General features: G+C 41.4%; 338 protein-coding genes, 6 tRNA genes, 1 other RNA gene, 8 pseudogenes and 1 riboswitch (1 of these 354 only partly in view). Of the genes and pseudogenes, 275 read left to right on the top strand and 78 right to left on the bottom strand.

Annotated elements, in window-relative coordinates:
* Nucleotides 1–267: 267 nt before the first annotated feature.
* Together RIN70_RS10275 and RIN70_RS10270 are read right to left on the bottom strand one after the other, a co-directional pair.
* On the bottom strand, nt 268–1,029 hold the full coding sequence (locus RIN70_RS10275; protein WP_070594308.1) for a ParB/RepB/Spo0J family partition protein: 762 nt from the start codon (nt 1,027–1,029) through the stop codon (nt 268–270).
* 71 nt (nt 1,030–1,100) lie between these two features.
* Nucleotides 1,101–2,282, bottom strand: coding sequence for a serine protease HtrA (locus RIN70_RS10270; protein ID WP_272144731.1), 1,182 nt, complete (start codon nt 2,280–2,282; stop codon nt 1,101–1,103).
* A 204-nt stretch (nt 2,283–2,486) separates the two neighbouring features.
* On the opposite strand from RIN70_RS10270, the gene rlmH reads away from it, so the two are divergent.
* From rlmH to RIN70_RS10240, 6 genes are all read left to right on the top strand, one after another.
* Nucleotides 2,487–2,966 carry a 23S rRNA (pseudouridine(1915)-N(3))-methyltransferase RlmH gene (gene rlmH, locus RIN70_RS10265; protein ID WP_272144733.1) on the top strand — a complete coding sequence of 160 codons (480 nt, stop codon included), beginning with the start codon at nt 2,487–2,489 and terminating at the stop codon, nt 2,964–2,966.
* A 42-nt stretch (nt 2,967–3,008) separates the two neighbouring features.
* A tRNA-Arg gene (locus RIN70_RS10260) sits at nt 3,009–3,082 on the top strand.
* Between the two features lie 342 nt (nt 3,083–3,424).
* Nucleotides 3,425–4,765 (top strand): sensor histidine kinase, encoded by a 1,341-nt coding sequence (locus tag RIN70_RS10255; protein WP_049473259.1) that lies wholly within the window; start codon nt 3,425–3,427, stop codon nt 4,763–4,765.
* A complete protein-coding gene (locus tag RIN70_RS10250) occupies nt 4,762–5,520 on the top strand; it encodes a response regulator transcription factor (RefSeq protein WP_003009229.1) in 759 nt (252 codons plus the stop codon). Before RIN70_RS10255 ends, RIN70_RS10250 begins: the two co-directional genes overlap by 4 nt.
* A 50-nt stretch (nt 5,521–5,570) precedes the next feature.
* A tRNA-Glu gene (locus tag RIN70_RS10245) sits at nt 5,571–5,642 on the top strand.
* A gap of 8 nt (nt 5,643–5,650) precedes the next feature.
* A tRNA-Asn gene (locus tag RIN70_RS10240) sits at nt 5,651–5,724 on the top strand.
* A gap of 90 nt (nt 5,725–5,814) precedes the next feature.
* Here RIN70_RS10240 and RIN70_RS10235 read toward each other — a convergent pair.
* Both RIN70_RS10235 and RIN70_RS10230 read right to left on the bottom strand, forming a co-directional pair.
* Nucleotides 5,815–8,391 (bottom strand): YfhO family protein, encoded by a 2,577-nt coding sequence (locus tag RIN70_RS10235; RefSeq protein ID WP_070664934.1) that lies wholly within the window; start codon nt 8,389–8,391, stop codon nt 5,815–5,817.
* A 49-nt stretch (nt 8,392–8,440) separates the two neighbouring features.
* Nucleotides 8,441–10,066: an ATP-binding cassette domain-containing protein gene (locus tag RIN70_RS10230; RefSeq protein WP_049486042.1), complete on the bottom strand. Its 1,626-nt coding sequence runs from the start codon at nt 10,064–10,066 to the stop codon at nt 8,441–8,443.
* 205 nt (nt 10,067–10,271) lie between these two features.
* Here RIN70_RS10230 and trpS point away from each other — a divergent pair, with 205 nt between their 5' ends.
* Nucleotides 10,272–11,300 (top strand): tryptophan--tRNA ligase, encoded by a 1,029-nt coding sequence (gene trpS / locus RIN70_RS10225; protein WP_070589902.1) that lies wholly within the window; start codon nt 10,272–10,274, stop codon nt 11,298–11,300.
* A gap of 142 nt (nt 11,301–11,442) precedes the next feature.
* A complete protein-coding gene (gene guaB / locus RIN70_RS10220) occupies nt 11,443–12,924 on the top strand; it encodes an IMP dehydrogenase (protein WP_070589899.1) in 1,482 nt (493 codons plus the stop codon).
* Nucleotides 12,925–12,970: 46 nt separating this feature from the next.
* On the opposite strand, the gene recF is transcribed toward guaB, so the two are convergent.
* Nucleotides 12,971–14,065 carry a DNA replication/repair protein RecF gene (gene recF, locus RIN70_RS10215; RefSeq protein ID WP_272144739.1) on the bottom strand — a complete coding sequence of 365 codons (1,095 nt, stop codon included), beginning with the start codon at nt 14,063–14,065 and terminating at the stop codon, nt 12,971–12,973.
* Complete coding sequence (gene yaaA / locus RIN70_RS10210) at nt 14,065–14,427, bottom strand: S4 domain-containing protein YaaA (protein ID WP_254728702.1); 363 nt, start codon at nt 14,425–14,427, stop codon at nt 14,065–14,067. Before yaaA ends, recF begins: the two co-directional genes overlap by 1 nt.
* Before the next feature lie 155 nt (nt 14,428–14,582).
* Here yaaA and yfmF point away from each other — a divergent pair, with 155 nt between their 5' ends.
* From yfmF to RIN70_RS10170, 8 genes are all read left to right on the top strand, one after another.
* Nucleotides 14,583–15,830: an EF-P 5-aminopentanol modification-associated protein YfmF gene (gene yfmF, locus RIN70_RS10205; protein ID WP_272144797.1), complete on the top strand. Its 1,248-nt coding sequence runs from the start codon at nt 14,583–14,585 to the stop codon at nt 15,828–15,830.
* Nucleotides 15,831–15,838: 8 nt separating this feature from the next.
* Nucleotides 15,839–17,113 carry an EF-P 5-aminopentanol modification-associated protein YfmH gene (gene yfmH, locus RIN70_RS10200; protein ID WP_272144743.1) on the top strand — a complete coding sequence of 425 codons (1,275 nt, stop codon included), beginning with the start codon at nt 15,839–15,841 and terminating at the stop codon, nt 17,111–17,113.
* A 26-nt stretch (nt 17,114–17,139) separates the two neighbouring features.
* On the top strand, nt 17,140–17,547 hold the full coding sequence (locus RIN70_RS10195; protein ID WP_195623331.1) for a helix-turn-helix domain-containing protein: 408 nt from the start codon (nt 17,140–17,142) through the stop codon (nt 17,545–17,547).
* Nucleotides 17,548–17,578: 31 nt separating this feature from the next.
* Nucleotides 17,579–18,118, top strand: coding sequence for a CDP-diacylglycerol--glycerol-3-phosphate 3-phosphatidyltransferase (gene pgsA / locus RIN70_RS10190; RefSeq protein ID WP_003009208.1), 540 nt, complete (start codon nt 17,579–17,581; stop codon nt 18,116–18,118).
* A complete protein-coding gene (locus RIN70_RS10185; RefSeq protein ID WP_195623333.1) occupies nt 18,119–18,943 on the top strand; it encodes an energy-coupling factor transporter ATPase in 825 nt (274 codons plus the stop codon).
* On the top strand, nt 18,928–19,770 hold the full coding sequence (locus RIN70_RS10180; RefSeq protein WP_021154152.1) for an energy-coupling factor transporter ATPase: 843 nt from the start codon (nt 18,928–18,930) through the stop codon (nt 19,768–19,770). The genes RIN70_RS10185 and RIN70_RS10180 overlap by 16 nt, the downstream gene beginning before the upstream one ends.
* Complete coding sequence (locus RIN70_RS10175; protein WP_045760058.1) at nt 19,763–20,560, top strand: energy-coupling factor transporter transmembrane component T family protein; 798 nt, start codon at nt 19,763–19,765, stop codon at nt 20,558–20,560. Before RIN70_RS10180 ends, RIN70_RS10175 begins: the two co-directional genes overlap by 8 nt.
* A gap of 157 nt (nt 20,561–20,717) precedes the next feature.
* The gene (locus tag RIN70_RS10170; protein ID WP_003002250.1) at nt 20,718–21,368 is read left to right on the top strand and encodes a LysM peptidoglycan-binding domain-containing protein; all 651 of its coding nucleotides are present in this window, start codon (nt 20,718–20,720) and stop codon (nt 21,366–21,368) included.
* Between the two features lie 24 nt (nt 21,369–21,392).
* On the opposite strand, the gene RIN70_RS10165 is transcribed toward RIN70_RS10170, so the two are convergent.
* Genes RIN70_RS10165 through sdaAB form a run of 3 tightly spaced genes read right to left on the bottom strand, consistent with a single transcriptional unit; the run spans nt 21,393 to nt 23,577 of the window.
* Nucleotides 21,393–22,022 carry an HAD hydrolase-like protein gene (locus RIN70_RS10165; RefSeq protein WP_070664942.1) on the bottom strand — a complete coding sequence of 210 codons (630 nt, stop codon included), beginning with the start codon at nt 22,020–22,022 and terminating at the stop codon, nt 21,393–21,395.
* Nucleotide 22,023: 1 nt separating this feature from the next.
* Complete coding sequence (gene sdaAA / locus RIN70_RS10160) at nt 22,024–22,896, bottom strand: L-serine ammonia-lyase, iron-sulfur-dependent, subunit alpha (RefSeq protein WP_272144750.1); 873 nt, start codon at nt 22,894–22,896, stop codon at nt 22,024–22,026.
* 9 nt (nt 22,897–22,905) lie between these two features.
* Complete coding sequence (gene sdaAB / locus RIN70_RS10155; protein WP_003002135.1) at nt 22,906–23,577, bottom strand: L-serine ammonia-lyase, iron-sulfur-dependent subunit beta; 672 nt, start codon at nt 23,575–23,577, stop codon at nt 22,906–22,908.
* A 228-nt stretch (nt 23,578–23,805) separates the two neighbouring features.
* Between sdaAB and apf the strand changes: the two genes are divergently transcribed.
* The 13 genes from apf (at nt 23,806) to rpsD (ending at nt 36,483) form a co-directional block, all read left to right on the top strand.
* Entirely contained in the window at nt 23,806–24,348 is a 543-nt protein-coding gene (gene apf, locus RIN70_RS10150) for an aggregation-promoting factor (RefSeq protein ID WP_070664944.1), read from the top strand.
* Between the two features lie 204 nt (nt 24,349–24,552).
* Complete coding sequence (mnmA, locus tag RIN70_RS10145) at nt 24,553–25,674, top strand: tRNA 2-thiouridine(34) synthase MnmA (protein WP_023919979.1); 1,122 nt, start codon at nt 24,553–24,555, stop codon at nt 25,672–25,674.
* Nucleotides 25,675–25,694: 20 nt separating this feature from the next.
* The gene (locus RIN70_RS10140) at nt 25,695–26,117 is read left to right on the top strand and encodes an SseB family protein (RefSeq protein WP_049471774.1); all 423 of its coding nucleotides are present in this window, start codon (nt 25,695–25,697) and stop codon (nt 26,115–26,117) included.
* A gap of 146 nt (nt 26,118–26,263) precedes the next feature.
* Nucleotides 26,264–26,719 carry an NUDIX hydrolase gene (locus RIN70_RS10135; protein WP_070449615.1) on the top strand — a complete coding sequence of 152 codons (456 nt, stop codon included), beginning with the start codon at nt 26,264–26,266 and terminating at the stop codon, nt 26,717–26,719.
* An 8-nt stretch (nt 26,720–26,727) separates the two neighbouring features.
* The gene (gene mnmG / locus RIN70_RS10130) at nt 26,728–28,638 is read left to right on the top strand and encodes a tRNA uridine-5-carboxymethylaminomethyl(34) synthesis enzyme MnmG (RefSeq protein WP_061455868.1); all 1,911 of its coding nucleotides are present in this window, start codon (nt 26,728–26,730) and stop codon (nt 28,636–28,638) included.
* Nucleotides 28,639–28,836: 198 nt separating this feature from the next.
* Nucleotides 28,837–30,813, top strand: a complete 1,977-nt coding sequence (locus RIN70_RS10125) for a GGDEF domain-containing protein (protein WP_457853203.1) — start codon at nt 28,837–28,839, stop codon at nt 30,811–30,813.
* Nucleotides 30,810–31,262: a 50S ribosomal protein L9 gene (gene rplI, locus RIN70_RS10120; RefSeq protein ID WP_003002156.1), complete on the top strand. Its 453-nt coding sequence runs from the start codon at nt 30,810–30,812 to the stop codon at nt 31,260–31,262. The genes RIN70_RS10125 and rplI overlap by 4 nt, the downstream gene beginning before the upstream one ends.
* Nucleotides 31,263–31,287: 25 nt before the next feature.
* Nucleotides 31,288–32,646 (top strand): replicative DNA helicase, encoded by a 1,359-nt coding sequence (gene dnaB / locus RIN70_RS10115; RefSeq protein ID WP_014714093.1) that lies wholly within the window; start codon nt 31,288–31,290, stop codon nt 32,644–32,646.
* A 1-nt stretch (nt 32,647) separates the two neighbouring features.
* Nucleotides 32,648–32,920, top strand: coding sequence for a Veg family protein (locus RIN70_RS10110; protein ID WP_003009183.1), 273 nt, complete (start codon nt 32,648–32,650; stop codon nt 32,918–32,920).
* Between the two features lie 210 nt (nt 32,921–33,130).
* Nucleotides 33,131–33,889 (top strand): ABC transporter permease, encoded by a 759-nt coding sequence (locus RIN70_RS10105; RefSeq protein ID WP_003009181.1) that lies wholly within the window; start codon nt 33,131–33,133, stop codon nt 33,887–33,889.
* A 57-nt stretch (nt 33,890–33,946) separates the two neighbouring features.
* Nucleotides 33,947–34,942: an ABC transporter substrate-binding protein gene (locus RIN70_RS10100; RefSeq protein WP_201087703.1), complete on the top strand. Its 996-nt coding sequence runs from the start codon at nt 33,947–33,949 to the stop codon at nt 34,940–34,942.
* Nucleotides 34,935–35,666 (top strand): ABC transporter ATP-binding protein, encoded by a 732-nt coding sequence (locus tag RIN70_RS10095; protein WP_045760049.1) that lies wholly within the window; start codon nt 34,935–34,937, stop codon nt 35,664–35,666. Before RIN70_RS10100 ends, RIN70_RS10095 begins: the two co-directional genes overlap by 8 nt.
* Before the next feature lie 205 nt (nt 35,667–35,871).
* Nucleotides 35,872–36,483, top strand: coding sequence for a 30S ribosomal protein S4 (gene rpsD, locus RIN70_RS10090; RefSeq protein ID WP_003002210.1), 612 nt, complete (start codon nt 35,872–35,874; stop codon nt 36,481–36,483).
* Nucleotides 36,484–36,672: 189 nt separating this feature from the next.
* Here the strand turns inward: rpsD and RIN70_RS10085 are convergent, their stop codons facing one another.
* A complete protein-coding gene (locus RIN70_RS10085; protein WP_003001962.1) occupies nt 36,673–37,206 on the bottom strand; it encodes a TetR/AcrR family transcriptional regulator in 534 nt (177 codons plus the stop codon).
* 134 nt (nt 37,207–37,340) lie between these two features.
* On the opposite strand from RIN70_RS10085, the gene RIN70_RS10080 reads away from it, so the two are divergent.
* The gene (locus tag RIN70_RS10080) at nt 37,341–40,136 is read left to right on the top strand and encodes a YhgE/Pip domain-containing protein (RefSeq protein ID WP_195623334.1); all 2,796 of its coding nucleotides are present in this window, start codon (nt 37,341–37,343) and stop codon (nt 40,134–40,136) included.
* 234 nt (nt 40,137–40,370) lie between these two features.
* Here the strand turns inward: RIN70_RS10080 and RIN70_RS10075 are convergent, their stop codons facing one another.
* Together RIN70_RS10075 and RIN70_RS10070 are read right to left on the bottom strand one after the other, a co-directional pair.
* Nucleotides 40,371–41,054, bottom strand: a complete 684-nt coding sequence (locus RIN70_RS10075; RefSeq protein ID WP_201087704.1) for a DUF4947 domain-containing protein — start codon at nt 41,052–41,054, stop codon at nt 40,371–40,373.
* Nucleotides 41,055–41,143: 89 nt separating this feature from the next.
* Nucleotides 41,144–42,391: a carbohydrate-binding domain-containing protein gene (locus RIN70_RS10070; protein ID WP_195623364.1), complete on the bottom strand. Its 1,248-nt coding sequence runs from the start codon at nt 42,389–42,391 to the stop codon at nt 41,144–41,146.
* 214 nt (nt 42,392–42,605) lie between these two features.
* Here RIN70_RS10070 and RIN70_RS10065 point away from each other — a divergent pair, with 214 nt between their 5' ends.
* The 11 genes from RIN70_RS10065 to RIN70_RS10015 all read left to right on the top strand — a co-directional run bounded on the left by RIN70_RS10065 (nt 42,606) and on the right by RIN70_RS10015 (nt 53,391).
* Nucleotides 42,606–43,385, top strand: coding sequence for a polyphosphate polymerase domain-containing protein (locus RIN70_RS10065; RefSeq protein ID WP_272144776.1), 780 nt, complete (start codon nt 42,606–42,608; stop codon nt 43,383–43,385).
* Nucleotides 43,378–44,061, top strand: coding sequence for a DUF4956 domain-containing protein (locus RIN70_RS10060; protein WP_201087706.1), 684 nt, complete (start codon nt 43,378–43,380; stop codon nt 44,059–44,061). The genes RIN70_RS10065 and RIN70_RS10060 overlap by 8 nt, the downstream gene beginning before the upstream one ends.
* Nucleotides 44,062–44,153: 92 nt before the next feature.
* The gene (locus RIN70_RS10055; protein ID WP_201087707.1) at nt 44,154–45,413 is read left to right on the top strand and encodes a S41 family peptidase; all 1,260 of its coding nucleotides are present in this window, start codon (nt 44,154–44,156) and stop codon (nt 45,411–45,413) included.
* A gap of 169 nt (nt 45,414–45,582) precedes the next feature.
* Complete coding sequence (locus tag RIN70_RS10050; protein ID WP_003002102.1) at nt 45,583–45,711, top strand: teichoic acid D-Ala incorporation-associated protein DltX; 129 nt, start codon at nt 45,583–45,585, stop codon at nt 45,709–45,711.
* An 18-nt stretch (nt 45,712–45,729) separates the two neighbouring features.
* Nucleotides 45,730–47,280, top strand: a complete 1,551-nt coding sequence (gene dltA, locus RIN70_RS10045; protein ID WP_049506230.1) for a D-alanine--poly(phosphoribitol) ligase subunit DltA — start codon at nt 45,730–45,732, stop codon at nt 47,278–47,280.
* Entirely contained in the window at nt 47,277–48,530 is a 1,254-nt protein-coding gene (gene dltB / locus RIN70_RS10040) for a D-alanyl-lipoteichoic acid biosynthesis protein DltB (protein ID WP_151191114.1), read from the top strand. The genes dltA and dltB overlap by 4 nt, the downstream gene beginning before the upstream one ends.
* 15 nt (nt 48,531–48,545) lie before the next feature.
* The gene (gene dltC, locus RIN70_RS10035) at nt 48,546–48,785 is read left to right on the top strand and encodes a D-alanine--poly(phosphoribitol) ligase subunit DltC (protein WP_003002265.1); all 240 of its coding nucleotides are present in this window, start codon (nt 48,546–48,548) and stop codon (nt 48,783–48,785) included.
* Entirely contained in the window at nt 48,778–50,046 is a 1,269-nt protein-coding gene (gene dltD, locus RIN70_RS10030) for a D-alanyl-lipoteichoic acid biosynthesis protein DltD (protein WP_155125181.1), read from the top strand. The genes dltC and dltD overlap by 8 nt, the downstream gene beginning before the upstream one ends.
* Nucleotides 50,047–50,297: 251 nt before the next feature.
* Complete coding sequence (locus RIN70_RS10025; RefSeq protein WP_021154124.1) at nt 50,298–50,522, top strand: hypothetical protein; 225 nt, start codon at nt 50,298–50,300, stop codon at nt 50,520–50,522.
* 97 nt (nt 50,523–50,619) lie between these two features.
* Entirely contained in the window at nt 50,620–52,374 is a 1,755-nt protein-coding gene (gene aspS, locus RIN70_RS10020; RefSeq protein WP_155125182.1) for an aspartate--tRNA ligase, read from the top strand.
* A gap of 75 nt (nt 52,375–52,449) precedes the next feature.
* Nucleotides 52,450–53,391, top strand: coding sequence for a YitT family protein (locus RIN70_RS10015; protein ID WP_155125183.1), 942 nt, complete (start codon nt 52,450–52,452; stop codon nt 53,389–53,391).
* Nucleotides 53,392–53,426: 35 nt separating this feature from the next.
* Here RIN70_RS10015 and pulA read toward each other — a convergent pair whose 3' ends face one another.
* From pulA to RIN70_RS09985, 6 genes are all read right to left on the bottom strand, one after another.
* On the bottom strand, nt 53,427–55,493 hold the full coding sequence (pulA, locus tag RIN70_RS10010; protein ID WP_155125184.1) for a type I pullulanase: 2,067 nt from the start codon (nt 55,491–55,493) through the stop codon (nt 53,427–53,429).
* 8 nt (nt 55,494–55,501) lie between these two features.
* Nucleotides 55,502–56,485 (bottom strand): LacI family DNA-binding transcriptional regulator, encoded by a 984-nt coding sequence (locus RIN70_RS10005; RefSeq protein ID WP_070664978.1) that lies wholly within the window; start codon nt 56,483–56,485, stop codon nt 55,502–55,504.
* Nucleotides 56,486–56,496: 11 nt separating this feature from the next.
* Nucleotides 56,497–57,309, bottom strand: a complete 813-nt coding sequence (locus RIN70_RS10000; protein ID WP_070664980.1) for a DUF1189 family protein — start codon at nt 57,307–57,309, stop codon at nt 56,497–56,499.
* Between the two features lie 143 nt (nt 57,310–57,452).
* A complete protein-coding gene (locus tag RIN70_RS09995) occupies nt 57,453–58,295 on the bottom strand; it encodes a sugar ABC transporter permease (protein ID WP_021154117.1) in 843 nt (280 codons plus the stop codon).
* Between the two features lies 1 nt (nt 58,296).
* Entirely contained in the window at nt 58,297–59,592 is a 1,296-nt protein-coding gene (locus RIN70_RS09990; protein ID WP_031574712.1) for a carbohydrate ABC transporter permease, read from the bottom strand.
* A gap of 132 nt (nt 59,593–59,724) precedes the next feature.
* The gene (locus RIN70_RS09985) at nt 59,725–60,981 is read right to left on the bottom strand and encodes an extracellular solute-binding protein (RefSeq protein WP_272144790.1); all 1,257 of its coding nucleotides are present in this window, start codon (nt 60,979–60,981) and stop codon (nt 59,725–59,727) included.
* Nucleotides 60,982–61,427: 446 nt separating this feature from the next.
* Between RIN70_RS09985 and malQ the strand changes: the two genes are divergently transcribed.
* The 5 genes from malQ (at nt 61,428) to nrdI (ending at nt 70,039) form a co-directional block, all read left to right on the top strand.
* The gene (gene malQ, locus RIN70_RS09980; protein WP_031574710.1) at nt 61,428–62,957 is read left to right on the top strand and encodes a 4-alpha-glucanotransferase; all 1,530 of its coding nucleotides are present in this window, start codon (nt 61,428–61,430) and stop codon (nt 62,955–62,957) included.
* Between the two features lie 45 nt (nt 62,958–63,002).
* Nucleotides 63,003–65,261 carry a glycogen/starch/alpha-glucan family phosphorylase gene (gene glgP, locus RIN70_RS09975; protein ID WP_049471794.1) on the top strand — a complete coding sequence of 753 codons (2,259 nt, stop codon included), beginning with the start codon at nt 63,003–63,005 and terminating at the stop codon, nt 65,259–65,261.
* Nucleotides 65,262–65,751: 490 nt separating this feature from the next.
* Nucleotides 65,752–68,580: a GbpC/Spa domain-containing protein gene (locus RIN70_RS09970; RefSeq protein ID WP_272144794.1), complete on the top strand. Its 2,829-nt coding sequence runs from the start codon at nt 65,752–65,754 to the stop codon at nt 68,578–68,580.
* Between the two features lie 426 nt (nt 68,581–69,006).
* Nucleotides 69,007–69,522 (top strand): ABC transporter permease, encoded by a 516-nt coding sequence (locus RIN70_RS09965; RefSeq protein ID WP_070587705.1) that lies wholly within the window; start codon nt 69,007–69,009, stop codon nt 69,520–69,522.
* 61 nt (nt 69,523–69,583) lie between these two features.
* The gene (gene nrdI, locus RIN70_RS09960; protein ID WP_155125189.1) at nt 69,584–70,039 is read left to right on the top strand and encodes a class Ib ribonucleoside-diphosphate reductase assembly flavoprotein NrdI; all 456 of its coding nucleotides are present in this window, start codon (nt 69,584–69,586) and stop codon (nt 70,037–70,039) included.
* 240 nt (nt 70,040–70,279) lie between these two features.
* Here the strand turns inward: nrdI and RIN70_RS09955 are convergent, their stop codons facing one another.
* Together RIN70_RS09955 and argS are read right to left on the bottom strand one after the other, a co-directional pair.
* A complete protein-coding gene (locus tag RIN70_RS09955) occupies nt 70,280–70,525 on the bottom strand; it encodes a MarR family transcriptional regulator (RefSeq protein ID WP_272145048.1) in 246 nt (81 codons plus the stop codon).
* A gap of 153 nt (nt 70,526–70,678) precedes the next feature.
* Nucleotides 70,679–72,367 carry an arginine--tRNA ligase gene (gene argS, locus RIN70_RS09950; protein WP_313790579.1) on the bottom strand — a complete coding sequence of 563 codons (1,689 nt, stop codon included), beginning with the start codon at nt 72,365–72,367 and terminating at the stop codon, nt 70,679–70,681.
* Between the two features lie 104 nt (nt 72,368–72,471).
* Between argS and argR the strand changes: the two genes are divergently transcribed.
* Nucleotides 72,472–72,912 (top strand): arginine repressor, encoded by a 441-nt coding sequence (gene argR / locus RIN70_RS09945; protein WP_003009125.1) that lies wholly within the window; start codon nt 72,472–72,474, stop codon nt 72,910–72,912.
* 130 nt (nt 72,913–73,042) lie between these two features.
* The gene (mutS, locus tag RIN70_RS09940; RefSeq protein ID WP_195623347.1) at nt 73,043–75,592 is read left to right on the top strand and encodes a DNA mismatch repair protein MutS; all 2,550 of its coding nucleotides are present in this window, start codon (nt 73,043–73,045) and stop codon (nt 75,590–75,592) included.
* Nucleotides 75,593–75,626: 34 nt separating this feature from the next.
* Here mutS and RIN70_RS09935 read toward each other — a convergent pair whose 3' ends face one another.
* Nucleotides 75,627–76,082, bottom strand: a complete 456-nt coding sequence (locus RIN70_RS09935; protein WP_021154102.1) for a DUF3021 domain-containing protein — start codon at nt 76,080–76,082, stop codon at nt 75,627–75,629.
* The gene (locus tag RIN70_RS09930) at nt 76,076–76,516 is read right to left on the bottom strand and encodes a LytTR family DNA-binding domain-containing protein (protein WP_195623348.1); all 441 of its coding nucleotides are present in this window, start codon (nt 76,514–76,516) and stop codon (nt 76,076–76,078) included. Before RIN70_RS09930 ends, RIN70_RS09935 begins: the two co-directional genes overlap by 7 nt.
* 248 nt (nt 76,517–76,764) lie before the next feature.
* Here RIN70_RS09930 and mutL point away from each other — a divergent pair, with 248 nt between their 5' ends.
* Genes mutL through RIN70_RS09915 form a run of 3 tightly spaced genes read left to right on the top strand, consistent with a single transcriptional unit; the run spans nt 76,765 to nt 79,895 of the window.
* Entirely contained in the window at nt 76,765–78,708 is a 1,944-nt protein-coding gene (gene mutL / locus RIN70_RS09925; protein WP_195623349.1) for a DNA mismatch repair endonuclease MutL, read from the top strand.
* 20 nt (nt 78,709–78,728) lie between these two features.
* Nucleotides 78,729–79,322 carry a Holliday junction branch migration protein RuvA gene (ruvA, locus tag RIN70_RS09920; protein WP_013904320.1) on the top strand — a complete coding sequence of 198 codons (594 nt, stop codon included), beginning with the start codon at nt 78,729–78,731 and terminating at the stop codon, nt 79,320–79,322.
* Nucleotides 79,323–79,331: 9 nt separating this feature from the next.
* The gene (locus tag RIN70_RS09915) at nt 79,332–79,895 is read left to right on the top strand and encodes a DNA-3-methyladenine glycosylase I (protein WP_272145056.1); all 564 of its coding nucleotides are present in this window, start codon (nt 79,332–79,334) and stop codon (nt 79,893–79,895) included.
* 61 nt (nt 79,896–79,956) lie between these two features.
* Here the strand turns inward: RIN70_RS09915 and RIN70_RS09910 are convergent, their stop codons facing one another.
* Nucleotides 79,957–80,988 (bottom strand): S66 family peptidase, encoded by a 1,032-nt coding sequence (locus RIN70_RS09910; RefSeq protein WP_272145058.1) that lies wholly within the window; start codon nt 80,986–80,988, stop codon nt 79,957–79,959.
* A 376-nt stretch (nt 80,989–81,364) separates the two neighbouring features.
* Between RIN70_RS09910 and RIN70_RS09905 the strand changes: the two genes are divergently transcribed.
* From RIN70_RS09905 to RIN70_RS09745, 33 genes are all read left to right on the top strand, one after another.
* The gene (locus RIN70_RS09905; protein WP_272145061.1) at nt 81,365–82,633 is read left to right on the top strand and encodes a competence/damage-inducible protein A; all 1,269 of its coding nucleotides are present in this window, start codon (nt 81,365–81,367) and stop codon (nt 82,631–82,633) included.
* A gap of 120 nt (nt 82,634–82,753) precedes the next feature.
* Nucleotides 82,754–83,899 (top strand): recombinase RecA, encoded by a 1,146-nt coding sequence (gene recA, locus RIN70_RS09900; RefSeq protein ID WP_003002082.1) that lies wholly within the window; start codon nt 82,754–82,756, stop codon nt 83,897–83,899.
* Nucleotides 83,900–83,986: 87 nt separating this feature from the next.
* Nucleotides 83,987–84,385, top strand: a complete 399-nt coding sequence (spx, locus tag RIN70_RS09895; RefSeq protein ID WP_003009108.1) for a transcriptional regulator Spx — start codon at nt 83,987–83,989, stop codon at nt 84,383–84,385.
* Between the two features lie 135 nt (nt 84,386–84,520).
* Nucleotides 84,521–85,117, top strand: coding sequence for an SP0191 family lipoprotein (locus tag RIN70_RS09890; protein ID WP_023919891.1), 597 nt, complete (start codon nt 84,521–84,523; stop codon nt 85,115–85,117).
* A gap of 124 nt (nt 85,118–85,241) precedes the next feature.
* Nucleotides 85,242–85,508 (top strand): IreB family regulatory phosphoprotein, encoded by a 267-nt coding sequence (locus RIN70_RS09885; protein ID WP_003002070.1) that lies wholly within the window; start codon nt 85,242–85,244, stop codon nt 85,506–85,508.
* On the top strand, nt 85,508–85,927 hold the full coding sequence (ruvX, locus tag RIN70_RS09880) for a Holliday junction resolvase RuvX (RefSeq protein ID WP_023919889.1): 420 nt from the start codon (nt 85,508–85,510) through the stop codon (nt 85,925–85,927). The genes RIN70_RS09885 and ruvX overlap by 1 nt, the downstream gene beginning before the upstream one ends.
* A gap of 22 nt (nt 85,928–85,949) precedes the next feature.
* Nucleotides 85,950–86,255, top strand: a complete 306-nt coding sequence (locus tag RIN70_RS09875) for a DUF1292 domain-containing protein (RefSeq protein ID WP_313790578.1) — start codon at nt 85,950–85,952, stop codon at nt 86,253–86,255.
* A 207-nt stretch (nt 86,256–86,462) separates the two neighbouring features.
* Complete coding sequence (locus RIN70_RS09870; RefSeq protein WP_247923678.1) at nt 86,463–87,695, top strand: bifunctional folylpolyglutamate synthase/dihydrofolate synthase; 1,233 nt, start codon at nt 86,463–86,465, stop codon at nt 87,693–87,695.
* A gap of 76 nt (nt 87,696–87,771) precedes the next feature.
* A complete protein-coding gene (locus RIN70_RS09865; RefSeq protein ID WP_049515005.1) occupies nt 87,772–88,182 on the top strand; it encodes an SP_0198 family lipoprotein in 411 nt (136 codons plus the stop codon).
* A gap of 276 nt (nt 88,183–88,458) precedes the next feature.
* Nucleotides 88,459–89,994, top strand: a complete 1,536-nt coding sequence (gene cls / locus RIN70_RS09860; RefSeq protein WP_313790577.1) for a cardiolipin synthase — start codon at nt 88,459–88,461, stop codon at nt 89,992–89,994.
* 168 nt (nt 89,995–90,162) lie between these two features.
* Nucleotides 90,163–92,001, top strand: a complete 1,839-nt coding sequence (locus RIN70_RS09855; RefSeq protein ID WP_247923677.1) for an MFS transporter — start codon at nt 90,163–90,165, stop codon at nt 91,999–92,001.
* Nucleotides 92,002–92,123: 122 nt separating this feature from the next.
* Complete coding sequence (nrdD, locus tag RIN70_RS09850) at nt 92,124–94,334, top strand: anaerobic ribonucleoside-triphosphate reductase (RefSeq protein WP_070589926.1); 2,211 nt, start codon at nt 92,124–92,126, stop codon at nt 94,332–94,334.
* Nucleotides 94,335–94,345: 11 nt separating this feature from the next.
* Complete coding sequence (locus tag RIN70_RS09845; protein WP_003002079.1) at nt 94,346–94,486, top strand: hypothetical protein; 141 nt, start codon at nt 94,346–94,348, stop codon at nt 94,484–94,486.
* Nucleotides 94,487–94,523: 37 nt separating this feature from the next.
* Entirely contained in the window at nt 94,524–95,024 is a 501-nt protein-coding gene (locus RIN70_RS09840; RefSeq protein WP_201087992.1) for a GNAT family N-acetyltransferase, read from the top strand.
* A gap of 4 nt (nt 95,025–95,028) precedes the next feature.
* The gene (gene nrdG / locus RIN70_RS09835) at nt 95,029–95,634 is read left to right on the top strand and encodes an anaerobic ribonucleoside-triphosphate reductase activating protein (protein ID WP_201087991.1); all 606 of its coding nucleotides are present in this window, start codon (nt 95,029–95,031) and stop codon (nt 95,632–95,634) included.
* Nucleotides 95,635–95,823: 189 nt separating this feature from the next.
* On the top strand, nt 95,824–97,293 hold the full coding sequence (gene cpsA / locus RIN70_RS09830) for an LCP family glycopolymer transferase CpsA (protein WP_024055170.1): 1,470 nt from the start codon (nt 95,824–95,826) through the stop codon (nt 97,291–97,293).
* A complete protein-coding gene (cps4B, locus tag RIN70_RS09825) occupies nt 97,290–98,021 on the top strand; it encodes a capsular polysaccharide biosynthesis protein Cps4B (RefSeq protein ID WP_070464689.1) in 732 nt (243 codons plus the stop codon). Before cpsA ends, cps4B begins: the two co-directional genes overlap by 4 nt.
* Before the next feature lie 44 nt (nt 98,022–98,065).
* Nucleotides 98,066–98,761 (top strand): Wzz/FepE/Etk N-terminal domain-containing protein, encoded by a 696-nt coding sequence (locus tag RIN70_RS09820; RefSeq protein ID WP_049472727.1) that lies wholly within the window; start codon nt 98,066–98,068, stop codon nt 98,759–98,761.
* Nucleotides 98,762–98,773: 12 nt separating this feature from the next.
* Entirely contained in the window at nt 98,774–99,466 is a 693-nt protein-coding gene (locus RIN70_RS09815; protein WP_021154082.1) for a tyrosine-protein kinase, read from the top strand.
* 19 nt (nt 99,467–99,485) lie between these two features.
* Nucleotides 99,486–100,862, top strand: a complete 1,377-nt coding sequence (locus RIN70_RS09810) for a sugar transferase (RefSeq protein ID WP_201087990.1) — start codon at nt 99,486–99,488, stop codon at nt 100,860–100,862.
* Between the two features lie 3 nt (nt 100,863–100,865).
* A complete protein-coding gene (locus RIN70_RS09805; RefSeq protein ID WP_023919863.1) occupies nt 100,866–101,651 on the top strand; it encodes a LicD family protein in 786 nt (261 codons plus the stop codon).
* A 17-nt stretch (nt 101,652–101,668) separates the two neighbouring features.
* A complete protein-coding gene (locus RIN70_RS09800; protein WP_371106568.1) occupies nt 101,669–102,394 on the top strand; it encodes a WecB/TagA/CpsF family glycosyltransferase in 726 nt (241 codons plus the stop codon).
* Nucleotides 102,369–103,454 carry a glycosyltransferase family 4 protein gene (locus RIN70_RS09795; RefSeq protein ID WP_313790576.1) on the top strand — a complete coding sequence of 362 codons (1,086 nt, stop codon included), beginning with the start codon at nt 102,369–102,371 and terminating at the stop codon, nt 103,452–103,454. Before RIN70_RS09800 ends, RIN70_RS09795 begins: the two co-directional genes overlap by 26 nt.
* A complete protein-coding gene (wecB, locus tag RIN70_RS09790; RefSeq protein ID WP_201037434.1) occupies nt 103,451–104,545 on the top strand; it encodes a non-hydrolyzing UDP-N-acetylglucosamine 2-epimerase in 1,095 nt (364 codons plus the stop codon). The genes RIN70_RS09795 and wecB overlap by 4 nt, the downstream gene beginning before the upstream one ends.
* A complete protein-coding gene (locus tag RIN70_RS09785) occupies nt 104,545–105,510 on the top strand; it encodes a glycosyltransferase family 2 protein (RefSeq protein ID WP_070661585.1) in 966 nt (321 codons plus the stop codon). Before wecB ends, RIN70_RS09785 begins: the two co-directional genes overlap by 1 nt.
* Before the next feature lie 56 nt (nt 105,511–105,566).
* The gene (locus tag RIN70_RS09780) at nt 105,567–106,274 is read left to right on the top strand and encodes an IspD/TarI family cytidylyltransferase (RefSeq protein ID WP_313790575.1); all 708 of its coding nucleotides are present in this window, start codon (nt 105,567–105,569) and stop codon (nt 106,272–106,274) included.
* Nucleotide 106,275: 1 nt separating this feature from the next.
* Complete coding sequence (locus RIN70_RS09775; protein WP_070661579.1) at nt 106,276–107,301, top strand: zinc-binding dehydrogenase; 1,026 nt, start codon at nt 106,276–106,278, stop codon at nt 107,299–107,301.
* Between the two features lie 6 nt (nt 107,302–107,307).
* Nucleotides 107,308–108,726, top strand: coding sequence for a flippase (locus RIN70_RS09770; RefSeq protein ID WP_070661576.1), 1,419 nt, complete (start codon nt 107,308–107,310; stop codon nt 108,724–108,726).
* A 139-nt stretch (nt 108,727–108,865) separates the two neighbouring features.
* Nucleotides 108,866–110,023 (top strand): polysaccharide polymerase, encoded by a 1,158-nt coding sequence (locus RIN70_RS09765; protein WP_070661573.1) that lies wholly within the window; start codon nt 108,866–108,868, stop codon nt 110,021–110,023.
* Nucleotides 110,024–110,101: 78 nt separating this feature from the next.
* Nucleotides 110,102–111,199, top strand: a complete 1,098-nt coding sequence (gene glf / locus RIN70_RS09760; protein WP_313790574.1) for a UDP-galactopyranose mutase — start codon at nt 110,102–110,104, stop codon at nt 111,197–111,199.
* A gap of 15 nt (nt 111,200–111,214) precedes the next feature.
* Nucleotides 111,215–112,267, top strand: coding sequence for a sugar transferase (locus RIN70_RS09755; protein ID WP_195623359.1), 1,053 nt, complete (start codon nt 111,215–111,217; stop codon nt 112,265–112,267).
* A 145-nt stretch (nt 112,268–112,412) separates the two neighbouring features.
* Nucleotides 112,413–115,886, top strand: coding sequence for a GBS Bsp-like repeat-containing protein (locus RIN70_RS09750; protein ID WP_195623360.1), 3,474 nt, complete (start codon nt 112,413–112,415; stop codon nt 115,884–115,886).
* 138 nt (nt 115,887–116,024) lie between these two features.
* Nucleotides 116,025–118,478 carry a GBS Bsp-like repeat-containing protein gene (locus tag RIN70_RS09745; RefSeq protein ID WP_313790573.1) on the top strand — a complete coding sequence of 818 codons (2,454 nt, stop codon included), beginning with the start codon at nt 116,025–116,027 and terminating at the stop codon, nt 118,476–118,478.
* Nucleotides 118,479–118,925: 447 nt separating this feature from the next.
* Here the strand turns inward: RIN70_RS09745 and RIN70_RS09740 are convergent, their stop codons facing one another.
* Complete coding sequence (locus RIN70_RS09740) at nt 118,926–119,789, bottom strand: RluA family pseudouridine synthase (protein WP_195189299.1); 864 nt, start codon at nt 119,787–119,789, stop codon at nt 118,926–118,928.
* 103 nt (nt 119,790–119,892) lie between these two features.
* Here RIN70_RS09740 and pbp2a point away from each other — a divergent pair, with 103 nt between their 5' ends.
* Entirely contained in the window at nt 119,893–122,127 is a 2,235-nt protein-coding gene (pbp2a, locus tag RIN70_RS09735) for a penicillin-binding protein PBP2A (RefSeq protein ID WP_049483801.1), read from the top strand.
* 41 nt (nt 122,128–122,168) lie between these two features.
* On the opposite strand, the gene ypfJ is transcribed toward pbp2a, so the two are convergent.
* Nucleotides 122,169–123,083, bottom strand: a complete 915-nt coding sequence (gene ypfJ / locus RIN70_RS09730) for a KPN_02809 family neutral zinc metallopeptidase (RefSeq protein ID WP_003009045.1) — start codon at nt 123,081–123,083, stop codon at nt 122,169–122,171.
* Nucleotides 123,084–123,227: 144 nt separating this feature from the next.
* Between ypfJ and rpmG the strand changes: the two genes are divergently transcribed.
* The 3 genes from rpmG to nusG all read left to right on the top strand — a co-directional run bounded on the left by rpmG (nt 123,228) and on the right by nusG (nt 124,290).
* Entirely contained in the window at nt 123,228–123,380 is a 153-nt protein-coding gene (gene rpmG, locus RIN70_RS09725) for a 50S ribosomal protein L33 (protein ID WP_003009043.1), read from the top strand.
* A gap of 9 nt (nt 123,381–123,389) precedes the next feature.
* Entirely contained in the window at nt 123,390–123,566 is a 177-nt protein-coding gene (gene secE, locus RIN70_RS09720; RefSeq protein WP_003002261.1) for a preprotein translocase subunit SecE, read from the top strand.
* 187 nt (nt 123,567–123,753) lie between these two features.
* The gene (gene nusG / locus RIN70_RS09715) at nt 123,754–124,290 is read left to right on the top strand and encodes a transcription termination/antitermination protein NusG (protein WP_003002077.1); all 537 of its coding nucleotides are present in this window, start codon (nt 123,754–123,756) and stop codon (nt 124,288–124,290) included.
* Between the two features lie 50 nt (nt 124,291–124,340).
* Here the strand turns inward: nusG and RIN70_RS09710 are convergent, their stop codons facing one another.
* Both RIN70_RS09710 and RIN70_RS09705 read right to left on the bottom strand, forming a co-directional pair.
* Nucleotides 124,341–125,099 carry a hypothetical protein gene (locus RIN70_RS09710; RefSeq protein ID WP_049506883.1) on the bottom strand — a complete coding sequence of 253 codons (759 nt, stop codon included), beginning with the start codon at nt 125,097–125,099 and terminating at the stop codon, nt 124,341–124,343.
* Between the two features lie 143 nt (nt 125,100–125,242).
* A tRNA-Cys gene (locus RIN70_RS09705) sits at nt 125,243–125,313 on the bottom strand.
* A gap of 253 nt (nt 125,314–125,566) precedes the next feature.
* Here RIN70_RS09705 and rpsB point away from each other — a divergent pair.
* From rpsB to RIN70_RS09690, 3 genes are all read left to right on the top strand, one after another.
* Nucleotides 125,567–126,349: a 30S ribosomal protein S2 gene (rpsB, locus tag RIN70_RS09700; protein WP_049506885.1), complete on the top strand. Its 783-nt coding sequence runs from the start codon at nt 125,567–125,569 to the stop codon at nt 126,347–126,349.
* 83 nt (nt 126,350–126,432) lie between these two features.
* A complete protein-coding gene (gene tsf, locus RIN70_RS09695; protein WP_195623363.1) occupies nt 126,433–127,473 on the top strand; it encodes a translation elongation factor Ts in 1,041 nt (346 codons plus the stop codon).
* A gap of 81 nt (nt 127,474–127,554) precedes the next feature.
* Nucleotides 127,555–128,903, top strand: a protein-coding gene (locus RIN70_RS09690) for an IS3 family transposase (protein WP_313790518.1) whose coding sequence is annotated in 2 segments (ribosomal slippage) — nt 127,555–127,996 and nt 127,996–128,903 — 1,350 coding nt in all. Because the reading frame shifts where the segments join, the coding sequence is not laid out codon by codon here.
* Between the two features lie 335 nt (nt 128,904–129,238).
* Here RIN70_RS09690 and RIN70_RS09685 read toward each other — a convergent pair.
* Complete coding sequence (locus RIN70_RS09685; protein ID WP_003002130.1) at nt 129,239–129,709, bottom strand: COG2426 family protein; 471 nt, start codon at nt 129,707–129,709, stop codon at nt 129,239–129,241.
* Nucleotides 129,710–129,863: 154 nt separating this feature from the next.
* On the opposite strand from RIN70_RS09685, the gene RIN70_RS09680 reads away from it, so the two are divergent.
* The 12 genes and pseudogenes from RIN70_RS09680 (at nt 129,864) to RIN70_RS09625 (ending at nt 149,201) form a co-directional block, all read left to right on the top strand.
* Complete coding sequence (locus RIN70_RS09680) at nt 129,864–130,385, top strand: Dps family protein (protein ID WP_003001978.1); 522 nt, start codon at nt 129,864–129,866, stop codon at nt 130,383–130,385.
* A gap of 215 nt (nt 130,386–130,600) precedes the next feature.
* Nucleotides 130,601–137,467 carry an Ig-like domain-containing protein gene (locus tag RIN70_RS09675; protein WP_313790572.1) on the top strand — a complete coding sequence of 2,289 codons (6,867 nt, stop codon included), beginning with the start codon at nt 130,601–130,603 and terminating at the stop codon, nt 137,465–137,467.
* Nucleotides 137,468–137,570: 103 nt separating this feature from the next.
* A complete protein-coding gene (locus RIN70_RS09670) occupies nt 137,571–141,281 on the top strand; it encodes an alpha-L-fucosidase (RefSeq protein WP_272144351.1) in 3,711 nt (1,236 codons plus the stop codon).
* Between the two features lie 217 nt (nt 141,282–141,498).
* Entirely contained in the window at nt 141,499–141,963 is a 465-nt protein-coding gene (locus RIN70_RS09665) for a CtsR family transcriptional regulator (protein ID WP_195623676.1), read from the top strand.
* Nucleotides 141,964–144,393, top strand: coding sequence for an ATP-dependent Clp protease ATP-binding subunit (locus RIN70_RS09660; protein WP_049485777.1), 2,430 nt, complete (start codon nt 141,964–141,966; stop codon nt 144,391–144,393).
* Between the two features lie 9 nt (nt 144,394–144,402).
* Nucleotides 144,403–144,891, top strand: coding sequence for an ECF transporter S component (locus RIN70_RS09655; RefSeq protein ID WP_313790571.1), 489 nt, complete (start codon nt 144,403–144,405; stop codon nt 144,889–144,891).
* Complete coding sequence (locus RIN70_RS09650; RefSeq protein ID WP_070587783.1) at nt 144,869–145,276, top strand: DUF4430 domain-containing protein; 408 nt, start codon at nt 144,869–144,871, stop codon at nt 145,274–145,276. Before RIN70_RS09655 ends, RIN70_RS09650 begins: the two co-directional genes overlap by 23 nt.
* A gap of 163 nt (nt 145,277–145,439) precedes the next feature.
* Complete coding sequence (locus RIN70_RS09645; RefSeq protein WP_313790570.1) at nt 145,440–146,156, top strand: hypothetical protein; 717 nt, start codon at nt 145,440–145,442, stop codon at nt 146,154–146,156.
* Between the two features lie 164 nt (nt 146,157–146,320).
* Nucleotides 146,321–147,382, top strand: coding sequence for an AAA family ATPase (locus RIN70_RS09640; protein WP_195623680.1), 1,062 nt, complete (start codon nt 146,321–146,323; stop codon nt 147,380–147,382).
* A 10-nt stretch (nt 147,383–147,392) separates the two neighbouring features.
* Nucleotides 147,393–147,584, top strand: a pseudogene (locus RIN70_RS09635) (hypothetical protein); the annotation flags it as partial.
* Nucleotides 147,585–147,608: 24 nt separating this feature from the next.
* The gene (locus tag RIN70_RS09630; RefSeq protein ID WP_195623681.1) at nt 147,609–148,385 is read left to right on the top strand and encodes an NUDIX domain-containing protein; all 777 of its coding nucleotides are present in this window, start codon (nt 147,609–147,611) and stop codon (nt 148,383–148,385) included.
* A gap of 129 nt (nt 148,386–148,514) precedes the next feature.
* Nucleotides 148,515–149,201: a YoaK family protein gene (locus RIN70_RS09625; RefSeq protein WP_195623682.1), complete on the top strand. Its 687-nt coding sequence runs from the start codon at nt 148,515–148,517 to the stop codon at nt 149,199–149,201.
* A 192-nt stretch (nt 149,202–149,393) separates the two neighbouring features.
* Here the strand turns inward: RIN70_RS09625 and dusB are convergent, their stop codons facing one another.
* Together dusB and hslO are read right to left on the bottom strand one after the other, a co-directional pair.
* Nucleotides 149,394–150,371 carry a tRNA dihydrouridine synthase DusB gene (gene dusB, locus RIN70_RS09620; RefSeq protein WP_003012894.1) on the bottom strand — a complete coding sequence of 326 codons (978 nt, stop codon included), beginning with the start codon at nt 150,369–150,371 and terminating at the stop codon, nt 149,394–149,396.
* The gene (gene hslO, locus RIN70_RS09615) at nt 150,358–151,230 is read right to left on the bottom strand and encodes an Hsp33 family molecular chaperone HslO (RefSeq protein ID WP_313790569.1); all 873 of its coding nucleotides are present in this window, start codon (nt 151,228–151,230) and stop codon (nt 150,358–150,360) included. Before hslO ends, dusB begins: the two co-directional genes overlap by 14 nt.
* Before the next feature lie 111 nt (nt 151,231–151,341).
* Here hslO and RIN70_RS10370 point away from each other — a divergent pair, with 111 nt between their 5' ends.
* Nucleotides 151,342–151,470 carry a hypothetical protein gene (locus tag RIN70_RS10370; RefSeq protein ID WP_003002006.1) on the top strand — a complete coding sequence of 43 codons (129 nt, stop codon included), beginning with the start codon at nt 151,342–151,344 and terminating at the stop codon, nt 151,468–151,470.
* A 252-nt stretch (nt 151,471–151,722) separates the two neighbouring features.
* Here the strand turns inward: RIN70_RS10370 and gshAB are convergent, their stop codons facing one another.
* On the bottom strand, nt 151,723–153,978 hold the full coding sequence (gene gshAB / locus RIN70_RS09605) for a bifunctional glutamate--cysteine ligase GshA/glutathione synthetase GshB (protein ID WP_023024633.1): 2,256 nt from the start codon (nt 153,976–153,978) through the stop codon (nt 151,723–151,725).
* A 296-nt stretch (nt 153,979–154,274) separates the two neighbouring features.
* Between gshAB and RIN70_RS09600 the strand changes: the two genes are divergently transcribed.
* From RIN70_RS09600 to RIN70_RS09485, 24 genes and pseudogenes are all read left to right on the top strand, one after another.
* Nucleotides 154,275–155,567, top strand: coding sequence for an adenylosuccinate synthase (locus tag RIN70_RS09600; RefSeq protein WP_272144342.1), 1,293 nt, complete (start codon nt 154,275–154,277; stop codon nt 155,565–155,567).
* A 214-nt stretch (nt 155,568–155,781) separates the two neighbouring features.
* A complete protein-coding gene (locus tag RIN70_RS09595; protein WP_031575622.1) occupies nt 155,782–156,426 on the top strand; it encodes an HAD family hydrolase in 645 nt (214 codons plus the stop codon).
* A gap of 118 nt (nt 156,427–156,544) precedes the next feature.
* A complete protein-coding gene (locus RIN70_RS09590; RefSeq protein WP_003009004.1) occupies nt 156,545–156,823 on the top strand; it encodes a hypothetical protein in 279 nt (92 codons plus the stop codon).
* Nucleotides 156,824–156,967: 144 nt separating this feature from the next.
* Nucleotides 156,968–158,545: pseudogene (locus RIN70_RS09585) on the top strand (ATP-binding cassette domain-containing protein).
* Between the two features lie 302 nt (nt 158,546–158,847).
* A complete protein-coding gene (tadA, locus tag RIN70_RS09580; RefSeq protein WP_003016809.1) occupies nt 158,848–159,357 on the top strand; it encodes a tRNA adenosine(34) deaminase TadA in 510 nt (169 codons plus the stop codon).
* Between the two features lie 38 nt (nt 159,358–159,395).
* Nucleotides 159,396–159,491: signal recognition particle sRNA small type (gene ffs / locus RIN70_RS09575), an RNA gene on the top strand.
* Nucleotides 159,492–159,976: 485 nt separating this feature from the next.
* Complete coding sequence (locus RIN70_RS09570) at nt 159,977–161,326, top strand: glucose-6-phosphate isomerase (protein WP_008808173.1); 1,350 nt, start codon at nt 159,977–159,979, stop codon at nt 161,324–161,326.
* 186 nt (nt 161,327–161,512) lie between these two features.
* Nucleotides 161,513–162,313, top strand: a complete 801-nt coding sequence (locus RIN70_RS09565; RefSeq protein WP_001000837.1) for an SDR family oxidoreductase — start codon at nt 161,513–161,515, stop codon at nt 162,311–162,313.
* 62 nt (nt 162,314–162,375) lie between these two features.
* Entirely contained in the window at nt 162,376–164,202 is a 1,827-nt protein-coding gene (locus tag RIN70_RS09560; protein WP_080981318.1) for a BglG family transcription antiterminator, read from the top strand.
* Complete coding sequence (locus tag RIN70_RS09555; RefSeq protein WP_001086645.1) at nt 164,202–164,699, top strand: transcriptional regulator GutM; 498 nt, start codon at nt 164,202–164,204, stop codon at nt 164,697–164,699. Before RIN70_RS09560 ends, RIN70_RS09555 begins: the two co-directional genes overlap by 1 nt.
* Nucleotides 164,696–165,241 carry a PTS glucitol/sorbitol transporter subunit IIC gene (gene srlA, locus RIN70_RS09550; RefSeq protein WP_001015684.1) on the top strand — a complete coding sequence of 182 codons (546 nt, stop codon included), beginning with the start codon at nt 164,696–164,698 and terminating at the stop codon, nt 165,239–165,241. The genes RIN70_RS09555 and srlA overlap by 4 nt, the downstream gene beginning before the upstream one ends.
* A 13-nt stretch (nt 165,242–165,254) precedes the next feature.
* Nucleotides 165,255–166,235 carry a PTS glucitol/sorbitol transporter subunit IIB gene (gene srlE / locus RIN70_RS09545; protein WP_020992831.1) on the top strand — a complete coding sequence of 327 codons (981 nt, stop codon included), beginning with the start codon at nt 165,255–165,257 and terminating at the stop codon, nt 166,233–166,235.
* 98 nt (nt 166,236–166,333) lie between these two features.
* Nucleotides 166,334–166,705 carry a PTS glucitol/sorbitol transporter subunit IIA gene (locus RIN70_RS09540; protein WP_008808177.1) on the top strand — a complete coding sequence of 124 codons (372 nt, stop codon included), beginning with the start codon at nt 166,334–166,336 and terminating at the stop codon, nt 166,703–166,705.
* A 440-nt stretch (nt 166,706–167,145) separates the two neighbouring features.
* A pseudogene (gene pgi, locus RIN70_RS09535) lies at nt 167,146–167,622 on the top strand (glucose-6-phosphate isomerase); the annotation flags it as partial.
* Nucleotides 167,623–167,898: 276 nt separating this feature from the next.
* Nucleotides 167,899–168,987, top strand: a complete 1,089-nt coding sequence (locus RIN70_RS09530) for a hypothetical protein (RefSeq protein ID WP_155124565.1) — start codon at nt 167,899–167,901, stop codon at nt 168,985–168,987.
* 107 nt (nt 168,988–169,094) lie between these two features.
* On the top strand, nt 169,095–169,802 hold the full coding sequence (locus RIN70_RS09525; RefSeq protein ID WP_155124566.1) for a hypothetical protein: 708 nt from the start codon (nt 169,095–169,097) through the stop codon (nt 169,800–169,802).
* Between the two features lie 5 nt (nt 169,803–169,807).
* Nucleotides 169,808–170,497 (top strand): hypothetical protein, encoded by a 690-nt coding sequence (locus tag RIN70_RS09520; RefSeq protein ID WP_151191379.1) that lies wholly within the window; start codon nt 169,808–169,810, stop codon nt 170,495–170,497.
* 14 nt (nt 170,498–170,511) lie between these two features.
* Complete coding sequence (locus tag RIN70_RS09515) at nt 170,512–171,417, top strand: hypothetical protein (protein WP_150906654.1); 906 nt, start codon at nt 170,512–170,514, stop codon at nt 171,415–171,417.
* 39 nt (nt 171,418–171,456) lie between these two features.
* A complete protein-coding gene (locus RIN70_RS09510) occupies nt 171,457–172,698 on the top strand; it encodes a hypothetical protein (protein WP_155124567.1) in 1,242 nt (413 codons plus the stop codon).
* Nucleotides 172,699–172,763: 65 nt separating this feature from the next.
* The gene (gene dapD, locus RIN70_RS09505; protein ID WP_003016885.1) at nt 172,764–173,462 is read left to right on the top strand and encodes a 2,3,4,5-tetrahydropyridine-2,6-dicarboxylate N-acetyltransferase; all 699 of its coding nucleotides are present in this window, start codon (nt 172,764–172,766) and stop codon (nt 173,460–173,462) included.
* 208 nt (nt 173,463–173,670) lie between these two features.
* Nucleotides 173,671–174,804: an N-acetyldiaminopimelate deacetylase gene (locus tag RIN70_RS09500; RefSeq protein WP_155124568.1), complete on the top strand. Its 1,134-nt coding sequence runs from the start codon at nt 173,671–173,673 to the stop codon at nt 174,802–174,804.
* Nucleotides 174,805–174,912: 108 nt separating this feature from the next.
* On the top strand, nt 174,913–175,452 hold the full coding sequence (locus tag RIN70_RS09495) for a 5-formyltetrahydrofolate cyclo-ligase (protein WP_070665088.1): 540 nt from the start codon (nt 174,913–174,915) through the stop codon (nt 175,450–175,452).
* Nucleotides 175,436–176,113 carry a rhomboid family intramembrane serine protease gene (locus RIN70_RS09490; protein WP_049491404.1) on the top strand — a complete coding sequence of 226 codons (678 nt, stop codon included), beginning with the start codon at nt 175,436–175,438 and terminating at the stop codon, nt 176,111–176,113. The genes RIN70_RS09495 and RIN70_RS09490 overlap by 17 nt, the downstream gene beginning before the upstream one ends.
* A 448-nt stretch (nt 176,114–176,561) precedes the next feature.
* Nucleotides 176,562–178,562 carry a C69 family dipeptidase gene (locus RIN70_RS09485; RefSeq protein WP_313790568.1) on the top strand — a complete coding sequence of 667 codons (2,001 nt, stop codon included), beginning with the start codon at nt 176,562–176,564 and terminating at the stop codon, nt 178,560–178,562.
* A gap of 161 nt (nt 178,563–178,723) precedes the next feature.
* On the opposite strand, the gene galU is transcribed toward RIN70_RS09485, so the two are convergent.
* Complete coding sequence (gene galU / locus RIN70_RS09480; protein WP_118396341.1) at nt 178,724–179,632, bottom strand: UTP--glucose-1-phosphate uridylyltransferase GalU; 909 nt, start codon at nt 179,630–179,632, stop codon at nt 178,724–178,726.
* A 45-nt stretch (nt 179,633–179,677) separates the two neighbouring features.
* Nucleotides 179,678–180,694 (bottom strand): NAD(P)H-dependent glycerol-3-phosphate dehydrogenase, encoded by a 1,017-nt coding sequence (locus tag RIN70_RS09475; protein WP_037608137.1) that lies wholly within the window; start codon nt 180,692–180,694, stop codon nt 179,678–179,680.
* Between the two features lie 274 nt (nt 180,695–180,968).
* Between RIN70_RS09475 and RIN70_RS09470 the strand changes: the two genes are divergently transcribed.
* From RIN70_RS09470 to pgfM1, 5 genes are all read left to right on the top strand, one after another.
* Nucleotides 180,969–181,658: a gamma-glutamyl-gamma-aminobutyrate hydrolase family protein gene (locus RIN70_RS09470; RefSeq protein WP_003012927.1), complete on the top strand. Its 690-nt coding sequence runs from the start codon at nt 180,969–180,971 to the stop codon at nt 181,656–181,658.
* A 114-nt stretch (nt 181,659–181,772) separates the two neighbouring features.
* A complete protein-coding gene (locus RIN70_RS09465) occupies nt 181,773–183,776 on the top strand; it encodes a DUF2079 domain-containing protein (protein ID WP_313790567.1) in 2,004 nt (667 codons plus the stop codon).
* A gap of 161 nt (nt 183,777–183,937) precedes the next feature.
* On the top strand, nt 183,938–186,034 hold the full coding sequence (locus RIN70_RS09460) for an Ig-like domain-containing protein (RefSeq protein WP_313790566.1): 2,097 nt from the start codon (nt 183,938–183,940) through the stop codon (nt 186,032–186,034).
* A gap of 70 nt (nt 186,035–186,104) precedes the next feature.
* Complete coding sequence (pgfS, locus tag RIN70_RS09455) at nt 186,105–187,064, top strand: glycosyltransferase PgfS (RefSeq protein ID WP_023919773.1); 960 nt, start codon at nt 186,105–186,107, stop codon at nt 187,062–187,064.
* 17 nt (nt 187,065–187,081) lie between these two features.
* Nucleotides 187,082–190,009, top strand: coding sequence for a glycosyltransferase PgfM1 (gene pgfM1, locus RIN70_RS09450; protein ID WP_313790565.1), 2,928 nt, complete (start codon nt 187,082–187,084; stop codon nt 190,007–190,009).
* A 92-nt stretch (nt 190,010–190,101) separates the two neighbouring features.
* Here the strand turns inward: pgfM1 and RIN70_RS09445 are convergent, their stop codons facing one another.
* A complete protein-coding gene (locus tag RIN70_RS09445; RefSeq protein ID WP_313790564.1) occupies nt 190,102–191,913 on the bottom strand; it encodes an Ig-like domain-containing protein in 1,812 nt (603 codons plus the stop codon).
* Between the two features lie 427 nt (nt 191,914–192,340).
* Here RIN70_RS09445 and RIN70_RS09440 point away from each other — a divergent pair, with 427 nt between their 5' ends.
* The 35 genes from RIN70_RS09440 (at nt 192,341) to rsmA (ending at nt 257,423) form a co-directional block, all read left to right on the top strand.
* Nucleotides 192,341–192,787, top strand: a complete 447-nt coding sequence (locus tag RIN70_RS09440) for a dUTP diphosphatase (RefSeq protein WP_023919767.1) — start codon at nt 192,341–192,343, stop codon at nt 192,785–192,787.
* A 9-nt stretch (nt 192,788–192,796) separates the two neighbouring features.
* The gene (locus RIN70_RS09435) at nt 192,797–193,252 is read left to right on the top strand and encodes an isochorismatase family protein (RefSeq protein WP_049491772.1); all 456 of its coding nucleotides are present in this window, start codon (nt 192,797–192,799) and stop codon (nt 193,250–193,252) included.
* Between the two features lie 18 nt (nt 193,253–193,270).
* Nucleotides 193,271–193,810 (top strand): histidine phosphatase family protein, encoded by a 540-nt coding sequence (locus RIN70_RS09430; protein WP_313790563.1) that lies wholly within the window; start codon nt 193,271–193,273, stop codon nt 193,808–193,810.
* A 13-nt stretch (nt 193,811–193,823) separates the two neighbouring features.
* On the top strand, nt 193,824–195,182 hold the full coding sequence (gene radA, locus RIN70_RS09425) for a DNA repair protein RadA (protein ID WP_083312636.1): 1,359 nt from the start codon (nt 193,824–193,826) through the stop codon (nt 195,180–195,182).
* Between the two features lie 143 nt (nt 195,183–195,325).
* Nucleotides 195,326–195,820 carry a beta-class carbonic anhydrase gene (locus tag RIN70_RS09420; protein ID WP_003008959.1) on the top strand — a complete coding sequence of 165 codons (495 nt, stop codon included), beginning with the start codon at nt 195,326–195,328 and terminating at the stop codon, nt 195,818–195,820.
* 250 nt (nt 195,821–196,070) lie between these two features.
* Nucleotides 196,071–209,420 (top strand): SspB-related isopeptide-forming adhesin, encoded by a 13,350-nt coding sequence (locus RIN70_RS09415; RefSeq protein ID WP_313790562.1) that lies wholly within the window; start codon nt 196,071–196,073, stop codon nt 209,418–209,420.
* 543 nt (nt 209,421–209,963) lie between these two features.
* Nucleotides 209,964–210,830 (top strand): ABC transporter permease, encoded by an 867-nt coding sequence (locus tag RIN70_RS09410; protein ID WP_003012448.1) that lies wholly within the window; start codon nt 209,964–209,966, stop codon nt 210,828–210,830.
* Complete coding sequence (locus RIN70_RS09405) at nt 210,827–211,591, top strand: ABC transporter ATP-binding protein (protein WP_021154011.1); 765 nt, start codon at nt 210,827–210,829, stop codon at nt 211,589–211,591. Before RIN70_RS09410 ends, RIN70_RS09405 begins: the two co-directional genes overlap by 4 nt.
* A 926-nt stretch (nt 211,592–212,517) precedes the next feature.
* Nucleotides 212,518–213,060, top strand: coding sequence for a hypothetical protein (locus RIN70_RS09400; protein WP_003008952.1), 543 nt, complete (start codon nt 212,518–212,520; stop codon nt 213,058–213,060).
* Between the two features lie 203 nt (nt 213,061–213,263).
* Entirely contained in the window at nt 213,264–214,925 is a 1,662-nt protein-coding gene (locus tag RIN70_RS09395) for a ribonuclease J (RefSeq protein ID WP_195623596.1), read from the top strand.
* Nucleotides 214,926–214,995: 70 nt separating this feature from the next.
* Nucleotides 214,996–215,778, top strand: a complete 783-nt coding sequence (locus tag RIN70_RS09390) for an alpha/beta hydrolase (protein ID WP_195623595.1) — start codon at nt 214,996–214,998, stop codon at nt 215,776–215,778.
* Between the two features lie 170 nt (nt 215,779–215,948).
* Nucleotides 215,949–217,406 carry a glutamate--tRNA ligase gene (gene gltX, locus RIN70_RS09385; RefSeq protein ID WP_195623594.1) on the top strand — a complete coding sequence of 486 codons (1,458 nt, stop codon included), beginning with the start codon at nt 215,949–215,951 and terminating at the stop codon, nt 217,404–217,406.
* A 235-nt stretch (nt 217,407–217,641) separates the two neighbouring features.
* Complete coding sequence (locus tag RIN70_RS09380) at nt 217,642–223,821, top strand: accessory Sec-dependent serine-rich glycoprotein adhesin (RefSeq protein ID WP_313790561.1); 6,180 nt, start codon at nt 217,642–217,644, stop codon at nt 223,819–223,821.
* A 181-nt stretch (nt 223,822–224,002) separates the two neighbouring features.
* Entirely contained in the window at nt 224,003–231,460 is a 7,458-nt protein-coding gene (locus RIN70_RS10365; protein ID WP_390897815.1) for an accessory Sec-dependent serine-rich glycoprotein adhesin, read from the top strand.
* 196 nt (nt 231,461–231,656) lie between these two features.
* The gene (locus RIN70_RS09355) at nt 231,657–237,734 is read left to right on the top strand and encodes an accessory Sec-dependent serine-rich glycoprotein adhesin (RefSeq protein WP_313790558.1); all 6,078 of its coding nucleotides are present in this window, start codon (nt 231,657–231,659) and stop codon (nt 237,732–237,734) included.
* Between the two features lie 187 nt (nt 237,735–237,921).
* Nucleotides 237,922–238,926, top strand: a complete 1,005-nt coding sequence (locus tag RIN70_RS09350; protein ID WP_070659278.1) for a sugar transferase — start codon at nt 237,922–237,924, stop codon at nt 238,924–238,926.
* Between the two features lie 224 nt (nt 238,927–239,150).
* The gene (gene secY2, locus RIN70_RS09345) at nt 239,151–240,368 is read left to right on the top strand and encodes an accessory Sec system protein translocase subunit SecY2 (RefSeq protein ID WP_195623591.1); all 1,218 of its coding nucleotides are present in this window, start codon (nt 239,151–239,153) and stop codon (nt 240,366–240,368) included.
* Between the two features lie 8 nt (nt 240,369–240,376).
* Nucleotides 240,377–241,966: an accessory Sec system protein Asp1 gene (gene asp1 / locus RIN70_RS09340; RefSeq protein WP_195189319.1), complete on the top strand. Its 1,590-nt coding sequence runs from the start codon at nt 240,377–240,379 to the stop codon at nt 241,964–241,966.
* Nucleotides 241,959–243,503, top strand: a complete 1,545-nt coding sequence (gene asp2 / locus RIN70_RS09335; protein ID WP_195623590.1) for an accessory Sec system protein Asp2 — start codon at nt 241,959–241,961, stop codon at nt 243,501–243,503. Before asp1 ends, asp2 begins: the two co-directional genes overlap by 8 nt.
* On the top strand, nt 243,500–243,970 hold the full coding sequence (asp3, locus tag RIN70_RS09330; RefSeq protein WP_021153996.1) for an accessory Sec system protein Asp3: 471 nt from the start codon (nt 243,500–243,502) through the stop codon (nt 243,968–243,970). Before asp2 ends, asp3 begins: the two co-directional genes overlap by 4 nt.
* 25 nt (nt 243,971–243,995) lie before the next feature.
* Complete coding sequence (secA2, locus tag RIN70_RS09325; protein WP_080713437.1) at nt 243,996–246,380, top strand: accessory Sec system translocase SecA2; 2,385 nt, start codon at nt 243,996–243,998, stop codon at nt 246,378–246,380.
* A gap of 11 nt (nt 246,381–246,391) precedes the next feature.
* On the top strand, nt 246,392–247,906 hold the full coding sequence (gtfA, locus tag RIN70_RS09320) for an accessory Sec system glycosyltransferase GtfA (protein WP_313790557.1): 1,515 nt from the start codon (nt 246,392–246,394) through the stop codon (nt 247,904–247,906).
* The gene (gtfB, locus tag RIN70_RS09315; RefSeq protein WP_155124585.1) at nt 247,890–249,245 is read left to right on the top strand and encodes an accessory Sec system glycosylation chaperone GtfB; all 1,356 of its coding nucleotides are present in this window, start codon (nt 247,890–247,892) and stop codon (nt 249,243–249,245) included. The genes gtfA and gtfB overlap by 17 nt, the downstream gene beginning before the upstream one ends.
* Nucleotides 249,238–249,429 (top strand): accessory Sec system protein Asp4, encoded by a 192-nt coding sequence (gene asp4, locus RIN70_RS09310; protein ID WP_003003066.1) that lies wholly within the window; start codon nt 249,238–249,240, stop codon nt 249,427–249,429. Before gtfB ends, asp4 begins: the two co-directional genes overlap by 8 nt.
* Before the next feature lies 1 nt (nt 249,430).
* Complete coding sequence (gene asp5 / locus RIN70_RS09305; protein WP_003003038.1) at nt 249,431–249,655, top strand: accessory Sec system protein Asp5; 225 nt, start codon at nt 249,431–249,433, stop codon at nt 249,653–249,655.
* Between the two features lie 545 nt (nt 249,656–250,200).
* Nucleotides 250,201–251,094: a TDT family transporter gene (locus RIN70_RS09300; RefSeq protein ID WP_155124586.1), complete on the top strand. Its 894-nt coding sequence runs from the start codon at nt 250,201–250,203 to the stop codon at nt 251,092–251,094.
* A gap of 85 nt (nt 251,095–251,179) precedes the next feature.
* Nucleotides 251,180–251,857, top strand: a complete 678-nt coding sequence (locus RIN70_RS09295) for a CPBP family intramembrane glutamic endopeptidase (protein ID WP_049486202.1) — start codon at nt 251,180–251,182, stop codon at nt 251,855–251,857.
* A 78-nt stretch (nt 251,858–251,935) separates the two neighbouring features.
* A complete protein-coding gene (gene rnpA / locus RIN70_RS09290; protein WP_003002960.1) occupies nt 251,936–252,277 on the top strand; it encodes a ribonuclease P protein component in 342 nt (113 codons plus the stop codon).
* Nucleotide 252,278: 1 nt separating this feature from the next.
* Entirely contained in the window at nt 252,279–253,094 is an 816-nt protein-coding gene (locus RIN70_RS09285) for a YidC/Oxa1 family membrane protein insertase (RefSeq protein ID WP_003015944.1), read from the top strand.
* A 15-nt stretch (nt 253,095–253,109) separates the two neighbouring features.
* The gene (gene jag, locus RIN70_RS09280; protein WP_021153989.1) at nt 253,110–254,057 is read left to right on the top strand and encodes an RNA-binding cell elongation regulator Jag/EloR; all 948 of its coding nucleotides are present in this window, start codon (nt 253,110–253,112) and stop codon (nt 254,055–254,057) included.
* 74 nt (nt 254,058–254,131) lie between these two features.
* A complete protein-coding gene (locus RIN70_RS09275; RefSeq protein ID WP_070594472.1) occupies nt 254,132–254,761 on the top strand; it encodes a ribonuclease P in 630 nt (209 codons plus the stop codon).
* 147 nt (nt 254,762–254,908) lie between these two features.
* Entirely contained in the window at nt 254,909–255,043 is a 135-nt protein-coding gene (gene rpmH / locus RIN70_RS09270) for a 50S ribosomal protein L34 (RefSeq protein WP_003003086.1), read from the top strand.
* 125 nt (nt 255,044–255,168) lie between these two features.
* Nucleotides 255,169–255,939 (top strand): TatD family hydrolase, encoded by a 771-nt coding sequence (locus RIN70_RS09265; protein ID WP_070594473.1) that lies wholly within the window; start codon nt 255,169–255,171, stop codon nt 255,937–255,939.
* Nucleotides 255,911–256,495 (top strand): ribonuclease M5, encoded by a 585-nt coding sequence (rnmV, locus tag RIN70_RS09260; RefSeq protein WP_173018761.1) that lies wholly within the window; start codon nt 255,911–255,913, stop codon nt 256,493–256,495. Before RIN70_RS09265 ends, rnmV begins: the two co-directional genes overlap by 29 nt.
* Before the next feature lie 52 nt (nt 256,496–256,547).
* A complete protein-coding gene (gene rsmA / locus RIN70_RS09255; RefSeq protein ID WP_070594475.1) occupies nt 256,548–257,423 on the top strand; it encodes a 16S rRNA (adenine(1518)-N(6)/adenine(1519)-N(6))-dimethyltransferase RsmA in 876 nt (291 codons plus the stop codon).
* 107 nt (nt 257,424–257,530) lie between these two features.
* Here rsmA and RIN70_RS09250 read toward each other — a convergent pair.
* A tRNA-Ser gene (locus RIN70_RS09250) sits at nt 257,531–257,619 on the bottom strand.
* Between the two features lie 4 nt (nt 257,620–257,623).
* Nucleotides 257,624–257,706 (bottom strand) — tRNA-Leu (locus RIN70_RS09245).
* Nucleotides 257,707–257,953: 247 nt separating this feature from the next.
* On the opposite strand from RIN70_RS09245, the gene rsgA reads away from it, so the two are divergent.
* The 16 genes from rsgA to glnA all read left to right on the top strand — a co-directional run bounded on the left by rsgA (nt 257,954) and on the right by glnA (nt 277,800).
* Nucleotides 257,954–258,832, top strand: coding sequence for a ribosome small subunit-dependent GTPase A (gene rsgA, locus RIN70_RS09240; RefSeq protein ID WP_031573894.1), 879 nt, complete (start codon nt 257,954–257,956; stop codon nt 258,830–258,832).
* 14 nt (nt 258,833–258,846) lie between these two features.
* Entirely contained in the window at nt 258,847–259,506 is a 660-nt protein-coding gene (gene rpe / locus RIN70_RS09235) for a ribulose-phosphate 3-epimerase (RefSeq protein ID WP_070594476.1), read from the top strand.
* Nucleotides 259,499–260,131 (top strand): thiamine diphosphokinase, encoded by a 633-nt coding sequence (locus RIN70_RS09230; protein ID WP_070594477.1) that lies wholly within the window; start codon nt 259,499–259,501, stop codon nt 260,129–260,131. Before rpe ends, RIN70_RS09230 begins: the two co-directional genes overlap by 8 nt.
* Before the next feature lies 1 nt (nt 260,132).
* Nucleotides 260,133–261,383, top strand: a complete 1,251-nt coding sequence (locus RIN70_RS09225; protein ID WP_003012406.1) for a DNA recombination protein RmuC — start codon at nt 260,133–260,135, stop codon at nt 261,381–261,383.
* Nucleotides 261,370–262,314: a 3'-5' exoribonuclease YhaM family protein gene (locus RIN70_RS09220; RefSeq protein WP_049483640.1), complete on the top strand. Its 945-nt coding sequence runs from the start codon at nt 261,370–261,372 to the stop codon at nt 262,312–262,314. Before RIN70_RS09225 ends, RIN70_RS09220 begins: the two co-directional genes overlap by 14 nt.
* A gap of 135 nt (nt 262,315–262,449) precedes the next feature.
* Nucleotides 262,450–263,265 carry a pur operon repressor gene (gene purR / locus RIN70_RS09215; protein WP_003012466.1) on the top strand — a complete coding sequence of 272 codons (816 nt, stop codon included), beginning with the start codon at nt 262,450–262,452 and terminating at the stop codon, nt 263,263–263,265.
* Between the two features lie 23 nt (nt 263,266–263,288).
* A complete protein-coding gene (locus tag RIN70_RS09210; protein WP_024054651.1) occupies nt 263,289–263,861 on the top strand; it encodes a hypothetical protein in 573 nt (190 codons plus the stop codon).
* Between the two features lie 205 nt (nt 263,862–264,066).
* Nucleotides 264,067–264,480 carry a 30S ribosomal protein S12 gene (gene rpsL, locus RIN70_RS09205; protein ID WP_003003125.1) on the top strand — a complete coding sequence of 138 codons (414 nt, stop codon included), beginning with the start codon at nt 264,067–264,069 and terminating at the stop codon, nt 264,478–264,480.
* Between the two features lie 19 nt (nt 264,481–264,499).
* Nucleotides 264,500–264,970, top strand: a complete 471-nt coding sequence (gene rpsG, locus RIN70_RS09200; RefSeq protein ID WP_003003105.1) for a 30S ribosomal protein S7 — start codon at nt 264,500–264,502, stop codon at nt 264,968–264,970.
* Nucleotides 264,971–265,385: 415 nt separating this feature from the next.
* Nucleotides 265,386–267,467, top strand: a complete 2,082-nt coding sequence (fusA, locus tag RIN70_RS09195; RefSeq protein ID WP_003003071.1) for an elongation factor G — start codon at nt 265,386–265,388, stop codon at nt 267,465–267,467.
* Between the two features lie 279 nt (nt 267,468–267,746).
* Entirely contained in the window at nt 267,747–268,757 is a 1,011-nt protein-coding gene (gap, locus tag RIN70_RS09190; protein ID WP_003003093.1) for a type I glyceraldehyde-3-phosphate dehydrogenase, read from the top strand.
* A 234-nt stretch (nt 268,758–268,991) separates the two neighbouring features.
* Nucleotides 268,992–273,782: an endo-beta-N-acetylglucosaminidase gene (locus tag RIN70_RS09185; protein ID WP_070594478.1), complete on the top strand. Its 4,791-nt coding sequence runs from the start codon at nt 268,992–268,994 to the stop codon at nt 273,780–273,782.
* A gap of 203 nt (nt 273,783–273,985) precedes the next feature.
* The gene (locus RIN70_RS09180) at nt 273,986–275,185 is read left to right on the top strand and encodes a phosphoglycerate kinase (protein ID WP_070594479.1); all 1,200 of its coding nucleotides are present in this window, start codon (nt 273,986–273,988) and stop codon (nt 275,183–275,185) included.
* 268 nt (nt 275,186–275,453) lie between these two features.
* On the top strand, nt 275,454–275,987 hold the full coding sequence (locus RIN70_RS09175) for an FUSC family protein (RefSeq protein WP_003008874.1): 534 nt from the start codon (nt 275,454–275,456) through the stop codon (nt 275,985–275,987).
* A 67-nt stretch (nt 275,988–276,054) separates the two neighbouring features.
* Nucleotides 276,055–276,414, top strand: coding sequence for a MerR family transcriptional regulator (locus tag RIN70_RS09170; RefSeq protein WP_003008872.1), 360 nt, complete (start codon nt 276,055–276,057; stop codon nt 276,412–276,414).
* A gap of 39 nt (nt 276,415–276,453) precedes the next feature.
* Nucleotides 276,454–277,800 (top strand): type I glutamate--ammonia ligase, encoded by a 1,347-nt coding sequence (gene glnA, locus RIN70_RS09165; RefSeq protein WP_003016943.1) that lies wholly within the window; start codon nt 276,454–276,456, stop codon nt 277,798–277,800.
* A gap of 252 nt (nt 277,801–278,052) precedes the next feature.
* Here the strand turns inward: glnA and rnjA are convergent, their stop codons facing one another.
* Both rnjA and RIN70_RS09155 read right to left on the bottom strand, forming a co-directional pair.
* Nucleotides 278,053–279,735: a ribonuclease J1 gene (gene rnjA, locus RIN70_RS09160; RefSeq protein WP_003003107.1), complete on the bottom strand. Its 1,683-nt coding sequence runs from the start codon at nt 279,733–279,735 to the stop codon at nt 278,053–278,055.
* A 3-nt stretch (nt 279,736–279,738) separates the two neighbouring features.
* Entirely contained in the window at nt 279,739–279,969 is a 231-nt protein-coding gene (locus RIN70_RS09155) for a DNA-directed RNA polymerase subunit epsilon (protein WP_003008866.1), read from the bottom strand.
* 292 nt (nt 279,970–280,261) lie between these two features.
* On the opposite strand from RIN70_RS09155, the gene tsaB reads away from it, so the two are divergent.
* The 10 genes from tsaB (at nt 280,262) to RIN70_RS09105 (ending at nt 287,360) form a co-directional block, all read left to right on the top strand.
* Nucleotides 280,262–280,945, top strand: a complete 684-nt coding sequence (gene tsaB, locus RIN70_RS09150; protein WP_195623442.1) for a tRNA (adenosine(37)-N6)-threonylcarbamoyltransferase complex dimerization subunit type 1 TsaB — start codon at nt 280,262–280,264, stop codon at nt 280,943–280,945.
* Nucleotides 280,942–281,379, top strand: coding sequence for a ribosomal protein S18-alanine N-acetyltransferase (rimI, locus tag RIN70_RS09145; RefSeq protein WP_049483633.1), 438 nt, complete (start codon nt 280,942–280,944; stop codon nt 281,377–281,379). Before tsaB ends, rimI begins: the two co-directional genes overlap by 4 nt.
* On the top strand, nt 281,369–282,379 hold the full coding sequence (gene tsaD / locus RIN70_RS09140; RefSeq protein ID WP_049497113.1) for a tRNA (adenosine(37)-N6)-threonylcarbamoyltransferase complex transferase subunit TsaD: 1,011 nt from the start codon (nt 281,369–281,371) through the stop codon (nt 282,377–282,379). The genes rimI and tsaD overlap by 11 nt, the downstream gene beginning before the upstream one ends.
* Nucleotides 282,380–282,515: 136 nt before the next feature.
* Nucleotides 282,516–283,496, top strand: a complete 981-nt coding sequence (locus RIN70_RS09135; RefSeq protein ID WP_195623441.1) for a hypothetical protein — start codon at nt 282,516–282,518, stop codon at nt 283,494–283,496.
* A 45-nt stretch (nt 283,497–283,541) separates the two neighbouring features.
* Complete coding sequence (locus RIN70_RS09130) at nt 283,542–284,099, top strand: hypothetical protein (RefSeq protein WP_195623440.1); 558 nt, start codon at nt 283,542–283,544, stop codon at nt 284,097–284,099.
* 118 nt (nt 284,100–284,217) lie between these two features.
* Nucleotides 284,218–284,886 (top strand): DUF443 domain-containing protein, encoded by a 669-nt coding sequence (locus tag RIN70_RS09125; protein WP_195623439.1) that lies wholly within the window; start codon nt 284,218–284,220, stop codon nt 284,884–284,886.
* A gap of 6 nt (nt 284,887–284,892) precedes the next feature.
* Nucleotides 284,893–285,477, top strand: a complete 585-nt coding sequence (locus tag RIN70_RS09120) for a hypothetical protein (RefSeq protein WP_195623438.1) — start codon at nt 284,893–284,895, stop codon at nt 285,475–285,477.
* A 109-nt stretch (nt 285,478–285,586) separates the two neighbouring features.
* Nucleotides 285,587–286,282 (top strand): AzlC family ABC transporter permease, encoded by a 696-nt coding sequence (locus RIN70_RS09115; protein WP_195623437.1) that lies wholly within the window; start codon nt 285,587–285,589, stop codon nt 286,280–286,282.
* Nucleotides 286,269–286,595, top strand: coding sequence for an AzlD domain-containing protein (locus RIN70_RS09110; RefSeq protein WP_229099265.1), 327 nt, complete (start codon nt 286,269–286,271; stop codon nt 286,593–286,595). Before RIN70_RS09115 ends, RIN70_RS09110 begins: the two co-directional genes overlap by 14 nt.
* A 102-nt stretch (nt 286,596–286,697) precedes the next feature.
* Nucleotides 286,698–287,360: a hypothetical protein gene (locus tag RIN70_RS09105; RefSeq protein ID WP_195623436.1), complete on the top strand. Its 663-nt coding sequence runs from the start codon at nt 286,698–286,700 to the stop codon at nt 287,358–287,360.
* Nucleotides 287,361–287,409: 49 nt separating this feature from the next.
* Here the strand turns inward: RIN70_RS09105 and gla are convergent, their stop codons facing one another.
* A complete protein-coding gene (gene gla / locus RIN70_RS09100; RefSeq protein ID WP_195326997.1) occupies nt 287,410–288,282 on the bottom strand; it encodes an aquaglyceroporin Gla in 873 nt (290 codons plus the stop codon).
* A 121-nt stretch (nt 288,283–288,403) separates the two neighbouring features.
* Nucleotides 288,404–289,576 carry an aminoacetone oxidase gene (locus RIN70_RS09095; protein ID WP_195623435.1) on the bottom strand — a complete coding sequence of 391 codons (1,173 nt, stop codon included), beginning with the start codon at nt 289,574–289,576 and terminating at the stop codon, nt 288,404–288,406.
* A 236-nt stretch (nt 289,577–289,812) separates the two neighbouring features.
* On the opposite strand from RIN70_RS09095, the gene RIN70_RS09090 reads away from it, so the two are divergent.
* Nucleotides 289,813–290,193 (top strand): CidA/LrgA family protein, encoded by a 381-nt coding sequence (locus RIN70_RS09090; protein ID WP_041818372.1) that lies wholly within the window; start codon nt 289,813–289,815, stop codon nt 290,191–290,193.
* The gene (locus tag RIN70_RS09085) at nt 290,186–290,881 is read left to right on the top strand and encodes an LrgB family protein (RefSeq protein WP_003008843.1); all 696 of its coding nucleotides are present in this window, start codon (nt 290,186–290,188) and stop codon (nt 290,879–290,881) included. Before RIN70_RS09090 ends, RIN70_RS09085 begins: the two co-directional genes overlap by 8 nt.
* A gap of 386 nt (nt 290,882–291,267) precedes the next feature.
* Here the strand turns inward: RIN70_RS09085 and RIN70_RS09080 are convergent, their stop codons facing one another.
* Entirely contained in the window at nt 291,268–292,314 is a 1,047-nt protein-coding gene (locus tag RIN70_RS09080; protein ID WP_313790556.1) for a hypothetical protein, read from the bottom strand.
* Nucleotides 292,315–292,463: 149 nt separating this feature from the next.
* Here RIN70_RS09080 and RIN70_RS09075 point away from each other — a divergent pair.
* From RIN70_RS09075 to RIN70_RS09020, 12 genes and pseudogenes are all read left to right on the top strand, one after another.
* Nucleotides 292,464–292,574: pseudogene (locus RIN70_RS09075) on the top strand (lipoate protein ligase C-terminal domain-containing protein); the annotation flags it as partial.
* A 204-nt stretch (nt 292,575–292,778) separates the two neighbouring features.
* Nucleotides 292,779–293,075, top strand: coding sequence for a lactococcin 972 family bacteriocin (locus RIN70_RS09070; protein WP_128861155.1), 297 nt, complete (start codon nt 292,779–292,781; stop codon nt 293,073–293,075).
* Between the two features lie 61 nt (nt 293,076–293,136).
* The gene (locus RIN70_RS09065) at nt 293,137–295,146 is read left to right on the top strand and encodes a DUF1430 domain-containing protein (RefSeq protein ID WP_003002992.1); all 2,010 of its coding nucleotides are present in this window, start codon (nt 293,137–293,139) and stop codon (nt 295,144–295,146) included.
* Between the two features lies 1 nt (nt 295,147).
* On the top strand, nt 295,148–295,774 hold the full coding sequence (locus RIN70_RS09060; RefSeq protein WP_313790555.1) for a putative bacteriocin export ABC transporter: 627 nt from the start codon (nt 295,148–295,150) through the stop codon (nt 295,772–295,774).
* Between the two features lie 66 nt (nt 295,775–295,840).
* On the top strand, nt 295,841–295,975 hold the full coding sequence (locus RIN70_RS09055; protein WP_003003109.1) for a hypothetical protein: 135 nt from the start codon (nt 295,841–295,843) through the stop codon (nt 295,973–295,975).
* A 108-nt stretch (nt 295,976–296,083) separates the two neighbouring features.
* A complete protein-coding gene (locus RIN70_RS09050) occupies nt 296,084–296,239 on the top strand; it encodes a hypothetical protein (RefSeq protein WP_164905602.1) in 156 nt (51 codons plus the stop codon).
* Between the two features lie 162 nt (nt 296,240–296,401).
* On the top strand, nt 296,402–297,073 hold the full coding sequence (locus tag RIN70_RS09045; protein WP_313790554.1) for a YiiX/YebB-like N1pC/P60 family cysteine hydrolase: 672 nt from the start codon (nt 296,402–296,404) through the stop codon (nt 297,071–297,073).
* 12 nt (nt 297,074–297,085) lie between these two features.
* Entirely contained in the window at nt 297,086–298,216 is a 1,131-nt protein-coding gene (locus RIN70_RS09040) for a hypothetical protein (protein ID WP_313790553.1), read from the top strand.
* A gap of 217 nt (nt 298,217–298,433) precedes the next feature.
* A complete protein-coding gene (locus RIN70_RS09035) occupies nt 298,434–298,604 on the top strand; it encodes a hypothetical protein (RefSeq protein ID WP_003003030.1) in 171 nt (56 codons plus the stop codon).
* Nucleotides 298,605–298,707: 103 nt separating this feature from the next.
* Nucleotides 298,708–300,861, top strand: a complete 2,154-nt coding sequence (locus RIN70_RS09030) for a peptidase domain-containing ABC transporter (protein WP_313790552.1) — start codon at nt 298,708–298,710, stop codon at nt 300,859–300,861.
* 50 nt (nt 300,862–300,911) lie between these two features.
* On the top strand, nt 300,912–301,838 hold the full coding sequence (locus tag RIN70_RS09025; RefSeq protein ID WP_003003024.1) for an ABC transporter ATP-binding protein: 927 nt from the start codon (nt 300,912–300,914) through the stop codon (nt 301,836–301,838).
* 1 nt (nt 301,839) lies between these two features.
* Nucleotides 301,840–302,601 (top strand): ABC transporter permease, encoded by a 762-nt coding sequence (locus RIN70_RS09020; protein ID WP_003002964.1) that lies wholly within the window; start codon nt 301,840–301,842, stop codon nt 302,599–302,601.
* Nucleotides 302,602–303,094: 493 nt separating this feature from the next.
* Here the strand turns inward: RIN70_RS09020 and RIN70_RS09015 are convergent, their stop codons facing one another.
* The 4 genes and pseudogenes from RIN70_RS09015 to RIN70_RS09000 form a co-directional block, all read right to left on the bottom strand.
* Nucleotides 303,095–303,529, bottom strand: coding sequence for a protein-export chaperone SecB (locus tag RIN70_RS09015; RefSeq protein ID WP_003003041.1), 435 nt, complete (start codon nt 303,527–303,529; stop codon nt 303,095–303,097).
* A complete protein-coding gene (locus RIN70_RS09010) occupies nt 303,529–303,873 on the bottom strand; it encodes a hypothetical protein (RefSeq protein WP_003002962.1) in 345 nt (114 codons plus the stop codon). The genes RIN70_RS09015 and RIN70_RS09010 overlap by 1 nt, the downstream gene beginning before the upstream one ends.
* Nucleotides 303,874–303,887: 14 nt before the next feature.
* Nucleotides 303,888–304,475, bottom strand: coding sequence for a hypothetical protein (locus RIN70_RS09005; RefSeq protein WP_003002986.1), 588 nt, complete (start codon nt 304,473–304,475; stop codon nt 303,888–303,890).
* Nucleotides 304,476–304,823: 348 nt separating this feature from the next.
* Nucleotides 304,824–305,078: pseudogene (locus tag RIN70_RS09000) on the bottom strand (tyrosine-type recombinase/integrase); the annotation flags it as partial.
* 388 nt (nt 305,079–305,466) lie between these two features.
* Between RIN70_RS09000 and RIN70_RS08995 the strand changes: the two are divergent.
* The 4 genes and pseudogenes from RIN70_RS08995 to RIN70_RS08980 all read left to right on the top strand — a co-directional run.
* Nucleotides 305,467–306,333: a helix-turn-helix domain-containing protein gene (locus RIN70_RS08995; protein WP_313790551.1), complete on the top strand. Its 867-nt coding sequence runs from the start codon at nt 305,467–305,469 to the stop codon at nt 306,331–306,333.
* 560 nt (nt 306,334–306,893) lie between these two features.
* Entirely contained in the window at nt 306,894–307,859 is a 966-nt protein-coding gene (locus RIN70_RS08990; protein ID WP_003002955.1) for a HesA/MoeB/ThiF family protein, read from the top strand.
* A complete protein-coding gene (locus RIN70_RS08985) occupies nt 307,837–309,084 on the top strand; it encodes an MFS transporter (protein ID WP_313790550.1) in 1,248 nt (415 codons plus the stop codon). Before RIN70_RS08990 ends, RIN70_RS08985 begins: the two co-directional genes overlap by 23 nt.
* 184 nt (nt 309,085–309,268) lie before the next feature.
* Nucleotides 309,269–309,457, top strand: a pseudogene (locus RIN70_RS08980) (IS3 family transposase); the annotation flags it as partial.
* Between the two features lie 248 nt (nt 309,458–309,705).
* Here the strand turns inward: RIN70_RS08980 and RIN70_RS08975 are convergent.
* Complete coding sequence (locus RIN70_RS08975) at nt 309,706–310,605, bottom strand: tyrosine-type recombinase/integrase (protein WP_313790549.1); 900 nt, start codon at nt 310,603–310,605, stop codon at nt 309,706–309,708.
* 90 nt (nt 310,606–310,695) lie between these two features.
* Between RIN70_RS08975 and RIN70_RS08970 the strand changes: the two genes are divergently transcribed.
* Nucleotides 310,696–311,409 (top strand): toll/interleukin-1 receptor domain-containing protein, encoded by a 714-nt coding sequence (locus RIN70_RS08970; protein ID WP_003004879.1) that lies wholly within the window; start codon nt 310,696–310,698, stop codon nt 311,407–311,409.
* Between the two features lie 127 nt (nt 311,410–311,536).
* On the opposite strand, the gene RIN70_RS08965 is transcribed toward RIN70_RS08970, so the two are convergent.
* On the bottom strand, nt 311,537–312,985 hold the full coding sequence (locus RIN70_RS08965; RefSeq protein WP_003004884.1) for an SIR2 family protein: 1,449 nt from the start codon (nt 312,983–312,985) through the stop codon (nt 311,537–311,539).
* Nucleotides 312,986–313,223: 238 nt separating this feature from the next.
* On the opposite strand from RIN70_RS08965, the gene pezA reads away from it, so the two are divergent.
* The 4 genes from pezA (at nt 313,224) to RIN70_RS08945 (ending at nt 316,134) form a co-directional block, all read left to right on the top strand.
* Nucleotides 313,224–313,700, top strand: coding sequence for a type II toxin-antitoxin system antitoxin PezA (pezA, locus tag RIN70_RS08960; RefSeq protein ID WP_003004882.1), 477 nt, complete (start codon nt 313,224–313,226; stop codon nt 313,698–313,700).
* A complete protein-coding gene (gene pezT, locus RIN70_RS08955; protein ID WP_313790548.1) occupies nt 313,700–314,467 on the top strand; it encodes a type II toxin-antitoxin system toxin PezT in 768 nt (255 codons plus the stop codon). Before pezA ends, pezT begins: the two co-directional genes overlap by 1 nt.
* A 758-nt stretch (nt 314,468–315,225) precedes the next feature.
* Complete coding sequence (locus RIN70_RS08950; protein WP_045760127.1) at nt 315,226–315,456, top strand: hypothetical protein; 231 nt, start codon at nt 315,226–315,228, stop codon at nt 315,454–315,456.
* Between the two features lie 315 nt (nt 315,457–315,771).
* Nucleotides 315,772–316,134 (top strand): hypothetical protein, encoded by a 363-nt coding sequence (locus RIN70_RS08945; RefSeq protein WP_313790547.1) that lies wholly within the window; start codon nt 315,772–315,774, stop codon nt 316,132–316,134.
* Nucleotides 316,135–316,257: 123 nt separating this feature from the next.
* Here RIN70_RS08945 and RIN70_RS08940 read toward each other — a convergent pair whose 3' ends face one another.
* Nucleotides 316,258–317,109 (bottom strand): helix-turn-helix domain-containing protein, encoded by an 852-nt coding sequence (locus tag RIN70_RS08940; RefSeq protein WP_313790546.1) that lies wholly within the window; start codon nt 317,107–317,109, stop codon nt 316,258–316,260.
* 293 nt (nt 317,110–317,402) lie between these two features.
* On the opposite strand from RIN70_RS08940, the gene RIN70_RS08935 reads away from it, so the two are divergent.
* The 3 genes from RIN70_RS08935 to RIN70_RS08925 are packed head-to-tail and all read left to right on the top strand — an operon-like array spanning nt 317,403 to nt 319,759.
* Complete coding sequence (locus RIN70_RS08935; protein WP_313790545.1) at nt 317,403–318,191, top strand: ABC transporter ATP-binding protein; 789 nt, start codon at nt 317,403–317,405, stop codon at nt 318,189–318,191.
* An 8-nt stretch (nt 318,192–318,199) separates the two neighbouring features.
* Complete coding sequence (locus tag RIN70_RS08930; RefSeq protein WP_313790544.1) at nt 318,200–318,970, top strand: ABC transporter permease; 771 nt, start codon at nt 318,200–318,202, stop codon at nt 318,968–318,970.
* Complete coding sequence (locus RIN70_RS08925) at nt 318,971–319,759, top strand: ABC transporter permease (protein WP_313790543.1); 789 nt, start codon at nt 318,971–318,973, stop codon at nt 319,757–319,759.
* Between the two features lie 212 nt (nt 319,760–319,971).
* Here the strand turns inward: RIN70_RS08925 and RIN70_RS08920 are convergent, their stop codons facing one another.
* The 6 genes from RIN70_RS08920 to RIN70_RS08895 form a co-directional block, all read right to left on the bottom strand.
* Nucleotides 319,972–320,616, bottom strand: a complete 645-nt coding sequence (locus RIN70_RS08920; RefSeq protein WP_313790542.1) for a hypothetical protein — start codon at nt 320,614–320,616, stop codon at nt 319,972–319,974.
* A 202-nt stretch (nt 320,617–320,818) separates the two neighbouring features.
* Nucleotides 320,819–321,505, bottom strand: coding sequence for an XRE family transcriptional regulator (locus tag RIN70_RS08915; protein ID WP_313790541.1), 687 nt, complete (start codon nt 321,503–321,505; stop codon nt 320,819–320,821).
* An 8-nt stretch (nt 321,506–321,513) separates the two neighbouring features.
* Nucleotides 321,514–322,374, bottom strand: coding sequence for an ImmA/IrrE family metallo-endopeptidase (locus RIN70_RS08910; RefSeq protein WP_003005383.1), 861 nt, complete (start codon nt 322,372–322,374; stop codon nt 321,514–321,516).
* A gap of 98 nt (nt 322,375–322,472) precedes the next feature.
* Nucleotides 322,473–323,912 (bottom strand): AbiH family protein, encoded by a 1,440-nt coding sequence (locus RIN70_RS08905; RefSeq protein WP_003005218.1) that lies wholly within the window; start codon nt 323,910–323,912, stop codon nt 322,473–322,475.
* 111 nt (nt 323,913–324,023) lie between these two features.
* Nucleotides 324,024–324,440 carry a pyridoxamine 5'-phosphate oxidase family protein gene (locus tag RIN70_RS08900; RefSeq protein ID WP_003005008.1) on the bottom strand — a complete coding sequence of 139 codons (417 nt, stop codon included), beginning with the start codon at nt 324,438–324,440 and terminating at the stop codon, nt 324,024–324,026.
* A 58-nt stretch (nt 324,441–324,498) separates the two neighbouring features.
* Complete coding sequence (locus RIN70_RS08895) at nt 324,499–324,846, bottom strand: helix-turn-helix domain-containing protein (RefSeq protein WP_003005054.1); 348 nt, start codon at nt 324,844–324,846, stop codon at nt 324,499–324,501.
* Between the two features lie 653 nt (nt 324,847–325,499).
* Between RIN70_RS08895 and RIN70_RS08890 the strand changes: the two genes are divergently transcribed.
* The 17 genes from RIN70_RS08890 to RIN70_RS08810 all read left to right on the top strand — a co-directional run bounded on the left by RIN70_RS08890 (nt 325,500) and on the right by RIN70_RS08810 (nt 339,662).
* Entirely contained in the window at nt 325,500–325,682 is a 183-nt protein-coding gene (locus RIN70_RS08890; RefSeq protein WP_045759901.1) for a hypothetical protein, read from the top strand.
* A gap of 34 nt (nt 325,683–325,716) precedes the next feature.
* Nucleotides 325,717–326,013: a hypothetical protein gene (locus tag RIN70_RS08885; protein WP_006149313.1), complete on the top strand. Its 297-nt coding sequence runs from the start codon at nt 325,717–325,719 to the stop codon at nt 326,011–326,013.
* Nucleotides 326,014–326,034: 21 nt separating this feature from the next.
* A complete protein-coding gene (locus RIN70_RS08880; RefSeq protein WP_006149314.1) occupies nt 326,035–326,496 on the top strand; it encodes a hypothetical protein in 462 nt (153 codons plus the stop codon).
* A 13-nt stretch (nt 326,497–326,509) separates the two neighbouring features.
* On the top strand, nt 326,510–328,198 hold the full coding sequence (locus RIN70_RS08875; RefSeq protein WP_313790540.1) for an FtsK/SpoIIIE domain-containing protein: 1,689 nt from the start codon (nt 326,510–326,512) through the stop codon (nt 328,196–328,198).
* Between the two features lie 207 nt (nt 328,199–328,405).
* The gene (locus RIN70_RS08870; protein ID WP_313790539.1) at nt 328,406–329,638 is read left to right on the top strand and encodes a replication initiation factor domain-containing protein; all 1,233 of its coding nucleotides are present in this window, start codon (nt 328,406–328,408) and stop codon (nt 329,636–329,638) included.
* Nucleotides 329,639–329,652: 14 nt separating this feature from the next.
* Nucleotides 329,653–329,886, top strand: a complete 234-nt coding sequence (locus tag RIN70_RS08865) for a hypothetical protein (RefSeq protein WP_313790538.1) — start codon at nt 329,653–329,655, stop codon at nt 329,884–329,886.
* A gap of 1 nt (nt 329,887) precedes the next feature.
* Complete coding sequence (locus RIN70_RS08860; protein ID WP_313790537.1) at nt 329,888–330,445, top strand: conjugal transfer protein; 558 nt, start codon at nt 329,888–329,890, stop codon at nt 330,443–330,445.
* 10 nt (nt 330,446–330,455) lie between these two features.
* Nucleotides 330,456–331,451, top strand: coding sequence for a conjugal transfer protein (locus RIN70_RS08855; protein WP_313790536.1), 996 nt, complete (start codon nt 330,456–330,458; stop codon nt 331,449–331,451).
* Between the two features lie 9 nt (nt 331,452–331,460).
* Nucleotides 331,461–331,685: a hypothetical protein gene (locus RIN70_RS08850; RefSeq protein ID WP_070586816.1), complete on the top strand. Its 225-nt coding sequence runs from the start codon at nt 331,461–331,463 to the stop codon at nt 331,683–331,685.
* A gap of 2 nt (nt 331,686–331,687) precedes the next feature.
* Complete coding sequence (locus RIN70_RS08845; RefSeq protein ID WP_049503699.1) at nt 331,688–332,098, top strand: conjugal transfer protein; 411 nt, start codon at nt 331,688–331,690, stop codon at nt 332,096–332,098.
* 13 nt (nt 332,099–332,111) lie between these two features.
* Nucleotides 332,112–334,616: an ATP-binding protein gene (locus tag RIN70_RS08840; RefSeq protein WP_313790535.1), complete on the top strand. Its 2,505-nt coding sequence runs from the start codon at nt 332,112–332,114 to the stop codon at nt 334,614–334,616.
* Nucleotides 334,617–334,627: 11 nt separating this feature from the next.
* Nucleotides 334,628–336,511, top strand: a complete 1,884-nt coding sequence (locus tag RIN70_RS08835; RefSeq protein WP_313790534.1) for a phage tail family protein — start codon at nt 334,628–334,630, stop codon at nt 336,509–336,511.
* A 1-nt stretch (nt 336,512) separates the two neighbouring features.
* Complete coding sequence (locus tag RIN70_RS08830; RefSeq protein WP_009731701.1) at nt 336,513–336,737, top strand: hypothetical protein; 225 nt, start codon at nt 336,513–336,515, stop codon at nt 336,735–336,737.
* A gap of 16 nt (nt 336,738–336,753) precedes the next feature.
* Nucleotides 336,754–337,866, top strand: a complete 1,113-nt coding sequence (locus RIN70_RS08825; protein ID WP_313790533.1) for a CHAP domain-containing protein — start codon at nt 336,754–336,756, stop codon at nt 337,864–337,866.
* 16 nt (nt 337,867–337,882) lie between these two features.
* A complete protein-coding gene (locus RIN70_RS08820) occupies nt 337,883–338,131 on the top strand; it encodes a DUF3173 family protein (RefSeq protein ID WP_003005186.1) in 249 nt (82 codons plus the stop codon).
* A 1-nt stretch (nt 338,132) separates the two neighbouring features.
* The gene (locus RIN70_RS08815; RefSeq protein ID WP_313790532.1) at nt 338,133–339,284 is read left to right on the top strand and encodes a site-specific integrase; all 1,152 of its coding nucleotides are present in this window, start codon (nt 338,133–338,135) and stop codon (nt 339,282–339,284) included.
* A gap of 78 nt (nt 339,285–339,362) precedes the next feature.
* A complete protein-coding gene (locus tag RIN70_RS08810; protein ID WP_003005613.1) occupies nt 339,363–339,662 on the top strand; it encodes a YbaB/EbfC family nucleoid-associated protein in 300 nt (99 codons plus the stop codon).
* 292 nt (nt 339,663–339,954) lie between these two features.
* On the opposite strand, the gene RIN70_RS08805 is transcribed toward RIN70_RS08810, so the two are convergent.
* From RIN70_RS08805 to RIN70_RS08790, 4 genes are all read right to left on the bottom strand, one after another.
* A complete protein-coding gene (locus RIN70_RS08805; protein ID WP_313790531.1) occupies nt 339,955–341,529 on the bottom strand; it encodes an ABC transporter ATP-binding protein in 1,575 nt (524 codons plus the stop codon).
* A gap of 323 nt (nt 341,530–341,852) precedes the next feature.
* Complete coding sequence (locus RIN70_RS08800) at nt 341,853–342,446, bottom strand: 3'-5' exonuclease (protein WP_049515767.1); 594 nt, start codon at nt 342,444–342,446, stop codon at nt 341,853–341,855.
* Between the two features lie 53 nt (nt 342,447–342,499).
* The gene (locus RIN70_RS08795; RefSeq protein WP_003008835.1) at nt 342,500–342,994 is read right to left on the bottom strand and encodes a DUF536 domain-containing protein; all 495 of its coding nucleotides are present in this window, start codon (nt 342,992–342,994) and stop codon (nt 342,500–342,502) included.
* A 104-nt stretch (nt 342,995–343,098) separates the two neighbouring features.
* Nucleotides 343,099–345,387: a Xaa-Pro dipeptidyl-peptidase gene (locus RIN70_RS08790; protein WP_049515769.1), complete on the bottom strand. Its 2,289-nt coding sequence runs from the start codon at nt 345,385–345,387 to the stop codon at nt 343,099–343,101.
* A gap of 101 nt (nt 345,388–345,488) precedes the next feature.
* Here RIN70_RS08790 and RIN70_RS08785 point away from each other — a divergent pair, with 101 nt between their 5' ends.
* The 9 genes from RIN70_RS08785 to RIN70_RS08745 all read left to right on the top strand — a co-directional run bounded on the left by RIN70_RS08785 (nt 345,489) and on the right by RIN70_RS08745 (nt 355,466).
* On the top strand, nt 345,489–346,766 hold the full coding sequence (locus tag RIN70_RS08785; protein WP_023919173.1) for an HdeD family acid-resistance protein: 1,278 nt from the start codon (nt 345,489–345,491) through the stop codon (nt 346,764–346,766).
* A 106-nt stretch (nt 346,767–346,872) separates the two neighbouring features.
* Nucleotides 346,873–347,640, top strand: coding sequence for a CppA N-terminal domain-containing protein (locus RIN70_RS08780; protein ID WP_024055030.1), 768 nt, complete (start codon nt 346,873–346,875; stop codon nt 347,638–347,640).
* 10 nt (nt 347,641–347,650) lie between these two features.
* A complete protein-coding gene (locus RIN70_RS08775) occupies nt 347,651–348,592 on the top strand; it encodes a serine hydrolase domain-containing protein (RefSeq protein WP_037613944.1) in 942 nt (313 codons plus the stop codon).
* Between the two features lie 172 nt (nt 348,593–348,764).
* On the top strand, nt 348,765–349,643 hold the full coding sequence (gene mvk, locus RIN70_RS08770; RefSeq protein WP_173018765.1) for a mevalonate kinase: 879 nt from the start codon (nt 348,765–348,767) through the stop codon (nt 349,641–349,643).
* Entirely contained in the window at nt 349,625–350,575 is a 951-nt protein-coding gene (mvaD, locus tag RIN70_RS08765) for a diphosphomevalonate decarboxylase (RefSeq protein WP_049522756.1), read from the top strand. Before mvk ends, mvaD begins: the two co-directional genes overlap by 19 nt.
* Nucleotides 350,565–351,572: a phosphomevalonate kinase gene (locus RIN70_RS08760; protein ID WP_003008822.1), complete on the top strand. Its 1,008-nt coding sequence runs from the start codon at nt 350,565–350,567 to the stop codon at nt 351,570–351,572. Before mvaD ends, RIN70_RS08760 begins: the two co-directional genes overlap by 11 nt.
* The gene (gene fni / locus RIN70_RS08755) at nt 351,569–352,573 is read left to right on the top strand and encodes a type 2 isopentenyl-diphosphate Delta-isomerase (RefSeq protein WP_003008820.1); all 1,005 of its coding nucleotides are present in this window, start codon (nt 351,569–351,571) and stop codon (nt 352,571–352,573) included. The genes RIN70_RS08760 and fni overlap by 4 nt, the downstream gene beginning before the upstream one ends.
* A 411-nt stretch (nt 352,574–352,984) precedes the next feature.
* The gene (locus RIN70_RS08750; protein WP_272144943.1) at nt 352,985–354,646 is read left to right on the top strand and encodes a C69 family dipeptidase; all 1,662 of its coding nucleotides are present in this window, start codon (nt 352,985–352,987) and stop codon (nt 354,644–354,646) included.
* Nucleotides 354,639–355,466 (top strand): PrsW family glutamic-type intramembrane protease, encoded by an 828-nt coding sequence (locus tag RIN70_RS08745; RefSeq protein WP_125826617.1) that lies wholly within the window; start codon nt 354,639–354,641, stop codon nt 355,464–355,466. The genes RIN70_RS08750 and RIN70_RS08745 overlap by 8 nt, the downstream gene beginning before the upstream one ends.
* Before the next feature lie 308 nt (nt 355,467–355,774).
* On the opposite strand, the gene RIN70_RS08740 is transcribed toward RIN70_RS08745, so the two are convergent.
* The 4 genes from RIN70_RS08740 to RIN70_RS08725 all read right to left on the bottom strand — a co-directional run bounded on the left by RIN70_RS08740 (nt 355,775) and on the right by RIN70_RS08725 (nt 359,495).
* The gene (locus RIN70_RS08740; protein WP_070449385.1) at nt 355,775–357,037 is read right to left on the bottom strand and encodes a hydroxymethylglutaryl-CoA reductase, degradative; all 1,263 of its coding nucleotides are present in this window, start codon (nt 357,035–357,037) and stop codon (nt 355,775–355,777) included.
* Nucleotides 357,037–358,209 (bottom strand): hydroxymethylglutaryl-CoA synthase, encoded by a 1,173-nt coding sequence (locus RIN70_RS08735; RefSeq protein WP_223345323.1) that lies wholly within the window; start codon nt 358,207–358,209, stop codon nt 357,037–357,039. Before RIN70_RS08735 ends, RIN70_RS08740 begins: the two co-directional genes overlap by 1 nt.
* A gap of 186 nt (nt 358,210–358,395) precedes the next feature.
* Nucleotides 358,396–358,626, bottom strand: a complete 231-nt coding sequence (locus RIN70_RS08730) for a hypothetical protein (protein WP_037608420.1) — start codon at nt 358,624–358,626, stop codon at nt 358,396–358,398.
* Nucleotides 358,627–358,874: 248 nt separating this feature from the next.
* Nucleotides 358,875–359,495 (bottom strand): tetratricopeptide repeat protein, encoded by a 621-nt coding sequence (locus RIN70_RS08725; RefSeq protein WP_195623424.1) that lies wholly within the window; start codon nt 359,493–359,495, stop codon nt 358,875–358,877.
* A 702-nt stretch (nt 359,496–360,197) separates the two neighbouring features.
* On the opposite strand from RIN70_RS08725, the gene RIN70_RS08720 reads away from it, so the two are divergent.
* Nucleotides 360,198–361,454, top strand: coding sequence for an MFS transporter (locus RIN70_RS08720; protein ID WP_195623423.1), 1,257 nt, complete (start codon nt 360,198–360,200; stop codon nt 361,452–361,454).
* A gap of 961 nt (nt 361,455–362,415) precedes the next feature.
* Here the strand turns inward: RIN70_RS08720 and RIN70_RS08715 are convergent.
* Nucleotides 362,416–362,703 carry a hypothetical protein gene (locus tag RIN70_RS08715; protein ID WP_229099263.1) on the bottom strand — a complete coding sequence of 96 codons (288 nt, stop codon included), beginning with the start codon at nt 362,701–362,703 and terminating at the stop codon, nt 362,416–362,418.
* Nucleotides 362,704–363,204: 501 nt separating this feature from the next.
* Here RIN70_RS08715 and RIN70_RS08710 point away from each other — a divergent pair.
* Nucleotides 363,205–363,411 (top strand): hypothetical protein, encoded by a 207-nt coding sequence (locus tag RIN70_RS08710; RefSeq protein WP_037608378.1) that lies wholly within the window; start codon nt 363,205–363,207, stop codon nt 363,409–363,411.
* A 189-nt stretch (nt 363,412–363,600) separates the two neighbouring features.
* Here the strand turns inward: RIN70_RS08710 and RIN70_RS08705 are convergent, their stop codons facing one another.
* The 4 genes and pseudogenes from RIN70_RS08705 to pflB all read right to left on the bottom strand — a co-directional run bounded on the left by RIN70_RS08705 (nt 363,601) and on the right by pflB (nt 368,548).
* Nucleotides 363,601–363,762: a histidine kinase gene (locus RIN70_RS08705; RefSeq protein ID WP_185755163.1), complete on the bottom strand. Its 162-nt coding sequence runs from the start codon at nt 363,760–363,762 to the stop codon at nt 363,601–363,603.
* An 822-nt stretch (nt 363,763–364,584) separates the two neighbouring features.
* Nucleotides 364,585–365,052, bottom strand: coding sequence for a threonine/serine exporter family protein (locus RIN70_RS08700; RefSeq protein WP_313790530.1), 468 nt, complete (start codon nt 365,050–365,052; stop codon nt 364,585–364,587).
* Between the two features lie 4 nt (nt 365,053–365,056).
* Nucleotides 365,057–365,815 carry a threonine/serine exporter family protein gene (locus RIN70_RS08695; protein WP_049474350.1) on the bottom strand — a complete coding sequence of 253 codons (759 nt, stop codon included), beginning with the start codon at nt 365,813–365,815 and terminating at the stop codon, nt 365,057–365,059.
* A 419-nt stretch (nt 365,816–366,234) separates the two neighbouring features.
* Nucleotides 366,235–368,548, bottom strand: a pseudogene (pflB, locus tag RIN70_RS08690) (formate C-acetyltransferase).
* 259 nt (nt 368,549–368,807) lie between these two features.
* Here pflB and dinB point away from each other — a divergent pair.
* Complete coding sequence (dinB, locus tag RIN70_RS08685) at nt 368,808–369,914, top strand: DNA polymerase IV (protein WP_272144931.1); 1,107 nt, start codon at nt 368,808–368,810, stop codon at nt 369,912–369,914.
* An 8-nt stretch (nt 369,915–369,922) separates the two neighbouring features.
* Here dinB and recD2 read toward each other — a convergent pair whose 3' ends face one another.
* The 3 genes from recD2 to rnhC form a co-directional block, all read right to left on the bottom strand.
* On the bottom strand, nt 369,923–372,355 hold the full coding sequence (gene recD2 / locus RIN70_RS08680) for an SF1B family DNA helicase RecD2 (RefSeq protein WP_272144974.1): 2,433 nt from the start codon (nt 372,353–372,355) through the stop codon (nt 369,923–369,925).
* 67 nt (nt 372,356–372,422) lie between these two features.
* Nucleotides 372,423–373,073 carry a signal peptidase I gene (lepB, locus tag RIN70_RS08675; RefSeq protein ID WP_003008799.1) on the bottom strand — a complete coding sequence of 217 codons (651 nt, stop codon included), beginning with the start codon at nt 373,071–373,073 and terminating at the stop codon, nt 372,423–372,425.
* 3 nt (nt 373,074–373,076) lie between these two features.
* Nucleotides 373,077–373,976 carry a ribonuclease HIII gene (rnhC, locus tag RIN70_RS08670; RefSeq protein ID WP_272144927.1) on the bottom strand — a complete coding sequence of 300 codons (900 nt, stop codon included), beginning with the start codon at nt 373,974–373,976 and terminating at the stop codon, nt 373,077–373,079.
* Between the two features lie 136 nt (nt 373,977–374,112).
* Between rnhC and RIN70_RS08665 the strand changes: the two genes are divergently transcribed.
* The 5 genes from RIN70_RS08665 (at nt 374,113) to RIN70_RS08645 (ending at nt 380,617) form a co-directional block, all read left to right on the top strand.
* Nucleotides 374,113–374,403, top strand: coding sequence for a hypothetical protein (locus RIN70_RS08665; RefSeq protein WP_070506075.1), 291 nt, complete (start codon nt 374,113–374,115; stop codon nt 374,401–374,403).
* 10 nt (nt 374,404–374,413) lie between these two features.
* Nucleotides 374,414–374,968, top strand: coding sequence for a CvpA family protein (locus RIN70_RS08660; protein WP_003008795.1), 555 nt, complete (start codon nt 374,414–374,416; stop codon nt 374,966–374,968).
* 73 nt (nt 374,969–375,041) lie between these two features.
* Complete coding sequence (locus RIN70_RS08655; RefSeq protein ID WP_313790529.1) at nt 375,042–377,381, top strand: endonuclease MutS2; 2,340 nt, start codon at nt 375,042–375,044, stop codon at nt 377,379–377,381.
* A 159-nt stretch (nt 377,382–377,540) separates the two neighbouring features.
* Entirely contained in the window at nt 377,541–378,959 is a 1,419-nt protein-coding gene (locus RIN70_RS08650) for a C69 family dipeptidase (protein ID WP_070590035.1), read from the top strand.
* A gap of 129 nt (nt 378,960–379,088) precedes the next feature.
* Nucleotides 379,089–379,183: riboswitch (glycine riboswitch) on the top strand.
* Between the two features lie 102 nt (nt 379,184–379,285).
* Nucleotides 379,286–380,617, top strand: coding sequence for an alanine/glycine:cation symporter family protein (locus RIN70_RS08645; protein WP_313790528.1), 1,332 nt, complete (start codon nt 379,286–379,288; stop codon nt 380,615–380,617).
* A 53-nt stretch (nt 380,618–380,670) separates the two neighbouring features.
* On the opposite strand, the gene sstT is transcribed toward RIN70_RS08645, so the two are convergent.
* Complete coding sequence (gene sstT / locus RIN70_RS08640) at nt 380,671–381,885, bottom strand: serine/threonine transporter SstT (protein WP_313790780.1); 1,215 nt, start codon at nt 381,883–381,885, stop codon at nt 380,671–380,673.
* Between the two features lie 140 nt (nt 381,886–382,025).
* Between sstT and RIN70_RS08635 the strand changes: the two genes are divergently transcribed.
* Nucleotides 382,026–382,874 carry a mechanosensitive ion channel family protein gene (locus RIN70_RS08635; RefSeq protein WP_254732779.1) on the top strand — a complete coding sequence of 283 codons (849 nt, stop codon included), beginning with the start codon at nt 382,026–382,028 and terminating at the stop codon, nt 382,872–382,874.
* Between the two features lie 595 nt (nt 382,875–383,469).
* Here RIN70_RS08635 and RIN70_RS08630 read toward each other — a convergent pair.
* Both RIN70_RS08630 and gdhA read right to left on the bottom strand, forming a co-directional pair.
* Complete coding sequence (locus RIN70_RS08630) at nt 383,470–383,787, bottom strand: hypothetical protein (protein ID WP_003005725.1); 318 nt, start codon at nt 383,785–383,787, stop codon at nt 383,470–383,472.
* A gap of 280 nt (nt 383,788–384,067) precedes the next feature.
* On the bottom strand, nt 384,068–385,414 hold the full coding sequence (gene gdhA / locus RIN70_RS08625) for an NADP-specific glutamate dehydrogenase (RefSeq protein WP_003004977.1): 1,347 nt from the start codon (nt 385,412–385,414) through the stop codon (nt 384,068–384,070).
* A gap of 299 nt (nt 385,415–385,713) precedes the next feature.
* On the opposite strand from gdhA, the gene RIN70_RS08620 reads away from it, so the two are divergent.
* From RIN70_RS08620 to RIN70_RS08545, 16 genes are all read left to right on the top strand, one after another.
* Nucleotides 385,714–386,649, top strand: coding sequence for a dihydroorotate oxidase (locus tag RIN70_RS08620; RefSeq protein ID WP_313790527.1), 936 nt, complete (start codon nt 385,714–385,716; stop codon nt 386,647–386,649).
* Between the two features lie 278 nt (nt 386,650–386,927).
* Nucleotides 386,928–387,284: a helicase BlpT gene (locus RIN70_RS08615; protein ID WP_070595509.1), complete on the top strand. Its 357-nt coding sequence runs from the start codon at nt 386,928–386,930 to the stop codon at nt 387,282–387,284.
* Between the two features lie 275 nt (nt 387,285–387,559).
* A complete protein-coding gene (msrB, locus tag RIN70_RS08610; RefSeq protein WP_313790526.1) occupies nt 387,560–388,495 on the top strand; it encodes a peptide-methionine (R)-S-oxide reductase MsrB in 936 nt (311 codons plus the stop codon).
* Between the two features lie 34 nt (nt 388,496–388,529).
* Nucleotides 388,530–388,733: a hypothetical protein gene (locus RIN70_RS08605; RefSeq protein ID WP_083312666.1), complete on the top strand. Its 204-nt coding sequence runs from the start codon at nt 388,530–388,532 to the stop codon at nt 388,731–388,733.
* Nucleotides 388,734–388,926: 193 nt separating this feature from the next.
* Nucleotides 388,927–390,270: a CapA family protein gene (locus tag RIN70_RS08600; RefSeq protein WP_390897812.1), complete on the top strand. Its 1,344-nt coding sequence runs from the start codon at nt 388,927–388,929 to the stop codon at nt 390,268–390,270.
* Between the two features lie 3 nt (nt 390,271–390,273).
* On the top strand, nt 390,274–391,938 hold the full coding sequence (locus tag RIN70_RS08595; protein ID WP_313790525.1) for a MutS-related protein: 1,665 nt from the start codon (nt 390,274–390,276) through the stop codon (nt 391,936–391,938).
* Nucleotides 391,939–391,960: 22 nt separating this feature from the next.
* Nucleotides 391,961–392,677, top strand: coding sequence for a DUF554 domain-containing protein (locus RIN70_RS08590; RefSeq protein ID WP_070675372.1), 717 nt, complete (start codon nt 391,961–391,963; stop codon nt 392,675–392,677).
* A 310-nt stretch (nt 392,678–392,987) separates the two neighbouring features.
* Nucleotides 392,988–393,566, top strand: a complete 579-nt coding sequence (locus RIN70_RS08585; RefSeq protein ID WP_302692692.1) for an HD domain-containing protein — start codon at nt 392,988–392,990, stop codon at nt 393,564–393,566.
* Between the two features lie 136 nt (nt 393,567–393,702).
* Nucleotides 393,703–394,551 carry a Cof-type HAD-IIB family hydrolase gene (locus tag RIN70_RS08580; protein WP_313790524.1) on the top strand — a complete coding sequence of 283 codons (849 nt, stop codon included), beginning with the start codon at nt 393,703–393,705 and terminating at the stop codon, nt 394,549–394,551.
* A complete protein-coding gene (locus RIN70_RS08575; protein WP_024055139.1) occupies nt 394,552–395,184 on the top strand; it encodes an SGNH/GDSL hydrolase family protein in 633 nt (210 codons plus the stop codon).
* 420 nt (nt 395,185–395,604) lie between these two features.
* Nucleotides 395,605–396,000 carry a CopY/TcrY family copper transport repressor gene (locus tag RIN70_RS08570; protein WP_049506522.1) on the top strand — a complete coding sequence of 132 codons (396 nt, stop codon included), beginning with the start codon at nt 395,605–395,607 and terminating at the stop codon, nt 395,998–396,000.
* Nucleotides 396,001–396,018: 18 nt separating this feature from the next.
* Nucleotides 396,019–396,390, top strand: a complete 372-nt coding sequence (locus RIN70_RS08565) for a cupredoxin domain-containing protein (RefSeq protein WP_023919099.1) — start codon at nt 396,019–396,021, stop codon at nt 396,388–396,390.
* 10 nt (nt 396,391–396,400) lie between these two features.
* Nucleotides 396,401–398,623, top strand: coding sequence for a heavy metal translocating P-type ATPase (locus tag RIN70_RS08560; protein WP_195623413.1), 2,223 nt, complete (start codon nt 396,401–396,403; stop codon nt 398,621–398,623).
* A 348-nt stretch (nt 398,624–398,971) separates the two neighbouring features.
* Nucleotides 398,972–400,747, top strand: coding sequence for a pyruvate oxidase (gene spxB, locus RIN70_RS08555; protein WP_195623412.1), 1,776 nt, complete (start codon nt 398,972–398,974; stop codon nt 400,745–400,747).
* A gap of 154 nt (nt 400,748–400,901) precedes the next feature.
* Nucleotides 400,902–401,249 (top strand): VOC family protein, encoded by a 348-nt coding sequence (locus RIN70_RS08550; protein WP_195623411.1) that lies wholly within the window; start codon nt 400,902–400,904, stop codon nt 401,247–401,249.
* A 632-nt stretch (nt 401,250–401,881) separates the two neighbouring features.
* Nucleotides 401,882–403,321, top strand: coding sequence for a 6-phospho-beta-glucosidase (locus RIN70_RS08545; protein WP_023919092.1), 1,440 nt, complete (start codon nt 401,882–401,884; stop codon nt 403,319–403,321).
* 114 nt (nt 403,322–403,435) lie between these two features.
* On the opposite strand, the gene RIN70_RS08540 is transcribed toward RIN70_RS08545, so the two are convergent.
* On the bottom strand, nt 403,436–403,969 hold the full coding sequence (locus RIN70_RS08540) for a hypothetical protein (protein WP_023919090.1): 534 nt from the start codon (nt 403,967–403,969) through the stop codon (nt 403,436–403,438).
* Between the two features lie 204 nt (nt 403,970–404,173).
* On the opposite strand from RIN70_RS08540, the pseudogene RIN70_RS08535 reads away from it, so the two are divergent.
* Nucleotides 404,174–404,863 (top strand): annotated as a pseudogene (locus RIN70_RS08535) (response regulator transcription factor).
* Nucleotides 404,863–405,750: a sensor histidine kinase gene (locus RIN70_RS08530; protein ID WP_195623410.1), complete on the top strand. Its 888-nt coding sequence runs from the start codon at nt 404,863–404,865 to the stop codon at nt 405,748–405,750. The pseudogene RIN70_RS08535 and the gene RIN70_RS08530 overlap by 1 nt, the downstream one beginning before the upstream one ends.
* A 20-nt stretch (nt 405,751–405,770) precedes the next feature.
* Here RIN70_RS08530 and RIN70_RS08525 read toward each other — a convergent pair whose 3' ends face one another.
* The 4 genes from RIN70_RS08525 to pabB form a co-directional block, all read right to left on the bottom strand.
* Nucleotides 405,771–406,523, bottom strand: a complete 753-nt coding sequence (locus tag RIN70_RS08525; protein WP_021153840.1) for an ABC transporter permease — start codon at nt 406,521–406,523, stop codon at nt 405,771–405,773.
* A gap of 54 nt (nt 406,524–406,577) precedes the next feature.
* A complete protein-coding gene (locus RIN70_RS08520; protein ID WP_023919084.1) occupies nt 406,578–407,486 on the bottom strand; it encodes an ABC transporter ATP-binding protein in 909 nt (302 codons plus the stop codon).
* A gap of 285 nt (nt 407,487–407,771) precedes the next feature.
* Nucleotides 407,772–408,386, bottom strand: a complete 615-nt coding sequence (locus RIN70_RS08515; RefSeq protein ID WP_195623650.1) for an alpha/beta fold hydrolase — start codon at nt 408,384–408,386, stop codon at nt 407,772–407,774.
* Entirely contained in the window at nt 408,386–410,113 is a 1,728-nt protein-coding gene (pabB, locus tag RIN70_RS08510) for an aminodeoxychorismate synthase component I (protein ID WP_272144834.1), read from the bottom strand. Before pabB ends, RIN70_RS08515 begins: the two co-directional genes overlap by 1 nt.
* Before the next feature lie 118 nt (nt 410,114–410,231).
* Between pabB and RIN70_RS08505 the strand changes: the two genes are divergently transcribed.
* Both RIN70_RS08505 and RIN70_RS08500 read left to right on the top strand, forming a co-directional pair.
* A complete protein-coding gene (locus tag RIN70_RS08505; RefSeq protein ID WP_195623648.1) occupies nt 410,232–411,287 on the top strand; it encodes an acyltransferase family protein in 1,056 nt (351 codons plus the stop codon).
* A 302-nt stretch (nt 411,288–411,589) separates the two neighbouring features.
* Nucleotides 411,590–414,053, top strand: partial view of a Cna B-type domain-containing protein gene (locus tag RIN70_RS08500; RefSeq protein ID WP_272144831.1) — the start only. 2,936 nt of this gene lie beyond the right edge of the window; the window shows 2,464 of its 5,400 coding nt (coding positions 1–2,464); its start codon is at nt 411,590–411,592; the stop codon falls past the right edge of the window.

Below are 414,053 nucleotides of genomic sequence, written 5' to 3'. Positions count from 1 at the left end.
TATCAGACTTCCCTCCTTTTCTTGAATTGTATCAAATCATACGTACTCCTATTCTACCACAAACAAAAATAGTTTTCCACAGGCTAAATTTCATGAAATTAAATTATAGTTTTAAACTTTTCCACAAGTTGTGGATTTAAATTCACATTGTTTTTAAAAGTTATCCACAAAGTGGGGATAACTAGAGAATATCCTTATTTTTCTTCTATTTACAAAAGATTTTTATGGTGGAAAAGCTTGTCAATATAAAAAATAAAAATAACAGCCTTATTTAAGGCTGTTGATAATTCGTTGGTATTCATCAAGACTGGAAAAAGAAATTTGGATAGTTCCTTTATTTTGAGAAGAGGAGTGTATCGTCACATCTGTTCCTAATATTTTTTTCAATCGTTGTTCCTCTTCTAGTAGGAAATTTTCTTTTGTTTTTTTATTTTTCTGTTTTCTTTTTGAACTGATCTTATTTTCTAATGTTCGAACATTTAAATGATCCTGTTTGATTCGCTCCAACCAAAAGCGCTGCTCTTCCTCATCAAGAGGAACAAGAACACGCGCGTGAGCCGAAGAAATATCATTTTGAATGACTGCTTCTTGAACAGAGGGAGCTAGATGTAACAAGCGAAGCATATTGCTGATATAGGGTCTAGATTTCCCCATAAATTGAGCGATTTGGTCGTGCTTATAGCCATGATCAACGAGCTTTTGGTAGGAGATAGCTTCTTCAATTGGATTGAGATCTTCTCGTTGAAGATTTTCAATAATGGCTTGTCGCATCATTTCTTGATCCGTTAACTCTTTAATAATCGCAGGAACAAGCTCTAATCCAGCAATTTTTGAAGCTCTAAAACGTCTTTCACCTGCAAGCAATTCAAAACCAATTATTGGAGATTTTCTGACAATAATGGGTTGAATTAAGCCATTTTCTTTGATTGACTGAGCCAGTTCTTCTAATTTTTCTTGATCAAATACTTTTCTTGGTTGGAAAGGATTGGTTCGAATGTCCTTTACCGCTATTTTTTCTAATTTTTCCATCTTATGAATAGAATAACACACCTTTACAAATTCGTAAAGGTGTGTTTACAAGTATGTCAAGAAAGTGAAAGTTAATCGCTCAGATCCTCAGTTGATTTTGTCAACTTGATAGAAGTTGTTTGTTGTTTTCCATCACGATAGAATGTGACCTTGATTGTATCATTGATTTGGTGAGAATAGAGGGCGGATTGTAAATCTGCAGTTGACTCGATATCTGTATCATCGATCTTTGTGATGACATCATAACGTTGCAATTTATCTGAAGCAGGCATATTTTCAAGTGTTGAACGAACTAGTACTCCTCCAGAGATTTTTTCAGGAAGTTTTAATTGGCTTAAATCAGAAGTTGAAAGGTTGGATAAATCCATCATTTGGATTCCAAGAGCTGGTCGAACTACTTTTCCTTTTTCTTCTAGCTGCTTGATAATATTGACAACATCATTTGCAGGAATTGCAAATCCCATTCCTTCTACTGAAGTTTGTCCGTTATTTGAAATTTTACTTGAGGTAATCCCGATGATTTGTCCTTGAATATTGATTAATGGACCTCCAGAGTTTCCTGGGTTGATGGCTGCGTCTGTTTGTAAGGCGCGTGTAGAGATATTTTGTCCATTATCGGCTTTCAATTTCACATTGCGGCCTTGGCTGGAAATAATTCCTTGGGTAACAGAATTAGCATAATCTGTTCCAAGAGGGCTACCGATCGCAATCGCAGTCTCACCAACCGTTAATTGGTTTGAATCTCCGAATTCAGCTACTGCCTTTGCTTTATCCGCACTGATGCGAACGACTGCAATATCAGAATAGACATCTGACCCAACTACTTCTCCGGGGACTTTATTACCATCTGCTAAAAGAATGTCTACTTTTTTAGCACCATTGATTACATGGGTGTTGGTAACAAGGTAGGCATATTTTCCTTCTTTTTTATAAATGACCCCAGAACCTTCACTAGAAATTTGTGAGTCAGAGTTTTCTTCTTTTTCAAATAACCCTTGATTCGAAGAATCAGAATAAGTAATCACAGAAACCACAGCATTTTTCACCTTGTCTACGGCCTCACTAGTTGAGGTTGTATTTTTATAAGCTGTTTTAACAGTGGTTGAGTGTACTTGCTTACTTTCAGTATTTGAAGTAGAAGAATGAGAGGTTTGTAAGGTTAAAAAGGTTCCAAGAATCCCACCTAGAAAACCTACAACAAAAATGAGGGCTATGTTTCCAACTTTTTTCAGTAAATTAGATGAAGATTTCATATTTTCCTCCTAAGGATATCAAATTGTCTAGAGTATAGAAAAACTTTCTTAATTATATCTTAAATAACTAAAGTTATCCACAAATTGTGGATAACTTGTAGAATTTAGTTGAGAAATGGCTTTAAAAAGGACTTTATAGAATAGATTTTCTTTCTATAGCTGTGGATTATTTGTGGAATTGAAGAATTATGCTACAATAGGGGAATGAAAATTAAATTGATAACCGTTGGAAAATTAAAAGAAAAATACTTAAAAGATGGGATCGCGGAGTATATTAAAAGGCTTGGTCGATTTGCAAAAGTAGAACAGGTTGAGTTAGTTGATGAAAAAACTCCAGATCGTGCCAGTCAACTCAAAAATCAACAAATCCTTGAAAAAGAGGGGGAACGAATTCTCTCTAAGATTTCAGATAAGGAATATGTGATTGTATTGGCCATCGAAGGAAAACAATTTCCTTCAGAGAAATTTAGTCAAACGATTGACCAGATTATGATATCTGGTTATTCAAACCTTACTTTTGTTATTGGAGGCAGTCTTGGTCTGTCTCCTGAAGTGAAAAAAAGAGGAAATCTATTAATGAGCTTTGGTCAATTAACTCTTCCTCATCAGTTGATGAAATTAGTGTTGGTGGAACAAATCTATCGTGCTTTCATGATTCAACAGGGGAGTCCTTACCATAAATAACCTTGACGCTCCTTCCTTTTTCTGCTAAAATGAAGTAAGTTCGGTCTCATAGCTCAGCTGGATAGAGCATTCGCCTTCTAAGCGAACGGTCGCAGGTTCGAATCCTGCTGGGATCAAATGAGAGATGCAGCTTTTGCTGCATCTTTTCTATTATGTAAAAATGTATAAATTTTCATTATCTATTAATTTTTGTATACTTCACTATAGATAAATAGTAATGGAATGATTTATTAGGAGTATTTTTTTTAAAAAAACTAACAATCCCTATATAGTGCAAAATGTAGATGATATAAATTGTGTAAAATAGTTTTCATTCATGTAACAAAAACATTACAATTTTACCGATTCCCTTTAATTTTAGGCTATTTTATATTATAATTTTTTGTATATAAAATTTTATTTTTTTATAATAATACTAGAGTATAATAAAATAGAAAAAACAAAGTGGGAGAGTTTGTGTGATTCAGTCATTAATCTTGTCTTTTCTCTTGGGAGGGATCATTGTTCTGACGTTTGCATTAGTGGACGAAAAAATCTATCAGGAACATCAATTTGCATTTATCTTTCTGCTGAGCACCTTTGTTCTTCTTTTTGAAAGTCTCTTAGTATTTTTAGATGTGACTTTATTTTCAAATATTCGACTCTCTGATTTAAATATGCTCTTATGGCCGGTTTATTTATATCCTTATTATCATTATGCCAATCGGACGAATCGCTTGTGCGCCATTTTTTATTCTTTTTTTACTTATTTAGCGGTTGAAGGAACAGCAACTTTTCTGACGATAATTGTCTCTTCAGTATTGGGGGATGCTGTTGTAGCAGCTTACTCGATTGTCTACAATATGTGCATTCGTTTGCTTTCTTTAGGAATCATTTTGAAGTTAATTGACCTATTTGAATTTGATTTCACTCCTTTTTATGAGAAAGAATTTGAAAAATATTTAAAGAGACTCATCTGTGTTTATTTTGCTATATTTGTAGTGATTAATTTTGCTTTATGGATTAGTGAACAAGCGCAATATAAAAATTTTGGGAGTATGTTGGCAACGATTTGTTTTTTCTCTTTTGTAGTCAGCTTATTCCATATGAAAATCGAGCGAGATCAGTATCGTAAAAATTTAGAACTGGAGTATAAAGAATTTTCTGAGCAACAAATGAGTCGGTATATGGCTGAAATTCAAAGTCTCTATTCTATTGTTAGGGGATTTCGTCATGATTTGGGAAATTTAGTTATTTCTATGTCATTAGCTATTGAGGAAGAAAATATTCCAGAAATACAGAGAATCCATAGAGAAGTATTGGAAAAAGGTTATAAAGAGATCAATACAGAAGCATTATCAGGATTCAACTTGGTCAATATCAAAGATTCTGCTTTACGAAGTATTTTGATTCGAGGCTGGTTGGATGCAAGAGATGCTGGGGTGGAAATGACCTTTGAAACGAGTGAACCGATCGAGCAACTACCAGTTGATTTATTAGATATCGTGAGAATCGTTGGGATTCTAGTGACAAACGCTTTGGAAGCTTCAAAAGAAGCAGAAGAAAAGAAAGTTCATATTGCTATTTTCTCTATTTCAAAAATTGTTTACTTAGTGATTCATAATACAACAAATGAAATCACTTTTGATATTAGAAAAATATATGAAGAAGGCTATTCAACAAAAGGAGAAAATAGAGGACTAGGATTAAATAATGTGAGAAAAATCTTAGCAAATTATGGAACGATGTTTTTAGAAACGGAATTGCAAGGAAATCGTTTTTTACAAGTTTTGAAGATTGGAGGATACGAACAAGAATGAAGATTTTTTTATTAGAAGATGAGCTCTCTCAACAGATACGGGTAGAAAAACATATTGCAGAAATTGCTAAGGAATTAGAAATTAAACTTGAAGTGATTTCTACCGGTAAAATTTCGGAATTTGAAAATTATATCCAGCATTCGGATATCCACCAATTATATTTTCTAGATATTCATATCCAAGACAATGAGTATTGTGGGCTGGAAATTGCTCAAAAAATACGAGAAGCAAATCCTTATGCCATTATTGTTTTTATTACTACAAAATCAGAATTTGCTTCGATTACCTATCGTTATAAAGTATCTGCCTTAGATTTTATTGATAAAAATTTGAATGAAGATTTATTTAGATTAAAAATTAAGGAGTGTATTGAGTATCTAACGACTATTCAAATTGGAAATGATGATTTGACAGATTATTTTGAGTATGACTTTAAAGATAAAAAGATAAAAATTCCATTTAAGGATATTCTTTATATTGAAACTGTTGGTTCGGCTTATAAATTAAACTTAGTTGGGAAAAATTTTCAAAAAGAAATTGCGGGAAGTTTATCAGATGTCTTGGAGAAAGATGTGGAGGAGAGATATTTCAGTCCCCATCAATCTTTTATCGTGAATAGAAGTATGATCATTGGAATGGATAAGAAAAAGAAACAGCTACTGTTGAAAGAAGGCTATTCTTGTCCAATCTCAAGAAGCAATATCAAACGTGCCAAAAAATTAATTGAAGAGCAAAATTTAGAATTTAGTGCTTGACAATTAGTTAAATTTTGATATAATGGGATATGTTCTGTTAATGAATATATGGTCCGTTGGTCAAGGGGTTAAGACACCGCCTTTTCACGGCGGTAACACGGGTTCGAATCCCGTACGGACTATATCTCATTCCGCCATAGCTCAGTTGGTAGTAGCGCATGACTGTTAATCATGATGTCGTAGGTTCGAGTCCTACTGGCGGAGCTAGTATAGCACCCATTTGGGTGTTTTTTTTGTTTTGAAAAAGGCTAGGATAATGACTATCCTAGCCTTTTATTTATAAGTGAACGATGGTTAGATTCCTTGGCTTTTTCGTCTTTTTATTTGTCTCCATTCGTAGAGGAAAAAGAGAATGATTCCAACGAAAAAGGCAATGAGTCCTTCAATGAAGCCTTGGGGAACAAATGTTAAGGTGACTGTTCCGGATCCTTTTGAAACACGAACTCCCATCAATCCTTTCTGGATGCGATGAATTTGGATAGGCTTTCCATTTTGTTTAGCTGACCAGCCTTTATCATAAGGGAGTGTAAAAATAAGGGTAGTGTCTCTATTTGCGTTATAGGCTGCTACCAATTTGTTTTTCTTTTTGTGAATAGCAACTTCTTGCTGACGAATGCTAGCGATAGCTTGTGTGTATTGGTCAAGATCCAGAGCAAAAAATTCTGGTGTATCAAAGGAGACTGTCGAATTTTCTGGAAAACTCAAACGAATAGTAACTGTTTCCTCTGTGTCAAAATGGCCAATCGAAAAGAATGGAAAGGCATTATCAATGGTATAGCGTTGGGTCTGTCCATTGTAGCTGATTTCAATATCTTTCCGATCATCGTTTGAAAATTGTAAATTTGGAACATTGACATATAGTTGGCTATGGGCAGGAACCGTTACTTCATATTGAATACTTGCGTAGGATAGATGACTATCTTCTTCAATTTTTGCAGTTTGCAACGAAGATGTAGTATTTTGTGAAGTAGGCGAGAGAATATTTAATTTCTTATAAAATTTATATTTTTCATCTGTGATTTGATGGATGAATCGTGTCTGATTATCCAGTGTCAAATTCGTAAAGGAAGTATTTTTATAAGGTTTTGCTGACAGAAAGGCGATTGGTAAGGCATATTCGTTTTCTGAAAGTGAGACTCCATTTTTGGTTGCAATCTCTTTAAATCCAAATTTTTGAACAGGTTGTTGGCTTAAATTATAGCGAACACCAAATAGACTATCCATTAAAATAGAATTGTTTTGGTATCGAAGATTGAGGTTAGTTCCTTCAGATTTAAATCCTAGTTTGTCCAATGTCGAGCTAGCATCCGTATTTCGTACAGATGAAAATTGAGAAATTCCATTATAACCATACTTCATGCTATCATTGCCCGTTTGTGGATGTAGAATCTCAGTCCGATAATTTGAGTCTGTCTTCTCTCTTACTAAGGATTGGATGGCTTTTAAGTCGCGTTCGTAGGATGACCGAGAAGCAAAGATCCATTCATTCGCAATTCCTTCCATTTGATAATAACTATTTACCGATAATTCAAAAATGGAGAAAAAAAGGATCGAAAGATAGAAAAGTCTAGGCGGTATCTTTTTTAGGATAAATCCTAAACAGACCAAATAGAAAGCAATTAAAAATTCAAAAGTAACAATAAAATTGACAGCATCTAAAAATTTATAGTGACTGCTGTAAAGGACAGTTGCTCCAAATCCTAGAATAAGGAGGAAATTAGCAAGACTAAAACGAATCCAAGTGATCTCCTCTATTCGATTTAGTACTTCTCCTGCCATCAGAATAATCGTCAAAGAAAAGATCCAAGAGTATCGATGAAGAAACATATTTGGCGCGTGCATACCTTGCCAAAGGAGATCTAATAATTGAAAACGAAAACTCAAAATAAGAATGATCAAGAGTATAAAGTAAGAAAGTTTCACGTGAAACTTGATCGACTTTACAAAGAAAAAGGTGATCGCTAATAGAAGTGGAAATAATCCCACGTAGATCATTGGAATTGATCCATATTTAGTAGTGTCAAAACTTCCAATGAAATTTTTCGCAAATACGTCAAGATACCAACTTTTTTCTGTAAAGATACTGTCAACCTTTGAAAAACTTTCTCCATGAGTGCGTAAATCTAAGAAGGTTGGATATAACATCACAAGGCTTGTTATAACTGATAAAAGAGATACAATCACAAAATGAAAGAAGCGTTTTCCAATTCCTTTGATGTCCCATGACAGTTGTGTCAAGTACCATAAAATAAGAAAAATAGACATCATAAACCCAAAATAATAATTTTGGATAAACAAGCTGGTTAAGCTGATAAAGTAGAGAATCTCTCCCTCATTGTAAATGAGTTTTTTGAATCCATAAAGAATTAATGGTGCTAGGATAAAAACATCTAGCCAAGTTTTGATTTCAATTTGGCTGATAGCAAAGCTCATAAGAGCAAATGATGTTGAAAGGGTAAGAACCAGGAATCTAGGAATTTTAGAAAACATTCCATGCAAACTAATATAAGTGCTTAATCCAATAGCTCCAAATTTAAGAAGAGTGATGAGATAAACAGCATCTGGCATGGATTGTGCATTAAAGAAGTAGACAAGAGGAGAAAAGAAACTTCCTAGATAATAGCTACTGAGTGCATAGAAATTAATGCCTAATCCACTTTGGAAACTGTAAAATAGGCTATCTGTCCCATGTAAAATATTTCGAAGTGTGGTATCAAAAATGACATACTGATGATAACCATCTCCTAATAAGGGGGATGTATCACTGTTCCAGTAGATTCCTTGTGAGAGGTAAATAAAGAACATCATGATAGCTGGAATCAGGAAAGAAGATACTATAAAAAGGGATGTTTTTAGCTTTGTTTTATTCATATATTTCTACTGAAAGAGCCTGAAATCATTATTTCAGGGCTCTTTATTTTTATGATTGACTCCAAAGTTCTTTCACTTTTGCTTGAACTTCTTCATTTTCAAGAAACTCATCATAGGTTTCATCAATACGATCGATTACGCCGTTTTTTGAAAGAACGATAATATGGTTGGCGAGTGTTTGAATGAATTCGTGGTCATGGCTAGCAAAGATAATCGATTCTTTAAAATTCTTCAATCCATCATTCAAACTTGAAATAGACTCCAAATCCAAGTGATTGGTTGGATCATCCAGTACAAGAACATTTGACTTGAGGAGCATCAATTTAGACAACATGACACGAACTTTTTCTCCCCCTGACAAGACGTTGACAGACTTGTTAACTTCGTCACCCGAAAAGAGCATCCGTCCTAAGAAACCACGAAGGAAAGTATTGTCATCTTCTTCTTTACTTGCAAATTGACGAAGCCAATCAAGAATACTTTCACCACCTGCAAAATCACGACTGTTGTCTTTTGGTAGATATGATCGACTAGTTGTAACTCCCCACTTGACAGTTCCTTCATATTCAATATCATCCATCAATGCACGGATCAAAGCGGTTGTTTGAATATCGTTCTGTCCGATAAGGGCGGTTTTGTCACCAGGACGTAAGATAAAGCTGATATTGTCAAGGATAGTTTCACCATCAATCTTGACAGAAAGATTTTCAACTGTCAAGAGATCGTTACCAATTTCTCGTTCTGCCTTAAAGTTGATAAATGGGTACTTCCGACTAGATGGAACAATTTCTTCAAGTTCAATCTTGTCAAGCATTTTTTTACGCGAAGTTGCTTGTTTTGATTTTGAAGCGTTGGCTGAGAAACGTGCGACAAACTCTTGCAATTGTTTAATTTTTTCTTCAGCTTTTGCATTTCTATCTGCTTGTAATTTTGCTGCAAGTTCAGAAGATTCTTTCCAGAAATCATAGTTTCCGACGTAAAGTTTAATTTTTCCAAAGTCGAGATCCGCCATATGGGTGCAGACTTTATTCAAAAAGTGGCGGTCATGGGATACAACGATAACCGTATTTTCAAAATCAATCAGAAAATCTTCTAACCAGGTAATGGATTGAATATCCAATCCATTGGTCGGCTCGTCCAAAAGAAGGACATCTGGTTTACCAAAAAGGGCTTTAGCTAAGAGAACTTTCACTTTATCCCCATTGGCTAACTCGCTCATAGTTTGATAATGAAGGTCTTCTGAAATATTTAGATTTTGAAGCAATTGAGATGCTTCACTTTCTGCTTCCCATCCACCAAGTTCGGCAAATTCACCTTCAAGTTCAGCTGCACGGACGCCATCTTCATCAGAGAAATCTTCTTTCATGTAGATAGCATCTTTCTCTTTCATAATGTTGTAGAGCTTTTCATTTCCCATAATGACAACATCGATGACCCGTTCGTCTTCATAGTCAAAGTGATTTTGACGCAAAACGGACAAACGTTCATCAGGACCAAGAGAAATATGACCAGTTGTTGGTTCAATATCTCCAGCTAAAATTTTTAAAAAGGTTGATTTTCCAGCACCATTGGCACCGATAAGACCGTATGTATTTCCTTCTGTAAAGTTGATATTGACATCGTCAAACAATTTTCGATCACTAAAACGTAGTGAGACGTCTGATACTGTAAGCAATGATATTCTCCTCTTTCTATAATGTCTTCATTTTACTAGAAAATAGGGGAAAATTCAACTTTTTTAGTGTCAATTTATTTTTACAATTTTGTAAATTTAGTTGACAAGATAGTAAAGTGTAATTTCGTCACAAACATAGAGGGAAGACTAACATTTTCAACTAGAAAGTGCTATAATGATAGGGATAACGATTAAGGAGAAGAGTATGACAAAACCCATCATTTTGACAGGAGATAGACCAACAGGAAAACTTCATATTGGCCACTATGTAGGTTCTTTAAAAAATCGCGTCTTGCTACAAAATAAAGACGAGTATAATATGTTTGTTTTCCTAGCAGACCAGCAAGCTTTGACAGACCATGCAAAAGATCCAAAAACGATTGTAGAATCTATTGGAAATGTTGCTTTAGATTATCTTGCTGCAGGATTGGATCCTGAAAAGGTTACGATTTTCATTCAAAGTCAGATTCCTGAATTGGCAGAATTGACTATGTATTATATGAATCTGGTATCTTTGGCACGACTTGAAAGAAACCCAACTGTAAAAACTGAGATTTCTCAAAAAGGTTTTGGTGAGAGTATTCCAACAGGATTTTTGGTATACCCTATTTCACAAGCAGCTGATATTACAGCATTTAAAGCAAATTTTGTTCCAGTAGGAAATGACCAAAAACCAATGATTGAACAAACTCGTGAGATTGTTCGTTCCTTTAACCATGCATACAACACAGATGCTTTGGTCGAACCAGAAGGAATTTATCCTGAAAATGAGGGAGCTGGTCGCTTACCTGGTTTAGATGGAAATGCTAAAATGTCTAAATCGTTGAATAATGGAATTTATCTAGCTGATGATGCAGATACTTTAAAGAAAAAAGTGATGAGTATGTATACTGATCCGGATCATATTAAAGTAGAGGATCCAGGAAAAATCGAAGGGAATATGGTATTTCATTACCTGGATGTATTTGGCCGTCCAGAAGATGCAGCTGAAATTGCAGAAATGAAAGAACATTATCAACGTGGTGGACTTGGTGATGTAAAGACCAAACGATATCTTTTAGAAATTTTAGATCGTGAATTAAGACCAATTCGTGAAAAACGCCTTGAGTTTGCAAAGGATATGGGGGAAGTATACTCTATTCTTGAAAAAGGAAGTGAGCGTGCTCGAAATGTAGCAGCTCAAACACTGGATGAAGTAAAATCTGCGATGGGAATTACCTATTTTAAAAAATAAAACGACTTCATTAATAGCGAACATTTCTTTACTGTTCATTGATAATTTACCAATAAATGATTGACAAATTGCGATAGAATGGTATGATATTAACAATAAAAATTCGAGCCTTGCTCAATAAAAAGAAAAGAGGATCCATCTAATGTCTAATTGGGATACAAAGTTTTTAAAAAAAGGGTTTACATTCGATGACGTGCTTTTGATTCCAGCAGAAAGTCACGTATTGCCTAATGATGCAGATTTAAGTACACAATTAGCAAGTAATTTACGCTTGAACATCCCAATCATTACTGCCGCAATGGATACAGTGACAGAAAGTCAAATGGCAATTGCAATGGCACGTGCTGGTGGACTTGGTGTGATCCATAAAAATATGTCAATTGAGCAACAGGCAGATGAAGTACGGAAGGTGAAACGTTCTGAAAATGGTGTTATTATTGATCCTTTCTATTTGACCCCATCTCATACAATTTTAGAAGCAAATGAGCTCATGGGACGATACCGCATCAGTGGTGTTCCAGTTGTTGAAACACTTGAAAATCGTAAATTAGTTGGTATTCTTACCAATCGTGACTTGCGCTTTATTTCTGATTACAATCAACCTATTTCAAATCACATGACAAGTGAAAATTTGGTGACTGCACCAGTTGGTACTGATTTGGAAACAGCTGAGCGTATTCTACAAGAGCACCGTATTGAAAAATTACCATTGGTAGATGAAAATGGTCGTCTTTCTGGCTTGATTACAATCAAAGATATTGAAAAAGTTATTGAGTTTCCAAATGCGGCTAAGGATGAATTTGGTCGTTTGCTTGTAGCTGGTGCTGTAGGGGTTACTTCGGATACCTTTGAACGTGCAGAAGCCCTTTTTGAAGCAGGTGCAGACGCAATTGTTATCGATACTGCTCATGGACATTCTGCTGGGGTTCTTCGTAAAATTGCAGAAATTCGTGCTCATTTTCCAAATCGTACCTTGATCGCTGGAAATATTGCAACAGCTGAAGGCGCTCGTGCGTTATTTGATGCAGGGGTAGACGTTGTTAAAGTCGGAATTGGACCAGGTTCTATCTGTACAACTCGTGTTGTAGCAGGGGTTGGTGTTCCTCAAGTGACTGCTATTTATGATGCAGCCGCTGTAGCTCGTGAATATGGAAAAACGATCATTGCTGATGGTGGTATCAAGTATTCAGGAGATATTGTCAAAGCACTCGCAGCTGGTGGAAATGCGGTTATGCTTGGCTCAATGCTTGCAGGTACAGATGAAGCACCAGGTGAAACAGAAATCTTCCAAGGTCGTAAATTTAAAACATACCGTGGTATGGGATCTATTGCAGCAATGAAGAAAGGTTCTAGCGACCGTTACTTCCAAGGATCTGTCAATGAAGCCAATAAATTAGTCCCTGAAGGAATTGAAGGACGCGTTGCTTATAAAGGTTCTGTAGCAGATATGGTCTTCCAAATGATCGGTGGTATTCGTTCAGGTATGGGTTATGTTGGTGCAGCAACCATTCAAGATTTACATGATCATGCACAATTTGTTGAAATGAGTGGTGCCGGATTGAAAGAAAGCCATCCTCATGATGTACAAATTACAAACGAGGCGCCTAACTACTCGGCACAATAAATTTACACATTTGTAAATAAAAAATAACAGCATCTTGACAGTATTGTCAAGATGCTGTTTTGATATGACCGGCTTGAACAGTAAAAAATTTCAACTCTTCAGGCAGTTCTTTTAAATGATCAAGAGTGGTCGTTGTAATAAATGTTTGAATATTATTAGAGATGGTTTCAAGTAGTTGAAGTTGACGATAATTGTCAAGTTCGCTCATGACATCGTCAAGTAATAAAATAGGCTTTTCTCTTGTGATTTCTTCCATCAATTCGATTTCTGCTAATTTTAGAGAGAGAACAACACTTCGATGCTGGCCTTGACTACCAAAGGTAGCATTCATATTATTGATAAAAAATGCCAAATCATCCCTGTGAGGCCCAATACTTGTTGTTTTCCTAAAAATATCCTTCTGACGGTTTTTTTCCAACATAGAGAGAAACTGCTCTTCTATATCATTTCCTTCTTCAGAAAAAACAGTTGACTGATATTGAATCGATAGGTCTTCTTTGTTGTCAGAAAGTCGAGTGTGTTTTTCTTTTGCTTTAGCTTCTAATTTTTTAATAAACTCAAGCCGATGATGGATGACGCGACTTCCAAAACTAGCTAGTTGTGAATCTAAGACCTCCAAAAATGTAGCATCAATTTTTTCTGAATTTTTTAGATAACTGTTTCTTTGTTTCAGTACATGGTTGTATTGAGATAAGTCGGATAAATAGAGAGGTTTCATCTGACCTAATTCAATGTCAATAAACTTTCGACGTCCTGCAGGTGATCCTTTGATCAGTTGCAAATCTTCGGGTGCGAAAAGGACAACATTCATATGGCCAATATAGTTCGATAATTTGGCTTGTTTCAAATGATTTACCTTAGTTATCCGACCTTTTGGTGTTAAGGAAATTTCTAATGGAAGGGGACCAGTTTCTCTTTGTAATTGACCAGAAACTTTAAAATCGGTGGATTCAAAATAGATGAGATCTCTATCATTTCGTGTTCGATGACTTCTGGTTAAAGCTAGAAAATAAATTGATTCGAGAATATTGGTCTTTCCTTGAGCATTTTGACCTAGGAAAATATTTAATCCAGGATGAAACTCGACTTCAAGTTCTTGATAATTACGAAAATGTTGAATGGATAACTGTTTTAACCACATTAGGAGATACCAGGAAAGCGAATTGCTTTTTCTTTTTTGTTAGTCTTTTTCGGTTGTTTTTTTTGTTGTTGATTGAGTTGCTTGACAAGTTTAGCAACACGTTCCTTTTCTTCCTTTTCTTTAAGATGCTCTTCTATTTCTTCTTGAGAAGGTTCAAGAATGGTGATAGTCATGTTCAGTTCAGGAATGTCAATTTGATCATTGACACGAAGTTTACGGCCTCTCCGTTGTTCTAATTCACCATTAACAAAGACTTCTTTTTCTTGAAGAAAGGCTTTGATTGCACCACCACTCTGTATAATACCGAGTTCTTTTAAGATTGCTTGTAATGTAATAAAGTCATCAAATAATTTGTAATTCATAGTTCACCTCTTTGCGTGTTATTATACCATATTTTTAGTTTTTCTAGGGTAGAGAATGTTGAGTGATTTGAGGAGTTTTTTCACAGTTTGAATTAGGATTTTAGTGTGATTTCGTGTTATAATGAAAGTTACTATTGAGTAGAACGAGGATGAAAATGGAATTAGTAAAGGGCGTGAATCTTCACTTTCTTCAATCAAAAAAATTTAAAACCAATAAAATTAAGGTCCGTTTTTCATCGCCATTAGATGAAAATACCGTGGCTGCGCGTGTTTTAGTAGCCTGTATGATGGAAACTGCAAATCAAAAATATCCAACTTCACAATTATTCCGTGAAAAATTAGCGAGTCTATACGGGGTAGAATTGTCCACCTCAGTCTCTAAGAGGGGTCGTGTTCATTATGTTGATTTGAATATTTCCTTTGTGCGCGATGACTTTTTGAGCAAGAAAAATGTTCTTACTGATGAGGTTTTGGACATTATAGAAACTATCTTCTTTTCACCTTTGGTAGTAGAAGATCACTTTGACAGTGATACATTTGACGTTGAAAAGAAAAATACGATTTCCGATTTGGAGTCAGAAATTGAAGAGCCTTATTATTATGCACATGGGAAATTGAATCAACTATTTTTTGAAGACGAAACAATCGGGATGTCAAGATTGGGGAAAGTTGATTTAGTGAGACAAGAAACAGCTCAAAGTTCTCTTGAACAGTTTCATCAGATGCTCCAATTAGATAACATTGACTTCTTTTTCATAGGTGACTTTAATGAGGTCGCTATTGTGGATCGAGTGAACCAGTTTGAATTCAAGCCACGTGATAACAATTTGTCTGTCACCTATCAACAACCTTTTACAAATGTTGTAAGAGAAAAGTTAGAGCAAAAACAAAACCAACAATCTATTTTAGAATTAGGTTATCATTTTTCTACCCAGTATGGAGAATCTCTCCATATCCCTCTAGTTGTATTAAATGGGATGCTGGGAGCTTTCTCGCATTCGAGACTTTTTCAAATAATACGTGAGAAAGAAGGCCTTGCTTATACTATCTCAAGCCATTTTGATATTTTTACAGGCTTCATGAGGGTTTTTGCAGGTATTGATAAGGAATCTCGTACGAAAGTAATGACCTTGATTATGCGACAGTTGAATGATTTAAAACGAGGCAAGTTTACAGAGTCAGAGCTTCAATTGACAAAAGAAATGTTGGTGAATACGACCTTATTAGCACAGGATCGGCAAAATACCTTGATTGAAAGGGAATATCTGAAAACGATCCTAGGAACGAAAGTCCTTTCTTTAGAAGAGTGGTTAGAGTCCATCGATAAGGTTAGTAGAGAAGAAATTATTGAAGTGGCAAAAACAATTAATTTACAGTCTGTTTATTTTATGGAAGGAAAGTAGTGTAAAGATTGAAAATTAAAGAAAAATATTATGAATCAGTTGGCGAGCAAGTTTACTTTACACGCTTGTCAAATGGGTTGACTATTCATTTAATTCCCAAAGAAGATTATTATGAAACCTATGGAATCATCACAACTAAGTTTGGCTCAGTGGATACACGAATTCTAGTGAATGGGGATGAACGACAATATCCTGCAGGAATTGCTCATTTTCTAGAACATAAAGTATTTGAAGATGAAAATGGTCAAGATTATTTAAAAAAATTCGTTCATTTAGGATCGGAAAGCAATGCCTTTACAAGCTTTACAAAGACAAGTTATCTTTTCTCAACAACTTCAAAAGTCACTGAAAATATTCAATTGTTATTGGAGATGGTTTCAAAGGCTTCCTTTACAGAAAAATCTGTATCTAAGGAAAGAGAAATCATTCAACAAGAAATTGGAATGTACCAAGATAGCCCAGACTATCGATTATTTTTTGGTGCGTTAGAAAATTTATATCCTGGAACACCTTTAGCAGACGATATTGCTGGGACGAGGGATTCTATTTCTAACATTACAATAGACAATCTCCGTGAAAACTTTGACCTATTCTATCATCCCTCTCAAATGCACTTATTAGTGATCGGAAACTTTGATGTTGATGAAGTATTGCAAGTAGTAAAGAAATATGATCGAGTTCCTCTTCATCCATCTGTGGAGTTAGAACGTTTTCCTGTAGAAAAAAATGAAGTAAGATTGAATCAATCTTGTAGAATGGAAGTTGCTACTCCTAAGTTGGCAATTGGAATTCGAGGAAATGATATCATTAAGGAAGAGGAAAAATTTCGTTATAAATTGATGTTGAAATTACTGTTTTCGATGATGTTTGGTTGGACTTCGCAACGGTTTCAAAGTTTATATGAAGCTGGGAAGATTGACAACTCATTGACACTTGAAGTCGAGGTTGAGGAATTATTTCATTTCGTTATTTTGACAATGGATACTCAAGAACCGGTGTCCTTATCTCATCAATTTAGATCAGCGATCAAACAATTTGAGAAGGATCCAGATGTGAATCAAGAACATTTGGATACGATTAAAAGCGAAATGTTTGGTGATTTCTTACAAGGTTTAAATTCGCTTGAGTATAGTGCCACTCAGTTTGAATATTTTTCAGACGGTAGCACTTCTTATGATCTTCCAAAGATTTTACAAGGTATTAGTTTACAAGATATCATCAAATTAGGGCGTCAGTTCATCGACCAGGCTGAGATGGTTGACTATATGATTTTTCAAAAGTAGTAAACAATGTATCAAGAAGGGAAAACATGAAGAAGAGAACGATTGGTCAAGTGTTAAGACTGTCAAGAGTAAATTTACACTTAAGTTTACAGGATGTGTCAAATAAGACAGCTATTGAAATTCCTTATATAGAAGCGTTGGAAAACGATGAGTTTGATCTATTACCGAGTCCCTTTTACGCTCAGATCTATCTTAAAAAGTTAGCATGGGCTTTGGGATTAGATGAGTCCATCCTATTGACAGCTTTTCGTGAAGGAAAAGAATTGTTATTTGATGAAGAAATACTTGTAGATGACGAAGAGCTTCATTCAAGAAAATTAAGACAGAAAGCGAGCTGGTTACCAATCCTGTATTATCTACTAGTTAGTTTTACCATCCTTGGCTTTGTGATTTATATCGTATATTTTTATGAGTTTACAGCATCTGTAAAATAGATGTAAAGATAGTTTATTTTTTGGAGGAAGTATGAAAAAAGAAAATATTCCTAATGCATTGACATTAATTCGGGTTGTGATGATTCCTATTTTTATTGCCATTTTAAGTTTAAGTCACTCTTACTTAGGACATATTGTAGCGGCAGTTATTTTTGCAATTGCTAGTATTACAGATTATTTAGATGGCTTTCTTGCACGAAAATGGAATGTAGTTAGTAATTTTGGTAAATTTGCGGATCCAATGGCAGATAAATTATTGGTCATGTCAGCTTTTATCATGATGATTGAATTAAAAATGGTTCCTGCTTGGATTGCAGCCGTTATCATTTGTCGTGAGTTAGCTGTTACTGGTTTGCGTCTTCTACTTGTTGAGACAGGTGGTACAGTTCTTGCTGCAGCCATGCCAGGAAAAATTAAAACCTTTAGCCAAATGTTTGCCATTATCTTTTTGCTTTGCCATTGGACTCTTCCAGGGCAAGTGTTGCTTTATATTGCTTTGATTTTCACAATTTATTCTGGTTACGACTACTTTAAGGGAAGTAGCTATCTCTTTAAAGACACATTTAAATAAATGAAACAGATGATTGAGCTAAAAAATGTATCCTTTCGATACGATAAAACAGTAGAAGAGTATCAAATTGACACGGTTTCGTTTCACGTGAAACAAGGAGAGTGGCTTTCGATTGTTGGACATAATGGTAGTGGGAAATCTACAGTTGTACGTCTGATTGATGGTCTTTTGGAAGCTGAGTCTGGTGAGATTTACGTTGATGGAAAACAACTGACTCGTGAAACTATATGGGAAATCCGTAGTAAAATTGGGATTGTATTTCAGAATCCTGATAACCAATTTGTTGGTGCGACAGTAGAAGATGATGTTGCCTTTGGTTTAGAAAATCAAGGAATTCCACGGGAAGAAATGCTTCAACGTGTGGAGAAGGCTATTGAGCAAGTTGGTGTGCTGGAGTTTAAAGATCGCGAACCATCTCGTTTGTCAGGTGGTCAAAAGCAACGGGTGGCTATAGCAGGTATTATCGCCTTGAGACCAACTATTATTATCCTTGATGAAGCAACTAGTATGTTAGATCCAGAAGGTAGAGAGGATCTAATGGCGGTAATGAGAGAACTTCAAAAAAAATTTCAATTAACAATTATCTCCATTACCCATGATTTAACCGAAATTGCCTTAAGTGATCGAACACTCGTGTTTCAAAAGGGAAAACTAGAGTCTTCTATGACGCCGCGGGAATTGTTTTCAAGAAATGACCTCAATGAGATTGGATTAGATAAGCCTTTTAGTAAGCAGGTCCAAGAATCTCTCAGCTCGCATTTTCCGCTAAAGCAGGACTATCTAACAGAAAGTGAGTTATTAGACCAACTATGGGAATCTCTTTAAAGAATGTCTATTATACTTATCAAGAGGGAAGTCCTTTTGAAGGGCAGGCGCTTTCTGATATTAGTTTGGAAATAAAAGATGGATCTTATACAGCCATTATCGGGCATACTGGTAGTGGCAAGTCTACTTTGTTGCAATTACTAAATGGTTTACTGCGTCCGACTAAAGGAACGATTCAATTTGAAGATTTTGTTTTAGATAATCATTCTGAGCCAAAAGAAATGAAGTACCTGAGAAAAAAAGTCGGTTTGGTTTTTCAATTTCCAGAAAGTCAGCTATTTGCGGAAACTGTTCTAGCTGATGTAGCCTTTGGACCACAAAATTTTGGGGTACCTAAGGATAAAGCGGAGGAAATAGCCAAAGAAAAATTAGCGATCGTTGGTTTAGAAGAGTCTATCTATGATAAAAGTCCATTTGAACTATCTGGTGGACAGATGAGACGGGTTGCGATCGCGGGTATTTTAGCTATCGAACCAGAGATTTTAGTATTGGACGAGCCGACAGCAGGGCTAGATCCTGCTGGAAGAAAGGAATTGATGGCGCTGTTTGAGACATTACATAAAAATGGGATGACCCTAGTTCTGGTAACTCATACGATGGATGATGTAGCAAATTTTGCTGATACCGTATTTGCTTTAGAAGCGGGAAAACTTGTCCTAAACGGATCCCCAAGGGAAGTGTTTCAACAGGTTGAGTATTTACAAAAACTTCAATTAGGAGTCCCTCAAATTACGAATTTTGCGCTTCAATTGAAACGAAGAGGACTTCCTCTGGACAGACTACCAATCAAAATTGAGGAACTAAAGGAGCTGTTACTTCATGAATAATATGATTTTAGGAAGGTATATTCCTGGAAACTCCATTATCCACCAACTAGATCCTCGTGGGAAGTTGCTCTCAATGTTTTTATTCATATTTCTTCTGTTTTGGGCAAATAATCTCCAGACAAATGTTCTTCTCTTTGGTTTTATTTTTGTTTTAATGTATCTAACGAGGATTTCGGTTAGTTTTTATATTAAAGGCTTAAAATCAATGATTTTTATCATTGCTTTTACAACTATTTTTCAATTATTTGCGACCTCTCAAGGAACTATTTTGTATCAATGGTGGTTTTTTAAATTAACCGACCAAGGATTGATGCAAGCCGCCATCATATTTTGTAGATTTATTTTAATCATTTTTTATTCGACGATTTTAACCGTGACGACGACACCATTGAGTTTAGCAGATGCTGTTGAAAAGATCCTCACACCACTAAAAATTATTAAGGTTCCGGCCCATGAGATTGGGTTAATGTTATCTATGAGTTTGCGCTTTGTTCCAACCTTAGTAGATGATACGAATCGAATCATGAATGCGCAAAGGGCGCGTGGTGTTGATTTTGGTGAAGGAAATCTATTAAAAAGGATCCGTTCCTTTATTCCAATCCTCATTCCTTTGTTTGCCTCAAGTTTTAAACGCGCAGATGCATTAGCAATTGCGATGGAAGCGAGAGGGTACAAAGGCGGTGAGGGACGAACACGCTATCGGACTCTGCAGTGGGGGGTAAAAGATACCCTAGCATTGCTCGTTATTCTGTGTCTCATGTTGATAGTTTTTTATCTAAAAAATGGATAGAGCTAGTTGTATTGGTTCAAAAATAAGGAAAAAGCGCTATACAAAGCGCTTTTTACATTAAATTCACATATTCTTGTAACATTTGTAATATATTCTACAATAAACTGTAACATTTTGTGTGTATGATAGAATTATGTTCGAAAGGAGAATAGAATTCATGAACAGTAAAAAGTTCCAATGGACAGTCACTTCCCTACTTTCAGCAGCATCACTTTTCATTTCTGGTATTGCTACAGTGAATGCTGAAACTTACGAAGTGAAGTCTGGAGATACTCTATCAAAAATTGCACTAGAAAATAACACTTCAGTAGAAAATATTATTGCATCTAACAATCTGACTAATGAAGATTTGATCTATGCAGGACAAATTATTGAGTTAGGTGAGCGTTCTAAATCTATGATTGATAAAGTTGCTCCACAAGAGCAAGCAAAACCTGCTGAAAGTGCACCTACAGCAACTGCAACAGCACAAACTGCTCAAAAACAAACAACTTATGCAGCAAATGCTGCAGTGACTTCTGCACAATCAACAAATGGTGGAATTGTTCTATCAAATGGGAATACTGCTGGGGAACAAGGATCTTATGCAGCTGCTCGTATGGCTGAAATGACTGGTGTACCTGCTTCTACTTGGGAAGCAATTATTGCCCGTGAATCAAATGGTCAAGTAAATGCAGCAAATGCTTCTGGTGCCAGTGGCTTGTTCCAAACAATGCCAGGTTGGGGTTCAACTGCAACAGTTGATGATCAAATCCAGGCTGCATACAATGCATATAGCTCACAAGGTTTATCAGCTTGGGGTTATTAAAAAATAGGTTTACAATTTGTAAACCTATTTTTTTAATGTCTCAAGAATATCAAGTGGAGAGTGACAAATAAAATCTGGTGAGTAGAGAAGTAGATCTTCAAGATCTCCAAATCCCCAAGTGACGGCCATGGTTTTTATGCCAACTGCTTGACCTCCAATGAGGTCAAATTTTGTGTCTCCAATAATCACTGTCTCCTCTTTTGGAAGGTCATTGATTGACAAGGCGTATCGAATGACATCGGCTTTGTGGATACGATCTGAATTTGATCCATAAATTCCTTTAAAGTATTTATCGATACCTAAATCTTGACACATCTGTAAAGCAACTGGTTCATGTTTTGAAGTAGTTACATAAAGAGGAATGTTTTCGTCTTGTAATGCTTTCAAAGCTTCTACTATCTGAGGAAACAGAGTTGATTTGTATTGACCTTTTTCATGATAATACTGGCGGTAGATAGTTACGGCTTGATCTACTAAAGTTTCAGGAAGGGTAGCTTCAAAACTAGAAATCAAAGGTGGTCCCATAAAACTACGGATAGTTTTGAGATCGGGTTGAGGAACCTTCAAAGTATCGAATGTATGTTGAAAGCTCTCTGTAATTCCCTTGGAACTGTCAACTAATGTTCCATCTAAATCAAAAAATAAGGCTTGCATGCTATTCTCCAAATATCTCTTTTTGTAATCTACGTCCGGTTGGTGTTGCTGCCAATCCTCCTTCAGCTGTTTCTCTAAAGGCAGTCGGAAGACTAGAACCAACTTGGTACATGGCGTCAATCACTTCATCGACAGGAATTTTTGATTCAATGCCTGCTAAAGCCATATCAGCAGCAATGAAGGCATAGCTAGCTCCCATTGCGTTCCGTTTAACACATGGAACTTCCACGAGTCCAGCTACTGGATCACAAATGAGCCCAAGCATGTTTTTGATGACAAAACAGACAGCTTGACTCGCTTGATAAGGAGTTCCTCCAGCAGCTAGTGTCAATGCAGCCGCACTCATAGCTGAAGCAGAACCGACTTCTGCCTGACAACCACCTTCTGCGCCTGAAATAGAAGCATTATTGGCGATCACTAAACCAAAAGCTCCAGCTGTCAGTAGAAAATCTAATTGTTGCTGACGGTTTAACCCTAATTTTTGAGTTGCTGCAGTGAGAACTGCGGGAAGGCAGCCAGCAGATCCTGCAGTGGGTGTTGCGCAGACCAGTCCCATCTTAGCATTGTGTTCGTTGACAGCAATAGCATTCTTCGCTGCAGTTAGGACGGTCAAGTCAGATAACGTTTTTCCTAATTTGATATAGCGATCTAATTTTGCGGCATCCCCACCAGTTAACCCACTACGAGAGTGGTTTTCATTTAACCCTAACTTTACAGAATCAATCATCACTTCTAAATTACGGGTCATTAATCGTAGGACTTCTTCTCGTTCACGACCAGTTAGTTCAAATTCAGTTGCAATCATTAACTCTGCGACGTTTCCTTGGTATTGCGTGCTTGCTTGTTCTACGAGGTCTACAATTGAATAAAACATATGAACTCCTTATTTGAAAAAGTTGACATTATGAAGATGAGGAATTTTACGGATATCTTCGATCGCTGCTTCACAACTCCTTGAGTCAACTTCTATAATCATAATCGCTTTTTCTCCAGCTTTTTCCCGCGTCACATTCATTTGCGCAATGTTAATATCATAGCGAGAAAGAGCTTCTGTCACATGAGCGATCATTCCAGGGACGTCCTGGTGAACAATGATAATGGTTGGAGTATTCATATTTAGCGAGATAGCAAAGCCATTTAACTCAGTAACCTGTATGTTCCCACCACCAATTGAGATTCCAGTGACAGAAATCGTTTTATGATCATTTTTAACAGTAATGGTTGTTGTGTTTGGGTGAGGAGCATTGCTTTCTTTTTGAATAGACCAAACAATCCGAATGCCTCGTTCATGTGCAATTTTTAGACTATCTGGGATTCTAGGATCATCTGTGTCCATTCCTAAGATGCCCGCTACTAAGGCTAAATCTGTTCCATGACCACGATAGGTTTTGGCGAAGGAATTAAATAATTGGAACTCAACTTCTTTTGGTTCCTCTCCAAAGATAGAAGAAACAATTTTACCAATTCGAACAGCACCTGCAGTGTGACTACTGGATGGGCCGATCATCACAGGTCCAATAATATCAAAAACTGATTGGAATTTTAAAGAGTTCATGCTCTGCTCCTTTGTGATCACTTTACTTCATTATATCAGATATGGCTGATGATTTCTTCTATTTTTCCCGAAATATCTGAGAAATCTTAAAGGGGGCTTAAAGCATTTATATTATCCTGGATTTTTAGTATTTCTAACATCTGACTGAAATATTTGACATATAATTTCAATAAATATGAAATATTTCTTGTGTAGTATAGAGGTATACCAATAAAGGAGTACATAATAATGAATAAAAAACAAATGATGAAACGAATGATTGGACTTAGTTTACTTGCAGGACTTTTCCTTCCAATTGTAGCGAATGCAGATTCTTATACTGTAAAATCAGGTGATACTTTATCAGCTATTGCTAAAGAGAAAAACACAACGGTTGATGCGATTGCTAAGAAAAATAAGATTAGTAACGTGAATCTCATCTCAGTTGGTCAAGTTCTTGAGATTGAAGATGCAAATACAACGCAGAAAACCACGGAGCAAGCTCCTGCTAGTAAAACTGATACTACACAAGCAACAACTACTGTCTCTGCTTCAGATGGCTTGAGTGCGGAAGACGCGGCTGCTAAGGAATGGATTGCTCAGAAAGAGTCAAGTGGTAGCTATACAGCACAAAATGGCCAATATTATGGCCGTTACCAATTAACTATCACTTATTTGAATGGTGATTTATCACCTGCAAACCAAGAAAAAGTAGCCAATCAATATGTTGTCAACCGTTATGGATCATGGTCAGCAGCTAAAAATTTCTGGTTGGCAAATGGCTGGTATTAAATTCGTTTAAAAAGAGTTCTTGAATAGGACTCTTTTTAAATTTACAGACTTGTAAACCCATCGATCCTGATCAACAAAAAGAATAGTAAGATGCTTGTTTTCTAATATAAAGCGTGTTAAAATGGTAACTGCTCAAAACGACCTTCAATCGTTGAAGCAAACCACGACCTTCAATCGTGAGAAACGAAAAGATGGGAGAAATCTATGAGTGATAACTCGAAAACACGTGTTGTTGTTGGTATGAGTGGTGGTGTGGATTCATCTGTAACAGCTTTATTATTAAAGCAACAGGGTTACGATGTCATCGGCATCTTCATGAAAAACTGGGACGACACAGACGAAAATGGCGTCTGTACAGCTACAGAAGATTACAAAGATGTAGCAGCGGTTGCAGACCAAATTGGCATTCCTTACTATTCTGTCAACTTTGAGAAAGAATACTGGGATCGTGTCTTTGAATATTTCCTTGCTGAATACCGAGCTGGTCGAACACCAAATCCGGATGTCATGTGTAATAAGGAAATCAAATTTAAGGCCTTTTTAGATTATGCTATGACACTCGGTGCAGATTATGTAGCGACAGGGCACTATGCGCGCGTGGCGCGTGATGAGGATGGCATTGTTCATATGTTACGTGGTGTTGACAACGGGAAGGACCAAACTTATTTCTTAAGCCAGCTGTCACAAGAACAACTTCAAAAAACCATGTTCCCATTGGGACATTTGGAAAAGCCTGAAGTTCGCCGTCTAGCTGAAGAAGCTGGATTAGCAACAGCTAAAAAGAAAGACTCAACTGGAATTTGCTTTATTGGAGAAAAAAATTTCAAAGAGTTTCTAGGGAATTACCTTCCTGCCCAACCAGGTCGAATGATGACCATTGATGGACGAGATATGGGTGAACATGCAGGTTTGATGTATTACACAATCGGTCAACGGGGTGGGCTTGGAATTGGAGGCCAACAAGGTGGAGACAATGCGCCATGGTTTGTAGTTGGTAAAGACCTTAGTCAAAATATTCTTTATGTAGGTCAAGGCTTCTATCATGAAGCATTGATGTCAACAAGTTTACAGGCTAGTCAAGTTCACTTTACACGAGATATGCCAGAAGAGTTTACATTAGAGTGTACAGCTAAGTTCCGCTATCGTCAACCAGATTCTAAGGTAACTGTACACGTTAAAGGTGATAAGGCAGAAGTGATTTTTGCAGAACCTCAACGAGCTATTACACCAGGACAAGCTGTTGTCTTTTACGACGGTGAAGAGTGTCTAGGCGGTGGCTTGATTGACAATGCTTATCGGGATGGAAAAGTTTGTCAGTATATTTAGATTTTCTAGGAGGAACGAAAGTGTTTCAGTTCTTTAAGAAAAAAATAGAGAACACAAAGACTATCTCTGACTATAAGAAACAGTATTTGAGGGAGAAAACGACGGAGTCAATTGAAGCTTTGTTCAAGGAATTGAAGCAATCTAAAGTTTGGGTTCCCTTTAATGCCTCTTTAATGGATGGGAGTGACGAACAAGAAGGTGTTCGTCTAAAACCGGATATTCTACGAAAGGGAGACGACTACTTTTATCCTTGTTTCTTGACGGAACAGGATATTCCTAAAGATTATTACGATCGTTTTTCTTGGCTGCAAATACCTTTTACGGACTGTTTATTTACTGCAGAAAGGATAGGAAAGTTTCCAGTGAGAGGGATTGTTCTAGATGCATTCTCTGATCCAGTTGAGATTGACAAAGGAGTTTTTGAAGCAATCCGTCAATCTTAGTATATTTAAATTGACAAATTTTCTCAATTTGCTACAATAATAAAAGCAATAGAAATGATGGTCAAAGCTCATGGATGTTGCAGGCTTTTTTGTCCTGCACTTCTCAGAGTTTTGACTATTTTTGTGTGATTTCGAAAGGAAGTAAAATGAGGCAACAGGATTTTCGGACGAAAATAGGTTCTACTGTTTTTGGCGTGAGAGCGACTGCTTTGATTGTAAAAGATAATCGCTTGTTCGTCATAGAAGATGAGGACGGCTGTTATACAATCGGAGGTGCTATTCAAGTCAATGAAACTACAGAGGATGCGGTAGTTCGTGAAGTCAAAGAGGAACTTGGTGTTACATCTACAGTAGGTCCGTTAGCTTTCGTGGTTGAAAATCACTTTGAACAAGCTGGAATCCACTATCATAACATTGAATTTCATTATTTGGTGGACTTGCTAGAAGATGCACCTTTGGTCATGCAGGAAGATACAAAGCGATTACCTTGCCGTTGGATTGCTTTAGATGATTTACACACTGTTGACATGAAACCGGCCTTTTTAAAATCAGCCCTACCAGAATGGGACGGAAAATTACGACACATCCATCTTGAGAAATAGGAGAAAAAATGACTTATAATTTTATTGAAGAATACGATATCATTGTAATTGGTGCGGGGCATGCGGGAGTAGAAGCCTCCCTAGCTGCTAGCCGTATGGGTTGTAAGGTCTTACTTGCGACTATTAACATTGAAATGCTGGCTTTTATGCCTTGTAATCCCTCTATTGGTGGTTCTGCTAAGGGGATTGTCGTGCGTGAAGTCGATGCCCTCGGTGGAGAAATGGCCAAGAATATCGACAAGACCTACATCCAAATGAAAATGCTCAATACCGGTAAAGGTCCTGCGGTTCGTGCACTTCGGGCTCAAGCAGACAAAGAACTTTACTCAAAAGAAATGCGGAAAACGGTTGAAAATCAAGAAAATTTAACTCTTCGTCAAACTATGATTGATGAGATTTTGGTGGAGAATGGTAAGGTTGTTGGTGTAAGGACTGCAACTCACCAAGAATATGGAGCAAAGGCTGTTATTGTCACTACTGGGACAGCTTTACGCGGAGAAATTATCATTGGAGATCTCAAGTATTCGTCAGGACCTAATCATAGTCTAGCTTCTATCAATTTGGCCGATAATCTCAAACAGCTAGGATTAGAAATTGGACGTTTCAAAACAGGGACGCCACCTCGTGTAAAGGCGTCGTCAATTAATTATGACGAAACGGAAATTCAACCCGGAGATGAAGCTCCAAATCATTTTTCTTATACATCGCGTGATGAAGATTATGTAAAGGATCAGGTTCCTTGTTGGTTGACTTACACAAATGGGCATAGCCATGAAATTATCCAGAATAATTTACACCGGGCACCTATGTTTACAGGGGTTGTAAAGGGAGTAGGTCCTCGCTATTGTCCATCCATTGAGGATAAAATTGTCCGTTTTGCTGACAAAGAGCGTCATCAACTATTCTTAGAACCTGAGGGACGAAACACAGAAGAAGTCTATGTTCAAGGGCTGTCAACGAGTTTACCGGAGGATGTTCAGCGGGATCTCGTTCATTCTATTAAGGGACTTGAGAAGGCAGAAATGATGCGAACGGGTTATGCGATTGAGTATGATATGGTTTTGCCTCATCAATTGCGCGCAACTTTGGAAACCAAGAAAATTTCAGGTCTCTTTACAGCTGGCCAAACCAACGGAACGTCTGGTTATGAGGAGGCCGCTGGTCAAGGGATTATTGCAGGGATCAATGCTGCTCTAAAAATCCAGGGAAAACCAGAACTCATTTTGAAACGTAGTGATGGCTATATTGGGGTTATGATCGATGACTTGGTAACAAAGGGAACGATCGAACCGTATCGTTTATTAACAAGTCGTGCAGAATACCGTTTGATTTTGCGTCATGATAATGCCGATATGCGCTTGACAGAAATGGGACGAGCAATTGGATTGGTAGATGATGAACGTTGGCAACGTTTCGAAACCAAGAAGTATCAGTTTGAAAACGAGATGAAGCGTTTGGATAGCATTAAGTTAAAGCCTGTAAAGGAAACCAATGAGAAGGTCGCTGCAATGGGCTTTAAACCATTGACAGATGCTGTCACTGCTAAAGAATTCTTGAGACGACCAGAAGTCTCTTACCAAGATGTGGTAGAATTTATCGGTCCTGCAGCTGAAGAACTGGATGATAAAATCATTGAATTGATTGAAACTGAAATTAAATACGAAGGTTATATTTCAAAAGCAATGGACCAAGTTGAAAAAATGAAGCGTATGGAAGAAAAACGAATCCCTGCGAATATTGACTGGGATGATATTGACTCTATTGCAACCGAAGCGCGTCAAAAATTTAAATTAATTAATCCAGAAACGATTGGTCAAGCAAGTCGTATCTCAGGTGTCAATCCAGCGGATATCTCTATTTTAATGGTTTACTTGGAAGGTAAATCTCGGAGCATCTCCAAAAACAAAGCAAACCACTAATAAAATGGGGCTGAGATGATGTTTCAGCCTCAATTTTATGGATTGAAATCTGTTGTTGCTATTTACACAGTTGTAAACCTTGTTTACAAAGTAGTGAAGCGGAGGAAGAGCTTTTTAGTGGTCTTTCTTCTCTGTAATATAGAGAGAAACCTCGCTTTTTACCTCTATTTATGGTATAATTCCGAAAAGAGGTTTATGATGAAAAAATTTCGTTTATCGTTCATCCATTATGTGTTAATTGGTTTTATTTCATTTGCAATTTTAGCAATTTTTTTAAGAATCTTTGGCAAAGGCTATGTAACTCTCATTGCAATTTTTTTAGTCTTAGCTGGATTGATTGCTTTATTTGAATACCAGTTACAAATTTCAGAGTTAGATGAATTAGAACAAATACAATACGTTAACCATCAGGCAGAAAGCGGATTAGCATCCCTCCTTGATAAAATGCCTGTTGGAGTTATCAAAATTAATGAAGAGACAAATGAAGTAGAGTGGTTCAACCCTTATGCTGAATTGATTTTTTCAACAGATGATGGGGACTTTGATGTTGAATCCTTGAAAAAGTTACTCAATACTCTGTTTGAGGATAAAGGTCATTATGTCACTGTAGCCGATAAGAAATATTCTGTTTACTTTGATCAGACGTCTAGTGTTGTTTACTTTTTTGATGTTTCAAGTGAGTATGAAGCAACTGTGGGATTGGTGACAACTCGTCCCGTTATCGGTATTATTTCTGTTGATAACTATGATGATCTAGAAGATGTCATTTCAGACTCTGATATTAGCAATATCAATAGTTTTATTGCCAACTTTGTAGAAGAGTTTACAGCTCATTACCATATGTTTTACAGACGTGTGGGGATGGATCGTTTCTATTTATTTACAGACTACACGGTCTTAGAACAGTTGATGGAATCAAAATTTTCTGTCATCGATCAATTCCGTGAAGAAGCTAAAAATCGTGAGCTACCTATTACCTTAAGTATGGGATTCTCGTATGGTGACGGGGAGCATGATGAGATTGGTAAAGTGGCTCTCTTGAACCTAAACCTTGCGGAAGTTCGTGGTGGGGATCAAGCAGTAGTCAAAGAAAACGATGAACAGAAAAACCCTATTTTCTTTGGTGGGGGAACAGCTTCTGCTGTGAAGCGGACGCGGACTCGCACACGCGCTATGATGACAGCTATTTCGGATAAGATTAAATCCGTTGATCAAGTTTTCATTGTTGGGCATAGAAACTTGGATATGGACGCTTTAGGAGCGTCTGTGGGAATGCAGTTTTTCTCTAGCAATATTTTGGCTTCCTCTTATGTGGTCTATGACCCGCATGCAATGGCTAGTGATATTTCAAGAGCAATTGCGAAACTAGAAGAAGAGCAGGTAACGAAAATCCTTCCCCTAGAGGAAGCCATGCAAATGGTGACGGATCGCTCTTTGTTAATTATGGTTGACCATTCTAAGACAGCCTTGACCCTTTCTAAAGAATTTTATCAGGAATTCCAACAGATTATTGTCATTGACCATCATCGTCGGGATGATGATTTCCCTGAAAATGTTCTGATCACCTATATTGAAAGTGGAGCAAGTAGTGCGAGCGAATTGGTTAGTGAACTTATTCAGTTCCAGAAGTCGAAGAAAAATCGGTTAACGAAGATTCAAGCTAGTGTCTTGATGGCTGGAATTATGCTGGATACTAAGAACTTCTCCACACGTGTTACAAGTCGGACCTTTGATGTGGCGAGTTACCTTCGCTCAAGAGGTAGTGATAGTGTAGCCATCCAGGAGATCTCTGCTATTCAGTTTGACGAGTACCGCGAAGTGAACGAACTGATCTTGACTGGTGAAAAGATTTTGCCACATATCATCGTAGCTTGTGCCAATACGACTAAAGCCTATGATTCAGTAACTATTAGTAAAGCAGCTGATAGTATGCTGGCCATGTCTGAGGTGGAAGCAACCTTTGTCATCGCTTGTAATCAAAGTGGGACTGTCTCGATTTCTGCACGAAGTCGAAGCAAAGTCAATGTACAGCGTATCATGGAACAGCTTGGCGGAGGAGGTCATTTCAATTCGGCGGCTTCTCAAATTGAGGGTCAAGATTTGATGAGTATTCGTCAACAATTGATTGAGACTATTGAAAACGAAGTAACTATTGAAAAGGAGAATGTAGAATGAAAGTTATTTTCTTAGCGGATGTAAAAGGTAAAGGTAAAAAAGGCGAAATTAAAGAAGTGCCTACTGGTTATGCACAAAACTTTTTGATCAAGAAAAATCTTGCGAAAGAAGCCAATGCCCAAGCAATCGGTGAACTTCGTGGAAAGCAAAAGTCAGAAGAAAAAGCGCATGCTGAATTATTAGCGGAAGCGCAAAAGATTAAAGCAAAATTAGAAGAAGAAGCAACTGTTGTTCAATTCACGGAAAAAATTGGGCCAGATGGCCGTACTTTCGGCTCTATTACCAATAAAAAGATTGCAGAAGAGCTTGAGAAACAATTTGGCATTAAAATTGATAAACGTCATATCCAAGTTTCCTCTCCAATTCGTTCAACAGGTTTGATTGACGTCCCTGTAAAAATTTATCAAGATGTTACAGGTGTGATTAATATTCGTGTAAACGAAGGGTAAACACGATCGATAGAAAGGTTTTTTTATGGCTGAGATAGAGGAATTACGAACACAACCTCAAGATATCCAAGCAGAGCAATCAGTGTTGGGAGCCATCTTTATTGATGAGGGGAAATTGGTCTTTGTTCGTGAATATATCGAGCCTGGCGATTTCTTTAAGTACTCGCACCGTTTGATTTTTAAAGCCATGATCGATCTAGCTGACCGCGGGGATGCGATTGATGCGACGACTGTTCGAAATATTTTAGATAGTCAGGGGGATCTCCAAAATATTGGCGGTCTCTCCTATTTGGTAGAAGTCATTAATTCGGTACCAACTTCAGCTAACGCAGAGTATTACGCGAAGATTGTTGCCGAAAAAGCTGTCTTACGTCGGTTGATCTCTCGATTAACGGAAAGTATTAATCAAGCTTATGATGGTGCAAGTCCTTCAGATGAAATCATTGCGGGTGCTGAAAAAGCTCTGATTGATGTTAGTGAAAACGCAAATCGTAGTGGATTTAAAAATATTCGAGACATCTTGAATATAAATTTTGGTAGCTTAGAAGCCCGCTCGCTTCAAACCTCTGATATTACGGGTATTGCGACAGGCTATCGCGATTTGGACCATATGACGACGGGGCTACATGAGGAAGAGTTGATTATTTTAGCGGCTCGTCCTGCAGTAGGGAAAACAGCCTTTGCTCTCAATATTGCTCAAAATATCGGTACAAAGTTGGATAAGACAGTGGCTATTTTCTCATTAGAAATGGGTGCTGAAAGTTTGGTTGACCGGATGTTAGCAGCTGAAGGCTTGATTGAATCCCATTCGATTCGTACAGGTCAATTGACGGATGAAGAGTGGCGAAAATATGCCATTGCTCAAGGGAATTTGGCCAATGCGAGTATTTACATCGATGATACTCCAGGAATTCGGATCACTGAGATTCGTTCGAGAGCAAGAAAATTAGCGCAGGAAACAGGGAATCTTGGTCTTATTCTGATTGACTACCTGCAGCTGATTACAGGGACTGGAAGAGAAAACCGTCAACAGGAAGTTTCAGAAATTTCTCGTCAGTTAAAGATTTTGGCTAAGGAACTAAAAGTTCCCGTTATTGCTTTGAGTCAGCTATCACGTGGTGTGGAACAGCGCCAAGACAAACGTCCTGTTCTTTCTGATATTCGTGAATCTGGATCGATTGAGCAGGATGCGGATATTGTTGCTTTCTTGTACCGTGATGATTATTATGATCGAGCTGGTGAAGAGGAAGAAGATGGAATGCCCAATAATACGGTTGAAGTGATTATCGAGAAAAACCGTTCAGGTGCGCGTGGGACAGTCGAATTAATATTCCAAAAGGAATACAATAAATTCTCAAGCATTTCAAAGAGAGAGGATCAATAAGATGAGTGATGCATTTACAGATGTTGCAAAAATGAAAAAAATTAAAGAAGAAATCAAGGCCCATGAAGGACAAGTGGTTGAAATGACGCTTGAAAATGGACGGAAACGTCAAAAAAATAAATTTGGACGCTTGATTGAGGTCTATCCTTCTTTATTTATTATCGAGTATACGAACGACAATAGCTTACCAGGTGAACCGGCCAATACCTACGTGGAGTCTTACACCTATTCAGATATTTTGACAGAGAAGAATTTAATTCGTTATTTGGATTAATTCCTTGCTTTTATCGTCTAAATCAGTTATTATAATAAATACATATGGGAGTCTGTGTACAGTCTGAGAGGAAGTGTAAGCTTCGACCGCACCTGATCTGGGTAATGCCAGCGTAGGAAACAAATGAAATGTATTTTTCGTTATGAGTGACCTTGTGCAATCCGTCTCCTATTTTGGAGGCGTTTTTTATTTGTGAGAAAGGAGGTTACGATGTCTCTTGTAAAAAGATATTCAAAACAGTTGATAGGATTTGCAGGTTTTAGCAGCCTTCTTGTCTTATGGCAGCTAGCAGGATTTTTAAATATCCTCCCCAAATTTGTATTACCAACGCCACTTGAAATTGGGAATGCCTTTGTACGAGATCGAGCTCTCCTGATTCATCACAGTTTGTCTACCCTTCAAGTGGCCTTGATCGGACTTGTTATAGGGGTTCTTCTTGCTGCTGGCTTTGCGATTCTCATGGATAGTTTTCAATGGGTGAATGATCTGGTCTATCCTTTTATGGTTGTTATTCAAACCATTCCGACGATTGCCTTGGCCCCCATCCTGGTTCTTTGGTTTGGTTATGGTATGCTTCCAAAACTAGTTTTGATCATTATTACGGTGGTATTTCCCATCGTAGTCAGTCTGTTAGATGGTTTTCGGCATTGCGATCAAGATATTCTGAGATTGTTTCAGATTATGCAAGCCAATCGCTTTCAGACCTTAGTTCATTATAAAATTCCTGCAGCGCTTCCTTATTTTTTTGCAGGTTTACGTGTGAGCGTTTCCTATGCTTTTATCAGTACGGTAGTTTCAGAATGGTTAGGAGGTTTTGATGGATTGGGGGTCTATATGATCCAATCGAAGAAGTTATTTCAGTATGATACGATGTTTGCGATCATTGTATTGATTTCTGCTATTAGTTTACTCGGTATGTTTCTCGTTGACCAATTAGAACGAACCATTCTGAAATGGAAAAAGGATTGACAAACTTGTAAATGGTGTAAAATTTAAATTGACAAAAATGTAAAAGAGGTATAGCTAATGAAAAAGTCAATAGGTTTATTTTTCTCAATAATATTGGGATTTGTTTTCTTGAGTGCTTGTCAAAATTCTGTCAAGCAATCGTCAAGCGATTTGAAAAAGATTGATTTTATTCTAGATTGGACCCCGAATACCAATCATACGGGTCTCTATGTAGCTAAGGAAAAAGGGTACTTTAAAGATGCAGGACTGGATGTAGATATAAAACTTCCTCCAGAAGACAGTAGTTCTGATTTGATTATCAATGGGAAAGCTCCATTTGGTATTTATTTCCAAGATTCTATGGCCAAGAAATTAGATAAAGGTGCGGGTATTACCGCTGTTGCAGCTATCGTCGAACACAATACGTCAGGGATTATTTCAAGAAAAGATGCAGCGATCACAAGTCCAAAAGATTTGGTTGGTAAGCGGTATGGCACCTGGAATGATCCGATTGAGTTGGAAATGATCAAATCGATGATGAAAAAAGAAGGGGCTGATTTTAATCAAGTAAAATTGGTTCCAAATAGTGATTCAAATTCCATTACTCCGATTGAAAATAAGGTCTTTGATGCTGCTTGGATTTATCACGGTTGGGATGGAATTTTGGCTGAGCAAAAGGGAATGAAGACCAATTTCTTCTATATGAAAGATTTTGTTCCTGCATTTGACTACTATTCGCCTGTTATTATTGCTAACAATGACTATTTGAAGTCTCATAAAGAGGAAGCAAAAAAATTCATTCAAGCGGTGAAAAAAGGCTACCAATATGCTATAGAGCATCCAGAAGAAGCAGCGGATATCTTGATTAAACAGGCCCCTGCCTTAGCTAACCAGCGTGATTTTGTACTCGCTTCCCAAAAATATCTTTCTAGTCAATATGCTTCAGACAAGGACAAGTGGGGGCAGTTTGATCCTAAGCGGTGGAATGCTTTTTATGCTTGGGCAAAAGAGCAAGGATTGGTTTCAAATGACTTAGAAGACAAAGGTTTCACAAATGAATTGGTAGGTGACTGATATTTTAACCGTAAAAGATGTAAGTTTCTCTTTTGGAGAAAAAGCAGTTTTAAATAATGTATCACTAGAAGTGCAAAAAGGAGAAATCGTCTCTATTCTAGGTCCGAGTGGGGTAGGGAAATCAACCTTGTTTAATTTAATTGCTGGGATCCTTCCCATACAAAAGGGCGCAATAGAAGTAGATAATGCCCCGATCTCCTTTGGGAAAGTCAGCTATATGCTACAAAAAGATCTTTTGTTGGAACATAAGACAGTATTGGGAAATATTATTCTTCCCCTTCAATTAAAAAAGATTCCTAAGGAAGAGGCGACATCTACAGCTCTAAAATTGTTAGATGAATTTAAATTAGGAAGTATCGCCAACCTTTATCCCAATGCGCTGAGTGGGGGGATGCGGCAACGGGTGGCGCTATTGAGAACCTATCTTCTGGGTCATTCTGTCTTCCTATTAGATGAAGCTTTTAGTGCCTTAGATGAATTGACAAGGCAGGATCTTTATCACTGGTATCTAGAAAGTAAGGAACGTCTTGGTCTCACCACTCTAGTGATCACTCATAGTATCGAAGAAGCTTTGACATTGAGTGACCGGGTCTATATCTTGAATCATAATCCCGGTGAAATTATTGCAGATCTTCCTTTAAAATGGGATCCAGCAACGGATAGGGACTGGCAACAATTGCAATATAAAAAACGAATCATAGAATTGTTAGCTGAATTTCATTGAAATTGTTTTGAAGGACTTTACAAAGTTTCTATTCCGTGATAGAATAGAATTTGTGCGAAATGACAGCAGGACAAAATGAAGCTCGTCAACAGGAAGTCAGCTAGAAAAGTAACCTTTGCTGTTTGGGCGAAGGCTTTCTGAACGAATCAGGTTTGTCTAAAACGTTATTTCCTACAAAAATTATTTTTATAGGAGGACATTTTAAATGTCACGTTATACAGGACCATCTTGGAAACAATCTCGCCGTCTTGGCTTGTCACTTACAGGTACAGGTAAAGAATTGGCACGTCGTAACTACGTACCAGGTCAACACGGACCAAACAACCGTTCAAAATTGTCAGAATACGGTTTGCAATTAGCTGAAAAACAAAAACTTCGTTTCTCTTACGGACTTGGTGAAAAACAATTCCGTAACTTGTTCGTACAAGCTACTAAAGTTAAAGAAGGAACTGTCGGTTTCAACTTCATGCTTCTTTTGGAACGTCGTTTGGATAATGTTGTTTACCGTCTTGGACTTGCGACTACTCGTCGTCAAGCTCGTCAATTCGTTAACCACGGTCACATCCTTGTTGACGGAAAACGTGTTGATATCCCTTCATACCGTGTAACTCCAGGTCAAGTGATCTCAGTTCGCGAAAAATCAGCTAAAGTTCCAGCTATCCTTGAAGCTGTTGAAGCTACAGTTGGACGTCCAGCATTTGTATCATTCGATGCTGACAAACTTGAAGGTTCATTGACTCGCCTTCCAGAACGCGATGAAATCAACCCAGAAATCAACGAAGCACTTGTCGTTGAATTCTACAACAAAATGCTTTAATTTCAAGAAAAAACTTGCAAAAAGCCTACAACAGTGGGCTTTTTGTTTTGTCTTAAAGGGTTGATTTCTGGGTTTGTTCAGTTACAAATTTTCTAAAGCTGTTTCATTAAATGAGAAAGTTTTTTGTTTTCTTAAAACCTAAACCTGCTAATAAAAAAACTCCTGATCTAGATCGATCAGGAGAGACTGTTACCGTAACATTTTCATTAAAAATTCAGCCATTTGTTGAGGGCTTTCTTTTTTTCCGCGCGAAACCCACATCTGACAGACTCCGAAGAAAGCATTGGTCAGATAGACAGAACTGTAGACTCTTTCAATATCTGTTAATGATTTATGACTATAGCGCTCTTGCAAACTATCAACCAGAAGAATCTGTAATTTATGTCGTAAGAAGGTTTGGATCTCCTTGGTTCCATTCTCTGTCAGAAGAACCGCAAAGAGTGGCTCCTTGGTTAGAAATTCGAACACTTCTGTAATCGCTTGGCGCTTGTCATCTTGGTGTTTATCAAAGATATATTCAAGCTTGTGAAAGAGTGCTTGTTGGTAGCGCTCGATCATATCGTACTTGTCTCGATAGTGGGTATAAAAGCTAGAGCGACTAATGCCAGATTCTTGTGCTAACTCAACCGTTGTGATTTGGTCGAATGATTCCTTTTCGAGTAGTCGAACCATCGCCTCCTCGATATTTCGTTTTGTTTTTAATCGTTTATTGCTCTCAGTCATCTGTTAATCCTTTTTGCACAAAATTGTACACAGTGTCTAAAAAATAAGATTTTCTACTTGTGAAAATTTCTAGAAACTGTATAATCTATTATATCAGAAATTTAGACAATGTGTATAAAAAGGAGACAAAAAATATGATGAAAGAATGGAAGGCTATTCTTAAAAAGCCAACATTTATCATTGTCATGATTGGAGTTGCTTTGATTCCAGCTCTTTATAATATTATTTTTCTATCTTCCATGTGGGATCCATATGGCCAAGTTTCGGATCTTCCTGTAGCGGTTGTCAATAAGGATCAATCTGCTACATATAATGGACAAAAAATGGAAATCGGAAAAGACATGGTGTCCAATTTGAAGGACAATGACTCACTTGATTTTCATTTTGTAGATGAGAAAGCTGCGAAAGATGGTCTCAAAAATGGCGATTATTATATGATTGTAACCCTGCCTGAGGATCTTTCAAAAAAAGCTAGCTCCATCTTAACCAATCATCCGGAACAGATGACCATTGATTACCAAACGTCCAGTGGTCATAGTTTTATTGCAGGAAAAATGAGCGATACTGCGATGACAAAAATGAAGCAGTCAGTGGCTGAAAAAGTGACCAATACATATACAACAGCTTTATTTTCTAAAATGGGGTCGCTTAAAACTGGTATGGGGACAGCGGCAGATGGAAGTGCTAAATTAGCAGATGGTGCAAGTAAATTGGAAGATGGTGGTCAAACACTGTCTACTAATTTGAATACATTGGCTCGTTCAAGCTTAGCATTTTCAGATGGTGCAACCACTCTTCGTACGGGTCTTGCGGCTTATACAGATGGTGTTGGTCAATTAGGAAATGGTCTCAATCAAATGGCTGGTCAACTTCCAAACTTGGTATCTGGCGTCAATCAATTAAATAATGGGTTTGGTACTTTTAATACAGGCTTGATGGCTTACGCTACCGGAGTGGATCGATTAGGAAATGGTCTCAATCAAATGGCGAGTCAAACCCCTCAGTTGGCCTCAGGAGTTGGTCAGTTAACCAGCGGTATGGGTACCCTCAATGATGGTCTTGGGAATTATATCAATGGTGTGCGTCAATTGAATTCAGGCCTGTCTAACTTTTCAAATGGTTTAGCAACCTATACAAATGGAGTCGCTACTTTATCAGAGGGAGCGGGTCAATTAAGTAGTCAATCTGCTACCCTTCGAAATGGGGTTTCACAATTAGAATCAGGTATTCAAACATTATCAAGCCAGCTACAAGCTTCTACAAGTCAATCCGCTCAGATTAATCAATTGGCAGCAGGTTTAAACCAATTAAATGCAGCGATTCAAAATGCTACAGTAGATACCAGTCAACTTTCGTCTGGATTGACGAGTATTGCGAATTCAGCTCAATCAATCCTTGCTTCAGCCCAAGCGGATCGTGCAAATGCCCTTGCAAGCGTGCAAGGGACAGCAGCCTATCAAGCAATGACAGCTGACCAACAAGCGGAAATCAATGCGGCAATCTCATCGAGCCCAAGCTCGAGTGAAACGGCGGCTCAAGGAATCTTGACTACGATTCAAACGATCCAAGGTAGTTTGAATACAGGAAATAGCTTGACACAACTGCAAACGGCAGCCAATCAAGTTTTACCGACAGCTTCTTCTACCTTGACAGACTTGTCAAGTGGCTTGTCTAAGATCCAATCCGCAGTTAGTGGACAATTGTTGCCAGCTAGTCAAACCATCAGTCAAGGGATCAGCGCTTATACAGCTGGTGTCGATAAAATCGCTAATGGAGCAACCCAACTTCAGACGAATAGCAGTACTTTAACAAATGGGGCTAGTCAGTTAGCAGCAGGTGTTGGCCAACTAGATAGTAAATCATCAGAATTACTTGCAGGAAGCAATCAATTAGCTTCTGGTCTAGGTGAGTTAAATGGAAAGATGCCTGCCTTGACATCAGGCATGAATCAACTGGCTTCAGGAGCGACCCAATTAACAGGTAAGTCGGGTGAATTGGTTGCTGGTGCTGGAAAATTAGCTGACGGTGTAGGACAATTGAACAGCAAGACTCCAGAGTTGGCAGGTGGTGTCAATAAACTTGTCACTGGTGTCAATCAGTTGACAGAAAAATCAGGTCAACTGGTGACCGGAGCTGATAAACTAGCCGACGGTGCAAATCAAATCTCAGATGGATCCAGCAAATTAGCAGCAGGTGGCCAAACATTGACAAATGGTTTAGGTGAATTAGCAACAGGAAGCCAAACCTTGAGTCAAGGATTAAACGATGCTAAGGGACAATTGAATGTGGCTACAACTGAAAAAGAAAACGCTAAAACCTTAGCAAATCCAGTCACTATGTCTAAAACAGACCGTGACAATGTCCCGGTGAATGGTGTCGGAATGGCTCCTTATATGATCTCTGTAGCACTCTTTGTTTGTGCCTTGTCAACCAACATGATCTTTGCAAAATTACCATCCGGCAGTCACCCTGAAAGTCGCTGGGCATGGTTTAAATCTCGCTTTGAGGTCAACGGAACGATTGCGGTGATTGCAGGAGTCTTGGTCTATGGTGCCGTTCACTTGATTGGTTTATCAGCTAATCATGAGATGGCTACTCTCTTCCTTTGTGTGATTGGTAGTGTGGCCTTCATGTCTATCGTGACTGCTTTGACAACATGGCAAAGAAAGATCGGTGCTTTCCTTTCCTTGATCCTCTTGCTCTTGCAATTGGCTTCTAGTGCAGGAACCTATCCTCTTGCTTTGACAAATGGCTTTTTCCAAGCCATTCATCCATTCTTGCCAATGAGCTATACCGTTTCTGGTCTTCGTCAAACGATTTCGATGACAGGAGAAATTGGAAATCAAGTGGCCTTCCTTCTGATGACTATTGTTCTTTTTGCAGGCCTCGGAATGTGGTTCTATAATCCAAAAAAATATGAAGAGGACTAATCTTCAAGAACTCCCAACAGAATGTGTTGGGAGTTTTTTTGTTTCATGTGAAACAAGAGGCTGGGACAAAAGTCCTAGCCTCTCAATTGTCTTTGGATTGTCGAGCAAGACGCAGTGGTTGAGTGGCCTCTACTACGCTGATTTCATCAGCTTTTACAGCCCTACTCAACTGTGCGGAGGTGGGACGACGAAATCGAATTCTAACGAATTACCGATTTCTGTCCCACTCTCTTATTATTTAAAGAAGACAACATCAGGATTTGGTGTAATATAGAGAAGTTGGTCGTTTTCAAAGACCAGTTGGATAGTGTTGTTTTTATAGGTGTAAATGGTGTAGTTTACTCCGAATTTAGAAGCTTGTTTGAGATCAACAGCTCCCATCAAAAAGGCGTGAGCTTGTTCCCCTGTGATTTTCCCCTCGTGGTAGAGCCCTTTAATATTTTCTAATTCGGTATTTTCAAAAGATTCGGCAATATAAGCAGGGTCTGTTATTTGTTTCTCTGGATTTCCAAGAATTGTTTGGACAAGAGCGGTGGTATATCCTTCATAATCCGGCGTCTGTGCAAAAATTTTATCGTCATTTCTAGAGTAGGCTACTTTTAAGTTCCCTGTCGCATAAATTTTATCTTTGGGTGCTTCTTGAGCATTTCTAGGGAGTCCTTCGGTTGTGACGATGTCAGAAGTGGTTTCCGTAGTAGTTGAGGGAGAGCTAGAGGAGTTGCTTGAGCTATTTGAACTGGTTGAGCGACTCGGGAGGCTAGAACGACTCGAGCTACTTTTTTTAAAGGTTTTCTTTTTTGAGCTGGTAGTAGTGGGTACTTTTTTAAAGTTGATCTTAAGGTCCGGCATACAGGCTGATAGAAAAAGAAGAGACAGCAAGAGTGTGAAGAAAAGAGGGAGTGTTTGTTTTTTCATCATGTTCCTTTCGATAAGCTGATTGATTTTCTATTCTATCATAAAAAGGGTAACAAAAAAAGGTCAGGAAGAAATCCTGCCTTTATTTGTTATTATGGATGCCCACCTCCAGGTCCACCGCCTTGAGGTCCGCCACCACCTGGAGCCCCACCGCCTCCAGGCATGGAGTTGACAATTTCCGTTTGTTTTTCACCGTTGATATAGATGTTTCCGCCAGTGTAGGTAGCAGTACCATCAAAGTCGAATCCAGATTGTCCCGTTAATTTAATGGTTCCTCCTGTAACAGTGATATTTCCATTCGAATCAATTGGATCGGTATCGCCTTGCCCAACTTCAACGTTAAGGGTTCCACCATTCATGGTGAAGAAAATTTCATCTTGGTTGGCATTAGCATTGGCCGCATTGACACCATCATCGGTTGCATAGATGGTGATATCTCCACCGTTGATGGTGATCGATTTTCCTTCAAGCCCTTCGACAGACTCGGTTACCTCATAGGTTCCGCTATCGATGACCAGATCACCAGAAGCATGGATGCCATCGTCCCCAGCTGAAATGGTCATGGTATTGTCAGACAGATACATGGTTCCGACAGATGTATCTTCATCGTTATCCACCTTGACGGCATCTTCATCTGCATCGATGGTCATGGTCGTACCGGTGATATTGAGTTCATCATTGACGTTGAAGGCATCTCCAACAGCCGTGATCTTATAGGTTCCACCTGTGATGTGGAGGGTATCATTGGCCTTAATCCCGTTGTTCTTCTTGGCGTCAATGTTGAGCGCACCCGAACCATTGATGGTGAGGTCGCCTTTAGAGGAGATCACCGCATCGGCATCTTCATCATTGTTTGAACTTGAATCAGACAAGGTATTGGTCGTGCCGTCTGCTAGAGTGAGATAGACATGCCCTGCTTTCGTAGCAGAAATTGGCGCGTTGGTGTTGGTCATGGTAACGCCTTTCAGGACGATGTGAACATCATCTGAGTCACCTGCTTCGACCTTGATTTGAATCCCATCTGATTCACCAGAGATGACATAGGTTCCAGCCTTCGAGATGGTCACAGTTGATCCAGATACAGCTACGCCGTCACCTGATACACTTGCAGACGAACCAGACAGTTTTACAGTAGAGGATTTGCTTTCATCATAAGAGCTGTCCTTGTCCTTATCTGTAAAATAGTTGGAATTGTTTGTTTTATTTTTTGAAGTAGAAGTAGCGGTTGTTTGTGCAGTATTGCTTTTTGTAGCTGATTGTGATGATGCCTGGGTGCAAGCTGTCAGTAAGGTGAGGGTTGCGGCCCCCGTTAATAAAAATTTCCATTTGTTTGATTTCATGAGCTTTTCCTCTCGTTCCATTGATATGCTCCTAGTCTAAAGTTGCTAGCTGAAAGTTTCCTAAAGTTTTTCTGAAAGGAACCTTAACTTTAGTTTTCTTTAAGTTTGGCTTAATGACCAGTTAAGAAAGTCCCATTAAACTAGAAAGCACGTAAGTCGTATTCATACTTACTGAAGGTTAGAAATAATAGATCCCCCTTAAAGGAGAAGAAACATGAAAAAAACAATTGAGACAAGCTTCAAGCGGATTGAAACCAAATATGTGGTAGTTAAAGAAGACTTGGATGATTTATTGAAAGATTTGAAGAAATATGTTGTTGAAGACGATTATCCCATCTCCACGATTTCGAATGTCTATTTTGATACCGAAGACTTCGATGTGATCCAAGATGCCCTTGCTAAACAGAATCGTCGTGAAAAGATCCGGATGCGGACCTATGTGGAGCATCCAACAGTGGAGAGTCCGGCTTTTCTAGAAGTAAAATCAAAGGATGCAGAAGGAATTGGTCATAAGTTCCGCCTGGTCTCGAACCCTTCCTCCATCACCCGCCTCATGACGGATGGACTAGTGGATCAGACCATTCAGGATCTGGACTTGGTGCAAGAAATCCAAGTTCTGCGCCAGCGCTATGATAACCGCCTACAGCCTCAGATGTACATCTATTATGATCGTTTGTCCTTAAAAGAAAAGAAGAGTATCCAAGGCTATCCTTACAATAAGATTCGGGTCACCCTGGATCAAAATTTAGTCTATCGTGATCAGCAGGTCAGTCTCCTTTGTGGGAAAGCTGGTGAGCCTTTATTAGAAGAAAATACCATCATTATGGAAATCAAGGCCCCAGGTGAAGAACCTCAGTGGCTGAAGGACATTCTGGATAAGTACGGACTGGTCAAACAGAAATTTTCGAAATACAGTTGTGCCTACCATAAGTCACAAGGCTTAGACTATGCACCAACGCCAATTCAAGAAAGGACAGGTGTTGCCTATGTCTAATCTATTTGATTCTATTTTTAATAACGCTACGGCAACCGTAGATCCGGTGCGCCTGATGCTAGCCTTGCTGGTCAGCCTGGTGCTCGGGATGGCCCTGTCTTGGACCTACAAATACCGTACTCTCTATACGCGTGAATTTATCGTCAGTCTCACCTTGCTTCCCTGCATGATGACCCTGGTGATTTTCCTGGTGAACGGGAGTCTGGGGACCTCGATTGCAGTAGCGGGAACCTTTAGCTTGATTCGTTTCCGGTCTGCTACCAGCGGCTCGAGAGAATTGATCGCGATTTTCCTAGCCATGATTATTGGTTTAGCAGCGGGGTCGGGCTACCTCTTATTGGCAGTTTTGTTTACGGCCTTTCTGTTAGCTATCTGGCTCTTGCTCGAAACCAAGCAAAGTAAGACCGACCACCAACGGCGCCGTCATTTGACTATAACTGTCTCAAAACAAGATTCTGTTGCAGAACAAATCAGCCAGTTGTTGGACCAAAGGTGTTCAGAGATTGACTTTATTTCTGTCACAACGGCCCAAGCTGGAGAACAACTGACCTTGAACTACGAGGTAAATATGAAATCGAACATCGATGATTTTGGCCTTGCCAATCTATTGATTAGCGAGATTGAAAATTGTGATGTCGCTCTGACAAAGAAAGCGAAGAAAAGAAAGAATTTATAACTGCTACCCTACTTTAGGATAGTTTTTTAGGGTTTTAAGAACTTTTTAAGAAAAAGTGGTATACTGTTTCTAAAAAATGGAAGGAATCCTTTATGAAAAAGACTGCTATTTTTGAAGATGTCGTCTCCATTATGACCCATGATTCATCGACCATCAAGGATAGAAAAGGATGCGATCCAGAGCCTTTTCGAGAAAACATTACAGATGATATGACAGATGATGCCTTTCTCTATCAAGTGAAGACTTACCTAGCTAGTTTTGGGGTGATCGGGCATGTTTCCTTTCGAGATAAAAAGGCCAGTCAAAAAGGGTTTCTTTTGAGAATAAATGGACAGAAACTGTATGTTGAGGAAGCTAATGAAGATACGGGTCTTCAAGTAGGAGATCAAATCCTAGCTCTGGATGGAAGTGACTTGGATCAGATAGCTTCTCTTCATAAAGACTATTTTATCAGCAAGACCCCAGAAAGACATTATAGAGAATGGGCAGATTTGGTCTCTCAGTCAACGAGTGTCACCCTGCTTCGAGAAGGGATAGAAAAGACCATTAAAGTAGTACCCAGTCGAGAACCGATCCAGGATCAGATTTTTTGGAAACGATTAGACGATGAGATTCTTTATCTTCGTCTGGATAACTTTATGGATGAAGGATCTTTGGGTCGTTTATACCAAGAGTGTTTACCGATGATGACGGAAGTCAAGTTTTTTATCATTGATGTCCGACGCAACAGTGGAGGGACGGATTCTCTATATCTTCCTCTGTTACATCTAGGCTTAGAGAAGGATCAGGGCTATGATTCGCTTGACTGGGATGATGATGGCATGGAAATTCTCTACACAGAGCGCAATGTTGACCTGCGCTTGAAAGACTTTGAGGACTGGATGCAACAGGAAGAAATTAGCCCTGAAACAGTTAAGCTGCTTGAAGATATGAAAGAGAATTTGATACACTATCGGGGAAAAGGTTATGTACCGTATCAGCAAGAAAGCGAGGAATTCTTCCCAGAAGTTAGAGGTGGCCACTATCCTGAACGGATCTTTATCTTATCAGATATTTATTGCGGTTCTTCTGGCGATAACTTTGTTCAGATGATGAAGCAGTTTAAGAAGGTAACGGTGGTGGGTCGACCAACTCTAGGAATTTTAGACTACTCTAATTGTTGTACCGTTGATTATGGCGATTATCAATTGATGTTTCCTACTTCTCGTTGTCTATGCGTAGATCAAGGGAAAGGAATGACGGATCAAGGTGTGGAGCCCGATATAGAGATTCCTTGGACACCTAGCCATTTCGAGAGAGATGTGGATCTGGACAAGTGTCTAGAGTTGATTCATCAGGGTACTGTGAAATAGAATAGGATTTCAACCAGAAAACTGATTAAAGAAAAATGCTTTCGTTAAACGGCTTGAATGATCTGAAATGATAACGTTTTCTACGACATTCTCACTATGTTTAAAATTGCTTACTTGGTATAAAAAATGGTAAAATAGTGAATAACAATCAAAATGAAGAGTGAAACTTATGAAACATAAAACACTTTATAAATTTATCGGGCAGACGGTCTTGTATTTCGCCATTTTTCTAGCCCTACTTTATTTCTTTAGTTACCTTGGTCAAGGTCAGGGTGGCTTTATCTACAACGAATTTTAGAAAAGGAGACTCCTAGCCGTGTCAAACCAACCAATTACTGATATGATCGAGACAATTGAACGTTATGCGCAACTACAACCAGACTATCCGGTTTACAATGTCCTTGGTGAGGAACATACCTATGGCCAATTGAAGGCTGATTCAGATAGCTTGGCTGCCCACATCGACCAAATGGGACTTCCTGAAAAGTCACCTGTAGTGGTCTTTGGTGGACAAGAATATGAAATGTTAGCAACCTTTGTGGCCTTGACAAAATCTGGCCATGCCTATATCCCGATTGATAGCCACTCTGCCTTGGAGCGCGTGTCTGCCATTGTTGAAGTAGCAGAGCCAAGCTTGATTATTGCCATCAATGAATTTCCATTGGAAAACCCAGCTGCTCCAATCATGTCCTTGGAGCAAGTGCGTGAAGCTTACGCAGCTCAGCATGCCTATGACTTGCAACATCCGGTCAAAGGGGATGATAACTACTACATCATCTTTACCTCAGGGACAACTGGGAAACCAAAAGGGGTGCAAATTTCGCACGATAACTTGCTCAGTTTTACCAACTGGATGATCACAGACAAGGAATTTGCAACGCCAGAGCGTCCGCAAATGTTGGCACAACCGCCCTATTCCTTTGACTTGTCTGTTATGTACTGGGCACCGACCTTAGCTCTTGGAGGAACGCTTTTTGCTCTTCCATCAGCCATTACTCAAGACTTCAAACAACTCTTTGCGACGATCTTTTCTCTTCCGATTGCTATCTGGACTTCAACACCATCTTTTGCAGATATGGCCATGTTGTCTGAAGATTTCAATGCTGAAAAGATGCCAGGAATCACCCATTTCTACTTTGATGGAGAAGAGTTGACCGTTAAAACCGCTCAAAAATTGCGCGAGCGTTTCCCAAATGCGCGTATCATCAATGCTTACGGGCCAACAGAAGCAACTGTAGCTCTTTCGGCTGTAGCCGTAACAGATCAGATGTTGGCTACTTTGAAACGTCTACCAATTGGTTATACCAAAGAAGATTCTCCAACCTTCATTATTGATGAGGCAGGAAACAAATTGCCAAATGGTGAGCAAGGGGAGATCATCGTATCTGGCCCAGCCGTTTCAAAAGGTTATATGAATAATCCAGAGAAAACAGCAGAAGCCTTCTTCGAATTTGAAGGTCTTCCAGCCTACCATACGGGAGATGTCGGAACCATGACGGATGAAGGTCTCCTTCTCTATGGTGGTCGGATGGACTTCCAAATCAAGTTTAACGGTTATCGTATCGAGCTAGAGGATGTCTCTCAAAACTTGAATAAATCGAAGTATATTGACTCAGCAGTCGCAGTACCGCGTTATAATAAAGATCACAAGGTCCAAAATCTCTTGGCCTATGTCATCTTAAAAGAGGGCGTCAAAGAACAATTTGAGCGCGAAATTGATATCACGAAAGCCATTAAGGAAGATTTAGAAAACATCATGATGTCTTATATGATGCCTTCAAAATTCCTCTATCGTGACAGCCTGCCATTAACACCAAACGGGAAAATCGACATCAAAGGGTTGATTAGCGAGGTTAACAACCGATGATCGAGTTTTTGAAACAGCTCCCTCATTTAGAACACTATGGAACACCGATCTATTTTATCTACCTCATTCTAGCTTTTTTGCCGATCTTTGTGGGCCTCTTTTTCAAAAAGAGATTTCCGATTTATGAAGGACTGGTGAGTCTGATCTTTATCATTTTGATGCTGACAGGTTCGAATCTCAAGCAAATTTATGCCCTGCTCTTTTACGTAGTCTGGCAAATCTTGATTGTGTATTCCTACAAGATCTATCGTCAGAAAGCGGACAACAAGTGGATTTTCTATCTTCATTCCTTCTTGTCTGTCTTGCCCCTGATCTTTGTTAAGGTAGAGCCAGCGATCAAGAATGGGCACCAATCCTTGTTTGGATTTTTAGGGATTTCGTATTTAACCTTCCGAGCTGTCGGAATGATCATCGAAATGCGAGATGGTGTCTTGAAAGAATTCACACTTTGGGAATTCTTACGCTTTATGCTCTTTATGCCGACCTTCTCAAGTGGGCCGATTGATCGTTTCAAACGTTTTAATGAGGATTATAACGCTATTCCTGAGCGTGAAGAATTATTGGATATGTTGGAGCAAGCTGTTAAGTATATCATGTATGGCTTCCTTTATAAATTTATCCTAGCTCATATTTTTGGCCACTTATTGTTAGGTCATGTGCAGACCTATGCCTTGTCTCAAGGTGGATTCTTTAACCTTGGAACGCTGGGGGTCATGTATGTATATGGCTTTGACCTCTTCTTTGACTTCGCGGGCTATTCGATGTTTGCTTTAGCAGCTTCCAATCTGATGGGGATTAAAAGTCCCATCAACTTTGATCGTCCCTTTAAATCACGTGACTTAAAGGAATTCTGGAATCGTTGGCATATGAGTTTGTCTTTCTGGTTCCGTGATTTTGTCTTTATGCGTCTCGTGATGGTATTGATGCGCAATAAAGTATTCAAGAGCCGAATTACCACCTCAAATGTTGCCTATATTATCAATATGTTGGTTATGGGCTTCTGGCACGGGGTGACCTGGTACTACATCGCTTATGGGCTCTTCCATGGGCTTGGACTGGTCATCAATGATGCTTGGATTCGTAAGAAAAAGACCATCAATAAAGAAAGAAAAGCAAAAGGATTGGATCCTATACCGGACAATCGTTGGACCAAGGCTTTGGGGATCTTTATCACCTTTAACACAGTGATGCTGTCCTTCCTGATTTTCTCAGGATTCTTGGATCAACAATGGTTTCCAAAATTGAAATAAAAGGAGAATAGAAAAATGGATGTAAAATCACAAGTAATTGAAATTATTGACGAATTGTTTATGGAAGATGTCTCAGACATGATGGATGAGGATCTCTTTGATGCGGGTGTCCTTGATAGTATGGGAACAGTCGAATTGATTGTGGAATTGGAAAATCGCTTTGGCATCCGTGTTCCTGTATCTGAATTTGGACGCGATGATTGGAATACTGCTAACAAGATCGTAGAAGGTGTAACGGAGCTTCAGAATGCTTAAGCGTTTATGGCTGATTTTAGGGCCCGTATTTTGCGCGCTCCTCATGGTAACAGCTTTATTATTCTTTTATCCAATCAATCATAAGCACAACTATACCGAAGAGAAAAAAGCTGCGGTTAGTCTGAATGCAGAAGGATTCAAGAGTCGTACAAAGAAACAAGAAGCACTTTCTGATCCAAAGCATCGCTTTGTCCCTTATTTCGGCTCCAGTGAATGGTTGCGTTTTGATGTGGTGCATCCAGCGGTTTTGGCTGAGAAATATGACCGCAATTACAGACCCTACTTTTTAGGAGAACGTGGTGCGGCTTCTTTGAACCAATATTTTGGAATGCAACAGATTTTGCCAGAACTCAAGGACAATACAGCTGTTTATGTAGTTTCTCCGCAATGGTTCACTAAGAAGGGATACGATTCCTCTGCTTTTCAACAATTCTTTAATAGCGATCAGTTGAATAGCTTTATTGCCAATCACCAACAGGATGCTGCATCCCAGTATGCTGCAAAGCGTCTGTTACAACAGTATCCAAATGTCGCCTTTCAAAGTGTTGTAACGAAAATTTCTCAAGGAAAGAAAATTTCCAGATTTGATCAGTCTTTGAACCAGTTTGTTTCCCACCTCGTCCAACGCGAAGATGCTTTTTTTAGTAATCTTGCAACGCGTACAAACGGGAATTACGATAAGAAGGTCAAAAAACGTCTACAAGATTTACCAGATCAATTCTCATATGAGAAATTGGAAGAAATTGCAACGGCTGAAGCAAAAGTCAAGACTAATAACAACGACCTTGGAATCAGCAATCATTTTTACAATACTCGTTTAAAAATGAAGTTGAAGAAACTAAAAGGTTTCCAAAAAAACGAATCCTATGTTCAATCTCCTGAGTACAATGACTTGCAATTGGTTCTAGACCAGTTTGCTAAATCTCGGACCAATGTTATCTTTGTCATTCCTCCAGTTAATGCCAAATGGATGAAATACACAGGCTTGAGCCAAGAAAAGTATGAACAGGCTGTTCAAAAGATTCGTTACCAATTGGAAAGTCAAGGATTCACCTATATTGCAGACTTTTCTAAAGATGGTGATCAGCCTTACTTTATGGAAGATACGATTCATATGGGATGGAATGGTTGGCTAGCCTTTGATAAAGCGGTCAATCCCTTTGTCACAAAGGCTGAAAAAGCACCAACTTACCATCTAAATGATCGCTTCTTCAGTAAAGACTGGGCTCAATATAAAGGGACACCAGACGAATTTAAATAATGCTTGATCAAAGGGGGCAGGATCAAATCCTGGCTCCTTGATTTGTGAGGAAAGTGACGAGAAAGTCACAAACGAGCAAGAGAGTTATCCACAGGCTGTGGGAAACTTCCTTGTAAATGGATGAAAACAAGTCCTGGTGCTGATGACACTTCCTCTTTTGAGGGAGCAAAAGGTGAAAGTTATCCACATTTTTGTGGATAAGTGATAAAAAACAGTGGATAAGTCAGCTGGTTTGTGAAAAGGAGAATAGTGTGAAAAAAATTTGGTTTTACGCAATCGTTCAGGGAATTGTGATCTTTTTTATTGTGGGTGGCATGACCTATGTACTTAGGGGAGATTTCTTTTTCCGCTACCTATCCCCTATTTTTGGACTAGCAGCAGCTGTCTTGCGATTTGGGACGGCGACTTTAATGAAGGTGCTAGCACCCACTCTCTACGATGATCCCAAAAAGAAAGAAGAGAGCCACGATAACTAAAGAAGTTGGTGACTGAAAAAGTTGAGCTAAAGGCCACTTTCTGCTGGTCTTTATGGTAAAATAGAAGGAAGAATATTAGTTTGGAGATTAATTAGAAATGAAACGTTCAATGTATGCTGGACGTGTTCGTGAAGAACACATTGGAACTCGTATTACCTTGAAAGGATGGGTTAGCCGTCGTCGTGACTTGGGTGGTTTGATCTTTATCGATCTACGCGACCGCGAAGGAATCATGCAATTGGTGATCAATCCAGAAACAGTTAGTGCAGAAGTAATGGCTACAGCTGAAAGCATCCGTAGTGAATATGTTGTAGAAGTGACAGGTCTTGTAGAAGCTCGTGAACAAGCTAATCCAAACTTGCCTACAGGAGCAGTAGAACTCAAAGTGGAAGCTATTACGGTTCTCAATACTGCAAAAACTACACCATTTGAAATCAAGGACGGAATTGAAGCCAATGATGATACCCGTCTTCGTTACCGCTACTTAGACCTTCGTCGTCCTGAGATGTTGGAAAACCTCAAACTCCGTGCAAAAGTAACCCATTCAATCCGCAATTACTTGGATGAATTAGAATTTATTGATGTGGAAACACCGTTTCTTTCTAAGTCAACTCCAGAAGGAGCACGTGACTACTTGGTTCCTTCCCGTGTCAATAAGGGTCATTTCTATGCCCTTCCTCAAAGTCCTCAAATTACAAAACAATTGTTGATGAATGCTGGATTTGATCGCTATTATCAAATCGTGAAGTGTTTCCGTGATGAGGATTTACGGGGAGACCGTCAACCTGAGTTTACACAAGTCGACTTGGAAACTTCTTTCTTGAGTGATCAAGAAATCCAGGATATCACAGAAGGCTTGATTTCACGTGTCATGAAAGAAACCAAGGGAATTGAAGTAACACTCCCATTCCCACGGATGAATTATGATGATGCCATGGCCTTGTATGGTTCAGATAAACCAGATACACGTTTTGAAATGTTGCTCCAAGACTTGACAGAACTTGTCAAGGGTGTAGATTTCAAAGTCTTCTCAGAAGCTCCGGCAGTTAAGGCGATTGTCGTCAAAGGTGCAGCGGATCATTACTCTCGTAAAGATATCGATAAATTGACAGAAGTTGCGAAGCAATACGGTGCAAAAGGTCTTGCTTGGGTGAAATATGCTGAGGGTACTTTGAACGGTCCTGTTGCGAAGTTCTTGACAGACTTGACAAGTGACTTGACAGCTGCTTTACAGTTAGAAGACAAAGATCTAGTTCTCTTTGTAGCAGATACTCTTGAAGTAGCCAATGCAACGCTTGGTGCTTTGCGTGTTCGTCTTGCGAAAGAGCTTGACTTGATTGACAACAATCAATACAACTTCCTTTGGGTAGTGGATTGGCCAATGTTTGAATGGTCTGAAGAAGAAGGCCGTTATATGTCTGCTCACCATCCATTTACACTCCCACAAGCTAAAACAGAGCATGAATTGGAAGGAGATCTTTCAAAAGTTCGAGCAATTGCCTATGATATCGTCTTAAATGGCTATGAATTAGGTGGAGGAAGCCTACGGATTAATCATAAAGATTTACAAGAACGGATGTTTAAGGCACTTGGATTTACAAAAGAAGCTGCCAACGAACAATTTGGTTTCTTGTTGGAAGCAATGGATTATGGTTTCCCACCACATGGAGGATTGGCGATTGGTTTGGACCGCTTCGTGATGCTTCTTGCAGGTGAAGATAATATTCGGGAAGTCATTGCCTTTCCTAAGAATAACAAGGCGACAGATCCAATGACACAAGCTCCTTCTGTCGTTTCTGAGAAACAATTGGATGAGTTAAACCTTCAAGTAGAAGTGGCAGAGCAAGAATAGGACAAGAGAGAAAAAGGAAAGTCTAGGAATTAGTTGCTTTAAGATTCTCCTTTTCTTCTAATCGATGGATTGAAAATGAAAAAAACTCGCTTTCATAAGCTATTTCGCTATCATGTGTGGCGACTAGCTTATAACATTAAATTATTGCGCGTGCTGAAGAGCATCTCCCGTGAGAAATACGATGAAAAAGTGTCAGCTTCCTTGCTGTATGGATTTCTATCAGCAATTGCTGTCAACTTCTTCTTTCAACCGGGCCATGTATACTCCAGTGGTGCAACAGGTCTAGCTCAGATTTTATCTGTTCTGAGCCAACGCTTTATTGGCTTTACGATTCCCGTTTCCTTAACCTTTTATGCCATCAATATCCCTTTGATGATTGTGGCTTGGTATCAAATTGGCCATAAATTTACCATCTTTACCTTTATTACGGTTTCGATGAGTTCCCTCTTTATTCAGTTCGTGCCAGTGATTACGTTGACCAACGATCCGATCATGAATGCCTTGTTTGGTGGGGTTGTCATGGGAACAGGGATTGGTTTTGCTCTTCGGAATAATATTTCCAGTGGGGGAACGGATATTGTCAGTTTGACGATTCGAAAACGGACAGGAAAGAATGTCGGCAGTATCTCCTTTTTGGTCAATGGGACCATTATGTTGATTGCTGGTCTGACTTTTGGTTGGAAGTATGCCCTTTACTCTATGATTACCATCTTTGTATCGAGTCGAGTAACGGATGCTGTCTTTACCAAGCAAAAACGGATGCAGGCAATGATCGTAACGAGCCAGCCAGATGCCATTATTGAAAAGATTCATAAAAAATTGCATCGTGGAGCGACCATTATCCACAATGCAGAAGGAACCTATAACCATCAGGAAAAAGCGGTTCTGCTGACAGTTATTACGCGTGCAGAGTTTAATGAATTCAAATATATTATGAAAAAAGCTGATCCTCAGGCTTTTATCACCATTTCAGATAACGTTCATATCATTGGACGCTTTGTGGAAACAGAAGAATAAAAATAAGGTCCCACATTGTGGTGACCTTATTTTGTTTATTCAGCTTCTCGGAGAAGGAGCCAACTATGGGCGGAAATAGAAAGTTCCTTTCCTTTAGGAATAGGTGTTTGGAGATTTGCATGAGGATAGGCAAATAGCAGTTGACTATCGCTCGGATGTTGATAGGTCATGTCCTGATCACCGATATTAACGAGAATCGTTATTTTTTCACGATTTTTTTCAATCGTGTAGATAAAATGATAATCAGACAACCATTTGACGTCACAGTAATCTCGAATCTCTTGTCCTTTTTTCAAACGAAGGAGAGGTTGCGATTTCCGGTAAGCAATCAATTCTTTAAGAAAAGCAAGTTCTTCTTGGCATTTTGAAAGGGATGTCCAGTCCAATTGGTTGAGACTATCTGGCAAGTTATAGGTGTTTTCTTCGAGCCCTTTTGTGCGGTAACGTTCTTGACCAGCATGGATAAAAGGTACACCTTGGGATAATAATACCAAATGAAGAGCGAGGCGTGAGAGAGCTTTTCGCTCCTCTAGACGAATCTCTTCTTTTTCAAGTTGGAAATAATCAAAAACAGTTGCATTATCGTGGCATTCGACGTACTGAATGGCTTGTTGAGGTTGGATGAAATGAGCAGGTCCTGCTTTCCCGACATTTGCTGTTAGGATATTAGAAAAATCATTGGCTGGATGTTGACTATCACAACGGTGACCGGCTAAGAGTGTTCTCTTGACCGTATCCCGGAAATTATCACTGAAAAAGCCAAAATCTGGTAATCGTTTTGAGTTGTACTGGTGAGCGAGCTGGTCTTCAGAGAGGCCTGTATCCATCTTCCACCCTTCCCCATAGAGATAGACGTTAGGATAGATTTCACGGAGCTCCTCTGCAATCTCTGTCATGGTTTGAATGTCTAAGATTCCCATCAAGTCAAAGCGAAAACCATCAAAACCGTAGAGGGAAACCCATTGCTTGAGGGATTGCTTGATATAGTGTCTTACCATGGAACGTTCACTTGCGACATCATTCCCACAGAAGGTTCCATTGGTCCGCCCTCCTTCTGCATTATAGCGGTAGAAATAACCGGGTACGATTTGTTCAAATGCATACTCATCGGCCTGGTAGACGTGATTATAGACCACATCCATGATAACACTGAGATTAGATTGGTGATAGGTTGCAATAGCATCTTGGAGCTCCCAAATCCGTGCATAAGGATCGTTGGGGTCACTGGCATAACTACCTTCTGGAACATTGTATTGGACAGGATCATAACCCCAGTTGTAGGCTTTCCATTGATTCTCTTCATCAACACTACCGAAATCATAGACAGGAAGTAACTGTACATGGGTAATGCCAAGTTTTTGAAGGTAATCAAATCCAAGGATTTGACCATTGAGTTGAGGCGATTCTGTCAAGCCTTTAAACTTACCAGGGTGTTTAAAGCCGGCCTCTTTTTGGACAGAGAAGTCCCGAACGCTCATCTCGTAGATGATTGCTTCTGTCGGGTCTAGTTGACGAGCAGCACGTGTGATAGGACGTGTGATCTTCTTGCGGTCGACGACTAAGCTATCTCCAGAGTTTGCTAAAGAGGATAGAGCATAGGGATCGTGGATCCGACGTTCTAGGCCATTGACACGGAACTCATAGTGGTAGGCAGCTCCTTCCCAGTCCCCTTTAAGCAAAAGTTCCCAGACTCCATTTTCTGTACGATGCATTGGATAGACCTGATCTTCGATATGAAGGGTCACATCTTGCGAAATGGGTGCCCAGAATTTAAATTGCGTCTGATTTGGTGTGTAAAAACTTCCTAAATCTTCTCCAGTATAGGTGAAGGTTTGATCGAAAATGGGTTTGCGAACGATGTTTCGATAGTGGAGTATAGAAGAATTTCCAGTAGCATCGTAGATGGTGTACTCTTCTCCGAGTTCAAGTGGAATAGGGCTTAAGAAATAGTCTCCTGTGTCAGTCGCTGCACTTGACGTTTTGACAGGGATTAAGGCAAGATGACCTTGGTTCGTTTTCAAATAAAAAGGAAGGATATGCTCCTCTCCCTTTTGGATACGAATGAGGTCTTGGTCATCTAAATAAGCAGTAAATGTAGACATAAAGACTCCTAAAGTTTCGTAATGGTATGGTCAATCAATTGACGGTAGCAGACGGTTTTTCCTTCTTTGTGATCTTTGATGATTTGAAGGATGGTCCGGACAGATTCACGCCCGAGTTCCACCGCATTGATGTCAATATAGGCTTCAATATCGAGTCGTGGCTTGATCGAATCAAAGGAAATAATCGGGATTGTCAGCTGGTGTTCTAATAGGTATTGGCGCACCCCTTCAGCAACGAGAATATCGGTCGTCATAATCGCATCTAGTTCTGTTAATGGTAGACTCTCCATCATTTGATAAGAATTATCTTCTAACATAAACCCAAATGAAAAATGAACGAGTTTTTCATCGAGAGGAATCCCTGCTTTTTGGAGGGCTTCTTTATAACCTTGGTAGCGGTCTTGAGACACAAACAGCTCTTTGTTTCCCCCGATAAAAGCAATTTTTCGGTAGTTTTGTTGAATAAAATAATCTGTTGCATCAAATGCGGCCTTGATATTGTCATTATCGACTAGCGAAACAAAAGGAGAGACCGCCTTTCCAAGGATGAGGAAGGGAAACTTGTCCTTCAGTGCAAATTCAACGAGGGGATCATTCGGGTTGGAATAAAGGAAAATCAAACCATCTACACGATTTCCGTAGATGAGTTGTTTGAGATTATCGAGCCGCCGTTCTTCATTTTGCCCCGTACAGATTTGGATGGCATAATCATTGTCTGACGCGATCTGGGTAATCCCTCTTAAAACAGTTGGGAAGAAAGGATTCTGGTAGAAGACGTCACTGTCGATTGGTAGGACCAAAGCAATGACTTGACTAGATTGGCTGACAAGGCTGCGAGCATTAAGATTGGGATGGTAGTCCAATTCGACCATGGCCTCACGGACACGTTTTTTTGTTTCATCACTAATCGTGGATTTGTTTTGGATGACGCGCGTGACAGTTGAAGGCGCGACGCCAGCGAGTTTCGCCACATCTTTGATGGTAACACGCATGAGAAAACCTCCTAGCGGTGATAGTCTGGATCACGGAAGTGGGTCTTATAAAATACCATAGCAAGATAGAGTACAAATAAGACATTTTGGATCATGATCGTCGTAGTAAATACTTGATGGAATAGTAAACTGATGAGGACACTTAGTAAAATAGGGAGTCCCAAGCAATTCAGAATACAGTTGAAACATTCCTTGAAAGTTTGTAGTGAAAAGAGTCGAGATTTTCGTGTCAAGTAGAGGAAGAAAGAGGCCCCTAGGATGAGAATCAAATAATTGACTGTCGACAAGAAGCCAGAGAAAATCACGAGAAAGAGACTGACAGGGAGTCGATTGTCGCGGAACCAATCGCTAGAGATAGCTTGAGTGAAGCTTTTTTTATCCCGAAGGCTCTCTTGATTAATAGCCTGGTATGAGACTGTAGCGAGTTCTTTATTCTCTTTTGAGATAATCAATTGTTTGCGATCAAAATGGAGTGTTAACTCCTTGCCTTTACTAGCCTTTGCCTCTTGGCCTAAGATAACCTGTCCTTTTGAAGTCTTGTGTACAGGGTTAGTCCCTGTATAGGTGAGCTCTTGGTCTTTGATCACGACGTGTTCTTGGATATCTTTCATAACGTCTGTTGATAAAGGATCAAACACATCGCTGACAAAGGTTGTCAAAGGATAGGTTTTGAGTTGAGCATTTTGCAGAGCCACAGGTAATAGTGTGATAGAGATTAGAAAGAAAGAAGTAAAAATCATTTGGAACCAGCTCAGTTTTTTGCGGTTTGCAAAAGAAGAGCGGAAATTGAAGATACTTGCGAAATAATTAAAAGGATAGGGCATAAGATGACCTTTCTAAACATAAGAGTATCAGAAATGCAAAGAGAAGTCTCTTTGATTGATTTTATTCTTAACGAAGGGTAGTAAAGAATCCACCATACTACCCTCAACTTAAAAATAAAATGTGCTTGAAATAAGATTCTATTTTATCCTTTATCCCCACCAGCTGTCAAGCCTGAAACAAAGTTCTTTTGTAGGAAGAAGAATAAGATACAGATTGGAACCGCGATCAAAATAGCACCGGCTGCAAAGAAGGCGATTTTTTGATTTTTTTGGTCACTGATAAAGGTTTGAAGACCAACGGCTACCGTATAGTTCACTTCGTCACGAAGCAAGAATTTAGACAAGATATAGTCTCCGAAAGGCCCCATGAAAGCCCAAAGCGCTTGAACGGCAATCATTGGACGAACAAGAGGGAGGACGATTTGCCAGAAGCGACGGAAGTGTCCAGCTCCATCCAATTTCGCAGATTCATCGAGGGAAATTGGAACAGTATCGAAGTATCCCTTCATCAACCAGGCATTCATTGGAATACCACCACCAACATAAAGGAAGATCAAGAACCAAGGTTGGTTCAAGGCATTCAGCATCAAAGCCATAACGAAGAAGGCTGTGAGGGCTGCCATGGTTGGGACCATTTGAATAATCAAGAAGAAGACCAAACTTTGTTTACGCGCCAAGAAATTGTAACGGCTGTATGCGTAACCTGCAAAGGTAACGATACTTGTTTGTACAATCATGGTGATAATGGCGATAACCAAGGTGTTCATATACCAAGTGCCATAATGAGTTTCAGAGAAAAGTTTTGAGAAGTTATCAAAACTAAGATTGCCACTAAAATCAAGTGTAAAGGCACTGACATTCCCTGATTTGAAGGCTGATAGAACCGTAATCAACAATGGATAAATGATAACGATTGAAAGAACTACCATGTACAGGTAAGTCAAGAAATGATTGAGGCGGCGTTTAAATTGAACTGAATTTTTCATTTTATACATCCTCCATATCAAATGCATGTAGTTTCTTGAAGGCAACCATAGAGATTGAGATCACAATCACAGAGATAATCAAGGTTACCGCTGCGGCCATTGAATATTGAGGAGAAGAATTGGTTGTCAACTTGTAGATCCATGAGATCAAGATATCTGTAGATCCGGCGTTTCCTCCGACAGAACCAGGTCCCCCATCGTTAAACAAGTAAATGATGGAGAAGTTATTAAAGTTGAAGGTGTACTGACTGATCAAAGTTGGAGCTGCAACAGCCATAATCATTGGGAAAGTGATGCTGCGGAATTTTTGCCAACCGTTGGCACCATCAATATAAGCAGCTTCGTAAAGATCGTTTGGAATAGATTGAAGAATCCCTAAAGTCAAGACGTAAATGTAAGGGAAGCCGAGCCAACCTTGCATCATAATCAAAGCAATTTTTGTCCAAGTAGGATCTGTTTTCCAAGGAATCAAAATGCCATCTAAGAATGGGAAGATCTTCGCAAACAATGGGATAACTTGTGCATTGATAGCACCGACACTATCGTTAAACATATTTGAGAAAGTTAAGATAGTGATGAAGGCTGGAACAGCCCATGGGAGCAAGAAGATAACCCCAAAGATTCGTTTTCCTTTTACGAATGGTTGGTTTGCAACAATAGCGGTCAAGATACCGAGTACGATTTGAAGAGTAGAAGCTGCGAGTGCCCAAATCAAGGTCCAGCCAAGAACAGATGTAAAGGCTGAGCGGAAGGTACTCAAGGTCCACATATTAGTGAAATTTTGGAACCCGATCCAATCGAGCAAGGTTGTTGGAGCGGTATGTTTGAAGTCGTAGTTGGTAAAGGCGATCATCAAAGTTACTAAAACTGGGAAGATAATCGCAAATGTCATAGCAATGTATGAAGGAATGATCAATAAATATGGGAAGCCATTTTCATAGATGGCTTGAACCATTTCTTTTCCAGTTTTTGGAACAGCGATGCCATTGTTGATACGTTTTGCAACGGTTCCAGCATCCTTAATATTTAAGGCATAAAATAGGAAGTAAACAATGGTAATGATCAAGTGGAAGGCGCCACGAATCAAGATAAAGAGAGAATTATCTTGTCCACGGACGGTTCCAAGTGTAACCAATTTCGCTAATTCTCCAACTCCGATTCCTAGGAAATAGGCGAGAAAGAGAACAGTTACGGCAAGAAAAATATAGCCTTTGGTTTTTTGTTTGTTATAAATTTGTCCAAGACCCGGGATCAAAGAGAGCCACATAGCCTTTTTAGGGTTTTGTTCTGTAGTCATTCAAATCTCCTTATAATGTCCTTGCCAGAGAGCAAGAAGACAAGTTTGACAGTGATCTAGTAGAAGGTTGATAATTGAACATAAGAGGTTGGGACTTTGTCTCCAACCTCTTACTCACACCTAAAAACTGTCTTATTTGCTACCGAATTTTTGTTCGATGGTTTCTTTAATCAATTTCACTGCATCGTCAGCAGATGCTTTTGCAGATTTTTTACCACTTACAGCATCGAAAAGCATAGTAGCAGCTGGATCCCAAACAGCACTCATTTCTGAGATATTTGGCATTGGTTGAGCGTTCTTGAATTGATCAACAACGGCAGTTGTCAATTCATCGTTTTTGCTAACCGCATATTTACGAGCTTCTGTGTTGGCAGGAACTTCATTGGTCTTGTCAAACAAAGCTTTTTGTTGATCAGTGCTTGTCAAGAAGTCAATGAATTTTTGAGCGCCATCAAGGTTTTTCGCACCTGCAGGGATAACCCAAGCTTTACCACCACCAAAGGCAGAATATTGTTTTCCGTTTGGAAGAGTTGGAATAGTTGCGACACCATAGTTTACTTTAGCTTCTTTCAATGAAGCAGCTTTCCAAGGACCATCGATGATAGCAGCTGTTTTACCTTCTTGGAATTGTGTTTGGATGAAGTTAGCAGCACCTTTAGTATCTTGCAAACCTTTTGGCCATTTAGCATACCAAGTTTTCGCATATTCGATACCGTCGATAGAACCTTGGTTGTTCAATCCAATATCTTTAGGATCTGTACCATCTTTACCAAATACATAACCACCATTACCTGAAAGCAAACCGTAAGCATAGTAGAAGTTTGTCCAGTCAGCTAAGAAGGCAGTTGTTTTACCAGGTTCGCTAGCAAAGTCGTATTTGCTATCTTTTGCAAGATTGTCAAGGTCACCAAATGTTTTTGGAGCTTCGCTTACAAGATCTTTATTATAGTAGAGAACCAACGTTTCGATGACAGCAGGTGCACCGTAAACCTTACCACCGTTTGTGACAAGAGCTTCAGTTGTTTTGTCTGTGTGGCTATCTTTGTTCAATGTCACTTCAGCCAATTGACCATCGTTACCAAGACCACCTACACGGTCGTATGGTGCCATCATAACGTCTGGAGCTTTTTTAGATTGGTTATCGAGAGAAAGGTTATCCAATCCACCAAGGGCATCACCAGTTTTGATTTTAACTTTTACGCCATTTTCTTTTTCAAAAGCTTTTGCAGCTTCTTCAACATAAGATTTGTAGCCTTTGTCTACATAGACGTTGATTTCTTTACTTGCCTCAGAAGAACCTGAAGAGCTATTGCTACAAGCAGCAAGTAAGAAGCCGGCAAAACCAACTGTACCAAGTACAGCAGCACTACGTAAAATTGTACGTTTCATGATTTATTCCTCCTAAAGAATAAAAAAAGATAATAATTAGAAACCGTTTTAGACAAACGTTTTCCTAAAACGACTTAAGTATATCACAAGGCGAAAACGTTTGCAAGTGATTTTGAGAAAATTTTTAAAAAATATTTTAATTCTAAACTTTCTTCTATAAAAACCGCTAATTCATTGACATTGCTAATAATAAATACTAAACTAGTGATAAGGGGCTTTTTTAAAAAAGATATAAAGTTTTTTAAGAAACCCCTTGCAGAAAATATGGAAAAAGTTTATAATGACATGGTACGCAAACGTTTTCGCAAAAATTGCGTAAACTGAGTTGCGCCTGTTCGATTTTAACAAAGAGTAGAGCCGCTTGAGAGCTGGATACGACTCTGCAACGATACCCATACCGTGCACCGAATCGCAGGCTTCAAAGAAATAAAAAAAGGTGGTAACCCATGAAAAAACGTCAAAGTGGTGTTTTGATGCACATTTCTTCCCTTCCTGGACAATACGGAATCGGATCATTCGGACAATCAGCATATGATTTTGTTGATTTCCTCGTTCGGACCAAGCAACGTTACTGGCAAATCTTGCCGCTTGGTACAACTAGTTATGGAGATTCTCCATACCAATCTTTCTCAGCTTTTGCTGGGAACACTCATTTTATTGATTTCGATCTTTTGATCGAGCAAGGTTTGTTAACAGAAGCAGACCTTAAAGGAGTGGACTTTGGTCAAGATCCTACTCAAGTGGATTATGCAAAGGTTTTTGAACAACGTCGTCCCTTGCTTGAAAAAGCAGTTGCGAATTTCTTAAAATCAAGTGATCAAAAAGAATTCCAAGAATTTTGTGAAGCCGATGCTTCTTGGTTGGAGCTCTTCGCAGAATACATGGCTATTAAAGAACACTTTGATTTGAAAGCTTGGACAGAGTGGCCAGATGCAGCTATTCGTGCGCGTGAGCCAAAAGCTTTGGCTAAATACCGTGAAGAATTGGCTGATAAATTGACTTACCATCGTGTAACTCAATTCTTCTTCTTCCAACAATGGTTGGCCTTGAAAGCTTATGCCAACGACCACCACATTGAAATTGTGGGAGATATGCCAATCTATGTAGCGGAAGATTCAAGTGACATGTGGGCTAATCCTCATCTCTTCAAAACAGATGAAAACGGAAAAGCAACTTGCATTGCAGGATGCCCGCCAGATGAGTTCTCAGCAACTGGTCAACTTTGGGGGAACCCAATCTATGACTGGGAAGCAATGGACAAAGATGGCTACCAATGGTGGATTGAACGCTTGCGTGAAAGCTTCAAGATCTATGACATCGTTCGGATCGACCACTTCCGTGGTTTCGAATCATACTGGGAAATCCCTGCTGGTTCTGAAACTGCAGCACCAGGTAAATGGGTCAAAGGTCCTGGCTACAAACTCTTTGCAGCCGTGAAGGAAGAGCTCGGTGATTTGAACATCATCGCTGAGGACCTTGGCTTTATGACGGATGAAGTTATTGAGCTTCGCGAACGTACTGGCTTCCCAGGAATGAAGATTCTTCAATTCGCCTTCAATCCTGACGATGAAAGTATCGATAGCCCTCACTTGGCACCAAACAACTCTGTGATGTACACTGGAACACATGATAACAACACAGTTCTTGGATGGTACCGCAATGAAATCGACGATCCAACTCGTGAGTATCTTGCTCGTTATACCAACCGGAAAGAGTACGAATCTGTACCGCATGCTATGCTTCGCACCGTCTTTGCTTCCGTCAGCTTCATGGCGATTGCTACGATGCAAGACTTGCTTGAGTTAGATGGCTCAGCTCGGATGAACTTCCCATCTACTCTCGGTGGTAACTGGTCATGGCGAATGACAGCGGATCAATTGACTCCAGCTGTCGAGCAAGAATTGCTTGATTTCACTACGATCTATCGTCGTGAAAACAAAGACTTGAAAAAAGAAGTTAAGAAAGCAAAAAAATAATCTTTCCCCCCTATTAAAATTGTTGAAACAAAGGAGACTCCCAACATGGAATCATTACAAAAATATGTGATTGATCATCATCAAAAAACAATTGCTGAATGTTCAAATGAAGAATTGTACATTGCTTTGCTTAATTACACCAAGCAAGCAAGCGCTCAAAAGAAATTAAATACTGGTAAGAAAAAAGTTTACTACATCTCAGCTGAGTTCTTGATCGGTAAACTCTTGTCTAACAACTTGATCAACTTGGGTCTTTACGACGATGTTAAAAAAGAATTGTCAGATGCTGGTAAAGACTTGATCGAAGTCGAAGAAGTGGAATTGGAACCATCACTTGGTAACGGTGGTTTGGGACGTTTGGCAGCCTGCTTTATCGACTCTATCTCAAGCCTTGGTTTGACAGGGGATGGGGTTGGTTTGAACTACCACTTTGGTTTGTTCCAACAAGTCCTTAAAAACAACCAACAAGAAACGATTCCAAATGCATGGTTGACTGACCAAAGCTGGCTCGTTCGTTCAAGCCGTAGCTACCAAGTGCCATTTGCACACTTCACATTGACTTCTACCCTTTATGATATCGATGTCCCTGGTTACAAGATTGAAACCAAGAACCGTTTGCGTTTGTTCGACTTGGATTCAGTTGATTCATCTATTATTGAAGATGGTATTAACTTTGACAAGACAGATATCGCTCGCAACTTGACCCTCTTCTTGTACCCAGATGATAGTAACCGTCAAGGGGAATTGCTCCGTATCTTCCAACAATACTTCATGGTATCAAACGGTGCACAATTGATCATCGACGAAGCCATCGAAAAAGGAAGCAACTTGCATGACCTTGCTGACTATGCTGTTGTCCAAATCAACGATACTCACCCATCAATGGTCATCCCTGAATTGATCCGTCTTTTGACAGAACGTGGTATTGGAATGGATGAAGCCATCTCTATCGTTCGTAGCATGACGGCTTACACTAACCACACAATCCTTGCAGAAGCCCTTGAAAAATGGCCACTTGAATTTTTGCAAGAAGTGGTTCCTCACTTGGTTCCAATCATTGAAGAATTGGACCGCCGTGTTCGCGCTGAATACAAAGATCCAGCTGTTCAAATCATCGATGAGAATGATCGCGTACACATGGCGCACATGGATATCCACTATGGATTTAGCGTAAACGGGGTAGCAGCACTTCACACAGAAATCTTGAAGAATTCTGAGTTGAAAGCCTTCTACGACATTTACCCTGAAAAATTCAACAACAAAACAAACGGTATCACATTCCGTCGTTGGCTCATGCATGCCAACCCAACCTTGTCACACTACTTGGATGATATCCTCGGACGTGACTGGCACCATGACGCATCTAAATTGGAAGATCTTCTTTCTTATGAAGATAAAGATGCAGTCAAAGCAAAATTGGAAAACATCAAGTCTCACAACAAACGGAAATTGGCTCGTTTCTTGAAAGACCATCAAGGTGTGGAAATCAATCCTAACTCTATCTTTGATACCCAAATCAAACGTCTCCACGAATACAAACGTCAACAAATGAACGCTTTGTATGTGATCCACAAATACTTGGACATCAAAGCTGGAAATATCCCTGCTCGCCCAATCACTGTTCTCTTTGGTGGTAAAGCAGCTCCTGCCTACACCATTGCACAAGATATTATCCACTTGATCCTTTGCTTGTCTGAAGTGATTGCAAACGATCCAGCAGTAGCTCCACACTTGCAAGTCGTTATGGTAGAAAACTACAACGTGACTGCTGCAAGCTACTTGATTCCAGCTAGCGATATTTCTGAGCAAATCTCCCTTGCTTCTAAGGAAGCTTCAGGTACTGGTAACATGAAATTCATGTTGAATGGTGCGTTGACACTTGGTACTATGGATGGAGCAAACGTGGAAATCGCTGAATTGGTTGGACGTGACAACATCTACATCTTCGGTGAAGATTCAGAAACTGTAATCGATCTATATGAGAAATCAGCATACAAATCAGCGGACTTCTATGAACGTGAAGCTATCAAACCATTGGTAGACTTCATTATCAGCGATGCCGTTCTTGCAGTTGGTAACAAGGAACGCTTGACTCGTCTTCACAAGGAATTGATCAACAAAGACTGGTTCATGACTCTTCTTGACTTGGAAGACTACATTGTCACCAAAGAACGCATGTTGGCTGACTACGAAGACCGTGATGCATGGTTGGATCAAGTCATCGTTAACATTGCGAAAGCAGGATTCTTCTCATCTGACCGTACGATCGCTCAGTACAATGAAGATATCTGGCACTTAAACTAATCATTAGTTGTTAGAAGACCAAGGCCCATAAGACCTTGGTCTTTTTCATTACTTCTTATTTGGGAAAAGAAATGGAGCTAGTTTAGGGAATGGACACTTCTGTAAGAAGTGTTGTTTTTTTGAATTTTGCAACTCCTAAAGGGAAAAAATTACATAATTTTTTATTTCAGTCTTCAAATCTAATTTATTGGTATAAAAAAATAGTTCCTCTTAAAAAGCCTTCCGGTGAAATTTATAAAAAGAGAAAGTACCTTGAAAACCCTTGAAAATAAAGGGCTTTTTCAAAGGCATTTGCATATATTTTCAACTAAAGATGGGGAAGGCAAGGAAAGTTTGGGGATTCAAGTTGTTATATATTTAAAGTAAAATAAAAAATTAAATTGACAAATATATAAAAATGGTTGATTGTGATACAATGGAGTTAACTGGAAGTAGCATATTTTTGCCTCTACAGTGAGATTTTTTTAAACAAAAAAGGAGAGTTTTGAAAATGAAAAGCTATCGTGAACATATTTCGAAGCAGGAAAAATTTTCAATTCGTAAGTTATCAGTCGGTGTTGTTTCATTGGCCATCGCTGGATTGGCTACTGTTAATACCTACGGAGCAGAAGTGAAAGCAGATGAGGCAACAGCGCCTGCAACTGAAGCAACTACTACGGATACAGCAACAAGTGATGCAGCTGTTGCAACAAGTTCTAAGTTGACATCTACAACTGTGACAGAAGGAAATAAAACAGTTACGACGACTTATGTAGAATCACCAGAACTTGAAAAAGCAAAAGCTGATGCAGCTACAGAAGGTGTGACCGTTACAGAAGAAGCGGAAAAAGTCCAACCATCTATCGCAGCAGCAGAAGCAGATAACAAAGCTCAAACAGCTGAAATCAACACAGTCGTTGAAAACTACAAAAAGGCCAAAGCCGAGTATGAAGCAAAATCTCAAGAAATCACATTGATTGAAAAGAGAAATGCGGATGCGGAAGCAGATTACCAAAAGAAAACAGCAAAGTACAATCAGGAAAAGGCAGCTTATGATAAAGCTTTAGAAGAGTACAATACTAAAAAAGCAGCCTACGATGCCAAAGTAGCCGAAAAAGCAGCAGCCGATAAGGCCAATGCAGATGCTAAGGCTAAGTATGATGCAGAAATGGCTGTTTACAATACAGCTAAAGCGCAATATGACAAAGATTTACAAGAATACCAAGCTAAGAAAGCTCAATACGATAAAGATAAAGAAGCTTATGGTAAGTTAGTTGCTAAGAAAGCAGAAGAAGATGCTGCCAAGAAAAAATACGACGCTGATCTTAACACATACAATGTTAAAAAAGCACAGTATGAAAATGACTATATTGCTTATCAAAAGAAATTAGCTGAATACGAAATTGCTAAAAAACAATATACGGACGCGAAACAAGCATACGACAAATATATGACAGACAATGCGTATGCTGACCTTAAAAATGTGTCAACTGTCCAAGATTTGACCTTCCAACGTGAAGGTGGAGCAACGCACACTATTGACGGCATCAGCACTTATCTCACTCGTGATGCTCAAGCTCGTTTGAATACAAGTAATGTACATCAGTATGATTCCAATAAATTGGAAGCTGCAGATATTGTAGCAACTAGTCCTTGGGCCAATAATGAAACTGAGTACATTCAAGTGAAAGAAGGCGATAAATTTGTCGTTACTTATGATAACTTGAATCAGTCCAGCATGCGTGAAAATACGGATATGCATCCAATCAAACGTGTGATTTACCGTTATGAGATTTTAAGTCTTCCATCAAATGATGGCAAAGGGATTGCAGCAGTCAACGCAGATCCAACGGTAACCATGACAGTGGGTGCTTCAACAGACCAAGACAAACCTGTTAAGGTTGCTGTCGATGTTGAATTCTATGATGGTGATGGCAATAAATTTGATTTGACTCAACGCAATGCGATTGTAGCGTTGAACTCGCTCAACCACTGGACAGGTGCTTCCTATGTCGATAGTGGAGACAAACCTCGTGCCCTTACAGTAGAAGCCAAAGATAAAAATGGCAACACTGTTCGTGGAACTTGGGATCCATATGCAGATGGTTCATCCATGAGCATTGAAAACAATGAAGTGAAGGTTAAAACAGGAAAAGCAGACTTTGGTACTGCAACTGTTTCCATTTCAGCAGACAACCCTCTCAAAATTGTGACTCAGAAATATGGTTATGTTAAAGATGACACAGGTAAATGGGTTCCTGGTACGACACCTGAGAAGGAAGAAGTAACGGATGCGTTAACTGTAAATGCTTCGGGTTCAGGAAGTGTTCATTCTATTGGTACAGAAGAATTTACCTTTGAAGGTAAGGATGATGTTATCGGATCATACAAAGTAGATGCAACTACAGGTCAAATTACGTTCACGCCTAAGAAGAAATTTGAAAACGTGGAACACCAAGAGTCTGTAAATGTTGGAAACAATAAATTTATTCCAATTCCAAACTCAAGTGTTTCTTATGATGCTGCTACTAAAGAAGTGACTTCCTTTAAAGATAACCAATATATTGAACATGGCTCTGTCTTTAACGGTGAATCTTCAACAACTCTTGAAGGTTGGGATAATCCATCTTCTCCATACCTCTATTATGGTGGAGCAGGCTTGAAGATGTCAGATGGACACTTAGTCTTTACGGCTAATGGTGCCAATGCGGCTGGTCAACCAACGGTTTATTGGTTTGCCATCAACTCAAATGTAGGTCTTCCTAAAGAGCCAGGAGAAAAACCGAAAGAGCCAACAAAACCAACAGAACCAAAGGCTCCAACTCCACCAACACCAACAGTTGTGGAAGTGCCAGCAGAGCCAAGTAAACCTGAAGAACCTAAATCACCAACTCCGCCAACAGCACCTAACTACACTGTGATTACGGTCGATGTGGAGGAACCAAAAGCTCCAACTCCACCAAAAGCTCCAACCCCACCAACTCCTGAAGTCGTTCCAAATACGAATCCGGTGAAACCGGAAGCTGAAGTGAAATGGCATAAGAATAAAGTGGTAACGGAAACAGATATTCCAACCCCACCAACACCAGTTCCTCCAACTCCACCAACTCCATACAACCCACCTACACCAATTGTTCCACCTACACCAATCGTTCCACCAACTCCAGAGGTTCCAACCGAACCAACTCCTGAAGTTCCGGAACAGCCTGTACAACCTGCGCAACCACAAACACCTACGCTTCCAAATACAGGTACAGAAAGCTCAACTGCAGCTGTTCTTGCAGGTGCGATGGCTGGATTGCTTGGATTGGGTCTTGCACGCAAGAAAAAAGAAGATTAATTCTTATTTCTGTCGTTCATTCATCTAAATAAAGAAAGTCAGAAGGCAAGTTCTTCTGGCTTTTTTGATGGAGTGATGACCAAATAGTTGAGAAATAGAACAGAATAGTTTTTGGATGAGGAGAGGAAATGGCTTTTATAGACCAAATCGTGTCGAAATGAAGCAGAATAGAAATGGATGACACAAGAAGAAGAGAATGAGGTATACTGGTGGTGTTCGAATGAAAGTTTATAGGACTCCGTTATATCTCTAATCATTCCAATGATACAGTTGCGATGGCTTTTCATCTTTTGCACACATTACTTTTCCAAATGAATTTCATTTGAACGTATCAGTGATCAGGCAAGTGCTTCCACGGTTTTGAGGCGCTTGCCTTTCTATCTGTATCGCGATATAATAGGGTGTAAGAAATGAAAAGGAGTTTGTATGAAAAAGAAACCTATCTATCTTTACATCCTGTTATTTTTCTCTACGGTTGGAACCCTGACTTCAGCTGTCTCAACCTTTGGAGCTTCAAAGAGTTTTGAGCTGACAGATGATTTTGCGAAACAACTTGGTTTAACAACGGCTCAAGACAAGGCTGACTACGTGACATATTATGAGAAATCAGCCCAACTCAATCAGTCTCCACTAACCTTTTTATTTGTTTCCCTGATTCTGATTGCCTTACTGGCAACTTTCTATTTCCTCTTTATGAAGCAGGATCTGTTAACAGCCCATTATACTTACATGGGGCAGATTTTATTAAGTCAAGCCTTCTCTTGCTATAATTATTTTGCAGGGCGTCCACTATTAGCTAGTTTTTCAACCCCGTCCCTTCGCCAACGATATCTGGCATCTTCGTCCATTGCTTTGTTACTCTTGACTGCTTTATCTCTTCTCTTCCTTGGGATTGTTTTGTATAAAACCTTGCGTTTGAGAAAAGCTCAAGCTACGGCATAATAGATAAGTTTGAATGGAGCTCTCTTAGAGGATAAGAGAGCTTCTTGATTGGAGAAAAAAGATGAAAGTATCCTTTGTTTATATTAGTCTGAGTGGGAATACAGAGAGTTTTGTCCGCCGCTTAAGTGACTATTTGCTGGAAGCCCATCCCGGACTTGAAATCGAGAAAGTGCATGTGAAAGACCTGGTCAAAGAGGGCCAGCCCTTCTTTGAAATGACCAATCCTTTTATTACTTTTTTGCCAACCTATTTGGAGGGTGGAAATGGTGTTGACAATGGCGATGTGGAAATTTTGACGACAGATGTCGCAGATTTTATTGCTTACGGAGGCAACGCCAGCAAGTGCTTAGGAGTGGTTGGATCAGGCAATCGGAATTTTAACAATCAATATTGTTTAACCGCTAAGCAATACAGCCAACGCTTTGGTTTCCCTATGTTAGCCGATTTTGAAATGCGGGGGATGTTGGGAGATATTAAAAAAGTAGCCGCCATTGTAGAAGATTTGTATCATCTTTAAAATAAAGAGAGTGGGACAGAAATCGGTAATTCGTTAGAATTCGATTTCGTCGTCCCACCTCCGCACAGTTGAGTAGGGCTGTAAAAGCTGATGAAATCAGCGTAGTAGAGCCCACTCAACCACTGCGTCTTGCTCGACAATCCAAAAATAATTGAGAGGCTAGGACTTTTGTCCCAGCCTCTTATTTGTTGCGACTGAATAGAAGAGGAGTCACATTTTATATGACTCCTCTTCTATGGCTTATTTTAATTCTTCTGTGATTTCTTTAGCAAGTAGGAGTCCCAATCGATAGTCTTTATTGATGGCATGGATGACATCGTTGATATTGTCGGTCTCTTGGATTTTTTCCTTGATGCTATCTTTGAAAGCTTGATCTTTCAAGAGTTGCTCTTGTAAGAGCCGTTGTAGTTTTTCTCTTTCGTACTTGTTAAATAAAAAGAGGACCACTAAACTGATGAGGATTAAGATGTAAACGGTTTGATTCATAGATTTCTCCTGTATATAAAGGATCTGAAAATGTAGAGAATGAAGGGCATTGGGCATGAGAAAAGGAGTGAGAAAGAACTAAATTGAATCTCATTTAGTTTCTCCTCTCACTCCCATAAGAGATGTTCTACTTATCAATCATTAGATAAGATATTACATTTTCTCAGGTGCTTCGACACCCAATAGACGAAGCGCTTCTTTCAAAACAACTGCTGTTGAGTAGCTAAGAGCAAGGCGGCTATCGCGTTCTGGGCTTTCATCCAAGATACGAGTGTGAGCATAGTACTTGTTGAAGGCTTGAGCCAAGTTGATCGCATATTTAGCAATCAAGGATGGGTCATAGTTTTCAGCAGCACGTTTCACGACACGAGCAAAGTCTTGGAGAAGTTTGATGATTTCCCAGCTTTCAGGGTCGTTCAAGCTGTATGTTGCATCTGCAGATGGAGTGAAGTTGGCTTTGCGAAGGATGGATTGGATACGTGCGTATGCGTATTGAACGTATGGTCCAGTTTCCCCTTCGAAGGATACCATGGCTTCAAGGTCAAAGTCATACCCGTTGCGACGATCTGTCTTCAAGTCGTAGAACTTAACGGCACCAACACCGACTGCACGTGCTACTTCTTCCTTGTTTTCCAATTCAGGGTTCTTTTCTTCGATCTGCGCTTTAGCACGAGAGATGGCTTCTTGAAGGGTTGGTTCGAGCAGGATGATATTTCCTTTACGAGTTGACAATTTTTGGCGGTTCTTTGTGACCAAACCAAAGTCAACGTGGATCATATCGTCGCTCCAGTCAAATCCCATTTTCTTCAAAACAGCTTTCAACTGACGGAAGTGGTTGGATTGTTCTTGACCTACAGCATAGATGTTTTTCACAAAGTTGTAAGTCCGTGCACGGTAGATTGCGGTTGCGATATCACGAGTGATATAAAGAGTGGCACCGTCTGATTTCTTAATCATAGCTGGTGGAAGGTTGACATCATCCAACTCAACGATGCTAGCTCCCTTAGACTCTTTCAATAAGCCTTTTTCTTCAAGGATTTGGACAGCTTCATCCATCTTGTCATTGTAGAAAGCTTCTCCGTTTAAGCTGTCAAATTCAACACCGAGGAGTTTGTAGATACGGTTGAATTCTACCAAGCTCTCGTCACGGAACCATTGCCACAATTCAGTTGCTTCTGGATCTCCATCTTCCAATTTCTTGAACCAGAGACGTCCTTCCTCGTCCAAAGCAGGATCATTTTCGATTTCGGCATTGATGCGGACATAGAGTTTCAACAATTCATCGATTGGATTGGCTTCGACAGCTTCCTTGCTACCCCATTTTTTATAAGCGACCATCAAGAGACCAAATTGTTTACCCCAGTCTCCCAAGTGGTTGATTTTAATGGTGTTGTAGCCCATTTTGCGGAAGATATTTGAAAGAGCATCTCCGATAACGGTTGAGCGCAAGTGACCAACTGAGAATGGTTTTGCGATGTTTGGGCTTGAAAGGTCGATGGTGATATTTTGACCTTTACCTTCGTCTTGTTGGCCGTAGTCTGCCCCTGCTTCGATGACGGATTTGATTACCTGATCAGAGATTTTAGATTTGTCTAAGAAGAAGTTCACGTAAGGTCCAGTTGCAACGACTTTTTCGAAGGCGCTTTGGTCGATCTTTTCAGCAATATCTGCAGCGATTGCTTGAGGAGCCTTGCGTTCCACTTTTGCAAGTGAGAAGGCTGGAAAAGCAATGTCACCAAGATCAGATGATTTTGGTTGTTCAAGCAAGTTTAAAATAGCATCTTGGTCAAGAGAGTCAATCACTTTGGCCAATTCACTAGCAATGAGTTCTTTATTGTTCATATTAGCTCCTTAGTCCTTTTAACTATTATTTTAACACAATTCTGAGCGAATTTTCAATTTTTTTGGTATAATTTAAAGTATATTTATTCAAAAGTGGAGGTCCAATGAAAAAGACAGAACGTCACCTTTTGATTCAACAAATGATTCGAAATGAAAAATTGTCGACTCAAAAAGAGATTCAGGATCGATTAGAAGCAAAAGGAATTGCTGTAACGCAAACAACTCTGTCACGAGATTTGCGCGATCTGGGTCTAGTTAAGGTGAAACGAAAAGACCAGTTGTATTATATTTTGCCAAATGAGCCTGAGGTGGCAGAGATTTATATTATGTTGTCTAGCCATGCCAAGTCAGTCTCACGAGCAGAATTCACCTTGGTTTTGCGGACAGAGCTAGGAGAAGCAGCTCTCTTGGCCAATGGTGTAGATGAAATGTCAGATGAGCGTATTTTGGGAACAGTAGCAGGGGCCAATACCCTCTTGATTGTCTGCCGTGACCAAGATGCGGCCATTGAAATTCAAAATGAAATTTTAGGGATGATGCAGTAATCACGCCCCTTGAAAAGAAAAAAATACCCCATTAAGATGTTAAAAGGAGGAAGATAGTGAGCTATCTACTCCTGTTTTCATCTATGGAGCTTGTGTCAGAAAATGACGCAACAGTAAGGAATAAAGAAGTATGACAGTAGAAAAAATATCCCCTGGAATGCAGCAGTATCTAGATATCAAAAAAGACTATCCGGATGCCTTTTTGCTGTTTCGAATGGGAGATTTTTACGAATTATTTTATGAAGATGCAGTGAATGCGGCTCAAATTTTAGAGATTTCCTTAACCTCACGGAATAAAAATGCAGAGAATCCGATCCCTATGGCGGGTGTTCCCTACCACTCGGCCCAGCAGTATATTGATGTTCTCATTGAACAGGGCTATAAGGTCGCGATTGCAGAACAAATGGAAGACCCCAAAGAAGCCAAGGGGGTCGTTAAGCGTGAAGTCGTACAGGTGATTACACCGGGTACAGTGGTGGATTCGACCAAGCCAGATAGTGAGAATAACTTTCTGGTTGCTTTGGATCGTTCAGGGAATGATTATGGGCTAGCCTATATGGATCTGGTGACAGGGGAGTTTCAGGTGACGACCCTCAATGACTTTAGCATGGTTTGTGGAGAAATCCGCAATTTACGTGCGCGTGAGGTGGTCCTGGGTTATGAGTTGCCAGAACAGGAAGAGCGTGTGTTTATTAGCCAGATGAATCTCTTGTTGTCACATGTAGAGACGGCGCTCGACGATGTTCAACTCTTAGGGGATCAGTTGAGTGAGCTAGAAAAAAAAACAGCTGGAAAACTTCTCCAGTATGTCCACCAGACACAAATGCGGGAATTGAGCCACCTCAAAAAAGCCCATCATTATGAGATTTGCGATTTCTTGCAGATGGACTTTGCGACCAAGGCTAGTCTTGATTTGACAGAGAATGCACGGACTGGGAAGAAACATGGTAGCTTGTATTGGTATTTGGATGAAACCAAGACGGCCATGGGTGGTCGTTTGTTGCGGTCCTGGATTCAGAAACCCTTAGTCGATTTGAAACGGATTCGAGAGCGCCAGGACATCATTCAGGTCTTTATGGATCATTTCTTTGAACGGAGCGATTTGACCGACAGCCTCAAAGGGGTCTATGACATTGAACGCTTAGCGAGTCGGGTTTCCTTTGGCAAGATCAATCCTAAGGATCTCTTGCAGCTAGGAGATACTCTGGGGCATGTGCCGACGATCAAGTCGATTCTACTGGGGATTGGTGATCCAGTCTTAGATGTCTTGATTGCACGCTTGGATGAACTTCCTGAGTTGCACCGCTTGATTACCTCAGCTATTGCTCCGGAAGCGTCTGCTGTTATTACAGAGGGAAATATCATCCGTACAGGTTTTGACGAGCAATTGGATCAATACCGTGTCGTTCTTCGGGATGGTACTGGTTGGATTGCTGAGATTGAAGCCAAGGAGCGCGAAGCCAGTGGCATTACAGGTCTAAAGATCGATTACAACAAGAAGGATGGCTACTATTTCCATGTCACCAATTCTCAATTGAGTCACGTTCCTGCTCACTTTTTCCGCAAGGCGACCTTGAAAAATTCAGAACGCTTTGGTACGGAGGAATTGGCACGCATCGAAGGAGATATGCTAGAGGCGCGTGAGAAGTCTGCTAATCTGGAATATACGATTTTTATGCGGATTCGTGAAGAAGTTGGCAAGTATATCCAACGTCTGCAACAGTTAGCTCAGGCGATTGCGACGGTTGATGTTTTACAAAGTTTAGCCAGCGTCGCTGAGTCGCAACAGTTGAATCGTCCCCTCTTTCATGAAGAACGACGAATCGCGATCGACAAAGGTCGCCATCCGGTTGTTGAAAAAGTGATGGGAGCCCAGTCCTATATTCCTAATAGCATCTTTATGGATGAAGAACGGGATATTCAGCTGATTACGGGGCCAAACATGAGCGGGAAGTCTACCTATATGCGCCAATTGGCGATCATTGTGATTCTTGCGCAAATCGGCTCCTATGTTCCAGCGCAAAAGGCTGAGTTGCCAATCTTTGATGCGATCTATACCCGAATCGGAGCTGCTGATGACCTGGTATCGGGTCAGTCTACCTTTATGGTAGAAATGATGGAGGCCAATCACGCTATTCGCAAGGCAACGCCCCAGTCCTTGATTTTATTTGATGAGTTGGGACGGGGAACGGCGACCTATGATGGAATGGCTCTTGCCCAGTCCATCATCGAATACATCCACGATCGTACCGGTGCTAAGACCTTGTTTGCGACCCATTACCATGAGTTGACAGCTCTCTCAGAGACCCTGTCCCGGTTGGAAAATGTCCATGTCGCGACCTTGGAGCGAGATGGACAGGTCACCTTTTTGCACAAGATTGAACCCGGTCCAGCAGATAAATCTTATGGGATTCACGTGGCCAAGATCGCTGGTTTGCCAGAAGAATTATTGAAGCGGGCGGATGCGATTTTGACCAAGTTCGAAGGACAAGCCCAGCAAGTACCGCTTGCGGATACAACTCCTAAAAAGGAAGTGTCTTCGCAGGTTGCTGAACAAATGTCCCTCTTTGAGGAAGAGACAGAAAATACGGTGATCACAGAATTGAAGAATCTGGATCTCTACAATATGACTCCCATGGAAGTCATGATGGCAGTCGCCGAATTGAAAAAGAAATTATAAAAGAAGATCCTCGTGACGGCGAGGATCTTCTTGCTTAGTGGTTAGTAATGCTTTGATTGATTTCTTGGACTTGTTTTTTATAAAAATGATGGGAGACCAACCAGATGATCACGTAAACGAGGGTGAATTCGACAACGAGTGAGAAGTAAAATCCGAGTCGTGCTGGAAACCAGCCGGCCAAGGTAGCTAGGGGAATAAACCCAAGTAACATGAGTAGGTAATGGCTCAGAGTAGCCCGTAAGAGGCTCCAGTCTTTTTGAAAGAGGAGACTTCCGAAGCTAAAGAGGACCCCAATCGCACCCCAAACGAGAGCACAATAGAGCATGACCAGTGAGCCGTGAACATGATGCAAGAACATCCAGCGACCGACTGCAGAGTTGGGACTTAAGGGAAGGTACAACTCAGGTGAGAAGAGATAGGAAAAGAAGATGGATAAGATGAGCCCGATGAAAATCCCTTTTAGGGCGTCAGAAAAAGATTGTTTTAGCATGATAATTTCTCCTTAATGGCTTTCAAGTAACGACGGGAGGAGTAGGTCAGACTCCCGTTTTTAAGATAGATTTGCACCGATCCTCCACTAGTAAAGTGCAGGTGATCGATTTCTTTTGTGTTGATAATTTCAGATTGGGAAATTTTGAGAAAGCAGGTCGGTAAGTCTTCAGATAACTGATAGAGTGGCCCAGTCAGAATAAATTGATCTGTCATGGTCTCACCAATTACTTGCCGATTTTCAATGTAAAAACGTTGGAATAGCTGGCTTTCGATCAGATAAGCTTCCCCATCCTTTTTGGCACGTAAGCGCCCTTTTTGATCCAATTCTTCCACAAAGTCACGGATTTTCTCTACACGCGCAGACAGTGCAGGTGCTGTGATCATCACCGCTTCATCTTGGAAGTGGGAATCAATGTGTACTTCAACTTTCATAAGATCGTTTCTCCCTCCTTTGGGTAAAGTCGGTTGGCCTGCTAGCCCGGCTCCTTCTTTACACTACTATTAAACACTTTTTCCAAAGGGAAGACAAGGAAATTTGTCTATGTGGTCGTTTTCTTTGCCTATGCGGTTTCTAAGGAAGAAGATGGGGCCAGCCTCTATTTTTTAAGAAAGGGAGTCTTGTGGATCTGTGGTATAATAGAGCTACATGTATCGGTGAAAAAATAGGTAAAGGAGCAGACATGTCACAGATTATTGAATTGCCAGAAGTCCTAGCCAATCAGATTGCGGCAGGTGAAGTGATTGAACGACCTGCTAGTGTGGTCAAGGAATTGGTTGAAAACTCGATCGATGCTGGGGCTAGCCAGATCGTTGTTGAAATCGAAGAAGCAGGATTGAAGTCGATTCGGATTACAGACAATGGGGAAGGAATTGCGCACGATGAGGTCGCTTTGGCCCTCCGTCGACATGCGACCAGTAAGATCAAGAGTCAAGCGGATCTCTTTCGTATTCGAACGCTTGGTTTTCGTGGTGAGGCCATGCCTTCCATTGCTTCTGTCAGTATTCTAACCCTTCTAACGGCGCAAGAAGGAGCTGCCCACGGGACCAAATTGGTCGCAAAGGGTGGCGAAATTGAGGAAGTGGAGCCAGCGACAAGCCCTGTCGGGACCAAGATCACAGTGGAAGATCTCTTTTTTAATACCCCTGCTCGTCTCAAGTATTTAAAGAGCCAGCAGGCAGAGCTATCCCATATCGTGGATATTCTCAATCGCTTGAGCTTGGCCCATCCTGAGATTGCCTTTACCTTGATCAATGATGGAAAAGAAATGACCAAAACAGCGGGGACGGGCAATCTCCGGCAAGCGATTGCGGGTGTCTATGGACTTGCGTCTGCTAAGAAGATGGTGCCCATTGAAAATCGTGACCTGGATTTTGAAGTGACGGGCTTTGTGTCCTTGCCTGAATTGACTCGTGCCAATCGCAATTACATCAGTCTCTTTATCAACGGCCGTTACATCAAGAATTTCTTGCTCAATCGAGCTATTTTAGACGGCTACGGCAGTAAACTCATGGTGGGCCGCTTTCCACTCGCGATCATTAATATCAAGATCGATCCTTACTTAGCGGATGTCAATGTTCACCCCACTAAGCAAGAGGTTCGCATCTCCAAAGAACGAGAACTAATGGCCTTGATCTCCCAGGCTATTGCGAACGCTTTGAAAGAGCAGGACCTGATTCCGGATGCTCTAGAAAATCTAGCCAAGTCGACTATTCGTCGAACAGAAAAGCCAGTACAGACGACCCTGCCTTTAAAAGAAAACCGCCTCTATTATGACCGAGAGAGTCAAGATTTCAAGCTTCGACCAGAGGTGGCAGATCCTCAACGGCCTCTAGCAGATGAGACTGCTACTGAAGCTAGAATCCAAGAAAACCCAGTAGAAAAACCGACAAGCGCGATCAAGTTTGCGGAAAGAAAGGCTGTGGTTTATGATGAACTGGATCACCCAGAGCTGGATCTGGCTAGTCTAGACAAGGCCTATGATAAGTTGGATGGGGAAGAACATTCGACCTTCCCAGAGTTGGAATATTTCGGTCAAATGCATGGAACCTATCTCTTTGCCCAAGGCAATGGAGGTCTCTACATCATTGACCAGCACGCGGCCCAAGAGCGGGTCAAATACGAAGAATACCGGGAGAGCATTGGGGACGTAGACGGCAGTCAGCAACAACTGCTGGTTCCTTATATCTTTGAGTTCCCTGCAGACGATCTGATCCGCCTGCAACAGCGCAAACACCTCCTAGAGGAAGTGGGAGTTTATCTTGAAGAGTACGGAGCCAACCAGTTGATCTTGCGGGAGCATCCGATCTGGATGAAGGAAGAAGAGATTGAGTCGGGCATCTATGAGATGTGTGACATGCTCCTCTTGACCAAGGAAGTGTCCATCAAGAAATACCGAGCTGAGTTGGCCATCATGATGTCCTGCAAACGCTCCATCAAGGCCAATCACACACTGGATGATTACTCTGCACGCGACCTCATCTATCAACTGTCCCAATGTGACAACCCTTATAACTGCCCTCATGGGCGTCCTGTCTTGGTCAACTTTACCAAGTCCGATATGGAAAAGATGTTCCGACGCATTCAGGAAAATCACACCAGTTTACGGGAATTGGGCAAGTATTAAACAAACAATAAAGGAAGATTATGTACGAATACATTAAAGGAATCTTAACAAAAATCACTGCTAAATACATTGTGGTAGAAACAGCTGGGATCGGCTATCTCTTGCATGTGGCCAATCCTTATGCCTACTCTGGAAAAATGAATCAAGAGGTGCAAGTCTATCTGCACCAGGTGGTTCGGGAAGATGCTCATCTTCTCTATGGTTTTGCGACCGAAGAAGAGAAACAGCTCTTTTTAAACTTGATCTCAGTCTCTGGGATTGGACCTGTCTCAGCTCTGGCTATTATCGCTGCAGATGACAATGCAGGCCTTGTCCAAGCCATCGAAAGCAAGAATATTACCTACTTGACCAAGTTTCCGAAGATCGGCAAGAAAACAGCCCAACAGATGGTCTTGGATCTGGAAGGTAAGATCAATCTTGACCTAGAAGATGCACCGGCTCAGTCCAAAGCCAAAGTTGCAGAAGAAAACCAAGCCCTTGAAGAAGCTATGGAAGCCATGTTGGCATTGGGCTACAAGGCAACGGAACTTAAGAAAATCAAGAAATTCTTTGAAGGAACTTCTGATACTGCTGAAAACTACATCAAGTCTGCCCTTAAGATGTTGGTGAAATAGGAGAAGAAGATGCCAAAACGCTGTGGCTGGGTCAAAATAAGTAACCCTCTCTATATAGCCTACCATGATGAGGAATGGGGACGGCCCCTCCATGATGACCAAGCCCTTTTTGAGTTGCTCTGTATGGAGACTTATCAGGCCGGTCTATCTTGGGAAACGGTGCTCAATAAACGGCAGGCTTTCCGAGAATCTTTTCATGGTTACCATCTTCAACGCGTCGCAGAGATGACAGATGAGGAACTGGAAGCTTTATTAGACAATCCAGCCATCATCCGCAATCGTGCAAAGATTTTTGCGACACGGGCCAATGCTCAAGCCTTTCTACAAGTCCAGGAGGAATTTGGATCGTTTGATGCTTATCTTTGGTCTTTTGTCGGTGGGAAAACCATCGTCAATGATGTTCCAGATTACCGACAGGCTCCAGCGAAGACAGCTCTTTCTGAGAAGCTATCCAAGGATCTCAAAAAACGTGGTTTTAAGTTCACCGGACCAGTCGCAGTTTTATCCTTCTTACAGGCAGCAGGGTTGGTTGATGACCACGAGAATGATTGTGAATGGAAAAACGGTGGTTAGTTAGTATAGGTAACTAGAGTATCTGAGAATATAGAAAAAAGCTGAGAAATTTTTCTCAGCTTTATTTGTTATAGTCAAAGCGAATGACTTGCTCCGTTGCATCTACATGGGCATGGACTCCGAATGGGACAATTGCTCTTGGAGTTGCGTGTCCGACATTCAGATTATAGACAATCGGGATATTGCTATCAATGATATCCAATAGTGCCTCTTTATAGTCGTCATAAAAAGTTTCATCCATAGGTTTTCCGACCAATAGTCCACTGATGACCTCGAATATACCCGTGTCCTTTAAAGTCCGCAACATTTTTTTGAAATCATCAGGTTCAGGCTTTTCTTGACTTGTTTCTAGCAATAGAATCTTTCCTTCCCAGTTGGATAAGTCAGGGAAAAGTTTGTATTTTTGGCAGAGGTCTGTGCTGTCTGCGTGTAGAGAGTTGTCAAAAATATCATAGAGAGACTCAAGACAACCACCGAGGATTTCTCCCTCAAATTGAGCATTGCCTTGTAACAAGTCAAAACCTGTATTTGCATGGCTGACACGAGGTGTTCCCAGAGCCTTGGGACTATAATCAGTCCGTTCCTCATACCAAACGTTACTAGGGCGGATTTCTGAGATTCTACCAGTCTCAATTAATTCTTTAAAGTAGTGGCGGCTATATGGCAACATTTCTTTGTCTAACTCACAAATGTCTGCTAAAAAGGATTGCCCGTAAAAGGTCTTGATTCCTAGTTTATGCAACATGAGATGGTTCATGGTCGTATCCGAGAAGCCAAGAAAAATCTTTTGTTTGATAACCTTTTGTAGTTGGTCATTTTCAAAAAGATGGGGCAATAAACGATAGGTATCGTTTCCACCGATGGCACATAAGATCATGTCGATGCTATCATCAGAAAAGGCCTGAATCAAATCCTCCGCACGAGCTTCAGGATGTTCTTTGATAAAGTCTAAGCCTTTTAGTGAATGAGGTAAAAAGATAGGATTGAGTCCCAGGTCTTTGAGTCGTTGGACCCCCAAGTCCACTTCGTGCTTGACAAAGTCCTCTCCGATAATCCCACTAGATAAACTTATAATACCAATAGTAGAAACCATATCTCATCCTCCTAGAAAAAATTGATGCTATTGTATCACAAAAAATGAGGGGAAACAACAAGAATTAGAGCCAGAAGAAGGCTTTTAGATCAAGAAAGAAGTAAAAAAGCAACCGCTCGGTATGGTTGCTTCAGAATATAGATAAGCTCTATCAACAATAGAAAATAGCCCTTTAGAAGTTGATTACCACATAGTTAAAACTCTTAGGAATGTTGATGTAATAGTGTTTCTAAGAATTTTTTACTTTATACTCTAAAAGAAAAAGATTGAAGAAAGTTGTCCAAAATGGACTTTATCTTCAATCTGTTTTTTAAATAATTTAGGAAATTGTGTTAAAATGAAATGAAAATTACGAATAGTATAAGTGGGAGGCACCATGAAGGCGGAAATTATTGCAGTTGGAACAGAAATTTTAACAGGACAAATTGTCAACACTAATGCTCAATTCTTGTCTGAAAAATTAGCTAGTTTAGGGATTGATGTCTATTATCATGTGGCGGTAGGAGACAATGAAGGTCGTCTCTTCTCGACCATTGAGACAGCTTCAAAACGCAGTGATTTGGTGGTTTTATGCGGTGGACTTGGTCCAACAGAGGATGATTTGACCAAGCAAACCCTTGCTAAGTTTTTAGGGAAGGAACTGGTTTTTGATCCGACAGCGCTTGCCAAACTCGATACCTTCTTTGCGAGTCGCCCTGATTATGTCCGGACGCCCAATAATGAGCGACAAGCACAAATGATTGCTGGTTCAATCCCCCTTCAAAACCGTACAGGTCTCGCGGTTGGAGGTTTGATTGAAGTCGACGGTGTGACCTATGTCGTTCTACCGGGTCCACCAAGTGAGTTGAAGCCCATGGTCAACGAACAATTGGTGCCTCATTTGACAACAGGGGAACAGCTCTTTTCAAGAGTCTTGCGCTTCTTTGGGATTGGGGAAAGCCAGTTGGTTACGATCCTAGCCGATATCATTGAGGAGCAGAGTGATCCGACGGTGGCTCCTTATGCCAAGACGGGAGAAGTGACCTTGCGTCTGTCTACAAAGGCGAAGGATCAAGCTTCAGCAGATGCTAAGCTCGATGTCTTAGAAAAGGAAATCTTATCACGCCACACCCTGGATCATCAACCCTTGCAAGAGTTGTTTTACGGTTATGGGGATGACAATTCGATGGCTAAGGTTGCCTTTGATCTCTTGAAACGGACTGGTAAGACCATTACAGCTGCAGAAAGCCTGACGGCCGGCCTTTTTCAAGCGACTTTGGCAGATTTTTCAGGGGCGTCCAGCATCTTCGCGGGTGGTTTTGTCACCTATAGTCTGGAAGAAAAAAGCAAGATGTTGTCTATTCCAGCTCAAGAGTTAGAGCAACATGGAGTGGTGTCTCATTTTACCGCTCAAGCTATGGCTTCACAGGCCCGTAAGTTAACAGGATCCGATTATGGTGTTAGCCTGACCGGAGTTGCGGGACCAGATAGCCTGGAAGGACATCCAGCAGGGACTGTCTTTATCGGACTTGCAACTCCAAACGGAGTGGATAGTGTTCAAGTTAATATCGCTGGACGTAGCCGGGCGGATGTCCGCGAAATTGCAGTTCTTCATGCCTTTAATTTGGTACGCTTGGCTGTATTAAATGGTGAAAATTTGGTATAATGAAGCTTGTGCCAAATGAAGAATAATTCTAAAAATGGATAGGAAATGAGCCTTTCAAAGGACGGAAAATGTCGATGAGTTGCATGCATTTCCTGTATGGCAAAAACATAGGAGAAAAGAATGGCGAAAAAACAGAAAAAATTAGATGATATCTCTAAGAAATTTGGAGATGAGCGTGAAAAAGCGCTCAATGATGCCCTGAAGTTGATCGAAAAGGATTTTGGTAAGGGATCGATCATGCGTCTGGGCGAACGTGCAGAGCAAAAAGTTCAAGTCATGAGCTCTGGTTCCTTGGCGCTTGATATTGCCTTGGGTGCTGGTGGTTATCCAAAAGGTCGGATCATCGAAATCTATGGTCCAGAATCATCTGGTAAAACAACCGTTGCCCTCCATGCAGTAGCGCAAGCACAGAAAGAAGGAGGCATTGCTGCCTTTATCGATGCCGAGCACGCTTTGGATCCATCTTATGCAGCAGCTCTTGGGGTCAATATCGACGAACTTCTCTTGTCTCAACCAGACTCAGGGGAACAAGGACTTGAAATTGCTGGTAAATTGATCGACTCTGGTGCGGTTGATTTGGTGGTTGTCGACTCTGTTGCGGCCTTGGTCCCACGTGCGGAAATCGATGGAGATATCGGAGATAGCCACGTTGGTTTGCAAGCTCGGATGATGAGCCAAGCTATGCGTAAGCTTGGAGCTTCGATCAATAAGACCAAGACCATTGCCATCTTTATCAACCAATTGCGTGAAAAAGTTGGGGTCATGTTTGGGAACCCTGAAACCACACCTGGTGGTCGTGCCCTGAAATTCTACGCTTCTGTCCGTCTCGATGTTCGTGGAAACACTCAAATCAAGGGTACTGGGGACCAAAAAGATACCAACGTTGGTAAGGAAACCAAGATCAAGGTTGTGAAGAACAAGGTAGCTCCACCGTTCAAAGAAGCCATGGTTGAAATCATGTACGGGGAAGGAATTTCACGTACGGGTGAATTGGTGAAGATTGCAACAGATTTGGATATCATCCAAAAAGCTGGTGCGTGGTACTCATATAATGGCGAGAAGATTGGTCAAGGATCTGAAAATGCTAAGAAATTCTTGGCTGACCACCCAGAAATTTTTGACGAAATCGACCACAAGGTTCGGGTTCATTTTGGTTTGATCGAAGAAGACGAAGCAGTGAAAACCCTTGATAAAACTGAAGAAGCAGCTCCTGTCGTAGAAGAAGTAACTCTAGATTTAGATGACGCGATTGAAATTGAAGATTAATTTTTTTCAAAATAGGTCGCTAGACTGATGGTTTTTGTGTTATAATTTAATACGATAGTATTATCGTGTAGCGAAAGGAGTGCATGCATGATTAAAATTTATACAGTGTCAAGTTGCACCAGCTGTAAAAAAGCAAAGACTTGGCTCAACGCTCACCAGCTAACTTATAAAGAACAAAACCTCGGTAAGGAAGGGATCACCAAAGAAGAATTATTGGATATCCTTACAAAGACTGAAAATGGAGTGGCAAGTATTGTCTCTTCAAAAAATCGATACGCTAAAAATCTAGGAGTGGACATCGAAGACTTGAGTGTCAATGAAGTCATTGACATCATCATGGAAACACCTCGTATTCTTAAAAGTCCGATCTTGGTAGATGACAAACGTCTCCAAGTGGGCTACAAAGAAGACGATATTCGTGCCTTCTTGCCACGATCAGTTCGAAATGTAGAAAATGCAGAAGCGCGGATGCGTGCAGCTCTTTAAAGCGATTGAAAATCAGAAACAATGTGTTTCTGATTTTTTCTTGTTAAAAATCGGAATGAAAAGCAGTTTACTGCGCCATTTTACGAAATCTATGATACAATATTTTAGAAAACAATAACTAGTAAGGAATGGAAAATGAAAAGGAAAATCTTCTTATTGGGTGCACTTGCCTTGTGTTTGACTGGATGCGGTCAAAAAAAACAAGCGAAAACGCCAACTTCAAGTGAACAAAAGGCAATCCAAGCAAAAGCAGAGCAGCTGCAAAAGGATAATAAGAGTATCCTACAAAAAGCTGAAGAAAATAAAGTCATCACTAGAACCTTTGTTTTTCCAAAAGATGACAAGGGGACACAACAGACGCAAATCGTCACCTATGTGGGGAATACCTTTAAAAAATTGGAGACCATCAATGTGACGGCAACCGATGAGGAGTTGAAAAAAGGGATCCAACAGGTTGGAGTCGAGGAAGCACAAAAGCAATTGAGAGAATCCTTTAACAAGGACGATGCCTTTAAGGAAGCTTTGACAGTGCCAGGTTTCACAGCTGATTTAACCTTGGAAAACGAGAATGAATACAAGGTAACGATCACCTATGACTTTGAAGCGATGGATGTGAAGAAGGCCGAAGGCATGACTTACTTCAAAAACAATCACTTACCAGAGTTGTTGAAGTTGACACCGAGTCAATTTGCGGACAATCTTATCAATGCTGGAGCAAGTGAGCAAAAATAAAAAAACAGTTTAGCTAAAATAGCTCAAAAATGCTTGAAAAAGCCGTAAAATCAAGGGCTTGGCCGTTGTGGAAAACTCTTAATTATGGTATAATAGTAATATTCTAAGGAAAGAGGGTGTTCTTGTGGGATTTACAGATGAAACAGTACGTTTTAATCTTGATGATTCAAATCGTAAGGAAATTAGCGAGACCTTGAAAGATGTTTACTTGTCACTGGATGAAAAAGGCTACAATCCAATTAATCAAATCGTAGGATACGTACTCAGTGGTGATCCTGCCTATGTACCTCGTTATAATAATGCACGGAACCAAATTCGTAAATATGAACGAGATGAAATCGTTGAAGAATTGGTACGTTATTATTTGAAAGGGCAAGGAATAGACCTCTAATGAGAATTATGGGATTGGATGTTGGCTCAAAGACCGTCGGGGTTGCTGTGAGTGATCCTCTCGGTTTTACAGCTCAGGGTCTTGAAATCATCCAAATCGATGAAGACAAAAAAGAATTCGGTTTGGAGCGCTTAGCCGAATTAGTGGCTCAATATAAGGTGGACCGTTTTGTTGTGGGCTTGCCGAAAAACATGAACAACACCAGCGGACCGCGTGTGGAAGCTAGTCAGGCTTATGGCGCAATGATTGCTGAAAAGTTTGGGTTGCCAGTCGACTACCAAGATGAACGGTTGACGACAGTTGCTGCAGAGCGGATGTTGATTGAGCAAGCAGATATTAGCCGTAGCAAACGCAAAAAAGTTATTGATAAGTTAGCGGCGCAGCTTATTTTACAAAATTATTTAGATCGCAATTTTTAGAAAGAAAACGAGGAAGAATAGTATGGCACATGATCATAACCACGACCATGAAGAACGTGAATTAATCACATTGGTGGACGAACAAGGAACTGAAACCTTGTTTGAAATTCTTTTGACCATTGATGGCAAAGAAGAATTTGGGAAAAACTATGTCCTTTTGATCCCTGCAAATGCAGAAGAAGATGAAAACGGCGAAGTTGAAATCCAAGCTTATTCATTTACAGAAAACGAAGACGGAACAGAAGGCGACCTTCAACCAATCCCAGAAGACTCAGATGCAGAATGGGATATGATCGAAGAAGTCTTCAACAGCTTTATGGAGGAGTGATACAGTCTGGGAGACTGTATCACCTCAACTCCTAGAAACTAGAAAGAGTTGAAACATCCGGTGGATGTTTTTAGCCCTGCTTTAAGAAATAAGAAAAAGCAGTAAGTCCGATGGACTTGCTGTAAAAATGAGAAAGAAATAACTACAAAAGAAAGGAGCGCAAACGTCAGAAGAGGTTTTGTCGCTTTTTTCTTTTAGGAGGAAGATGTGAATAAGATTGAGCAATGGATGAATAGTCGGATCGGTCTGAATTTTCGATCGGGCCTGGATCGTATGGAGCAGGCAGTGAGCCTTTTAGGGAGGCCAGATAAGGCTTATCCGATTCTTCATGTGACAGGAACCAATGGGAAGGGATCCACAATCGCCTTTCTGCGTCAATTATTGATGGCTCACGGAAAGAAGGTTGGGACCTTTACTTCTCCTCATATGATCAGTATCCATGATCGGATTTGTATTGGGGATCAGCCGATTTCAGATGAAGCTTTTACTCGGATTGGCCAAGAAGTCCAACAAATGGAGCAGACCTTGCTTCAAACCCAGGACCAACTCTCTTATTTTGAGATTATCTGCCTCATGGCTCTCTTGTATTTTAAGGAACAAGCTGTGGATGTGGTCTTGCTGGAAGTTGGTATCGGAGGGCTTCTAGATACGACCAATGTAGTGACGGGAGAGATCGCAGTGATCACTTCGGTTGGCCTGGATCACCAGGAAACACTGGGAGGGACGATTGCGGAAATCGCCCAGCAAAAGGCAGGAATCTTTAAGAAGGGCAAGACAGCTGTTGTGGGTCCCTTGTCGGATGATGCTATAGCTGTTTGTCAAGAAAAAGCGGAGCAATTGGCTGTGGCTCTCCACGCCTTCCAGAAAGATTTTGGGTTAGAGCAGGACCGTTTTTGGAATGAACGTGTGGAACTTGTCTTGCCGTCTCTGGGTTTGAAGGGTGATTACCAACGGGAAAATGCTGCAGTAGCTCTAGAAGCCTTTTTCCTCTATATGGAAGGCCAAGATCAAGAAGTGGATATGGATCAGGTCAAGCTGGCCTTACAAGAGACGCGGTGGCCGGGACGTCTAGAGTTGTTTGGCGACCAGGTGTATCTGGATGGCGCCCATAATCCTCATGCTATGTTGCGCTTGATCGAGTTTGCCAACAGCTTAGCAGGAAAGCGCGTGAAGATTTTATTTGGAGCCCTCAAGCGAAAAGATTATAGCGGGATGCTCCAAACGCTTCAAGCGGGATTGCCGGAAGCTGAATTGATTTTGACGACCTTCCATTACGGGGAAGTGGTGGCACAAGGCGACCGACAAGACCTGCCCTATGTAGCTGACTACAAGGCCTATATCAAAGAATTTATGGATCAGAGTCCTTCAGATGAAGTCTTATTTGTGACAGGATCCTTGTATTTTATTGCGGAAGTAAGGGCATTTTTATTAGAGGGGTAAACAATTGACCTAGAGACTTTCTTAGCGTATACTGGTGGTAGATGGTATACGGTTATGGCGAAAGGAGTCGATCTTAATGAAAAAAATCATGTCTATAATGACCTTGGCAGTAGCCCTTTTCCTGACTGCTTGTAGCCAGCAAGAAAAAGCGACACAGACTTCGAGCAAACAGACGTCTGCTTCATCACAGACTGTGACGTCAGCGAGTGAAGAACAGAAAGAAGGGGTGTCCATAGATGGCAGTTATCGTGGACAGGACGAGGAAAATACGATCCTCTTGGTGGTGACGGGTCGAAAAGGCACGTTTACGGTGCAAGATGCTGATGGAGAAGAAGAGGCCAAAGAGGTTAGTATTGATCCGGTCAATCAATCCATGCGTATCGGAGATGAGCCTTATCGCTATCGGATCGAAGGAAATCAGTTGTCGCTAGAAGACTTGGAACAAGCAGAGGATGATCAAGGGATTATTGTCCTGACCAAGCAATAAGGGACGAGACAAGAGAGAGTGGGACAGAAATCGGTAATTCGTTAGAATTCGATTTCGTCGTCCTACCTCCGCAAAGTTGAGTAGGGTTGAAAAAGCTGACGAAATCAGCGTAGTAGAGCCCGCTCAACCACTGCGTCTTGCTCGACAATCCAAAAATAATTGAGAGGCTAGGACTTTTGTCCCACTCTCTTTTTGTTTGTCTAGAAGGGGCTTGGTTGGTCGTTGCAACGGGTAAAAAGAATTGGTATACTAGTAGAAAGAAAAAAGGAGGATGCTGTGACCTTTCGAAAATTACGTCTATTAATGTCCAAATATGGATTTAGTATTTTGTTTATGGGCTTTGAACTATGGGCATCCTTTGCGGCCTTCTTCTGGCTCAATAGATGGTTCCCTCATTGGCTATCTGTTGCAGTCATTGGGCTCTTATATGTGTCGACAATCTTAGCTATTGTTAATCGAAATACCCCGCCTGAAAATAAGGTGACCTGGCTCTTGATTGCCGTCATTCCTGTCTTTGGATCGCTTTTATACCTCATGTTTGGAGAGCGACGTTTGTCCAAAAAGGAAATGATCCAGCTGAAAAATATGGAGTCCATGAAGTTTCGAGAGGACAATAGTCATCAGTTGCGTAAGGAGCTCAAGCAAGAAAGCAAGGCGGTTTATGGCTTGGTCAAGTCGATTTTATCCATGGATCACAATGCGGATCTCTACAATGGGACGGCATCAACCTTTTACCCTCTAGGGGAGGAGATGTATGAGCAACTACTAGAGGATCTGAGAGCGGCGAAAAAATTTATCTTCATCGAGTTTTACATCATTGATGAGGGCTTGATGTGGAACAGTATCCTAGAGATTTTAGAGCAGAAAGTGAAAGATGGGGTTGAAGTCAAACTCCTTTATGACGATATCGGCTGTATGGCAACCTTGGCTGGGAACTATACCAAACGATTGCGAAAGATGGGGATTGATGCCCATAAGTTTAACAAGGTGATCCCCCGTCTAACAGTGGCATATAACAACCGAGACCACCGCAAGATTCTGGTCATTGATGGGCAGATCGGCTATACGGGTGGTGTCAATTTGGCAGACGAGTACATCAACCACATTGAGCGGTTTGGTCACTGGAAGGACAGTGCTATCCGCTTGGATGGACGAGCTGTTAAGGCCTTAACGCGACTCTTCCTCATGAACTGGTACATCAACCGTGGGGAAATCGAGGATTTTGACCGCTACCATATTGAAAACAAGGCAGTCGAAGGAGAAGGGCTCTATATTCCCTATGGGAGTGGACCAAAGCCAATTTACAAGTCGCAGGTCGGAAAGACGGTTTATCAAAATATGATCAACCAAGCGACGGATTACGTCTATATCACGACTCCTTACTTGATCATCGATTATGATTTGACAGAAGATATCCGCAATGCGGCCCTTCGTGGGGTGGATGTTCGCATCGTGACCCCGTATATTCCGGATAAAAAATTGATCCAAATCGTAACCCGTGGGGCATACTTGGATCTGATGGACGCTGGTGTGAAAATCTATGAGTACACACCTGGTTTTGTCCACAGTAAGCAAGTTCTTGCCGATGATGAAATGGCGGTTGTAGGGTCGATTAACTTTGATTACCGCAGTTTGGTCCATCACTATGAAAATGCTGTCTGGATGTATCGGACGCCTGCCTTGAAAAAGATTCGTGAGGACTTTGACCATATCTTTGAAGTGTCTCAAGAAATTACAGAGGATACCTTCCGCTTTACATGGCACCAAAGCTTAATCAAGGAAATTATGCAATTGTTCGCACCGATGTTGTAAATGTATAAAAACGAAAATCAGAGTCAGGAATCGAGATGCCTGACTCTTTTTCCATAGGACTATGTGGCAAGAGGCTGACATGGTCGGCAGAATTTGGTATACTAGAGAAGATAATGGGCTTTTTTCTAAAAGGAAAGAGCAGAGGAATAGCGAAGAAAAGGAAAAAGAATGAGCGAAAAAGAGCAAGAAATGACTTCGAAAAAGTTAGGGCTTCACGTGGGAGACAGTTTTCAGGATACACGTGAAATTCGCGAAGTGCTAGATAAATCAGTCTTTCGTGAAGAAGAGCCGACTCATAGCCAGCAGGCAGAAGTCTTGGAGGAGCCGGTTGCAATGGAGGCATCAGAGGAAATTAGTGATGCCAAGCCAGAAGCAGTAGCAGAACCTACACAAGAATCTGAACAGGAAGCGGAGCAAACGCTCAGTCGGATGAGTCGTCGTTCGCGTAAGGCGGGAGTTGAAGCGGCAAAAGCGGAAGCATCTAAGGTAGAAGAGAATACGGAAGAGCTAGAAGCAGATGTGGCAGTTGAGCCGATCCGTCGTCAATCCAAGCGTCCAGTGCCCCTAGCGATTCCTTTTGTGTTGAGTCTCTTGATTAGTTTACTGCATGTCGGGGTGCCATTTTTAACCCGTTTTGCAACCAATCAACAATCTCAAAACTTGTATGCTGGCTGGGCAATGACCAAGGGTCAAGTACCGTTTGGTGATTTTTACGGAACCAATGGTCTGCTCTATTATGCAATCAACTGGTTGGGAAGTTTAGCTGGTGGACATTGGATCTTGATGATCCTTCAAGCGATTGCCCTCTTCTTTGCGGGGACTTACCTCTATCGGGTTGTGCGCTTGCTGGTGTCTGATAAAGATACAGCGAAGAATGTCCAGTTACTCTTTTATTTCTTGGTGTTAGGCCTTGGTTTTGGAGGGACTTATGTGACTCTCTTTAGCCTTCCAATCCTATTTGCCAGCATGAATTTCATTTTGGCTTATTTGATTGGGCATCGTAAGGATGAAGGCTTTATCCTTTATGGTGCGATTGCAGCTGTGGCTTTCCTGATTGATCCGATGACCAGTGCCTTGTTTTATTTGTTGGCCTTCCTTGGATTAACAGCCTTTAACATCAAGCAGAAGAGATGGGCGCGTGGCTTTTATCAACTGCTAGCAGCTCTCCTTGGTTTTTCACTCGTCTTTTATCCAATTGGCTATATCACCGTTTTGAATCAGACTTTTGGCTATGCCATTAACCAAGTAACCTATGTCTTTAATGCCTTGAATTTTAGCAATGGACAGACCTTCAGTAATGCCATTTATTATGGACTGTTGGCGCTGGCCTTTGGTCTGGTCTCTGCCTTTTTGATGTCCTTTACGAAGCAAAATAGCAGTGCTCGCCGGATCTTCCGCTTTATGGGATGGGCAGGTAGCCTGGTAGTCCTCATCGTGTCGATTGGTCTTCCGGAGCAAGGCGCTTACCAATTGTTGCCAATGTTGCCATTTGTTCTTCCCTTGTTTGCGATCTGGTTCTCACGAGATGGGGAAGAAAACGACGGGATCGAACGTCGTGGTCGGAAGAAGAAAAACAAGGAAGTTTGGGCCGCTTACTTTACGAGCCAAGTTTTCTTACCGCTAGTAGCCTTTGTCTATCTGTTGGCGAATCCAGTGGTTCAAGATGTTGTGCTTCAGTCTGGTCAATCGAGTGAACGGAGTACTATTGCCAGCTACATTAAACATCACACCAAGTCGAAAGATACTATTTATGCTTGGGATACGACAGCTACTCTCTATCAAGAAAGCGATCGTTTGGCAGCTTCTGCCTTATTGACCCCGACGTCTTATCTGGGAATTAATGAAAATCGGACCAATGTGATCCAACAAATCGATCGGTCTGAACCCAAGTATATTGTGGTCAACAATCAGGTGGAGTTGACCTCCAATATGAAGGACTTGCTCAAAGAAAATTATCGTCTGGTTGAGAAGAAATACCGTCATTTCAAACTCTATCAACGCTCTTAAGAAAATCAATATCTTGTGTTTTAGAAAGTTTTTTAGAATTTTCACCACAAGATATTGATTTTTATTTTTGGAGTGGTATAATACAACTTGTATGTAAATAAATGAAGAGAGGCATGTTTGGTATGATCACCTTGAGAGAAGAAAAACTGAGAATGGCCCCGGATATTTTTGTTGAAAAACGAGATGGCCGTCGTGTTCAATTCGATGTTGAAAAAATTTATAAAGCCTTGTTGAAGGCGACAGAAGAAGTGACTTCTCTCACTCCAGTGATGGAAGCCAAACTAGAAGCCATTGTCGATCGTGTAATCGCAGAGATTTTGGAACGTTTTCCAAATGGCGTGAAGATTTATGAGATCCAAAATGTTGTCGAACATGAATTGCTTCAAGCCAATGAATATGCGATTGCTGAGAGCTACATTACTTATCGGACTCAACGGGATTTTGAGCGCTCAAAAGCGACGGATATCAACTTTACGATTGGAAAACTCCTCAACAAGGACCAAGCGGTTGTCAATGAAAATGCCAATAAGGACAGCGATGTCTTTAATACGCAACGGGATTTGACGGCAGGGATCGTTGGTAAGTCTATTGGTCTTAAAATGTTGCCTAAACACGTAGCCAATGCCCACCAAAAAGGGGATATCCACTACCATGATTTGGACTATAGCCCTTATACACCGATGACCAACTGCTGTTTGATCGATTTTGAAGGCATGCTCAGAAATGGCTTTAAAATTGGGAATGCAGAAGTCGAAAGTCCTAAGTCCATCCAAACTGCAACGGCTCAAATCTCGCAGATTATTGCCAATGTAGCTTCTAGTCAGTACGGGGGTTGCTCGGCTGACCGGATCGATGAGGTCCTGGCCCCTTATGCAGAAAAGAACTACCAAAAACACTTGGCAGATGCCAAAGAGTGGGTGCTTCCTGAAAAGCAAGAGGACTATGCTTGGAGCAAGACTCAAAAAGATATCTATGATGCCATGCAATCGCTGGAATATGAGATCAATACCCTCTTTACTTCGAACGGGCAAACTCCCTTTACTTCGCTTGGCTTTGGTCTTGGAACCAATCGCTTCGAACGGGAAATCCAAAAGGCGATTTTGGAAATTAGAATCAAGGGACTGGGTTCAGAACATCGGACAGCCATCTTTCCAAAACTGATCTTTACCCTCAAGCGGGGGCTCAACCTAGAACCTGGAACGCCCAACTATGATATCAAGCAATTGGCCTTGGAATGTGCGACGAAGCGCATGTACCCAGACGTTTTGTCTTATGACAAGATTGTCGAGTTGACAGGCTCCTTCAAGGTGCCGATGGGATGTCGCTCTTTCCTTCAAGGTTGGAAGGACGAGAATGGTGTGGAAGTTAATTCTGGCCGGATGAATCTTGGGGTCGTGACCGTCAATTTACCTCGGATTGCCTTGGAATCGGGCGGAGACAAGGAGAAGTTCTGGCAAATCTTTAATGAACGGATGAACATCGCTGAAGATGCCTTGGTTTACCGCGTGGAACGCACCAAAGAAGCGACACCAGCCAATGCGCCGATCCTCTACCAATATGGGGCTTTCGGGAAACGCTTGGGTAAATATGATCAGGTAGATCAGCTCTTCCGTCATCGCAGAGCGACCGTTTCTCTTGGCTATATCGGACTTTATGAAGTCGCAACCGTCTTTTATGGTCCAAATTGGGAACACAATCCAGAAGCCAAACAATTCACGATCGATATCATCAAGGATATGAAAGCGCGCGTGGAAGAATGGTCTGACCAGTATGATTACCACTTCTCCATCTATTCGACACCGTCAGAAAGCTTGACAGACCGCTTCTGTCGCCTAGATACGGAGAAATTTGGTCAGGTTCCGGATATCACAGACAAGGAATACTACACCAATAGTTTCCACTACGATGTTCGTAAGAACCCAACGCCATTTGAAAAGTTGGATTTTGAAAAAGTTTATCCGGAAGCTGGAGCTTCTGGTGGCTTTATCCACTATTGTGAATACCCTGTGCTCCAACAAAATCCAAAAGCCCTTGAAGCGGTTTGGGATTATGCCTATGACCGGGTCGGTTATCTCGGAACCAATACGCCGATTGACCGTTGTTACAAGTGTGATTTTGAAGGAGATTTCACGCCTACTGAGCGCGGATTTGCTTGTCCAAACTGTGGCAATAGCGATCCGAAAACGGTTGATGTGGTCAAACGGACCTGTGGTTATCTAGGAAACCCGCAAGCTCGTCCGATGGTCAATGGCCGTCATAAGGAAATCGCTGCACGTGTCAAACACATGAATGGATCCACGATCAAATCAGCTGGACACCAAGTGACAGATTAGAAAAGGACATTATGGGAAAATACCAATTAGATGATAAGGGTAAGGCTCAGGTTCAACGATTCCACGAGAAGCATTCAAAGGGTGGAATCAATAAAAAAGACCGAGTAGCCAGCCTGAGAGAACAATTTTTAAATAAGAATAAGAAAAAGTGAGAGTTCGCTCTCGCTTTTCTCGTATGGGGAGGTAAAGATGGAATTACGCAGACCAACATTAGCAGATAAAGAAACCATTCTAAACATGATGACAGAGTTCGAAGAGACCCAGTCGGCCCACGACGGTGGCTTTTGGGATGCTGAGAACTTTGATTATGAGGAGTGGTTAGAAACTAACCTTAATAAAGAAATGGGAATAGGATTGCCTGAAAATCGCGTTCCATCAATTCAGTTCGTATTGTTTGATAAATCAGGTCATGCTTTAGGTTTTTTAAATTTACGGTTGAGACTAAATGAGGGATTGCTGAATTATGCAGGGAATATAGGATATTCTATTCGCCCATCTGAAAGAGGTAAAGGTTATGCTAAGGAAGCTCTCCGTCAGGGCTTGCAAATTGCCAAGGAAAAGAACATCCATCGTGCTCTTGTGACTTGTAGCACGGAAAATCCGGCCAGCCGAGCGGTTATCTTAGCTAATGGCGGTCAATTTGAAGATGTTCAAAATGGAACGGAGCGTTATTGGATAGAAGTGGAGTAGAAGGATGACATGGAATACACCTAAACCAGGCGAGTGGAAGAGTGAAGAACTGAGCCAAGGGCGCATCATCGATTACAAGGCTTTTAACTTTGTCGACGGCGAAGGGGTCCGCAACTCCCTTTATGTGGCGGGTTGCATGTTTCACTGTGAGGGCTGTTACAATGTAGCGACCTGGTCTTTCAATGCAGGCATTCCCTATACCAAAGAATTAGAAGAGCAGATCATGGCAGATCTGGCTCAACCTTATGTCCAGGGCTTGACCCTGCTTGGGGGGGAACCCTTTCTCAACACCGGCATCCTTCTGCCCTTGGTCAAGCGCGTGAGAAAAGAGTTGCCCAACAAAGACATCTGGTCTTGGACTGGCTACACTTGGGAAGAAATGATGTTAGAAACGCCTGATAAACTGGAGCTCTTGTCGCTGATTGATATCCTGGTCGATGGCCGCTATGATAAAAGCAAACGCAACCTCATGTTGCAGTTTCGTGGCTCTTCTAACCAGCGGATCATCGATGTTCAAAAATCCCTCAAAGAAGGAAAAGTCGTCATCTGGGACAAGCTCAATGACGGTAAAGAAAGTTTTGAGCAGGTCAAACGAGATGATCTTTTGTAGGATCTTCAAAAAAGCCGGGTTTTTCACCCGGTTTTTTTGGATTCTCTGCATAAGTATACAAGGGATTTTGCTTATTTCGGAAAACGCTTACTTTTCGAATGTCCATAATGGACAAAAAAGTGATAATTAATGCATTTTTTGCTAAAAATATGTTACAATAAATATGATTAGGACTAATTGGAGGTATTTATGTCACAAAGGAGACGGAGTCGTCGTTCAGAACATAAGTGGGGGCAATTGCGAATCATTAATTCCGTATTGCTTATTTTTTTGCTTATGACTGCAAGTTGGGCGACCTATACCATGTTGGCCAATAACATCTTGGCTTTTCGTTATGTCAATGTTCTCGTGATTGCACTACTAGCTCTTCTCTTGCTCTTATCAGCTTGGTTTGTGATCAAAAATCAGGCCAAAAAAACAACTTTGGTCCTGCTTCTTGTCGGCTTATTGGCTAGTTCAGGAGTTTTGTTTGCTAGTCAACAGCTGCTGAATCTGACCAGTAATGTCAATGGCCACTCTAACTATACAGAGTTTGAGATGGCTGTCTATGTCAAGAAAGACAGTGACATCAAAGATATTAAAGAAATCAAGGAAGTGGTAGCCCCAAAGGGCAACAATAACGAAGCCAATCTCACTGCCCTCTTGGACAACATCAAAAAGACCAAGGGTCAGGAAATTTCTGTAGTGGATGCACCGACTTATCTAGATGCCTATAAGAGCCTGCAAGAAGGGAATGCTTCTGCTATGGTGCTCAACAGTACTTTTGAAGATACCATCGCTGCAGAAGATGCGGACTATGCGAAGAAGTTGAAGAAAATCTATTCCTACAAGATCCGAAAAGAAGTGGCAGCGACGAGCAAGGTGTCTGCCAATGCGGATGTCTTTAACATCTATGTCAGCGGGATCGATACCTATGGCCCAGTAACCTCGGTTTCACGTTCAGATGTCAATATCATCATGACGGTCAATCGAAAGACCAAGCAAGTCCTATTGACAACGACTCCACGGGATGCCTATGTACCGATTGCAGATGGTGGTAACAACCAGAACGATAAGTTGACCCACGCGGGGATCTACGGAGTGGATGCTTCGATCCATACCCTTGAGAATCTCTATGATATCAAGCTCAACTACTACGTTCGTCTCAATTTCACCTCCTTCCTCAAGTTGATTGACCTTCTAGGGGGAATCGATGTGGAAAATGACCAAGAATTCACGAGCCTTCATGGCAAGTTCCATTTCCCAGTTGGAAAGGTTCATTTGAATTCAGAGCAAGCTCTCGGTTTTGTCCGAGAACGCTACTCTCTCCAAGGTGGCGACAATGACCGTGGTAAAAACCAAGAAAAAGTCATTGCGGCCATTATCAAAAAGTTGACCTCTACCAAGGTCTTAAGCAACTACAATGAGATTATCGGAAACCTCCAAGATTCTGTCCAAACCAATATGCAGTTGCCGACTATGATGAACTTGATCAATACCCAGTTAGAAACGGGTGGTTCTTATGAGGTGACTTCTCAAGCGATTACCGGTCAAGGACGAAATGACTTGCCGTCTTATGCTATGCCTGGTTACAACCTCTATGTCATGGAGTTGGATCAAGCCAGCTTGACCAAGGCAAAAGAAACCATCCAAAAAGTTATGGAAGGAAAAGAAAAATGATTGATATCCACTCGCACATCGTCTTTGATGTGGATGATGGACCAAAGACAAGAGAAGATACGCGCGCCTTATTGGAAGAAAGCTATCACCAAGGGGTACGGACCATTATCTCCACTTCTCATCGTCGCAAGGGAATGTTTGAAACTCCCGAAGAAAAGATTTCTGAAAATTTTCAAGAAGTGAAAAAAATTGCGGCAGAGGTCGCGCCAGATTTAACGATTCATTACGGGGCAGAGATCTACTTTACTAATGATGTCTTGAAAAAACTGGAAGAAAAGATCATTCCACGTTTGGCAGAGACGCGCTTTGCACTAATTGAATTCAGCATGGGAACGCCTTACAAGGAGATTCATACGGCCTTGGACCGTTTGCTCCATCTAGGTGTGACACCGGTGGTGGCCCATATTGAGCGCTACAAGTGCTTGGAGAAAAATGAGGAGCGCGTGCAAGAGATGATTGACATGGGCTGCTACATGCAGATCAATAGTTCCAGCGTTCTCAAGCCTCGCCTATTTGGGGATGAGCAAAAACAACTGAAAAAACGAGCTCGGTACTTCTTAGAAAAAGACTTGGTGCACTTTGTGGCCAGTGATATGCACAATGTAGATAAACGGCCGCCTTATATGGCAGAAGCCTATCGCTTGATCAAGGAAGAATACGGAGAACAACGAGCACAAGCTCTCTTTGTCAGCAATCAAGAACTCTTGTTAGCGGATGAATTAATCTAACCAGGAAACAGGTGGAGAGATCCACATGAAGGAGTAATTAGGAAATGAACAATCAAGAAAATCAAGCAGTGGAAATTGATGTTTTCGCTATGCTGAAGACCCTATGGAAACGCAAGTTTTCGATCGTTTTGGTCGCTCTTGTCTTTGCCATTGCAGCATTTGGCTACAGTGCCTTTTTAGCCAAGAAAGAATACCAAAGTACTAGCCGGATCTATGTGGTCAGTCGTCAAAACCAAGACAACAATGCCTTGACAAACTCTGATTTGCAGGCGGGTTCTTACTTGGTTAAGGACTACCGTGAAATCATTCTTTCTCAAAATGTCTTGAGTCAAGCCATCGAAGAATTGAAACTCGATATGACACCTGCTGAGTTGTCGAAAAAGATCAGTGTATCCGTTCCTACAGATACTCGTATCCTTTCGATCACGGCTAAGGACGGAAATCCAAAAGAGGCAGCTCGTATTGCCAATGGCCTTCGGAATGTAGCAGCTGAAAAGATCATTTCTGTGACCAAGGTGTCAGATGTTACGACCTTGGATGAAGCAGAAGTGCCTCAATCACCTTCTTCACCAAATATCCGACGCAATGTCCTTCTTGGCTTCATTGCTGGAGCAGGCCTCATGGTGGTTCTCATGGTCGTAGTAGAAGTCTTGGACGATCGTGTCAAGAGACCAGAAGATATCGAAGAGTTGATGGGCTTAACCTTACTTGGTATTGTGCCAGATATTAAGAAACTGTAGACTGGGGATCGCATGAATACGTTAGAAATTTCAAAAAATAAATTACAAGAAATTCGGAAGGCAGAAGAATACTTCAATGCCCTTGCGACGAATATCCAATTGAGTGGGGTGGACTTAAAAGTCATCGCTATCTCATCTGTTCAAGAAAATGAAGGGAAATCAACCACTTCAACCAACTTGGCCGTTGCCTTTGCGCGTGCGGGTTACAAGACCCTCTTGGTCGACTGTGATATCCGGAACTCTGTCATGACAGGGATTTTCCGTAGTCGGGATAAGATCCAAGGCTTGACTGACTTCTTATCTGGTCGTAGCCAATTGGACCAAATCTTGTATGCGACTGATTTTCCAAACTTGGATATCATCGAGTCTGGACAGGTCGCGCCAAACCCAACAGGTCTCTTGCAAAGCAAGAACTTCACTGTGATGATGGATGCCTTGCGTGAGCATTTTGACTACATCATTGTCGATACGCCTCCAATCGGGGTCGTGATCGATGCGGCCATTATCGCCCAACGCTGTGATGGAACTGTCTTGATCACAGAATCTGGTGCCAATGGACGCAAGGCTGTCCAAAAGGCCAAGGACCAATTAGAACAAACAGGCACACCTTTCTTAGGAGTAGTGCTCAATAAATTTAACATTAAAGCTGCTGAGTATGGTTCATACGGTGGGTATGGATCTTACGGAGAGTACGGGAAAAAGTAAAGAATAGGATTGAGGGAAAATGGGAGAAGAAAGAATTGAACTGGAAAAACTAAATATTGTTCTCTTTCAAAGTTTAGCTGTCCTATTTTCAGCTTACATTGTGAGTCTTTTTAAGAATGCAGAATACACGTCACAGACGATCGCCATTCTCTATCTCTTGCATTTTGTAGCCTTTTACATTAGCAATATTGCCTATCGTTTTTATAGCAGAGGCTATCTAGATGAGCTCTTTCAGGTCTTGAAATACAACGTATTTTTCGCTGTTGGGATCACCTTTACCTCTTTTATGCTCGATGGGGTCTTTTCCATCTCTCGTCGGGGGATGATCTACTTCTTTCTTTTCAATACGTTTTCCGTCTATATCATGGATCTCTTGCTCAAGAGATACCGGAAGTCTGTTTCACCACGACGGAAAAGTTCGCGAAAGATTTTCTTGATCACAGCGACCAGTCGGATGGAAAAGGTATTTGATATTCTGCATTCGCCTAGCCTTTATCATGGGGAACTGATCGGTGTCACCGTCATGGACGATACGGATTTTGCTCATTCGGGTGTACGGGTGGTGCATCCAGATCAAATGATGAACTTTGTGACCAAGGAAGTGGTGGATGAAGTGTTTATTAATCTGCCAAGTGAGGACTACAATATTAGTGACTTCGTCTCGGAGTTTGAGAGTATGGGGATCGATGTATCGGTTAATCTCAATGCCTTTAACTTCGCTTCCTTGGGTAATAAACGGGTTCGAGAAGTCGGGGGACTAAGTGTCGTCACTTTCTCAACCAATTTTTACAAGCCGAGTCACGTCTTTGCTAAACGTCTCTTGGATATTGCGGGAGCCCTCTTTGGTCTCTTGATTTGTGGACTAGTGAGTATCGTTTTGGTCCCTCTAATCCGTAAAGATGGCGGCCCTGCCTTCTTTGTACAGAAGCGGGTCGGAAAGAACGGACGGTATTTCAACTTCTATAAATTCCGCTCCATGCGCGTGGATGCCGAAGAGATTAAAAAAGATCTCATGGCACAAAATACCATGACTGGTGGCATGTTTAAGATGGAAAACGATCCACGGGTAACCCCAATCGGACGCTTTATCCGTAAGACCAGTCTGGATGAATTGCCACAATTTTACAATGTGTTGATCGGTGATATGAGTCTAGTCGGAACTCGTCCTCCAACGGTAGACGAATACCAAGACTATACGCCAGCCCAAAAACGCCGACTCAGTTTCAAGCCAGGGATTACAGGCCTTTGGCAAGTGAGCGGACGCAGTGAGATTACAGATTTTGACGAAGTGGTCAAACTCGACGTTGCGTATATGGATGGTTGGACGATCTGGAGAGATATTCAGATCCTGCTCAAGACCGTGAAGGTTGTACTTAGAAAAGAAGGAGCGAAGTAGGCTGTGAGTAAAGTTAGACAGATTCAATTAGGAGAACTATCCTTATTAGAAAAGTATATTGAGATTTGCACAAAACACAATCTTCGATACTATGCTTTAGGGGGCACTTTATTGGGAGCTATTCGTCACAAGGGCTTTATTCCTTGGGATGACGATATGGATTTGGGCATGCCTAGAAAAGACTATGAAAAATTTCTGGAAATTTGCCAAAACGAATTACCAAGCAATGTCATCTTGAGAATCCATGATGATAATTTAGGCAATACATCTATCATGGATACCTCACTTCAAATTGAATTTGGTGGGGTTGTGTGTAGTCCTTTTATCGATGTGTTTCCTTTAGATGGTTACCCATCAGATGGCTTCCACTATTTCTTGCACACCAATAAAATTAAGTATTACCGTGCCCTTTCCAAAATATCTGTCATCAATCGATTGCACAATCGCGACCGAGGTTTCTTTGAAAATTCAATTGTGAAGGTTTCTAAGATCCTTCACCTAGACAAATTACTAAATACTGAAAAAATCAATCAAAAGTTACAAAATACGATTAAAAAATATGACTTTGAGACAAGTGATCTCGTGGGAAATGTCTTAGGATCCTATCGCGAGAGAGAATTGGCCTACAAAGAGGTATTTGGGGAGCCACAACTCCTTGATTTTGAAACTATTAAAATCAGTGGTCATGCTGATCCGGATGCTTATTTGACAAAGATCTATGGCGATTATATGAAGTTGCCTGAAGAATCAGAGCAAAAAGGTCACTTTGAATCCACTTGGGGAGAATAAGCTTGAAAAGTTTTACAATGATGGGGGTCAGAATTGACCCTTTAACAATGGCAGAAACCGTTGCTGCTACAGAAAAATTTGTACGAGATAAAAAACCACTCCATTTGATGGGGGTCAACGCAGATAAGCTCAATCAGTGTGCGACAGACGAAGCCATCAAGAAGATAGTTAATGAATCTGAAATCATTAATGCAGACGGTGCTTCTGTTGTTCTCGCAGCGCGCTATTTGGGCTATTCTGTACCAGAGCGCGTGGCAGGCATTGATTTGATGCAGGAATTGCTCCATTTGGCCAATGAAAAAGGCTACTCTGTCTACTTCTTCGGGGCAAAAGAGGAAGTCTTGACAGATATGTTAACTATCTTTAAAAAGGATTATCCGAATCTCCGAGTAGTGGGGCATCGCAATGGCTATTTCTCTGCTGAAGAGGAAGAGGCTATTCAAGAAGATATTCGTGAGAAGAATCCAGATTTTGTCTTTGTCGGCATTACCTCTCCTAAAAAAGAGTACTTGATCCAGAAGTTTATGGACAATGGAGTCAACTCTGTCTTTATGGGAGTGGGAGGAAGCTTTGATGTCCTTTCAGGACATATCAAGCGGGCACCTATGTGGATGCAAAAGGCCAATCTGGAATGGTTGTTCCGTGTGGCCAATGAACCAAAACGCCTCTTTAAGCGCTATTTTGTGGGAAATGCCACTTTTATTAAGAGAGTAGTACATGAAAAACGGAAAGCAAAAAAATAATATTCTGCACATTTCGCGGACCATGGATATCGGTGGGGCAGAACGCATTGTCTATCAGTTGGCGACAGACCTCAAGGATGAATTCGACCAGGTTCATGTCGCATCAACTGGTGGATTGTGGGAAGAAAAACTAGCAGAGAATGGGATTCAACACCATCGGATTCTAGACGTCGATAGCAAACAGCCAGCTACTGTGCTTAAGATTCTTGCTAGTCTTTCCAAGATCATCAAAGAAAATGAGATCACTCTTGTTCACACCCATCACCGGATGGCTGCTTTCTATATTCGTTTGCTGCAGATGCGCCATCCAAAATTGATCCATGTCTACACAGCCCATAATGTTTTCAAGGATAAATTACCACTTTATAAATTCGCCCTAGGAAAGGCTCGAACGGTTGCTGTCAGTCAAGCTGTCCAGGAAAATATCCTTAATGATGTAAGGTCAAAAAACTCTGTTGTGATTTATAATGGAGTGAAAATGAAACAAAGTGAGCATACAGTAAATGAAATTACTAAATGTGACGGTATCAAAATAGGCTGTATCGCTCGCTTATCCGAACAAAAAGGCTTACCCTACCTGATCCAAGCCATGTCACTTGTGACAAATCCAAGTGTATCCTTGTTTCTTGTCGGTGACGGAGAATTGAAAAATGATTTGATAAATCAAACAAAAGAGCTCGGTCTGGAAGAAAGAATTCATTTTTTGGGCTACCGAAGCGACGTGGTAGAGTGTATCAATAGCTTTGACTTTTGTGTCCTTCCGTCTGTCTTTGAAGGATTTGGATTGGTCGCAATCGAGGCTTTTATGAACGGCAAAACGATGATTGCAACAGATATTCCAGGTGTGAACGAAGTAGTGAATTCTGAGAATGGGCTCCTCGTCCCAGCTGAGGATCCGCAAGCCTTAGCTCAAGCAATTAAACAATTGGCAGAGAATCCTGAGAAAAGAGCCTCTTTAGCTGCTCAAGCAAAGAGAGATTATGATAACAAGTTTAGCTATCCGATCTTTTTAAACAACTATCGCAACTTTTACCAATCGATGAGGAAGGGTTCAAAATGAAAAAAGTAATGTTAGTGTTTGGGACGCGCCCAGAAGCCATTAAAATGTGTCCTTTGGTCAATGAACTCAAACAACACGATACCATTGAAACGGTAGTCTGTGTAACAGGGCAGCACAAGGAAATGCTGGACCAAGTCTTAGACGTTTTTCGTGTTGTTCCAGACTATAATCTAGGCATTATGAAGGCCAATCAAACATTATTTACCATCACGACCTCTATATTGGAAAAAATCCAACCAGTCTTGGAGCAAGAAAAACCTGATATTGTCCTCGTCCATGGAGATACCACAACCACCTTTGCAACAGCTTTGGCGGCCTTTTATATGGGCATCAAAGTGGGGCATGTGGAAGCAGGCCTTCGGACTTACAATCTCCAAAGCCCATACCCTGAAGAGTTTAACCGTCAAGCTACTTCCATAGTGGCAGATTACAATTTTGCTCCAACCCAGGTTTCAAAAGAGAATCTTCAAAAAGAAGGACGGACCAATATTTTCGTTACAGGAAATACCGTTATTGATGCCTTAAAAACTACAGTCCAAGAAGACTACGACCACCCTATATTGGAATGGGCAAAAGGAAGCAAGCTCATCATGTTGACGGCCCACCGTCGCGAGAATCTTGGAGAACCTATGGAGCACATGTTCCGTGCGGTCAACCGGATTTTAGAAGAGTTTGAAGATGTCAAGGTGGTCTATCCTATTCACAAAAATCCAAAAGTCAGAGAATTGGCTAGCAAGATTTTTGGAGAGAATGAGCGAATGAAAATCATTGAGCCTTTGGAAGTGATTGATTTTCATAATTTCATGAACCAAAGCTATATGATCTTGACGGACTCAGGTGGCGTCCAAGAAGAAGCGCCTTCTTTAGGGAAGCCCGTCCTTGTCATGCGTGATACGACAGAGCGTCCAGAAGGTGTGGCTGCAGGGACTTTGAAATTGGTCGGAACAGAAGAAGAAAACATCTATCGCAACTTCAAGCTCCTTCTGGAAGACCAAGATGAATACGAGAAGATGAGCCAGGCAAGTAATCCTTATGGGGATGGAACGGCTTGTCAACAGATTGTAGAAATTATCATGAAGGGATTAGCATAATGGAAAAGGTTTCGATTGTCATACCGGTCTATAATGTCGAGGAGTATTTACAGTATAGTGTCGGTAGTCTTAGACAACAGACCTATTCAAATATTGAAATCATCCTAGTCGATGATGGATCGACGGATCGATCAGGAGAAATTTGTGACCAGTATGCTCAGGAAGATGACCGTATTCGAGTGCTCCATCTTCAAAATGGGGGATTGTCTAATGCTCGAAATACAGGAGTGAAAGCTGCGACAACTGACTGGATTATCTTCCTTGATTCAGATGATTATTATGATCGTAGAACTGTTGAATATTTAATGGGATTGAAAGACCAGTATAATGTTGACCTCGTATCGACCCCGGTCATTGAAGTCAGAAGTTATGAGGACAAAGATTTTTCAGGAGATCTAAATGAAAAGGGCGCTAGGAAATTAGAACGCCATACAGCTCTGATAGAAATGTTCTATGGTCACCACGTTGGGACCCATTCAGGAGGAAAACTCTACAAGAAAGAGATCTTACTCCAACATCCCTATCCAGAAGGAATGATTTATGAAGATTTGGCTGTTGCTTATGAACATATTGCTTGTTGTGAGGAAATTGCAGTTAGCGATCTAAATCTTTATAAATACTATCGAAGACCAGGGAGTATCGTCAATTCTTCTTATAGCGATCGGCTCTTGAATTTCTACAAGGCCATGGAATGGAACAGAGCCTATGTCGAGCGAGACTATCCTGATGATCCGGAAATGAAAAAAGCGGTCAATACCCGCTATGTCTTTAATGGCTTGCATGTGGTCCATGCCTTATTAGGTTCTCAAATGTATGACCAAGTCAATAAGATTCGCAAAGAGTATCGTCGCTATTGGAAAGATATTCTAATCAATTCACATATTACAAGAAAAAATAAACTCAAATACCTTCTTTTGCTCCTTTCTCCTCATTTGTATCAAAAGGTGAGAGCAAAACTAGGCTAGATTGCTAAATAGCCATGTTCTAGAGAAGGGAAATGAGACAACACAGGAGGTTTAGGATGATTTATGCAGGGATTTTAGCAGGTGGGACAGGCTCACGGATGGGGATTACGGATATGCCCAAACAATTTTTGGATTTGGGGGGACGTCCTATTTTAATCCATACCGTTGAGAAGTTCTTATTAGTCCATGAGATTCAAAAGATTGTATTGGGGATTCATCCGGACTGGGTGACCTATACGGAAGACCTGGTCGACAAATACTTGGCTTCTTATAAGGATCGGATCGTGGTTGTAGAGGGAGGAAGTGACCGCAACTCTACCATCGAAAACATCATCTTGGCTATCGATGAGGTGCAACCTTTAACAGATGAGGATATTATCGTCACTCATGATTCCGTTCGTCCCTTTGTCAGCCTCAAAACTATCCAAGAAAACATTGAACTAGCTAAGAGTCATGATGTGGTGGATACAGTGGTCGAAGCGACCGATACCATTGTTCAAAGCTTCGATAATACCTTTATCACGGATATCCCAGAACGTCAATACCTCTATCAGGGTCAAACCCCTCAAACCTTCAAAATGAAAGACTTCCTTGCCTTGTACCATGATTTGAGTGACCAGCAGAAAGAAGTCTTGACAGATGCCTGCAAGATCTTTGTCATTAATGGCAAAAAAGTTGCCCTTGCAAAAGGGGAATATTCCAATATTAAAATTACGACGATTACAGATTTGAAAATTGCACGCGGTATGATTGAGGACAATTAATATGTTGAACCAAATCTTTCAGCTGACCCAGCCGAAAAACATCACCATCAAATACCAAGAAGAAGACATGAGCCGTGGAGACAAGGTGTTGATTCGCCCTTATTACATGGCTATTTGTCATGCGGACCAACGTTACTATCAAGGGAAGCGGGATCCTAAAGTGCTTAAAAAGAAATTACCCATGGCCCTGATCCATGAGTCGTCTGGTATCGTGGTAGCGGATCCTACGGGGACCTATCAACCAGGACAGATCGTGGCTATGGTTCCCAATCAGCCTCCCCATCAATCAGAGGGTGCCTTCTTTGAAAATTATTTGGAGGGGACACACTTCTTGTCTAGTGGTTTTAATGGCTTTATGCAGGAAGTGGTTGCCTTACCGCTGGATCGTGTAGTGGCTTACCCAGAGGAAGTTCGAGGCCCTGTGACAGCTTTAGCGGAGTTTAGTAGTGTTGCTATGCATGCCATTCATCGATTTGATCTTATTGCCCACCAACGAAGAGAGTCAGTTTTGATTTTAGGTGACGGTAGTCTTTCATATGTTGTTGCGACTTCTTTGCACTATCTTTACCCAGAGTTGAAAATTACGGTCGTAGGGCGCAATAGTGATAAACTGCAATTGTTTAATTTTATCCATCAGGCGATTTTGACCAGCGAGTTGACAGACGATCAACGGTTTGATCACGCCTTTGAATGTACTGGTGGTCAAGGAAGCGAACCAGCCATCAATGATATTATTGATCATATCAAACCCCAAGGAACTGTGATGTTGATGGGGGTTAGTGACAACCGGGTCGCAGTCAATACAAGGGATGTTCTTGAAAAGGGCTTGACTTTTGTAGGGTCTTCTCGCTCAGGTCGTGAAGATTTCGAGCGGGCTGTAGAGATGCTGGCTAATCGTCGAGTCCAAAGTCGTTTGAAAAACATTATCCACGTTGATGGAGAAGTTCAAACCATTCCAGATATTCATCGAGCTTTTGCGACGGATTTGATCACACCGTTTAAAACGGTCTTCAAGTGGGGATTGTAGACAGTCATGAAAGTGTTAAAAAATTACGCCTATAATCTCTCCTACCAGTTGCTGGTGATTATCTTGCCGATTATCACCACCCCATATGTGACACGGGTCTTTAGCTCGAATGACTTGGGGACCTATGGTTATTTCAACTCCATCGTCACCTATTTTATCCTTTTGGCGACCTTGGGAGTGGCTAACTACGGAACCAAGGAGATCTCAGGACACCGCAAAGACATTCAAAAGAATTTCTGGGGGATTTATACCCTCCAGTTGGGAGCGACCTTTGTGTCCATCCTACTCTATGTCTTGCTGTGCTTGGCGCTACCTTCCATGCAAAATCCTGTCGCTTATATCTTAGGACTTAGCTTGGTTTCTAAGGGACTCGATATCTCCTGGCTTTTTCAGGGGTTAGAGGACTTCCGCAAGATTACGGTTCGGAATATCACGGTCAAACTGGTTGGAGTCATCTCCATCTTCTTGTTTGTCAAATCTGCCAATGATTTGTATCTCTATGTATTCTTACTCACTATCTTTGAGCTCTTAGGTCAGCTCAGCATGTGGCTACCTGCTCGGGAGTTCATTGGGAAAGCCCATTTTGATTTGGCTTATGCACGGGTGCACTTAAAACCGGTCATTCTGCTCTTTTTACCGCAGATTGCCATTTCCCTCTATGTCACCTTGGATCGAACTATGCTGGGTGCTCTCGCCTCTACAAAGGATGTAGGGATTTATGACCAGGCCTTGAAATTGGTTAATATTTTGCTGACCCTTGTGACGTCTTTAGGAAGTGTCATGCTTCCGCGCGTGGCGAGTCTCTTGGCTTCAGGAGACCACAAGGCTGTCAATAAGATGCACCAAATGTCCTTTTTGATCTATAATTTGGTCATTTTCCCAATTATTGCGGGTATGCTGATCGTCAACGATGACTTTGTTCGATTCTTCTTAGGGAAGGATTTCCAAGATGCTCGCTATGCCATCGCTATCATGATCTTCCGTATGTTCTTCATCGGATGGACCAATATCATGGGGATTCAAATTCTCATCCCGCATGATAAGAACAAAGAATTTATGCTGTCAACTACGATTCCTGCTATCGTCAGTGTCGGGTTGAATGTGCTCTTCTTACCTCATTTTGGTTTTATCGGTGCAGCCATTGTATCCGTCTTAACAGAATCCTTGGTATGGCTGATTCAATTGTACTATACCCGTCATTACCTCAGGGAAGTTCCAATTATTGGGTCTATGACAAAAATTATTTTTGCATCTGCTGTGATGTATGGCCTCTTGCTCCTTATAAAACCATTCCTACATTTCACCCCTACTCTGAATGTACTCGTGTATGCGGTGCTTGGTGGGATCATTTATCTGATCGCTATCCTATCTCTGAGAGTGGTAGATGTGAAAGAATTAAAACAACAATTTTTAAATAAACAGTAGAGAGTAGAAAGGAAGGATATGAATTTTTAAGTAAACAAAATCTTTAGAAAAGAATGCTATAGCAGGGGTGTTCCCTAAGCAGGCCTTCTAATCTAAACAGAATGAGCTTTTCTTTAAAAATTCTTTATCAGGTAATTTAATGATAAAAATGAAATTTGACGATCTACTGGTTGGTTTTGTCGTCTCGATTGTGATCTTCTTTAATACAATATCCACTACGATGTTAAATAAGGGCTTTTTGCATGTTGGTGCGAGCTCCCTCTTAGTGGTTGTAGCTCTCTTATTGCTTCGTTTTTTTAATAAAATCTCGATTCCCTATCATTATCTAATCTTGTCTGCCATGTTATTGATGGTAGCTGTTATGGTTTATTTCAAGACGGATAAGTTAAATTTCTTAGTTTATTCTCTCTTAATGGTTTTACTGGTCAATGCGGATAGGAAAGTCATTTTAAAAACTTATGTAGGTGTTGCAGGTACGATAGTCCTTACAGTATTTCTATTGTCACTGTTAAAGGTAGTTCCAAACTTACAATATAGTCGGGGTGCTGTTATCCGTAATTCATTTGGGTTTATCTATCCAACAGATTTCGCAGCCCATTGTTTCTACCTTTATGTCGCAATCTCCTATTTGCTAAAAGATCGGTATATTGGCTTACGATCTCTGAGCGGCGTTCTTCTAGCTCTCTTTATTATCAAGTTCTGTGACGCTCGTATGAATGCGATCTCGCTTTTGGTCGCTGTCTTGCTCTTTCTCTTCTTCTATTTCACAAAAGAGAAAAAGTTGAAGTTGTACCACTTGTTGCCCTATTCGATCATCCTTTTTTCAAGCGGAATGATCTACTTGACCTATCATTTCTCCTGGTCATCTCCACTTTATGTTCAAATTAATCAATTCATTACAGGTCGGTTAGCCTTGGGTAAAAATGCTTTTAATTTATATCCTTTGAATTGGTTTGGAACAAGAGAGGTTCAGTTTATTGGATCCGGAGGAAGCACAGAGTCTGTCCTCAATTATAATTATGTCGATTCGTCTTATGTTCAGATGTTATTTACATATGGTATCGTACCGGTTGCTTTATTAGTCGGCATTTATGTCATTGTTTCAAAATATGAATTCAAGAAGGGGCGTTATTTATTTGTTGCGATCTTGTCCCTCATTGCAATTAACTGTATGATTGAAGCATTTTGGTTTGTACCGACTTATAACATCTTTATGTTCACACTTTTTGCGACAGAAGTTGTCAAAAAGAAGCCGAACCATTCCCTCTCTTATAGTGAGGAAATTGGGGGGATTTGAAGATCTAATCTATAGCTATGAGTCTATGATACGGCTGAGAGCTTAGATATATTTTAAAATAGAAAAATGGAGTCTATTATGTACGATTATCTGATTGTTGGTGCTGGTTTGTCTGGAGCCATTTTCGCACATGAAGCTACAAAACGTGGTAAAAAAGTAAAAGTGATTGACAAGCGAGATCACATTGGTGGAAATATCTACTGTGAGGAGGTTGAAGGCATCAACGTCCATAAGTACGGTGCCCACATTTTCCATACGTCCAACAAAAAAGTGTGGGACTATGTCAACCAGTTCGCTGAATTCAACAACTATATCAACTCACCAGTAGCTAACTACAAGGGCAATCTGTACAATCTTCCCTTTAACATGAATACTTTTTATGCTATGTGGGGAACCAAGACTCCTCAAGAAGTCAAGGACAAGATTGCTGAGCAGACAGCTGACATGAAAGATGTTGAACCGAAGAACTTGGAAGAACAAGCCATCAAGTTGATCGGCCCAGATATCTACGAAAAGTTGATTAAGGGCTACACTGAAAAACAATGGGGACGTTCTGCCACAGACCTTCCACCCTTTATCATCAAACGTCTACCAGTTCGTTTGACCTTTGATAATAACTACTTTAATGACCGTTACCAAGGGATTCCAATCGGTGGTTACAACGTCATCATTGAAAACATGTTGGGTGATGTAGAAGTAGAACTTGGGGTTGATTTCTTTGCCAATCGTGAAGAGCTTGAAGCTTCAGCTGATAAAGTTGTCTTTACAGGAATGATTGACCAGTACTTTGACTACAAACATGGTGAGTTGGAGTACCGTAGTCTTCGTTTTGAACACGAAGTCTTGGATGAGGAAAACCATCAAGGGAATGCCGTGGTCAACTACACAGAGCGTGAGATTCCTTATACTCGGATCATTGAGCATAAGCACTTCGAGTATGGTACACAACCGAAGACAGTCATCACCCGCGAATACCCAGCTGACTGGAAACGGGGAGATGAACCCTACTACCCAATCAATGATGAAAAGAACAACGCTATGTTTGCCAAGTACCAAGAAGAAGCAGCCAAAAATGACAAGGTCATTTTCTGTGGACGGCTAGCAGACTATAAATACTATGACATGCACGTGGTTATTGAGCGTGCTCTAGAAGTCGTAGCAAATGAGTTTGATTAAGAGAAACGATAATCTATGAAATACTACTTAAAAGAAGAATTCCTGCATGATGTCAACGCAAAGAACGCAGGAAATAAAGCACGCAATGACGTAGAAAGTATTGTGAAAGAAGAAGGCTATCATCCCTTGGTCCTTTCTGTCGACAATTGGTATCAGATGAGTACCATTGCGGCTCAACGCCATAAGGCAAAGGCTTTTGGTCAAGCCTTGGATCAACTAAAGCAAGGAGATGAGTTGCTGATCCAGTTTCCAATGCTTCACCATAGTTTTTTCTCAACCCATTTGGTTAAAAAAGTACAAAAAAGAGGGATTAAAGTCTATCTCTTGATTCATGACCTAGAAGTGCTTCGCCATGCCAACATGACTTCACTACCTTTAAAACACAGAATTCGGATGTACCTTCAAGAAGCAAGTTTTCTCAAAGCAGCTGATGGGATCATCGCCCACAACCCGGTGATGAAATCTGTCTTGGTGGATAAAGGAATTGCGGAAGATAAGATTGTCAGCCTTGGCATTTTCGACTATTTGATTCCAAATTTCCAAGAGAAGAGTGGGCAAACAAAAGACCAGCCGATGATTGTGGCAGGTAATTTGGCCCAGGAAAAAGCTGGTTATCTCTATGCTCTTCCTGCACAACCTGCCTATAATCTCTATGGTGTTGGTTTTGATGAGAGTAGAGCTTTAGAGAATGAAACTTATTTTGGATCCTTCCTACCGGATGAGCTTCCTGCAGCCCTTGAGGGTGGTTTTGGACTTGTCTGGGATGGGGATAGTGCGGAAACCTGTAGTGGTGTTTTTGGCGAGTACCTTCGCTACAACAACTCTCACAAGGCGTCGCTTTATCTAGCATCGGGCTTCCCGCTGGTGGTGTGGAAACAGTCAGCCTTGTCTCACTTTGTGCTTGAGAAGGGCTGTGGGATTGCAGTGGAGTCTCTTCATGACTTGAAGGAGACAATCGACAATCTTTCAGATGCCGATTACCAAGATTTGGTAGACAATGCCAAGCGTGTTGGTCAGGAAATCCGAGATGGTCACTATTTAAAGACAGCCTTAAAGCATTTATCATAAGATCAAAAGAAGTCAGACAGACTTCTTTTTTTAGTTTTTCAAAAAAATATCACTAATTTTAAAAATTTGCCTTATAAAACTTTTCATCGCTGAAACCGTGTGGTAAAATGATTAACGTATAAAATTTGTATAAAGGGAAGTTTATATGAAAAAGAAAGATCTTATTTTTTATGCCGGAGCGGCAGTCTTGATGGCTGTATCTGCTCAGGGAGTCAGTGCAGATGAGCTGGTTTCAAACGAGGCCGCTACTACTGAAGGCAAGCAAGTCCAAGCTGAAAAAGTGCCAGAAGTGGCCGTTGCTGAAAAGTCGGTAGCACCTATCGCAAGTAACTATGCAGCACCAGCAAATGTGACCGAACAGTCTGTAGCACCTGCGAGCAAGACCACGGCTTCAGAAAGTGGAACCCCATCTGTAGAGAAAGCTACAGAAGCATCGACGACTGAGAAAGAAGAAACTCCTCTTCCGTCTAATACAGGAAGCACGACCTTCTTTAACACAGGCGCTCACGCTCCTGCTGGTCGTTCAACAGATGTGGCGGTTCAACCAAAATCATTCGTTGATGTGAGTAGCCACAACGGAGACATTAGTATTGGCGACTACCGTACCCTAGCTAATAAAGGCGTGGGCGGTGTCGTTGTCAAATTGACAGAAGACACTTGGTACAAGAACCCAAATGCGGAGAACCAAATTCGTAATGCACAGGCTGCGGGTCTGCAAGTATCGACCTACCACTTCTCACGCTATACTTCTGAGGAAGCAGCGCGTGCAGAAGCGCGATTCTACATTGCAGAAGCGCAACGCTTGAATCTTCCAAAGAACACCCTCATGGTCAATGACTTTGAGGATGCCAAGATGCAGCCAAATATTAACCGCAACACCCAAGCTTGGGCGGACGAAATGCGTAAAAATGGTTACACCAACTTGATGTTCTACACCAGTGCTAGCTGGTTGGATGAAAACAATCTTCGCAAGAAAGGTCCTGTCAACACCGCTCAATTTGGTCTTCAGAATTTCTGGGTTGCCCAATATCCTTCTCCAAAACTGTCTGTAAACGATGCGAAAAGCTTGCGTTACAATGGGAAAGCTGGCGCCTGGCAGTTCACTTCTCAAGCGGAATTGCTTCCAGGAAAACACCTCTTTGACCACAGTGTGGACTATACCGGTCGCTTCACAGCGAACGCAAAACCTGCAGCGGATCCAACAGAAGGCAGCTTAAGTGGGAAGATTGATATTGTCAATAACGATACTATGACGGGCCGCTTTGACGTTGTCATCTCAAATGTTCAGGCACCAAATGGAGTTCGAACCGTTTCTGTACCGATCTGGTCAGAAACAGGTGGTCAAGATGACCTTGTTTGGTATACAGCTAATCGTCAAGCAAATGGGACCTATACCGTCAATGTAAAAGCAGCGGACCATAAAAACTCAACCGGTCTTTACAATGTCCATCTTTACTATGTTCAGAACAATGGACAAATGACAGGTGTAGGTGGAACAACGACGACAGTAGCCATTGGAAAGAAAAATCAGACACCAGTGTCAGCTGATTTGACTATTGCAAAATCAGAAAAAGACGGTACCTTCACCATTACAGCTAAGAACCTTCAAGGTTTCGATGGTTATAAAGAAGTGAAGATTCCATTCTGGTCTCATGCTAATGGCATGAAAGACATTATCTGGTATACTCCGACTCGCCAGGCAGACGGTTCATATACTGTAACGGCCAAAGCCAGTGACCACGAAAACGCTGACGGCAAATACGAAGCGCAGGTCTTCTATGTAGATGCCCAAGGTCAAAACAAATTTGTGAAAAAGGCCTTTATCGATTATACGGCGACAAAACCGGCCAATGCTGTCGCAGCTGATCTGACCATTACAAAATCAGAAAAAGATGGCATCTTCACCATCACGGCTAAGAATCTTCAAGGCTTCGACGGCTACAAGGAAGTGAAGATTCCATTCTGGTCTCATGCCAATGGGATGAAGGATATCATCTGGTATACTCCGACTCGCCAGGCAGACGGTTCTTATACTGTAACAGCTAAAGCCAGTGACCACGAAAACGCTGATGGCCAGTATGAAGCGCAAGTTTTCTATGTGGATGCCAAAGGCCAAAACAAGTTTGTCAAGAAAGCCTTTATTGATTACACAGCTTCTAAACCATCTGCTGATCTGACCATTACAAAATCAGAAAAAGACGGCACCTTCACCATCACAGCTAAGAACCTTCAAGGCTTCGATGGCTACAAGGAAGTGAAGATTCCATTCTGGTCTCATGCCAATGGGATGAAAGATATCATCTGGTACACGCCAACTCGCCAGGCAGACGGTTCATATACTGTAACAGCCAAAGCCATTGACCACGAAAACGCTGATGGCAAGTACGAAGCGCAGGTCTTCTATGTAGACGCTCAAGGCCAAAACAAGTTTGTCAAGAAAGCCTTTATTGATTACAAAAATCAATCTCGTCCAACCGGCACTCTCTTGATCCAAAACAACAACAAGGATGCGGGTACCTTTGATGTCATCATCAAGGATGTCTATAGCCCTAAAGGGGTGCAGACTGTGCAAGTTCCTACTTGGTCTGATAAGGATGGCCAAGACGATATTCGCTGGTATGAAGCGACTCGTCAAGCGAACGGAGATTACAAGGTATCGGTCAAAGCGAGCGATCACAAGAACTCTACTGGTAAGTACCATGTTCATCTTTACTACATCCAAAACGATGGTTCTCGGATCGGTATTGGTACCACTACTACAGACGTAGAAGTTAGAAATGCCATGACTAAGACGCAGGCTTCTATCAAGAATGTCAATGCAACGAACGGGACTTATACAGTAGCTGTAGATCAAGCGCCTCAGGGACGTCAGATTAAGAATATTCGTGTCGCAGCTTGGTCTAAAGCTCATCAAGAAAATCTTTACTGGTATTCCGCAACACCGACAGGTATGCACACAGAGATCACTGTCTCTGCCAATAATCACGGTAATGAAGCGGGCAACTATACCACTCACGTCTATGTGGACTACAAAGATGGAGGAGTTGAAGGTTTTAACCTCGGTCAGACAGCCTTGTCTCCACGAAATCAAAAGGTGAATCCACAAACAACCTATTATTCTCAACGGGATCCTCGTTGGGCTGGGAAATATTACGGTGTGAGCAATGTCGATCAGTCAGGTTGTGTGCCAACTTCCCTTGCTATGACCTTTACAGATATCCTAGGTAGAACTATTTTGCCAACAACAGTAGCTGATTATCTCTACAACAATACTGATTCATTCAACAAAGGTGAAGCAGGAACAGATTCTGATGGGATTGTAGCTGCCACTCGTAACTGGGGCTTGAAGAGCCAATTGATTAATGGAGCTGGAGGCATTGCAGAAGCCCTCATGGCTGGCAAGCATGTACTTGCTGCAGTAGGTAATAGCCAATTTACTAGTGATCCTTATACTCATGAATTGGTCTTGCATGGTTATGACAATGGAAGAACCTATGTTCGCGATCCATATAATAGCGGCAACAACGGCTGGTACTCCATCAATTATCTTCACTCTATTAAGAGTAAGGACCCGATGGATAACAAGCTTGGAGCACCTTTCTTCTCAATTTTTGCATAAGCTAATCAGAAGGCCAATCTGGCCTTCTGTTTTCTTTAAAAATAGGATTCTTCTCATGATATTGTTTCTTGATCCGGCGGTTTGTGCTATAATACTACTATGTGGGTACAACCGTATAAAAAATTGTAAGGAAGATACATGAAAAAGAAAGATCTTATTTTTTATGCTGGGACAGCCGTTTTGTTGGCTTTTTCGACACAACAAGTCAAAGCCGATGAGCAACATGCGTCTGATCAAACACCAGAAAATACATCAGCTATCGTTGCAACAACAACTTCATCAGAAGCACAGAATACCGTGAGCGAAGAAGTGGGAGTTGAGAAAGGTATTCAGACAGAAAATACCGTTGCAACAGAGGCAGCACCTGTCACACCGACTCTTAGCAATAACCAGTCTTCTGACAAGGGCACTAGCGACAAGGTTGTATCAGAGCAACCAGCACCAGCTGTGGTAGCTAGTCGTGCACCATATGGCGCACGCGCACGAGTGGTAGCAGCAAGAAATGAGAGTGTTCCTCAACAGGAATCTCCGGTTTCCGCAGATTTGACTATTGCAAAATCAGAGTCAGACGGCACCTTTACCATTACGGCTAAGAATCTTCAAGGCTTGGATGGTTATGAAGAAGTGAAGATTCCATTCTGGTCTCATGCCAATGGGATGAAAGACATCATCTGGTACACTCCAAATCGTCAAGCAGATGGTTCTTATACCGTAACAGCCAAAGCCAGTGACCACGAAAACGCGGATGGCAAGTACGAAGCGCAAGTCTTCTATGTGGATGCCAAAGGCCAAAACAAGTTTGTCAAGAAAGCCTTTATTGACTACACAGCTCCTAAACCATCTGCTGATCTAACCATTACGAAATCAGATTCAGACGGTACTTTCACTATTACAGCTAAGAACCTTCAAGGCTTCGACAGCTACAAGGAAGTGAAGATTCCATTCTGGTCTCATGCCAATGGGATGAAAGATATCATCTGGTACACTCCGACTCGTCAGGCAGACGGTTCTTATACCGTAACAGCCAAAGCCAGTGACCACGAAAACGCTGATGGCCAGTATGAAGCGCAAGTCTTCTATGTGGATGCCAAGGGCCAAAACAAGTTTGTCAAGAAAGCCTTTATTGACTACACAGCTCCTAAACCGTCAGCCGATCTGACCATTACAAAATCAGAAAAAGACGGTACTTTCACTATTACAGCTAAGAACCTTCAAGGTTTCGATAGTTATACAGAAGTGAAGATTCCATTCTGGTCTCATGCCAATGGGATGAAAGACATCATCTGGTACACTCCAACTCGCCAGGTAGACGGTTCATATACTGTAACAGCCAAAGCTAGTGACCACGAAAACGCTGATGGTCAGTATGAAGCGCAAGTCTTCTATGTGGATGCCAAAGGACAAAACAAGTTTGTCAAGAAAGCCTTTATTGATTTCAAAAATCAATCACGTCCAACTGCCAGTCTCTTAATCCAAAACAACAACAAGGATGCGGGTACCTTTGATGTCATCATCAAGGATGTCTATAGCCCTAAAGGTGTGCGGACTGTGCAAGTTCCTACTTGGTCTGATAAGGACGGCCAAGACGACATCCGCTGGTATGAAGCGACTCGTCAAGCAAACGGAGACTACAAGGTCTCAGTCAAAGCGAGTGACCACAAAAACTCTACTGGTAAGTACCATGTTCACCTTTACTATATCCAAAATGATGGTTCTCGTGTAGGTGTTGGTACCACGACTACAGAAGTGGAGTTCCGAAATGCCATGACTAAGACGCAAGCTTCTATTAAGAATGTCAATTCAGGTGCTGGAACCTATACGGTAACGGTGGATCAAGCGCCTCAGGGACGTCGGATTAAGAACATCCGTGTCGCAGCCTGGTCTCAAGCTCATCAAGAAAATCTCTACTGGTATTCAACAGCGCCTTCTGGTATGCATACAGAAGTGCAGGTTTCTGCAGCAAATCACCAGTACCAATCAGGCAACTATACCACTCACGTCTATGTGGATTATGTCGATGGTGGCGTTGAAGGCTTTAACCTTGGTCAAACAGCCCTTCATCCCCGTGCGACTGTAGATCAAACTGCTTTTAGTCCTCGTGTAACGAATGGACAACGGGACCGTGTCTTACGGGCAGCAGCTAGTCTAGTGGGCGTTCGTGGCGGCACTGCAGCTCACCAACAATTGGTCAATGATTATAACAGTGTTAAACCACTTCCAGTTGGTTATGCAGTGAAGACGACCGATGACTGGTGTGATATCTTTGTCACAACAGTCTTCCAGCGGGAAGGTTTGAGCGGTTTGATTGGCCGTGAATGTGGAGTCGAACGTCACATCCAGATTTTCAAACGCTTGGGCATCTGGAATGAAGATGGTACCACTACACCAAAAGCAGGGGACATCATCACCTTTAACTGGGATCAAAATACCCAACAAAACAATGGCTTTGCGGATCACATCGGAATTGTCGAGAGCGTCTCAAATGGGATCATTCACACCATTGAAGGAAACTCCAACAACCAAGTTCGTCGTAATACCTATCGGATCGGACATGGCAATATCCGTGGATTTGCCACCCCACGCTATCAATAATAAAAAGGGAGTGGGAAAGAACTCTGACTAGTTAAAAAGAGTTCGTCTTCCCACCCCCGCACAGTTGATTAGGTCATCTTTGGAGCTTAAAAAGCGAACAAAGATGCCAATCAACCACTGCGTCATACAGTTGTTTCTATCAAATATAAAAAGGCTGAACAGTTTTTGTCCAGCCTCTTTTTGTGGCTTCTTTTTTGAATGCAGATAAGTTTTTAAAATAAAATGAGAGATTCTGTCAATTGTTTTAAATGATTTTTATCTTTTGAATTATTCGATAATGACTGGAGACTTTACGCAGTGAGAAAAGTGCTTGAAATATTAGAATTTCAAGCACTCGGGAGTTTTGAGACCTTGGGCTCAAAACTAAGTCATGGAACTTCTTTGAAGTTCGCTGACGTCCGTACTCACTTAAGGAAAGTCTCTAAGAATACTATTTCGGTTCTTTTCTTATTTTTTCAACCCTTCTTCGAAACTCTTAGAAGGGGCCTCGACTTGGATGGTTTCAAGGGTTAATGGATTGGTGAAGGTCAAGCGGTGAGCATGGAGCATGAGTCGCTCTCCGCGTGCAGGGTTATAGAGAGGGTCCCCGACAATCGGGTGCCCATGATGGGAGAGATGCACCCGGATCTGATGAGTACGCCCCGTCTTGAGCTGGCATTTAACCAGGCTGTTGTGCCCGATTTTTTTCAGTTGCGTCACCTGAGTTTCTGCATACTGTCCTTTTCGTGGATCGACCAGGCGCTTGCGCCGATCGTGGCGATCGCGTCCGATTTTATCCTTGTAGACGATGGTTTTTTGTGCTAAGCTACCTTGGATCAAGGCCCAGTACTCGCGTTGGATGTTTTTATCTTCCAAAATGCGGTTGAGAATGGGCAGGATAAAAGGATTTTTGGCAAATAAAATTGCTCCGCTGGTTTCCTTGTCTAAGCGGTGCACGACGTAGCAGGTAGATCCAACATAGCTGGAAACATGGTTAAGAAGAGCAATTTCTGTCGGCTCATTAGCATGGGTTTTCATGCCTTCAGGCTTATTGACGATGATGACATGCTCATCCTGATAGAGTTCTTCGACCAGACTCGGGTCTCCGGATGGGAGCTCTTTTTCAGGGTAATCGTCCGCGTCAAAGATCAGCTGGATCTGGTCTCCTTTTTGAACGGGGCTCTGCCAGTTGATGGTCTCGCCATTGACCAAGACGTGCTTCTTGGTTCGTAAAAAATGCCGGATCTTACGGGGAATGAGGAAGTAGTCCTCAAGCAACTCTTTCACAGTCATCTGGGGAAAGGATTGTGGAATGGTAAATTGATAGTTCATGACCCTATTGTAGCAAAATCTAAGCTTAAAGAAAACTAAATGGGAGAAGGGGATGAGCTATCTTTTCTTGCTAGGACAAGGATAAGGTGTTACAATAACAGGTATGAATAGAATAAAAGAATTATTTGAAAACCTGATCACTTTTTTTAGAAAGGATCATCCGCCCAAAGCGGTGGCAGAAGAAGTGCCAGACACGGAACTACCGGAAGAGACAGTAGAGCCGACCTATAGTCGCTCAGGCAAGCACAGAAGCAAGCCTCTCTCTCAGCATCCCTTCCGTCGTTTTTGGCGCAGATTCCATTTGACCAAGATTCTCCTGATCATTGGGCTAGGCTTTAGCCTCTTGACAGGGGGCTATCTTTTCTACCTTGCTAAGACGACCAACGTCAAGGATTTGCAGAATGCACTGAAGGCGACTACCATTATCTATGATAAGAATGGGGACCAGGCGGGAAGTTTGACCGGGCAAAAAGGAACCTACGTCGAACTCGATGCTATTAGTGAGAATCTGCAAAATGCCGTGGTCGCAACAGAGGACCGGAGCTTTTACAAGAATAGCGGGATCAACTATGGTCGCTTCTTCTTAGCGATTTTGACCCTGGGTCGCTCAGGTGGTGGGTCGACCATCACCCAGCAGCTAGCCAAGAATGCTTACCTGTCTCAAGATCAGACGGTGGAGCGTAAGGCCAAGGAATTTTTCCTAGCGCTTGAAATCAATAAGAAATACAGTAAAAAAGAAATCCTCACCATGTACCTCAACAATGCCTATTTTGGAAATGGGGTTTGGGGAATTGAGGATGCATCCAAGAAGTATTTTGGGGTTTCAGCCAGTCAATTAAGCCTGGATCAGTCTGCGGTACTCGCCGGTATGCTCAAGGGACCTGAGATCTATAACCCGCTCTATTCAGTAGAGAATGCGACCAATCGCCGCAATACGGTCCTCCAAAATATGGTGGCGGCTGGCTATATTGACCAGAAAACGGCTGATCAGTCGGCTGCTGTGGATATCCATGGACAGCTGGTCGATGCCTATGAAGGCAAGTCGGAAGATTACCGCTACCCATCCTATTTTGATGCGGTCATCAATGAAGCGGTCAATGAATATGGCCTGACCGAAGAAGACATTGTCAAAAATGGCTACCGGATCTACACCGAGCTGGATCAGAATTACCAAGCAAGCATGCAGGTGATCTATGACAATACAGCTCTCTTCCCAGTAGCGGAAGACGGCACGCGCGCGGAATCTGGTAGTGTCGCCCTCGATCCTAAGACCGGAGGGGTTCGGGCTCTCGTAGGGCGTGTCGGAAGCGATCAAAATCCAGGTTTCCGTACCTACAACTACGCTACCCAGGCTGCTCGAAGTCCAGGATCAACCATCAAACCTTTGGTTGTCTATAGTCCAGCTGTTGCTGAAGGTTGGTCGACCAATAAGGAATTGGACAATAGTACCACCCAATATGGAAGCTATGAGGTCAATAACTACGCGGGAATCCAGTCTAGCCCAACGGTACCGATGTACCAGGCCCTGGCAGAGTCCCTTAACCTTCCAGCCGTAGCGACCGCTAATGATTTGGGTCTTGATACGGTCTTTGAGTACGGGAAAAAATTCGGGCTCAACATGGACAAGGTGGACAAGTCGCTTGCCGTTGCCTTGGGAGCTGGTGTGACAACCAATCCGATGCAGATGGCCCAAGCCTATGGAACCTTTGCCAATGGTGGTGTCATGAATGATGCTCACCTCATTACCAAGATTGAAAATGCAAGCGGCCAAGTGGTCAAGAGCCACAGCCAGAAATCAACCCGAGTGCTCAGTGGTTCAACGACAGATAAGATGACCAATATGATGCTTGGTACCTTTAGTAATGGTACAGGGGTGAACGCTGCGCCTTATGGTTATACCATGGCAGGAAAAACCGGTACGACAGAGACCAGCTTTAACAAGGACCTCTCTGGAGACCAGTGGGTGATCGGCTACACGCCAGATGTGGTCATCAGTCAGTGGCTTGGTTTCCCAACGACCGATGAAAATCACTACCTGACGGACAGTAGTGCTGGAACGGCGTCCGAGATTTTCCGCAATGTTGCCAACAGTGTTCTGCCTTATACAGACGGTACCCAGTTTGACTCGGTGAAGAACTCTTATGCTGAAAACGGCATTGCGCCAGTCGGAGAAGAAACGACAGAAACAGATAGCAAAGAAGACAAAGGTTTCTTTGAGGATGTTAAAGAAAAGGCGTCGAATATGGTCGATAATGCGAAGAAAGCAATCGACGAGGCCGATATCCCAGGAAAAGCGAAAAACGCTTGGGATACCTTCAAAGGCTGGCTTGGTTTCTAATCAAAAAAACGATTCAGAAATTCTTCTGAATCGTTTTTTATTTAGAGTTCACTATCTGACAAGCTAAAGGTATCGCCGTGTTGGAGATCCCCGTACTGGTAGCCCCGTTTGAACCAGCGCATGCGTTGTTCTGAAGTCCCGTGGGTAAAGCTATCTGGTACCGAGTAGCCGTAGGCTTGCTCCTGGAGTGTGTCGTCGCCGACGGCATGGGCTGCATTCATGGCTTCTTCGATATCGCCGATATCTAGAAGGTTTCGGTCTTGAATGGAGCGGGCCCAGACACCTGCTAGGTAATCGGCTTGTAGCTCGATGCGGACACTGATAGCATTTCGTTCCTTTTCAGAAAGACCTTGTTGCATTCGATGGTATTTGCCAAGGATTCCCAGCTCATTTTGTACGTGGTGGCCGACTTCGTGGGCGATCACGTAGGCCATGGCGAAGTCCCCGCTAGCCTTGTATTTGGTTGTCAATTCCTTGTAGAAGCTCATATCCAAATAAATCTTTTTGTCGGTCGGACAGTAGAAGGGACCAGCCGATGCTTGCCCAACCCCACAGCCTGTCTGTGTCCGTCCGGTATAGAAGACTAGTTTGGGCTCATGGTAAGTGCGTCCTTCAGCTTGAAAGACCTTGTGCCAATGATCTTCTGTTGTACCAAGGACCTTGCTGACGAACTCAGCATCTGCATCGTCGACATGGGTCTTGTTGGTGCGCGTGACTTGGGTGGATTGGTAAGGTTGAGAAGAAGTCCCATTTCCAAAGAGACCCCCAAGACTAGCGCCACCACCTCCTAGAAGAACCAGAAGAAGGATGAGGACGATCTTACTCTTGAAGCTCCCCGGCGATAGTAAGATCTGTAAAATGCCTCCGCCAAGATTACTATTGCCTGAAGACTGGGAGTAGCTTTGCCCTCGACGATCTTCGATATTTCTACTTTCTTTTAGGTTATCACTTTTCATATTCGTCTCCTTTTGTTTTATTTTACCAAAAATGAGGCAAAAACCAGAGTGATAACGCTTTAGATTTGCTTTTTTCTTGACAGGAGATTTTCTGTTCTTGTCAAAATGTAGAAAACTTGCTATAATGGGGTGAACGGAGGCGTTATGGCATTAAAAAAAGCAAGTCTAGCGTGTACGGTTTGTGGGTCACGCAATTACTCCATTAAGTTGAGTGGGACGCCAAAACCAACACGTCTAGAAGTCAATAAATTCTGCAAGCATTGCAGCAAGTATACCATCCATAAAGAAACACGATAGGAGAGAGTTGTGAAATTCATTAAAGATATTTTCGTCTTACTAAAAGATACAACTTGGCCAAATCGCAAGGAAAGATGGAAAAACTTTATCTCAGTGATTGAGTACACCGCTTTCTTTGTGGCATTGATTTATTTGTTCGACAAAGTCATTGCACGTGGCCTATTGCACATGATCAATTTCTTTTAAGAAAAGAAGCCATGTGGGATCCCCAGGGTCCCACTTTTTGTAGTCTTTTCTTAAAAATAAATCAGCAAACCTCTTTGCATTCCTGCAAAATGTGGTATAATGAAGCTAGGAAAAGGAAAGCCAAGAGGCTTTTTTTAGTATGTTCACAAAAGCTCGAGCAGGCTAAACAGAAAGAAAGGATGCCCAAATGGACAGTTTTGATAAAGGCTGGTTTGTACTACAAACCTACTCAGGATATGAAAACAAGGTAAAAGAGAATCTTTTGCAACGTGCGCAAACTTACAATATGTTAGAAAACATCTTGCGTGTAGAGATTCCAACTCAAACCGTACAAGTTGAGAAAAACGGTAAAACAAAAGAAATCGAAGAAAACCGCTTCCCAGGTTATGTCTTGGTAGAAATGGTCATGACAGATGAAGCTTGGTTTGTCGTTCGGAATACACCGAACGTTACTGGTTTCGTCGGATCCCACGGGAACCGTTCAAAACCAACTCCATTGTTGGAAGAAGAAATCCGCAGCATCTTGCTCTCTATGGGTCAAACTGTTCAAGAGTTTGATTTGGATGTCAAGGTGGGCGACACAGTTCGCATCATCGACGGTGCCTTCACAGACTATACTGGTAAGATCACTGAAATTGATAACAACAAGGTGAAAATGGTCATTTCTATGTTCGGTAACGATACGGTTGCAGAAGTGAATTTGAACCAAATTGCTGAATTGTAAGAAAAATAGAACCCTCCAAGAAAAACTTGGAGGGTTCTTTGTATGGATCGTTATTGATTTTTATCCAGGCCAGTGATCTTTTTTAACTGCTTGGTTTCTGCAGCAGATGTAACATTGAAGATCTTATTGCCTTGTGTAGAGAAGCTAGATTCATCTCCGTTGCTATCTTTATAGACATAGCTGGTCCCATTTTCTGAACGCATAATGGCATAGGGTTTTCCGAGACGTTCGAGGGCCGTTTTTGGTGTATCGGATTTGGAAATACTGCCAGTAGACTGGTGGTTGGCATCGCCCCCTCTTAGTCGGAAGGTGATATCTGTTAACACATTATTGCGGAAGAAAGCCATGATATCGCCATTGTCTGTTGCCCAAACATTGACCCCATCGCCAGGATTCGCACTGTCTGTGCTACTTACGGGTTGACCAAAGGCTGCAACTACGTCATCGTAACTGCTTCTTTCTTTTGGCCCACCAACCTCTTGTCCATCTTCGGTTCTTAATACAAAACCAGTGGTAGGGTGGAGGTTCTTAAGCTTTTCGATCTCAGGAATAGATGCAGCTCCTGGCACATATTGGAGAGATGCGCCATCATCTGGATCCAAGCTGAAGCGATCTGAAAAATCATCTGAGCTACTGCTGTCTGAAGAAGTGCTCGACGGTTTACTAGATGATGTTTTGGTTGAAGATTGTTTGATCGGTTTTCTAGAGCTAGAAGCTGTTTTTGCTGGTTGCCCAGAATTGGCAGGTGAGCAAGCTGCTAGTGTTACTAGTGAAAGAAGGCCGATCGTAAAGAAACGAATGTTTTTCATAATGACCCTTTCTAATGTACTTCGCCGATCAGGCGAGATTTTATTATATCAATAATCAAGGAATGGAGCAAATGGAAACAAAAAATCCCCTATTGCTAGGGGAATTTTTAAAAGATAAAAGATGATAAAAAATTTTATTATCAAGGCGGTAGACGGATTTGAACCGACGATCAAGCTTTTGCAGAGCCGTGCCTTACCACTTGGCTATACCGCCGTAACATATAATATTGTAACCTAAAAAACAAGATAGGTCAAGAAAAACTTTTTCCTTCAAATCATTACAGATGAAGAATGCTGAAAAAATCTCTCAAATAGCTTGCGAATTCTAGGGATTTCTGCTATACTTATAGAGTTGTCTAAGACAGCAAATACTCATCTCGGATCCATTGTGACACCGTTGCCCTTGTGGTCGTGTTGCAAGTTGACGTCTGAGAGAGGAGAAAAAAACAAAAAAGGAGAAACTACTCATGGCAGTAATTTCAATGAAACAACTTCTTGAGGCTGGTGTACACTTCGGTCACCAAACTCGTCGCTGGAACCCTAAGATGGCTAAGTACATCTTCACAGAACGTAACGGAATCCACGTGATCGACTTGCAACAAACTGTAAAATATGCAGACCAAGCATACGACTTCATGCGTGATGCAGCTGCAAATGATGCAGTGATCTTGTTCGTAGGTACTAAGAAACAAGCTGCTGATGCTGTTGCAGAAGAAGCTGTTCGTTCAGGTCAATATTTCATCAACCACCGTTGGTTGGGTGGAACTCTTACTAACTGGGGAACAATCCAAAAACGTATCGCTCGTTTGAAAGAAATCAAACGCATGGAAGAAGATGGAACTTTCGAAGTTCTTCCTAAGAAAGAAGTTGCATTGTTGAACAAACAACGCGCTCGTCTTGAAAAATTCTTGGGCGGTATCGAAGACATGCCTCGTATTCCAGACGTAATGTACGTTGTGGATCCACATAAAGAACAAATCGCTGTTAAAGAAGCTAAGAAATTGGGTATCCCAGTTGTAGCGATGGTCGACACAAACACTGACCCAGATGATATCGATGTTATCATCCCAGCGAACGATGACGCTATCCGCGCTGTTAAATTGATCACTGCGAAAATGGCTGACGCTGTTATCGAAGGTCGTCAAGGTGAAGACAGTGTTGCTACAGTAGAAGCTGAATTGGCAGCTACTGAAAGCCAAGCTGATTCAATCGAAGAAATCGTTGAAGTTGTAGAAGGCGACAACGCTTAATTTCATTCAATAAGTAACGAACCTAAGAGGGCAGGGCTCAGCCCGACCCTCTTATTTTATTAAAAAAATATAGGAGAACAAAAATGGCAGAAATTACAGCTAAGCTTGTAAAAGAATTGCGTGAAAAATCTGGTGCTGGTGTCATGGACGCTAAAAAAGCATTGGTTGAAGTTGATGGTGATATCGAAAAAGCGATCGAATTGCTTCGCGAAAAAGGTATGGCTAAGGCAGCTAAGAAAGCTGACCGTGTTGCCGCTGAAGGTTTGACTGGTGTTTATGTAGACGGTAACGTTGCAGCAGTTGTTGAAGTGAACGCTGAAACTGACTTCGTTGCGAAAAACGCTCAATTCGTTGAATTGGTAAACGCAACAGCGAAAGTGATCGCTGAAGGTAAACCGGCTAGCAATGAAGAAGCTCTTGCTTTGACAATGCCTTCAGGTGAAACTCTTGAAGCTGCATATGTATCTGCAACAGCTACAATCGGTGAAAAGATTTCATTCCGTCGTTTTGCTTTGCTTGAAAAAACAGACGCACAACACTTCGGTGCTTACCAACACAACGGTGGACGTATCGGTGTTATCTCTGTGATCGAAGGTGGAGACGAAGCACTTGCTAAACAAATCTCAATGCACATCGCTGCAATGAAACCAACTGTTCTTTCATACAAAGAATTGGATGAACAATTCGTGAAAGATGAATTGGCACAATTGAACCACGTCATCGACCAAGATAACGAAAGCCGTGCAATGGTTGGTAAACCAGCTCTTCCACACTTGAAATTCGGTTCAAAAGCACAATTGACTGACGAAGTGGTTGCTCAAGCTGAAGAAGATATCAAAGCTGAATTGGCAGCTGAAGGTAAACCAGAAAAAATCTGGGATAAAATCATCCCAGGTAAAATGGATCGCTTCTTCTTGGACAACACAAAAGTTGACCAAGCCTACACTCTTCTTGCACAAGTCTACATCATGGATGACAGCAAGACAGTTGAAGCTTACCTTGAATCAGTAAATGCTTCAGTTATCGAATTCGTTCGTTTTGAAGTTGGTGAAGGTATTGAAAAAGCTTCAAATGACTTTGAAGCAGAAGTTGCAGCTACAATGGCAGCAGCTCTTAACAACTAAGAATAAACAAAAAGAGGTTTCGAAGGTGAACTGCACCCTAAAAGTTAGACAGAAAAATCTAATTTTTGGGGTGCTTTTATTATGAAATTAACTTTTGAAGATAAAGTTCAAATATATGAATCAAGAAAGCAAGGAGAGAGTTTTAGGCGACTTTCAAATCAATTTGGGATAAAGATTTCTAATCTTCAGTACATGATTAAATTGATTGATCGTTATGGAATAGAAATCGTAAAAAAAGGAAAGAATTGTTACTATTCTCCTGAACTAAAACGAGAAATCATTGATAAAGTCTTACTTGAAGGTCGTTCACAAAGAAGTGTAAGCCTTGATTATGCTCTCCCAAACCAAGGAATGCTTCCAAATTGGCTGGCACAATACAAGAAAAATGGGTATACTATTGTTGAGAAAACAAGAGGAAGGATACCTAAAATGGGACGTAAGCCAAAGAAGAAACCTGAAGAGATGACTGAGTTAGAGCGTCTTCAAGCAGAAAATGAATACCTGAGAGCGGAGAATGCTGTTCTAAAAAAGTTGAGAGAACTCCGATTGAAGGAGGAAAAAGAGAAAGAAGAAAGACAGAAATTGTTCAAGAATTAATCACTGAGTTTTCGTTAGATATTCTTCTAAAGGCCGTTAAACTTGCTCGTTCGACCTACTATTATCATTTGAAACAGCTAGACAAACCAGATAAGGATCAAGGGCTTAAAGCTGAAATCCAATCTATTTTTACTGAACACAAGGGAAATTATGGTTATCGTCGGATACATTTAGAATTAAGAAATCGTGGCTTTTTGGTCAATCATAAGAGGGTTCAGCGGTTGATGAATGTCCTCAATTTACAAGCTAGAATCCGGCAGAAGCGAAAGTATTCTTCTCACAAAGGAGATATTGGTAAGAAAGCCGACAACCTTATTCAACGCCAGTTTGAAGCTTCAAAACCAATGGAAAAGTGCTACACAGATGTGACAGAATTTGCCATTCCAGCAAGCACTCAAAAACTCTACTTATCACCAGTATTAGATGGTTTTAACAGTGAAATCGTCGCTTATAATCTTTCGACGTCGCCAAATTTAGAACAAGTGAAAGCTATGTTATACCAGGCCTTTACTGAGAATCATTACACAAATACAATTCTCCATAGTGATCAAGGATGGCAGTATCAACACCAGTATTATCATCGTTTTTTAGAGGATAAAGGAATTCAACCGTCCATGTCACGTAAGGGTAACAGCCCAGACAACGGCATGATGGAATCCTTCTTTGGCATTCTTAAGTCCGAAATGTTTTATGGGTATGAGAAGACGTTTCAGTCACTTGAGCAATTAGAACAAGCTATTGTAGACTACATTGATTATTACAACAATAAACGAATTAAGGTCAAACTAAAAGGACTCAGTCCTGTGCAATACAGAACTAAATCCTTTGTGTAAATTCATTGTCTAACTTTTTGGGGTCAATACAAGGAAACCTCTTTTTTGTGTGGAAAATATCTTATATCATTGTTTAAGCTGTTTTAAAATATTAACAAAGTTTGTTTTCAAAAAATAACAGACGTTACCGAAGATTCATCGATATACTTTCTGAAACTTTCCGCCGTGAGAAAAGTGCTTGAAACAATGAAGTTTCAAGCACTCGGGAGTTTTGAAACTTTAGGTTCAAAACTAAGTCATGGAACTTCATAGAAGTTCGCTGACGTCCGTACTCACCTAAGGAAAGATTCAGAGAAGATATTATGTGAACTGATATCATGGGCTCATTCTTTTGCTTAATGTGCGAAGGTATCGATTCCTAGGAGCAGGGACAGGGTTCCCATGATGAGGCCGGCTAGTATCACTCCGAGCATGACTGCGAGGCTACTGCGTTTGAAGTCCCAGTCAAGGATGGAGGCCGCAAGAGCTCCGGTCCAGGCACCCGTTCCCGGAAGAGGAATTCCCACAAAGAGCAATAAGGCCCAGAAGATTCCCTTGTCACCTGCAGCTTTTTCTAATTTCTGTCCGCCTCTATGACCTTTATTGAGACACCAGCTAAAAAAGCCTCCGATGATCGGTTTTTTGGCGCCCCAAGTAAGAATATGGCGGGCGAAGAAGAAGATCAGAGGGACAGGGAGAAGATTTCCGATCACTCCGATTAGGAGCGCTGTCCATAAGGGAATACCATTTGCAATGGCAAAAGGGATGGCCCCGCGCAATTCAACAAGGGGAACCATGGAGATCAGGAAGGTAAAGATATATTTCATTAGTCAAGCCTTTCGATTAGTCTTCTTCATTCTATCGTATCTTTTCTCAATTGACAACTATGATCTTTTTTAATCTTTTATCTTGACTTTCTGGTGGAGGAAGCATATAATAAAGACATAGTTAATTAGAATCATTATAAAAAGGAGAAATGACATGACAACTATGAAACATGAAGCAGCTACTGATGTAGCAACTTTTGCACCTTCAAATAAAGAAACTCTTCCAGAAACAAAAGCTCTCTTGAACCAAGTCGTAGCAGATCTCTACGTGGCTCACATTGCCCTTCACCAAGTACACTGGTATATGCGTGGACGTGGCTTTATGGTTTGGCATCCAAAAATGGACGAATACATGGACAGCTTGGATGCAACCTTAGATGAAGTGAGCGAACGCTTGATCACTCTTGGTGGTGCGCCATATTCTAGCATGACTGAATTTTTGGAACACAGCAATATTGAAGAACGCCGTGGAACATTTACAAAAAATGTAGAAGAAAGCTTGACACGTGTTCTTGAAATCTTCCATTACCTTGATGGCCTTTACCAAAAAGCTTTGGATGTTACCGATGCTGAAGGCGACGATGTAACCAACGATATCTTTGTTGGGGCTAAAGCAGAACTTGAAAAGAACATTTGGATGGTGGCTGCTGAACTTGGTCAAGAACCAGGATTATAAGATCATAAAAAAATAGAAGCCGTGGGCTTCTATTTTTTTGGTTTGTAGGGGATTTCCACTAATTAAAGGAATTCTTAATCTAACTATAGTTGGAGCGAAATCGAGGCCTATCGCTCCTCTTTTTTTGGTATAGTTAATATGTGATTTTCTGTAAGCGTTCACAGGTATAAGAAAGCGCTTACAAATTAAATTGTTAATCCTAAGAGGAGGTTTTTATGGGAAAGTCTTTTTTTGAAAAGCGTCCTGTTTTTAGTATTCGTAAGCTCTCAGTTGGAGCTTGTTCTGTTGTGATTGGGATTTCTGCCTTGGGTCTTTCAAGGGTCCATGCGGAAGAAAAGCCAGCCCTCGAAAGTGAACCGACTTCGATGGAGACACCAAGTGTTGTGACGGAAAACTCAGAAGCGGAAGTTCCTGAAGCTGGTGCAAGGGTTTCAGAAGCTCCAGCTGTCATCACCCCTACCAGAGCTGAGGGAAAGCCAGCGCCTCAAGGCGAAGGCCAGCCCGTTTCTACTTCATCTGAGCGTGCTACAGGAACGAAAGAAACAGCAGCTCCAGATCAAAATCGTGTAGCGGAGGATATTGTGCAAGATCGAGAACGTGATTTTAATAAAGATTGGTATTTTAAATTAAATGCGGCTCCTGGTGCAGAAGGGCGTCAAGTGGATGTCAAGGATTGGAAAAAATTAGATCTTCCTCATGACTGGTCTATTTTCTTTGATTTCGATCACAACTCTCCTGCTCAAAATGAAGGGGGGCAATTAAACGGTGGGGATGCTTGGTATCGTAAGACCTTCCGTTTGGACGACAAGGATCTAGATAAGAAGGTCCGCTTGGAATTTGGCGGGGTTTATATGGATTCCAAAGTCTATGTAAACGGACAATTCGTTGGTCATTATCCAAATGGCTACAATGCCTTTTCTTATGATATTACTCCTTATTTGAATGCGGATGGAAGCGAGAATACCATCGCCGTTCATGTGGTCAATCAACAACCAAGTAGCCGTTGGTATTCTGGTAGCGGGATTTACCGGGATGTTAAGCTGAGTGTGACGGACAAGGTTCATTTAGCGCAGTATGGGACTACGATTACGACCCCTCAGTTGGAAAAACAGCAAAATGGGGCAGTGGATACGGTGGTGAAGAGCCGCATTGTCAACCAGGATGATCAAGCCCATAGTATTTATGCGGAATATGAAATTGTCGATCAAAATGGCCAAGTGGTGAGCGAAAAAACGCGCAGTGAAGCACAAGCTGTTCTAGCAGGTCAAGAGATCAACCTTTCTCAAACCTTGCATGTTGAAAAACCAACCCTCTGGAATGTGAAAACGGATCATCCTGCTCTCTATACCTTGTATACGCGGGTTTATCGGGATTCGCAATTGGTCGATGTGCAAAAGGAACGCTTTGGTTATCGCTATCTCAACTGGACGCCAGAAGGTGGCTTCTTCCTCAATGGGGTGGCGACGAAATTCCACGGGGTATCCCTTCACCATGACCACGGGGCTCTTGGAGCTGAGGAAAATTACAAGGCTGAATACCGTCGTCTCAAACAGATGAAAGACATGGGAGTCAATGCGATCCGGACGACTCACAACCCAGCGAGTGAACAAACCTTAAAAATTGCTGCTGAGTTGGGCTTGATGGTCCAAGAAGAAGCCTTTGATACCTGGTATGGTGGCAAGAAACAATACGATTATGGTCGTTTCTTTGAAAAAGATGCCACTCACCCAGAAGCTCGGAAAGGGGATACTTGGTCCGATTACGATCTACGGACCATGGTAGAGCGGGACAAGAACAATCCAGCCATTGTCATGTGGTCAATCGGTAACGAAGTCGGTGAAGCAGATGGTTCAGACAAATCTGTCGCAACTGTTCGTCGGTTAGTCAAGACCATCAAGGACGTGGATGCAACCCGCTATGTCACCATGGGAGCTGATAAATTCCGCTTTGGTGATGGATCAGGAGGCCATGAAAAGGTAGCAGCAGAGCTTGATGCGGTTGGATTTAACTATTCAGAGGCCAACTATGAAAGCCTACGAGCTAAACACCCAAACTGGCTCATTTATGGATCAGAAACCTCTTCTGCAACAAGGACACGGGGCTCTTACTATCATCCTGAAAGAGAATGGATAGGAAGCAACCAAGAAGACCGCCACTATGAACAATCAGACTACGGCAATGACCGGGTTGGTTGGGGTCGGACAGCGACAGCCTCTTGGACCTTTGACCGCGATCATGCCGGCTATGCAGGTCAATTTATCTGGACTGGTACCGACTATATCGGTGAGCCAACACCATGGCACAACCAAAATGACACACCTGTGAAAAGTTCTTATTTCGGTATTGTCGATACTGCCGGCCTTCCAAAGAATGATTTTTACCTCTACCAAAGTCAATGGGTATCGGCTGAGAAACATCCGATGGTCCATCTCTTACCACATTGGAACTGGGAAAATCCAGAATTAGCCAATCGTGTCATGGATGAAGAAGGTCGGATTCCTGTTCGTGCCTTCTCCAATGCCCACAGTGTGGAATTGATTGTCAATGGGGAATCACAAGGAGTCAAGACCTTTACTAAGAAGGTCACAGCAGATGGTCGGACTTACCAAGAAGGGGCAAATCCGGATGAACTCTATCTAGAGTGGTTGGTTCCTTATGTGCCAGGTAAGGTGGAAGCTATTGCCCGCAACGAAGCGGGTGAAGTGATTGCGAAAGATCAAGTCGAAACAGCCGGCAAGCCTGCGGGTGTCCGTTTGTTGAAAGAAGAACACGCGATCGCAGCGGACGGTAAGGATTTGACCTATATTACCTACGAAATCGTCGATGAAGCAGGTCGTGTGGTGCCAACTGCCAATAATTTGGTGCATTTCCATTTGCATGGACAAGGCCAAATTGTCGGTGTCGATAATGGAGAACAAGCCAGCCGTGAACGCTACAAAGCGCAGGAAGATGGCTCATGGCAACGCAAAGCCTTCAACGGCAAAGGGGTGGTCATTGTCAAATCAACTGAGCAGGCGGGTGCCTTTACCCTGTATGCAGACTCAGATCGCTTGCAATCAGACAAAGTCAGCCTCTTTACTGGTAAGAAGGACCAGGAAGAACGCTCTGTCTTAGGTGTGGAACCTGTTCGACAAAGTGCTTATCTAGGAGAAGAGCCAGCCTTACCAAGTAAGGTCAATGTGGTCTATAGCGATGGCAAGGCCCAAGAAGAAGCTGTTGAATGGGATGCGGCAGACTATAGCCGTGTTGGCCAAGTCCGTGTGACCGGTCATGTTCAAGGACGCACGGTCGAAGCTCTGGTCGATGTGATCGGCGTGGAACAAGTCCTTCCAGTCATCAAACAAATCCCACAGGGAGCAGATCTAGCAACGGTGGATAAGGCTGTGCAATTAGTCTTTACCGATGGGACCACTGCTCACTATGAGGTCGATCACTGGACCTTGGAAGCTGGTCAAGAAGATCAGTTGTCCACACCAGGTGCTCGCTTGAAGGCGACAGGACTCCTAGGCAATGGGGAAACGGTCCAAGCGACACTAGTGGTTGCAGGAGGAGATGTAGCCAAGGCTAAGAAACCAACGGTTCAGCTAGATGGAGTAGCTCTTCCAAAATTTGGTAGTGGCAACCATACCATTTTCCGTTCCCTCGCTTATGGTCAAGAGCCAGGTCAAGTCACAGCAAGTGCAGAAAATGCTCAAGTGACGGTTCTACAAGCTAGCCGTGAAAATGGTTTGAAAGCCCAAATCTTTGTGACTGCTAAGGATACGGGAGCTGTACAGACCTATGTGGTCCAATTCCAAGAAGAAAGTCCACAGATCGAGCGTTTGGAATTGCGTCTGCCAGAAGGACAGGAACTCAAGGAAGACCAAACGGTACCACTTGAAGTCATTGCCCATTACCAAGATGGTAGCCAGGCAAGTCTCAAAGCAGATCAAATTGATGTGAAGACAAGAACTGGTAGCCAAGGAAAAGCCGTCGCAACCAATAAAGGTTTGGAATTGCGGGAAGCAGGATTGGTTCATTTAGAAGCCAACTTCCAAGGACAAAAGGGAGAAGTCAGCTTTACCATCACGCCAAATCCAGAAGAAAAGACGGTTGTGAAGGTGCGTCCTGTACGGATTAGTACGGATCGAAACGTGATGCCAGCTCTTCCAGAAACCGTCTTGGTCGAGTATGACAAGGGATTCCCGAAAGAAAAACGCGTGACCTGGGATGCTGTAACCGCAGATCAAGTCAAGGATTACCATAGCTTTACAGTCACAGGTCATGTTGAGGGTGTGGAAAAAGAAGCCCAAGCTCAAGTGACGGTTGAAGGCATTATCGCTGTAGAAGAAGTCAGCACCACCACTCCAGTCGGCGAAAAACCAGCTCTTCCAGAAAGCGTGCGGACCTATCACTCTAATGGTAAGACCTATACAGCTAAGGTGGCCTGGGATGCGGTCGATCCGCAACTCTTGGCTAAAGAAGGAGAAGTTGTCCTAGCCGGTCGTGTAGAAGGAACGGATCTTCCAACACGTCTTCATATTCGTGTTTCCGCAAACACAGTCAAGGGAGCCAATGTAGCAGAGCAATGGACAGGATCTGTCTTGCCGCTCGCTTTTGCAAGTGACTCTAACGATGCAGATCCAGTCGCTAAGGTCAATGACAAGGTGATTTCCTTTACCGATGCTCCAGCTAACCGTTGGACCAACTGGGGCCGTAACAATGCGGAAGATTCGGTTGGTATCTTGTTTGGGGATTCTGGTATCTTGACCAAGCGAGCAGTGGACAACCTCCATGTTGGTTTCCACGAAGACCACGGCGTTGGGGCTCCAAGTGAGTATGTGATTGAGTACTATACAGGGGAACAAATCCCAACAGTTCCAAACAATCCAAATCGCGTCAAAGACGAAACAGACCATCCATTTAACAATCCAGCTAACTGGAAAGAAGTCAGCCACCTAACCGTTGAAGAACCGGTAGCAGCAGGTAAGATGAATCATTTCAGTTTTGATAAAGTCGACACCTATGCTGTTCGGATCCGTATGAAGATGCCAGAAGGCAAGCGTGGAAGCTCTATTTCAGAGATTCAGATCTTTGCCAATAAGGTTGCGGCAGAAGAAAAGAGCCAAGTGACCATTCGTGTCAACGGTGAGGTCTTGCCAGGTGTCAACCCAAGTGTGACCGATTACTACATCGATGCGCGTGATCGGGCTTATCCACAAGTGGAAGCGACAGCTAGCCATCATGGTCTTGCAACGGTTGTGCCAAGTGTCCATGAAGGGGAGCCAATCCGTGTCATCCATAAAGCGGAAGATGGGACCATCTTACAAGAATACCATCTCCATCTCACAAGCGATGCAGAAAAACTGAAACAAGCTGCCCCAGTAGCAGTAGAAGCAGGCAGACGTTTTGTGAAAGTCGGTCAAGATCTGGTTCTACCATCTACAGTAGGTGTCTACTTCCAAGGGGATACAGGCTATGAACGCAAGGAACTGACGGTGGACTGGAAGCCTCTACCAGCTGATGCGCTTTCTCACGAAGGTAGCTTCACGCTGGAAGGAAAAGTCATTGGCTATGATCTGACAGCTCAGCTGACCGTCCGGGTGTCAGAAAAGACAGGAGAAAACCTCTCTGTGAACCGTGACTACAATGCAGAAGATACCAGGGCATTTGCTAGTGAAACCAACGATCTCGATCCAAATCAAATCGACTATATCGATTACATCAATGATGGTGGCTACAACGAGTACTACCGTTGGACCAACTGGAAGAGAGAGCCGGATCAAACAGAAGTGTTTGCTGGTCTCATCTTCAAGAAAAATGGTCAAGTAACAGAGCGCTTAGTCAATAAAGTAGCGGTCGACTTCTTTGCAGATCAGGAAACAGGTCTGCCAACGAAAACGGTTCTTGAACGCTATATTGGTCCAGACTTTGATGTTCCGGATGATTATGGCAATCTGAAGAATCTTCCAGATCATCCATTTAACCAAGCCTCAAACTGGGAAGAAATCCCGTATAGCTTGGATTATGCCTTTGAGCCTGGTTATATCTCTAACCTCAGCTTCAACGAAACCAGAACGAAAGCCATCCGTTTAAGAATGGTCCGTGACGAAAATCTTAAAGGAATTGGAATCATTGAATTGAGTGCCTATGCCCCAACAGAAGAGGCCCAGGCAACAACTGACGTTACGATCCAAGTGAATGGCAAAGACCTAGAAGGTTTTAAACCAGATGTGACAGATTATCATCTAGAGTATGAGGGAGAACGTCCAATCGTTTCAGCACAAGGCAAGAATGGAACAGCCGTTACGGTCATCGATGCTAAAAGTGCCAATGCTCCGGTTCTTATCAAGGTTGTCTCAGAAGATGGCAAGCTCGAAAAAGTATATCAACTTTCTCTATCCGTAAAAGCACCTACAGGCTCAGCCATTCCTGAAGAAGGGGTTAAGAATCTGGTTCATACCAAACCAGAGTTGGTGATTGAGCCAGAAGAGATGGACTTTGAACGCTTAGAACGTCCAAATGCGGATCTTCCAAAAGGTGAGAAACGTGTGGTTCAAGAAGGTCAAAAAGGCCGCAAATTGCGCTTGGTGGAAGTTTCTCAAGAAAATGGTGTGGAAAGCCGGAAGGAACTAGATGCCTTTGTAGAACTAGATCCAGTGGCAGAGATCACAGAGGTGGGCACGAAAGAGGTACTTCCAGATACTCCACAACCACAACCACAACCACAACCACAACCACAACCACAGCCGCAACCGCAGCCACAGCCGCAACCGCAGCCAGAACCAGAGCCGCAGCCAGAACCACAGCCACTTCCGAACCCAGAGCGCCCTCATGTCTCAGAAGGACCAGTAGCTACCGCAACTCCTCAAGCATCTCTTGAGGTCAAAGCAGTGCGTCAGGAAGGGACAGATGCAGCAGGGAAGGAAGTCGAGAAAACAGCTCAAACACCAGCAGTTTCAGTTGCTCCAGTTTCCGAAGGTAGATTACCAAATACAGGAACGGAAGAAAGCGTCGCAAGCCTCGTTGCTGGAATCCTAGCGGCAGGCCTTGCCAGTGCTGTGCTGGACGATCAGAAAAAAAGAGTCAATAAGGCCAAGTAAAACAGCTAGAGAAACTAGCAAAAAACGGTGAAAAGTTCACAGGTAACAGAAAGAGGATGGGGAAGCCCCACCCTCTTTACCTGGTGACATAAAGGAATAGAATATGGGAAAAAGATTAGTTGATCAGAGAAATCGATTTGGCATTCGCAAGCTCTCAGTAGGCGTCTGCTCGGTAGTCGTAGCGACTTGTTTTTTAGGAGCTACTACCAGTTACGCAGAGGAACAAGCTGAGAATAGTGAACCACGTGAAGAACGGGTTGAAACGAGCGATGTCGATCACCAAGGAAAGGAGGAGAAAACCGTGAACGAGCACCAAGAAGAATCAGAACATGCCTTAGCAACTACTAGTGAGAAAGAAAATCGCACAGTCAGCCAAGGGACAGAAGCCACTCAACCAGCCACTTCTCTAAACGAGGAGACTGAGATTGCGGATTACGGACCACTTCCAAGCAAGGCTCAGATGCAATACCACCGCGAAGAACTAGCAGCTTTCATCCACTTTGGGATGAATACTTACTACGATCGTGAGTGGGGAGATGGGCAAGAAGATCCTTATTATTTCTATCCAGAGCATCTGGATACCGATCAGTGGATCAAAACCCTGAAAGATGCTGGCTTTAAACGGACGATCATGGTCGTCAAGCACCACGATGGCTTCCTCTTGTACCCATCCAAATACACTGACCATACCATTGCCAAAAGTGGTTGGAAAGATGGAAAAGGCGATGTTCTAGCCGAGGTTTCTGCTTCTGCCAGCAAGTATGACATGGACATGGGGGTCTATCTCTCACCTTGGGATGCTCACAGTCCGCTCTACCATGTGGATACAGAGGACAAATACAACGAATACTACCTCAATCAGCTCAAAGAAATCCTTGAAGATCCTAAATATGGGAACAAGGGTAAGTTCGTAGAAGTCTGGATGGATGGAGCGCGTGGAGATGGGGCTCAAAAGGTCACCTATACCTTTGACAAGTGGTTTGAAGCCATTCGCAAGGCCCAAGGGGATATTGCTATCTTCTCAGCTGAGCCGACCAATGTTCGTTGGATTGGAAATGAAAAGGGGATTGCCGGAGATCCGGTTTGGCAAAAGGTCAATCCAGATAAGATCCGCAACAATCCATCCAACAGCTACCTCAATCACGGGGATCCGGAAGGGAAGCAATACTCAGTGGGAGAAGCCGATGTCTCTATTCGCTCCGGCTGGTTCTACCATGACAATCAAGAGCCTAAGTCCTTGCGCGAATTGATGGACATTTACTTCAAATCGGTCGGCCGTGGAACTCCACTCTTGCTCAATATTCCACCCAACCAAGACGGAAAATTTGCGGATGCCGATGTGGCCCGTTTGAAAGAATTCCGTCAGACCTTGGACCAACTCTACAGTGTGAACTATGCGGCAGGAGCTTTGGTAGAAGCTGACTCGACACGACGCAATCCTCTCTACAAGGCCAGCCATTTGACAGATGGCAATGAAAAGACCAGTTGGGCTCCGGCTGATGATGCCAAGACCGGATCTTTTGTTCTCGATCTTGGAAAAGAGCAACACTTTGATGTAGTAGAGCTCAAAGAAACGATCGAGAAAGGCCAACGGATTTCTGGCTTCACCATCGATGTAGCGGTGAATGGCCAATGGGTTCCTTTTGGTGCTGGTTCAACCGTTGGATACCGCCGTTTGATCAAAGGGCAACCAGTTGATAGTCGCTACCTCCGGGTGTCCATCACCGATGCCCAAGCCACTCCAATCTTGAACGGAGTCTCTGTCTATAAGACGCCAGCCAGCATTGAAGAAACGGATGGCTATCCGCTTGGTTTGGCCTATCATTCTGACCGGACTGCTGACCGTGCCAATAGCCAATGGAATGAAGAGGGAGAAGGCGTTCGAGGCACTTCTATGTGGACCAAGGAAAAGGGAGCTTCGGTGACCTATCAGTTTGAAGGCACTAAGGCCTATGTGGTCGCAACTGTCGACCCTGGTCATGGGGAAATGGATGTCTATGTCGATGGCCAAAAGCTAGCGACCGTCAATACCCAAAGCCCAAGCCGCAAACGCAGCCAAAAGGTCTATGAAACACCGGACTTGAAAGCAGGAGCCCATACTTTGACCTTGGTCAATAGCAAGGGAGATGCGATCGCAACGGAAGGGATTTATGCCCTCAATAACCAAGAAAAGGGTCTCTTTGAGTTTGCCCAGCCAACCCTAGCCGTTAAGAAAGGCGACCCAGCGCAAGTCGTCGTCAAGAGAAAAGGCGGCTCTAAAGGAAGCGCTAGTCTTAAATTAATCACAGAACCAGGAACAGGGGTTCATGGCAAGGTTTATAAAGATACCAATGTCACTCTCGAGTTTGCAGATGGAGAGACAGAAAAAACAGTCCAAGTCCCAACCCTTGATTTTGCAGGCAAGGCGACAGATGTCTATGACTTTAAGGTCAAATTGTTGCATCCGGATCAAGGAAGTCTGGTCGGCTTTATTCCAGAGCTGACAGTCCAAGTGATGAACGAGGACCTGCTTCCAGAAAATCGTAAAGAAGTGGATGACCAAGATCCAAAACTGCACTACAGCCAAGGCTGGCATCATGAGACAGACAATCAAAACTTCTCAAATGGAACAGAATCCTGGTCTAGCTTTAACCAAGTGACCGATGAGGAAAGCAAGAAACACATTGATGTGACCATCACCTTTAAGGGAACTGGTGTGGAGGTTCGAGGAGTGGTTGATCCAAGCCATGGTCTCTACAGCGTTACCCTAGACGGAAAAGAAATCGCCTTTGAAGAAGGGCGGGGGCATGATTATGAGATCGAAGGCGATCATTACTTCAGTGGCTACGGAGATCAACGCAAACTCGACCAGAGTTTGGTCAATCTGCAAGGCCTAGCAAAAGGCTACCACCAGCTACGCTTGCACCTAGATCCAGCCCTCAATGATCCTCAGTCGTCCAGAGCGATCCAGGTAGACCGGTTTGTCCTATCAGGAAAAGATAATCAGTTGCTCAGTCAAGAAGAGCTACAACAGATTATCAAAAAAGGAGTAGAAAAGATCAAGGCTACTTCTCTCGATCGCTTGAAAGCAGACCTCAAACCGACGGTTCAAGGACAATTGACGGACTTGACTCAGTTGCTGGATCAAGAGCGACCAGATTTGGTTGCTGCAGCGAATCAAGTGGAAGCTCTTGAAACCATCTTAGAAGATGCTCGCAATTATGTAACCCTGACGCAGACACGCCCAGATCAAGGTGTTCAGGATTTGATTCTTGAAAAACCAGAGCTTATTATCGAAGCAGAGGAGATTCCATTTGAGAGTCAAACGCGTGAGAATAAGGAATTGGCCAAGGGAGAAAGCCGGATCCTTCAGGCAGGCAAGGTCGATCGTCGCTTGAAATTGATCGAGGTCCGGCAAGAAGGAGGTAAAGAAATTCGGACAGAAGTCGATGCCTTTGTCGAAGTGGAAGCCCAGGACCAGCTGACAGAAATCGGTACAAAGGAAGCAGAAGAAAATTCTTTGAAACCTGAGATACCGACTCCAATCACACCTGTAACTTCAAGTAAGGTGCAGCCAGAAGTTGTGACTCTTTCTCAAGTAGACGACAAAAAAGAAAAAGAAACTCCAGTGCTCCTACAAGCATCAACTCCGCAAGCAACTCCTAATTTGACGGCAGACCATCCAGTAGAAGAAAAGGTAGAAAACCCTTCTCTTCAACCGGAAGGAAAACTACCTCAAACCGGTACGAAAGAAGGTGGTTTATTCGCTTGGTTCGGCTTTCTTGGTCTAGGATTCTTGGGCGGAGGCGCCAAATTTGCTCGTCGCAAAGAGTAGCTCCTTCTTCGCATAAGAGGTTAGTTCTCACTAGCCTCTTTTGTTTTGCCTTCTTAAGAGATTCCTATTTCCATGGAGTCTTTGCTTTATTTACAGCCGTAAAAATTGTATAATAGTCAAATAAGGTCAATGATGAGAAGGAACACTCCAAGGCCATTTTTTATGGGCCAAAGAACAGAGCATCCATCTAGAAAAAAACAAGCCAGAAAGGAGCATCATGGCAAATAAGAACACATCTGATAGCATCGAAGCTTATATTAAGGCCTTGCTGGCTCAAGCTGGCATGGCAGAGCTCAAAAGAAGTGAGTTAGCCGATGTCTTTCAGGTCGTACCTAGTCAGATTAACTATGTCATTAAGACTCGTTTTACCGAGAGCCGAGGCTATATTGTAGAGAGCAAGCGCGGTGGTGGTGGCTATATCCGCATTGGCAAGGTCCAGTTTTCAGATCACCATCAGATGCTCCAAGACTTGGCAGCCAATATTGGAGAGACCATCAGCCAGCAGGTCTTCCATGATATCCTCCAGATGCTCTATGAAGAAAAATTATTGACAAAACGTGAGGCTCAGCTCTTGCTTGCGACGACCTCCGATGAGGTCCTAGGTCGAGATGCTCTCATCCTACGAGCAAATATGCTGAAAAAAATCATTCAACAAGTAGATAGAAAAGGAAATACCGACTAGATGAACTATTCAACAGCACTGTTAGAAAGTATAGAAGCGGCCCAAATACTAGCAGGCCACTATCAGGGGCATACCTTAGATACTTGGCATCTCCTGACGGCTATGGCCAATAATCCCTATAGCGTGGCAGGTTCTGTACTTAACGATTATCCTATGCAGATCGATGAGTTTCAGGATGCAGCGGAGCATATTACAGGCCAAGCTTTTCAAAGCGACAATCGGTATGAAATCTTCCCATTTTCTTATCGGATGGAAGCCATTATGAAACACGCAAGAGAGATTGCCCAGGTCCTTCATGCCAAGACCTTGGGAACAGAGCATGTGCTCCTCTCTCTTCTAGCAGACCGTGGGACCTTGGCGAGCCAGGTCATGGAGTTTGCCGGCTTTGCCTTTACAGAGCAAGACAAGGGAGTTCCTATTGCCTCCCTTCGCAAGAATTTAGAAGACAAGGCAGGCTGGGACAAGAATGATATCAAAGCCATTCGGAGTCTCTATCGCGCCCAAAACCCTAACCGCCAAACCATGGGAAATATGATGGGCATGCCCCCAAGCACCAGTGGAGGTCTCGAGGATTATACTCGTGATTTGACAGAAATGGCGCGTGCAGGCCAGCTTGAGCCTGTGATCGGCCGGGATGCAGAGATTTCACGCATGATCCAAATCCTTAGCCGCAAGACCAAGAACAATCCTGTATTGGTGGGAGAAGCAGGGGTCGGGAAAACCGCCCTTGCATTAGGTCTGGCCCAGCGGGTCGCTAGTGGCAATGTTCCAGCTGAAATAGCGCAAATGCGTGTCTTAGAATTGGATCTCATGAATGTCGTTGCAGGGACGCGCTTCCGTGGGGACTTCGAAGAGCGGATGAACAATATCATCCAGGACATCGAAGAAGACGGTCACGTGATTCTCTTTATCGATGAACTGCATACTATTATGGGGTCAGGATCCGGTATTGATTCGACCTTAGACGCAGCCAATATTCTAAAACCAGCCCTGGCACGGGGAACCTTGCGTACAGTTGGGGCAACGACCCAAGATGAGTACCAAAAGCATATCGAAAAAGATGCAGCCCTCTCTCGGCGTTTTGCGAAAGTCACCATTGAAGAGCCAAGTGTTGCAGATAGCATCCAAATTCTCCAAGGCTTGAAAGAGACTTATCAGGACCACCATCATGTGACCATTACCGATGAAGCGATCGAAACAGCTGTCAAATATGCCCACCGCTATTTGACTAGTCGTCAATTGCCAGATTCAGCCATTGATCTCTTGGATGAAGCGGCAGCTACCGTACAAAACCGCGATTCCAACGGTCACGTAAAAGAAGAGTTGACCGCCTTGGATCGGGCCTTGATGGATGGCAAGTGGAAGAAAGCAGCCCAGCTCTTAGAAGTAGAGGCCGCTCCCATTGTCTACAAAAAAGAAGTCACTGACCAAGATGTCTTGGTGACCTTGAGCCAATTATCCGGTATTCCAACTCAAAAACTGACCCAAACCGATGCCAAGAAGTACCTAAACTTAGAAGCAGAATTGCATAAGCGCGTGATTGGTCAAGACCAAGCCGTTTCGAGTATCAGTCGGGCTATTCGACGCAATCAATCAGGTATCCGTAGCAATAAACGTCCGATCGGTTCTTTCATGTTCCTAGGACCTACCGGTGTCGGAAAAACAGAGCTAGCCAAAGCTTTGGCGGAAGTTTTGTTTGATGATGAATCGGCCCTCATCCGTTTTGATATGAGTGAGTACATGGAAAAATTCGCGGCGAGTCGCCTCAACGGAGCTCCTCCAGGCTATGTGGGCTACGAAGAAGGAGGCGAGTTGACCGAGAAAGTCCGCAACAAACCATATTCAGTTCTCTTATTTGATGAGGTGGAAAAAGCCCATCCAGATATTTTCAATGTCCTTTTGCAAGTCTTGGATGACGGAGTCTTAACCGATAGCAAAGGCCGGAAGATCGACTTCTCCAATACCATTATCATCATGACCTCAAACCTGGGAGCAACAGCCCTTCGGGATGATAAGACAGTTGGCTTTGGTGCTAAAGATATCCGCTTTGACCAAGCCAATATGGAAAAACGCATGTTTGAAGAGTTGAAGAAGACCTATCGTCCAGAGTTTATCAACCGGATTGATGAAAAGGTGGTCTTCCATAGTCTCTCAAGCGAGGACATGCAGCAGGTAGTGAAAGTCATGGTCAAACCGCTCATCGCGACCTTGGCCGAACAAGGCATGACCCTCAAATTCCAGCCTTCAGCGCTCAAGTTGCTAGCAACCAAAGGCTACGATCCAGAAATGGGAGCTCGCCCACTGCGTCGTGTCTTGCAGACCGAAGTGGAAGATCAACTAGCAGAGCTATTGCTGAAAGGCCAAGCCCAAGAAGGGCAAACCATCAAGGTTGGAACGACAGCCGGAACGATCAAGTTTGAGATTGTCTAGGAGGATGTCATGACGCTTCAGCGATTAACCCGTATTTCGCTTTTGGCGGCCCTTTGTGTCGCTCTACGTCAGGCTTTTGCCCCTTTCCCAAATGTCCAACCTATTTCTGCCATCTTTTTTCTCTTGGTGATATTTGAAGGGTATAGCTTTGCTTTTCTTGTGATGATGATCACCATGTTTGTCTCCGCCATTTTCCTGTGGATGAGCCTGATTGTGTTCTTTCAGATTGTCGCCTTTGGCTGTTTGATGCTCATTTGGCGCATCAGTTACAAGTGGTTGCCCTTTGTCCTTCAGATCCTTTTTGTGGGCCTACTGTCCTTTGCTTATGGGGTCTTGATCGATAGTGTTTATGCCTTGATATACCATATTCCTTGGTGGACCTATGCTTTGGTCAATGGTTTTAGTTTTAACCTTGCCCATGCTCTGTCGACGATCATTTTCTATCCCATTATCTATCAAATCTTTAGGAGATTTTATGTTGAAAAAAACCATTTCTAGCTTGATGACCTTACTTGCAGCTCTTCTTTTAGCGAGTTGCGCTTCGTCTCATAGCACAAACCATCAAACAACAGCTTCTAGCACAGAAGTTGCCAAGAAAAACGAAATTTCGATTACGATTAGCGTGACGCCAGAAGGTCAAAAAGCGCAATCGAAAACCTTGAAAGTAGCAGAAGAGAGCAACCTCATGAAAGTGCTCAAAGCCAACTACAAGATTGAAGAAAAAAATGGCATGATCACCTCGATTGACGGTCACAGCCAAGATGAAGCAAAAGGTCTTTACTGGATGTACAAGATCAATGGCGAAATGGCTCCAAAAGGTGCTGCTGAAACCACCGTTAAAAAAGGGGACAAGATCGAATTCTATCAAGAAGTGTATAAATAAGAAAAGCTGGACAGTATGTCCGGCTTTTTTTGCAAAGTTTAGGAACTTACCTAAAATTTCTTTCAAATTAGAAAAATATTTGAGAAACTATTGACAGCCTCATATAACAGTGTTACAATAATGTTACAAAATATTACAAATGTTACAAAAAAGAGGTTCTGTTATGAAAAACAAAAAAATCATTTCCCTAGCAGCCCTAGCTTTGACAGCTAGTCTTTTCCTAGGAGCTTGTGGCGGGAATAAAGAAGAAAAAACTTCAGAAGCAAGCAGTTCAAAGACCAGTCTGGTTAAACAAACCAGCTCTTCTTCTAAGAAAAAAGTGATCACTAGTAAAGATCCGATTGCCTCTTCATCCTCTGATAGCAAATCAGAAGAAAGTCATACTGTTGGTAGCAAAAATAACCAAGCAGCAGCTAGTCAAACACCAGCTCCAGCTAAAGAAGCGACACCAGCAGCACCCGTAACAAAAGAAGTAGCCACTCCAGCAACACCAGCGAAAGCAAAATTGCCAAGTCTAGAAGAAGGTCATGCTCAGGCTAAGAAGCAAGCTTCTGCGACGGAGAATGCCCAATACAAGGGAGTCTATTCTGTAGCAGCAGGGGATTTCTCCGCAGCAGCTGGGAATTGGTCTGACAAACGCGACACTGGAGTCACTATTGGCCAAGGCGGTCAAGTAACCATCCAACTTCCTGGGGGCCAACCCGTAGCCTATGGTATCAGCGCTTATAACTATACCTTGGATGATGGTCATTACCATGCTAATCTCTCAGCAGGCGATGGATCTGCAGCGACTCTAGATATCGTAGTTGGAAAAGATGGCTCGGTATCTAGTGTGACGGTTTTGAAAGACGGTGTCAGCCACTCCCTCACTCGTGAATAAAATTCGAAAGATCTGAAAGGAGAAGCATCTCTTTTCAGATCTTTTTTTGTTGATTTGAATAAAAATATATTTTTTTATAAAAAACTATTGACAGATAGAAAATATAGTTTATAATAAAAACATAAAGAAAATCTATTTATAAAAAATTATAAAAAGGAGCTTATATGAAAAAAGAAAGAATTGCCCTGGTTTTTGGAACCTTTGCGCCTCTTCATCAAGGGCATATTGACCTGATCCAGCGGGCCAAGCGTCAGTGTGATCGCGTTCGTGTCATCGTTTCTGGTTACGAAGGGGATCGTGGCGAAGAAGTGGGACTGCCTTTACAAAAACGCTTCCGTTATATCCGCGAAGCTTTCTCAAATGATGAGTTGACCCAAGTCTATAAGTTAGATGAGACTGAACTTCCTCGTTATCCCTTGGGTTGGGAGCCTTGGTTACAAACAGCCCTAGACACCATCCAGTATCAAACAGAGACAGAAGAGTTGATCTTTTATGTAGGGGAGAAAGCCTACAAGGAAGAGTTGGAAGCTAGAGAGTTTGAAGTTCACTTAGAAGAGCGCCGCTTCGGGATCTCTGCTACCATGATCCGGGAAAATCCCAGCAAATACTGGAAATACATTGCCCAGCCCTTCCGTCGCCAGTTCACGAAAAAAGTCTTGATCATGGGGAGCGCCAGCAACGGGAAAACGACCCTTGCAAAGGACTTGGCTCGCTTTTACGATGCACCTGTTAGTCTTGAGTATGCCCGTGAATACCAGATCAAGAACAATGTGCGGGATGATGAACTCACGCCAAAAGATTACTATTACCTACTCTTAGGACAGTATGATCAAACCTCTAAGCTCATCGATAGTAGTGCCAATCGAGGCCTTGTCATCGCAGATACCAATTCCCTGGTGACCAAGGGTTATTACGACTACTATATGGAAGTCGAAGGCCAAGATACCAGCATGACCGATACCTTCGACAACCTCTTTGTCAGTATTCTCTCCAAAGAAAAATGGGATTTGATCCTCTTTGTACAGCCGATCGGCTCTTATGTCAATGATGGTTTCCGAGATATGACCATGGCTGACGAAGAGATCCGCACCAGCTTTTCAAATTACCTGGACCAATTGCGCCAGCAATACCTAGGAAACATTCCGACCACTTTCCTCGCATCAGACTACCTCGGCAACTACGAAGAAGCCAAGAAGGTGATCGATGCCATTTACCAAGCCGACTAAGGAGCAGCTTATGAAAAATCTATCTGAAAAATTAGCAACTTTTAGCCAAGACTTTAAAAATGTTCACCAAGAAGCGAAAAAGCAAGGCTTTGTCAATATTATGAAACTCCTGTGGAAGGACCTTTTTGTAGGCCGCACAGCCTTTCAATGGATCTATCTCCTGCTTCTTTCCAGCGTTCCCTTCTTCTTAGAATGGACCAAAGCCCTCAAGAAGGAGGTGGCTTAGATGGCAAGTCTCTCAATTCCAGCAGGAATGACGGAGAAAGAGTATTTTGAGACGGCCACTAGTGAAGCAGACTTTCTCAAGTGGTACAAGGAGCAAGACCTGCCGACTTATGAAACTCCAAGTGTCACAGCGGACATGGTAGCTTACTGTTTTGTTGAAGGCAAGCTCAAGCTCTTAGCCATTCGCCGCAAGGCCCACCCTTATCAACACCGCCTCGCCTTGGTGGGGGGCTTTGTGAACAAGGATGAAGATGCGACCCATGCCTGTATCCGAGAGGTCAAAGAAGAAGTTGGGCTCGATCTGCCAGTGAATAAGGTGGAGCAGCTCATGACAGTTTCCACCCCTGGGCGGGACCCCAGAGGCTGGGTCATTACCATTGCCCATCTGGTCTATCTGCCAGCAGAAGCAGTAGACTTAGCTCATGCAGGTGACGATGCCAAGGAAGTCGTTTTTCTCGATGTCGATTTCAAAAAGTCCCAGTGTTTGCTCGATGGAGAACCCTTAGCTGCTTCTGATTTTGCCTTTGACCACTACCAGATAATTCAAGAATCGATCAAGCGGATTCAGGGGCGTCTGGACTGGAATCCAACCTTCCTCTATCTGTTAGAGGAGCCCTTCACCGTTTATGAAGCAACCGAGTTGGTCAATCTGATCAATCCTGGACGTCCCATCGTTAGCAATAACTTCCTCGTAAAATTCGGAGAATTCGTGGAAGAAGTGGGTGTCAAGCGGGTACCTAAGAAAAAACCACGCAAGACCTATCGCTTAAAACAGTAGATCGAGCGGGGTTCATTCTACCAGCCCTCCCTTACTTTTAGTAACGGAAGGGCTTTTTCTGATTTTTCCTGCTCCACTTGTGTGCAAAGTGGTATAATAAACATAATTGAGATCAAAAGAGACAAGACTATGGAAGAAAAAATAATTTTACCACAAAATACACGACTGATGGGGGCTCTCCTTGGTTTTATCGGAGGAGGCCTCGATGTCTTTTGCCACATGCACTATCGGAGTTTGGTCGCGACCCAAACGGGAAACCTCCTGCTTCTCATCGCTGATTGGCACGATCCTCGTGTCGAAAATACCATCATGCGTTTTTCATCTATTCTATTTTTCTCGATCGGCTTTTTGGTTGCCCTCCATATCAAAGAGTATCGCAAGACAGCCTTTTGGCGGACCAAGATGTTGCTTCCTTTGTTTGTGGTGACACTCCTGATTCCCTTGGTGTCTGTCATACCACCTGTAGAAGTTCCCTTTATTGCTTTTGGGACAGGGATGATGATGTTGACCTTTACAGGGAGCCTCATCGAAAATCACCCTTATGTGATCTTTATGACTTCTGGAAATTACCGCAAGATGCTGACGGCCTTGTACCGAATCACTCGAGGAAAGGGAGATTTGGACGAGTATCGGCGTCAGGCCATGAATTACGGGATTGTCGTTGGGAGCTTTGTTGCAGGAGCTATTAGCGTAGCCATCCTCATGCATTTCATTCACCAATGGGCCATCTGGCTGATCACAGTGAACCTCTTTTTGATCATGACCTACTACACCGCCAGAGTCAAACAACTCGGCCTGCAAACAGATAATCTATAAAAAGAGGCTGGGACAAAAGTCCTAGCCTCTCAATTATTTTTGGATTGTTGAGCAAGACGCAGTGGTTGAGTGGGCTCTACTACGCTGATTTCATCAGCTTTTACAGCCCTACTCAACTGTGCGGAGGTGGGACGACGAAATCGAATTCTAACGAATTACCGATTTCTGTCCCACTCTCTGCTTTTTGTGTTTCTATGCTTTTAATTGTAAGAGTTCTTCAATCTCTGCTAGGGTGCTAGCTTGCGAGATGGCGCCACGGAGTTTGGCTGCACCTGAGGTACCACGTAGGTAGTGAGGGGCGAGGCCACGGAATTCACGAACGGCAATGTGCTCACCTTTGAGATCGATCAAGCGTTTCAAGTGTTCGTAAGCGATCTTCATCTTGTCTTCAAAAGTCAAATCAGGCAGGATTTCTCCTGTTTCAAAGTAGTGGTTGATTTGGTTGAAGAGATAAGGATTGCCCATAGCAGCGCGACCAATCATGACCGCATCAGCACCGACTTCTTCGATCCGTTGTTTGGCGTCTTGAACCGTACGGATATCTCCGTTTGCGATAAATGGAATCTTAGTTAGGGCCTGTGCAACCTTGTGAAGGGTCTCAAGATCCGCATGCCCCGTATACATTTGCTCCCGAGTTCGCCCATGCATGGCAAGGGCAGAGACACCCGCAGCTTCGGCAGCGAGGGCGTTCTCAACTGCTAGGGAAGGATCCGACCAACCCGTCCGCATTTTAACAGTGAGGGGGATATCAAGGACGGATTGAACCTTGTTGATGATGGAGTAGATCTTGTCTGGATCTTTGAGCCACATGGCACCAGCCTCGTTCTTGACGATTTTATTCACCGGGCAACCCATGTTGATATCGACGATATCGGTCTTGGTATTTTCTTGGATAAATTCAGCTGCGCGTGCGAGGCTATCTTCGTCACTTCCAAAGAGTTGGATCGATACAGGATTTTCTCCTTCATCGATATGGAGCATGTGAAGTGTCTTTTCATTGTTGTACTGGATTCCCTTGTCAGAGACCATTTCCATCACAACGAGTCCTGCTCCCAGTTCTTTGGCAATGGTCCGGAAAGCTGAGTTGGTCACTCCGGCCATTGGGGCTAGGACGGTACGGTTAGGGATTTCGACATCCCCGATCATAAATGGCGTATTAAGATTTGTCACGAATGAGTTCCTCCAAGTCATTTTCGTCAAAGTGGTAGTGTGTTTGGCAGAATTGGCAGGTAATCTCTGCACCGTGATCTTCATCTTTCATCTCTTTTAGATCACTAGCTGGCAGACTTGCTAAAGCGTTCAAGAAACGCTCATGGTTGCAGTCGCACTGGAAGCGAAGTTCTTCTTCAGAGAGACGTTTGAAAGGCTCATCCCCATAGATAGCAGCAAGAAGAGCTTCAATATGGTCTTCAGATTCCAAAAGTGTTGAAATAGCAGGCATTTCTTGGATGCGTTTTTCAAAGCGTGCGATTTCTTCTTCCTTGGCATTTGGCAAGACCTGGAGCAAGAAGCCACCCGCCACTTTAACCTTATCTTCGTCATCCAAAAGAACATTGAGTCCAACTGCAGATGGTGTTTGTTGGCTTTCCGTCAGATAAAAGGCCAGGTCTTCTCCGATTTCACCGGTTACAAGAGGGGTCATGGAGTTATAAGGATTTCCCGTACCATAATCTGTGATAACCAAGAATTCTCCGTTTCCGACAAATGGTCCCACCAGGACTTCACCAGTTGCCGTCTTCTTGATATCCACTCCAGGATTTTGTACGTAACCCTTAACATTTCCCTTGGTATCTGCCACGGTGATGATGGCTCCGAGTGAGCTAGTCCCAAGGACCTTGACCGTAATTTTAGTATCTCCTTTCTCGTTTGCCGCCAAGATTTGACTGGCAATGAGGGTACGGCCAAGTGCGACCGTGGAGCTAGCTTGTGTATGATGTTTTTCTTGGGCTGTTCGTACGGTTTCTGTACTGTCTAGTACATAGGCACGAAAAGTGCCGCTTTCTGAGATAGTTTTGATAATTTTGTCCATACCATTTATTTTAACACAAAATAGAAAAACAGGCGCAGGCCTGCGCTTGTTTTTTGGGGTTAGGAAGAATTTTAAGACCAAAAATAGTATAATAAAACAAAGGAGGCTAGCATGAACCAATCTTTGAAAGCGGCAGTCTATGGTTTGGCGGTAGCTGATGCATTAGGGGTTCCGTATGAATTTTTAACCCGAGGCAGTTTTAAAGCGATTGAGATGGTGGGCTATGGAAGCCAACAGTAACTGGCTGGAACTTGTTCAGATGATACTGGCCTTGTATTCGCGGCCTATGATTCTTTTTGGGAAAAAGGGAAGATTTCCTCTGCTATATGCAGGAGAGGTTTGAAATTTGCTTGTTAGAGGATGATTTTACAGCAAATGACTTGCTATTTTAAACTTGTAGGAGGACCATGCTTAATCTTTTTAGGTTATCATCTAAAACTCTACCTCGGTTACAAAACAAAAACGCAGAGACATCTTCTGCGTTTTCTTACTTTATAGGTCCATTTCTGGGAAAAGTTTAGCTAGTATTTTCGGAGTAATGCTTTGTCCCGGCCCCTCAGCACAATAGGTGTGCATATACATAGAAGGATTGAAGTTGAGCTCGATGCAGGTACAGTTGGGATTTTCCTTTGTGGAAATAGCAGAGCTGTCAGGGATGATGAGATCAACGCCACAGGCCCAGGCTCCCATAGCCTTTGCCATGTCCGCAGCGAGTTCCTTATAAGATGGGTGCATGCTGTCTGTGACATCAATCGAGTCTCCGCCAGTAGAAATGTTGGAATTGCGCCGCAAGTCAACCTTGACTCCAGCAGGCAGGATATCATCTGGTCCATAGCCTTGCTGGTCCAGCATGAGCAGTTCAATGTCCCCCAGTTCAATGATTTCAAGCGGTGAACGATGATCTCGGCCCCGCAGAGGATTGTCATTTTTGATGGCAATCAATTCTCTCACGGTATGCTGACCGTCTCCGACGACATTGGCCGCCACTCGCAAGAGGACTGCTTGGCATTGTCCGTCTAAGACAAAGAAGCGGTACTCCGTTCCAGCGATAAATTCCTCCACTAAGACGGCGACATCTTCTGAAAAAGCAATCTCCAGAGCCTTGTGATAAGCTTCCAGGCTAGCTGGCTCTTGGAAGATAGAGATGCCCAGTCCGAAGTTAGTTGACTTGGGTTTGACAACAATTTCTCGGTTCTTAATCAAAGGGTAGTAGGCCAGTCCCTCTTCTAGAGAAGAAAATTCTGCTCCAGCCGGAACGGGAAAGTCAGCTGCTGCCAAAATCTTTTTGGTGACTGTTTTATTGGCCATGGCCAAAGGGATGACATAGTTATCCTTGGAGGTCATATTGCCGTTCTTGACATATTCTACATGACTACCATGCCAAAGCTTGAGAAATTGGTCCTTTTCATCTAAAATTTCGACATTTAGCCCCTTTTGAATAGCATCAAAGAGTAGCATCTGGGTGGACAGTTCCATATTTTCGTAGCCTTTGAGGGCATAAGGAGCAGTCCAGGCATAGCGGTGGTATTCTTCTGCTTTTTCTAGACCAAAAGCTGTTAAGGAATCTTGCTGGATATGGGGCAGGAGCTGTCCTGACAGTGTCAGCTGAGGATGTAAGAGAGCCTCTCTCATCTGGTCCAGCAAAGTTTGATAGTAAGTTGGCAGTTCAAAATGCTGGATGAGCTCTTCCATGGCTTGGAGAAGGGCTGAGCTGTCTGCCTCATCTGGCAGGGCAGTCAGCGGGTGGCTACAAGCAATTTTCTGGTTCAAATCATGGGCAGCTTTTAATACTGCATCAACATTTTCTACATCATCTAGCCAGAGCAGGCCCAGTAAAAAGAGATGGACAGTATCTAAGGTCTCTTGGCTAATGCCCAAATGGTCAAAAGGATTGAGATCGAAGCAGCGGAATTCCAGATAGGTGATACCCTGCTCCAGATAGGCGCGATTGTGCTTCTGTCCACGGAAGCGAACGGCTGAGTAAAATTCTTTTTCAGCACTGAGCTCGCCAGACTGAACGTAGTTTTCAATATCGGTTACATATTGCTCCAAAGAAGTGTAGGACACCTGAATATTCTCGTCATTGACATAGCCATAGTCGCTGTTGCGAAAAGAGCGGATAGGCTGCGGGTATTCCTGACTGTAGAAGCCGGCTTCTGCCAGAGGAGCAGCACCGTAGAGATAGGTTAAGAGCCATCGGAAACGCAGAAAGTTTCGAGCCAGTTTGAGATAGAGGTCATTTTTAAAGTCCTTGAGTAAATGATAGGAGCTGACTTGAAAGAGAGCAGCGACCAGATCTTTCCCTAGCTCCATGTTGTAGTGGATGCCAGAGATGGCCTGTAGTTTTTTGCCATATTTTTTCGCTAAACCCTCTCGGTAGTGGCGTTCGTATTCGTTTTCCAGACGGGCGATGATAATATCTTCTTCAGTCAGCTGCGGTGGCATGGACAGAGGCCACAGGCATTCACTCTGGTCAATTGAGCGGCCTGCCACATCGCTGATAGCTCCCAGTAAGCGCCGCGCTTCCTTAGTAGAGTGAGCAATAGGTGTAATTAGTTCCAGTTGTTGTTCGCTGAAGTCTGTTTGGATGGTCGGGTGGAAATTGCGGGAACCAAGCTGACTCGGATGAGCAGTTTGAGCTAAGTGTCCATCAGTTGTCACTCGCAGATTTTCCCTCTCCAGACCAAAGGTCGCTTGGAGAATAGGGCTTGATGTATCCAGTTTCTGCAGTAATTGATTAATCGTCATCGTTTCACCGTCCTATGGTAGTTATTTTAGTCTATTACAAACGGAAAAAGAAAGCAAATTTCCGCTACGATTTTACAAAAATTCCGAACTTTTATTTTAAATTAAGTACTAAAATTCAGAAAATACATATTTTGTAAAAATATAATTCGTCTACATAAGAGAAAAAACAAATGAAATGATGAACCCTCCTTGAAAAATTGTCAAATTTTTCATATAATGAGGTATAAAACATAATCGCAGGTGAGATTCCTGCCTGCTTTTCAAGAAAGGACGAGCTATATAGCTCAGACAAAGATATGACATCAGTAGTTGTTGTAGGAACCCAGTGGGGAGATGAAGGAAAAGGGAAGATTACAGACTTCCTATCAGCCAATGCAGAAGTCATTGCTCGCTACCAAGGTGGGGACAATGCCGGTCACACCATCGTGATTGATGGCAAAAAGTTCAAGTTGCACTTGATTCCTTCAGGTATCTTCTTCCCTGAAAAGATTTCTGTCATCGGAAACGGCGTGGTGATCAATCCTAAATCATTGGTCAAAGAGTTGGCTTATCTTCATGAAGAAGGTGTGACAACAGACAGTTTGCGCATTTCAGACCGCGCCCATGTCATCCTCCCTTACCATATCGAATTAGACCGTCTCCAAGAAGAGTCTAAGGGAGACAACAAGATCGGAACGACGATTAAAGGGATTGGACCAGCCTACATGGACAAGGCTGCGCGTGTGGGAATCCGGATTGCGGACCTTTTGGACCGCGACGTCTTCGCAGAACGCCTTCGCATCAACTTGGAAGAAAAGAACCGTCAATTTACCAAACTCTATGATGCAGAGCCTCTTTCATTTGACGATATCTTCGAAGAATACTATGAATATGGTCAACAAATCAAACAATATGTAACCGATACTTCTGTTATCTTGAACGATGCTTTGGATAACGGCAAGCGCGTGCTCTTTGAAGGAGCACAAGGGGTTATGTTGGATATCGACCAAGGAACTTATCCATTTGTAACCTCTTCAAACCCTGTTGCAGGTGGAGTGACCATCGGATCAGGTGTCGGCCCAAGCAAGATCGACAAGGTTGTCGGTGTATGTAAAGCCTATACCAGCCGTGTCGGTGACGGACCATTCCCAACAGAGCTGTTTGATGAAGTGGGCGAGCGCATCCGTGAAGTGGGGCATGAGTATGGGACAACAACCGGTCGTCCTCGTCGTGTTGGTTGGTTTGACTCAGTTGTCATGCGCCATAGCCGCCGCGTGTCAGGAATTACCAACCTTAGCTTGAACTCGATCGACGTTCTGTCCGGCTTGGATACAGTGAAAATCTGTGTAGCCTACGACTTGGATGGGGAACGCATCGACCACTACCCAGCAAGCTTGGAGCAACTCAAACGTTGCAAACCAATCTATGAAGAATTACCAGGCTGGTCAGAAGACATCACAGGTGTCCGCCACTTGGATGAGCTTCCAGAAAATGCCCGCAACTATGTCCGCCGTGTCGGTGAATTAGTTGGTGTGCGCATTTCAACCTTCTCAGTCGGACCAGATCGTGACCAAACCAATATCCTTGAAAGTGTGTGGTCTAGTTTATAAGCAAATGAAGATAAGAGAGTGGGACAGAAATCGGTCATTCGTTAGAATTCGATTTCATCGTCCCACCTCCGCACAGTTGAGTAGGGCTGTAAAAGCTGATGAAATCAGCGTAGTAGAGCCCACTCAACCACTGCGTCTTGCTCGACAATCCAAAGACAATTGAGAGGCTAGGACTTTTGTCCCAGCCTCTTTTTGAAAGCAGAAAGAGGAAAAAATGTATCAAACGATTTTATTTGACCTAGACGGCACCTTGACCAATTCAGAACTAGGGATTACCAACTCGGTGGCCTATGCCTTAGGAAAATATGGGATTCAAGTGCCAGACAAGAAAGCATTGAGAGTTTTCATCGGTCCGCCCTTGCAGGAGTCTTTTGAGCGCTTTTATGGATTTTCTAAGGAAGAATGTTTAAAGGCCATTGACTACTATCATGAGTATTTTTCCGAAAAAGGCCTTTATGAAAATGAGGTCTATCTAGGCGTTCCTGACTTGCTGGCTTCTCTCAAGCAGGCTGGCAAACAGTTGATTGTAGCTACGTCAAAGCCTGAAGAATTTTCCATTCAAATTCTCAAACACTTTGGTTTGTATGATTATTTTGACTTTGTCGCTGGTGCGACCATGGATAGAAAACGTAGTAAAAAAAGCGATGTTATCCAGTATGCCTTGGAGCAAAATGGGATTACAGATTTGGCGCATACCATCATGATTGGAGACAGGGAGCACGATGTGCTTGGCGCTCAAGCGCAAAAGTTTGATTCTATCGGTGTCCTTTATGGCTTTGGAAGCAGGGAAGAATTGGAAGAAGCCGGCGCCACCTATATTGCTCAAGAAGTTGGCGAAATTGCAGCTTTTATAGGATAACCTTTTCCAAAATATTAAAAGTTGGAACTTTTCTAATCTGCTGAATATTGCTTTATTTAATATTTCTATCGGTGTATACTTACTGTAGGTTAAGTCACACAGATTAAGAGGTGATAATATGAATTTGTCACGATATATATTAAAATATAGTACTGATGATGGTACGTTGTATTTTAATACTAAAACCAATCATTCATTTTTTCTTACGAATGAATTGAATAGAGTAGTCGACAGCAATGATGTGATTAGGAAAGAGTTTCATGCTTATCTTGATAAAAATAAATATTTAAGTGAGGGTGAGTATGAGGTCGAAAAGTATCTATCTAAAATAAGCGATACAGATGCTGAATTATTGGAACTAACAATTTTGACACATGGAGATTGTAATTTTCGGTGAAGGTTAAAGTGAATAACAAATTCGATGACAAAATGAATGCTAAACCTAGAGTATTTAACTATAATTGTGATTGTAAATAATCACGATTTTAAATAAATTAGAGAAGAGGGTTGTGCTAGCCCTCTATTTTGATGGATGATAATTATGAGAAATATTTATAAGTACATTGATAAGAAGTATCTTTTTCCTATTTTTTTAGGGCGTATTGTGAATAGTGGTTTGGTGTTGGCGCAACCTCTGATTTTAACGAAGGCCTTGAAGTTAGATCAAGACGGCCTTTCTTATGGAAAAATTCTCAATTTTGTTTTATTTGGTTTGTCTGTCTATCTTGTTATTTATAGTCTGATGCTGTTTTCAAACTATTCGCACAATATATTCCGAAGAGAAATCAACAAAAGTGTCCGTGCCCTTTTATTTAAGAAAGTCATATTGAATCCTAAATTTTCCAATGATGAAAAAGTTAGTCTGCTAACTCAAGATATGGAATATGTGGGCGATAATTATTTGGAAAATATAAATGTTATGGTGAGTTGGGGATTTGTCGCCCTTGTTACAGCCATTTATATTGTTTCACAAAATTTTCTCTTAGGACTTATTTTTGTCATTTTTACGATTATGAGACCTATTCCTCAGTTCATCATGAATCGTCGTTTACAAGATTCGGGAGACAGCTGGTCCAAGCTTAGAACGAAATTACATGGGCTTGTCTCGGATAGTATGCAAGGCAGCCAAACCTTACGGATTAATCAGGCCATGAGGCTGAATGAAGAGCGCGTGAATGATTTAAACGGAGAATATCAAAAAGCCATCCAAAGATTTTGTTTCACACATAATATTATTTTTTTCTTTAATGGATTTATGGTCTTTTTTAGTCAGGTTGTTCCTCTTGCTTTAGGCTTTTATTTGAGTTTACAGGGAAATTCTATTTCTATTACAAGCCTCATCTCTATGTATGTTGCTGCGGGGATGCTGGTAGAACCGATCCAAACTCTGATGTACAGTGCAGCCAATCTCCAAGGTGCCTTGCCGACTGCGAACCGCCTGTTTAAGATTATCGAGGAAGAACCTGATTTCGAAGAGACAAAGGATCAATTTGTTGAAAATCTCGAATCGTTGCGCTTAAATCATATTTCAAAAAGTTTTGCTGAACGTCAGCTTTTTTCTGATTTGACGGCGACGATTTCAGTAGGTCAGAAGGTCTTAATCAAAGGACCGAGCGGGTCTGGAAAGACGACTCTTTTTCGCTTGATTTTAGGAGAAGAAGTATGTGATGAGGGTGACATTTTCGTTCAGTATGATGGAAATCAAATAACGAGTCATTTCCAAGGGAATATCGGTTTAATTAGCCAGCATCCCTTCCTGTTTAACGATACTATCCGCTATAATCTAACTTTTGGTCAGCCTTTTCAGGACCATGAATTATTGGAGGTATTGGACCGAGTTGGCTTAATAGATGAATTTCAGGATATTTTGAATGTAGAAATTCATAATAATGGTGAAAACATTTCATGAGGTCAGCGTGTCAGATTAGAGTTGGCTCGTTTTCTCTTACGCGAGAAGGATATTTTATTAGCGGACGAAGTGACATCAGCTTTGGACGAAAAAAATAGTCGTCTGGTTAGAGACCTAATCTTTTCTTTGCCGATCACGGTACTAGAAATAGCCCATCATATTGATGAAGAAGAGCGCTATGACCAAATCCTTGAGTTACGTAAAGGATGAGCGATGCCACAATAGTTGGTTCTGCGACAAAGCGGATAGTAGTAAGCCAGCAATTTGTCAGATATTTTTGAGATTCTAAGTGGTGATATTTCCAAAATCATCAATACTCAGAGAACTTAAGCTTTATTTAAGATAGGCCAGCTATACTAGAAGCATAAACAAAGACCTCCTAACTTTGTTTAAACCTCCTAAACTTTTTCATAATAATCTCCCATAAGAGTCGCCCAATCGGCGGCTTTTTTTGTGAGTCGTAAGCTGCCTATGGTATAATGAACAAAGAAACTAAAAGGAAGAAGGAAGAGATGGACTACACGATAGAGGAAAAAGCGATGTTTATGAGGGAAGCCCTGAAGGAGGCGGAGATTGCCCTCGCCAATGATGAAATACCGATTGGCTGTGTCTTGGTCAAGGATGGTCAGATTATCGGGCGTGGACATAATGCGCGTGAGGAGCTGCAGCGGGCGGTCATGCATGCGGAAATCATGGCGATCGAGGAGGCCAATCAGCGTGAAAATAGCTGGCGCCTGCTGGATACGACGCTTTTTGTCACGATTGAGCCCTGTGTCATGTGTAGTGGTGCCATTGGTCTAGCTCGGATTCCCCAGGTGATTTACGGGGCGACCAATCAGAAGTTCGGTGGAGCAGGTAGTCTCTACGACATTTTGGCAGATGAACGCCTCAATCACCGAGTCGAAGTAGAAACAGGAATCTTGGAAGCAGAATGTGCAGCCATCATGCAGACCTTCTTCCGCCAAGGTCGAGAACGAAAAAAACAAGCCAAACTCGCAGCCAAGGCCGAAACACAAGAATAAAAACCGGACCTTTGCAAATCGAACAAATTATGATATAATACCTATCGGAGCAACAGTTCTGCGTGAAGCGGGTCAGGGGAGGAATCCAGCAGCCCTAAGCGAAGTGAACTGTGTGCTCTTTTCTATTGCTCTTGATGCGTCAAGTCCAAGGGACGCAGACGAATCCTAGAGCAATGGATGCAGTTTTTCCCGTTAGGGAAAAAGCTGTAAACCTATGATAGCCCTTAGTGAATCAAGTCCAACGGACGCGGATGAACTTAGGTGCATTGACGCAGTTCGAACAAAGTGAGAACTAGGTTCCGAAGTATAATGAATCAAGCCTAAAAGGTGCAGATGAATATTGGAGCAGCGAATCTAGTTTGAACGGACCTGAAATGAATTCAGCTGACATCCAATCTTAAGAAGCGTATTTGTTTTCTTGTCAATCAAAATTGTTCTTCTCAATAGGCCTAAAATTTGTTGACTTACGCAAACGAGTGCTCTCGGTTATGTCCTAAGGTTAGCTTATTTAGAAAAATAGTATAGAATATAAAATGTAAACGTTTTAAAATAGTGAAAGCACTTGCTTATTTTTTCTTAAAGCGTTATCATAAAAGAAAAGAACAATTGGAGGATAAACATGTCACATATTAAATTTGACTACTCAAAGGTGTTAGATAAATTTGTAGCACCACATGAACTAGATTATATGCAGCCTCAAGTGACTGCTGCAGATTCTGCTCTGCGAAATGGTACAGGTCCTGGGGCAGAAATGACTGGTTGGTTGAACTTGCCTGAAGAATATGACAAAGATGAATTTGCTCGTATTCAAAAGGCTGCTGCTAAAATCCAATCTGATAGTGAGGTATTGATCGTAATCGGTATTGGTGGTTCCTATTTAGGAGCTCGTGCAGCTATTGATTTCTTGAATAATTCTTTTGTAAATCTACAAAGCAAGGAAGAACGCAAGGCACCTCAAATCCTCTATGCTGGAAATTCTATTTCTTCAAGCTATTTGGCTGATTTGGTAGACTATGTATCAGACAAAGATTTCTCTGTCAACGTTATTTCTAAGTCAGGAACGACTACAGAGCCTGCTATTGCTTTCCGTGTCTTCAAAGAACTCTTGGTTAAGAAGTATGGTCAGGAAGAAGCAAATAAACGGATTTATGCAACTACAGACCGCGCTAAAGGTGCAGTTAAGGTTGAAGCAGATGCTAATGGCTGGGATACTTTTGTAGTGCCTGATAGTGTAGGTGGTCGTTTTACAGTATTGACAGCAGTGGGACTCTTGCCAATCGCAGCTGCAGGGGCTGATATCAGCAAGTTAATGGAAGGAGCAAATGCTGCTCGCAAGGCTTATGCTTCTGATAAGTTGGCTGAAAATGAAGCATATCAATATGCAGTTGTACGCAATATCTTGTACCGTAAAGGTTATCTGACAGAAGTTCTAGCTAACTATGAACCATCTCTGCAATACTTCTCTGAGTGGTGGAAGCAACTGGCTGGTGAGTCAGAAGGGAAAGACCAAAAAGGGATTTACCCAACTTCAGCCAACTTCTCAACAGACTTGCACTCTCTGGGACAATTTATCCAGGAAGGTACCCGTATCCTCTTTGAAACAGTTGTACGTGTAGATAAACCTCGCAAAAATGTGCTGATTCCTGAATTGGCAGAAGACTTGGACGGTCTTGGCTACTTGCAAGGAAAAGATGTTGACTTTGTCAATAAAAAAGCTACAGATGGAGTGCTGTTAGCACACACTGATGGTGGAGTTCCAAATATGTTTGTGACACTGCCTGAGCAAGATGAGTTCACTTTGGGCTACACTATTTACTTCTTTGAGTTGGCTATTGCTCTTTCTGGCTACCTGAATGGTATCAATCCATTTGACCAGCCTGGAGTTGAGGCTTATAAGAAAAACATGTTTGCCCTTCTTGGAAAACCAGGCTTTGAAGAGCTGGGTGCTGAGTTGAATGCACGCCTTTGATTCTTATATGCCTTGAGTTCATTTAGAGTATAAAAAGAGATCCACAAGTTCATTTCTTGTGGATTTTTTACTACAAGCCTCATAATTAGTTTATTATTTTTTTGAACAGTATAAAAAAGAGTGTCTTAATTCTTTTATGAAAGCGCTGTATAATTGCCTTGTAAATAAAATTTGAGAGGTATCAAAATGAATGATTGGTTAAACATAAAAGGCAAAACAGTTCTTGTGACTGGCGCGTCATCTGGGATCGGTAAGGCAATCGTTGAAGAATTGCTGGAATTAGGTGTCAATGTAGCGAATTTCGATCTTAGCGACAACGATTTGCGTCATCCAAATCTATTATTTGTGAAAGTTGATGTAACTTCTCGCTCTGAAGTAGAAGAGGGTGTTGCCAAAATAGTTGAAAGATTTGGCAATATTGATGCAGTGGTCAATAATGCAGGGATTAATATCCCTAGATTATTAATCGATGCAGAAAATCCTAAAGGTCCTTACGAATTGGACGATGAGACGTTCGAAAAAGTAACGATGATTAATCAAAAAGGTTTGTATCTGGTTAGTCAGGCAGTGGGACGTATTTTAGTGAAAAATGGAAAAGGTGTAATTGTGAACATGGCTTCAGAAGCAGGCTTGGAAGGTTCTGAAGGACAAAGTGCCTATGCTGCCACAAAAGCAGCAGTCTATAGTTACACTCGTTCATGGGCAAAAGAGCTGGGTAAGCATGGTGTACGTGTGGTTGGAATTGCTCCAGGAATTATGGAAGCTACGGGACTTCGAACTCTTTCTTATGAGGAAGCTCTTGCTTATACCCGTGGAAAGACGGTAGAAGATATTCGAGCTGGTTATGCTTCAACTTCAACAACTCCTTTGGGACGAAGTGGTAAACTACGGGAAGTAGCTGACCTTGTAGCATTCTATATTTCAGACCGTTCTAGCTATATAACTGGAGTCACTACAAATATTGCCGGAGGGAAAACTCGCGGTTAAAAAAATGAAGGTGAGGAAGAGAGTTGACCATAGTAAATCGATGGTATAACATTTTAGAAAAAATGGTCTCACAGCCAACTTATTCCTTAGTAGATATGCGCTCAGAGCTGGATATTAGTATGCAAACCTTGCAAAAGAGTATCCAACAATTAAATGATGTTTTGGCTCCGAGTATCCAGATTATCTCACAAGATGATAAGTTAATGTTAGAGGTGTATGACTATACTGAGTTGGAAAGGATTTTATCTGGTAGTTTAAAACGGGAGAGTGACTTCAATTCTTCCAGTAAAAGAATTGCCTATTTACTAAAACGTTTAATTAAGTCAACCTCCCCTCTTCTTATTGACGACTTGGCTGAGGAGGCAGGTGTTAGTAGAAGTACCCTTAATAAGGATTTAAAACAAGTAAAATCTTTGGCAGAGAGTTACTCTATCACTATTTCAGGAAAGCCCAACCGTGGGCTGGAGGTCTTGGGGTCCGAGCTGAATTTGCGCTTGCTCTATATTCACCAAGTGGCCCCTTACTTTGAAGGAAAGACACTCACCGAGGCAACATCTTCTTTTCTGGAGACGCTACTCCAGGAGTATAAAATCCCGAAAGAAACAAAGGAACTCCTTCGAAAGACAATTTCAATTATGGTGGAGCGTATTTATGCATCTAGGGTGTTGAGTTGCCCTATTCCTTACTATAGGAATGATTTAACAGAGACACCTTTGGTTGAAAAATTAATCTATCATATTGAGATGACTTATAAGATTTCCCTCAGTCAGTTTGAAATAGACTTTTTGTGTTTTCCGTTTAATATCCGTTTTATTGACACTTTAAGCAAGCCGTCTTATCAATCTGAACAGCTTGCAAACATTTTTCAAGGGATTGTCAAGAAAGTCAAAGAAACAATGTTGGTTAACTTTGATGATGAAGAATTATTTGAAGAAATCAAGTCTCATCTAGGCCCCTTAATCAATCGACTGATTTTCCATGTGCAAGCTAATGATATATTCCATGGCGAGGTTCAAACTCAATATCCTTTTGCTTTTGAAATGGCGAAAATTGCTGGAGAAGAACTGTCTGCAATTTTTGGTTCTGAATTGGAATTATCTGAAATCGGATATCTGGCTTTGTATTTTGAAATGATTTTAAGAAAGCAAAACTCTGTTGTAAATGGTTCTCGCAAGCAGATAGCAGTAGTTTGCACAACAGGAAGAGGAACTGCTGCGATGATTATTCAGCAACTCAGACGAATCCTTGGAAATGATGTAGACATTACTCAGTATTCTGAAGAGGATTTTAATCTGGATTTGAATCAGGACTATTTCGCGATTTTTACGACAGTTCCTCTAAAATATAAAGATTCTAAATCTCCAGTCATTCAAGTTAATCATCTTTTTGATGATCAATGGCTGCGGGAAGAATGGCAGAGGGCCAATGCTTTTCATCAAAAAAATCTAGAAACAGTCAGCTTACGTTTTCTTCGGTTGAGTCCCCAAAAAACCTATCAGCAATACTTGCTAAATATGGTTGCAGAGTTAGAGAAACTTCAGATGATTGATGAAGGTTTTAGAAATCGGATAATTGATAGGGAGAAAAAACAATCAACCATTTTTGGTGGAGGAATTGCCTTCCCCCATACAATTAACCAGGGTTATGCAAAGACTATTTTAATGTTTGGAAAGCTAGAAGAGCCTTATCAAAAAGGAGATGATTGGATTGAATTTATCTTTCTAGTCGCCATTCCCTCAGAAATTGAAAGCAAAATGGAGAGTGAATTGCTGGAATTGTATGACGACATTTTTCGAATTGCAGGAGAGCCTTCTCTAAAAGAAGCTTTGAGGGCTGTAGAAACAGAGACAGAGTTTCTATCATTTTCTAAGAGCAAAGGAGTATTTTAATGAATTCGCTAATAATTTTCGCTGTATTTGTCATGGCAGCTTATATATTTCAAATGTTCCTCGGCTGGCAGCAACTCAAAGACTTCAATAAGACCTATACGATGCTCCGAAGACTGGGGCGCGTAGCGATTGGCAGGAAGTCCGGAAGAATCAAATCCGGTACGATTGTCATGTTCGCGGTTGATGAAAACGGTCGGGTTCTTAAAGCTAGCAAAATGCAAGGAGTCACAATCTTAGCACGTTTTCAAAATATGGACGATTATGTTGGAGAAGACATCCATTATTTTGACAAGTATAATCCTCTTGTGAGAAAAGAAAATAAGTTGATGCAATCAGCCATAGAAGATGCTAGAAAAGTCTATCTTTGGCATGAGGCAGGTATTGAGAAAGAGACAAGTTCATCTGATTCTTTTCTGGGATTCGGCTTTTATGCGAATTACTTACAATTATCTATTAAACAGTTATTTAAAAAAAATAAGAAAGGGAGTTCCTTATGAATCACATTACAAATTTTGCAGAGAGTTTTATGAAACTCTTCCAATTAGGTGGAGAAACCTTTATTAGCTGGATGACAAATATTGTACCGCTTGTCTTAATGCTATTGATTGCAATGAATACCCTTATCGCTTTCTTGGGAGAAGAGAAGGTCAATTCCCTGGCTAAGATTTCTGCCAAAAATCCTGTTAGCCGGTATATGATTTTACCTTTCATTTCAGCCTTTATGCTGGGGAATCCGATGGCAATCAGTATGGGACGTTTCTTACCAGAATATTATAAACCTAGTTTTGTAGCAGCTCAGATGCAGTTCTGCCATACTTCAAATGGTGTATTTCCGCATATCAATCCTGGGGAATTGTTTGTATGGATGGGAATTGCAACAGGAATTCAAACTTTAGGTTTAAGTCAAATGGACTTAGCCATTCGTTACATGCTTGTTGGGCTTGTCATGAACTTTGTAGGCGGTTGGGTGACCGATTTTACAACTGCTTATGTAGCAAAACAGCAAGGTGTTACCTTGAGTAAAACATTTGATTTATAGAAAGAGTGAAATTATGTCATATAAGAGTATAAAAGTTGTTAAAGGAAATGGCGGTTTCGGAGGACCTTTGGTCATTACACCTAGTGAAGCTAAGCATAAATTCATCTATATCACTGGCGGAGGAGAAAAGCCAGATATTGTGGATAAAATTGCTGATTTGACCGGTATGGAAGCTGTTAATGGGTTTAAAACTTCTATCCCAGATGAGGAAATTGCTTTAGCAATCGTGGATTGTGGCGGTACTCTTCGCTGTGGTATTTATCCTAAAAAGGGGATCCCTACAATAAATATTGTAGCTACAGGGAAAAGTGGGCCTCTAGCTCAATATATAACCGAGGAAATCTATGTGTCAGCAGTTGGCCTTAATCAAATTTCTGCTGCTAATGAAGACGAAAAAGCGACAACTGTGGTAACAGAAAAGCCAACTTACGATACTAGTAAAAAAATTACAGAGCAAAAAGCTGAAACAAGTATTGTAGCAAGAATTGGGATGGGCGCTGGGAAGGTCGTTGCGACTTTCAACCAGGCTGCTCGTGAAGCCATCCAAACAATGCTCAACACGATCATTCCTTTCATGGCCTTTGTTTCCTTGCTGATTGGGGTTATTCAAGGTTCAGGTGTTGGAAATTGGCTGGCAAAATTAATGGTTCCCCTAGCTGGGAACATCTGGGGACTCATTTTGATTGGCTTTATCTGTTCCTTGCCATTCCTATCTCCTTTGTTAGGCCCCGGAGCTGTTATCAGTCAGATTATTGGAACCTTAATTGGAGTTGAAATCGGCAAAGGGAATATTCCGCCCCAAATGGCTCTGCCAGCTATATTTGCTATCAACACTCAAAACGGTTGTGATTTCATTCCTGTAGCACTCGGTCTATCTGAAGCCAAGGCTGAAACAGTTGAGGTTGGTGTCCCTTCTGTGCTTTATTCACGCTTTCTCAATGGTGTTCCGCGGGTGCTAGTAGCTTGGATAGCTAGTATTGGCCTTTATCAGTAAACCTTTGATAGATGCACGTAAACATAGCAACTATTATGTTAAACTTATCTATAAGCATAAGTTTATGACAGATTTGAGAAAGGATGAATAGGAATTAGATGAAGAAAATTTTTGAAGCTAAAGTAATTCAAGTGGGGCCTGAAGCTCAGAATATGATTCAAGATGCCAATATGCTCATTTTGTTTGGAGAAGAAGCTCCGGAAGACTTAGCAGAGTATTGTTTTAAAATCGATAACAAAAATCTTCTAGGTGCAATACTAGAAGGTGGAAAGCTGGTGGTAGATAGTCAGGAATATTCGATTACTGCCGTAGGAAATGTAGTAGAAAAAAATTTAACTGGACTGGGCCATATCACGATTTCTTTTGATGGTTCAAAAGAGGGCAGCCTGCCGGGCACTCTCCATGTTGCAGCAGACCAAGCAGTAGTAATTGAAAAGGACTCTACCATTCAGATTTTCGAAACTGCTTGACCATAACAAAATTTAAAATCAAGCAATTTAGAAACATAAAAGTCAAAAAAATTGATTCAGAGCTTGGACAAAAAGTCCAGGCTTCTGGGTCTAAATTAGAAAAAATAGATGACGCGGTGGTTGATTGGCATCTTCCTTCGCTTTTTAAGCCCCAAAGATTGCCTGATCAACTGTGCGGGGGTGGGAAGATGAACTTTTTAACTTGTTTGAAGTTCTTTCCCACTCCCTTTTTGATAGGGAAAATAATTTATGTTTTAATATTGTAAAATTTGTCATTGTTTTTCAATGTTTTCGCAATATGACAAATCAACAAAATTTATAAGGATAAAAGCATGCCAGAAAAAGACGGTCAAGGTCAAGCGCAAAGAGCTTGAAGTCAATCAAACTAGCCAGCCAGTGCAAGGGAATTTCCAGCAGATGCATCCATAAGGTGTGCCTGAACAGAAGGAAAAGACCAAAAAGGTATTTACCCAACTTCAGCAAACTTCTCAACAGACTTGCACTCATTGGGTCAATTTATCCAAGAAGGAACTCGTATCATGTTTGAAACAGTTGTCCGTGTGGACAAACCACGTAAGAACGTGATCATCCCTACATTGGAAGAAGACCTTGATGGACTTGGTTACCTTCAAGGGAAAGACGTTGACTTTGTAAACAAAAAAGCAACTGACGGTGTTCTTCTTGCCCACACAGACGGTGACGTGCCAAACATGTACGTAACTCTTCCTGAGCAAGATGCCTTCACTCTTGGTTATGCCATCTACTTCTTCGAGTTGGCCATCGCCCTTTCAGGTTACTTGAACGCGATCAACCCATTTGACCAACCAGGTGTTGAAGCCTACAAGAAAAATATGTTTGCCCTTCTTGGTAAACCAGGATTTGAAGAACTTGGAGCAGAACTCAACGCTCGTCTTTAATCAATAGACAAAACGATCTCGCAAGAGGTCGTTTTTTTACTTGCTAAACAAACTCATATTTTTGTCCCCTGGAATCAATTATAAAAACACGATCTAGTTATGTTTCTCAATCATATGGTTAACTGATTGCTATTGTCTCCCTTCGCAAGAAATTTTAAGATAAGCATCTAAAAGGTCGGATATCCCTCCGATCTTTTTTAGTCCATCAAGACAGGAGTTGGTCCTTGATAGGTTTTATGTTATAGTAGAAGAGAAGAATAAAAAGGAGAATTCGAAATGTCCGAGAAAGATCAAGAACAATTTATGAAAGATACTCCCTTAGATGGGACACCGCATTTTGATGTGGCTGCGCCAGCCTTTGTCCCAAAAGAAGAAGCCGAAGACTTGGTTGTTCCAGAAGTTAGTGGCCTTTCAGTGACGGAGATGAAAGCAATGAAAGAAGAAGCAGACGAGCCAGCTGTTTCAGAAACAGTGGAGCCTCCAAAGGTGGATGAAGCAACTGTTGGAGAACATCCGGATGTAGTTGCTACTCCCCAACCGACTCCTCCATTCCAACCTGCGCCTCAAGCTCCTCAAAACATGGCAGCTGAGCCAGTTGGTCCGCAAACAGTGCCTGTTCCTGAGACACCTATTCCACAAGCTCCTCTTTCTCCTGTTGGAAGACCGATGGATACTGCAGACAAGAAGGCGATTCGTTTTGCCCTTGGGATTTTAGTTGGGCTTCTTATCGGTGGAGTCAGTGGCTATTTGATTGGTCATGCTAGCCCTAGCACGTCATCATCTAGAAAGCAGACTTCTTGGTCAGGTAACCAGTCTGGTTCGTCTTCCAATATCGATTTGGATCAATTGACCGCAGAAGACGCGGAAGTTGATTTTAGCTGGAAACAGTCTGATATCGAGCAACTTCAGTTTTTAACAGGAAGTGATGCTGGGGAGACTCCTGAGGAAATGATTGAAGCTTATGGGAAAGCTAGCTCCGTTCAATTTGAAAGTGGAGAATTGAAATTATTTTGGGATGATAACTCTTATAATAAAGAGGTCAAAGCGACTTACTCTAAGAAAGGGAAAGAATTCCAGCTTGTCAAATTTGAATTTAATCAATTTGGGAAAAATCTTACGGTTGAGGATAACTTTGCAGATGGGTTCAAGGTTGGAGATAGTGAAACCGGTGCTGGAGGGACCTCTTACAAAGAGCTTTTAGAAAAATACGGTGATGCAGTCAATCTGACGGTGAGTTTATCTGATGATTCAGACGAGATAGAGTTGGTCATGGACTTCCAAAAGAAAAATGGGGACTACGTGGATTTGACCTTTATTCGCCAAGAAAATGGAGATTTCCTCTTGAGCAGTAAAGACAGCTACTAAACGGATCAGACAAGAAAGAGGCAAGCGCCTCTTTTTTGGGATAAGACGAGACAAATACGCTAATTTTCTATACAATAGAAGGAGTTTGAATAGAAAGAGCATGAAGGATGGAAGAAATGAAACAGTGGATAGAACATCATAAGCGGATCCTCCAAAAAGCTGCAAGTGCTTTGCTGGCTTTTATGGTTGGTGTTTGCTTGGTGTTTATGATTCATCCAGTGAAAACCTTGCCAAAAGACCGTTTGCTGAGCCTATCTCGAATGCAAGAAGCTAGCCAACAATTTGTCGCTCCTTCTTCCAAAGAGCCGGCTCTAGAAGACTTGTTGTCATTAGAGCTTGCAAAGGGAGAAGGAAAGACACAAAAAAATTGGGTGACTTTGTCTGCCTTCATCAAAAAATTTGGAAAAGCAGCGAGTTTTACACAAGAAGATACGAGTTTTGGAGCGCAAGTCCAGCTAGGCTATGGGATTCCTGTGCAGGGGATTCATCCTTATACCATAGAATTTCAAAGGCAGGATGATACCTTTTATTTGAGCTCGATTCAAGGATTTGCGCCCAAGTCGGCTCACTATCAGAGCAAAAAGAACTTAAAACTGGCAGATTTTACAGGCTATCAGACGCTAGATGGAAAAAAGGAAAAGGGGATAGCAGTAGAAGATGTCTTGAAAAAATCAGGTCTTCCCAATTCTCTTAGTTTGACCTCTGAAAAGGACAAGCAAGTCCTAGCCCTGTCTTATCAGGTGACAGATGGACTGGTCTCTTTGACCTTTGAACGCGACCAGACTGGTCAGTATCGTTTGACGAAGAAGGGGTGAAGCAGATGATCGAGTGGATGAAAAAGAATCGAAAAGAACTCTTGTTGCCGTTTTTGTGTTTTGTTTTAGGGCTCTTACTTGCGATTGCAAGCATCCAGGTGCAAGAGCAAGGAACCGATACCAAGGAGGACCAAACACTGACTCATTTCCAGCCAAAGGATCACAAGAATTTGGTCAGCAAGGAACAAGAAATCAAACAGTTTAAATGGACCATCGAAGCTGTGGCGAATTTGAAAGTTCGTCTCAAGCAGAGTCAGCAACCAGGAACCCGCTTGGAAACAGTTGTGACGGAATGGGGAAAAGCTCAAAAAGTTCGCTACACTAAGACAGCCCAAGGGGATAAAACGGTTCTCGTCTTAACCTATGCGGCTAAGCAAACCGATCAGGGCAAGAAAAGTGTGACCTTGTGGTTTGAACAGGAAAGAGACCAGGGGTATCGCTTGACGATGGTGGATGCGACGAATTTGTTGGATGTAAAAGAGAAGACAAACAGTGAGAAAGAAATCACTACTGAAAAAGAGAAAAAAGGTACAGAATTCGCCCAGCTCATTAAGAAACTAGGAAATCCCCAACGATTGGTCTGGGGGGAAATGCCAGATGGCGGAATGGGCTATCGCGCGACTTACCAGCTACCAGGACAGCCAGAAGTGGTGATGGAATTCAAGAAAAAAGCCAAGAAATTGGTGTTGGTATAAGAAAGGAGACATCATTGGACGATCAACGGACAGACATCAAGGCAGCTTCCTCTCACCAGGGTGGGAGCCGCTTGATTTCAGAGGCTGACCTTGCTTCAATAGGGATGGACAATCATCAGGATACTAGAAGCCATTCAGATACGATGGCGTCTTCCCCTTCTTCCTCAAAAGAGGGGATTGGTTCGCTTTTGCGATTTTTTGGGTGGTTCGCCTTGTTAATGGCTTTTGTGTTTGTGCTTCAAAACGAAGTTAATAAAAGCTCTTCTTCATCTTCTTCGAGTGAGGGGATCAATGGTTTATCACGTGATGGTATCAGAACGGAATATCTGACCAGTGAAAATAGTTCTTATATCGCCTCAGCTAATGAATTTCAATTTCAGCCAACCTATGAAAAGGCCATGTCTCTCATTCCTAATTTTGCAGTGGAAGAAAAAAAGACCTCTTTTGGGACGGTAGACCCACAAGATGTCGTTGCAGCATTAGGTAAAGCGAGGAGTGGGGAAGCAACGTATAGTGATAGCAGTTCCAGTCCCTTTTTGCTGACATTAGATTACCAATCAAAGGATGCAGATGGGAAGGTTCTTCTTGAAAAAACAGGTGCCTTTTACAGGATCTCTCTTTTAAGTTTGAAACACTTAAAAAGTGACCGATTTGCGAATAAGAATGGGAGCTTGACGAAGGACGATTTTGCCACTATCAAGGTCGGAATGCCTTATTTAGACCTACTCAATACGGTAGGGATTCCGGATGAAATATATGTATCTGGGCTTTTAGGTTACGGGGAAGCGCCTTCCTTTACCTATCGATTATCGGATTCTCAAACGGTTCAAATCCATTTTGATAGCCGGCAAACCATCAAGGATATCAAATCGAAAGAGGTAGCGACCACACCAGCTTCCTCTACATCTACAGCACAGTAAAAAAATCAGCCGAAGCATTTTAAATAAAAGGAGAGGACAATGGGAAATAAAGACTGGTCGCATCTACGAAATGAGCACCAGAGTCGGTTTTCGAAAGGCCAGCCGAAAGAAGCACCCTTAGAAAAAGGAAGTCCTGAGAAGCTAGAAGATACGCTCACAAAAGAGCCAGAAGTGGTAGAAGTCCCTGCTTTTCAGGAAGAGGTGAAACAAGAAGAGGAACGAAAAGACGAACCAGCGATTGGTGTGAAGAAGGAATCGTATGATCCAAAGGAAGGCTCATTTGCTACACCTGAAGACGAATCAGCTCAGGTCGTTCTTGCTACACCACTAACAGAAGAAGCAAGGTCAGAAACACCAGCACAAGATACAATAGGGCAGTCTCCTTCAGCTGAGAAAAAAGTAGAGCACCAGGGTGGGAGTCGCTTGATTTCAGAAGCCGATCTGGCTTCAATAGGGGGAAGCAGGCATTCAGAACCAAGGCAAACGGTGCTAGACTCCCAATCGGATAGGACGAAAACCTACTCTCCTTCCTCTAATAGTGGAGGGTCTTCGCTAGCAGCCTTTTTTGGATTATTGGCCATGCTGGGATTATTTGCCTATCTGGCTTCAGGAGGTATCCATAGTGAGGAAGCTCCTTCTTCTACTACTAGTGAATATGGAAGCACTGGTCGGTCTTATGGAACCAGAAAGGAAACCTTGAAGAGTGGTACGAGTACCTTGATTGCACCGGAAGGTGAATTTCAGTTTCAAGTGACCTATGAGAAGGCGATTTCCCTGATTCCTGGTTTAAGTGAGGGGGATCAAGGTCGTACCTCTTCAACTTATCTGTCTCCGCAGGATGTGGTAGCTGTACTGGGCAAGGCTAGTAGTGGGGAAGAAACCTACCAAGAGGGTAGTGTCGGTCCTTTCATGACAAGCTTGGATTATGAGGTTGAAGGATCCCCTTCTTCTGTATCTGTTTTGCTTTCAAATATGATTAGTAGCCGTCTATCTTCTCTTAATTTTGAGAACTTAAACAGTGAGCGATTAGCCAATAAAAATGGCAGTTTGAATAGAGAGGATTTTGCCAATATTAAAATAGGAACCAGCTATGCAGATCTTGTGAATACAGTCGGAATTCCTAGCCGTGTTTCTTGGTCGAGTATGATGGGTTCAGAGTCTTTTTTAACCTTTCACTATAAACTTTCTGATTCGCGATCAGTCATTATTCGTTTTGGAAGCAATCGCACCATCAGTGAAATGACAGGCCTGGAGGATCAGGCTACAACCACGTCGCCTTAGGTGTTCATCTCTTTGGGTTTGTGGTATAATATGGATACCTTTAATTGAAATGAATGGAGAATCTCATGACTGCACAAAAAATGTCTGCTCAAGAAATTATCGCTTTTATTGGAAATGCAGAAAAGAAAACAAATGTGAAAGTAACCTTTGAAGGGGAATTGGCAACAGCTGTTCCTGCTTCTGTTACCAAGCTTGGCAATGTTTTGTTCGGTGACTGGAAAGATATCGAGCCCCTTCTTGCCAACTTGACAGAGAACAAGGATTATGTGGTCGAACAAGATGGCCGTAATTCAGCTGTTCCCTTGCTGGATAAGCGCTATCTAAATGCACGTATTGAACCAGGTGCTATTATCCGTGACCAAGTGACCATCGAAGACAATGCTGTCGTGATGATGGGGGCTGTCATCAATATTGGTGCTGAAATCGGTGCAGGAACCATGATTGATATGGGGGCTATCCTTGGTGGCCGTGCAACAGTTGGTAAAAACAGCCACATCGGTGCAGGTGCCGTTCTTGCAGGTGTCATTGAGCCAGCTTCTGCTGAGCCTGTTCGGATCGGCGATAATGTCTTGGTCGGTGCCAATGCAGTTGTGATTGAAGGGGTTCAAGTAGGGAACGGTTCAGTCGTTGCCGCTGGAGCTATCGTTACTCAAGATGTTCCTGAAAATGTGGTCGTAGCTGGTGTCCCTGCTCGCATCATCAAGGAAATCGATGAAAAAACACAACAAAAAACAGCACTCGAAGACGCTTTGCGTAATTTGTAAGATATGAATGGTAGAGGCTGGGCAAAAACTGTCCAGCCTTTGATGTTTGAAGGGAATAATTGTATGACGCAGTGGTTGATTGGCATCTTTGTTCGCTTGATTAAGCTCCAAAGATGACCTAATCAACTGTGCGGGGGTGGGAAGACGAACTCCTTTTAAATAATAGGAGTTCTTTCCCACTCCCTATTCTAATAGAAAGAAGACGACGATGACATTGGATTTGATCAAAATCAGACGGGATTTGCACCAAATCCCTGAAATTGGCTTGGAAGAATTTGAAACCCAAGCCTACCTCTTAGAGCGAATCGCAGAGATCACAGCGGGCAAGGACTTTGTCGAGCAACGGACTTGGCGGACCGGGATCCTGGTTTATCTCCATGGGTCTGCTCCTGAAAAAACTATCGGCTGGCGGACAGATATCGATGGCTTACCGATTGTGGAACAAACGGGCCTTGATTTTGCCTCCAAGCACGAAGGACGGATGCATGCTTGTGGTCATGATATGCACATGACGACAGCACTTGGACTTTTGGATCAACTGGTTCAAGTGCAACCAAAAAATAACCTGCTCTTTCTCTTCCAACCAGCTGAAGAAAATGAGGCTGGTGGAATGCTCATGTATAAGGACAATGCTTTTGGCGACTGGCTCCCTGATGAATTTTATGGTCTGCATGTACGCCCTGATTTGAAGGTGGGGGACATTGCGACCAATACGGGTACTCTTTTTGCAGGGACCTGTGAAGTCAAGATCACCTTTACAGGAAAGGGAGGGCATGCCGCTTTTCCACATGAGGCCAATGACGCTCTTGTAGCAGCCTCTTACTTTATTACCCAAGTCCAATCGGTCGTGAGTCGAAATGTCGATCCGATTGAAGGGGCTGTGGTGACCTTTGGTTCCATGCATGCAGGAACAACCAATAATGTGATTGCTGAGACAGCCTTCCTTCATGGGACCATTCGGACCTTGACCATGGAGATGAATCTTTTGACTCAAAAACGGGTCAAAGCCATTGCAGAAGGAGTTGCAACAGCCTTTGATGTGAAATTGGACCTGGAACTCAAGCAAGGAGGCTACCTGCCTGTGGAAAACCAACCAGAATTGGCCAAAGAGCTCATGGACTTTTTCACAGCTGAGGAAGACGTAAACCTGATTGATATTCTGCCTGCGATGACAGGAGAAGACTTCGGCTTTCTCTTGAGCAAGGTCCCGGGTGTCATGTTCTGGTTGGGGATTGATACCCCTTATGCCTTGCACCATCCAAAGATGAGCCCAAATGAAGCAGCCCTTCCCTTTGCTGTGGAAAACATTGGTAAATTTTTGAAAATGAAAGCCAACCAATAAAGGATTGATTCAACTCCGTCTGGAGTTGGATTTTTTCTTTGTCGTGTAAAAACTGTTCGGATCTTTCCTAAAAAATGATACAATTAAAGCTAGACAAAAGGAGTAGGCATGAAGAAAACACTACGAAAAGAAACCATTGCAGCCATGAAACAGTTGCCAGAATCCGTGAAAACTCAAGCAGATGAAGAGCTGACTCAGCGCCTCTTGGAGCTACCAGCTTTTCAAGAGGCAAAGACCCTTGCGACCTATCTGTCTTTTGACCATGAAGTTTCCACAGCTGGCTTGATCCAAGCAGCTCTTCAACTTGGGAAACGCGTCTGTGTTCCCCGTACCTATCCACAAGGGCGGATGGAATTTGTGGAATACGATCCTGACATTTTAGAAAAGACTCGCTTTGGTTTGCTGGAGCCCAATGAAAAAGGGAAGCTTGTGGATCAGTCAGAGATTGATCTGATCCATGTACCAGGCTTGGTTTTCCAGTCAAAAGGCTACCGAATTGGCTATGGTGGTGGCTATTATGATCGTTATTTAACAGATTATACTGGAAAAACGGTTAGTACGATTTATTCCATCCAGCAGAAGGATTTCCAGCCAGATACGTTTGATCAGGCAGTTCAGGAGGTGCTAGTCTATGAAGTTACTCTTTGATCGTCGTTATCCTGTGACCAGCCTCTTATTGCTCGTGACAACGGCAGTCTTTCTTTCCATGTTTATCCGATTTGGAGGCGACTACCAAACAGGTGCTGCTGTTTACTATAGCGGTGGGATTATTGGAGAGGTTGTGAAAGTCGATCCAAGCCAGTTATGGCGAATCGTGACAGCTACTTTTGTTCATATCGGCCTAGAACATTTTGTGCTCAATATGATCACCCTCTATTACTTGGGACGTTTGGCAGAAGATCTCTTTGGATCGAAGGCTTTCTTAGCTCTTTATCTCTTATCAGGCATGATGGGCAATGTCTTTGTTGCTATTTTTACGCCAGATGTGATTGCAGCAGGAGCTTCTACAGCCCTCTTTGGACTGTTTGGGACCATTGGTGCTCTGCGCTTTATTGTCCAAAGTCCCTATATTCGCCACTTGAGTCAGTCCTATACCAGCTTGATTGTGGTCAATTTGATCTTTAGCTTCATGCCAGGGATCAGTATGGCGGGGCACATCGGTGGCTTAGTAGCTGGGGTCATGTTAGCTTATGTCTTTCCAGTAAGAGGGGAAGCTCGCTTTATGAACCGAACCTATCAGATGAGTGCAGCCCTATCTTATCTCTTACTTTTGCTTTATTTCTTAGGTAAAATCTTGAATCTATTTTAAGAGAGAGTGGGACAGAAATCGGTAATTCGTTAGAATTCGATTTCGTCGTCCCACCTCCGCACAGTTGAGTAGGGCTGTAAAAGCTGATGAAATCAGCGTAGTAGAGCCCACTCAACCACTGCGTCTTGCTCGACAATCCAAAAATAATTGAGAGGCTAGGACTTCTGTCCCACTCTCTTTTTTTCCTAAAAAATGTAGTGCAATCGTAAACTAACAGAAAATTGTTTGAAATGCAAAGAATTGTATATATTTATTATAATATGTTTGCAAGAGTCAAGTGATCCCTCTATTGCTAGGTCCATAGAGAAGGTAATCATGGGTAAAAAAGTATAAAAATGCAAATTAGAAAGCGCTTGCAAAAGGGTTGAGAAAGGTGTAAACTGGAGATATAAAAACTAAAAATAGTGCTATTTTGTCAAAAGTAGTGCAAAAACAAAGGAGATTTGCCATGAAAAAATGGTTGTTAAAACTCTCATTGGTAGTGATGACACTCTTACTCCTACCGATTCAAGCTGTTCAAGCCTGTTGCGGTTTTATCATTGGTCGCCAATTGACCAAGGATGGGACCACTCTCTTTGGTCGGACAGAAGACTACCCTTACTATCCAAATGGTGGAAAGCACAACAAAAACTTTGTAGTTGTTGATGCGAAGAACTATAAGGAAGGGGATCAACTGGAAGACGAATCTAATGGTTTTACCTATCCACATGCTGCCAGTGAAATGAAATACACAGCGACTTATGACTCTGCTCGTGGAGATGGTAGTAACGGTGCCTTTGGTGAACATGGATTTAACGAAGCCGGCGTCTCTATGACCTCAACTGTTACAGCAATTCCAAATAAAAAAGTCTTGAAGACTGACCCATTGACAGAAAAGGGAATTCCAGAAGCTGCTATGTTGGACGTGGTTTTACCACGCGTTAAGTCTGCTCGTGAAGGAATCGAACTACTTGCGAAAGTCATTGAAGAAAAAGGTTCAGCTGAGGGGAATACAGTTGTTATTGCCGATCAGAAAGAAACTTGGTACATGGAAATTCTTTCTGGGCACCAATATGTAGCTGTTAAAGTTCCAGAAGATAAATATGCAGTTTTTGCCAATACCTACTACCTTGGCCATGTAAACTTGAATGACACTGAAAATGTTATTGCTTCAAAAGATGTTGAAAAAGTAGCTAAAGAATCAGGTAGTTACAAGACTGATAAAGATGGCAATTTCCATATCGCTAAATCTTATGGACCAGAAAAATATGCTGAAGGAGACCGTTCACGTACTTACGCAGGAATCACTCTTTTGGATCCAAAATCAAAAGTGACTTATGAAGATGATGAATACGAACTCTTCCGCTCACCAACAGATCCAAACAAGAAATTTACTTTGGAAGATGCCTTTGCTCTCCAACGCAACCGTTTTGAACATTTGAATGGTCGTTTTGTTCCAGACGATCAAATTGGTGTCAAGAAACAAGGGGATAATGGTAGCAATGATGCTGTTCGTAAAGACCAATACAAGTATGCTTTAGGAAACGAAAACGTTATCGATGCCCATGTCTACCAAATCAATCCAAACCTTCCAAAATCATTTGGTGGTACTTTATGGCTTGGTATGGGACCATCTCGGAACACTCCTTATGTTCCATTCTATGGTAATCTAAAAGATACTTACGAAGCCTTCAAACCTCAAACAGCAACTTATGATCCAAATTCATGGTATTGGACAGTATGGCATATTGACCAGATGGCCATCAATAACCAAGATGTCTTTGGAAAATCAGTCCAAGATCACTGGAAAGCTCTTGAAAAACAATTGATCATCGAACAAGAAGCTAGTGATGCGAAATATAAAGCTTTGAAAGATAATCCGGAAGCTGCTAAAGCAGTAGAAGACGAAGTTACAGCAAATGCTCTTGCACTTTCTAAAAAACTATTTGAACACTTCAAATCTTATGAAGCAGATATGCATGCGCATTTGATTGAGTTAGGTCGTAAAGATGATCCATATCGTGCCTCTAAGCCAGATGATTACAAAGATCCAGAACCTGAGAAACCAGTTCAACCTGAGAAACCAGTAGAACCTGAAAAACCGGTTCAACCTGAGAAACCAGTAGAACCTGAGAAACCAGTTCAACCTGAGAAACCAGTTCAACCTGAAAAACCAGTTCAACCTGAAAAACCAGTACAGCCAGAAAAAACTCAGCCAATTCAAACCAAAGTCAATGAAGAAGGCAATCCAAATAACCGCTTCGGTTATGCAGCTACAAAAGATAAGGAATCTTATGTTTCTACTAAAGTTGAAACATTTGTGAAACCAGAAGCAAAAGCTCAAGATCCATCCGAAGCAGTTTCAGCTGGTAATGGTGGCAATGAGAACAATCGTTTTGGTTCATCTTTTGCGAAAGCAACTGTTGAAACTTTCCCAAATACAAATTATTCTTACAATGTTCATCCTTAAACAATAAGAATAAAAAGTAAATTGGACCAAGTCCAATGAAACGAAAGAGGCCGGATTTTTATCCAGCCTCTTTTTTATAAAAAAAGACTGACCATTGTAAGGCAGTAAAGCTCTTACATGATATGGCCAGTCTCTTTTGTATTCTTTTGATTTATGAATGATTAGTCTGAAGTTTGTTCAGTTGCTTCTAATTTTTTTCCAAGGTCGATAATATATTGTTTAAGATCATCTTTGACTTGAGGGTGTTTCAAGGCATAGTCGATCGAAGTTTTCATGAAGCCGAATTTATCACCCACATCGTAGCGTTGGCCTTTAAATTCACGGGCAAAGACTCGTTGGGTCTTATTGAGGGTATCGATTGCATCTGTCAATTGAATTTCATTGCCAGCACCTGGTTCTTGATTTGCAAGAATATCAAAGATTTCAGGAGTCAAGAGGTAGCGTCCGATAATAGCGAGATCACTTGGAGCGTCCTCTGGGTTTGGTTTTTCGACAAAAGTTTCAACGCTATAAAGACCGTTAATGCCTTCGCCTTGAGGTGCAATCACACCGTAAGAAGAAACCTCTTCGTGAGGGACTTCCATTACAGCGATGGTTGACGCATGGGTTTCATCGTAGTCGTTCATCAATTGTTTGGTCAATGGCAAGGCATCATCATTGGTGATGTCCATGAGATCATCTCCCAACATAACGACAAAAGGCTCGTTTCCAACAAAGGCCTTGGCTTGAAGAACAGCGTCCCCTAAACCTCGAGGGTGACTTTGGCGGATGAAATGAAGATTAATCGCTGTTGTATCATTGACCAACTTGAGTAAGTCAGTCTTGCCTTTTTGCTCGAGATTGTATTCCAATTCGAAGTTAGAATCGAAATGGTCTTCGATCGAACGTTTGGCCTTCCCTGTTACGACAAGGATTTCTTCAATCCCAGATTTCAGAGCCTCTTCTACGATGAATTGGATCGTAGGTTTGTCAACGATTGGCAACATTTCCTTTGCCAAAGCTTTGGTAGCTGGGAGGAAGCGTGTCCCCAAACCAGCCGCAGGAATGACTGCTTTTCTAACTTTAGTCATATAGTTTCCTTTCTAAAAGGTAGGATTGATGTTAGGGTGGTTGACTTATTTCCACTCATTTTCTTCTTTAAATTCATTGCTCATCATGTGGTGGATGGCTTCGCGGATATCTTTTCCTTCATAGATGACTTGGTAAATGGCTTGTGTAATCGGCATGTAGACATCCAATTCTTGGGCCAGCTCGTGGGCGACTTTGGTCGTAGAGATCCCTTCAATGATCATACCCATGTTGGCTTCGATGTCTTCCAATTTTTCGCCACGTCCGAGAGCATCCCCAGCTCGCCAGTTACGGGAGTGAACAGAAGTTCCGGTAACGATCAGGTCACCAACCCCAGACAAACCGCTATAGGTCAATGGGCTAGCTCCGAGCTTAACGCCAAGGCGCGTGATTTCAGCGAGACCGCGCGTGATGATGGCTGCTTTGGCATTGTCACCATAACCAAGACCGTGCAGGGCCCCAGCTCCGACCGCGATGATATTTTTTAAGGCCCCAGCAGTTTCCACTCCGATAACATCTGTATTGGTATAGAGGCGGAAGTAGTGATTGCTAAAGAGTTCTTGAACATAGCGTGCAGCTTCTAAATCTTTTGAAGCTGCTGTAATGAGGGTGATGTCCCGTACGATGGTTTCTTCCGCGTGACTCGGTCCAGAAACGACCACTACCTCACTGCGAAGAGAAGCAGGGATTTCTTCTTCAAGGATTTGAGAAATCCGATCGTGTGTACCAGGTTCGAGCCCTTTAGAAGCGTGCATGACTGTGACAGGGTGATCCAGTGTTTCAGCGACTTGTTTAGCGACCAAGCGGGTCACCTTTGTAGGAACGACAAAAAGGATAGCATCCACACCGTCTAAAGCAGCTTTCAGATCGGTCGTAGCGGTAATTTGATCGCTAATAACGATATCTTTGAAATAGCGTTGATTGGTATGAGCGGTATTGATTTCATCGATTTGTTCTTGGATATTTCCCCAGAGACGGACTTCATGGCCGTTATCATTGAGGACTTGTGAAAGGGCTGTTCCCCATGAACCAGGACCCAATACAGCAACGGTTTGTTTTTCCATTGTATCTTCCATTTCTATGTCTATTTTTTCAACAAGGCTAGGAAATCTAGCGCTTGCGCCTTCGAAACGGCTTAATGTGTGCCTTGAAGGACGATTCTATTTTCCTCTCTATTTTAACATAATATAGGTAAAAAAACTTGTATGATCATCAATTGTTTTGTGAGGAAGGTGAGGGTGATAAATAAAATCTATCACGGTTTTAAAAAATACATATTAGACACTATCACTAATGGGTGGTAAGATAAGTAGTAGTTAAAATGAAGGAGGAATGAATATGTGCAGAACAATTGTTGGAGTATCCGCTAATCTCTGTCCGGTGGACCCGGAAGGAAAAAACCTTCATTCCTCCGTGTCTAGTCAGTTTGCGGAAGGAATCCGTCAAGCAGGTGGACTTCCAATGGTCATCCCGATGGGAGATCCTTCCTTAGTTAAGGATTATGTTGAAACGATTGACAAGTTGATCCTAAGTGGAGGTCAAAATGTCGATCCTAGTCTCTATGGCGAAGAAAAAACCATCGAAAGCGATGATTACAATATCGAACGCGATCAATTTGAGCTTGCCCTACTGAAGGAAGCAGTTCGCCAAAACAAACCGGTTCTAGGAATCTGCCGTGGGGTTCAGTTGATCAATGTGGCTTTTGGAGGAACACTCAACCAAGAGATTGAAGGACATTGGCAAGGACTTCCGTTTGGGACTTCCCATTCTATCCAGACTAAAAAAGGTAGTGTGGTAGAGCAACTCTTTGGTCAGGCCAGTCGAATCAATTCCGTTCACCGTCAAAGTATCAAGGATCTTGCACCAAATTTCCGTGCGACTGCCTTTGATCCGCGTGATCACACCATCGAAGCGATTGAAGCAGTAGATGGCCATCGTATTATGGGCTTGCAGTGGCATCCAGAATACTTGGTCAATGAAGAAAAAGGGAATTTAGAACTCTTCCGTTATTTATTACAGGAATTATAAGAAAAAGAGAGGTTGAATTGGTATCAGCCTCTCTTTTGGTATGGTTATTACTATCTAGAAATAGTAAGGGTTTTGTGCTAGAATAGGAACTACAATTGGGAGGTATTGATAGAAATGAAACTTGCTAAGACAATGAACCTTAACTATTTATGGTTGCTTCTAGGTTCTTATTTTGTGGCCATGATGGTCAATCTATTGAGTTTTTCAACAAAGGAATTATTTCTAGAACTGGGTAAAGTGGGATGGGCCCATACAGTCCTTGCTTTGCTCATTAGTTATCCTATTCTTTGGTTTTTGACGGAGAGCAAGAAGTATATCTGCATACAAAAATTGAATCTCTGGTTCGCGGCAGGTATCCTACTTATTTCTATTTTGAAAAGTCCGAGTCTCTTTATGTCATTGGGCCTAGTGTTGCTCTCACTGGTCTTGTTTCTATATTTTTATTTAGGAAAAGAAAAAATCGCTTATATCTTCTTAGCGGTAGATGTCTTGTCTTTTCCGAAATTATTGCTACAAACCAGTGCCAATCTTCAAGATAAGGAACTGGGAATCTTTACGTTTACGATTTCTGAATCGAAGTTACCCACTTTGATTTGGCCAGTATTAGTAGCTGTCCTCGTTGCCGTCCTGATCGGTTTTCTTCTCTCAAAGGTTTCTTTGGCTAAAGTTAATGAAACCTGGGTTCGAAGACTCACAGTGGTGACAATAATAGGTGGTATTTTCTATGTGCTCTATCTATCGATTGTTGCCTATTATAAGATTAAAGCCAACGCGGTCTCTTCTTTTGATATTGGAATCTTTTCACAGATGTTTGAGAGAATGAGACATGATTTTTCACAAGTTACCACCCTTGAAAGAGATAGGGCCTTATCGCATTTCGGAGTCCATATTTCTCCTATTTATTATTTGATTTTGCCCTTCTATATGCTATTTCCTTATGTGGAAACATTAGATATCGCTCAAACAGTGATTGTCTTTTCTGCAGTTATCCCGCTTTGTTTGATTCTAAAGAAAATACAATTGCCAAAAGTCATGAAGCCACTCGTGCTTGCCCTCTTTTTTGTGACTCCGGTCATGACAACGAGTGGTGGATTCCATTTGCATGAAAATTGTTTTTTGCCTCCATTGATACTTTGGTTGTTCTACAGCCTGATCTCTCAGTGGCGTGGCAGAACTCTTTTCATCACCTTATTGCTTCTCTTTGTGAAAGAGGATGCCTTTGTCTACGTGCTGTCCTTAGGACTTTATTTTGCTTTTCAACATCGTTTTACCTTCGAGGCCAAGTTTAAAAAGTGGTTGTATCTCAGCCTGTTTGCCTTACCGATACTTTATTTTGCATTTGCCATGTTCCTCTTAGCAAGATATGGCGAGGGAGCTATGGTTTCTCGATACAATAATCTATTATTGAGTGGCGAAAACGGCCTCCTGATGGTTGTGAAAAATGTAGTCCTAAATCCGCTTTATGTTTTGGGAAGTCTATTTACAGCGAAACGACTTGGTTACCTCTTTTTGGTTCTATTTCCTTTTAGCTTTTTACCACTGATTCAGCGACGTTGGTCTACCTATTTTCTGATGTTGCCCCTTTTTCTCATTAATTTATTGATGGATTGGCCTTACCAATATGATATTGGTTTTCAGTATAGCTATGGTTCGGTCACGCTTCTGTTTTTGATGGCTTTATTGTCTATCGATCAATTAAGCAAGAATCAGTTGGCATCAGATAATGTATTGGTGGCTCTACTAGCTTCTTCCATCATTTTTTCAAGCACCATTTTATACAGTTTCACGCATAATTGGAATTTTGAAATCCAATACTATCAAACACGTAAAGACTATTTTGATGGGCTCGAAAAGACCCTACAGGCTATCCCTAAAGATAAAGCAGTCTTAGCAGCAGGTGGCTATACGCCGAGTCTTCGCAGCCATGAAAAATTGTATGATATTTTCTACCATAATGACAAAAAGCTTGATTCTAAGATTGACATAGTGGTAGTTCCAAGGGAAATGCAAGAGGAGAAAAAAGGCTATTCTGAAACAGCCACTCTAAATCTCTATAAAGAATCAGGGTATAAAGAAAGCAACTTATCTACAAAAGATGTGTTGATTTTGGAAAAATAACTGTTTGAAAGAGGAAGAGTTACTTAGAAAAATTCAGAAGCCAAATAGCCCTTAAATATACAAAAGATGGTTTTTTTGTTCAATAATCTTGACTTTCTCACTATGTTTTGCTATATTATATGCGTTGATTTATAAAAAATCAGCCTAGAAAGGGAGAAAAAATGAAAAAGTTAGCAGTTTATTTGTCAATAGTTTGTTCGCTATTGATTGTGTCATTGACACTTTTTTCTAAAACTGTACAGGCGGAAACGTCTAAAAAAGTCGATGTCATCACGGAGATCAAGATCCAAAATAGCAAAGGTGAAGAATTAGCAACCGGTCTAGGTCGTTATGACACTTTCCGTCTGAATGCAAAATTTGCTTTAGAAGGAAAAAATGTTAAAGCAGGGGATACAACTGAAGTCACTATCGATGGACCAATCGATATCAAGTCTCAGGATTTTGAAATCAACGATACAATCACTGGTAAAAAGATTGCCGATGCAAAAGTTGATGCAAAAACTGGTAAGATTGTCTTGACATTCACAGATTTCGCTCAAACGAAAAATGACGTTTCAGGTTCATTCTTCTTCTATGCTGGTGTTAACAAAGATAAATTCCCAAATGATGGTGAAGTTCCTGTTAAGGTTTCTGTTAACGGTAATGTAAAATTCAACGGTAAAGTAACAAGTACAACAGTTGGTGAAGGTAAACGTTACACAATCATCAAATCTGGTTGGGATAATGGAGATCACAAAAACCTTGGATTCCGTATCTCTGTAAACAGAACTAACGAAGCAATCAACAATGCAGTCCTTTCAGATTCAATAACATCAGCAGGGGTTACCTACAAAAAGGATAGTTTCAAAATCTTCAAAGGTACTTGGGAATACAGTGGTGGTAAATGGACGCTTACAAATAAACAAGACGTTACTGCTAACTATACAGTAAATGCAACAGATAAGTCATTCTCTATTGACTTTGGTAATATTTCTGCTAACGATCACTTTGCAGTAGAATATGAAGCAGTTGCTAACTATGAAACTGTTGACGGCGAACAAATTAAGAATACAGCGACTATCGCAGGTGACAACAAAAAACCTTACGACTCAAAAAGTAAAGTAGATATTCAAATCGCTGGTGGTGAAGGTATCGGTTACGAATTTAGCATTAAAGTGAAAAAAGTAGACGAAAACGGTGCTCCACTTAAAGGTGCGAAATTCCAAGTTATCCGTGCAACTAACCAAGATATCATTGGTGAGTTTGAGTCAGATGCTAATGGTGAATTCACTGTTAAGAACATCTTGCGTGACAAATACATCATTAAAGAAGTTAAAGCTCCAGAAGGTTATGAGTTGGCAGCTGATACTGTAGTTGAAGCTGGTGAATTCAAAACACCAAAATCTCCTGTAGCTAAGAATATTGTAGACCAAAAAACAACTACAACTACAACAACTACAACAACCACCACGACTACAACAACCACAACAACTACTGCAGAACCAACAACCACCACCACGACTACTGCAGAACCAACGACAACGACAACAACTACTGCAGAGCCAACAACAACAACGACGACTACTGCAGAGCCAACGACAACCACAACGACGACTACTGCAGAGCCAACGACAACCACAACGACTACTGCAGAGCCAACGACAACCACAACGACTACTGCAGAGCCAACGACAACCACAACGACTACTGCAGAGCCGACGACTACTACAACTACGACAACAGAAGAGCCGACGACTACTACAACCACGACAACAGAAGAGCCGACGACTACTACAACCACGACAACAGAAGAGCCGACGACTACTTCAACTACGACAACAGAAGAGCCGACGACTACTACAACCACAACAACAGAAGAGCCGACGACTACTTCAACTACGACAACAGAAGAGCCGACGACTACTTCAACTACGACAACAGAAGAGCCGACGACTACTTCAACCACAACAACTGCAGAGCCGACGACTACTTCAACCACAACAACTGCAGAGCCAACGACAACAACAACGACTACTGCAGAACCAACGCCAACGACAACAACAACGACAACTCCAGAGAAACCGGTGACTCCAGGAAGTGAAGGATCAACCACGACGACCACGACTGGAAAACCAGGACCAAAAGGTGGAAACAATGGAGGAGGGCGTAAAGCGCTTCTTCCTAATACAGGTGAAGTTGCAGCAACTGGATTTGTATTCTCAGGAGCCTTTGTGTTAGCAGGTGCAGTCGTATTGAAACGAAAATTGTCTATTAAATAAACAATGAGTTTCTATATAAGGGGAGAGCATGAGCTCTCTCTTTTTTGGGAATGTATTATGGAGAAAAGGGATGAAATTATCAATCTTAATAACCCTCTTGAATGAGGAGCTGGTACTTCCTCAAACCCATCGTGAAATTTCTAATCAGCTTGAGCAAATGCTAGGGAAAGAGCTCTCTGATTATGAAATTCTCTACATCGATGATGGAAGTAGTGACAAGACCTTTGAGTTAATTGAAGAATTTGCAAGAGAAAACGACCGCATCAAATATATCCGTTTCAGTCGAAATTTTGGACGAGAGAGTGGTATCTTGGCTGGTTTTAAATATGCCAGTGGGGATGCGGTGATGGTCATGGACGGGGATCTCCAGCATCCACCATACTTGATTCCCTTATTCTTAGAAGCTTATAATGAAGGCTATGATATTGTTAGTGGCCAACGAACTCGTGAAGGGGAATCTTTTGTAGGAAGTTCCTTTGCACGTTTGTTTTACTTCTTGTCAAACCGCTCCATGGATGTTCACCTAACAGACGGGAAATCGGAATTAAGACTGCTTAGCCGAAAAGCCATGGAAGCCTTTGTGTCAATGCCAGAGTATAATCGCTTTAATAAAGGTTTGTATGAATGGATTGGTTTTAAAGAGAAAGTAATTCCTTATAAGAATGAAACCCGTAAGGCTGGAAAGAGCAAGTTTGGTTTTAAGAAATCTTTGAATTATGCGATTCAAGGAATTATTTCTTTTAATGATCGTCCTCTCCGTGTTTGTATTCAATTCGGTTTCATCTGTTTAGGGCTGGCTCTATTATATCTAGTGTTTGAGTTGATGAAATATATCTTCGCTGCTGGGAATTATGTGAGTGGTTATTTCACAACGATTGCGGCTATTATATTATTTAGCGGAGTTCAACTCATCTTCATCGGAATTCTTGGAGAGTATATTGGCAAGATCTATTACGAAGTGAAGCGTCGTCCTCATTTCATCATTGAAGAGACCAATATCGAACAAGCGAAGAAAAATCATATCGGCTAAAGAAGATAGGAGAAAACATGTTAATCTGGTTCATGCGTTGGCAAGAGTTTTGGAAAAAACATCCAAAGAAAGTTCTCTATGCTGCAAGTGCCCTGCTCCCAATGACCATTATGCTGGTTGTGTGGGCCGTTATAGGGATGTACCCTTTTGGAAGTAAGAGCCTGATGGCTGTTGACTTTGGACAGCAATATATCAGTTTCTTTGGCTTGCTAAAAAATGCCATCCTGACGGGGGATCTATCTAGTTTGAGTTATTCTTTCACCAAATCTCTTGGTGGAGATATGATCGGTGTGCTCGGCTACTATTTAATGAGCCCCTTTAACATCATCTACATTCTAGCTCCCCTCAAATATTTTGGGGCAGCAGTATTTTTAACTATTTGGCTCAGATACGGGGCAATTGGTTTATCCTTTGCTTTCCTTTTAATCAGACGTTACAAAGGATTAGAATCTAGAAAATGGTTGGTTCCATTATTCTCGACGGCTTATGCCTTGTCAGGAATGTTGGTTTCCTATCAAATGAACGTCATCTTCTATGATGCCATGATCATGTTACCAATTGTGATTGTGTATTTGGAAGAATTATTAGATGGGAAATCTCCTTATCGGTATGCTTTTGCTTTAGGATTGACAGTCTTGCTTCAGTTTTACATGGGCTATATGATCTCCATTTTCATCGCTCTGTATGCCTGCTACTATGTGTCGCCAAGATTGTTGATTGAGGGAGATCTAAAGGCAAAGATTAAAAACTTTAGTATCCCTTTGTTGCAAGCGGTGATCTATTCGATTATTGGGATTGCGACAGCCTCAGTCTTGCTCTTGCCTGTATTTTTCAACCTGATTGAAAGTAAGGGGCAAGTTGGCGGAGGCATGACCTTCTCATTTGCCTTCCAAATTAACCCCTTAGATATTCTTTCTAAGTTGGTTGTTGGTGGCTTTGATACAACCTCAGGATGGTCAGCGGGTCCCAACCTTCCCAATATTTATATTGGAGCGCTCGGCTTTCTTGGTTTTATCTTTTATTTCCTATCGCAAAAAGTTGGAAAAGCCAAAAAATGGGCTGCAGGGATTGTTACCCTTATTTTCCTGATTTCCTTTGTCAATGAATTTGTCAGTAAGATATGGCATATGGGACAAAACCCAGCCGGTTTCTTCTTCCGTTTTTCTTGGCTGTTTTCATTCTTTATGCTAGTCCTAGCTTATCAAGCGATGAAGCAGAAGATCGTTATTTCCAAACGAACCAACTGCATCATCGGTTTGGGCTTGCTCTTGTCGGTAGTTTATCTCTATTTCCATCAGTATAGTTTTATCTCAAAGACTCAACCGCAAGCGATCAGCCGTTTCCTCTCTAAGTTCTCTATTCTAAGTGTTCTGGGAATAGCAGCGGTGACCTGCTTCATCTTCTATGCGTATTGGGAAAAATCTCAGAAGAGCCAATTGGAAAAAATGATTCGAATGGCTCTAGCAGCGGTCATCTTAGTGCTAGCTGCTGTCTTATTAAAGACAGGCTATCTCTTGTCGCAAGTGGGGATTACAGCGATGCTCTACCTGAGCATTCTCTTTATCCTAAACTTTAAGATCTCACGTTTATCCATGATTGTCGTATCTGTGCTCACAATCTTTGAGTTTGGCTATAATGCCTATTTGTCCCAAGTAACATTTGGGTATGATGATGTGCACAAGTTTGCAGATGCGACCGTTTCGGTCAAGCGCGTGACAGACAATATCCAAGAAAATGCAGATCAAAAATTCTATCGGATTGCCACAGATTTTGCTTATTCCAGAACAGTTCCTTCTTTGGTGTCCTATCCGGGTCTAAGTACCTTTAGCTCGAGTTTGGAACGTAGCACCATGGATCACTTTGCTTTCATGGGAGATCTGGGTGTCAATGCGGCGACTCAATATTCAAATGGGACACCTTTGACAGATGCATTATATGGTGTTCGTTACTTTATGAGTGCCAAGGATTTTGATCCCAAAGAGATTGAAGCCAATCCAGATAAGATGTATTTTTATCGATTTACAGACCGCTTTGATCTGCATCGCTATTTCACAGACAAGGTCTATGAGGACAAGCGTTATGTCGTCTATAAGAATCCAAATTCCTTCCCACTTGCATACGGGACTAACAGTCTGGTAAGAAATATTCAATTTGGTGCCAATAATGCCTTTGCTAACCAGAATATCATTTTGAACTCCATGGAGGGGCATCAAAAGGCCAATAATGATACCGTTGAGTACTTTAAACCTTTGGCGTTTAGCTCGATCGAGACCGAAAATGTGATTGAAGAAAAGGTCAATAAGGAAACGGGAGAAGCCATCTATAAGAGAGCGGATTCGTCAAAAGATGCTATTATTCGTTATAAGGTCACTCCGCGTACCAATTACACCTATTATTTCTTTACTCCTGTATCTTTGATCCAAAACCAAGATTACTCGGTTTTACTCAATAATAAATGGTTGCTCAATGCTAAAATTTTTACGCAAAGACAAATTTGGCAGTTGACAGATCAAACTGAAAACCAAGAAACCGTTATTGAATTTAGATTTAGAACAGATCACATCGATATGAGCAATGCAGGTGTTTATCGCGCCGACGTTGATCAGATTCAACAGGTATTAGAAAACCGGAAGAAACAAGGTTTACAAGTAACCAAGTTTTCAAATACCCATATTGTTGGCGATGTGTCTATCACAGATGATAGTAACTATATGATGACTTCCATTCCATACAGCGATGGCTGGAAAGTGAAAGTGGATGGGAAGTTTGTCAAAACCGAAAAAGCATGGAATGCATTCTTATCCTTCCCAATCTCAAAGGGAAATCATAAGGTTGAATTCGTCTTTAGACAAAAAGGCGTGATCCTGGGTGCCTTGCTATCTATTGTTTCTGTTGCTTACCTCGTCATTCAAATGAGACGAAGCAGAAGTAATGAAGGACAATAAGGTGTGAGAGTATCAAAAACTGTGATCAACACAAAAAAGGATCGCATCCAATGGGATGCGATCCTTTTTTATATGATCCGCAATGCAAACGATTAGTTATTAGAAATCTTGCGTTTCAAGATGACGGCTCCTGATAGGATAGCAACACCGATCAAGATGACACCAGTAGCGACTGCTTCACCTGTTTTTGGCAGGAATGTCTTGCGACCTCCGTTTGAAGTTGTGGTGCCAGAATCACCTGGGTTGCCAGGTTTGGTCGTATTCGTTGTTGGCCCCTCTGGAGTGGTTGTCGTAGTCGTCGTAGGCCCTGGTTTTTCAGACGTAGTTGTAGTCGTCGTTGTAGTTGTAGTGGTTGTCGGCGTAGGTTTTGGACCTTCTGTCGTCGTTGTTGTAGTTGTTGGCTCTTGAGTCGTTGTTGTAGTAGTAGGTTCTTCAGTTGTCGTTGAAGTTGTTGTTGACTCTGGAGTTGTTGTAGTGGTAGTAGGAGTAGGTTCCTCAGTTGTTGTCGTAGTCGTAGTCGGCTCTTGAGTTGTCGTCGTAGTTGTTGTTGGCTCTTGAGTCGTTGTAGAGGTTGTTGTCGTAGTAGTAGTTGTAGTGGTTGTCGTAGTCGTTGTCTGTTCTTTTGGATTGACGATCGTCTTCGTAACCTTATGATCCTTACCAAAATCTTCAGCATTTACGACGGTGTCAGCCTCCTTGATCGTATAACCCGCAGGGGCCTCGGTTTCTGTTAAGATGTATTTATCTTTTAAGAGCGCATTAACCGTAATATCTCCGTTCTCATCTGTAACGTATTCCCCAATCACTTGGTTGTTGGCTTGACGAACGATTTTAAACTTAGCTCCAGCAAGTGGCTGACTTTCATCGTTTACCTTGTGGACATGAATTGTAAAGACATAACCGACACCAGATCCTCCTGCGACTTGGACAGCGGCTGTGTTTGTCACATCTTTTGTTTCAAACTGCTTTCCTTTAAGGGTAGCATCGTTTTTAAGAAGTTCCCCGTCTACAGGCTCGTAATTTAAGCGAACATCATAATCAATCCGATATTGATCGTTTTCGCTAATGTCCCCCAGATTGACAACAAAAGATTGACCATCTTCACTGATGGTAACAGGGTGTTGATCCGTTACATCAACACGATTTGAAAAGACCCATTCACCTGCTTCAAATGAGAACTTCCCTTTGATGACTTTGATGCTGTCTTTTACATAGGAAGCATTTGTAAATCTCAAATGATCTTCAATAGTGACTTCTTTGATATTTTGTTTACTTTTATTAACAGAAATAGTATAGGTGACTGTTTTATGGTCGTTGTCATTCACCCAACTAGTTTTTGATAATGGAGTTGGGTTACCGTCTCCGACTCCTTTAAAGGTAACCTTCCCGCCGATCTTGGTTTCTCCATTGACGGTAATTTCAACAGGGACTTCCCCTTGTTGAGGGTGTTTCTTAAAGTCGATCCGCGCATAGAAGAAGAAGGATCCCTGGGTATCTGAGTGTTTTTCGACATAGTCAGTGTAAGTCAATGACAATTTCTTATTGTCTTTGTCAACCGTTGCGTGGGCAATGACCTCATTCGTATTGACATCACGAATTTCAAAACTTTGCGACGTAATGATCAAAGCATCTGGAACGGTGAGATCAGTCGTATCACCTTTTTTGACATTCTTACCAGCTAAGTCGAAATCAGCATTGATACGAAATGTTGCCCATTGTCCTAATTCCCAATCAAGGTTGCCACCTTCATTATTGGTAACTTTGATATTTTTGATTGTATCGACCAATTTTCCGCTTACTGTCACTCCAGGAGTTTCTGCTGAAGTGCGATTCAGACCTAAAGCGAAAAGCATGGCCACTAAACAAAGGACAAATGAGAAAATTTTGATATTCCTATTCTTCATCTTATCTTCCCTTTTCATAAAAAAATTAGTGCCTAATCATCAATACCTGATTACTTTTAACGATATGGACCTTTCAAATCCTATCTGTTGGTAATTAGAATTGAGTGCTGAGACACGACCTCCATTAAATAATTTTATAGGGTAAAATATTTTACTTTTAAAATTATTCCCTACACAGGGAATTATAGCAAAAATAATAATTGGCTTCAAGCTAAAATCGGTGAAATTAGGTGTTTTTAAGCTGTTTCATTAACTTTCACTTTCTTTTAGAAAACAACCATGAAAGTATCATATAATTTACAAATAATGAAGGTGAAAAAGGAGGTTTTTACTCAAAAAATACGAATAGTAGTATAGGGGAGACGCTAGGGCAAAGTGATGGTATAATAGAAGAGATGGAAACTATTTAGATAAAAGAGGAATTATGATGACAAAAATTCGCGGATTTGAGCTTGTATCAAGCTATACCAATCAGGACTTACTGCCAAAACGGGAAACGGCCCACGCGGCTGGTTACGACTTAAAGGTGGCAGAGCGCACGGTGATTGCTCCAGGGGAAATCGTCCTCGTGCCAACTGGGGTCAAGGCCTATATGCAAGCGGGTGAAGTGCTTTATCTTTACGATCGCTCGTCCAACCCTCGCAAAAAAGGCCTGGTCTTGATCAACTCTGTGGGGGTCATTGATGGAGACTACTATGGCAATCCAGGAAATGAAGGCCATATCTTTGCTCAGATGAAAAATATTACCGACCAGGAAGTTGTTCTTGAAGTTGGTGAACGTGTGGTTCAGGCTGTCTTTGCACCATTCTTGATTGCCGATGGAGATGAAGCAGACGGCGTGCGTACTGGTGGATTTGGTTCGACAGGGAAATAGAGGAATAAAATGGCAGACTATTTATTAGTTGTAGACATGCAGTCAGATTATGTTGCTGTAGGAAAAGCATATCATGAAGAACTGACTGCAGCTGTAAATGACAAAATTGCTACCTATCCTAGCGAACGAGTTATCTATATTCTCAATCGTTTTTTCTGGGAGAGAAAAGATAGAAAGAAGAAATTTACGACCGGCTTGCTGGTTGTATCTTCTCGTATTTTTGAGAAGCGTCGGGCTTCTTGCTTTACTAATCCAGATTTAAAAGATTTTTTAGAGGGAAACGGTGCTAAAAGCATAGAGTTTATAGGGGTGGATGGCAATGGCTGTGTCAAGGCTTCCGTTTTGGCAGCTGTCAAGGAGAATTATCAGGTTTCTGTCGATTTGTCTGCTGTCGGAGTTGCCAACCAGAAGAAATTCTCTAAAACACTGAAGCAGTGGCAAGATTGCGGAATCAAGATTGGATAGTTTTATGGGGATCTTAATATGAAGATTATCTTTGTCCGTCACGGGGAGCCAGATTATAGTATGCTTGATAAAATTGAAAATCCGCAACTCTATAGTGGTTTTGGTCGTGATTTAGCACCATTGACAGGAAAAGGTCGCAGTCTGGCAAAAGAAGTTGCTAAAACTGCATGTTTTGGAAAGGCAGAGATTATTATTTCATCGTCTGTGACGAGGGCCTTAGAAACAGCACATTATATAGCAGTTGAAACAGGATTGGACTTGTTTGTGGAGCCGTTTTTTCATGAGTGGCGTCCAGACTTAGATGGCACTAACTCTGATTTAACTAGTGTATTGGTAGCTCATGAATATTATCTAAAATATCAAGGAGCTTTATCTGAAGATTCTCCTTATCGCTATGAAACTGATCTAGAGATGCGTCATCGTTTTTTAAGAGCTTTGGAAAAATATAAAAATTATAAAACTATTATCATTGTAACTCACGGAATGCTCATGCGCCAGTTTGTGCCAAATGAGAAGATTGATTTTTGCCAAGTGATTGAGTGTGACATAGAGATTTAGAAAGAGGTTTATCATCGCTAAGAAAAAAACGACATTTATTTGTCAAAATTGTGCCTACAATTCCCCCAAGTATTTAGGGCGCTGTCCAAACTGTGGGTCTTGGTCTTCTTTTGTCGAGGAGGTTGAGGTTGCAGAGGTCAAGAATGCACGGGTGTCCTTGACGGGTGAAAAGACCAAACCCATGAAACTGGCGGATGTGACCTCTATCAATGTCCATCGGACCAAGACCGAGATGGAGGAATTCAACCGTGTACTCGGTGGAGGAGTGGTCCCAGGGAGTCTCGTCCTCATCGGTGGGGATCCAGGGATTGGGAAATCGACCCTTCTCCTTCAAGTATCAACCCAGTTGTCTCAAGTGGGAACGGTTCTCTATGTCAGTGGGGAGGAGTCGGCCCAGCAGATCAAACTCCGTGCAGAGCGCTTGGGAGATATCGACAGTGAGTTTTATCTCTATGCCGAGACCAATATGCAGAGCGTGCGAGCAGAGGTGGAACGCATCCAACCTAATTTTCTGATCATTGACTCCATCCAGACCATTATGTCTCCTGAGATTTCAGGGGTGCAGGGGTCGGTCTCTCAGGTACGTGAGGTAACGGCTGAGCTCATGCAGCTGGCCAAGACCAATAACATCGCCATCTTTATTGTTGGCCATGTGACCAAGGAAGGAACCTTGGCAGGACCTCGGATGCTGGAACACATGGTGGATACGGTGCTCTACTTTGAGGGCGAGCGCCACCATACCTTCCGGATTCTGAGAGCGGTCAAGAACCGCTTTGGCTCGACCAATGAGATCGGTATCTTCGAAATGCAATCAGGTGGCTTGGTCGAGGTTCTCAATCCTAGTCAGGTCTTTCTGGAAGAGCGCCTGGATGGCGCGACTGGCTCGTCCATCGTGGTCACCATGGAAGGGACGCGTCCAATTCTAGCTGAAGTGCAGGCCTTGGTGACGCCAACTATGTTTGGAAATGCCAAGCGGACGACAACGGGGCTTGATTTTAATCGAGCTAGTCTCATCATGGCAGTGCTAGAAAAACGAGCGGGTTTGCTCCTTCAAAATCAGGATGCCTACCTCAAGTCTGCAGGTGGTGTCAAGTTGGATGAGCCAGCTATCGACCTAGCCGTAGCCGTAGCCATTGCCTCGAGCTACAAGGACAAGCCAACCAACCCGCAGGAATGTTTCGTTGGAGAGTTGGGCTTGACAGGAGAAGTTCGCCGGGTCAACAGGATCGAACAACGGATCAATGAAGCTGCCAAGCTCGGTTTTACCAAGATTTATGTTCCGAAAAACTCTCTGACGGGGATTTCGACACCATCAGGGATCGAAGTGGTCGGTGTGAGTACACTGTCTGAAGTCTTGAAGAAAGTATTTTAATTTTAATAGTAGAAAAGTCTTAAACGGGAAGTTTAAGGCTTTTTTTCAGATGTGACAGATGACAGGAGGTATCCCCTGACAGAAATAGTGAGTTGTGGTAAAATAATAGATGATTTGAATTTCAAAGGAATAAAGGAGAGACCATGTCTTATTTTGATAATTTTTTAACAGCTAACCAAGCTTATGTGGCGCTACATGGAGACCTCCGTCTTCCGATTAAGCCCAAAACACAAGTAGCCATTGTGACCTGTATGGATTCCCGTCTTCACGTGGCGCCTGCACTAGGTCTGGCTCTTGGAGATGCCCATATTTTGCGGAATGCTGGAGGGCGCGTGACCGATGATATGATTCGCTCCTTGGTCATTTCGCAGCAGCAAATGGGAACCCGTGAAATTGTGGTCTTGCACCATACAGACTGTGGCGCACAGACCTTTGAAAACGAAGGTTTCCGTCAGCATCTCAAGAAAGAACTGGGTGTGGATGTAGGAGATCGCGACTTCCTTCCCTTTCAAGATATTGAGGAGAGTGTCCGTGAAGATATGGAGCTTTTAAAGGCTTCTCCTTTGATTCCAGAGGATGTCGTTATTTCGGGAGCGGTGTATGATGTGGACACCGGATTGATCTCAGAAGTGAAATAATTATATAGAAGAGTATAGGAAGAAAGAACGATCTTTGTTTTCCTGTATTCTTTTTTTGGTGTAAAAAAAGTGAACCGGATAGGAAAAAATGTGACAATTTAGCACAAATTATTAAAAAATATGTGGTATAATATGACATTTTAACAAGAATGTTACATTTTTATTTCGACAGATTGACTCTTGATGTCAAGGATGTTACAATTTTATTTGTATCATGGAATCATGAAATATGAAAAAGGAGATCCTATAAATGAAGGATATTTTCAATAGACGCCAACGCTTTTCTTTACGAAAATATAGCATTGGGGTTTGTTCTGTTCTCTTAGGAACAGCGCTCTTTGCTGCAGGAGCTCAATCTGCGTCAGCGGATGAGGCAACAGCAGCCTCTGAATCTGCGGGAACAGCAGCTTCAGAAGCAGCACAACCTGCTACAACAGAGTCAAGTCAAGCAGAAGCACCAGCTGCTTCTAAGGCATACGGGGAAGGGGGATCAGTTCCCAAAATTGACCTTTCTGGGACTGCTGCTGCAACTTCAGAAACACCAGCTCCAGCAACTGAAAAAGCTGAAGTAGCTAAAACACCAGCTGCTACAGAAAAACAGGTAGCGCCAGCTGAAACTAAAAAAACTGAAGAAGCTTCAAAACCACTAAACGTTGGTTCATTGCCAGAAATCGTTCTACCAACAGCGAAAATGGCAGAAACCAGCTCTAAACCAGCTTCTACCACAGTTTCTACTACAGCACAACCTACTGCAACTCGTGCTGCAGCAGGTGAAAGCTCAGAAAGAGCAGCTGCAAGAGAAGAAGCAACTACACCAGCTGCAACAACTACTTTTTCAGCAACTGTAAGTTCAGCAGCTCCAATCACTGGTACGGGAGCAGCTGCTCAAACAGATAAAGCAACAAGTACAGATGCTGCTGCGGCTGTAGCAAACGCTGCTACAGAACGTACAAATGCAGGAGCTTTAGCAGTAAGTAGTCGTCGTCGTAGCCGTCGTGCTGCTACAGACCACAATAACGAGCCAGTTGCTGTAGCAACTTTCTTAAAAGACGGTGAAGTTGCTACACCTGATATGACGGATCCTAACGGTGCAAGTGTTCGTTCACAAACAGTACCATCAGGATATGCTGCTAAAGAAGGCGATGTCTATACATACAGTATCGTAGACCTTACTCGCTTTAACGAACGGTATCATACAAACTACTACACACGTGCTTATAAGAGATTTGATGCTTCGACAGATACGACTGTTGAATTGATCGATAAAAACACTGGCAATGTAGTAGAAACCAGAAAGATTACTGCCTCTAGTGGTATTCAAAAATTCACTACTACTGCTACTGCATCTAGAGGAGAATTAACTTGGCAAGTTGATTACGATCCAGGTACAGGAGCTGGCCCTGGTAAAACGGACCAACCATTCATCCAATTAGGGTATGAAGTTGGGGCAAGTATCCAAGCTTTAGTAGCTCCAGGACATAACCTTACTCCGGATGAGAAAAAATTATACGATGATGTTTATGCTGCTCGTACATCAACAGATATTATCAACGTTGTAGAACCAGCTTATAACGGTCGTACGATTACGGATACTAATGCCAAGATTCCAGCATCAGTTAATAAAACAACTTACTATAAAGTAGTTGATAAAAATAATCCAACATTTAATGCGAATAAAACTGATGTAACTGTTCAAGATTATAAAGCAAATGGTAATGAAGTAGACTTAGCTTCATACACTCTTAAAGCTATGGAAGGGCAAAACTTCACAGCATCTGGAGAGCGTCAATTTGATGGTTACAAATTGTATCAAGCAGCTGATGAAAATGATCAATCAGGTTATGTAAGTCGCCCTTACACTGTTGGTACGAAATTCATGGACGCTGAGCGTGCAGGGATTAAACGGATTAAAGAAATCGTAGGTGAAGATGGAACTGTAGTTGTTCGCGTTTATCTTCTAGATCCAAAACAACAAAGCAAACGTTCTGACGGTACCTTGAGCACCGATGGCTACATGTTGCTAGCAGAAACAAAGCCTATTAAACCTGGTGATTATAACAAACAAGAATTAGCAGTTAAGAAATCACCACTTCACACAATTCCTTTCACTGATAGTAAAGGTGTAACCTATGCAAATGGTAAAGAAGTTCCATTTGACTTCCAAAAAGCTGCTGGATATACACCATATAAAACTGTATTCGTACCATTCTTAGGAGACAATATCGGTCACCTTTCTCCAAACGAGCAATTGATTCGAGGAGTAAATGGTATTGGTACAAACGTTGACTTGCTCAACACTTTGACACCATATAAACAACCGGTTTACTACTATGTCAAACAAGAACCAGTTGAAGTCACTCCAGAAGTTGAAAAACAACTGGAAGGACGTGTACTTGTTGATGGTGAATTTAGCTTCAAGATTAAAAAAGATCAAGAAAATAAATCACTTCCAGGATATGAAGAAACTGTTACGAACAAAAACGGTAAAGCAACATTTAGCAAATTAACCTTCAATAAAGTTGGTACTTACACTTACACAATCACTGAGGTTAAAGGGGCAGATACAAACGTCGATTACGATGGTATGACAGTTAAGATGACTGTTACTGTAACTGAAAACTCTAAAGGTGATTTGCAAGCTGCAGTTAAATACAGTGGTACTGGTGGATTTGCCTCAAGCGCAGATGATAAAGTCTTCAACAACTACGTTGTAGCTCCAGTTAAGACCAAGTTTGACTTCAGCAAGGCTCTTGCAGGTCGTGAGTTGAAAGCCGGTGAATTCAGTTTCGTATTGAAAGATTCAACTGGCAAAGTTCTTCAAACTAAGACAAATACTAAAGAAGGTGTTGTAGCCTTTGATGATTTGACCTTTGACAATACTCAAGTTGGTAATCACAAATACACTGTAGAAGAAGTTATTCCAGAAAATAAAGAAGCTGGTATGACTTACGATACAATGAAGGCTGAAGTAACGATTAAAGTTACGAAGGAAGGTCATGTTCTTAAAGCAACTAACACTCTTCCATCAGATACAGAGTTCAACAATACCTTCACACCTGTTGCTACACAAGCTCAATTCAAGTTCACTAAGAAATTGGAAGGGAAAGAGCTCACGAAGGATGCCTTCACATTTGAATTGGTTGAAAATGGTAATGTCATCCAAACGAAGAAAAATGCGGCTGATGGAACCATCCAATTCGACGCGATTTCTTACGATAAAGAAGGTTCACACACTTATACTGTACGTGAAGTAGCTGGAACAGATACAAACATCGACTACGATGATATGAATGCAGTCGTAAAAGTTAACGTTACGAAAGATGCTGCATCTGGTGTCTTGACTGCTAAGGTTACAATGCCTGAAGATACAGAGTTTAACAACTTTGCAGTAGCTCCAGTTAAGACTCGTTTCGACTTCAGCAAAGCCCTTGCAGGCCGTGAGTTGAAAGAAGGCGAATTCAGCTTTGTATTGAAAGATTCAAATGGTAAGACTCTTCAAACCAAGACCAATACTAAACAAGGTGTTGTAGCCTTTGATGATTTGACCTTTGATAATACTCAAGTTGGTACTCACAAGTACACTGTAGAAGAAGTTATCCCAGAAAATAAAGAAACTGGCATGACTTACGACCCAATGAAAGCTGAAGTAACAATCACTGTTACTAAGGAAGGTCATGTTCTTAAAGCAACAAACACACTTCCTGCAGATACAGAGTTCAACAACACCTTCACACCTGCTGCAGCTCAAGCTCAATTCAAGTTCACTAAACGTCTTGAAGGGAAAGAGCTTACAAAGGATGCCTTCACATTCGAATTGCTTGAAAATGGCAATGTGATCCAAACTAAGAAAAACAAAGCTGACGGATCTATTACATTTGATGCGATTGAATACAACGCTGTAGGTGAACACACTTACACTGTGCGTGAAAAAGCTGGTAACGATACAAACATCGATTACGATCCAATGAACGCAGTCGTAACCGTTAATGTAACCAAAAATGCAGCTACAGGTCTCTTGAGCGCAGCTGTTACAATGCCTGAAGACACGGAATTCAACAACTATGTGGTTTCACCAGTTGTGACCAAGTTTGACTTCACTAAGAAATTGGCTGGTCGTAAATTGGCTGCAGGCGAATTCAGCTTCGTATTGAAAGATTCAACTGGTAGAGAAGTTGAAACTGTGAAAAATGATGCTGACGGTAACGTAACCTTCTCAGAATTGTCATTTGACAATACAAAAGTTGGTACCCACACATATACTGTAGAAGAAGTGATTCCGGCAAACAAAGAATTTGGAATGACTTACGACCAAATGAAGGCTACAGTGACTGTTGAGGTTGCGAAGAACGGTCATTCATTGACAACTGTTACAAACGTGACATCAACTGGTGGTAAAGATGCCAATGGTAACGCTACTGATGGTACTGCAGATAAAGAATTCAACAACAAAGTTACTCCTCCAGAAACTCCAGAATTCCAACCAGAAAAATTTGTCGTTTCTAAAGAGAAATATGACATCACTGGTAACAAGTTGATGGATGACGACAATGAGTTGACAAATGAGTACACTGAAACAAATGCGGATCCATATGTAGACAAGACAACTAACAACGAACCAGAAAACTTGAATACCAAGACAGTTAAACGTGGTTCTAAATTGGTTTACCAAGTATGGCTTGATACTACGAAATTTACTGAAGCGAACAACATCCAATACGTTGGTGTATCTGATACATACGATGCAGAAAAATTGGACGTTAATGCAGCTGACATCAAAGCATACGATTCAGTAACTGGTGCAGAAGTAACCAATAAATTCGACATCAAAGTTGAAAACGGCACCATCACTGCAACTTCTAAGGAAGCATTTATCAAAGATAAAGTAAACGCTCCTGTTATCGACACCACTAAGTTCGAGTTTGGACGTTACTATAAATTTGATATTCCAGCAACTGTGAAAGAATCTGTTAAAGCTGGTGCGGATATTGAAAATACAGCTAACCAAACAGTTCACGTTTACAACCCAGTAAGCAAGACAGTTGAAAAACCTGAAAAACCAACACAAAAACGTGTCAACAGTGTTCCAGTTCCAGTGGAAATGAACTTCACGAAACGTTTGGAAGGTCGTGAACTTCAAAAGAACGAATTCGAATTCGTATTGAAGAAAGACGGCGTTGAAGTTGAACGCGTGAAGAATGACGCTGCTGGTAAGATCGTCTTCAAGACTCTTGAATTCGGTCGTGATGATCTTGGTAAGACATACAACTACACAGTTGAAGAAACTCCTGGTACAGATGCAACTGTCAAATACGACACAATGGTTGCTACTGTTAAAGTTGTGGTATCACATGATGGTACAGCAAAAGCAATCGTTGCGAACGTAACAGATGCTGCTGATAAAGAGTTCAACAATACAGTAACTCCACCAGAAGAACCTAAGTTCCAACCAGAGAAATACGTTGTTTCTAAAGAAAAATACGATATCACTGGTGACAAGCTCGTTGACGATGATAGAGAGTTGGCAGACAAGTACGCAGATACAAATGCGAACCCATATGCGGACGATGCATCCAACAACGAAGCAGAAAACTTGAATACCAAGACTGTTGAACGTGGTTCTAAATTGGTTTACCAAGTATGGTTGGATACAACTAAATTTGATGCAGCTAACAAGGGCAACATCCAAACAGTTGGTATCTCAGATAACTATGATGAAGCTAAATTAAATCTTAATAAAGCTGACATCAAAGCCTATGACTCTGTAACAGGCGCAGAAGTAACAGATAAATTCGATATCGCTGTCAACAACGGTGTGATCACTGCTAACTTGAAAGCTGGCTTCACGAAGTCACTTGGCGATGCAGAAAACACACAAGTCATCGACACAACTAAATTCGCATTTGGACGTTACTACAAGTTCGACATCCCAACAACAGTGAAAGACGATGTGGTAGCTGGTGCGGATATCGAAAATACTGCGGCTCAAGTTGTAAACTACTACAACCCAACGACTAAGAAAGTTGAAAAACCTGAAAAACCAACTGAAAAACGTGTCAACAATGTTCCAATCTCAGTAGAATTTAACTTCACTAAGAAATTGGAAGGTCGCGACCTTAAAGCTGGCGAATTCACATTCGAGTTGAAAGATAGCGACAATGTTGTGATCGCAACGGCAACCAACGACGCAGACGGTAACTTCAAGTTCACTCCAGTTGACTACACAAACAAAGCTGGTAAAACTGTCACTGCCCTTAAATACCAGAAGGGTCAAGAAGGTACGTACACTTACACTGTAACAGAGGTGAAAGGTACAGATTCAACTGTCACTTATGATGAAATGGCTGCAGTGGTAACTGTTAAAGTAAGTCATGATGGTACTGCGAAAGCCTTGATCACAAACGTGACAGATCCTGCCGATAAAGAGTTCAACAACCGTGTCACTCCACCAACAGAACCTAAGTTCCAACCAGAGAAATACGTTGTTTCTAAAGCGAAATTCGATATCACAGGTACGAAGCTCGTTGATGACGATTCTGAATTGACAGATAAATATGGTGAAACAAATACAAACCCATATGTCGATACAACTGCCAACAACGAAGATGAAAACTTGAATACCAAGACTGTTGAACGTGGTCAAAAACTTTACTACCAAGTATGGTTGGATACAACTAAGTTTGACGCAAACAACAAAGACAACATCCAAACAGTAGGAATCACAGATAACTACGACAAGGATAAATTGACTGTTAATGCTTCAGATATCAAGGTTTACGATTCAGTTACTGGTGCAGATGTTACGACTAAATTCGATATCTCTGATAACAATGGTGTTCTGACAGCTAACCTTAAGGATGGCTTCACGAAGTCACTTGGCGACGCTGAAAACACTCAAATCATTGACACTACTAAGTTTGAATTTGGACGCTACTATAAATTTGATATCCCAGCAACAGTGAAAGACGATGTTGTAGCTGGTGCCGATATTGAAAACAAAGCAGCTCAAGTTGTTAACTACTACAATCCAGTAAGTAAGACTGTTGAAAAACCAAACAAACCAACTGAAAAACGTGTAAACAGTGTTCCAATCTCAGTTGAATTCAACTTCACTAAGAAATTGGAAGGTCGCGACCTTAAAGCTGGCGAATTTACATTCGAGTTGAAAGACAGCGACAATGTTGTGATCGCAACTGCAACCAACGACAAAGCTGGTAAGATCAAGTTTGCTCCAGTAGAGTACACCAATAAAGCTGGTAAAACTGTCACTGCCCTTAAATACCAGAAGGGTCAAGAAGGTACCTACAAGTACACAGTAGAAGAAGTTAAAGGCTCAGACGCAACCGTTACATACGATACAATGAAAGCTGTCGTTACAGTTGAAGTTCGTCATGATGGTACAGCGAAAGCCTTGATCACAAACGTGACAGATCCTGCTGATAAAGAGTTCAACAATACTGTTCGTCCTCCAGAAGAACCTAAGTTCCAACCAGAGAAATACGTTGTTTCTGAAGAGAAATTCGATATCACAGGTGACAAGCTCGTTGATGATGATAAAGAGTTGGCAGACAAGTACGCAGATACAAATGCGAACCCATATGCGGACGATGCATCAAACAACGAAAAACAAAACTTGAATACCAAGACTGTGAAACGTGGCGACAAGTTGGTTTACCAAGTATGGTTGGATACAACTAAATTCGACGCATCTAACAAGGACAACATCCAATCAGTAGGAATCTCAGATGACTACGATGAAACTAAGTTGGATCTTGATTCTACTAAGATCAAAGCTTACGATTCAGTAACAGGCGCAGAAGTAACAGATAAATTCGATATCGCTGTGAACAACGGTGTGATTACTGCAACCCTTAAAGATGGCTTCACTAAGTCACTTGGCGACGCAGAAAACACACAAGTGATCGACACAACTAAATTCGAATTCGGCCGTTACTACAAGTTTGACATCCCAACAACAGTGAAAGCTGATGTACCTGGTGGTGTGGATATTGAAAATACTGCGGCTCAAGTTGTAAACTACTACAACCCAACAACTAAGAAGGTTGAAAAACCAAGCAAACCAACTGAAAAACGTGTAAACAACGTTCCAGTTGAAGTAGAATTCAACTTCACTAAACGCTTGGAAGGCCGTGAACTTAAAGCTAACGAATTCAGCTTCGTACTTAAAGATTCAAAAGGTAAGACTCTTGAAACTGTAAGCAATGATGCATCTGGTAACGTTAAGTTCTCAGCTATGTCATTCAAGAAGGGTGACGAAGGTGTTCACAACTACACTGTAGAAGAAGTTAAAGGAAGCGACGCAACCGTTACATACGACACAATGAAAGCGAATGTAACAGTCACAGTGAAACACGATGGTACTGCTAAAGTTCTTATCGCGACTGTAGGCGACATTGCGGATAAAGAATTTAACAACCGTGTGACTCCTCCAGAAGAACCTAAGTTCAATCCTGAAAAATATGTTGTTTCTGAAGCGAAATTTGATGTAACAGGTACGAAACTCGTTGATGATGACAAAGAATTGGCTAACAAGGTTGCGGATACAAACGCTAACCCATATGCGGACGATGCATCAAACAACGAAGCAGAAAACTTGAACACCAAGACTGTGAAACGTGGCCAAAAACTTTATTACCAAGTATGGCTTGACACGACTCAATTTGATGCAGCTAACAAGGATAACATCCAAACAGTTGGTATCACAGATGACTTCGATGAAACTAAGTTGACTGTGAATGCTTCAGACATCAAGGCATACGATTCAGTATCAGGTGCGGATGTTACATCTAAGTTTGACATCTCAATCGCTAACGGTGTAATCACAGCTAACCTCAAAGATGGCTTCACTAAGTCACTTGGCGACGCTGAAAACACTCAAATCATTGACACTACTAAGTTCGAGTTTGGACGCTACTATAAATTTGATATTCCAGCAACTGTGAACGCAGATGTTCCTGGCGGTGCGGATATTGAAAATACTGCGACTCAAGTAGTTAACTACTACAACCCAACGACTAAGAAAGTTGAAAAACCTGAAAAACCAACTGAAAAACGTGTTAACAACGTTCCAGTTGAAGTGGAATTCAACTTCACAAAACGTTTGGAAGGTCGTGAGCTTAAAGCTAACGAATTCAGCTTCGTTCTTAAAGATTCAGAAGGTAAGACTCTTGAAACTGTAAGCAATGATGCGGCTGGTAACGTCAAGTTCTCAGCTCTTGAATTCAAGAAAGGCCAAGAAGGCGTACACAACTACACAGTAGAAGAAGTTAAAGGATCTGACGCAACCGTTACATACGACACTATGAAAGCGAATGTGACAGTCACAGTGAAACACGATGGAACAGCTAAAGTTCTGATCGCGACTGTTGGCGAAATTGCGGATAAAGAATTTAACAACCGTGTAACACCTCCAGAAGAACCTAAGTTCCAACCAGAGAAATACGTTGTTTCTAAAGAGAAATACGATATCACAGGCGACAAGCTCGTTGATGATGATAAAGAGTTGGCAGACAAGTACGCAGATACCAATGCGGACCCATATGCGGACGATGCATCAAACAACGAAAAAGAAAACTTGAACACCAAGACTGTGAAACGTGGCGATAAGTTGGTTTATCAAGTATGGTTGGATACAACTAAATTTGACGCAAACAACAAGGACAACATCCAATCAGTAGGAATCTCAGATGACTACGATGAAGCGAAGTTGGAACTTGATTCTACTAAGATCAAAGCTTACGACTCAGTAACAGGCGCAGAAGTAACAGATAAATTCGATATTACTGTGAACAACGGTGTGATCACTGCAACCCTTAAAGATGGCTTCACTAAGTCACTTGGCGACGCAGAAAACACACAAGTGATCGACACAACTAAATTCGAATTCGGACGTTACTACAAGTTCGACATCCCAACAACAGTGAAAGCTGATGTACCTGGTGGTGTAGACATCGAAAACACTGCGGCTCAAGTAGTAAACTACTACAACCCAACAACTAAGAAAGTTGAAAAACCAAGCAAACCAACTGAAAAACGTGTCAACAACGTTCCAGTTGAAGTGGAATTCAACTTCACGAAACGCTTGGAAGGCCGTGAGCTTAAAGCTAACGAATTCAGCTTCGTTCTTAAAGATTCAGAAGGTAAGACTCTTGAAACTGTGAAGAACGATGCATCTGGTAACGTTAAGTTCTCAGCTCTTGAATTCAAGAAAGGTCAAGAAGGCGTACACAACTACACAGTAGAAGAAGTTAAAGGATCTGACGCAACCGTTACATACGACACTATGAAAGCGAATGTAACAGTCACAGTTTCACACGACGGAACAGCTAAGATTCTCGTAGCGACTGTAGGCAAAATTGCGGATAAAGAATTTAACAACCGTGTAACACCTCCTGAAACTCCAGAATTCAATCCAGAAAAATATGTTCTAAACGAAAAAGAATTTGATTTGACTGGAACTTCATTATTAGATGATGATAAAGAGTTGGCAGACAAGTACGCAGATACCAATGCAAACCCATATGCGGACGATGCATCTAATAACGAAAAAGCGAATATCAATACTAAATCAGTTAAACCAGGTCAAAAACTTGTTTACCAAGTATGGTTGGATACAACTAAATTTGATGCAAACAACAAAGACCATATCCAATCAGTAGGAATCTCAGATGACTACGATGAGGCTAAAGTTGATGTTGATGGTTCAGCAATCAAAGCTTATGACGGTAAGACTGGTGCGGATGTAACAGCTAAATTCGATATTACTGTGAACAACGGTGTGATTACTGCAACCCTTAAAGATGGCTTTACTAAGTCACTTGGCGATGCGGAAAACACACAAGTCATCGACACAACTAAATTCGAATTCGGACGTTACTACAAGTTTGATATCCCAGCTACAGTGAAAGCTGACGTTAAAGGCGGAGTAGACATCGAAAACACTGCGGCTCAAGTTGTAAACTACTACAACCCAACTACTAAGAAAGTTGAAAAACCAAACAAACCAACTGAAAAACGTGTAAACAGCGTACCAGTTGAAGTGGAATTCAACTTTACTAAACGTATGGAAGGCCGTGAGCTTAAAGCCAATGAATTCAGCTTCGTGCTTAAAGATTCAGAAGGTAAGACTCTTGAAACTGTTAAGAACGATGCCTCAGGTAACGTTAAGTTCTCTAAACTTGAATTCAAGAAAGGTCAAGAAGGCGTTCACAACTACACAGTAGAAGAAGTTAAAGGAACAGACGCAACCGTTACATACGACACTATGAAAGCGAATGTAACAGTCACAGTTTCACACGACGGAAAAGCTAAAGTTCTGATCGCGAAAGTTGGCGACATTGCGGATAAAGAATTTAACAACAAGGTGACTCCTCCAGAAACTCCAGAGTTCAACCCAGAGAAATACATCTTGAACGCTGAGAAATTCGACCTTACTGGTAAATCACTTCTTGATGATGATAAAGAATTGGCAGACAAGGTTGCGGAAACAAACGCAAATCCTTACGCTGATAAGGCTGACAATAATGAAGCAGCAAACATCAATACTAAGACTGTGAAACGTGGCGATAAGGTTGTTTACCAAGTATGGTTGGATACAACTAAGTTCACTGAAGCGCACAACATCCAATCTGTTGGTGTTACTGATGACTACGAAGAAGACAAGCTTGACATCAATGTTGCAAACATCAAAGCTTACGACTCTGTAACAGGCGAAGATGTGACTGCTAAATTTGATATCAAGGTTGAAAACGGTGTGATCTCTGCAACTTCTAAAGCGGACTTGACTAAGTCACTTGGAGACGCAGAAAATACTCCAGTGATCGACACAACTAAGTTTGCGTTTGGACGTTACTACAAGTTCGACATCCCAGCAACAGTGAAAGATACTGTTAAGGGTGGTGCGGATATTGAAAACACTGCAGCTCAAATCGTTCACCAATACGATCCAACAAGCAAGACAGTGAAGAAACCAAACAAACCAACTGAAAAACGTGTTGTGAACATCCCTGTTTCAGTAGAATTCAACTTCACGAAACGCTTGGAAGGCCGTGAGCTTAAAGCTAACGAATTCAGCTTCGTTCTTAAGGATAAAGATGGTAAGACTCTTGAAACTGTGAAGAACGATGCATCTGGTAACGTTAAGTTCTCAGCTCTTGAATTCAAGAAAGGTCAAGAAGGAACTTACAACTACACTGTAGAAGAAGTCAAAGGAACTGATACAACCGTTACTTATGACACGATGAAAGCAGTTGTGACAGTTAAAGTTTCTCATGATGGAACAGCGAAAGCTCTCCTTACTAAGGTAACGGATCCATCAGACAAAGAATTCAATAACACTGTTCGCCCACCTGAAACTCCAGAATTCAACCCAGAGAAATACATCTTGAACGAATCTAAATTCGATCTTACAGGTGTGAAACTTCTCGACGATGATAAAGAGTTGAAGGATAAGGTTGCGGACACAAATGCAAATCCTTACGTTGATAAGACTGATAACAACGAAGCTCAAAATATCAATACGAAGACACTCAAGAAAGGTGATAAAGTATACTACCAAGTATGGTTGGATACAACTAAATTCACTGAAGCACACAATATTCAATCTGTTGGTGTGACAGATAAATATGACAGTGCAAACTTGACTGTCAACGGAGCTGATATTAAGGCATACGACTCTGTAACAGGAGAAGATGTAACAGCTAAGTTTGATATCAAGGTTGAAAACGGTGTGATTACTGCAACATCTAAAGCAGACTTGACTAAGTCACTTGGAGACGCAGAAAATACACAAGTTATCGACACAACTAAGTTGGCCTTTGGACGTTACTACAAGTTTGAAATTCCTGCAGAAATTAAACAATCTGCTCAAGATGGTGTGGACATTGAAAATACAGCTTCACAAATCGTACACCAATACGATCCAACTAAGAAGACTGTAGAAAAACCAGAAAAACCAACTGAAAAACGTGTAGTCAACATTCCAGTTAAGGTTCAATTCCAATTCACTAAGAAATTGGAAGGTCGGGCATTGAAGGCTGGTGAATTCAGCTTCGTTCTTAAGGACGAAAAAGGAAATGTGATCGAAACCGTAACCAATGATGCGGCTGGTAAGATCACCTTCTCAAATCTTGAATTCAAACGTGGTGAAGAAGGAACTCATCTCTACCATGTAGAAGAAATCCGTGGCAAAGATTCTAGCATCGAATACGATAAGATGGTTGCCACTGTGGGTATTATGATTAACAAAGACGGTAAAGTATTGACGGCTATTACTCAGTTGCCAGAAGATACAGAGTTTAACAATACTGTTATTCCGCCAACAACACCGCCAAATACACCACCAACAACACCACCGAATACACCACCGACAACACCGCCGACAACGCCACCAACACCACCAACACCACCAACACCACCAACAACACCGCCAACACCACCAACGCCACCAACACCTACAACTCCTCCAGCTCCAGCACTTCCTGAAACTGGTGAAGAACAATCAGCATCTGCTGCATTGTTAGGTGCTGCACTTGGTATGGTTGGCCTTGCGGGACTTGCAAAACGCAAAAAACGTGAAGACTAAAATTGAGGTGACATCGACAAACTTGTTGATGAGGTGACAATTTTAGATCCAACAGGAAGAGGCTTTGCTCGAAAGAGCAAGGCCTCTTTGTTTGTTGTTAAAAGCTTAGAAAAAATTGCATATACATTATGAAATATTTCAGAAATAATTCCATTAGTCATTTCATTCCGTTACTAGTTTTAGCCGATTTTTGTTGACTTAAAATATGGAAAACAGTATACTAGTAAAGTAATTTGATCTTTCAAACTGCCGGCAACAAGGGGAATGAATCCACTTTGAATTGGAATTACAGTAGGGTTTGGGGTGGTAGAACTTCACACCCTTATTGTCGTCAGTTACCCTATTAAGACCAGACTTGTGAAACAAACACAGGTTTCTTTTTGCATAATTATAAAAGCTTATAGAACCCTCCTGCTCTAAATAATCAGGAGGGTTCCGTTTTATTTTTAAAAAGCTGGTGATCCAAGAAATATTGTGAATTTCCTATAGGTTCTCTTCCATATTTATGTTACAATTAAACTACTATTATCGAAGGGAGAAACTATGATTAATTCAATTGTTTCACAAGGTTTAATTTGGGCCATTTTAGGGTTAGGAATCTTTATGACCTTCCGAATTCTAGATTTTCCAGATATGACGACAGAAGGGTCCTTCCCGCTTGGAGGAGCGGTGGCGGTGACCTTGATCACAAAAGGGGTCAATCCGCTTATAGCGACTCTGGCTGCTATTGGTGCAGGATGCTTAGCGGGACTCGCGACGGGCCTTCTCTACACAAAAGGGAAAATCCCCACGCTTTTGTCAGGGATCCTTGTGATGACGTCCTGTAACTCGGTTATTCTCTTTGTCATGCAGCGGGCTAATCTGGGACTTTTGGGCTATAAAAAAATTCAGGAATTTCTTCCTTTTGCCAGTGGGTTCAATGAGATCCTGATTGGTTTAATTTTCGTAACGCTTGTGATCCTTGGTTTGATCTTCTTCTTGGATACACGCTTGGGTCAAGCCTATATTGCGACAGGGGACAATCCAGACATGGCCAAAAGTTTTGGGATCAACACCGACCGGATGGAATTGATGGGTTTGGTCATTTCAAATGGGATTATTGCTCTTTCTGGTGCACTGATGGCCCAACAAGAAGGCTATGCGGACGCTTCACGTGGGATTGGTGTCATCGTTATCGGGCTTGCCAGCCTCATTATTGGAGAGGTTCTCTTTTCAAATGTCACCTTGACAGAGCGCTTGCTCAGTATTGCAATCGGTTCAATCGCCTACCAATTTTTGATTTGGGCCGTGATTGCACTTGGCATCAATACCAGCTATATCCGAATCTTCAGTGCCTTGATCTTGGCTATCTGCCTGATGATTCCAACCTTTAAGGGAAAAATCATGAAAGGAGCGAAACTCAGTAAATGACAGCAATTGTAGAATTAAAAAATGTAACCAAAGCTGTGAGCAATGGGATGAATGAAGAAAAAGTCATTCTGGATGATGTCTCCTTGGAAATTCGAGAGCATGATTTTATCACGATTTTAGGGGGCAATGGAGCTGGGAAATCAACCCTCTTTAATACCATTGCTGGGACACTTCCAGTTAGTAGCGGGAAAATCTATATTCTAGGGGAAGATGTGACCAACTACTCTCCTGAGAAGAGAGCTAAGTACTTATCTCGTGTCTTTCAAGATCCTAAAATGGGAACAGCGCCTCGTATGACAGTGGCAGAAAATCTCTTGGTAGCGAAGTTTCGTGGAGAGAAACGTGGTTTGATTCCGCGTCACTTGGCAAGCTATAAAGAAGAGTTTCAGACAGTTCTTGCTAAGATCGGCAATGGCTTGGAAAATCATATCGATACAGCAGTTGAGTTTCTATCAGGGGGGCAACGTCAGGCTTTGAGCTTGTTGATGGCGACACTAAAACGTCCAGAACTTTTGCTATTAGATGAACACACTGCAGCCTTGGATCCGAAAACCAGCCAGGCTCTGATGACCTTGACGGATGAGTTTGTGAAACAAGATGCTCTCACTGCCCTTATGATCACCCACCATATGGAAGATGCTTTGAAATATGGCAATCGCTTGATTGTGATGAAAGATGGACATATCGTCCAAGATCTCAATCAAGAAGAAAAAGCCCAAATGGCCATCGCAGACTACTATGAATTATTTGAGAAAGAATAAGATACAAAGGGCGTAGCGGATACAGTCAAAATAGGGAATACGACGCAGAATCTTCAGATTCTAGGAGGATTCATCTTTTTGACACAATCCGCAGCCCGTGTTCATTTAATAAGATACAAAGCCCGTAAAATGCAAAGTGGAAATAGGGAGTAGGACAAAAGCTATATCGTTTAGATTGTTTTATGTGGAAGTAGTTTGTCTGCATGCTAGAGAGTGGGACAGAAATCGGTAATTCGTTAGAATTCGATTTCGTCGTCCCACCTCCGCACAGTTGAGTAGGGCTGTAAAAGCTGATGCAGTCAGCGTAGTATAGCCCACTCAACCACTGCGTCTTGCTCGACAATCCAAAAATAATTGAGAGGCTAGGACTTTTGTCCCAGTCTCTTTTCTTTTTCTTAAATCATCTATAAAACCACATAAAAATAGGAACTAGTTTCAGCTGAAATCGCTTGCAATTACTCAGGTAGGTGAGTATAATATAGTTAGAAAGATGAAGAAGGGATTGATACCAATGCCTTATCGAGTTAAAATTTAGGTTACTTCGTTTTAGGCCTGTTTTGCTGATAGTTGTTCATGCTCTTATCGTAAAAGAGCAGTTATGTCGTGTGTGTCGGATCGGTTGGACGGTCGGGCAAGCCTGCTTAGTTTGTCCGGAGACATAAGAAAACGTGGAAATAGTAGGTAGAAGCTTTTTATAAAGGTTTTCAAACTTCAATGCGTCCAGTCGAAAGCTCATAAATTTAGATTTGGGATAGCAAAGAAAACCTCTGGTATTTTACACAAATACTATTAAATGAAATCAACATCATAAACATTGTTTTGTTAGCCAATAGGTTAATTGCACCAAGTCAGCGAAGCAGACCAGGCCTCTAGTCCCGTAAGACTGGAGGCCATTTTTTATAAAATACCCAGGAGGAGGTGAGAGTATGGGATTGTCGTATGCGCAAGAATATAGTTGCCGTGACCATTTTCGGCAAAGAGCTTTTGAGCGCTTTGGCGTAGATGATCAGCACCTGAACAGGTGGATCAACCAACACCTCCCCTCCCTCTCTCCTTATGATAGTAATGTGGTTCAACCAGCTAATACAGAAGCCTATGTAGCCAGTGATGGTGTCATCTTTGTCTGCAATATCAAAAGTCGGGAATTTATCACCTGTTTTAAGGCGGTTAATTACCATGAGTCTAAGGAAGAAGAGGAAGCTTATACGGACATTCACGAAAGCAATGTCGCTTCTTTCAAAAAAGACATGAACCACTTGGTCAATCGCTATCGACTCAAGGAAGCCAAGGAGCTGTTTGAAAACATTGGGGAGGATTTGGATGACTTTTATCGCCTGTCCCAAACGGTCAAAAACGGCCAATTGAGTGAACGAAATAGTCAGCGCCTAGAGGAATTGCTGAGCAAATTCCATGTGATCAAGGCAGCCATGCGGATCATTGAAAATAAACGGGGAGATTATCATTTTTAGGGTCTTTTCCCCCTAAAAATAGGCGCCTAGAAGTCCTCTCATCTACTTTAGATGAGAGGACTTTTTTGCCGTGGAAAGCTTTTTGAAAAAAAGAGAAAAAAATTGTATAATAGAGTGGATATGCAAGTATTTGCAAAGCTGTAATTCGACTTGGGTGACCAAGGACCGTAAGTATTAAAATAATCACACTAAAGGAGACAACAGTGAGTAGTATTAAATTAGTCACTCTTGGCGGTGTTCGAGAAAATGGGAAAAATCTCTACGTTGCCGAAGTGAACGATTCAATTTTTGTCTTGGATGCAGGTTTAAAGTATCCAGAAAATGAGCAACTTGGGGTGGATGTCGTCATCCCCAACATGGATTATCTATTTGAAAATAAGGACCGTATTGCGGGTGTTTTCTTGACCCACGGTCACGCGGATGCCATTGGGGCTTTGCCTTATCTTTTGGCTGAAGCAAAAGTCCCTGTATTCGGGACAGAGTTGACCATCGAGTTGGCTAAACTCTTTGTCAAAAGCAATGACAGTGTTAAGAAATTCAACGACTTCCATGTCATCGATCAAAATTCTGAGATTGATTTTGGTGATGCCGTCGTATCTTTCTTTCAAACTACCCACTCCATCCCTGAAAGTATCGGGATTGTGATTGGCACTCCTGAGGGCAATATTGTCTACACAGGAGACTTTAAATTTGACCAAACTGCCAGTGAGTCTTATGCGACGGACTTTGCTCGCCTAGCTGAGATTGGACGCGAAGGCGTGCTCGCTCTCTTGAGTGACTCGGCCAACGCGGATAGCAAGATGCAAGTTGCTAGTGAGCAAGAAGTGGGCGATGAAATCCTGGATACCATTGCGGACTGGGATGGTCGTGTCATCGTAGCGGCGGTAGCCAGCAACCTTTCTCGGATCCAGCAGGTCTTTGATGCTGCAGCTGGGACTGGCCGCCGGGTGGTCTTGACAGGGTTTGATGTGGAAAATATCGTCCGCACAGCCATCCGCTTGAATAAATTATCTCTTGCCAACGAAAAACTCTTGATCAAGCCAAAAGAAATGAGCCGTTTTGAGGATCATGAATTGATCATTTTGGAAACAGGCCGGATGGGTGAGCCGATCAACGGTTTGCGCAAGATGTCTATTGGCCGTCACCGTTATGTGGAAATCAAAGATGGGGACTTGGTCTACGTTGTCACAACACCATCTATTGCTAAAGAAGCTGTGGTGGCTCGTGTGGAAAACATGATCTACCAAGCAGGTGGCATTGTCAAATTGATCACGTCAAGCTTGCGCGTGTCTGGTCACGGAAACGCACGGGACTTGCAGTTGATGATCAACCTTCTTCGTCCTAAATACCTCTTCCCGATCCAAGGGGAATACCGCGAATTGGATGCCCATGCACGAGTAGCGATGGAAGTCGGTATCTTGCCTGAAAATATCTTTATTCCAAAACGCGGCACTGTGATGGAGTACGAAAAGGGGGACTTCGTCCCTGCCGGTAGCGTCTCAGCTGGAGATGTCATGATCGATGGGAATGCCATTGGTGATGTGGGCAATATCGTCCTTCGTGACCGCAAGGTCTTGTCAGAAGACGGGATCTTTATCGTGGCGCTCACCGTGAATCGCAAAGAGAAGAAGATTATTTCCAAAGCGCGCGTGCACACCCGTGGTTTTGTCTATGTCAAGAAGAGTCGGGATATTCTTCGTGAAAGTTGCGAATTGGTCAACCAAAGCGTTGAAGACTATTTGGCGCAAGACAGCTTTGACTGGGGTGAGTTAAAAGGTTTGGTACGCGACAACTTGTCTAAGTTCTTATTTGAACAAACCAAACGCCGTCCAGCCATCCTACCAGTCGTGATGGAAGTGAAATAATAGAAGAAATGGAAACGCTTGGCGGCCCGAGGCTTGCCGAGTGTTTTTAACAGTAGAAAGAGGAAATCAAATGGCAGTTATGCAGATTGAGTATTATTCAGAAGCCTTGAAGATGGAGTGGGGCGTGTCCGTCCTTTATCCTGATGCATCGCGCGTGGAAGATCCAGCGGATACGGATATTCCAGTCCTTTATCTCTTACACGGGATGAATGGCAACCACCACTCTTGGTTGAAGCGAACCAATGTGGAGCGCATTTTGCGAAATACCAATCTGATCGTGGTCCTACCTAATACCAATAATGGTTTTTACACAGATACCCAGTATGGTTACAACTACTACACAGCCATTGCGGAGGAATTGCCAGAGACTCTTTCTCGCTTCTTCCCTAATATGACCAAGAAACGGGAGAAGACCTTTATTGCTGGTCTATCCATGGGTGGCTATGGATCGATGCTCTTGGCTCTCAAGACCAATCGTTTCTCTCGTGCGGCTAGTTTTTCCGGTGCCCTAAGTTTCCACGATCGAGATTTTGAAAACAATGACTTGGAACAACCAGCTTTTTGGAAGGGGATCTTTGGAGAGATTGAGGATTGGACGACCAGTCCCTATTCGCTAGAGACTGCTGCCAAGAAGTTTTCAGATAAGAAGACCAAACTCTGGATCTGGTGTGGGGAGCAGGATTTCCTTTATGAGGCCAATAATTTTGAAGTCAAGGAACTAGAAAAGTTAGGTTTGGATGTCACCTATACCCACAGTCCAGGCAAGCACGAATGGTTCTACTGGGAACGTGAGTTGGAGCACTTTTTACAAACCCTACCAATCGACTTTGAATTAGAAGAACGGTTAAGCTAAGATACAAATAGATTGGATATCAGTCAGAGCATTTGTTCTGGCTTTTTCATATATATAGGAAGAAAGGCTAGAAAGGTCACTTATTCATTTCAGTCCTGCTTTCTTTGTGGTATAATAGGAATGATTGAAAAATGAGCTAGAAATAGCGAACAAGATAAGAGGAGAGAAAAATGGCAAAAGATATTCGTGTGCGTTATGCACCAAGTCCAACAGGGCTACTACACATCGGAAATGCTCGTACAGCATTGTTTAACTACTTGTATGCGCGTCACCATGGTGGAACCTTTATCATCCGTATCGAGGATACAGACCGCAAACGTCACGTTGAAGACGGAGAACGTTCCCAGCTTGAAAACCTTCGTTGGTTGGGCATGGACTGGGATGAAAGTCCTGAGACGCATGAAAACTACCGCCAGTCTGAACGTTTGGAACTCTATCAAAAATACATCGACCAACTCTTGGCTGAAGGAAAAGCCTACAAATCTTACGTCACTGAAGAAGAGTTGGCAGCGGAACGTGAACGCCAAGAAGCAGCTGGGGAAACACCTCGCTACATCAACGAATACCTTGGCATGAGCGAAGAAGAAAAAGCAGCTTACATCGCAGAACGTGAAGCAGCAGGTGTGATTCCAACGGTTCGTTTGGCAGTGAATGAGTCAGGTATCTACAAATGGCATGATATGGTCAAAGGTGATATCGAATTTGAAGGTGGCAATATCGGTGGGGACTGGGTTATCCAAAAGAAAGATGGTTACCCAACTTACAACTTTGCCGTTGTCATCGATGACCACGACATGCAAATCTCTCACGTCATTCGTGGAGATGACCACATTGCCAATACCCCAAAACAACTCATGGTCTATGAAGCTCTTGGTTGGGAAGCACCTGAGTTCGGTCACATGACCTTGATCATCAACTCTGAAACTGGTAAGAAGTTGTCTAAACGTGACACCAACACCCTTCAATTTATCGAAGATTACCGTAAGAAGGGCTACCTTCCAGAAGCAGTCTTTAACTTTATCGCTTTGCTTGGTTGGAACCCTGGTGGGGAAGACGAAATCTTCTCTCGCGACGAACTTATCCAGCTCTTTGATGAAAACCGTCTCAGCAAGTCTCCAGCAGCTTTCGACCAAAAGAAAATGGACTGGATGAGCAATGAGTACATCAAGAATGCGGATCTTGCGACTATCTTTGAAATGGCCAAACCGTTCCTTGAAGAAGCAGGTCGTTTGACAGACAAGGCTGAAAAATTGGTTGAACTCTATAAACCACAAATGAAGTCAGTGGATGAAATCGTACCATTGACAGACCTCTTCTTCTCAGACTTCCCAGAATTGACAGAAGCAGAGAAAGAAGTCATGGCTGGTGAAACCGTGCCAACTGTACTTGAAGCCTTTAAGGCAAAACTTGAGGCCATGTCAGACGATGAGTTTGTGGCAGAAAATATCTTCCCACAAATCAAAGCAGTTCAAAAAGAAACTGGGATCAAAGGGAAAAATCTCTTCATGCCAATCCGTATCGCCGTTTCAGGTGAAATGCATGGTCCTGAATTGCCAGATACCATCTACTTACTTGGACGCGAAAAATCCATCCAACACATTGAAAGCATGTTGGAAAAAATCAGATAATTATCAGAAAAGTCCCAATTAAATGGGGCTTTTTGTTTTACCTCTAAAGTCAAAGTATTATAGGTTTTTCAAAAAAATGCCCCGGTTTAACAAATTGATCCTACTGAAAACGATTTTATTACTATCTAAAACAAAAATTATAAAAAAATAGCAATAATTAAGGATAATTGCTTCCAAAAATCGACAGATTAGTCTATAATGTAAGGGAAATAAAAAATGTAATAAGGAGACAGAAATGTTTTTTAAACGTTCGAACGGTGAATTCCGTGAAACGGATCGTGTGACTCGTTTCAAATTGATCAAATCAGGTAAAAACTGGTTGCGTGCTGCGACTTCTAACTTTGGTCTTTTGAAAGTCATTCGTGGTCAAGTCGAAGAGACTGTTGTAGCTGAAGTGCGTGAAGACGCAGTATCAGTGAAAGAAATGACAAGCCGTGGCTTGCTCAAAGGGATCGTAGCAGCTGGTGCTGTTCTTGGTGCAGCTACAGTAGCGAACACTGCAAAAGCAGATGAGACAGGATCAGATGTTGCGACTGCATCTGAGCTTTCAAGTGAGGCTCTTGTAGAACAAGGAAGTACAGTACTTGGTACAACTTCAACAACTGAATCTCAGTCTGAATCAACAACTGAGTCAACAACAGAATCAGCTAGCGCTTCTGCATCTGCAAGTGCTTCAACCTCTACAAGCGTATCTGTATCTCACTCAGCTTCATTGAGCGAACAAGGTTCAGCAGAACTTTCAGCAGCTTCAAGCGAATCAACTGTAGCAGCTGGCTCTGAAGCAAGTGTAGAAAGCACTACAACAGTAGCGAAAGCTGAAGATAAAGTTGTTTTGGAACAAAACACTTCAGAAGCAGCATTGTTGAACAAGATTGCAGGAGACTACTCAGCAACTGTTTCAGCTCCAGAAAAGAAAGCAGCACTTGAAGCTGCCATCGCTAAAGTTCAAACAGAATTGACAGCAAGCAACAGCTTGATCAATGCCAATGCTTCAGCTCAATCATACGCAGACCAACGCGAACGTTTGAGCAAGTCAGTAGATGACATGATGGCAACCTTGACTGCAGCAGGATTTACTGGAAACACAACAGTAAACGGTGCTCCAGCAATTTCAGCTCAGTTGGCACCAATCTCAACATCTACTTCTGGTAGTGTAGCTACTAAGCCGGTTATCTCAAATGCAAATGGTGCAACGATTGAAGATGCAGCCTTCAATGAAGCTGGTTATGCTTTGGATCCAAACACAGATCGTTTCACTTTCGGTGTATGGCAATTCCTTAAAACAAACCAAGCTACTGGTGCTAAAACAAACTTTGATTACTACGCTACACTTTCAGTGGACCGTTCAGCAATCACAGGTAGCCTTTCAGCTAACCCAGATGTTTACTTGCGTATCGTTAAGAAGTCTGATGGTACAGAAGCTTACACTCGTACTATTCATGCTGGAGAAAGCAATATCTCACTTCCAAGCTACATCACCAACAACAACTCTGATGTAACCAACACTTTGACATACGCACCTGCTAACGGAACTAATCCAGGTAACGTAACCTTCTCATTGGTAAATGCGAACCTTGAGTATGAAACACTTCAAATCCGTGATACCAACTACCCAGGTAACCAAGGTGAAGACAAACAAAACGTTCAAACTTCTGTTCCTTATGCGAAAGCTGATCAAACAACTTACTATAAAGTCGTTGACAGTAGCAAGTACACAGAAGGTCAAACATACAAACCAACTGGAAATGAAACAGTTCTTGCAAGCTATACTCAAACCGGTCTTGCAGGGCAACAATTCACAGCTTCAGGAAATCGTAATATTGAGGGGTACAAACAAGTTCCAGCAACAACAGACGCAACTCAAAAAACATCTGGTATCCTTGGTAAGGGTGTTGTCGGTCAAAAACTGGTCGAACTTCAAGGTGGAGCAAACCACTACTACGTAAAACGTATCTCTGAAATCGTTGATACTGATGGCTCAACTGTAACGAAATTCTACGCTCTTGATCCATCTCAGGTTAACAACTTTGCGACATCAGATATTGGTACTGAAGATGTATCGAAGTACACACTCATCTATACAAGTAAAGTTAACAAAGCTGCTGAAGAGTGGAAAGCTGATGAGACAAAAGTTACAAAAGTAAACAGCAAAAATGGTGACTACTATATTGAAGTCAACGAAACAGCTGGAAGTAAATCACTCATTATCACTGGTTGGCAGTCTGCTACTGAGACAGATACTTATAAACAAATGGACGGAACTCTACATACTTATCCACGTCCATTCAAAGGTGCTCCAAGCACATCATTGACACCTGCCGGAGCTGGTAATAACAGTTACAATGTCATTGCTGGTAAAGTTCCAGAAATCCAAGCAGAAGGATCTGTTGCGAATGACCCAACAGCACCAAATGGTAAAGTATACTCTACTTTGAAGGGTTATTCATCATTCTCTAATAACTACTCAATTACATCAGCGGTTAAACCTTCAACTGATGTGAACTATTACTTTGTTAAGTCAGATGAAAAAGGAAGTGTTTACGTTCACTATAAAGATACTGAAGGAACAACTATTAAAGCTTCAGTAACAGATGAAGATAAACAACCTATCAACAAAGCATATGACACAGTAGTAGATAACCGTCCAGATACAATTGAGTACAACGGTAAAACTTATGAGTTGGTACCAGCAGGTACATATACTGTTGGTCAAGTCGACTCAGATGGTCACCTTACAACTTCAGATGATGTTAAAGGTTCAGTTGCTAAAGAAGATAAAAATGTAACGTATATCTATAAAGTGAAAGAAACACCAAAAGAAGGTGAAGTTGTTATCACTTATGTAGATACGAAAGGTAACGAAATCCAAAAATCTCGTCAAGATACACCTAAATCTCCATATGATACACCATATGATACAACTGAAAAAGGTGAAAAACCAAATATCATCAAGACCACTGATGGTAAGACATATAAGATTGTACCTAAAGGTGATTACCCAGTAGGAGATGTTGATGAAAACGGTCATTTGAAGTCTTCAGACCCTATTACTGGTAAAGTTGACAAACCAAAATCAACCATTACTTACGTTTATGAAGAAGTTGGAAGTGTCTTTGTTCATTATAAAGATATTAACGGAAATACGATCATGGGATCTGTTATTGATGAGCAAGATCAACCACTTGATAAGGATTATGATACTGTAGTAGATAATCGTCCTAAAGAAATTAAATTTGAAGGTAAAACTTACGAACTTGTAGAAGCTGGTAATTACCCAGTAGGTCAAGTTGACAGCCAAGGTCACTGGACAGGTGATGATGATACGACTGGTAAAGTGGCTTCAGGTGAGAAGAATGTTACTTATATCTATAAGTTGAAAGACGAATCTCAATCAGATTCAGGTTCAAATTCAGCATCAGAATCAGCTTCACAATCATTATCAGAAGTTGTATCTAACTCACAGTCTGTATCAGAACAAGCTTCTACATCATTGTCTGAATCAGTACAGGAATCAGCATCGGTATCAGCATCTGAGTCATCGTCGTTGAGCACGTCGGCGCAAGAATCAGCAAGCCAATCAGCATCAGAATCAGCGTCAGTATCGGCATCTGAGTCAGCATCGTTGAGCACATCAGCGCAAGAGTCAGCAAGCGTATCAGCAAGCCAATCAGCGTCATTGAGTACATCGGCTTCAGCATCAGCATCTACTTCAGCAAGTCAATCAGCGTCATTGAGTACATCGGCTTCAGCATCAGCATCTACTTCAGCAAGCCAATCAGCGTCATTGAGTACATCGGCTTCAGCATCAGCATCTACTTCAGCAAGCCAATCAGCATCATTGAGCACATCAGCTTCTGAGTCAGCATCAGTATCAGCAAGTCAATCAGCGTCATTGAGTACATCGGCTTCAGCGTCAGCATCAGTATCAGCAAGTCAATCAGCATCATTGAGCACATCAGCGTCTGAGTCAGCAAGCGTATCAGCAAGCCAATCAGCGTCATTGAGCACATCAGCATCAGCATCAGAATCAGCTTCGCAATCTGTTTCAGAATCACAATCAGCTTCAACAAGCCAATCAGTTTCTGAATCAACATCAGCGTCTGAGTCAGCATCAGAATCAGCTTCAACATCAACGTCTGAATCTGTTTCAGCATCTGAGTCAGCGTCAGCATCATTGAGCACATCAGCGTCTGAATCAGCAAGCGTATCTGCGAGCCAATCAGCGTCATTGAGTACATCAGCGTCTGAATCAGCAAGCGTATCTGCGAGCCAATCAGCATCATTGAGCACATCGGCTTCAGCATCAGCATCTACTTCAGCAAGCCAATCAGCGTCATTGAGTACATCAGCGTCTGAGTCAGCTTCTGTATCAGCTAGTCAATCAGCATCATTGAGTACATCAGCGTCTGAGTCAGCTTCTGTATCAGCTAGTCAATCAGCGTCATTGAGTACATCGGCTTCAGCATCAGCTTCTGTATCAGCTAGTCAATCAGCATCATTGAGCACATCAGCTTCAACATCACTTTCTACATCTGTATCACAATCAGCATCTAACTCTTCATCAAATTCTGAAAGTGAAAAACCTCAAGGTGAAGTTATTATTACTTATATCCGTGAGAATGATGGTAAGGAAATTAAAGTCCAACGTCAAGATACTCCTAAGTCAGACTACAACACGCCTTATGACACTACTGAGAACGATGAACAACCTAAGTACATTGAGTTTGAAGGTAAGAAATACGAACGTGTACCGGCTGGTGATTATCCGGTAGGTAAAGTTGATAGTGAAGGACATCTTGAAACTTCTGATCCAATCAAAGGTAAAGTAGAAAAACCAGTTTCTAAGATTACTTATGTTTATAAAGAGGTTAAAGAAGATCCAACGAAACCTAAAGAAGGTGACGTAATCATCACTTACGTAGACGAAAATGGTAAAGAAATTCAAAAACCTCGTCAAGACACACCAAACTCACCATATGACACACCATATAACACAACTGAGGAAGGTGAAAAACCTAATACTATCAAGACTCCAGACGGTAAGACATACAAGATCGTACCGAAAGGTGACTACCCAGTAGGTAAAGTTGATGGCGATGGACACTTGGAATCATCTGATCCAATTAAAGGCAAAGTTGATAAACCACGTTCAATCATCACTTACGTTTACAAAGAAGTGAAAGAAGATCCAACGAAACCTAAAGAAGGTGACGTAATCATCACTTACGTAGACGAAAATGGTAAAGAAATTCAAAAACCTCGTCAAGACACACCAAACTCACCATATGACACACCATATAACACAACTGAGGAAGGTGAAAAACCTAATACTATCAAGACTCCAGACGGTAAGACATACAAGATCGTACCGAAAGGTGACTACCCAGTAGGTAAAGTTGATGGCGATGGACACTTGGAATCATCTGATCCAATTAAAGGTAAAGTTGATAAACCACGTTCAATCATCACTTACGTTTACAAAGAAGTGAAGGAAGAACCAACTCAACCTAAGGGTAGCGTATACGTACACTACAAAGATACTGAAGGTAATACCATTAAAGAATCAGTAACAGATGAGTTAGACCAACCAGTAGGTAAAGACTACAACACTGTTGAAGACAACCGTCCACAGTACATTAGATTCGAAGGTAAAACTTACGAAATCGTACCAGTCGGAAACTACACAGTTGGTAAAGTAGATACTCAAGGTCACCTTGAATCAACAGACCCAACAACTGGTAAAGTGGTTGAAGGACGTAAAGACGTTACTTACATCTACAAACTTGTCGAAGAACCTGTACAACCTAAGGGTAATGTATACGTTCACTATGTAGATGAAAATGGTAACACTATCAAGACTTCAGTAGTGGATGAAAAAGACCAACCAGTAGGTAAAGACTACGATACAGTTGTGGATAACCGTCCTAAGACAATCACAACTGCAGATGGTAAAGTCTATGAATTGGTACCACAAGGTAACTACCCAGTAGGTAACGTTGACGGTGAAGGTCACTTGACAACAACTGACCCAACAACTGGTAAAGTTATCGAAGGTGATAAGAACGTTACTTATGTTTACAAACTTGTGAAGACTCCAAACGTTCCAACACCAAACACTCCAGTGCCACCAACTCCAACACCAAATACTCCGGTGCCACCAACTCCAACACCAAATACTCCGGTAGATCCAACACCTAATAAACCAATGGATCCAACACCAAACACACCGGTAGATCCAACACCTAATACACCAGTGAACCCAGTTCCTGAGCAACCAGCTAAACCAGCTCCAGCTCTTGAACAACTTCCAAATACTGGTGAAACAGGATCTGTAGCTTCAGCTCTTCTTGGAGCAGTTGCAGGGGTTGCAGGGGTTGCAGCACTTGGAAGCCGCAAAAAAGAAGATGAAAAATAATCTTCTATCCTAATTTGATTCGGTCATTTCAGGTATGTGGGAAATGAAAAAGGATCCAAAAAGAGAACCTCCGGGTTCTCTTTTTGTGTGCTGTTTTTTATGTTAAAAACTAGTCTTAATTAGTTACTTTTGGGGAAAATTAGTGTATAATAACTCGATATCTTATTTTTAAGGAGCGGACATGTTTTTTAAACGTTCGAAGGGTGATTTTCGCGAAACGGAACGAATCACACGTTATAAATTAATCAAATCAGGAAAGAATTGGGTACGGGCATCTGTCTCGCGGTTAGGCCTATTTCGTGTCATGCGAGGTGGTGTGGATGAAAACATCGTGGTTCAATACGAAGCATCATCACACTCTATGCCTGCGGATCTGGTCAAAGGGATGGTTGTGCTAGGGGCTCTGGCTGGGGCGACAACGGTTGCCAATCCAGTATTTGCCGAGGAAAATGAAATGAATGCGACTGTTGGGTCTGAAATCAGCCCATCGACCGGTGTGGTTGGACAAGATAGCTTTGTCTTGGGAACGACGTCTACCACAGACTCTGTGTCAGCGAATCACTCCATGAGTGAATCCATCTCATTTTCAGAGTCAGCTAGTGACAGCCTTTCTTTGTCTCAGTCGGTTTCTTTGAGCGAATCACATGTTGTTAGTAATTCAGCGAGTCAGTCCACATCAGAATTTGCTAGTAGCACTCTCTCGGAGAATGATGCTATTCATGTAGCTACTCCTGAAACGAGTGAGAAAGTAGCAGAGGCTCAAAACACTCGCTCGGAAGACCAGGTGAAGCGTCTGCAAGTTTTGGCTTTGGATTTATACACCTATCGTGCGCAGGCTTTGGAAATCCCTGGGACGGAATCTGCTATTGAAAGTGGAGATCTGGCTTTAGAAGCTATTCGTACTGGTTTGTCCAATCCCGCAATTCAAATGGATGCTGTAGAAAGTCAAGCAAAGAGTGCTCGCAATCGCTTGGCCAATGCGGTGCTTCGTGCGACATCTGGCCAACGGGATCCACGTAACGGGAATCGTATAGATGCTGATACCAGTCTCCGTGCACCCCAGTATAATTTAGGGCCAGCCAACAATGCCTTGATTTCTGTTTATAACTCTGATTACATTAATCAGGCTTATAATGTTGTGGAAACCATTCCTACACGAAATAGTATTAAGAGCATTGGCTACGCTTCTGGTAGTGATCGTGTGAATGGCATCAATGTGCCTCAGACGTCGGCCTTGAAAAATAGTGCAGTGGCCTTTAATATCATGGGAACTGTTGGGCAGACAGAGGTCGTAACGCCTGGGAAAATTTATAATGTTTCTTTTGTAGTGACCAATACGGCTAGGCAGTCAGTGACACGAACGCTACGCATTCAGGTTTTGCCGCAAAATGATGGCATTCGTAATCCGATTACGGCTGTGACGACAGCGACTTTTGTCAATGATACTACTAACTTGGCCCAGGCTGAAAAAGAGAAGATTTGGGAAGCGTTTAAGACTGCTAACCCCAATATTGCCACTTCAAAGGACTTTAAATCTTATTCCGTTTCATCATCTGGTGTGGTGACCATTACCTATAAAGATAACACTACAAATGATGTGACGGCTCCAGTGAAGCGACTTGCAGCACCAACTGTTGAAACGAGATTATTGGATAAGGCTTACACACAGACGCCTGTAACGGTGACGGGAGCTGAGCCAGGTTCTACAGTCGTTCTATACAATAATGACGACGAAGTGGGAACAGCTGTGGCAGATGCTTCTGGACAAGCGATCGTAACACCGAATGCTCCCTTGCAAACGGGTGGCGTAACGGCTAAGGCTCGCATTCTGTATGGGGACCATGCAGTTTATTCCGATGCCAGTAACATGGTTGCTGTAACAGATGCCACACGTCCTGAAGTGACGGCTAAGTTGACCGTCAATGGTGTGGAACCGAAATCAACCCCTCTTGAAGGTGGTGGGAAGAATTATACTATTTACGCTGGTGATGATGCGGTTGTGACCTTTACAGCGACGGACGATAGTGGCAAGTTGAAAGAAATGAAAGTCGTTGCACGAGCGGATCTGAACGACAATGCCTTGAACGGGAATTTCTTTGGTGGCAGCCAGTATGGGACAGGTGATATTGCTCCTATCACGGGAGATATTACGGCTACCAGTGCGAACCCTGCAACCATCACAACGACCATTCATTTGAAGGATGACCTTTACCATACCTACCGAAATACATGGCAACGCAACGTCGCGGCTATTGACAATGCCTCCAATATGAACCGTCCAAACGGTTTGGGTGAGATTCGGATTACCCAAGGGCGTCTCGCTGATCGTACGCCAGGTGTGGCGCCGACAAGCACTATTCAGGTGACGAGTCTAACTGCATTGACAGATGCAGATAAGAGCAAGGTGATTGCAGCTGTATCGGCAGTCAACCCAGAGGTGGCCAACCGGATTAAGTCCTATACGGTTAATAGTGATGGTACAGTCACCATTACTTATAAAGATAGTACGACCAATGTTGTAGCTGTGAAATTGTCAGATAGTGATCACAGCCAGTCTGTATCAAACAGTCAGAGTGCATCTACGAAGACTTCGCAATCGATCAGTCAGTCCTTAAGTGCGAAGCAATCACAGAGCGTATCGGCTCAGCAGAGCGTTTCATTGAGCCAGTCACTGAGCTCGGTTCGCTCACAAAGTTTGTCAGCTTCACTAAGCCAATCAGCTTCTGCAAGTGTCTCAGCTCAAGCTAGTTTATCTCGCAGTCAATCGTTGAGCAAGGAGGTTTCTCAATCTCAATCCGCTTCAACGAGTCAATCTGTATCGACAAGAAAATCTGAATCTGTGAAAGTTTCGGAATCAGCATCCGCAAGTGTCAGTGGCTTGCAGTCTGCTTCGGTATCAGCAAGTGTATCCAAAGTGGTTAGCCAGTCTGTCTCAAGTTCGACATCCGCTTCAACGAGCGCCTCTGTTTCAGTGAGTCAGTCAGCATCAGCATCGCTTTCACAGTCGGTATCAGAGTCACTAAGTCAATCGACTCGCGAGTCGGCTTCAAAATCAGTGAGTCAATCGCAGTCTGAGTCTGCATCAGTATCTTTGAGTGAGTCCGCTAGAAAATCAGCATCGTTGAGCACTTCCGTATTGGAGAGCCAATCTGCCTCTACTTCGGTATCGGTTTCTACCTCTGAATCGGTGTCGACATCCGAATCAGCTTCTGCTTCTGAATCAGTTTCGACATCAGAGTCAGCATCTTCATCAGAATCAGTTTCAACCTCTGAGTCAGTCTCAACCTCTGAATCGGCATCGACATCAGAATCGGCATCAACCTCAGAGTCAGTCTCAGCGTCTGAATCAGTGTCTACGTCTGAATCGGTGTCAACATCCGAGTCGGTTTCTGTATCTGAATCAGTGTCTACGTCTGAATCAGTGTCTACGTCTGAATCAGTTTCAACATCCGAGTCCGTTTCGACTTCTGAATCGGTTTCTGTATCAGAATCAGTATCGGTGTCTGAGTCATTGTCAGCATCTGAGTCAGTATCAACGTCTGAATCGGTGTCGACTTCAGAGTCATTGTCAGCGTCTGAATCAGTTTCAACATCTGAATCAGTTTCAACATCTGAATCAGTCTCAACATCCGAGTCAGCATCTACATCAGAATCTGTATCAACGTCTGAGTCAGCATCTGCGTCCGAGTCAGTATCAACGTCTGAATCGGTTTCTGTATCAGAATCAGTGTCAGCCTCTGAGTCAGCATCAGTCTCTGAGTCAGCATCAGTCTCTGAGTCAGCATCAGTCTCTGAGTCAGCATCAGTCTCTGAGTCAGTTTCAGCCTCTGAATCGGTATCGACGTCTGAGTCGGTCTCAACGTCCGAATCTGCATCAACATCCGAATCAGTCTCTACGTCTGAATCAATCTCGACATCTGAATCATTGTCGGCGTCTGAATCAGTATCAACGTCCGAATCGGTTTCTGTATCTGAATCAGTATCAACATCCGAATCAGTCTCAACCTCTGAGTCAGTCTCAGCGTCCGAATCAGTATCAACATCCGAATCAGTTTCAGCGTCTGAGTCAGTATCAACGTCCGAATCAGTTTCTGCATCTGAGTCAGCGTCAGCCTCTGAATCAGCTTCTGCGTCTGAGTCAGCGTCAGCTTCTGAATCAGCTTCTGCGTCTGAGTCAGCGTCAGCTTCTGAATCAGTGTCAACTTCTGAATCAGTGTCTACGTCTGAATCGGTGTCGACATCCGAGTCAGTCTCAACGTCCGAATCAGCCTCTGCTTCAGAATCAGTCTCAACCTCTGAATCAGTTTCAGCATCCGAGTCAGCATCAACGTCTGAGTCGGTATCGACATCCGAGTCAGTTTCAGCATCAGAATCAGTTTCAACCTCAGAATCAGTTTCAGCATCCGAGTCAGCGTCAGCTTCCGAGTGGGTTTCAACGTCCGAATCTGCATCTACATCCGAATCAGTATCAACATCTGAATCAGTATCAACATCCGGATCAGTCTCTACGTCTGAATCAATCTCGACATCTGAATCATTGTCAGCGTCTGAATCGGTTTCTGTATCTGAATCAGTATCAACATCCGAATCAGTCTCGACATCAGAGTCAGCATCTACCTCAGAATCAGTTTCAACCTCTGAGTCAGTTTCTACATCCGAGTCTGTCTCAACATCTGAGTCAATTTCAGCTTCTGAGTCGGTTTCAACATCCAAATCAGTGTCTACTTCTGAATCAGTATCTGCGTCTGAGTCAGTTTCAACCTCTGAATCAGTCTCGGCATCAGAGTCAGTTTCATCGTCTGAGTCAGCATCTACGTCTGAGTCGGTTTCAGCGTCAGAATCAATCTCGAAATCTGAGTCAGTGTCTATTTCTGAATCAGTCTCGACGTCAGAGTCAGTATCAACATCCGAGTCAGTGTCAACATCCGAGTCAGTATCAACATCCGAATCAGCTTCTGCGTCTGAGTCAGTATCAGCGTCTGAATCAGTGTCTACTTCTGAATCAGTTTCTACCTCTGAGTCAGTATCTACGTCTGAATCAATCTCGACCTCTGAATCATTGTCAGCATCGTTGAGCACCTCAGTATCTGAAAGTCAGTCAGTCTCTGCTTCGGTGTCAGTTTCGACTTCAGAGTCGGTTTCAATGTCAGAATCAGCCTCTGCGTCCGAGTCAGCGTCAACTTCTGAATCAGCATCAACCTCTGAGTCAGCATCAGATTCCGAGTCAGTCTCAGCGTCTGAATCAGTATCAACGTCTGAATCAGTGTCGACATCCGAGTCGGTTTCTGTATCTGAATTAGTATCAACGTCTGAATCAATGTCGACATCCGAGTCGGTTTCTGTATCTGAATCAGTGTCTACGTCTGAATCGGAATCGACATCCGAATCAGTTTCTGCATCTGAGTCAGCGTCAGCCTCTGAATCAGCTTCTGCGTCTGAGTCAGTATCAACATCCGAATCAGCATCTGCTTCTGAATCACTCTCGACATCAGAATCAGTCTCAACATCCGAGTCGGTTTCTGTATCTGAATCAGTGTCTACATCTGAATCAGTTTCTGCGTCCGAATCAGTATCTACGTCCGAATCAGTATCTACGTCCGAATCAGTATCTACGTCCGAATCAGTCTCGACGTCTGAGTCGATATCTACATCTGAGTCGATATCTACATCTGAGTCGGTGTCAACATCCGAATCTGCATCTGCTTCTGAATCACTCTCGACATCAGAGTCAGCATCTACATCAGAATCTGTATCAACGTCAGAGTCAGTTTCAACGTCCGAATCAACATCAGCCTCAGAATCAGTGTCGGCGTCTGAGTCGGTTTCAACGTCCGAATCAGTATCAGCATCCGAATCGGTTTCAACCTCAGAATCAGTTTCAACATCCGAATCAGTTTCAGCGTCTGAGTCAGTATCAACGTCCGAATCAGTCTCGACATCTGAGTCAGCATCAACGTCTGAATCAGTTTCGACATCAGAGTCAGTATCGACCTCTGAGTCAGCGTCAACATCCGAATCAGTCTCAACCTCTGAATCAGTTTCAGCATCCGAGTCGGCATCTACCTCAGAATCAGTTTCAACCTTTGAATCGGTCTCTACGTCCGAATCAGTCTCGACTTCAGAGTCAGTTTCAGCATCAGAATCAGTTTCAACCTCAGAATCAGTTTCAGCATCCGAGTCAGCGTCAGCTTCCGAGTCGGTTTCAACGTCCGAATCTGCATCTACATCCGAATCAGTATCAACATCTGAATCAGTATCAACATCCGAATCAGTCTCGACATCAGAGTCAGCATCTACCTCAGAATCAGTTTCAACCTCTGAGTCAGTTTCTACATCCGAGTCTGTCTCAACATCTGAGTCAATTTCAGCTTCTGAGTCGGTTTCAACATCCAAATCAGTGTCTACTTCTGAATCAGTATCTGCGTCTGAGTCAGTTTCAACCTCTGAATCAGTCTCGGCATCAGAGTCAGTTTCATCGTCTGAGTCAGCATCTACGTCTGAGTCGGTTTCAGCGTCAGAATCAATCTCGAAATCTGAGTCAGTGTCTATTTCTGAATCAGTCTCGACGTCAGAGTCAGTATCAACATCCGAGTCAGTGTCAACATCCGAGTCAGTATCAACATCCGAATCAGCTTCTGCGTCTGAGTCAGTATCAGCATCTGAATCAGTGTCTACTTCTGAATCAGTTTCTACCTCTGAGTCAGTTTCAACGTCTGAATCAATCTCGACATCTGAGTCATTGTCAGCGTCTGAATCGGCATCAACGTCTGAGTCGGTTTCAACTTCAGAATCAGTTTCGACATCCAAGTCTGAATCAACATCCGAATCATTGTCAGCCTCAGAGTCAGTTTCAACATCTGAATCAGTATCGGCGTCTGAGTCAGTTTCAACATCTGAATCAGTATCGGCGTCTGAGTCAGTTTCAACATCTGAGTCAGCATCAACGTCTGAATCATTGTCTACGTCCGAATCGGTTTCTGTATCTGAATCAGCATCAACCTCTGAATCAGTGTCTGCATCAGAGTCGGTTTCAACCTCAGGATCTGTTTCGACGTCCGAATCAGTCTCAACCTCAGAATCAGCCTCTGCGTCCGATTCAGCGTCAACATCAGAATCAGCATCAACGTCAGAGTCAGTTTCAACGTCAGAGTCAGTATCAGCGTCGGAATCAGTATCAACGTCTGTGTCAGCGTCTACCTCAGAATCAGTCTCAACGTCTGAATCAATCTCGACCTCCGAATCATTGTCAGCATCGTTGAGCAGTTCAGTATCAGAAAGCCAGTCAGTCTCTACTTCGCTTTCAGTTTCGACATCAGTATCTGCATCTGAGTCAGCATCATTGAGTACCTCTGCACCTGAATCAACTTCAACATCAGTAAGTACTTCAGTTTCAGTGAGTCAATCACAATCAGGAGCAACATCTGCTAGCGGTTCATACTCTAACTCAATGAGCCAATCAATTTCTCATTCAGAGTCATTGTCTGCATCAGAATCGGCAAGTGGATCACAAAAACACAGCCAGTCTGTGGTGCTTCCAAATACTGGCGAAACAGGATCTGTAACATCAGCTCTTCTCGGGCTAGTTACAGGGTTAGCTGGAATTGCTGGACTTACCCGACGTAAAAAGAAGGGGAACTGATCTAGTAGGAAAAATCATTTTTTCGAGTGAATCTCATAGGAGATTCACTTTTTTACTAGTAGAATGAATTATTTTTTATGTGTTACAAAAAAATTTGAAAATTAAACGATAATATATAAGTTTTTTGTAGCAAATTACTTGAATCTACGTAGTATTCCTGTATAATTAATAATGACTACAATGTAAGGGGAATATCATGCAATTTAAGCGTTCAAAAGGAAACTTTCGTGAAACAGATCGTGTCGTACGCTTCAAATTAATTAAATCAGGAAAAAATTGGCTTCGGGCATCAACGGCTGCTCTAGGCCTCTTTCGCGTGGTGCGTGGGCAAGTGGAGGAGACCATCATTGACAACGTACAGCAAGATCAAATAGAAAGTCAAAAGCATAACCAAGCCTTCTTAAAAGGTTTGATTACGGTAGGGACTGTATTTGGTGGTGCTGTACTTGCTACGACTGCTAAGGCGGAGGATGCAACATCACTTGCACCAACGGTTTCCGAGACAAAACAGGAAACCTTGGCAGAAGTAGATAGTGTGGTCTTAGGAAATACCTCTACCCAGTCTTCAGAATCCAGCTCTGTTTCAGAATCCACTAGTTTGTCTACATCTGTTAGTGCGTCTGCTTCGATCAGTGAATCTACTTCTTTGTCCTTGAGTGAAGTTGGATCAACTCCATTATCAACGGCATTTAGCGAGTCTGCTCAAATTTTAGAGTCAGAGGTGGTTGGTGAGGAGCCGACTAGTTTAGAAGAAGCCGTTGTTTTGGAACAAAATACCTCTGAAGCTGAATTGCTCCAAGAAATTGCAGGAAACTACGCATCTAAAATGACGGACACTGAGCGTCGAGCAGTGGTCGAAGCTGTCATTAACAAAGTGCAGGCTGAAGTGACTGCAAGCAATAACTTGATCCACACCAATGCCAGCGCTCAAGCTTATGCTGACCAGCGCGATCGCTTGGAGAAAGCTGTCGATGAGATGATGACGACCTTGACAGCTGCAGGTTTTGTGGGAAATACAAATGTAGATGGGAAACCTGCGATCTCTGCTCAGTTGGCTCCCATTGCTGAGGTGGCTAAGAGTAGTAATAAAGAACTAGAGATTACACCAAACATGGATGATCGCAACGGTGCTAGTGTTGAAGATGCCCCTCTAACAGCTACAAATGTTGCCAAAGATCCTCATATCGATAAGCGCTATGTTAACCAAACACCTGAAGAAATTGCTGCTTATAAGAAGGATACGGATGCGACTCGCTATACCTTTGGGATTTGGGATTTTGTTAATAAAACAGGAGAATCACTCGGCTATTATGCGACCTTATCCATCGATCGTACCGATACCGATCCGAATACGCATGTGGGAAATGATGTATATTTCCGTGTTGTGAAAAAATCAGATGGTTCCGAGATCTTCTCTCAAACCTTCTCTGCCAATGTCATTGGTGGCACGCAGTTCCAACTACCTAAAGAAGTGTTGATTAAGAAAGCTCCTTTTGGGAATATGTTTGCCTATAGCAAGTCTGATGATGGGAAACCTGGGAACGTTTATCTAGGGACTTATGCTAGCCCAGAGACAAGTTTCCTTGTACGAGATGTATACGATGTGATGAACCCTTCAAAACAGGGGGAACTATTGACTTCGAGAGCTGAAATCAAGGTTCCATCTATGTGGGGGCACCAGTCGACTTTCTACAAAGTGGTAGATCCAGCAGGCAAATGGGTCGATGGAGAATACACGCCAACTGGGAAGGAAGAAGTCTTAGCAGAGTATACCCAATACGGGATTGAAGGTCAGCATTATACGGCCTCCAATGCTCGTGATATTGCAGGATATGTCAAGGTTCCGGTAGTGAACTCGGCTCAAAAAGCAACAACGGGGATCTTTGACAATAGTACGGTTGGCACACGCCGAGTGGAATTATATGGAAATGCGCGTGAGCATTTTATAAGAAGTGAAGTTGTTACAACCAGTCAAAACGGTGACTACATCCTTCGTTACTACGTTCTGGATCCTTCCAAAGTCTATAACGTTTCGAATCTCGATGTCGGGAATGAGCCGGTATTTGACAAGTATACCCTTGTTTATGAAAAAGAGTTTAAACAAGATGCTTCAGATGCCCTCTCTGATTTAGGTAGAACGCGTAAAGTTGAAAGTAAGAACAAAGATTATTTCTTGAATGTTACGCCAAAACGGGTGGATGATCGTCATTTTGAGTTGGAGATCACCGGATGGTTTTCGGCTAAAGAAACTGTCACCTACACTGATGAAAATACAGGAACAGAATATACAGTTCCAAAACCATTCACAGAGCTTCCAAAATCAACTTTTCTCGGTAACAATCAGACTATGATTGTCGGAGAAGATGCGACCCCTCAAGGTGCAGAAGGTTTTTCTAACTTTAAACAAACCATTCAAAAAATAGTGGTTTCAAATCCATTGACGAGCGTGAATTATTATTATCGGAAAATGACGTCGTCAGAATCTGCATCACAGTCTCAAAGTTTCTCAGCTTCAACGTCAGCATCTCTAGTTTCAGATTCGATTTCCTTGTCACAATCTGTCTCGACAAGTGAATCCAACTCGTTGGTTCAAGAATCGATCTCCACAAGTCAGTCAGAGTCGTTGATTCAAGAGTCAGTTTCAGCCAGCCAGTCCGATTCGCTGGTTAAAGAATCAGTTTCTGCGAGTCAATCAGACTCGCTGGTTCAGGCATCTGTATCGTCTAGCCAATCAGAATCCTTGGTTCAATCGTCGGTTTCAGTAAGTCAGTCAGAGTCTTTGCTTCAGGAATCCGTTTCGGCCAGCCAGTCTGATTCGTTGGTTCAAGAATCAGTTTCTTCAAGCCAATCTGAGTCGCTGGTTCAAGAGTCGATTTCAGCGAGTCAATCCGACTCACAATCAAAAGCAGCATCAGCATCTAAGAGTGAGTCTGAAAAAGCCTCGAAATCTGTTTCGTTGAGTCAGTCGGTATCCTTATCTAATTTAGTATCTAGATCAATTTCTGTGTCTCAATCGCAGTCAACATCGGCGGTTGGATCGGAGGAAGTGGTTTCTCAACTGATTTCCTTGTCACAATCTATTTCGATGAGCAAAAAGCTGTCAGAATCCGTTTCGTTGAGTCAGTCAGAGTCTTTGCTTCAGGAATCCGTATCGGCAAGCCAGTCAGATTCCTTGATTCAGGCATCTGTATCGTCTAGCCAATCAGAATCCCTGGTTCAAGCGTCAGTTTCTGCAAGCCAATCCGACTCGTTGGTTCAAACATCGGTATCGGCCAGTCAGTCTGAATCGTTGGTTCAGGAATCGGTTTCCGCAAGTCAGTCAGAGTCCTTGATTAAAGAATCTGTATCCGCCAGTCAATCAGACTCGCTGGTTCAGGCATCTGTATCGGCCAGCCAGTCCGAGTCCTTGATTAAAGAATCTGTATCCGCCAGTCAATCAGAATCCTTGGTTCAAGCCTCGATTTCTGCAAGTCGGTCAGAGTCATTGCTTCAGGCATCAGTCTCAGCCAGCCAGTCTGAATCCCTGGTTCAATCGTCGGTTTCTGCAAGCAAATCAGAGTCCTTGGTTCAGCAATCCGTTTCAGCAAGTCAGTCCGAGTCGTTAGTACAAGAATCCGTTTCTGCCAGTCAGTCTGGATCGTTGCTTCAGGAATCGGTTTCCGCAAGCCAATCAGAATCCTTGGTTCAATCGTCCGTTTCTGCCAGTCAGTCAGATTCCTTGATACAAGAATCTGTTTCTGCCAGTCAGTCAGATTCCTTGATACAAGAATCTGTTTCTGCCAGTCAATCAGACTCACAATCAAAAGCAGCATCAGCATCTAAGAGTGAGTCTGAAAAAGCCTCGAAATCTGTTTCGTTGAGTCAGTCGGTATCCTTATCTAATTTAGCATCTAGATCAGTTTCTGTGTCTCAATCGCAGTCAACATCGGCGGTTGGATCGGAGGAAGTGGTTTCTCAACTGATTTCCTTGTCACAATCTATTTCGATGAGCAAAAAGCTATCAGAATCCGTTTCGTTGAGTCAATCAGAATCCTTGCTTCAGGAATCCTTATCGGCAAGTCAATCCGATTCCTTGGTTAAAGAATCAGTTTCTTCAAGCCAATCCGAGTCGTTGGTACAAGAGTCGATTTCAGCCAGTCAATCAGAGTTTTCAGTTCAAGCGTCAGTTTCTGCAAGTCAATCAGAGTCTTTGATTCAAGCTTCGGTTTCTGCAAGTCGGTCAGAGTCATTAATTCAGGCATCGGTATCAGCGAGTCAATCCGATTCCTTGATTAAAGAATCAGTTTCTTCAAGCCAATCCGATTCGCTGGTTCAAGCCTCAGTTTCTACTAGTCAGTCAGCCTCGTTGCTTCAGGAATCCGTTTCAGCAAGTCAATCAGCCTCGTTGCTTCAGGAATCCGTTTCAGCGAGTCAGTCAGATTCATTGGTTCAAGCGTCCGTTTCTGCGAGCCAATCCGATTCGCAGGTTCAAGAATCAGTTTCTGCAAGTCAGTCAGACTCGTTAGTACAAGAATCAGTTTCCGCTAGTGAATCAGAGTCTTTGGTTCATGCATCGGTATCAGCAAGTCAATCAGATTCCTTGGTTCGAGCCTCAGTTTCCGCCAGTCAGTCAGACTCGTTGGTTCAATCGTCTGTCTCGGCCAGTCAATCCGATTCGCTAGTTCAAGAATCCGTTTCAGCTAGTCAATCAGATTCGTTGGTTCAAGAGTCGGTTTCTGCAAGTCAATCAGATTCACAATCAAAGGCAGTATCAGTATCTAAGAGTGAATCTGAAAAAGCCTCGAAATCAGTTTTGTTGAGTCAGTCGGAATCCTTATCGAATTTAGTATCCAAATCAATTTCTGTGTCTCAATCGCAATCGACATCAGCGGTTGGATCGGAGGAAGTGGTTTCTCAACTGATTTCCTTGTCACAATCTATTTCGATGAGCAAAAAGCTGTCAGAATCAGTTTCCGCTAGTCAGTCAGATTCGTTGGTACAAGAATCCGTTTTAGCCAGTCAATCAGACTCGTTGGTACAAGAATCCGTTTTAGCTAGTCAATCAGACTCATTAGTCCAAGCATCCGTATCTGTCAGTCAGTCAGACTCGCTGATTCAAGAATCGGTTTCCGCGAGTCAATCCGATTCGCTAGTTCAAGAGTCAGTTTCCGCGAGTCAATCTGAGTCCTTGATTCAAGCATCAGTTTCCGAAAGTCAATCGCAATCTACTTCTGATATCGAATCTAAGTCTCAAATTACAGAATCTATGTCCTTTTCTCGTTCTGATTCAATGAGTCAGTCGGAATCGCAAGTATCGACTGATTTGCAATCAACATCATTGAGTCAATCAGAATCGTTGGTGCGAGAGTCAGTTTCTGCGAGTGAATCGGAATCATTGGTTCAGGAGTCTGTATCGGCCAGTCAATCAGAGTCGCAGGTTCAAGCCTCAGTATCTGCCAGCCAATCAGACTCGTTGGCTCAAGCATCGGTATCAGCAAGCCAATCAGAATCCTTGGTTCAGGAATCCGTTTCAGCGAGTCAATCCGATTCACTGGTACAAGAATCAGTTTCTTCAAGTCAATCTGACTCCTTGGTACAAGCATCCGTTTCGGCAAGTGAATCAAATTCATTGGCTCAAGAATCTATCTCTGCCAGTCAATCAGAGTCGTTGATTAAGGAATCCTTATCGGCCAGCAGGTCCGTTTCTGCAAGCCAATCAGATTCATTAGTGCAAGCTTCTGCTTCGACAAGCGAATCAGCTTCAACTTCTCATGTTGTAGCTGCATCGCAGGTTTCAGAGTCTAGATCGTTCTCTCGATCCGTTTCTGAGAGTCTATCTGCTTCACAATGGACATCCTATTCAGAATCTCTAGCGTCAGCCTCACTATCGAAGTCAGACTCCTACAGCCAATCAACTTCGCTCCTTTCTTCAAGCGAATCTGCTTCAACGTCCATGCCAGTATCTGAATTTCCTTTGACGAGTGTTTCAGATTCTATAAGCGCATCATCGACAGAGAGTCAATCCTTATCGCAGGAAATTTCTGAATGGATCAGTGTGTCTTATGCGTCAAGTTTCTCTGCTGTGACAAGTTCTTCGGAGTCTGTCGTGTCTTCGTTTGGCACCTCTTACTCAGAATCTCCATCAGACACAAGCTCGCTAACTGCAACGCGTTCTTCAGAACCTGCTCTTCCAGAGACAGGTGCCCATCCTTCATCTAATATTCTTGCTACAGGAGTTTCCGTTCTTCTGTCTGGATTAGCCCTTTTAGGAATTCGGAAAAAAGATGGCAAATAAAACCTTAAAAGACCGGAATAAACCGGTCTTTTATTGATCTCGAATGTCTAAGAAGTTGGGAAATATGTTATAATGAATGAGGAAGTTTTCGTTGAGGGATATGAAAAAGGTTACTTTGTGAAAAGCTCTGTTTGCCTTCATATCTTCAGAAAATATGGGATTAAAAAAGAAGAGTCAGAGGAAAGAGATGAAAATCCATTTTACAAATCTATTTGGGCAATCTTCGAAAAGTGTTGCCCTGATGGCACAAAACGATATTATGAATGTCGTTCGTGAACTTGGGGTTAATGAATTAGGGATCTACTTTTATGATCATAGCAATGAACCAGCTAGCGAATTGAACTCGCGAATGGATGGGATTTTAGCAGGCGTTGCTTTTGGGGATATTGTCTTCGTTCAATCTCCTTCTTGGAATGGAATTGAGTGGGACCGCCGTTTGGTTGATAAGTTAAAACTCCTTCAAACCAAGCTGGTCATGTTTATCCATGATGTCCCACCACTCATGTTTGAGAGCAATTATTATCTAATGCCTAACTATATCGACATGTACAATCAGAGTGATCTGGTCGTTGTTCCGTCAGAGCAAATGTACCATCGTCTAGTATCAGAAGGACTCACAGTGAAAAAATATGTGGTCCAAAAGTTGTGGGATTTGACCCACAGTTTGGATCTCTATACTCCACAATTTGAGAAAAAACTGATCTTCTCAGGGAATCCGTCGCGTTTCCCACATATCATCGATTGGAAATATGAGACACCCCTTCATGTCTATACCGAACCAGTTGAAGGAGTCGATTATTCTAAGGTCCATATGGAAGGCTGGCGGACCAAGCAAGAGTTGCTTCTCGAGCTTTCCAAGGGTGGTTTTGGGCTTGTCTGGGGAAATTCTGAGAATCCTGAGGATGAGCGGGATTACTACAAAGAAAATATTTCCTACAAACTATCGACTTATCTATCTGCAGGTCTTCCGGTAGTAGTGCCAGACTATTTGTCAAATGCAGACTATATTCGAGAAAAAGGACTCGGCTTTGTAGCTTCCAGTCTTGAAGAAGCCAATCGTTTGGTCCAAGACTGTACAGAAGAAGAGTATGCTCAAATGGTCCGAAAGGCTCAATATACTTCTTATTTGATCCGCAATGGCTATTTTACAAAGAAATTATTTGTCGATACCATCATGGCTTTAGGAGAATAATATCCAAGTAAACAAGATTCTTCAGATAAACATCTGAAGGATTTTTTGTTGAATACGGTACCAAATGGGGAAATTGAAATATTATCAAATATTAGTGACAAATGAGTTTGGAAAAGTCGCAAATTATGGTAAAATAAGTTGAGATAAAATGCTCTAAAGGCACATATTTTAAGGCTGTTTCCCAGGTGGAAGAGTCAAAATGAGTAAGAGAAAGTTTAAAAGAAATGTTAAAACGATCTGAAGTAGGAAAGAGATTTTGTTGGACGATATTTTTCGTCTTTATTTATGTTTTGGGAAGTAAAATTTCCCTGCCTTTTGTTGACTTATCAAAGGCCCTGAGACTCAATGAGGGAACGACAACGGGTTTGCAGCTCTCAAGCGCTGTGATGGGGGGAAACCTCCGCGGAATGTCGATCTTTTCGATCGGTCTATCGCCATGGATGTCTTCCATGATTTTGTGGCGGATGTTTACCGTTTCAAAACGCTTTAACCTTGAAAAAACCAGCACGGAGATAGTGGAGCGGCGAAAGATGTACGTGACCTTGGCGCTCGCCATCGTCCAGTCTTTGGCAGTGGCCATGTATCTCCCCTTGAAGACAGGGTTGAACTCCGGACTTGTCATTGCGGTCAACACCATGATTATGGTAGCCGGAGCCTTCTTTTTAGTTTGGCTCTCCGATCTAAATGCCGCTTTGGGGCTTGGAAGTTCTGTGGTGATCATGATGGCTGGGATGGTTATGTACCTGCCAGAAGACGTGATGCAGACCCTTTCAAATGTCAACAATATCCCAGAAATCGCTTATGTTCTGGGTGTGATTTTCATCTTGATTTTTGTCTATGTGGCAGTCTTGGTGGAATATTCCAAGTACCAGATTCCTGTCAATAAATTAGGGATCCACAACAATTTGAAAAGTTATACTTTTTTGGATATCAAGCTCAACCCTGCAGGAGGGATGCCCTTCATGTATGCCATGACCTTGGTGTCCATTCCTCAGTATGCCATGCTCTTGATCTTGTCTATGGATTCCAATGCCAAGTGGGCTGCTCGTTTAGCCAAACACTTGGTGATGGGAGATCTGATTTGGATTCTTCTTTACATTCTGATGATCGCCCTTCTCTCTTTTGCTTTCGCCTTTGTCAATGTGAATGGAGAAGAAATTGCAGATAAGATGATGAAGGCTTCCGAGTATATCGATCATGTCTATCCTGGAGCAGATACACGTCGCTATATCAATAAAATTGTGCTACGCTTGACGGTTTTTGGGACCTTGTATCTGATCCTTTTCACGGCGCTTCCTTTTTCTCTCTTGTTATGGGATAAGGATCTCTTGCGCTTGACCATGATTCCAGGAACCTTCCTCATGTTTGTCGGGATGATTTACAATATCCGAGAAGAAATTCGTGCCCTTCGTGTGAATCAACGTTATACAAGAATATTCTAGGAGTAACCATGTATTATTTTGTACCAGCCTGGTATGGAACGGACCGCATCTGGCAGCAAACAGCTACCCCTTGGTACTGGATGCGAGAGTCCATTGAATTTGACGATACCATTAATCAAGTTCGTATTTTTCAAGAAGCAGAAATGGATCGGATCTTATTGTTGCCTCAATATAGTCCACAACTGCGCTATTTTTTACACCGCCAAGATTTGTTAGAGACAGATGTGCTATCGATTTTTGATAAGATCCAACAGGTTCCGTCTGATTTGGCTATGCGCCCAGTTCAGCTTCAGGACATCGAATGGCCGAGTGAGACCACTTTTTCCTATACTCCCTTTTTGGTGATGGCGTTTCGAAAGGGCCACCACCTAGCGAAAATTGATATGGGAGTGGATGGAAACCTTCTCTCTTTGACCCGTTATAAGAATGACGAGATCAGCTACATCGAGTACTTAGATGATCGTGGCTTTATCTCTAGTAGAATCTACTACAATGAGGGAAAACCCTATTTCCAAGAGTATCTGAGTTTTGATGGGCAATGGGTTTTGAGAGAGATGTTGATCGAAGAGAACCACTCCGTCATGGTTAATGAAGCTTTCTTTCATGCCTTCAAAAAAGAAAGCTATGCCAATATGGGAGACGTTGTCGCTGAAAAAATGAAGGAGCAGCTAGCAACCTTGGTTCCAGGACGAGATCAGTTGGTTTTGGCAGCTCATCCAGCAAATTTGGCTTTTTTACAAGATACAGCAAGTAGTGTTAAGAAAGTCTTGTCTTTCTACGGGGATCGCCAGCCCTTGTCTGCCGAAAACTTTGCCCTCTATTTTGATATGATTGATGCTCAGCTCTTGATTACAGATAGTGAAAAAACCAAAGAAGCGATTGGGGTCTTTTCTCCTAGCTTGGCTCAGAAGACACACCGGATTACCTCTTTTGACTCCCGCCTCCGTTTGGGCTCTAGTCAGGAGCGCAAGGAATCGAAGATTTACTTTTATGTCAATGAAGTCGAGCTTCCAAGTAAGAGCCAGCTCAAGAAGGTTTTGGAGGTCTTGGCGCAACATCCTTTATTTGAAGTTGTTTTTGCATTTTACAATGGATCACCGGAGCGTGTTAAGGAATTAGAAGGGCAACTCGAGGAATTGATCGCTAGCGAGCAGGACTTGCATCTGGTTCAATCACCAGCCCAAATGGAAGGGCTTGGGGAAAACCAGATTATCGATGAAGAGTCCGTACAAGACGCACCGGACTATCGCTTTGTAGTTAAGAATTTTTCAAATGAAAATGACATTATTCAAGAGTTGGAAAAAACCCGCTTGATCGTAGATTTAAGCGAGGAACCCAACCTCTACACGCAGATTGCAGGGATCTCTGCTGGGATTCCACAGGTCAACCGCGTCCAGACAGAATATGTCGATCATTTGAAAAATGGCTATGTCTTATCAAAGGGAGACAAGGAATTAGAAAAGGCGATTACTCACTTTTTATTGGAATTGAAGCCTTGGAACGAAGCCTTGGTCTACTCGATCGAAAAAATTCAAGAATACACCGGTCAACGCTTGATCGAGAAATGGGAAGGATGGATGAAAGAACGTCATGGATAAAAAACAACAAATACCCCATATTCTCCAAATCGGCTCAAGCAGTTGGCAGGATCAGGTGGAGCTTCCTGCTGGACTAGGCTGGCACTTTTTTCAAGCAACCACTCTTCCATCGCTCAAAGAGTATATGGAAGAAGAAGAAATCTCCAAATTCAAAGCCTTGATCCTAGAAAAGCCAGAAGATTTATTAGCTTTAGGAGAAGACCTGGCTTATTTCCAGCCTTATACTGTTTTTTATGATCAAAGCCATGAACTAGAGGCGCCTTCTGACGAATTGGCCCACCTCTTCAGGCTCAAGCAAGCAAAACCCTGGGATTTCTCAAACAAACATCAATTTCTCTATGTCTTAGACCGCTTTTTATACGACAATCAATATGGAGATGCCTTTACGGTTCGTGACCTGCGAGTGAGACCTGATTTTGCTGGCCAGCAAACGGTGCTGGGGCAACATTTTCTGAAGCTAGATGGATCATACGGTGAAGAGTTTACACCGATTGCTCAGTGGGTCTACAACTACGTGTATGATGCTAGCCGTCCCATCAATTTTTGGTTGGAATATGAAAAAGATCCAAGCTGTCAGCTGCAATTGCGGATTCAATTTTACCGCTTTGGTGCTCTGGGAGAGTGGGTCAAAGATGCAGTCTTTTCAGAAGAAGAGATGGCGCAACCACTAGAATTGGATGGAGCAGAACCTTATTACCTAGCCTTTTCGCTGGAAGCAAAAGGAGAAGGGACGCTTACGATCGGAGCCTTGCATAAGCGCTTGTCACATGGTCCTTTAGGAGAGATGACCGTAGGAGCTAAGACGCTACGGGACCACAAACGCCAAGAAATTTTTGCTTATTTCCATCCTGGCGATATGAAGCCACCTTTAAACATTTACTTTTCTGGGTATCGTCCGGCTGAAGGTTTTGAAGGGTTTGGGATGATGCGTGCGATGGGGAGTCCCTTTATTCTCTTTTCTGACCCAAGACTGGAAGGTGGATCCTTCTATATGGGCTCAGAAGAATTGGAAAATCAAATCACTGCTTTTATTGATCAGCACTTGGACTTGCTCGGCTTTGAGCCAAAAGATATGAATTTCTCTGGCTTGTCCATGGGGACCTTTGGTGCCCTTTACTATGGGGCTCTTTATTCTCCTCATGCGATCTTGGTCGGAAAACCTATTGTCAACCTGGGGGATGTCGCTGCCAACCTGAAATTTAAACGCCCAGATGAGTTTGGAACATCCCTAGACATGATGCAGTTGATCATTGGTCAAGTGTCGCAAGAAGGGATCGGTCAGCTCAATCAACGTTTCTGGGACCGGTTTGACCAGGCAGATTTCAAGGATACGATTTTAGCCCTTGCCTATATGAGGGATGATGACTACGACCAGCAAGCTTATCCAGATATTTTAGAGGCCTTGTATGAATTGCCGGTTCGTATTATCAGTACTAGCCGCGCCGGTCGACACAATGATGCGAGTGGTCCGATCATTGAGTGGTTTGTGACCCAGTACAAAGAAATCATGGAAAGAGACTTTGGAAGAAACCAATGATAAAAATAAAAGAAAATGAAAGCAGACGAATCTACTGGGGCGATACCGTTCTGGCAGATTATCTTTGGGGGTCGACCATTCAAGCGACTGACCAAGGAAGCGTTCAGTTTCAGAACCCCCTCATGCCATCTGGTCAAGTGCTGAAAACTTGGCATTCGCAGACAAATTTTGGCGCAACTCGTCAAATTCCCAGTCTGCCCCTGCTCAAAAGAGAGCAAGATTATGAATTGGTTATCACGATGGAAGCGACTCCTGCTCATACCGTTATGGTAGAAATCGTCTTCAAAGATCGCTTTGGAGAGGTCGTTGGCCGTCGAGTAACCGCAGAAGGTCGCTTGCCGTTTACCTATCCAGATCAAGCATACGCTTATGAAGTACGCTTGCTTAGTGCAGGTTTGCAAGAGTTTACCTTCCACTATTTCACGATTCAACCAATATCGTCTGAGGGAGCAGAAGTTCTCGAATAGACGAACATCACTGCAAAAAAAGAGGATTACATTGGATTACGTTAAATTAAGAAACATCAAAAAAATCTTAAAAGAAGTCAATAGCTGGAAGGATGACATGGCCCGCTTGACGGATCGACAACTACAGGAGAAGACTGTGGAATTTCGGGAACGACTAGCAGAGGGCGAGACCTTGGATGATCTCTTGCCGGAAGCATTTGCGGTTGCGCGGGAAGCTGATAAACGGGTCTTGGGCATGTTTCCTTATGACGTGCAAGTCATGGGAGGAATTGTCCTCCACCAAGGCAATGTCGCTGAAATGAATACCGGTGAAGGAAAGACCTTGACGGCAACTATGCCGGTTTATCTCAATGCCTTAGAGGGCAAAGGGGTCATGGTTATTACGACCAATACCTATCTGGCAACTCGGGATGCAGAAGAGATGGGACAGGTCTACCGCTTTTTGGGCTTGACTGTCGGCGTTCCTTTAAAACAATCTGAAGACGAAGAATTAGATCCAGAAGTCAAACGGGAGATTTACCGGTCAGATGTCATTTACACGACCAATACTAGTCTGGGCTTTGACTATTTAACAGAGAACTTGACGGCTTCGGCAGATGGCCAGTTTTTAGCTGACTTCAATTACGCCATTGTCGATGAGATTGATTCGGTGCTTCTAGATAGTGCCCAGACTCCCTTGATTATTTCTGGTTCTCCTCGGGTTCAGTCCAACCTTTATGGGATTATTGATACCCTGATCCAAACCTTCAAAGAAGGGGAAGACTTCAAGTTTGATGAAGAAAAGAAACGAGTTTGGTTGACTCGAAAAGGAGCTCATGCAGCAGAAGCCTTTCTAGCCATTCCCAACCTCTATGATCCCCAATACCGTGACTTGGTCCGCCATATCAGCCTAGCCCTGCAGGCCAATAAAAACTTTATTAAGGATAAGGATTATGTCATTCATCCCAATGTTGAAGGGCAACCGGAGATTGTCTTACTAGACCAGGCGACGGGTCGCTTGATGGAAATGACGCGCTTGCAAGGAGGACTCCACCAGGCGATTGAAGCTAAAGAGGGCCTCAAGCTGACCCAAGAAACACGGGCCATGGCTTCTATTACTTACCAAAACCTCTTTAAGATGTTTCGGAAGTTGGGTGGCATGACCGGGACTGGGAAGGTCGCTGAGGCAGAGTTTCTTGATACCTATGCCATGTCAGTGATCAAGATCCCAACCAATCGCAAGAAGATCCGCAAGGATTTGCCGGATGAAATCTATCAGACCTTGCCGGAAAAAATCGTGGCTTCCTTGGATTATGTGAAGAAGGTCCACGAAAAGGGCAATCCGATTCTGGTCTTTGCCGGATCGGTTGAAATGTCGATTCTTTATTCGAACCTTCTTTTGCGGGAAGGAATTCCACACAATCTTCTCAATGCCAACAATGCTCCTCGAGAGGCCCAGATCATTAAGGAATCAGGTCGAAAAGGAGCTGTGACGGTTGCGACCTCAATGGCCGGTCGGGGAACCGATATCAAGTTGGGACCAGGAGTCGCTGAGTTAGGTGGCTTGGTGGTTGTTGGGACTGAGCGGATGATGAACCAGCGGATTGACCTTCAAATTCGGGGACGTTCAGGTCGCCAAGGAGATCCCGGTTTGACCAAGTTCTTCGTCTCTTTGGAAGACGATTTGATGAAAAACTGGGGGCCAGACTGGATCCAGGATACCTATCAAGACTATGATGTGGATGAGCGGATTGGTTCAGCCAAAGCTCTGACCAAGCGCAAGTATAGAAACTTGGTGGAACGGGCCCAAAATGCTAGTGAAAGTTCTGGTCAGGCCAGTCGTCGGATGACGTTAGAATTTGCGGAAAGCATGAACATTCAGCGTGCCATCGTCTACGAAGAGCGCGACCGCTTGATCAAACAAGAAGGACGCTTGGATGATATCGTTGAAAAAGTGCTTCGTTCCGTCTTTTCAAGTGTAGCCCATAAAAAAGAATACAAGGAACCGGTAGCTTTTTATCGCTATATGTTAGACAATGTGAGCTACCAAGTGGATCCAGAAAAGGCCCACCAAACCTTCCGTAGCAAGAAAACCAAAGAAAATTTCTTATGGGAGATTGCTAAAAGTGAGTTAGAAGCTAAGTATGAGATCCTAGGCACCGATGAGGTGATCGCCCAATTCCAGCGCATGGCCATCCTAAAAGCTATCGATGAAAACTGGGTTGAGCAGGTAGACTATCTGCAACAATTGCGCATGGCGCTCTCTGGTCAGTACACCAGTCAGAAAAACCCTTTGGTAGAATTTTTCCAAGAGGCCTACCAATCCTTTGAACGAATGAAAGAGGCGGCCAAAGAACAAATGGTCCGCAATCTCTTACTAAGTCGAGTAGAAATCAATAAAAAAGGGGAAATTGTCTTGCATTTCCCATAAAAGAGGACATTATGACAGTATACAATATCAACCTTGGAATCGGTTGGGCCAGCAGTGGTGTTGAGTATGCCCAGGCCTACCGTGCCCAGTTGTTACGCAATATCCATCAACCAGCCAAGTTTGTCTTTATGGATATGATTCTAGCCGATAATATCCAACATTTAACAGAAAATATCGGTTTTAAAAATGATGAAATCATCTGGCTCTATAGCCATTTTACAGATATAAAAATTGCGCCAACGACCTATACCATTGATCAGGTCTTAGCAGGATTTGCCGGAAAACCGACTCGGGAAGAAGTCGATGGTAAGATCAAGCGCTTCTTTTATGAGGACCAGGACAACTTTTTGACCTGCTACCTGCGCGAAGAAAACAGTCCCCATGTCGAACGCTGTGAGTACGTGTCTAGAGGGATTTTAGTGAGAAAGGATTATTTCTCCTATACCCGCTATTGTACCGAGTACTTCATTCCTAAGAACAACCAAGCTAACTTGATTGAGCGCCGCTTTTACAATGAAGACGGGACAGTTGCCTACAGCATGCAGATGGCAGATGGCCGCGAGATCTATCGTTTTCCAGATCGCTACCTAGTTGGTCGCCAAGAATTGATCCGCTACTTTATGCAGACCCTTCAATTGACCAAACAAGATCTGGTGATTTTGGATCGGGAAACCAATATTGGTCAGCCTATCTTTGAAGAAGCGCAAAAAGCCCGCCTGGGTGTGGTCGTCCATGCCGAGCACTTCAGTGCCAATAATGTCGATGATCAGTATATCTTGTGGAACAACTACTACGAGTACCAATTTACCAATGCAGACAAGGTAGACTTCTTTATTGTCGCGACTGACCGCCAAAAAGAAATCTTGGCTGAGCAGTTTGCCAAATACACCAACCATCAGCCGGCTATCTATACCATTCCAGTTGGGAGTCTTGCAAGCTTGCCACAAAACGAAAATCGCACCCCATTTTCTATGATTACCGCCTCTCGTTTGGCGACAGAAAAGCATATTGATTGGTTGGTGCGAGCAGTGGTTCGCGCCAAAAAAGAATTACCAGAACTGTCTTTTGACATCTATGGAAAAGGTGGAGAAGAAGGTAAGCTACGGTCTCTAATCGATGAATTGGGGGCAGCAGACTATATCCATCTCAAAGGGCATGCCAATCTAGAGGAAATTTATAAGAACTATGAAGTTTACCTATCAGCGTCGACCAGTGAAGGTTTTGGGTTGACCTTGATGGAGGCGATTGGTTCGGGTCTACCGATTATCGGTTTTGACGTTCCTTATGGCAATCAGACCTTTGTCACAGAAGGTAAAAATGGCTATCTCATTCCGCCTTCAGCAGATCAAGTGGTCGACCAGATTGCTTCTGCCTTTGCGGAAAAAATGATCCAGCTATACAAAAAAGATGATCTAGCCAGCATGCGTCAAGCATCTTATGCGCGTGCAGAAGACTTTTTGACCAGCCGAGTAGAAGAAGCTTGGGCACAATTGATAGAAGAGGTGACACATGCTGAACGTATTTGATAGTTATTCTCGTGAAAGCCAAGACCTGCTCCACTCCATGAAAGAGTCTGGTTTTGACCATCCGACCGTTGTTTTGGAGCCAAATGGTTTCTTACCAGACGGTGTCGAGTCTCCCTTTATTTATTTCTTAGGACAAGCAAAAGGAGAGAAGCGGGGACGCTACTTTAATGAAGTTCCAGTTCCTGATTTCTGGGAAGTTTCTGGGGATAATAGTTCGGGAAAAGTGACCTACTATGGTCAAGAAAAGGCTCGAATTGTGTACCACGCTGCTTCCTACAAACGCATCGTCGAGCGCTTAGAGTGGTTAGATGACAAGGGACAAGTGGTCATGATTGAGCACTACGACCAATACGGTCGTAAGATTGCCGTAACGACTTGTGGCGATCAGGGACAGTATTTGGTGACTACTTATTTTGAAGGGGATACCGAGCGCTTGACAGAAAATCACCAAACAGGGGATTTGATCTTGACCTTGGACCATCAACCCATGCGGATTTTCAAGAATCGCTTAGATTACTTTGTCTTTTATCTAGAGTATCGTGGTTTTGATCTAGATGGTTTGGTCTACAATACGCTGGCTACCTCCTTTAGCATTAGTCTCCAGCTCGGCAATAAAGGCATCAAAGGACGCGACGTCTTGGTGTGGCAGGAGCCGCTTCACGATAGCCTTCCAGGCAATATGCAGTTGATTCTAAAGAGCCCAGAAATCCGGACCAAGAAGATCTTGATTCCGCAAAACGCGACCTATCATCGCGCTTTGCAGTTGACCTCGCAAGATCAGCATAGCTATTTTGGACCTCTTGGCTACCTGTATGATTTCAAGGTGAAAGACGATATCCGTAAAGACGCCTTTGTTTTGACTAATTCGGATCAGATCGAAGCCTTGACCTACCTAGTAGAGAACTTGCCGAATGTGACCTTCCGTGTGGCAGCTTTGACGGAGATGTCTGCTAGTCTTCTATCTATGGTTCGCTATCGAAATGTGGTCTTGTACCAAAATATCAGTCAAGGGCGGATCAAAGAGTTGCTTAAGGTCTCTAGTATTTATCTGGATATCAACCACTATGCAGAGGTGCAAGGCATTGTTCGTAAGGCCTTCGAACACCAGCAAGTCATCCTTGCCTTTAGCCATACTTTGCATGACCGCCACTTCCTCGCACAAGCCAATATCTTTGATCAAGGAAAAGAAGCAGATATGGTGGCCCGTATCCAGGAAATCTACCAATCTGTGGATAACTACAGAGAAGCCGTCGCGCAACAAATTGCCCAATCAAGTAGCGTTGAGCCAGCTGTTTTCAAAGCTCGCTTGCAAGAAGGGATAGGTGGACACAGTGAGTGATCGTAAGAAAGATTTATTTTACAAAGAAGTAGAGGGACGAATGGAGTCTCTCAAACGCCGTCCTGCCGAAAAAGAAAAGACGACACGTTCTGAAAAGATCAATGTCACTTTTAATGTGATCATTGGTTTGGTGATTTTGTTGGGAGTTATTTTTACCCTCTTCAGAGTGTTAGGAGGATCCTAAGATGGAAATGGTATTTGCAATCGGGATCTCGATCTTATCCCTCGCTCTTGTGGTTCTGATCACCCTGCAGCCTCGCCAACAACAATCGCTCTCAACAGATGCGACCAGTAACCTAGGAAAACCAAGTTACTGGCGCTCTCACCGTGGACTCAAGCTAGCGACCCTTGTTGTTAGTATCGTCTTTCTCGTATCCTTATTTCTTTATATGATGGTCGTACAGGCCTAGTTTCTAATAGAATGGATAAAAAGAAGTTGGTGTTCTCCAACTTCTTTTAGAATGTAATCCATCTGTTTCTTACATAATGCAACCTAAATGATACTTAAAAATTAAAGAGATATCAACTATTAGGCTTACTTAGACATCTATTGAAACTTTCCTTAGGTGAGTACGGACGTCAGCGAACTTCGAGGAAGTTCCATGACTTAGTTTTGGACCTAAGGTTCCAAAACTCCCGAGTGCTAGAAACAAGAATGTTTCTAGCACTTATCTCACGGCGGAAAGTTTCTAAGATGACTTTATCTACAATTTGAAGAGGCTAGGACAAAAGTCCTAGCCTCTCAATTATTTTTGGATTGTCGAGCAAGACGCAGTGGTTGAGTGGGCTCTACTACGCTGATTTCATCAGCTTTTACAGCCCTACTCAACTGTGCGGAGGTGGGACGACGAAATCGAATTCTAACGAATTACCGATTTCTGTCCAACTCTCTTTTTTATCCTGCTTCCTTCTCTTTTATGGTATACTGAAAGCGACAACATGATTGGAGCTCCCGATGAAAAAGATCCCCTTAGTATTTTCAGGCTGTCTGTTAGGACTGGTTGGCGCTGGCAACCTTCTTGCAGACTCGCTACCCTTCCTTGCCCACGCCTTTAGTCTGACAGGTTTGTTCTTCTGGTTTTTCTTTGTCGTTTATCATGCGATTCGCTGGCAAGAAACCAAGATAGAACTCCAACAACCAGCCCTTTTATCTGGGATGGCGACTTTTCCCATGGCAGGGATGATTCTATCCACCTATCTTTTGCGCCTCTTTCCCGCCTTTGGAGGTCTATCACAGTTGGTCTGGTGGTCTGCCTTTCTCTTGGATCTGGGCTTAATTCTCTATTTTACCAAGACCCATGTCCTAGCGCGACCAAGAGCCAATGCGACTCCCAGTTGGACCGTTCTCTATGTGGGCATTGCAGTAGCGGCCTTGACTTATCCCGTTGTGGGAATCAGGGAGATTGCTTATCTCGCTCTAGTGATTGGTTTTGGTTTGACCTTTCTTCTTTATCCCCTTATCTATCATGATTTGAAGCAGTCGCCCTTACCCATTCATCTGTTGGGCCAAGAAGGCATCTATTGCGCTCCATTTTCCCTTCTTTTAGCAGCTCTGGTTCGTGTGGGTGGAGCAAGCCTGCCTACCTGGTTCTTACTAATCATGGTGGTGGCCTCGCAAGGTTTTTATTTCTTTGTTTTGACGCGCCTACCGAGAATGATAAAAGAAGGTTTTCAACCTGCTTTTTCAGCCCTGACCTTTCCAACAGTTATCACAGCGACCTCTTTGAAAATGGCCCAATGCTTGTTGCAACTGCCTTTCTTGACAGTTCTTGTATGGATGGAAACTTTTCTTTGTCTCTTGATTCTAGTCGCTGTCTTAGGTGGTTATGTGGCCTATCTCAGAGAGTAGGAAGGCATCCTTTTTCATTGAAACCTTGTCACGATTATGGTAAGATGCACTATACGATTTGTCAGACTTTATAGGAAAGGTATCTATGAAATTCATCAAAGGAAAGCTCTCACTGCTTTATCCCCTCTTTCTGCTCTTGTTTTATTTTTATGTTCGGCCTCAATTTCGCCCCTTGGCCCAGTATGTCTCCAATAGTGTAGCAAGCGCCAATAGCTATTATTGGACCTTATTTGGCCTAGAAGGCCTCTATGCAGTCTTTACAGGATTTTTGGTCTATCGTTTTTCTAAAAAAGCGCAGTTTAAGCTGGGGAAAAACCCTCTTCAAGCTCTGATAGAAGCCGTTTTTGCGGCCTGTTTGGTTTACTGGTTGGACTACTTCATCAGTGGTTTTGTCCAAGGACGGGCAGCCGTTTTGAGTCTATTTCCTCGGGAAATTAGCCCCACAGGAGTGCTTATCCTAGTGATCGCAATGGTCGTCATCCGGCCGGTGACAGAAGAGCTGATCTTTCGTGGAGCCTTGGTAAATGCCTACTTCAAAGGTTGGAAACTCTATGCAGAGATTTGGCTTCCAGCCCTCATCTACAGTGGCTTACATTTTCTCCACAATCCCTTTTCGCTAGGAGCTTCTATCATCTATCTCCTGCCGAGTGTGATTTTTGGGATCCTGTATTATCGGAGTCAGACGCTCCTTGCTCCTATTTTGGCTCATATCTTGCTCAATCTCTACTACACCTTGCCTTTACTTTTATCTGTATTTAAGTAGCAACCGATTTCCTGAGTGAGATTGGTTTTTTTTGAAAATATGGTATAATAGAATAAATTTAAAAGAGGGAGTTGAGGTTTGAAAAAAAGCTACCGCGTCAAACGTGACAAAGATTTTAATGCTATTTTTAAAAGTGGTCAAAATGTTGCCAATCGGAAATTCGTTGTTTACCGCTTGCGCAAAGACCAACCGCATTTTCGAGTCGGCCTGTCTGTTAGTAAGAAACTGGGAAATGCTGTGACCAGAAATCGCATCAAACGTTTGATTCGCCATGTTTTGATCAAACACCAAGCCTTCCTTACGACCGATGATTTTGTTGTCATTGCTCGTAAAGGAGTGGAGGAGCTCGACTTTCATCAAGTAGAGAAAAATCTTGTACATGTCTTAAAATTAGCGCATGTCTACCAAGAAAGGGAATAATGTGAAAAAGAAACTGAAGTTAACTGGATTATTAGGAGCGGCCTTATTGGTCTTGACAGCTTGTGGAACCTCTCAAGTGACAGCTCAGTCGACAGGTGGTTGGGAACGCTTCGTCTACTTCTTTGCAGAAGCCATCCGCTTCTTGTCCTTTGGCGGAAGTATCGGTGTAGGGATTATCGTCTTTACCATTGTCATCCGGACGGTCCTCTTGCCTCTCTTCCAATATCAAATGAATTCAACCCGCAAAATGCAGGAAATTCAACCCCTCCTCAAGGAATTGCAAGCTAAGTATCCTGGGAAGGATCTTGATAGCCGGACCAAGCTTTCCGAAGAGATGCGGGCCCTATACAAGGAAAAAGGTGTCAAAACGTCTTCAGCCTTCCTTCCTCTCTTGATCCAGATGCCGGTCTTGATGGCCTTGTTCCAAGCGCTGAGCCGTGTCGAATTCCTTAAAGTCGGTCACTTCCTCTGGTTGGACCTTGGTGCGATCGACCCGACTTATATCTTGCCGGTTCTTGCAGCACTCTTCACATTTTTCAGCAGTTGGTTGACCAATAAAGCCATGCCAGAGCGCAATGGTAGTGCGACAACCATGATGTATGTGATGCCTGTGATGATCTTCTTCTTTGCCTTGTTCTCAGCCAGCGGGGTCGCACTATACTGGGTGACTTCCAATGCTTACCAAGTCGGGCAAACCTATCTCTTGAACAACCCCTTCAAGATTATCGCAGAGCGTGAAGCAAAAGAGCAAGCTTCACGAGACATGGAAAAACAAAAACGTCGTGCCCTAAACAAAGCACAGAAAAAGAAAAAATAAGAAAGAGGTGGACATATGGTCCTATATACTGGAGCAACTGTTGAAGAAGCGATTCAAAAAGGTCTGAACGATTTAGATATTCCCCGTATGAAGGCGCATATTACGGTTGTAGCGCGTGAAAAGAAAGGTTTTCTTGGCTTGTTTGGTAAAAAACCAGCTCAAGTTGAGATTGAGCCCATTGCAGAAACAACTGTTGTAAAAGCCAATCAAAAAGCTGTCAAAGGTGTCCCAGATGAGATCAATGCGCAAAATGAACCGGTTAAGACTGTGAGCGAAGCAACGGTCGATCTCGGACGTGTCGTTGCAGCGATCAAAAAGGTCGAAGAAGAAGGAGAAGTTGTCTCTGAAGAAATCAAGACCGAAATCCTGAAACATGACAAAGAAGCAGATACCGTTCTTGAAGAAAAAGGGCATGAACATATCCTTGAAAAAGTCAAAGAACCAGCGACAAAAGAATCAAGCGAATCTGATTTCTCAAACCTTGGTATCGAGGTAGAGGAAAACTACAACATCGAAGAAGTCGTAGATGATGTGACAGCCTATGTTCAAACAGTGGTCGATGAAATGGATGTGGATGCGACCATCTCAAGCAGTCACAACCGCCGTACGGTCAATATGCAAATTGATACCAATGAGCCAGGACGTGTCATTGGTTACCACGGAAAAGTCTTGAAGGCTCTTCAACTTTTGGCGCAAAATTACCTCTATAACCGCTACTCAAAGAATTTTTACATTACCATTAATGTGAATGACTATGTAGAACACCGGGCAGAAGTTCTTCAAAGCTATGCTCAGAAGTTGGCAACACGTGCCCTCGAAGATGGGCAAGCCCAACAGACAGATCCGATGTCAAACAGTGAACGCAAAATCATTCACCGGATCGTCTCTAAGATGGAAGGAGTCACTAGCTACTCTGAAGGGGAAGAACCAAACCGTTACGTGGTGGTAGACATCGAAGGATAATCTAGCTATTATTTCCCATAAGGGAGAGACGGGATTGAGCCGATCTCTCTTTTTTAGGTTTAGAAAGGAAGCAAATGGCATTTGCAGCGATTCGAGAGTTTTTAAAGCTTCAAGGAATCCACTACCAGGCCCCAGCAAAGGCTGGGGTGCTAGCCTCAGAGATGGAGCAGTATCGTGCCCTAGCTCAAGCAGCTCGTAAGGAATTCACCGATTTAGTCTCAGCCTTTCAGCAGCGCCACCCTTACTTAGAGCAGGATCGGACTAGCCAATGGATGAACCAGGCCCAGGTCTTACGGCCTCATTTTTGGGCCTATCTAAAAGGAGAAGGGACGATGGCAGAGCCTATGTTTGCCTTGAGGCTCTATGGAGATGCAGTTGATTTTGGAGTTTCCTTAGAGGTGAGTTTTATCGAGCGAAAAAAAGATGAGCAGAGCCTTCAAAAGCAACACAAGGTTCTCACCCTTCCAATCTCTCAGCCAGTTTATTATTTCGCCCAGAAAAATGGAGAGAGTCAAAGGGTAGAAGGAACAGAAAAGAATCGCCATGATCTGTTACAAGCAGTAGCAGAAGGGGCGGTTCGTAAGGTCCTCGTCAAATACGATGTTTCTCTAGTTGAGGAGAGGTCCCTAGAGAATATCCTGGATCAGTTGCAAGAGGCGCTGGTGGCTCTGGAACCCTATTACTTGGCAACCCGTCAGGTGTAGAAAGGTGTTCTCCGACCTGTATTTGCAACAATTTTGCCATAGCTATTGACAAATAGAGTCGAATCCGATAGAATAGTAAAGTATGTTTAGTAACTGATCACAACTAGCCGGCTAAACGAATACAAAATCTATGAGGAGGTATTCATCGTGAAACGTACTTATCAACCAAGTAAACTTCGTCGTGCGCGCAAACATGGTTTCCGTCACCGTATGGCAACTAAAAATGGTCGTCGCGTATTGGCAGCTCGTCGTCGTAAAGGACGCAAAGTTTTGGCTGCCTAATTCAGATAAAAACCTAAAAACCAGTAGAAACTCGAGACTACTGGTTTTTGTTTTGTCCGAAAGTGAATTTAGAGGCGCTTTCTGCTATAATAGAAAGAAGAAAAACTCGGAAGAAAAGGAAGATCATGCAGATTTTTGATACCCACACCCATCTCAATGTGGAAGAATTCGCAGGAAAAGAACAAGAAGAGCTCGACTTGGCCAAGGAAATGGGTGTTGTAGCCCACAATATCGTTGGTTTTGACAAACCGACGATTGAGCGAGGAATAGCCTTGGCAGACCAGCACCCAGAACTCTATCTCACGCTTGGTTGGCACCCCACTGAGGCAGGCGATTATAGTCCTGAAGTGGAGGCCTATTTACTTGAACAGCTAAAACATCCCAAAGTCGTCGCACTCGGAGAAATCGGTCTCGATTACCACTGGATGACAGCGCCAAAAGATGTTCAAGAAAAGGTTTTTCGTCGTCAGATTCAATTGTCTAAGGACTTGGACCTCCCCTTTGTGGTGCATACACGCGATGCTTTAGAAGATACTTATGCCATCATCAAGAGTGAAGGAGTTGGTTCTCGCGGTGGGATCATGCATTCTTTCTCAGGAAGTTTAGAAGAAGCGAAACGCTTCATGGATTTGGGAATGATGATTTCCTTTTCTGGAGTGGTGACCTTTAAGAAAGCCACAGATGTCCAAGAAGCGGCAGCTGGCCTTCCGTTAGACAAGATCTTGGTTGAAACAGATGCTCCTTATCTAGCACCAGTTCCCAAACGTGGTCGGGAAAATAAAACAGCCTACACTCGTTATGTGGTAGATTTTATTGCAGAACTACGTGGCTTAACAACAAAAGAAGTGGCTCAGGCAACCTATGACAATGCAAGAAAGGTATTTGGCCTTGACTGAGAAAAGAAAAATACCAGAAGTGATTGTCGTGGAGGGCAAGGACGACACAGCCAATCTCCGTCGTTTTTATGAGGTGGATACCTATGAAACACGAGGCTCTGCGATCGATCAGGATGACTTGGAACGAATTGCTACCTTGCAAGAGTTGCGTGGAGTCATTGTCTTTACCGATCCAGACTATAATGGTGAGCGAATTCGCAAGATCATTATGCAAGAGGTGCCCCAGGCCAAACATGCCTTTTTAAATCGTGGTGAAGCAGTCCCCAAATCCAAGACCAAGGGGCGTTCTCTTGGAGTAGAACATGCCAGCTTTGAAGACTTAGAAAAAGCCCTAGCTGGACTGGTCGGGTCTTACGAAGATGAAAATTTCTTTGATATCACAAAGACTGACTTGATGCGGCTTGGCCTGTTGATGGGAAGCGATAGTCGCAAACGGCGGGAATATCTAGGCGAAGCCTTGCGCATCGGCTACTGCAATGGCAAGCAATTGATCAAACGCTTGGAATTGTTTGGAATTTGTTTGGCTGAAGTTGAAGAGGCGATGGCTAGTTATTAAGACGGAAGTAGAGGGGATCCTTTACCCTTAAACTGATTAGAAAAGAGAAAAAATGAGAATTGCAGATTATAGCGTGACCAAGGCAGTGCTGGAGCGTCACGGCTTTACCTTTAAAAAATCCTTCGGTCAGAACTTCTTGACCGATACCAACATCCTTCAAAAAATTGTGGATACGGCAGAGATTGATAAGCAGGTCAATGTCATCGAAATCGGTCCTGGAATTGGAGCCCTCACTGAGTTCTTGGCGGAAAATGCGGCAGAGGTCATGGCCTTTGAGATTGATGACCGCTTGGTTCCCATTTTGGCGGATACCTTGCGTGATTTTGATAATGTCACGGTTGTCAACCAAGACATCCTCAAGGTAGACCTCAACCAGTACATCGCAGAGTTTAAAAACCCAGACCTTCCGATTAAGGTAGTGGCTAACCTTCCTTACTACATTACGACTCCCATCCTCATGCACTTGATCGAATCCAAGATTCCTTTCCAAGAATTTGTGGTCATGATGCAAAAAGAGGTGGCAGACCGCATCTCAGCTGAGCCCAACACCAAAGCTTATGGTTCGTTATCCATTGCTGTCCAATACTATATGACTGCTAAGGTAGCCTTTATTGTACCTCGCACCGTCTTTGTGCCAGCACCAAACGTCGACTCTGCCATTTTGAAGATGGTCCGTCGCGAAGAACCAGCAGTAGCCGTCAAGGATGAAGATTTCTTCTTCTCTGTCAGCAAGGCTAGCTTTGTCCACCGCCGCAAAACACTTTGGAACAACTTGACTAGTCGCTTCGGCAAGACCGAAGAAATCAAAGCCAAGCTGGAAGCAGGAATCCAAACTGCAGGCCTGCAACCTTCTGTACGAGGAGAAGCTCTTAGCCTAGAAGACTTCGCTCGCCTAGCAGATGGCCTTCTAGAAGCAGGAATAAAATAACAGAAAAGACATGAGCTTCGTAGCTCATGTCTTGTTTGTTCATGAGCTTCATAGCTCATGTCTTGTTTGTTCATGAGCTTCATAGCTCATGTCTTGTTTGTTGAAGAAGGAAAGGACGGGATTTGAACCCGCGCGTGAATAAAATCCACTTGCCGGATTTCGAGTCCGGTGCCGTACCGAGCTGGGCCACCTTTCCAAGATGCGGAGAAAGGGATTTGAACCCTCACGCCCGAAGGGGCACATGCGCCTGAAGCATGCGTGTCTGCCGTTCCACCACCTCCGCATAGTTCTATTATACACTTTTTAGGAAAAATGCCAAGGAAAAAAAGGAAGGTGCCCTTTCCCGAATTCTGCTAAAAGACAAGTCATAACAGATACTCCGTCTTCTGTTTCTATCCATTTAAAAAACGAACCTATTCGTTTCTAAAAGCGTCCGGAGAGGTTCACTTTTCGTTTTTTCTTATCAAGCAATCCAGCCTTATTTCTCATTTTTTGGTATAATAGGAGTATTAATCTCAAAGGAGTGCGATTTGCAAGGAACAATCGTCAAGGCCTTGGCTGGCTTTTACTACGTGGAGTCAGACGGTCACATTTACCAGACACGGGCTCGTGGAAATTTTAGAAAAAAAGGACAGACTCCTTATGTGGGGGATCAGGTGGAGTTCTCTGCTGAAGAGAATTCAGAAGGCTACATTTTGAGCATTGCCCCTCGTAAAAATAGCCTCGTACGCCCTCCTATTGTCAATATTGATCAGGCAGTAGTGATTATGTCAGCTAAGGAGCCAGATTTCAACGCCAATCTTTTAGACCGTTTTCTGGTTCTTTTGGAGCATAAGGGGATTCATCCCATTGTCTATATTTCAAAACTGGACTTGTTAGAAGATATGGAAGACATCCACTACTACCAAGGAATCTATCAGGCAATTGGCTATGATTTTGTCTTGTCAATTGAGGAACTCTTGCCCCTTTTGACCAATCAAACCACGGTCTTTATGGGACAGACCGGTGTAGGAAAATCGACCTTGCTCAATAAAATCGCTCCGGATTTGGAGCTTGAAACGGGTGAGATTTCAGATAGTCTGGGGCGCGGTCGACACACGACCCGAGCTGTCAGCTTTTACCATTTAAATGGAGGAAAGATCGCAGATACGCCGGGCTTCTCCTCCCTCGATTATGAAGTGACGACCAGTGAAGACTTAAATCAAGCCTTCCCGGAGATCGCCGATGTGAGCCACTCTTGTAAATTTCGTACCTGTACCCACACGCATGAGCCAGCTTGTGCGGTGAAACCAGCCGTTGAAAGAGAGGAAATTGCACCTTTCCGTTATGAGGATTACTTGCAATTTCTAAGTGAGATTGAAAACCGTCGCGAAACCTATAAAAAAGTTTCGAAAAAAATGCCAAAATAGGAGACACTACAACGATGAAAACAATGAAAATTGCACCCTCAATTTTGAGTGCCGATTATGCCAATTTTGAAAGTGAATTGAAACGCTTAGAAGCAGCTGGAGCTGACTATGCCCATATCGATGTCATGGATGGCCATTTTGTACCAAATATCAGCTTTGGAGCTGGTGTCGTAGAGAGCATGCGTCCACATAGCAAGTTGGTCTTTGATTGCCACTTGATGGTCACCAATCCTGAACACCATATCGAAGAATTTGCCCGTGCAGGTGCTGATATCATCAGCATCCACGTAGAAGCTACTCCCCATATTCACGGAGCTCTTCAAAAAATTCGTCAAGCAGGTGTGAAGGCTAGTGTCGTGATCAACCCAGGGACTCCTGTAGACAGTATCAAACATGTCTTGAACTTGGTGGACCAAGTCTTGGTCATGACCGTTAATCCAGGATTCGGTGGTCAAGCCTTCTTGCCTGAAACCATGGACAAGGTGCGCGAATTAGCCGCTCTTCGTGAAGAAAAAGGCTTAGACTTTGATATCGAAGTGGATGGCGGAATTGATGCTCAAAGTATTTCCCAAGCAAAAGAAGCAGGGGCCAATGTCTTTGTAGCAGGCTCTTATGTCTTTAATGGAGATGTTAATGAGCGCGTTCAAACGCTCCGAGATGCTGTAAATGGGTAACATCGCAATACTGGCAGGAGGTGACAGCACGCTCTTGCCGAGAGATCATGACGTTTATGTAGGCGTTGATGGTGGCTGTTTGAAGCTACTGGAACAAGGTTTGCCTTTAGATATAGCTGTGGGGGATTTCGATTCCGTCTCTGAGACCGATTTGCGCCAGATCCGAACCCAAGCCAAGCAGGTTGTTCAATCCGTCCCTGAAAAGAACGATACGGATTTGGAATTGGCTTTGAAAGTGGCTTTTAAGGCCTATCCAGCTGCTGCTGTCACAGTTTATGGTGCCTTTGGCGGTCGTTTGGATCACTTCTTGTCCAATATCTTTTTGCCGACCGATCCAGACCTAGCTCCCTACATGGAGCAAATCCAATTAGTCGACGGTCAAAATCGCTTGATCTACAGATCAGCCGGCTGCCATGAGATTCAGCCAGATCCAGCCATGTCCTATGTTGGTTTTATGCCTGTCGGACAAGGTCGCTTAGAGATCACAGGAGCCAAGTATCCGCTCCATCAGGAGAATTATTTTTTGAAGGCCATGTATGGCTCCAATGAATTTTTGGATCAACCGATTCAAGTGAGTCTTGACCGTGGCTATCTTGTCATTGTTTATAGTAAAGACAGAGGTTAATATGAATATCATTCTGCTTCTGATTGGCCTGCTCAATCTGGGCCTCCTCATCTATCTCTTGCAACGGTCAGATGATACAAGACCGGCTTTACGAGAGATGCTGGAAGACCATGAGGATCATTTGACAGACCAGTTGGATTATCGTTTTGAAAAAGAAAGACAAGCCAGCCAGATTGCCAATCAGCAGTTAGAGATCGCCCTGACAGATCGCTTAACCGAGATGAGAGTGGAGATCCACCAGCAGACGACGGCTCTGCGCGCTGAGATGAATGAGCATTTTACTAAAAATCGGGACAAAACAGATGAGCGCATGCGCCAGATCCAAGAGTCCAATGAAGTGCGGCTAGAACAGATGCGCCAAACGGTAGAAGAAAAATTGGAGAAAACCTTGCAGCACCGCTTGCAGACCTCCTTTGAGACGGTTTCAAAACAATTGGAGTCGGTCAACAAAGGGTTGGGAGAAATGCAGACAGTGGCGCGGGATGTCGGAACTCTTAATAAAGTTCTCTCCAATACTAAGACGCGTGGGATTATGGGCGAATTGCAGCTGGGTCAAATCATTGAAGATATCTTGACCCCAGCCCAGTATGAGCGGGAGTTTGTCACCGTTCCCCAATCTAGTGAGCGCGTGGAGTATGCTATTAAGCTTCCAGGACAAGGAGAGGAGCCAGTCTATCTGCCGATTGACTCTAAATTCCCACTGGAAGACTACTATCGTCTGGAAGAAGCTTATGAATCAGGAGAGAAAGAGGAGATCGAGCGTTACCGCAAGGCCCTTCTTGCTAGTATCAAGCGTTTTGCTAAGGATATCCAACAAAAATACCTCTTTCCACCAGCGACAACGAATTTCGGAATTCTCTTTTTGCCAACCGAAGGCCTCTATTCCGAAGTGGTTCGCAATCCAGAATTCTTCGATCGCTTGCGTCGGGACGAACAAATTTTAGTGGCTGGGCCAAGTACCTTATCAGCCCTCTTGAACTCCTTGTCTGTTGGCTTTAAAACGCTCAACATCCAAAAGAGTGCAGATGACATTAGCAAGGTGTTGGGATCGGTCAAATCAGAATTCCATAAGTTTGGAGGGATTCTGGCCAAGACTCAGCGCCATTTAAAGAATGCTTCCAATAATATTGATGATTTGCTAACCAGACGGACCAGTGCCATTGAGCGGACACTCCGCCAAATCGAAAGCGATGAGGACCTGCTGGGACTAGATGTATATATAGAAGATGGAGAAGATGATGGTCAAAATTAACCAAATGAAAAAAGATGAATTGTTCGAAGGATTCTATTTGATCAAGTCAGCAGAAGTGCGTCAAACGCGGGCCGGGAAAAACTACCTCGCCTTTGTCTTCCAGGATGAGACCGGTACAATCGAAGGTAAACTATGGGATGCCCAACCTCACAATGTAGAGAGTTTTATGGCTGGGCGCGTGGTCCATATGTCTGGACGTCGAGAAGTTTACAATAATACTCCGCAAGTCAACCAATTAAACATGCGCTTGCCCCAAGCAGGAGAGCCCAACAATCCAGCAGACTTTAAGGAAAAACCACCAGTAGATCCCAAGGAATTGCATGAATACCTGTCAAACATGATTTTCAAAATTGAAAATCCAGTCTGGCAACGGATTGTCCGGGCCCTCTATGGGAAATATGAGAAAGAGTTTTATAGTTATCCAGCTGCTAAGACCAACCACCATGCCTTTGAAGCAGGTCTTGCTTATCATACGGCAACCATGGTCCGCTTGGCAGATAGTATCGGCGATATCTATCCTCAGTTGAATAAGAGCTTGCTCTTTGCAGGGATTATGTTACACGATTTGGCCAAAGTGATCGAGTTGACGGGGCCTGAAAATACAGAATACACTGTTCGGGGCAACCTCATCGGCCACATTGCACTGATCGATGAAGAAATCACCAAGGTCTTGCAAGAGTTGAAGATTGATGACCAAAAAGAAGAAGTCATCGTCCTTCGCCATGTGATCTTGAGTCACCATGGCTTGCTCGAATACGGTAGTCCTGTTCGTCCAAAGATCATGGAAGCAGAGATTATTCATATGATCGATAATTTGGATGCGGAAATGATGATGATGACAACAGCACTTGGCTTAATTGGTCCTGGCGAAATGACCAATAAAATCTTTGCTATGGAAAATCGTTCCTTCTATAAACCGAATCTCGACTAGTAAAAACAGGGATAAATACGGGAATGATTCTGCCAAAAATAAAATAATCAGGAAAAAACGGCCTTCTGTAAATCAGAATGTTCGTTTTTTTCGCTTCTTATGGTATAATGATAGAAAAAACTACATGGTGAGAAAATGAAATTAAGAAGAAGTGAACGGATGGTCGTAATTTCTAATTACTTGATCAACCATCCCTATGAATTGACTAGCCTCAATACGTTTGCGGAAAAGTATGAGTCTGCCAAGTCTTCCATCTCAGAAGATATCGTGATCATTAAGCGTGCGTTTGAAGAGATGGAAATCGGAAATATTGAGACCATTACAGGAGCTGGTGGAGGTGTTATCTTTACACCGTCTATCTCAGATCAAGAATCCAAAGAAATCGTCGAAGATCTTTGCAAGCAACTGTCTGAAAGTGATCGTATCCTTCCTGGTGGCTACATTTACCTGTCTGATCTTTTGAGCAATCCAAAGATTTTGAATCGGATCGGCCGCATCATTGCCAAAGCCTTTCGAGATAAGAAAATTGATGCTGTCATGACCGTAGCGACCAAGGGAGTTCCTTTAGCGAATGCAGTGGCCAATGTCTTGAATGTTCCATTTGTCATTGTCCGTCGTGATTTGAAAATCACAGAAGGGTCAACCGTTAGTGTCAACTATGTTTCAGGCTCAAGTGGGGATCGCATTGAGAAAATGTTCCTTTCAAAACGGAGCCTAAAAGCAGGAAGCAGGGTCTTGATTGTCGATGACTTCCTTAAAGGTGGCGGAACGATTAACGGGATGGTCAGTCTCTTGGCTGAATTCGATTCTGAATTAGCAGGGGTAGCTGTCTTTGCGGATAATGCTGCAACCGACCGTGAATTCTTTGAACACAAATCCTTATTGCGCGTGACCAACATCGATGTAAAAGAAAATAAATTGAGTGTCGAAGTTGGGAATATCTTTGATTAAGAGCAACAAAGGAGGATCAAAAAGTGAAAAGAATTTTAGATCGATTTGATAATAGTCCTTTGTGGATTCGCTTGGTGACAGTTCTGTCTCTATCCTTTATTTTGGTAGCTGGTTTGTATACCGTTAAAAAGAATACAGCTGCCCAGGTAACGACAGAAATTCAACCTGCTAAAAAAACAGGTTCCCTTCCAGTGAAAAAGGAAACAAAGGAAGAAAAAGAAAAGAAGGAAGAAAAGAAAAATACAGAAGCTGCTGAAAAAGCAGTCGTTCAAATGGAAACAACTCCAAGTCAAGATTCTGTGAACGCTGCCCAAGCTGCTGTGAAGAAAGTCAAAGATGCGACTCAAAAGCAATCGCTTGAGGCCCGTATCCAATACATCGCTAACTATTATGGACTGACCTATGAGAGCGACACAGCGGCAACACAGCAGACTCAAACAGACGCTAATGCCAACACGAACGCGAACGCAAATACTAATGCCAATGCCAATGCTGGAGTAGCTGGAGCCAATGCGACAGTTCAACCACAACAGCAACAGCAGTATGCTCCGGCCGCAGATGCAGGGGCAGAAGAACCTGCTGAAGCTGGTCAATAATGAACTTTTTCGACTTCTTTAAAAAATAAAAAAACATCTTGCAATCAAAGTGCCGTCATGTTATAATAATAGACGGTACTTTTTACTTTTGGTCTCTCAAGAGTGTACAGGGACGTGCTGACAAATGTTGCAAAAGTACACACAGATGGTAGCTGTCACCAAGTGTACCATCACCAAAAATAAAAAATTTCACAGGAGAATGTAGATGCCTACAATTAACCAATTGGTTCGCAAACCGCGTAAATCAAAAGTAGAAAAATCTAAATCACCAGCTTTGAACGTTGGTTACAACAGTCATAAAAAAGTTCAAACAAACGTTTCTTCACCACAAAAACGTGGTGTTGCAACTCGTGTTGGAACAATGACACCTAAAAAACCTAACTCTGCCCTTCGTAAATTTGCCCGTGTACGTTTGAGCAACTTGATCGAAGTAACTGCTTATATCCCAGGTATCGGACACAACTTGCAAGAACACAGCGTGGTTCTTCTTCGTGGTGGACGTGTAAAAGACCTTCCAGGGGTACGTTACCATATCGTCCGTGGAGCACTTGATACTGCAGGTGTAAACGATCGTAAACAAGGCCGTTCTAAATACGGTACTAAAAAACCAAAAGCATAAGGAAAGGGGATAAAGAAAAATGAGTCGTAAAAACCGTGCGCCTAAACGCGATGTATTGCCAGATCCGCTTTACAATTCACAATTAGTTACTCGTCTTATCAACCGCGTTATGCTTGATGGTAAACGTGGTACAGCTGCTTCAATCGTTTACGGAGCTTTCGAACAAATTAAAGAAGCTACTGGAAACGACGCTCTTGAAGTATTCGAAACAGCTATGGAAAACATCATGCCTGTACTTGAAGTACGTGCTCGCCGTGTCGGTGGTTCTAACTACCAAGTCCCAGTTGAAGTTCGTCCAGAACGTCGTACAACACTTGGACTTCGTTGGTTGGTAACAATCGCTCGTCAACGTGGTGAACACACAATGGTTGATCGTCTTGCAAAAGAAATCTTGGATGCAGCGAACAACACTGGTGCAGCTGTTAAGAAACGTGAAGATACTCACCGTATGGCTGAAGCTAACCGTGCATTCGCACACTTCCGCTGGTAAGATCAAGATACTAAGGGCGTTAAAAAAGCGATTGAAAATTAGGAAGCTTGACGAAGAATCAAAGATTCTAGGTAAGCTTATCTATTTTCCAAGCTTTTAGCCCGGGTTCAATTATGATACTAAGAGCGGCAAAGGCCCAAGGCAAAAATAGGAAACTGATGCAGTGTTCGATGAACACAAAGCAGTTTATCTTTTTTGCACCGGGCCTCGCTCGGGTTCAAATCAGTTAACTTGAGCTTTTAGCCCGAGTTCAATTAAGCTTCGTCAGCTCTTGAACCCAATTCAACTCTTCTTACAAGTTGGAACCAAAACTTAGCATGAAAACACTGAAAACGGGTAGGTCCTGCCTATCCGTTTTTATTAAATCATGTTATAATAGAATATAGAAATAAAAAATATAGGAGAAACAAACCTCATGGCACGCGAATTTTCACTTGAAAAAACTCGTAATATCGGTATCATGGCTCACGTCGATGCTGGTAAAACAACTACAACTGAGCGTATCCTTTACTACACTGGTAAGATTCATAAAATCGGTGAAACTCACGAAGGTGCGTCACAAATGGACTGGATGGAGCAAGAGCAAGAACGTGGTATCACCATCACATCTGCCGCTACAACAGCTCAATGGAAAGACACTCGTGTAAACATCATCGACACACCAGGACACGTGGACTTCACTATCGAAGTTCAACGTTCACTCCGCGTTTTGGACGGTGCTGTAACCGTTCTTGACTCACAATCAGGTGTTGAGCCTCAAACTGAAACAGTTTGGCGTCAAGCAACTGAATACGGAGTTCCACGTATCGTATTCGCTAACAAGATGGATAAAATCGGTGCTGACTTCCTTTACTCAGTAAGCACACTTCATGACCGTCTTCAAGCAAACGCTCACCCAATTCAATTGCCAATCGGTGCTGAAGATGACTTCCGCGGAATCATTGACTTGATCAAGATGAAAGCTGAAATCTATACTAACGACCTTGGTACAGATATCCTTGAAGAAGATATTCCAGCTGAATACCTTGAACAAGCTCAAGAATACCGTGAAAAATTGGTTGAAGCAGTTGCTGAAACTGATGAAGACTTGATGATGAAATACCTTGAAGGGGAAGAAATCACTAACGAAGAATTGAAAGCTGGTATCCGTAAAGCTACAATCAACGTTGAATTCTACCCAGTACTTTGTGGTTCTGCCTTCAAGAACAAAGGGGTTCAATTGATGTTGGATGCAGTCCTTGACTACCTTCCAAGCCCACTTGATATCCCTGCAATCAAGGGTGTAAACCCAGATACAGACGAAGAAGAAGAACGTCCAGCATCTGATGAAGAGCCATTTGCAGCTCTTGCCTTCAAGATCATGACTGACCCATTCGTAGGTCGTTTGACATTCTTCCGTGTTTACTCAGGTGTCTTGAACTCAGGTTCATACGTATTGAACACTTCTAAAGGTAAACGTGAACGTATCGGACGTATCCTTCAAATGCACGCCAACACTCGTAAAGAAATCGAAACAGTTTACTCTGGAGATATCGCTGCTGCTGTTGGTTTGAAAGATACTACAACTGGTGACTCATTGACAGATGAAAAAGCAAAAATCATCCTTGAATCAATCGAAGTTCCAGAACCAGTTATCCAATTGATGGTTGAGCCTAAATCTAAAGCAGACCAAGACAAGATGGGTATCGCCCTTCAAAAATTGGCTGAAGAAGATCCAACATTCCGCGTTGAAACAAACCCTGAAACTGGTGAAACAGTTATCTCTGGTATGGGTGAGTTGCACTTGGATGTCCTTGTTGACCGTATGAAACGTGAATTCAAGGTTGAAGCTAACGTTGGTGCTCCTCAAGTATCTTACCGTGAAACATTCCGCGCTTCTACACAAGCACGTGGATTCTTCAAACGTCAATCTGGTGGTAAAGGTCAGTTTGGTGATGTTTGGATCGAATTTACTCCAAACGAAGAAGGTAAAGGATTCGAGTTCGAAAATGCGATCGTCGGTGGTGTGGTTCCACGTGAATTCATCCCTGCAGTAGAAAAAGGACTTCAAGAATCTATGGCGAACGGTGTTCTTGCTGGTTACCCAATGGTTGACGTGAAAGCTAAGCTTTACGATGGTTCATACCACGATGTCGACTCATCTGAAACTGCCTTCAAGATCGCTGCATCTCTTGCACTTAAAGAAGCTGCTAAGACTGCACAACCAGCTATCCTTGAACCAATGATGCTTGTAACCATCACAGTTCCTGAAGAAAACCTTGGGGATGTTATGGGTCACGTAACTGCTCGTCGTGGACGTGTAGATGGTATGGAAGCACACGGTGCAAGCCAAATCGTTCGTGCATATGTACCACTTGCTGAAATGTTCGGTTACGCTACTGTCCTTCGTTCTGCAACTCAAGGACGTGGTACCTTCATGATGGTATTTGACCACTACGAAGATGTACCAAAATCAGTACAAGAAGAAATCATTAAAAAAGCTAAAGGTGAAGCTTAATTTACCAATGCTTAAAAACTCTTCCCACTTTGGGAAGAGTTTTTCTTTGTTCCAAAAGTGAGTACAAGTAAAATAGCGCTTTTCCGATCGATCAAGACTTTGTGAAAAACTTTAATAAAAGAGGTGGTGATCTATGATAAATCTTGCTTTTCGTTGGGAAATAGTTGCTTTTTAATGCAATAAAGTATATAATAGAGACTGTTAAAAGATGTTTGGCGCTGTGTCAAGTTACTCTTTTCACAAAAAATTTTTTTGATTTTCATAAGGAGGAAATCACGAATGGTAGTTAAAGTTGGTATTAACGGTTTCGGTCGTATCGGACGTCTTGCTTTCCGTCGTATCCAAAACGTAGAAGGTGTTGAAGTTACACGCATCAACGACCTTACAGATCCAGTTATGCTTGCACACTTGTTGAAATACGATACAACTCAAGGTCGTTTCGACGGTACTGTGGAAGTTAAAGAAGGTGGATTCGAAGTTAACGGTAAATTCGTTAAAGTTTCTGCTGAACGCGATCCAGAACAAATCGACTGGGCTAACGACGGTGTAGAAATCGTTCTTGAAGCAACTGGTTTCTTTGCTACTAAAGCAGCTGCAGAAAAACACTTGCATGCTGGTGGTGCTAAGAAAGTTGTTATCACTGCTCCTGGTGGATCAGATGTTAAAACAGTCGTATTTAACACTAACCACGATATTCTTGATGGTACTGAAACAGTTATCTCAGGTGCTTCATGTACTACAAACTGCTTGGCTCCAATGGCTAAAGCTCTTCAAGATAACTTCGGTGTTGTTGAAGGATTGATGACTACTATCCACGCTTACACTGGTGACCAAATGATCCTTGACGGTCCACACCGTAAAGGTGACCTTCGTCGTGCACGCGCTGGTGCTGCTAACATCGTTCCTAACTCAACTGGTGCTGCTAAAGCAATCGGTTTGGTTATCCCTGAATTGAACGGTAAATTGGACGGAGCTGCACAACGTGTTCCTGTTCCAACTGGATCAGTTACTGAATTGGTAGTTGTTCTTGACAAGAACGTTACTGTTGATGAAGTGAACGCAGCTATGAAAGCAGCTTCAAACGAATCATACGGTTACACTGAAGATCCAATCGTTTCTTCAGACGTTGTAGGTATGTCTTACGGATCATTGTTTGACGCAACTCAAACTAAAGTTATTGACGTTGACGGTAAACAATTGGTTAAAGTTGTTTCATGGTATGACAACGAAATGTCTTACACTGCACAACTTGTTCGTACTCTTGAATACTTCGCAAAAATTGCTAAATAATTCATGCGTATGATGAGAGGAGGGAAACCTCCTCTTTTTTTGTACTTTTTTTAGGGCTTTCTCATCATATTATAGGAATTGATAAAATAGATTGACAGTGCTAAATAGATTAGGGTATCCTATTCTTGATTGGAGATTTCTAATACAACGAAATGAAAGCGATTACAGGTCGTGGAGAAAGGAGCCAATGGAAATCGCTCAAGAAAAAGAAAAAAACCATACAAGGAGGTCAAGATGAAAGGTCATCGATTTGAAAAGAAAGAACGATTTAGTATACGAAAATTCAGTGTGGGAGTTTGCTCCGCATTGATTGGGTTAGCATTTTTAGGAACAGGCGCTGTCTCTGCAGATGAGACGGTTTCTACTAGTGAACAACCCTTGGAAACCTCTTCAGTAGCGACTGAAGATGTTAATCATCTAGTGAGAGAAGCTGGCGTCTATACTGCAGATGCGGCACTTCCTACGGCTGATCCTGCAAAACCAGCCGCAGAAGCGGTCACTCCAGAGGCTAGTCCTACAAGTACAGAAGCTAGCTCGACAACTACAGATATTCCAGCTGTTTCAGAGACTGAAAAACCGAAAGCTACTGCTGAGAAAGTGGCTGATTTACCAACCAATGAAGAAAAACAATTAAGACCCAAAGAAGTTAAGTTCGATACCTGGGACGATCTCTTGAAGTGGGAACCAGGAAAACGAGTGGATGACGATATGAACAGAGCAAGCGTTCCACTTGCGAGTCGTTTCCAAGGAAAACAAATTAATGAACAAGCCAACCCTGAAGCGAAGATCCAAGCGCTGTCAAACATGAACTCCAAAGCCAAGGATCATGCGTCTGTCGGCGGGGAAGAGTTTAAGGCCTATGCTTTTGATTACTGGCAATATTTGGATTCTATGGTCTTTTGGGAAGGGCTGGTCCCATCAGCAGATGTGATCGATGCTGCACACCGAAATGGGGTTCCTATTTATGGAACAATCTTTTATAACTGGTCTAGCAGCATCAAGGATCAAGAACATTTTGCAGAAACCTTGAAAGAAGATAGTGAAGGGTCTAAGACCTTCCCGATCGCCCGTAAATTAGTAGAACTGGCCAAGTACTATGGCTTTGATGGTTACTTTATCAACCAAGAAACAACCGGAAATCTTGTAGAACCATTGGGTCCAAAATTGAGAGATTTTCTTCTTTATACCAAGGAATATGCGAAGAGTCTGAACTATCCGATTAAGTATTCCTGGTATGATGCTATGACCTATGAATATGGTCGTTACCATGAGAATGCGCTGGGAGAATACAACTACAATTTCATGCAGCCAGAAAATGGGGAAAATCCAGTTGATACCTTCTTTGCTAACTTTAACTGGGGCAAATCAGAAGTTGATTATTCCATCAGTACAGCCAAATGGATTCATCGGAATCCTTATGATGTTCTAGCTGGACTTGAGCTCCAAAAAGGAGGCTCTTATAAGACTAATGTAGACTGGAATGCTATTTTAGATGAACATGGCAAGTTGCGTCTATCCCTTGGTCTTTATGCGCCAGATACCATTACAGGTCTAGGAAAGACTGGAGAAGGTTACCATACCCATGAAGATCTATTCTGGACAGGTTTCCAAGGAGATCCGACCAAAGGGAAACCAGCAGACCAATCTTGGTACGGTATGTCCAATCTAGTAGTGGATAAAACCCCAATCACAAGTGAAGATTTTAATACTTCCTTCAACACTGGACACGGAAAACACTGGTTTGTGGACGGCAAGATTTCTAAAGAAGGGGAATGGAACTACCGTTCTGTTTCTGGCTACCTTCCAACCTGGCGTTGGTGGGTAGAGCATAGTGAAGATAGTACACCATTGAAAGGTCGCTATGATTTTGATCAAGCCTACAATGGAGGAAATTCTCTAGCCTTTGAAGGGGATTTAAAAGCCAATAGCAGTCAAAATGTCATGCTCTATTCGACCAAGATTCCTGTGACAGAAACGACAAAATTGAGCGTCAGTCATAAAGGTGGGATAGGAGCAGCTGCCTGGGTAGCTGTTGCCACAAAAGAGGACTACTCTGAATATGAATGGAAAGAATTGACACCGAGTGCAGATTGGTCTACTCAAACCTTTGATTTGGGAAGTTTGGCTGGCAAGACCATTTATGCTGTGAAGATGTTCTTTGACCATGATACGGATGTCAAAGACTACAAATTTAATCTCGGCCAATTGTCGATTACGTCGAACCAAGAGAAACCAGCTACTCCAGCAGAAGTATCCGTTCGGGCAAAACGCCTACAAAATGCGCAAGAAGCAGAAGCAGTCCTCAATTTTAAAGGGGTAGCAGATGCAGATTATTATGAAGTCTATGAAAAAGATGGCGACAACTGGCGTCTCTTAACAGGGTCTTCTGCGACAACTGTCTATCTACCAAAAGTTAGCCGTTCAGCAAGTGCTGAAGGAACCACTCAGGAACTCAAGGTTGTGGCAGTTGGAAAGAATGGTCAACGTTCGGATGCGGGAACTGTAGCCTTTGATTGGGGCATGACCGTGTCAGATACCAGTCTACCAAAAGCTTTAGCGCCAAACGTGGTCATCGGAGCCAAAGTGATCGGTTCGAGCTTCCCGGATGCGGATGGTAGTGAAGGCATCGAAGGTATGTTAAATGGTACCATTACCAGTCTTTCAGATAAATGGTCTTCTGCTCAATTGAGTGGAACCGTCGATATTCGTTTGACACAACCACGGACCATTGTTCGTTGGGTCATGGACCATGCCGGTGCGGGTGGAGAATCTGTCGACGATGGCAAGATGAATACCCGTGACTTCGACCTTTACTACAAGGATGAAGCGGGTGAATGGAAGCTTGCTAAGGAAGTTCGTGGCAATAAAGCCCATGTGTCCGACATTACACTCGACCATCCAATCAAGGCTCAAGACTGGCGTCTCCATGTCATTACGGCAGATAACGGCACCCCATGGCAAGCCATCCGGATTTACAACTGGAAGATGTATGAAAGTCTGGATACTGAAACGGTCAACATTCCGATGAAACATGCTGCAGCGCAAAACTTAGGTAATCATTTTGTCCAAGTCGGCTTCATAGATGTTCCGGCCGATACCACTCTGACTCTTTATGCCGATAAAGAAGCCACTAGTCCAATTGCGACCATGACAGCCGATCAAGCTGGAAATCTCATCTTTAAACCGCTCGCTTTTGAATCAACCCCGTCTCTTCTTTACTATCGTGCACAAGTTCCTGGTAAAGATATCAGTAATGTTTTGGCGATCGAAGTTCCAAAGAATGATAAAGAAATTGCGGGACTTCAATTTGAAGATGGATTGACCAAGAAGGTCTACCGGGAAGGCGATGCCCTTTCCTTGAAAGGGGCGACTCTCCGAGTTCATTATAAAGATGGCCAAGCAGATCAACTGGTCAACCTCACCAACTCAGGTGTAGAGATTCATGGATTTGACAGTAGCAAGCTGGGAGAACAACACCTAGAAGTTTCTTACCTTGGTCAGAAATTAGGTAAGACTCTCACTGTTTTTGTGGTCAGTGCAGAGGAAGCAGGTGAAAAAGCAGTTGCTGGTCTAGAATTGACCGACAAACCAAAAGTGGAATATATTGTCGGAGAAGCATTGGAGAAGGAGGGTGGACGCTTTACAGTCGTCTTTGAAGATGAAACGACCGAAACGCATGCCTTGACAGATGAAGGTGTGGAAGTGACTGGCTTTGATGCGACCAAGGAAGGTCGTCAAACCATCACTGTCCATTACAAAGGAGCTAGTACAAGCTTTGATGTCCTCGTGAATCCAAAACCAGCTCTCAACGATGAATACCTTAAGCAAAAATTGTCTGAAGCTGAAGCTGCAAAAGCCAAAGTAGACTTTACTTTTGCGACTCCTGAAGTCAAAGAAGCCTTGCTGGCTGGAATGGCTGCTTCTGAAAAAGTCTTGAAAGAGCATGATACCAGCACACAAGATCAAGTCAATGAGCAGTTGAACCAATTGACCGCTCTCTTGAAAGCCTTGGATGGTCAAGCCAATCTAACAAAAGAAAAAGAAGCTCTCTCTGCTCTGACAACAGAAGCGACTGCTCTATTAACAAGCAAGCCAAATCACCCTTCTGGAGAGGCTTTGCAGGCACTGGTTGAGAAAAATAAAGAGCTCCTAGATTCTTCAGAGCTCACTCCTGAAGCGCTTGAAACAGCTAAGACAGGTCTAGAGACCTTGATTGCGCTCCTGAAAGAAGATAAGCCAGCGGTCTTTGTAGACCCTGCGACTGGAGTCGAAGTTCAATTCTCCAACTTAGAGCCAACCGTTGTCAAAGGACTAAAAGTCGCAAAAGTTGAAGCCAATCAGGTAGAAAAAGAAGAGCTGAAGGGCCGAGAAGGAATCGTATTTGATATTGAAGGCGTGGATGCAAGCGGTCAAGATATCGATACCCACCATCCATCCCTTGTGAAAATCCCTGTGGATAAGGATAAAGAAGTGGAGCAAGTTCTCTTCTTCCCAGAAGGTCAAGCTCCTCAATCCTTGGCCTTTGAGAGAGTTGGAGATGTAGTCATCTTTACAGCTCCTCACTTTACTCACTATGCGATTGTCTATAAGCCAGCACAAACGGAAGGACCAGATCAACCGATCCAACCAGAGGAACCGGCTAAACCTGATCAGCCTGTTCAACCAGCTCAACCAAATCAACCAGTCCAATCAGCTGCCCCAGTGACTCCGGATCCAGCTAATCCATTGAAGCCTACAGAGTCTTCTCAAGTGGATCAGTTGGCCCCAACGACTTCTACTCAAGCGGGTCATCAAGAGGAAAAACACAAGGATATGGTTGATCAAGAGATCCATCAGTTGTTAAGTGCCCACCAAGGGGGGAACGCACAGCCAACAGTTCAGCAAGAAACAAAAGATGCCAGCAAAGAAAGTCAATCGGAACACTTACCAAATACGGCAAGCCTAGAAGCTTCCTTTGCAGCTGAAGCTGTTCTCCTAGCAGCCTTAGGCGGCTTCCTCTTGGCTGGTAAGAAGAAAGAAGAGTAAGTCTTTTACAGGATTCTTTCGTTCACTTAAAAAGTCACTCTCAAAAAAACCTCTCTGGTGAAAACTAGAGAGGTTTGATCTTGTATCTAGAAGTGTCGTTCGGATCCTGCGAATTAGAGGGGAAAAGCATTGGATTTTTCTACCTCTTTTACAGCTTTTGTGATATAATTATCATGTATTAAAAAAAGAAGGAGTCATATCTAATGGCAAAATTGACTGTTAAAGACGTTGACTTGAAAGGGAAAAAAGTTCTCGTTCGTGTTGACTTCAACGTTCCTGTAAAAGATGGCGTGATCACTAACGATAACCGTATCACTGCAGCTCTTCCAACTATCAAGTACATCCTTGAACAAGGTGGACGTGCAATCCTCTTCTCTCACCTTGGACGTGTAAAAGAAGAAGCAGATAAAGAAGGTAAATCACTTGCTCCTGTAGCTGCTGACTTGGCTGCTAAATTGGGTCAAGAAGTTCAATTTATCCCAGGTGTTACACGTGGTGCTGAATTGGAAGCAGCTGTTAACGCTCTTGAAGATGGACAAGTTCTCTTGGTTGAAAACACTCGTTTCGAAGATGTTGATGGCAAGAAAGAATCTAAAAACGATCCTGAACTTGGTAAATACTGGGCATCACTTGGAGATGGTATCTTCGTAAACGATGCATTTGGTACTGCTCACCGTGCACACGCATCTAACGTTGGTATCTCTGCAAACGTTGAGAAAGCTGTTGCTGGATTCCTTCTTGAAAACGAAATTGCTTACATCAAAGAAGCAGTTGAAGCTCCAGAACGTCCATTCGTAGCTATCCTTGGTGGATCTAAAGTATCTGACAAGATCGGTGTTATCGAAAACTTGCTTGAAAAAGCTGATAAAGTCCTTATCGGTGGTGGGATGACTTACACATTCTACAAAGCACAAGGTATCGAAATCGGTAACTCACTTGTAGAAGAAGACAAATTGGATGTGGCGAAAGCTCTTCTTGAAAAATCAAACGGCAAATTGATCTTGCCAGTTGACTCAAAAGAAGCGAACGCATTTGCTGACTACACTGAAGTGAAAGACACTGAAGGTGAAGCAGTAGATCCAGGATTCCTTGGTCTTGATATCGGTCCTAAATCTATCGCTAAATTCGACCAAGAATTGACTGGTGCGAAAACAGTTGTATGGAACGGACCTATGGGTGTATTTGAAAACCCTGACTTCCAAGCTGGTACAATCGGTGTGATGGACGCTATCGTGAAACAACCAGGCGTTAAATCAATCATCGGTGGTGGTGACTCAGCAGCTGCTGCGATCAACCTTGGCCGTGCAGACAAATTCTCATGGATCTCTACTGGTGGTGGTGCTTCTATGGAACTCCTTGAAGGTAAAGAACTTCCAGGTCTTGCAGCTTTGACTGAAAAATAATCTAAATAGAATGAAAGAGGCTGGGACAAAAGTCCTAGCCTCTCAATTATTTTTGGATTGTCGAGCAAGACGCAGTGGTTGAGTGAGCTCTACTACGCTGATTTCATCAGCCTTTACAGCCCTACTCAACTGTGCGGAGGTGGGACGACGAAATCGAATTCTAACGAATTAGCGATTTCTGTCCCGCTCTCTTTTTTCTTTCTATTTATATCTGTTCTCTCCTTTTTGAAAATATGGTAGAATAATAGAAATAGAAAGACAGGTGACCATGGATTACTTTAAACGACACAAATTTGATTGGTCCAAATTCCGTTTGGGGATGAGAACCTTTAAAACAGGGATTGCCGTTTTTATTGTACTACTTATTTTTGGAATATTTGGCTGGCGAGGCCTTCAGATCGGGACGTTGACAGCTGTTTTTAGTTTGAGGGAAGACTTTGATAAGAGTGTCCACTTTGGGGCTTCGCGTGTCATGGGCAACAGTATCGGAGGTTTTTATGCTGTATTGTTCTTCCTTTTAAAAACGCTCTTTCATGGGGCGTATTGGGTGACTCTTATTTTTGTACCCATTGCGACCATGTTAACCATTATGACAAATGTCGCTATGAATAATAAAGCAGGAATTATCGGAGGAGTTTCGGCAATGCTGATCATTACCCTTTCGATTCCTAACGGAGAAACCTTCTTGTATGTTTTTGCCCGAATATTTGAGACCTTTATTGGTGTTTTCGTTGCGATTTTGGTCAATTCGGATGTGGATCGCATTCGCGATTTTCTCAAGAAACACAAAAAACCTATGTAAGATTATATAACATTTAATCTTGACATAGATTTTTTTTTCGATATAATAGAATAGAAAGAGGAATGGTATGAAGGAAAAGGAATTACGACGCTCGCTGGCAGTCTTTCCGATTGGAAGTGTTATGAAGCTGACCGACTTGACAGCTCGCCAGATTCGTTATTATGAAGATCAGGGATTGATTTCTCCTGATCGGACAGAAGGCAATCGCCGCATGTATTCGTTGGACGATATGGACCGCCTGCTTGAGATCAAAGATTATATCTCAGATGGCTTCAATATTGCGGATATTAAGAAGAAATATGCGGAAAAAGAGCAAGAGCAAACCAAGGTTGTCAGTCAAGAAGAGATCCGTAAGGCTCTTCATCGTGACATTCTTCAGCAAAGTCGCTTCACATCTTCCCCATCGCCATATGGTCAATTTCGTTGATCATTTCATAAGCTTGTAATCTATTTTAAGGAGACAAAAATGTCAATTACTGCTGCAGATATTCGCCGTGAAGTAAAAGAAAAAAATGTTACTTTTATTCGCTTGATGTTCTCTGATATTTTGGGAACCATGAAGAACGTCGAAATTCCAGCTACCGATGAGCAACTGGACAAGGTTCTTTCAAACAAAGCCATGTTTGATGGTTCTTCTATCGAAGGATTTGTCCGTATCAACGAGTCAGATATGTATCTTTACCCAGATTTGGATACATGGACAGTCTTCCCTTGGGGAGATGAAAATGGTAGCGTAGCTGGCTTGATCTGTGATGTCTATACGACAGAAGGGGAACCATTTGCAGGAGACCCACGTGGCAACTTAAAACGTGCCCTTCGTCATATGGAAGAGCTTGGATTCAAATCCTTTAACCTTGGTCCAGAACCGGAATTCTTCCTCTTCAAGTTGGATGAAAATGGAGATCCAACTCTTGAAGTAAACGACAAAGGTGGCTATTTTGACTTGGCTCCAACAGACCTTGCAGATAACACTCGTCGTGAAATCGTAAATGTCTTGACCAAGATGGGCTTTGAAGTAGAAGCCAGCCACCACGAAGTAGCCGTTGGTCAGCATGAAATCGACTTTAAGTATGACGAAGTGCTTCGCGCTTGTGACAAGATCCAAATCTTTAAACTCGTTGTGAAGACCATCGCTCGTAAACACGGCTTGTATGCAACCTTTATGGCCAAACCAAAATTTGGAATTGCCGGATCAGGTATGCACTGTAATATGTCTCTCTTTGACCAAGATGGCAACAATGCCTTCTTTGATCCAGAAGATCCAAAGGGCATGCAATTGTCAGAAACAGCTTATCACTTCTTGGGTGGTTTGATCAAGCATGCATATAACTTTACAGCGGTGACAAACCCAACGGTTAACTCTTATAAGCGTTTGGTGCCAGGATATGAAGCACCCGTTTATATCGCTTGGGCAGGTCGCAACCGTTCCCCATTGGTACGTGTGCCAGCATCACGTGGTATGGGAACTCGTTTAGAATTGCGTTCCGTAGACCCAATGGCTAATCCTTATGTAGCCTTGGCAGTCTTGCTTGAAGTTGGCCTTCACGGGATTGAAAATAAAATCGAAGCACCTGCTCCGATCGAAGAAAATATCTATGTGATGACACCGGAAGAACGTAGAGCAGCTGGAATTACAGATCTCCCTTCTACCCTTCACAATGCCTTGAAAGCCTTGACAGAAGACGAAGTGGTGAAAGCTGCCTTGGGTGAGCACATCTACACCAGCTTCCTTGAAGCCAAACGAATCGAATGGGCAAGCTATGCGACCTTCGTATCTCAATGGGAAGTAGACAACTATTTAGATCTTTATTAAGAAACAAGAGTAAAGAGGCTAGGACAAAAGTCCTAGCCTCTCAATTATTTTTGGATTGTCGAGCAAGACGCAGTGGTTGAGTGCGCTCTACTACGCTGATTTCATCAGCTTTTACAGCCCTACTCAATTGTGCGGAGGTGGGACGACGAAATCGAATTCTAACGAATTACCGATTTCTGTCCCACTCTCTTTTTGATCCTCAAAAGGTTACTATAAAACCAGTTGAAACAGTGGTTTCAACTGGTTGTTTTGTTAATTTTCGTCATCTGGTGTGAGAATCATTGGGATAATGATAGGTTCACGTTCCGTGCTCTCGTATAAGAATGGGCGAAGGGCATTAACAATCGCACCATTGACGGTTTGGATATTGGCATCTTTGTTCTTCAAGGCGATACGAATAGCATTGAAGAGAATGCGTTGGCTTTCACGAATCAGATCTCCTGATTCACGCATGTAGATGAAACCACGACTCAAGATGTCTGGTCCCGCCAGGATCATCTTCGATTTGAAGTCGACAGTCGCAACAGCAAGCACGACACCGTCTTCGGAAAGGTCTCTCCGGTCACGAAGGACAGCAGCACCGATTTCACCGATACGATTTCCATCGACATAGATATCTTGAGCATTGAAACTTCCTGCGATCCGAGCAGAGTTGGCTGTTAGAGCGAGGACATCACCATTACTCATGATGAAGATATTGTCTTTTTCTACTCCACAATCACGCGCAAGTCCTGCGTGGATCTTCTGCATCCGGTATTCACCATGGACAGGCATGAAGTATTTTGGTTTGATCAAGCGGAGCATGAGTTTTTGTTCTTGTTGCCCCCCGTGTCCAGAGGTATGGATGTTGTTGATCTTCCCGTGAATGACCTCTACACCCGCTTCAGAAATCGTATTGATCAATTTATTCACACTGGTTGTATTTCCAGGAATCGGACTAGAAGAGAAGATCACGGTATCTCCTGGTTGGAGTTGCACTTGGCGGTGCGTTCCGTTGGCAATCCGAGAGAGGGCTGCCATCGGCTCTCCTTGGCTTCCTGTACACATGATCAGGATTTCATTGGCCGCATAGTCTTTGATCTCATTTGGCTCGATAATGGTTCCAGCAGGGACCTTGATGTAGCCAAGCTCAATTCCGTTGACGATGGCTTTTTCCATCGAGCGTCCAAAGACGACGATCTTACGACCGGTCTTGACAGCAGCCTCAGCAGCTTGTTGGAGACGGAAGATATTCGAAGCAAAGGAAGCAAAGATGATGCGTCCGTGGATCCCTTCGATGATCTTCATGATGGATTGACCAACCACTTTTTCAGAGTTGGTAAAGGTTGGGATTTCCGCGTTGGTTGAGTCTGAAAGCAGACAGAGAACGCCTTCTTCTCCAAGAGCTGCCATGCGATGGAGGTCAGCTGGTTCACCAACAGGTGTGAAGTCAAACTTGAAGTCTCCGGTACAGACAATCTTTCCTTGAGGGGTGTGAATCACAATTCCCAAAGGTTCTGGAATAGAGTGAGTCGTACGGAAGAAGGTTGCTTTAAGATTTTTAAATTGAAGCTCAGTGTTTTGGTTGATTTCGTAGAGTTTGGCATCGCGAAGAAGGCCGTGCTCTTCTAATTTTCCACGGATCAAGGCAAGCGCCAAAGGTCCAGCGTAGATAGGGACATTGGCTTGCTTCAAAAGGAAGGGAATCCCACCGATGTGGTCTTCGTGCCCGTGGGTAATGAGGACCGCTTTGACGCGATCGATATTGTCAACGATATAAGAGTAATCCGGGATTACATAGTCGATCCCAAGGAGGTCATCTTCTGGAAATTTGATCCCGGCATCGACAATGATGATTTCATCTTGGTATTCGATCCCGTAGGTATTTTTTCCGATTTCTCCAAGTCCACCAATGGCAAATACACCAACTTCTTCAGGTTTTAAGGTATAAGCCATGGATTAGTACTCCGTTAGTTCAAAAGCACCTGACTCTTTCTCGTAAGCAAGGTGTTGCTCAGAAAGTGGTGTGATAAATTCAATGTTGAAATCTGTGTTTGCTTCAACCAATTGACGTGCTTGGATGCGTCCTTCGCGTTCGTTTGGTGCATCAATATCGAGATAAAGTGCATGCGTTGTTTCACGACGAGGGTTGCGGTCTTTTGTTTCCTGATAAAAAACTTTGTAAATCATGAAGTAATTTTCCTTTCATTATTTCGGTCCATTTGTTAGCTGCGAAGGAGTGCAATCACTAGAGTTTCCTACTCGCAACCAGTGGACCTGATTCGATACAATTAATTATCATTATATCATAAATTCGCCTGTAAGTAAAAGATAGACTGGAAAAGTCAGAGAGGCAAAGACCTATAATAGAGAAGCTTTTGAGCGGTTTTGGATAGGAAAATCCTGCGCTCTAGAGGAGAGTTTCGCTGGGATTTGAAGGGAATTTGTAGTATAATATAATCCAGTTCAAGAGGAGTAGGAAATGAAATTATTAGCATTTGATACCTCGAGTAAGGCTCTTTCTGTAGCGATTTTAGAAGATGAGACTCTACTTGCAGAAACAACATTAACTATTAAAAAAAATCATAGTATCACCTTGATGCCGGTCATCGATTTTTTGATGCAACAAATCGACTTGACACCCAAGGACTTGGACCGCATCGTGGTGGCAGAAGGTCCTGGGAGCTACACTGGGTTGCGCATTGCAGTCGCAACCGCAAAGACCTTGGCTCATACCTTAGGGATTGAATTGGTCGGGGTTTCGAGCCTCTTAGCCTTAGTGCCAGATGATCTAGAAGGTTTGGTAGTTCCTGTCATGGATGCCCGTCGGAACAACGTTTATGCAGGTTTTTACCAAGATGATCAACTGGTCGCACCAGAAGGACATTTTCCATTTGAGGAAGTCCTAGAGCGTGCAGCGACAAGTGAGCAGGTCACCTTTGTCGGAGAGGTCACGGCCTTTAAGGAACAGATTGCCTCTAGCCTGCCAAGTGCTGCTTACTATGAAACCTTGCCAGATGCAGTGAAAATCGGACGTCTCGGTCTCAAACAAGCGCCTGCTAGCCTCCATGATTTTGTCCCTCATTATCTGAAACGGGTCGAAGCGGAGGAAAATTGGCTCAAAGACCACACGGAAACAACGACCTCTTACATCAAGCGCCTATGATGAAAGGAACAATCAGGAAAGGGAGCAGCCGGGATGCGGCCGCTATTCTCGCTGTGATGGAAGATGTCTATGAAGCTAGTCCCTGGAAGTTGGAGCAGATTGAAGCTGATTTAGAGCAGGAATCGATTTTCTATTTCCTAGCTGTGGATGAAGAACAAGTCCTTGGGTTTGTCGCCATTCAAGAGACTCTCTATGAAGCAGAGGTCCTACAGATTGCGGTCAAGCGCGCCTTTCAAGGCCAAGGCCTAGCTCAGCAGTTACTCGCGCAGTTGCCGGACCAAAAAGAAATTTTCTTAGAAGTGCGTGTGTCCAATCAACCGGCCCAAGGCCTATATAAAAAAATGCATTTTGAAGAAATTGCACGGAGGAAAAACTACTATCACGATCCCATAGAGGATGCTGTGATCATGAAGAGGAACCCGAATGAAAGATAGATATATTTTGGCTTTTGAGACATCTTGCGATGAGACCAGCGTGGCTGTCTTGAAAAATGACGACCAACTCTTGTCCAATGTCATTGCCAGTCAAATCGAAAGTCACAAGCGTTTTGGTGGGGTAGTGCCTGAGGTAGCCTCTCGTCACCATGTGGAAGTCATCACCGCTTGTATTGAAGAAGCCTTAGAAGAAGCCGGCATTACAGAAGCCGATGTCACAGCTGTGGCTGTCACCTACGGTCCAGGTCTGGTTGGGGCTCTCTTGGTCGGCTTAGCTGCAGCCAAGGCCTTTGCTTGGGCGCATGGACTCCCTTTGATTCCTGTCAATCATATGGCAGGGCACTTGATGGCCGCTCAAAGCGTGGAGCCCTTAGAGTTTCCACTTTTGGCCTTGCTGGTGAGTGGAGGACATACCGAGCTAGTCTACGTCAGTGAAGCGGGTGATTATAAGATCGTCGGAGAGACCCGGGATGATGCTGTCGGAGAAGCTTATGACAAGGTCGGGCGCGTCATGGGCTTGACCTATCCAGCAGGACGTGAGATTGATCAGCTGGCCCACCAAGGATCTGATATCTACGATTTCCCACGGGCCATGATCAAGGAAGACAATCTGGAATTCTCTTTTTCAGGGCTCAAATCGGCCTTTATCAATCTGCATCATAATGCCGAGCAAAAAGGAGAAAGCCTCTCCAATGCAGACTTGTCAGCGAGTTTTCAAGCAGCCGTTTTAGACATTCTCATGGCCAAGACCAAGAAGGCCTTAGAGAAATATCCGGTCAAAACCCTAGTCGTTGCTGGTGGGGTCGCAGCTAATCAAGGTCTCCGTGAACGCTTGGCTTCTGACATCACAGATGTCAAGGTTATCATTCCGCCACTGCGCCTCTGCGGGGACAATGCAGGGATGATCGCCTATGCCAGTGTCAGCGAGTGGAACAAAGAAAACTTCGCAGGCTGGGACCTCAATGCCAAACCAAGCCTAGCCTTTGAAGGAATCGAATAAGAAAAAGGAGCCAATTGGATGTACAAGGTCCAATGGCTTTTTTGCTGGGATCTCACCAACTAGTAGCGGATTTGCGAGGTGAAAGAAAATTCGGTATGATAGAAGGAATGAAAGATTGAGGAGGGAGAGAATAGATATGAAGAAAGAGAAGAGCTCTAAATATAGAATTGGTACGATGCTTGTCTTTGCGGTCTGTTTGCTACTGGTTGCAGGATGCGAATCACAAAAGAAAATTGAAAAAAGTGATAAGAGTAAAGAGTCATACGAATTTTCGGTCTATAATGCGAAATCCGATATTAAAGACTTTCAATTTATACATGCTAAAAATGGGCTTGTGGTCGAATGGAAGTTTGATGAAAAAGAACGGAAGAAATCTTTGAAGTCTCCCGATTCATCAGATTGGGTTGAGGCGAACTCTAATTATTTGGTTAGACAAAGAAACAGAGTAAGAGGTATTATTCCATCGAAAAAAATGAAGTCGGATGAATATGCCCATTTAGAGATTTATGATTTGACAGGGAGTAAGGCGAAACGAAAGGAAGTCGATCTTTGGAAGATGATGGTGGAGTATGTAAAAAATGATGATTTCGAGCTCTATGGATCTTTTCCAACTCTTCGAAAAATGAATGGGAATGACTATGCTATCATTAAAATTATGAAGCAAACTCAGCCACGTTATTTCTTACTTAATCTTAAAACCCTTAAAATTGATAAAGAAATAACGGAAGAAGACGTAAATGAGAAAAATAGAGTGTATCTCTCCATTTCTACCCTTAAAGGCTACACTGCTGGAGTTCTTCCGTTTGGTAATGGTTTTTGGAAGGAGGAATCTTACAAAGGGAATATCAATTTAAAGGCATCCTATCCGACTGCATTTAACCTCTTTTCAAAACCAGAAGGTTTTGCATATAAAGTGATTAATTCTGAGAATGGTGTGATTACGAATGGGAAAGAACTGATAGATCTAGAAACAGAATTTCTTAAATTAGGTTCCTCTGTGTACGATTATGCCTATCTACCTAAAGAACTGAGTGTAGAAAATAAAGATACGAAAATCTCTCAGTTCGATGAGATTCAACAGTATTATAACGGTAAACCTATTTCAAATTGGTACTGAGAGAATATTTAGAAAACATACAAGGAGAGTGAAAAAGAGGTTGTTATGCAAACAATAATTAATTTAGGGATATGGGAGAACAAGAATTACCATTTTGTTTGGGAGGAAAAAGTCATACTAGAAGAGACATCTTCTCCTAACTACTGGTCTTATGTATTGCTCCCTATTACATTATTTATTATCAACAAAATTTCGGATGGATTAGCGGAGGCTGGAATATTTGACAATCAGTTGGTACGACTTGGAACGATTCCAATTTTAGGTGTTATCTCCTACTTCTTAGCTGCGTGGATCGTTCGATATTACCATGCAAGCCTGAAATTACAGCCATCCAAGTTGGATGAGGATCAGTGCAAGAAGTTCATCAAGGCATTAAAGAGACGGAAGGTGTACTTTACATTTCTGGTCAATCTTTTTAGGTTCCTAACTGTAGCCGCTATTCTTTTGTTTGTCATCGGAAATGAAACCATTGCATCACTCTTTTTGATGATTAGTTTTATAGTGATATTTATGTTCAAATTTGATTACCAATTATCCAAATGGCCTGATATGATGGAGAGCATTGCTAAAAAAGTAGAAAAGAAAGATGAGGAAAGTTTATGAGATAGCATAGGTGGTGAATTGAGTGAGTAAAGCCTTATCTGGAAGATTGGGAGAAGAAAGCTGGATTTGATCAGACCGTCTAGGATGCTATGTTGAAAGCATGTAGGAAGTAAATAGGATGTTAGAATATAAAGAAACAAGTATTTTCTGTCACCAACTGGTAGAGTACAATGGCAAAAATTTTCTGTTAGATGCTAGTACCATGAAGCCTAAGCTCTATTATTGGGGGTTGCCAACGGAAGAGATCACTGTTGAGATGATGGAAGTAGATAAAAAGGTTACAATTCCAGGCACACCCATCAATAAAATAAAAGGAGGGACAGCAGCCATTATAGTCCAGCCATTTGTTGGAGTGGTTTATAGACTCTTACAAAATCTATTCAGTGAGTATGATATTAGTCAGCAAATTTTTCTAAAGATGGTCTTATTCATGGTTGCCATGCTTATATCTTTTGCGTTCTTTCGATTTTCTATAGCAAAGGCTCGTAAAAAAGTTAAGAATCTATTTCCTACAGCGACTAAGAGATACAGGGTGACTTTCAAGCCGATACCAGAAAGAAAGCAAATTTTTGATGCCCATCTATTAAATGTTGTCTTACTGGCCTGTTTAGCCATGTATTTATTCAACAATAATGGACAAGAGGGGATCTTTTTGGTGATAGGCGGTATTCTTACGGCTTTTCTATTGACCTTCGAATTTGGTAAAGTTCCAGTTCTTTTAGGAGCTAAAACAGGGAATTTAAGGCTTGATAGTGTAGAAGAGGTAATCATTGAAAAAAGTAATTAGAATTGAATGGATAAGAAAAAAAGAGTAGAAACGATGAAAAAAACGATCGTTTTGATTGTAGCGTTTCTATCATTAACAGCATGCGCCCAGTCTCGACAGGAATCAAAAGATTCTTCGCCAAGCAAAACGGAGCAGATCTCAAAAGAGTCTTCAACTGTTAAAAATGAAAAAGGCTTGCAGTTTGTGGTGGGACCACAGTATGAAGGAAAAGAATCAAATGTAATTGAATTAGGGAAGAAATTAACCAAGGAACATCCAGAACTTGGAAATCAAGGAAGCCTATCGATCAACTTTACTGGATCAACTTTTTCATCAAATCAACAAGAATATGCTGTTTTTCTATTGATTAACAAAGCTGGATTTCAAATTGATAAGGATTTTGAGTTTTCATTGAATTGGAAATATGATGGGCAATTCATATATCAAAATCAACGGATTGGCTATAAAATTAGTGACAGTGGAGCATTGCCGGATCAATCTGCTACGATTTTGACCTTGCCAATATCAAGCGAGCAAAAACAAATTGTCGAGACCATGACACAAGAAGAAAAGATGTCATTAGAGATATCAGATTTAAAAGTAAATCAGTAGGTAGAGATAGGAGTATAATGAGAGGTTATCTTTTCTATACCAGATCTCCTTTTTCAACCTTTTTTCTTGTGTTATAATAGAGGTCAATGATTCAGAAAGGAGTGAGATAGTGGAAAAAGATTTTTGGCAGGGGGTGAAGGATGCGTTGCCGACAGCTCTAGGTTATATCAGTATTGGCTTGGCTTGCGGTGTGGTAGCATCTCCCTATCTTTCTCCTTTGGAGATGGCCTTGATGAGTGTATTGGTCTATGCAGGCGCAGCCCAGTTTGCCATGATCTCCCTGATTGCAGCTCATTCCTCGATCCTCAATATGGCCCTGACGGTCTTTTTGATCAATCTCCGCAATATGTTGATGAGCCTGTATACGTCGTCTGACTTTAAGGATGCTAGTCTCGCTCATAGCATTGGGATTGGGAGCCTCCTGACCGATGAGAGTTATGGGGTCTACTTGAGTGAGAAGTTAAAGACGGATACCATCACAGTTCCTTGGATGCATGGGAACAATCTAGTGGGTTATGTGGCCTGGATCAGTGCCACTGTCCTTGGAACAGCTCTAGGGTCTCTTCTACCAGATCCAAAGGCTTTTGGGCTTGATTTTGCCTTAGTAGCTATGTTTATTGGGATTTTCGCAGCTCAGTTTCAAGGAATGCAACTGACAGAAAAGACCAAGACCATGCTCTTGGTGCTGTTAGCAGTCACAGTGAGTTTCTTTCTCTTTCTCTTTTTTGTTTCGCAACCGCTAGCTGTTCTAGCTGCGACCTTGATTGGCTGTTTTGTGGGGGTGGTCTGTGATGCGCGTGAATAGTTCGACCTTCATGGCCATTCTGTCCTCAGCACTTGTTACCTGGATTCCTCGGATCTTGCCCTTTCTCTTAGTCAAATACAAGGGACTGCCGGATCCTGTGACCCGCTTTCTCAAATACCTACCCATTTCCATTATCTTTGCCTTGGTGTTATCGAGCTTAGTAGATGGGAAAATTGGAAACCTCCCTCAGTTCCACTGGTTGGACCTCGTGGTGACTATTCCCAGTCTCTTTGTAGCCTTTCGTTACAAAAACCTGATGGGAACCGTCTTATTTGGGATTGTCTTGATCGCCCTCTTACGATTGGTATTTTAAATACAAAAATATGTTACAGAAAAATGACAATTATTACAAAAAAACTTGATTTTTGTAATAATTAGAGTATAATGGGAGTCATAAAGATAAAGAGGTGATCTTATGAAAAAATCAATCTTCCGTTGGAGTGCCGCTGTTCTGGTAGCTGCTTCACTTGGTCTAGCTCTCGGTGGTTGTGGTGCAAAGGATAAAAAAACAGCTTCCTCATCCGAGAAAGCATCTACCAGCAAGGTAGAGAAAAAAGCCAAAAGTACTAGCAAAAAGAGTGCAGCATCTTCCTCTCAGGAAAAAGATACAGCTAGCTCTTCGACTCAAGCAAGTAGCGCGACAGCTACAAAAGACTCTAGTAAGAGCGAGAATGCGTCTGCTACGACGCAAGCTACTGTTCCTGCAGAACTGGTGGGAACTTGGGTAGGATCTAGTCCACAAGCAGATGCGATTAAAATGACAGTGGATGCCAATGGTAATGTGACAACAGTGGTTAGCTTCAAAAATGATAGCGAACCAACTCGGACAGCGACCTATACAGCAAAAGCTGTCCAAGCGACTGGAAATATCTACTATTGGAATGTTGAAGGATTTGATGGTGCGGATGCCTTGCTCCCTGGGATTACAGGCTTAGGTGGAGCCAACTTCCGATTTGAACCTGGTTTTATCTTGGAAGAAGGACACTATACACCGATTGTGTTTACAACAGATCTCAATACAGAATTTGACTACACCAAATACAACGATTTCCGCTTTTCATTAACCAAAGAACAATAAAAAAAGACGAACTCGATAGGACATCGAGTTCGTCTTTTTAGTCATTAGATTATCCAAGATAGATAACTTTGAACAATAGTACAGCTAAGATAGCAGCAAGAATTGGGGCTACAACGGGTACCCAAGCATACCACCATTTAGAATCACCCTTGTGCTCTCCTAAGACAGACTTTGGAAGGAAGGCGTGAACCAAACGAGGACCAAAGTCACGTGCAGGGTTCAAACCAGGTCCAGTAGGACCACCGAGTGATGTGACAAGAGCCATAACAAGGAAACCAAGGGCCAAGTGAGCAATTCCTAGACCAGGGGCATGTGCTTGTGATAAAGCCAATTTCGCTGCTGTTGAGGTAGCATCGAAGACTCCTCCTTGTTCAGTAGCAGCTTTTTGTGCAAGGCCTGCAACTTCTGCACCGAAGAAATTCTTGGTTAATCCAAGTGCACAAAAGAAAAGGACGAAAGATCCTGCAAACTCGTTGATAAAACCATTGATGGTAGCAGCCTTACGTGATTCAGGAGTTCCTTTATCCAAACTAGAAATCGTTGAGAATGTTCCCAAGATGTTGTTAGGATTTTCAGTCTGGAGATAGTATGGACGGTGAGCAGCAACGACAACCAATTGTCCAAACATAGCTCCAAGAAGTTGAGCAGCGATGTATGGTAAAACATTGGCCCATGGGAAGAGTCCGCTAACCGCAAGTCCAAGAGTAAAGGCTGGATTAATGTGGTTTCCTGAAACGTTACCAAACATCAAGGCTGGCATCATGACACCCATTCCGTACCCGATCGCAATGACAAGCCATCCGCTTTGATGACCTTTAGTTCCTTTTAATTCAACGTTTGCAACAGCACCGTTTCCGAGAATAAGTAGCAATGCTGTCCCGAAAAACTCAGTCATGAGTTTAACACTAAAATCAAAATCCATGATTCTAATAATCTCCTTTATAAATTTTATACCAATCCATTCTATCAAGTAAATACTAACTTGTAAAGAATTTTTAAAAATTTTATTTCAATAGATGAATAATAAAGTTAGTGAATTTCTATCAGTAATGAGGGCTTCCTGCTACCCAACCGGTACAGAGGGCGGATGTGATATTAAAACCGCCTGTATGGGCATTGATATCGAGGACCTCTCCTGCAAAGTGGAGTCCAGGAACTAGCTTACTTTCTAAGGTTTTAGGGTTGATTTCTTTGAGGCTAACCCCTCCCTTGGTCACAAAGGATTTGGCTAGAGACATCTTACCAGTGACTGGAATGGGCATTTCTTTTATCTTTTGGATCAGCTCTTCTGTCTGACTAGGAGTCAGCTGTTTGGCTTTTTCAGGGAATCCTTGGGCTAAGAAATCAGCTAGACGCTCAGGAAGAAGGGTTTTGAGGCTATTTTTAATGGCCTTTTCTCGATGCTCTTCGAGGAAGTCTTTTAGATCTTGAGAAGAAGTGGTTGGCAGGAGATCCAGAGACAAGATTTCCCCGCCCTTAACAAAGCTGGACATCCGAAGAGCTGCAGGACCCGAAAGTCCAAAATGAGTAAAGAGAAGATCGTGGGTGATCATGTGTTTGTCATAGCTCAGTGTGATATCTGTTAGCGAGATTCCTTGCAAGGCCTTATGGGGAAAATCTGTCAACAGAGGACTCTCTGCCGCTTCGAGATCGGTGATGGTATGCTTGAAGTGACGGGCAATCTCATACCCATAACCCGTAGAGCCAGTCGATGGGTAAGATTTGCCACCAGTTGTAACGACTAGCTTGTCAGCTGTCCACGTATGCTCAGAAGACTTGATGATAAAGACGTCCTCGGGCTTGGTGACAGAAACCACTTCACAGTTGGTGGCAATGCTAGCACCTAGCTCAAGGATCTTATTCTCTAAAGCTTGAATAATGGTGCGGGATTGATCACTAACAGGAAAGACCCGACCATGATCTTCGACTTTTAGCTTGACGCCATTATCGGTGAAAAATTGGATGATATCATGATTATCAAATTGGGAAAACACACTGTAAAGAAAACGGCCATTTCCAGGGATACCGGCCATCAAATCGTCTAAGGTCCCGTTGTTCGTGACATTACAGCGGCCTCCTCCGGTACCAGCGAGTTTCTTACCGAGCTTTTTATTTTTTTCGATCAGTAGCGTAGGTTGGCCATAAGAGGCACTGGCAATGGTCGCCATCATACCTGCTGGGCCACCACCGATGACAATGGTGTGAAAATGAGTCATGTAGATCCTTTCATGGTAACTTAACCGTTTTTGGTTTCATTGTATCATAAAATGGATGTCATGAATCAAAATAGTAGCTTCAATTTTTGGTAATTTGTTTTATTTTTTTAGAAAAAAGCTTGCAAATTTTCCGAAAAGGAGTAAACTGATAGGGATAAATGGATGTTTACTTCTAAGTAAGCAGAAGCGAGGATACGAATCCTTATTGGAAATGATCCAAAAAAAGGGAGATGAAGATGAAATTATATGTACAACTGACGATTATATTCACGATTTCATTAATTGGTGAAATCATTTCGGATGGGTTGCACTTACCAATTCCTGGAAGTATGATCGGGCTGTTGATCCTATTTTTATTATTGCAGTTTAAGTTACTACGCATGCGCCACGTCAATATGGTAGGAAATTTTTTATTAGCAAACATGACGATTTTATTTCTTCCCCCTGCTGTCGGTATCATGGATAAATTTCATGTGATTGCTCCTTATCTATTTCCGATCATGTTGATTCTAGTTGGAGCCTTGGTTATCAATGTGGCTTTAATTGCAATTGTGGTTAGTTTTATAAAAAATCGTTTTGAAGGTGATTATCCAGAAGGGGGACGCAAGCATGGCTAATTTTGCGAGTAATCCTTTATTTGGGATTGTCTTATCTATTTGGGCTTATTTGATTGGAATGTTAATTTTCCGCAGGTATCCTCATCCAATAACAACGCCACTTTTAGTGGCTACAGTTATCGTTATCTTATTCTTAATGATTACAGGAATTTCTTATAAAGATTACTATGTCGGTGGTTCCCTGTTAAATCAGTTGATTGGACCATCGACAGTCGCCTTGGGGATTCCTCTCTATAAGAGTTTCCATTTGATGAAGCATCATGCACGGAGTATTCTGATCGGCTCGACAGTGGCAGTTATTGTGAATACGATTTTTACAGCATTGATCGCGAAAGCATTTGGAATGAAGTACTTTCTAGCCATTTCGCTCTTTCCAAAATCAGTTACGACTGCAATGGCAGTTGGGATTACTGAAAAAATGCAAGGAATTACGACCATCACTCTTGTGGTAGTTGTAGCAACTGGATTATTAACAAGTGTCTTGGGCCCAACGATATTGAAACTGTTAAAAATAAAAGATCCAGTAGCTATTGGGTTAGCCCTTGGCGGAACAGGACATGCAGTAGGAACAGGGACAGCGTTTAAGTATGGTCATGTGGCCGGTGCTATGGCAGGATTGGCAATTGGGATCACAGGAATTTTGTATGTATTCATTAGTCCAATTGTGGCTTCGATGATTTTATCCTAAAACAATTTATTATTTTTCTGAGAGAGGCTCAAAAAGGCTCTCTTTCATTTTGTAGTGAAAGCTTAAAAATCAATCCGGAGTGAAAGAAGCTTTTCATGATTACTATCCAAAGCTTTTCCAAGCGTCTAAAAAATGGTATAATGAACTGTAAATTTCAGAAGTTGGAAGGAATGTCATTACTATGATGAATATGCAAGACTTGATTTAAGATTCTTAAAGTCTTGTTATTTATCAAAATACTGATTTTAAGCGATTTTGCATTCGATAAAATCAACAATTTATAGATGTATTACATTATATTGGACAGTAAATGGACAGTGACAGAGTATTTGAAGGAGAGAAAAAGAGGCCTTAAGTGCCTCTTTTTATATAATATGATTGTATTATTATGAAAAGGTTAGAAGGTGGTAAATCGGATATTCAATAAAGAGTTCCCTCTGGCTTTCGGAAAACTTATTTTCAAATAAATAATTTGCTTGTTCTTTATATCCTAATATACAAGCTGTAGCGTATCGGATTTCAACTGCACTGTGATTCATTAAAGATAAAAGATAGTTATTATCTTCAGTTGTTAATGTGTTTAAACGTTTTTTAATTTGTAGTAAATTGAGTTTACTATATTCAGAATTGTCCATATCTACAAGTTTTTTTGCAAATTCAAAACAAGATTGTAAAACATTTTGATCACATTTATTATCACTATAGTTTATAAGTTTTAATAATCCAAGATCTTTATTTTCAATTGGAATCTTATTTGATAAATATGATGAAAGGTAATCAGAAATATCAAAATTGTCTATAAGCAGTAGCTGTTTTAAATCAACAGCTTCATATTTTGAAAATTGGTGATTATTTTCGTCAACTAAAACCATATCATAATCACTGAAATTATATAATCTATAATTTTGTGTACATGAATGTTCTGGTATTATTAATAATAATACATGTACATTAGCAAATGTCATGACTTGTATTGTATTATAGTAATTAAGATCAGTAATTAACTCTTCATTTATAATGCCCTTATACAATAAATCAACTATTCTAGAGTCTTGTTGTGACCAATTCGTGAAATCGATCTCTTTAGAAATTTTAAGTTTATCCAGTATCTTTTTTAAACGGATATGTGCATCTAAGTTATTCTTTAAATAATTAAAATCAATTTTAGACAGATTCTTATCGCTAATTGCTAGTTTATGATTATTTAAGATAATTCCTTTATTTTTTTGAACTTCTAAAATAAATTTCAACCCATCAATTCTTTTTGAAAGAATATTTGAAATGGAATAATTTAGAGTTAGTGAGATATTTTCAGGTTTCTCTTGTACTTTAATTGAAAAACCATTCCCAAAATCAATAGTATAATCATTCTTAGTCGTGTATTTAAAAATTGTTTGATATACTATTTCGTTCCCCTGGATTTGAACGCGCATCTCATTTTCTTTAAATAATTGTAGATCAAATATGTCATCTAGTAGAGGCTCAGCTATTGCTGCTCCTTTAGGCTTGTAATAAAGATATAGTTCACCAGATTTTGCATACTCAAGAATATCTAGATATTCTTTTCCGATGAATTTAAAGTGGTGTCAAATACGAACGTGAAGACGTCCTCAAAGTCCTTCAAACCATTAATCTAGGTCGTTACTTTGCAGGTATCACTGCAGAGGAAATTGCTGAAGCAGTGGTGGAATAAATAAAAAAGAAGTTGGTTGCAGAACCAGCTTCATTTTTTAGTTATTTTATGTATAATAATTCGTATTTTTTTGGAAAAAGTTTTATAATACAGATGTGAAGAGTTGCTCTGGAAAGGAGAAAAAAACGGAAACTATATTTTGAGCAATTCATAATTTTATTGTTAAATAAAGCTTTTAATTCTAATTATGGAAGGTGAACAGTCATGAAAACGAGTAAAATTATCCTTTCTGTCTTAACTGTAATTATTAGTTGTAGCTTAGCGTGTCCTGTCTTTGCTGATTGGGTATCTGGTGGTAACTGGAGTTACGGAGGTTATCATAATCCAGGCAATTGGGGAGCATTCTCAAATTATTTCCACGACTATCGATGGCATTGGTCAAGTGTGGCTCGAGCAAGTGACAGCAGATCTAATGTAGGTTATGCTTCTGCTCATTACACATCAAGATCGTTCATAAATACAAGTTTTGGTGAAGTTGCATACTTTAATTATGGATTTTAATTGCTAAAGTTTATCCTAGAGAGAAGAAATCTCTCTAGGATAGACTAGAAAGAGTAGAATTATGAAACGTTTATTTATACTTTTCTCGAACCTTTTTATTCTAATCTTTCTGCTTTGGATTGCCTTTATTTCACCTAATACGGTCATCCATCGAAGCCTACCTGTAATAGGGATTCTTCAACAAGAAAAGGAAGTTGTTTATGAAGAGCTTTCATCTAGCTTAGATCAGTTAGCAAAGGAAAACAATAGTTTGATTGCTCGTCAGATTCAAAAAACAGATTCTAAAGGGCAAGTCAAGTTTTCGTATGATATCTACGGAGAAGGAACACTTCCTAATGGCATCAAAAAAGAAGAGAAAGAATTCGTTGCAAAGGAAAGTTTGCTTACCAATTACTATATACTATCTGGGAATTTAACCCTTGAAAAATTGGATCAAAAACTCCACGATCTTGGTTTTTCAAAAAGTTTCATGAATAAGCCCAATCCCCTGCAAAATTTTATGGTATTTTTTGGTTCGGGTTCCCAATCTCTAGCCTTGGTTATTTTTATCATCAGCTTTGGTGCATTGACCATTATTCAAAAAACACTTGAAATGAGAAGTGCAGGGATTCGTTATATTTCTGGAATAAGACGATACCAGCTCTTTGGACATTCTCTCATGGAAGATGGTAAAGAATTGTTTATAGGGTGTATTGGTGGAAGTGTCCTAGGAGCTATTCTGATTTATTATTTACAATTGACCCCTTTTGCCTATTCTCTCATCATTTCAGCTAGTATTATTTACAATACACTTTTATTTATTTTATCTACTTTCCTATCCTTTTTCTTTGCATTCAGTATTCAGACAGTACACTTGGTTAGCCTTTTAAAGGGGAAAATTCCATTAAAAAGAGTCTTGTTTTTTCTCTTTACATGTCAATTTCTTGCAATCACTGTCATTGGTCTCTCAATTCATCGTGTCAGCATCTATGGCTCTATCTGGCAGACTTATCAAGAGGGAAGTTTGGCTTGGTCTAAAGAGACAAATTGGATACAAATTAGTTTGAATCGGGAAAATGTTTTACAAACGACAAACAAAGAAATGCAAATTGAACAAAGAGCTAAATGGTCTAAACTGATCGAGTCTGGCATTGAAAAAGGTGGACTTTTGGTCCATCATCAGCTTGCCGCATTTAATTCAAAAGGCTTCATGAACGATCCTAGAACAGGGAGAGAGCTTTCGATCACAGATTACGATCCTCTTGCCAACACCCTGTATGTAACACCAAATTACCTTGATATCCAAAAGATCTTAGTATCCCCTGAGGAAAAAGAGCGCTTGAATCACTTGCAAGCTGGAGAATTTGGACTCTTGCTTCCTGAAAAGTTGAAAGGGCAAGAAGAGGAGTTGAAAAAACGCTATGAAGATTATCTGACTCCTAGTGATGAACAAGGAAAGAGTCAGTTGCCTATGAAAGCACGGGTGACCTATCTTCCTAACAACCAAAAACGATTTATCTATAATAATACACCGATGAGCTATCAGCAATTCTTGACAGACCCGATTTTGGTTGTTGTTCTACCTAGAAGCTTTGGTGGCTACGATAATCCTTATTTCTCTCATCTTAATTCTTATCTTTACTTTGATGGTCTGGAAAAAAGCAAGAAACTAGTAGTTGAGAATGGGCTTGAAAAAAATGTTAGTCAATATGACTATGCGGCGTCTGTATACCAGCAGATGATCCAAACCATTCAATTAGAGAATCTCATTACCATTGCAGGAGGAATCTTTGCAATAGCTACTTCCATACTACTCTTTAACACCATGAATTTCCTCTATTTTGAAGAGTTTAGAAGACCAATCTTCTTGAAGAAGATTGCAGGTCTGGGATTTGTAAAGATTCACCAAATGATTTTGCTCTCAGAAAGTATCCTCTTACTATTAGGAAGCTTCCTGACATTCCTTCTCACTCAAGAATGGTGGATTGCTCTTGTCACTCTCTTGCTATTTATTACTAATGCTTGGTTCATTCTCCTGTATCGGTCTCATAAAGAAGACCACTTGTTAGCCACTGTACTGAAAGGAGCCTAATATGATTAGCGTAGAACATTTAACCAAATCATTTGGCCAACGAACGGTCTTTCAAGATTTGAGTTTGCAATTAACAGAAGGTAAGGTCTATGCTCTGATCGGAAATAGTGGGTGTGGTAAAACAACCTTGCTTAATATCTTGGCGAAGATAGAGCCTTATGAAGAAGGGAGTATAAGCTATCAAGGGCAAGAACTGAAACAAATCAAACAGCATCACTTCTTTAAGAATGAATTAGGTTATCTCTTTCAAAACTTTGGCCTACTTGAAAACGAGACTATCGCTAAAAACTTAGATTTGGGATTGATTGGTCAAAAATTAACGAAAAAAGAGAAGAAGCAGCAAGAAGAAGAAGTGCTCAAAAAAGTAGGATTGGCTTACCTTGCTCTGGATCAAAAGATTTATGAATTATCGGGGGGAGAGGCGCAACGTGTCGCATTAGCTAAAGTTATTTTAAAAGATCCACCTTTAATTTTGGCAGATGAACTAACTGCAGCACTGGATCCAGAAACCTCACAAGAGGTGATGGACTTGCTCTTAATGTTAAAGAAGCAAGATCGTTTAATCATTATCGCAACCCATAATCCAGTGATTTGGGAAAAAGCCGACGAAATGATAAGGCTCGACTAGTCCATGGTTGAAGAATGGTAGGATCTTCTAGATTATCTTTTATAGCTATCCAGGAGGTATAGGCTGATGAAAAAAGATTCGTTCAAACAAAAATTTTTCAGTTTTATCATCCTTGGTATTATCATTCTCTTATCAGCTTGCACACTTGTAGGGCCACAAAAAAATCTCCATCCGGTAGTGCCAATGTATCCAGGAAAATAGGGTTCGAGGAAAGAAAGGCAGAAGATTTATTAAAAAATTCTATTTCTATCCCTTATCCAGATGGGAAAATCTTTACACCTACCGCACTGTCAAATGATGGGATTGCTTATGGCGAGGCTGTTGACCAAGGACATCTCAGCAATCTATTATCTAGACCCCGATACACATGTACAGGATCCAACCTATGGAGGCTTGACGAAACTGACACCAGAGGAATTATTAGGAGCCATGGTTACATGCAGTGAGAAAAATTATGCTTGGTGAGAAAGTGAGTCAAGAAATGGATAGAGGTGATTTAAATTTCAAGAAATAAGAGTTGATAACATAATATAAAGAGTGTATCAAAATTAAATTCGTGAATTAGAAAAGATGAATTATGTATTCCGCTAAATCAGTTAAAAGATTATGCTTCATTAGGTGAAAAAAATGAGAAAATTTACAAGAATAATCATAATGTCGATGGTATTCATTCTTAGTTTTCAAAATATAAAAATTGTGAATGTAGATACAATTAGTAATACCGAAAGTAGCGATAAAGAACAAAGTATTCTAAATGATATTCCAAATAAAGAAATGGAATATAAAGAGTACGGTCTAAATGCTCCTGTATTAGGTGATTTAAAAACAATGGAACGGACAAGTGTTGGTTCGTGGAGCTGGCGAGACGGTCTAATTTGTGTAACAGATCAAGGTTTTGGGGTAGGCCCCTTTAATACTTGGCATGCTGGAATAATTGCGCCACAAAAAAATTACTCTGTTGCAGAGGCAGCTAATAGTAATAGTCCTGTAAGATTAAGAAAAGGAAAGTGGACTCAAGGAACTGTTTGGCAAGTAGGAGTAAAGACAACAACTATTCAACAAGATTGGAATGCCGGTCATTGGGCAGGTGAGCAGGTAGGAAAACCCTATAATTTAAATTTTTGGAATGCTCGACAAACAAATAGTTTTTATTGTTCTCAACTTGTATGGGCTGCGTATTACTACACATCAGGAATCGATTTGAATAAAAGTGACAATGATATTGGCTCAGCAATTGCAATTCATCCGGGTGAATTTGTTAAAAATTCTAAGACAACTATTGTATACAGAAATAGATAGTAGGAATGATATATGAAACGCTCTTATCTTTTTGGGATTTTATTTCTATTCTTCCTTTTGCTTTCTTGTTCTAAGGTCCAAACACCAATGTTTCAAGTTGATCCAGAATCGAATCTTTACTTGGTCACCTCAAAAAGTATTCAATCATATACTAAGAAAGAGAATAAGCTCGAGTTACATCGAGTAGAAAAAATTGATGTAGCAACGTATGTTAATCTCTGGTTTTCGTGTTTAAACAGTGGTGATAAGATGATCGTAACTGAAGGTGATGATTTTGCACCAATAGATCATCAAAATATCATTTCAATTGATTTTTCCAAAGGCGAGATAAGGAAAAATCATACTAAGAATTATGCAATGATGGGATCAGGTATCTCTTCTAATTACTTTTATACTGCTCAAACAGATGCAAACTCAGGAATATTAACAGTCTTTTCTCTTAATGGAAAGCAAGTTTTTCAGAAAAAATTTAACCAAATGACAGCAATTTCGAGTCAGATTGTTGCAAATAATTCTAACGTATATGCTGAGATTGCTTATCAAGATCCAAAACGAAATCGTCCAGAAGGCGTGTTGGATTCAGATTTAATAGTACTAAATGAAAAAGAGCATTGGAAAGAAAAAGATAGAATTCGATTAACTTCAGATGGTAAAAAGGTTGAAATGTTAGAAGGCTTGGCAATTGTCAAAGATAGGGCATTCGTAAGTATCTCTGCAATTCGTGATACAGATACTTTTGAGAAGGTGGCAGGAAACCAATTGTTGTCAGTCGATTTGCACACTGGAGAAAGGAAATTATTTACCTTACCCAATCCTTATCCTAATATGCTTTATCCAAGTCCAGATAATCATTACCTTGTCGTCAAGCACGAGGTAGAAGGAAAGAATATTTTATCTGTTCTTGATTTACAAAATGAAACTATAAAAGCGATTGTGTTGGATGACAATTCAGGTGAAACACCAGAGGAAATAAATTCTTTTACAATTTCAAATGAAAATAAGTTGTATCTAGCTACTGATCAACATTTATTACAATATAGTCTCAAGGATGCTAAGTTGATTGAGAAACAGAAATTAAAATTGGGAAAAGATGATTTTCCAATCGGATTAAGAATCGTAGAAAAAGACTTAGGGTCAAATTAATAATAAAGGCTCATTGTCAACTGTAGTGGGTTGATAAAAAGTTACAATCTGGAGAGGACTAAATTAGTTCTCTCCTTTTTAATGTTCAAAGTGATGAGAATTATAGTTTCTATAACCGTCAATTTCTTGTAAACCCTTTCATTTTTTTGTATAATATATTTGAAAAAGGGTGACATAAAGTAGTAATAATAAAAAAATTATAAAGGAGGTTGCAGTCATGAAAGAAATGTCTGTAAAAGAACAACAGACTGTCGTTGGTGGAGCAGTTTGGGTTTGTCTGACTTGTGGTTATATCAGTCATGACCATATATTTGTTGAAACCGCCAAAGCTACAGCATATGACCATGAGAGAAGATATAGAGGTCATAAAACAATCGTTCGTGCATAATCTTTAGGTCACTTGATTATTTTCAAGTGGCTTTTTTCTTAAAAAGTGGATATTAGGGGTTGCTATAGTATTACTAGTGAAAATATTATTTTGAGGAAAACTTATGAAAAATTATTTTAGAGGAGTAATGCAACATGATGCTCAAGACTGTGGTGCAGCATGCTTAACCTCCATTATACATTTTTGGGGGAATAATGCTCCTATGTCTTTGATAAGGGAAAAAATGAAAGTTGACAAATCGGGCTCTAACTTTTATACAATTGGGATAGTAGGGGAGCAATTTGGGTTAACTTCAACAGCCTTAAATGGTACATTTGATGAGTTATTAGAAGAATTAAAAAATAATAGATTACAGCTTCCTTTTATTGCACATTTTTTAAATAATCATTCAAAAGGGCATTTTGTTGTGGTTTATAAATATAGCAATTCAAAAATTACTATATTTGATCCTGGTGAGGGCAAACAAGTATTAACTTTTGAACAATTTAATAAGAAGTGGTCAGGTTCAATTTTAACTTTTTCAAAAAATGATTCTTGGGAGGATAATAATCAGTTTAATAAAAATTATATTAAACTTATAAATGTCATAGCCTCAGAGAGGAAAAATTTTTTTTACACAATTTTATATTCTTTAGGAATATCATTAATTTCAATAGCTGGAGCTTTCTTTTATAAAAATGTTATAGATAATATGATACTAAATAATGGAAAGTCAAATACTTTTGACGGAATTTTAGGTCAAATTATCTCAAGAATCGATTTATTATTATTGGTTCTTGTCATACTCTATTTTTGTCAGTTAATAATTAGCCTATTAAATGGTTTTGTATTAGCAAAAATGGCCGAAAGAATCAATAATAACTTGATGTTACTTTTCTTCAGTCATATGATTGGCTTACCGCTAGAGTTTATAGATAGAGCTGATTCGGGAAGTATATTATCGAGGTTTCATAATATTACTGAAATTCAAAATCAAGGAATTAATATGATTTTGTCAATGGTTTTAGACACTATATTAGCAATAGTAGGGGCAATCATCTTGTGCTCTATTAGTCCAATTTTATTTATGTCGGTAGTTGTAATATTAGTTATTTATGTATTTATTACAATTATCTTTATTTCACCATTGAAAAATGTTAATCGAAATGTACAAAAAGAGCACTCTGATTTATTAACAATAATTAATGAAGTATTATCTGGAATTGGAACTATAAAATTACAACAGGGAGAAGGAAGATTCATTCATAAATTCCATGATACAACTCTAGAACTTTCTAAAGGTCTTTTTAAAATTTTAAGTTTAAAAAATATTTTAAACTCTTTGGTTGTATTAGTGGAGTCAATAGGTACATTAATAATTATTTGGATAGGTAGCAAATTAGTTATATCTGATACTATCTCATTAGGCGAATTAGTAGCTTTTGAATCACTAACTACTTTTTTTATCATACCTGTAAAAAATATTATTAAATCATTTGGAGAATTTCAAAATACATTAGTTTCTATTGGAAGAGTTACTGATATTTTAGAAATCGAGAAGGAATATTCAGACAGTAAATCTAATAAAAGTTTTACTAAACAGATAAAAACAGTCCAGCTAAAGAATGTAGATTATCAATATAATTTAGTTAATAAAAGTCTCGATAACATTGATATTACAATAAATACAGGTTCAATTATTGGAATAACTGGAACAAATGGTTCTGGGAAAACTACACTATTGAAAATGATAGGTACTCTCATTAATCCAAAGAAGGGAGAGATTATTTATGAGGGGACAAAGCTTTCAAAAGATCGATTACCTGATATAAGAAGTAAGTTAGCATACGTTAGTCAGGATCCCTATGTATTTGAAGGGACACTGAGAGATAATTTAACTTTGGGAAATTCAATGATTGTAGATGAAGAAATCAATAGGATTTGTATCGAATTTGGTTTATTTGAACTTACATCAGAGGGAAATGGGCTAGGGCTATTTCTTCTAGAAAATGGAGAGAACTTATCTGGTGGTCAAAAACAAAAAGTTGGATTAGCTAGAGCTATACTAAGTAATCCTGAAATTTTATTATTAGATGAGGCGACAAGTAGTTTGGATAAAGAATCCGAGAAAAAAGTTTTTGAATATTTAAATTCAATTAAAAAAAACATGATAATAATAAGTATTTTTCATGAAGATAGCTTCATGAAATTTGTAGATAGATTTATTGTTATGGATAGAGGAAGAATCATTTATGATGGATTTCCCTTAGATAAGTAAATAAATAGTATGGTTGAATATAAACGTTGTTAACTAGAAGGGAAGACAAAATGGCACTATTACAAATTATTGGTCTAAATAAATCGTATAACAAAAAGAAAGTAATTGAAGATTTGTCATTTGAGTTGCAGAGTGGCGAAATAATGGGCCTCATTGGACAAAATGGTTCTGGGAAAACTACAATATTCAAGACGATTTTAGGTTTAGTAAAAAAAGAATCTGGTGAAATTAAAATCAATGGGAAATCAATTGATGGGAAATCAAAGGACTATTTGAATAGTATTGGTACAATCATTGAATACCCTACATTTTATGAATCTTTAACAGCTAGACAGAATTTAATGCTTATTTCCAGTCTTTATGATGAAGTAAACTTATCAAAAGAAGATCTTTTAAACTATCTGCATTTAGTTGGTTTAGACAATAGTGTGGATTGTAAAGTATCTAGTTTTTCATTAGGTATGAAACAACGTTTGGGTCTTGCTCAAGCCTTAATCCATCAGCCAACTATCTTATTATTAGATGAACCATTCAATGGATTAGATCCCATAGGAATTAAAGAGTTTAGAGACTTGCTCATTGAATTGTCTAAAAAAGGAGTTGGGATTGTAATTTCGAGTCATTCATTGGAAGAATTAAGTAAGTTAGTAGATACAGTTACAATTATCAATCAAGGGAAAGTAATTTTCCAAGGGAAAAAGACAGAATTTTTATCAATTGGATCTATAAAGAACGTTTGGTTGTTGAAAACTGATAACTTAGAACTTACAAAGTCTATCTTAAATAACTTAAACATTGTTTTTTCTGAGAGAATAGAGCAACTTGAGTTATCTTTAGATATAGAATCAATGAAAGAGGTAAAGGAGAAATTACTCACAGAGTTATTACGTCAGGATATCTCCATCATAAATTTTTCTGAGAAACAAAATAATTTTGAAGATATTTTTATCAAAATGCAGAGAGATATGGAGGTTTGATATGCTTAAATTAATAAAGATTGAGTTGTTCAAATTATTTGCTGGGAAAAAGATTTTCTATGTTTTTGGAGGGTTTGTTTGTGTCATTTCCCTATTGATACTGTATCTAAGAATGGTTGCACCAGAATCTTCATTTGGAAATGTTTTTAAAACCTCCAGCGATACATTTTCGATATTTGCTTTGATAGTAGGAGTTATAGTAGCATTAGTACCGTTTTATCAAGAAATTCAGCAAAAAACAATTAAATCATTGTTAGTCACACCGGTTAAACGAGTAGAAATTTTGTTTTCAAAATTGTTAGCATCTATTTTTACCTCATTCTTAATTTTAGTTGTTTTAAGTTTAACATCTTTTATAGCGACAACATTACTATTTGGATTTTTTAAAGTTGGAGCTTACTCTTCATCTGCAGATAATATGCTTACTTTTACGGCCGGATTCATTCAAATTATTACAACGTTTTTTACAACTATTTTTTATAGTACTACAATTATTTGTTTATTTTTGATAACAAATTCTTTATCGAGTACCCTAGTTGGAGTTGTTTTGTTAAGAGGTTTAGGAGAACTGATTTCAAGAAGTTTATTAGACCAAAATAACTTGTTATTATCTTTTAGCCCATTAGGAGTATTGAATATTTTAAACCCTGTTTCAAAGAATATTTCGATAATTAGCTACACCATTCAACTACTTTTAACTGTTATTTATTCAATAGTAATTTTTTACATTGACACTAAACTATTTGAAAACAAAGAATTCTAAATCTATAAAAAGTACAAAACAGTAACAATTCAAATGGTGTGAACTTTTTGGTGAAATCTAGCTCAATTCGTTTATTTTTAGGGTAAAATTCACACCATTCAATTGAAAGTTATTCAAATTAGATGAAATATTTCTTTCTTAAAAATATGTGGAAACATTGATATTAAGCATATATTGAAATTCATTCAAATACGAGGTGTTCAAAACAGGTATTACAATTTATAAGTAAAAGATCAAATAACAAATAACAAAAAGAGGAACTTCACACTAAAGTTCCTCTTCTTTTAAATATCCGAATCATTATTTTTATTTCAAAAAAGGTAGTGAAAAAGGTAGAGTTTTAACTTGCATCACTATAATACAAAACTCTTTGGGTGTATTTATTTTCATCACAAATTTTACTTATTTATTTATATTTTCCTAAAGACCTTCTAAATGTACATTAAAGTAGAAAAAGCACGTCATTGGATCTTTGAAAAACATTACACTATTTTTATTCGTATGTTAACTTGATTGAATCTTTTTCTTCAAGCATTTTTTTAATGTTAATGACAGGTAATAAGAAGTTTGGGAACTCATTACCACGAGTGATCATGTCAGATACAATAGGCCGAATATAGGACCAAAGAATTGCTAAACCATTCTCTTTAAGAAAAGTTTCAAAACTAATATCAAATTCTGTTTTGTCGTATATAAACGAAAATTCTCCAACAATATCTACAATAAGCTCAAAAGCAGAATCATCTGAATGTATATTTCCTTGCTTTGTTATTAAGTTAACGTAAGCAAGATTTTCAGACTTTCTTATTAAAATTTGTGCAGATAATTCAGGTTTTAAATTAATAGTACTATTTGTTTGATCAAAACTAGGATTTCTTCGATATGATACTTCATTTAAAAAATAATCTTTAAATTGTAAAGAGGACATTAAGCTGCCACCTCACTACTTTCTTTTGTTGTAATTAAGTTTTCAGAATCTATTGGGAAATATGAAAAACATGATTTCTTGTTTTTTATAATATATTTAGACATTGCATCTACTTTATTTATAGAATTCAAATCATAAAAATCATTTTGATTATCTAATTGAGAGGTAAAATGTATTTCATCTTTATATTTTTTAGGACTTCCTGACATATTCAAATAATAATCAAATTCATTGTTTACTGAATAGATTTTGTTGGCCTTAATATTTTCAACTAATTCTTGAAACATTGGAGAATCCATCAAAGAAAATTCTTCAGTTCCTAAAAAGTTTGATAATAAACTCATAAAAGCCTCCTTATTTATAAAATGTTTGTAATACAATTTAAATCACGGATACAAATTTCTTCTCCATTCTTGCCGTTAATCACTGGTAAAAATGAAATATCAGTATATGTTTTGGACTGTACGGCTTTAAAATTCTTTCCATACTGAGACGCTAAATCAAGTAGCAGTTCAATAATTAACCCTTGATTTTGGTTAAGAAGAGTAGCTCTATTTTTGGCTCCGCTATCTGAAATACTTGCAATCTCACGTTCAATTTCAATATATGCCTTTTGTCGATATTCATCTAATAGACTTTGGTTTGTTGGGTCATCTAAAATAAAAATATTGTCTATAGATTTTATAGTGATTTCGGCGTTAACTAATTCGGGCGTAACCCCAGGTTTGCTTAGTTCAAATGATTTATACTTTGCTACATAAGCAGAAGCAATAGTTTTACCAGTATCGTTATTAAAAGGCAGAAAAAAGTAAACACCATTACCCAAGTCGTTCGGATGTCTCTGTTTATTAATTCCAGGTTCATATTTTTTATAAGAAAAACCAGCAGATAGGATCTTATTTTTCCTTTTATTGGTGGTGCCGTGCCACCCGCTATATTGTAGCATAGAACCTCCTGATAAAGCTACTACCTTGATTATACTGTTAAAAATTATATAATTCAACCATTAAGGCCTTTTTTGAAAAAATTCTAAACTATTATTAAGTAGGTAATTTTGTATTTGACTTACATTGTACAAAAGTAGTTGAAAAATCTCTGAGAACATTCCTATATCAATAATGAGTTTTTTTACAATTGAAACTATAATGTAGGATTTTTTTAACTGTAGTAATGTTATAAAATTAATCTTACCAATAAAGTATCTATAGATCTTTGTATACCTAAAATTTTATAGTAACATTATAAAATTTACATTAATTGTAAAGTGATTTATTATAGCTAAATATAATAGTCTCTAATTAGTTTTTTTAATTTGTGCAAGTCGTTCTATTAAAATATCGACTGCTTCATTCTTTCGGTTAGGATCTAATTTCGCATAGATATCCATTGTGGTTGAAATAGATCTGTGTCCCATACGTTCTTGCAGTTCTTTCCAATTTGCTCCAGCGTTGAGCATTAAAGACGCATGAGTATGGCGGAATATTTGAAAACCATAATTAGGTAAACCTAACTCTTTTGATCGTTTAATAAGAGTAGCTCGCTCATTTCGATGGGGAAATGTACCTTAAACAGATAAGAGGCTTGCCAAAAACTTTATCTGGAAATAATTTCCCTAATTTAGACTAAAATAAAATGCATAATATCAGTTTTTTGAATACCTGATATTATGCGTTTTTAATTTCAAAGACTTTTAGGAATTACTTGAACTCTCAAACCCTATATATGTTTTTCTGAGTTACATGAAAAGTTTAACTTAATTTGACAATCTAGAAATTATTTGAGTAGATTATTTTCAAAAGAAGACGAGGTAGATCAAAAAACATTTGACACCTTTTATATAAAATTTGTATCTTTATGGACATATATTTGAATTTTTAATTTAATCATGTTACAATTAAAATTGAAGTCAAAACCAATTAGAAAAGGAATATCCAAACGTGGGTACATTATTAGCAACCAGATTAAAAAATAGACGAAAAGAATTAAAATTGTCCCAGCGAGAATTGGCCGAAGGCATTTGTAAACAGGGGCAAATTAGTCGATTAGAGAGTGGAGAGTTCACTCCTGGGGCGGATTTTTTGCATGCACTTGCTAAGAAATTAAAAGTTAGTATGGATTATTTTTTTGATGAGCAGATTGTTGAGGAGGTTGATGAGTTAGCAGAGTTTAAGAAATTAGCACATACATTTATCATAAATAGAAATTATGAGTCTTTGAAATATATATATGAATTAGAAAATGTAAAGTCTCATCGTTTATCTCTAGCAGATAAATTTTATATGGAGTGGATAAAATCTCTGATAGATTTTTATTTCTATGGGCAACAAGAGGAGGCAGTTGAAAGATTGGAGAAGGTGCTGTCACAGTTAAGTATTTCTGATATGAACTATCTCCAAGTTTCAAATACTCTATTCAATTTTTATTACGATATTGGAGATTTAACGCGATTTGATGAGATTCGAGAAACATTAGAGTATCAAGTAAATCAACTCAATTTAAATACACTTGAAGAGTTAGAACTATTTATTAAGTTCAACTATAACGTTTGTAGATATCTATGGCTGCAGAATAATATTGAAGAAGCTATTACTAAAATCACAACTACTATAAAGCAGTGTCAGGCTTACAGAACAACTTATCTTTTAGCTGATTTGTATTTATTGATGGGAAATGTAAGTAAGGACTTTTCTTCTAAGATTTCGATAAAAGAATATTTTGAGACAGCACATTTTCTTTATAAATTGGATGAAAATATGTCAATGGCTTTGAAAGTCGAACATTACATTGCAAATATGGCAGAATAATGAAGACGATGTTCAATTGAGCATCGTTTTTTTAATATTTCACAGATACAAAAATGAGTTATATAAAAAAAAAATAAAAAAAGTTTATAAAATATATTGACAACATGATGCTGGAGTGCTAAAATAAATGCAAGAAAATTAAAGGAGAGATATATGAGAAGTCTGTTTAGGAAAATTGCTACAGTGCTAGTTATTGGATTAATTCTGCTAGGGATTGTAGGGAAACCTCAAATTCATAAAATGGCTACAGAAATTGATCCGGGTCCAGCTAATATTATTCGCAGATGAAAATTAAGCTAGCAAATCGTATTTTTATATCTTATTTTGTCTTTACTTAGTAAGGAAATATCTACATTGTTGGAACTATATTATCTTATTTAATAATGTGAGTTTTAATATTATGTAGTAGAAGAAGGAGGAAAAGAAAATGACTGTTGTTGCAGTACAAACATTCCCTGGTCATCGTGTAGGAGGCCGTTAATTACACTGGAGTTTGGAGCTTACTAACTCCAAACTCTGTTTTGTATAGATTACTACTTTTCAAAATGGAGGTTATCTAAGTGAGAGTAAAGAGAACTCTTCAGCCTTATGTGTTGAATGATAAAATAAAATTTGGTTTTGGAAATGTTTCTCTTGAGAGGGATATTGATTGTAATGAGATGAATATCAACTTGATTAAAAAGTTAGACGAGGATGTTGACATTCAACAGTTATCTATTGAAGAGCGAAAAATTGTAAAATTTATGTTATCAAAAGGATTGTTAACTAATAATCAATACGATGATACAAAATACTCTCGTAATATCAACTTTTTTGAATGGATAGATCTTTCTAAAAACTTAAATCCATGTGAGTATCAGAAAAGGCTATTAGAATCTACAGTGTTAATTGTCGGTGTAGGTGGCATTGGTTCTACGGTTGTGGAAATATTAGCTCGATTAGGAGTAGGGAGATTCATTATAGTTGATTTTGATATTGTAGAAGAATCAAATCTGACTAGACAAAGCGGTTTTAAAAAATCTGATATAGGTAAATCAAAAGTAGAGGTAATACAAAGAAATATTCAAGCAATTTCTGATTCAAAAGTTGTGACTATATCCAAACAGTTGAGATGTAAGAATGACTTAGAGAAACTTTTTAAATCATATAGTTTTGATATTGCACTATGTTGTGCTGATACTCCAAGTATCGAAATTGACTATTGGTTTGATGATTTAGCACATAAGTATAATAAACCAATTATAGTGGGTTCCTACGCATCTACAGTAATAAACTATTTGCACATTATTCCTGGAGAAACTATTTCTTTAAGAGAGTTCTATGGGAATTTTATGATATCAGATGATCATATTTTAAATAGTAAGACACCGTACAGTGTAATTTCACCGATATCGTATATGGCAGCAGCAATTATTTCCTACAAAGTATTGGATTCCTTGACAGGATTATTAAATATAACAAATTATATCCAAATCGATTGTATGAATTTCGAGGTATATCAACATGATATTAGAAAAATTCAGTAGTAACTTTAAAAACTTGATATTAGGTAGATCTTCTAGAAATATTGCAGATAGTTTTTACTTCATTGCATTGTCGATTGGGTTAATCAAAGTTTATAATATTGAAGCTGGTCAGTTATCTTTATTTACTCTAATAGGTTTTATCCCTAACTTACTTGCCGTTTTTTATGGAAGTTTTGTAAATAAAATCCAAAGAGATAAAGTCTGGCTAGTAACTTTTCAAGTTCTTCAACTTTTTATAATTTTCATTACTATTCTATGCTTAAGGTATCGCTTTGAAGTTTTTTATCTTTATATTTTTAATTTTTTGTTTAGTTTATCAACAAATCTACTTAACACATTACAAATGAAGATTGTTCCAGAAACATTAGAAAATGATGAAGAAACGATAAACAAATCTATAGATGTTCAGTATATGGCTTCAAATGTGTTAGACATTATTAGTAACCTGTTTGCCTCATTACTGTTGGGAGTGTTGTCCTATTTTGTTGTTTTCAATATGAGTATTCCATTTTTTGTAGCTGCGATATACTTTATGTTGAAAATCAGGTTAGATATACCTGATAAAAAAAAGTCAGATGGTATGTCTGAAAATATAGAAAGCGAAAGTGAATCAACTTTTCAACTTTTGGACACAATTTCTGCTTTTCGAGAATCAAAATTTGCCTCTTTTATTGTAATTACAGAGTCAATTTTAAGTGGCGGAACAGATCTACTTTTAACTTTAGCCCCCTTATATCTTGTATCGGAAGGAATTCCTATTCAGTATCTTGGGTTAGTATTGGCAGTACAACGATTAGCAGATTTGACAGGTGCTTTTGTGGCACCTAGGATAAAAATATCATATAAAAAGTTTTTCTTTATTGATTATATTGTATCGGGCTTCTTTTTATTTTTAGTATTTGTAATACCAATTCCATTGATTAAGCTTTTGCTATTTGGATTATCATTTATAATTATTGGTATATCTGGTAATATGTTTGAAAAAATGATTTATTCTGAATATAACTATGAAAATATGGGGTTAATCTATTCTACTAATTCAAGCTTATATGCTTTATTTTCAATTGTATTCTTAATAGTTCCCCAGTTTTATTCGGATATACATATTCTAGGGATAACGATAAATATATTTACGGTATTAGTAGGATTTTATTTGTTATTTATTAACAATCCATTTAAGGAAAGTAAGGGAATAGAAAATGAACCAGAAAGTTATGCAGAATAATTTTAAAAAAGAACATAAAGTTGATCAGCGGTCTAAAAATATATCTATGAAACAGAATAATGGAAGTTTAAAAAAAGCTAGAAAATTTCAAGTTAAAAATAAAGGAAATAGATAGAAATCGACTACTCTGAATGGCACCCTAAAAGTTAGACAGAAAAAATCTAACTTTTGGGGTGCTTTTATTATGAAATTAACTTATGAAGATAAAGTTCAAATATATGAATTGAGAAAGCAAGGAGAGAGCTTTAGACGTCTTTCTAATCAATTTGGGATAAACATTTCTAATCTTCAGTACATGATTAAATTGATTGATCGTTATGGAATAGAAATCGCAAAAAAAGTAAAGAATCGTTATTGTTTTCCTAAATTAAAATAAGAAATTATTGATAAAGTTCTCCTGGAAGATTGTTCATAAAAAAGTGTATCTTTGGCTAGAGAAAATCACAAAATCTAAATAAAACAGAAGACACAAAATATTTATAATATGTAAAAGGTAGTTCAAAAATATAGAACTACCTTTTGTTGATAATAATGAAATTAGATACTTGTTCTTTTAAAATTAGTAGAGTAAAAATTTCTAGAGGGGAATCATCAAACTGCTTTGATTTAGCTATAGTTATTTTACTTTTGTGGTCGAGAACGAATGGAAGATATGGGATTACACAGAGTGAGTATTTCTTTTTGTTTTGATTGAGACACATGAGTATAGATCTGAGTTACAGAAATAGAGCTATGTCCAAGTATTTGCTGTATATAACGAATATCTACATCTTTATCCAGTAGCATTGTAGCAAAGCTGTGTCTAAACATATGTGGCGTGATAGTTATAGATAAGTTGTTTTTCTTAACCAGCTTCTTTAAAATTAGACGTACGCTTTGTTCTGACAGTGCTTTAAGAGGATTTTGACCAGTAAATAAATAGTCATTAGGTCGGATGTAGTATTTATTTATATATGTTTCCAATAAATTAAAGGTTGTTTGGTCTCCTAAAAAGAGGATACGTTCTTTTTTTCCTTTCCCGATAATATGAAGTGTTCTATTTGAAAAATTAATATCTTTAAGATGAATATGACAAAGTTCAGAAATCCGAATGCCAGTTGAAAGTAATAAGGAAATGATTAGTAAATTTCTTTCAGCTTTTTGTTTTTGATATTTAGATTTTGAATAGATAACTTTTTGTTCTGAATATGAGTAGACACTTTTTAAAATATCATAAGGAATGGTTTTAGGTAATATTTTTTCCTTCCGAAATTGAAATCGTAGTTGATTAAAAGGATTTTCATCAATTATATCTTGAAATTTTAAATAGTTATAAAAAACCTTCAAACTTGCGATTTTTCGTCGTAGAGTGTTTGATTTTATATTTGATTTTGTTAAAAACTCAATATATGATTCAACATTATTGTAGTTTGAATTGTAAAATTGTAAAAGATCATTTTTGTAAGCTCGAATTGTATGTGTGCTTAAACGCTTATGCGATTCGCAGTAACTTAAGTAATTAGAAATAAGTTTAGAATCCATGAATATCTCCTTTAGTAATAATCATGTTATTTTAAACTTATTTAAGCATTTTGTATAGTGATAATAAATAGTTATCAGTAGGAGAGAGATGTGAGAGAATTTCAATATTTCATAAGTTATTCAAGAGATATTTACTATGAATTTGTAAATAATCTGAATAATACGTTAAATGAAATAGGATTAAAAACCTGGATTGACAAATTTGAAATTAACATTGGAGATGAAATAATTGATAATCTATATACTGTACTCGATAAAAGTGCTGATTATTATGGAATTATTTTTATATTCGATGAAACATTCTTTAACAAAGCATGGTGTATAAAAGAGCTAGATTATGCGATGAAGAAAAGGATTCCTTTTTTTCCAATATTGTATAAAATAAAAAAAGAAGATATTCCTAATGAATATACTTTCTTAAAAAATTATAATTTATTAACGGTATCATCGTTAAAAGAAACTGATTATATCGTAGATCGCTTTATATTGCTGCATTTGAACAATATTATTTGCAGAAATATTTCTAATTTTTCAATTGACAGTTATGTTGGTAATTTTTTATTAGAACAAATTCGACATACTACTGTAAATAGTATTGATGCTATTTTTATCCTAGATAACTTCTCTCAATATTTGAGAAAGCAAAAACGGTTGGGGAATTTTAAACTAACACATGAAATCTTGTTTTGTATCGCAATAACTAGACTATTAAAAGAACGTTTATTTAGGAAAGATTTCCAAGGGGAGTACCATTTTAAAATATTGGAAATCATCCAAGAAATATATATTAAGACGTTTCTATAAATGTTCAAAATAGCCTTAGAGAACATTAAACATATAAAACTAAAAAACAGAGATTCACCGAATTGAAATTAAATGGTGAGTCTTCTGTTTTTATTAAAGTAAAAAGCCTTTATATACTGATTTACTATTAAAGTTTATCCATGATGTAAGCATCTCTGATGTGCTTAATGCAATCAATAATAGTTTGAGATAAAATTTCAGGATCTTTTTCTATCAGTAGCTTATCTAGAAAAGGAGTGAGATAAGAATATTTATCAATTTCAGATAAAAGTGTTTGGTATACTTCTAAAGAGCTCCAACCAGTTGAACCTACGGGAATAATAAATCTATTTTGCTTTATAGCCCTGTCAAAATCTTCTAGTACTCCCTTGGAGTTAGATAAAGTTCCGTCATAGTATTGATTTCCAAAGACAAATATAACTATACCTGCTTCTGATATCATATTATCTTGGAATCTTTTCTTTGCCGAACTATCAATATGTTTATCGCTACCTTTAATTAATGGGAGAGTTTTAATTTTTAGATATTTCGAAATATCAAGATTTTTATCATTAATAGCGGTCATTACGCCATTAATCACCTGTGGTCCTACACCTTCTATATTACCGTTACCTACTATAATTTCATTAGCAATTAATTTATATCCTAAAAGATATAGGAACTCAGTAGCACTATCTTCATCCCATTCTCCATAATTTCTACAACTTCCAGCAATAAATACACTATTTGTTAAATATAACTTATAAGATTGATTAAATAGTTCATCAATCTCATTATAATCTTCAATCAAAATAGTATGAATACCATATCTTTTTAAATCATTTATTTCGTGCTCTTGTTTTATCTTTCCGTATTCTAATTCACTTTCAGGGTCTTGGGAATTTTCAAACATATCAATGGTCAAATTTTTCCTAAAACAATAGTGCATCCTAATATTTTCTCCGATTAATAATCTAATTTTGCTTAGAATTTGCTGAATATCTGGATCATTTAAACTATATCCTACAAATACAAATGTTTTACTAATCAGATCTCCGCGGAGTGTTTGAATAAAAAGTTTGTGACTCTTATCAAAACTCTCGTAATCATCACGAGTCAATATTGCCTCATAGGGTCTAGAAATATCTCCATGAAATTTATAGACAGTCGCATCAATATTTGGAGGGGTAATTGACAAATCATTATTATCAATCTTGATGTCTACACGTTTTCCAGCTTTCTTCAAATTATCCTCAATTAAGTGGTCATAATTAGTTGTCCAAAAAGTTTCAATAGGCATGCTCGTTAACAGTGTTAGCAAATTATTATCTTTAGAGTCTTTTGTAAATTCTTGTATTAATTTTTGTGAAATCTGATTTTTTGATTGTGCAGAATTTTTGTAATATTGGGCAACTGAAATTAAGTCATACTCTTTATCAATATTTAGTCCAATCGAATCAGAAAATTGCCGTAATAATTCTTTCCAATTTACATAACCTGAGGGAACAGAAAGTCCTGCACCAGCAAAAATTGCTGCATTATTTTCTAACATTGCCGCACTAAAATCAGAAATAAATTGTTTTTTTAGTTTTTTCATCTCTCTCCTACCGATAACTATTTATTATCACTAGTATATCATAGATTCATATCTCCAATATGTTTTCGATTGTAGTTTTCTTACTTTTGTATATTCTTAAAGACTTTTTGAACAGCCTCATAGTACTTTTTCTTCAATGACTAAATATGTGGTATTCTATCCATTAGTAACAACGCACCAAAAATGGTGCGTTTATCTTTTTTGTGCTATAATAGAAATAAATAAAAGGAGGGCTCTCATGATCGGAGAAAATATTAAAACGTTGCGCAAGGCACATAACCTGACCCAGCCTGAGTTCGCAAAGATTGTTGGTATCTCTCGAAATAGCCTAAGTCGTTATGAAAATGGAGCAAGTTCAGTTTCGACAGAATTAATAGATCGTATTTGCCAGAAATTTAATGTTTCCTATATCGATATTGTAGGAGAGGAAAAACTGCTCACACCAGTAGAAGATTACCAGCTAACCTTGAAAATTGAAGTGATTAAAGAACGAGGGGCGAATATCTTAGCGCAACTTTATCGTTTTCAAGATGAACTAGAAATTGCATTTGATGATGCTAATAATCCTTGGGTTCTAATGAGCGATGATCTTTCTGATTTGATTAACACGAAGATTTATCTTGTTGAAACTTTTGAGGATGTAGAGCGATATAATGGCTATTTGGATGGCATTGAACGTATGCTAGAACAAGCTACTCATCTGGTGGTGGCTTAATGAAACTAGAAGAATTTAGTCAAGATGATTTTGAACGAGCATCCAAACGACTCGTTCGTTCTTTAACTCGTGGGAAAACAACCTTATCTCAGCCTAAAGCTATTTTGCTCGGTGGACAGAGTGGTGCTGGTAAGACAACGATTCATCGTGTGAAACAAAGGGAATTTCAAGGCAATATCATTATCATTGATGGAGATAGTTATCGCTCTTTTCATCCGAACTACCTTGGCCTACAGGAAAAGTATGGCAAAGATAGTGTGGATTATACCAAAGTATTCGCGGGACAAATGGTTGAATATCTTGTAGATGAGTTGAGTAAACAAGGGTATCATTTGTTAATCGAGGGTACCTTGAGAACAACAGAAGTTCCTCGAAAAACGGCCCAATTATTGACAACTAGAGGTTACCAAGTCTCACTTGCAGTAATTGCGACCAAGCCAGAATTGTCCTATCTCAGTACCTTGATACGTTATGAGGAGCTCCATGCAATAGACCCAAGTCAAGCGAGAGCGACTCCCAAAGAGCACCATGATGGAATTGTAGAACATTTAGTTGATAACTTACGAGAGTTAGAAAATGACAAGATTTTTAATCAAGTTCAAATTTACCGAAGAGATCAATCGTGTGTTTATGATTCGCAAGTAGACAAAACATCAGCAGCAGTAGTCCTACACGAATGCCTATTTGGAAAATGGAATAAGGTGGAAAAAGAGATGTTGAAGTTGGGACAGGAACGGTTGAGAGAACTGGGAGGAATTGATAAGTGACGAAGGGTTAATTTATGCAAAGACTTAATTTAAGATTCTTAAAGTCTTGTTATTTGTCAAAATACTGATTTTAAGCGATTTTGCATTCGATAAAATCAATAATTTATAGATGTATTACATTATATTGGACAGTAAATGGACAGTGACAGAGTGTTTGAAGGAGAAAAAGAGGCCTAAGGGTTTCTTTTATGTAATTACTTAGTTTTTGTTAAGAATTAACGGATTAAGTTTCATGGGTATATTTATAACTTTTTGTCATTGGCAAATAAATTATATCAGGACCTTTTACTATGATATTGGCCACTTATACAATTACATACGATAACATTATAGTTTATTTTATTTGACTTTAATGCATAACAATGTTGTATTGAAAGCGAATTCAATAAATAGATTATTTAGGTTAGAAGGGATGTGTCCATAGATGAACAAAAGAAGCTTCAAAAAAATGTCTCTAATATTTATTTTAGGTATCATTGTAGGTCTATTCTTAATCCCATTACTTAGACCACTTATAGTTGATTGGCTAAAAACTATATTTGGTTAATAGTAACGATAACCTTATTTAACAAAAAAGTTTTCCCTTATATTTTTTAATAGCATTGTTTTGACAAATTAACTTCCACGTTTATTGGCGGTAGAAGTTGGTTTGAGAATTTAGCACTTTGATGACCTTAGATCCTTATAATCCTACACGTACAGGTATGACTTTTAGTTTTAGATATTCTCATTAGTTTAATTAAAGGAGGGACTTCGTTATGGTAACTAAGTATTACAAGTATATTCCTTGGTTGGTTTTAGGAGCTATTGGATCTTATGAGTCCGCAACTTATTTTGGACATAGTACATTTGATATACTGTATTTATCTATTGTTTTTATGATTGTTTACGTAGCTTTGTTCATTCTACACGAAAAATATCTGAAATATAAATATAAAGAAATATTTACACAGATTATGAGCAATCCTGAAAAAGATCATCATCCTTAGTAAGATAAAGCATAATAAAGCCCTAGCAACCAGATTGTACTGACCCAAAAAAAGTTAGACAAATAGGATATCCAAAGGATTTAGTTCTGTATTGCACAGGACTGAGTCCTTTTCTACTATTTGTATAGAAGTGTATACATTTTTAATCTATAGTCGTAGAGATTTAGTAAAACTATAGCCAAATATAGATCTTTTTCTATAATTTACTAATGTCTGTTATATCAGACATTTATTGGAATTTCTATTATAACAGACATTGACACAATTTTGTAATATTATTTTGGTAAAATAATATTACAAAAGGAGGCGAAGGATATGAAAAAATTTATAAGTGTTTTGCTACTTTCAATAATGGCAGTGATGTTAATTGCATGTTCTAATAGCAATCAACAGTCCTTGGATGGAGAATATTATTGGGTATCAAGTGAAAGAAACGAGCTGGCATTCACTATAAAAGGTGATAAAGGTTCCATTGAACATGGAGAAGCTGATAACTTTAAGATTTATAAACAAAAGAAAACCATTGAGTTAACTGGGCAAGATATTGCAAATAGGACAGAAGAGTATTCGTATAGAGATGGCGTCTTTTCTGTTGATATTAGTGGAATGAAACACGACTACTACTTAAAGGGTAGCAGAGCCTATGAGAAAGCCCTCAAAGAATTTGGTTACAAATAATATCATATACACCTATTTTACCGAATAGGTGTATTTTAGTGCATTATAGATGATCTTTCTATTTTGGACTTGTCTGTTTGTACCAAATAGTTTGAGGACTTTCTGCACTTTGCTAGAGAGAAGTTATTTGCTTTTTACATATTTAGTGTAGTGTTCTTCGTATTGAGTTTTTATTTTATCCTCTCCTAAAATATCAAATACCTGAATTGCTTGTTTCATCATTTTTATTCCAGAGGTCTGTCCCTTTTTATATTGGAAATAACCTGTCGCATAGAGGAAAACGGTCTGCTCATAGTAATTTAATTCATTTTCTAAAAGTTTCTCAATTTTAGAAATTAGGTATGAACAATTCAAAAATTCACTTTGATCGATACTTAAAATTAAACAATTAATTGCTAATTGTGTAACAAGTTTCTTATTATATTTATTCAATGATGAATAAATATAATTGTTCAGCATTTCTTTTGTTAAGAGAAAGTATGAGCTATACTTTATTGTTCTCACACAGTTTCCTAATAACATTATTTCGTAGTACCCCCATTTTTCAACTTTAAAGAGATAGTCTATTAATTGAAGGATTTCTTCTTCTGTAGGCGCAATACTATTGTCTAGAGTATAGATAATTGATTTTATCATTGTCTTCTCAAAAGGATTCAAATTGTAGTTAGAATGTTTAGAGAGTAATGATTCGATATTTTTGATATTCTGTGATGAATACTCTTTTCGGATGTATTGTACTAAGTTGGCAAATAATTCGGTTCTAGTGTAATTATTATCATTCAGACTAAGAAATTCATCTAAAGAGATATGTAATTTATCTAAAATATTAATAAGGCGGGCACAAGATATTTCGGATTCTCCTCGTTCAAATCGTGAAATTTGTGACTTAGATAAATGTTTATCCGCAATGGAGCTTATGGTGACTTGTTTCATTTGACGCACTTGTCTAAGTGTTCTACCGAGATTTGATTTCATTTAAATTCCCATTTTCACAACAAATTTTATAGATTTCATTATTTATTGTACAATATTTAAAAAGAAAAAGGAGCAATGATATGAAAAAATTTTACTAAATGTTTTAATATTGGTATTTTTTATTGAGATTATTATTGTTGGTTGCTAAAATGTTAGATGTACATCTAAGCCTTTAGATACTCTAAAGGCTTGAAGTCTCTAAGAATATAGGCTGATTTTTAAGGAGTCCAGTATAGAGACTCGGGGGAAGATGATTTAGACGATTTAATAATTTAATATATAGGAGAAACAAAATGATATATATAAGAGATTTAAAAAGAAACTTTGAAGTAAAAGGGGAAAAAAACTGCTTTGAAGCTTTAAAAGGAATCTCACTTTCAATTCAGAAAGGAGAAGTTTTTGGTTTACTAGGTCCAAATGGTGCAGGCAAGTCAACTACAATAAAAATTCTTTCAACAATGCTTCTTCCCACATCAGGTGAAGTAGAAATATCCGGATTCGATATCTATAAAGATGAGCAACAAATTCGTGAGAGAATAAATTTCATTTTTGGAGGAGAAAGAAGTTTATATTTTAGACTTTCTGCTGAGGATAATTTGTTTTATTTTGCGGATCTATATAAGATACCTCGGAAGAAGCAACTGATTTTGATTCCAGATTTACTTAAACAGGTTGGGTTAAATAGTTTTGCAAAACGTAGAGTAGAGACATTCTCAAAAGGTATGAAGCAACGTCTTCAGATTGCTAGAGCATTGTTAAATGATCCTGAGATAATTTTTTTAGATGAACCGAGTATTGGTCTTGATCCAGTAGGAGCACTTGAGTTGAGAAACATCATAAAAGAGTTGGCTAAAAATGGGAAAACAATTCTTTTAACAACCCATTATATGGCTGAAGCTGAGGAACTTTGTGATAGAATTGCAATCATTAATCAAGGCGAAATTGTAACCTGTGGTACATTACCAGAAATTGCATCATTAATTTCAGATGAAGATAGAACAAAAATTCTTCAAGATAAAGTGAAAGAACAAAAAGAAATAGATGTAACACTGGAAGATATTTATTTGCATTTAGTGAGGTAGTCGTAAGTATGAAAGTTATTTTTGCTAGTGCTATTGTACACATGAAGCAAGCAGTAGCTAGAAGTACGTTTCGCTATTGTCTATTTTTTAATCCTCTGTGTAATGCTATTCTCTTAGGGCTAATGTATAGTAATAAATCCAATCAAGAATTTACTTTATATGCTATTTTAGGAACCTCTCTATCTTCATTTTGGACTATTATCTGTTTTTCGTCAGCTGCGGACATAAACAGAGAAAAGTATTTAGGGACATTACCTATTTTATTCACATCACCGTCAGGTTTTAAAAAGATTATTTTTGGCAAACTACTTGGTAATAGTCTTTGGGGAGTAGCAGCATTTCTGTTGAATGTAATATTTGTGACGATATTATTTGGTCGCATAATGGCTGTTAAGAGTTTTAGCTTATTAGTAATTGTGATTGTCTTAGCAGTATTGACCTTCGTTAGTATAGGAATGCTGATGTGTTCAGCATTTACCTTATCAAGAAGTGCACGTTTGTTAATGAACGTAATAGAGTATCCGTTACTTTTGATAACAGGAATGGTATTCCCTTTAGATTTTATAAACCAATATATAAAGTGGATTTCATATATTTTATCTCCAACATGGGTAATGGAAGGATTTAAACTTGCTGTATACGGTGGAAATTCAAAAGAGATATTTATTGTTATATCAATTCTCTCTTTACTAACTGTATTTAATTTTATAATTGCTCACTTTGCCTTTGTCAGTGTAGAGAAGAAAAGTAGAATTGATGCAACTTTGGAGGTGTATTAGATGGAAAGTATTTTAAGATTTTTCAGAAGGATCATCTTTTCTTATAAACAATCCTCAATAATGTCGGATTGGAAAACTTATATGATGTTTGACCTAATTCCTCCAATTTCACAAACATTGCTTTTCTCTCTGATTGCCGGATACATTTACGGAACTGATTATATTCAAAAATGGATGATTGGAAATGCGATACTAATAACATCTTTTGGAGCTTTGTTTGGTGTTGGTACACAACTGATGGATGAAAGATATAATGGGACATTGAGTTTTCTAATTGCTTCAAAAACGAAGTTGAGCTCAATATTATTTTCAAGTGCAATTAGTTCCATGTTGACTAGTATGGTTTCGGTAACTATAGGCATAGTATTAGTCAGTATGATTTTGAAAATTAGTTGGAATATTGGCCTAATTGCTTCTTTTTTTATAGTACTTTTAGTAGCTTCTTTTGTAGCAATGAGTTTTGGTTATATTTTTTCCTGTTTTATATTGGTAACGAGTGAAGTTAATTTGATGTTAAACCTGGCGAGTAGGATATTATTAATTTTTACTGGTGCTAATTTTCCAATTAGTCGTTTACCACATTTTTTACAATTTATTCCAAAGCTTCTGCCTCTAACAAGATCGATTGAGGTAGCTCAAGGAGTGATAGAAGGGAAAACTATATCTACTTACTATCTACAAATTTTTGAGGAGATTGTTTTGGGGATAATTTTTATAATATTTGCCAGCATATTATTAAGAGTTATGGAGAACGTATCAAGAAGAAATAGCACTATTGAATTAGTATAAATAATTTGGAGATATATCTGGAATAGAACATGAATATTACCAAAAAGGCAGTAAAGCATATAATAAAGCACTTCAACAATATAATAAGTAGAAATAGAACGATGAAGTTTTGATTTCTTATGTATATTAGGTTATAAGAAAACACCCTGAAAGATAGATAGGAAAATCTAACTTTTGGGGTGTTGTCAATTTTAAGAGCGTTGAATATGTCTTTATTTTGTGAGTGAGACACGGAAATCATTGTATTTGCTGTAATCAAACTCTTCATTGAGACCTGTTACAAATACAATCGGAGTATAATGTCCCTCTTCCAAAATGAAACCGGCTTTTACCTTGGCATTGGCTCCCCCAAGTCCAGCAATACCGGGAAGAAGGGCATCAAAAGCTCCAGGTTCGTCTGTTTCCCAGTAATAGATATTACCAGAAGCTTGAACAGCTTTTGCTCTAGTCGTTGCTGTACGAATTGGGTTCACATCTGCTTGATAAAAGTTTGCTGTCGTAGTGACCGTTCCGTCCGCAGCCACTGTCATTTGGACATCTTTCGCAATTTCAGTTGTACCTGTCCAAGTCCCTACCAGCTCTGCAGGAACCATTTGAGATGAATCTGTAGCTTTGTCACCACTTGTTGTATTAGACGCTGTGGTTGTTTGACTTGATTGTGTTGTTTCTTCTGAACTAGATTCAGTTTCTTTTGTATTTTTCTTTTTAGAAGACTGATTTGTTTTATTCTGACCAGATTTCATAGAAGTCTGTGTTTCTTTTACAGAAGAACTATTTTCCTCTTTTTTAGAACCACAAGCTACTAGTAGAGTTGCAGAAGTTAAGCCTAAAAGTGCTAAACTTGTCCATTTTTTCATAATTATGATACCTCACCTAAATTTATATTAGCTATTATATTACAATGTTACAGAATGTCAAGTGTTTTTGAAATATTTTTGTAACATTTGTAATTTGTCTAAATTTTAAAAGGGGTGGCGCATAGGGTTACAAAGTAAAAGATTTCTATATTCTTTGTTACATAATCATCAGAAATAGAAAATCAACGTAAATAAAATGTTGTTAGAGTTTCATTGGTACAAAATTACCAACAATAATTCCTACAATTCTAGGATCTTCATCATACGAAAGAAAAATATCTTTATAGTTTGGATTGATAGAAACCAGCCTTAAGCCATACTCCTCTCGATAAACTCGTTTAATATAAGTCTGGCTATTGCAGACTACGGCATAAACTGCTCCATCATAATCAAATCCTGTCTCACGAATGAGAGCCACAGAGCCATTTTGATATTTGGGCTCCATTGAGTCACCAGAAATCCATGAGGCGAAATCATGGGCTAGTTCTTCATGAAAATAAACAGTATCATAGTTTTGATCGTTATAAACTGATGAACCGATACCAGCAGACATTTTTTCGTAAACATGATATTCGTATAGTTTTTCTGACATTGAAACAATGTTCTTACATTTTTCTTTTTGAACTAGGCCTCTGACATAACTAAGTGCTTGATCCTTAGCTTCATCTGATAAAATATTATATAGTCGGGCAATTTCAAGCTCTGTAAAATAGCCTTTCGGTACATTTAGAATCTGCTCTAGTTGTTGCACTTTTTCTCTAGATGGTTGTTTTACTCCACGTTCCCATGCGGAATAGGCTTGGTAGGTAATACCTAATTGATCTGCAATATCTTTTTGAGTCATTTTTAGCTCTTTTCTACGAGCCTTTAGTTTTTCTGGTTGGTACATCGTTTCCCTCACATTAATAGTAATTTCAATTCAGCTTTTTGTTTTGCCTCTTTGTCTGTTAGTTTATTTTTATCCCAAACATAAGCTATAGATTTTCCTCTATCATAAATGAGCCATACTTTTAGATTGTCACGGCAAGTTTTTATTGTTTTCCAATTCTCTTGATTGAGAAGTTCTGGATACTCTTGACTAGTCACGAAGCCTTTTTTGATTACTGATTGCTGAATCTTATTGATTAGAGAAGTCTGAAAGTTGTTGAATTCCTTTATAATCTGATCTTTGACACCGTGAAACAAAAGGAGTAGTGTGGCATTTTGTCCATCAATATAAGCATCGATAGCCTGCTTAATGGTACTTTCTTTTCCAGGATAATATTCTCTAAGAAGATCTAAAAGGCGATAAAACAATGCCTGTTTTGAAACATCCAGACTATTTTGAATATGTTGAAAGGTGTCGCAACTATAATAAATCTTTGACAACAAAACAATGTCAGGCATTAATACTACAGCAGAGAAAATATTCGCTTCTCGCTCTAGTAGGTTCTCCTGATTATCAATAGATTCTGCAAAATAATTACCTTCATGCTCTAGGATAAAATGTCCTAGCTCATGACACAGCGTAAAATTTTGCTTCACAATGGGATTATCCTTTTCATAAGAAAAACTAATACCTAATTCATCAATAACAGTTAATCCTTCAATCTTGTGATTTGAGAAGTGGTGACTAATTACTTGAATTTGATATTTTTGAATACAATATTGAAAGAAGTAGTTGAAATTATAATTTAGTAATGAAATATCATGATCCTTCATGTATTGGTATAACACATGTTTTGTAGACTTACTTATTCTTGTATACAATTCGTCCAAAGAATGATACCTCCTTTAAGTATTATTCACAAAACTAAACCAATATGATTGAGTTAATTATATAAAAATAGTGGACGATTGTCCACTAGAAATCAGAATTACAATTCTACAATCTTAATTCTATTGTTTTGAATAAGATTTCTGAATAAATCTGTATTCGATTGCTTGTTTATAGAATATTCTCCAAATAAGGACGAAATAGAGTGAATCAATTCCCTCCTTTTCTTATCAGTGGTTGTCCCCTCGTAGACATTATAAACAAAGATAAAATGTGCTTCAGGATTGTCAATATAACTATCCAAAATTTTTCTGAAATAACCATAGTCAGCTTTTGAAAGCGAGTGTCCAAAGAAAATTATTTCTTTTATGGATGGACTAAGAATTTCAGACATTCTACTGTTTTCAAACCATTCCTCAAACATTACTTTTGTATATAAATCAAGAGTTCTTGATGTCTTTGTAAAAATATACTCATTTGATATTGGAGATAAAAACTCATCATCCACACCAAATATAATCTCTTTAGTCTCCGAATCAAGACGACCATGTAAATTTAAAGTTTTGATGGGATTTTCTTTAAAAATTGGATGAAGGTATTCCGCCCTATTTCCTTTTTCAGACATATCCCAGGGTGTTGAATAGTTAAACGTTAATACGTTATATGTTGAAATTCCAGTTTCTTTTCCAATTTTTCCTAAAATAGATTCTATCAAATTCCCTGCATTTATTTGATAGTTAACTCCCATATCGTAAATACTTAAAGTAAGATATTCTCTAAAATCCATCTCTAGCTCTTTTAATTCTGCTAAAAGAACTTGAGCAACCATCGGAAATAGTTCTTTCTCTAATTTACTGTCAAACGAGTTTTCAAATTTTTTTCTCTCTGTTATACTACCAATGTTTCTTTTGTCATATTCATGATACTCTTCCCATAATTCATTCTCTTTTTTTCTAAATTCTATAAACAAATCTTTAGAGCCTTCAACATTGAAAGAATCAAGCTTTTTATTCAGCAAATTATATGACAACAATTCATATATCTTTTCGATTTCCTTATTGTTCAGATGACTAATTCTTTGAGTACGTATCATAGATTTGCCATTTTGATAAATTGAAAGCAAACTATCACCGATGCTTTCCACAATATTCATACTATTATCTTTAGTAGCCAATTGATTTGCAATTTGATTTTCAACTTGAAACCAATCCATATCGTTTGTCATTTTTCTATATAGAAAAATAATATACCATGAATTTAATTCAGGCACTACTTCGCTTTTACTTATGCCTCCGTCATGCGCAAAGTTGATATCTTTTAAGTATCGCTCAATTTCAGAAAGAGTATATTCAAAAATATTACTATAACCATCTCTTTGAAGCTCTTCGTTATGATAATTGAGTTTATTTTCTAATATATACTCCAAAAACTTTTTGTAATCAGAAGGCACTTTGCATGTTAAATCAAAGCCATTACCCAATACTAAAAGTGTTTTTGGTAAGTTCCCAATATTTAAAAATTCAGTTTTATCATTCAACATCTGTACTCCCATTTACTAACTCATCAATAGAAACTTTATATAAATCTGCCAACTTGATTGCCGTAATTAGATATATATCCTCACTTTAATCCCCATTTTTGGAACTTTAATTTAAAGTTCTATAGTTTGTATTGTTTCTAGATCTTTGGTAACGATCGCAGTATCAAATCGTATTTCAAATAAAACTAAAGATTCCCCTGCAAATTCAATGGTATTTTTGTAACCTGGTACTTTAGCAATAAATTGGTCCGCCACTTCAAAAATAGTTTTGGTACTTTTTTGAACTAAACCCTTAGCTTTTACGTGTTCATTCCCAGAGTGTGGAATTGTAGTAAATGCAATATGAGAGTTTGATTCCATTTCCTTAATCTTATCATTACCTTTGAATGATGAGAAGTAGAGTATATTATTGGTTGAATCGTAAATAAAATTGACGATTCTTACATTTGGAATATTATTTACAGATGTCGCTAAGGCTATTTCTTTTTGTTCAGACATTATTTTCAAAAATTCTTTTTTTACATCCATTCTTAAAGCACTTCCTTTATTCAATGTAATTATCTAACAAAAAAGTCTAATTTTAAGTTTACTTGTTTTTGTCAAATGCTTCTTTTCTCTTTTTCATAAATTCAATCAGTTCTTTTTTGAATAATTCTTTTTCTTCCTCTGTCAGACCTTTTGAATTCATACGAAAAAGTAATTCAATATCTTCTAATACATCACTAGTTTGTCTGTTTTCTGTATTTCCTAACAAGTAATCAACTGAAACATATAAAATTTTAGATAATTTCACCAGATTGTCTTGGGTTGGTTTTTTGATTCCACGTTCCCATGAAGCGTAAGCTGGTTGGGAAATTCCTAGTTTTTCAGCTACATCGACTTGAGTGAGCCCAGCTTCTTTCCGAAGGTTTTTTAAGCGTTCCGAAAATTCCATTTTTGACCTCTAAAAATAATTTTAACTTTTTAAAATAATCTCTTGACAAATATAACTGTCAGTTATATAATGTAAATATAGCTGATGGTTATATAAGTTTTAAAAATAATAACACCTAATTATCGGCATTATGATCATTGACAATTAAATAAAAAGTGCGTCTGACAACCAGAGAACTGATCATCAGAACTACACATAAACTTCGTACCTTTATTGTAAATGTTTTGATACTAAAAGTCAAGTCCGTTTTACGGTTGAAGTGAAGATTTAAAACAAGTATTTGTGGGCTTCCACGCATTTCGGACTTTAGCACTTTTCCGAATAGTAAAGTGAACTGGCTTCGCCAAAGGGCGTAAGAGAATCTCTTGGGTATGATCAAGACTACCTAAAGAGATTGGCTGGGAAAGCGATGGTAATTTACGCAAAGCACCTTGCTAAACGTTGCCACCGTGGAAAGAGGGATCTTTCCAACCAAATAACTTTTCTTTACTGCTGTCTATCTAATTAGATAGACCTACTCTCAAGCTACTAAGTTCTTTCCTTTTTTCACTTAGTAGCTTTTTTACTTATTACAATAAAGGAGAATGATATGACAAACTTTTTTCGCACTACAATGTAAGCGACTCTACGATAACTATGAATTTACCTATGGTATGTTTAGTGAATCTGATAAACTACAGGCTAAACTCTATGCTCAGGCTCAAATAGATTTAGATCATCTCGCAGATGATGCTCGTAAAAATGGCTACGCTCATGGGGATATTCAATTCTATAGTCGTATGTTTAAACGCAAATTATTTACCCACTATTACTCAAGAGTGAAGCAACTAGCTTAACTCTTTTTATTTTACACTCAGAAAGGAAAATCTTATGATCTCAGAAACACTCAAAATGAAACCAGAATTTATTGGCCCTGCTTACTACGAACGTTTAGGAAATGCTCCTAAATTTATTTTTGGAAAAGAAGGTAAATACCAACGTCACATTCTAAACAGCGCAGAGCACGGTGCTTTCCATGTCATCACACCAGCTTCTACAACAGTCTTCCCAGAAGATGCTCTAGTAGAAACTGTCAACCCAATCTTTTTCCCAGACACTGCTTTAAATGGCAATACTGTTGCACCTTACCTCAATGTCTTTGCGGAAAAATTGGTAATTAAAAAATAAGAAATAAAAGGAGAAAATCACATGGCTAAAATTGGATTAAACTACGGAGAAAAACTACAAATTGCTGACAAGACTTATCGTGTTATTACAGACGGGCTAGATGTCCCAGCTGTCCTTGGAAAGCTGACTTTCCGAGGTATTGAAGGTCCTGATATCATCTTTGAAGTGGATCGCTCACAACGGAACCCTGATGGATCATTTGTACAAGTCAATACAGGGGAGATCCGTGGAATCGTTGTAGGGATTCATTCTTCTGTCCAGCACGAAACCCTCTTTTTCACTATCGCAGATATGTCTGAGTCTGAAATTGAAGATTTAGGCATTAAATACCGTGAAGAGGTTGAACTAGAAGATATTGTTATCACGCATACCCACGTCAATCGTAATGATATCTATAAGCTCTTTGCTTCTAAAATCAAGAAAAAAGCTGGAGGCGCACCGACTAAAGAAAACAAACCTGTAGAAAACAAGAAGGAAAACTAGGAGGTGATGCAGGATGAAACTCTTTACCTATCGGGGAAAAAGAGTTCGAGTTTTTCATCGTAAACTAAAGGGAATCACATGGTTTATCTGGTGGTTTCCTTTTTTGTTGGCTATTAGTTTCTACAGCTACTTACAGTTAGAAGAATTAAAAGTTCACCCCTTACCTCAAGGATACTTTCTAGGAGCTATATTCCTCTTTTCTTTGATCTTTTCTTGGTTTATCAATCGGGTTTGCTACAGGAAGATGCTCTTTTTTCAAAAGCTCAACAGCCTTCGAATTCTTTCTCGCTTTTTGCTAGAGAATAACCTCTATCTAGTTAAAAAGGTGAGACGTGAAAACAAGATCATTGAAAAAATCACCTTGCCTCAAGTGTATATCAAACAGTCTCGCTACAAGATTGAAATAAGTTTCATTCTAGAAGGCAATAAATTTCAAGATCGCTTCCTCAACCTTGGAGCTACGCTTGAAGTTATGTTTAATGGGGACTTTCGTAATAAAACCTTTGATAATCGCTTTATCAAATATGAAATTGCTATCAATCGGATTGAAAGCCGGATCACTATTGATGAAGTAAAAGTCAAGGGCTCCAAACTCCAGCTCATGAAGGATGTATCTTGGGATTATATTGAAGAACCTCATCTTCTCATTGGTGGTGGAACAGGTGGAGGAAAAACAGTTGTTCTCATGACTATAATCTATGCACTAGCTAAAATTGGCTTTGTTGATATCTGCGATCCAAAGAATTCGGATCTAGCTGGATTAAAGAAAATTTCAGTCTTCCATGGTCGTGTCTACACTAGTAAGGAAGATATCATCAACTGTTTTAAAGACAATGTAGAGTTCATGGAAAAACGCTATGAACTAATGTCTACTTCGCCAAAATTCCAAGCCGGAAAGAACTTTACTCACTATGACATGAAACCAAAATTCATTCTAGTGGACGAGTGGGCAGCTCTTATGGCAAAGATTGATCGTGACTATAGCCAACAGTCAGAACTCATGGAATATCTCTCACAGTTAGTTCTAGAAGGTCGGCAAGCTGGAGTTTTTATCATCTTTGCTATGCAACGGCCTGATGGAGAATTTATCAAAACGGCTCTTCGGGATAACTTTATGAAACGTCTCTCCGTCGGTCATTTAGAATCAACAGGGTATGACATGATGTTTGGAGATGCTAATAAAACCAAAGAGTTCAAAAAGCTGGATGAGATCAATGGAGTCAAGGTCAAAGGACGGGGCTATATCGCAAATAATGGTGAGTTGGCTGGTGAGTTTTTCTCTCCTTATGTACCGCTTGATCAAGGTTTTTCCTTCTACGATGCCTACTCTAAAATTCCTATTATGGAGTTTGAAGGTGAAGAGTTCTTGGTCTTTGAAGAATATAAACCACCGCTTGAAACAATTGATCCTATAGAGGAAGAGGAGGTAATAGAAAACGAACCAAACAAACGACCACTCAAGGAATTTGCGGACGAACAAAATCTTAAAATGCCAACCTTACGCAAGATTATCTATCTCTTAACAGAGCAAGGGATCATCTTTGAACGGACTGTATCCGCTATTCTAGTGGATCCTTTTCAAGAAAAACTTCTTCTTGAAATCCTCGCTCAATTTGAAGAGGGAGGACGCAGGTCTTATCCAAAAGCAGTTGAAGCGACGATTGTTCATCATGGGCTAGGACAAGGGCAAGGGCAAGCCTGACCGCAGGTCAGGCGCAGACCGTAGCCCGAAGTTTCTAGGCCATGATGAAACTTTAACCCCCGTTTTCTAATAGGGGGGTTACATTTGGCAAATACGCCAAGTCCACCCCTCCTCATTCCTTATGGGAGTTGGGTTTTCAATTTTTATGAAGTGTGTCACTTTCGTCAAAAAAGTGTGTCACTTCGTTAGAAAGAGGTGTTGCGATGAATGGACAAAATTAGTCCTTTTCATATTAAGAATTTCAGAAAACAAACAGGACTTAGTCAAAAAGCATTTGCACAAGCTGTTGATCTCCCTACAAGAACCTATCGCTCTTATGAAACAGGCGAAAGAGGACTGACGATTGATAAGTTCAGAGAACTAAAAGAAAAACTCGGTTACTATCAAGAGTGCGATAAAAACAGTCTTCGGGCTCAGATCGACTATCTACGATTGACCTTTCCTAGATTAAAGGATTTAGACGCTTTCTGTGAAAACTTCCTTCACTGTCACCTAAGCGAATTTACAAACCAAGAAACCCGTCTCATGAACTATACCCACTTATGGCAACGAGGGAATATCTGGATTTTTGATTTCTTTGATAAGTCTGTAACCAATGACTACCAAACTTGCCTTCAACTATCTGGTCAAGGATGCCGTGAGCTGGAATTGCTTCTAGAAGACAAGGGAATCACTTGGCAGATCTTTCTTCAAAACATTCTTTATTCCTATGAAGATGTTCGGGTGAAGCGACTCGATATCGCTCTCGATGAACTCTATAAAGGGTATGGTCACGAGGACGAACAAATTCAAATTCCCAAATTGATTGATAAACTCTATTCCAAAGAGATTGTTCTAGATACGATCAAGAAATGGAATATCACGGGTGGTGGATCTTTCACAGATAATGAAGACATGGAAGCTAATCACGGCTTGTCCATTTATTTTGGAAGTCGTCAAAGTCAACTCTACTTCAACTTTTATGAAAAGCGCTATGAAATTGCTCGAATGGAAAACATCTCCTTGGACGAATCCTTGGAGATTTTTGGTATCTGGAATCGCTATGAATTGCGGTTTTCAGATCAGAAAGCTCAAGGAATTGTGGAGGAATACATCAACGGTGTAGATCTCGGAGAAATCGCAAGAGGTATCATCAATAAAGAGATCCAAGTTTATGATGGTATCACTCGCTTCGGAGCCTATAAACCCGATGAAAAATGGCAAAAACTCTTTGGAGGAGTCGAACCCTTAAAACTTTCAACCAACCCTCAACCTTACAGTATTGAGCGAACGATTCGCTGGCTGACCTATCAAGTTGCTAACTCTCTTGCACTAGTCACTGAAGCGGACAAGATCCTCCAAACAGAATACATGAAAATGATCCAGAACAGTGGAGAGATTACAGATCGAGGGAAAGCCATGTTACGACTTCTCAAAGCCAATAAACAATATGAACACTAGAAAGGAAAAACTATATGGAATACAAAGTTCAAATTAATTCACTAGACAACTTTAAAGCCTGGTCTGGTGGACTAACCACCTTGAATACTGTCCGTGAACGTGGTGGAGTAGATACTCTAACCGTCATTTGTGAAGATATCTTCTCTGGTGAGACACCAACAGAAGTACAAATCAATGACTGGCTCTGGTTCGATTCAGATTTCATTTACCAAGCTCTAGGCTACGATGATCTGCTTGAGGCTTCTTGAGATGTTAAAGAAGATTTATCAAGCAGACTTTCTGCTTCTTCCAGAACAAGAATTCTGGAATATGTATATTCTCTTACGAAAGGGCAAAGACTTCTACTATGAATGTGCAGGTAGATGTACAGAAGATCTTCCAGATAGTAGAGGGTTCTATAACTATGAACATGCCTGTTTCACGCTAGATGGTCAAGTGTTGAGCGTAAATAAAAAAATGCGCCCCTCACTCATTACTTATATCCAAAAGACCATCAAAGACAATCAAGAAAAATTTAGAAAGGAAATTGAAATGGCCACTAAAACTATTTTTGAAAAGAAAGTCTCTCAAGTCACGAATGAACTGGGAGAATTACTTAAAAAGAAAGATCACAGAGAGGCTTGGACCAAGGCTGGAGAATTAAATAGTCTCCTAAAAAAAGAAGAAGCCAAGGATCTAAAACCTGACCTGATCGAACAACTCCAAACTGAGCTACGAGGCTACTATTACATTAATGGCGAGATCGAAAAAGCCAATAAGCGCCTTTATGCAAAAGGATCAAAGCTCATTGAGCTTGCTGGTCTCTAAAGGAGGATCTATGGATAAAGCCAAACGCTACTTGCTTCAAGCAAAAGAATACCTCTCACACTTTAAAAAGGTGGAGAAAAAAGGAGGCCCACCAAAGCTAAAAGTCACCAATAAAAAGACCGTCAATATTGCAGTCATAGGAGGAATTGCTTTCCTCCTTTTTGTTGGTCTCTTGGGATCTCTTCGTGCTATCACACTCTCAAATAAGGTAGGAACACTACAAGCTCAAGTGGAGTCCACTAAAAAACAAAGGGCACAACCAATGGAGTCTAGTAGAAAATACGACTATAAACTCCAGTACTACTTGAACGACTATGTCTACGCTTATTTCACCCTTCCACAAGAAGGAGATAAACAACAAGCTCAAGTGGAATACTTAAATAGCTTTTACAACTTCATTCCTGATGTGAAAGCTCAAGGTCAAGTTCGAAATCCTAGTGAACTTCTCTATTCTCAGTTAGTGACTGTAGAAGGAAAGGTTGCGACCTATAAGGTTAAATACAAGGAAAGCATCCATCGGGATAACAACACAGAAGAAAAAGAAATTGTGACAGGCTTCAATATTCCTTTTGATGAAAAAGATGGAAAATATTACGTTTCTGGCCTTCCTTGGTTTTCTGCCATTGAATCCTCACAAGCTGGACACTTTAGCGAAGATGATAAGCTCCAACTCACTGCCAATGATCATTTTTCAGACAGCGAGCGAAAGAAAGTAGAGAAATTCCTCAAGGTCTTCTTTACCAACTACACCACAAGCCAAGATAATCTTAATCTGATTGCTAAGGATGTGGATATCATCGCAAATAGCACTTTCAAAACGATCGACTACACTTATCTCAAACAGGACGGTGATGATTTAATCGCTTATGTCCAAGCTACCTTTGAAGTTGGAGGGACCACTCACTCGGAAAACTTCACCTTTACTCTCTCAGAAAAAGAAAAGACCTACTATGTCTCAAAACTAGAACACACCATTCCACTGAATTATGCAAATGATAAAGAATAGGAGAACTCTATGAATACAAACAATCTACGAACCTTCCTTCAGGGTGATGGAATTTGGATCCTGACAGCTATTGCTGTGCTCTTAGCGATCAAGTCTTGGCGGAACAGCTCTTGGCTTCAACTCTTCTCTGTCGTTGGTTTCTATGCCGTTATTGTTTCAATTGCGAAAGGACAAGATATCCTAAAAGCAGTCGGCTGGTTCCTGCGACTCTTCGGTATTGAATCAGGACTCTAAGTATGAATGAAGAAAGACTTTATGATTACAGTAAGGGCCTAAATGCTCCTTATTGGATCCAAGAAATCAAGACAAAAAAGGGCACTCGACTATGGTACTTTGCGACACCCATGCAGTTGTCCTTTTTCATTGTTTTTATCATCGTCTTTGTGGCCATGTTACTCTTTGGAGGTTTTATCTTTGTGCCACTCGCAAAAATCACTCACTCAATTTCTCTCTTGCTCTATTGGTATCTCCCTTACAAATTGGCCAAGTTCTATACTGAATACGAGCCTCACGGTAAAAAGATGCACGTCTTTATTGGAGATTACCTGATTTACTTTTGGGACTTTAAGATCAATAAAAAAGCTATCTACCATGAAGATCGAATAGAGCCTGTAGAAGAAATTGTCTTTGAAAAAACAAATCTATAGAAAAGGAGGGCCTATGAGTATTACTTTAACTTATCCTATAAGGGAAACACATGAAAATCTAGCTCTCAAAAAAGATCAAACAGTCGTTGCTTATTATCGTATTCCAAACACTCCCATCACAATTACAGATGATGAAAAAAAGGGCAAACATAAAATTACGGTTGCTCAAATGATGAAGAAGCTCCAGAAAAACAAGTTCTTTGAAATATCTCTGATCCCTAAAGACTATCTCTTAGAAGAGAAAATGAGAGACTTTTCAGATGCTCTAGCAGATGACAGTCGTGAACTAGGAGAAGAACTTCTTCTCTACACAGTGGATCGCCTAACAGATGAAATGGAAATCCCTTATCAGTTTGACTGGGTCGTAGGAGTGACTTTACGCAAACAAAATCATGGAGCTACAGTAAAAGACTTGGCCTATGAGAGCTTTAATGAGTTCACTGAAAAGATCGCAAAGGGTCTTGGCTATGAATATGAATTATGTCCCACCTGGTATGAAGACTATAAAAGTGATGAATTCACCATTTTCCAAGCCTTCTCAGTTCTTCGGGCAAAGCGTTTATCCAATGAAGAACTCTTTTATTACCAGCGGATGCAATACCTCCGTTATATTCCTCACTACAAGAAGGAGGTGCTCGCCAATCGTGCTCAATTCAATATCACAGACACCTTGATCAAAGTCTTAAAAGGTGGCTTTCTCAAGTTAGAAAGCCCCTATGGTTCATCTTTTGTGACGATTCTTCCTGTAGGTAAATTTCCTGTTCAATTCAACGGTTTTCATCTTGGCGAATTTATCCAACGTTTGAACTTCCCCGTTGAACTACGAATCAAGGCAGAATTCATTGATACCGGTAAGATCAAAGGTCGAATGGGACGATCGAATACACGTTACAGAAACATCATGGAAGAGGCAGAAAATACTGATACTGTTCAACAAGACGAGATCATCATGGGTTCCATCTCCCTAAAGGACTTAATGAAGAAAGTCGGAAACAAGGAAGATATCATCGAATATGGAGCCTATCTGATTGTTTCTGCTTCTAGTGTGAACCAACTACGACAAAGACGGCAAGTAGTTTTGAATTACTTTGATGATATGGGCGTTGAAATCAGTGAAGCCTCTCAAGACGGACCTTATCTCTTTCAAGCTCTGCTTTATGGAGAAAACCTCCAAAAGAAAACTCGCACCTGGACACATATGGTCACAGCTCGTGGATTTTCAGAACTCATGCCCTTCACCAATACCTCTTCTGGAAATCGTATCGGTTGGTATATCGGCCGAGTAGATAACTGGACAGGCCGTTGGGACAATATTGCAAAAGCTATTGATTCCTCAAAGAACATTGTCCTCTACAATGCGACAGTCGGAAATAAAGAAGATATCGCTGGAAAGATCACCAAGAACCCACACATCATTATTACGGGGGCAACAGGTCAAGGAAAATCCTTCCTTGCTCAGATCATCTTTTTAAGTGTGGCTTTACAAAATGTTAAAACCCTTTATATCGACCCTAAACGTGAACTTAGAAATCACTACCAAGAAGTGATCAACTCACCTGAATTTGCACGTCTCTATCCTGAACGCAAGAAACAGATTGAGAACTTTAACTTTGTGACACTGGATAGCTCACTACCATCAAACCACGGAGTCTTAGATCCTATTGTTGTTCTAGATAAAGAACAAGCTGTAGAAGTCGCAAAAAACATGCTTGAGTTTCTACTACAAGCTGTAGATGATGTCACGATGGATCAAAAAACAGCTATCACAGAAGCTATTAATGCGATTGTAGAAAAACGAGTCGCTGGTGAGAAGGTCGGATTTAAACACGTCCTAAAAGTTCTGAGAGACTCTACTTCCTCTGAAATTGCTTCGGTTGGTCGTTATCTGACCTCAATTGTCACAAACTCTATCTTGGAACTAGCCTTTTCAGATGGAACCACTCAAGGACTTAACTACGAGTCACGAGTGACCATCCTAGAGGTCAATAACCTCAAACTACCAAAAGACGATTCCACAAAAATTTCAGATCATGAACGCAATTCTATTGCCCTCATGTTTGCGCTGGGTGCCTTCTGTACCCACTTTGGAGAACGAAATGAAAATGAGGATACCATTGAGTTCTTTGATGAAGCATGGATTCTTATGAAGTCCGCAGAAGGAAAAGCCGTTATCAAAAATATGCGTCGGATTGGACGCTCCAAAAACAATACCTTGGCACTGATTACTCAATCTGTACATGATGCAGAAAATGACGATGATACAACTGGATTTGGGACTATCTTTGCTTTCTATGAAAAGTCAGAACGAGAAGATATCCTAAAACACGTCAATCTTGAAGTCACTGAAAGCAATCTCGAATGGATTGATAATATGATCTCTGGCCAATGCCTGTACTATGACGTGTATGGCAATCTCAATATGATTTCCGTACACAACATCTTTGAAGATATTGATATGCTTCTAAAACCAATGAAAGCTACGGTATCATCAAGCCTTGAAAATAAATACGCTAGTTAGGAGGTGGATCCATGCAAGAAGCTTTTGACAAACTAAGAGGAGTCGATATCTTCTCTCTCAAGTCCTATATGGAGCCTACTGGGTTCGCTTCTTTTAACGGGGCTTGGGTTCTGATTAATGAGCTTTTCGTCAACTTCTTCTTTTTCATTCTAAATGCAGTGGTAGGCTTCTTTTCTTTGCTGATTCGAATTCTTGAAAAAATTGATCTATACTCTAGCTATAAAAACTATGTGTTTAATGGAGCAATGAGTATCTGGAAAGGATTTATCGGTTCAAATGGGAGTGGTGTTTCCAAGCAATCACTCGTTTCAATGTTGCTTCTGATTTTAGCTTTCTACCTTTTTTATCAATATTTCTTTTCGAAAGGATCCTTTTCAAGAACACTCCTTCATGTTTTTCTAGTTCTCATCCTTGGTTTTGGTTACTTTGGAACAGTTGCAGGGACCTCTGGTGGTCTTTATCTGCTTGATACAATCAATAATGTCTCTAAAGAGGTCACTAAAAATATCACTCATATTAAAGTAGAATATGGAAAAAATAAGACGATCAAAATCGGTGATTCTATGGCAGATAGCTATATAGCAGAAACATCTTATAAAGCCTATGTCTTTGTCAATACTGGCCAAGAAAATGGTAAATATAAGAATAGCCAAAATGGAAAACAAGAAACTTTTGACGATAGTAAGGTATTAGGAACAGGCGATAAAAATGGAAACTTTACAGCGGTTAAATCCAAAGATCGCAATAAATATCTGGATGAACTAGGCAATGGAGCTAATGAAGATGGCGAAAAGAACCGTTGGGTTTCGGCAATGCCTGATTTCATCTTTACTCGTATGTTTTATGTCATTTTTAAAATTTTTGACGCTTTTGTATTAGCAATACCAGTTATTTTGATTCAAATGTTAAATGTCATTGCTCAGACACTCGTTCTGATGATGATCCTGCTCTTTCCAATTGTGCTATTAATGTCTTTTGTGCCAAGAATGCAGGATCTGATTTTTGGAGTCTTGAAAGTCATGTTTGGTGGGCTTCTTTTTCCAGCTATCACGAGTCTATTAACTCTGTTAGTCTTCTATATTGAGAAAATGATTGAAAATATTGTCATTACTGGCTTTGATAGTATCCTTAAAACACTTCCATCCTTGATCATCTTTGGTCTGGTCTTTAAACTACTCATTTCGGTTGTCTCAAAAGGACTTGTATACTTCCTTCTATGGAAATACAAAGCTGAGTTGATCCAATTCATTCTTGGCTCTAAAGCACGAATGGTGGCGAGTGACATTGGAAACAAAGTTGAAAAAGGAGTCACAAAGACCAGAGAGGTGGCTTCACAAGTACCATCGAGAAGTCTTTCATCTGCTCAACACCTTGGAAACTTTGCCTTAGCAGGTGCTGGATTTGGAGCTGGGATGATGATGAATGCCAAGAGTCACTTCCAAAATGTTGGTTCTTTCTTTACCAATAAGGGTTCAGAGCACCAACTTGATGAAGTGCTCCCAACGGAAACACTTGAGACTCCAGTAACTCCAGATGCTCCAGAACCAAGCATTCCGAAAACAAAGGCAACGCTTGAAAGTGTTAAACCAGTTGAAGAAAAAACACCAACTCCTTCAATGGGAACCCCAATCACGGTGGAGCCAACACCAAGTTCAAACGAAGAATTCAAGACACTAAAAGAAGAATGGATTTCTCCATTTAAACAACTCCGCATTAATAGTATTGAGCACAAATTAGAGGAATATAAAGATCCTCAAGCCATGTATAAAGCCCAAGGATCGAATGCCTTCACTCGTGCTTATAGGAAAACCATGACACGAGATGATAAATTGAGAGCTAATATTGGACGAAGAGACCGATTAACAGAACGCTTAAAACAACTTAGAGGAGAATGATATGAATACCAAGATACGCTCAAGAACTGCTTTTCCACGAGTTCTTGAAGAAACTCTTTATCAAGCCTACCAAGAAGGAAAACGCTCAGTCGATTTCCTTCTTTTGTTTCCAGTCTCAGAGCAAGAAAGAGACCAAATCATCCTACAGGCTAAGTCCTATTCAGTCGTTCTAGATGCTAAATGGCGTTTTGGGACTGTTTTGTTCACTGCTTATATAAGACATTAACTAGAAAGGAGATTCGATGAAAAAACTAAAATGGTTTCTATTAGCCGGTCTCATTCCTCTCTTTCTACCGGTCCTCATAATCATTATCCTTATGGGGGCTGTCGGAGGTGGTGGAACGAATGGCTCACCCCAATCCCAAAATGGAGTGACTTATGCGGATCACTGGTCAGATGGAGATCCCTATACTCACAATCTACTGGTTCATCGCTTCGGTATCACAGCAGAGCAATTAGACGGCTTTTTAGATACGTTAGGAATCTCCTATGATAAGAATCGAATTAATGGAAAGAAACTTCTCGAGTGGGAAGCTAAATCTAATCTTGATGTCCGTGGAATCGTTGCGATCGCACTAAATGAAAGTTCTCTTGGAACTGCTGGAGTAGCTACCAATCCTGGAGCTAATATGTTTGGTTTTGGAGCTTATGACTCCAATCCAGGATACGCCAATAACTTTAATGATGAAGTCGCTGTTGTCGGACTAACCCAACAAACTATCATTGGAAATAAAAACCAAACCTTCAAAATTCAAGATGACAAGGCTAAAAAGTTTGCGAATGGAACACTCAATCCAGCAACCGATGGTGGAGTCTATTTCACAGATACTACCGGATCGGGAAAAAGACGTGCTGAAACCATGCAAAAACTGGATGCCTTCATTGATGAACATGGAGGAACACCAAAAGCACCCGAACAAACTACAGGAAAAACTAGAGATGGTGGAGGAGTCACTTCAAATGATATACCGGTGGGTTATAGTCTGACAACAGCTATTGACACCACAGGATATATCACTAGTACCTATCCTTGGGGACAATGTACATGGTATGTCTTCAACCGTGGAAAACAAGTCGGAGTCAACTTTGATCCATTTATGGGAAATGGTGGTCAATGGATGAATAAACCAGGATTCACAACAACTCATACACCGACTGAGCACTCTGCTCTATCATTTAGCCCTGGACAAGCTGGAGCTGATCCAATATACGGACATATTTCGTTTGTGGAACAAGTTAAATCAGACGGCTCGATCCTGGTCTCAGAATGTAATGTTAAGGGATTAGGAATTATTAGTTACCGTACCTTTGACGCAGAAACTGCCAAACAATTTACCTATGTTATTGGACATTAGAAAGGAATAGATATATATGATTCAAGTTGTAGATAAAAATGATTTAATGGAATTGATTGGATATTCCGAAACTCAAGCTAGTAAATTAATACGAAAGGCTAAGAGCCAGCTTGTACAAGAAGGATTTGAATGGTATAAGAATAAACGTATTGGACGTGTACCAATTATTACAGTTGAATCCATTCTTGGTTTTCAAATACAATTAAAAAATGATATAATTGAGGGGAACCTTCAAAGCGCTGTCATGACTGAAGGAGAAAAATAGCATGGCGGTAATTAAACAGGACGATGGACTGTGGCTAGTTGATATTAGTGATGGTAAAAGTTCCTTAACTGGCAAACGTATACGACACCGCAAATCTAATTTTTTAACGAAAAAAGAAGCAGAGGAATATGAGGCTTATTACCGTATCCATAAGTTAAATCAGATACAGAATACAAAAAAACTCACCATGTCCTCTCTTTATGTAATGTTAAAAGAAGAAGATGAGCTTCGTGGAAATAAAAGAGGTACAATAGATACCCAGAACTCATACTATACCCAATATGTATCGCGATTCTTTGAAAATGCTGATATGTCTTCAGTTACCATTCAAGATGTAAAAAAATATCGAGATTGGTTAATTGAACAGCCTAGTGTAAAAGGTGGAACACTTACACCAACTCATATTAACCAACAAATGATTTTTGTTCATAAGTTGTTTGATATTGCTATTTCGAAAGGATTTAGACAAGATAATCCATGTGATGCTATTCGGAAACTTCCAGAAAAGCATAAAGAAATGTCTTACTATACTCCTGAACAATTCAAGGAGTTTGAGTCCTATTTCGAAGAAAGTGAATATCCTTTTAAACTTTTATATCGTGTACTCATGTTTACGGGAATTCGTATGGGAGAGGCACTTGCCTTGACTTGGAGAGATGTTTTTCTTGACGAGGGATATATTAAGATCCGTAAGTCAGCCTATTATCGCAATGGGGAAACACATATTGGATCTGTAAAGACAACTCAATCAAATAGAGAAATCTACATCCATAAAGCTTTTGTGGATGAGCTGAGAACTTGGAAAACAGTCCAAAGTCAAAAGTTGTCTAAGCTAACTGATTCAACTGATGATTTACAGATTTTCCAATTTTCAGGGGAGCCTATGACTGCTCCGAATGTCTCTAACTTTAGAGCATCATTCAAGAAACGATTGCCAAAAGACTTCAAATTGATTCGAAACCATGATTTTAGGCATTCGCATGTGGCCTTTTTAATTAATCAGGGATTGAGGAGAGGAGAAGGAAAGGATTATATCTTTTTCACTCTGATGAAACGACTAGGACATAGTTCTATCAATACAACAATAAATATCTACTCACATTTGTTCCCATCACAACAAAAAGAAGTCGCTAACGCATTTGACGATTTTTAGAAAAATGGGCAGAAGTGGGCAGTAAAAATTAAGCAATAGGGTCTAAACCCTTGATACGAAAGGAATCTAGAAAACATTATGATGAATATGCAAAATATGATGAAGCAAGCTCAAAAATTGCAAAAGCAAATGGAGCAAAGCCAAGCGGAATTAGCCGCAACTCAATTTGTAGGGAAATCTGCTCAGGATTTGGTTGTTGCAACTCTTACAGGTGATAAGAAGGTTGTTTCCATTGATTTCAATGCTGCAGTGGTCGACCCAGAAGATACAGAAACGCTTTCTGATATGACGGTGCAAGCCATCAATGCTGCCATTGAAGAAATTGATGCTGCAACCAAGAAAAAACTCGGTGCTTTCGCAGGGAAATTACCATTTTAAGCTAAGGAAGTTTTCATTAACTCAAAAGAGGCTCAGTTTTGAGCCTTTTTCAGATTGAAGACAAAGTCATATTAAAAACTTTCCTTGGGTGAGTACGGACGTTAGGTGAAATTATCCAGTGGATGATTTCAGCAATCCAGGAAGTTCCAAGACTAATTATTGAGCCTAAGGTCTCAATAATTCCGAGTGCCTGAAACGTTATTGTTTCAGGCACTTTTCTCACGGCGGAAAGTTTTAGTATTTTCTTTCTTTGAAACACTAACGATATATTTTTAGGTTTATGTCAGCAATTTTATTCTTTTCTTAGTTCAATGACTTGATCGTATCGACTTTCATTATCAATATGGTGAGCGATTTCTAACACCATCATCGGTAGTGAGAAAATCAAGTCTCGAACCATCTGGCTATTTTCTGCGTCAAGAGCTGCAGTTACCTCATCTGCTAATAAAATATCCTTTTTACGAAGTAGGAAGCGGGCTAGTTCAATCCGGACTCGTTGTCCGCCTGAAATATTTTCTCCGTTATTAGTGATTACAAAATCAAGTCCATCAGTGAGTTCATGGTCGAGTTTGACCTGTCTCAAAGCAGTCTCTAATTCTTGATCTGAAAACTCTTGTCCCAAACTGAGATTGTAGCGAATAGTATCATTAAAGAGGAAAGTATGCTGGCTGATAATGCCTACCTGACGAACAAAGTGACTTGTTTTAACTCCATCCCTTGTCCGACAAGTAATCGTTCCGGCATCCGGCTTTTCTTCTCCTGTGATCATTCGGAAGAGGGTTGATTTCCCACAGCCACTTGGCCCTTTGATGAGGACTTTTTCGCCTTGTCGAATGGATAGATTAAGATCGCGAATAATCTCTCTACCATTATAAGATTTACTTAAATGAGAAATTTCTAGTTCTTCTACTTGAGAGATCGAATGATTGTCCGATTTACTATCATCTGCTCGATTCAAGATTCCGAAAATCTTTTCTGCCGTTGTTTTGGCTCCTTGTACTTCAACCACATCATACATAATATTTTGTATAGGACCTACCAGTTGACCAGCGGCAATATACATTGCAACCAGGCTAGCCACTGAAACATGATGACCCTGCATAGCAAGGAAGAACCCTAATACCAAGGGGAGTACTTGGCTCAGAAAGACCATAAAACCATTACAAAAGAAAACAATATTATGGGTAAAAGCAAACTTTTGAATGGCTCGCTGATAACGTAGGTTGATATTCCAGACGCGCTGAGAATTTTCAGGCAAGGCCTGATTCATCCGCAAGGTTTGAGCCCCTCGAATACTATCAGAGATTTGGTTATGAACGGCTGTTCTTCCCTGAGACATTTCATCCCCTGAATTCTTTAGCTTATTATTCATTAAGAATTGTGGAATGGGACGTAAGATCGTGAAGAAAACAAAGATAGAACCCAATAAAACATTTTGGGCAATGATATAGATCGCCGTAATCAGCGCTCCAAATCCCCAACATGAAATAGACATATAGCGTTCAAAAAAGTTATCTCCTAAAAATTCCATATCCTGTGTCAGCATGGTAATTTTTTCATCTTCACCATATTCCCTGTCTTTCATTAACTTCTGAAAAAGTGCCGTTCGGATATTCATGTGAATTTCACGTCGAAAGACATTATTTGCATGATTACAAAATAACATTAGACTATACAAAGCGAAATAGACAGAAAAACCAAAGAGGGCAAATTTCCAAATAGAGGAATAGGTAAGGTTATTTTGATCTATCGATAGTGCTTTGGCAACAACCAAGGGTTGCCCCAAAGCGAGGCCCCCGTTTGCCAGTGCACCAATAATGGTTAGGTATTTTGTTTTTTTATCAAGATATTTAAAAATATTAATCATAAATCTCTCCTAGATAATAGAACCCTATTATTGAGAAATATCAGATGTAATCATTAAATCTTATTACATATTATTCTTTGTGATATATTTTACATGCTCATTATACATCTAAAAATAAGTCTGGTCAATGAATATTCAAAAAATTAGAAATAATTAAATTCTTAATAATTATCATTTTAAGTTGAGACTTTTGAAAATACTCTACCTATCTGTCTGATGAAAATTTACTTTAGTCAATCTTTACAGAAATGAAATAAAAAGCACCCCCAAAGAAAGATATGAAAACATCTAACTCTAGGAGTACTGCTCAGTTTTGAGCCTTTTTATTCATCAAAAAATCCGGATAAGTCCAAGCCTCCGAAGGGGTTGGTGGAGAAGTTCTCTTGTTCTTCAAGGAGGGTGCGTCCTTGATCAAATTCGAGGAATTGTTGGTAGACAAGAGCTGTCATGCGGGCGTCTTCTAGGCTATCGTGCGATCTTCCTGCGACTCCTAGAAATGCTGCAACGGTGTGGAGTTGGAGATTTTTAATGCCATGAAGGTCAGATGGACGACGTTCGAAAGCCTCGTCAAAGACATCGACAGCGTACTGGTCTTCTAGATCCAAGCCATTTTCAAGCAGGATGGGAAGGTCGCTTTTTTTGGCGTTGTATCCGATCAAGGGCCGGTCTCCAACGAAGGCCTTGAATTCACTGAGGACCTGCTCTAGTTGTGGAGCATTTTGGATCTTGTCCTGGGTTATGCCAGTGAGGCCGTTAATAAAGCTTTTTAGGGGCTTATCGGTGTAGACGTAGGAGTCGTAGTGGTCGACTTCTTTACCGTCCGTAAAACGCACGGCAGACACCTGGATGATCTGATAGGCACCTTCGTATTGGTTAAATTCGAGATCGAAGGCGATATAATCTTCTAATGTTTTCATGGAAAATCTCCTGTGGTAGAAAAGAAAAGGGACTGGTAGGATCCAGCCCCAGATTATCGACGGAAAACGCGTGCCCAGAAACCTTTGCTTTCTTGCTCTTGAACTTTTTCATTGGCTTGTTCGAGTTCAAGTTTCAAGGTGTCGCGGTCATTCATTGCTTGTAAAGTCAATTGTTGTTGTTGGTCCAATTGCTTGTCTTTTTCAGCAATTTGAACGTCTTTCACGCGCAACTGTTCATCTTTCTTAGCGAGTTGCTCGTCTTTGGCTTTGAGTTGCTCGTAAAGACGGACGATTTCAGCATTTTTTTCATCCACTAAAATTTCCATCAATTCGCGTTGCTTCACATCATCGCTGACTGGCTCATCTTCAAAAATAGTTTTTTTGTAGATTTCTTCGAGCTTGATCAAGCCACTACGGGTTACAACGGTAACCCCTTTTTCGTTTTTTTGGGTATCTTCTGGAGCCAGCGCCTTGACACGGTTATTGACCGCCTGGCGGCTGACTCCTAAAATTTCAGCAATTTCGCTGACAGTTTTTTCAATCGCCATAACTTCCTCTAATATCTTTTTCTATGAAATACTCTATTAGATAGTAACATAAGTAGGCTAAGCTGTCAAATGAAGCCGAGTAAGGGCAAGCCTTGAGACCACGATTAGCGGGCCTCTGTCATTTCAGGAAGATGGAGGCTGGATTGTGCTAAGTCAATGGTGAGTTGGTAATCGGTTTGATCACGGACAGTGATCTCGAAGTCGGTTGTGTAAAGGACCAGGCGAAGGGTCGCTCCTTTTTCGAGCTTGTAGATGGTTGGTTGGAGATCAAAGTCAAATTCCATCCACTCGCCTGGCGTCACGGTCTCAATCTCTAAGAGATCATGACGATTTTGGAGGTTGAGATAACCTTTCGAAATGACTCGTTGGCCAGCTTCTTTGAAAGGCAACTCGGTCAAATTGTCTAGCATATGGTAGCGACCGTTATCCAGTGTACGGACCGATAAGACTGCAGGATAGGGTTGGAGGTACTTCTTGCTTCCAAGCTCTAAGAGTTGTGCTGAAAGCAGGCCTTTATTGGTGCTGGAGTGAAGTCGCAGGTGAAGGCGAGCTTTCCCGTTGAGGTGTAGGTCTTCTTCGATTGGCAGGTCAATGGTCACCTGTTGCGCCTTATCCTGGTAGAGGTCCGTTAAGAAGGTCGGATAAGCCTTTCCATAGCGCTCGTAATCTTTTGTCTCGTAGCGGTTTTGGATGACTTTTTCGTCATCTCCCAGGGAGAAGGTTCGCTGACTTGTTTGGTTGCCAAAATCATCCAAGAAAGTCCAACTTTGTTCTCCTGTATTGTCCTGCCAGATGACAGTAGGCAATTCATAGCTTGAATCGTAGCCCAGCAATTTTTTAGAGAGGAGGGCGTTCATGCTTTCTCGGAAGTCAATGGATTGCCAGTTGTTGAGGTAGACATGGGCACCATTGTGGTAGAAGAGGTGTTTCTTGATGCTTGCTGGAAGAGCCTGGAACATATTAAAGACGTGAAGGGGTTTGACGTTCCAGTCTTGGGAGCCATGGGTAAAGACAACCTCTGCCTTGACCCGATTTGCATTTAAGAGATAATTGCGATCGTGCCAGAATTGATTGTAGTCTCCTGTTTTGCGATCCAATTGCTTTTTAACCTCTTCCAAATCAGCGACATGGGCTGCGTGGTGGCGGAGATAGTCTCCAGCCCGAAGGGCGCGGGAATAGGTCAACTCAGCAAGCGAATCAAAATCCTCTCCAGGATAGCCACCAGGACTCGTCACGAGTCCGTTTTCGCGATAGTAGTTGTACCAAGAGGAAATACCAGCTTCTGCGATGATGACTTCTAGGCCATCAACACCGGTGGTCGCAAGGCCGTTAGACATGGTCCCTAGGTAGGATAAGCCCGTCGTAGCAACCTTGCCATTAGACCAATCAGCCTTAACTTGGCGTTTGCGTGTATGATCTGTGAAGGCACGACAGCGTCCGTTGAGCCAGTCGATGACATTTTTATAGGCCTCGATTTGACGGTAATCCCCGTTGGTCATCAAGCCTTGGGAATCCTTGGTTCCAAGACCGGAGACGTAGAGATTGGCAAAGCCACGAGCGAGCAGGTAGTCATTGAGAGTATAACTGCTGTTGATATGAGTGAGGGTTTCTTCGGTCTCAGAGACTAGTTGGGCTGAACCGACAGGATCCACCAATTCTAATTGAGGTTCTTCTACTTGAATGGTATGAGGTTCTTTGACCTGGAGGTTCACATTCATATTATAGAGCGCCTTGTCACTAGCCTTGTCATTGGTTCCTTGGTGATAAGGGCTAGCAGTCATGACGGCTGGAATTTTTCCTTCATAGCGAGGGCGAATAATATTGACCTTGACCAAATCTGGAAGACCATCCTGATCGCTATCAATTCGACTTTCTACATAGACCACTTCACGGATCACATCATGGCTCGTAAAGGTTGCGAGGCTCTTGCCGTTAAAATAGTGATACTGGTTATCTTCAGGAATCAAGCCATCGCTGACCAACTGATCGATGAGTAAATTTCCTTTTACTGTTCGAGTATTGAGAAGGTGATAGAGGTTTTCTACCAAGTTTCCATACTCAATCGGAAATTGGACTTCTTTCAAGAAGCTATCCGTATCTTCAAAATCAATAAAATAGCGGAAACCGAGTAATTGGAGGGCTACTGTGTAAAAAATGTTCGGAGACCATTCGCAGTCAGATTGGATATACGTTAAAAAGTCTGTTTTAGAATCCACCACTAGGTTAGAGAGGGGATAATCTGTATCTTTATAGGTGAAGTAAACCTTGCGGACAAACCATTCAAACAGTTCTTTTTCTGGGAGGTGGGTGGGAAGGTCAAACCCAATTTCTTTTAGTTCCTTAAGAATGTCTTTTTGGTCAACAGATAGATAGCTATATTGATTGTATTTCATAGACTGCTCCTTTTATCAGTTTCTTTTTTCTTTACTTCTTATATTATACTTGATAAAATAGTATTTGTCTAAAGACCTTTCGTCTATAAGGAGAAGGAATATTGAAAAAAATATCTTTTGAACAAGTTGCAAGAAGACGGACCTTATTGTTTGGGGTTCTTGCCGTCATTTTTGGGATTCTCATTTTTCGAAACGGCGTTGGTTTCACCAAATTTTCCTTGGATCTATTAGCCATTTACTTTTTAGTTGATGGACTAGGAAGCTTTCTTCTTCGCTTTTTGTTACGTAGCAAGTCTATTTCCTATAGCCACTCTATTTGGTTTATTTTTCTTTCACTTGCGTTGATCTGGTTGAATCGACTGAGTAGTCTGCCCGTAAACTTAGTTGTGATTTGTTTAGGGGCATATCAGTTGGGGAGTGCCATTGTCTATGGGATCACATTTTGGCTTTATAAGGCCAATCGGGTAAAAGGAGGCTGGCTCTATTTATGGGATGCGCTTTTAAACGGTGGGCTTGGTCTAGCAACTGTCTTGGAACCTGGTTCAGATGGGCACTTCCAATTTATCCTCTTGGGGGCTTATCTGGTCTTGTTGGGGATTTCTAATATTCGAGATGGTATTTTATTTGACAAAGACCAACAAGGCCAAGAGTTAAAACGTCGCTTTCGTATTAGCCTACCGGTTATCTTTGCAGCCTTTATCCCTGCTAAGGAGTTAAAACGGTTTAACCAGTTTCTTCAAAAAGGGAGCTCGGCGGGACACACAGGCCCTTATCGATTGGTGAAAAAAGAAGAAGAGGCAAGGGAATTAGAAATTTTGGTTCATACTTCTGACAGCAACTTATTTGGAGCGATTGGGCATGTAGATATTTGTTATCAGGGGAAGGTCATTTCTTACGGAAGTTACGATCCCTTTTCAGAGCGTCTATTTGGGACGATTGGGGATGGCGTACTGTTTAAAGTGGATAAGGAACCATACATCGAACTATGTAAAAAAGAGAGTCAAAAGACGCTGTTTGGCTACAGCCTATCCCTTACCGAAGAAGAGAATCAGGCAGTAGAGAAGCGTCTAGCTGAAATTGATCAGTTGTTAGAACCTTGGGATCCACCTAGGAGGTTACTGGAAGACGGTCAGCCGACCTACGCTTACAAATTGAAATATGATTTAGGGGCTGAGCTATATAAATTTACTTCTTCGCGTTTTAAATCTTACTTTGTTCTGTCTACGAATTGCTGCCTGTTAGCAGATTCCATTGTGGGACAGGCAGGAACGGCTGTATTAGATGTGCGTGGAGTGATTGCACCAGGGACCTATCAGGATTACTTAGAATACGAATTTGAAGCTCCAAACGGGCGGGTCCATACACGAACAGTATACTAAAAAAAGAAAGACAGATTTTTATTTTTGAAAAATCTGTCTTTTTTGCACAAGATTTCTTGTAAAAAGCCAGAAAATCTTTTACAATAAAAAGTGCTTGGAGGAAAGTATGACAGCAAATCAGATCGTAAGAGTGATCCCAGTCTTGAAAGTGAATAACCGAAATGTCAATCAACGCTTTTATGAAGAGACATTGGGAATGAAAGTATTAGTGGAAGAAGGAGCTCTCCTATCTTTAGGAGATGCCTCAAAAGTAGAGAAAATTGTCTTAGAAGAGTCACCGAGTATGCGTTCGCGTAAGGTCGAAGGTCCAAAGAAATTGGGTCGCATCGTGGTGAAAGTGGCACAAGCTCAAGAAATTGATTATTTGTTGGCCCGCCAGCCAGAAACAAGCGCCCTTTACCAAGGAGCTAATGGTCGCGCCTTTGAAGTTGTGTCTCCTCAAGGAGATACCATTTTCGTGCATGCTGAAGAAAATCTTGAAAGCCTAGAACCGTTGGAGAAAGCGCCTCTTGTTGACGTGCCAGAAGATTTCAAAGGTTTGACCAGCTTTGATGTGGACTTTCTTGAGGTCAATGTGGCCGATTTTGCTGAGGCTGAGAAGTTCTATAGCAACTTGCCAGCTTTGGCCCACTTTATCCATTTGCAGGAAGCTCAAGGAGAAGATCTCCAAGTGGAGAACAAGGTGACTTGGGATTTGAGCATGATCAAGGTCGAATTGGCATCTTTTGATGTGGAAGTCGTGAAAGAACGCTTGGGAGAAACTGTCGATTTTGTGCACCGTAAGGGAACTTTCTTGATTGCCAAAGATCCAAGTCAGATTGAACTCTGGTTTGAAGCCAATCAAGATCAGGTCCATATTTCTTATGAAGAATAAGAATGGAGTGATGAGCGTGAATGCAATCATCGAAAAAATTACCGAACAAATCCAAGAAGGCATCTATCCAGGTGCCTCTCTTGCGCTTTACCGCAAGGGTCAGTGGAGTGAGCACTATCTGGGACTAGCGGATCCTGAAAAAGGAGAGTCAGTAGTGGCTGACCTGGTCTATGATTTGGCCAGTGTCAGTAAGGTCGTCGGAGTCGCTACCATCTGTGCTTTTTTGTATGCGAAAGGGGAGCTTCCGCTCGATCGTCCCTTTAAAGAGTTTTACCCGCGTTTTGCTCATGAGAAGACGACCATCCGGGAACTCTTGACCCATACTTCTGGGCTGGATCCTTTTATCCCCAACCGGGATCAATTGGATGCGAGACAGTTGAAAACAGCTCTTGAAAATTTGCAGTTGAAAGAAGACAAGAGTTTTCATTACACCGACGTCAATTTTCTTCTGCTGGGCTTTTGGTTAGAAGACAGGTTTCACCAGCCCTTGGATCGTTTATTTGAAGAGCTGATCTTTACACCTTGGAAGATGACAGAGACACGGTTTGGACCGGTCGAAAAGGCGGTGCCAACGGTCCGTGGCCTTGCTTCTGGAAGTGTTCATGATCCCAAAGCGAGAGTATTGGGCTGTCATGCGGGAAGTGCTGGACTTTTTTCAACTGTTGCTGATCTAGAGCGCTTCTTAGAGCATTATCTGAAGGATGATTTTGCGCGTGACTTGTCTCAGAATTTTGCGCGTGAAGAGGGCAAGACCCGCGCTCTCGGATGGAATCTAGAGGGTGACTGGTTGGATCATACGGGCTATACTGGAACCTTCATCATGTACAATCGAAAGAGGCAGGAAGCTGTGATCTTTTTGTCTAACCGGACCTATGAGAAGGACGAACGGGCCCAATGGATCTTAGACCGCAACTCTTTGATGGACTTGATCAAACAAGAATGTGAAAAATAGAAATGGATGGCTGGGATGACGGATCCCGGCCTTTTCTTGTCTGTCCATAAGAAGGAGCTCTTCTGGGTGATTCATTTTTGGACTCCGTCTTAGGTTGGATTTCCTTCAAAAGCATCGCTTTTTTGGCTGATTTATATTAAAATAGTAATGACCTTAGTAGAGCGAGATGAATATGCATAAAGAGATAGGCGTCGGAAAGGCGCATAGTAAAATTATCTTAATTGGAGAGCATGCGGTGGTTTATGGTTATCCGGCTATTGCCCTGCCACTCCATCATATCGAAGTGATCTGCCAGATCATCCCGGCAGACAGTCCATGGATTTTGTTTGAAGATGACACCTTGTCCATGGCGGTTTTTGCGTCTCTTGAGCACCTCGGGATTCGTGAGGCCCGGATTCGCTGTCGGATTCAGTCTATGGTACCGGAAAAACGGGGGATGGGGTCCTCTGCGGCGGTCAGTATCGCAGCTATTCGTGCAGTTTTTGACTATTATCAAGAGGAGCTGGACGATGAGACCTTAGAAATCCTGGTCAATCGAGCAGAAACCATTGCCCATATGAATCCAAGCGGTCTGGATGCCAAGACTTGTCTGAGCGATCAAGCCATTAAATTCATCCGGAATATCGGCTTTTACCCGCTGGAGCTGGGTATAAAAGCGAGTTTGGTGATTGCGGATACGGGGATTCACGGCAATACCCGTGAGGCGATTCAAAAGGTTGAAGCCAAAGGGCAGGAAGTTTTATCCCATTTCCATGAGATTGGTCAGTTGACCCAGCAGGTGGAAGAGGCTCTAAAAATGAATGATCTAATGAGCCTAGGACAGGCTCTGACTACTTGTCATGACCACTTGAGAGCCGTAGGGGTCAGCTGTGAAAAAGCAGACCACCTGGTCGCCGTTGCCCTTGAAAATGGGGCCTTAGGTGCTAAAATGAGCGGAGGCGGCCTTGGAGGCTGTGTGATTGCCCTCGTCAAGGATTCTCGTGAAGCAGCAACCATTGCCCATGCATTAGAAAAAGAAGGAGCGCACCATACATGGATCGAAAACCTGTAAAGGCTAAGTCCTATGCCAATATCGCGATTATCAAATACTGGGGAAAAGAAGATGCCAAACAGATGGTCCCTTCGACCAGTTCGATTTCGTTGACCTTAGAGAATATGTATACAGAGACGAGTCTCTCTCCCTTACCAGCAGATGCGACTGCGCATGAATTTTACATCGATGGGGAATTCCAAAATCCAGCTGAGCAAGCCAAAATTGGAGCTGTGATTGATAGCTTGAAGCCAGCAGATGAAGCAGGATTTGTTCGGGTGGATACCAGCAACAACATGCCAACTGCAGCCGGTTTGTCCTCTAGCTCAAGCGGCCTCTCTGCTCTCGTCAAGGCTTGCAATCAGTACTATGATTTGGGCTTGAGTCAGGAGGAATTAGCTCAAAAAGCCAAGTTTGCTTCGGGTTCTTCTTCACGTTCTTTCTTTGGACCCTTAGCAGCTTGGGACAAAGAAAGTGGAGAAATTTATAAGGTCAAAACAGACCTAAAACTGGCTATGATCATGCTGGTCCTCAATGACAAGCAAAAGCCCGTTTCCAGCCGGGAAGGGATGAAACGTTGCATGGAGACCTCGACTAATTTCAAAGAATGGATCGAAGAGTCTCGACAAGATTACAAGGACATGCTGGACTATCTAGCTGGCAATGATTTTGAACGGGTCGGTCAGCTGACAGAGCGCAATGCCCTTGCTATGCATGCGACGACTAGAACAGCCACTCCAGCCTTTAGCTACTTGACAGAAGAAAGCCACAAAGCTATGGAATTTGTCCGTGAGCTTCGAGCTGCAGGCCATGCTTGTTACTTCACCATGGATGCAGGGCCAAACGTTAAGGTTCTCTGTTTAGAAGAAGACTTGGATCAGCTGGTGCCTTTATTTGACGCCCGCTATCGGACCATCGTATCTAAGACAAAGGACCCTCAAGATGAAGACTAAGTATCAGGTACAGACTGGAGGCAAGCTCTATCTAGCTGGAGAATACGCAGTGCTAACGCCTGGCTATGGAGCCGTGATTCAGTTTATTCCCATTTATCTGTCAGCTACTATCCAAGAATCTAGAAGCTATCAGCTAGCCTCAGATCTCTTTGGTTACCAGGTGGATTTGACCCCAAATAAGGACTACGCCTTGATTCAAGAGACCATTCGGCTCATGGAAGAGTGGCTGAAAGATCAGGGAATAGCCCCTAAACCGTTTGATCTTCACCTTAGAGGGACGTTGGGCGAAGAGGGGAAAAAGTATGGGATTGGTTCCAGCGGAAGTGTGGTCTTGCTCGTGATCAAGGCCATGGCTGCTCTGTATGAACTAGACTTAAGTCCAGATCTGCTCTTTCGACTAGCAGCAGTGGTCTTGGTGCAAAGAGGGGACAATGGTTCCATGGGCGATTTGGCTTGTATCGCCTTCGAGGACTTGATTTATTACCAATCCTTTGATCGGGCTTGGTTGCATGAAGTCTTGACTTCTCAGCCTCTTTCACAAGTTTTAGACCTGGATTGGGACTACCAGATCTGCTCGATCCAGCCAGCCATCTCTTATGATTTTCTGGTTGGTTGGACCAAGGAACCAGCGATTTCAAGTGATTTGATCCGCCAGGTCAAGGGAGCGATTAATGAAGTCTTTCTCAAAGAAAGTCAGAGCGCAGTGAAGATTCTTGAAAAAGGTCTCCGTGAAGGGAACAAAAAAGAAATTGAGACCAGTATCAAACGTGCCGATAAGAACCTAAAGTCTTTGAACCCTTTGATCTATACCCCAGCTCTAAAAGAGCTGCAAGAAGCGACAGAGGGCCTTTCTGTCTGTGCCAAATCCAGTGGTGCTGGAGGAGGCGACTGTGGAATCGCCCTTATTTTTGACCCAGTTGAGACTCAGACCTTGATAGAGCGCTGGAAGGAAAAGAATATTGAAGTCATTTACCAAGAAAGGATGGGAGATTCGTGAGCGAAAATCGAAAAGACCAGCATATTCGCTATGCCTTGGAGCAAAGCTCCTCCTATAATAGCTTTGATGAGATCGAGCTGATTCACCGATCCCTCCCCCTTGTGGATCTAGCGGAGATTGATTTGACAACCCATTTCGCAGGGCGTGATTGGGAGGTCCCTTTTTATATCAATGCTATGACAGGCGGGAGTAAACGGGCCAAAGAGATCAATCAAAAGTTGGCAGCAGTAGCCGAAGCCTGTGGGATTCTCTTTGTGACTGGCTCTTACAGCGCAGGGCTGAAGGATCCGAACGATCAATCGTATGCGGTCAAAAAAGACCATCCTCATCTTCTTTTAGCAACCAACATTGGCATCGATAAAGAGCCAGATTTGGGCTTGCGGACAGTGGAAGAGCTACACCCCCTCTTTCTTCAAGTCCATGTGAATCTGATGCAAGAGTTGCTCATGCCCGAAGGGGAGCGGATTTTCCACACTTGGAAAGACCATCTCAAGAGCTATGGGCAGGGCTTTCCAGTGCCTGTAGTCCTGAAGGAAGTTGGCTTTGGTATGGATCCCAAAACAGTTCAGGCAGCGCTAGATGCTGGGATCAAAACCGTCGATATTTCTGGTCGTGGTGGCACTAGTTTTGCCTATATTGAGAATCGTCGTGGTGGCAATCGCGCTTATCTGGATGATTGGGGACAATCAACTGCGCAGTGTCTCTTACAGTTACAGGATCAGATAGATCAGGTTGAGGTCCTAGCAAGTGGGGGCATTCGTCATCCCCTTGATATGGTCAAGGCCTTGGTCCTTGGAGCACGTGGCGTAGGACTTTCCCGCGTTTTTCTTGAGATGGTAGAGACTAAGAGTATTGAAGAAGTAATCGTCCTTGTCCAAGGCTGGAAAGAAGACCTCAGATTGCTCCTTTGTGCGCTCGGTTGTCAGAACCTGAAAGAGCTCCGTGAAGTCGACTATCTCCTCTATGGAAAATTGTGGCAAGCGAATCAACAGAGAAAATGAAGAAAAATCATTTTAGAAACTTTCCTTAGGTGAGTACGGACGTCAGCGAACTTCTACGAAGTTCCATGACTTAGTTTTGAACCTAAGGTTTCAAAACTCCCGAGTGCCTGAAACAAAAACGTTTCAGGCACTTTTCTCACAGCGGAAAGTTTTCGTATATTATGATTCATTTTGAAAATTAGAACTCTTTTATAGTTCTTTGAAGAATCACTTAACTTATTTTACTTAAAAATTAGTTCCTATTCGTTTAGGATTGGCAAAATAAGCCAATTCTTTCTTTTTTTTAAAAAGTGTTCTCCTCAAAAATTCTGATAGTTTACGAATTGTTTACGGTTGCTGGAATCGCTTGCAAAATAGGCTTGTAAAAGAGTATACTAAATAAGGAAAAACATTTTTAAAAAGGAGTTTAGGATGAAGAAGCACTATTTTCGATCAGCTGTAGCAGCCTTGCTTCCGCTTTTGTTGATTGCTCAACCTGTTGAGGCTTGTACAGGGTTCATCATCGGGAAGAAACTGACGGCCGACGGTTCGACCTTGGTAGGTCGTACCGAAGATTTAGAGCCCAACCATAATAAAAATTTTGTGGTCAGAGAGCGTGTCTACAATAAAAAAGGAGCCATCTTTGAGGATGCTGCCAACGGTTTTCAATATCCCTTGCCAGAGATTAGCTATAAGTATACAGCGGTTCCAGATGTCACCCCTGATCAGGGAATTTTTGACGAAGCAGGATTCAATGAATATGGGGTTTCCATTTCTGCCACTGTATCTGCTTCAGCAAATGACAAGATCCAAAAAGTGGATCCCTACGTCAAGGATGGCCTCGCAGAATCGGGCTTGACCAGTATCGTTCTCCCTAGTGTGAAAACCGCAAGAGAAGGGGTTGAACTCATTGCTAAGATCGTCGAAGAAAAAGGCGCTGCAGAAGGAAATATTGTGACCATTGCCGATAAAGAAGGCGTCTGGTATATGGAAATCCTATCTGGCCATCAATATGCAGCGATTCTCTTCCCAGAGGATCGATTTGCGGTCTTTCCAAATACCTTCTTCTTAGGGCATGTCGATCTATCAGATACCGAACGCACGATCGCTTCAAAAGATCTTGAAAAAGTCGCCAAAAAAGCCAATAGCTATAAGGAAGTGGATGAAAAATTCCACGTTTCTCAATCCTATAATCCGCCTTTGCAAGAAGCAGATCGCTCTCGGGTTTGGTCGGGAATCAAATCGCTAGACCCAAGCTCTCCTGTTAAATATGACGATGCGTCCTTTGACCTTCTTCATACAACCGATCGAAAATTAACCCTCCGCGATGCCATGAATCTCCAACGCAATCGTTTGGAAGGAACCAAATATAAACCACAGGATCAAATGGAGTTGGATGGAAAAGGCATTCCGAAAAAAGGAGAGTTTGATGCGGTTTATAAATACCCTATTTCCAATCCAAATGTCATGGAGGCCCATATTTTCCAACTGAAAGATGATGTCCCAGCAAGTGCGGGTGGGGGCACCATGTGGCTGTCGATGGGTAGTCCACGAAATGCTCCATACCTACCGTACTATGGCAATATTCTCAACACCTATCAAGCCTACCAAGAATTAGGGGATCATTACAATGATCGCTCTTGGTATTGGACCATTTCAAGAATCAATGACCTTGTGGCCAAGTATCCAGATTTATTCGAAGATGGGGCGATTCGTACTGAAATGGAACGATTGGAGTCTCAGTGGATGGTCGAACAAGATCTGAGTGATAAGGAGCAAATTGCCCTTGCTTCTCAGCCTGAAGAAGCGAGTGAGAAGGCAACAGAGGAAAGCTTGGCAAGAGCTGAGAAAACCTTCGAACGCTTGCAAGAAATCAGAAAAGAAGCAGAACAAAAGGTAGCAGATGAACACGGAAAAAGTGCTCTGCAGGATTTAGATGACGAAGAAGATGCTACTTATGAAGAAAAGATTGATCTCGTTGAATTTGACTATGATTACATTCTAGCAGCAGGCTTATTCGGGGCAACCCTTCTAGCGATTGTGATCTACCTGATTCGCTCAAAGAAACAAAAGGGAGGAAAACAAGATGACTAAAATTCAAAGAGCCTCGATCTATCTTTTTCTACTGTTGGCAGGAATTGGCTTGGAGTTTGAACTCGGTCATCTTTCTCAACAAGAATTTAGCCAGTCTGCCGGCAGAGATTTGGTCTTAAACTTATCTGTCTTAGCTGCTATTATTATCCCGCTCTATCTCTTTTCGAAACGATTGGCCAAGCAGTTGTCTGTCCCAACCTATCTCTTATGGATTGCCATGTTTGGAGGAGCCTTCGTAGCAGGCTGGTTGAGCTTTTCAGGCAATAGCTTAATTGATATTATGAATAGCCATGTGATCAAGGATGCCACTGTCTTTAACAAGTGGACCGATGCCTTGACAGCCCCATTTTCAGAGGAATTCTTTAAGGCTCTGGTTGCCTTTTGGGTTGTCTTGATGGTTGGCAAGAAAGATCTAAAAGCGATTCTAATTGCAGGCTTGGGATCTGGCTTTGGTTTTCAAATCATTGAGGATTTAGGGTACGTTGCCCGCCAAACGAAAACCAGCCAATTAGCCGCGGTTACTGAGGCCATTAACCGGATCTCTGGTGGATTAGCTTCACATGCCCTCTATACAGCTGTTGTATCAGTTGGTGTCTTCCTTTTGTTGTCTCAAGTGACCCAGCAAAAGGAAAAACTCTTTGGGCTCTGGTGTGTTCTCTCGACAGTAGCCAATCACTTCTTATGGAACTCTCCGTTTTATGAAACAGACCATCGGATTAATCTTCTCGTCGGACTGCTCTTTGCCGTCCAAGTAGGGACCTTTATCGAAGTGGTGCTCTATACCAAGAAACATCCCGAGTTGCCATTTTTAAAACAATAAGAAAATTTTTTCAAACACAAAAGAACTAAGACGTGGGTCTTAGTTCTCAAAGTGAAGATAAAATCATCTTAGAAACTTTCCTTAGGTGAAGACGGACGTCAGCGAACTTCGAAGAAGTTCCATGACTAATTATTGAGCCTAAGGTCTCAATAATTCCGAGTGCTAGAAACAAAAGTGTTTCTAGCACTTTTTTCACGGCGGAAAGTTTCATTATATTCTCGATTCATTTAAAAAATTAGAACTCATTTTTATTTCTTTGCAGGATCACTTGACTTAATTTACTAAAGAATTAGTTTGTCTTAGTTCTTTTATTTTCTCAATTCTTGTAAGAGTGTTTGTGCCTTTTCTAAGTTAAAGGGTTTGTTTTCAAGGAGTTGGCTAACCAATCGGGGAACTTCCTCTTCCTTAGCTCCTGCTAGAAGGGCTAGGGAGCGTGCTTGGAGTTTCATATGTCCTGATTGAATTCCTGTGGTGACAAGGGCTTTGAGGGCTGCGAAATTCTGCGCCAAACCGAGCGAAGCGATGATACCGGCTAATTCAATAGCAGAAGGCTCTCCTAGCAAACGGTGGCTGACTTGAACCGTTGGGTTGAGGCCAATCGAGCCTCCTTTTGTCGCAACCGGCATTGGCAGGGTGATCTCTCCATAGAGTTTTTTCTCTTCTGGCTGACTTGTCCAGTGGCTCAAGCCCTTGTATGAACCACTTTGTGTAGCATAGGCATGGGCTCCTGCTTCGATGGCCCGCCAGTCATTGCCTGTCGCAAGGACCAGGGCATCAATCCCGTTAAAAATTCCCTTGTTATGAGTAGCCGCACGGTAAGGATCCACTTGAGCCAGTTGGCTAGCTAGCTCCATCCGGTGGGCAATCTCAATGGCTTCCTCAGGATTTCGACTCAGTGCTTTAAAATCGATCGCACACCGTGCACTCACCAAAGAGCGAGTGGCCAAGTTGGATAAAATTGCCATCAAGGCCTGACCACCAGAGAGTTCCTGGATGCGATCGGTCAGAGCTTCTAACATGGTATTGAGCATATTGGCTCCCATGGCTTCTTTGGGATCGACAGCCAAGTAGACAATGAGAAAGTCCCCCTTGTTTTCGACCCAAAGATCCCTCGCTCCACCTCCACGCTTAACGATAGAAGGATAGGCTTCATTAGCCATCTGAAGAAGGGTTTCTTTGTCTTCGAGGATGCGCTTGCTTGCAGTATTCCTATCTTCAACATCCGTCAGAGCAATCTCACCGATCATTTGGCGCTGGTGCACCTGGGTGGTGAAGCCGCCCGAACGTTGGATGAGCTTGGCTGCAAAGCTGGCAGCTGCAACCACGGAAGGCTCTTCTGTGACCATGGGAAGGACATAGTCACGACCGTTGATCAAGAAATAAGGAGCGAGGCTAAAAGGCAAGTCAAAAGTCGACAAGACATTTTCTGTCAATTGATCTGCAATAGAAAGGGGAAGTCCCTTTTGTTCTTTTAAGATCTGTGCTTCATCCCAAGTTAAGAGGCCTTCCTTCAGTAAGGCCTCTATGCGTTCTGTGGGAGAAAGTTTTGCAAAACCTGGTAATCGTGCCATTATTTTTCTACTTTCTGGTAAGTGCGCTGGTGTTCCTTGATCTCTGTCAAAGCAAAAGTTTGATGCGTAGCAGGCTCAAACACTTGATTGCCACTAGGATCTAGATCTACTTCCTCATAAAAGAGTCGTTCGTAGTCAGCAACACTAAGAACCGTACGTTGGTCCAGTTTTTCCATGCGTTTGTGATCTAAGAGTTGCTCAAAACCAGGAACGAGATTGGCACTAAAGATCTCAGAAACCGCTCCACTTCCATAGCTAAAGAGGGCGATTCGGTCCCCAGCTTTGAGTTGGGGTTGATTTTCCAGTAGTGACAGCAAGCCTAGGAAAAGAGATCCAGTGTAGATATTTCCCACGCGTTGGCTGTATAGAATCGATTGATCAAAGTTGTATTGTAATTGGTCTTTTTTCTCTTCTGATACTGACTTATCCAGGATTTTTTTCAAGCCCTTGAGAGCTAATTTCGGATAAGGCAAGTGGAAGCAGACAGCTGCAAAGTCTGTCAAGGCAAGACCAGTCCGTTTCTGGTATTCCGCCCAGGTTGTTTTCAGAGAATCTAGATATTGTTGCGTTGAATAAATCCCATTCACGAAGGGAGTTGTCGCGTAATTTGGACGCCAAAAATCCATGACATCGCGTGTTTGGGCAACATTATCATCGTTAAAAGATAGAATACGAGGATTTTGGCTGATTAGCATGGCAACCGCTCCGGCACCTTGTGTTGGTTCACCAGGAGTCCCAATTCCGTATTTAGCAATGTCACTGGCAATGACCAAAACCTTACTCTGTGGGAATTTTTCAACATGGAGTTTAGCATAATCCAAGGCAGCAGTCGCAGCATAGCAGGCTTCTTTCATCTCAAAAGAGCGGGCGAAAGGCTGGATGTCTAGTAAGCCATGGACAAACACAGCAGCAGCCTTACTCTGGTCAATTCCAGATTCTGTCGCAAGAATCACCATGTCGATCGCTTCTTTATCTTCGTCTGTTAAAATATCATCTGCTGCAGTAGCAGCCAATGTGACGATGTCTTCTGTGATCGGTGCCACGCTTTGTTCTTTTAAGAGAAGACCCTTGCTCAGTTTTTCGGGATCGGTATCACGAGCAGCGGCCAAATCTTCTAAACGCAAGACATAAGGGCTCGTCGCAAAACCAATCTTATCAATCCCAATTGTCATTCTTAACCTCTTTTTTATTTGATATCTACTAGTATATTTCGTTACTATTTTACCATATTTAAGGGTAAAACTCCTTTGAAAAAGCTAGATCAGCAAGGAAATCATTCTCGGGACCGATTTTGCAATGTTTCAAAGAAAAATAGAGAATCTATAAGAAAAAGCCATCCTTAGATGGCTTTTCAACTCTTATCCTTGCTTATTTTTTTTAGGATTGCTCATGATTCGTATGAAGAGTTCTTTGCATTTGTCTCTTAGAACTTTTTCGTAGAAGACGATTAAAGCGATGTACACAATCGTAAAGTTCAAGGTCAGATAGAACAAGTCAAATGAATTGCGGGCATAATCAGTTGCTAATAGATAGGAGGAGAGGGTTCCTAGGATCATCCAAGGAAGATACTTGATATACTTGCTTATCATCATACAGCACCTCGCATACTTTAAAGGATTTGTTTTTTCACTATCATTGTATTCCTTTTAAGTAAAAATGCAAGCGATAACACTTAGAGAAATTGAAAAACGAATATTATTTTGCATTAGTTTGAATGGAGAAAAACTATTTTAAGATAAGTGAAGCGATTACTTTAGTAACAAAAAAATTTTTTGAGCTAATCATGTCAATTATGTACTTTATTTAAGCAAACTAATGACAAAATCTAAATGCAAAATCATCGATTAATCAATTCCTCAATTTCCTTTACCCCTTCAAACTCTCCAACACTTTCGAAAAGTTCTATAGCTCGTTTGAAATGTGTGTTGGCTAATCCTTTATCTTCCAAGGCTAAATAAATTTCCCCTAACCCTCTATAGCTACAAGCCTGAGAAATCACATCATCAGTCTCTAAAGATTGTTCCAGTGACAGATTCATGAATGTAAGAGCTTCATCAAGATTGTTTAATTTCAATCTCACATAGCCTTGTTCGTAGTTATTTATAGCTTTCTTTAGATTATCATTGGGAAAATGCTCTTCAATTATCTTCTCTTCATCTTCAATGAGCTTTAAAGCCTTATGAAAATCACCCTGATCTCTGTAGATCATAGCTAATTGATGTAATCCAATGTGTTCATGTTCTTTGTCTTCATTTTGTTGAGCTAATAAAATGTATTTCTCAAAGATACGGGTACACGAGGCATAGTCTTTTTCTGCCAATAATAAATACCCCATCAGATTTAAAAGGCTAAAATCTGTACAGGTATCAATGGAAAAATCTTGTTCAACCAACTTTTTAGCTTCTGATGTTTTTCCCTCCAGAAACAAGTCCCAAGCCACATCAATTTTAGAAACCATCTATTTTCCCCCTTACCTATAAACAACCTTCATAAAATAAAATCACTCAATAAGAATATGCTAAATCCTATCTTTATAAATTTAATCCACTAGGCTAAAGTATAGCAAAAGCCCAAATAACTACTATTTGGGCAAAATGTTACTTAGTTTCTTTTTAAACGAGCAATGAGTAACTTAATAAGAAAAGCTAGAACTACAAGTGCTACTACGCGTGATAATAGATAGAAAATAGAATAAACAAAATAAATTTGCATATCTGACACCTCCTAAATAAAAGAGATTAACCATCTTGTCCTCAATATTATTGTACTCCCGTTTGAAAGCGACGTCAAGCGTTATGATAAATAGTATCAACAACTGGAATAAATGTAAAGCCTATAAAAAGCAAAATAAATCAATCTGTTTCATTTTGAAATACTTTAACGATTATAAAATATATCCTATATTAGAAGAGGTACGTATGAAGTTATCAATTTAGATAATGTCAAAGCAAGAGAGAAATATAATGAGTAAACATAAATATAATATTTTTTACATTTTTTATTATACTTTTGTTAGAATAATTGATAAAATCTTAATTAACAAAAATTATGGTCTATCTAATATTCCGAATACCTTACAATACATGGAATAGGATTAGATAACCGAATCAATGTTGAAACGAATGGAGGGGTTAATATTAAAAATTTAATAAGTGATCAAATGTCTAATAGACAAATCGTTAAAGACTTTATCAGTAGTTTTATTAGCTCCTTAAGTGGAAAAGCTTTTAATTTTGCTTTAGGATTAATGTTACTGGACCAAACAAAATCCGCAATGAGTTTTGGAATCAATATGATCATCTATCCTTTAGTTAGTTTGATTTTCTTGGTTCCAATCGGTAATTTAGTAGACCGATACCGTCATAAAAAGATCTTAATTTATAATTTTATCTTTAGGCTTATAATCTTTCTTCTGTTTTATGCTTTTTATTTTTTAACGAATTCATCTACTATCTTATATCTAGTAATCCCGTTTGTCATATTCCACTCTATTACAGTTAACATCAATGATACTTGTTATTCAGCTTCTATCCACGAGTTAGTAAACGATAAAAAAATTCAACGATTAAGTTCTGTTACACAAACCGCCATCGCTATCGCAACCATGCTTTCCCCAGCTATTGGAGTCATTCTTTATAATTGGTTAGGCTTCTCAGGCTTTATTCTTATAGAAATCATTGCAAATATCCTTTCTTTAGGCGTCTTACTTACCATGAAATTCTTCTATGAACACGAAGTGAAAGAAGCTAAGATTAAACAGATTGAAAAGCATCAACATGGAGTCAAAGAAATTATCCAATTCTTAAAAGAAAATCAGATTGTCAAATATATTATTCTTGTTAGTGTTGTACTGAATTTTTTCTATACTTCCATTAGCATTGGAGTACCATTTGTAGTCAAAGAGCAACTCTTATTAGATAATGCAACAGTAGGTATCCTAGAAACAATGTCTGCGGTTGGAATGTTATTAGCCAGTGTGTCAATGTCGCTACTGCCAGACAAAAAAGAAAATAACACACTTCTCTCTAATAGAATTCGCATTCCACTTTTTCTTCTAACCATCGCTATCGTTGGTTTGGGTATTACATTTGCAACTACTAACACCCAAGTGATTATTTCTTCCGTTGGCGGTTTATTTATGGGAATTATCGCATTCACTCTTGTTATTCTAAATATTGTCGTCATGACCTATCTTCAAAGTAGCATTGAAACAAATTATTTAGGAAGAGTAATGAGTACTTTGTTCACACTAAATACGTCTATCATGCCGATCGGTACCATTGTATTTACTTATCTATTTCAAAAGGACATAAACGGAGGTCTTATATTCATATTTGGAGGTGTTTCTCTCCTGATCTATACCGTGATAATGTTACCTCGAATCTATAGAATACTCAAAAAAGAACACATTTATTGACATTGAAACAAAAGCAGTACTAAAACGTAAAACGAAAAAGACAAGGATAAAACACCTTGTCTTTTTTCAAAATATAAATGGACTGATTTATTTTGGATTCTATTTGTGATTTTAACATGCATCTATATAGGAAACCGTGATTTGCTTCCTCTTAATCATCAAGAATTCTCTCTTCGTGGTAGTTTCTGGGGATTTGTACTTGCATTATATCACTTACTATTCATTGATAAATTTGTTATCTCTAATCGGAAGTAAAACAATACTAGGTAAAAACTCAATTTCAGGAGAAATAAAGTGAATCTCCCCACAATAAAACGCATAGTATCAAGGTTCTTCAAAACCTAATATTATGCGTTTTTTGATCCTAAAGACTTTTCTCTATTCTTGTTTATTTTGTTGTTGATTATCTTTGTATAAATATTATAGCATAGGCTATCGTCCATATCTGAGGCACTGTGACACTAAAAACTAGGTCAGTCTCATAGAAGAAGACGAAAAGCCAACCGATAAAAGAGTTAAGACACGCCAACGATTTTTATCACTTTATCCATTTACTACCCCCTTTCACTATTTAATAGTTAATTTAGACGATGCAAAAGTGCGAAAAAAGACAAATGTTTATCTTTCTAAACGGATTAAGTTTTCCCACTTTTAATTGCTTGAATAGTGTTGGAAGCCTTTTTTAATATTTCGTCATGATTGGATAAGCAACAGCCAGTTGCAACTGATCGGAGCCCTGACAGTAAGGAATGAGACCCTACTACTAGAACATAAAAAAATGGTGGAAATTTTGGGAATAGCTTTGTACATCCCATCTTTTTTAACTTTATATACATAAAAAAGTCCTCGAACAACAAGGACTTTTTTCGAAAGCTGGGTGACTTAGATAAGTCATCCAGCTTTCAAAATGACTAGTAGGACCGCTTCGTTATTGTCCGACAAAATTTAATATGCTTCAAAACTATATTTTAAACAATTTATTTAATCTTTCTAACTCTAATACACTCATATATACTTCTACTCCAGTAACTACCCCCTTACTATAAATAATTCCACAAGAAAACACAATCCTCTTCTCACTCAAAATATTTGACAATATTACAAATGATTCCAAAACATAATCCTCTATAGTAATAAAACAATTATTTTCATCTTTAAAAAACTTTATAAATCCAATATCCTTACACCTATCACGTAAATGAAACCTAAGTGATCTTAAAAAATAATCAAAAAACACATCATTTTCCATAGAAAACCCTTTCATTTTTTAAAAACATTCTGATATAATCATACAAAAAATAAAGGAGAACTACAATGAAAAAAAATAATTATTTTTATCTTGTTAATCCTCTTAATCTTTCCATTTGTCAAATCTTTTGTTAAACATTTACATTCTTTTTTACACTATCAATGGTTATTGGAATTAGCAAACAAAAAACGGCAATCAGCATTCACTAAATTACCGTTTTTTATTTAAATTCTATTACTATTAACTATCTAATACTACTAGTATTACTAATATTACTACTAATTATCCTGAGGCCATCGTGTATAAATTGACCCAAAACGTCAAATCCGTTATAAATTCCGTTATAAATAAAGAGTCCTAAAATTATAGATGAAATAATAATACTTGCACAAATAAAATATGTACGATTTTTTTCATTCATAAGGTCAATCCTCCTTTTTATTTGTATTCGCTTACATTTTATCATATAATACTAATGTAGTAAAGGAAGAAGGTGTTCTTATGCTAAAAAAATATTTTTCAAAATATAAATGGACTGATTTATTTTGGATTCTATTTGTGATTTTGACATGCATCTATATAGGAAACCGTGATTTGCTTCCTCTTAATCATCAAGAATTTTCTCTTCGTGGTAGTTTCTGGGGATTTGTACTTGCATTATATCACTTACTATTCATTGATAAATTTGTTATCTCTAATCGGAAGTAAAACGATACTAGGTAAAAACTCAATTTCAGGAGAAAATAAAGTAAATCTCCCCTCAATAAAACGCATAGTATCAAGGTTCTTCAAAACCTATATTATGCGTTTTTTGATCCTAAAGACTTTTCCCTATTCTTGTTTATTTTGATGTATAGTCCAGATAAAGACAATTCAAATTAGATTACGTCTATCTATTTACTTACCTTTTATTTGCTTTAATTCCTTTATCTCTTTTAGAATACTAAAAATATAGAAACTAAATAGAACTACAAATAAAAAAGATAAAACAAAGAAACCAAACGGAAGTTTTCTTCCCATACCAGCTACTATTCCAAGGGATAAAATACCGATAGCCATTATGGAAATTATGAAGATAAACCACAAGTAAATCATGTAAAACTTATAAAGATAACAAAAGGACTTATTTTTTTGTTTAGGCTTATCCTTCCATTTTAAATAAAAGAAATAAGGTGTATTAATAATTAAAATAAATAAAAATCTCATCTCTAGCACAACTTTTTACTTTCTATTTTGGATTTCCCACAAGATCTCCCAACTTCCAAATACCAAGCCAAAAAGAAATTGTTAGCATGATAAAGAATGTGAGGAACATATTATCCACCAGATTTTTACTCATCAAGCATAGTTCTCTAGCTATGTAAGGAGACACGAGGAACAAAATGCACTGTACTATAGTAATTATTTTTTTCATGATTCATTTATAATACTGTCACATATGATACAGTATACTCCTTTCTAGGAAGAATTCTTATTATTCCTATCTTTATTATAGGCCTACAGCAATTTAGATTCAATTTTTAATATGTGAAAGTAGTTTCAGAATAATTTACAAAACAAAAATAAAGTACACTTTTTAAAGAATGTACTTTATGCTTCTAATTCAGTTGTATCAATGGTTTAGCTTTAGTTTAGTCAATTGTACATAAACTTTTAGTTTTCTTCAAAAAATAAAAATGAGTTCCAATTGTTAAAATGAATCAAGAAAATACAAAAACTTTCCGCCGTGAGAAAAGTGCTAGAAACACTATTGTTTCTAGCACTCGGGAGTTTTGGAACCTTAGGTCCAAAACTAAGTCATGGAACTTCTACGAAGTTCGCTGACGTCCGTGCTCACCTAAGGAAAGTTTTAAGAAGACTTTGTTACCAACATGACAAATGCTAGTTAGCATTGGTCATTTTTCTTTTTTGATAGCGTCGATAAGAATGGTAGAGTTTCAAAACGACAGATCCACTAGCCATCCCGATGGAGATCACCAAGGCCAGAATAACCACCAGGGTCACGCTGGTCACTGCCTGACGATATTGGCCACTGACAAAAAAGGAAGTAGTTCGATAGGAAATATATCCAGGAACCAAGGGCGCGAGAATGGACAACATAAAGACCACGACAGGCGTCTTGAGAATGATACTTAAAATCTGACTGATACAGGAGCCGACAATGGCTGCGATAAAGGTCGCAACGATGACATTGGTAGGCCCTTTCAGGATATAGTAGAGTAGCCAGATGCCCATACCGAGGATTCCTCCAGGAATCAACATGGAGCGCTGCACATTTAGGACAATTAAAAAGGTGATGATGGCAATCAAACTGGCCACCGCTTGGATTAAAAATTCAGTTAGGTTCATGATTTTATTTCATAAGGACGAGGGCAACGGTTGTACCGGCACCAAGTGCAAGAGTAATGAGGAGAGTCTCAAAGAGTTTGCTCATCCCAGAGTTGAGGTGGTAATTCATGAGATCTCGGACGGCATTGGTCATAGCGATTCCAGGAACGAAGGGCATGACACAACCTGCGATAATAAGATCGGTATTGGAAGGAAAACCACTATAGCGCGTCCAGATATGGGCCAAAAAACCAAAGACAAAGGCGGCCGCAAAGGCAGTGACAAAAGGAATGCGAACGTATTTCTCAACGACAAGAGAAAAAGCAAAGGCAAAGATAGTCGCAATACCTGCTCCAATCGCATCATAGAAATTTCCTCCAAACATGATGGAGAAGAAAGGGGCACTGAGGGTTGCCGCAATGGTCAACTGAAGATTGGTATAAGGAACGCGCTTCATTTTCAACTCGCTCAGGGCCTGGTAGGCTTGCTCGAGATCGATCTCTCCAGAGACGAGTTGACGAGAGATCTGATTGACATCACAGACCTTTTCGATATTGTAATTGGTCCGCAAGATCCGTTTCATGCGTGTGACATTGGCATTCTCAATTGAAAAGAAAATAGCGACTGGCATCGCTAAAACATTGCAATCGACGATTCCCTGTGAGTGGGCGATCCGGATCATGGTATCTTCGACCCGGTGAATCTCAGAACCGCTCTCTATCAGGAGGGTTCCGGCTAACATCAGGACGTCGATCACTTGGTTGATCTGTTTTGACTCTTCCATAATATCCTTCTTACTAAATAATCTGTTTCTATTATAGCAAAAAAGGACGAGAGACAGAACTAAAATTTGACAATTCTAGTTTGTTTCTTATCCTTTCTGAATTCGTTTAGAATAGCTATTGTTTAGGCTTATCATTCGTTAACTCGGGTGGTGGTGCTGCATGGTGCTATCCTGGACGAGAAGGGTTGCTAAAAAGATCAGTGCAATCAGGATAAAGAGCCAAATAATAGCGAAAATAAATGTTAAAAACATAGGATCACCCCTTCTATCTTATTTACAGCTCTACTATAACACTTGGAGAAAGCGCTGTCAAACCCTATATAGTAAGCTCTTAAACTCTTTCAAAATTCAGAATACTCTTGCGATGGGGATGAAAAAACCAGCCGTTTCCGACTGGTTTTTTAAGATCTATTTGAATCTTAGTTCAAGGCATCATCCATTGAAAGAACTTCGTGGAAGACACGTTGTGTCAATTCAGTTTTTTGTTCTGGAGTGAGGTATTTAGTGTTTACACAGTATCCAGAGATACGAACGATAACGTCTTCACCTGACATGATCTTTTCGTAAACATCGTTCAAGTCCATAACGTTCAAGTTAACGTGTTGTCCACCGTTTTCGAAGTATCCATCAAGGATGGTTACCAAGTTATCAACTTGTTCGTCACGAGTTTTACCAAGAGCACGTGGTGAAACTTGTAGTGAGTGAGATACCGTCAGCTGCATAACCAAAGTCAAGGCTAGCAAGTGAGTTCAAGTTTTGCAACCATCCACCTTTCGCTTTGTTAGATGGGTTAGCACCTGGTGAGAAGAATTCCAATTTAGACAAGTTCACAGAACCATCTTCGTTGAGGTATACACCTTTGTGGACTGGTGAGTTACCAGTTTGTTTAGAGTATGCAACGTTAGAAGTGATGGTAAGAAGTGAAACAGTTGCTTCAGCGTTCTTGTAAAGTTTGTGGCTGCGAAGACGAGTAGTGTAAGCTTCGATCAACCATTCTGCCAATTCGTTAGAACGTGGGTCATCTTCACCCCAACGTGGGTATTCACCGATTGTTTCGTAATCGTAGATGTAGCCATCTTCGTCACGGATTGGTTTAACAGTAGCGTATTTGATTGCTGACAAAGTATCAACAGTGTTAGCGAATCCACAGATACCGAATCCCATGTTAGCGCGTTGGTGAGTTGGCAAGAAGGCCATTTGAACAGCTTCGTAGTTGTACTTATCAGTCATGTAGTGGATGATGTTCAAAGCATCTACGTAAGTGTCTGTCAACCAGTCAAGAGATTTTTCGAAGTTTGCTTTAACAGATTCGAATTCAAGAACTTCGTCACGGATAGGATCGATGTCAAATACTTTGTAGTCTTTATGAACGTCGTCGTAACCACCGTTCAAACCAGTAAGAAGAGCTTTAAGCACGTTTACACGAGCACCGAAGTACTGAATGTTGTGGCGTTGTTCTTCATTTTCTGGGTCAAGTGGAGATACACAACATGAGATACAGCTCATTTCACCGTATCCGTCTTTAGCCATAGTAGTTACACCTTCGTATTGGATAGAAGAGTGTTTGTGGCTCATGTGCATACAGTAGCGACGGAAGCTGTATGGCAATTTGTCAGTCCAAAGAACTGTCAAGTTTGGTTCTGGAGAGTTACCGATGTTGTCCAAAGTGTTCAAGAAACGGAAGTCCATCTTAGTAACACGGTGACGTCCGTCGTTACCCATACCAGCCATAGAAGTTGTGATGAAGGTTGGGTCCCCTGAGTACAATTGGTCGTAAGCTTTTGTACGAGCAAATTTAACAGTACGCAATTTCATAACGAAATCGTCAACGAATTCTTGGATTTCAGATTCAGTGTAAGTACCACGAGCCAAGTCACGTTCAGCGTAGATATCCAAAACGATTGGCACACGTCCAAGAGAAGTAGCAGCACCGTTGATCACACGGCAGACAGCCATGAAGGCGATGTTTGTCCATTGGATTGCTTCTTTTGTATCGAAGGCAGGACGACGTACGTCTACACCATAAAGGTCACCCAATTTAACAACTTCTTGAAGCGCTTGGTATTGAAGGTTTACTTCTTCACGAAGACGGATTGTTTCTTCATCGATTTCAGTAATCGCGTTCCAGTCGTTTGCTTTTTCAGCCATCAAGTAGTCAGCTCCATAAAGGGCCAAACGAGCATAAACCCCGATGATACGTCCACGTGAGTATGCATCTGGAAGACCAGTTACTGTGTGAGCGTGACGTGCACGACGGATGTTTGTAGTGTAAGCGCGGAAGATACCGTCGTTTACAGTTGTAACGTATTTTGTGAAGATTTCATGAACTGCAGGATCTGGTTCGTATCCATTTTCTTTCAAAGTAGTTTCCGCCATACGGATACCACCACGAGGCATGAAGTTCAATTTGAACAATTCATCATTTTGGATACCGAAGATGACTTCGTTTTCTTTGTCGATATATCCAGCTGCGATATCAGCGATAGATGTTGGACGAGTATCGTATGGGAAACGAGTTTCTTCGTAGTGTGCTTTTGTTTCTTCAACAATCTTCTTGATGTGAAGAGAACGTTCAGTTGGTCCAGCTAGGAAGCTTTCATCTCCATCATAAGGTGTGTAGTTAGCTTGAACGAAGCGAGAAACGCTTGCTTTTTCTTTCCAATCTTCACCTTTGAAGCCTTCCCAGGCTTTGTCAAAAATATCTTGTGCTTCAACGACTGTTTTAACAACCATTTTTATTTTCCTCTATTGTCTTTCTAGCAACTATATCTGTTGCACTTACAATAGTAGTATACCATACAGAAATCGGTTACACAAAGACAAATTGCGAAAAATAGCAGATTCTTTTATAATACAGTTTCAATTCTTCTGTGATACTGTACTACATTTTTGAAAATGAACACGAATTTCCATCAATTTTCATGTTTTTAGGAAGGGCCGATTTTTGCAATTCCAAAATTTTATTTTTATAATAGAAAAAGGAGGGTGAAAAATGCTGATATTTCCATTAGTGAACGATACAAGTCGCAAGATTATTCATATTGATATGGATGCATTTTTTGCTGCCGTCGAAGAAAGAGATAACCCTAGTTTAAAGGGGAAGCCTGTCGTGATTGGCCAGGACCCTCGTCAATCAGGAGGGAGAGGTGTGGTCTCGACCTGTAACTATGAAGCACGGAAATATGGCATTCATTCGGCTATGAGTTCCAAAGAAGCGCTAGACCTTTGTCCCCACGCGATCTTTATCTCTGGAAATTATGAGAAATACCGAGAAGTGGGCGAGCAGGTTCGTGAGATTTTCAAGCGCTATACAGATCTCATCGAGCCCATGAGTATTGATGAAGCCTATCTAGATGTGACGGAAAATAAAATCCAGAGCAAATCAGCTGTCAAAATTGCTCGCTTGATTCAGCATGCGATCTGGGAAGAGCTGCATCTCACAGCTTCAGCAGGTGTCTCTTATAATAAGTTTTTGGCCAAGATGGCAAGTGACTATCAAAAACCCCGTAGCCTAACGGTGGTCTTGCCGGAGGATGCTGAGGATTTCCTGAGTCAGATGGACATTGCCAAATTTCACGGGGTAGGAAAGAAGACAGTGGAGCGCCTGCATGAGATGGGGGTCTATACTGGTGCGGATCTTTTAGCCATCCCGGAGATGACCTTGATCGATCGGTTTGGACGCTTTGGCTATGATCTCTTTCGTAAGGCGCGAGGGATTCACAATAGCCCTGTCAAGAGCCATCGTATCCGCAAGTCGGTCGGAAAAGAGCGGACCTACCGCAAGCTCCTCTATGGAGAAGATGATATTTTAGAAGAAATTGCCAATCTGTCCAGTAAGGTGGCCCAATCGCTAGAAAAACACGGCAAGCAAGGCAAGACCTTGGTCTTAAAAGTGCGCTATGGAGACTTCACCACCTTGACCAAGCGAATGACATTGACGGAGCCAACACGAGAGGCTGAGCGGATCAATCGTTCCGCTCGCCACATTTTCCAAGAAATTGAATCGACAAATACTGGAATCCGCCTCTTGGGTGTCACCATGACCAATTTCGTCGATCATACCGAGTTGCCTTTGGTGGAAGAAAAAGAAAACGACTAGTTTGTACACTAGTCGTATTTTTTGATGTCAAAAAAGGCTGCAATTTCTTCTTCAGTCAGTCCGATCATAGGAGAGATGGTGTGGAGATTGTCTTCTGTCAGTCGATAGACAGTCGGTTCATCAGGCTCAGTCTTCCTTTCAACAGTTTCTTCCTTGCTTCGCGCAGATTCGACTGTATCAGAAGAGGTGGCAACGGATGAAGAAGAGTCTTTGGTTGCCTCGCCTCCGTCCAGGTCCTTGAAGCGTTCCACCAAGTAGGTCTTGCGCGCAGTACCGGTATTTTTAGTGGCGTAATCAAAGGCGCTGTATTCCCCTAAGAGGATCAGTTTGCTCTTAGAGCGCGTGATGGCAGTATAGATCAAATTACGCTGCAGCATCCGGTGGCTTTGATTGGTAATGGGTAAAATTACCACCGGGAATTCGCTTCCTTGTGATTTGTGAATACTCATCGCATAGGCTAAGCGAATCTTGTACCATTCATTGCGCGGGTAGACGATTTCATTGCCATCAAATTGGATGGTCAATTCATCTTGCTTGGATTCTGTATATTTTCCTGGGAGAAGATCGGTGATGTAGCCGATATCTCCATTAAAGACATTGCTTTCTGCATCATTGACCAGATGGATGACCTTGTCTCCATCGCGGTATTGGCAGTCTGGCGTGTCAAAGACCACCTGGTCTTTAACAGCTGGATTGAGAAGGTCTTGCATGAGCGTATTGATATTGTCAATGCCGGCCTGGCCCTTGTACATGGGTGCCAAGACTTGGATATCTCGAGCAGGGATCTGACTACGAAGGGCAGCAGAAGTGATTTGTTCGATCATCTTAGGGATGTGTTCGCTTCCGGCTTCGAAATAAGAGCGGTCAGCTTTTCGTTCTGTGAAATCTTGAGGAAGCTTGCCTTGGCGAATGTCTCCTGCTAGTGAGACAATGGTCGAGTCCTCACTCTGACGGAAAATATGTTCGAGTTTGGTCTGAGGGATGCTTGGGATCTGCAAGAGATCAGCCAAGACCTGACCAGGGCTGACGGAAGGTAATTGGTCGGCATCTCCCACAATCAAGAGTTTGGTATCTGTTGCGATGTTGCTGAGTAATTGATTAGCCAGCCAGGTATCAACCATGGAAAATTCGTCCACAATGATGAAGTCTGCATCCAGATAGTCCTCTAAGTGGCTGGTGTCATCATCTCCTGTCATCCCCAAATGGCGGTGGATGGTGGCGCTCGGAAGTCCTGTCAGCTCATTCATGCGTCTAGCTGCCCGTCCTGTTGGGGCAGCCAAGAGGATCGGCAGGTCTTGTTTCTTCCGAAGATCCAGATGGTGGAGTTGAGCATAGACGCTGATCATCCCATTGATAACGGTAGTCTTTCCTGTCCCCGGTCCCCCGGTGAGGATAAAGACCTTATTTTGGATAGCTTGGTGAATCGCCTCTTTTTGAATGGCATCGTAGCGAATCCCCAGATCTTTTTCAACCTCCTCGATAGCCCGGTTGATTTTCTCAGGGTCAAATGAAGTCGACTTTCCTTTTTCCAACAATCGACCGATATGACTGCGAATCCCTTCCTCCGCAAAGAAGAGGCTATTGTCAAAGATCTTGGTATCTATGTTTTGGACCTTGTCTTCCTCGATGAGGCGTCCTAATTCTTGGGCGACAGTGGAAGGGTCCAATTCTACTGGCCGAGCGGATTCTAACAGGTCAATGGTATAGCGCAGGAGGTCCTTGGCCTCGATGTAGGTATTTCCAGTCTCGATAGAGTAGCTAAAAAGGCTGTGGATCAGGCCCGCGCGGAACCGCTCAGGGGCGTCACTTGCAATCCCCAATTCTTCGGCTAGTTGGTCCGCGATTTTAAAGCCCATGCCTTGGATATCTTCCACCAATCGGTAGGGCTGTTGCTCCACGATCTGGAGGGTTTCTTCTTTATAAAAATCTTGGATCTGAAAGGCCAATTTATTGGGAATGCCATAGTTGGCTAGTTGGGCGAGAATGCGCTCCGTTCCGTAATTCTGACGGAGTTTTTCTACAAAAGCCAGGCGGTTTTTCTTGGAGAGACCTGTGATTTCTTCTAATTTTTCAGGAGCCTCCAAAATTTTGTCAATGGTATCGTCCCCATAGAGGTCCACGATTTTTTGGGCTGTTTTGAGACCAATTCCCTTAAAGTGATCGCTGGAAAAATATTTCACCAAGCCCTTGCTAGAGGGTTTGGCACGTTCATAGCGACTGATTTTGAGCTGCTCTCCGTATTTAGGATGATGGACCAGCTCACCCCAGAAGGTGTAGTCTTCGCCTTCCATGATATCTGCCATGGTTCCTGTCACAATAATCTCAAAATCATCAAAATCTTCGGCATCGGTATCGCTGATGTCGAGCAAGAGGATTCGAAAAAAACTGCTAGGGTTTTCAAAAATAATGCGCTCAATAGTACCAGAAAAATAATATTCCATCATTTCTTTCCTTTTTATAAAGCAAGGCTGGGACATACTTGTCTCAGCCTCAGTCTGTTAATCTATACTAATAAGTTTTGAAAGGGTAGATCGGCCATAGTCTAAAGACGGCTTGCCCTTTGATTTGTTCTTTCTTGAAAGCTCCGACCTGACGGCTATCTTTTGAAACGATCCGGTCATCTCCAAGTAGGAGGTATTCATCGTCGAGCAACTTCAAGGTAAATTTAGGATTGCCATCCTTGTCTACTGTAAAAGCTTGGGCTGTATTGGCCAATTGGCGGAAGAGTTCTCCGTTTTCTTCGAACCCTTTTCCAGTGTATGTTGATTGCAATTTATCTTTTTTGAAACGAGCGATGTAGTCTTTCAAATAGGGCTCATTGGTCTTTTTCCCATTGATGTAGAGGGTATCGTTGTCGTACTGAATGGTATCTCCAGGAAGACCGATGACCCGCTTGACGATGTCCTTGGTTTTACCGTCGTCGTCTTTTTCATTGGCAACGACAATGTCGAAACGATCAATTGAGAGGTGGTTGACCACAAGGAGATACTCGCTATCTGCTAGGGTTGGATCCATCGAATGGCCGTCCACCTTGACCGGAGCCCAGAGGTAGATGCGAGAGGCGATAATGAGACCAACAATAATACTGAAGAGGCCCCATTCTTTAAGGAATCTCACCACTGGTGAGCTAGATGACTGTTTTGAACTTCTTTTTGACATAACTTATCTTTCTAGTAATTTCTTTGCTTTTTCTGTGTTTTTAAAATGGAGTTTGGCACAATAATCCAGAGCCTTCATCCCATAGGTCTGAAGCAATTTAGCAGCGACTTGGTCTGACTTCGCTCCTGCTCCACTAGGGAGATTAAAGCCCAGTTCCTTGCCCAGATCTTCCAGATTTTGAAGGAAGAGATTGCGGGCGATGATGGAACTAACTGCAACCGCTAAATATTTGCTTTCTGCTTTTTCTTCCAACTCAATGGCTTGGGTGACCTGATTTTTTTCAGCTTTCACGTATTTTTGGTAGTTTTTAGCCGTCGTAAAGGCATCGATCACAATTCGCTCTGCTTGGACTCCTTTATTTAATAGAAGATAGATGGCCTGATTGTGCAGGGCCACTTTGACCGAAACAGCATTGTAGCCAGAAGCAATGACTTCATTGTACTTCTTTGGAGACAATAAGAGTGCTTGGTGCTGGATGTTTTCCTCAAGGAGAGGAGCCAATTGCTGAATTTTTCGATCATCCAAGGTCTTTGAATCCCCAACACCGAGCTTTTTGAGCCAGTCGTGCTGGTCAGGTGTGACAAAGGATGCAACGACGGTGAGTCCACCAAAATAAGAGCCGTTTCCGACCTCGTCAGTTCCGATCATGGCGAGGTCTTGTCGTGCAGATGAAGTGCTAGAACCTTTAGGGTTCCCAGCATCTTGCCCGAAAAAGGCCAGGTAAGGAGTCAGGTCATTGCCCTGAAGCAAGACTTTTCCAGACTTGTAGATCGAAACGGTCGCTCCCTCTAGTCGAAAGAAATAATCCATATGAGGGTTCTTGCTTTGAGAGAGAGAACGGCGATAGGTATGGACAAAATCAAGGATTTGCTCCTGTGTTGGAGTGAGTGTCATACTTTCCATAACCACTATTGTACCACAAATTCAGGGAGAGAGGGAGCAAAAAGAAAGAAAGAATCCACTGGAAAATCCCTGTGAAGAGGGGCTTTGCTACTGACAAAGCTAGCCTTTTTTGGTATAATACCGTGAGGTGATTTTTATGGCGAGCTTAAATAGATATAAATTTACATTTGGAAACAAAGCGCTCACTTTAACAACTAACCATGATAATTTGTTTATGGAAGAAGTCGAACGTGTTGCGAAAGAAAAATACCAAGCAATTAAGGAACAAATGCCAGAGGCAGATGATGAAACCATCGCGATCTTATTGGCAGTAAATAGTTTGTCCATGCAACTGAATCGCGAGATTGAGTTTGATGACAAAGAAAAAGAATTAGATGCTTTTCGTCGCAAGGCTTTAGACGACTTAAAGGATAAATCATCCAAATAAGAGGAGATACATGTTAACTTTCTTAATCTTATTGATTTTGGCATGGAGCTTTTATATTGGCTATGCAAGAGGGATTATCCTCCAGTCCTATTACTTTCTAGTGACCTTAGTGGCCCTCTTGATTGCAGGTGGCAGCTATAAGGGACTGGCCAAGGTGTTGTCTCTATGGGTTCCTTTTTCGAGTCCCACCCAGCAATCGGTGAATTATTTTTATGCCAACCGCTACCTATTTCAATTAGATGACATCTTTTATGCAGGATTAGCATATGTATTGATTTTTGCGATGGTCTACCTGATTGGTCGTGTGATTGGGATCTTTATGCACTTGGTACCTCAGCCAGAAAAATTGGAGGATCGCAAGTATCAAATTGGAGCGGGAGTGATCGCCGTCGTGATAACTCTCTTGGTCATCCAGATGGGCTTGACTGTCCTCTCAACAGTTCCCATGGCTTCCATCCAAAATAGACTCAATGCAAGTGGATTGATCCGCTTTATCATCCTTCATACCCCGATTAGTTCCAGTTTGTTCCACAACTTGTGGGTGACTGCGATTATCGGAGCTTAAGGAGCAAAAATGAAGAAAGGAGTGAGACAAGTCCGATTCAAAGAAGGACGCTCACTTTTTTTGTAGGAGAAATATGAACAAAAAAATCTTAGATATTCTGGAGTTTGACAAGGTCAAGCAACTCTTTGAACCCTATCTACAGACAGAACAAGGGGAGATGGAGCTAGCAGCCCTTACTCCAACTGATAAAAAAGAAAGCATCGAAACGGCCTTTATGGAGCTAGAAGATATGGAGCAGATCCTCTTGGAAGAGCCTCGCTTTGCCGTGTCGACCATTCAAGATGTCCGTCCAGTCGCCAAGCGTTTGGAGATGGAGGCATCCCTCAATATCGATGAATTACTAGCGCTAAAAGCCGTCCTTCGGGTGACACATGAACTCAAGGATTTCTACGACAACTTGGAAAATGTCCGTCTGGAAAGGCTCAATCGCCTCTTTGACAACTTGGTGGATCTTCCTCGCCTACAAGGTGGGCTTCAAGCTATCAACGAAGGAGGCTTTGTCGAGTCTTTTGCCAGCGAAAAATTGGCCAAAATCCGCCGTCGAATCCAGGAAAATGAACACCAGGTCAGAGAGATTCTCCAAGACCTGCTGAAAAGCAAGGCCGATATGTTGGCGGATGCTGTGATTGCTAGTCGGAATGGCCGCAATGTTCTACCCGTAAAAAACACCTATCGCAACCGGATTGCAGGGGTGGTCCACGATATCTCAGCCAGCGGGAATACCGTTTATATCGAGCCTCGAGCAGTGGTCAATCTTAATGAAGAAATTGCCAATCATCGAGCCGATGAACGGTATGAAATCATTCAGATTCTGGAGGAATTGTCTGACACCCTGCGCCCTCATGCAGCAGAGATTGCAAATAACGCTTGGATTATCGGTCACTTGGACTTGATCAAAGCCAAGTATCGCTTTATGCGCGATTGTAAGGCAGTGGTACCAGAGGTTAGTAGCAATCGCTCTATTCAGCTCTTGCAACTACGTCATCCCTTGATTGAAAATGCCGTCGCGAATGACCTGCATTTTACCGAGGACTTGACAGAAATCGTGATTACCGGTCCCAATACAGGGGGGAAAACCATCATGCTCAAAACGCTGGGACTAGCGCAAATTATGGCCCAGTCTGGTCTTCCCATCCTAGCGGATCCAGGTAGTCGTGTGGGCATCTTCTCACAGGTCTTTGCGGATATTGGAGATGAACAATCGATCGAGCAGAGCTTGTCGACCTTCTCCAGTCATATGACCAATATCGTATCTATCTTACATCAAGTGGATACCGCCTCCTTGATCCTTCTGGATGAGTTGGGGGCTGGAACCGATCCTCAAGAGGGGGCTGGCCTTGCTATTGCTATCCTAGAAGACCTGCACTTACGCGGGATTAAGACCATGGCGACAACCCACTATCCAGAGCTCAAGGCCTACGGGATTGAGACTGCAGGAGTGCAAAATGCCAGCATGGAATTTGATACAGCGAGTCTGCGTCCGACTTATCGCTTCATGCAAGGGGTGCCTGGACGCTCCAATGCCTTTGAGATCGCTCGCCGATTGGGCTTGTCTGAGACCATTATCCAGGATGCCATGAAGATGACCAATACGGATAACGATGTCAATCAGATTATTGAAAAATTGGAGGCACAGACCTTAGAAAGTCGCAAGCGCTTGGATACCATTCAAGAGGTCGAGCAAGAAAATCTCAAATTCAATCGTGCTCTTCGAAAACTCTATAACGAACTGACCCGAGAGAGAGAAACAGAGCTCAATAAGGCGAGAGAAGAAGCCAAGGAAATTGTGGACATGGCCCTCTCAGAGAGTGACCGTATCCTTCAAGGCCTTCACGCCAAATCCCAGTTGAAACCACATGAGATCATTGAAGCCAAGGCTCAGTTGAAAAAACTCGCTCCTGAAACCGTCGACCTTTCTAAAAACAAGGTCTTGAAAAAAGCCAAAAAGGCGCGTGCTCCTAAGGTGGGAGATGAAATCTTGGTTATCAGCTATGGCCAACGCGGAACCCTGGTCAAGCAACTCAAAGATGGCCGCTGGGAGGCGCAAGTCGGCTTGATCAAGATGACCTTGGAAGAAAAAGAATTCAACCTCATCAAGGCTGAAAAAGAAGCGGCTCAACCTAAGAAACGCCAGGTGAATGTCGTCAAACGCTCGAACACGAGTGGCCCGAGAGCGCGTCTGGACCTCCGTGGGAAACGCTATGAAGAGGCCATGCAAGAGCTAGATGGCTTTATCGATCAGGCCCTGCTCAACAACATGGCTCAAGTCGATATCATCCACGGAATCGGGACGGGAGTTATCCGTGAAGGGGTGACCAAGTACCTCCGCCGCAACAAACACGTCAAGAGTTTTGAATATGCCCCCCAAAATGCAGGTGGAAGTGGCGCGACTATTGTTACGTTTAAAGGCTAATCGAAACCTAGCTGTTTATCAGCTAGGGTTTTTAAAATTTTATAAAATGAAAATATTTGAAAGTTGTTGAAAAGGATTCGCTTTTAAATCTGATTTTCAATAGGTCCTCCCTTTTAAAAGTGATATAATAGAGGCAATGAATGATTTGGGAGGATACGCATGCGTATACGTGAAAGTGCAGATTCGTGTACAACGATTCTAGTCGGAAAAAATGCTAGTTATGATGGTTCGACCATTGTAGCACGAACAGAGGATTCTCAAAATGGCGTTTTTACGCCCAAGAAATTGATCGTGGTCAAACCAGAAGATCAACCGCGTCATTACAAGTCTGTTTTATCAACTTTTGAAATCGACTTGCCAGATAATCCAGTTCGCTATACAGCGGTTCCAGATGCGATTCCTAAAGACGGGATCTGGGGAGAAGCTGGGATCAATGTCTATAATGTAGCCATGAGTGAGACAGAGACCATTACGACCAATAGCCGTGTGTTAGGGGCAGATCCTCTTGTAGAGAGTGGTATCGGTGAGGAAGATATGCTGACCTTGGTCTTGCCTTATGTCAAGACAGCCCGCGAAGGGGTCTTGCGTCTCGGAAAGATCTTGGAAGAGTATGGAACTTATGAGTCTAACGGGATTGCGATTTCAGATGTGAATGAAATCTGGTGGTTGGAGACCATCGGAGGTCACCACTGGATGGCGCGCCGTGTCCCTGATGATGCCTATGTGACCAACCCCAACCAACTGGGAAGCGATTATTTTGAATTTGGAAATCCAGATGAGTTTCTTTGTGACCCGGATCTTGAACGTTTTGTCACAGAGCACCATTTGATTCTGGATCAAGAAGGGAAAGGTTTTAATCCACGCTATGCCTTTGGTAGCCAAAAAGACAAGGACCGTCACTACAATACACCGCGGGCTTGGGCCATCCAGCGTTTCCTCAATCCTGAAATCAAGCAGGATCCACGGAGCTTTGAGATTCCTTGGTGTCAAAAACCTTATCGCAAGGTAACGATTGAAGATGTCAAATATGTCTTGAGCAACCATTACCAAGACACCATCTACGATCCTTATGGTCCTGAAGGAGATCACGTGAGTCAACGGACCTTTCGGACGATCGGGATTAACCGGACCAGCCAGACAGCGATTCTGCAATTGCGTCCCAATAAACCACAAGAAACGACAGGCATCCAATGGATTTCTTATGGCTCCATGCCTTACAATACAGCCGTTCCTTTCTTTACCCAAGTGGATACAACGCCAGACTACTTTGCCAATACGACGGCTAAGGTAACAACGGATTCCTTCTACTGGGCCAACCGGATTATTGCAGGACTAGCAGATCCTCACTATGCTCACCATGTTGGTGATTTGGACGATTACCAAGAGACGACAATGGCCTGGGGACATGCGCGCATCAATAAAGTCGATCGTGCACTTGCAGCAGGTGACACTGTTGATTTTGAGGCGGAAAACCAAGCTATGAGTGATCAAATCCAGGAAGCAACAGATCAACTCTTGGACAAGATTTTGCTCGATGCTAGCAACCTCATGACCAATCACTTCTCCTTGAGTGATTAAAAAGCGTACATTTTCAGGTAGTTTACAAGATATTTTCAGAAATGATTGACAAACTTTTGAAAATCGATTAAAATAGAGAAAATTACATACGACCGAATGAAGTTTGCAGGAGCGTGAGTGACTGTGAATGGACGGAACTCTGGAGAGACCAGAAATGGCACCGAAGGGGCAAGGTAGAGGATGCATCTACTCAAACTCTCAGGTAAAAGGACAGAGCGAAAGATAGGGGAAGTCCCCTATTTTAAGCAGGACCAGAGTACATGTTTGACATGTGCTCTTTCTTTTTCTCTTTTCTGTCGAGCGGTCGATGAAAAAGGAGACAGAAAATGGATCATGTATTGCAGTTTTTTCAACAACTCGATAATCTAGTGTGGGGCGCCCCGCTGTTGGTGCTCTTGGTAGGAACAGGGATCTACCTGACCCTTCGCTTGGGTTTACTTCAGATCCGCTACCTTCCAAAAGCTTTTCGCCTGATCTTTACAGAAGATGAGGGACACGGGGATATCTCGAGCTTCGGAGCCCTTGCGACAGCCCTAGCGGCTACTGTAGGGACGGGGAATATTGTAGGGGTGGCTACAGCGATTCAGACAGGTGGCCCAGGGGCCCTCTTTTGGATGTGGATGGCAGCCTTCTTTGGAATGGCGACCAAGTATGCAGAAGGGCTCTTAGCCATTCGTTATCGGACCAAGGATGACAATGGTCATATCTCGGGTGGTCCGATGTACTACATTCTTCACGGGATGGGAGAGAAGTGGCGACCACTGGCTATTTTCTTTGCGGTTGCAGGAGTGCTGGTAGCCCTCTTTGGGATCGGAACCATGACCCAGGTTAATTCCATTACGGGATTCCTTCAAGCCAGTTTTGGAACAGCTCCAGAAGTGGCTAGTGTAGTAATTGCTCTGGTGGTTTCAACCATCATCTTTGGAGGGATTCACTGGATTTCCAAAGTCTCTGAAAAAGTGGTTCCTTTTATGGCGGCTGCCTATATCTTTGCGACCATCACGATTATTGCCTTGCATCTGGACCAATTGCTTCCAGCCTTAAAAGCAGTCTTTTCGGGTGCTTTTACAGGGACTGCAGCCATGGGAGGTTTTGCAGGAGCAACGGTTAAAATGGCTATCCAAAAAGGGGTAGCGCGTGGAGTTTTCTCCAATGAATCTGGTCTCGGATCTGCACCCATTGCAGCAGCGGCGGCGAAGACCAATGAGCCCGTCGAGCAAGGGTTGATCTCCATGACGGGAACCTTTATTGATACCATTATCATCTGTAGTTTGACAGGACTTTCGCTCTTGGTTTCAGGTGAGTGGATGGCTAGGGGCAGCACTAGCACCCTGACTCAGGATACGTTTACAGGCGTCTTTGGCCCAGTCGGAGGCATCATTCTAACGCTATGCTTGGTGCTTTTTGCGACCACGACTATTCTTGGATGGTCTTATTACGGAGAGCGGTGTTTCGAATTCCTTTTTGGTGTCAAACATATAAACCTCTATCGGACCTTCTTTGTCTTTATGGTTGGACTGGGAGGCTTCCTTAAGCTGGACCTGGTCTGGGTGATCGCGGATATTGTGAATGGGCTGATGGCTTTGCCCAACCTGATCGCCCTCTTAGTCCTTTCCCCTGTCATCATCAAAGAAAGCAAACAATACTTTAAGAAATAAGAAAACCCAGATCGCGAGGTCTGGGTTTTCTTGTCTATGTGAGATAGGATCATTTAATAGCGTTTTTCTTTTGGCCAGTTGCTCATTTCGGCGATGGCAGTGAAGAGCACATCTGTCGAAGAGTTGAGGGCTGTTTCGCAAGAGTCTTGGATGACCCCGATGATAAAGCCGACGCTGACGACTTGCATGGCCAAATCATTGGTGATACCAAAGAGGCTACAAGCAACAGGGATGAGAAGGAGAGAACCTCCTGCAACTCCAGATGCTCCACAAGCAGAGATAGCCGCTACGACACTCAGGATGAGCGCCGTTCCAAAGTCAACCTGAATGTGCAAGGTATTGGCAGCAGCGAGCGTCAAAATATTGATCGTCACGGCTGCACCTGCCATGTTTACAGTTGAACCAAGTGGAATGGAGACAGAATAGGTGTCTGGATTCAGCCCCAACTCTTCACAGAGACGCATATTGACAGGGATATTGGCTGCAGAACTTCTGGTGAAGAAGGCTGTTACCCCACTGACACGGAGGCATTTAAAAACAAGGGGATAAGGGTTCTTGCGGATCATGAAAAAGACGATCAATGGATTGATGACCAGGGCTACAAATGCCATGGTACCAACCAAAACAAGTAAGAGAATCCCGTAGTTACTAAGGGCACTGAGTCCTTGGCCAGCGATGGTCGTGAAGACCAAGCCTAAGATTCCAAATGGAGCTAGGTTGATAATCCACTCAACGATTTTTGAAGTGATGTCTGCTAGAGTTTGGAGGAGGTCTTTACTATGTTCACTCGCCTCTCTCATGGCAATCCCAAAGACGGTTGCCCAAGAAAGGATTCCAATGTAGTTGGCTTGCTGCAAGGCGTTGACCGGGTTGTCGACGATCTTGAGCAAGAGGTTACTAATCACTTCGCCAATCCCGTTTGGAGAGGATCCTTCAGCGGCCTTTCCAGTCAGGGTAATGGTGATGGGGAAGATGTAATTGACCAAAACAGCGACGAAGGCGGCTGCAAAGGTTCCTAGGAGATAGAGGACGATGACCTTTTTCATATTGGTCTCTGTCCCTTTTTGGTGTTGGGAGAGAGCATTTGCGACGAGCGCAAAGACCAGAAGGGGTGCGATGGCACGGAGCCCTCCAACGAAGAACTCTCCCAGGAGTCCAATCCCAGTTGCTTTCGGAAATACAAGTGCTAGAACGACACCAAGTACAATCCCGATTGCGATCCTTTTCATAAGGTTGGTTTTATTCCAAGTGGTAATCAGTCGATGAATCGTGTAAGGCCTCCTTAAAAAATAATTAAGGAATATTATACGATAGTTAGGGGGGGAAAGCAATGAAATTTTTTAAAAATAGCCTTATTTCCGAATATTTGATATAATCATACTATTCTTTGTTAGAAAGGCCCGAATAAATGAGTCAAGCTTTCCAACGTTATTTCAGTAAAATAGACTGGACAAAGATTTTTGATGACCTAATTTCAAAATGCATCTCCCTGATTTTTGTCTTTCTCTTATTTTTTATCGCTAAAAAGGTCATCCATAGCCTGGTCAAGCGGATATTAACCCCTTCTTTTAAGTATACGGTGCAGGATGAAGCCCGTAAAAAAACCATTCTCCGTTTAGTAGAGAGTCTCTTGAACTACTGCTTGTATTTTATCTTGATCTACTGGATCTTGTCGATCCTGGGTCTTCCAGTCTCTAGTCTATTGGCTGGTGCTGGGATTGCTGGGGTGGCGATCGGTATGGGAGCCCAGGGCTTCCTTTCCGATTTGGTCAATGGTTTCTTTATCCTTTTAGAACGCCAGCTGGATGTGGGGGACAATGTCCGACTTACCAATGGTTCTATTAATATTGCCGGCATCGTTAGCAGTGTGGGAATTCGGACAACTCAAGTACGTGATTTTGACGGGACTCTCCACTTTGTCCCAAACCGCAATATCACTGTCGTCAGCAACCTCTCGCGTGGAGATATGCGCGTGCTGGTGGATATTCCACTAGATGCGAATACTGATCTTGACAAGATCTACCAGGTCATCGCTCAGGTCAACCAGTCTCAACAAGACAAACACCCAGAAGTGTTGACAGGTCCTACGATTTTAGGCCCACAGATCGAAAAAAATGGTCGTTATTCCTTCCGCATCGCGATGACTGCGCAAAATGGAACCCAGACGACTGTCTATCATACCTACTATAAACTCTACCATGATGCCTTGATGGAAGCAGGGATTAACCTACCGACAGGAAAGAACGGGATCATGTAATAAGAAAAGCTCAGAAATTAGAATGTAGATAAGATCCTCTTAGAAACTTTCCTTAGGTGAGAACGGACATCAGCGAACTTCGAAGAAGTTCCATGACTAAATCAAGATACAAAGGGCGTCTGCGGATAAAGTCAAAATAGGAAGTTTGACGCAGAATCTTTCGATTCTAGGAGGACTTATCTTTTTGACACAATCCGCAGCCCGTGTTCAATTCGTTTTGAACCCCTTCGCTTTTTAATTTTTAGGCTCAGGCTAAAACAGTTCCCCGAACTGTTTTACTCTCAAAACTCCCGAGTGCCTGAAACGTTATTGTTTCAGGCACTTTTCTCACAGCGGAAAGTTTAAGTAGACGATTGAATCATTCTATCGAATAAATTAATTTATGAACCAATTTTTTATATTTTTTAACAGAAAAAAGAGGCTGGGACAAAAGTCCTAGCCTCTTTTTTGTATTGTCGAGCAAGACGCAGTGGTTGAGTGGGCTCTACTGCGCGGATTTCATCAGCTTTTACAGCCCTACTCAACTGTGCGGAGGTGGGACGACGAAATCGAATTCTAACGAATTACCGATTTCTGTCCCACTCTCTTTTTTGGTCTATTTTAAGTGGCAGTATTTGAAATCCAGCTTTTTAATTTGGTCCCAATTTTTTCGAGCCTCTGGTGGCAAGACGATGAGTTGCTGGCGCAACATAGTCGTGATTTCGAGATTTAAGGATTCGATGGGGAGGGCAATGGCTACGGAACTTTTTGCCCTTTGGATCTTGTCCATGCAATATTCAATATGATGACAAGCTGCACCGGTCTGTGATTGACGGCTAGCTGCGATTTCTTGTCGCATATTGTAGAGTAATTGGACCAATTCAGACTTAAGGAATTCGATCGTATCTGATTTTTCTTGAGCTAAAAGAAACATAAGCACACCTCCTTTTGCTATAGTTTAATACTAATTTATTAAAAATGCAAGAGGGTAAAGTAAAAAAAATAAAATTTTTTTAGAAAAAGATACAGAAAAAGAGAGGGCTCACTTCTCCCCACTAGAGACGGTCGAGTCCCTTATCTAAAAAATGGCTTTCCTCACTTGGGACGGGGTGTCTTTACAGAGGTCTGTAACTACAAAAAAAACTCCTGAAACAGACTAGTTTCAGGAGTTGAGAGGCTTTGACCCGAAGGTCTCAAAGAAAAATATCGATTGATTATACAAGACCTTGTGCAATCATCGCGTTTGCGACATTTTCAAAGGCAGCGATGTTGGCACCTGCAAGGTAATCTTTACCAAGTCCGTAAGTTTCTGCAGTTGTTTTAGCAGTGTTGAAGATGTTGGTCATGATGTCTTTCAAACGTCCGTCCACTTCTTCGCGTGTCCATGAAAGACGTTGGCTGTTTTGGCTCATTTCAAGAGCAGATACAGCAACTCCACCAGCATTGGCTGCTTTAGCAGGTCCGTAAAGGATACCATTTTCTTTGTATACGTTGATGGCATCGATGTTACTTGGCATGTTTGCTCCTTCAGAGACAACTTTCACACCTTGAGCGACCAAACGTTTTGCAGCATCGCCATCAATTTCGTTTTGAGTTGCACATGGAAGAGCGATGTCATAGTTACCAGCATAAGTCCATACAGAACCTTCGTAGTAAGTAGCAGTTGGTTTTTCAGCAGCGTATTCAGTCAAACGTGCACGACGTTTTTCTTTGACGTCTGTAAGAAGGTCGAAGTCAATACCGTTTTCGTCGATCACGTAACCGTTTGAGTCAGATACAGAGATAACAGTTGCACCAAGTTCAGTTGCTTTTTGAAGAGCGTATTGAGCAACGTTACCAGAACCTGAGATCACGACTTTCTTACCAGCAAAGCTGTCGCCGTTGGCTTTGAGCATTTCTTCCGTGTAGTAAACCAAACCATAACCAGTTGCTTCTGGACGGATCAAGCTACCACCGAAACCAAGAGGTTTACCAGTCAAGACACCAGCATCAAATTGGCGAAGGCGTTTGTATTGACCGTAAAGGTATCCGATTTCACGTCCACCAACCCCGATATCACCAGCTGGGACATCAAGAGAAGGACCGATGTGTTTTTGCAATTCAGTCATGAAGCTTTGGCAGAAACGCATCACTTCAGCGTCTGTTTTTCCTTTAGGATCGAAGTCAGATCCACCTTTACCACCGCCGATAGGAAGACCAGTCAAGACGTTTTTGAAGATTTGTTCGAATCCGAGGAATTTCAAGATCCCTTGGTTAACAGTTGGGTGGAAACGAAGTCCGCCTTTGTAAGGACCTACAGCAGAGTTGAATTGAACACGGTAACCACGGTTTACTTGGATATTTCCTTCACGGTCAACCCAAGGAACACGGAAAGAAATTACGCGTTCAGGTTCTGTAATACGAGCCAAGATGTTTTCTTCAATGTATTCAGGATGTTTTTCAAAAACAGGTTCCAAAGTGCTGAGGAACTCTTCAACAGCTTGAAGGAATTCAGCTTCGTGGCCGTTACGAGCTTTTACAGTTTCGAAAGTGCTTTGGATATATTCTTTAGCAGTTGTCATGTTAATTCTCCTTTGTGAATGAAACGAAAACCAGCAAACCCGCTAGGGGAGTGGCTTTGAGACAGTTGACAAACAATGTCATGTTTTATTACATGGATCATTATAGCAGACTTTTTTTGGCTTGTAAAGAAAAAAGTTGAATTTTCTGAAAATTTTATCGTGACTAGGAAAGTCCGAATGTTTGGAAGAATTTTTAGCTTTGATTGTCCGGAAGCTTCCAAGTGATGGTATAATGAAAGAAGAAAATAGAGAGCATCCCGAACGATTCTGTTGGTGGTGTTTCAAAAAAGGAGTACAAGATGGTATCGACAAAAACGCAAATTGCTGGTTTTGAATTTGACAACTGCTTGATGAATGCGGCAGGTGTAGCCTGTATGACCACTGAGGAATTGGAAGAAGTGAAGAACTCAGCTGCGGGAACCTTTGTGACCAAGACAGCGACCTTAGAATTCCGTGCTGGTAATCCAGAACCACGCTACCAAGATGTGCCGCTTGGTTCGATCAATTCGATGGGGCTGCCTAACCAAGGGTTGGACTATTATTTGAATTACTTATTGGAGTTGCAAGAAACGGATCCTGACCGGACCTTCTTCTTATCTCTCGTCGGCATGTCTCCTGAAGAAACTCATACCATCTTGAAAAAGGTGCAAGACAGTGACTTTAAAGGCTTGACAGAGTTGAACCTATCTTGTCCCAATGTCCCTGGAAAACCTCAGATTGCCTATGATTTTGATACGACAGATCGGATCTTGTCCGAGGTCTTTGACTATTTCACCAAACCTCTAGGGATCAAGTTGCCACCTTATTTTGATATCGTTCATTTTGATCAAGCAGCAGCGATCTTTAACAAATACCCGCTCAAGTTTGTCAACTGCGTCAACTCGATCGGAAATGGCCTCTACATCGAGGATGAATCCGTGGTGATTCGTCCTAAGAACGGCTTTGGTGGGATTGGTGGAGAATACATCAAACCAACGGCTCTCGCCAATGTCCATGCCTTTTACCAACGTCTGAATCCAGAAATTCAGATTGTGGGGACAGGAGGTGTCTTGACCGGTCGCGATGCCTTTGAACATATCCTTTGTGGGGCTAGTATGGTGCAAATCGGCACGACGCTTCATAAAGAAGGAGTAGGAGCATTTGAACGCATCACTGCGGAGCTCAAAGCCATCATGGAAGAAAAAGGATACCAAAGCCTGGAAGACTTCCGTGGGAAATTGCACTACATTGACTAATCTTTCGAAAAGAACTTCCTCAAGTGGAAACTTGGGGAAGTTTTTTATGAGAGTGGGACAGAAATCGGTAATTCGTTAGAATTCGATTTCGTCGTCCCACCTCCGCACAGTTGAGTAGGGCTGTAAAAGCTGATGAAATCAGCGTAGTAGAGCCCACTCAACCACTGCGTCTTGCTCGACAATCCAAAAATAATTGAGAGGCTAGGACTTTTGACCCAACCTCATTCTGTTCCTAGTTTTAGGAATTTTCCATTTTTATAGAGAGAAAAAGGTGTACAATGGAGGTGAAAAGGAAGGTGATTTCTATGGAAGAAAGGGATGTGATTCAAGAGGCAAGAACGACGATCACCCTTCTTCAAACAGCCTTTTCTAAGGGATTCACCCCTAGTTCAGATACCCTTCGATTTCGAGAAAATCTAGATCAGATGTTGAAAGGTTTACGAAAGGCTAGGCGGGTAGACAATCGTCTGTTGATTAAGTTGGAAAAGTTTTATCAGACCGCCAGTCTATTGATTGGTCTGGGCGGGCTAGCATTGAACGAAGAGGCCTTTCAAGCTTGGCGAGCTTATGATCACTGGCATTACGAGGTTGTGAAACCTCAGTTACAGGTCTACGGACCGACGGTGGTGTTGTAGTTGATACTAGCCTGGTGCTTGTCCACAGATATTCAGAGGAGGTGTTGGTCATGGTAGTCCTTCATGATTTTCTACATCAGTTAACCCTATCGTTTTGGAATTTTTATTACTCGCTCTTTTTCTTATTTGAAAAATAAGAAGGATTGAATCCCTTTTACATATAGTAGAAGGGATTTTTGATGCAGAATCCTTGAAAATCTGAGGCTCTTGGATTATGATGGAGCTAATAGATGTCAAGCGCTCCCTGTGGGGAGTGCAGGAAGCGAGGAAAAAAGATGGCAGAGATTTATTTAGCAGGTGGCTGTTTTTGGGGCTTAGAGGAATATTTTTCACGGATCCCTGGTGTAGAACAGACGACGGTGGGCTATGCCAATGGCCAGGTAGAAACGACCAACTACCAACTGATCAAGGAAACGGATCACGCAGAGACTGTACAAGTCATCTACGATCCAGATAAAATCACCCTACGAGCGATTCTGCTCTACTATTTCCGGGTGATCGATCCCTTGTCCGTTAACAAGCAGGGAAATGATCGAGGCCGCCAATATCGGACCGGTGTCTATTATACAGACGAAGCAGACCGTGAAGTGATTGCCCAAGTGTTTTCGGAAGAAGAGAAGCAACTGGGCCACAAAATCGCGGTTGAGTTGGAATCCTTGCGCCACTATATCTTGGCTGAGGACTACCACCAAGACTACCTCAAGAAGAATCCTGGAGGCTATTGCCATATCGATGTGACAGATGCAGCCCAACCCTTGATTGATCCGTCAGCCTATCAGAAGCCAGATCAAGAAACCCTAAAAGCGAAACTGACAGCAGAGCAGTACCAAGTCACCCAAGAAAGCGCGACGGAACGTCCGTTCCACAATGCCTATGATCAGACCTTTGAAGAGGGGATCTATGTGGATATTACGACGGGGGAGCCACTCTTTTTTGCCAAGGATAAGTTTGCGTCTGGCTGTGGATGGCCAAGTTTCTCCCGTCCCATTGCCAAAGATGTCGTCCACTATTACCAGGATCATAGCCACGGGATGGAGCGGATCGAAGTTCGTTCCCGTTCAGGCAATGCCCATCTCGGACATGTCTTCACCGATGGACCAAAAGATCAAGGAGGGCTTCGCTATTGTATCAATTCGGCCTCTCTGCGCTTTATTCCAAAAGAGGAAATGGAGCGAGAAGGTTATGGATATTTGTTAAAGGCTTTGAAATAAGAGGGTCTTTCTAGTTGATCGAAAAACGGAGTTTATGATGAAAAAAAGAAATTTGTGGCGAATGATTTTTACGCTTTCAGCTATGGTAACTCTGATTGGATTAGGATTTACTGCCTATAATCATTTTGTATTCCATCAACCTTTTATGAATCGGACGACAAAAGGGTTGCTTTCGGCCTTTTTCCTAAGTCTTGTCATGGTTGCAATCAGCTTGTCCAAATCAAATGATAAGAAGTGATGATCGATCAATTACATGAATCCATCAACTGTGCAGGAGCAGGACGATGAAGCGTTTCTAAACAATGGCGCTTCTGTCCTGCTCTCTTTTTTCTCTTCTTAAAAATTGTGATACAATGAAGAGAAAGTATTTCAATGACAGCTCAATTTGTTGGCGGATCATTGGAGAAACTAGGTACGAAGAAGAGGTAGGAATGTTAGAGAAGTGGGAGAGTGTGAAAGGAACCATCAAAACGATGGGAAAAGAACTATCGGCGGCCTTTGACTGGGCTTTTGATCGTCTTTTTTCAAGGATTCAGCTGACCAATGAACAGTTTGTCTATGTGCTCTTGTCAGTCGTTTTTATCGTGGCCAATGCTATCTTGTGGGTGCAAAAGTTCCAAGGCTTTCCGATCACCGCAACCGAACGGCCAGAGGTTGTGTACAAGGCCAAGACACCGGCTGATCAGATTCCTCATACAGCTCGGATCATGGCCAATGGAGATCAGCTCTATCATGATCTGGTCTATATGAGCGCGCAAAAAGAAGATGGGACTTATGATTTTCATGAAAATTATGAGTATGTCAAACCCTGGCTACAAAAGGCGGATCTAGCCTTGGGTGATTTTGAGGGAACCATTAACCCCAATTATTATTTGTCAGGATATCCTCTTTTTAATGCGCCGAGCGAAGTCGTACCAGCCATCAAGGATGCTGGTTATGATGTCATGGATTTGGGACACAACCACATCCTGGATTCAGGTCTAGAAGGGGTCTATTCGACAGCCAAGGCCTTTGAAGATGCAGGCATCACCCCTGTCGGTGTTTACACGCATGAAAAGAGAGGCCAGGCCCCCTTAGTGATCAAGGAAGTGAATGGCATCAAGATTGCTATTCTAGCCTACGCTTACGGCTTTAATGGAATGGAAACGACCCTTACTCCAGAAGAGCAGGCGAATGTTTTGTCTGACCTAGACGAAGAACGGATGAAGGCAGAGATCCAAAAGGCGGAGCAAGAGGCTGATATCACCATTGTTATGCCCCAGATGGGAGTTGAGTACCAGTTAGAGCCGACAGAAGAGCAAAAAGAGCTATATCATAAAATGATTTCTTGGGGCGCTGATATCGTTTTTGGCGGGCATCCCCATGTTGTGGAGCCTGCTGAAGTGGTCAATAAAGATGGTCAAAACAAGCTCATTATCTACTCAATGGGGAATTTTCTCTCCAATCAACGTCTGGAAACTATGGAAGGTATAGAGACTGCCCAATGGACAGAGCGTGGAGTTTTGATGGATGTGACCATCGAAAAGGTTGGTCGCAAGACACGGATTAAGACGGCTACTGCTCATCCAACCTGGGTCAGTCGGACTCCAAAGGGAACCTATTCTCCTGAAGGTTATGAGTTGTACAACTACCAAACCTATATTTTGGAAGATTTTATCAAGGGTGGCAAATACCGCGATAAGCTAGATGAGGAGACCAAGGAGAGAGTGGACACGGCTTATCGAGAAATGAAGGAACATGTTCACTTGGACTGGCCTCAGAGTGGAAAGGAATAGAGCATGGAAGGAAATGTGAACTGGATCCCGCTTGGGATCCTAGGATTGATAGTGGTGATTTGGGCAACCAAATTTCTTACAGCCATCCGCCTCAAGCAAAAGCTGAAGAAGGCTTGGGATGGGGCGCCTTTCTTTCGCAAGAAAGACACAGAAGAAAGTTTGATAGATAGTCTGGCTTATCCAGCTAAGGGAAGGACGATCGATAGCCAAGTGGATGATCAGACCTGGCATGATTTGGCTTTGGATGCGGTCTTTGATCAGCTCAACTATACCCAATCGAGCCTTGGAGCAGAGGCTCTCTATCAAAAAATGCGCCTGCTGGAATTCCAGCCTCAGGACCAGCTTCATGACTTAGAAGCCTTCTTTGAAGAGCATCCTGATTTGCGCCTCAAGGTCCAGATCATTTTCAACCAACTGGGCAAGAAGAACCACAACATGGCGCGTAGCATTGTCGCAAATCCCGGCAAGCATTATGCAGGGTTGCCCCTCTATCTAGCCTTGGCCTGCCTTCCTATAGTCTGTCTCTTTGCCATCCCCTTTGAGCCAGTCGGGGCCATTACCCTCTTGGTGATCAGTGTGGTCTTTAATATTGTCTTTTCGAGTTTGCGCAATTGGTCCAATAAAATCCGTCTGGACAATGTTAGCTATCTGGTTCGCATCTTTGCTTCGGCAGAACGTTTGAGCCGTCTAGCCTTGCCACAACAAGAAGAACTCAAGCAAGCGGTCAAACCTTTTAAGAAAACGCGGATCCTTGCCAGTGTCTTGCAGAGTCCAACGGGGACTTCGGAAATGGAAATTATTCTCCTCTACCTCAATGTCCTCTTTTTACTCCCGCAGATCGCTCAGGTTTATATTTACAATCAGGTGAAAGCTCATCAAAAAGAGGCCCAGAAGCTTCTGGATCTCCTTGGAGAGATGGAAGTCGCCATTAGTCTCTTGCGCCATAAGCGGGATCTAGAAGTGGTCTGCCAGCCAGTCTTTACAGAGACGGGTGGCATTGAGGGCGAGACGCTCTATCATCCTTTGCTGTCCAATCCGATTGCGAATGATGTGCATTTTCAGAAAAATATGGTCATCAGTGGGGACAATGCCTCCGGGAAATCGACCTACCTGAAAACTGTCGCCATCAATGCCATTCTGGCTCAAGGGTTAGGCTTTGCCTATGGAGAAAAATTAGCCCTTCCCTATGGTCATGTGCTAACGGCTATGGATGTGAGCGATGACATTGAAGTTGGAGATAGTTACTTCATCACCGAAAGTAAAGCTATTTTACGTATGATTCAGCATCTGAAAAAGCCTGGTTTTCACTATTTCTTTATTGACGAGCTCTTTAAGGGGACCAATACCATCGAGCGGATCGGATCAGGCCTTGGGATTGTCCGCTGGTTAGCTGCCCAAAACTGTCTCTACATGATTTCCAGCCATGATATTGAGCTGGTCGCAGCCTCCGGTGAAGTCAATGATAATTACCATTTTGACAGTCGCTATGTGGATGGCAAGATCGTCTTTGACTACCAGATCAAGCCAGGGTCAGCCGTGACCAAGAATGCGGTCAATACGCTAGAAAGCCTGCATTATCCAGAGGAGATTACGCAAACAGCCAAGGACTTGATTGACCAGTATGAAGAGACGGGCCACTGGTCTTTGAAAGAAATTGAAAAAGAATGAAAATGAACGAAGGAGTTTGTAAATGATCGGTTTAGGGACCTTCTATAATGCCTTAGGGGTCGTGTTTGGTGGGCTTTTAGGATTGCTCATCGGTCAACGTTTGTCAGAAGATTTTCATGAGACCCTTCTGAAAGTGACGGGAGTTGCTGTATTTGTCTTGGGCATCGCAGGGACCTTGGAAAAGATGCTGGTGGTGCATGGAAGTCATGTGGAAAGTCACGGCAGTATGATGTTGATTCTGAGTCTAGTGATCGGGACCGTTATCGGGGAACTCTTGAAGATTGAGGAGGGCTTTGAGCGCCTGGGAACCTGGCTAAAGGAAAAGACGGGCAACCAAGGCGATACCAGCTTTGTCGATGCCTTTATGACCACGGCCTTGACCATTTGTATCGGGGCTATGGCGGTGGTCGGAGCTGTCCAGGATGGCCTGACGGGTGACACCTCAACCTTGTTGGCCAAGGCTATTCTCGATATGGTTATCGTTCTAGTCTTGACCGTTTCAAAAGGAAAGGGCGCCATCTTTGCGGTGGTACCACTCGTGATCCTTCAAGGTTTGATCACGCTGTTGGCTCATTTGATCGCACCGATCATGACTCCACAAGCCCTTTCGAATCTGTCACTAGTTGGCTCCAGCCTCATTCTCTGTGTAGGGATCAATCTCATCTGGGGTAAACGGATCAAGGTCGCCAATCTCCTTCCAGCAGTGCTGATTGCCATTATTTGGGCTTTTGTTGGGTGAAAAATAGAAGCTAAGCAGTAGTTTCAGATTTAAGACAAAGTCATATTAAAAACTTTCCTTAGGTGAGTACGGACGTCAGCGAACTTCTAAGAAGTTCCATGACTAATTATTGAGCCTAAGGTCTCAATAATTCCGAGTGCCTGAAACGTTATTGTTTCAGGCACTTTTCTCACAACGGAAAGTTTCTAAGATGATTTTGTATCCAATCTGAATTATTTTCCTTTTCTTTTGCAAATACGGGAATTCATTTATGGAAAACCTGATTTTTGGTATGATAGTCGTAATTTCGAATAGGGAGGTTGGTGTCGCCATGAGTGATTTGAATCAGACAGTTGAATTTATTAAAGAAATCGAGAAATTAAAGTCAGTAACAAGGTTTAATAGAACTCTTGATGGACGGTTTGAAAATAGTGCCGAGCATTCCTGGCAGGGTGCGATAGCTGCGATGGTTCTGCAAGATTATTATCCCGAAAAATTGAATATGGAAAAGGTGATTTCTATGTTACTGATTCATGATTTAGGTGAGATTTATGCCGGAGATACTTGGGTGTTTGATGATGAAAAAAAGCTTCATGCTCATGATAGAGAGCTCGCATCTATAGAAAAAACAATGAGCCTCCTTCCAGAAGCAACATATTTGAATACGAAAAATTTGTGGTTGGAGTTTGAAAAAGGCCAGAGTCCTGAGGCAAGATATGCAAGAGTGATTGACGCATTGGTACCACTGATCAATCACTTGGAAGTGTCAGAAGTCGATTATAATCCCGATCATATCCGTTCAGAGATGGTATTAGAAAAGAAAAAGTTCATAAAAAGTGAGTCCAAAGAGTTGTGGAAATTGACAGAAAAGTTAATTCAGGAAAGTGTAGAGAAGGGCTTATATTTATAAGATCCTTTGGCCATCAGTAACAACTTTCAGCCCAAGAGGAAGCCACCTGTTTTCACTGGTGGTTTTGACTGGCTTGATCTGTGGTATAATGGAACCAGATAATTTACACCCTTTGAAAGGGAAAAGGTTAGATTGTATGATTAAGTTGATTGCAACAGATATGGATGGAACCTTATTAGATGAGCGAGGAGAGGTGGATCTCCCGCGTCTGGAAAGGCTGTTGGACCACTTGGATCAAAAAGGGATTCGCTTTGTCATTGCGACGGGAAATGAAATCCATCGCATGCGCCAGCTCTTGGGTCCTTTGGTCAAGCGGGTGACTCTAGTCGTAGCCAACGGAGCTCGGATTTTTGAGGATGACCAGATGATTCTTGGAAAATTCTGGGATCGAGAATTGGTGGAGGCGGTTCTTGCTTATTTTAAGGGCCGGGAAATTTCAGATCAGTTGGTTGTATCAGCTGTCAATGGTGGCTTTGTCAAGGAAGGCACGGTCTTTACAGAAGTTGAAAAATTCATGCAGCCGGAAGTGATTGAAGCCTTGTACAAGCGAATGAAGTTTGTTCCGGAATTGACAGCCGATTTGTTTGACCAGGTGCTTAAAATGAGCTTGGTGGTTGGCTTGGATCGTCTTGATCAAGTGAGTCAGGAAGTCCAACAGGCTTTTGGAGATCAGCTCATGGCGGTTTCGAGTGGTTTCGGCAGCATGGATCTCTTACAAGCAGGTATTCACAAGGCTTGGGGACTGGCTCAATTAATGGAGAAATGGCAGCTTGATGCTAGTCAGGTCATGGCCTTTGGGGATAGTGGAAACGACATCGAAATGCTTGAAATGGCTGCTCACTCCTATGCGGTGGCCAATGCAGAAAGAGCTGTCAAGGCTGTTGCCAAACACCTAGCACCGAGCCATCAAGAAGGCGGTGTCTACCAGGTGATCGAAGAGTATCTAGGATTGACCCCCTGGGAACAAGTGAAAGGAAAGAAGTAGATGGCAGTACAACTGTTAGAAGACTGGCTCTTAAAGGAGCAGGAGAAAATCATAACAACCTATCGGGAGCTCAATCAAGCCCCTCTGAAAGAGCCTGGTTTGATCTTTATCGGAGACTCCATCGTAGAGTATTTTCCCATTCATGAACTATTACAAAGTCCCAAGCACATGGTCAATCGAGGAGTGCGAGGCTATAAGACGGGTCTTCTTCGTGAGCATCTAGACGCCCATGTCTTTGGAACGGCGGTGGATCAGATCTTTCTCTTGATCGGGACCAATGATATCGGAAAAGAAATTCCTCAAAAGGAAACCTTAGACAATGTAGAAGCGGTCTTACAAGCAATTATGAGGGACTTTCCGCTGACCCACATCAACCTGATCTCGGTTTTACCGGTGAGTCAAGAAGAGCGCTACAAACAAAAGGTCTATGTGCGGACCAATGAAAAAATTCAGGCCCTCAACCAGGCCTATCGCGAATTGGCCCAGGCCTACCACCAGGTCAGCTATATTGATGTGTATTCGTCTTTATTGGATGAAAAGAGGCAGTTGGCAGAAGCCTATACGACAGATGGCCTCCATTTAAATGTAGCCGGTTACCGCATCCTAGCCCAAGCTCTGCAGGAGACATTATAGAGACAAAAATAGGAGCGAAAAAAGCCCAATCAGACAAATCTTCAAAGAAAAATTTCAGATCGAAGATAAAGTCTTCTTAAAAACTTTCCTTAGGTGAGTACGGACGTCAGCGAACTTCTTTGAAGTTCCATGACTTAGTTTTGGACCTAAGGTTCCAAAACTCCCGAGTGCTAGAAACAATAGTGTTTCTAGCACTTTTCTCACGGCGGAAAGTTTCAGGAAATATTTGAATGGTTCTTATAATTGATATCAATTCTATTTCTTTTTAGATTTCCTTAGATGATTTTTTGTAAAAACAGATTGTCACCCTTCCTCTATTTCCAAGAGGAAAATTTTTTGTCTTTTTGGTTGACAAATGTAAATCTTAGGAGTAGAATAACATCATAAGATTTACAAATGTAGATTTAGAAAGGAGAGGCCATGCAAATTTCCAATGCGGAATGGCGCATCATGAAAATTATCTGGATGGAAGGCAAGCAGACCAGCAGGGATTTGATCGCCGTCTTGTCCGAGCGCTTTGACTGGTCGAAGTCGACCATCAAGACCCTCTTGACGCGCTTGGTTGAAAAGGGCTGTCTGACCAGAGAAAAATCTGGCAAAGCCTTTGTCTACTCGGCTTTGTTGAAGCAGGACCAGAGTTTAGACTTGGTGGTTGAGGAGGTGAAAGACAAGGTTTGCTCAAAAAGAATTGTCCAGGTGCTTGAAAACTTGATTCAGGAGAGTGACTTTACGCTTGCAGATCTTAATCAGCTGCAGCAGGTCCTGGAAGAAAAGAAAGCAGAGGCTGTCGAAACAGTCCCTTGCAATTGTATGTAATAGAAAGAAGGAATTTCAATGTTTGGATTGTTAATTAGTATTGTTTGTTTACTTGGGGTTGCTTTTATTGCTTGGTGGTTCTTTGCAGAGCATGAAAAGGTAAGCGACCACGCTCGTCAGAAATCAGGTTATCAAGAAATTGAAGTCGAAGTCATGGGGGGCTATTCGCCTGAAACCATTGTCCTGAAAAAGAATGTTCCAGCCCGGATCATCTTTAATCGCAAGGATCCATCTTCATGTCTGGATCAAGTGATCTTTCCAGACTTTGGGGTGCATGAAGCTTTGCCTTTGGGTGAAAAACATGTCATTGAAATTACGCCAGAAAAAGCGGGCGAATATGGTTATTCATGTGGTATGAACATGATGCATGGTCACATGATTGTGGAATAAAGGAGTAGGTATGGCAGAAAAACAAAAAGCAGTTGTGGAAAACGGAGTGCAAAAGATCCGTATTACAGCAGAAAAGGGCTATAGTCCCAAAGAATTTCAACTTCAAAAAGGGATTCCTGCTGAAATCACCTTCCATCGGGTCAATCCATCCGGCTGTTACAAGGAGATTTTGTTTGAAGATCAGGGAATTTTAGAACCTTTGGAAGTTGGTGTGGATAAGGTCATTTCCTTTACCCCAACAGAAACAGGGGACTTTGAGTTCTCTTGTGGAATGAAGATGCAAAAGGGTTCCTACACGGTTGTGGAAAAACGCCGTCGTGTCTTGAGTTTGCTGGATCGTTTTTGGATCACCAGTATCTTCACCTTGCCGTTATTGATCTTGATGATTGGGATGGTAGCAGGTTTTGTGTCGCATCCAGTTAGTCACTGGGGGACCTTTATCGCGACAACGCCGATTATGCTAGTGGCAGGTGTGCCGTTTATCAAGAGTGCCTGGGCCTCATTTAAGAAGCACCATTCCAATATGGATACCTTGGTAGCTCTTGGAACCCTGGTAGCCTATGTCTATAGTGTATTTGCCCTTTTTACTGGTCAGCCAGTATACTTTGAGGCTGCGGGTTTTATCATCTTCTTTATCCTCTTAGGGCAAATCTTTGAGGAACGGATGCGTAACAATGCCTCCGAGGCTGTGGAAAAGTTGTTGGATTTGCAGGCAAAAACGGCTCAAGTTCTCCGTGATGGGAACTATGTCGAGGTGGCGGCAGAAGATATCCAAATTGATGACTTGATTCGGGTCCGTCCTGGGGAAAAGATCGCGGTTGATGGGACGATTGTAGAAGGAAGTACGACCATTGATGAGTCGATGGTGACAGGTGAAAGCTTGCCTGTGGAAAAATCAGTTGGTGATGCAGTTATCGGCTCCACTATCAACAGCAATGGGACCATTCTCTTTAAGGCTGAAAAAGTCGGTAGTGAGACCCTCTTATCTCAAATTGTGGACTTTGTCAAAATGGCCCAATCCAGTCGTGCTCCTATTCAAGATTTGACGGATAAGATTTCAGGTATCTTTGTTCCAGTGGTGACGATTTTGGCCATTGCGACTTTCTGGGTTTGGTCCGTGCTTCTGGGTGCGTCGCTTCAAGAGGCCATGCTCTACGCAGTCTCTGTCCTCATTATTGCCTGTCCTTGTGCCCTTGGTTTAGCAACCCCAACAGCCCTCATGGTCGGAACCGGCCGTAGTGCCAAGATGGGGGTTCTGATTAAAAATGGAACCGTTCTTCAAGAAGTGCAAAAGATTCAAACCGTTGTGTTTGATAAGACAGGGACTATTACCATTGGCCAACCACTTGTAACCGATGTTGTAGGAGATGAAGCGCGTGTCTTGACACTGGCTGCTAGTCTTGAAACTTTTTCAGAACATCCCCTAGCGCAAGCGGTCTTATCACGAGCAGAAGAAAAAGGTTTGGTGCTAACCCCTGTGGAAAACTTCCAAGCGATTGAAGGAAAAGGGGTCCAAGGTCAGATCGACCAGCAGTTGGTGACCTTGGGAAATGGCAAACTTCATGACGGGACATTGATGGATCCGGAGCTTGAAAAACGGATGGTAGAGTTGCAAGAGCAGGCCAAAACAGTGATCAGTTTGTCTGTGGATGGGCAAGTGATTGGCTTGATTGCCATTCAAGATGCTCCGAAGGCCAGCTCAAAAGAAGCGATCAAAAAGCTCAAAGAACGGGGCTTGAAAACGGTCATGTTAACAGGGGATAATGAACGGGTGGCCCAAGCTATTGCTAAGCAAGTGGGCATTGATACCGTGATCGCTGATGTGCTCCCTCAAGAAAAAGCTAGCGCCATCCAAAAACTGCAAGAAAGCAGTAAGGTAGCCTTTGTGGGAGATGGGATCAATGATGCTCCAGCTCTTTCGATCGCCGATGTCGGAATTGCTATGGGATCTGGAACGGATATTGCGATTGAGTCCGGTGGCATCGTGCTCACGCAAAATGATTTGCTTGGCGTTGTGCGCGCCTTTGACATGAGTCAAAAGACCTTCCGTCGGATCTTACTCAATCTCTTCTGGGCTTCTATCTACAATATCCTTGGGATTCCAATTGCTGCTGGAGTCTTTGTAGGACTGGGATTGACCCTCAATCCAGAACTAGCAGGTCTTGCTATGGCCCTTAGTTCTGTGTCTGTTTTGACTAGCTCACTGCTTCTCAATGTCGCGAAGATTGATTAATGAAAATAAGAAGTGGTACAGAATTCTGTATCACTCTTTTTCTCTTTTTCCTAGAACGACAAGGAAAAGGGATGGGTATAAAACTATAGTAAAATACCCTATTGTAGGATAGTTTGTGAAAATTTCTCAAAAAGAGGATCTGTTATGGAATAGGGATTGAGCATCTCTGAGCAGATCCTTATACATGTGAATCTCTTTGTGATAAATTAATACTGTAATCGTTTTGTAAATCGTTTTCATGAGAAAAGTCAGAAAAAACTCATTTTCAAGGCGAGATGATCGCAAAGATGAAGTAGAAGCGCTATGCTGCATTTTAAGGGATCAAAATAGAATTAAAGGAGAGTTAGAATGACTCAAGGAAAAATTACTGCATCTGCAGCAATGCTTAATGTATTGAAAACATGGGGCGTAGATACGATCTACGGTATCCCATCTGGAACACTTAGCTCACTTATGGACGCTTTGGCTGAAGACAAAGATATCCGTTTCTTGCAAGTTCGTCACGAAGAAACTGGTGCTCTTGCAGCGGTTATGCAAGCTAAATTTGGTGGCTCTATCGGGGTTGCAGTTGGTTCAGGTGGACCTGGTGCGACTCACTTGATCAATGGTGTTTACGATGCAGCTATGGATAACACTCCATTCCTTGCTATCCTTGGATCACGTCCAGTTAACGAATTGAACTTGGATGCCTTCCAAGAATTGAACCAAAACCCAATGTACAACGGTATCGCTGTTTACAACAAACGTGTAGCTTACGCAGAACAATTACCAAAAGTAATCGACGAAGCTTGCCGTGCTGCCGTTTCTAAAAAAGGTCCAGCCGTTGTTGAAATTCCAGTAAACTTTGGTTTCCAAGAAATTGACGAAAACTCTTACTACGGATCAGGTTCTTATGAACGTCACTTTATCGCTCCTGCCTTGAACGAAGTGGAAATCGATAAAGCTGTTGAAATCTTGAACAACGCTGAACGTCCAGTGATCTACGCTGGTTTCGGTGGAGTTGGTGCGGGTGATGTCATCACTGAATTGTCACGCAAGATTAAAGCACCAATCATTACAACTGGTAAAAACTTTGAAGCCTTCGAATGGAACTATGAAGGATTGACAGGTTCTGCTTACCGTGTTGGTTGGAAACCAGCCAACGAAGTGGTCTTTGAAGCAGACACAGTTCTTTTCCTTGGTTCAAACTTCCCATTTGCTGAAGTATACGAAGCATTTAAGAACACTGAAAAATTCATCCAAGTGGATATCGACCCTTACAAACTTGGTAAACGTCATGCCCTAGACGCTTCAATCCTTGGTGATGCAGGTCAAGCAGCCAAAGCAATCCTTGATAAAGTGAATCCAGTTGAGTCTACTCCATGGTGGCGTGCAAACGTTAAGAACAACCAAAACTGGCGCGACTACATGAACAAACTCGAAGGCAAAACTGAGGGTGCGCTTCAATTGTACCAAGTATACAATGCCATCAACAAACATGCTGATCAAGACGCTATCTACTCAATCGACGTAGGTGACACTACTCAAACATCTACTCGTCACCTTCACATGACACCTAAGAACATGTGGCGTACATCTCCACTCTTTGCGACAATGGGTATTGCCCTTCCTGGTGGTATCGCTGCTAAGAAAGACAATCCAGATCGCCAAGTATGGAACATCATGGGTGACGGTGCATTCAACATGTGCTACCCAGACGTTATCACAAACGTTCAATACGACCTTCCAGTTATCAACGTTGTCTTCTCAAATGGTAAATATGCCTTCATCAAGGACAAATACGAAGACACAAACAAACACTTGTTTGGTTGTGACTTCCCTAATGCTGACTATGCGAAAATCGCTGAAGCTCAAGGAGCTATTGGATTTACAGTTGACCGTATCGAAGACATCGACGCAGTCGTTGCTGAAGCTGTTAAATTGAACAAAGAAGGTAAGACAGTTGTCATCGATGCTCGCATCACGCAACACCGTCCACTTCCAGTAGAAGTTCTTGAGTTGGATCCAAAACAACACTCAGAAGAAGCAATCAAAGCCTTCAAGGAAAAATACGAAGCAGAAGAACTCGTACCATTCCGCCTCTTCTTGGAAGAAGAAGGGTTGCAATCACGCGCAATCAAATAATTCCTCTCGTGGAAAATCAAATGTAAACTGCGTTATCTTCACCTCGCCGTACTCCAGTACTGTCTGCGGTTCGATGCCTTGTTTATTCATTGATTTTCATAGAGAGAAACTTGAAAAGATCGGAGCAATCCGGTCTTTTTGTGGAGGATAAGAAATGAATTTAAATCAATTAGATATTATCGTTTCAGATGTTACCCAAGTTTGTGCTAGCTTGGAGCGTATTTTGGATAAAAAAGCCGATTATGTTGACGACAGTTTTGCTCAGTTCACGATTGGCAGTCACTGTCTCATGTTATCACAAAATCATTTGGTTCCTTTGGAAAATTTCCAGTCAGGAATCATTCTTCACGTTGAAGTTGAGGATGTAGACCAGAACTACCAACGATTGAAAGAGCTTGGTATCCAGGTTTTGAACGGTCCAGTTGTAACCGATTGGGGAACCGAATCCCTGCTAGTAAGTGGTCCAGCAGGTCTAGTGATTGATTTTTATCGTATGAAGTAGGTAATTCTATTATCAAAAAATTTAAACGTTCTTGGAGTAGAACTTAAAAAGATCGGAGCCATCCGGTCTTTTTTATTAAAGACAAAGTCTTCTTTGAAACTTTCCTTATGTGAATACGGACGTCAGCGAACTTCGAAGAAGTTCCATGACTAAATCAAGATGCAAAGGGCGTCTGCGGATAAAGTCAAAATAGGAAGTTTGACGCAGAATCTTTCGATTCTAGGAGAACTTATCTTTTTGACACAATCCGCAGCCAGTGTTCAATTAGTTTTAAGCCCCTTCGCTTTTCAATTTCTGGGCTCAGGCTAAAACAGTTCCCCGAACTGTTTTACTCTCAAAACTCCCGAGTGCTAGAAACAATAGTGTTTCTAGCACTTTTCTCACGGCGGAAAGTTTCAGTTTATTCTTTACGATTAAAAAAAAGGAATCATTCTTATTTTTCAGAAAAGCCGATATTAAATTAGGTGAAAAACAATTTGTATACATTCTGAAAGATCGGAGCCATCCGGCCTTTTTGTGTTGCACGTGAACAGAAATAACCTTAGAATAGGTTTAGTTTTTCATAGGATCTTGTAGGATTTTTTGGAAAGAGAAGGGTATAATAGAACTATCAAATCAAGTGAGGTAGAGAGATGACCGACAAACTTCAATTTCCAGATGGTTTCCTTTGGGGTGGGGCGACAGCTGCCAACCAGTGTGAGGGAGCTTATAATGAAGATGGCCGTGGCTTGGCCAATGTGGATGTGGTGCCGATTGGGCCTGATCGTCACGCCATTATTACGGGTCAGAAAAAGATGTTTGACTTTGAAGAGGGCTATTTTTATCCGGCTAAGGATGGCATTGATATGTACCATCGCTACAAGGAAGACATTGCTCTCTTTGGGGAAATGGGCTTTAAAACCTATCGTTTGTCCATTGCCTGGTCTCGGATCTTCCCACAAGGAGATGAACTAGAGCCGAATGAGGCAGGTCTACAGTTTTATGAAGATCTTTTTAAGGAATGTCGCAAGTATGGCATTGAGCCCTTGGTGACCATTACCCACTTTGACTGTCCCATGCATTTGATTACCGAGTATGGAGGTTGGCGTAGTCGCAAGATGTTGGAATGTTATGAACGTCTTTGCCGGACCCTCTTCACTCGCTACAAGGGCTTGGTCAAATACTGGCTAACCTTTAATGAAATCAATATGATCCTTCATGCGCCTTTTATGGGAGCGGGTCTCTGCTTTGAAGAAGGGGAGAATGAGGAGCAAGTCAAATACCAGGCGGCTCACCATGAATTGGTCGCTTCAGCCATTGCCACCAAGCTAGCCCATGAGATTGATCCTGACAACAAGGTCGGCTGTATGTTGGCAGCTGGGCAAAACTATCCGCATACCTGTGCTCCGCGGGATGTATGGGCTGGTCTAGAAGAAGATCGTAAGAACTATTTCTTTATCGATGTGCAGGCGCGTGGGGAATACCCTAACTATGCCAAGAAAGAGTGGGAGCGTCAGGGAATCACAGTTGAGATGACGGAGCAGGACCTGCAATTGTTGAAAGAACACACGGTAGACTTTATTTCCTTCTCCTACTATGCCAGTCGGGTCGCTTCAGGGGATCCAGCTGAAAGGGAAAAAACAGCGGGCAATATCTTTGCCTCTCTGAAGAATCCCTACCTAGAAAGCACAGAATGGGGTTGGCAGATTGACCCTCTTGGTCTCCGCATTACCCTCAACACCATCTGGGATCGTTATCAAAAGCCTCTATTTATCGTTGAAAATGGACTAGGGGCAGTTGATACACCAAATGAAGCCGGGGAGATTGAGGATGACTACCGGATTGACTACTTAGCAGCCCACATCAAAGCCATGCGGGAGGCCATCCATGAAGATGGCGTTGTCCTCTGGGGCTATACGACTTGGGGTTGTATTGACCTGGTCTCTGCTGGGACAGGAGAAATGAAGAAGCGCTACGGCTTTATCTATGTCGATCGGGACAACGAAGGCAAGGGAAGCTTGGAGCGCTCCCGTAAGAAATCCTTCTATTGGTACAAAGAAGTCATTGCGACCAATGGAGCTTCTGTTGAATAAAAGTTTTCGGTACTTGCTGGCCGACTCTCTCCTATAAACGAAAAAGCTTAGAATCCCAACCACAAGCTGGGGTTCTAAGCTTTTTGTATGTAGTTTAGCCAAGTCATTACGGATTTACTGGTCGTAATCTAAGACATTGTTCTCGATGACAAACTTAGATTCAGCGGAAATGTTGGCTGCTCCTAGTTGCAACTGAGAACTTCCGTCTGGCTTCATGATGTGCCACTGACCGTCCTTGTGGGCAAAGATGGCCTCAAATGTGACGTTATTGCTCTTGTCTCGAATGGGTAGAACAAATGCTTGATCTGTATTCTCTAAGAGAATCTCTTCTTTTTTTTCAAAGTTATAGATATAAAATTGCCCAGTTCTTTGTCCCAAACCATGTAGTTCATCGACTTTTTGCCAGTTCTCAAATTTTGTCCGAACAAGGGATTCATTATAAATCTTGTTGAAGGTTTCGTTCCGTTTCTTCGTTTCTTCCTCGTCTAGTGTTTTCTGAAACTCTGCAACCTTTTTAGTTGTTTGGATGGTTTGTTTGTTTTGCTCCCTGATTTGTTGTCGGTGGATGACTCGCATCATTCTTGCAGCAACGCCCAGGATGACAAGGATGGATACAAGACTGATTTTAGTTTTAGCATTATTTTTCATAGATGAGTCTCCCTATTGTGTCATTGGTCCTATTATACCCTTTGAAAGAAAGGATCGTCAAGTTCATCTTGTGATGATCTAACATGCAGATCTACCTGGGGACTATAGGCTTTTAGTCAGATTTTCATTGACGAAGGAGCTTTTATTTGATAGGCTAGGGGAATAGAACTGATTTCGCAAGAAAAGAAAAAAGGAGTGAGGCAAGTGGCACGGGTTTTATTAATCGAGGACAATAATGATATCCAAGAAATTTTGTATAGTTTGTTAAGCGAAGACCATGAGGTGCTTCAAGCCTTTTCGGGTACAGAAGGGCTGCGGCTCTTCCAGCAAGAAGCCGTTGATTTGGTTCTTCTGGATATCATGCTTCCAGGGAAGAATGGGGACCAGGTCCTGGAGGAGATCCGTTTGCAGAGTCAGGTGCCGGTTATCATGATGACGGCTCTGGGAGACAAACACCTCATTAGCCAGTATCTCCTTGCAGGTGCCAATGATTATATTGTCAAGCCCTTTAATCTGGACGAAGTGGCCGCTCGGGTGACGGTGCAGTTGCGAAATCAAACAACGGTAGCATAGGAATCTCAAGTATCGCAAAAGCTATCCTTTAAGAATTTGGTTTTAAATCCAGAAACCTTTGAACTGGAGTCCGGCGAACAGACGCTTCGCTTGGGCAAAAAAGAATTTCAAATTTTTGAGACCTTGCTGGCGCATCCAAAGAAGATTTTTACCAAGGAAGAATTGTATGAGGCGGTCTGGGAAGAAGTCTATCTGCCAGGAGACAATACTCTCAATGCCCAACTGAGCAATCTCCGAAAGAAAATTGCCCAGCTTGATCCAGATGAGGACTATATTGAAACGGTCTGGGGCTTGGGTGTTCGCTTGAAAGGAGACAAGTAATGTGGGTTTTAGTTCTAATTCTTGTCGTCCTTGTCCTTTTCTTGGGTTTGGGCTATGCTCGCTTGCTTTCTGCCTTAAAGGATTTGCAGGAGCAGATTCAAAAGAAGCTCCAAAGCGGAAGTGGGGTACGGCTGACCTCTCAGGTCTCAAAAAAAGAATTGGTCGCCTTGACCAAGCAGGTCAGTGATCTCTTTGACCAGATCGAGCGGACCAATCGGATTGCCTTTCAAGAGAAAAAGACCTTGGATATGGCCATTAGTAATATTGCTCATGATATCCGGACGCCTTTGACCATTGCATCGGGCTATACCCAACAAATCATCAAGGATGGGACGCAGGAAGAGGAAAAGCTGAAGAAAATTGCTTCCAATCTTCAAGTCGTCTCAAAACGCCTGGAATCTCTCTTGGAATACAGACGCTTGATGGAGGGAGCCATTCAGCCTCGGATTTCAGACGTCGATCTCAGCCAAGTTTTAACCCAGCAGTTGTTCCAGTATTATGATAGCTTGTCTGAGGCGGGGATTGCTTTAGAGGTAGAGCTAGAAGAGCATCTTCATTATGCTACGGATCCTGAGCTTTGGGAGCGCCTCTTGCAAAATATGCTCAGCAATGTCCTCAAGCATGGAAAGGAGCAGGCCCGTTTGACCTTGACCTCAGACGCGGACACGATTCGGGTCGAGCTGCGCAATATTGTGCAACAACCGATCCAGCACTTAGACCAATTGGCTAGTCGATTCTACTCTGAAAATCTCTCGGATACAGAGGAGTCTTCTGGCTTGGGTCTCTACATTATTCAAAATTTTGTAGAGATCTTAGGGGGAGACTTGCAACTGGCAACGGAGGCAGACTGGTTTATCTTGACCATTACACTAAGAAAAAAGGCTTGAGCACTGCTCAAGTCTTTTTGTTATAAATCTTTGTGTTTAAAAGTAGCCAGTCCTAGGAAGCCGAAAACAAGGATGAATCCAAGGGCAATCGAGAGAGTGTTGTTCGTTGCTGTCGTACTTTGGACCATGGAATATTGGAATTCCAAGTTTAGATAGTGGAGAATGTCAATATCTTTAAAGAAAAGTGCAGGCAGGCTTAAGAGGATATTTCCAATGAAGTAGCCAACGAAGGCTAGGGTGATGGATTGGCTAGCGTAGAGGAGGAAGGAAATGATGCTGACCCAAGCCAAGGTGGAGAGGAACTGAATCAGCACGGTCAGTCCAAAATGAGCCAAGAAGTGTTCTGGCATGGTGCCAAGTCCATTGTAGAGGGTCGCGATCAAGAAGACGAGACCATAAGAAACAAGAAATTGAAAGAGAGCAATGGTCAGGACAACAGCGCTTTTGGCAAAGTAGTAGCTAGTGCGCGAAACGCCATAGGCCAGACTATTCTTGTATAAGTTTTGTGTTAAGTCTGTTCCCAGAACCAAGGTGATGACAATAATGGTAAAGAGGATAGTCACACTGATGCTGGAAGAGTAGTTGGTCAAGGCTTTAAAGCCTGTCCAAACTTCGGTTGCTTGGGGTAATTTGGATTCTGTATTGACGCCGACGTGGCCGGTAGCTCCAAAGATGACTCCAGACAGGATGTTGAGTACGAGAATGGCTTCTGTGATCCAAAAACCTTTGGAGCGAAAAAGTCTGTAAAAATCTGCTTGAATGGTATGCAACATGATAAATCTCCTAAATGAAATATGTGGGATAAGTAATACAAGACGGTGGTTTGACTAGTCTACCAAGTCCGTAAAGAATTTTTCCAGATCTTGGCGGGCATAGTAGATTTCGTCCACATCAATATCCGCTTGAACGAGGGCTTTGACAATGACTTTAATATCATGAGTCTGTCCGAAGATATGGATTTCGCCGTCCTTATCGATGACCTTGATGCGGTGATGGAGCTGATCCTGAATCAGTTGACTCGCAAGGGCTAGCTGGCTAGTCTTGAGGATGATGTAATCTTCTCCTTGTTCTTCGAATTCAGCCTTGCTAATTTCTTTGATCAGGCGTCCTTGGTCGACAATGCCAAAGCGGTTGGCAACCAGATAAAGTTCGGAGAGGATGTGACTGGAAATGAGGATGGTCATGCCGAGTTCATCGTTGAGGCGCTTGATCATCTGACGGAATTCCTTGATTCCGACAGGATCGAGACCATTGATGGGTTCATCCAGAATAAGGAAATCTGGCTTGGCAATGAGCGCGATCGCAATTCCCAACCGTTGTTTCATCCCTAGTGAAAAATCACGGAATTTCTTCTTACCCGTATTATTCAGGCCAACATAGTTCAGGGTTTCTTTGATGACCTGGTCGGGATTGGGGATATGGCGAGCCTTGCAATAGTAGACCAGATTTTGATAAGCGGTCATATGCTTATGGGCCACGGGACTCTCAATGACGGAACCAACCCGTTTTAGGGCTTGCGTCCACTGGGAGCGACTTGTAGAAGCAAAGAGAGAGACGCTTCCGTCTGTTTCCTGAATTAGTTGGGTGATGACCTTGATGAGGGTGGTTTTCCCAGCTCCGTTCTTACCGATCAGTCCGTAGACGTCGCCTTTGCGAATGGTGAGATTCACATCATTTAAGGCGTATTGATGACCAAATTTTTTACTCAAATGGGAAATTTCTAATACTTTTTCCATGGTTTTCTCCTTCGTCCAAATGACTAGTTGTTTTCTTTACACTCTTAGTATATAGCTTGCTTTTCAAATAACTATCAAGCAATTCTCAAATATTTCTAAAAAAAGAGAGTGGGACAGAAATCGGTAATTCGTTAGAATTCGATTTCGTCGTCCCACCTCCGCACAGTTGAGTAGGGCTGTAAAAGCTGATGAAATCAGCGTAGTAGAGCCCACTCAACCACTGCGTCTTGCTCGACAATCCAAAAATGATTGAGAGGCTAGGACTTTTGTCCCAGCCTCTTCATTTTAAAACCCAGCAACAAACTCCTTGATGGCTTGTGCGAGTTCATAGGGTTTCTCGGTATTGAGTAGATGACCTCCGTCTGCGATTTCTTGATAGCGGCCTTTTGGCAGGAGATTGGCCAATTTTTTAGAAGAAGATTGATTGGCCCAATCTTTGCTACCACAAATCACCAAGCTAGGAAGAGGGCAAACTTTAACGGTATCGGTTAAATTGAGCCCTTTTAATTCGGTCAAGATTTGAAGCATCTGTTGTTTATTGGCATCTTGTTTTTCAAAGACATGCTTGGGAAGCAGACGAAAAAGGAGAATCTGGAGCCGATAGAGGGGATTGGTGTTGAGTTTGTATTGAGTTCCCGCAAGGACCAAGCCCTTGAGTTGCGGGAAGTCTTGTCTGGAGAGATCCAGAGCGAGCACGCCACCTAGTGAGAGTCCTACCAGAATAAAGGGTTCGCTTTCTTGCTGGAGGCGCTCCATCAACCTTTCTTTGACTTCCTGATAGCTTTCTTTTGGCTGGGAGAAAATATCAAAAGTTTTGGAGTGCAAGGGTGAAAGTGCAAATTGGACTCCTTGCCAAGAGAGGACATCTTGCCCTAGTCCATGTAAAAAAATTAGTTTCATCAGGAATCCTTTCTTTGAAAATCGAGTTCGTAGAGACCACGAAGAGCATTGCAGGCATAAATACGATCAGCGTCTGTTAAATCGTTCAGAGTCAAGAGTTTTTCTTCAACCTGCTGGGTCTCAAGAAGATGGCGCCGATAAATGCCATCGAGTAAGGGGAGGTGAGCTGGTGGGGTATAGAGTTGTCCCCCTATCTCCAGCACCAGATTGCCAATCGTCGTCTCTAGCAAGGTTCCGTCTGGCAGATGGAAAATTTGCTCGTGATCTGACTGGTTGAGATGGTCTCTCTGACTCGTTTTGAAATAAGTAAATGGCGTCGCTAAATCAAGCTTCTGCTCTGTCAGTTGGGCCTGTAGATAGCTAGCGGGCAAGTCGGTCAGCTCCGTGATCTCTAGGTGGAAGGTCCCGTTTTTTTGCAAGGCAATCCGACAACGATAGTCAAGGTTGAGATCTAAATGAGCGAGTTCTTCTTGAAGTTCTTTCAGGAGCTTCGACTCATCATAAGGATAGGCAAAGTAGCGACTAGCTTCTCTCAAGCGTGTTACATGTTGGTCGAGGAAAGTCAACTCTCCTTGGTGGATGCGGCCAGTTGTCAAAAGCTCAAAGCGAGGCTCTTGCCGGTAAAGGACAGCCGATTTTTGCTTGGTTTCCTGGTATTCACTTTCCCATTTGCTGTCCCAAGTGATGCCTCCTCCCACGCCATAGATGGCTTGATCTCCCTGCATTTGAAGGGTCCGGATGGCTACATTAAAAATCCGTTTTCCTCTTGGAAGAAGGATGCCGATCGTTCCACAGTAGACACCTCGAGGAGCCTTCTCCGTCTTTTGGATGATTTCCATAGTGGAGATCTTCGGTGCTCCTGTAATCGAGCCACAAGGAAAGAGAGCTCGGAAGGTTTGGACCAGGTCGACCTCAGCTTGTAAGCGACTTTCAATGGTCGAGGTCATCTGCCAAACAGTGGAGTATTGCTCGACTTGGCAAAGGCGGGTCACCTGCTCACTTCCAATCTCCGAAATCCGGTTCATGTCATTGCGGAGGAGATCCACAATCATCATGTTTTCTGCTCGATTTTTGGGATCAGCTTTTAGCCAAGCAGCCTCTTGAAGATCCTCTTGGTTAGTGAGACCACGGCCCGTCGTTCCCTTCATCGGGCGCGTGGTCAGTAGCCGGTCGTCTTGCTCAAAAAAGAGCTCAGGACTGATGGAGAGGATGGAGACATCATCGTGCTGGATGAAGGCATTGTAATGGGCTTTCTGCTCAACCACTAAGCGGTTGTAGATAGCCAAAGGGTCAGACTTTAGCTCTTGAGAAAGCTGGACGGTGTAGTTGACCTGGTAGGTATTTCCCTGGCGGATATGGTGATGGATGGTCTCGATGGCTTCTTGATAAGCAGGTGCCTCTACCTCTTCCTTCCAATTGGCTGGAAGATCCACAGCTTCATAGTCCTCTGGAAAAGGAAGGGTTTCGACATCCTCGTGGATCGTAAAATAGAGGAGATACTCTCCCATGAGAGGTGCTGGATGGACAGCAAACTTCTTCTCAAAAGCAGGAGCAGCCTCATAGCTGACATAGCCGACTGCATAAAAGCCTTTCTCTTGGTAGGCTTCGACTTCTTTAAGAAGAACCTCTACCTGGTCGAGGTTTCTAGTTTTTAATTCCTTTATGGGCTTGGTGAAAAGGTGGCGTAAACCAAGCTCTTTAAAATCAATGATGGTTTGTTTATGCATGCTTTGAGTATATCAAAAATAGAGGAAAAAAGGTAGATAAGGATGTAAGATTCCTTGCTTGGCCTTCCCTTTCATGCTAAAATAACCATAGAAACTGCTTTGGGCAAGGAGTAGGACTATGCAAAAGAATCCCCTCTATAACACCTCTAGTATCAGCTTTTTTCAATACCTCTTTGCGATTGCAGTGATTTTGGTGCATAGTGGTCGCTTGACCTCCTATGAGCCACTGCATTTTGGTCTTAAGAGTATGCTCGGCCGGCTAGCGGTGCCATTTTTTATCGTCTGTGCCAGCTTTTTCCTCAAGCAATCCCTAGGGAATTCTCAGAAAATGAAGGCCTATCTGGTCAAAATCGTAAAAACCTATTTGTTTTGGAGTTTTGTTTACCTTCCTTATGCCTGGCTCTTTTTCTCTAGTCTCCATCTTCCTATCTATCTTTTTCCAGCAGGTGTTCTCATCGCACTGATCTATCTGGGAATGTGCTACCAACTCTGGTATATCCCGGCCTTTTTGCTGGGTTTGTTTTTGGTCAATCAATTGGTCAAACACCTAGGTATGGTTTGGACGGGGTTGATCACCTTTCTTCTTTACTGCTGGGGCTTGATCGAGACCTATTCGGCTTATCTGGACACCACAAGTCTTCTCAAAGGTTACCAGCTCTACAGCAATTTATTTTTTACAGCGCGAAATGGTCTCTTTTACACGCCCATTTTTATCTATATGGGTTACTATCTGTATGATCATTTTCATGCACAAACTTTTAGAATTCACCGTTGGCAAAAGCTAGCTCTTGCCTTTGGGTTGTTCTGTATGGAAGGCATCATTATTTTTCAACACGAAGGAATTGATAAGAACTTTTTCTTTCTTCTTCCTTTTGTGACCGTTTATTTTGTCAATGCCTGCCTGCAATCGTCCTTTTTGAAAAGCTATGATTTACAGTATTTAAAGCAAATGAGTATAGCTCTTTACTTTTCGCATCCGATCTTTATCGAGTGGGCTCGCTATGGCTTTAGCAGCCTCCCTCTCTCTTATCCAGACAGGGGCAAGCTGATTTTTGTGACTGCCTTGTTTGGTAGTCACCTTTTTGGACTAGCTATGCTGTGGGTACGAGAGAGAAGGGAAAAACAAAAGATTCCTTCAAATGGTGAAGAGTTAGATAAAATAATCAACCAATAGTAGGGTGTACAAAACTCAAGCAGATGTGTTTGAGTTTTTTTGTATGAAGAAAATCAAGGAAGAATAAGAATTGGCAGACTGCTCCTCCTTGTTTATAAATGTTTTATTTTCTTGCCCTTGGATAGAAGAAAGGGGAAATCAGTACCAGATAGTGATTTATAATATAGACATCATTGCAAATAATGTCTATATTATTGAATAGTGATGATTTAATTTGAAAAGCAAAGGATATTTTAAAAAATAAGTGATAAAATTAAAGGGAGGGCCTTTTGTAAGGCTAACAAAAGTAAAGGAGATAAGACATGAAAAAGCTTCGTTCATTATGGAAAGACTTTTTGAAAAAAGGTTTTGCCATTTTAACAATTTTCATGATGCTAGGCCAGCTTGGTCAAGGGGCGATCACAGCCTTTGCCAATGAGCTAGCAGTCGGGGATAATGGGGCCTTGGATGTTACCCTTATGTATGGGGATAAACAGAACCATCCAGATGGGATGTCCTATTACACAGGGGATACCATGTCTGGTTATATCCAGATCACCCCTAAGAATTTGACAACGGATATTAATGAAGTAACGGTGACCTTGAAGGTTCCTGGAAAGTACTTACGAGAAGTTAGTTTCCCTGACTTCAATAGTGCTTCAGAGCATGACAAACCAACGGTTACAAAAGTTGGAGATGATTATCAAGTCACACTTCACTTTAACAATTACCAAAAGTCAGAGGTCCTGACTTTACCATTTATTGGAAAATTTAAAGTCGGTTATGCACCGACCAATTATTCATTGGATATTACGGGTACCTTGAATATCAATGGTCAAGAAGCAAAACTCAATGATATCATTTGGAAACCCAAGTACAATGACTATCGCTTAACCAAGTATATCAACCAAAACTTGAACGAAGCCATGTCCAAGGACTATGCGGAAGCCATGCCTGGTGTTGTCAAAGGGGCTGACGGAAAAAATTATATTGAAACCCCATCATCTGTTCCATTTGCATTTCAATTGGAGGGAATGCAAGGACAGTATGGGGGACAATATCGTCAATTAGAATCAGTAACGCTTACCGATAAGTTGCCAACCTATACAGATAAAAATGGCAATACCCGGACAGCAGTTTTAGATACAGCTAAGTCTGAAGGTTGGGTAGATAATGGAGATGGCACCGTTTCTAAGACGTTTACAGCAGATGCAAACGGTAATCCAGCAGCTTATCACCAAGAATTCATGGCAAAAATCAAGAATACAAGTTACCTTTACTTGAAGTTTCCTGATTTAGTTTTGGAAAAGGACCAGACTCTCAAAGACGTCCTTAGTAAGGATTTGACAAACTCAGGAAGTATTGTGGGAATTCCTGCCAATCGTGGAGAGGGAGAACCGGATATTACAGCTGAAGATTCTCTTATTTTCCGCTTGACCTCTCGTGACCTGGAAGGGGCTGGAAGTTTTGCCAAAAAAGCAGATGGTGATGTCTATGATTCAACTGAATACAAGGCAGCAAACTATAAATGGATCATCGCTTTTGATAATAAAACTCCTTCGACACAAAAGAATTTTGTTTTCTATGATGAGACAGTGGACTCTCGGTTAAAATTCACCAAGATTGATTACGCTCGTCTTATGCAAGGAAATTACGGTATTGGTGAGTATATTAGCAAATATGTGAAACGCATCATCCTTACTTTAGAAGATGGTAGTCAAAAAGAAGTTCAGCCAGAAACCGATAAAGACGGCAATGGTTTTATCGACTTAACCAAGTATGGAACCGTTGTCGGTTGGCGGATGGAAATGAAGGATGATTTTGTCCTAAAATCTGGTCAAGGAATTCGCTTCAATACCTATACAAGCTTCAAAGATCCAGAGAAGACTCGTTACGATGAAAATGATGCGACCAAGAATGAATTCAAGAATACAGGTCGTGTCACTTATCAAACACAATCAAACCTTGCTAAAGACCAAACATCAGATTGGACCTTTAAGCTGATTCCTTTGAAGGAAAGCTTTGAGATTTCAAAAACGACAGATTACAATGATGTTCGTTATACTGATGGAGAAAATATTCGTTTTGGTTTGATGGCAACCAAAGTGGTCTTGGATCCTGATAAGGATTATGGAGACCTGCGAATCATTGATCTGTATGATCCAAATACCCTTAAAGTCGACTATAAAGATTTTGAAAGAAACCTTGCCTCTAATGAAAAAGGTATGAAATTCTTAAAGAGCTACGATGTCATTGAAAACTACCACAATTCTGGACGGACAGCTCTCATCATGCATTTGGATCAAAAAGAGTTTATTAAGGCTTCTCTTCAAGATCTTAATCGCGTGCGTCTACCATTTATCGTGGCCGATCTGAAAGGGAAAGACGATGGTGGGACCTTCACCAATAAGGTTTATGTCGCTGGAAATGGGATCCACGATCTTGAAAATGCCAACCCTGATCGGGTCACGGAAGATGTGTATGATCTGAACGGAAATGGTTCAACAACGGATAAAATTCCATATGCTCAATCAAACTATACGATTGTTGCGGCTGAAGGAATCTATGCACGCAAATATATCGCTAAAAATGATGACCTGTCAGACGCTTCGATTGTGACACGTACCTTCAAACCAGGTGAAACCTTTAACTACAAACTCACCATTAAAAATAATACGGATAAGGCAGTAGAAGACGGAGTCGTCTATGATGTCCTACCAAAAGTAAAAGACGTTAACACACTAGACGGATCTGGTCGGATGACAGAATACACGGTCAGCCTTCGTG

This window comes from Streptococcus parasanguinis (assembly GCF_032163505.1).
GTDB classification, from domain to species: Bacteria; Bacillota; Bacilli; order Lactobacillales; family Streptococcaceae; genus Streptococcus; species Streptococcus parasanguinis_V.
This window is presented reverse-complemented; position numbering and strand designations above follow the sequence as displayed.

What these genes read in the sequence shown, in the direction of transcription:
- RIN70_RS10275 (WP_070594308.1), bottom strand. Translation starts at nt 1,029, where the DNA reads ATGGAAAAATTAGAAAAAATAGCGGTAAAGGACATTCGAACCAATCCT.
- RIN70_RS10270 (WP_272144731.1), bottom strand. Translation starts at nt 2,282, where the DNA reads ATGAAATCTTCATCTAATTTACTGAAAAAAGTTGGAAACATAGCCCTC.
- rlmH (WP_272144733.1), top strand. Translation starts at nt 2,487, where the DNA reads ATGAAAATTAAATTGATAACCGTTGGAAAATTAAAAGAAAAATACTTA.
- RIN70_RS10250 (WP_003009229.1), top strand. Translation starts at nt 4,762, where the DNA reads ATGAAGATTTTTTTATTAGAAGATGAGCTCTCTCAACAGATACGGGTA.
- RIN70_RS10235 (WP_070664934.1), bottom strand. Translation starts at nt 8,391, where the DNA reads ATGAATAAAACAAAGCTAAAAACATCCCTTTTTATAGTATCTTCTTTC.
- trpS (WP_070589902.1), top strand. Translation starts at nt 10,272, where the DNA reads ATGACAAAACCCATCATTTTGACAGGAGATAGACCAACAGGAAAACTT.
- guaB (WP_070589899.1), top strand. Translation starts at nt 11,443, where the DNA reads ATGTCTAATTGGGATACAAAGTTTTTAAAAAAAGGGTTTACATTCGAT.
- recF (WP_272144739.1), bottom strand. Translation starts at nt 14,065, where the DNA reads ATGTGGTTAAAACAGTTATCCATTCAACATTTTCGTAATTATCAAGAA.
- yaaA (WP_254728702.1), bottom strand. Translation starts at nt 14,427, where the DNA reads ATGAATTACAAATTATTTGATGACTTTATTACATTACAAGCAATCTTA.
- yfmF (WP_272144797.1), top strand. Translation starts at nt 14,583, where the DNA reads ATGGAATTAGTAAAGGGCGTGAATCTTCACTTTCTTCAATCAAAAAAA.
- RIN70_RS10195 (WP_195623331.1), top strand. Translation starts at nt 17,140, where the DNA reads ATGAAGAAGAGAACGATTGGTCAAGTGTTAAGACTGTCAAGAGTAAAT.
- pgsA (WP_003009208.1), top strand. Translation starts at nt 17,579, where the DNA reads ATGAAAAAAGAAAATATTCCTAATGCATTGACATTAATTCGGGTTGTG.
- RIN70_RS10185 (WP_195623333.1), top strand. Translation starts at nt 18,119, where the DNA reads ATGAAACAGATGATTGAGCTAAAAAATGTATCCTTTCGATACGATAAA.
- RIN70_RS10180 (WP_021154152.1), top strand. Translation starts at nt 18,928, where the DNA reads ATGGGAATCTCTTTAAAGAATGTCTATTATACTTATCAAGAGGGAAGT.
- RIN70_RS10175 (WP_045760058.1), top strand. Translation starts at nt 19,763, where the DNA reads ATGAATAATATGATTTTAGGAAGGTATATTCCTGGAAACTCCATTATC.
- RIN70_RS10170 (WP_003002250.1), top strand. Translation starts at nt 20,718, where the DNA reads ATGAACAGTAAAAAGTTCCAATGGACAGTCACTTCCCTACTTTCAGCA.
- RIN70_RS10165 (WP_070664942.1), bottom strand. Translation starts at nt 22,022, where the DNA reads ATGCAAGCCTTATTTTTTGATTTAGATGGAACATTAGTTGACAGTTCC.
- sdaAA (WP_272144750.1), bottom strand. Translation starts at nt 22,896, where the DNA reads ATGTTTTATTCAATTGTAGACCTCGTAGAACAAGCAAGCACGCAATAC.
- sdaAB (WP_003002135.1), bottom strand. Translation starts at nt 23,577, where the DNA reads ATGAACTCTTTAAAATTCCAATCAGTTTTTGATATTATTGGACCTGTG.
- apf (WP_070664944.1), top strand. Translation starts at nt 23,806, where the DNA reads ATGAATAAAAAACAAATGATGAAACGAATGATTGGACTTAGTTTACTT.
- mnmA (WP_023919979.1), top strand. Translation starts at nt 24,553, where the DNA reads ATGAGTGATAACTCGAAAACACGTGTTGTTGTTGGTATGAGTGGTGGT.
- RIN70_RS10135 (WP_070449615.1), top strand. Translation starts at nt 26,264, where the DNA reads ATGAGGCAACAGGATTTTCGGACGAAAATAGGTTCTACTGTTTTTGGC.
- mnmG (WP_061455868.1), top strand. Translation starts at nt 26,728, where the DNA reads ATGACTTATAATTTTATTGAAGAATACGATATCATTGTAATTGGTGCG.
- RIN70_RS10125 (WP_457853203.1), top strand. Translation starts at nt 28,837, where the DNA reads ATGAAAAAATTTCGTTTATCGTTCATCCATTATGTGTTAATTGGTTTT.
- rplI (WP_003002156.1), top strand. Translation starts at nt 30,810, where the DNA reads ATGAAAGTTATTTTCTTAGCGGATGTAAAAGGTAAAGGTAAAAAAGGC.
- dnaB (WP_014714093.1), top strand. Translation starts at nt 31,288, where the DNA reads ATGGCTGAGATAGAGGAATTACGAACACAACCTCAAGATATCCAAGCA.
- RIN70_RS10110 (WP_003009183.1), top strand. Translation starts at nt 32,648, where the DNA reads ATGAGTGATGCATTTACAGATGTTGCAAAAATGAAAAAAATTAAAGAA.
- RIN70_RS10105 (WP_003009181.1), top strand. Translation starts at nt 33,131, where the DNA reads ATGTCTCTTGTAAAAAGATATTCAAAACAGTTGATAGGATTTGCAGGT.
- RIN70_RS10100 (WP_201087703.1), top strand. Translation starts at nt 33,947, where the DNA reads ATGAAAAAGTCAATAGGTTTATTTTTCTCAATAATATTGGGATTTGTT.
- rpsD (WP_003002210.1), top strand. Translation starts at nt 35,872, where the DNA reads ATGTCACGTTATACAGGACCATCTTGGAAACAATCTCGCCGTCTTGGC.
- RIN70_RS10085 (WP_003001962.1), bottom strand. Translation starts at nt 37,206, where the DNA reads ATGACTGAGAGCAATAAACGATTAAAAACAAAACGAAATATCGAGGAG.
- RIN70_RS10080 (WP_195623334.1), top strand. Translation starts at nt 37,341, where the DNA reads ATGATGAAAGAATGGAAGGCTATTCTTAAAAAGCCAACATTTATCATT.
- RIN70_RS10075 (WP_201087704.1), bottom strand. Translation starts at nt 41,054, where the DNA reads ATGATGAAAAAACAAACACTCCCTCTTTTCTTCACACTCTTGCTGTCT.
- RIN70_RS10070 (WP_195623364.1), bottom strand. Translation starts at nt 42,391, where the DNA reads ATGAAATCAAACAAATGGAAATTTTTATTAACGGGGGCCGCAACCCTC.
- RIN70_RS10065 (WP_272144776.1), top strand. Translation starts at nt 42,606, where the DNA reads ATGAAAAAAACAATTGAGACAAGCTTCAAGCGGATTGAAACCAAATAT.
- RIN70_RS10060 (WP_201087706.1), top strand. Translation starts at nt 43,378, where the DNA reads ATGTCTAATCTATTTGATTCTATTTTTAATAACGCTACGGCAACCGTA.
- RIN70_RS10055 (WP_201087707.1), top strand. Translation starts at nt 44,154, where the DNA reads ATGAAAAAGACTGCTATTTTTGAAGATGTCGTCTCCATTATGACCCAT.
- RIN70_RS10050 (WP_003002102.1), top strand. Translation starts at nt 45,583, where the DNA reads ATGAAACATAAAACACTTTATAAATTTATCGGGCAGACGGTCTTGTAT.
- dltB (WP_151191114.1), top strand. Translation starts at nt 47,277, where the DNA reads ATGATCGAGTTTTTGAAACAGCTCCCTCATTTAGAACACTATGGAACA.
- dltC (WP_003002265.1), top strand. Translation starts at nt 48,546, where the DNA reads ATGGATGTAAAATCACAAGTAATTGAAATTATTGACGAATTGTTTATG.
- dltD (WP_155125181.1), top strand. Translation starts at nt 48,778, where the DNA reads ATGCTTAAGCGTTTATGGCTGATTTTAGGGCCCGTATTTTGCGCGCTC.
- aspS (WP_155125182.1), top strand. Translation starts at nt 50,620, where the DNA reads ATGAAACGTTCAATGTATGCTGGACGTGTTCGTGAAGAACACATTGGA.
- RIN70_RS10015 (WP_155125183.1), top strand. Translation starts at nt 52,450, where the DNA reads ATGAAAAAAACTCGCTTTCATAAGCTATTTCGCTATCATGTGTGGCGA.
- pulA (WP_155125184.1), bottom strand. Translation starts at nt 55,493, where the DNA reads ATGTCTACATTTACTGCTTATTTAGATGACCAAGACCTCATTCGTATC.
- RIN70_RS10005 (WP_070664978.1), bottom strand. Translation starts at nt 56,485, where the DNA reads ATGCGTGTTACCATCAAAGATGTGGCGAAACTCGCTGGCGTCGCGCCT.
- RIN70_RS10000 (WP_070664980.1), bottom strand. Translation starts at nt 57,309, where the DNA reads ATGCCCTATCCTTTTAATTATTTCGCAAGTATCTTCAATTTCCGCTCT.
- RIN70_RS09995 (WP_021154117.1), bottom strand. Translation starts at nt 58,295, where the DNA reads ATGAAAAATTCAGTTCAATTTAAACGCCGCCTCAATCATTTCTTGACT.
- RIN70_RS09990 (WP_031574712.1), bottom strand. Translation starts at nt 59,592, where the DNA reads ATGACTACAGAACAAAACCCTAAAAAGGCTATGTGGCTCTCTTTGATC.
- RIN70_RS09985 (WP_272144790.1), bottom strand. Translation starts at nt 60,981, where the DNA reads ATGAAACGTACAATTTTACGTAGTGCTGCTGTACTTGGTACAGTTGGT.
- malQ (WP_031574710.1), top strand. Translation starts at nt 61,428, where the DNA reads ATGAAAAAACGTCAAAGTGGTGTTTTGATGCACATTTCTTCCCTTCCT.
- glgP (WP_049471794.1), top strand. Translation starts at nt 63,003, where the DNA reads ATGGAATCATTACAAAAATATGTGATTGATCATCATCAAAAAACAATT.
- RIN70_RS09970 (WP_272144794.1), top strand. Translation starts at nt 65,752, where the DNA reads ATGAAAAGCTATCGTGAACATATTTCGAAGCAGGAAAAATTTTCAATT.
- RIN70_RS09965 (WP_070587705.1), top strand. Translation starts at nt 69,007, where the DNA reads ATGAAAAAGAAACCTATCTATCTTTACATCCTGTTATTTTTCTCTACG.
- nrdI (WP_155125189.1), top strand. Translation starts at nt 69,584, where the DNA reads ATGAAAGTATCCTTTGTTTATATTAGTCTGAGTGGGAATACAGAGAGT.
- RIN70_RS09955 (WP_272145048.1), bottom strand. Translation starts at nt 70,525, where the DNA reads ATGAATCAAACCGTTTACATCTTAATCCTCATCAGTTTAGTGGTCCTC.
- argS (WP_313790579.1), bottom strand. Translation starts at nt 72,367, where the DNA reads ATGAACAATAAAGAACTCATTGCTAGTGAATTGGCCAAAGTGATTGAC.
- argR (WP_003009125.1), top strand. Translation starts at nt 72,472, where the DNA reads ATGAAAAAGACAGAACGTCACCTTTTGATTCAACAAATGATTCGAAAT.
- mutS (WP_195623347.1), top strand. Translation starts at nt 73,043, where the DNA reads ATGACAGTAGAAAAAATATCCCCTGGAATGCAGCAGTATCTAGATATC.
- RIN70_RS09935 (WP_021154102.1), bottom strand. Translation starts at nt 76,082, where the DNA reads ATGCTAAAACAATCTTTTTCTGACGCCCTAAAAGGGATTTTCATCGGG.
- RIN70_RS09930 (WP_195623348.1), bottom strand. Translation starts at nt 76,516, where the DNA reads ATGAAAGTTGAAGTACACATTGATTCCCACTTCCAAGATGAAGCGGTG.
- mutL (WP_195623349.1), top strand. Translation starts at nt 76,765, where the DNA reads ATGTCACAGATTATTGAATTGCCAGAAGTCCTAGCCAATCAGATTGCG.
- ruvA (WP_013904320.1), top strand. Translation starts at nt 78,729, where the DNA reads ATGTACGAATACATTAAAGGAATCTTAACAAAAATCACTGCTAAATAC.
- RIN70_RS09915 (WP_272145056.1), top strand. Translation starts at nt 79,332, where the DNA reads ATGCCAAAACGCTGTGGCTGGGTCAAAATAAGTAACCCTCTCTATATA.
- RIN70_RS09910 (WP_272145058.1), bottom strand. Translation starts at nt 80,988, where the DNA reads ATGGTTTCTACTATTGGTATTATAAGTTTATCTAGTGGGATTATCGGA.
- RIN70_RS09905 (WP_272145061.1), top strand. Translation starts at nt 81,365, where the DNA reads ATGAAGGCGGAAATTATTGCAGTTGGAACAGAAATTTTAACAGGACAA.
- recA (WP_003002082.1), top strand. Translation starts at nt 82,754, where the DNA reads ATGGCGAAAAAACAGAAAAAATTAGATGATATCTCTAAGAAATTTGGA.
- spx (WP_003009108.1), top strand. Translation starts at nt 83,987, where the DNA reads ATGATTAAAATTTATACAGTGTCAAGTTGCACCAGCTGTAAAAAAGCA.
- RIN70_RS09890 (WP_023919891.1), top strand. Translation starts at nt 84,521, where the DNA reads ATGAAAAGGAAAATCTTCTTATTGGGTGCACTTGCCTTGTGTTTGACT.
- ruvX (WP_023919889.1), top strand. Translation starts at nt 85,508, where the DNA reads ATGAGAATTATGGGATTGGATGTTGGCTCAAAGACCGTCGGGGTTGCT.
- RIN70_RS09875 (WP_313790578.1), top strand. Translation starts at nt 85,950, where the DNA reads ATGGCACATGATCATAACCACGACCATGAAGAACGTGAATTAATCACA.
- RIN70_RS09865 (WP_049515005.1), top strand. Translation starts at nt 87,772, where the DNA reads ATGAAAAAAATCATGTCTATAATGACCTTGGCAGTAGCCCTTTTCCTG.
- RIN70_RS09855 (WP_247923677.1), top strand. Translation starts at nt 90,163, where the DNA reads ATGAGCGAAAAAGAGCAAGAAATGACTTCGAAAAAGTTAGGGCTTCAC.
- nrdD (WP_070589926.1), top strand. Translation starts at nt 92,124, where the DNA reads ATGATCACCTTGAGAGAAGAAAAACTGAGAATGGCCCCGGATATTTTT.
- RIN70_RS09845 (WP_003002079.1), top strand. Translation starts at nt 94,346, where the DNA reads ATGGGAAAATACCAATTAGATGATAAGGGTAAGGCTCAGGTTCAACGA.
- RIN70_RS09840 (WP_201087992.1), top strand. Translation starts at nt 94,524, where the DNA reads ATGGAATTACGCAGACCAACATTAGCAGATAAAGAAACCATTCTAAAC.
- nrdG (WP_201087991.1), top strand. Translation starts at nt 95,029, where the DNA reads ATGACATGGAATACACCTAAACCAGGCGAGTGGAAGAGTGAAGAACTG.
- cpsA (WP_024055170.1), top strand. Translation starts at nt 95,824, where the DNA reads ATGTCACAAAGGAGACGGAGTCGTCGTTCAGAACATAAGTGGGGGCAA.
- cps4B (WP_070464689.1), top strand. Translation starts at nt 97,290, where the DNA reads ATGATTGATATCCACTCGCACATCGTCTTTGATGTGGATGATGGACCA.
- RIN70_RS09820 (WP_049472727.1), top strand. Translation starts at nt 98,066, where the DNA reads ATGAACAATCAAGAAAATCAAGCAGTGGAAATTGATGTTTTCGCTATG.
- RIN70_RS09815 (WP_021154082.1), top strand. Translation starts at nt 98,774, where the DNA reads ATGAATACGTTAGAAATTTCAAAAAATAAATTACAAGAAATTCGGAAG.
- RIN70_RS09810 (WP_201087990.1), top strand. Translation starts at nt 99,486, where the DNA reads ATGGGAGAAGAAAGAATTGAACTGGAAAAACTAAATATTGTTCTCTTT.
- RIN70_RS09800 (WP_371106568.1), top strand. Translation starts at nt 101,669, where the DNA reads ATGATGGGGGTCAGAATTGACCCTTTAACAATGGCAGAAACCGTTGCT.
- RIN70_RS09795 (WP_313790576.1), top strand. Translation starts at nt 102,369, where the DNA reads ATGAAAAACGGAAAGCAAAAAAATAATATTCTGCACATTTCGCGGACC.
- wecB (WP_201037434.1), top strand. Translation starts at nt 103,451, where the DNA reads ATGAAAAAAGTAATGTTAGTGTTTGGGACGCGCCCAGAAGCCATTAAA.
- RIN70_RS09785 (WP_070661585.1), top strand. Translation starts at nt 104,545, where the DNA reads ATGGAAAAGGTTTCGATTGTCATACCGGTCTATAATGTCGAGGAGTAT.
- RIN70_RS09780 (WP_313790575.1), top strand. Translation starts at nt 105,567, where the DNA reads ATGATTTATGCAGGGATTTTAGCAGGTGGGACAGGCTCACGGATGGGG.
- RIN70_RS09775 (WP_070661579.1), top strand. Translation starts at nt 106,276, where the DNA reads ATGTTGAACCAAATCTTTCAGCTGACCCAGCCGAAAAACATCACCATC.
- RIN70_RS09770 (WP_070661576.1), top strand. Translation starts at nt 107,308, where the DNA reads ATGAAAGTGTTAAAAAATTACGCCTATAATCTCTCCTACCAGTTGCTG.
- RIN70_RS09765 (WP_070661573.1), top strand. Translation starts at nt 108,866, where the DNA reads ATGATAAAAATGAAATTTGACGATCTACTGGTTGGTTTTGTCGTCTCG.
- glf (WP_313790574.1), top strand. Translation starts at nt 110,102, where the DNA reads ATGTACGATTATCTGATTGTTGGTGCTGGTTTGTCTGGAGCCATTTTC.
- RIN70_RS09755 (WP_195623359.1), top strand. Translation starts at nt 111,215, where the DNA reads ATGAAATACTACTTAAAAGAAGAATTCCTGCATGATGTCAACGCAAAG.
- RIN70_RS09750 (WP_195623360.1), top strand. Translation starts at nt 112,413, where the DNA reads ATGAAAAAGAAAGATCTTATTTTTTATGCCGGAGCGGCAGTCTTGATG.
- RIN70_RS09745 (WP_313790573.1), top strand. Translation starts at nt 116,025, where the DNA reads ATGAAAAAGAAAGATCTTATTTTTTATGCTGGGACAGCCGTTTTGTTG.
- RIN70_RS09740 (WP_195189299.1), bottom strand. Translation starts at nt 119,789, where the DNA reads ATGAACTATCAATTTACCATTCCACAATCCTTTCCCCAGATGACTGTG.
- pbp2a (WP_049483801.1), top strand. Translation starts at nt 119,893, where the DNA reads ATGAATAGAATAAAAGAATTATTTGAAAACCTGATCACTTTTTTTAGA.
- ypfJ (WP_003009045.1), bottom strand. Translation starts at nt 123,083, where the DNA reads ATGAAAAGTGATAACCTAAAAGAAAGTAGAAATATCGAAGATCGTCGA.
- rpmG (WP_003009043.1), top strand. Translation starts at nt 123,228, where the DNA reads ATGGCATTAAAAAAAGCAAGTCTAGCGTGTACGGTTTGTGGGTCACGC.
- nusG (WP_003002077.1), top strand. Translation starts at nt 123,754, where the DNA reads ATGGACAGTTTTGATAAAGGCTGGTTTGTACTACAAACCTACTCAGGA.
- RIN70_RS09710 (WP_049506883.1), bottom strand. Translation starts at nt 125,099, where the DNA reads ATGAAAAACATTCGTTTCTTTACGATCGGCCTTCTTTCACTAGTAACA.
- rpsB (WP_049506885.1), top strand. Translation starts at nt 125,567, where the DNA reads ATGGCAGTAATTTCAATGAAACAACTTCTTGAGGCTGGTGTACACTTC.
- tsf (WP_195623363.1), top strand. Translation starts at nt 126,433, where the DNA reads ATGGCAGAAATTACAGCTAAGCTTGTAAAAGAATTGCGTGAAAAATCT.
- RIN70_RS09685 (WP_003002130.1), bottom strand. Translation starts at nt 129,709, where the DNA reads ATGAAATATATCTTTACCTTCCTGATCTCCATGGTTCCCCTTGTTGAA.
- RIN70_RS09680 (WP_003001978.1), top strand. Translation starts at nt 129,864, where the DNA reads ATGACAACTATGAAACATGAAGCAGCTACTGATGTAGCAACTTTTGCA.
- RIN70_RS09675 (WP_313790572.1), top strand. Translation starts at nt 130,601, where the DNA reads ATGGGAAAGTCTTTTTTTGAAAAGCGTCCTGTTTTTAGTATTCGTAAG.
- RIN70_RS09670 (WP_272144351.1), top strand. Translation starts at nt 137,571, where the DNA reads ATGGGAAAAAGATTAGTTGATCAGAGAAATCGATTTGGCATTCGCAAG.
- RIN70_RS09665 (WP_195623676.1), top strand. Translation starts at nt 141,499, where the DNA reads ATGGCAAATAAGAACACATCTGATAGCATCGAAGCTTATATTAAGGCC.
- RIN70_RS09660 (WP_049485777.1), top strand. Translation starts at nt 141,964, where the DNA reads ATGAACTATTCAACAGCACTGTTAGAAAGTATAGAAGCGGCCCAAATA.
- RIN70_RS09655 (WP_313790571.1), top strand. Translation starts at nt 144,403, where the DNA reads ATGACGCTTCAGCGATTAACCCGTATTTCGCTTTTGGCGGCCCTTTGT.
- RIN70_RS09650 (WP_070587783.1), top strand. Translation starts at nt 144,869, where the DNA reads ATGTTGAAAAAAACCATTTCTAGCTTGATGACCTTACTTGCAGCTCTT.
- RIN70_RS09645 (WP_313790570.1), top strand. Translation starts at nt 145,440, where the DNA reads ATGAAAAACAAAAAAATCATTTCCCTAGCAGCCCTAGCTTTGACAGCT.
- RIN70_RS09640 (WP_195623680.1), top strand. Translation starts at nt 146,321, where the DNA reads ATGAAAAAAGAAAGAATTGCCCTGGTTTTTGGAACCTTTGCGCCTCTT.
- RIN70_RS09630 (WP_195623681.1), top strand. Translation starts at nt 147,609, where the DNA reads ATGGCAAGTCTCTCAATTCCAGCAGGAATGACGGAGAAAGAGTATTTT.
- RIN70_RS09625 (WP_195623682.1), top strand. Translation starts at nt 148,515, where the DNA reads ATGGAAGAAAAAATAATTTTACCACAAAATACACGACTGATGGGGGCT.
- hslO (WP_313790569.1), bottom strand. Translation starts at nt 151,230, where the DNA reads ATGGACAAAATTATCAAAACTATCTCAGAAAGCGGCACTTTTCGTGCC.
- RIN70_RS10370 (WP_003002006.1), top strand. Translation starts at nt 151,342, where the DNA reads ATGAACCAATCTTTGAAAGCGGCAGTCTATGGTTTGGCGGTAGCTGAT.
- gshAB (WP_023024633.1), bottom strand. Translation starts at nt 153,978, where the DNA reads ATGACGATTAATCAATTACTGCAGAAACTGGATACATCAAGCCCTATT.
- RIN70_RS09600 (WP_272144342.1), top strand. Translation starts at nt 154,275, where the DNA reads ATGACATCAGTAGTTGTTGTAGGAACCCAGTGGGGAGATGAAGGAAAA.
- RIN70_RS09595 (WP_031575622.1), top strand. Translation starts at nt 155,782, where the DNA reads ATGTATCAAACGATTTTATTTGACCTAGACGGCACCTTGACCAATTCA.
- RIN70_RS09590 (WP_003009004.1), top strand. Translation starts at nt 156,545, where the DNA reads ATGAATTTGTCACGATATATATTAAAATATAGTACTGATGATGGTACG.
- tadA (WP_003016809.1), top strand. Translation starts at nt 158,848, where the DNA reads ATGGACTACACGATAGAGGAAAAAGCGATGTTTATGAGGGAAGCCCTG.
- RIN70_RS09570 (WP_008808173.1), top strand. Translation starts at nt 159,977, where the DNA reads ATGTCACATATTAAATTTGACTACTCAAAGGTGTTAGATAAATTTGTA.
- RIN70_RS09565 (WP_001000837.1), top strand. Translation starts at nt 161,513, where the DNA reads ATGAATGATTGGTTAAACATAAAAGGCAAAACAGTTCTTGTGACTGGC.
- RIN70_RS09560 (WP_080981318.1), top strand. Translation starts at nt 162,376, where the DNA reads ATGGTCTCACAGCCAACTTATTCCTTAGTAGATATGCGCTCAGAGCTG.
- RIN70_RS09555 (WP_001086645.1), top strand. Translation starts at nt 164,202, where the DNA reads ATGAATTCGCTAATAATTTTCGCTGTATTTGTCATGGCAGCTTATATA.
- srlA (WP_001015684.1), top strand. Translation starts at nt 164,696, where the DNA reads ATGAATCACATTACAAATTTTGCAGAGAGTTTTATGAAACTCTTCCAA.
- srlE (WP_020992831.1), top strand. Translation starts at nt 165,255, where the DNA reads ATGTCATATAAGAGTATAAAAGTTGTTAAAGGAAATGGCGGTTTCGGA.
- RIN70_RS09540 (WP_008808177.1), top strand. Translation starts at nt 166,334, where the DNA reads ATGAAGAAAATTTTTGAAGCTAAAGTAATTCAAGTGGGGCCTGAAGCT.
- RIN70_RS09530 (WP_155124565.1), top strand. Translation starts at nt 167,899, where the DNA reads ATGTCCGAGAAAGATCAAGAACAATTTATGAAAGATACTCCCTTAGAT.
- RIN70_RS09525 (WP_155124566.1), top strand. Translation starts at nt 169,095, where the DNA reads ATGGAAGAAATGAAACAGTGGATAGAACATCATAAGCGGATCCTCCAA.
- RIN70_RS09520 (WP_151191379.1), top strand. Translation starts at nt 169,808, where the DNA reads ATGATCGAGTGGATGAAAAAGAATCGAAAAGAACTCTTGTTGCCGTTT.
- RIN70_RS09510 (WP_155124567.1), top strand. Translation starts at nt 171,457, where the DNA reads ATGGGAAATAAAGACTGGTCGCATCTACGAAATGAGCACCAGAGTCGG.
- dapD (WP_003016885.1), top strand. Translation starts at nt 172,764, where the DNA reads ATGACTGCACAAAAAATGTCTGCTCAAGAAATTATCGCTTTTATTGGA.
- RIN70_RS09500 (WP_155124568.1), top strand. Translation starts at nt 173,671, where the DNA reads ATGACATTGGATTTGATCAAAATCAGACGGGATTTGCACCAAATCCCT.
- RIN70_RS09495 (WP_070665088.1), top strand. Translation starts at nt 174,913, where the DNA reads ATGAAGAAAACACTACGAAAAGAAACCATTGCAGCCATGAAACAGTTG.
- RIN70_RS09490 (WP_049491404.1), top strand. Translation starts at nt 175,436, where the DNA reads ATGAAGTTACTCTTTGATCGTCGTTATCCTGTGACCAGCCTCTTATTG.
- RIN70_RS09485 (WP_313790568.1), top strand. Translation starts at nt 176,562, where the DNA reads ATGAAAAAATGGTTGTTAAAACTCTCATTGGTAGTGATGACACTCTTA.
- galU (WP_118396341.1), bottom strand. Translation starts at nt 179,632, where the DNA reads ATGACTAAAGTTAGAAAAGCAGTCATTCCTGCGGCTGGTTTGGGGACA.
- RIN70_RS09475 (WP_037608137.1), bottom strand. Translation starts at nt 180,694, where the DNA reads ATGGAAAAACAAACCGTTGCTGTATTGGGTCCTGGTTCATGGGGAACA.
- RIN70_RS09470 (WP_003012927.1), top strand. Translation starts at nt 180,969, where the DNA reads ATGTGCAGAACAATTGTTGGAGTATCCGCTAATCTCTGTCCGGTGGAC.
- RIN70_RS09465 (WP_313790567.1), top strand. Translation starts at nt 181,773, where the DNA reads ATGAAACTTGCTAAGACAATGAACCTTAACTATTTATGGTTGCTTCTA.
- RIN70_RS09460 (WP_313790566.1), top strand. Translation starts at nt 183,938, where the DNA reads ATGAAAAAGTTAGCAGTTTATTTGTCAATAGTTTGTTCGCTATTGATT.
- pgfS (WP_023919773.1), top strand. Translation starts at nt 186,105, where the DNA reads ATGAAATTATCAATCTTAATAACCCTCTTGAATGAGGAGCTGGTACTT.
- pgfM1 (WP_313790565.1), top strand. Translation starts at nt 187,082, where the DNA reads ATGTTAATCTGGTTCATGCGTTGGCAAGAGTTTTGGAAAAAACATCCA.
- RIN70_RS09445 (WP_313790564.1), bottom strand. Translation starts at nt 191,913, where the DNA reads ATGAAGAATAGGAATATCAAAATTTTCTCATTTGTCCTTTGTTTAGTG.
- RIN70_RS09440 (WP_023919767.1), top strand. Translation starts at nt 192,341, where the DNA reads ATGACAAAAATTCGCGGATTTGAGCTTGTATCAAGCTATACCAATCAG.
- RIN70_RS09435 (WP_049491772.1), top strand. Translation starts at nt 192,797, where the DNA reads ATGGCAGACTATTTATTAGTTGTAGACATGCAGTCAGATTATGTTGCT.
- RIN70_RS09430 (WP_313790563.1), top strand. Translation starts at nt 193,271, where the DNA reads ATGAAGATTATCTTTGTCCGTCACGGGGAGCCAGATTATAGTATGCTT.
- RIN70_RS09420 (WP_003008959.1), top strand. Translation starts at nt 195,326, where the DNA reads ATGTCTTATTTTGATAATTTTTTAACAGCTAACCAAGCTTATGTGGCG.
- RIN70_RS09415 (WP_313790562.1), top strand. Translation starts at nt 196,071, where the DNA reads ATGAAGGATATTTTCAATAGACGCCAACGCTTTTCTTTACGAAAATAT.
- RIN70_RS09410 (WP_003012448.1), top strand. Translation starts at nt 209,964, where the DNA reads ATGATTAATTCAATTGTTTCACAAGGTTTAATTTGGGCCATTTTAGGG.
- RIN70_RS09405 (WP_021154011.1), top strand. Translation starts at nt 210,827, where the DNA reads ATGACAGCAATTGTAGAATTAAAAAATGTAACCAAAGCTGTGAGCAAT.
- RIN70_RS09400 (WP_003008952.1), top strand. Translation starts at nt 212,518, where the DNA reads ATGGGATTGTCGTATGCGCAAGAATATAGTTGCCGTGACCATTTTCGG.
- RIN70_RS09390 (WP_195623595.1), top strand. Translation starts at nt 214,996, where the DNA reads ATGGCAGTTATGCAGATTGAGTATTATTCAGAAGCCTTGAAGATGGAG.
- gltX (WP_195623594.1), top strand. Translation starts at nt 215,949, where the DNA reads ATGGCAAAAGATATTCGTGTGCGTTATGCACCAAGTCCAACAGGGCTA.
- RIN70_RS09380 (WP_313790561.1), top strand. Translation starts at nt 217,642, where the DNA reads ATGTTTTTTAAACGTTCGAACGGTGAATTCCGTGAAACGGATCGTGTG.
- RIN70_RS10365 (WP_390897815.1), top strand. Translation starts at nt 224,003, where the DNA reads ATGTTTTTTAAACGTTCGAAGGGTGATTTTCGCGAAACGGAACGAATC.
- RIN70_RS09355 (WP_313790558.1), top strand. Translation starts at nt 231,657, where the DNA reads ATGCAATTTAAGCGTTCAAAAGGAAACTTTCGTGAAACAGATCGTGTC.
- RIN70_RS09350 (WP_070659278.1), top strand. Translation starts at nt 237,922, where the DNA reads ATGAAAATCCATTTTACAAATCTATTTGGGCAATCTTCGAAAAGTGTT.
- secY2 (WP_195623591.1), top strand. Translation starts at nt 239,151, where the DNA reads ATGTTAAAACGATCTGAAGTAGGAAAGAGATTTTGTTGGACGATATTT.
- asp1 (WP_195189319.1), top strand. Translation starts at nt 240,377, where the DNA reads ATGTATTATTTTGTACCAGCCTGGTATGGAACGGACCGCATCTGGCAG.
- asp2 (WP_195623590.1), top strand. Translation starts at nt 241,959, where the DNA reads ATGGATAAAAAACAACAAATACCCCATATTCTCCAAATCGGCTCAAGC.
- asp3 (WP_021153996.1), top strand. Translation starts at nt 243,500, where the DNA reads ATGATAAAAATAAAAGAAAATGAAAGCAGACGAATCTACTGGGGCGAT.
- gtfA (WP_313790557.1), top strand. Translation starts at nt 246,392, where the DNA reads ATGACAGTATACAATATCAACCTTGGAATCGGTTGGGCCAGCAGTGGT.
- gtfB (WP_155124585.1), top strand. Translation starts at nt 247,890, where the DNA reads ATGCTGAACGTATTTGATAGTTATTCTCGTGAAAGCCAAGACCTGCTC.
- asp5 (WP_003003038.1), top strand. Translation starts at nt 249,431, where the DNA reads ATGGAAATGGTATTTGCAATCGGGATCTCGATCTTATCCCTCGCTCTT.
- RIN70_RS09300 (WP_155124586.1), top strand. Translation starts at nt 250,201, where the DNA reads ATGAAAAAGATCCCCTTAGTATTTTCAGGCTGTCTGTTAGGACTGGTT.
- RIN70_RS09295 (WP_049486202.1), top strand. Translation starts at nt 251,180, where the DNA reads ATGAAATTCATCAAAGGAAAGCTCTCACTGCTTTATCCCCTCTTTCTG.
- jag (WP_021153989.1), top strand. Translation starts at nt 253,110, where the DNA reads ATGGTCCTATATACTGGAGCAACTGTTGAAGAAGCGATTCAAAAAGGT.
- RIN70_RS09275 (WP_070594472.1), top strand. Translation starts at nt 254,132, where the DNA reads ATGGCATTTGCAGCGATTCGAGAGTTTTTAAAGCTTCAAGGAATCCAC.
- RIN70_RS09265 (WP_070594473.1), top strand. Translation starts at nt 255,169, where the DNA reads ATGCAGATTTTTGATACCCACACCCATCTCAATGTGGAAGAATTCGCA.
- rnmV (WP_173018761.1), top strand. Translation starts at nt 255,911, where the DNA reads ATGCAAGAAAGGTATTTGGCCTTGACTGAGAAAAGAAAAATACCAGAA.
- rsmA (WP_070594475.1), top strand. Translation starts at nt 256,548, where the DNA reads ATGAGAATTGCAGATTATAGCGTGACCAAGGCAGTGCTGGAGCGTCAC.
- rpe (WP_070594476.1), top strand. Translation starts at nt 258,847, where the DNA reads ATGAAAACAATGAAAATTGCACCCTCAATTTTGAGTGCCGATTATGCC.
- RIN70_RS09230 (WP_070594477.1), top strand. Translation starts at nt 259,499, where the DNA reads ATGGGTAACATCGCAATACTGGCAGGAGGTGACAGCACGCTCTTGCCG.
- RIN70_RS09225 (WP_003012406.1), top strand. Translation starts at nt 260,133, where the DNA reads ATGAATATCATTCTGCTTCTGATTGGCCTGCTCAATCTGGGCCTCCTC.
- RIN70_RS09220 (WP_049483640.1), top strand. Translation starts at nt 261,370, where the DNA reads ATGGTCAAAATTAACCAAATGAAAAAAGATGAATTGTTCGAAGGATTC.
- purR (WP_003012466.1), top strand. Translation starts at nt 262,450, where the DNA reads ATGAAATTAAGAAGAAGTGAACGGATGGTCGTAATTTCTAATTACTTG.
- rpsL (WP_003003125.1), top strand. Translation starts at nt 264,067, where the DNA reads ATGCCTACAATTAACCAATTGGTTCGCAAACCGCGTAAATCAAAAGTA.
- rpsG (WP_003003105.1), top strand. Translation starts at nt 264,500, where the DNA reads ATGAGTCGTAAAAACCGTGCGCCTAAACGCGATGTATTGCCAGATCCG.
- fusA (WP_003003071.1), top strand. Translation starts at nt 265,386, where the DNA reads ATGGCACGCGAATTTTCACTTGAAAAAACTCGTAATATCGGTATCATG.
- gap (WP_003003093.1), top strand. Translation starts at nt 267,747, where the DNA reads ATGGTAGTTAAAGTTGGTATTAACGGTTTCGGTCGTATCGGACGTCTT.
- RIN70_RS09185 (WP_070594478.1), top strand. Translation starts at nt 268,992, where the DNA reads ATGAAAGGTCATCGATTTGAAAAGAAAGAACGATTTAGTATACGAAAA.
- RIN70_RS09180 (WP_070594479.1), top strand. Translation starts at nt 273,986, where the DNA reads ATGGCAAAATTGACTGTTAAAGACGTTGACTTGAAAGGGAAAAAAGTT.
- RIN70_RS09175 (WP_003008874.1), top strand. Translation starts at nt 275,454, where the DNA reads ATGGATTACTTTAAACGACACAAATTTGATTGGTCCAAATTCCGTTTG.
- RIN70_RS09170 (WP_003008872.1), top strand. Translation starts at nt 276,055, where the DNA reads ATGAAGGAAAAGGAATTACGACGCTCGCTGGCAGTCTTTCCGATTGGA.
- glnA (WP_003016943.1), top strand. Translation starts at nt 276,454, where the DNA reads ATGTCAATTACTGCTGCAGATATTCGCCGTGAAGTAAAAGAAAAAAAT.
- rnjA (WP_003003107.1), bottom strand. Translation starts at nt 279,735, where the DNA reads ATGGCTTATACCTTAAAACCTGAAGAAGTTGGTGTATTTGCCATTGGT.
- RIN70_RS09155 (WP_003008866.1), bottom strand. Translation starts at nt 279,969, where the DNA reads ATGATTTACAAAGTTTTTTATCAGGAAACAAAAGACCGCAACCCTCGT.
- tsaB (WP_195623442.1), top strand. Translation starts at nt 280,262, where the DNA reads ATGAAATTATTAGCATTTGATACCTCGAGTAAGGCTCTTTCTGTAGCG.
- rimI (WP_049483633.1), top strand. Translation starts at nt 280,942, where the DNA reads ATGATGAAAGGAACAATCAGGAAAGGGAGCAGCCGGGATGCGGCCGCT.
- tsaD (WP_049497113.1), top strand. Translation starts at nt 281,369, where the DNA reads ATGAAAGATAGATATATTTTGGCTTTTGAGACATCTTGCGATGAGACC.
- RIN70_RS09135 (WP_195623441.1), top strand. Translation starts at nt 282,516, where the DNA reads ATGAAGAAAGAGAAGAGCTCTAAATATAGAATTGGTACGATGCTTGTC.
- RIN70_RS09130 (WP_195623440.1), top strand. Translation starts at nt 283,542, where the DNA reads ATGCAAACAATAATTAATTTAGGGATATGGGAGAACAAGAATTACCAT.
- RIN70_RS09125 (WP_195623439.1), top strand. Translation starts at nt 284,218, where the DNA reads ATGTTAGAATATAAAGAAACAAGTATTTTCTGTCACCAACTGGTAGAG.
- RIN70_RS09120 (WP_195623438.1), top strand. Translation starts at nt 284,893, where the DNA reads ATGGATAAGAAAAAAAGAGTAGAAACGATGAAAAAAACGATCGTTTTG.
- RIN70_RS09110 (WP_229099265.1), top strand. Translation starts at nt 286,269, where the DNA reads ATGCGCGTGAATAGTTCGACCTTCATGGCCATTCTGTCCTCAGCACTT.
- RIN70_RS09105 (WP_195623436.1), top strand. Translation starts at nt 286,698, where the DNA reads ATGAAAAAATCAATCTTCCGTTGGAGTGCCGCTGTTCTGGTAGCTGCT.
- gla (WP_195326997.1), bottom strand. Translation starts at nt 288,282, where the DNA reads ATGGATTTTGATTTTAGTGTTAAACTCATGACTGAGTTTTTCGGGACA.
- RIN70_RS09095 (WP_195623435.1), bottom strand. Translation starts at nt 289,576, where the DNA reads ATGACTCATTTTCACACCATTGTCATCGGTGGTGGCCCAGCAGGTATG.
- RIN70_RS09090 (WP_041818372.1), top strand. Translation starts at nt 289,813, where the DNA reads ATGAAATTATATGTACAACTGACGATTATATTCACGATTTCATTAATT.
- RIN70_RS09085 (WP_003008843.1), top strand. Translation starts at nt 290,186, where the DNA reads ATGGCTAATTTTGCGAGTAATCCTTTATTTGGGATTGTCTTATCTATT.
- RIN70_RS09080 (WP_313790556.1), bottom strand. Translation starts at nt 292,314, where the DNA reads ATGCGCGTTCAAATCCAGGGGAACGAAATAGTATATCAAACAATTTTT.
- RIN70_RS09070 (WP_128861155.1), top strand. Translation starts at nt 292,779, where the DNA reads ATGAAAACGAGTAAAATTATCCTTTCTGTCTTAACTGTAATTATTAGT.
- RIN70_RS09065 (WP_003002992.1), top strand. Translation starts at nt 293,137, where the DNA reads ATGAAACGTTTATTTATACTTTTCTCGAACCTTTTTATTCTAATCTTT.
- RIN70_RS09060 (WP_313790555.1), top strand. Translation starts at nt 295,148, where the DNA reads ATGATTAGCGTAGAACATTTAACCAAATCATTTGGCCAACGAACGGTC.
- RIN70_RS09055 (WP_003003109.1), top strand. Translation starts at nt 295,841, where the DNA reads ATGAAAAAAGATTCGTTCAAACAAAAATTTTTCAGTTTTATCATCCTT.
- RIN70_RS09050 (WP_164905602.1), top strand. Translation starts at nt 296,084, where the DNA reads ATGGCGAGGCTGTTGACCAAGGACATCTCAGCAATCTATTATCTAGAC.
- RIN70_RS09045 (WP_313790554.1), top strand. Translation starts at nt 296,402, where the DNA reads ATGAGAAAATTTACAAGAATAATCATAATGTCGATGGTATTCATTCTT.
- RIN70_RS09040 (WP_313790553.1), top strand. Translation starts at nt 297,086, where the DNA reads ATGAAACGCTCTTATCTTTTTGGGATTTTATTTCTATTCTTCCTTTTG.
- RIN70_RS09035 (WP_003003030.1), top strand. Translation starts at nt 298,434, where the DNA reads ATGAAAGAAATGTCTGTAAAAGAACAACAGACTGTCGTTGGTGGAGCA.
- RIN70_RS09030 (WP_313790552.1), top strand. Translation starts at nt 298,708, where the DNA reads ATGAAAAATTATTTTAGAGGAGTAATGCAACATGATGCTCAAGACTGT.
- RIN70_RS09025 (WP_003003024.1), top strand. Translation starts at nt 300,912, where the DNA reads ATGGCACTATTACAAATTATTGGTCTAAATAAATCGTATAACAAAAAG.
- RIN70_RS09020 (WP_003002964.1), top strand. Translation starts at nt 301,840, where the DNA reads ATGCTTAAATTAATAAAGATTGAGTTGTTCAAATTATTTGCTGGGAAA.
- RIN70_RS09015 (WP_003003041.1), bottom strand. Translation starts at nt 303,529, where the DNA reads ATGTCCTCTTTACAATTTAAAGATTATTTTTTAAATGAAGTATCATAT.
- RIN70_RS09010 (WP_003002962.1), bottom strand. Translation starts at nt 303,873, where the DNA reads ATGAGTTTATTATCAAACTTTTTAGGAACTGAAGAATTTTCTTTGATG.
- RIN70_RS09005 (WP_003002986.1), bottom strand. Translation starts at nt 304,475, where the DNA reads ATGCTACAATATAGCGGGTGGCACGGCACCACCAATAAAAGGAAAAAT.
- RIN70_RS08985 (WP_313790550.1), top strand. Translation starts at nt 307,837, where the DNA reads ATGATATTAGAAAAATTCAGTAGTAACTTTAAAAACTTGATATTAGGT.
- RIN70_RS08975 (WP_313790549.1), bottom strand. Translation starts at nt 310,605, where the DNA reads ATGGATTCTAAACTTATTTCTAATTACTTAAGTTACTGCGAATCGCAT.
- RIN70_RS08965 (WP_003004884.1), bottom strand. Translation starts at nt 312,985, where the DNA reads ATGAAAAAACTAAAAAAACAATTTATTTCTGATTTTAGTGCGGCAATG.
- pezA (WP_003004882.1), top strand. Translation starts at nt 313,224, where the DNA reads ATGATCGGAGAAAATATTAAAACGTTGCGCAAGGCACATAACCTGACC.
- pezT (WP_313790548.1), top strand. Translation starts at nt 313,700, where the DNA reads ATGAAACTAGAAGAATTTAGTCAAGATGATTTTGAACGAGCATCCAAA.
- RIN70_RS08950 (WP_045760127.1), top strand. Translation starts at nt 315,226, where the DNA reads ATGGTAACTAAGTATTACAAGTATATTCCTTGGTTGGTTTTAGGAGCT.
- RIN70_RS08945 (WP_313790547.1), top strand. Translation starts at nt 315,772, where the DNA reads ATGAAAAAATTTATAAGTGTTTTGCTACTTTCAATAATGGCAGTGATG.
- RIN70_RS08940 (WP_313790546.1), bottom strand. Translation starts at nt 317,109, where the DNA reads ATGAAATCAAATCTCGGTAGAACACTTAGACAAGTGCGTCAAATGAAA.
- RIN70_RS08935 (WP_313790545.1), top strand. Translation starts at nt 317,403, where the DNA reads ATGATATATATAAGAGATTTAAAAAGAAACTTTGAAGTAAAAGGGGAA.
- RIN70_RS08930 (WP_313790544.1), top strand. Translation starts at nt 318,200, where the DNA reads ATGAAAGTTATTTTTGCTAGTGCTATTGTACACATGAAGCAAGCAGTA.
- RIN70_RS08925 (WP_313790543.1), top strand. Translation starts at nt 318,971, where the DNA reads ATGGAAAGTATTTTAAGATTTTTCAGAAGGATCATCTTTTCTTATAAA.
- RIN70_RS08920 (WP_313790542.1), bottom strand. Translation starts at nt 320,616, where the DNA reads ATGAAAAAATGGACAAGTTTAGCACTTTTAGGCTTAACTTCTGCAACT.
- RIN70_RS08915 (WP_313790541.1), bottom strand. Translation starts at nt 321,505, where the DNA reads ATGTACCAACCAGAAAAACTAAAGGCTCGTAGAAAAGAGCTAAAAATG.
- RIN70_RS08905 (WP_003005218.1), bottom strand. Translation starts at nt 323,912, where the DNA reads ATGTTGAATGATAAAACTGAATTTTTAAATATTGGGAACTTACCAAAA.
- RIN70_RS08900 (WP_003005008.1), bottom strand. Translation starts at nt 324,440, where the DNA reads ATGGATGTAAAAAAAGAATTTTTGAAAATAATGTCTGAACAAAAAGAA.
- RIN70_RS08895 (WP_003005054.1), bottom strand. Translation starts at nt 324,846, where the DNA reads ATGGAATTTTCGGAACGCTTAAAAAACCTTCGGAAAGAAGCTGGGCTC.
- RIN70_RS08890 (WP_045759901.1), top strand. Translation starts at nt 325,500, where the DNA reads ATGTTTAGTGAATCTGATAAACTACAGGCTAAACTCTATGCTCAGGCT.
- RIN70_RS08885 (WP_006149313.1), top strand. Translation starts at nt 325,717, where the DNA reads ATGATCTCAGAAACACTCAAAATGAAACCAGAATTTATTGGCCCTGCT.
- RIN70_RS08880 (WP_006149314.1), top strand. Translation starts at nt 326,035, where the DNA reads ATGGCTAAAATTGGATTAAACTACGGAGAAAAACTACAAATTGCTGAC.
- RIN70_RS08875 (WP_313790540.1), top strand. Translation starts at nt 326,510, where the DNA reads ATGAAACTCTTTACCTATCGGGGAAAAAGAGTTCGAGTTTTTCATCGT.
- RIN70_RS08870 (WP_313790539.1), top strand. Translation starts at nt 328,406, where the DNA reads ATGGACAAAATTAGTCCTTTTCATATTAAGAATTTCAGAAAACAAACA.
- RIN70_RS08865 (WP_313790538.1), top strand. Translation starts at nt 329,653, where the DNA reads ATGGAATACAAAGTTCAAATTAATTCACTAGACAACTTTAAAGCCTGG.
- RIN70_RS08860 (WP_313790537.1), top strand. Translation starts at nt 329,888, where the DNA reads ATGTTAAAGAAGATTTATCAAGCAGACTTTCTGCTTCTTCCAGAACAA.
- RIN70_RS08855 (WP_313790536.1), top strand. Translation starts at nt 330,456, where the DNA reads ATGGATAAAGCCAAACGCTACTTGCTTCAAGCAAAAGAATACCTCTCA.
- RIN70_RS08850 (WP_070586816.1), top strand. Translation starts at nt 331,461, where the DNA reads ATGAATACAAACAATCTACGAACCTTCCTTCAGGGTGATGGAATTTGG.
- RIN70_RS08845 (WP_049503699.1), top strand. Translation starts at nt 331,688, where the DNA reads ATGAATGAAGAAAGACTTTATGATTACAGTAAGGGCCTAAATGCTCCT.
- RIN70_RS08840 (WP_313790535.1), top strand. Translation starts at nt 332,112, where the DNA reads ATGAGTATTACTTTAACTTATCCTATAAGGGAAACACATGAAAATCTA.
- RIN70_RS08835 (WP_313790534.1), top strand. Translation starts at nt 334,628, where the DNA reads ATGCAAGAAGCTTTTGACAAACTAAGAGGAGTCGATATCTTCTCTCTC.
- RIN70_RS08830 (WP_009731701.1), top strand. Translation starts at nt 336,513, where the DNA reads ATGAATACCAAGATACGCTCAAGAACTGCTTTTCCACGAGTTCTTGAA.
- RIN70_RS08825 (WP_313790533.1), top strand. Translation starts at nt 336,754, where the DNA reads ATGAAAAAACTAAAATGGTTTCTATTAGCCGGTCTCATTCCTCTCTTT.
- RIN70_RS08820 (WP_003005186.1), top strand. Translation starts at nt 337,883, where the DNA reads ATGATTCAAGTTGTAGATAAAAATGATTTAATGGAATTGATTGGATAT.
- RIN70_RS08815 (WP_313790532.1), top strand. Translation starts at nt 338,133, where the DNA reads ATGGCGGTAATTAAACAGGACGATGGACTGTGGCTAGTTGATATTAGT.
- RIN70_RS08810 (WP_003005613.1), top strand. Translation starts at nt 339,363, where the DNA reads ATGATGAATATGCAAAATATGATGAAGCAAGCTCAAAAATTGCAAAAG.
- RIN70_RS08805 (WP_313790531.1), bottom strand. Translation starts at nt 341,529, where the DNA reads ATGATTAATATTTTTAAATATCTTGATAAAAAAACAAAATACCTAACC.
- RIN70_RS08800 (WP_049515767.1), bottom strand. Translation starts at nt 342,446, where the DNA reads ATGAAAACATTAGAAGATTATATCGCCTTCGATCTCGAATTTAACCAA.
- RIN70_RS08795 (WP_003008835.1), bottom strand. Translation starts at nt 342,994, where the DNA reads ATGGCGATTGAAAAAACTGTCAGCGAAATTGCTGAAATTTTAGGAGTC.
- RIN70_RS08790 (WP_049515769.1), bottom strand. Translation starts at nt 345,387, where the DNA reads ATGAAATACAATCAATATAGCTATCTATCTGTTGACCAAAAAGACATT.
- RIN70_RS08780 (WP_024055030.1), top strand. Translation starts at nt 346,873, where the DNA reads ATGACAGCAAATCAGATCGTAAGAGTGATCCCAGTCTTGAAAGTGAAT.
- RIN70_RS08775 (WP_037613944.1), top strand. Translation starts at nt 347,651, where the DNA reads ATGAGCGTGAATGCAATCATCGAAAAAATTACCGAACAAATCCAAGAA.
- mvk (WP_173018765.1), top strand. Translation starts at nt 348,765, where the DNA reads ATGCATAAAGAGATAGGCGTCGGAAAGGCGCATAGTAAAATTATCTTA.
- mvaD (WP_049522756.1), top strand. Translation starts at nt 349,625, where the DNA reads ATGGATCGAAAACCTGTAAAGGCTAAGTCCTATGCCAATATCGCGATT.
- RIN70_RS08760 (WP_003008822.1), top strand. Translation starts at nt 350,565, where the DNA reads ATGAAGACTAAGTATCAGGTACAGACTGGAGGCAAGCTCTATCTAGCT.
- RIN70_RS08750 (WP_272144943.1), top strand. Translation starts at nt 352,985, where the DNA reads ATGAAGAAGCACTATTTTCGATCAGCTGTAGCAGCCTTGCTTCCGCTT.
- RIN70_RS08745 (WP_125826617.1), top strand. Translation starts at nt 354,639, where the DNA reads ATGACTAAAATTCAAAGAGCCTCGATCTATCTTTTTCTACTGTTGGCA.
- RIN70_RS08740 (WP_070449385.1), bottom strand. Translation starts at nt 357,037, where the DNA reads ATGGCACGATTACCAGGTTTTGCAAAACTTTCTCCCACAGAACGCATA.
- RIN70_RS08735 (WP_223345323.1), bottom strand. Translation starts at nt 358,209, where the DNA reads ATGACAATTGGGATTGATAAGATTGGTTTTGCGACGAGCCCTTATGTC.
- RIN70_RS08730 (WP_037608420.1), bottom strand. Translation starts at nt 358,626, where the DNA reads ATGATAAGCAAGTATATCAAGTATCTTCCTTGGATGATCCTAGGAACC.
- RIN70_RS08725 (WP_195623424.1), bottom strand. Translation starts at nt 359,495, where the DNA reads ATGGTTTCTAAAATTGATGTGGCTTGGGACTTGTTTCTGGAGGGAAAA.
- RIN70_RS08720 (WP_195623423.1), top strand. Translation starts at nt 360,198, where the DNA reads ATGTCTAATAGACAAATCGTTAAAGACTTTATCAGTAGTTTTATTAGC.
- RIN70_RS08715 (WP_229099263.1), bottom strand. Translation starts at nt 362,703, where the DNA reads ATGGAAAATGATGTGTTTTTTGATTATTTTTTAAGATCACTTAGGTTT.
- RIN70_RS08710 (WP_037608378.1), top strand. Translation starts at nt 363,205, where the DNA reads ATGCTAAAAAAATATTTTTCAAAATATAAATGGACTGATTTATTTTGG.
- RIN70_RS08705 (WP_185755163.1), bottom strand. Translation starts at nt 363,762, where the DNA reads ATGGCTATCGGTATTTTATCCCTTGGAATAGTAGCTGGTATGGGAAGA.
- RIN70_RS08700 (WP_313790530.1), bottom strand. Translation starts at nt 365,052, where the DNA reads ATGAACCTAACTGAATTTTTAATCCAAGCGGTGGCCAGTTTGATTGCC.
- RIN70_RS08695 (WP_049474350.1), bottom strand. Translation starts at nt 365,815, where the DNA reads ATGGAAGAGTCAAAACAGATCAACCAAGTGATCGACGTCCTGATGTTA.
- dinB (WP_272144931.1), top strand. Translation starts at nt 368,808, where the DNA reads ATGCTGATATTTCCATTAGTGAACGATACAAGTCGCAAGATTATTCAT.
- recD2 (WP_272144974.1), bottom strand. Translation starts at nt 372,355, where the DNA reads ATGGAATATTATTTTTCTGGTACTATTGAGCGCATTATTTTTGAAAAC.
- lepB (WP_003008799.1), bottom strand. Translation starts at nt 373,073, where the DNA reads ATGTCAAAAAGAAGTTCAAAACAGTCATCTAGCTCACCAGTGGTGAGA.
- rnhC (WP_272144927.1), bottom strand. Translation starts at nt 373,976, where the DNA reads ATGGAAAGTATGACACTCACTCCAACACAGGAGCAAATCCTTGATTTT.
- RIN70_RS08665 (WP_070506075.1), top strand. Translation starts at nt 374,113, where the DNA reads ATGGCGAGCTTAAATAGATATAAATTTACATTTGGAAACAAAGCGCTC.
- RIN70_RS08660 (WP_003008795.1), top strand. Translation starts at nt 374,414, where the DNA reads ATGTTAACTTTCTTAATCTTATTGATTTTGGCATGGAGCTTTTATATT.
- RIN70_RS08655 (WP_313790529.1), top strand. Translation starts at nt 375,042, where the DNA reads ATGAACAAAAAAATCTTAGATATTCTGGAGTTTGACAAGGTCAAGCAA.
- RIN70_RS08650 (WP_070590035.1), top strand. Translation starts at nt 377,541, where the DNA reads ATGCGTATACGTGAAAGTGCAGATTCGTGTACAACGATTCTAGTCGGA.
- RIN70_RS08645 (WP_313790528.1), top strand. Translation starts at nt 379,286, where the DNA reads ATGGATCATGTATTGCAGTTTTTTCAACAACTCGATAATCTAGTGTGG.
- RIN70_RS08635 (WP_254732779.1), top strand. Translation starts at nt 382,026, where the DNA reads ATGAGTCAAGCTTTCCAACGTTATTTCAGTAAAATAGACTGGACAAAG.
- RIN70_RS08630 (WP_003005725.1), bottom strand. Translation starts at nt 383,787, where the DNA reads ATGTTTCTTTTAGCTCAAGAAAAATCAGATACGATCGAATTCCTTAAG.
- gdhA (WP_003004977.1), bottom strand. Translation starts at nt 385,414, where the DNA reads ATGACAACTGCTAAAGAATATATCCAAAGCACTTTCGAAACTGTAAAA.
- RIN70_RS08620 (WP_313790527.1), top strand. Translation starts at nt 385,714, where the DNA reads ATGGTATCGACAAAAACGCAAATTGCTGGTTTTGAATTTGACAACTGC.
- RIN70_RS08615 (WP_070595509.1), top strand. Translation starts at nt 386,928, where the DNA reads ATGGAGGTGAAAAGGAAGGTGATTTCTATGGAAGAAAGGGATGTGATT.
- msrB (WP_313790526.1), top strand. Translation starts at nt 387,560, where the DNA reads ATGGCAGAGATTTATTTAGCAGGTGGCTGTTTTTGGGGCTTAGAGGAA.
- RIN70_RS08605 (WP_083312666.1), top strand. Translation starts at nt 388,530, where the DNA reads ATGATGAAAAAAAGAAATTTGTGGCGAATGATTTTTACGCTTTCAGCT.
- RIN70_RS08600 (WP_390897812.1), top strand. Translation starts at nt 388,927, where the DNA reads ATGTTAGAGAAGTGGGAGAGTGTGAAAGGAACCATCAAAACGATGGGA.
- RIN70_RS08595 (WP_313790525.1), top strand. Translation starts at nt 390,274, where the DNA reads ATGGAAGGAAATGTGAACTGGATCCCGCTTGGGATCCTAGGATTGATA.
- RIN70_RS08590 (WP_070675372.1), top strand. Translation starts at nt 391,961, where the DNA reads ATGATCGGTTTAGGGACCTTCTATAATGCCTTAGGGGTCGTGTTTGGT.
- RIN70_RS08585 (WP_302692692.1), top strand. Translation starts at nt 392,988, where the DNA reads ATGAGTGATTTGAATCAGACAGTTGAATTTATTAAAGAAATCGAGAAA.
- RIN70_RS08580 (WP_313790524.1), top strand. Translation starts at nt 393,703, where the DNA reads ATGATTAAGTTGATTGCAACAGATATGGATGGAACCTTATTAGATGAG.
- RIN70_RS08575 (WP_024055139.1), top strand. Translation starts at nt 394,552, where the DNA reads ATGGCAGTACAACTGTTAGAAGACTGGCTCTTAAAGGAGCAGGAGAAA.
- RIN70_RS08570 (WP_049506522.1), top strand. Translation starts at nt 395,605, where the DNA reads ATGCAAATTTCCAATGCGGAATGGCGCATCATGAAAATTATCTGGATG.
- RIN70_RS08565 (WP_023919099.1), top strand. Translation starts at nt 396,019, where the DNA reads ATGTTTGGATTGTTAATTAGTATTGTTTGTTTACTTGGGGTTGCTTTT.
- RIN70_RS08560 (WP_195623413.1), top strand. Translation starts at nt 396,401, where the DNA reads ATGGCAGAAAAACAAAAAGCAGTTGTGGAAAACGGAGTGCAAAAGATC.
- spxB (WP_195623412.1), top strand. Translation starts at nt 398,972, where the DNA reads ATGACTCAAGGAAAAATTACTGCATCTGCAGCAATGCTTAATGTATTG.
- RIN70_RS08550 (WP_195623411.1), top strand. Translation starts at nt 400,902, where the DNA reads ATGAATTTAAATCAATTAGATATTATCGTTTCAGATGTTACCCAAGTT.
- RIN70_RS08545 (WP_023919092.1), top strand. Translation starts at nt 401,882, where the DNA reads ATGACCGACAAACTTCAATTTCCAGATGGTTTCCTTTGGGGTGGGGCG.
- RIN70_RS08540 (WP_023919090.1), bottom strand. Translation starts at nt 403,969, where the DNA reads ATGAAAAATAATGCTAAAACTAAAATCAGTCTTGTATCCATCCTTGTC.
- RIN70_RS08530 (WP_195623410.1), top strand. Translation starts at nt 404,863, where the DNA reads ATGTGGGTTTTAGTTCTAATTCTTGTCGTCCTTGTCCTTTTCTTGGGT.
- RIN70_RS08525 (WP_021153840.1), bottom strand. Translation starts at nt 406,523, where the DNA reads ATGTTGCATACCATTCAAGCAGATTTTTACAGACTTTTTCGCTCCAAA.
- RIN70_RS08520 (WP_023919084.1), bottom strand. Translation starts at nt 407,486, where the DNA reads ATGGAAAAAGTATTAGAAATTTCCCATTTGAGTAAAAAATTTGGTCAT.
- RIN70_RS08515 (WP_195623650.1), bottom strand. Translation starts at nt 408,386, where the DNA reads ATGAAACTAATTTTTTTACATGGACTAGGGCAAGATGTCCTCTCTTGG.
- pabB (WP_272144834.1), bottom strand. Translation starts at nt 410,113, where the DNA reads ATGCATAAACAAACCATCATTGATTTTAAAGAGCTTGGTTTACGCCAC.
- RIN70_RS08505 (WP_195623648.1), top strand. Translation starts at nt 410,232, where the DNA reads ATGCAAAAGAATCCCCTCTATAACACCTCTAGTATCAGCTTTTTTCAA.